We start from the raw sequence: 446,139 nt of genomic DNA, 5'->3' as shown, positions 1-446,139 counted from the left end.
GGAGGTCATGCCGGCAGGCCGGCTGCGCGCCGGCCCGGATGGTATCCTGCGCCTGCGCATGGTCGGCTCGCCTCCCCTGCCCGACCAGCCCGAGGCACGGATGCAGGCCGACCCGCGGGTGGATACGATCACCACGGCGTTGACGATCACGACCCCGCAACTCGCCCGGCTGCGCGGCATCGTCATCAGCGGCGCCAGCAACAGCCTGTCCGTCAGCCGCTGACGCGAAAGGGCCGGGGCATGTGCCCCGACCCTTCCTGTCGCCGCCGACCAATCAGCCGTCAGACCGTTAAGTGGCGGCGGCTGAGGGTTCAGCCTACCGGCCGCGCGTAGGTCCAGGTCGGCACGCGCATGTTGCGCGCCACCGACCAGCTTTCCGCGTCACCCAGATAGTCGAAACCGCAATTGGTCAGGACACGGGCCGAGCCGGGGTTGTCCTGGAAGGTCTCGGCTACGAAGCTGCGGCATTTGCAGGGATTCGCCGCCAGCAGCCCTGCCACCGCCTCCGTCGCAAAGCCGGTGTTCCACAGGCCGTGCCCGATCCAGAACTCAAGCTCGCACTGCTCCGGCGCGACGCGGTGCAGCGACACGGTGCCAAGAACCTCGGCCAGCCCGGCGTCGGTGCCGTCGATCGCCCAGACATGCGCCCCATCAGGATCAGCCGACGCTGCCATGGCACGAATGACCCAAGCTTCGGTGGCACCAGGCGGCAGCGGGTTGGGAATGGTCCGGGTGCCCTCCGCCAAGCGGCGGTCGGCGGTGTAGTGTTCAATCAGACCCACATCCGATCGGCGCAGTGGACGCAAAACGAGACGCTCGGTTCGGATGATCGGTTGCTCGTTTCCGGGATCGGTGGCGAGGGCGAGATCCAGCGCGGCATTCATGATTTACACTTTCTTCACGAATTCGTGGTCCGAAACGAAAAGGGGCCGGCTTGATGCCGGCCCCACAGACATTTCTGTCTTTTTCCCGGCTTATTCGGCAGCCTCGATGATGGTCGGCATAACCGAGATAAAGGTGCGGCCCTTGAGGCCCTTTTTAAAGGTCACGCGGCCCTCGGTCAGGGCAAACAGCGTGTGATCGCGGCCCATTCCGACGTTCTGGCCCGGCCACCACTGGGTGCCGCGCTGACGCACGATGATGTTGCCGGCGATGGCTTCCTGCCCGCCGAACAGTTTGACGCCGAGGCGCCGACCGGCGGAATCGCGGCCGTTGCGCGATGAGCCGCCTGCTTTTTTATGTGCCATGGATCAGGCCTCCGTCGCAGCAGTGGTGTTGGTGTCGTCAGCGGCCAGGACGTCGGCCACCGGGGCACCGGTCTCGACCGATTTCGCCTTGGCCTTGCCGGTGGCAACGCGGCGCTTCATCTCGGCCTGATCGGTCTTGTTCAGCGCATAACGCTCGTCGCCGGCGCCGCGGGTCGGATCGGTGCCGCCAGCACGGCGGGTGGCGCGGGTGCCGACCGCGACTGCGACGCCCGAGGCGTCGGCGCCAGCTTCCAGCACTTCGGTCACGCGCAGCAGGGTCAGTTGCTGACGGTGGCCGCGTGTACGCTGCGAGCTGTGCTTGCGGCGACGCTTGTGGAAGGTGATGACCTTGTCGGCCTTGATCTGCTCGATCACTTCGGCCTGCACGGCGGCACCAGCCACCAGCGGCGCGCCAATGGTCGAGCCGACCATCAGGATGTCGTTGAACTGCACCGTGTCACCGGCCAGGGCGGCCAGCTTTTCGACGCGCAGGATATCCCCTGCCTGGACGCGGTATTGCTTGCCGCCGGTCTTGAGCACTGCGAACATGTCGCGGTCTTCCTTCATTTGCCGCGCCCTGTGGCCGCCGGATGACCGGCTGTTGTCGAGGCAGATGCCTCGCCGTCGGACTGCGCACCGTGTCGGTGTCATTGAAAAATAAATTGCCGGCTGCGGGCGATCGCCCGGCCGGTCCGGGGGATATGGCGTATCCCGCCGCCGAAGTCAACGCCGTGGTGTCGCCCAACGCGCCAGCGCCGCGTCAATGGTCAGGAGCGAACCGGGACCGATAGCGCCCGGCGTTTGCGACAATCGCGGGGCCGGGGCAGGCCCATCAGGGCCATGCACCCCGCGGGCGAGGTTGTGGGGATGCGCCGCGGCCTCCGGTATGGACAGCACCGGCCCGGCGCAGGCCTCCGTCCCCTCCAGCTCTGCCGCCCAGGCGTCGCGGTCGCGGGTGGCAAAAATGGTCGCGAGGATGCCGCGCAGGGCCGGCCAGTTGCCGCGGTCCATCCGGTCCGGCAACGCCACCGGATCGAGGTCCAGCGCCGCGCAGAGGCGCGCCCAGAACTGCGGCTCGATCGAGCCCACCGCGATCCAGCCGCCATCGCGGCAGCGGTAGGTGGTATAGAAGGGCGCCGCCCCGTCCAGCAGGTTGGCGGTGCGGGCGTCGGACCACTGGCCCTCGGCGCGCATCCCCCAGATCATCGTGGCCAGATGCGGCACGCCGTCGGTGATCGCGGCATCGACCACTTGGCCGCGCCCTGTCACGCGCGCCGACAGCAGCGCGGCCAGCATCCCCGCAACCAGATACATCGCACCGCCGCCGAAATCACCGAGCAGGTTCATCGGCGGCAAGGGCTGCTCGGCGGGCCCCAGACCCGAGAGAATCCCGGTCGCGGCGAGGTACGTGATGTCATGCCCCGCACTTTGGGCCAGCGGGCCGGTCTGTCCCCAGCCGGTCATGCGGCCATAGACAAGCGCCGGATGGTCCGGAAAATCCTGTGGCCCGAGCCCCAGCCGCTCCATCGCGCCGGGGCGCATACCCTCGATCAGCGCGTCGGAGGCGCAGATCAGCGCCCGCGCCGCATCCCGTCCGGCGGGGGATTTCAGGTCCAGTTCGACCCAATCGCGGCCACGGTCCAGCAGATCGCGCTGCATCCCCAGCACATGCGCGGTGCCCGGCCGCGTCAGGCGGATCACCTCCGCCCCATGATCGGCCAGCCACATCGCGGCAAAGGGCGTCGGGCCGAGACCTGCGATCTCGACCACGCGCAGCCCGTCCAGCGCACCCATCAGCCGGCGGCCTCAGCCCGTTCAGCCAGCGCCAACCACTCCTCCTCGGCAGCGGCGAGTGCGGCCTGGCGCTCGGCCAGGGCTTCGGTCGCCTTGGCAAAGCGGGCCGGTGCGGTAGCGTAAAGGTCAGGCGCAGCCATGTACTCGTGCAGCTTGGCGATCTCGGCCTCAAAGCGGGCGATGGCCTGCGGCAGCGCCTCAAGACGGTGGCGTTCGGTAAAGCTGAGACCGGCGGACCTGGCGCTCGCACGAGCGCCCCCCGATGCTGCCGGCCCCGGGGCGCTGCGCACGGCGGGTGAGGCAGGCGCGGGCGCCTCGTCCCGGGCGGCCCTCTGACTGCGATAATCGCTCCACCCGCCGGCGTAGGTCACAGCGCGGCCGTCACCCTCCATGGCGATGGTGGTGTCGGCAACGCGGTCGATGAAATCGCGATCGTGGCTGACCAGCAGCACCGTGCCGTCGTAATCGCCCAGGATGTCCTGCAGCAGATCGAGCGTCTCGATATCCAGATCGTTGGTCGGCTCGTCCATCACCAGCAGGTTCGACGGCCTGGCCATGATCCGCGCCAGCAGCAGTCGCGCCTTTTCGCCGCCCGACAGGCTGCCAACCGGCGCCCGGGCCTGCGAGTCGTCGAACAGGAAGTCCTTGAGGTAGGCGACTACGTGGCGCGGCTGGCCGCGCACGATGACCTGATCGGCCCGTCCGCTGACCCGCATTCCAGGATCGCCGGTCAGTGCATCCCACAGGCTGACGCGATCGTCGATGCCGACGCGCGCCTGGTCGAACACCGCCACCTCGAGGTTGGTGCCATGCGTCACCGAGCCGGTGTCCGGCGCGATCTCGCCCGTCAGCATCTTGATCAGGGTGGTCTTGCCCACGCCGTTCGGCCCGACAAAGGCAATCCGGTCGCCGCGCATCACGCGCAGATCGAAGGGCGCCAGGATCTGCCGCGCACCGAATGCCTTGCTGATGCCGCGCGCCTCGATGACGCGCTTGCCCGACTGCTGCCCGGCGTCCAGCGCCATGGCGGCGGTACCCTGCCGGCGAATCTGGCCGGAGCGTTCCTCGCGCAGCGCCGCCAGCGCCCGGACCCGGCCCTGATTGCGCTTGCGCCGCGCGCTGATGCCCTCGACCGCCCAGCGGGCCTCGGCCTTGATCTTTCGGTCCAACTTGTGCCGGGCCTCGTCCTCGGCCGCCCAGACGGCCTCGCGCCAGTCCTCGAACCCCTCGAAGCCGCGGTCCTGGCGGCGAACCTCGCCGCGGTCCAGCCACAGCGTCGCGCGGGTCAGGTTGCGCAGAACGGCGCGGTCGTGGCTGATCAGCACGAAGGCGGCGCGGGTCTGCGACAGCTCGGCCTCCAGCCAGGCGATGGCCTCGATATCGAGGTGGTTGGTCGGCTCGTCCAGCAGCATCAGTTCGGGCGCCTCGGCCAGCAGCTTGGCCAGCGCCGCGCGCCGCCGCTCGCCGCCCGAGGCGGTGGCGGTCGGCCGGTCGGGATCGAACTTCAGCCCCTCGGCCGCCATAGCGACCCGGTACGCCTCCTCGGGCTGCAGGCCCGACGCCGCAAATTCGCCCAGCGTCTCAAAGCCGCTGAGGTCGGGGTCCTGCTCCATATAGCCGACGTGGATGCCGGCCGGCACGACCCGCGCGCCGCGGTCAGGCTCGATCAGGCCGGCCATGACCTTCAGCAGGGTCGACTTGCCCGAGCCATTGCGCCCGACAAGCGCGATCCTGTCGCCCGGCTGAACGTTCAGCGACAGGGCGTCGAAAACCGGATTTCCGCCGAAGGTCAGCGAGATTTCCGAAAGCTGCAAAAGGGGTGCGGGCGCCATGCCGGTCAGCTAGTCGGGCGCCCCGCCCTCGTCAACCGGCGCGCCGCGACATGGGTTCAAGTTTAGCAAGTTGGACCGTTGGTGATTGGAATGTTTCGCACCGGCGCGCTAGACAGCGATCCGAAATCAGCCTTTGGATCGCCCATGACGCGCAAGATCATCTTTGACACCGATCCGGGGCAGGACGACGCCGTCGCGCTGCTGCTGGCCATCGCCTCGCCGGCGGAAATCGAAATCCTCGGGGTGACCACGGTCGCGGGCAACGTGCCGCTGGACCTAACCTCGCGGAACGCGCGGGTCATCTGCGAGCTTGGCGGTCGCCCCGACCTGCCCGTCCATGCGGGCTGCGACGCGCCCTTGGCGCGCAAGCTGGTCACGGCCGAAAACGTGCATGGCTCGACCGGCCTCGACGGGATCGAATTGCGCCCGCCGCGCCAGCCCCTGGCCGAGGGGCATGCCGTCGACTTCATCATCGACACCCTGCGGCGAGAGCCTGCGGGCACTGTCACGCTGGTCGCCGTCGGCCCGCTGACCAACGTTGCGACTGCCTTTGACCGCGCCCCAGACATCATTCCCCGCGTCGCCGAGGTCGTGATCATGGGCGGCGCCTATTTCGAGGTCGGCAACGTCACCCCGGCCGCCGAGTTCAACATCTACGTCGACCCCGAGGCGGCGGACCTGGTGTTTCGCGCCGGCGTTCCGCTGACCATCATGCCTCTGGACGTCACCCATCGCGCCCTGACCGACCGCGCGTGGGTCGACGGAATCCGCGCCGTCGGCACCCGCGTCGGCGAAGCAGTGGCAAGCTGGACCGATTTCTTCGAGCGCTACGACAAGGCGAAATACAACAGCGAGGGCGCGCCCCTGCATGACCCCTGCGCCGTGGCCTGGCTGATCAAGCCCGAGCTGTTTTCCGGCAAGAAGATCAACGTGGTGGTCGAAACCAGGGGCGAGTTTACCGCCGGGATGACAGTCGCCGATTGGTGGGGCGTGACCGAACGCCAGCCGAACGCCATGTTCATCCGCGACGTCGACCGCGAGGGGTTCTTCGCGCTGCTGACCGAGCGGATCGGTCGCTTGGGGCGAGGCTGAAAGGGTCGGGCGGAGGTCTTGTAGGTCGCACTCGATGGTAAGAGCGGCAGGTGATCCATCGGGCGTCGGTCAGGGTGGTGCACCGCTCTGACCCGCCTTCTCGGCCACCCTGCGCCGTGGTTACTCCCCATGGTCGACTTGCACGCCTAGTTAGTTCGTGGCCGGACCATGTGCGGCGCCTTGCGCCGGTTGAGGCACTGGCGCCATGGGCATGGGCTCGGAGGGCGTCGCATCCGGGGCGGCGGCCGGACCTGGACTAGGCGGATTGGCGGCCGCGCCGGGCGTTGCCCCGATCGCCTCGCCGGGTTGGCCCTGCGCCCTGCCCCCATTCGCACCTGGCGTCGCAGGGTCCGCCTCACCCGGTTGGGCCTGCGGCACGCTCACAGCCGTAGTTGATGTTGCCATGCCGGCCTCAGCCGGTTGGCCTAGTGGTGCGCCCCCGGCCGCATCTGGCGTCGCCGTGTTCGCATCATCCGGCTGGCTCCGCACTGCACCCTCGGTCACACCCTGCGTCGCAGAGCTGGGATCGTCCGCTTGGCCTTGCGCCGCGGTTGCACCGCCAGCGGGCGCGTTGGCGCCGCCGCTCGGCGCAGCGGGCGCAGTTCCCGGCGTGGTCGCTGCAGCCCCCGGCCTGTCGCCCAACGCCGCATCGACCCGGGCGATCAGCGCGCCCGTCACATCAATCTGTTCGATCGACAGGAACACCGTGCGCCGGTCCAGCAGGGCGATTGCGCCGCGCTCGCGCATCAGGTCGGTCAGGACCGGCAGCGCCGCGTTCAGGAAGGTCGTGCGGTCGGTGTCGGCCGAGGCGAGCAACTCGCGCCCGGCTTGATCGCGGTCCTGCCGCACCTTCTGTACTTTGGCGTCGAAGGCGTCGGCGCGGCGGCGGAATTCGTCCTCGGGCAGGGTCGGACGGAGGGCGGTCAGCGTGTCGTCCTCGGCCTCCAGCTCGGCCGCGATGCGGTCGTTCTCGGCTGCCAATTCGCGGGAGCGAGCCTCCAGATCGGCTTGTGCGCGCTTGCCCCAGCGCGATTCGCGATACAGCGCCTCCTGATCGAGCGTCAGGATGGTGGCCTGCGGAGCGGCCTGAGCCGGCGCCACCGGCTGAGGTGCCCCCACGGGCTGAGCCAACGCGGGCCATGCGAGTAGCGCGGCCACAGCAAAACCAAGGGGCCGCGCGCCCCGCATCAGAACTTGGTCGAGATCGTCAGATCGAAGGTCTGCGTCTTGTCGTAATCCTCTTTCTTCAGCGCCTTGGCAAAGTTGAACCGCAGCGGGCCGACCGGGGTCGTCCAGAACAGCGACAGGCCCACAGCGGCCCGCAGCTTCATGCCGTCATCAACGTCATGCGCGGGCGAGTTGGGACGCGCCTCGACCGACTTGCGGTCAAGGCCCCAGACCGAGCCGACGTCGGCGAACACGCCGCCGGTGATGTTGTACTCCTCGGGCAGGCCCAGCGGGAACTGCGCCTCGGCGCGCGCCACCCAGTAGAAGTTGCCCCCCAGCGCGTCGATATATTTGCGCTTGCCATTCGGCAGGTCGACGAAATCACGCGGGCCGTAGCCATTTGATTCAAAGCCGCGGATGGCCGAGCCGCCAAAACGGTCGCTGATGCGGCTGACCTGATGGTCCAGCATGTTGACCGAACCGCCCTCGATCTCGGCGCGCATGGTCACGTCCTCGCGCCAGGCGGTGCTCTCGATCCCGGCCGCGAGGTTGGTTTGGACCGATTTCACGTCGCCGCCGACGCCGGCGAAGTCCTGGCTAAAGGACAGCTTCCAGGCATTGCGCGGGTCCACCCGCTCGCGCCGGCTGTCATAGGTATAGCCGTAGCCGAGGGCCGAGCTGATGCGCCGCCCCTCGTCTGCCTCGATCAGGGGCGAACTGCCGGTGACCAGGTAGTTGCCAGGATCAGTGGTGCTGGGCGTGACGGTCAGCGGGTCGATGCCGTTCAGATCCGTCGAGCGGAAGCTGTAGCGCAACTCGAACCGGCCATTGGCCGACACCGGAAAATCTACGCCGGTGCCGAGGTAGAGGCCTTTGCTGTCATAGGTCGCGGACTCGAGGTTCTTGGTCTCGCGGTAGTTGCCCGACAGCCGCCACCGCAGATCGCGGCCCAGGAAGAACGGCTCGACAAAGTTGAAGTTCAGCGCCCGAGAGCCCTTGGCGGTGGTAAAGCCCAGCGCCACCTGCTGGCCGCGCCCGAGGAAGTTATCCTCGGTCAGCGAGGCGTTCAGGCCGACGCCGGCATTGGCGCCGTAGCTGGCGCCAAAACTGAGGCTGCCGGTCGGCTGCTCTTCGACATTGACGTCGACGATGACCTTTTCGGGCGAAGTGCCCTCGCGGCTGCTCACGTCGGCGTTCGAGAAATAGCCCAGCGCACGCACACGCTCGGCCGCCTGGCGGATTTCGCGCGGGTTGAAGGGGTCACCCTCGACGGTGCGGAACTGACGGCGGATGACCTGGTCGAGGGTGGTGGTGTTGCCCTCGATGTCGATCCGCTCGACGAACACGCGCGGGCCGCGGGTCAGCACCAGGTTCAGGTCCAGCGTCGAGGAGGCCGGATTGCGCGTCACCCGCGGCTCGACCGCGACGAAGTCGAGGCCAAGCGACGAGGCAAGGTTTTCCATCCGCGTGATCGAGGTGTCGATCACCTGCGGGTTATAGATCTGCCCGCGCCGCACCCGGTTCTGGGCATTGAACTGCGCCGCATCGACATTCGGGATCTCGCTGGTGACCGAGACATTGCCGAACCGATACTGCGGGCCTTCCTGGATCTGGTAGGTGATGTAGAACGCGTCGCGCTCGCGCGCGATCTCGGGCGCAACGGCCTGGACCTTGAAATCTGCAAAGCCGCGCGAGCGGTAAAAATCGGTCAGCAGCCGCTCGTCCAGTTCCAGCCGGTCGGGGGCAAAGGTGTCGCGCTTGATGAAGGCGCGCAGGATGCCGGCCTGCTTGGTGGCCAGCACGTTGCGCAGGCGGCGGTCGCTGAACGCGCGGTTACCGGAGAAGCCGATGCGCTCGATCTCGGTCACGGCGCCTTCGCGGACCTCGAACACCAGGTCCACCTGGTTGCCCGGACGGCGGATGATGCGCGGCTCGACCCGCGCTGCCAGGCGCCCCTCGGCGGCATACGCCTGGGCGATGGCGGCGGCGTCGGCCTCGGCCTGCGAGGGGGAATAGACGCGGCGCGACTTGGACTGAACAACGGGCGTCAGCTTGTCGTCCTTGATGCGGCGGTTGCCTTCGATGCTGATGGCGCCGATGATCGGAAACTCGCTGACGCGCACGACAAGCGTCTTGCCGCTCGGAACCAGTTCGACCCGCTCGAACAGGCCCGAGGCCTGCAGGCGCTGCTGCGCGGCATTCAGCTCGGACGTGCTGACATCTACCCCGCGGCTGAGGTTGGCATAGGACAGGATCGTCTCGGGCTCGATCCGGTCGGCGCCTTCGATCCGCACATCGCTGAAGCTGTAGGCGGCGGCGGGCGTCGCCGTCAGGACCGCAGCGGGTACCCCAAGTGCCAAGGTCAACGCCAGCGCCACAGCGCCCCGGCCCAGACCCCGCGTATCGAGTGTCGTGTTCGTCATTGCCGGTCCCTCGCTTGTGGGCGCTGTCGCATCATTGGCGCAGACCCGTCTTTTGCCGCGAGATGTAGCCTTGATTAGGCTTGGCTGTCAAAAGGTCAGCCGCAGAAAAGGTCGTTAGAGAGGCCGAAAATCATCAGTCCGAGCACGAGGGCAAGGCCAATACTGGTCAGCCAGCGCGTCACGCGGTCGGACGGACGGCGCCCAGTGACGGCCTCGTAGAGGTAAAAGGCGAGGTGCCCGCCGTCCAGAACCGGGATCGGCAGGATGTTCAGAAAACCGATGGCGGCCGACAGGATGCCGATCCACCAGATGAAATCCGGGATGCCGACGGCGGCGGCCTGTCCGGTGCTTTCGGCGATGGAGATCGCGCCGCCGATGTTGCAGCTGCTGATCTGCCCGGTGACCATCGCCGCGATCCCGGTGATCGAGCTTGCGACCACGCCCCAGGTCGTCGAGAGGCCGAGCCCAATCGCCTCCACCGGGCCCGCGCGGCGCAGCGCGGGGGCGAAATAGTTGCCCCCGCCGGTGATGCCGACCAGCCAGCGCTTTTCAAAGCCGCCGCCGGCTCGCGGCAGATCCTGTTCGCGCGGGGCCAGGGTCACGTCGAATGGACCCCGATCTTCACGCCACACCGTCAACGTCAGTGGAGCGCCCGCTGCGGCTTCGACCTTGGGTCGTAATTGATCAAAGCGGCTGATCGGCGCGCCATCGATGGCAGCGATGACATCGCCGGGGCGCAGGCCGGCGTCAGCGGCCGCCCCGCCGGGTGCCACGCCGCCAATCCGGGCCGGCATCAGGTCGGGGCCGGGAACAGTGATCTCGGCCCCGTCACGCGCAACTTGCCAATCCTGACCGGGCGCGGCGGGCAGGTCTGCCGCGATCCGGTCGATGTCCGCCCACTCCTTGACCGGCTGGCCGGCGATGGCGGTAATTCGGTCGCCTGGGCGCAACTGATTGGTTACCCCGGGCGGGACTGGCGACAGCGCGCCGACGGTTGGTTGGTCCAGCGGCACGCCGCGGATCAGGGCAAAGCTGGCGAAAATCACGATGGCCAGCAGAAAGCTGAAGCCCGGCCCGGCCGCGACCGTTGCCATCCGCGCCCAGAGCGGCGCGCCCTCCAGCGTCTCCCGCGCGCGGCCGGGCACCGGTTTGGCCGTGCCGGCGCTCGCGGCGTTGGTATCGCCCAGGAACCGGACATAGCCGCCCAGCGGAACCGCCGCGATCTGCCACAATGTGCCGTGCCGGTCGCGGCGCGCCGCAAGGCGCGGCCCGAAGCCGATCGAGAACACTTCGGCGCGGATGCCCGACCAACGGCCGATGATGTAATGGCCGAACTCGTGCACCGCGACGATCACGCTGAGGGCAATGACAAAGGCCAGCACTGTGTGCAGCGTGCTGCCAAAGGCAGGAAGCAGGTCGGTCATGAAAGGGCCTTTGCGGCAATGCGGCGGGCGTAGGCGTCCCAGTGCAGAACGGTGTCGAGGTCGGTTGGGCTGTCTGCAAAGCCGGCCTGCCCGGCGGCGGCGGCCAGCGCCGCCTCGACCGCATCGGCCATGGCGGGAAAGGTGAGGCGGCCGGCGATGAACTGGTCCAGCGCCTCTTCCTTGGCGGCGTTGAGCACGGTCCCGGCGGCGCCCCCTGACGCCATCACCTCGCGCGCAAGGCGCAGGGCGGGCCAGCGCTCTTCGCTGGGCGCGGCAAAGCTGAGGCTGCCTTGCGCGGCCAGGTCCAGCGCCGCCACCGGCAGCGGAGCGCGGGCCGGCCAGTTCAGCGCATAGCCGATGGCGTGGCGCATGTCCGGCGCGCCAAGGTGGGCGATGACGCCGCCATCTATATGGGCGACCAGGGCGTGCACGATGCTTTCGGGGTGGATCAGGACTGCGATCTTGTCTGGCGCGAGGTCAAAGAACTCATGCGCCTCAATGACTTCCAGCGCCTTGTTGAACATGCTGGCGCTGTCGATGGTGATCCGCTGGCCCATGGCCCAGTTGGGGTGGGTCGAGGCCTCGGCCACCGTTGCCCGGGCCAGCCGTTCCATCGGCCAATCGCGAAACGCCCCGCCCGAGGCGGTGATCGTCACCCGCGCGACCGAGGCCAGATCGTCATTGCCAAGGGCCTGGAAGATCGCCGAATGTTCACTGTCAACCGGCAGGATGCGCGCACCGGTGCGGGTAGCGGTGGCCATCACCAGGCGGCCGGCGGCGACGAGCGTTTCCTTGTTGGCAAGCGCAAGAGTTCCGCCGCGTTCCAGCACGGCCAGACCGGGGGCGAGGCCGGCGGCCCCCACGATGGCGGACAGCGTCCAGTCGGCAGGACGGGCGGCAGCCTCGACCAGCGCGGCGACTCCGGCAGCGGCAGCTACGTCGCTGCCCGCAAGCGCGGCGCGCAGGGCGGGCAATTCGTCCTCATGCGCGGTGACGGCAACCTCGGCCCGCAGGGTGCGCGCCATCTGCGCGAGGCGCGCGATATTCCGTCCGCCGGTCAGCGCAACGGTGCGCAACGCCCCTGCCCCGCCGGCGCGAACCAGCAGGTCAAACGCGCTCTCACCGACCGAGCCGGTTGCGCCGAGGATCGTCACGCTTCGCATCGGCTATCCTTCGATCGGAACCAGGCCGACCAGGTCCAGCAGGCTGACCATCAGCACCGCGCCGCAGACCGCGTCAAAGCGGTCCATGAACCCGCCATGACCGGGGATCAGGTTCGAGCTGTCCTTGACCCCCGCCCGGCGTTTCAGCCAGCTTTCCGCGATGTCGCCCATCTGCCCGGCCAGCGCGACCAACGGCGACAGCAATATCAGCTGTATTCCGCCGCGCGCCAGCGCCACCAGCAGCGCACCGAACAGCGCCGCTCCGATCCAGCCAGCGATGGTGCCGGACCAGGTCTTTTTCGGGCTGAGTGCGGGCCAGAACTTCGGGCCGCCGACGGTGCGCCCGACGAAATAACCCAGCGTGTCCGAGATGACGACAACACCCATGGTCCACAGCACCGCGCCGAGGCCGAGGCCCTCGCGCAGATGGACCAACCCGTCGCCGACCAGCAGGATTGCGAGACCAAAGATTGCATAACTGACCCGGTCGCGGTCGGCGGCGCCGATCAGGCCGATGACGATAGGGATAGCAAGCATCCCCGGCGCACCGCCGGTCAGCACCGCCATCAGGGTCAGGCCGGCAAGCAACGCCAGCACGACAGGGCGCATGCGACCGAAAAGGGTCGCGTGCATCTCGGGGTGGCGCCATCCGGTCACGCGGGCCAGTTCCCAGAAGGTGATCGCCACGATGGCCGAGATGAACAGGCGCAGCCAGATGCCCGTCGCCAGCGCAATCGCGACGCCGATACCGAGCAAAACCACGGTCGAGGCCACGCGCCGCGACAGGTCGGACCAAGCCCCTCCGCCCGACTTACCGGCGGCCGGGGCCGACGATCTGCGCGGTGGAGGCGGTGGCAGATCGCCCGCCGGCTCGCCGGCCGGGGGCGTCATGCGCCCCCGAAGCGCCGGGCTCGCATCCCGAAGCGATCCAGGATCGCCGCCAGATGGTCGGGCGTGAAATCCGGCCACAGCACCGGCGTGAACTCGTATTCCGCGTAGGCCGCCTGGTAGGGCAGGAAATTGGAGACCCGCGTCTCGCCCGACGTGCGGATCACCAGGTCAGGCTCCGGGTGGCCGGCGGTATCGAGGCAGGCGGCAAAGCTTTCCTCGGTAATGGCATCGACCTCGTTGCGGGCCATGCGTTCGGACAGGCGGCGGGCAGCACGCAGGATCTCGTCCCGCCCGCCGTAATTGATCGCCACCGTCAGGTTCAGGCGGGTGTTGCCGGCGGTGCGATCTTCAATGCTGTTCATCAGGTTGCGCAGGCGCGAGTTCAGCCGTTCGCGCTCGCCGATAAACCGCATACGCACGCCCTCGCGCGACATGGTGACCGCCTCGCGCTCGATATAACGGGCAAAAATACCCATGAGGCCAAGCACTTCCTCGGTCGAACGCTTCCAGTTCTCGGTCGAGAAGGCGTAGATCGTCAGCCAGTCGACCCCGAGGTCCGGGGCCGCGTGAACGATCTGCTTGACCCGCTCGGCGCCGCGGCGGTGTCCGACGAGGCGCGGCCAGCCCTTTTGCGTGGCCCAGCGGCCGTTACCGTCCATGATGATGGCGACATGGCGGGGACGATGCTCAGTGCCCGAGGGGATGGCAGCGGCAGCGTTGAGGTCCAGCGCGGTTTCGGCCATCGCCTCAGACCTGCATGATTTCAGCTTGTTTCGCCTCGAGCGCCTTGTCCACCTCGGCGATCATGCGGTCGGTCAGCTCCTGAACAGCCTGCTCCCAGAACTTCTGGTCGTCTTCGGCCATGCCCGCGGCCTTGGCTTTCTTGACCTGGTCCATGCCGTCGCGGCGGACGTTGCGGATCGCGACACGGGCATGTTCGGAATACTGCGCGGCAACGCGGGTCAGCTCGCGCCGGCGTTCCTCGTTCAATTCGGGGATCGGCAGCATGATGATCGTGCCGTTCAACTGCGGATTGATTCCGAGGCCGCTTTCGCGGATGGCCTTTTCGACCTTGTTCACCAGCGCCTTGTCCCAGACATTGATGGTGACCATCCGCGGCTCGGGGACGTTGACCGTCCCCACCTGGTTAATCGGGGTCACGGTGCCATAGGCGTCGACCGTGATCGGCTCGACCATGCTGGCCGAGGCGCGGCCGGTCCGCAGAGACGCGAATTCGTGACGCAGGGACTCCATCGCGCCCTTCATCCGACGTTCGAGGTCGTCGGTGTCGATCTCAATAGCCTCAGCCATGCCTGCCCCTGCCTCTGCTCGCTGTGTTTTCCAGCCTCTTAGCGCCGAACGCGGCACATGGCAAAGGGTTCGGCCGGGCACGGCGGCGGGCCGCCCCCGCGTCAGTCGCCGACGCGGGTGTGGGTGCCGTTGCCCGCAAGGATGCCGCAAAAGCCGCCGGGCTCGTCCAGGGAAAAGACGATGATCGGCAGGTTGTTGTCCCGCGCCAAGGCGATCGCCGAGGCGTCCATCACGCCAAGGTGCTTTTGCAGGACTTCGTCATAGGAAACAGTGTCATAGCGGACCGCGTCGGGGTACTTCGCGGGGTCCTTGTCATAGACGCCGTCGACCTTGGTGCCCTTGAAGATCGCCTCGCAGGCCATCTCGGAGGCGCGCAGGGTCGCCGCGGTATCAGTGGTGAAATAGGGGTTTCCGGTGCCGGCGGCGAAGATAATGACTCGCTTTTTCTCCAGATGGCGGACGGCGCGACGGCGGATATAGGGCTCTGCCACCTCGTCCATGCGTATGGCGCTGATGACGCGAGTGTGAATGCCCTTGGCCTCCAGCGCCGCCTGCATCGCCAGTGCATTCATGACCGTCGCCAGCATGCCCATGTAGTCGGCGGTGGTCCGCTCCAGCCCCTGGGCGCTGCCTTGCAGGCCGCGGAAGATGTTGCCGCCCCCGATGACCATGCAGATCTCGACACCCATCTTGTAGACCGCCTCGACCTCGTCGGCGATGCGGGCGACGGTCGGGGGATGCAGGCCATAGCTCTGGTCGCCCATCAGGGCCTCGCCGCTGATCTTCAGCAGCACGCGGCGGTAGCTGACGCCGGGTGCGAGGACCGGCTTGGTCGGGGCGGGCACGCCGTCGCCGGCCGAGGAAGAGGTGGTTTCGGTCATCATGGCCCCCGGCAGTTACATTTCCGCGATGAATGTCGCAAAAGAGCCGCGGGCACAACCGAGGGCTGGTGGCCATGGACAGCGCACAAGCCGCACCCGTCATGACGGTGGAATTCGCACCGCTGATCGCGGGGCTGGACCCGGCGCGGCATGTGTTGATCGCGGGGCCGACGGCGGCCGGAAAATCGGCCCTGGCACTGGCGATTTCGCGGGCACAGGGCGGCCTGATCGTCAACGCTGACGCCCTGCAGGTGTGGTCCTGCTGGCGCGTACTGACCGCCCGCCCCTCCGTCGAGGACGAGGCCGCGGCGCCGCATCGCCTTTATGGTCATGTCGCGCCCGGCACGACTTATTCCGTTGGCACATGGCTGGCCGAAATCGCCGAGTTGCTGGCAGGCGGCGAGCGGCTAATTATCGCCGGTGGCACCGGCCTCTACCTGACCGCCCTCACGGAAGGGCTGGCGGTTATCCCGCCGGTCCCCCCCGAGGTCCGGGCCGAGGCCGACAGAATCCGGCTGGGGCCGGACGGCCTTGCCAACCTTCTTTCAGGCGTGGACGCCGGCACGGTGGCGGGACTGGACCGGCTGAACCCGATGCGCGTACAGCGCGCGTGGGAGGTGCTGCGCGCGACGGGGCGTGGGCTGGCGGACTGGCAGGCCGACACGCCGCCGCCGCTGATCGACCCTGCGGGGGTGCATCGGCTGGTGCTGCAGGCCGACCGCGACCGCCTCGCCGCTCGAATCGAGGGTCGGTTCGACGCCATGCTGACTGGCGGCGCACTGGCCGAGGTCGCGGCGCTGCGCCCGATCTGGCAGCCGCAGGCGCAATGGGCCCGGGCGATCGGCGCAGCGGAACTGCTCGCGCATCTGCGCGGCGAAACCTCGCTGGCGGATGCGCGCGAGGCGGCGATCATCGCGACCCGCCGCTATGCCAAGGCGCAGCGCAGCTGGTTTCGCAATCGGATGGGTGACTGGACGCCGGTGCCGGTCGAGGTCTAGTCGCTGAGCAACCCACTCAACTCGGGGCCTGGACCTTCCACGTTGGCCTTCCTCACGGCGGCAGGCGTGAGACTAACCTCCGCTAAAGCCCGTGGCGCCTAGTCATGTTCGTCAGCCTCGACCTCTGGCGTCCGGTTGGGGAGTCCCTGCCGCCCGCGAAAACCCATGGCGACCACGAATTTCTCCGAAGAATCCGCGCGGCTCGCGGGCGGCTTGACATTCACGACCTTCTCGAAATTGCGCTTCAGCACCGCCAGCAGGTTCTGCTCGGCGCCGCCGGACAACACCTTGGCGACGAAGGTACCCCCCTCCTCCAACACGTCAAAGGCGAACTCCGCCGCAGCCTCCAGCAGCGCGATGATGCGCAGGTGGTCGGTGCCTTTGTGCCCCGAGGCGGCGGCAGCCATGTCCGACATCACCACGTCAGCCGGGCCGCCTAGCCAGGCCTTGACCTTGACGTCGGCATCCTCGGACAGGAAATCCAGCTGGTGTATCTGGGCGCCGGCGATGGGATCGACCTCCTGCAGGTCCACCCCCAGCACGGTGCCGCGCGCTTTGCCGCCCTTTTCGCCCAGCGCATTAACCCGTGCGACGGCGACCTGGCACCAGCCGCCCGGCGCGCAGCCGAGATCGACGACCCGCGCGCCGGGCACGAGAAAGCGATATTTCTCGTCCAGCTCCAGGATCTTGTAGGCCGCGCGTCCGCGATAGCCCTCGCGCTTGGCCCGCTGGACATAGGGGTCGTTCAACTGGCGCTCGAGCCACAGCGTGCTGCTCAGCTTGCGGCCCTTGGCGGTCTTGACCCGCACCCGCAGGTCTCGCTCGCCCCGGCCCGAGGCCGTCTTGCCCGCCGCCGCGCCCTTGCGCCCGCCGGGTTTGCCCGGCCCTCCTGTCGTCGGCATCATGCCACCCCTTCCAGTCCTTCGGGCGTCACAACCCCGTCGCGCACCATCTGCGCATATAAGATACCCTCGCGCAGACCGCGATCCGCGACCGACAGGCGATTGGTCGGCCAGACCCGCATCAGCGTCTGCAGGATCGCAGCGCCCGACATGATCAGCGCATGCCGCTCGCGCCCGATGCGGGGATCGGCACGGCGCCCCTCGGGGCCCAGCAGCAGGTAGTCGCGAATCACCCGGTCGATCTGGTCGGTGGTCATCACCAGCCCGTCGACCTTCGTCCGGTCGTAGCGCCGCAACCCCAGGTGACTGGCAGCGACCGTGGTCACCGTCCCCGAGGTGCCGATGATCTGGAACCCCTCGGGCGGGGTGTTCAGCGCGTAGGGCGCGAAGTTCGCCAGCCGTTCCTCGAAATACCAGCTCATCAGCGCAAACCGGCCGGGCTCGTCCTCGACGTCGGCAAACTGGTCGCGCAGGGTAGCAACGCCCAGCGGCACGCTGATCCAGTCGACCACCCGCGCCTGCCCCGGCAACGCGTTGGTGAAGCCGTCCGACAGCTTCATGATCGAGCGCGGACGCTCGCGCGGCTCGACCTCGCTGAGGTCGATCCACACCAGTTCGGTCGAGCCGCCGCCGATGTCGACCACCAGCAGGTGCTCGGTCCGCAGGCTGACCAGCGGGGCGCAGCTGATCACGGCCAGCCGGGCCTCCTCCTCGGCCTCGATGATTTCCAGCGGCAGGCCGGTCTCGCGCCGCACGGCGCGCAGGAAATCGCGGCTGTTGCGGGCGCGGCGACATGCCTCGGTCGCAACCAGGCGCATGCGTGTCACTTCGTGCTGATCCAGCTTGCGCCGGCACACCTGCAGGGCGTGAACGGTCCGCGCCATGCTGCTGCGCGACAGCCGGCCAGACGCTTCCAGGCCCTGCCCGAGCTGGACCGGTTTGGAGAAGCTGTCCACGACCTGAAACTGACTGCCCCTAGGTCGGGCAATCAGCATCCGGCAACTGTTGGTCCCGAGATCGAGGGCGGCATAAAGCGCGCCCTCGTCGGGAGATGTGCGGGTCGCGGCAGGCTCGACCGTAGGTTTCGGGAACGCGTCCGCACCCGCGGGACGCATGGGCGTCATTCCGAAACGCCCTCCGATGTAGTGTTGCTGTTAACACTAGTGTGCCCACAGGCGCGGATCAAGCGGCGCGTCATGCGCGGCGGCCCTTGTGCGACGGGGGCTTTCGCTTGCGGCGGCGGCGGACTACACCGCGCCGCATGATCATTCTCGCAGCACTCGTCATCGGTGGATTGCTCGGCTGGCGCCGGGCCGCGGCACTGGGTGGCAACGTCAAAGACCGGGCGCTTTACATCCTGGTCTTCGCCCTCATCTTCGCGCTTGTCGGGTTGTTCGTGACCATCTTGATCGACCGCGCGACCTGATCGGCCGGCCTGCCCGCGCTTGGCAGCGCGAAACGGCGATGCTAAGCCCCATTCAGCCGCAGACAGCAGGTCGCGCGGCACTGGCGCAAGGGGGCCGGATGTGCGTTTCGGGGACCTCAAGACCCAGTCGCTGGACGATTATCTCGCTGCGGCGCCGCCCGCCGCGCCCTGGTTCTTTGTCCATATCCCCAAGACGGCAGGCTCGTCCTTTTCGAACGAACTGCGCGCGGTCCTTAAACCCTACAAGAACGTCCATATCGACTACACCAACCGCGATCGCACCCACGATCAGCAGCTGAACGACTGCGTCGACCAGTTCATCGCCTCGCCGGATCTGGCGCGGGTCCGGTCGGCCTCGGGGCATATCCCGTTCCCGCTGGCAACGCGCATCCAGGCCGCGCGCCCGGAGCTGCAGTTGATGACCATCCTGCGGGCGCCGGTGGCGCGCGTTGTCTCGGACTACCGCTACCAGCGCACCGAGATGCATCCCCCGCATCGCCAGTTCATCGCCCAGTTTCCGACCCTACTGAGCTATGTCGAGCACCCGGCCTCGCACGACAAGATGGCGCGCTTCGTGGCCGGCCCACAGGCCGACCGCGCCACCGTCCTGCGCAACGCCATGGAGAAATTCGCCTTCATCGGCCTGCTGGAAATGTACGCCTTTTCCTTCACGACCTTTTTTGCCCTGACCGGCAACCCGGGCCGGATGCCGCGGGAACATCTGCGCCGCACGCCTGCGACCCGCGAGACCGAGGTCGAGGTCACGCCCGAAATCGTTGCCCGAATCCGCGAGAAAAACCCGCTGGACGTTGCCCTCTACAGCCATGTCCACGCGATCTTGCGCCCGCACCGCGATGCCCGGCTGCAAAAACGTCAGCCGAAGGGACGGGGCGACGGCGACGCGGCGGTCCTGTGATCCCGCCGGGCGCGGATGCGCCGGTCCGCCGCCGCAAGGTCCTGTACCTGCCGGGGTATGACCCGATCCCCCCGCGCCGCTACCGCGAGCTTTACCGGCGCGAGGGCGCCGACCAGGCGGCGATCAGCGGCTATGCCCTGACCCTCGGTGCACGCCGTGATCGCACCGGCTTCGGCTGGGGGGTCACAGGCAAATTCGACGGCCAGATCACCGAGGCCGAGATCGAGGTTCTGGCCTGGTCGGACGTGGTCGCAGCCTCGATGGGCCGCTCGATCCTCGCGACCTACGGTCAACTCGCCAAGACGGCTTGGGCCTATATCGGCAGCGGTGCGCTGTGGCGGCTGATGCGCCTTCGGCGGGGTCCGGTGATCGCCGCGCTCTATCCCGTCGCCGTGCTGCTGGGGCAATTGCTGCTGGCGCTGATCGTCGCGGGGGTGGTCTGGTGGCTGGTGGCGCGCGTCCTGCCTCGGTTCTGGCCCATCGGCATCATCCCCGCGGCCGGCGCGCTATGGGGGATTCTGGCCGGGTTTCGCCGGCTGGATGGCCGCCTCCTCGCCTATTACCTGATGCATGACTACGCCTTCACCGCGGGCGACGGCGGCGCCTATCCCCCCGCCCTGCAGGACCGGCTGACCCGGTTTACGGACCGCCTCGGCACCATTGCGGCCGAGGATTGGGACGAGGTGCTGTTGATCGGCCATTCGTCCGGCGCCTATCTGGCCATCTCGGTCATGGCGGCGCATCTGCGTGCCGGGCCGCCGCCCGAGCGACCGGCGCTGGGCCTGCTGACATTGGGGCATGTCGTGCCCATGGCCGCGTTCCTTCCGCGCGCGGCGCAGTTGCGGCGCGATCTGCATGAACTGGCAGGGCGCCAGGACATCGCCTGGGTCGATGTGACCGCGCCGGGAGACGCCTGCTCGTTCGGGTTGTGTGATCCGGTTGCGGTCTGTGGCGTCGCCCCCGACCCGCAACACCTTCCGCTGGTCATGTCGGCGGCATTCACCCAGACCCTGTCGCCACAGCGGCAGGCCGAGCTAAAAAATCGCTGGTTCCGGCTGCATTTCCAATACCTCTGTGCCTTCGACCGGCCCGGCGATTACGATTACTTCGCGATCACAGCCGGGCCGCGTAGCCTGGCGTCGCGCTTTGCCGGACGGCCGCCCTCGCCGGGCCGCATCACCCGGCCAGTCAACCGCCACACCGGCATGGCCCCAGCGCCATGATCCCGCCCAAACCCGTCACCGGCGACGACCGGGGCACGGTCCTCGGCCTCGCGCGCGCCTTCCGGCGCGATTTGCTCTCGGCCTTGCCGACGCGCCTTTTCCGCGCCTGGATGGCCGAGTTTCGCACCCCGGTGATCCACAGCTTCATCTGCAACGATCCCTCGCTCGTCGAGCTGATCCTGAAAACCCGGCCGAATGATTTCCCTAAATCGCGCCGTCTGGCGGCCGGCCTGGCGCCGCTTGTCGGCAATTCCGTGTTCATCGCCAATGGCGAGGACTGGGCGCGCGCACGCCGGATCATCGACCCGGCCTTCGAGGGCGGCCGCCTGCGCCAGCAATTCCCCGCCATGTGGGCCGCCGGCCTCGCCGCCGAGGATCGCCTCGCCGCGCAGGCGGGAACCGAGATCGACGTCGAGCCCGAGACCAGCCACGCCGCCGCCGACGTGATCTTTCGCACATTGTTCTCGCTGCCGATCGAGGATCGGACGGCGGCGCAGGTCTTTTCGGCCTTTCGCGCACATCAGGACGCGCAGCCGCTGGTCAACCTGGCGGCGATTCTGCCGCTACCGGCATGGTTCCGGCCGCATTCACGCCGCACTCGCGCCAGCGCCGCCCGCATCCGCGGGCTGATCGAGGCACTCGTGCGCCAGCGCGCAAGCGACATTGCCGCCGGCACCGCCCCGGACGATCTGGCGAGCAAGATCATGACCACGCCAGATCCCCAGACCGGCGCCTGCTTTGACGCGCGCGAGATGGTCGATCAGGTCGCGACATTTTTTCTGGCGGGGCACGAGACCTCGGCCTCGGCGCTCGCCTGGGCGCTGTGGTTGCTGGCCGCCGCGCCTGACTGGCAGGACCGTGTCGCGGCTGAGGCGCTTGCCGAACTGGGGCCAGGGCGCGAGGCCCCCGACTTCGCCGCCGCCGGGCGCCTGAAAGCAGCCCGTGCCGTATTCCGCGAGGCGATGCGCCTTTATCCGCCGGTGCCGATGTTCGTGCGCGAGGCCGCCTGCCCCGAGACGTTCCGCGACCGGCCCGTGCCGCGCGGCGCGCAGATCGTTGTCTCGCCCTGGCACCTGCACCGCCATCAGCGGCTGTGGGAAGATCCGGACGGATTCGACCCCGACCGTTGGGACACAGACAACGGCAAGACCTGCGCCCGCACGGCCTATTTCCCCTTTGGCGCCGGCCAGCGAGTCTGTCCCGGCGCGGGATTTGCCATGATCGAGGGGCCGCTGCTGCTGGCAATGATCTGCCGTTCGCTGCATCTGGAACGGGGCGGCGTCGACCCGGTCCCCACAGCGCGCCTGACGGTGCGGGGGCGCGATGGGATCCGGCTGCGCATCAATCCGCGGCGACACGCGTGAACCCGGGCAGGGTGCCATGCGGGAACGTCATGGTCCGGCGGACGTTCATTCGCTGGAAAGAGAGGCAACAAAGATGCGCCAGCTTGCCGTTCCAGCGGCCATTGCGGCGGCCCTGAGCTTTGGAGTGCTGCTGCCGGCCCTCGCCGCCAACACCGGCGTCGTGGCCCCGTTTCTTGGCGGCGGCGTGCCCGCCTGCGAGGCCGGCGCGCCCTGCGCGGCCAAGGATGGAAACGTGGCCACCGCGCCTGCGGGCGTGATCGTCGGAAACACCTACCCTGACGCGCATATCATAACTGAACCCGGCCGCTATGGCCTGACCGATGCCCCTGCGGGCGAGGCCTATGCCGTCATCGGCAAGACCTTGGCGCGGGTGGATAAATCAAGTTTCAAGGTCCTCAGTATCCTGCGCCCGATCGAAGGCCTGCGCGACTGAGCGAACTGCCATTGCCGGCGCCAGAACCCCGGATTACGACTTGCCCCAACGGTTTCACGGGGTGCGCGTCGATGAGTTTTTCCCAAGGGCAGCAGGCTATTGCCATTCCCGGTCCCAGCCCCCTTCCTGCCAGTGTGCTGCGCGCAATGCACCGCGCCTCGCCAGACATTTACGGGGCCGAGCTTGAGGAACTGGTCCAGCGCGTCCACGCCCAACTGACCCGGCTGGGCGGGGGCGGGGTCGCCCGGCTGGCGAGCTATGCCGGCAATGGCCATGCTGGCTGGGAAGCTGCCAATACGAATCTCTTCAATCGCCGGCAAAAGGCCCTTGTCCTCGCCACGGGGTCGTTTGGCCTGGGCTGGGCGGCGAGCGCTGGCAGTCTTGGCATCGACGTCGAGATGATCGACTTCGGCAACAACCGCGCCGCAGATCCGCAGCGGCTTGCCGACCGCCTGCGCGCGGACCGCGAGGGGGCGATCCATGCAGTTCTGGTCACCCAGGTAGACACTGCCAGCGGCGTGCGCAACGACATCCCGGCGCTGCGCGCGGCAATGGGCAATCATCCTGCCCTTCTGGCGGTCGACGCCATCGCCTCGCTCGGCTCCGAGGCGATGCGGATGGGCGATTGGGGCGTCGACGTTGTCGTTTCCGCCAGCCAGAAGGGGCTGATGACGCCGCCCGGCATGGCCTTCGTCTGGCAGTCAGAGCGCGCGGCGGCACTGCCGCGCAGCGACCTCGCAACGCCCTATTGGGACTGGTCGATGCGCGCCGGGCCAGGCGAGGCCTGGCGCTATTGGGGCGGCACGCCGCCAGTCCAGTTGCTGTTCGCGCTCGACGAAGCCCTGCGCCTGCTCCTGGACGAGGAGGGGTTGGACGCCGCATTCGCCCGCCACGCGGGGCTTGCCGCCGCGGTCTGGGCGGCCTTCGATGCCTGGGGCGCAGGTAGCAACGGAATCGCGTTGAACGTCGCCGATCCGGCGCAGCGCGGCCTGCCCGTGACCGCCGCGCATCTGCCGGGCGCAGCGGCCCTGCGCGAGTGGACGGCGACGAAGGCCGGTGTCACGCTGGGCGTTGCGATCGGCGCCGAGCGGCCGGATGACGCGCTGCGGATCGCGCATATGGGCCATGCTTCGGCGCATATGACGCTCGGCGTGCTGGCGGTGATGGAGGCGGGGATGCGCGCGCTTGGCATCGCCCACGGGCAGGGTGGCCTTGACGCCGCAACCGCGGTGATCGCGGCGCGCGCCTGACGCGGGCTCGCTAGCGCCCAAGGCCGCATCGCCCGTTGCCGGGACCGGCCCGCGCCGGTATCACCTTGGCAACGAAAGGCCAGCGATGCGTATTCTTCTGACCAATGACGATGGCATCAACGCCCCGGGTCTGGCGGCGATCGAGGCTATTGCGGCCGAGCTCGCCGGTCCCGAGGGGGAAATATGGGTCGTGGCACCGGCATTCGAGCAATCCGGCGTCGGCCATGCCATCAGCTACACCCACCCGACCATGATCGCGGCGCTCGGCCCGCGCCGCTTTGCGGCCGAGGGCAGCCCGGCCGATTGCGTCATGGCGGCGCTCTCGGACGCGATGGGCGATCTGCGCCCCGACCTGGTCCTTTCAGGCGTCAACCGCGGCAATAACTCGGGCGAGAACGCGGTCTATTCCGGCACCATCGGCGGCGCGATGGAGGCCGCCCTGCAGGGCATACCGGCCATTGCCCTCTCGCAATACATGGGCCCGGGCAGCCGCGATCTCGTGGACCCGTTCGAGGCAGCGCGCCAGCACGGCCCGGCCCTGATCCGCAACCTGCTCGACCGCGCGCCGTGGGATCTGAACGCTGATTACGCGCTGTTCTACAACGTCAACTTCCCGGCTGTCGCCGCCGACAAGGTGCGTGGCATTCGCCTGACCCCGCAGGGCCGGCGGCAGGGTGCGAATTTCTCGGTCGAGCCATTCGTCTCGCCCACGGGACGGCGGTTCTTGTGGGCGCGCGGCGGTCCGCAGGATGTGCCCGCGGGGCCGGGCAGCGATGTCGCAGCGAACATGGACGGCTATGTGTCCGTCACCCCGATGCGCGCAGATCTGACCTGCCACCCCAGCTTGGCCGCGCTGCAAAGGGAGTGGGAGCCCGCATGACCGACGAGGCGCAGCCCGCCCCCCATCTGCAGGATGATCCGCAGGAGGCGCGGATGCGCTTTTTGCTGACCCTGCGCTCGCGCGGGGTGACGGATGCGCGCGTGCTGGCCGCGATGGAGCGGATCGACCGCGGCCGCTTCGTGCGCGGGCTGTTCGAGGACCGGGCTTATGATGACACGCCGCTGCCCATCCCGTGCGGCCAAACCATCAGCCAACCCTCGGTCGTCGGCCTGATGAGCCAGGCCCTGGCCGTCGGGCCGCGCGATACCGTCCTCGAGATCGGGACCGGCTCTGGCTATCAGGCGGCGATCCTGGCGCTGCTGTGCCGGCGCGTCTATACTGTCGACCGCCACCGTCGTTTGGTGATCGAGGCAGAGGCGCAGTTCGCGGCCCTGGGCCTCACCAACATCACCGCGCGCGTCGCCGATGGCAGTCGCGGGCTGCCCGAGCAGGCGCCCTTCGATCGCATCCTGGTGACCGCCGCGGCGGAGGACCCGCCCGGGCCGCTGTTGTCGCAACTCAAGATCGGCGGTATCATGGTGCTGCCGGTCGGGCAGTCGGATGCCGTGCAGACGCTTCTGCGCGTGACCCGTCATTCGGACGGCTACGAATATGACGAACTCCGGCAGGTGCGTTTCGTGCCGCTGGTCGAGGGGTTGGGCCAGACATGACCCCCGGATACGAGGCGAGGACGGGCAGAAAATGAATGCGATCAGGACGGCCTCTCGGGCCTTGGATGCGGGCCGCGCTGCGGCGCGCGCGCCGGCGTTGGGCGCCGGCGGTGCGCGCCTCTCCCGCTGGTTGCTGGCGGGCGGCGCGGCGATGGCGCTGGCCTCGTGCGCCGGCGGAACGGCCACCGGGACCGGTGGCGCGTCGGGTGGTCCGCTCGCTGGGTTGCAAAACCCGTTCGCCGGCCTCAACAATCCGTTCAGCGGTGCGGGCGCGGCCGGGGTCGACCCCGACCTGCGCGGCCGAATTGGCGGGCCGTTCAGCACGGCAGGCAGTGCGGGCGCCACGGCCGCGACGGGTGCGGTCACTGACCCCTTCGCCGGCCAGGGCGTCAAGCAACCCGACGTGCCACAGGGCGGCACCGTGACAAAGACCACTGTGACGACGCCGGCCGCGACGACGCCCACTGGCGCCGCGACAACCACCACCACGACGACCACGACCACCACCCCGGGCCGGGCGCCGACCAGCCACACCGTTGCAGCGGGCGAGACCGCCTGGTCGATTGCCCGGAAATATGGCGTGTCGGTCAACGACCTGGCCAGCGCCAACGCGCTGCCAGCCGATACGATGACAGTTCGGACGGGCCAGAAGCTGGCCATTCCCGGCGCCGCGGCCACCGCCTCGACGACGGCCCAGGTCACCGCGCCCGGCGTCGGCAGCCCGACCCCGCGGCCGCCGTCAGCGTCGCGCGCGCTGCCGCGCGAGGACACGACCCCTGCCTCGGCCAAGGTGGACCGTCCGAGCGCGCCCGACCTCGGCGCCACGCGCACAGCCGCATCCGGCGGCAAGGGCAAGCTGCAGATGCCAGTCACGGGCTCGATCGTCCGGGCCTATTCCAAGGGCAAGAACGAGGGGATCGATCTGTCCGCCCCGACCGGTACCCCCGTAAAGGCCGCCGGCAGCGGCACGGTCGCCGCGATCACCCGTGACACCGATGGCGTTCCAATCGTGGTGATGCGCCACGACGGCGAGCTGATGACCGTCTATGCCGGCCTCGACAATCTGAGCGTCGCCAAGGGCGATAAAGTGTCGGCCGGTCAGGCGATCGGAAAGTCCAGCAAGAGCGGCGTGCTGCATTTCGAGGTCCGCCAGGGCTTTGAAAGCGTCGATCCCGAAAGCTATCTGCGCTGATTGGCGAGCGGGGATATTCCCCTGCCGCCTTTCCCTTTCGGCTGAATACCTCTAGCTCGCCTTGCTCGCCTCGCCGGTGATGGCGCGGGCGACCTCACGCAGGACCATGGCACGCAGCTCGCGCGACATCCCGGGATCCACCAGTTCCTGACGGATAACCTCGCGGATCATGCCGCTAAGGATCGAACCGCTCACGGCATCTTCAGTCTCGGCGCCGTTCGTGTTGATTGGATCGCCGGTCGGCTGGGTGGGGGCATAGGCGTTCATCGCAGTCTCCAGCAAGACGGTTTCGCTCAGGGCGGGAATGGGCTCAGCCGCCCTCTCGGCGGACACGGACGGGTGCAGGGCATCGCTGTTGAACTGCGGCAATTCGGCCGGGGGGACGCCGTGCAAAGGATTGGTTGGGCGATCCGCGATCGTCTCGACACAATCTTTGGTATCAGCCAGTTGCGCGGAGGCCTCCGCCGCGGCCTCCCGCGTCGAGAGGAGGGTCGCCGATTGATCAGACTCCGTTGGGTCCGACGCCCCCGCGCGCTCCACCTCCCTCAAGGGCGCCACCAATTCGCTGCGCCCCAGGCGCAACGGCCCAGGGCCCGGCGGTTGACGGCGCGTCCAGCTTTGCGCGCGCACCAGAAGCTCGTCACGGTCAGCTTGAACGGGGGGCGTGCTCACCCAGCCGAGGCCGGATCGGCTGGAAGGAACCTCGGGCGACGCGGCCGGCCGTGGGCCCACCGCCTCCAAACGGAGGACGGCCGCCCGGTCCGTGTCGGGCACCGGGTCTTGCGCAATCATGCTGCGGATGGAGGCCAGAACGTCACCGATATTCTCGGACAACTGGCTGGCCGAGGGGCCGCGCGGCGCGGCAGCTTCGGTCATGCCCGCGACCCGGGCGTGACACGAAGCGCAGGATTACTTGCCGATGGCGCGCAGGACTCGATCGAGGTTCTTGCCTTGCACGCTGGTGTAGGGGGCGTCGCGGACCGCGCTGTAGTAGGCCGATGGGTCATAGGTGGGAATTCCCAGCTTCAGGTTTTCTACCGTCAGCAGACCCATAGCAGCCAATAGTTGATAATGAGCTAATTGCAGGTTGGCTTCTGCAGTAATCTTGTTCGCCCGCGCCTCGAGAAGGGATTGCTCGCTGTCGAGCACGTCCAGAGTGGTCCGCGCGCCCAGTGTCGCCTCCTCGCGCACGCCCTCATAGGCCTGTTGCGCAGCGACGATCTGTTCGTTGATGGCACTGATCTGCGCACGGGCCACGTCGATATTGGCCCAGGAGACCCCGACCGACTGGGCGACGTCGCGCGCGCTTTGCAGCAGGGCGGCGCGCGCACGATCGCGGTTGGCCATTGCCTTGCGATGCGCGGACGACAGACGTCCACCGGAATAGATGGTCTGCGAAAGGGTCAGCCCGACATTGGCGCCCTTGATCAGTTCGTCATCGCGCGACTGCGAGGAATCCTGCGCATAAACCGAGGCCGAGCCCTTCAGCTCGGGCCGGCGCTCGGCTGCGGCGGCTGCAACCTGCACCTCGGCCGCGGCGACATTGCGCTGGGCAAATTCGACGGCCGGATGGCTGCGTTGGGCAATCGCCTGGGCTGCGGTCACCGATTTCGGCAGGGTCGGCAGCTTGGGCGGGGCACTGAGATCACCCGGCGCCTTGCCGGTCGCGGCCTTGTAGCTTTCGACCGCGACGGCAAGATTGCCCTTTGCAGTGGCAAGCTGGGCCCTCGTCTGGGCCAGCTGCGCCTCGGCCAGCGACACGTCGGTCACGGTGATTTCCCCGACCTCGTAGCGATCGTTCGCCGCGCGCTCCTCCTCGGACAGCACGCGGACCGAGTTTTCCTGCAGCGCAACCTGCTGGCGCTGGCTGCGCACGTTCAGATAGGCCTCGACCGCTTGCAACAGAATGTTCTGCTCGACGCTGATCAATTGGGCGCGGGTGGCAAGTACCAGTTCTTTCGCGGCGTCGATGGCCAGCTGGCTGCGGCCCCAGTCATAGAGGGTCATTTCGGCCACCAGGCTGGCGGTCAACGAACGACTCTCGGCGTTCTGCACTTCCTGGAACTGATGCTGGACGGTCCAGCCAATGACTGGCCGCAGGGCGGCCATGGCACTGGCGACATCCTCGTCCGCAGCGCGCAGGACGGCGCGGTTCTGATCCAGCAGCGCAGCATGGCGATAGGCCGCAACCATCGCATCGGCAAGGCTATCAGCGCTGGCGGGCAGCGCAGCCACGACGGCCAATGCCGTCCCGAGGGCGAGCTTGCGCAGGCGGCGCGCCGCGCCGGCGACCCGATGACGGATTTCTGGCATCGTTCTTTCCTTTCCGCTGGGTCGCGACACTGGGCGACCTCGCCGCGGTTACAGCGTGAAGCCGCGCTGACGGGCAAAGCCGGCCAGCAACGGTGCATGGGCATTGAACTGATCGCGCCAAGTGATCTCGCCGCCCGATTTCAGGCCGATGCGGACCACCCCGAGGGCGCCCTGGTGAAACAGCGCGGCGATCCGGCCACCTTCGCGCAGCTGGGATGTCAAGGAATCGGGCACCACCTCGACTGCGCCGCCGCTGACGATCATGATGTCATAGGGCGCCTGGGCGTCCCAGCCCTCGGTAAGCGGACCCTGGACCACGGCGACCGTCTCGGCCCCCGCCTCGCGCAGCGCCCCTTCGGCCGTGGCGACAGCCCCGGCCTCGTCCTCCAGCGCCACGACCGCGCCGGCGATCCGGCCTAGAACGGCTGCCGCATAGCCGTTGCTGCAGGCCACATCCAGCACCAGATCCTCGGGCCCCGGATCGAGGCCGTCGATCATCTTGGCGAGCGTGCGCGCCTCGAGCATCACCCGGCCGCCCGGCAGGGACAGGTTCTCGCCGACATAGGCGACTGATCGGCGCGGGGCGGGCACGAACAACTCGCGCGGGATAGCCAGCATCGCCTCGATCACCGGAAAGCGGGTGACGTCACTGGGCCGCACCTGGGTGTCCACCATGGTGGTGCGGGCCTGGGCGAAATCGAGCATCGGTCGCGGTCTCCGGCAGTTCGGCCCCTGTTGTGCCACAGCTTCCGTGGGTCGGCAACGGAAGGTGGACGGTTCCGGCGCCCACAATTCGGTACAGGTGCAAGGTCCGCTTGCAAGGCGGCGGTGCATCCTCTATCCGTGCCGCACCTCGACGGCGGTGGGTTGGCGGAGAGGTTACGCACCGGATTGCAAATCCGTGAAGACCGGTTCGATTCCGGTACCCACCTCCAATTTCCTTCTTTTCTGGCGATCTCCTGAAAGTGCCACGGTGAGCGCGGTGGATTTCATTGCACCGCATGCCCAGACCATGGGGTCGCTTGGCTTGCCACACGGGGTCACAGCGTGCGCTTCCCCACCCCCATGAAATGACGCTACGTTCGAGCGCCGGCGTATTCCCCTAAATCCTCCCACCCGGGACCATGCTTGCTTTGCCCCGGTGCTGCCACTACCGGTCGAACCGCGGACGCAGCAGACCGGGGTTCAATGATCTACCGCAGCCTGACGCAGATCGCCGGTGTGGGCGCGCGCCTGCTGGCGCCGGTGGCGGGCGAAAATTTTCGTGCGCGGCTGGGGCTCGGACTGCCGGCCCTGCCTGCGGGCGGGATTTGGCTGCATGGCGCCTCGGTCGGCGAGATCGCATCTGCGGCGACCCTGATTGCGGGGTTACGAGAGCGTCACGAGGTGTTTGTCACCGCGAACACGCCGACCGGTTGGGATACGGCGCTGGCGCTGGGGGTCCGCGCAGGCCTCGCGCCGCTGGATACTCCCCAAGCCGTCGCCGCCTTTCTCGATCGCCTGAAACCTCGCCTCGCGATCACCATCGAGAACGAGCTTTGGCCTAATCGCTCGGCCGCCCTCGCGCGCCGGGGGGTGCCGCAGGTGGTCCTTGGGGCGCGTCTGTCGCAACGCTCAGCCCAGCGTTGGGCAAGATTGGACGGCCTGATCCGGCCGATGTTGGGGCGCCTTAAGGCTGTCTCGGTCCAGGACTACGCGTCCGAGGCGCGCTTGCTGGCACTGGGCCTGCCGCACGCGGCCCTGCTGCCGCGCGCCAACCTAAAGCTGATGGCGCCGGCGCAGACCATGCCTCTGCCGCCGGGTCCGGAGCGGGCACTGACAGTGCTGGCGGCATCGACCCATGCTGGCGAGGAGGCGCTGATCCTGGATGCCGTTACAGCGCTGCGCGCGCGCGGGGTGCCACTGCGCCTGATCGTCGCGCCGCGCCACCCGCAGCGCTTTGACGAGGTCACGGCGCTGATGGCGGCCCGCGGTCTGCCGCCGGCCCGCCGCTCTGCCGGTGCGGGACCTAAGGCGCCGGTGCTGCTGGCGGACAGCATGGGCGAGATGCCACAATGGTACGCCGCAGCCGGCATCTGCCTGACGGGCGGCTCTCTGGTGGAAAAGGGCGGCCACACCCCGTGGGAGCCGGCGGCCCAGTCCTGCGCGATCCTGCACGGTCCGCATGTCGCGAATTTCGCCGGCGACTATGCGACGCTCGACGGTGCGGGGGCGGCGGTGCCGGTCACGACGGCAACGCTCGCCGACGTTCTGGGGCGCCTGCTGGGCCAACCGCAACTGCAGACAAGTCTCGGCGCAAAGGCGCGCGCCATTCTGATCGAGAGCGCGGGCGATCCGTCACAATTGATTGAAATGATCGACACATTTGCCACGGGTTGAGGCTTGTTCCGCCGGCCGGATAGCTGGATGATGGACAACTATCCGACCAGTCAGGTTTGTCATGATCCGCTATGCGCTGCATTGCCCCGATGGGCATGATTTCGAAGGCTGGTTCCGGTCCTCGGACGTATTCGTGCAGTTGCGCGATTCCGGGCAGGTGACCTGCCCGAACTGCGGCGGCGCCAAGGTCGACCGTGCGCTGATGGCCCCGGCCGTCGCCGCCGAAGCTGCCGCCGCCCCAGCAGCCCCTCCGGAGGCCGCGAGCCCGGAGCCGGCGAACCGGATCGAGCGGGCCCTGTCCGAACTGCGGGCCCATGTGGAGGCGAATTCCGACTATGTCGGGATGCGCTTTGTCCAGGAAGCGCGGGCCATGCATGAAGGCCGCGTCGACCCGCGGCCGATCCATGGCGAGGCGCGGATCGAGGATGCGCGGCGGATGATCACCGAGGGGCTGCCGGTCATGCCGCTACCCTTCCGCTCGAAGAAGCGGATGAACTAGGGCCCCTGCGGAGTCAGGTCACAGCCGGTCAGCCGCGTTCATCAAGGCGCACGAAATCGAGGACGCTGCCCCGCCCCGGCTGGATCTGGCCCCAGTCCTCGGCCTCGAAATCGACCACCAGCGTCGCGGCGGTCGGATAGCGGCGAAAGTCAGGGTCCATGGGCGGGCGCGCCGGCAGACTGGCAGCGAAAGCGGCGATGCCCGGGTTGTGGCCGATCACCATGACGGTCGGTGCACTGGCGGTTCGCAACACGTTCAGGATGGTGTCTGGGTCGGCCAGATACAGCGCGGGCTCGTGCCGGATCTGAGGCAGCACGCCCAGCGCAGCGGCGGCAACACCGTCCCAGGTCTCGCGGGTGCGGGCCGAGGGCGAGCACAGCACTTCCTCCGGCTCGTAGCCGCGGCTGGCCAGCCAGTCACCCAACGCCCGGGCCGCCCGTGCGCCGCGGCGGTTCAGCGGCCGGTCCTCATCAGACAGTGCGGGATCGTCCCAGTCGGATTTCGCGTGGCGCGTCAGGATGAGGCGGCGGTGCCCGGCTGGGGTCATGGATCAAACTGCCTCATGTTGAAGAGAAATGGCTTGCAGACGCGAGCCTGCCACAGCCTCGCACCAAGGGGCAAGCGCGCCCTGCGTTACGCTTTGGTTGACGATGAGGGACCCACCCATAGAGACCACCGCCGAGGTGCTGCGCGTCCCGCGACTGGGCAAAACCTGCGCCCGGGCGACTATAGCCCGCGGTCCCCTTGCCGCAGCCCATGCGGCTTCGCGCGCGGCTCGGACGAGCGGATCAGGCTGCCCGCGCCCTGCTCGGTGAAGAGTTCCAGCAGGCTGGCATGCGGCACGCGGCCGTCCAGGATCACGACTGCGCGCACCCCGTCCTCAAGCGCCTTCAGCGCCGTCTCGGTCTTGGGGATCATCCCGCCGGACACCGAGCCGTCGGCGATCATCGCCTTGACCTGGTCCGGGTGCATCTGGGTCAGGACCTCGCCCTCGGCGTTCTTGACCCCGGCGACGTCCGTCAGAAGCAACAGGCGGTCGGCCCGCAGCGCGCCAGCGATGGCGCCGGCGGCGGTGTCGCCGTTCACGTTGAAGGTCTCGTTATCGGCCATTCCGGTGGCCACCGGCGCGATCACCGGGATCAGGCCGGCGAGGTAAAGGTCGCGGATGATCTGCACGTTCATCTCGATCGGGCGGCCGACAAATCCCAGTTCGGGGTCGTCCGCCTCGCAGACCATCATGTCGTCGTCCTTGCCGGAAATGCCGATAGCGCGGCCGCCCGCGTCGTTGATCGCCTGGACGATGCGCTTGTTGACGAGGCCGGACAGCACCATCTCGACCACCTCGACGGTCTCGCGGGTGGTGACGCGCTTGCCGCGGACAAATCGGCTCTCGATGCCCAGTTTGCCCAGCAGTTCGTTGATCATCGGCCCGCCGCCATGGACCACGACCGGGTGGATGCCGACATGCTTCATCAAGACGATATCACGGGCGAATTCGGCCATGGCCTCGTCATCGCCCATGGCGTTGCCGCCGAATTTCACCACCACCACGGCATCCGCATAGCGCTGGATATGGGGCAGCGCTTCGGAAAGCGTGCGCGCAGTCGAGATAAAGTCGCGGTCCATGGTCTGAGCCTTCATCGCCGGTGCCCCTTGCATCGGGGCCGGACCCTAGGGGCGCACCGCGGGGGGTGCAACCGTCACAGCAGGCTGGCGATGGTCGCCCGCAGGGTAGCGAGGCCGTCGGCTTTCTCGGACGAGGTCACGATCAGTTCGGGGAAGGCGGCCGGGTGCTTTTGCAGCGCCTCCTCGACCTGCGCCACGGTCTGGGCCATTGCCTGGGGGCCGATCTTGTCGGCCTTGGTCAGCACCACCTGGAACGGCACTGCCGAGCGGTCGAGCAGGCGCATGATCTCGTGATCGACATCCTTGACGCCATGCCGGCTGTCGATCAGCGCAAAGGCGCGGCGCAGGGTCGGACGGCCCGCAAGGTATTGCTTCAGCAGCGCCTGCCACTTGGCGACCACCGGCAGCGGCGCCTTGGCATAGCCATAGCCCGGCAGGTCGACCAGAAAGCCACGCCCGCCAAGATCGAAGTAGTTGATTTCTTGCGTTCGGCCCGGGGTGTTGGATGCGCGCGCCAACCCCTTTCGGCCGGTCAGGGCGTTGATCAGGCTGGATTTCCCGACGTTGCTTCGACCGGCAAAGCAGACCTCGGGGCGGTCTGCCGGCGGCAGGCCCGGCATCGCGACCACACCTTTGACGAAATCGACCGGCCCGGCGAACAGCAGGCGCGCAGCCTCCTCCTCGGCGGGATCAGGCTGGGGCGCGAGAGGAAAGGCGACCTTCACAGCACTACCACCGAATCGCCGAGCGCGATCTCGCCGCCTGCCTGAACCTCCAGATAGATGCCGAAGTCCTGATGGCCGAACTCGGCCTCCAGCGCGGCAGGCATGTCTCCGTCCAGCCGCCCCGTCGTCGTGTCGGCCGAGGTTGCGGGGCATCTGCCGATCCGCTCAACAACCTTCAGCCGCACCGGGCCGATCTGGATCTGATGCAGGCGCAAGTCGCGCTCGGCCTGGGCCGGCCAGCCGCGGACCCACAGGTTGGCGCGCCAGCGGTCCACACCCAGCGGACGGCCGAGTCCCGCCTCAAGGTCGTCGAGGCTGTCGAGCGACAGCAGCGACAGCCAGGGTTTCTTGGTGTCGGTCAGCGGCAGCGGCCCGCTGACGAGGCGCACGGGCGGCGCCTTGCCCGTGCTCGCCCACAGCGGGGCGACCCAAGCCAGCAGCGGCGCCTCGTCGCCATCGGGATCAAAGACCAGCGGCGGCAGGTCGGGATGGGTCAGATGCAGTCTGCCGTCCGGACCCCAGCCGCCGCGGATGGCTTGCAACTCGGGGCTCGCCGCGCCGCGCAGAAAGGCTGACTTGGGCAGCCACTTGGTCAGCACCTCGCCATCCAGATGATTAGCGGCATCGGCATGCAGCACGCCAAAGCGCCGGTCGCCGGGCAGCGCCTGCCCGGCGGTCAGCGTCACCCGGTCGAGAGTCTGGCCGCCGATCGACTTGACCGGATAGCGCGCGATCCGTTCCAGTCGGGCGGCCGGCAGGCTCACTTCTTGGGTGCCTTGGCTGGTGCGGTTTTCTTGCGATTGCCGAAGATGTTGCCGAACAGGTCCGGCGGGTGCCCGTGCATCGACATGATCGTGTACTGCTGCAGGATCGTGATGGTGTTGTTGGTGATCCAGTACAGCACCAGCCCGCTGGCAAAGCTGCCGAGCATGAACATGAACAGCCACGGCATCCAGGCAAAGATCATCTTTTGCGCCGGGTCGGCCGGGGCCGGGTTCAGCTTTTGCTGCACCCACATGCTGATGCCAAGAACGATGGCCAGCGCCGGCAGCGACAGCATGTGCAGCATGCTGCCTGGCTGTGGCGTGGCAAAGGGCAGCAGCCCGAACAGGTTCAGAACCGAACTGGGATCGGGCGCCGACAGGTCGCGAATCCAGCCGATCCACGGCGCTTGCCGCAGCTCGATCGTGACGAAGATCACCTTGTAGAGACTGAAGAAGATCGGGATCTGCAGCACCACCGGCAGGCAGCCCGCCGCCGGGTTGACTTTCTGGCTCTTGTAGAGGGCCATCACCTCTTGCTGATACTTCATCCGGTCGTCGCCGGTGCGCTCCTTGATCGCCTCCATCTGCGGCTGCAATTCCTTCATCCGCGCCATCGAGATGTAGGATTTGCGCGCCAGGGGGAAGACCAGCAGCTTCAGAACGAAGGTCAGGGCGATGATCGACCAGCCCATGTTGCCGATGAAGCCGTGCAGCCAGTGCAGGACGGCAAAGATCGGCTTGGTCAGGAAGAAGAACCAGCCCCAGTCGACCGCATCGACAAAGCGGTCGATGCCGGGCGAGGCCTGATAGGCGCGCAGAACGTCCACCACCTTGGCCCCGGCGAACAGATAGCCTGCACTGTCGGTCCGGGTCCCCGGTTCGACCGTCAGCATCGGCAGCCGCGCCTCCGTCTGGAAGATGTCCGCGCCGGGCGCGTATTTGACCACCTGGGTGAAGCCCTGCCCCGGGGCGGGGGCCAGGGTCGTCATCCAATACTTGTCGGTAAAGCCGATCCAGCCGTTCTCTTTGACTTCGCGCACGTCGGCCGGGCCCTCGGCGCCGACCGGATCGAGCTTGACGATGTTCTTGTATTTCTTCTCGATCAGCTCGCCATCGGCCATGCCGACCGCGCCCTCGTGCAAGACAAAGTAGTTTTGCGTGTCGGGTTTGCCGTGCCGGGCCAGGATGCCGTAGGGCGAGGCTGAGAACGCGGTATCGCCCTTGTTTTCCAGCGACTGCGTGACCGTGAACAGGTAGCGGTCATCGACCTCGAAGGTGCGGCGGAAGATCTGGCCAGCACCGTTGTCCCAGACCAGCGTAACAGGCTTGCCTGGGGCCAAGGTGCTGCCGCTCTCGACCTGCCACAGAGTGGCCGGGCTCGGCACCAGAGCCGCATCGACACCGGGACCCGGCAGCCAGCCATAGATGGCATAGTAGGGCTTCGTCGGCGGCACATCCGGCTGCGCATCGGGGGCCAGGGCCGGAACGGCCGCAGGCTCGCGCGGGCCCGAGGTCGGCGAGAGCAGCCGCACCAGCGGCGAATTGGGATCCAGCGTCTCGCGGTAATTCTTGAGTAGCAGGTCGTCGAGCCGCCCGCCCGCCAGCGAGATGCTGCCGCTGAGCGATGGGGTGTCGATGGTCACGCGCGGTGCGGTGGCCGTGGGATCGGCTGCGCCGGCGGGGGCAGTAACGGTGCCGGGGGTCGCGGCAACGGTGCCGGGTGCCGCAGTGGTGGTCGCTGCGGGCGCCGCAGGCTCGGTCCCGGCGGTCTGCGCGGTCTGGGTCGGTGCGGGAACCGGCGGCTGCGTCTGTGGGGCAAACATCGTGTACCAGACGACGACCACCAGAAACGACAGCACGGTCGCAAGGATCAGATTGCGGTTATTGTCATCCATCCTGACGAACGGCCTTCATGTCTGGGGAATCCGCGCCGTTCAACAGAAGGGGGGGCGGAAGGTCAAGCGAAGTTTGGCCGTCACTGCCGGCGGGCATCGCTGCCGTGGGCTGCGCCGCGCCCATCAACGCCGCGAAATCAAACAGGCACGGGTCGGCCAGATGCGAGGGCCGCACGTTCATCAGGGCCCGGAACATGACCTGACGTCGCCCGGGGGTGCGCGCCTCCCATTCGTCCAGCAGGCGCTTGACCTGCACCCGCTGGAGCCCCTCCTGGCTGCCGCAAAGATCGCAGGGGATGATGGGATAGCCCATCGCGCGGGCGAAGTGCTCGCAATCTGCCTCGGACACGAAGGCGAGCGGGCGCAGCACGGTCAGATCGCCCTCCTCGTTCAGCAGCTTTGGGGGCATCGCCGCCAGCCGCCCGCCGTGAAACAGGTTCATGAAGAACGTCTCGAGGATGTCATCGCGGTGATGGCCAAGAACCACGGCCGCGCACCCCTCCTCGCGGGCGATGCGGTAGAGGTTGCCGCGGCGCAGACGCGAGCACAGGCTGCACATCGTCCCGCCCGGCGCGATCTTGTCCATGACGATGGAATAGGTGTCCTGGTATTCGATCCGGTGTGCGACGCCGCGGTCGGTCAGAAACGCCGGCAGCACGGTCGCGGGAAAGCCGGGCTGGCCTTGGTCGAGGTTGCAGGCCAACAGATCCACGGGCAGGACCCCGCGCCACTGCAATTCGTGCAGGATCGCCAACAGCGTATAGCTGTCCTTGCCGCCCGACAGGCACACGAGCCAGCGATCGCCGGGGCGAACCATGCCGTAGGTATCGATCGCCGAGCGCACCTCGCGCACCAGCCGCTTGCGCAGCTTGCGGTACTCGGTCGAGGTCGGGGCACCGCGAAACAGCGGGTGAATCTCGCCCCTGCCCTCGTCCAGATCGCCTGCCAGATCGTCCATCATGCCCCCGGCTTGCGAAGCGGCGGGACCGGATCGAACCCTGATCCGCCCCAAGGATTGCAACGCGCCAGCCGCCGCAAGGTCAGCCAGCCGCCATAAAGGCCGCCATGCAGCCGCAGCGCCTCGAGGGCATAGGCCGAGCAGGTCGGCTGGAACCGGCAGCCATGGCCCAGCCACGGCGACAGCAGCAGCCGGTAGGCATGGACCGGGGCGGCCAAGATACGGGCGAGCGGGCTCATGCCGCGGGCGCGCCGTGGATGCGTGCCAGAGCGGTATCGAGATCGGTGCGCAGGGCGGCAAACTCGCGATCCACCGTCGCGCCGGGGCGACCGACCAGGACGTAGTCCCAGCCCGGTTGCCCGGCGCGCGGCAGGATCGCCCGCGCAATCTCGCGCAGGCGGCGCTTGGCGCGGTTGCGGACAACGGCGTTGCCGATCTTTTTCGAACAGGTATAGCCCACCCGAACGCCACTTCCCGCAGCCTCGTCGCTGCGGCGCTGCCTGGCCTGCAACAGGAAACCGGGCGTCCCCTGCCGGCGGGCCGAGGCCGCGCGCAGGAAATCGGCCCGCATGGTCAGGGTGGTCAATGCGAAAGCCCCCGCTCCGGCCGGGCCAGCCGGACCTTCGGGGTCATCGGCATGGAGCGGCGGAATCGGGGGCATCTTTTGTCTCGCTGACAGCGCCGGGGCACGGGGCCGCTCGGCAGCAGGCCTTACGCGCTGAGGACCTTGCGGCCCTTGGCACGGCGGGCGTTCAGAACCCGGCGACCACCCTTGGTCGCCATGCGGGCGCGAAAACCGTGGCGGCGTGCGCGCACCAGGTTCGACGGCTGGAAAGTGCGTTTCATCTGTCTTACTCCGGTAACTCAGTGCGGCGGCGCGAGGTCTGGGCATGGACCACTGGGGATCGCCCACGCAGGCGCGAATAGGGGATCGCCCACGCAGGCGCGAATAAACGAAGCCCGGCAGATAGTCAGAGGGCGCAGATAAGTCAAGCGCGACATCCGCCCGGAACCGGGCGAGATCGCGGCAGTTTGGAAGGCACCACGGCCCGGCAGCCGCGTGCCATGGAGACGCGCCAGAGAACGATGAGATTCAACACGCTCTCGGGACGGTTTGCGGTTTTGACCGCCGCCTTCGTCATGCTGGCGGAGGTGTTGATCCTCATACCCTCGCTGTCGAATTTTCGGATCGACTACCTCGAATCGCGGCTCGAGCGCGCGCAGATCGCCAGCCTCGCCCTGCTGACAACCGACGATGCCCTCGCCGCGGATCTGGAGCAGGAGCTGCTGCAGAATGCTGGCGTCTATAACGTCGTGCTGCGGCGCGATGACGTTCGCCAGTTGGTGCTGTCCTCGCCCATCCCGGCGCCGGTTGCGGCGACGTATGATCTGCGCCGCACTTCGTTCTGGACCGGCGCGCGCGATGCGATGCTGCGCCTTCTCACCTCGAAGGAGGAGGTGATCCGCGTCATCGGCGCCCCCGTTAACGGCGCCGGGCAACTGATCGAAATCACCATGCCCAGCGGCCCGCTGCGCACCGGGATGATCGACTTTGGCGTGCGGGTTCTGGCGATCTCGGCCATGTTCTCGATCCTGACGGCGCTATTGCTGAACCTCGCGGCGCAGCGGCTGATTCTGGTGCCGATGCGGCGCGTCATCACGCATATGGTCGCCTTCGCCCAGGCACCCGGCACCAGCGACGCGATCATCCGTCCTGATGCCCCTACCGCCGAGCTGCGCGAGGCAGAGACCGCCCTGGCGCAATTGCAGACCAACGTCCAATCCTCGCTGCGCCAGCGCGAGCGGCTGGCCAACCTCGGCGAGGCGGTGGCCAAGATCAGCCACGATCTGCGCAACATCCTCGCCACTAGCCAGATCTTTGCCGACCGGCTGGAGGACAGCGCCGATCCCGCGGTGCGCCGGGCTGCACCCAAGCTGGTGAATTCGATCCGCCGGGCTATCAGCCTGTGCGAGACGACCCTCGCCTATGGCAAGGCCGAGGAGCCCGCGCCGACGCTGACCCGCTTCAACCTTGCCAAACTTGTCGCCGAGGTCGCCGAGGCGGAATCGCTGGCCGCGAGCGATGGCCGCGTCGAGGTGCTGACCGACGTGCCCGCAGGGCTGAACATCCGCGCCGACCGCGACCAGCTCTATCGCGTGCTGTCGAACCTGGCCCGCAACGCCCGCCAAGCGATCGAGGCGACCGGCAAGCCCGGCACGGTCGAGATCGGCGCCGGTGAGGACGAGGCGCTGTGGTGGATGCGCGTCGGCGACACCGGCCCCGGCCTGCCGGAGAAGGCACGCGAGGCCCTGTTCAAGCCCTTCGCGGCGGGCGGCCGCAAGGGGGGCACCGGCCTTGGCCTCGCCATCGCCGCCGATCTGGTGCGCGGCCATGGCGGCCGGCTGGAGCTTGCGCGCAGCGACGCCGAAGGCACTCAATTCATGTTGTACCTGCCGCGCGACCTGCAATCGACATACCCGGTGGATTAGCCCTTGCGCCCCCCCGCGCCAAGCACTACATCCCGCCACCGACGGACCCGTAGCTCAGCTGGATAGAGCATCAGACTACGAATCTGAGGGTCGGGCGTTCGAATCGCTCCGGGTCCGCCATTTGAAACAAGGGCTTGGGCATAATTGCCTTGGCCCTTTTTTCTTGCGAGCTGACAGCGCCGCCCGTTTTTCTTCGATGGGCGTCCTGCGCCCCTCCGACTGTCTCTCCGGCCGCCCCTCAACCCATCTTTTGTTGGCTTCGCATGCTGGCGATCACAATCCCCAGCGCGATAACGGCGAGCGCGGCGTAGAAAATCCCCACCGCGCGATAAAGACCGTCATACCCGACCTGGCCAATTAAAGGCTGGCTTAGGATGGGGGACATGAAATGCCCGAAGAACATACTGGCGGTGGTCATGCCCGTTACGCGGGCACGCAAGCGAAGTTGGGCGATCTGCAGGGCCGAAGCCATGATGTTCGGCATCATCATCCCAAGGCCGCAGCCCATGACCGCGAGACTCGCCACCAATCCTGCGAAGGAATAGGCGAAGGACAGGGCGACCGCGCCCGCTGCCATCAGGCTGAACGCACCGGCAAAGACCTCGACCGTACTCGCCCGGTTGCGGACCCGCCCGTAGGAGAGTGCTGCGATTGCCGCCACGAGATTGAATATCCCGATCAGGATGCCGACGGTCCGCGCACTGGGATAACCGAGATCCTTCAGATAAAATGAAAGCTGGGTCGGCACGGTATAAAACAGCGCGTTCGCGAGGAAGGCAGTCAGGCACAGCACGGCCAGAAGGGGCCAGTTCTGGTCGCCCTCAATTCCGCCGGAAAAAGTTGCGGCGCGCTGCGCCCTGGCCGGTTCGCGCAGGACCGTCATGACAGCGACGGCTATCGGCAGGGCGAGCCCATAGATCAGAAACGGCGCGCGCCAGTCGAGGTCGGCCAGAAAACCGCCGCCCACGACAAAGATCACGCCGCCGATCTGGGTGAACGCCTGTTGCAGGCCGAAAAAGCGCGACCGCGCCTCTCCCTCGAAATTGTCGCCGACCAGTGCGGTTCCAACCGTCATGACCGCACCGACCGCAAGGCCGAAAAACGCACGGCTTACGAGGATGCCAAGCAGGCTTTGGGAAACCCCGCCCGCCAGGCCGGCGGCCGCGTAAAGCAGGATCGAGACCAGCAGCAGGCGTTTGCGGCCGTAACGGTCGGCCAACGCGCCTGCAATCGGAGCCGAGATCACGACGAAAATGGCCGGCAAGGTCAGCACCATGCGGCTCATCAGTTCGACGTTCGCCTGACCCTCGAACGCCTGCCGTATCGCAGGAAGCGCGGGCGCGACGACCGTTCCTGACATGATGGTCAGCGTCGCCACGGCCAACAACGTCGCTTTCAGGGCCCAGGATGGATCGGTTCGATGTTGCTCCACGATTACGCCGCCTTGTCGTAAGGCTGGGCCGCGCGCGCGGCTTTCAGCGCCTGGGTCCACCAGAAAAGCTTGTCCAACATGAGGGCCAGCGCCGTTTCCGCCTCCGCGGGCGGATTGAACTGGCCGTTCTCCTCCCGGTACTGCCATGCATTCGGGAAGCTAACCCCATCGCGTATACTGACGGTGTGAAGCTCTGCGAAGACCTGCCGCAGATGCTCGACCGCGCGTAATCCGCCCGAGACACCGCCATAGGACACAAAGGCGACGGCCTTCGCCTGCCACTCACCATAGGCCAGGTCTAGTGCCGCTTTCAGCGCGGCGGGATAGCTGCGGTTATATTCCGGCACCAACACGATGAAGCCATCGGAACGGCCCAGAACCTCACGCAATTTGATGGCCGAAGGCGTGTCGGATTTGTGCCGGACCGAGGTATCCATCTCTCGTGGGTCGATGATTTCAATCGTGACATCGGGGTGCTCTTCAAGCCGGCTCAGCAACCAGGCGCCAATCACATCGCCGAATCGCCCCTCGCGGGCGCTGCCATAGATCACGCCTATCTTCAGTTTGGAGGAAGTCATGGAACAGTCCTTTTAACCAGTTCCATGACTTGATAGGACCTCAACTATACTTGAGGTCAAGGGCAAAAATGGAACAGGCAACCCAGCGCCTTCCCAAGCGCGATCTGTCCGTGGGCGAAGTGGCGAGGCGGGCCGGCGTGCCTGTCTCGACCGTTCATTTCTACGAGCAGGAGGGCTTGATCCAAGGCTGGCGCACATCCGCAAATCACCGACGCTATGACCGCTCTGTCCTCAGAAGGATCGCCATCGTCCGCGTCGCGCAGCGCGCCGGGGTGCCGCTCAAAGAGATCGAGACCGCCCTGTCCTCTCTGCCCGGTCAGCGGATACCGACCCAGGAGGATTGGGAGAGACTTGCGACAGGGTGGTACGAGCAACTGACCGACCGCATCGAGAGTCTGGTCCGGCTGCGCGACCAGATGACCACCTGCATCGGCTGCGGGTGCCTTTCCACGCGCGATTGCCCGCTTCGCAACCCCCACGACAAGCTCGGGGAAGGTAACGTCGGGGCGGTGCTGCTGGAAGGCATCGCGGAAAGATCACCGTGAAAGCTGGAGCCCTGGCGCGCCATATCGCACCACAGCACGTCCTCAGTACCTGCCGTGACGGCCCAGCGGTGCAGAGGGAGCGGATCGCGCGCCTGCCCTGAACCGCGATCCGCGGCGCCCGTTCTGAGCTACGGCCAGTTCAGTCGCCTGCCGCGGTGCTGCTACTGTGACAGCCGCAGCGCCTCGTTCAGCACGCCTGTCACCGCCGGGCGCAGGCTGGGCTCGCCGCGTTCGCGGGCGAGGTCCATTGCCGTGCGCACGGCCGCCAGGTCGATCTGCCGGATCACATTCTTGACCGGACCGATCGAGGCCGGGCGCATCGACAGGCGGCGGATGCCGAGGGCGGCGAGGGTAACTGCCTCGACAGGGCGGCCCGCGTCCTCGCCACAAAAACTGAGTTGTGTTCCCGCATCGGCGCAGCGGGAAATAATCTGTTCGATCAGCGACAGGAACGAGGTGTTCATGGTGTCGTAGCGGCGGCGCACGCGCTCGTTCTCACGGTCGGCGGCAAAGAAGAACTGCTTCAGGTCGTTGCCGCCGATGGACACGAAATCGCAGGCCTCGAAAAAGCTGCGCGGGGCAAAGGCGATGGAGGGCGTCTCGATCATGGCACCGACGCGGACGTCGGTCGGCAGGGGCCGGCCCATCGCGGCCTCGCGCTCCAGATAAGACATCAGCATGGCGCGGGCTGCGACGAACTCGGTCGGATCGGCAACGAAGGGGAACATGACCTGCAGCGGCCGGTCCACGGCGGCACGGATCAGCGCCTGCAACTGCATCCCCAACACGCCCCGCTTGTCGAGGCCGACGCGGATGGCGCGCCAGCCCATCGCCGGGTTCGGCTCGTCCTGGGGCTTCATGTAGGGCAGCACCTTGTCGCTGCCGATGTCGAGGGTGCGGAACACCACCGGGCGGCCGAGCGCGTTGTCGATGACCCGGCTGTAGAGACCCGCCAGTTCGGTCCGGCGCGGCACGCGGGTGCGGGTCAGGAACTGCAATTCGGTCCGGAAAAGACCGACGCCCTCGGCGCCCGAGCCCTTGAGCGAGGGCAGGTCCGCCATCAGGCCGGCGTTCATGTATAGTTCGATCCGGGTGCCGCACAACGCTTCGGCCGGCAAATCGCGCAGGCTGGCATAGCGCGTGCTGGCGGCTTCCTGCATGGCCAGCTTGTCGCGGAATGCGGCCGCAACGCTGTCCTCGGGCCGCAGGTGGACGATGCCGGTGTCGCCATCGACCAGGATGGGATCGCCGTTCAGCGCCTCGCGTGTGATGCGGCTGGCGTGGATCACCAGCGGGATCGCAAGGCTGCGCGCAACGATCGCCGCATGGCTGCCGACCGACCCCTCCTCCAGGACCACGCCGCGCAGCTTGCGGCCGTATTCCAGCAGCTCGGCCGGTCCGATGTTGCGCGCGACCAGAATGGGGTTGGCGGGCATCTGGGCGCCGGTGTCGCGCCCCTGCCCCGTCAGGATCCGCAGCAGACGGTTCGACAGATCGTCGAGGTCATGCAGCCGGTCGCGCAGATATGGGTCGGCCACACTCTCCAGTCGGGCGCGGGCGGTGGACTGCTCCTTTTCCACCGCGGCCTCGGCCGACAAGCCGCGCTCGATGTCCTCGGACATGCGCCGCATCCAGCTTTTGGAGCGGGTGAACATCCGAAACGTCTCGAGAACCTCGTTGTGATCCCCCTCGCCTATGTCGCTCTGGTCCAGCAGCGCGTCAATCTGGGCACGCAGTTGCGCGACGCCTTCCTCGAGCCGGGCCTTCTCGCGCACCGGGTCGTCGCCGACCGGGTTGGTGATGACCACGCGCGGCTCGTGCAGCCAGACCCGACCCTCGGCCGCGCCCTCCTGCCCGGTCGCGCCGCGCATCAGGACGGGCGCGCGGTGTGCCTTTGACAGCGCATCGCCGTTGCCAAGGAACGCGCCCAATTCGGCCATTTCGGCAAGCACCATGGCGACCACTTCAAGGCCATAGACCTCGTCATCGGTGAACTCGCGCTCGTCGCGGGACTGCACGACCAGCACGCCCAGCCGCTCGCCCACGCGCTGGATCGGAACGCCGAGGAACGAGCAATACCGCTCCTCGCCGGTCTCGGGCATGTAGCGAAAGCCCTTTTCCGCGGGGGCGTTGGCGGTCATCACTGGCTGGCCACTGCGGGCAACGCGGCCGACCAGCCCCTCGCCGAGGCGTAGCCGGGTGTGGTGGACGGCCTCCGGGCGCAAACCCTCGCTGGCGCACAGCTCCAGAGTCTGGGGATCGCGGAACAGGTAGACCGAGCAGACCTCGGTCGCCATGGAATCAGCGATGTGATGGGCAATCTGGTCCAGCCGCGCCTGGCCGTCGCCGGGCGCCGCAAGCGTGTCCCGCAGCCGTTTCAGCAGCTTGCGGGATTCGCTGTCCTTGCGTTCGGCCATGGTCCTCTCCCCGTGCCATGCCGCGCTACCGGCTAGTGCGTCCGATCGGCGCCCACGTCCGGCCTGTCCAGCTGGAAGGCATCATGAAGCGCCTGCACTGCCAGTTCCATATAACGCCGGTCGATCAGAACCGAAATCTTGATCTCGGATGTCGCGATAACCTTGATGTTGATGTTCTCGTCGGCGAGCGCCTTGAACATACGGGCGGCGACGCCGGTATGGCTGCGCATGCCGATGCCGACCACGCTGACCTTGGCCACGTCATCATCGACCGCAAGATCGTCATAGGCGATCTTGCCGGCCGCGCGGGCCTGCTCCATCGCGTTGCGGGCGCGCCCGACTTGGTTGACCGGGATCGAGAAGGTCATGTCGGTGACCGCGCCCGGGTGATCCTCGTAGTCGCGCTCGCTGATGTTCTGGACGATCATGTCGACATTCACGCCGGCATCCGCCAGCGGCTCGAAGATCGCGGCCGAGATGCCGGGCCGGTCCTCGACCGTGACCAGCGTGATCTTGGCTTCGTCGCGCGAATAGGCCACGCCCGAGACGACCTTGGATTCCATGATTTCCTCCTCATCGCAGACCAGGGTGCCCGAGGTCTCGTCGGTATCCTCGAACGAGGAAAGAACGCGCAGCCGCACCTTGTAGCGCATTGCCAACTCGACGCTGCGGGTCTGCAGGACCTTGGCGCCGAGGGACGCGAGTTCCAGCATTTCCTCGAAAGCGATGCGGTCCAGCTTGCGGGCCTTGCGGGCGATGCGCGGGTCGGTGGTGTAGATGCCGTCAACGTCGGTGTAGATGTCGCAGCGCTCGGCCTCGAACGCGGCGGCGAAGGCGACGGCTGTCGTATCAGAGCCGCCGCGACCCAGCGTCGTCACGCGGCCGTCCGGGGCGATCCCTTGAAAGCCGGCGACCACGGCGACCTTCATGCCCTCGCGGAACTTGGCGTCCAGGTTGTCGCGCGGGATCGACAGGAACCGCGCCGCGCCATGGGCCGAGGTGGTGTTGATCGGCACCTGCCAGCCCTGCCAGCTGCGCGCCGGCACACCCAGTTCCTGCAGCCGCAGGGCCATCAGGCCCGCGGTGATATTCTCGCCGCTGCTGACCACGGCATCATATTCGCGGGCGTCGTAAAGCCGGGAAGTTTCCTCGACATAGCCGACCAGTTCGTTGGTCTTGCCGGACATGGCGCTGACGATGACGATCACCTCGTGGCCGCGCTCGACCTCGCGGCACACCTTTTGGGCGGCATTGGCGATGCGCTCGAGGTCAGCGACCGATGTGCCGCCGAATTTCATCACCAGAAGCGACATGGGCGATGGACCTCTCCGAGGGCAAATGGACGGGCGGGGTTTAGGGGCGCAGGGGGGCGAGGGCAAGGGGCCGCGTCGCTTGCCCTGTCCCTCGCCCTCGCCCTCGGAACGCGGTGGCGCCCGCCGTGAAGCGGGTCTAGCGGTACATTTGCCACCCAGCCGGAGCGCGCGTCGTGACAGCCATCCTTTTCATCGCCACCGTCCTGATCTGGGGCAGCACCTGGATCGCCATCAAGATGCAGGTCGGATTCTCCGAGGTACTGACGGCGGTGTTCTGGCGCTTCGCCCTCGCAGCCGTCGTGACCGTCCTCGGGATGGCGGCGCTTGGCCGGCTGCGGCTGCCAAGAATGCGCGAGCTGCCCTGGCTGGCGGCCCTGGGCTTTTGCCTTTTCTGCGCCAACTTCGTCTGCTTTTACCACGCCTCGCGCTTTGTGCCCTCGGGGCTGGTATCGGTTCTGTTCGCCACGGCGACGCTGTTCAACGCGGTCAATGCCCGCCTGATCTATGGCGAGCGGATCACGACGCGCATGATCCTCGCGGGTGCTTGCGGCGCACTGGGCGTGCTGCTGCTGTTTCGCGACGAACTTGCGCATGGGCTGGGCGCGCAGGGCGGGCTGGCGGTCGGCCTGGGCCTTTGCGGCACGCTGCTGTTCTCGCTAGGCAACATGATCTCGCGCCGTAACAGCGCGGCAGGGATGCCGGTGGTCTGGGCCAATGCCTGGGGCATGAGCTTTGGCACCGCCTTCCTCGCGGTCGCCGTGCTGGCCAGCGGCAGCAGCTTTGTACCGCCGGCCGATGCCGCCTGGCTGGGCGCGGCGCTGTATCTGGCGATCATCGGATCGGTCGCGGGCTTTGCCGCCTATCTCGGCCTCGTGGCGCGCATTGGACCGTCTCGCGCGGCATATACCACGGTAATCTTTCCAGTGGTCGCCCTGACGCTGTCCTGGCTGTTCGAGGGGTATCACTGGACGCCGGTCGCCGTCCTCGGGCTGGGCCTGGTGATGGCGGGCAACGTCATACTGTTCGCGCGCGCCCCGGCACGCCGGGCGCGTGCGGTAAGGGCGGGCCTCAGTGGCCGAGGATCTGGCTGAGGAACAGCTTGGTCCGCTCGGACTGGGGGTTCTCGAAGAACTCCTTGGGCGTGTTCTGCTCGACGATCTGGCCCTGGTCCATGAAGATCACGCGGTCGGCGACGGCCTGGGCAAAACCCATCTCGTGCGTGACGCACAGCATGGTCATGCCGTCCTCGGCCAACTCGATCATGGTGTCGAGGACCTCCTTGATCATCTCCGGGTCCAGCGCCGATGTCGGCTCGTCGAACAGCATGATCCGCGGCTCCATGCACAGGCTGCGGGCGATTGCGACGCGCTGCTGCTGGCCGCCCGACAGCTGGCCGGGGTATTTGCCGGCCTGTTCGGGGATGCGCACCTTTTCCAAAAAGCGCATCGCGGTTTCCTCGGCCTTGCGGCGCGGCAGGCGGCGCACCCAGATCGGAGCAAGCGTGCAATTCTCCAGCACCGTCAGATGCGGGAACAGGTTGAAGTGCTGGAATACCATCCCGACTTCGGAGCGGACGCGGTCGATGTTCTTGATGTCCGAGGTCAGCTCGATCCCGTCGACGACGATGCGGCCTGACTGGTGTTCCTCAAGCCGGTTGACGCAGCGGATCAGCGTCGATTTGCCGCTGCCGGACGGACCGGCAATGACGATCCGCTCGCCCTTGGCGACATGAAGGTCGATATCGCGCAGGACGTGGAATGTGCCATACCACTTGTTCATCCGGTCGATCTGGATGGCGGTCTCGGTCAGCGCCTCGCGCGGGAGGGGCTGACCACCCGCCTGGGTCCGGGGCAAGGCTTCGGGGACATAGGTCATGGCTGGCCTCAGTTTTCGCGCTTCAGGCGCTGTTCGAGATACATCGAGTACCGCGACATGCCGAAGCAGAGGATGAAGAAGATGGCGCCGGTGAAGATGTAAGGCTCCCAGTAGGTGCCCTTCCATGCGACCGAGGCGCGAACCGAATCGGCTGTCGCCTTCAGCGGGTCATAGAGCCCGACGAAGGTGACCAGGGTGGTGTCCTTGAACATGCCGATGAAGGTCGAGACGATGCCCGGGATCGAGATCTTCAGTGCCTGCGGCAGGATGATCAGCCGCTGCGCCTTCCAGTAATCGAGGCCGAGCGAATCCGCCGCCTCGTACTGACCCTTGGGCAGCGCCGCGAGACCGCCGCGGATCACCTCGGCCATGTAAGCCGCGGCGAACAGCGTCACCATGATGATGACCCGCAGGATGATGTCGAAGTTGGTGCCCGGGGGCAGGAAGTAGTTGAGCAGCAGCGAGGCGACGAACAGCAGGGCAATCAGCGGCACTCCGCGGATGAACTCGATGAACATCACCGCAAAGCCCTTGACCAGCGGCAGGTCCGACCGCCGCGCGAGCGCCAGGATGATGCCCAGCGGCAGCGACATTGCGATGCCCGAGACGCCGATGGTGATGGACAGAAGGAACCCGCCAAAGCTGTCGGAGGCGACGCGCGTGATGGCCAGATCGACCGTCTGGTTCAGCCGTGGGACCAGCCACGGCCCGATCCACCACCACCAGGCCACCGCGGCCGCGATGGCGCCGACGACCGCCAGCAGCGACGATGTCCGCTCGAGCGCACGATAGACCGCGTAGGCGACGCCAAAGCCGAGCATCACCACGATCGGGGACCAAAGCGATCCGCCCCACAGCAGCCAGACCCCGAGCGCCGGATAAAGGCCCGTCATGACCAGCAGCAGCGAGGGACGAAACTCGGACAGCAGCCAGGCCAGCATCATTATCGCCGCGACCCAGGTCAGCGGCGCGGTCGGTGCGCCGAGCGCGTCCATGATCCAGACGGTCAGGATGGCGGCGAGGAACAGCACCCAGCGGCGGATGCCCCGGCTGTCCGAGAAGAGGACCGGTGCCAGGGCGACGAACAGAAATCCAAAGGCCGCAACCGGCCGCCACCACAGGTGGGACGGATAGAAACCAAAGACGAACTGCGACCAACGCTCGCGCACCAGCGCCCAGCAGGCGCCCGTTGTGCCCTCGCCAAAGGTCGCGGCAATGATCCCGCGACACTCCTTGAGGCTGTTGGCATGCCAGACCGAATGGGCAATCCACGGCCAGATGGAGGATACTAGATACCAGATCGCGGCCAGTCCCAGCAGGGTCAGGGCGATGTTCAGCGGGCCCGAGAACAGGTTCTCGCGCAGCCAGAGGACCGGGCCGGACTGCCGGTTAGGCGGCGGCGCCGGCGGCAGCATAGTGTCGCGGACGTACTGAACGGTTTGCGCATGAATCTCGGACATGGCTCAGCGCTCCCTCAGGCGGACGCGGGCGTTGAAGAGGTTCATCGCGCTGGAAATGATCAGGCTGAGGACGAGGTAGATGCCCATCATCAGGACCATGCTCTCAAGCTCTCGACCGGTCTGGTTCAGGGTCGTGCCGCCCAGCGTCGCCTTGAGGTCCATGTAGCCTGTGGCGATCGCCAAACTGCTGTTCTTGGTCAGGTTCAGGAACTGCGAGATCAGCGGCGGGATGATCACCCGCAGCGCCTGCGGCAGGACCACCAGGCTCATGGTGCGGCGGCGGCTGAGGCCGAGGGCATAGCTCGCCTCGGACTGGCCCTTGCTGACGGCGAGGACACCGGCGCGCACGATCTCGGCGATGAAGGCACCGGTGTAGAGGGACAGCGCCAGCCACAGTGCCACCAGCGCGTTATGGACGTTGACCCCGCCCGCGAAGTTGAAGCCCTTCAGGGTCGGGCGCACTACCTCGATTCCGAAGTAGAGCCACAACGCCACCAGCGGCAGCACGAACAGCGCCGCCGAGATCGGCCAGGTGCGCGGCCGGACGCCGGTCAGGTTCTGGCGCGCCCTCGCCCAGCGGCCCAGCGCGCGATGCGCCAGGATGGCGAGGACGAGCACGACGATATAGGCGATGGTCGCCCAGTTGATCGTCACCCCCCAGCCGATGTTCAGGCTGCCATGGCTGTGCAGCAGGTTCAGGGTCGGGATCGCGGTATAGCGGTTGGTCAGCGCGATGCTGTCGAACAGGATCATATGTGCGGCCGGATCGGCCCCCGAATAGGCGCGCGGCGCCGGCAGGGATTCCGTGAATACCGCATAGACCACCAGGATCCACAGCAGCAGCGGGATGTTGCGGAACAGCTCGACATAGATGGTCATCAGTCGCGCGACGAGCCAGTTGTTGGAAAGTCGCAGAACACCGGCCGTGACCCCGATGATCGTCGCGGTGATGCAGCCCAGAACCGCGACCAGCAGCGTGTTGAGCAGCCCCACGACGGCCGCGCGCATGTGGCTGCTGTCGGCGGTATAGGGGATCAGGACCTGCGGAATGTCGTAGCCCGCGCGCTTCCACAGGAAATCGAAGTTGAAGTCTTTGCCGAGACGGCTGAGGTTTTCGATGGTGTTTCCGATCAGCCACCAGGCGGCGGCCATGATCAGGATGAAAACGACCACCTGGATGGTGTAACCCCGGTAACGCCGGTCATTAATCAGCATCATCGGTCGGAACGGCGGATGCGCCGGTACCGCGAAATCGCTCATTGGCTCTCCCTGTGCGGCGGCCGGTATTTTGTCAGCCGGAATTGCGCGCCGCGTCGTCTGGTGCGTGCACCGCCCGGGGCTCTAGCGGCCCGGACAGTGCCTTCTTATCGCTTAACTTATCAGCGGAACGGCGGGGCGTACATCAGTCCGCCCTGGGTCCATTGCGCATTGAGGCCCCGCGCCAGCTTGATCGGCGTTGCTTCGCCGATGGTGGCGTTGAAAATCTCGCCATAGTTGCCAGAGGCCGCGATCGCGCGCTTGGCCCACTCCGCGTCGAGGCCGATCATCTTGCCCAGATCGTCCGTCTTTCCCAGCAGGCGCTGGACCTCCGGGTTCTGCGAAGTGTTCGCCTGCTCGTCCAGGTTAGCCGACGTGATGCCATATTCCTCGGCCGCGACCAGCGCGAAGAAGGTCCAGCGGACGATATCGCCCCAGTTGTTGTCGCCATGGCGAACCGCAACCGCCAGCGGCTCCTTGCTGATGATCTCGGGCAGGATGATGTGATCGTCGGGGTTCGCAAAGGCGGCACGGGTCGCCGCCAGGCCCGAGGCATCGGTCGTGTAGGCGTCGCAGGCACCGGCCAGGTACTGCTGCTCGCCCTCGGCGTTGCTGTCGATGTTGACCGGCTGGTACTTCATATTGTTGGCGCGGAAGTAGTCGGCCAGGTTCAGCTCGGTCGTGGTGCCGGTCTGGATGCAGACGGTCGCGCCATCCAGTTCCTTGGCCGAGGTCACACCCAGCGATTTGGGGACCATGAAGCCCTGGCCGTCATAGTAGTTGATCGCCACGAAATCGAGCTTGAGGTCGGTATCGCGCGAGAAGGTCACGGTGGAGTTCCGGGCCAGCACGTCAACCTCGCCCGAGGAGAGCGCGGTGAACCGGGTCTGGCCGGTGGTGGGCACGTATTTGACCTTGCTGGCATCGCCCAGCACGGCGGCCGCGACGGCCTTGCAAACGGCGATGTCAAAGCCTTGCCAGTTGCCGTTGGCGTCCGGCGCAGCAAAGCCGACCAGGCCGGTGTTCACACCGCAGTTCAGCATGCCGCGGGCCTTCACGTCGGCCAGCGTGTCGGCCATTGCGCCGCCTGCCAGCAGCGCGGCTGCGGTTGCCGTGCCAAAAAGAATAGCGAGTTTCATGGGGACCCTTCCCTGTGTAGCCGGCCTTCGCCGGGCTGCGCTCTCCCCTCTGCGGGGGCGGAAATCATGGGGACCATTGCCGACCCCGTGCGCGATTAGTTGCCGATCGAAACCGGTCCGTCAACAGTCAGGGGGGTTTAGCCGCGCGCGCCGACATCCGTCCGGCGTGAAAGATGCCAGAGGCGCTCGGCATTCTGCATGGCTTCAAGGCGGGCTTCGGCGGCGGCGTCTGCCTCCTCGTCGCGGCCCCATTGCTCGGCCTGGAACTCCTCGTCGAGGCGGGCGAGGGCATGGGCCATGGTGGCGTCGATTCGCCCGTCGATCACCGCAAGCCCGAGGATCAGCGAGCCGGGCAGCGTTACCAGATCATGCAGCGCGGTCAGCCCAAACACGTCGAGCGCTGCCACCGCATCGGCCAGTCGCGCCAGCGCCGCAGGGTCCTGCGCCACCGGGATGACGCCGCCGGTGACCGCAAGCGGCGCATCGTGGCGTGCCTTGGCCCAATCGATCAGCGGGTCCCAACCAGCAGACTGGCGGGCCGCGAGGCCGCCCTCGCCCGCGCCCTCGGCGCGGTAGGACAGCAGGTCGGTGCTGGCGTAGTCGGACAGCATGGCGGCAACTTCGGCCTGCTGAGGCGTCACGCGTTCGATGGCAGAGTTCGCGGCGCGAGTCAGGGGCATCGTCAGCGGGGCGATCAGATCGCCCTGCGCGTCCCATTCGTCGGCGATGGCCCGCGCCAGCGCCTCGGTCGGCAGGACCAGGGCGGCCTTGCCGGGCGTGCGCAGCGGCTTGCCATCAAGCGTCACTTCCCAGCCATCCCCAGCCGGGCGGACATCGGCCACCTTCCAGAAACGGCGCGCCTTCCACTCGCTCATGCAAGGGCCCCCGACGTGGTCCAGTTCTCCAGGCGCTCCGTGAGGGCCGGGAAATTCTCGGCAACGACTGCCGCACCGGCTTCGCGCAGCGCGCCGGGTGGATGGTACCCCCAGCCGACCCCCAGCGCGTGAACGCCAGCGGCCCGGGCCATGGCCATGTCGAAGCTGGTATCGCCGATCATCACCGTCGCCTCGGGCGCCGCACCCACCTCGGCCATCGCGGTCAGAATCATCGCCGGATCAGGTTTGGAGGGGTGATCGTCGGCGCATTGCAACGTGGTGAACGTGCCCGTAAAGCCATGATGCGCGATCATCGCGTGCAGACCGCGCCGACTTTTGCCGGTCGCGATTCCCAGCAACAGATCGTCGCGCCCCGAAAACTGCGCGACGCAGGCCGCGGCACCGTCATATAGCAGCGCTTCTTTCTGATGGCGGATGCCCATGAATGCGCCGCGATAGCCCTCGACGAGCCGCATCTGGCGATCTCGCGGCAAGTCCGGCGCCAGCGCCGCCATCGCCTGCGGCAGCGACAGGCCGACGATGCCGCGCACCTGCGCCAGATCAGGACTGGGCACACCCTCGGCGTCAAAGGCATGACGCATCGCCGCATGGATGTGATGCTGGCTGTCCACCAGCGTGCCATCGACGTCGAACAGAATCAGCTTCACAGGACCTCGGCGAAGGGATCGGCCGGCACGTCGCGCTCGGACCAGCCGAGCGTCTCCCAGGTGCGGGCCATATGTTCGGGCAGCGGTGCAGTGATGGTCAGCATCTCGCCGGTGATCGGGTGCTTTACGGTCAGCGAGCGGGCGTGCAGGTGCAGCTTGCGGCTGATCTCGCCGCCGAGTTGCGCGCCCCAGCCGTCGCCAAGGTTCTCCTGCCCCGAGCCGCCGTATTTGCCGTCGCCGACGATGGGGTGGCCCAGTTCGGCCATATGCGCGCGCAACTGGTGGGTGCGCCCGGTGATGGGCACCAACGCGCACCAGCTGGCGCGCGAGCCGAGGTTGTCGAGGACGGCGTAATCGGTGGTGGCGCGCTTGGCGCCCTCGGTCTGGTCCACCTTGGACGGGTGGATGCAGATCATGCGCTCGCTGTCGTGGCCACCCTTGATCAGTCCAAAGCGGATGGTGCCCATGCGCGGGTGTGGCACGCCGGCGACGGCGGCCCAGTAGATCTTGCGGGTGTCACGGTGCCGAAACGCCTCGGAGAGGCCCCGCGCCACTCGGTCGGTGCGGGCCAGCAACAGCACCCCAGAGGTGTCCTTGTCGAGGCGATGGACCAGCTTGGGCCGGTCCTTGTATCCGAACATCAGCGCGGCGGTCAGCCCGTCGACATGGCGGTTGCCCTGCCCGCTGCCACCTTGACTGGGCAGGCCCGGCGGCTTGTTCAGGGCGATGATATGCTGGTCTTTCCACAGCACGGCCGCCTGGATCATGGCGGCATCCGCCTCGGACGGGGTGCCGGGACGCGGGGCGCGGACTACTGCGGGCGCAGCCGAGGCGTCGGGCAGCGGCGGCACCCGAACCTGCTGGCCGGCCTCGATCCGGGTGGCGGGCTTGACCCGGCCACCATCGACCCGCAGCTCGCCCTTGCGGCACATCTTTTCGATGGCGATCTGGTTCAGTTGCGGGAATTGCCGGCGCAGCCAGCGATCCAGCCGCTGGTCCCCCTCGTCCGCCCCGACCGTCAGGCTGAGAACGCCGCTCATGCGAAGATCGCCCGGCCGAGCGCAAGGCCGGCCATCACCGCCGCCAGCGACAGGACGACCGAGGCCAGCACATAGGCGGCTGCCAGCGGGTGCTGCCCCCGCCCCCACAAAGTCAGCGCGTCGAGGGAGAAGGCGGAAAAAGTGGTGAATCCGCCTAGCACGCCGGTCATCAGGAAGGGCGCGAGATGCTGGCCGCCGCGATGGGCAAACAGCGCGGCGAGCAGGCCCATGGCGAGGCAACCGGCGACGTTCACGCCCAGCGTGGCGACCGGAAATTGCGGGCCATGGCCGGGCACCGCGCGGGTTGCGGCATAGCGCAGCGTGGCGCCGATGGCGCCACCGGCGGCGACCTGAAGATAGTTGTTCATCCCCTGCCCTTCCCGCCGCGGCAGAACAAAGTCAACCGCCCTTGGGCTGGCCGCGCTTCAGCCGCTGCTGCACGAACCAGTCGAGACGCTTTTTCAGCTCGCGTTCAAAGCCGCGCTCGACCGGGCTGTAGAGGACCGGGCGCTTGATGCCTTCAGGGAAGTAGTTCTGGCCGGAAAAGCCGTCCTCGGCGTTGTGGTCATAGGCGTAGCCGGCGCCATAGCCCTGATCCTTCATCAGCTTGGTCGGTGCGTTCAGGATATGCGCCGGGGGCATCAGGCTGCCTGTGCGCTTTGCCTCGGCCTTCGCATCGGAAAAGGCCCGGTAGCCGGCGTTGGATTTGGGCGCGAGCGCCAGATAGATCAGCGCCTGGGCCAAGGCCAACTCGCCTTCGGGGCTGCCGAGCCGCTCATAGACCTCCCAGGCATGCAGGCAATGGGTCTGGGCGTCGGGATCGGCGAGGCCGATGTCCTCGATCGCCATGCGGGTGATGCGCCGGGCCAGATAGCGCGGGTCCTCGCCCCCCTCGAGCATCCGCGCAAACCAGTAGAGAGCCGCGTCCGGGTCGCTGCCACGCACCGATTTGTGCAGGGCCGAGATCAGGTTGTAATGCTCGTCCCCGGATTTGTCATATTTGGCCGCCCGCCGCATGAGGCGCTGCGCCAGCCCCTCGGGGTCGAGCGGGCCCGGCAGGCGCCAGGCAAACACCTGCTCGATCAGGTTCAGGGCCGCGCGGCCATCGCCGTCTGCCATCCCCAGCAGGCGCTCGCGCGCCGGGGCCGTCATCGGCAGCGGCCGGCCCATCTCGCGTTCGGCCCGTTGTGCCAGCAATTCAAGGTCGGCGAGCGAGAGGCGCTCGAGCACGATTACCTGCGCCCGCGACAGCAGGGCGGCGTTCAACTCGAAGCTAGGGTTCTCGGTCGTCGCGCCGACCAGCAGGATCGTGCCGTCCTCCATCAGTGGCAGAAAGCTGTCCTGCTGCGCCTTGTTGAAGCGGTGGATCTCGTCGACGAACAACAATGTGCCGCGACCCTGATCGCGGCGCATTCGTGCCGCCTCGAACACCCGGCGCAGTTCGGGAACGCCGGAAAAGATGGCGCTGATCTGGACGAAATGCAGGTCAGTCTGGTCAGCGAGAAGCCGCGCAATCGTGGTCTTGCCGACGCCGGGTGGTCCCCAAAGGATCAGCGACCCGAGGCTGCCCGCCTCCAGCATCGAGCCAAGGGGACCATCGCTGGAAAGCACCTTGCCCTGGCCAATGACCTCGGCCAGCGACTGCGGCCGCAGGCGATCGGCCAGCGGTCTATGGCCTGCGGGCGCGGGGGTCCCGCCCACGGCGGGGTCGGTCGGGTTCTGGTCAAACAGGTCGGCTGGCATGGCAGGCGGCAGGTTACGCCGCCTGTCCAATGGCGGAAAGCGCGATCAGTGCAGTTTGGTCGCCAGGCTGATCGACACGGCCTGCGATTGGCCATCCTCGAAATCCAGCGGCCGGCCGATGCCCTGGATGTCCAGATGCAGACGCTTAGCCCAGATCGGCCACTGGGTGGTGATGATGCCGATCAGTCGAGTCGCGCCCAGATCGCGAGCCGCGCGGGTCATCTCGCCGATCAGGGCGAGTTGGACCTTGCGCCGCGTCTCGGTCGGGACGGCATGGCTGACGAACACCCGCGAGCTTTCCCAGACGTGGCTGGCAACCGGGGCCTCGTCATAGAGCAGGTCGGTCGGGATCGTGCCACCTAGGATGCCGAGCTGCGCATCACGGATCATGTAGCTGTAGATACCGCAGCGCGCCGTGGTCGGCGTCAGCCGGACCCCGGCCATCACCTGGCCACGCTCGTGGATGGCGACCCACCGGCTCTGCGGTGTATCGTACTGGTCGAACTCCATGCCCTCGTCCTCGGGCAGATCCCAGTTGTTCTGGACGATGAAGCTCTGTTTGCGGGCCCGCAGCAGGTTGGCGAACAATTCGCCATGCTGGTGCAGGTTCGAGAAGGACAGGGTGGTCGTCTGCATGGTGGGTTCCTGGCGCTAAAGGAAAACTTCCCTTCGGCACATGCGGCTTTTCCCAGAGCGATCCCCTACAGCAAACGGTAATCCTTAGCCCTTTGCAGTGCTTCCGCAGTCGTCCGCGCATCCAGCCGCTCGCGCGCCGAGATGAGCCGCGCCTTGAAGGCACTCTCCGAGATACCAAGTTTGGCAGCCGCTGCCGCATGCCGGTCGCCCTCCGCAATGCACCGAAGGGCCTCTTTCTGAGCCTTCGTCAGGCTCTCCGGCGGGGTCAAAATATCATGTAACCGCCGGATGGTGGTGGAAATCATTTCGACTTCCGTGTCGGTGAACTCGCGCTCATCATGCGCAAGGCAGGCGATGCTGCGCGACGTGATGGCGCCGTAGGAAACCGTCAGCCCGTATTTAAGGCCGTGGTTGGCGGCGTCTTTCAAGATGCCGAAGGGGTCAGGCACAGGCAGCACGCTCCACCGGCAGGCGCCGGTGGTCGAAAAGCCCCAGGCGATGACGGGATCCCGCAACGCATAGGCGTTCATCGCATAGCGGTCTGCCCATGCCTGGCTATAGGTTTGATACTGGATGAGTGGGGCCGCGAAACGGATGTGAAAGCCCAGAAAATACCCGGAAGGCGCAAGTTTACCCAGGTTTGGTAAGGCGGCTTGAACTTCGGATCGCGCAATCATGGGTTCGACAATCTAAGACGCCGGAGGCGATGTAAATTTCTTATCTCAGTCTCGGTAGGTCCGACCGGGTGTTGCGAACCTAAAGCCTCCCTTGGGATTGCAAATACGTTCTCGAAAAGACGAATCGGGCAACAGCAGCGGCATTCCAACCCTTTTCTGATATTCATGGGGCAGAATCCATCCCCTTGTCCGCCATGGTTATTCAACCTTGGGGTTTACCCGAGGTTAAACGCGGCAAAAAAATCTTACATGCTCCAGTTGAACTCACGAGCCGCCGCACGGTCGCGACGGCTTTTCTGACGCCGGCAGACCACATGAGAACGCCCGCCCCTTTCGAGGCGGGCGGGATACGATCTCGTCATGCCCGAGGTGTCAGGCGCTGACCTCGTCCTCAGCGGCAAACTCGGCCTCGACGCGGGCCCGGTCGGCGGCGCCCTTGGCGTTCGGGTCGCGATCGACGAATTCGATGATGGCCATGGGCGCCATGTCGCCATAGCGGAAGCCGGCTTTCAGGACACGGACGTAGCCGCCCTGACGGTCCTTGTAGCGCGGGCCAAGAATTTCGAACAGGCGGGCGACATACTGGTCCTGCTTGAGCTGCGCGGCAGCTTGGCGGCGGGCGTGCAGATCGCCGCGCTTGGCCAGCGTGATCAGCTTTTCGATGATCGGCCGCAATTCCTTGGCCTTGGGCAAGGTCGTCTTGATCTGCTCATGCTCGATCAGGCTGCCGGCCATGTTCGCGAACAGGGCCTTGCGGTGCTCGTGGGTGCGGTTCAGGCGGCGATAGCCGCGGGCGTGACGCATTGGAATCTCCTATGGCGTATTTTGCTTTGTCCGGCAGCGTGCTGCGTGTCACGCCGCTCTCCTTGGGGCGGATGCCCGGTCGTCGGGAGGGCGCGCGCGGCGCCCCCCTGTCGTCGCTCAGAACTGGTCGTCGAAACGCTTGGCCAGGTCTTCGATGTTTTCCGGCGGCCAGTCGACCACGTCCATGCCGAGGTGCAGGCCCATGCCCGACAGAACTTCCTTGATCTCATTCAAGGACTTTCGGCCGAAGTTCGGGGTCCGCAGCATCTCGGCTTCGGTCTTCTGGATCAGATCGCCGATGTAAACGATGTTGTCGTTCTTGAGGCAGTTGGCCGAACGGACCGACAGCTCAAGCTCGTCGACTTTCTTCAGCAGACGCGGATCGAACTCGAGCCCGTCCTCGGCCGACGCCGCGCGGGCCGACTCCGGCTCCTCGAAGTTCACGAACACCGCCAATTGGTCTTGCAGGATGCGCGCGGCGTAGGCCACGGCGTCCTCCGGGGTCAGCGAGCCGTCGGTCTCGACGCGCATGGTCAGCTTGTCATAGTCCAGCACCTGGCCCTCGCGGGTGGGCGTGACTTCGTAGCTGACGCGCTTGACCGGCGAGAAGATCGCGTCGATCGGGATCAGGCCGATCGGCGCGTCCTCGGGACGGTTCTTGTCCGCGGCGACATAGCCCTTGCCGTTCTGCACCGTCAGCTCGACATTCAGTTCGGCGCCGTCATCGAGGTGGCAGATCAGGTGGTCGCGGTTCAGGACCGTAATCCCGGCAGTTTCCTGGATCGCACCGGCACGGACCTCGCCCGGACCCTTGGCCGACAGCGTCAGGCGCTTGGGCGTGTCCACGTCCATCTTGAGCGTGACGCCCTTGAGGTTCAGGACGATGTCGGTCACGTCTTCACGGACGCCGGCGACCGACGAAAACTCGTGCAGCACGTTGTCGATCTGCACCGAGGTGATTGCCGCGCCCTGGAGCGAGGACATGAGCACGCGGCGCAGGGCGTTGCCGAGCGTAAGGCCAAAGCCGCGCTCGAGCGGTTCGGCGACCACGGTGGCGACGCGGGTGGCGTCGGCGCCGGGACGAACTTCAAGCTGCGTCGGCTTGATAAGCTCGGCCCAATTCTTGTGGATCATGCTGTGCCCTCCATTCCAGTCTTTGGCCCATGTCCGGTGGCCGAAGACGCCCGAGGTAAAATGCGAAAACCCGGACCGCGCGTAACGCACGCGCGGTCCGGCAAGAAGAGCAATGGGTCAGACGCGCCGGCGCTTGGGCGGGCGGCAGCCGTTGTGGGCGATCGGGGTCACGTCACGAATCGCGGTGACGTTGAAGCCGACCGCGGCCAGAGCGCGCAGAGCCGATTCGCGGCCCGAGCCGGGTCCCTGGACCTCGACTTCGATGGTGCGAACGCCATGCTCCTGCGCCTTGCGGCCCGCATCCTCTGCCGCCATCTGCGCGGCATATGGGGTCGATTTCCGGCTGCCCTTGAAGCCCATGGTGCCGGCCGACGACCATGCGATCGCGTTGCCCTGCACGTCCGAGATCAGGATCTTGGTGTTGTTGAAGCTGGAGTTCACATGAGCCACGCCAGTGGCGATGTTCTTGCGCTCTTTGCGCTTCATACGGGTCTTGTCGCGTGCCATACCTGTGCCCCCTTATTTCTTCTTACCGGCGATAGCCTTCGCCGGGCCCTTGCGGGTGCGGGCATTGGTGTGGGTGCGCTGACCGCGCACCGGCAGGCCGCGACGATGACGCAGGCCGCGGTACGAGCCGAGGTCCATCAGCCGCTTGATGTTCATCTGCGTCTCGCGACGCAGGTCACCCTCGACCGCGAGGTTGGCGTCGATGAATTCGCGGATCTGCAGGACTTCTGCGTCCGACAACTCGTTCACGCGGCGCGAGCGGTCGATGCCGACGGCTTCGCAGATCTTCTCGGCGTTGAGCGGGCCGATGCCGTGGATATATTGCAGCGCGATGGGAACGCGCTTGCCGGTAGGGATGTTGACGCCAGCGATACGGGCCAAAGTCCAGTCCTTTGCGTTGCGATTCCGTAATCCCGGAACCTTTTTTCACAACTGCGGACCCGAGGCGCGATGGCGTCGGGCCAACAACTACTCACCCCGTGAACAGGGCGATTCTCTAAGAGATAACGCGACCTAAAGAAAGCGTTGCCGAAGGTCAAGCGCCTTGCGCGGATTGCCCCGAATCGAGGATCGCGGCGATCTCGGCTGCGACTGCCTCGATCTCGGCCAGGCCGTCAACGCGGCGCAGTCGTTCCTTGGCCCAGTAATAGCCGACCAGTGGCGATGTCTTTTTGTAATATTCCAGCAGCCGGGTCCGCAGGCTTTCGGCATTGTCATCCGCGCGGCGGCGCAGGTCGGTCGAGCCGCAGACATCGCAGATGCCCACGACCTTGGTCGGCCGGGTCACGTCGTGATAGACCTCGCCGCAGTTGCCGCAGGTGTAGCGGCCGCTGATCCGCGCCACCAGAACGGCATCGTCGACCTGCATCTCGATCACGGCTGCGATGCGCTGGCCAAGCTCGGCCATCAACTCCTCCAGCGCGTCCGCCTGGGGTAGCGTGCGCGGGAAGCCGTCAAAGATGAAGCCGGCGCCCTCGGGGCCTTCGAGCCGCTCGCGGATCAGACCGATGACGATCTCGTCCGTGACCAGCTCGCCCCGGTCCATGACTTCGGCAACGCGGCGCCCCATCTCCGTGCCCGAGTTGCGCGCGTCGCGCAGCATGTCGCCCGTCGAAAGCTGGACCATGCCGCGCGCCTCGACCAGGCGGCGCGCCTGGGTGCCTTTTCCGGCGCCGGGCGGCCCCAGCAGAATGATGTTGACGGACATTCTTCCCCCTTTGCCAGCGTTCGGCCGCCGCGCGGTGCGGCGGCCCCTCCCCCAGTTCGGTCAGCGCCGGGCCGGCGCGCGTTTCGGCTTGGGCGTTCCCGCCTTGCGGCGGCCACGCAGCTGAGAGCGTTCGATCAGCGATTCGTACTGATGGGCCAACAGATGGCTCTGGATCTGGTTGATGGTGTCCATGACCACCGAGACCACGATCAGCACCGAGGTACCACCGAAGTAGAACGGCACCGAGAACTGGCCGCGAATGAACTCTGGCAGCAGGCAGACGGCGGCGAGGTAAGCCGAGCCGATGACCAGCACGCGGTCGGTGACGTAGCGAAGGTAATCCTCGGTCCGCTTGCCCGGCCGAATCCCGGGCACGAAGCCACCCTGGTTCTTTAGGTTCTCGGCCACGTCGTCGACCTTGAAGCTGACATTGTGGGTATAGAAGTAGGCGAAGAACACGATCATCGCCGCGTAGAACAGCAGGTACAGCGGCTGACCGGGCCCGAAATAGGCCAGGATCGTCGCCATGACCGGGCCGGCCTGGCCGCCCGAGAAGGTCGAGATCGTGACCGGCAGCAGCAGCAGCGAGCTGGCGAAGATCGCCGGAATGACGCCGGCCGGGTTGACCTTGATGGGCAGGTGCGAGGCCTGGCCCTCGTAGATCTTCATCCCGACTTGACGCCGGGGGTATTGGATGCGGATCTTGCGCAAGGCGCGTTCCATGAACACGACGAAGGCGATCACCGCGATAACCATCACGATCACGCCCAGAATCACCGGGGCCGAGATCGCGCCGGTGCGGCCTTGGCTGAGGAACTGGGCGATATGGGTCGGAATCTCGGCGACGATGCCGACAAAGATGATTAGGCTGATGCCGTTGCCAATGCCGCGCGAAGTGATCTGCTCGCCGACCCACATCAGGAACATGGTGCCGCCGACCAAGGTAATGACCACCGAGGCCTGGAAGAACAGGCCCGGATCATGCGCAAGACCGCCTGCCTCGAGGCTGCGGGCAAGGCCGTAGGCCTGGAAGGTCGCCAGAACCACGGTCGCATAACGCGTCCACTGGTTGATCTTCTTGCGCCCCTGCTCGCCCTCTTTCTTCATCTGCTCCAGCGACGGGACCATCGAGGCCAGAAGCTGGATGATGATCGAGGCGGAGATATAGGGCATGATGCCGAGGGCAAAGACGCCCATCCGACCCAGCGCGCCACCGGTGAACATCGACAGGATGCCGCCGATGCCGGTCTGTGCCTGATCCATGAAATTGCGAAGGGCCGAGCCATCGATACCCGGCACAGGGATATAGGTCCCGAGCCGGTAGATGATCAGCAGGCCGATGGTAAACCAGATCCGGCTTTTCAGCTCGGTGGCTTTGCCGAAAGCCGACCAGCTGAGGTTAGCGGCCATCTGTTCTGCGGCTGACGCCATGGGAACGCCTCTTTCATGGCAGCGCCGCCGGACCGTTTCCGAGGTCCGGCGGCGCTTGGAAAACCTGTCAGTGTCTTAGGGGCCACGGCAGCGGCCCGCAACAGATTACTGCGCCAGATTACTGCGCCGCAGTTTCCGCGGCTTCGGGTTGGGCCTTGACCGGAGCGGTCAGGGTGATGCGGCCACCGGCTTTTTCGACCGCCTCGACGGCTGCCTTGGAGGCGCCGGCAACGGTCAGAACCAGGGCTGCGGTCAGTTCGCCCTTGGCGAGCAGGCGGATGCCGTCCAGCTTGCGGCGCACGACGCCCGCGGCCAGCAGCGCATCCTCGTTCAGCTCGGTGCCCGCTTCCAGGCGGCCGGCATCGACCAGGCCCTGCAGCTGGCCGAGATTGATGACCGCGTAATCCTTGCGATTCGGCTTGTTGAAGCCGCGCTTGGGCAGGCGGCGGTAGAGCGGCATCTGGCCGCCTTCGTAGCCGTTCAGCGCCACGCCCGAACGCGAGGTCTGGCCCTTGATACCGCGGCCGGCAGTCTTGCCCTTGCCCGAGCCGGGACCACGCGCAACGCGCTTTTTCTTGCGGTTGGCGCCGGGGTTGTCGTGAAGTTCGTTCAGTTTCATGTCGCTTCCCTCTCGCCGGACACAGCCCCCGAGCGACGGACAGGGCGGACACGGCATGTCATGAATCAATGATGCGCCGCAGCCCGTGGGCCCGGCCGCGTGCTGATAGCGGCTGCGCCGGCCCGATGCAAGCGGCGCCCAATGCGGCCGCCGTCACCTCGATGTCGCACCGGCGTGGCAAGCGGGGGTGCCAGCCCGGCCAGGACACCCGGCCAGACAGCCACGCAAGGAGCAGACATGGACGATTTCGAGCGCGACTATCCCGACCACCGCCACGCCCCCTATTTCGAGCATGGTGACGAGGGTCAGACCAACACCTCGAACAATCGCACATTCTATGAGGTCATGGACGGCCACATGCGCCGGCGCGGCTTTTTGGCCGGCGGGATTGCGGCCATGGCCGCGGGCCTCTTCGGAAACGCGCTGAGCGTGCGCGGCGCCTTTGCTGCCACCAGCGCTCCCTCGGCCCTGTTGGGTTTCGACGCGGTACCGGTCAGCTTTGACGACACCGTGGTCGTGCCGCCGGGCTACAAGGTCCAGATCCTCGGCGCCTGGGGCGAGCCGATCGTGGGCGCGATGCCCGCCTTTGACCCAGCCAACACCGGCGCCGACCAAGCAATGCAGATCGGCCAGCACCACGACGGACTGCATTTCTTCGCCATTGACGGCTCGTCCACCGACGGGCTGATCGTCGTGAACCACGAATACATCGAGCCGCGCCTGCTGCATGTGGCAAAGTGGAAAGGCATGGAACTTGGCGCAGACGACGTCGTCTATGCCGAGGACGGCAGCCGCGAGGACGACGACGTCCTGAAGGAAATGAATGCTCATGGCGTCTCGGTCTATCGCGCCAAGCGCGGCGCCGACGGTGCCTGGGCCATCGCCGCAGATCCAATGAACCGCCGCATCACCGCCCTGACCGAGATCGAGCTCGCCGGCCCGGTTCGCGGCACGGACTACCTGAAAACCCGCTTTTCTCCCGACGGCACCCGCACCCGTGGGACGCTGAACAACTGTGCCTATGGCGTGACGCCTTGGAACACCTACATGGCCGCCGAGGAGAACTGGGCCGGCTACTTCGCCAACACCGACGCGGAGATGTCGGCTGGGCAGAAGCGCTATGGCATCTCGGACGATCCCAAGGGCGGTCGCTACGGCTGGCATCTGGCCAAGGGTGCTGCGGACGAGGTGATCCGCTTTGACATCTCGGCCAAGGGCGCGTCGGCGGCCGAGGACTACCGAAACGAAGCCAACGGTTTTGGCTGGATGGTCGAGATCGACCCGATGGACCCGGCCTCGGTGCCGGTCAAGCGCACCAGCCTGGGGCGGTTCGCGCATGAAGGCGTGGTCTTCGCGCCCGCCGTCGAAGGCCGGCCGGTGGTCTGCTATTCGGGCGACGATTCGCGGTTCGAATATATTTACAAGTTCGTGTCGGACGCCCCCTACGCCGCCGGCAGCAAGGGCGATATCCTCGACAGCGGCACGCTTTATGTTGCGCGCTTCGAGGAAGACGGCACCGGCAAATGGCTGGCGCTGAAACCCGGCGAGAACGGCCTGACGCCCGAGAACGGCTTTGCCGATCTGGCGGCGATCCTGGTCGATACTCGCCTCGCGGCCGACAAGGCCGGCGCCACCAAGATGGACCGCCCGGAGTGGGGCACGGTCGATCCCACCAGCGGTGAGGTCTATTTCACCCTGACCAACAATACCAAGCGCGAGCAGTCCCAGGTCGACGCGATGAATCCCCGCGCCGAGAACAATTTTGGCCACATTATCCGCTGGAAGTACGCGGATGGTGACCACTCGGCGACCGGTTTTGACTGGAACCTGTTCGTGCTCGCCGGAACGCCCCAGCATTCCGAGACCGCGGACGGGGCCGCGCTGGGCGAAGACAATATCTTCGCCTGCCCGGACGGTCTGTGGTGCGACCCCGATTCGCGCCTGTGGATCCAGACCGACATGGGCGACATCGGCCCCGAACATAAGGGCCCGCTGAAGGAATTCGGCATGAACGGTATGCTGGCCGCCGATCCCGCCACCGGCGAGATCCGGCGTTTCCTGACCGGCCCCTGGGGCCAAGAATGCACTGGCGTCATCACCACGCCGGACCAGACCAGCATGTTCGTGAACTTTCAGCATCCGGGCGCCCATGCCACACCCGAGCAGTTCGCCGCAGGCGACATGGGCTCGACCTTCCCGGATGGCGACAAGGCGCAGCCGCCGCGCTCGGCCACGATCGTCATCACCCGTGAGAATGGCGGCAAAATCGGCGCCTGATTGCGATGGCAGTGCCGGCGCCCGCGATGGCGCCGGTATCCGCCGGGAAATCTAACGTGAGTTGCCTCCTGCCGGGCAAGACGACACTGCTGCCGGCAGGAGGCGTTTCATGCGTATCACTATTTTTGCCCTGACCCTGTCTGCCGCTGCTGCCTGCCTCGCGGTTCCGGCGGCGGCCGATCCGGTGCTGTGCGTGGCCCGGGTCAATGGCACCGACATGCCGCTGGCTTACGACAAGGAAGAGGACGGCTTGTCGGCCAACTACTCGCTGCGCGAGACGATCTTTACCGCCTGGGGGCGCGACACCTGCCCCAGCTATGTCGTCATGCGCGCGCTGACGCCCGAATTGAGCGACGAGCAGCGTCAGCCGTTCTGCCTGCAGCATGACAAGGCCAGCGATTCCATCATCGGATATGACGTGGGCGACCGTGACGCCTATGGCCGTTGCAAGGCGCGCCGCAAGGCTGTCTGCCAGCGGGTCAACCAGACCCGCGACGCCGCGCTCGCCATTACCGGCGGGGCAGCGCGCCGGACCTTTCAGGGGGTCGAGACGGTCAACAACAACGCCGCAGGCGCGGTGGTGATGACGGGAACCAAGGCCATGATCGGCCAGGCGCTCGGCAGCATTGGCGGCGCGGCGGCCGGTGTCGCCAGCTCACCCGCAGTGCTGGCGGGGGCCGCGGTCACCGTCGTCGCCGTAGGCGGCGCGGTCTACGCTTGTAGCGAATGATGCGGGCGAGCGAGGCGAACCAAGGGCCGCAGACGAGAAAGGCCGGGGAAATACCCCGGCCTTTCCCACATCTAACCTGGCAAATCAGGCCTTTTCTTCGATGATCTGCACCAGATGCGGGATCTTGGCGACCATACCGCGGACGGCGGGCGTGTCTTCAAGCTCGCGCGTGCGGTGCATCTTGTTCAGGCCGAGGCCCTTGAGGGTCTCGCGCTGGATCGCGGGGCGGCGGATCGGGCTGCCGATCTGCTTGACGGTAATCGTGGCCATCTGAACCTCTCTTACGCTTCAACCGCGGCCGACTCGGCCTCGGCATGGGCGTCCGTGGGACGGTGGCTGTCGGTCGGCGGCAGGATGTCGGCGACTTTCTTGCCGCGACGCTGCGCGACCGAGCGGGGCGAGGCCTCGGCCTTGAGGCCGTCGATCGTGGCGCGGATCATGTTGTAGGGGTTTTGCGACCCAAGCGACTTGGCCACGACGTCCTGGACGCCCAGCATCTCGAACACGGCGCGCATCGGGCCGCCGGCGATGATGCCGGTACCCGGAACCGCGGTGCGCATCACGACCTTGCCGGCGCCATGACGGCCCTCGATGTCGTGGTGCAGGGTGCGGCCGTCACGCAGCGGCACGCGGATCAGGCCGCGCTTGGCCTGTTCGGTCGCCTTGCGGATCGCCTCGGGGACCTCTTTGGCCTTGCCCTTGCCGAAGCCGACACGCCCACGCTGATCGCCGACGACGACGAGCGCGGCAAAGCCAAAGCGCTTGCCGCCTTTGACGGTCTTGCTGACGCGGTTGATCGCGACCAGACGGTCGGCGAATTCCGGGGTCTCTTCGCGGCGGTCGTCACGACGGCCACCACGATCCCGGCGCTGTTCACGTTCTGCCATGCGGCATCCTTTTCAGGTCAGGCGCAATCGCGCGCCGATCAAATCCGATCCTGGTGAACCCAAGGGTTCCCGGATCATCGGGGCGGCGTTGCCGCCGCCCGCAATCATCAGAACTTCAGGCCACCCTCGCGGGCGGCATCGGCGAGGGCCTTGATCTTGCCGTGGAACAGGAAACCGCCCCGGTCAAAGATCACTTCCTCGATCCCGGCGGCTTTCGCGCGCTCGGCAACGGCGGCGCCGACCTTGGCGGCCGCCTCGAGGTTGTTCTGCCCCACCACGCCGAGATCCTTCTCGAGCGTGGAGGCCGCGGCGAGGGTCTTGCCCGCCATGTCGTCGATCAGCTGAACGCTGATGTTCTTGTTGCTGCGGTGAACCGAAAGGCGCGGACGCCCGTTCGAGATGTCACGCAGCTTGTTCCGCACGCGCATGCGACGCTTTTGGAACAGCTCTCGTTTGTTCAGTGCCATTTCAAGCGCCCCTTACTTCTTCTTGCCTTCCTTGCGGAAGACCCTCTCGCCCTTGTAGCGGATGCCCTTGCCCTTGTAGGGCTCGGGCGCACGCCACTCGCGGATGTTCGCGGCGACCTGGCCAACCTGCTGCTGGTCCACGCCCTCGATGATGATTTCGGTCTGCTTCGGGGCAGTGATGGTCACCCCCTCCGGCGTCTCGAAGTTCACGTCGTGGCTGTATCCCAGCTGCAGGCGGAGGGTCTTGCCCTGCATCTGCGCGCGGTAACCGACACCCTGGATCTCAAGCTCTTTCTTGAAGCCCGTGGTGACGCCGGTCACGAGGTTTTCCACCATCGAACGAGACATGCCCCACTGCTGGCGCGCCCGCTTGGACGAGCCGCGCGGCGTGACGGTGATGGCACCGTCCTCGACCGCGAGGGTCACGTCGTCGGTCGCGGCGAAGCTGCGGACGCCCTTGGGGCCCTTCACTTCGATCGATTGACCGTCGATGTTTGCGGTGACGCCCTGCGGAAGGACGACGGGTCGTTTGCCGATACGCGACATTCCCTATCCCTCCTCAGAACACGATGCAGAGGACTTCGCCGCCAACATTGGCGTTGCGAGCCGCTGCATCGGACATGACGCCCTTGGGCGTCGACACGATGGACACGCCGAGGCCGTTGCGGACATGCGGGATGCCCTTGGCGCCGGTGTAGACGCGACGGCCCGGCTTTGACACCCGCGCGATCTCGCGGATGACGGGCGTGCCGTCAAAGTACTTGAGGCTGATTTCCAGCGTTTCGTGACCATTTTCGGTCACGCGCTCGTAGCCGCGGATGTAGCCTTCGGCCTGCAGCACGTCGAGCACCCAGGCGCGAAGCTTGGAAGCGGGCGAGTGGACCGTGGACTTGCCGCGCATCTGCGCGTTGCGGATGCGGGTCAGCATATCGCCGAGAGGATCGTTCATCATATCTCGCGCCCTCCCTTACCAGCTCGATTTCACGAGGCCGGGGATCTGACCTTGCGAGCCGAGCTCGCGCAGCATGATCCGGCTGAGTTTCAGTTTGCGGTAGTAGGCGCGCGGGCGCCCGGTCAACTCGCAGCGGTTCTTCAGGCGCGTGGCCGAGGAGTTGCGCGGCAGTTGGGCCAGCTTCAGCGTGGCCTTGAACCGGTCTTCCATCGGCAGCGACTGATCGTCGATCACGGCGCTCAGCTCGGCGCGCTTGGCGGCATATTGGGCCACCAGACGCTCGCGCTTTTTCTGCCGTTCGATCATGGATTTCTTAGCCATGTGTTCCCCCTCGCGATCAGCTGCTGAACGGCATGTTGAAATGCTTCAACAGCGCCTTCGCTTCCGCGTCGGTCTTCGCGGTGGTGGTGATGATGATGTCCATGCCGAGCACTTCATCGACCTTGTCGAAGTTGATCTCGGGGAACACGATATGTTCCTTCAGGCCCATCGCGTAGTTGCCACGGCCGTCGAACGCCGTGCCCTTGACGCCGCGAAAGTCGCGGACGCGGGGCAGCGCGATGGTGATCAGACGGTCGAGAAACTCATACATGCGGTCGCCGCGCAGCGTGACCTTGGTCCCCAGCGGCATCTCCTCGCGGACCCGGAAGCCAGCGATCGAGTTCTTTGCCTTGGTGATGACGGCCTTCTGGCCGGCGATTAGCGACAGCTCCTCGGAGGCCTGCTTGACCTTCTTGGTGTCCTTGACCGCCTCGCCGACACCCATGTTCAGGACGATCTTGCCCAGACGCGGGATCTGCATGTCGTTCTTGTAGCCGAACTCTTCCTTCAGCGCGGCCCGGATCGTTTCCCGGTAGGCAGCTTTCAGACGCGGCGTGTAGGTGGCTTGATCCAGCATCAGATCGCATCCCCCGTGGTCTTGGCGAAACGCACCTTCTTGTCACCTTCCATGCGGAAGCCGACGCGGGTCGGTTTGCCGGCGGCGTCAGTCAGGGCGAGGTTCGACAGATCGATCGGCATCGCTTTCGGCACGCGGCCGCCCTGCGAGGCTTGCGACTGCTTGGTGTGGCGGATGGCGATGTTCACGCCGTCCACGACCGCCTTGTTGTCCTTGGGCATGACGGTGGTGATCTCACCGGTCTTGCCCTTGTCCTTGCCGGTCAGCACGATGACCTTGTCACCCTTGCGGAGCTTGGCAGCCATCACAGCACCTCCGGCGCAAGCGAGATGATCTTCATGAAGTTCTTCGCCCGCAGTTCACGCACGACCGGCCCGAAGATACGGGTTCCGACCGGCTCGCCCTGGTTGTTCAGGATGACGGCGGCATTCGCGTCGAAACGGATCGAAGTACCGTCCTCGCGCTTCACTTCCTTGGCGGTGCGAACGACGACGGCCTTGCGGACGTCACCCTTCTTCACGCGGCCCTTCGGAATCGCTTCCTTGACGGACACCACGATGATGTCGCCAACCGAAGCATAACGGCGGTGCGAACCGCCAAGAACCTTGATGCACTGCACCCGGCGAGCGCCGGAGTTGTCAGCAACATCCAGATTCGTCTGCATCTGGATCATTGGTCTGCTCCCGACCTTTGGGGACAGGTGCTACCGCACCGCGCCCCAGGGTTTCGTCGACTGGGGCGACTCAGGACTGGGCGGCTTGCGCCACTTCGTCCGTCATCACGGTCCAGCGTTTGGTTTTCGAAATCGGCGCACATTCCATGATGCGGACGGTGTCGCCGGTCTTGAACTGGTTGGCTGCGTCGTGCGCCCGGTACTTCTTGGACGAACGAACGATCTTGTGCAGCACGGGGTGCTTGAAGCGACGCTCAACGAGGACGGTGATCGTCTGCTCGTTCTTGTCGCTGGTCACGGTGCCTTGCAGAATACGACGGGGCATGGCGGTTTCCTCAGTTCGAAGCCGCGGCGGCCGCCGCTTTCTGGTTCAACACGGTCATGACCCGCGCCACGTCACGCTTGACGTCGCGCATGCGCGCAGTCGAGGCGATCTGACCCGTCGCCTGCTGGAAACGCAGGTTGAAGGCCTCTTTCTTCAGCGCCAGCAGCTGCTCGCGCAGCGCCTCGGGCGTCTTGTCGTTGAGTTCCTGCGCTTTCATTGCGCGTGTTCCTTTACCAACATCACCGGAGGGCCCCTGAATGGCAGGGAAACCCTGATTCCCGGTGGAGTTTCGAGACGAAGGCCTGCCCATAGACCTTGGGGGCCCACAGAGCAAGGGTAAACTTGGGCCGACGCGCCTGACGTGGGCCTAAAGCTTCATGCCTGGCCTTTTTGCCGCTTGGCAGACCCACTCGACGAACTGGTCCTCGTCCAGCGGCTTGTCCTCGAATACGTGAAGGTATCGAATTGTCGCCTTCTTGGATTCCGCAGGGGGCAGCGGATCGAGGCTGGTCCCGTTGAAGAAGGCGATTTTGAGATAGCGGGTCAGGCAGTGCATTCCCAGGAACCAGCCGGGATCATTCGGCGCGCCATAGAACGGCTGGTTCCATTTCACCGCCTTGCGTACGTCCGGAACAGTCTTGACGATCAATTTGTCGATGCGCCGCGCGACGTCGCTTTTCCAACCTGGCGCCGCCGCGATCCAATCCTGGACCGGGGCATCCCCATCGGCCTTCGGGATCTGGGGGTTACCGCCAGCCAGCAGGCGGGGGCCGTTCTTGGCCTTGCCGTCCTCCGACTTGGCATCGCTGCTGATCGCCTTCTTTTTCGTAGGCGTCTTTTTGTCCGGGTCCTTGTCCGCGGTCATTGCCCCACCTCCCAAAAGGAAATGCCCCGACGTTTCCGCCGGGGCATTCTTTCATGGGAAGGACTGTCTTACCAGTCTTCGCGATGGACGATGCGGGTCAGCACCGGCAGCTTCATCGCGCCGAGGCGCAGGGCCTCGCGGGCAATGTCGTCCTCGACGCCGTCGATCTCGAACATGATCCGGCCGGGGTGGACCCGGGCCGCCCAGTAGTCGACCGAGCCCTTGCCTTTACCCATCCGCACTTCGGTCGGCTTGCCGGTGACCGGAACGTCCGGGAACACCCGGATCCAGACGCGACCCTGGCGCTTCATGTGGCGGGTGATCGCGCGGCGAGCCGCCTCGATCTGGCGGGCGGTGACCCGCTCGGGTTCAGTGGCCTTCAACGCGTAGCTGCCAAAGTTCAGGTTGAACCCGCCCTTGGCCTCGCCGTGAATGCGGCCCTTGAACTGCTTGCGGAACTTTGTCCGTTTCGGTTGCAGCATGGTTTCCTACCTCTCAGCGCGCGTCGCGGTCGCGATCACGGCGCGGACCGCGCGGACCAGGACCCTCTTGCGCCTCGGTGGCGCGACGGTCGTGGGCCTGCGGGTCATGTTCCATGATCTCGCCTTTGAAGATCCAGACCTTGACGCCGATGATCCCGTAAGGGGTCGTCGCCTCGGACAGGGCATAGTCGATGTCGGCGCGCAGCGTGTGGAGGGGCACCCGGCCCTCGCGATACCACTCGGTCCGCGCGATCTCGGCGCCCCCCAGACGGCCGGCGACGTTGACGCGGATGCCGAGGGCGCCCATGCGCATCGCGTTCTGAACCGCGCGCTTCATGGCGCGACGGAACGAGACGCGACGCTCGAGCTGCTGGGCAATCGATTCCGCGACCAGCTGTGCGTCCATCTCGGGCTTGCGGACCTCGACGATGTTGAGGTGCAGTTCCGACTTGGTGAAGTTCGCCAGCTTCTTGCGCAGTTCTTCGATCTCGGCGCCCTTGCGGCCGATGATGACACCCGGGCGGGCGGCATGGATCGTGACGCGGCACTTCTTGTGCGGACGCTCGATCACCACGCGGCTGACGCCGGCCTGCTTGGCTTCCTTGTGGATGAACTCGCGCATCTTCAGGTCCTCCAGCAGGAGGTTCCCGTAGTCGCGGTCATCGGCATACCAGCGGCTGTCCCAAGTGCGGTTGACCTGCAGGCGCATCCCGATGGGGTTGACCTTCTGTCCCATTACGCGAGCTCCTCGGCAGCTTCGGGGGCGGAGGCGGTTGCAGCCGCCTGACGGTTCGACGCGGTCGCACGCTTGGCGCGGGCGGCCTTCTTGGCCGCCTCGGCCGCCGCGACGTCGATCTCGCGGACCTTGATCGTGATCTCCGAGAAAGGCTTCATGATCTTGCCGAACCGACCGCGCGCACGCGGGCGGCCACGCTTGAGGACCATGCCCTTGCCAACCCAGGCCTCGGCCACGACCAGTTGGTCGACGTCGAGGTTGTGGTTGTTCTCGGCATTGGCGATGGCCGACTGCAGGCACTTCTTCACGTCGCCGGCGATGCGGCGCTTGGAGAAGGTCAGATCGGCAAGCGCCTTGTCGACTTTCTTGCCGCGGATCATGGCTGCGACCAGGTTCAGTTTCTGCGGCGACGTGCGCAGCATCGAGGTCTTTGCGAAAGCCTCGTTGTCGGCCACGCGGCGCGGGTTTTGTTCCTTGCCCATGGCTTACTTCCTCTTGGCTTTCTTGTCAGCCGCGTGACCGTAGTAGGTCCGGGTCGGCGAGTATTCACCGAACTTCTGACCGATCATGTCCTCGGTCACGGCGACCGGGATGTGCTTGTGGCCGTTGTAGACGCCGAACGTCAGGCCGACGAACTGCGGCAGGATGGTCGAGCGACGCGACCAGATCTTGATGACCTCGGAGCGACCGCCCTCGCGCGACTTTTCAGCCTTGCGCAGGACGTAGGCGTCGACGAACGGGCCTTTCCAGATAGAACGTGCCATGGATCAGCGCCCCTTCTTCGCGTGACGCGACCGCAGGATGTACTTGTCGGTCGACTTGTTCGTACGCGTCTTGTTGCCCTTGGTGCCCTTGCCCCACGGGGTGACCGGGTGACGGCCGCCCGAGGTCCGGCCCTCACCACCACCATGCGGGTGGTCGATCGGGTTCATGGCAACACCGCGAACGGTCGGGCGCACGCCCATGTGACGCTTGCGGCCGGCCTTGCCGAGGTTCTGGTTGCTGTGGTCGGGGTTCGACACGGCACCGATGGTGGCCATGCATTCCTGACGCACGAGACGCAGCTCTCCCGAGCTGAGGCGGATCTGCGCATAGCCGCCGTCACGACCGACGAACTGCGCATAGGTGCCCGCGGAACGCGCGATCTGGCCGCCCTTGCCGGGCTTCAGCTCGACGTTGTGGACGATCGTGCCGATCGGCATGCCGCTGAACGGCATCGCGTTGCCCGGCTTGACGTCGGTCTTGGCACCAGCCACGACCTTGTCGCCTACGGCGAGGCGCTGCGGCGCCAGGATGTAGGTCTGCTCGCCATCTTCATATTTCAGCAGCGCGATGAACGCGGTGCGGTTCGGATCGTATTCGATCCGCTCGACGACGGCCGAAACGTCGAACTTGGTGCGCTTGAAATCGACAATGCGATAGAGGCGCTTGGCCCCCCCGCCCTTGTGCCACGAGGTCACACGTCCGGTGTTGTTCCGGCCACCCGTCTTGGTCAGACCCTGGGTAAGGGTCTTGACCGGGCGGCCTTTCCAAAGCTCCGAACGGTCGATCAGAACCAGCCCGCGCTGGCCAGGCGTCGTCGGCTTGTACGACTTGAGTGCCATGCTTTCTGTCTTCCGTTGCCTTGGACCAAAGGTCCGTTGTCGTTCAGCAAAATAACGACCGGCGGCCCTTCAGGCCGCCGGATCGCGGTCGTCTATCAGAGGCCGGTCGAGACGTCGATGCTGTTGCCAGCTTCAAGCGTCACATAGGCCTTTTTGACGTCGCTCCGCACGCCGGGACGGCCGCGGAACTTCTTGGTCTTGCCCTTGGTCACGACGGTATTGACCGCCTTGACCTTGACGCCGAACAGGGCCTCGACCGCTTCCTTGATCTGCGGCTTGTTCGCATCGGGCGCAACCTTGAACACAAAGGCATTCGCCTCCTGCGCCATGGTCGCCTTCTCGGTGATGATCGGCTTGACGATCACATCGTAATGTTCGGGCTTCGTGGTCATTTCGCTTCCGTCCCTTTCAGGCGGGCATTCAGCGCCTCGACACCCGCACGGGTGATGACCAGCGTGTCACGGCGCAGGATGTCATAAACATTCGCGCCCATCGACGGCAGCACATCGACCCCTTCGAGGTTCCGGGCGGCGCGGGCAAAGCCCTCGTTCACCTCGGCACCATCGATCACCAGAACCCGCTTCCAGCCCTTTTCGCGCATTGCCTTGGCAACGGACGCGGTCTTGGCATCGGTCAGGTTCAGATCCTCGAGGATCACCAGATCGCCCGTGCTGGCTTTCGCCGACAGGGCATGCATCAGACCCAGGGCGCGGACCTTCTTGGGCAGGTCGAACGCATGGCTGCGCGGCACCGGACCCTTGTAGACGCCACCCTTGCGGAAGATCGGCGCCTTGCGCGAGCCGTGGCGAGCACCGCCCGTGCCCTTCTGGCGATAAATCTTCTTGGTCGAGTAGGACACGTCCGACTTGCCCAGCGTCGAGTGCGTGCCGGCCTGGGCCTTGGCACGCTGCCAACGCACGACGCGGTGCAGCAGGTCGGCGCGCGGGGTCAGGCCGAAGATGTCGTCGGGCAGGTCAATCGACCCGGAGTCCGCCGACGCGAACGAGATCACATCAGCTTTCATCGGATTTCTCCTCGGGCGCGGCCTCGGTCGAGGCCTCATTCTTGTCGGCGTTCGGATCGGAAGCGGCCTTGTCGGCCTCGATCGAGGCATTGGCCTCGGCGAGCGCGGCTTCCTGCGCGGCGGCCTCGGCCTCCAGCGCAGCCTGACGCGCGGCTTCTTCCTCGGCGGCGGCGGCGGCGGCGGCTTCCTCGGCGAGGCGCAGGGCCTCACGCGCGGCGCTGCGCAGCGCGGCGGGGTAGATCACGTTGTCCGGGGTCGCCTTCTTGACTGCGTCCTTGATCGTGACCCAGCCACCCTTGCTGCCGGGGACCGACCCTTTGACCATCACCAAGCCACGCTCGGCGTCAGTCTTGACGACCTGCAGGTTTTGGGTGGTGACACGCACGGCACCAAGATGGCCAGCCATCTTCTTGCCTTTGAACACCTTGCCCGGGTCCTGGCACTGGCCGGTCGACCCGTGCGAGCGGTGGCTCACCGACACACCATGCGACGCCCGAAGGCCGCCAAAGTTGTGACGCTTCATGGCACCGGCAAAGCCCTTACCGATCGAGATGCCGGCGATGTCGACGAACTGACCCGCAAAGTAGTGGGCGGCGATGATTTCCTCGCCGACCGGGATCAGGTTGTCCTCGCTCACGCGGAACTCGGCGATCTTGCGCTTGGGCGCCACGTTCGCCTTGGCGAAGTGACCGCGCATCGGGCCGGACACGCGCTTGGCCTTGGCCTCGCCCGCACCCAGTTGGACGGCGACATAGCCATCCTTCTCGGCGGTGCGCTGCGCGACAACCTGCAGATTGTCGATGTGCAGGACGGTCACCGGAACCTGGCGTCCATCCTCGAGGAACAGCCGGGTCATGCCCAGCTTCTTGGCGATTACACCTGTGCGAAGCATGTGTGCGCCCTCCTCAGACCTTGATCTCGACATCGACGCCGGCAGCCAGGTCGAGCTTCATCAGCGCGTCCACGGTCTGGGGGGTCGGGTCGACGATGTCGAGCAGCCGCTTGTGCGTGCGGATCTCCCACTGGTCGCGCGACTTCTTGTCGATGTGCGGACCGCGCAGGACGGTGAATTTCTCGATCTTGTTCGGCAGCGGGATCGGACCGCGAACCTGCGCACCGGTGCGCTTGGCCGTGTTGACGATTTCCTGGGTGCTGGCATCCAGCACGCGGAAGTCGAACGCCTTGAGCCGGATACGGATATTCTGGCTTTGCATCAAAGCATCCCTCTGATGGGGATTTCGATCGAGAGGCTGACTGCACACCGCGTGCGGCCAGCATCGGACCGTAAAAAAACTGCGAGGCCGCCCCTTAGTGGGCGGCCTAGACAGGTGCAACCGATTCCTTGCAGGATGGGAGCGATGGCGGGTTTTGAGCCGAGATCGCCTGCGTGTCAAGTGGTTCCGGGGATTTATGCGCCAATACGCGTCGGGTGGCCTGTTTTGCCCCTGACACTAGGCGCAAGCGCCTGCCCGAGCCAGTTCCGGGGTTAGTTCAGAAGAGGAGGCTGAAGGATGGCAAATTTCAAGGTTGGCGATCACGTGGGCTGGAATTCCGAGGCCGGCAAGGTGTCGGGCAAGATCATCAAGGTTCATACCGAGGATTTTGACTACAAGGGCCATACTCACCGCGCGAGCGCGGAAGACCCGCAATACGAGATCAAGAGCGACAAGACCGATCATATCGCGGCCCACAAGGGTAGCGCTCTTCACAAGATCTGAGCGCCGTGCCCCTGCCGTTTTTCACCATCGGCCATTCCAACCGCAGCATCGAGGCGTTTATCGGGATGCTGCGGCACTGGCAGATTGAAATGCTGGTGGATGTTCGAAAATTCGCGATGTCTCGCGCGAACCCGCAGTTCAACGAGCAGGCCCTCTCCGAAACCCTGGCTGGCTTCCAAATCAGCTATGAACGCAATGAGGCCCTCGGCGGTCGGCGTGGGAGGGTGGCCCGGATTGCCCCGGAGGTTAACGGCATGTGGGAGAACAAGAGCTTTCTCAACTACGCCGATTATGCCCTTTCCGATGAATTCCACGAAGGGTTGGAGCGGCTGATTGCCGAAGGCCGGGCTAGGCGCTGCGCGATCATGTGTGCTGAAGCGGTATGGTGGCGCTGCCACCGGCGCCTCATCGCCGACAATCTGATCGCTCAGGGTGAGGAGGTTTTCAACATCATGGGTGAGGATCGTGCAGAACCGGCGAGGCTGACCCCCGGCGCGGTCGTTCAGCCTGACAAGCGCGTGGTTTATCCAACTTAACTTGGCATCGCCCAGTGGGGCCGGGTTCGGTCGGGCAGGTGCGCAACGTCTTGGTCGGCCGAAGCGTCCTGGTCAAAGCGTCCCGGTCAAAGCGGACCAGTCCACAGCAAAAGGCCGCCCCCGAGGGGCGGCCTTTCAGTCTCTTTGTCAGGCCCTCGTCTCAGGCGAGGATCTTGGAGACGACGCCGGCGCCGACGGTGCGGCCGCCTTCGCGGATCGCGAAGCGCAGCTTTTCTTCCATCGCGATCGGCGCAATCAGCTCGACCTCGAACTTCAGGTTGTCGCCCGGCATCACCATCTCGGTGCCTTCCGGCAGGTTCACGGTCCCGGTCACGTCGGTCGTGCGGAAGTAGAACTGCGGCCGGTAGTTGGCAAAGAACGGCGTGTGACGGCCACCCTCTTCCTTGGTCAGGATATAGGCCTCGGCCTCGAACTTGGTGTGCGGCTTGACCGAGCCCGGCTTGCACAGCACCTGGCCGCGCTCGACGCCGTCACGGTCCACGCCGCGCAGCAGCGCGCCGACGTTGTCGCCAGCCTCGCCCCGGTCCAGCAGCTTGCGGAACATCTCGACGCCCGTGCAGGTCGTCTTCTTGGTGTCCCGGATGCCGACGATTTCCAGTTCGTCGCCGACGTTCACCGCACCGCGCTCGATCCGGCCCGTCACCACCGTGCCGCGGCCCGAGATCGAGAACACGTCCTCGATCGGCAGCAGGAACGGCTGGTCGACCGCACGCTCGGGGGTTGGGATGTAGCTGTCGACCGCCTCGATCAGCGCCTTGATGCTGTTCTCGCCGATCTCGGGATCACGGCCTTCCAGCGCCGCAAGCGCCGAGCCCTTGATGATCGGGATATCGTCGCCCGGGTAGTCGTAGGACGACAGCAGCTCGCGCACTTCCATCTCGACCAGTTCGAGCAGTTCCTCGTCATCCACCTGGTCGACCTTGTTGAGGTAGACCACCATGTACGGGATGCCGACCTGGCGGCCGAGCAGGATGTGCTCGCGGGTCTGCGGCATCGGGCCGTCGGCCGCGTTCACCACAAGGATCGCGCCGTCCATCTGCGCGGCGCCGGTGATCATGTTCTTCACATAGTCAGCGTGGCCGGGGCAGTCGACATGGGCGTAGTGCCGGTTGGGCGATTCGTATTCCACATGCGCGGTCGAGATCGTGATCCCGCGCGCCTTCTCCTCCGGCGCGCCGTCGATCTGGTCATAAGCCCGGAACTCGCCGAAATACTTCGTGATCGCAGCCGTCAGCGTCGTCTTGCCGTGGTCAACGTGACCAATCGTCCCGATGTTCACGTGCGGTTTGTTACGCTCGAATTTTGCCTTCGCCATGATGGCCTCCTGTCAAGGGAATCGGGGGGCAGGACCGCCCGTCCCTTACGCGTATTTCTTTTGAATCTCGTCCGAGATGTTCTGCGGCACGGCCTCGTAGTGGTCGAACTGCATGGTGAACACCGCCCGGCCCGAGGACATCGAGCGCAGGTTGTTGATGTAGCCGAACATGTTGGCCAGCGGCACCATCGAGTCGATGACGTTGGCGTTGCCACGGGTATCCTGGCCACGCACCATGCCGCGGCGGCTGGTCAGATCGCCGATAATCGAGCCGGTGTATTCTTCCGGGGTCACGACCTCGACCTTCATGATCGGCTCGAGCAGCTTGGCACCGGCCTTGCGCAGACCTTCGCGCATGGCAGCCCGGGCTGCGATTTCGAATGCCAGCACCGACGAGTCGACGTCGTGGTAGGCGCCGTCAACCAGGGCCACCTTGAAGTCGATCACCGGGAAGCCCGCGAGCGGACCGGAGTCCATGACCGACTTGATGCCCTTTTCAACGCCGGGGATGTATTCCTTCGGCACCGCGCCGCCGACGATCTTGGACTCGAAGCTGTAGCCCTCGCCCGGCTCGGTCGGCGAGATCTGCAGCTTGATGCGGGCGAACTGGCCCGTGCCGCCGGTCTGTTTCTTGTGGGTGTAGTCGATCTCGGCCGGCTGGCTGATCGTCTCGCGGTAAGCCACCTGCGGGGCGCCGATGTTCGCCTCGACCTTGAACTCGCGACGCATGCGGTCGACGAGGATGTCGAGGTGAAGTTCGCCCATGCCCTTCATGATGGTCTGGCCCGACTCGAGGTCGGTCTCGACGCGGAAGGACGGATCTTCGGCGGCCAGACGCTGCAGTGCAAGACCCATCTTTTCCTGGTCAGCCTTGGACTTCGGCTCAACCGCGATCTCGATCACGGGCTCGGGGAAGGTCATGGTTTCCAGGACGATCGGCTTGGCGGGATCGCACAGGGTGTCGCCGGTGGTGGTTTCTTTCAGGCCCGCCAGGGCGATGATGTCGCCTGCGAACGCTTCTTCGATTTCTTCGCGGTTGATCGCATGCATCATCATCATGCGGCCGACGCGCTCGCGCTTGCCCTTGGTCGCGTTCAGCATCTGATCGCCCTTCTTGAGCTGGCCGGAATAGATGCGGGTAAAGGTCAGCGAGCCGACGAAGGGGTCGTTCATGATTTTGAACGCGAGGGCCGAGTAGGGCTGCGCGTCATCGGCGCTGCGCTCGATGTTGCGGGTCTCGGTCTCGTCGCCCGGCAGGAAGCCCTCGTAGGTGGGCACGTCCAGGGGCGACGGTAGGTAGTCGATCACCGAGTTCAGCAGCGGCTGCACGCCCTTGTTCTTGAACGAGGAACCAGCGGTCACCGGGAAGAAAGCCAGCGACAGCGTGCCCTTGCGCAGCAGCTCGCGCAGGGTTTTCTCGTCGGGCTCGTTGCCCTCGAGGTATTGCTCCATCGCGTCGTCGTCCATGTCGACGGCGAGTTCGATCATCTTGGCGCGCCACTCGGCGGCGACGTCCTGCAGCTCTGCGCGGATGGGCTGACGCACCCAGTTCGCGCCCAGGTCCTCGCCCTTCCAGATCCACTCTTCCATCTTGACCAGGTCGATGACGCCTTCCAGCTTGTCCTCAGCGCCGATCGGCAGAGCGATCGGGCAAGGGGTGCCGCCAGTACGGTCCTTGATCATCTGGACGCATTTGAAGAAGTCGGCGCCGATCTTGTCCATCTTGTTGACGAACACGATGCGCGGAACCTTGTAGCGGTCGGCCTGACGCCAGACGGTCTCGGTCTGCGGCTCGACACCGGCGTTGGCGTCCAACAGGCAGATCGCGCCGTCCAGAACAGCCAGCGAGCGCTCAACTTCGATGGTGAAGTCGACGTGGCCGGGAGTGTCGATGATGTTGAAGCGGTACTTCGTCTGGGCGGTCCCTTCGTTGGTCGGGTCCTCCTGGCGCTGCCACGAGGTCGTGGTGGCCGCCGAAGTGATGGTGATGCCCCGCTCCTGCTCCTGCTCCATCCAGTCCATGGTCGAGGCGCCTTCGTGCGTCTCGCCCATCTTATGGTTCTTGCCGGTGTAGAACAGGATGCGTTCGGTCGTCGTGGTCTTGCCCGCGTCGATATGGGCCATGATCCCGAAATTGCGGTAGTGGTCTAGGGCGTATTCGCGGGGCATGATCGATCCTTACCAGCGGTAGTGGCTGAACGCCTTGTTGGCGTCGGCCATCTTGTGGGTGTCTTCGCGCTTTTTCACAGCGGTGCCGCGGTTGTTGACGGCATCGGCCAGCTCGCCCGCGAGGCGCTCTTCCATGGTGTGTTCGTTGCGCTTCTTGCTGGCGTCGATCAGCCAGCGGATGGCCAGGGCCTCGCGGCGGATCGGGCGAACTTCGACCGGGACCTGATAGGTGGCACCGCCGACGCGGCGCGAGCGCACCTCGACCGAGGGCTTCACGTTCTCAAGAGCCTCGTGGAACACTTCGATCGGCTCGCGCTTGAGGCGCGTCTGAACCCGGTCGAGCGCCGAGTAGACGATCGTCTCGGCGATCGACTTCTTGCCGTCCACCATCAGGTTGTTCATGAACTTGGTCAGCACGCGATCGCCGAATTTGGCGTCGGGCAGGATTTCGCGCTTTTCGGCGGCGTGACGGCGGGACATCTGGGCCTCTCCTTACTTCGGACGCTTCGCGCCGTATTTCGAACGACGCTGGCGGCGGTCCTTGACGCCCTGCGTATCGAGAACACCGCGGAGGATGTGGTAGCGCACGCCCGGAAGGTCTTTCACCCGGCCGCCGCGGATCAGGACAACGCTGTGTTCCTGAAGGTTGTGCTTTTCACCCGGAATGTAGCTGATGACCTCGAAGCCATTGGTCAGGCGCACCTTGGCAACCTTACGCATGGCCGAGTTCGGCTTCTTCGGCGTCGTCGTGTAGACGCGCGTGCAGACGCCGCGCTTTTGCGGGCAGGACTGGAGGTGCTGCGACTTGCTGCGCTGCACCTTGGGCTGCCGCGGCTTGCGGATCAGCTGCTGGATCGTGGGCATTCCGGTTTCAAACCCCGTGTTGCTTCTCGGCTCATGCACCCCAGGGGGCGCCAGTGACTATGTCGCGGCGCCGCCTATCCCGAATACACCGGACATGCAAACGCCAAAACCGCACATGCCCCCTAGCGCGAGGACACTGCGGTGGATTTCCAGAGGATCGGAGCGTTGCCGGCCCGGATCTTGACCACTACGGTTCTGGGGCCCGGGCGGGCAGCCGTCCGGGTAGCGGGCCGTATAGGCAGAATCGGTCAGGCTGTCAACAACCCTCCACGCCCGGCGCCCGCGCGGTTGTCCACGCAACGACAACTCCGCTCAGGTCGCGCCCCAGTGTTTGCGCCCTGCCTGGGGGAGGCCAAAGTCCCGCGCATCACGGTTTATGTCTGCAAGGTCGATCTTGAACCGCTCTGCGAGCACGCGGGCCGCGTCGGGCGGAGGGCCATCGAAATCGTATCCGGGCCCGATCGCGCCACTATCATTGTCATGGTTCAAGAATCGGCAAAACATGATCTCGTCAGGCAGGATCAGCCCCGGCATGTGATGCCCCAAGCGCCAGTGGGGCAGTTGCGTCGCCGAACGCTCGTCCCCGGGCGGAAGGTAGACGGTCAGGCCCGCGACTGCGTTATAGATCATTCTGGGTTCGACGGAGACCCCCGACTCGGTCGCCTTGAGGACGAGGCCGCGCATGTAGTCAATCGAGGCCGCCTTGCGTTTGTGCCAAGCGGGCTCGACAAGCCCGAAATCCTCCCGCGCGCGGGCGACGTAATCGATGGCCACGGCGTCATCGTCATCCATGCGGAAGTGGCCAATTACATCGGCGCTCATGTCCTTGTGCGGCAGCAAGGCATGCTTGCAAGCCTGCAGGTGGAACCTCATGGGAGGGACGAGAGCCAGTTCCAGTTGCGGCATTTCCTCGCAAAGTTGCTGCAGAAGGCTGAGCCAGGGATCGGGCAGGTCGGGCCCGGTCATCACCACCAGGGTGAAATCCGGGTCGGTCTGCGCCCGCAACGCGGGCAGCGTGATCTTTTCGAACCAGTGCCAGCGGCGAACCAGTCGACCCTCGTCATAGAGGAAGGCGCGCCGCTCCTCCATGTCATCATGCTCGACCTGAAAGCCGCGCAGGCCCAGGTAACTGAAGCGGCACAACCCCAGCATCTGAACGCGCATCATATCGCCCCGCTGCGGCTGAGGCGCCGCTCGCGCCAGATGGAGTAGAGGCCGGCGGCGACAACCAAACTCGCCCCCGTGAGGGTCCAGAACCCGGGCCGCTCGCCAAAGATCACGGCGCCGAGGATCATGGCCACCACCAGCGAGGTATAGCGGAACGGTGCCACAAAGCCCACGTCGCCCACCCGCATCGTCGCGACTACGGTCAGGTAGCCCAGTGCCAGAAGGGCTGCATTCAGCACCAGCAAGCCGCTCTCGCCGACATGAGGCAGACGCCAGGGCTCGGAGGGGATGAGAATGGCGGACAGGGTGACAGCGAGCGAGGCGTAGAAGGCGATGGTGTTGGACTTCAACCCGGGCGTGAAAATCCGCGTCACCATATCGCGCAGCACGACCCCGAGGACGGAACCCAGCGCGACCATCGACCAGACGGTGAATGACATGCTGCCGGGACGCAGGATCAGCAGAACGCCCAACAACCCGACGATCACCGCCGCCATCCGCCGCCAGCCCAGAGGCTCGCCAAAGAACACGGCGGCGGCGAGCATTACCATTAGCGGCAAGGCCTGCATGATCGCCGACAACTCGCCGATCGGCATGTGGTGCAGCGCGTTCAGGAACAGCAGCGTCGAACTGACCTCACCAAACGTGCGCAGCGCGAGGGGCAGCCAGTCGGCCCGCGGCACGCGCAGGTCCACCCCACCCCGGCCGAGAAAGATCAGCGGCAGCGCCAGCATGACCAGGATGCCGCGCAGGGCGATGGCCTCGTACAACGGCAGCGTCTGCGAGAGGTATTTCATCGTCGCGTCGTTGCAGGCAAAGGCCGTCATCGCGATCAGCATCAGCGCGGCGCCGTGGATGTTCTCGGCCTCCGTCGCGGCCCGGCGCGGGGTCCGCAGCGAAGGCGGCTTGACCCGGCGTTGAGACGACATGAGGGGGGTACGCATCGCGGCCAGCCGGCTAGTGGGGACAGCCAGCCCTACCCGCGCGGCGTCACTACGGCAAGTCCCGGCGCCCGCACGCCGCGGACAACTAACCGTCAATCGAAAGGCCCGCCAGTGGCGGGCCTTTCGGATCTTGTCGCGGAGGAAAGGAAGCGCTTGCGCCCTGCCCTCACTCTTCGGGCGAGGTGATGATCGTGTCGATATCAGCCTCGTTGACCGGGTCGAGCGTCACCGCCTCCGGCGCGGGCGGGGCCAGGGCGGCAGCCGCCTCGGCCTCGGCCTTGCGCATCTCGATCACGTCCGAATCGCGGTCGGCGGCGATCTTGCGCACGCGCGAGGTAGCGCCGCCGGTGCCCGCCGGGATCAGCCGGCCGACGATGACGTTCTCTTTCAGGCCGAGCAGGCGATCGCGCTTGCCCTGGACGGCAGCCTCGGTGAGGACGCGCGTGGTTTCCTGGAACGACGCCGCCGAGATGAAGCTGCGGGTCTGCAGACTGGCCTTGGTGATACCCAGCAGGACCGGCTCGCCGACGGCCGGACGGCCGCCCTTGGCCTCGATCTTGGCGTTCTCCTCGACGAACTCGTCGCGCTCGACATTCTCGCCTTTCAGCAGCGTGGTATCGCCGCTGTCGAGGATCTCGATCTTCTGCAGCATCTGCCGCACGATGACTTCGATGTGCTTGTCGTTGATCTTCACGCCCTGCAGTCGATAGACGTCCTGCACTTCGTCGATGAGGTAGTCGGCAAGCGCCTCGATGCCGATGATGCGCAGGATGTCATGGGGGGCGGGGTTGCCGTCCATGATGTACTCACCCTTGCGGATGAAGTCGCCCTCCTGCACCGGGATGTGCTTGCCCTTCGGCACCATGTACTCGACCGGCTCCAGCCCTTCGTCGGTGGGCTGGATCATGATCCGGCGCTTGTTCTTGTAGTCCTTGCCGAACTTCACCGTGCCGTCGATCTCGGCGATGATGGCGTGGTCCTTGGGACGACGCGCCTCGAACAGTTCCGCCACCCGCGGCAGACCGCCGGTGATGTCCTTGGTCTTGGCACCCTCGCGCGGGATACGCGCCAGCACGTCACCGGCCCGCACTTCCTGCCCTTCCTCGATCGACAGAATGGCGTCGACCGACATCGGGTAGCTGATCGGGTTGCCGGCATCGTTACGCACAGGCTCGCCGTCGCTGTCCATCAGGATGATCTCGGGCTTCAGATCGCTGCCCTTGGGCGCGCTGCGCCAGTCGGTCACGATCTTCTGGGTCATGCCGGTGGCATCGTCCGTCTCGTCCCGGACCGAGAGGCCCGAGAGCAGGTCGACGAACTTGGCCGTGCCGGCACGCTCGGCAATGATCGGCAGGGTGTAGGGGTCCCATTCGAACATCTTCTGGCCGCGCGTGACCTTGTGGCCTTCGCGCACGAACAGCTTGCTGCCGTAGAACAGCTTGTGCGTCACCACAGGCTCGCCGGCGGCGTTGTTGACCATCAACTGCATGTTCCGGCTCATGACGATCAGCTCGCCCGCCGCGTTCTCGAGCGTGTTCTCGCCCTCGAACGCGATAGTGCCTTCCTGGTTGGCGGCCATGGCGGTCTGCTGGCCACCCTGGGCAATACCGCCGATGTGGAAGGTCCGCATCGTCAGCTGGGTGCCCGGCTCGCCGATGGACTGCGCGGCAATGATGCCGACAGCCTCGCCGATGTTGACCAGCGTGCCGCGGGCCAGATCGCGCCCGTAGCAATAAGCGCAAACGCCATCCTCGCTCTCACAGGTGAGGGCGGAACGGATGCGAACCTGCTGGACGCCGGCCTGCTCGATGGCGTCGGCGCGACGCTCGTCGATCAGTTCGTTCCGGCCGACGATGACCTCGTCCGAGCCCGTGGCGACCACGTCCTCGGCCGCGACGCGACCCAGGATGCGCTCGCTCAGGGGCGAGATGACCTCGCCGTCGTTGACCGCGGCCGAGGCGGTGATCGCCCGCTCGGTGCCGCAATCCAGCTCGCGGATGATGCAGTCCTGCGCCACGTCCACCAGACGCCGGGTCAGGTAACCCGAGTTGGCGGTCTTCAGCGCGGTGTCCGATAGACCCTTGCGCGCGCCGTGGGTGGAGTTGAAGTACTCCAGCACGGTCAGGCCTTCCTTGAAGTTCGAGGTGATCGGCGTCTCGATGATCTCGCCCGAGGGCTTTGCCATCAGGCCGCGCATCCCGCCCAGCTGCTTCATCTGACTGGTCGATCCACGCGCGCCCGAGTGGGCCATCATGTAGACGCTGTTCGGCTCAAGCTCGGCGCCGCTCTCGTCGGTTTTCACCGCCGCGATCGTCGCCATCATGGCCTCGGTCACGCGGTCGTTGCACTTCGACCACGCGTCCACGACCTTGTTGTACTTCTCGCCCTGAGTGATCAGGCCGTCGAGGTACTGCTGCTCGAACTCCTTCACCTGGTCGGCGACCTCGTTCACGATCTCCCACTTGTTGTCGGGGATGACCATGTCGTCCTTGCCGAAGCTGATGCCGGCGCGGAACGCCTCGCGGAAGCCGAGGCTCATGATCTGGTCGCAGAAGATCACCGATTCCTTCTGGCCGCAGTAGCGGTAGACCGAGTCGATGACGACCTGGACGTCCTTCTTGCGCAGAAGACGGTTGACCAGCTCGAACGGAGCTTTCGCATTCAACGGCAGCAGCGCACCGAGGCGGATGCGCCCGGGCGTCGTCTCGAACCGCTTCATGACGACATTGCCTTCGTCATCGACCTGCTTCAGCCGGGCGGTGATGCGGGCATGCAGATGCACCTCGCCCGCGGCGAGCGCATGCTCGACCTCGTCCGAGTTGGCAAAGGCCATGCCCTCGCCCTTCATCCCGTCGCGCATCATCGTGACGTAATAAAGGCCCAGGACCATGTCCTGCGACGGCACGATGATCGGCGCGCCATTGGCCGGCGACAACACGTTATTGGTCGACATCATCAGAACGCGCGCTTCCAGCTGAGCCTCGAGGCTCAGCGGGACGTGCACGGCCATCTGGTCGCCGTCGAAGTCGGCGTTGAAGGCCGAGCAGACCAGCGGGTGCAGCTGGATCGCCTTGCCTTCGATCAGGATCGGCTCGAACGCCTGGATGCCGAGGCGGTGCAGCGTCGGGGCGCGGTTCAGCAGCACCGGATGCTCGCGGATCACCTCGTCGAGGATATCCCAGACCTCGGGGCGCTCCTTCTCGACCAGCTTCTTGGCCTGCTTGACCGTGGTGCTGTAACCCTTGGCCTCGAGCCGCGAGTAGATGAACGGCTTGAACAGCTCGAGCGCCATCTTCTTGGGCAGCCCGCACTGGTGCAGCTTCAGCTCCGGCCCGGTCACGATGACCGAGCGGCCCGAAAAGTCCACGCGCTTGCCGAGCAGGTTCTGGCGGAACCGGCCCTGCTTGCCCTTCAGCATATCGGACAGCGATTTCAGCGGGCGCTTGTTGTTGCCCGTGATCACGCGGCCGCGGCGGCCGTTGTCGAACAGCGCGTCCACCGACTCCTGCAGCATCCGTTTTTCGTTGCGCACGATGATGTCGGGCGCGCGCAGCTCAATCAGGCGTTTGAGGCGGTTGTTGCGGTTGATGACCCGGCGATAGAGGTCGTTCAGGTCGGACGTGGCAAAACGGCCGCCGTCCAGCGGGACCAGCGGGCGCAGCTCCGGCGGGATGACCGGGATCACGGTCAGCACCATCCACTCGGGCCGGTTGCCGGATTCGAGGAAGTTCTCGACGATCTTCAGCCGCTTGATGATCTTCTTGGGCTTCAGCTCGCCGGTTGCTTCCTTCAACTCCTCGCGAAGCTGGTCGGCGGTTGCGGCGAGGTCGATGTTCGACAGCATGGTGCGGATCGCCTCGGCGCCGATGTCGGCGGTAAAGGCGTCGGCGCCGTACTGGTCCTGCGCGTCGAGGAACTCTTCCTCGGTCATCAGCTGGCCATAGGTCAGGTCGGTCAGGCCCGGCTCGATGACGACGTAGTTCTCGAAATAGAGGATCCTCTCCAAGTCGCGCAGGGTCATGTCCAGCATCAGGCCGATGCGCGAGGGCAGCGACTTGAGGAACCAGATATGCGCCACCGGCGAGGCCAGCTCGATATGGCCCATGCGCTCGCGCCGGACCTTCTGCAGCGTCACCTCGACGCCGCACTTCTCGCAGACGAGGCCGCGATACTTCATGCGCTTGTATTTACCGCACAGGCATTCGTAGTCCTTGATCGGACCAAAGATGCGCGCACAGAACAGGCCATCACGCTCGGGCTTGAAAGTGCGGTAGTTGATGGTTTCGGGCTTTTTGACCTCGCCGAACGACCACGCGAGGATCTGCTCGGGGCTGGCCAGCGAAATCTTGATCTCGTCGAACTGCCGCGGGGGCGCGATCGGGTTGAACGGGTTGGTGCTGAGTTCCTGGTTCATCTCGTCATCCTTGCATCAGACGGGGAAAGGGGCGGTGAGGGCGCGCGGCCCTCACTCCTCTTCCTCGGCGTCCAGCAGTTCCATGTTGAGGCCCAGACCCCGGACCTCCTTGACCAGCACGTTGAACGATTCCGGCACGCCGGCCTCGAAGTTGTCCTCGCCCTTGACGATGCTCTCGTAGACCTTGGTCCGGCCGGCCACGTCGTCCGACTTGACCGTCAGCATCTCTTGCAGGGTGTAGGCGGCGCCGTAGGCTTCCAGGGCCCAGACCTCCATCTCACCTAGGCGCTGACCGCCGAACTGCGCCTTGCCGCCCAGCGGCTGCTGGGTCACGAGGCTGTAGGGACCGGTCGAGCGGGCGTGCATCTTGTCGTCGACAAGGTGGTGCAGCTTCAGCACGTACTTGACGCCGACCGTCACCGGGCGGGTGAACTGCTCGCCCGTGCGGCCGTCGAACACGATCGACTGCCCCGAGGTGTCAAAGCCGGCGCGGGTCAGCGCATCGTTGACGTCAACCTCCTTGGCACCGTCGAACACCGGGGTCGCGATCGGCACGCCGCCGGTCACGGTCTCGGCGTGCTCGACCAGGTCGTCGGCCTCCATGCCATCGAAGGTCGAGGCGTACATGTCGTCGCCATAGCCGATCCGCATCGCTTCCTGGACCGGGGTCAGATCGCCGTTGCGCCGGTATTCCTGCAACGCCTCGTCGATCTTGATGCCCAGACCGCGCGCGGCCCAGCCCATGTGCGTCTCGAGGATCTGGCCGACGTTCATGCGCGAGGGCACGCCCAGGGGGTTCAGAACCAGGTCGACGGGGGTACCGTCGGCGAGGAACGGCATGTCCTCCATCGGCACGACCTTCGACACGACGCCCTTGTTGCCGTGACGACCGGCCATCTTGTCGCCGGCCTGCAGCTTGCGCTTCACGGCGACGAACACCTTGACCATCTTCATCACGCCCGGGGGCAGGTCGTCGCCTTGGCGGACCTTTTCGACCTTGTCCTCGAAGCGCGCCTCGAGGGCCTTTTTCTGCAGGTTGAACTGGTCCTGCAGGGCCTCGACCTCGCGGGCGGTGTCCTCGTCGGCCATGGCCAGCTGGAACCACTGGCCGTGGCTCAGCCCGTCCAGCAGCTCCTCCGTGACCTCCGAGTTGGCCTTGACGCCTTTCGGCCCCTTGACCGCCTTCTGGCCCATGACCAGCGATTTCAGGCGCGCGTAGATGTTACGCTCCAGAATCGCCATCTCGTCGTCCCGGTCGCGAGCGAGGCGCTCGACCTCTTCCCGCTCGATCTGCAGGGCGCGCTCGTCCTTGTCGACGCCATGGCGGTTGAACACCCGGACCTCGACGATCGTGCCATAGGCACCCGGCGGCAGGCGCAGCGAGGTATCGCGGACGTCGGACGCCTTTTCGCCAAAGATGGCGCGCAGCAGCTTTTCTTCCGGCGTCATCGGGCTCTCACCCTTGGGCGTGATCTTGCCCACGAGGATGTCGCCCGGGCCGACCTCGGCGCCGATATAGACGATGCCCGCCTCGTCGAGGTTGCGCAGGGCTTCCTCGCCGACGTTGGGGATGTCGCGGGTGATCTCTTCCGGGCCCAGCTTGGTGTCGCGGGCCGCCACTTCGTATTCGTCGATGTGGATCGAGGTGAACACGTCGTCGCGGTGGATGCGCTCGCTGATGAGGATCGAGTCCTCGTAGTTGTAGCCATTCCACGGCATGAACGCGACGATCACGTTCCGGCCAATGGCCAGCTCGCCCTGGTCGGTCGAGGGACCGTCGGCGATCACCTGGTCCTTCTGCACCCGGTCGCCGACCTTGACCAGCGGACGCTGGTTGATGGTCGAGGACTGGTTCGAGCGCTTGAACTTGCGCAGGCGGTAGATGTCGACTCCCGCGTCCCCTGCCCCGAGGTCCTCGGTGGCACGGACAACGATACGGCTGGCGTCGACCTGGTCGATGACACCGCCGCGGCGGGCCATGATCGCGGCGCCGCTGTCGCGGGCAACGGTCGCCTCCATGCCGGTGCCGACGTAGGGCGCCTCGGCGCGCAGCAGGGGTACCGCCTGCCGCTGCATGTTCGAGCCCATCAGCGCGCGGTTGGCGTCATCGTTCTCGAGGAAGGGGATCAGCGCCGCGGCGACCGAGACCAGCTGCTTGGGCGAGACGTCGATCAGATCGACCGCCTCGACCGGGTTCAGCATGAAATCGCCCGCTTGGCGGGTGCTGACCAGCTCCTGCGTGAACTTGCCGTCGGCGTCCAGCTCGGCGTTGGCCTGGGCGACCGTATGGCGCATCTCTTCGGTCGCCGAGATGTAGACCACATCATCGGTGACCTGGCCCTCGATCACCTTGCGGTACGGGGTTTCGATGAAGCCATACTTGTTCACCCGCGCGTAGGTCGCGAGGCTGTTGATCAGGCCGATGTTCTGACCTTCCGGCGTCTCGATCGGGCACATCCGGCCGTAGTGGGTCGGGTGCACGTCGCGCACCTCAAAGCCGGCGCGCTCGCGGGTCAGACCGCCCGGCCCGAGGGCCGACAGCCGCCGCTTGTGCGTCACTTCGGACAGCGGGTTGGTCTGGTCCATGAACTGCGACAGCTGGCTGCTGCCGAAGAACTCGCGCACCGCAGCCGCCGCAGGCTTTGCGTTGATCAGGTCCTGCGGCATGACGGTGTCGATCTCGACGCCGGACATGCGCTCGCGGATCGCGCGCTCCATGCGCAGCAGGCCGATGCGGTACTGGTTCTCCATCAGCTCGCCGACCGAGCGCACCCGGCGGTTGCCGAGGTGGTCGATGTCGTCGATCTCGCCCTTACCGTCGCGCAGTTCAACCAAGCCGCGGATACAGGCAATAATGTCCTCGTTGCGCAGCGTACGCTGCGTGTCGGGGGCATCCAGATCGAGGCGCATGTTCATCTTGACCCGGCCCACGGCCGACAGGTCATAACGCTCGCTGTCGAAGAACAGGCTGTTGAACAGGGTTGCCGCGGCCTCGACGGTCGGCGGCTCGCCGGGGCGCATGACGCGGTAGATGTCCATCAGCGCGCCGTCGCGGCCCATGTTCTTGTCGGCCGCCATCGTGTTGCGGATGTAGGGGCCGACGTTGACATGGTCGATGTCGAGGACCGGGATATCGGTGATGCCGTTGTCCAGCAGCACCTTCAGCAGACCGCCGGTGATCTCGCCCTGCTTGTCCCGCTCCAGCGTCAGTTCGTCGCCGGCCTCAGCGTAGATCAGGCCGGTTTCCTCGTTGATGATGTCCTTGGACACAAAGCGGCCGAGGATCTGATCGTAGGGGACCAGCAGCTCGATCTCGTCACCGGAATCGACCAGTTGCTTGACCAGGCGCGGGGTAACCTTGTCGCCGGCCTTGGCGATGACCTCGCCGGTCGCCGCGTTCACCAGGTCATAGGTCGGGCGCGTGCCGCGCGCGCGCTCGGGGAAAAACCGCGTGACCCAGCCGGCTTCCTGCCCCTTGCGGGCGGGCTGCAGGCGGTAGTCCACGGTGTTGTAGAAGGCGTCCATGATCGCCTCCTGGTCCATGCCGAGGGCATAGAGCAGGGTCGTCACCGGCAGTTTGCGGCGGCGGTCGATGCGCGCGAATACCAGGTCCTTGGCGTCGAACTCAAAGTCCAGCCAGCTGCCGCGATAGGGAATGATGCGGCAGGCAAACAGCAGCTTGCCCGAGGAATGGGTCTTGCCGCGGTCATGGTCAAAGAACACACCCGGGCTGCGGTGCATCTGGCTGACGACCACGCGCTCGGTGCCGTTCACGACAAAGGTGCCGTTGCCCGTCATCAGGGGCATGTCGCCCATGTAGACGTCCTGCTCCTTGATGTCCTTGACCGACTTCTGGCCGCTGTTCTCGTCGACATCGAACACGATCAGACGCAGCGTCACCCGCAGGGGGGCGGCGTAGGTCATGTCGCGCTGCTGGCATTCCTCGACGTCGTACTTCGGCTTCTCCAGCTCGTATTTCACGAACTCGAGCACCGCGGTCTCGTTGAAGTCCTTGATCGGAAAGACCGACTGGAAGACACCCTGGATGCCGTTGCCGTCGTTATGGCCCTCACCCTCGCCCGAGTTGAGGAACAGATCATAAGAGGATTTCTGAACCTCGATGAGGTTCGGCATCTCGAGAACTTCGCGGATGTTGCCATACGAGCGCCGGATGCGCTTTTGGCCGACATAAGCTTGCGCCATGGGGTCTATCGCCTTTCGTCAGCGCCACCCTGCGACCGTCGGGCCCGGTCGGGGCGGCAAGACTGGGGGTGATCCGGCTCTATCCGTGCTGCCCGTCCCACCGGGCAGCTCCCGAGCCGCGAACCTTCCCTGAAGGACCCTCCGCACGGGAAGGGCCGTTCAAGACAGGTTCGGCAGGGACCGGGAAACCCCGGACCCTGCCTTGTCAGTTGCGCAGCCCCGAAGGGGCGGCCAATTACTTGAGCTCGACCTTGGCGCCAGCCGCTTCGAGCTTTTTCTTGATCTCTTCGGCGTCGGCCTTGTTGGCGCCTTCCTTGACCTTGCCGCCGGCTTCCACCAGATCCTTGGCCTCTTTCAGGCCCAGGCCGGTGATCGCGCGCACCTCCTTGATCACGTTGATCTTGTTGGCGCCGGCTTCGGTCAGGACGACGTCGAACTCGGTCTTTTCTTCCTCGGCGGGCGCACCGACGCCAGCAGCAGGACCAGCCATCATGACGGCGCCACCGGCAGCCGGCTCGATGCCGTATTCGTCCTTGAGGATGGTCTTCAGTTCCTGCGCTTCTAGCAGCGTGAGGTTCACGATCTGCTCGGCGAGAGATTTCAGGTCAGCCATGTTTCCGTTCTTTCCATCAAATGTTCCAACGTCGGGATTTCAACCCCTCGACGAAAGACGATGCCTTATGCAGCCTCGGCGCGCTCTTCGAGCGTGCTGAGGATGCCCGCGATGTTGCTGGCAGGTGCGCCGATCGCGCCCGCGATGTTGCTGGCCGGGGCACCGATGCAGCCGACGATCGAAGCAATAAGCTCCTCGCGCGACGGCATCTGGGCCACGGCTTTCACACCGGCCGGGTCAAGCGACGTGCCGCCCATCGCCCCGCCAAGGATGACGAACTTGTCGTTCGTCTTGGCATAGGCGTCCGCGACCTTGGCAGCTGCCACGGGGTCGTCGGAGAAAGCGAGCACGGTCATCCCGGTGAGAAGGTCGGCGATGCTTGCGCATTCCTTCCCCTCAAGGGCGATCTTGGCGAGCCTGTTCTTGGCAACGCGGACAGATCCACCGGCGGTGCGCATCTGCGCCCTCAGGGTCTGCATGTTGGCAACCGTCATTCCCTCGTAGCGGGCAACCACCACGACGCCAGAGGCATCAAAGATCTGGCCGAGTTCATCGACCACTTGCTCTTTTTGCGCTCTATCCACGGTTCACTCCACGTTGGGGGTTTCCCCCCGGCTCACTTGCCCCTGCGTCCAGCCAGGCCGGCCGCAGGGTCGGGTCCGTCTGCAGGTCCCGAGATCACCCGAGGGCATGAATGCGCCCGGAAACTGGTCTCGCGTCCCTGCCTCGGGAAGGACATTAAGCACCCCATGCGGGGCACACCCTCCGTCTCGGACAGGACGGGGGCGAACCCCCGCCATCCCCCGCCGCGCCCGGTAGACCGGATGCGGCGCGGATTATTGGCCTCAGGCTTGCGCCGTCGAGGCGAGGTCGACCGATACGCCCGGACCCATGGTCGAGCTGATCGAGACCTTTTTCATGTAGGTGCCCTTGGCCCCCGTCGGCTTGGCGCGCTGCACCGCCTCGACGAAAGCGCGCAGGTTTTCCGCCAGCTTGGCCGCGTCGAAGCTGGTCTTGCCGATGCCGGCATGGACCACACCGGCCTTCTCGGCTTTGAACTGGACTTCGCCGCCCTTGGCGGCCTCGACGGCCGTCTTGACGTCCATGGTCACCGTGCCGACTTTGGGGTTCGGCATCAGGTTGCGCGGGCCGAGGATCTTGCCCAGGCGGCCGACCAGCGGCATCATGTCCGGCGTCGCGATGCAACGGTCGAACTCGATCTTGCCGGACTGGATGGTCTCCATCAGGTCCTCGGCGCCGACGATGTCGGCCCCGGCGGCAGTTGCCTCGTCAGCCTTCGCGCCACGGGCGAACACGGCGACGCGCACGGTCTTGCCGGTGCCGTTGGGCAACTGGACCACGCCGCGGACCATCTGGTCGGCGTGACGCGGGTCAACGCCCAGGTTGAGCGCAACCTCGACGGTCTCGTCGAACTTGGCAGTGGCATTGGCCTTGACCAGGGCGACGGCCTCGTCCAGCGGCAGGTTCGCCTTGCCGGCGAAGGCTTCGCGGGCGGCGGCGGTGCGTTTTGCAATCTTTGCCATGGCGATCAGGCCTTCACTTCAATGCCGATCGAGCGGGCGCTGCCCAGAACGATCTGCATGGCGGCGTCGATGTCGTTCGCGCTGAGGTCTTTCATCTTCAGCTCGGCGATCTCGCGCACTTGGGCGGCGGTCACGGTCCCGGCGGTCGACTTGCCCGGCTTGTCCGAACCCTTGGCACGGTTGCGCTTGCCCTGCGGCTTGAGGCCGGCGGCCTTCTTCAGCAGGAACGCGGCGGGCGGCGTCTTGGTCTCGAACGTGAACGACTTGTCGGCGTAATAGGTGATCACGGTCGGGACCGGGCTGCCGGCCTCCATTTCCTGCGTCTTTGCGTTGAACGCCTTGCAGAATTCCATGATGTTAATGCCGCGCTGACCCAGCGCGGGGCCGATCGGCGGGGACGGGTTGGCTTGGCCCGCCTTCACTTGCAGCTTGAGGCTGCCAACTACCTTCTTGGCCATCTGGCCTTCTCCTTTTCATCACGCCCGCATGCGGGCCGACTTAGTGGTTCGGCGGCGCCCGCAGGCCCGCCTCCCACGCGAACACTCAGGCCGACTTGCTGACCTGGGTGAATTCCAGTTCGACCGGCGTCGGCCGGCCAAAAATCGAGACCATGACCTTCACGCGGCTGGCGGCGTCGTCGACTTCCTCGACCATGCCGGCGAAGCCCTCGAACGGGCCGTCGGTCACCTTGACGTTCTCGCCGACCTCGAACCGGATCAGGTTGCGCGGCTGGACGTCGGTGCCCTCGCCGGTGCGGTTCAGGATCGGGGCCATGTCCTCGTCGCGCATCGGCGAGGGCTTGCCCTGCGCGCCGAGGAAACCGGTCACGCGGTTGATCGAGTTCACCAGGTGATAGGTACGGTCCGACAGGTCCATGTGGACCAGGACATAGCCCGGCATGAAGCGACGCTCGGAGGTCACCTTCTTGCCACGCCGGATTTCGATCACTTCCTCGGTCGGGACCAGAACTTCGTCGATCTCGTCCTCAAGACCCTTCTCGGCCGCGGCCTGGCGGATGGCCTCGGCGACTTTCTTCTCGAAGTTGGACAGCACGCTGACCGAATACCACCGCTTTGCCATATCGTTCTGCGTCCGTTTCCTCGACGGGCCAGACGGCCCCTAATTCATGTCGCCCGGAAAATAAAAATCGGCGCGAACCGAATCGGTAGCACGCCGTGGCCGGGCAGGTCGCCGGGAAATAGACCCCTTGCGCCGCGATTGCAACCCTGCTGCTACACCGGGCTTCAGCCGCCGACGCTGCGCAGCACGAAGGTCAGGCCGCCGCGGATCAGCAGGTCCACCATGAAAAAGAACAGGCTGGTGATGGTCGCCATGATCAGGACCATGATGGTCGTGGTCACCACCTCGCGGCGGTTCGGCCACGCGATCTTCGCGGCCTCGGCACGCACCTGGCTGATGAACTGGACGGGGTTGGCCATATCGGTCCTCAAGGTTGCAGCGGTCCGGTTACAGCGTCACGGCCGCCGCATCAAGCGTCAGTCGATCAGGGTCACGCCCGGCAGCGCGACCATGTCCGCGACATCGCCCTCATATTCGGCCTCGCAGCGCGCCGTCACCTCGGGCGCCAGCACGGTCAGCGCGGGATCGTCGGATCCGCGGGGAAAGGCCTTCAGCGCGGCCTGGGCCAGGGTGGACAGCGGGACCGACTCATCGACCTGCAGCACTGACTGCACAAAGGCGTCATAAGCGGCCTGCGACCAGCCGACGAGGCGACGAGGCGAAGTGCCGACGACGGGCGCGGCTTCCTCGCCCACCAGGGCGGCGACCACCCTGTTGCGGATGCGCGGGTAATCCTCGAACCGCCAGACAGTCAGGTGCGGCTGGCCCGGCAGCGTGCCAAGGCGCCGGGCCAGATCGGCCCAGCGGATACGGCGGGGGTCGGCGTCACCCAGGAAATCCTCGATCAGCACGCCTTCGCCCGCCCGCATCCACATGCCAAAGGCCGAGGTGACGAAGGACGCCGGCTCGCGCAACCCCAGAAAGATCTGGTCCGGCTTCCGCCCCAGGATATCGAGCAGCGACTCGAGCCGCCTGGCAGCCTGCGGATAGATCGTCCCCTCGCCATCGACGAGCGAGCCGCGCCGGATCTCGCCGATCAGGTTCTCGTCCGAGATGACGCAGCGGGTCACGCCTTCGGATTCGATCAGCTCCAGTCGCTTGCGCCAGGCAAGTTCCTTCTTCGGCCAGCGGCCGGGGAACTGAGCCATGGTCGACAGCTGGATCTCGGCCTCGCGGGTTTGCTGCGGACAGATGCAGGCAATGTGCCGCGGCCAGAGGCGCGGGCGGGCGTCGTTCAGGCGCGATTGCAGGTGAGTGGTCGCCGTCTTGTGCGCGCCGACGTGGAGGAAAAGCTGCATGACCATCCGTGCAGGGCAAGCCTTTGTCCCGTCACGGGATCGCGGGAAAGGCGGCGGCTGGCAGGGGCAGGGGGACTCGAACCCACGACCCTCGGTTTTGGAGACCGATGCTCTACCAACTGAGCTATACCCCTAGGCCGAGGGCGTGATTACGGCAGGCTGGGCGGCGACGCAAGGCGCTTTCACGGCTAGCCCCGAGGGTCCACAATGCCCTGTCCGCCCCAAGCCAGATGTGTGACATGCCAACCGACACTGATGTCCCCAGCACGCCTACCGAGCCTGAAAAGACCGTTCCTCAAGATGCGCTGCGTTGGTTGAGTTGCAAGGACGGCGATCTGACCGCTGCCGAACGCCGGGTCGTGGAGCACCTTCTGCGCCGCCAGACCATCGCCCGCCAGCCCGAGGGCGAGAGCGAGGGCGAGCGCGCGCCCACCTTTGGCGAGCGGATGGCCGACCAAGTCGCGAGATTCGGCGGCTCCTGGATGTTCATCACGGCGTTCCTCGCTTTTCTCGTGGCGTGGGTCGGCCTGAATCTCGCCTTCGAAACACGGGCGCTGGACCCCTACCCGTTCATCTTCCTGAACCTGCTGCTGTCCATGCTGGCCGCGCTCCAGGCGCCGGTCATCATGATGAGCCAGAACCGCCAGGCAGCCAAGGATCGTGCCGCCGCCGCCCATGACTACGAGGTCAACTTGAAGGCGGAGATGGATATCATGGGCCTGCATGAAAAGATGGACGACATGCGGACGCGCCAGTTGGAAGGGCTGATCGCCCGTCAGCAGGCCCAGATCGATTCGCTGATCGCGCTGTTGCACAAGAACGGCCAGCAGGCGCCCTCGGACAGCACCGCGCCGACCACCTAGGAGGCAGCGGCACCCGCCTGCTCGCGGTCGTCGCTGAGGAAACCGCCCGACTGCCGCGCCCAGAGGCGCGCATAGATGCCGCCCTGCGCCAGCAATTCGTCATGCGTCCCCTGCTCGGCGATCCGGCCGCGGTCCATGATGACCAGCCGGTCCATGGCGGCGATGGTGGACAGGCGATGGGCGATGGCGATCACCGTCTTGCCCAGCATCAGCCGCTGCAACTGCGCCTGAATCGCGGCCTCGACCTCACTGTCCAGGGCGCTCGTCGCCTCGTCCAGCACCAGGATCGGGGCGTCCTTCAGGAACACGCGGGCAATGGCAATCCGCTGGCGCTGACCGCCCGACAACTTGACCCCGCGCTCGCCCACATGGGCATCATAGCCTGCCCTGCCCCGCGCATCGCTGAGGCCGCCGACAAAGGCATGCGCCTCTGCCATGGCGGCTGCGGCCTCGACCTCGTGATGCTCGGCCTCGGGACGGCCATAGGCGATGTTGTCACGCACCGAGCGGTGCAGCAGCGAGGTGTCCTGCGTCACCACCCCGATCGCAGCGCGCAGGCTGTCCTGCGTCACCCCGGCGATGTCCTGCCCGTCGATAGTGATGCGCCCGCCATCCAGATCGTGAAACCGCAGCAGCAGGTTCACCAGCGTCGACTTGCCCGCGCCGGACACGCCGACCAGGCCGATCTTTTCACCCGGGGCGACGCGCAGCGTCAGGTTGTCGATCACGGCGGGGCGGCGCGCGTCCTCTGGCCCATCCTCGCCGGCGTCATAGCGGAAGGTCACGCCCTCGAACGCGACCGCGCCGTGATCGGCGACCAGCGGCACCGCCTCAGGGCGGTCTACGACGGTGCGCGGCAGTGCCAGGCTGCCGATTCCGTCGCGAACGGTCCCGATATTCTCGAACAGGGCCGACATTTCCCACATGATCCACTGGCTCATGCCGTTAAAGCGCATTGCCAGCGGCACGGCGGCCGCAACGGCCCCCGCCGCGATCTGGCCCGATGTCCACAGCCGGATGCCGATGCCGACCACACCCAGCCACAGCCCGGCGTTCAAGACCGTCAGCGACACGTTCAGCACCGTCACAAGCCGCATCTGGCCGTAGACGGTCTGCAGGAATCCATCCATGCCCTCGCGGACATAGGTTTCCTCGCGCTGCGCATGGCTGAACAGCTTGACCGTGGTGATGTTGGTGTAGCTGTCAACGATACGCCCGGTCATGACCGAGCGGGCGTCCGACTGCTGCTGCGCAACGCGCCCGAGGCGGGGAATCACGACGAACAGCAGCGTGCTGTAGAGCACACCCCAGACGAGGAACGGCACCGCGAGGCGCCAGTCGTTTGACAGGGCAAGCACGACGGCGCCGACGAAATAGGCGACAACGTAGACCGCCACGTCCATCAGCTTCATCACCACCTCACGCACGGCGAGCGATGTCTGCAGCAGCTTGGTGGCGATCCGTCCCGCGAACTCGTCCTGAAAATAGCTCATCGATTGGCGCAACAAGTAGCGGTGCGCCTGCCAGCGGATGCGCTGGGGAAAGTTTCCGATCAGCGTCTGGTGCATGATCAGCGAGGCGAACAACTCGATCAACGGCAGGCCGATAACGACCACTGCCGCCATGAAGACAAAGCCGCGGCCCTCGATCTGCCAGAAGCGGGCCGGATCGCCGCCCTCCATGCCGTCGACCAGCCGGCCGATATAGGCAAAGAGAGAGACCTCGATCAGCGCAAAGCTCATCGCCGCCGTTGCCATGGCGAGCAACCAGGGCCATGCCCCGCGGCTGTAATGCATGCAAAAGCCGACCAGGCTGCGCGGCGGCAGCGATGGCTCGTCAGCGGGATAGGGGTCGAGCCGACGCTCGAACCAGCGGAACATGGGGCGCACCAGGACAGGGTTTCAGACCGCGCAGGCAAGCCCTGGACGCCGCGGTTGTCAAGCCGCCGTCCGCCGCGACGGGACAAGGGACATTCGTGGAACACTCGGCCCGGGCGGGCGTTGCCACCCCAACCTGTCATGCAACGGAGACGAGACATGTCCGACACCATCAAGAACCTCGAAGACCTTTATCTCGACGGCCTCAAGGACCTCTACAGCGCCTGCAAGCAGGCCGTCCCGGTGACCGAGGAAATGGCCAAGGCCGCCAAGAATCCTGACCTGCAAAAGGCTCTGACCGCTGGCGTTGCGGGCACCCGCGACGGCATGGCGGCGATGGAAAAGCTGTGCAAGGCGCATGGCACGGACGCTGCGGGCGAGCACTGCAAGGGCATGGAGGGTCTGGTGGCAGAGGCGCGCAAGCACGGGCTGGAGGCCAAGTTCGCCGACGAGGACACGCAGGACGCGGCCATCATTGGCCAGTATCAGCGGATGGCCCATTACGCCATCACCGGCTACGGCACGCTGAAAGCCTGGGCCAAGCGCCTGGGGTTCAGTGACGACGTGAAGGTTTTAGACGAATGCACTGCCTCGACCTACGAGGGTTACGAGACGATGACCAAACTGGCCGTCAAGGGCGGGATCAACAAGGCCGCGATGTAAACACGACGGTTAAATGAAAAGGGGCGGTTCCGCGCGGGGCCGCCCCTTTCTATGCACGCAGCGCTTCAGCGGCGGCGCACCAGCTTCCAGCCGGTGATCATCGGCCGGATCAGGTCCTCGCGCTTCCACAGGCGGTAATAGAGGATCATGCCAACGTGCAGCAGCACCAGCAGCAGGATCAGCGTCCCGCCCAGGTGATGCAGCGACAACGCTTTGCGCGAGGTCGCGCGCGAGACCTCGGACGCGAGCGGGCCGACATTGATGAAGTCATCCGGATCGCTGACCAACCCGGTCGCCACCTGCATCACCAGCAATGCCAGCATGGCGACGACCGACCAGCCGCCCATCGGGTTGTGTCCCCGCCAGTAGCTGGGCACCCGCCTGGCGAATCCGCGGATATACTCCAGCGTCGCCCGCGGGCCATGGATCAACCGACTGAAACGCGCGTGGCGTGGGCCGATCAGCCCCCAGACCAGGCGAAAGGCCAGCAAGGCTATGATCGCGTAGCCGAACCAGAAATGCAGCGTCATCTTGGCCGGTCCAAACTGGGCCAGCAGCCAAGTCGCCGTCACCAGCAGTGCAAGCGCCCAATGGACCGCGCGCAACGCCGGGTCCCAAATCTGCAGCCGTTCGACCCCGGCAGGGAGCGCTCCCCCTGCCGGGTCGCGATCAGTCCTTACGGTATTCGTCATGGCACGCCTTGCACGCCCCGCCCAGCTTCTGGACGACGGCGGCAACCTGCTCCTGACCGCCTTTGACTGCGTCGGGGGCGCCGGCGGCGGCCGTCACCAGCCCTTTGTACTTGTCGGCAAAGCCGGCCATGTCGGTCCAGATCTTGGGCAGCGCCTCGCTGTCGTCGATTTCGCCCTCGGCGGTGCCGGGAATGAAATGCATGGCAACATCGTAATGCGTCAGCGCCTCGATATTGGTCGCCGCGTGGACGACCGCGGCCTCGTCATAGGGAATCTCGCCCTTCGCGGTACCGGCCAGCACGCCCATGTTCGCCCCGAGCATCAGCATGAAGCCATGTCGAGCCTCGAGCGCCAGCTGCTCGGGCGTATCTTCAGCCGCCTGCGCCGCGAGGGGCGTAAGCGACAACACTGCGGCAGTAATCAGGGAAAGACGCATGATTGCCTCCGGGCTGGTGTGCGTAACCGTGGGGAATGGTGCACGTTTTCCAGACAAAGCGGAAGGCGGTACGTGTGGGCGGCGAAAGATCGCCGCCCTCTTGCACGTCAGGCGTAAAGGTTCTGCACGCCCACCTGCTGGTGGATCGCGTTCACCTTCTGCTGGTCGAGGCTCATCGCGTCGGCGAGGGCGTGCAGGTATTGGGCCTCGCGCTCGTTGTCGAAGTCGATGGCCATCAGCGACATCAGGTAGACCTGCTCCTCCAACCCCTTGGGGACTTCACGAGCCAAGGCGGCAGCGTCCACGGGGGCGGCCATCTGCTCGCGGATGAACTGCTTTTCGTCCTCACCCAGATCGCCGACCTGGCCCATCAGGCGCTGCTTTTCCTGCTCGTCGATCTTGCCGTCCGATTTGGCCGCCTGCAGCATCGCCTTCAGCATCAGCCCGGCGACAGCGTTTTGTTCGGGCGTCGGGGCAATTTCGGGCTCGTCCTGGCGCACCATGGCATCATTGAAGACTTCGCCGAACGAGGCGTCGTTGCGGTCCTGGGCGCCCTGACGCGCTAGCCCGCCCGCCTGCGTCGTGCGGGCGTTGCCGCCGCCGAGCAGATCGCCCAACACCCCGCCAAGGCCGCCCGCAGCAGCGCCGCCGGCAAGCCCGCCAAGCAGATCGCCAAAGCCGCCGCCCCCGGTGCTGGCCGTGCGCGTGGTGCCGCTGTTGCGGGTCATCTGGTCAAGCATGCCACCGAGGCCCCCGCTGGCGCCCTGGGTGTTCGGCCCGCCATAGCGGCGGCCGGTACCGGCGCCGCCGGCCGGCTGACCCCCGAGTACCTGGCCGAGGATATCCCCGAGGCCGCCGCGCCCCTGCGCCGATGCCGTCTGTCCGCCGCGCTGCGACTGGCCCAGAAGATCGCCCAGGATGCCGCCACCCGTTGTGCGCGGGCGGCCACCCTGCGGTGTCTGCTGCCGGGCCTGTTGCTGCATCATCCCGCCAATCCCCTTGGCAAGGATCACACCAGCCGCAACGCGGGCGAGGGTTTTCATCAGGCTCATGCGATATCTCCTTGTCCTGCCGCAAAGGCGCGGCGGCACAGCTTCCCGGGGGCTGAACGTAATGTCGAGCGCCGGAGTTCCGCATTGCAGACCAGGCCCCGCGCCGCCCTTGATTTCCTGCTGCTGCGCCTTTAGATCGCCGCGATGCGATGACCTCGGGGCGTGCATCTGGGCTGCGCCGCCGACCTGCCGATCTGGAGACATCATGGCGAAGGCAAAATTCGAGCGTAACAAACCGCACGTGAACATCGGGACGATTGGTCACGTTGACCACGGCAAGACGACGCTGACGGCTGCGATCACGAAGTATTTCGGCGAGTTCCGGGCTTATGACCAGATCGACGGCGCGCCGGAGGAGAAGGCGCGCGGGATCACGATCTCGACCGCGCATGTGGAATACGAATCGCCCAACCGGCACTACGCCCATGTCGACTGCCCCGGCCACGCTGACTATGTGAAGAACATGATCACCGGCGCCGCGCAGATGGACGGCGCGATCCTTGTGGTGAACGCGGCCGACGGCCCGATGCCGCAGACCCGCGAGCACATCCTGCTCGGCCGCCAGGTCGGCATCCCGTACATGGTGGTCTACCTCAACAAGGTCGACCAGGTGGATGACGAGGAACTGCTCGAACTGGTCGAGATGGAAGTGCGCGAGCTGCTGTCGTCCTACGACTACCCGGGCGACGATATCCCGATCATCAAGGGCTCGGCGCTTGCGGCGCTGGAAGGCCGTGATCCCGAGATCGGCGAGAACAGCATCAAGGCGCTGATCGAGGCGGTCGACAGCTACATCCCAACCCCCGAGCGTGCGGTCGACCAGCCGTTCCTGCTGCCGATCGAGGACGTGTTCTCGATCTCGGGCCGCGGCACGGTGGTGACGGGCCGGATCGAGCGCGGTGCGGTGAACGTCGGCGACGAACTGGAAATCGTCGGCATCCGGGACACCAAGAAGACGACCTGCACGGGCGTCGAGATGTTCCGCAAGCTGCTGGACCGGGGCGAGGCTGGCGACAACGTCGGCGCGCTGCTGCGCGGCGTGGACCGTGACGGCGTCGAGCGCGGCCAGGTGCTGTGCAAGCCGGGCTCGGTCAAGCCGCACACCAAGTTCGAGGCCGAGGCCTATATCCTGACCAAGGAAGAGGGTGGCCGTCACACGCCGTTCTTTGCCAACTACCGGCCGCAGTTCTACTTCCGCACGACCGACGTGACCGGGACCGTGAACCTGCCGGAAGGCACCGAGATGGTGATGCCGGGCGACAACCTGAAGTTCGAGGTCGAGCTGATTGCGCCGATCGCGATGGAAGAAAAGCTGCGCTTCGCGATCCGCGAAGGCGGCCGCACCGTCGGCGCCGGCGTCGTCTCCAAGATCCTCGCCTGAGACTAGGACTGACAAAGAGACTGAAGGGCCGCCCCTCGGGGCGGCCTTTTGCTATGGAATGGCCCGCTTTGACCGGGACGCTTTGACCAGGACGCTTCAGTCGACCCAGACGTTGCAAGTAGAGAGCGGCTGCTGACTCGATTTGTCAGGAGGCCTGCTCGATACTGCCTCCATTCCCCAGGAAAGGAAGCAGCAACGTGATCGATCATATTGGGCTAACCGTCGTCGACCTCCCTGCCGCGCGCAGTTTCTATGAAAAAGCGCTTGCCCCCCTCGGCATCACCTGCCTCATGGAGGTAACTGAGGAGATGACCGGCGGACACGGCGCGCACCTCGGCTATGGCGAGGGCGACAATCCGTTCTTCTGGATCGGAACCGGCAGGGCCGCTTCGCATAGTATCCATGTGGCCTTTGCCGCGAGAGATCAGGCGGGGGTCGATGCATTCTATGCCGCGGCGATCGCGGCTGGCGGGAAGGACAACGGCGCGCCCGGCCTCCGCCCGCAGTATCATCCCGGATATTACGGGGCTTTTATCCTCGACCCTGAAGGCAACAATATCGAGGCAGTCTTCCACGGCGCTGCCGGCTAACCCTGGGCGATAATTTCCACCCCCTGCGCCACGCTCAAACGAAAATGGCCGCCCCTTATGGGACGGCCCTCTTGGTCACAAAGTCCGAAAAATCAGACGTAGCGCAGGTTGGTCGCCGACTCGCGGCCGTCACGGCCGGCTTCGATGTCGTAGCTGACAGCCTGGCCGTCACGCGGCGGCTGCAGGCCGGCGCGCTCGACGGCCGAGATGTGCAGGAACACGTCGCGCTTCCCGCCTTCCGGCTCGATGAAGCCGAAGCCTTTGGTGGCGTTGAACCATTTCACGGTGCCATTGGCCATCGTGATACCTCCTCAAGAATCGCCATCCACAGAAGCGTGATGGCCCGGCCCGGTCGCTAACAATCGCAGTCTCGGTTCCGGTGGAGGAGAGGCAAAAGCAGAAAACGTAGCCTCCGCTATCTAGGGCCCCTGCCCGTCCGTGACAAGGGCCGCGCTCGATAGCCCGCCAAGGGCGGGGCGCGGCCGGCGGGTCAGTTGAAGCGGTTGTCGCGCGGAAAGCCGCGGGGCGCCATGCGCCCCGCCGAAGCACGGGCGCCCAGCCATTCGGACAGGTCCGCCTCGGTCCGCGTGCGGCCCGCGGGGTCCTTCCATGACAGCCCGACCGACAGCGTGAGGCAGGTCGCATCCGACAGCCCGCCGTCCTTGAATCGCTGCAGGCGCACGCCCTTGCCGCGCGCCATCTCGGGTAACTCCGACAGCGGAAAGACCAGCATCTTGCGGTTCTGGCCGATGGTGGCGATGTGATCGCCCTCGACCCTGCGGCGCAGCAAGGCAACGCCGTTCAGCACCTGCTTGCCGGCCTTGGTCTGGGCGAGGATGTCCGCCGCGCCGACGATAAAGCCGTCGCCGGCCGTGGATGCGACCAGATGCATGTCGCCCTCGCGCCAGGCAAACAGGTCGATCACGGCGGCGTCATTCGGCAGATCGATCATCAGCCGCAGTGGCTCGCCGAGGCCCCGGCCGCCCGGCAGGGTCGCGGCCGGCAGCGTGTAGAACCGCCCGTTCTGCCCCAACAGCATCAGCTTGTCCGTGCTCTCGGCGTGCAGCGCCATGAAGGGGCCGTCTCCGTCGCGGAACTTGACCTCGGCGTCCAGCGGCTGATGGCCCTTGATGGCGCGGATCCAGCCCATGCGCGAAAGTATCACGGTCACCGGCTCGCGCGGGGCCATGGCGTCCATGTCGACCGGCTGGACGTCCTCGCGATCGGTGATCTCGGTCCGGCGCATGCCGCCGGGCGCGGACTTGCCGAACAGGGCGCGCACTTCTTTCAGTTGCTCGGCGATCTTTGCCCATTGGGCGCTTTCTTCGGCCAGCAAGGCCTGCAGGCCGGCGCGCTCGTCGGACAGGCGATCACGCTCGGCCCGCAACTCGATCTCCTCGAGGCGGCGCAGGGCGCGCAGGCGCATGTTGAGGATCGCCTCGACCTGCACATCGGACAGGCCGAACTCGGCGATCATCACCGCCTTGGGGTCGTCCTCGTGGCGGATGATGGCGATGACGCGGTCGAGGTTCAGATAGGCGACGATATAGCCGTCCAGCACTTCGAGCCGGTTCGCGATCCGGTCCAGCCGGTGTGCCGAGCGGCGCAGCAGGACCTCGCGCCGATGGTCGAGGAAAGCGCGCAGCACCTCCTTGAGCGAGCAGACCTTGGGCACGCGGCCGTCGATCAGCACGTTCATGTTGACGCCGAACCTGACCTCCAACTCCGACATGCGGAACAGGGCGGCCATCAGCTGCTCGGGGTCGATGGTGCGGACCCGAGGCTCCAGCACGATGCGGATGTCATCGGCGCTCTCATCGCGCACATCGGCGAGGATCGGCACCTTGCGCGCCTGGATCAGTTCGGCCAGGCGCTCGATCAGCTTGGATTTCTGCACCTGGTAGGGGATCTCGGTGACGATGATCTGCCAGTTGCCGCGGCCCAGGTCTTCGCGCACCCAGCGTGCGCGCAGGCGCAGGCTGCCGCGGCCGGTGCGATAGGCCTCGGCCAGCACCTCGCGCGGCTCGACCAGCACGCCGCCGGTCGGAAAATCCGGGCCGGGGACAAAGTTCATCAGCGTCTCGTCGCGGGCGTCGGGCGACTTGATCAGGTGCAGGCAGGCGTCCAGCAACTCGTGCAGGTTATGCGGCGGCACGTTGGTCGCCATGCCGACCGCGATGCCGCTTGCGCCATTGGCCAGCAGGTTCGGGAAGGCGGCAGGAAGGACCACAGGCTCGGTCAGAGTGCCGTCGTAGTTGGGCCGGAAGTCGACCGCATCCTCGGCCAGCCCTTCCATCAGGGCCTCGGCCGCCAGCGTCAGGCGGGCCTCGGTGTAGCGACTGGCGGCGGGGTTGTCGCCGTCGATATTGCCAAAGTTGCCCTGCCCGTCGACCAGCGGATAGCGCATGGCGAACGGCTGGGCGAGGCGCGCCATCGCGTCATAGATCGCGCTGTCGCCATGCGGGTGATAGTTGCCCATCACGTCGCCGCTGATCTTGGCCGATTTGCGGAATCCGCCCGACGGGGCCAGCCGCAATTCCCGCATCGCGTAGAGGATCCGGCGATGCACCGGCTTTAGCCCGTCGCGCGCGTCGGGAAGCGCCCGGTTCATGATCGTGCTCAGCGCATAGCTCAGGTACCGCTCGCCGATAGCGCGGGCGAGCGGCTCGGACTGGGTCGAGGGCGCATCGGCCGCCGGAAGGTCGGGCAGCGGGGGATCAAGCTCGTCAGACATGGGCTGCGGGATAGTCCCAAGCGCGGGGCGGCGGCAAGGGCCAGACGGCCCGGGCGGGCGATCATGGGTCCTTTCGCGCGGAACGCCGCGGCCCAAGCGGCGTTTGTCCGTGAACGCCCCGCAGGCACGCCGGGCGCACGAGGTGGCCGGTTCGGTCGCGAGAGGCTGAAGGCTATGGTGCGGCTGGTTCTTTTGACGCTAGCAGGGTTATTTGGCGTATTGGCGCTATTCGGGACGCCCGAATTCAGCGGCACTGACGCAGGTTATGTGCCCAATGCAGAGGTGGCCGTGGCTCCGCAATCGATCGAAACAGCGCAGCAGGTGCCTGAGGATGCCGGTACGCCCCCCGCAGTGCTGATGACAGCAGCGCTGTCTGCCCCGCCAACGGCGATGTCGCGCGGGGCACCTGCGCTGCAGCCGTCGCCCGAACATGCGGCGACGACGGCGCTGAAGACAGTGGCCGCGCAGACCAGCAGCGTCTATGTCACCTCGGATGCGGTTAATCTGCGGGCTGGGCCAGATCAGGCCGCCGCGATTCTCGCCAAGCTGAAGCGGGGGCAAGCCCTCGCCCCGGTGGGGCCGCCAGTCGGCGGCTGGGTCGAGGTTCGGAACGGCAGCCAGAACGGCTTTGTCTCAGCCCGTTACCTCAGCAACCTGCCGCCGGCGTAACGTGCAGGGCGGTCGCGGCGTTCTCATCACCGGCTGCTCGTCCGGGATCGGCCTCGACGCGGCGCGTTATCTCGCGGGCCGGGGCTGGCGCGTGGTCGCCAGTTGCCGCGACCCGGCCGATGTCGCTGCACGTCGCGCCGAGGGGCTGGAAAGCCTCGTTCTGGACGTCGCCGACCCGGACAGCGTGCAGGCCGCCGTGGCCGAGGCAGTTGCGGGGGGCCCGCTGACCGCCGTGGTGAACAACGCCGCCTTCGCCATTCCCGGCGCGCTCGAGGACCTGCCGCGCGACGCGCTGCGCCATATCTTCGAGACGAACGTCCTCGGCGCGCATGACCTGACCCGTGCGATGATCCCGCACTTCCGCGCCCAGGGCCGCGGCACGATCGTGAACATCAGCTCGGTGCTCGGCCTTGTCGCGCTGAAATGGCGCGGTGCCTACAACGCGACCAAGTTCGCGCTGGAGGGGCTGACCGATACCCTGCGGCTGGAGATGGAGGACACACCGATCCGGGTCGTCCTGATCGAGCCTGGGCCGATCACCTCGCGCTTTCGCGTGAATGCTACGCGGCAGTTCGAGCGGTGGATCGACTGGGAGGGTAGCGCCCGCGCCGATCAGTACCGCAAGACGTTGCGCAAGCGCCTTTATGGGCCGCAATCCAAGGACCGGTTCGAACTGCCGCCCGAGGCGGTCAGCCGCGTGATCGCCCATGCCATCGAGGCGGCGCGACCCCGACCGCGCTATTACGTGACCGTGCCCACGCACCTGGCTGGAATGGCGCGGCGTTTGCTGCCGACGCGCGCACTGGACTGGGTGGCGCGGCGGGGCTAGTGTCGCCGCTTGCGGCAAGGACGCAGACCCATGCAAGACAAACCTCTCTTTTTCCTGGTGGTGGTGGCAGTCGGGGCGGTCGTCGCGATCCTCGCGACCGGCCTTGGCGGCTTTGCCCGCGGGGGCGAGTTTAACCGCCGCAACTCCAACCGCCTGATGCGATGGCGCATCATCGCGCAGGCGATCGCGATCGCGGTGATCCTGCTCTACATCACGGTCGCGCATCGCTGATGGTGGTCCTCAACCGCATCTACACCCGCACCGGCGACGGCGGCGACACCGGTCTGTCGGACGGCAGCCGCGTGGCCAAGCATGACCTTCGGGTCGAGGCGATGGGCACCGTGGACGAGGCGAACGCGGCGCTGGGCCTTGCCGCGCAGCACGCCAGCGGCGCGTTGGCTGCCCAGATCGCCATGATCCAGAACGAGCTGTTCGACCTCGGCGCCGATCTGTCGCGGCCCGGCCATACCGAGGATGCGACTGCGCCCTACCCCGTCCTGCGCATCATCGACAGCCAGATCGCCCGCATCGAGGCAGAGATCGACGCGATGAATGCGGGCCTCTCGCCGCTGCGCAGCTTCATTCTGCCGGGCGGCACACCCCTGGCGGTGCACCTGCATCTGGCGCGGACAATTGCCCGACGCGCCGAGCGCGTCGCGGTGGCACTCGCCGCGCAGACCTCTGGCGACGTCAACCCGGCCGCACTGCGCTATCTGAACCGGCTGTCGGACTGGCTGTTTGTCGCGGCCCGCGTGGCGAATGCGGATGGCGGCGATGTGCTGTGGGTGCCCGGCGCCAGCCGCTGATCCGCCAGATCGGCCCCGCGCGGCCATCTGGCGCCGGATTTAGCCGTTTTTACCCCTGTCACAGGCGACGGGCAGCCTGTATCAATCCGGCGGATATATCGCAGTCATAGGGGAAGGTGCCGATGAAGGTGCTGGTGCCGGTCAAGCGTGTGATCGACTATAACGTCAAGGTTCGGGTCAAACCGGACGGGTCCGGCGTCGATCTGACCAACGTCAAGATGTCGATGAACCCCTTTGACGAGATTGCCGTCGAAGAGGCCATCCGCCTGAAGGAAAAAGGCGCCGCCGAAGAGGTGATCGCCGTCTCCATCGGCGTCAAGCAGGCGGCCGAGACGTTGCGCACGGCCCTTGCCATGGGCGCGGACCGCGCGATCCTGGTGGTTGCCACCGAGGACGTTCATCAGGACATCGAGCCGCTGGCCGTGGCCAAGATCCTGAAGGCCGTGGCCGAAGCCGAGGGCGCCCAGCTGATCATCGCCGGCAAGCAGGCGATCGACAACGACATGAACGCAACCGGCCAGATGCTGGCGGCGCTGCTGGGCTGGCCGCAGGCGACCTATGCCTCCGAGATCGAGGTCGCGGACGGCGCGGCCAAGGTCACGCGCGAGGTCGATGGCGGCCTGCAGACCATCAGCGTCAAGCTGCCGGCGGTGGTGACTGCCGACCTGCGCCTGAACGAGCCGCGCTACGCCAGCCTTCCCAATATCATGAAGGCCAAGAAAAAGCCGCTCGACGAGAAAACGGCCGCGGATTACGGCGTCGACACGGCGCCGCGCCTGACGGTCGTCAAGACGGTCGAGCCGGGCGGCCGCAAGGCCGGGATCAAGGTCGGCTCGGTCGACGAGCTGGTAGCGAAACTGAAAGAAGCGGGGGTCGTGTGATGGCAGTTCTGCTGGTTGCCGAACTCACTGGTGGCAAGGAGCTGGCCGTCGATTCGACCGCCAAGGCCCTGACCGCCGCACGGAAGCTGGGCGATGTGACCGTGCTGGTCGCGGGCCACGATTGCCACGGCGCCGCCGATGAGGCCGCGACCCTGGACGGTGTTTCCAAGGTCATCTGCCGCTCGTCGGCAGCCCACGCCCATGGCCTTGCCGAGCCGCTGGCCGATCTGATTGTCGGTCTGGCCGGCGATTATGACGCCATCGTCTTTCCCTCGACCGCGAGCGCCAAGAACATCGCCCCGCGCGTGGCGGCCCTGCTGGACATGATGGTAATTTCCGACGTCTCGGGTATCGTCGATGCCGACACGTTCGAACGTCCGGTTTATGCCGGCAACGGCATCCAGACGGTCAAGTCAGGCGACAAGGTCAAGGTGCTGACGGTTCGCACCGCCAGCTTCGACGCGGCCCCCAAGGGCGGCGCGGCAGCACCGGTCGACCATCAGGAGGTCGCGGGCGAGGACAAGGGCCTGTCGTCCTGGGTCGAGGACAAGGTCGCGACCTCGGACCGGCCCGAGCTGACCTCGGCCAAGCGCATCGTCTCGGGCGGGCGCGCGATGGCCAGCAAGGAGAACTTTGCGATCATCGAGCGGCTGGCCGACAAGCTGGGCGCGGCCGTCGGCGCCAGCCGTGCGGCGGTCGACAGCGGCTATGCCCCTAACGACTGGCAGGTCGGCCAGACCGGCAAGGTCGTCGCGCCCGACCTTTATATCGCCTGCGGCATCTCGGGCGCGATCCAGCACCTTGCCGGGATGAAGGACAGCAAGGTGATCGTCGCGATCAACAAGGACGAAGAGGCGCCGATCTTTCAGGTTGCCGACTACGGCCTGGTTGGAGACGTCTTTACCGTACTGCCCGAGTTGACCGAAAAGCTGTAAGCGGACTGCAATTGCCGGAACCGCCCGTGCCCTTGGTGCGGGCGGTTTTTCATGGTGCTTGCCGCATCGTACATCGGACCGGGGCCGCAGCTGAAACCGCGGAATTGCGTTGTGGCGACTATGCCGTCACCCTATCGTCCGGCGACATTTGGGAAAGAGGCTGGATCAGATGGCGATTCAATCGGTGGGCGTGATCGGCGCGGGGCAGATGGGCAACGGCATCGCGCATGTCTTCGCCCTCGCCGGATATGACGTGCTGATGACCGACATCAGCGCCGAGGCGCTGGAAAAGGCCGTCGCGCTGATCGACAAGAACCTCGAGCGGCAGGTCAGCCGCCAGAAGATCACCCCGGCCGACAAGGCCGCCGCCATGGGCCGTATCGCGACGACCCAGACCTTGGCCGACCTCGGCCAATGCGATCTGGTGATCGAGGCCGCGACCGAGCGCGAGGCCGTCAAGCACGCCATCTTTGCCGAGTTGGTGCCGCATCTGAAGCCGTCGACGATCCTGACCTCGAACACCTCGTCGATCAGCATCACCCGCCTTGCCAGCCGCACGGACCGCCCGGAAAAGTTCATGGGCTTTCACTTCATGAATCCTGTCCCGGTGATGCAGCTGGTCGAGTTGATCCGCGGCATCCCGACGGACGAGGAAACCTACGCCACCCTGTTGGAAGTGGTCCGGAAAATCGGCAAGACCGCGGCCACAGCCGAGGATTTCCCGGCGTTCATCGTCAACCGCATCCTGATGCCGATGATCAACGAGGCGGTCTACACCCTCTACGAGGGCGTCGGGAACGTCGAGTCCATCGACAGCGCCATGAAGCTGGGCACCAATCACCCCATGGGTCCGCTGGAACTGGCTGACTTCATCGGCTTGGACACTTGTCTTGCCATCATGAACGTGCTGCACGAGGGGCTGGCGGACACCAAATACCGCCCCTGCCCGCTGCTGACCAAATATGTCGAAGCTGGCTGGTTGGGACGCAAATCCGGTCGGGGGTTCTATGACTATCGCGGCGAGACACCAATCCCTACCCGCTGATACCCCACTCGCCGAGCCCACCGCCTCCAATCCCGCAACCGTTGACCGACCCACCCTCGCCTTTCGCGAGGGCGACAATTGCTGGCGCGTGGCCAACGCGGACCGGATGTCCCTGATCGTCGATGGCGCGGACTATTTCCGCGCCCTGCGCGCTGGGTTGCTGCAAGCGCGGCAGGCGGCCCTGATGATCGGCTGGGATTTCGATTTCGATATCGAGATGCTGCCTGGCGAAAGCGACGCCGATGGCAACGCGCCGGATGGGTTGCCGAACGCCGTCGGTCCCTTCCTCAATGCCCTCGTCGCGCGCTGCCCCAGCCTCGATATCTACCTGCTGAAGTGGAGCGGCGGGGCCGTGCTGGCGCCGGCAAGCATGTGGCCGGTCCTGAAGCTGAACATGATGGGCGGCGATCAGATCCACCTTGCGCTCGACGGCAGCCACCCCATCGGCGCCTGCCATCATCAGAAGATCGTGGTGATTGACGACTCTCTGGCCTTTTGCGGCGGGATCGACGTCACCTCCGGCCGCTGGGACACGCCCGATCATCTGCCGAACGATCCCCGACGCGCCGACAAGTCGGGCGAGAATATCTGCCCACCCTGGCACGACGCGACATCCATGGTGTCGGGCCCCGCCGCCGCCGCCCTGGGGGATCTGGCCCGCGACCGGTGGAAGCGCAGCCAGAACACCCCCTTGCCAGAGCCGGTGACGCCCCGGTCCGGTCTGTGGGCCGAGGGCACGGCGCCCGATTTCGAGGCGATTCCCGTCGCGATCGCCCGAACCGAGCCGCCCGGCCGGAACAGCCCCATCGTAGCCGAGATCGAGCGGCTCTACATCGATGCGATCAACGGCGCCCAGCGGTTCCTCTATATCGAATCCCAGTATTTTTCGGCCGGCTCGATCGCCGACGCCATAGCCTCGCGCTTGAGCGAGGCGGATGGCCCGGAAGTGGTCATCGTCAATCCGCTTGAGGCGCACAACGCGGTGGAGGACGCCGCGATGCATGGCCGTCGTGGCAAGCTGCTGGCACAGCTGCAGGCCGTCGATCACCAGGGGCGCCTGCGCATGGTCTATCCGGCGGATACCACCGGAGCGCCGATCTATGTCCATGCGAAGCTGATGATCGCCGATGACGTGATGCTGCGCGTGGGCTCGTCCAATCTCGACCGCCGGTCGATGGGTTTTGACACCGAGGCAGACATCGCGGTCATCGCCGAAAGCAAGGCCGAGCGTGCGGGCGTTGCGGCGGTCCTGCACCGGCTGCTGGCAGAGCATCTGGGCACCTCGGCTGAGGCGGTGGCCCGGACCATGGACAACACCGGCAGCCTGCTCGCGACCCTTGACCGCTTGGGCCGGGCCGAGAAGCGGGGCCTGCGCGTGCTGATACCGAAACCCCGAAGCTGGTGGCAAGACATGCTGGCCGACAGCAAACTGTTCGATCCGCGCTTTCGACAGAGCGCGCAGAACCGGCTTGGTGTCACCAGTCGGCATGCCTTCATCGGGCTGGGGCTTCTGGGCGCGGTTGGGACAATCGCCCTCGTTCGGCGTCATCGACGCAAGCGGTAGTCCTCGCGGGGTAAGCCGCAAAAGTAAGGGCCGCAGCTTTAAAGCTGCGGCCCCTTGTAATGAGAGAGTGGCCAATCAGGCAGCCGGCTCTTCAGGCTTGGGGGCCTCGCTGCGGTCCTTCATGAAGGCGTCGAACTCGGCCTTGTCCTTGGCTTCGCGGAGACGCGCGAGGAAGGCCAGGAACTCGGCATGCTCGTCCTCGAGCCGACGCAGGGTCTCGTCGCGATAGGCGTCAAAGGCGCTGTTGCCGGTCCCGCGGCCGCGCCGCATCAGGTGATGCCGGCTGCCGCGCTCTGCGCAGCCACCGCCAAGACGCCGGGTCGCGATCATGTAAAACAACAGGCCGAGCCCAACCGGCCAGGCGGCCACAAAACCGATGACCATGGCGGCGATCCAGGCCAGACGCCCACGGGCGTCGAGCCAGTCGCGCACCCCGGCCGCGGCCATGCCGATCCGGTCGAACAGGCTTGGCGCAAACGTGACCGCGTCGCGGCCAAGGGGGGTGGTAACTTGCATTGGCGGCTCCTCAGAAGGATGGTGTGAATGCCATTCACATTCCTTCAAGATGGGATGCGCTGTTCAGCCTTCAAGATACCCGCTGCAGTTTTTCTGATCTTGAGCGAGGCATAGCCCGAGCGGCCTGCCTCAAGCCGAAACCGACAGGCCGCGCAGATAGATCAGCACCGCGCTTTCCAGCATATCCGCCGGGGCGATGGGAGAGCGGCCCCCGGTTCGGCCACGGGCGAACAACTCGACCACGCCATGGCTCATGGCGAAGATATGGTCGGCAACCATGCGGGCGGGCGGGCGCGTCTCCTCGGGAAAATGGGCGATCAGGGATCTGGCCATGTCCATCAGCACCTTGTCTGCACGACGCGCGGCGAGGCCTACGGGATCGCTGCCGGAAATGCTGACGCCGCTTTCGAACATGGCCATGTAGAGGCCCTGCCGCTGCGCCGCGAAATCCAGGTAGGCGTGGCCGACCCGCATGAAGGCGGTCATGGGCCGGGGTTTGCCCTCATCAAAGGCCGCACCCAGCCTGTCGCCGAACTCGACAAAGCCGATCCGGGCAACCTCGGCCAGCAGATCGTCGCGACCCTTGAAGTGGCGATAGGGCGCGGCGGCGGACACGCCCGCCATGCGCGCGGCCTCGGCCATGGTAAAGCCGAGTGGCCCCTGCGTTTCGATAAGCTGGATAGCCGCCGCGATCAGCGCCTCGCGAAGATTGCCGTGGTGATACGGCCGGGCGGCTGGCATCCGCCCGCCTCAGGCGCCTTCGCCGAAGCGATCGGCCAGCAATGCCTCCAGCGCATCGGCCAAGGCGATGGCGTCATTCCCACGTGTGGTGATGCGGATCGTGCTGCCGCGTGGCGCCCCCAGCATCAGCAGTCCCATGATCGAATCGCCGGACACCCGCTCGCCATCCTTTTCGACAAAGGCGCGGGCATCGAATCGCTCGACAGTCTCGACAAAGCGGGCGGAGGCGCGGGCGTGCAGCCCCTTCTCGTTCACGACCTGCAGGTCGCGCACCACCTCGGCAGCAGCGTTCACGATGCTGCGCGGTGCACGGGCGCGGCCTGCGCCGGCGTTCGGTGCCGATTGCCCTCGGTGACATCATAACTGTTGATGTATTTGCGCCCGGCTTCCTTGGCGCAGGCGACGGCGTCGCCCACCGCCAGTTGCCGCGACTTGGCCAGCTTGACCAGCATCGGCAGGTTGGCACCGTAAAGGATGATCCGCTTGCGCGCCTCGCAGGCCATCAGCGCGAGGTTGGAGGGCGAGCCGCCGAAGAGGTCAGTGACGATCACGACTCCGTCGCCCAGGTCGACGGCATTCGCCGCCTGGCAAATCTCGGCCTGCTTGGCGTTCCGGTCGTGATCCTCCTCGATGGTCACAGCGCGGATGCCGATTTGCGGCCCCACGACATGCTCGACCGCCGAGAGATATTCACGCGCCAGGCCGCCATGGGCGACGATCACAATTCCGATCAAAGACACATACCTACAACAGTCCCGGCGTCGACGGCCCCTAACAGATGTGCCGTCCGGATCACGCCGGCGCGGGTTCATTCAGGGGCAGGGCCGCGCCACGATGCTCAAGCTCTCTGTGTCTTATAGACACACGCCAGCCAGCCTGCGCAAGCGCCTCACCCAGTTTTTCAGTCAATGTGACGGAACGATGTTTGCCGCCCGTGCAGCCAAAGCCGATAGCCAGATGCGCCTTGCCTTCCGCAAGATGGGCAGGAAGCACGAACAGTACAAGATCGCGCACCTTGTCAAAGAAGGGCGCATAGAGCGGATCGGCAGTGACATAGTCCTGAACCGGCCCCTCGCGCCCGTCATGGCTCCGCAATTCCGGCCGCCAGTGCGGGTTGGCAAGAAAGCGACAGTCAAACATCATGTCGAGCCCGCGGGGCACCCCGCGCTTGTAGCTGAAGCTGTGCAGCGAGACCGTGAGGCGGTGATTCCCCGCCAGATCGAACCACCGCGCCAACTCTGACTTCAGGTCATGCGGCGAGAGGTCGGTGGTGTCGATCAGCACCTCGGCCCGGCTGCGGATGGGGGCAAGCATCTCGCGCTCGGCCTCGATCCCCGCCAGAGGCGGCTCGTCGGGGGCGAGCGGATGGCGGCGGCGCGTCTCGGAATATCGGCGCACCAGGGCGTCAGGACTGCAATCCAGGTAAAGCAGTTCTGGCGCGTAATTCGCGTTGACCGACAGGCGGTCCAGAAGATCCGACAGGTTGGCGATGGAAAAGTCGCGGTTGCGCGCGTCGATGCCAAGGGCCAGCGGTCGGTTACGGGGCGGCCCGTCCAGCAGGCGCGGAATCAGCGACAGTGGCAAGTTATCGATCGCCTCATATCCCAGATCCTCCAGAACATGGATAGCGGTCGAACGCCCCGCCCCGGCTGGCCCGGTCACGAAAATCAGGCGTTGCCGGGTGTCGCGCGGATCGTCGGCAACCAGTGACGGCTCGTTTTGCGTGTCGCTCATGCCAGCCGTCCCCCTATCAGAAATTGCCGCAGTGCTGGGGCGAGTTCCGGCGCGGCGCGCGCGGCAAGGCAGGGCACGCGAAGGCCCAGCATCTCGACTGTCTCATCTTGCGGCAAGCGGCCGGACCGTGGGCCGCCCAAGTCGACCACCAGCGTGACGGCGGCGGGACCTACAGGCTCGGCGCCGAGGATGCCGACGTGGCGTGCCTCGATCCGGCCGCGCAGGCTTGGTGGCGCGTCGGCCAGGATTGCATCGTCGTGGCGAACGAGGACAGTCTGGTCATCCGCCACTAGTCCCGCACCGATCGCCATCAGGGCCAGGGCAAGCGCCGACTTGCCGGCCCCGGATGGCCCGGTGATCAGCACCGCCCGCCCGCCGATCGCCACGCACGAGCCATGCACCATCATTGCCCCACACCTCACATTCAATCCAGGCGAATCGCCCTGCGAACCCTAGCCCGGCGCAGAGGCTTGGCGCAGCAACCTATCAACTATATGCCAAACCTTTGCGATGATTGCGCTAAACCTGCATGTTTGCGCTATCGGCGAACGCGCAAGTCTTTCGCCCTAATGGGTCCGTGTTATAGCGGCCACAAAGGTGACCCGGCGTCGCCAATAATTCCGCACCGTTCAGGAGAGCCCTCATGACCCATCCTCGCGTCAATCCCAGCTTCCGGCTCGAGGATCAGGGCATCTCCGGCGTCACCGCGCATTACAACCTGCTCGAGCCGCAACTGGTCGAAGCCGCGCTGAAGAACGGCGAGGGCACGCTGGGCCTTGGGGGCGCCTTCCTCGTGACGACAGGCGACAAGACTGGACGCTCGCCCAAGGACAAGCATGTGGTCCGCAGCCCGGCGGTCGAGGACAGCATCTGGTGGGAAAACAACCGCCCGATGGACCCCGCCGCGTTCGACCGCCTCTATGACGACATGATCGCCCATCTCGCCGGGCGCGAGGTCTATGTGCAAGACCTCTACGCCGGCGCCGACCCGGCGCAACGGCTGGACGTCCGGCTGGTGACGGAACTGGCGTGGCACAGTCTTTTCATCCGCCATCTGTTGCGCCGTCCCAAGGCGGACGAGCTGGCCGGCTTCGCCCCCGAGTTCACCGTCATCAACGTACCCAGCTTCAAGGCCGACCCCGAGCGTCACGGTTGCCGCAGCTCGACCGTCGTGGCCCTCAACTTCGAGCGCAAGCTGATCCTGATCGGCGGGACCGGCTATGCGGGCGAGAACAAGAAGTCGGTGTTCACCCTGCTGAACTACATTCTGCCCGAGCGCGGGATCATGCCGATGCACTGCAGCGCCAACCATGCGCTGGGCGCGCCGGACGAGGCGGCGGTATTCTTTGGCCTGTCGGGCACCGGCAAGACGACCCTGTCCCAGGACCCCTCGCGCACGCTGATCGGCGATGACGAGCATGGCTGGTCAGACAGCGGCATCTTCAACTTTGAAGGCGGCTGCTACGCCAAGACCATCAACCTCAGCGCCGAAGCCGAGCCGGAAATCCACGCGACCACCACTCGCTTCGGCACCGTGATCGAGAACATGGTCTATGATCCGGACACGCTGGTGCTGGATTTCAACGACAGCTCGATCACCGAGAACATGCGCTGCGCCTATCCGCTAGAGGCCATCAGCAACGCATCTGCCGATAGCCTGGGCGGCCCGCCCAAGAACATCATCATGCTGACCTCAGACGCCTATGGTGTCATGCCCCCGATCTCGCGGCTGACCCCGGCGCAGGCGATGTATCATTTCCTCTCGGGCTTCACTTCGAAGACGCCGGGCACCGAGGACGGAGTGGTCGAGCCGCAGCCGACCTTCTCGACCTGCTTCGGCGCGCCTTTCATGCCGCGCCGTCCCGAGGTCTATGGCAAGCTGCTGCAGGAAAAGATTGCTGAAAGCGGCGCGACCTGCTGGCTGGTCAACACCGGCTGGACGGGCGGCCCGTTCGGCATCGGCCGCCGTATGCCGATCAAGGCCACACGCGCCCTGCTGGCGGCGGCCCTGGATGGCTCGCTGAAGAACGTCGAGTTCCGGCGCGACCCGAACTTTGGCTTTGACGTGCCCGTCAGCGTGCCGGGTGTCGAGGACAGGCTGCTGGACCCGCGCCAGACCTGGGCCGACCCGACCGCCTATGACGCACAGGCGAAAAAGCTGGTGCAGATGTTCAGCAACAATTTCGAGCAATACGTCGACAAGGTCGACGGCGACGTGAAAGCAGCCGCCATCGGCTGAAGTTGACGAGAGGCTGGCCGGGCATTCCCGGCCAGCCTCTACTGATCAGCCGGACATAGCTGCAGTAAATACCGCCCGTTGGGCGTCAAAGGCGCGGCGGAACGCGGGCCTTGCCTCAGCACGGGCGACATAGGCGTCGAGGTTCGGATAGTCCGCGAGCATATCCATCGCCTTTGCACGCTCCAGCACATTGACCATCAGCAGATCGCCGGCGCTGAATTCTCCGTCCAGCCAATCCGCCTCTCCCAGCCGTGCCGACAGTGCGCGCAGCCGTGTGTTCACCCTTTCGGTGAGAATTGGCAGGCGCGCGTCATACCACGGCTCGTCGCGCTCAGTGATGGTGGCCATCGAGCGCGCGACGATGGGCGGCTCGACTGTGTTCAGCGCGGCAAACATCCATTCGATGGCGCGGGCCCTCGCGGCCGGATCATCGGGCAGAAGGCCGGGGTGCTGGGTGGCGATCTGCAGGATGATCGCGCCCGATTCGAACAGCGCGAGATCGCCATCCTCGTAGGTGGGGATCTGCCCGAAGGGATTCAGCGCCAGATGCGCAGGTTGCTTCATCTCCTCCATGGTCAGGAGGCGAACGTCGTAGGGTTGGCCGACCTCTTCGAGCGCCCAGCGCAGGCGCATGTCGCGGGCCAAGCCCCGGCCGCGGTCGGGGGATTGTGCAAAGGCAGTGATGGTGGGCGTCATCGGCGGGCTCCTCGGCAGCGGTTGGCGCTGCACCACAAAGGGACCATTCCAGCCCTGGTATAAAGCCCGGATGCGGGCCCTATAGCCCTGTGCGCAAGCGCCAGAGTTCGGGGAACAGCTCCGTGTCCAGCATCTTGCGCAGATAATGCACGCCGCCGGTGCCCCCGGTGCCGCGCTTGAAGCCTATGATCCGCTCGACCGTGGTGACGTGGTTAAAGCGCCAGCGGCGGAAATAATCCTCGAAGTCGACCAGCTTCTCAGCCAGCTCGTACAGCTCCCAGTGGCTCTCCGGGTCGCGATAGGCCGCGGACCATGCGGCTTCCACGCGCGCGTCGGCAGTCCAGGCGAGGCGGTGATCGCGGGTCAGGATGTCCGCCGGAATCGGCAGTCCGCGTCGGGCGGCAAGCGCCTGGACCACGTCATAAAGCGAAGGCCGCTCCAGTTCTGCCTCCAGCGCCTTGAGCAGGTCAGGGCGGTGGGCATGCGGTTTCAGCAGCGCGACGTTGCGGTTGCCGACCATGTATTCGATCAGCCGGTACTGGTAGCTTTGAAAGCCGCTGCTTTCGGCCAGGCTGGGCCGAAACTGCTGGTATTCGCTCGGCGTCATGGTGCGCAATACGTCCCAGGCGCTGTTCAGCTGCTCGAAAATGCGCGAGACGCGGGTGAGCACCTTGAATGCGGCGCGCAGGCGATCCTCGGCGATGGCGGTGCGAGCGGCGGCGAGCTCGTGCAGCGCCAGCTTCATCCACAGCTCTGAAGTCTGGTGCTGGATGATGAACAGCATCTCGTCATGCGCCGTGGACAGCGGATGCTGGGCGGACAGGATCGGGTCAAGATGGAGGTAGTCGCCGTAGGACATGCGGCCTTCAAAGCCCATGCGCGCGCCCTCGGTCGCCGGATCGTAGCGCCGCGGAACACCGTCACCGTCATAGCCCTCCGGACGCGGGTTCGCAGCATGGGGACAGCCGGGCGCCTTGGTGGAATCGCCCTGCGGTGCAGCATTGGGCGGGTCGCGGTCGCTCATGGCGCGTCCTTCAGGCGGAAGCGCTGGATCTTGCCACTCTCGGTCTTGGGCAGGGCGGCACAGAACAGGACGCTGCGCGGGTATTTGTAGGGGGCGATGACACGCTTTGCGTGGTCCTGGATGTCACGAACCAGCAGCGCATCGCCCTCATAGCCGGGTTTCAGCACGACATGGGCCTGCACGATCTCGCCCCGCTCAGGGTCAGGCGCGCCGACGACGGCGCATTCGGCGATGGCTGGATGGGACAGCAGCGCGGCCTCGACCTCCGGTCCGGCGATATTGTAGCCCGCCGACAGGATGATGCCGTCGTTGCGGGCGGCGAAATGGAAGCGGCCTTCCTCGTCCTGGACGAACACGTCACCAGTCAGGTTCCAGCCGTTCTGGACGTATTCGCGCTGCTTGTCGGGATCGTCCAGATAGCGGCAGCCGACCGGCCCGCGCACAGCCAGCTTGCCGATGGTACCGCGCGGCACCTCGGCCCCCTCGGCATCGACCACCTTGGCCTGATAGCCGCCGACCGGGCGGCCGGTGCAGCCGGGCCGGTGATCGTCAAAGCGGTTGGTGATGAAGATGTGCAGCATTTCGGTCGACCCGATGCCGTCCAGCATCGGCCGCCCGGTCTTGCGCTGCCAATCCTCATAGACCGGCGAAGGCAACGTCTCGCCGGCCGAGACGGCGGCGCGCAGGCTGCCAAGGTCGGCCCCCTCCTCCATCGCGTTCAGCATGGCGCGATAGGCGGTGGGCGCAGTGAAACAGACCGTGGCGCGGTATTTCTGGATGATCTCGATCATGTTCGGCGGCGAGGCAGTCTCCAGCAGGCAGGCTGCCGCCCCGAAGCGCAGCGGGAAGACCGCGAGGCCGCCAAGGCCGAAGGTAAAGGCGAGCGGTGGCGAGCCGATGAACACGTCCGAGGGCTGCACGTCCAGGACCTCGCGCGCATAGCCGTCGGCGATGATCAGGATGTCGCGATGGAAATGCATCGTTGCCTTGGGGGCGCCCGTGGTGCCCGAGGTAAAGCCCAGCAGGGCGACGTCGTCGCGGCCGGTACGCACGCAATCAAAGCGCACCGGCTTGCCCAGCGCGGCGCGGTCAAGCTCGGCGTCGTGATTGGCGCTGCCGTCAAAACCGATCACTGTCTGCAGCACGTCGCTGCGCAGTCCGGCCTCGGTCATCTCGTCCATCAGGCGCGTGTCGCAGAGGGCGATGGTGATCTGCGCCTTGTCGATGATCTTGACCAGCTCGCCCGCGCGCAGCATCGGCATGGTGTTGACCACCACCGCCCCGGCCTTGGTCGCAGCCAGCCAGCAAGCGACCATCGCCGGGTTGTTGGCCGAGCGGATCAGGACGCGGTTGCCGGGCTTGACCCCGTAATCCTCGACCAGTGCATGGGCGATGCGGTTGGTCCAGTCGGTCAGTTCCTTGTAGGTCCGCTGGCGCCCGTTGCCGATCAGTGCGGTGTTATCGCCGAAGCCGCGGGCCACCATGGCGTCGGTCAGCTCGAATCCGACGTTCAGCCATTCGGGATAGCGGAAATCACCCAGATCGAGCAGCGGCCACAGATCCGCCGGCGGCAGGTGGTCGCGGGTGAAGGTATCGACATGGCCTGTCGGTCCGAGCGGTTCGTTCTGCATCGCCATCCTCCCCGATGGTTCGCGTTGGTCGGTGCGGCGGTCAGTCCGGGACGACGGCGGTCGCCTCGATCTCGACCATGGCGCGGTCTTCGACCAGTGCGACGACCTGGACCATGGCCATGGCCGGGAAATGCTTGCCAAGGTGCTGGCGATAGACGCGGCCGACCTCGCGCAAATTGTCGAGATAGGCGCGCTTGTCGGTCACATACCAAGTCAGGCGCACCAGATGTTCCGGGCGGGCGCCGGCCTCGGCCAGAACGGCAACGATATTGGCGAGCGTCTGCTCGACCTGGCCGACGAAGTCATCCGCATGCCACTGCTGCTGGCCGTCCCAGCCGATCAACCCGCCCAGAAAAATCTGGCGGCCCCGCGCTGCGACGCCGTTGGAATAGCCGACTGCGGGGGTCCAGCTTTTGGGGTTCAGGAACTCGTGCGGGCTGTCGGTCATGGCGTGTCCTCTTTCATCGCGGCGGCAAGGTTGGCGCGCATTTCTTCGGGCCAGGGGGTGGATCGCATGGCGGCGGCGTCGATAAAGGCGACCCGCTTGGCAATGGAAAAGCGGGGCTCGGCCTCGCCCTTCCCTCGTCCGGTGATCGCCAGATCGAGGCTGGAGCGCCCGATGCCAGTGACCCGTAGTTTCATCGTCAGCCGGTCGCCAAGGCGCGAGGGGTGACGGAAATCGCATTCGAGGCTGACGGTCGGCACGCCGCTGCGGTCCGCGATGATCCGGGCGTAGCTGCGGCCGACCACATCGGCGAAGAAGTTTTCGGTCACCGAGTTCGCGAATTCCAGAAACCGCGGATAGAACACGATTCCGGCGGGGTCGCAGTGGTTGAACTCGACCTGGATCACGCGGGAATAGGGCATCAGCAGGCATCCGATGCGGCAAACTGGTCGAGGACGGCGCGGGCGATGACGACCCGCTGGACGTCGCTGGCGCCCTCGTAGATGCGCAGCGCGCGGATTTCGCGGTAGAGGCGCTCGACGATCTGGCCGCTGCGCACGCCGTCGCCGCCGTGCAACTGGACGGCCATGTCGATGACTTTCTGCGCGGCCTCGGTGGCATAGAGCTTGGCCATCGCCGCCTCGCGGCTGACCCGGGCCGCGCCCATGTCCTTGGTCCAGGCGGCACGATAGACCAGCAGCGCTGCAGCGTCGATCTGCAGCGCCATGTCGGCCAGGTGGCCCTGCACCATCTGGAATCCGGCAAGGGTGCCGCCGTCGGCGCGGGTGCGGCTGGCGCGGGCGAGCGCCTCGTCCAGCGCGCGTCGGGCGAAGCCCAGCGCGGCCGCGCCGACGGTCGAGCGGAACACGTCCAGCACCGACATGGCGATCTTGAAGCCCTGCCCGGGCTGCCCAATCAGAGCGTCGACCGGCAAGCGCAGGCCGTTCAGGCGCAAATGCGCCAGCGGGTGCGGCGCCATGACGTCGATGCGATCGAGAATTTCGAGACCGGGCGTGTTTGCCGGCATCAGGAAGGCCGAGAGGCCCCGCGCGCCGGGCGCCTCGCCCGTACGGGCAAAGACGACATAGACATCGGCGATGCCGCCGTTCGAGATGTAGGTCTTTTCGCCATCCAGCACCCATTCCTCGCCCTCGCGGCGGGCGGTCGTGGCGGTCGAGGCGACGTCCGATCCCGCGCCGGGTTCGGTCAGTGCGAACGCGGCAATGGCGTGGCCCTCGCGCGTCCGCTCCAGCCAGGCGCGCTGCTGCTCGGTGCCGAAGAGGCTGATCGCGCCCATGCCGAGGCCCTGCATCGCAAAGGCGAAATCAGCCAGCCCGTCGTGACGGGCCAGCGTCTCACGCGCGAGGCACAGGGTGCGAACGTCGAGCGCATCGCCCGCCGTCGGCTGCAACCAGCCCCCAGCCCCGAGCCGCGTGACCAGATCGCGGCAGGCGGCGTCAGTGTCCGAATGATCGACGTGACCCAGCGTCTGCCCGGCCCATGCGTTCAGGTCGCGCTGGAATACGCGGTGGCGATCCTCAAAAAACGGCCAGTCCAGAAAGCTGCGATCCATGTCGACCTGATCCAAATATCTCCGGGCGCGGGCACTCGCGCCGGGTCAGTTACCCTCGAACACCGGCTTTTCCTTGGCGACGAACGCGCGGTAGGCGCGCTCGAAATCCTGGGTCTGCATGCAGATGGCCTGGGCCTGCGCCTCGGCCTCGATCGCCTGATCGAGGCCCATGTTCCATTCCTGGTTCAGCTGGGTCTTGGTGATGCCATGCGCGAAGGTCGGGCCCGAGGCGATGCGCCCGGCGAGCGTCAGCGCGGCCTCGTCGAGGCTTTCCGCCGGATGCAGCGCGTTCCAGAAGCCCCAGGCGGCGCCTTCGTCCGCGGTCATGACCCGGCCAGTATAGAGCAACTCGGCCGCGCGGCCTTGGCCGATGATGCGCGGCAGCATGGCGCAGGCGCCCATGTCGCAACCGGCAAGGCCGACCCGGGTGAACAGGAAGGCGCATTTCGCCGCGGGCGTGGCGAGGCGCAGATCGCTCGCCATAGCCATGATGGCCCCCGCGCCGACGCAGACGCCATCCACAGCGGCGATGATCGGCTTGCCGCAGTTCAGCATCGCCTTGACCAGATCGCCGGTCATGCGGGTAAAGGCCAGCAGATCGCGCATGTCCATCCCGACCAGCGGACCAATGATGTCATGCACATCCCCGCCCGAGCAGAAATTCCCCCCGTTCGAGGCGATCACCACCACATCGACATCGTCGGCATAGACGAGCCCGCGAAAGGTATCGCGCAGTTCGGCATAGCTGTCGAAGGTCAGCGGGTTCTTGCGGTCCGGACGGTCGAGCCGGATCGTCGCCACGCGCCCGTCCACCGACCAGAGGAAATGTCTCGGGGCCAGGCCCGCCATGGTGGTGCCGTTGAATGTCATTCCCGATCCCTTCCCGGCGAGACTTTCCGCAGAATTGCCCGCAGCGTGTCCAGTTCTGTTCCATCGAGGGTGCCAAGCAGCTGGTCGACCTCGCCCTCGTGACCCTCGGCCATTCCCTCGAACGCGGCGATGCCGGCGTCCGTCAGGGCAACCAGCACGGTGCGCCGATCCTCGGACGAGGGCGTGCGAAGGGCGAGCCCCTCGGCCTCCAGCCGGGATACCACGTCAGTGGCATTGCCGTTCGAGATCAGCAGCATCCGGCTCAACTCACCCATTGGCACCGGGGCGCTGCGTCGCCAAAGTGCGGCCATCACGTCAAAGCGCGGCAAGGTCGTGCCATGCTCGCGGCGCAGGTAGTCGCGCAACTGCGCCTCGGCATGGCGGGTGACGCCCAGAAGCCGGATCCACGCCCGCAGCCTGCGCTTGGAGAGGGATTCGGCCGCGCTGTCCATCAGACCTCGCCCCCGGCGATGGCGATTGCCTGGCCGTTGATCCCTTCGGAGCCCGGCCCGCACAGCCAAAGGGCGGCGGCGGTCACCTCGGCCGGGGCGATCAGCCGGCGCTGGGGATTGGTCGCGGTCAGCGCCTTCAGCGCCGCCTCGCGGTCGCGGCCGGTCGTCCGCATGATGTTATCGACCGAGCGGTCGGTCATCTCGGTATCCAGAAAACCGGGGCACAGGGCATTGGCGGTGACCGGCCCGCGCGCAATCTCCTGCGCGAGGCTGCGGGTCAGGCCCACCACGCCATGTTTCGCAGCAACATAGGGGGCGACATAGGCATAGCCCTTGAGGCCCGCGGTAGAGGCGACGCTGATTAGCCGGCCCCAGCCATCCAGCCGCCGCAGCCCTTCGCGCAGCGTCAGGAACACGCCGGTCAGGTTGACGGCCAGCATGGCGTTCCATTGCTCCAGCGTGGTGCGGGCAAATGGGGCGCTGTCGGCGGCGCCGGCATTGGCGATGACGATCTGCACCGGGCCGGCGGCGTCGAACATGGCGGCAACGCTGGCCTCGTCGGTGACGTCCGCGGTGATCGCCGCGGCGCCAGTGGCGGCCGCCACGGCATCGAGCGGGCCCTGCCGCCGGCCAGCAATCACGACCCGTGCCCCGGCGTCGGCAAAGCCGCGGGCGAGGTCGGCACCGGCGCCGCTGCCACCGCCGGTGATCAGCACGCCGCGGCCCGCAAGGTCAGGCACGGAACTGCTCCTGCTCGCGCTCGCGCAGGCGGCGCGCCTGATCGCCCCCGGCGGCATAGGGCTGCGGCCAGGGCGTCGCCTTGTCGCCCAGCGCGGTTGCTGCATGCAGCGTCCAGTACGGGTTCGCGAGATGCGGGCGCGCGAGGCAGACCAGATCCGCCCGGCCCGCCATCAGGATCGAATTGACCTGGTCCGCGTCGGTGATGTTCCCCACCGCCATGGTCGGGATGTGCAGCTCGTTGCGGATGCGGTCACTGAACGGGGTCTGGAACATCCGGCCATAAACCGGCTTGCCGTCGATACTGGTCTGGCCAGCCGACACGTCGATGATGTCGGCCCCCGCCTCGTGGAAGGCGCGGGCGATCTGCACCGCTTCGGCCGGGGTGACGCCCTCGTCGCCCAGCCAGTCATTGGCGCTGATCCGCACCGACATCGGCTTTTCGGCGGGCCAGACGGCGCGCATGGCCCGGAAAACCTCCAGCGGATAGCGCAGCCGGTTTTCCAGGCTGCCGCCATATTCGTCGGTGCGGATGTTCGAGGCGGGGCTGAGGAAGGACGAGATCAGATAGCCGTGCGCGGCGTGCAACTCGACCATGTCGAAGCCGCAGCGGGCCGCCATCTCGGTCGAGGCCACGAACTCGCTCTTCACCATGTCCATGTCGGCGCGGTCCATCGCCTTGGGCACCGCGTTGCCGGGCGACCACGCGATGGCCGAGGCAGACAGCAGCGGCCAGTTGCCGTCCTTCAGCGGCTTGTCCATCCCCTCCCAGCCGATGTTCGTGCTGCCCTTGCGGCCGGAATGGCCGATCTGGCAACAGACCTTGGCGTCGGTCTCGGCATGGATGAAGTCCACGATCCGGCGCCAGGCGGCCTCGTGTTCGGGCGTGTAGAGGCCGGGGCAGCCGGGGGTGATGCGACCCTCGGGGCTGACGCAGGTCATCTCGGTATAGACCAGACCCGCGCCGCCCTTGGCGCGCTCGCCGTAATGGACCAGGTGCCAGTCGGTCGGGGTCCCGTCCACGGCCTTGTACTGCGCCATGGGCGAGACGACGACGCGGTTCTTCAGCGCCATGTCGCGCAGCTGGAACGGCGCGAACATCGGCGCGCGGCCGGGCTGGCCCCCGGCCTGGCCCTGGAACCAGTCCTCGGCCCCACGCAGCCATTCCGGATCGCGCAGGCGCAGGTTCTCGTGGCTGATACGCTGGCTGCGGGTCAGCAGCGAATAGTTGAACTGCACCGGGTCAAAGCCGAGGTAACGCTCCACCTCCTCGAACCATTCGAGGCTGTTGCGTGCGGCCGATTGCAGGCGCAGCACCTCGACCCGACGCTCGTCCTGGTAACGCTCGAACGCGGCCTCCATCGTCGGCTCGCTGTGCAGGTAGTCGGCCAGCGCGATGGCGCTGTCGAGGGCCAGCCGCGTGCCCGAGCCGATCGAGAAATGCCCGGTCGCCGCGGCATCGCCCATCAGCACGACATTCTCGTGGTACCACCGCTCGCAGATCACGCGCGGAAAGTTCGACCACACCGCCGAGCCGCGCAGATGCGCCGCGTTCGACATCAGCTCGTGACCGCCGAGGTGGTCGGCAAAGAGCTGCCGGCACTTCTCGACGATCTCCTCCTTGCTCATGTCGGCGAAGCCCATGCGCTCCCACACCTCCTGCGTCGTCTCGACGATGAAGGTCGCGGTGTCGGCGTCGAACTGGTAGACATGGGCCCAGACCCAGCCCTCGGGCGCCTTCTCGAAGATGAAGGTGAAGGCGTCGTCGAACTTCTGATGCGTGCCGAGCCAGATGAACTTGGCCAGCCGCATGTCGATGTCCGGCTTGAAGACGTCCTCGTATTCCTTGCGCACGACGCTGTTGAGGCCGTCGCAGCCGATCACCAGGTCATATTCGGCGCGGTATTCCTCGGCCGAGCGGAAGGTCGTCTCGAACTGCAGATCTACCCCCAGCTCGCGCGCGCGGGCCTGCAGGATGATGAGCATCTGCTTGCGCCCGATCCCGGCAAAGCCATGCCCGCCCGAGACGATGCGCTCGCCCTCCTTGATGACGGCGATGTCGTCCCAATAGGCGAACTTGCTGCGGATCGCCTCGGCCGAGACCGGATCGTTCCGCTGCAGCCGCGAGAGCGCGTCATCGCTGAGGACGACGCCCCAGCCGAAGGTGTCATTGGCCTTGTTGCGCTCCACCACCGTCACCTCGTGCGAGGGATCGCGGAGCTTCATCGAGATGGCGAAATAGAGGCCCGCGGGGCCTCCGCCGAGGCAGAGAGTTTTCATCCAGGCGGTCCCGTCTCGTGGGTGTGAGGGGAGTGTGGCACGAGGACGGGGGTTGTTTCAAGCTTGAAGCTTAGTTGTCAGGAACCTCGTCCGCTTCTAACTCATCCACGGCAGCCTCAACGTCAGTGCACTCCTCAACTCCCAGACGCTCCCTTCGCCTTTGGCGTCTCCTCAGCTCCAAATACTCTACCAACCCGTAGTGCACTCGGTACCAGAGTGCCCGATCGTCGAAGACTGCGTCAGAGTCCTTATGCTTCCATACATATAGACTACCGACTGCTCCTCCGCCTGACTTTAAGTACCCAATGATGGAGAACTCAAAAAGTCTTGCCAGAACCGCGTCTGCCGGCACTTCCTCTGATAACCTGCCTTTATGCTGATCATATGCTAGTGAAAAAGCATTTTTCGAGAATTGAGTTACTCCCACTTCTTTAACGATGTCGAAATATATCGCGTAATCTGGATAGTGTTTTGGAAGCTCATCTTCTAGCTCCCTATAAAGGTAAAGAGAATAGGGCCTGCGGGCGCTAATAATATCTGCGTTGGAGAACTTCCCAGAACCGCCACGGACTTTATAGGCGACAAGAACCTCATTGCAAAATTTGATCATATCTCTTGGTCGAAGAAATGTCCGATCAAGCATATGCGAGTATTTTCTCTGACGGCTTGTCATGTCCTGATCTTCGAAGACATCATCCCAAGCCACGTTCCGGCCAGCAGCTAAGACACTAGCGAAACGCTTCTCCATCAAAGATGACAACTTGTCAGAAGCTGGAGTAGTGTCCCATGAAATGGTGGTAGCTCCTCCCTCAAGGATTTTGTTTCTATCTTCAAATCGCAGAATGTTAAATATGTCAGTTCGTAAGAATACGACTACGAGAAGAGAGCGCTTCATCTTCCTCGCGTCACTGTTGAAGCGCTTCGCGGCTACCAACAAGCCCATGAGGCGGTGAGCATAATCCGCGTCCCCAGGCGTGAAACCCAAGTCCAGTTCATCAAAACAAACAATGTATTTTATGTCAGGGTTCGCTGACGTCAAAATTGCGTTCAAAAGGTTGCGATTTACCTCTTGAACAATAGTCGGCAAATGATCAAAGGGCACTCGCTCCGCCGCAACTTCGAGACTTGCTAGCTTTAGATCAATGCCTAATTTTCCGGACACCGATATGCCATGGGATGGCGTAAACACGTTGCTGATTAGCGGATCACGCACACCATAGGTATCGACAATGAACCTCTCTAGGAGAGCAGCACTGTCCCAAGCCTCCTCCGCATAAGGATATGACTCATCTCTATTCAATAAAATCTTTGCGAACGACACATTTATGAGGTACTCCCAGCTCGACACATAGCAAAGCTCGTCTGGGACTCCTGTCGATCTTTGCATAGCGTGGTGGTGCCACGGATAATCAGAAAAAACGTGGCCTTCCACAAGAACATTCCCGGTATCCGTGTTTAAGAGCTTGCGGAAAATCGCGGTCTTACCTGATCCCTTGCGACCTAAAACGACGTATCGCCGCAGATCGTGCACTGCGATATAGGAGCGGTGATCCTCAAAGGCGACCAATAAAAGTGGATCATCGTCTGCGTCGGTTCCGCCGAAGTTTTCGATCTGTGCAAGTTCCCTCACCCCCACACCCCCTCAAACTCCCGCCACTCGCCCTTGCTCATCCCGCTATCCTCCTGCGAGACCACCTCCCCGCGCAAGCGCCGTTTCAGCACCTTCACGCCCTTCGCTGACAATTGCGCGCCGCCCATGCGGTAGTCCTCGAAGGCGGCGTAGGCGAGCGGCACCCAGTCGGCAGTGATTTCGGCCATGGCCTCGGCATAGACGCGGATCTCGAATTGCGCGTGGGGGTCGGCGCGCAGGCGCAGGAAATGGAACAGGTTGTGCAGGTCGCACTTCCAGTACCATTGCGTATAGACATTCGCGGGCAGGTTCATGCGGGCGAGTTCGCGGGCGAGGCCCTGCTGCCCTTCCTGCCCCAGCATCGCCTCGTAATGGTCATAGGCGCGCGTCGCGTCGTCGCGCAGCCAGTCTAGGACGCGCTGCGCCTCGTCCCCCTCCAGCGCCTCGCCCCGGCCCTGCCGGTTCGAGGCGGACTGCGCGGCGAGGTTTTCGGGCGCGGGAATATAGAATTCGCGGTCGAGAATCGAATAGCGGGCGCTGATCTCGTTCACATTTGCCGTGCGGTGTCGGATCCACTGGCGGGCGACGAAGATCGGCAGCTTGACGTGGAACTTGACCTCGCACATCTCGAACGGGGTCGAGTGCCAGTGCCGCATCAGGTAGGCGATCAGCCCGGCATCGTCGCTGACCTTCTTCGTGCCGCGGCCGTAGCTGACCCGCGCCGCCTGCACGATGGCCGAATCGTCGCCCATGTAGTCGATAACCCGGACGAAGCCGTGATCGAGCACCGGATGCGCGGTATAGAGCCGCGCCTCCATCCCCGGGCTGACCGGCCGCAGGGTGCGCGATTCGGCCGCGCGGGCGGCGTCGATTTCGGCGGTCTGGTCAGGGGTTAGGGTCATGGCAGGCTCCGGCGTGGGGTGTTGGCACATCTTGTGGCGGCTTCGGGGGATTCGCGCAACGGGCTGTGGGCGGTGGCCCTCGTCCCCGCTCCGTGCGACATTGCGCCTATCCGGCCCTTGGGCTGCAACTGGGATGGTGAGCCATGCTGCGTTACGAACACACGATGGTCCGGGTGCTGGACCTTGATAAGACGATGGCCTTTTTCAAACTGCTGGGGCTGGAGGAAATCCAGCGGATGGAGAATGAAAAGGGCCGCTTTACGCTGGTGTTCATGGCGCCGCCTGACCAACCCGAGGCGCCGGTCGAGCTGACCTACAATTGGGATGGCGACGATGGCCTGCCGTCGGACAGCCGGCATTTCGGCCACCTCGCCTATCGCACCGACGATATTTACGGCCTCTGCCAGAAGCTGATGGATGCCGGGGTGACGATCAACCGCCCGCCGCGCGACGGGCACATGGCCTTTGTGCGCAGCCCCGACAATGTTTCGGTCGAATTGCTGCAGGACGGCCACCTGCCCCCGCAAGAGCCTTGGGCGAGCATGCCGAACACCGGCCACTGGTAAGCCGGGGCCGCGGCGGATGTAAAAAAGGGCGGCCGTGGGGCCGCCCTTTCGCATTGGTTCTGGCGTCTCAGCCGCGCTGTTGTGCGCGGGGCTGACGCGAGGGGCGCCGCGCCGGCCGCTTGTGACCGCCGTCGAGGCCCGCCGGCTTGCCGCCACCGCGCGCGCGCTGCGGCACCGGGCGCAGCGGGGGTTCGCCGCCGATCACCGGGATGTCGGCCTTGATGGCCTTTTCGATGTCGCGCAGCGCGCCGGCCTCGTCCGGGGCGCAGAAGGCGACGGCGCGACCGTCGCGACCGGCGCGCGCAGTGCGGCCGATGCGGTGGACATAGTTTTCCGCGACGTCGGGCAGGTCAAAGTTGTAGACATGCGCCACTTCGGGGATGTCGAGGCCGCGCGCGGCGACGTCGGTCGCGACCAGGACCTGGGTCTGGCCCGCGCGGAACCCGGCCAGGGCACGCTCGCGCTGACCCTGGCTCTTGTTGCCGTGGATCGCGGCGACCGAGAAGCCCCACTTGCCAAGCAGCGTGGCCAGCTTTTCGCTGCCATGCTTGGTGCGGCCAAAGACGATCGCCAGCTCGCCCGCGTGCTTGCGCAGGTATTCCGCCAGCAGCGTCGCCTTGTCGCCCTGGTTCACGAAGTGCACGCCTTGCGCGATCTTGTCGGCGGGCTTGCCCGGCGGGTTCACGGCGACGCGCACCGGCTCGGACAGGTAGCTGTCGGCAAGCTCGGACATCAGCTTGGGCATGGTGGCGGAGAACAGCATCGTCTGACGGGACTTGGGCAGCAGGCGGGCGATCCGGCGCAGAGCATGGATAAACCCGATGTCCAGCATCTGGTCGGCCTCGTCCAGCACCAGGTAGGTGGTGCGGGTCAGGTCAACGGCGCCGCGCTCGATCAGGTCGATCAGGCGGCCGGGGGTGGCGATCAGGACATCGACGCCGCGCGACAGACGCTCGATCTGGACGTTGATCGAGGCGCCGCCGACAACGCGAAAGCTGCGAATCGGCGTGCCTTCGGCATAGCTGTCGACATTGGCCGCGATCTGGGTCGCAAGCTCGCGCGTCGGGGCGAGGATCAGGGCGTGGCAGCAGCGCGGCTCGGGGCGTTTGCCGACGGCCAGCAGGCGGGTCAGCATCGGCAGGCTGAAGGCCGCTGTCTTGCCGGTGCCGGTCTGGGCGAGGCCCAGCAGGTCACGGCCGGCGACGATCGCGGGGATCGCCTCGGACTGGATCGGGGTCGGCTGGTTCAGGCCCATGGCGGGCAGGTTGGCGCAGATGCGCGGATCGATCCCCATGTCGAAGAACGGGCCTTCGGCCAGCGGATCGCGGGGGGGCGCCCGGCGGCCGATGTTCTCGGTCTTGGGGCCAGTATAGGTGCCGCCGCGACGGCCGCGGGGCGGACGGGCGGGCTTGCCGGCGTCAGCGTGGCGGGCCGGGGCATTGGTGGTCGTCGTGGTCATGTCAGTCTCCGTCGTGCCCGGCGCCACCTGACGGGCGCGAGGCTGGGCCGGTCCGCAAAGGCGGACGGCTGCATAGGCAAGCGGGAAGGTCAGGACCCGCTGGAACCCACGCGTGAAGACGGGAACCGGATGAGGTGTCGGGCCACGGCAGGACGATCCTGCAGCTACTCACGCGGCAGCTGGCGGCGACTTGGGTGAGTTAGGCGGGAGGTGACGAAAAGTCAATGCTCTTGCCCCTTTGCTCGCCACCATTGCTTCCGAACAGGAGGCGCCAGGCACCCAGTCCGCTACACGCGCCCGGTGCGGTCGCCATCATTGGGGATTTCGTCGTCATCCCCAAAGCGGGCATCGTCATCGGACTCGTCCTCGCCCTCGCCGACATATTTGGCCGACAGCGTGATCGAGCGGTTGTCGTGCACCGGATCCATCACGACGTCGGCCGGGATCTCGCCCTCCATCCACTCGCGAATTTCCTCGCGCGCCTCGGAGGGCTCCAGTTCTTCCAGATCGGCGATGTAGGCGATGAAGGCGCGCTGATCACCGTCGATATTGTCCAGCTCATCCGGGTCCGCATCCGGCCACCGCGAGGTGATCGCGTCAAAGAACGCCGGCCAATTCGCCTGGACGTGCTGCCATTTCATGGTCCTGCCCTTTCGTCATGCCGCGCGCTTGCTGCCGGCTTCAGCCCGTCAACCGCGCGCGGCCATCCGGGTTCCGGCAGTTCGGGCTGCAATGGGGCAATTACTGCGGTTTTTGCCACCAGGCGTCGGGCATCCAGCCGGGCCAGTCGCCATAGACCGGCAGGCGCTTCGGATGGGCCAGACTTGCGCTCACCGCCATGCGCGAGGCGCGCTGAAAGCTGACCGGGATGACATAGCGCCCGACAGTCAGCACCCGGTCGAGCGCCTGCACGGCCGCCTTGAACCCGGCATCGTCGCGTGCCTGCAGCAGCGCGGCGATCACCGCATCGACCGCGGGCGAGGCAACGCCCATCAGGTTGCGCGTTCCCGGCTCGGTCACGCCCTCGCTGCCCCAGTAGAGCGTCTGCTCGTTGCCGGGGCTGAGGGACAGGGCACGTTCATACCAGGTCATGTCAAAGCGGTAATTATTCACCCGCTCGACATACTGGGCGCTGTCCAGCGTCGTGACCTGGACCTGCATGCCCAGATTGCGCAGCGCCTCGACATAGATGCTGACCATCTGCTGCACCTCCGAGGAGGACCGCATGGCCGAGCCGGTCTGGTTCAGCACGATCTCGAACGCGAAGGGCTTGCCGTCCTGGTTCTTCAGCAGCCCGTCCTGCACGGTCCAGCCAGCCTCCTCCAGCAGCTTCAGGCCGCCGCGGATCGCCTTCCGATCAAGGGGGCGGTCGCTGCCTTCCGGCAGTGCGTAGCCCTCAAGCGTGCCGGGCGGCAGGTCGGCAGCGAAGGGCTTGAGCAGGTCGAGGACAGCGCCAGTGGCCGGCCCCGCGCCCGCCGCCAGCGGCGAATTGTCGAAATACGAGGTGATGCGGGCATCCTCCCCGCCGGTCAGCGTGTTGTTGATGAAGCGAAAGTTGAAGGCGTCGATCATCGCCTCGCGCACCCGCCAGTCGGCAAAGATCGGGTTGCGGGTGTTCATCACCAGCCCGATCATTCCGGAGGGACGCTGGTGCGCGATCTCCTCCTTGATGACGCGGCCGTCGGTGACGGCGGCGAAGCTGAAATCGCGGGCCCAACGGGCGGCGTTCTGTTCGCGCCAGACGTCGATCTCGCCTGCCTTGAAGGCCTCGAACATGGCGTTGCTGTCGGCGAAATAATCATAGCGGACCGTGTCGAAATTGTTCAGCCCGCGCGTGATCGGCAGGTCCTTGGCCCAGTAATCGGGATTGCGCTGAAAGGTGATACGCCGGCCGGGATCGACCTCGCCCACGACATAGGGCCCCGAGCCGATGGGCGGCGTCAGCCCGCTTTGCGAGAAATCCTGCCCCTGCCACTGCGCCTTTTTCAGGATCGGCCGCATCCCCATCAGCAGCGGCAGTTCGCGATCGGGCGCAGTGAATGTAAGCCGCACCCGCCCCGGACCGGGGCTTTCAACCTTGGCCACCCTAGCCCAGGTGCCCAGATACCGCGGATGACCCTTGGTGCCCAGCGTTTCCAGCGACCAGATCACATCCTCGACCGTGACCGGGCTGCCGTCGCTGAAGCGCGCCTCGGGGCGCAACGTGAACTCGACATAGCTGCGCGCGTCGTCGGTCTGCACACTCTCGCACAGCAGGCAGTAGAGGGTGAACGCTTCGTCCAGCGAGCGCATCATCAGCGTCTCGACCACGAGGTTTGGCTGAAAGCTGAGGGGCTGGACCGGATTTCCCTTCAACACCCAAGGTTTGAGCGAATCGAACGAGCCCGGCTCGCCGAGGCGAATCGTTCCGCCCTTGGGCGCGTCCGGGTTCACGTAAGGCAGGCTCTGAAAGCCCGGTTTCAGGGCCGGCTCACCATACATCGCCAGCCCTTCGGTCGGCGCCGGGACGCCTTCAGCCCGGCTTGCCAGCGGCATCGCGGCAACACCCGCCAGCACGAGGCCGAGGACGGTCCCCCTGCCCCTGCTCGCGCAATCGTTAGAGAATTTGAAGATTCGCATCCTGCGCCCGCCGCGTTGCCGCGGTCTGCCGCCGCGCCTTGCGCCGGACCCTATCGCCGCCGGGCGCATTTCGCAATTTTGCCTTGGATCAACCAGCGGAAAAGCGTAATAAGAATGCACTGCTCGATAGGTTTCTTGCCTGTATGAAACCTGCCTCATGACTTGGCGCCCGCTTCGTGCGGGCGTTTTTTTTCTGCCTGCGCAGCCCCTCGCGCCCGCCGCCGGGTCGGGTATGGTGGCCCCGCAGCAGGGGGGCCATCATGGCGGACAAAACACTTGAGGGGCGGCGCGCGGTCGTCACGGGATCCAACTCTGGCATCGGCCTTGGGATTGCGCGCGCATTTGCCGCAGCCGGCGCGGACGTCGTCATCAACAGCTTTACCGACCGGCCCGAGGATCACGAACTGGCGCGCGATCTGGCGGCCGAGTTCGGCGTCGCGGTGCGCTACATCCCCGCCGACATGAGCCGGGGCGAGGATTGCCGCCGCCTGATCGCCGAGGCTGAAGGGTGCGACATCCTGGTCAACAACGCGGGCATCCAGTTCGTCTCGCCCCTCGAGGATTTCCCTGTCGAGCGCTGGGACGCTATCATCGCCATCAACCTCACCAGTGCTTTCCACACGACGGCTGCAGCCCTGCCCGCGATGCGCGCCGGCGGCTGGGGGCGGATCATCAACGTCGCCTCCGCCCATGGCCTCACGGCAAGCCCGTTCAAGTCGGCCTATGTCGCGGCCAAGCACGGCATTGTCGGCCTCAGCAAGGTCACTGCGCTCGAAGCTGCGGGAAGCGGCGTCACGTGTAACGCGATCTGCCCCGGCTACGTGCTGACCCCGATCGTCGAGGGACAGATCCCCGACCAGATGAAGACCCACAACATGAGCCGCGAGGATGTGATCGCCAAGGTGATGCTGGCGCGCCAGCCTTCCGGGCAGTTCGTCACCGCCGAGCAGATCGGCGGGACGGCAGTATTCCTGTGCTCGCCCGCCGCCGATCAGGTGACCGGGACGACGATCAGCGTGGATGGTGGCTGGACTGCGCTGTGACCCTGACGCCGGTCCCAGTTTTGCCTGCCGCGCGCAGCATGAACAACCGAGCGACGCTGTGACTGGCGGCGGGGCGATTCAACCCGCCGCCGCCTCAGCCAACAGGAACTGGCGTAGCTGTCGGATCGCGGGCCGGTTGCGGCGTGCCTCGGGATAGACCAGCCAGCAATCGGTGCCGAGGCCAAAGACCTGCTCGAACGGCTGGACCAGGAGCCCCGTTGCCAGCTCGAACCGGAAGAAGCGGGGGCTGAGCAAGGCCACACCTTCGCCTGCCATGGCCGCCCGCGCCTCGTGGACCTGACTGCCGAGCGAGGGGCGCGGGGGCGTGTCGCATACCCCGCGATCGACACCGGCCTGGGTCAGCCATGCATGCCAGGCCGGGTCCATGTTATCGAGCCATGGCAGAGGAATGATCTGCTCGGGCCGCTCCAACGGCCCCCAGTCGGCCAGCCGTTGGGGCGAGAGCATGGGTGAATAGACCATCTCGAACAGCTTGACCGCGACCAGCCCTGGCCACGCGCCGCTGCCGTGGCGGATGGCGACGTCGACCTCGGACCGGGCGAAATCGACCACTTGGTCCGAGGTGTCCAGCCGCACCGCGAGGTCGGGATGGGCCATCTGGAAGCGTCCGATCCGCTGGGCCAGCCAGTTGGCCGCAACCGACGAGAAGGTCGAAATGGTCAGGGTTCGCGCCAGCCGCGCCTCTTCGGCAAAGGCGTCGCGCAACTGGTCAAAGGCCAGCGTGGTCGGGCGCGCCAGACGCGCGCCCAGGACCGTCAGCGCAATGCCGCGCGGCTGGCGCAGGAACAGCGGTGCCCCCAGAATCCCCTCCAGCAGCTTGATCTGGTGGCTGACGGCCGCCTGGGTGATCCCCAGTTCGGCCGCCGCCGCCGTAAAGCTGAGGTGACGGGCCGCGGCCTCGAACACGCGCAAGGCTGGGAGGGGCGGCAGTGACATTAGCCACACTTATGGGTTGTTGCGAAGGTCGAATTGGTCGGGCGGTCCCAACGATAGCATATTCAAGGCACGCAGACCAATCATTCAGGAGGCTGCAATGTCCTTCGCGACCCACGCTTTCGCGCCCGCCACCCCCGTCACACGGGACGTCCCGCGCCCCGCCAGCGGCATTCGCCAGCGCATCTCGGCTTATATTGCCGAGGCCAAGCTGCGCCGGGCGGTTCGCCAGATGGCGGCCCTACCCCCGCATCTGCAGGCCGACATCGGCTTTGTCAGCCCCTACGCCGCCCCGCAAGCCGATGCCCGCACGTTCGATCTGCGGGCACGTGGCGCCTACTGGTGATAAAAAAAAGACGAGCCCCGGGCGGATGCACCGGGGCTCGCCAATCCTGCCGCGCTGTTACTCCAGCGCCTTGGCAATCTCCAACCCGGTGGACGAGGTCAGCGTCTTTGCGACCTCCTTCGCCAGCTTCCCCTGCAATTCCTTGTGGTAATGCTTGCGCATCATGCCAAGCGTGCTGGGGTCGGCGATGATGGCCAGTTCATCGACCTTGTTCTGCAGCACCATGCGGTTCAGCCGCTCGGTCAGTTGCTTGGCAAAGGTCGCCTCGTCCTCGTCCTTGGGCGTCGTCTCCTGCGGCTGCTTGCCCTGACTCTCGTCCTGCAGGTTGCTGGGCGAGACGCGCTCGACCTCGTTCAATTCGATGCTGTTCTTGGCCGTGTTGCGGAACAGGATCGCCTGATGACCGTCCGCGACCACGACGAGAGCGTTATGGGCAAGCATGGTGTCCTCCGATGTTACCACGCCAAACGCCCCCTCGCCGCCGGGGTTCCGGTCAGGCGCAGCCGCCGCAGAAGGCACGGATGCGGGCCACGGCGTCGGTCAGTTGCGCGTCCGAGGTCGCATAGCTGATGCGGAACGCCGGTCCGAGGCCGAAGGCCGCGCCGAAAACCACGGCAACCCCCGTCTCGTCCAGCAGGGCGCTGGCAAAGGCTTCGTCATCAGTGATCGAGGTGCCCTTGGCTGAAGTCTTGCCAATCAAACCCGCGATCGAGGGATAGACGTAGAACGCCCCCTGCGGCGTCGGGCAGGTGATGCCGGCGCACTGGTTGAGGCCACTAACCACCAGATCCCGGCGGCGCTGAAAGACCGCACGACTTTCCTCGATATAGTCCTGCGGGCCCGTCAGGGCCGCCAGCGCCGCGTACTGGGCGATCGAGCAGGGGTTCGAGGTCGATTGTGATTGCAGCGTGCCCATCGCCTTGATCAGCGCAGCGGGGCCGGCGCCATAGCCGATGCGCCAGCCGGTCATGGCATAGGCCTTGCTGACGCCGTTTACCGTCAGCGTGCGATCCTTCAACCCTGGCTCAACCGCGGCGATGGTAGCAAAGGGCAGCCCGTCAAAGGTCAGGTGCTCGTAGATGTCGTCGGTCATGATCCAGACATGATCGTGGCGCAGCAGCACCTCGCCGAGAGCCTTCAACTCGTCCACGGTGTAACACGCGCCGCTGGGGTTCGAGGGCGAGTTCAGAATCAGCCACTTGGTGCGCGGCGTGATCGCCGCCTCCAGCTGCTGCGGCGACAACTTGTAATCCTGCTCCATCGGGCATTCGACCGGCACCGGCGTGCCGCCCGCCAGCAGCACCATGTCCGGGTAGCTGACCCAATAGGGCGCCGGGATGACCACCTCGTCCCCGGGGTTCAGCGTCGCCATCAGGGCGTTGTAGAGCACCTGCTTGCCGCCGGTGCCAACGGTGACCTCGGCGGGGGTATAGCTCAGGCCGTTCTCGCGCGCGAACTTGTCGCAGATGGCGCGCTTCAGTTCGGGGATGCCGTCAACAGCGGTATAACGCGTGTGGCCGGCGTCGATGGCGGCCTTGGCCGCCTCGCGGATGTGGGCGGGCGTGTCGAAATCCGGCTCGCCGGCGGACAGGCTGATGATATCGCGCCCCTCGCCCGCCAGCTCGCGCGCGCGGCTGCTCATGGCGATGGTGGCAGAGGGTTTGACGCGCTCCAACGCGTCCGAGAGGAAGGCCATGTCCGGTATCCTGTATGGGGGCGGCTGGTGTCAGGGGCGTCGCCGTCATAGGATCGCGCGCCGTTTCAGGCAATGGGGACCAGGGCGATGACCGACACGGCTGTGAAGATGCTGACGATGCGCAGCTGGCGGCGGGGAATGCGCGAGATGGACCTGCTGCTGGGCCCCTTTGCCGAGGCCGAGCTGCCGGCAATGCCGCCCCGCGAGCGCGATGCCTATGCCGCCTTGCTGGAGGAGAATGACCAGGATCTCTATGCTTGGGTCATCGCTGCCAGCGGTGGGGGAACCGGCAGCCCCGCCCCGGCTGAATATGCCCCGCTGATCGACCGCATCGCCGCGGCGGCAGCGGCCCGGCTGGCGAAATCCTGACGATTTTAGCCATCCGCGGGATTTCTGCCCGGTATTAACCGGACATCAGGGAATTGCTGCCAGGTTGCCCTCAGCAAGACAGGGGCGACCGATGCTTTCACAAGTTCAAAACCTGCCTGCCCGCAACGAGGGTGAGGACCCGCGCGCCCGCTATTTCGAAAGCATCCACCTGCTCGAGCGGTTGCACCGGCTGCTGCTGGACCTGGTGAAGGACGAGTTCGAGCGGCTCGGGATCGATCTGAACCCGGTTCAGGCCATGCTGCTCTACAACCTCGGGGGCTCGGAGGTTTCGGCGGGCGAGTTGCGCTCGCGCGGCATGTATCAGGGCAGCAACGTCAGCTATAACCTGAAGAAGCTGGTGATGATGGGCTATGTCCATCACGAACGCTCGGATATCGACCGCCGCGCGGTGAGGATCCGCCTGACGCCCCAAGGCATCGCGATCCGCCGCACCGTGGCGGCCCTGTTCGCGCGCCATGCCGACGGCCTTGCGATGTCGGGCACGCTCGACGATCCGCCGCTGGAGGGGGTGAATCGCCAGTGGCGCCGGATCGAGCGTTTCTGGGGCGATCAGATCCGCTACATTTACTGATCCGGCCCCGCAGCGGCCAACCGCCCGCCCGTTGGGCCGAGTTGGTGAACACAGCTTTCAGTCTTTCGGCATTGGCCTTTGCGCGCCCACCTGCGATTTACCGGCAATCACAGCCGGGGGATGCAGATGCGCTATAGCCGTGACATGCGGGGGTATGGTCGGCACACCCCGGATCCGAAATGGCCGGGCGGTGCGCGGATCGCGGTCCAGATCGTCGTGAACTACGAGGAGGGCGGCGAGAACAGCATCGAGCATGGCGATGCCGCCTCCGAGGCATTCCTGTCCGAGATCATCGGCGCCCAGCCCTGGGTTGGGCAGCGGCACTGGAACATGGAATCGATCTACGATTACGGCGCCCGCGCCGGCTTCTGGCGCCTGCACCGGATGCTGCAGGATGTGCCGGTGACGGTCTATGGCGTCGCGACTGCCCTTGCCCGCGCGCCCGAGCAGGTCGCGGCGATGCAGGCCGCCGGCTGGGAAATCGCGACCCACGGCCTGAAGTGGATCGATTACCGCAACGTCCCGCGCGAGGACGAGGCCCGCGATATCGCCGAGGCGATCCGCCTGCACACCGCCGTTACCGGCGAGCGGCCCTATGGTTTCTACCAAGGCCGCACCTCGATGAACACGGTGCCGCTGGGGTGCGAGGAAGGCGGCTTTGCCTATCTCGCTGACAGCATCGCCGACGACCTGCCCTATTGGCATGTTCATCAGGGCAAGCCGCAATTGATGGTGCCCTATACGATGGACGCCAACGACATGCGCTTTTCCAGCGGCCAGGGCTTTGGCACGGGGGTCGAGTTTTTTGACTACCTGCGCGACGGCTTTGACGTGCTCTATGCCGAGGGCGCGGCGGGTGCGCCGAAGATGATGTCGATCGGCCTGCACTGCCGCCTCGCCGGCCGACCCGGCCGGGCGATGGCGATCCAGCGGTTCCTCGATCACGCGCGCAGCCACGAAGGGGTCTGGTTCGCGACCCGCCTCGACATCGCGCGTCACTGGGCGGCGGTTCACCCTTATGTTGCGCGGACCCGCCCCTCGCAGATGGACCGGGACAGCTTCCTGCAGCGGTTCGGCGGCGTGTTCGAGCATTCGCCCTGGGTTGCCGAACGCCTGTTCGACACCGAGATGGGCGCGGTTCACGACAGCGCCGAGGGGCTGGCCGCGGGCATGGCGCAACATTTCCGCGCAGCTTCCGACGCAGAGCGTCTGGCGGTCCTGAACGCGCACCCCGATCTGGCCGGAAAACTCGCCGCGGCCCGCCGCCTGACCCCCGACAGCACGTCCGAGCAAGCCTCGGCCGGCCTCGACGCCCTGACCGATGACGAGCGCACGCGGTTCACCGAGTTGAACCACGCCTATATCGCCAAGCACGGATTTCCCTTCATCATCGCCGTGCGCGATCACGACAAGCCTGGCATCCTGCGCGCTTTCGAGCGCCGGGTGCAGAACGACACCGCGACCGAGCGGGACGAGGCCGAGCGCCAGGTCGCCCGCATCGCCGCCCTGCGCATCAAGTCCCTGATGGAGACCGAGGCATGACCAGCACCCCGGCCGAAGGCCCGGCAACCGCGCCCAAGGGCGATATCGCGCCCGTCGTCAGCGACGTGATCGAAACGGCACCGAAGGCGCCGCCCCGCTCCGGCCCGACCTATGCCGGCCCCGTCGCGGGACTGCCGCCGCAGACAGGGATGACGACAGATACCGCGGTCTTTACCCAAGCTTATGCCGTCATTCCGCGCACTGTGATGCGCGATATCGTCACCAGCTTTCTGCCCGGCTGGACCGGCATGCGGATGTGGATGCTGGCGCGCCCGCTGAGCGGCTTCGCCGAAACCTTCAGCCAGTACATCGTCGAGTTGGCCGAGGGCGGCGGCTGCGACCGGGCCGAGGACGATCCGACTGTCCAGTCTGCGATCTTCGTCACCGGCGGCGAGATGGACCTGTCGGTCGATGGCGTCACCAGCCGCCTGCGGCCCGGTCATTTCGCCTATATTCCCGCAGGCGCCCTATGGTCGGTGCATAACGCAACCCCTGGAAATGCCGGCTTTCACTGGTGGCGCAAACGCTGGCAGCCTGCCGCGGGGATCGAGAAGCCCCCGGCTTTCGTGGTGCACGAAGGTGACATCGCCCCGTCCGAGATGCCCGACACCGAGGGCGCCTGGGCGACCACCCGATTCATGGACCCGACCGACCTGCGCCACGACATGCACATCACGGTCGTGACCTTCAAACCCGGCGGCTCGATCCCGTTCGCCGAGACGCATGTCATGGAACACGGCCTGTTCGTGCTGGAAGGCAAGGCCGTCTACCGCCTGAACCGCGACTGGGTCGAGGTCGGACCAGGCGATTTCATGTGGTTGCGCGCGTTCTGCCCCCAAGCCTGCTACGCTGGCGGCCCGGGCAAATTTCGCTACCTGCTCTACAAGGACGTGAACCGCCACGCGCCGCTCTGGCCGGTAGGTCGCTGAGAGCGACCAGCCGCGCCGCCGTCTGCGGGGGGTAGTCCGCCGACAGGGATTTGCAGTTAGAGGCATATGCCCCGCTCACCTTGGCGCGGCCGGTCCCCTTCGCGCGGCTAATGCTTCGCCGGATGACACAGGCTGGCTGTGATCAACTCATCGCCCGATGGTCGCACGCCAAGCGGCACCCCAGTGCGAGACCCTAAGCCTTCATCGCCTTCCCGGCTACATAGGTCTGCGCGACAGCTCGATCGTCGCCCATGATCTGCAGCACGAACAGCTCTTCTGCCAACGTGGTCGCGCGCTCCATCCGCAGGGCCATCGCCGGGGTCGCGCGCGAATCCAGCACGACCAGATCAGCATCGGTGCCGGGCTCCAGCGTCCCGATGCGATCCTCCATCCGCAGGGCGAGCGCATTGCCGCGGGTCATCCAGTGAAATGCCGCGAAGGGATGCAGGTTCTGCCCCTTCAGCTGCATGACCTTGTAGCCTTCGTTCAGCGTCGTCAGCATCGAATAGCTGCTGCCCCCGCCGACATCGGTCGCGACGCCGGCGACGATCCCCGCCTCGCGCACCGCCCGCGCATCATAGAGGCCCGAGCCGATGAACAGGTTCGAGGTTGGGCAAAAGATGGCGCGGCTGCCAGATTCGGCCATGCGCGCGATCTCGCGTGGCTCCAGGTGGATACAGTGCCCGAGGAGGAGGTTCGGGCCGAGAAGGCCGTAGCTCTCGTAGATGTCCAGATAGTCCCGCGCGAGTGGGTAGAGGCTCAGCGTCAGCGCGATCTCTTCGAGGTTCTCCGACATGTGCGTCTGGACATGGCAGTCGGGATGGGCCGCGACCAGCGCCTGTGTTGCGGCCAGCTGCTCCGGCGTCGAAGTAATCGCAAAGCGCGGCGTGATGGCATAGCGCGCCCGCCCCTTGCCGTGCCAGCGTGCGATGAGGGCGGCGCTGTCGTCATATCCCTGCTGCGCGGTGTCCAGCACGCTCTCCGGGGCGTTGCGGTCCATCATTACCTTGCCTGCGATGATGGCCATGTTCCGCGCCTCGGCCGCGGTAAACAACGCCTCCACCGATTGCGGATGCACCGAGGCAAAGGCGCAGGCGGTCGTGGTGCCATGGGCGGTCAACTGGTCGAGGAAGGCATCCGCCATGCGCGCCGCATGCGCGGGATCGGCAAAGCGCGCTTCCTCCGGGAAAGTATAGGTGTTCAGCCATTCCAGAAGTTGCGCGCCCCAGCTGGCGATCACCTGGACTTGGGGGAAATGAATGTGCGGGTCGATGAAGCCGGGCAGGATCAGGTGCGGCCGGTGGTCGATCTGCAGCGCCGCATCGAGGCCCGGGTGCGCCGCGCGCAGGTCGGCATAATCGCCGACGGCTGTGATCCGCCCGCCCTCGATCAGGATCGCACCGTCGGGCCAGTAGTGGTGGTTGTCGGCGGTATCCGCCGGGTCGGCGTGAAAGCTCAGGACGCGGCCGCGGATCAGCTGTTGCATGTCGACTTTCGAATTGAGGCATGGGCATGCAAGCGCGCGAGGATCTCGGTCGCGGTAAAGGCGGCGATGACCTCGGGTCGTTTGTCGGGTGGCCCGCCCCCGCCGATGGGACAGGTCAGCGCATCCGCCCCGATCCCCCGGGCGGCGGCGAAGCGGGCAAAGGTAGCACGCTTGGTGCGGCTGCCGATCATGCCGACATAGGCGGCGTCGCCGCGCGCCAAAGCCTCCGCCGCCAGCAGAAAGTCGAGGGCGTGGTCATGGGTCAGGATGACAAAGGCGGTGCCGGGCGGGGCGGCGCGCAGTTCGGCCTCGGGCAGCGGGGTCAGGGTGATCGGTACGTCCGCCGGCGCAAAAGCCAGTTCCGCCGTCCGCTCATCAATCAGGCGCGGTGCCACCGGCAGCGGCAGCAGGGCCGCGGCGAGGGCCCGCCCCACATGCCCGGCGCCAAAGATCAGGACCGGCGGCGCGGCGAGGGGCGGGGCGGCCGGGCTGCGGTCGAGCGTCAGCAGCACCCGGCCGCCGCAGCATTGCCCAATTTCCGGTCCAAGCGGAACATCCAGCGTGTCGCTCTCCTCGCCGCGCGCCAGCATCTGCCGGGCGCGGTCGATGGCGAGATATTCCAACTGGCCGCCGCCGATGGTCCCGCTGACCGAATCCGCCCCGACCAGCATTTCGGCCCCGGCCTCGCGCGGGGTCGAGCCTCGGGCGCTGGTGACGCGGACGCGGATCATCCGCGCAGCCGCTCGATCGCCGTCAGCACCCGCTCGGGCGTCGCCGGGGCGTCCAGCCGCGGGCACTCGCGGTAATCCGCGACCGAGGCGACCGCCTGGCCGATGGCCTCGAACACCGAGATCGCCAGCATGAACGGCGGCTCGCCCACGGCCTTGCTGCGCTTGATCGTCCGCTCGGCATTGACCGACCAATCGGCGAGGCGCGTGTTGAAAACTTTGGGCCGGTCCGAGGCGAGCGGGATCTTGTAGGTCGAGGGCGCGTGCGTGCGCAGCCGCCCCTCCTTGTCCCACCACAGTTCTTCAGACGTCAGCCAGCCGGTACCCTGCACAAACGCGCCCTCGACCTGGCCCTTGTCGATCGCCGGGTTCAGCGAATGGCCGACGTCATGCAGGATGTCGGCCCGCTCGATGGTGTATTCCCCGGTCAGCGTGTCGACCGACACCTCGGAACAGGCGGCCCCGTAGGCGAAATAGTAGAACGGGCGCCCCTGCCCGGTCGCGCGATTCCAATGGATCTTGGGGGTGGCGTAGAACCCGTCGGACCACAACTGGACGCGGGCGAGGTAAGCAATCTCGATCACCTTGGCAAAGGGGATCGCCTCGCCGCGCACGATGATATGGCCTGATGCGAAGGTGATCTCCTCGGGCGTCACGTCCTTTGCCTCGCAGAGAAACGCGATCAGCCGCGCCTTGATCTGGTTGCAGGCGTCCAGCGCGGCCATGCCGTTCAGGTCGGTTCCGGACGATGCCGCGGTGGCCGAGGTATTGGCAACCTTGTCGGTCGCGGTCCGGGTCACCTTGATCGTCGCCAGATCGACCTGAAAGGCATCGGCGACGACCTGCGCGACCTTGGTGTGTAGACCCTGCCCCATCTCGGTCCCGCCGTGATTGAGCAGGATCGAGCCGTCCGTGTAGATATGCACCAGCGCGCCGGCCTGGTTGTAATGCGTCGCGGTAAAGCTGATGCCGAACTTGACCGGGGTCAGTGCAATGCCCCGGCGGATGACACCGCCCTTGGCGTTCCAGTCCAGCACCGCCTTTCGCCGCGCGGCATAGTCGCAACTCGCCTCCAGCTCGTCGAAGATGCGGGGCAGGATCTGGTCCTCGACCGCCTGGTGATAAGGGGTCAACTGGCCATCGCGGTAGAGGTTGGCGCGGCGCACGGCGAGGGTGTCCTGCCCGGTCGCATAGGCGATTTCCTCGATGATGCGCTCGGCCACGATCACGCCTTGCGGACCGCCGAACCCGCGAAAAGCGGTGTTGGAGACGGTGTTGGTCTTTTGCGGGTGCGAGCGCAATTCGACATCGGGGTAATAATAGGCGTTGTCGGCGTGAAACAGCGCGCGGTCGGTGACCGGGCCGCTGAGGTCGGCGGAAAAGCCGCAGCGCGCATACCAGTCGCCGCTGACCGCGAGGATGCGGCCCTGATCGTCGAAACCCGCCTCGTAATCGACCACGAAGTCGTGCCGCTTGCCGGTCGCGATCATGTCCTCGTCGCGGTCCGGGCGCAGCTTGACGGGGCGGCGCCACTTCTTCGCGGCGACGGCGGCGACGCAGGCGAACAGGTTCATCTGCGTTTCCTTGCCGCCAAAGCCTCCGCCCATGCGGCGGACATTGACGACAACCGCATTGGCTGGAACGCCCAGCGCATGTGCGACCATGTGCTGGACCTCGGACGGGTGCTGGGTCGAGACGAGGATCGTGACCTCGTCATCCTCGCCCGGCAGGGCCAGCGCGATCTGGCCCTCGAGGTAAAAGTGGTCCTGCCCGCCGACGGTAAAACGGCCGGCAACCCGGCGCGGCGCGGCGGCGAGGGCCGGGGCCGGATCGCCCCGGCGCAGCGTCAGGGGTTCGGTTACATAGCCAACGCCCGCGTCGCGCGCGGCGATGGGGTCGAGCGCATGAGGCAGCGCCTCGTATTCGACCTTGGCGAGCGCGGCGGCGCGGCGGGCCTGGTCGCGGCTTTCGGCGATGACGGCAAAGATCGGCTGGCCGTGGAACTGCACCTCGCCGTCGGCGAGGATCGGGTCATCATGCTTGCCAACCGGGCTGACGTCGTTCTGACCCGGAATGTCGGTTGCGGTCAGAACGTCGATGACCCCGGGCGCTGCGCGCACCGCATCAAGGTTCATCGCCGCGATGCGCCCGTGCGCGACCTGCGACAGGCCCAGCGCGGTATGCAGCGTGCCGGCCGGGGTCGGCAGATCGTCGGTATAATCGGCCCGCCCGGTGACGTGCAGATGGGCGGATTCGTGCACGACCGAGGCGTTCTGGGGCAGCGCCTGCCCCGCGGTGATGGCGTCCTGCTTCATCTCACTCTCCCACGGCGCGGTTCAGGCGCACGGGCATGGTCTGGTCCGAATTTTCCAGCCAGAAGCGGCGGAAGAAGTTCGCGGCGACAGACTGGCGATAGGCGGCACTCGCGCGCCAATCGCTCAGCGGGGTGAAATCGCTGGCGACGGCATTGGCGGCCGCCTCGAAGGTTTCAGCGGCAAAGGGCTGCCCGGTCAGGGCCGCCTCGGCATGCGCGGCCCGGCGCGGCGTGCCGGCCATCCCGCCAAAGGCGACGCGCGCCTCGCGGATGACGCCACCTTCCGTGCGGATGAAGAAACCGGCGGCGACGGCCGAAATGTCGGCATTGGCCCGCTTGGACACCTTGTAGGCCGCGATCCGCGCGCCATTCGGGCGCGGGATGGCAATGGTTTCAAGGAACTCGCCCGGCGCCCGGTCCTGCTTGCCGTACTCGATGAAGTAATCTTCCAGCGCGATCTGCCGCCGCTCGTCGCCGCGCCGCAAGGTGATGCGCGCGCCGAGCGCGATCAGGAAGGGCGGCGTCTCGCCAATGGGCGAGCCGTTGGCGATATTGCCGCCGATGGTACCGGCATTGCGTACCTGCCAGCCCCCGACGCGCAGCAGATAGTCGAGGCCATCCGGCAGATACTCCTCCATCACCGGGGCGAATTCGGAATAGGTGACGCCGGCGCCGATGGTGATCGCGTCGCCCGTCACGGCGATATCCTTGAGCAAATGGCCGATGAAGATACCCGGAGAGATGGGCCGCAGCTGCTTGGTGACCCACAGCCCCACATCGGTCGCTCCTGCGACGATGGTGGCGGCGGGATTGTCCCGCAGGGCTGCGGCGAATTCATCGACGTCGGCCGGGACGATGGCGCGATCCTCGCCGCGTGAGACATCGGCCCGCACCCCCACCAGCGCCTGCAGCTTGGCGGTGACCGCCGCGCGCTCGTCCGCCAGCGCGTCTATTGCCTGACCGCCCGCCCTTGCAGCGGCGAGGGCGGCGCGGACGATGGGCTCGTATCCGGTGCAGCGGCACAGGTTGCCCTGAAGTGCGGTCTCGATCTCGACCACCGTGGGGTCTGGGTTGGTCATCCACAGCCCGTAAAGCGCCATGACAAAGCCTGGCGTGCAAAAGCCGCACTGGCTGGCATGGTGCGCGACCATCGCCTGCTGGACCGGATGCAGCGCGCCGTCCTTGCCGCGCAGATGCTCGACCGTAACCACATGGCAGCCGTGGCAGGCGGCCAGAAAGCGGATGCAGGCGTTGATCGGCTCGTAGACCAGCGCGCCCTCGTGCAGGCGGCCGACCAGGACGGTGCAGGCACCGCAATCCCCCTCGGCGCAACCCTCCTTGGTGCCGGTCAGATCGCGGCCGAGGCGAATGAAATCCAGCAGCGTGTCGCCGGCCCCCGCGCTGGTCAGCCTGACCTCGCTGTCATTCAGCAAAAAGCGGATCGCGTCGGTCATGCCATGGTCCCCCTGACCCCGCTGTGGGCCGGCCCAGCATTGCCTTACCTTGACTGTTGCATAAACGCCGTGGAAGGGGGAACAGTTTACACGATTTCAAGAAAGCCGGTGCCGATGTCCTATCTCGACAGCCTCCGGGTGTTCGTGCGGGTGGTCGAACTGGGATCGATCACCGCCGGGGGGCGTGATCTGCGGCTGTCACCCGCGGGCGCGTCGAACCGCATCAAGGATCTCGAGTCGCGCTTTGGCGTGCGGTTGCTGAACCGTACCACGCGCAAGCTGACCACGACCGAGATCGGGCAGGTCCTCTATGACAACGCGCGCAAGGTGATAGCCGCGCTGGAGGAGGCGGAGGCGGTGATCGCCAGCTATTCCGGCACGCCGCAGGGGGTCATCCGCGTGGTGGCGCCGCTGGGCCTTGGCCGGCGGCTAGTCGCACCCCTAGTGCCGCGCTTTGTGGCCGAGAACCCCGAGGTCGAGGTCCGGCTGCGCCTGTCCGACCGCAGCGTCAACATCGTCGAGGACGGCATCGACGTGGCCTTTTTCCTCGGCCAGCCCGAGGATTCCGCCCTGATCTGGCGCAAGATCACTGACTGCCCACGGGTTCTGGTGGCGGCGCCCGAATACCTAGCGGCGCGCGGCACACCTCAAGTGCCGGACGATCTGAAGGCGCATAACTGCCTGCTTTTGCGTTTCCCGCGCTCGCCCGAATATTACTGGGTGCTGCAGACGCCCGAGGGCCGGCGCAAGATGATGGTCGCGGGCAGGTTCGATGCCGACGACGGCGATGTGCTGATCGGCTGGGCGCTGGAGGGGGCGGGCATCGCCAACCGGCCGCGCTACGAGGTCGAGGAGCATATTCAGGCCGGCCGGCTGGTCGAGGTGCTGCCGGAAACCCCGCCCTTGGCTGCCCAGTTCGGCGTGCTGACCCCGCATCGCCAGTTGCAGGACCCCAAGGTACGGCTGTTCACCGATTTTGCCGCGCGCGAGTTGAAGGCCCGCTTCTGATCCGCCGGGACAAACGGCGTCAGTTCGACGCCACCTGCGCCCCGTTCGCCGCCCGGAACCATTCGCGGATCGCCGCCCGCTCCTCGGGCTCCATGTAGCTGACATTGGCCGGCGGCATGGCATCGGTCAGGCCCGCCTGGACGTAGATGTCGCGGGCGGCGCGGGCGATGGCGGCGTCGCTGTCAAGCGCCAGATGGCGCGGCGCGGTGACGATCCCCTCCCACGACGGCTCGGCCGCGTGGCACATGGTGCAGCGGCCCATGACCGCATCGCGCACCGCGTCAAAGCCGGGCGCGGCGGCAAAGCGCGCCTGGGTCGCCGTCAGGGCGGTTTCGTCGTCCGGCAGGCGCTGGGTGCCGAGAGCCGACAGCCAGACGCAGGCAGCAAACAAGATTGCCGTCACCCCCCAGGTCCACCACGGCCAGGATTTGCGCGCATGCTTGGTGTTGAAGAAATGGCGGATCGTCACGCCCATCAGAAACACCAGCGCGGCGATCAGCCAGTTGTAGCGGCTGGCGAAGGCCAAGGGGTAGTGGTTGGACAGCATCAGAAAGACGACCGGCAGCGTCAGGTAGTTGTTGTGTGTGCTCCGCAGCTTGGCGATCTTGCCGTATTTCGGATCCGGCGCGCGCCCCGCCTTGAGATCGGCCACCACGATCTGCTGGTTGGGTATGATGATCAGGAACACGTTGGCGGTCATGATCGTCGCCGTGAACGCCCCCAGATGCAGCAGCGCTGCGCGGCCGGTGAACACCTGGTTGTAGCCCCAGGCCATGACCACCAGCAGCAGGAAAAGCAGTACCATCAGGACCGTCGGCTGCTCGCCCAGCGGGCTTTTGCACAGGGCGTCATAGACCAGCCAGCCAATCGTCAGCGACAGGGCCGAGATGGCGATCGCCTGCCACGGCAGCAGCGCCAGCTTTTCAGGATCGATCAGGAACAACTCGGACTGCGCCCAGTAGAGGATCGCCAGCATGGCGACCCCTGAAAGCCAGGTGGCGTAGCTTTCCCATTTGAACCATGTCAGGTGTTCGGGCAGGCGCTCGGGCGCGACCATGTATTTGGTAATGTGGTAAAAACCGCCGCCATGGACCTGCCATTCCTCGCCATGCGCGGCGGCCGGCAGGCCCGGGGCCCTTTGCAGCCCGAGGTCGAGCGCTATGAAATAAAAGCTCGAGCCGATCCAGGCGATGGCGGTGACGACATGAAGCCAGCGGATCGCAAAACCGGCCCAGTCCATCAGGATGATCGGATCCATCAGCTACCCCTGTAGGTCGAATAGCCGTAGGGCGAGACCAACAACGGCACATGATAATGGCTAGCCTCGGCCATGCCAAAGCGGATCGGCACCTCATCGAGGAACCGGGGCGAGGGCGCAGGAATATCCAGCGAATCGAGCCACGCGCCGACGGCGAACACCAGCTCGTAGACGCCGGGCGCAAAGGCGTCCTGCGGCAGGATCGGGCCATCCGTCCGGCCATCGGCATTGGTGCGCATCCGCGCGATTTCGGAGCGGCGATCGCCGTCCAGACGGAACAGAGTGATCTCCATCCCGGCGGCGGGGCTGCCACGGGCGGTGTCCAGAACATGAGTTGTCAGCCAACCGGTCATCTCGCCCCTCCGCGCGCGCACCCCCCTCTCCATACCGCAACGCCGCCCCCTGCGGAGGGGGTTTTGCGGTCATGCACTTTATTGCGCCGCTGAAAGATCGCGCGTGAGGCAGGCGCGGAACGGCGCGCCCCTCCGGTCGTTGGATCAGACGAACCGCAGGTTGAGATGGCGCGCTATGAGGTCGGGGATCACGTCAGCTGGAACTCGGAAGCCGGGCGGATCCGGGGACGGGTGATCAATATCCACACCGCGGATTTCGAGTTCCGCGGCCGAACGCGACACTGCTCGGCGGAGGAACCGCAGTATGAACTGACCAGCGACAAGACCGGCACTGTCGCGGTTCACAAGGGCAGCGCGCTGACGCGCCTGCGCAGCTGAGGGGTCAAACGGCCCAGCCTTCCCTAGGGAAGGCGGCCGTCAGGCCGCCCTGCCCCGTCCCATGGCGCGTGCGCGCTTTTTCGGGTCAGCATCGAACAGCGCGGCGAGCTGCTCGGTCATCGCGCCGGCCAGCTGCTCGACATCCGTAATGGTCACGGCCCGTTGGTAATAGCGGGTCACGTCATGGCCGATGCCGATGGCCAGCAGCTCGACCTGCTTGCGCTTTTCGACCATGGCAATGACGTCGCGCAGGTGCTTTTCCAGAAAATTCGCCGGATTCACGCTGAGGGTCGAATCGTCGACCGGGGCGCCGTCCGAGATGACCATCAGGATCTTGCGGGCTTCGGGACGGCGCACCATCCGGCGATGCGCCCATTCCAGCGCCTCGCCGTCGATGTTTTCCTTCAGCAGCCCCTCTTTCATCATCAGCCCCAGGTTGGGGCGCACCCGCCGCCAGGGCGCGTCGGCCGGCTTGTAGACGATGTGGCGCAGATCGTTCAGGCGGCCCGGATGCTCTGGCCGATGGGCCGCCAGCCACGCTTCGCGCGACTGCCCCCCCTTCCAGGCGCGAGTCGTAAAGCCGAGGATTTCGACCTTGACCTGGCAGCGTTCCAGCGTGCGGGCCAGCACATCGGCGCAGATCGCCGCGATGCTGATCGGCCGGCCGCGCATGCTGCCGGAATTGTCGATCAGCAGGGTGACGACAGTGTCGCGAAACTCGGTCTCTTTCTCGACCTTGAAGGATAGCGGCGTTGTCGGGTTGGCGACGACACGCGCGAGGCGGCCGGCGTCCAGCACGCCCTCCTCCTTGTCGAACTCCCAGCTGCGGCTCTGCTGCGCCTGCAGGCGGCGCTGCAGCTTGTTGGCAAGACGCGCGACGGCGCCGCGCAAGGGCTCCAGCTGCTTGTCGAGATAGGCGCGCAGGCGCTCCAGCTCGGCCGGTTCGGCCAGGTCCTCGGCCTTGACCTCTTCGTCGAAGGCCGGGGTAAAGACGCGATAATCGGCGCTCGCATCGCTGACCGGCGGCGGCAGGTCCGGCGGCGGCTCGGAGTCCGGCATTTCCGTGTCGTCCGACATCTCATCGTCGGCGTTTTCGTCCATGCTGACGCTGGCTTGCTGCTCGTCCTGCTCTGATTCCTGGCTGCGCTCGGGGTTGGCCTCGGCCTCCTCGCTCTCGTCCTGGTCGCGGGACTGGGCGTCGCCGGCCTCTTCCTCCTCGGTCGCCTCGTCCTCGGCGTCGTCTTCCTCGGGCGCATCAGGATCGTCGCCCAGCTGATCTCCGTAGCCCAGGTCGGCAATCACCTGCCGGGCAAGCCGCGCGAACGCGGCCTGATCGCCCAGCGCGTCCTGCAGCCCGGTCAGCGTGCCGCCCGCCTCGGCCTCGACCAGCGGGCGCCACAGATCGGCCAGGTTCTGCGCGGCCGGCGGCAGGGCGCGGCCGGTGGCCATCTGGCGGACCAGATAGCCGGCGGCGACCGCCAGCGGCGCCTCGGAGGTGGAGGTCAGGCGGCCATAGCCCTTGCGCTCGGCTTCGGCGCCCAGCTTGACGTCGATATTGGACAGTGCGCCCGGCATCTCGCGCGCGCCTACGGCCTCGCTGCGGGCGGTTTCCATTGCTTCGTAAAGATCGCGCGCCATCGGCCCGGCCGGGGCATAGCGCATGTGCGTTGCCGGGTCATGATGCCGCAGGCGCATCGCGAGGCTGTCGGCCGTGCCGCGCGCGAGCAGGATTTCGTCCCGCGTCAGCCGCCGGCTGATTTGCGGCAGGCGCATGGTGTCGCCCGCGATCCCGGACGGATCGGCGGTATAGGTGACGTTCAACTCGCGCTCGTCGGCCATGGCGCGGGTCGCCTCGGCCAGGGCCTTCTTGAACGGATCGGCGGGGTTGTCGCTGGGTTTCATGCCGTCTTTGTCGCGCGCGCCGCGCCCTCTGTCGAGGGGCCGCGGGCGTCCTGCGCGTCATAGTCCGCGCGGGCCCGATCGATCGCATCGGCATGCGCCCAGGCCCATTCTGCCAGAGCCGCAATCGGCTGGTGCAGATCGCGCCCCATCGCGCTCAGCGCATATTCGACCTGCGGCGGGGTGGTCGGCGTCACCTTTCGCGTGACCAGCCCGTCACGCTCCAGATTGCGCAACGTCACCGTCAGCATCTTTTGCGAAATGCTACCCAGCTCGCGTTTCAGCGCGTTGAAGCGCAGCGGCTGCGCGCCCAGCGCCCGCACGATCAGCAGCGTCCACTTGTCGCCGATGCGCGAGAGCATGCGGCTCAGGCGCTCGCAGTGGACCGTATCCTGGGTGTCACACGGTATCATCAAGGTGCCTTCTTGCGTCGGTCCGGCCGGCCAGTAAGTTACCGCCAGAAACCTAGATACTGATGGAGACTTAAATGTCCAAGCCTCGCATTGCCGTAATCATCGGCTCGACTCGCAAGACACGTTTCGCAGACAAGCCGACCGAATGGTTCATGTCAAAGGTCGCCGGAAACGCGGACCTCGATTTCGAGGTCGTGGACCTGCGCGATGCCGACCTGCCGTTCTTTGACGAGCCTGCCTCGAACGCCTGGGTGCCGTCCAGCGATCCCAAGGCCGTCGCCTGGCAGGAAAAGATCGCCAGCTACGACGGGTTCGTGTTCATCGTCTCGGAATACAACCACTCGATCACCGCGGCGCTGAAAAACGCGCTGGACCAGGCCTATAACGAGTGGGTTCACAAGCCGATGGCCGCGCTCGCGTATGGCAGCATGGGGGGCGCCCGCGCGCTGGAACATCTGCGCGCCATCGGCGTCGAGCTGCAGATGGTCCCGGTCCGCGGCGCGGTCCACATCGGGGGCGCCGACTTCTTCAAGGTCTGGCCCGGCGCCGGCAACGCTCCGATCAGTGAGATAGAGGGCAACTTGGAGAACGCGCTAGGCGGGTTGCTGACCGACCTGACCTGGTGGACCAAGGCGACGAAGGCTGCGCGCGAGGCATAATAGCGCCAGCGCATCGTGAAGGGGCCCGGCTGACGGGCCCCTCGTTCCTTACTTCGCTTGGGCGGCGGCGCTCTCGGGCAGTTCCTCGTCGAACAGGCGCTGGTAGAACTCGGCCACTGTCTGGCGCTCCAGCTCGTCGCACTTGTTCAGGAAAGTCAGCCGGAAGGCATAGCCGATGTTGTCAAAGATGCGGGCGTTCTGGGCCCAGCTGATGACGGTTCGGGGCGACATGACGGTGGACAGGTCGCCCTGCATGAACGCGGTCCGCGTCAGGTCGGCCAGAGTTACCATCTGCGCAATCTGCTTGCGGCCCTTGTCCGTATTGTAGTGCGGCACCTTGGCCAGTACGATCGCCGTCTCGGCGTCGTGGGACAGATAGTTCAGCGTCGCCACGAGCGACCAGCGGTCCATCTGTGCCTGGTTGATCTGCTGAGTGCCGTGATAGAGGCCGGTCGTATCGCCGAGCCCCACGGTGTTCGCGGTCGCAAAGAGGCGGAATGAGGGATTGGGCGTGATGATCTCGTTCTGGTCGAGCAGGGTCAGCTTGCCGTCATGTTCCAGCACCCGCTGGATGACGAACATCACGTCGGCGCGGCCGGCGTCGTATTCGTCGAACACGATGGCGACCGGGTTGCGCAGCGCCCAAGGCAGGATGCCCTCGTGAAACTCCGTTACCTGCTTGCCGTCACGCAGCTTGATCGCGTCCTTGCCGATCAGGTCGATCCGGCTGATATGGGAATCGAGGTTCACACGGACGCAGGGCCAGTTCAGGCGCGCCGCGACCTGTTCGATATGGGTCGATTTCCCGGTGCCGTGATAGCCCTGAATCATCACCCGGCGGTTGTAGGCAAAGCCAGCGAGGATCGCCATGGTGGTGTCGGGGTCGAACTTGTAGGTGGGGTCGATCTCCGGGACGCGGTCGGTCCGCTCGGCGAAGGACTTGACCTTCATGTCGCTGTCGAGGCCGAACACCTCGCGCAGGTCGACGTCCTCGGTCGGTTTTGCGGTAGCGTCCAGCATCATACATCCATGTCAAAGGGCCGCTGATTGATCGTACAATAAGAATGAAGGTGCAAGGGTTGCCGGGGATCGGCCCTCGGCGTTCTCGCCGCAGCGCGCTCCGTGGGAAATGCGGTAACCGCGGGATGGTTGCGTCATCCGGGGCGATGTGGCGCAGCCGGGGAGCGTCGGCAGAATTACGCGCCGGCTTTGGGCTGTGCCCCGCGCCGGGAACGCGATATGGCCCACGCGGTTGAGGGGCCGGACGGCAAGGGATGGGTGGATGAGCGGACTGATCGCGCTTCTGGACGACGTGGCAGGCATTGCGAAGGTCGCCGCCGCATCGATTGACGATGTCGCGGGACAGGCCGCCAAGGCTGGGGCCAAGGCCGCAGGCGCGGTGATCGATGATGCCGCGGTGACGCCGAAATACGTCGATGGCTTTGACGCCAGCCGCGAGGTGCCGATCGTCTGGCGGATCGCCAAGGGCTCGATCTTCAACAAGATCATCATTCTCTTGCCGGTGGCACTGCTGCTGTCGCAATTCGCGCCGTGGCTGATCTCTCCGCTTCTGATGATCGGTGGTGCCTATCTTTGTTTCGAGGGGGCGGAAAAGGTCTGGCACGCGATGTACCCGCACGAGGACGCGCATCCTGAGGAAGACGCCGAGAAAAGCGGCGATCCGGCCCGGCTGGAGGAGAGCAAGGTCAAGGGCGCGATCAAGACCGACTTCATCCTGTCGGCCGAGATCATGACCATCGCCCTGTCGACCATCCCGGCCGAGGATCCCTGGTGGATGAAGGCGGTCATCCTGCTGGTGGTGGGCGTCGCAATCACCTTTGCGGTCTACGGCTTTGTCGCGCTGATCGTGAAGGCCGATGATTTCGGCATGCACTTGGTCAGGCGCGGCGGCATTCGCGCAACCATCGGGCGGGGGATCGTAAAGACGATGCCGGGCTTCATGCGTGTGCTGACAATCATCGGGACCGCCGCCATGATCTGGGTCGGCGGCAACATCGTCCTGCACGGCTTGGCTGAACTGGGCCTTACCGCCCCCTATGATGCGATCCACCATCGCGCCGAGACCGCCGCAAATCTGATCTCTCGCCTCGCGGGCCTGGTCACATGGGCCGTCACCGCGTTCTTTGACGGCATCTTCGGGCTGGCGCTGGGCCTGGTGCTGATCCCGGTAGCGACCAAGGTCATCAACCCGCTGATGACGGCGATCACTGGCCTGTTTGGCCGCCAGAAACGCGCTAGCGAAGGCTGAGGCGCGGATCGGCCTCCGCGCGGGCCGCGACCCATGCGGCCTCGGCACCAAAATCGTGTGGAACGTCCTCCGCCGATCGCCGTCCCGACAGGGAGCGTGAAGCGAAAAAATCGAAGCCGTAAAGGTCAAGCGTTTTCAGTTCCGCCCTGAGGCATAGCTCGATCAGCATCGCCCCAGTGGTCGGCTTGGCACGAAGCGCGCGCGCCAGCCCTTCGATCTGGTATCGCGGATGCAGGTAGAAGCCGGGCGAGGTCGCCGTGGCCCAGTCGAGGCGCTTGCGCTTTGCCGCCATGTATAAGGTGCGGCGCGGGGCCAGCCGGGCACGGTCCTCTGGCGGCAGTCCGATTCCGAGCGCCAGCCAGTCGGTGCGCGTGCCGTGGCTGGCGGCGGCCGGCATCGGCGCGCGGTTGATGCGGATCACCAGGTCATGCGCGTCGATCTCCGCCCCCTGTTGCCCCTCGGCCAGGGCGCGTGCGTTGCCGATCAGGGCGACGTGCTTGCCGTTCAGCTCGTCGAGCAGCGCCTGCTGTGGCACGGACAGGTGCATCAGCGTCACATCCTCGCTGGTCCAGGCCGCGAGTTTGAAGCTCAGGCGATTCACGCAAGCAGCCGGCGATAAACGGCGGTGATGGCCCGCGCCTCGGCCTCGATTCCGTGGTTGGCTGCCACATGACCGCGCGCAGCGCGCCCGGCTTCCGCGCGGGCGCCAGGATCGTCGAGCCAGCGTTGCAGCGCCGCCGTCAAGGCGGTCGCATCATCTGCCGGGACCAGCGAGCCTGTGACGCCGTCGCGGATCAGCGTCTCATAGGCGCCGACCCGGGCCGCGACCACCGGCACGCCCGAGGCCATCGCCTCCAGCGGGGTAAGGCCGAACCCCTCCCACCGGGCGGGGGCGGCGAAGAGATCGAGGCAGCGGTAAAGGGCGACCACATCGGGCCAGGGCAACTCGCCCAGGAAACGGATGCGCCGGGTCAGCCCGGCGGCGGCGATGCGCGCTTTCAACTCGTCCGCGAAAGCCTGCTGGTCGGGGGTGATGCGGCCGGTGAACAGTACCTGCACCTCGGGCCGCGAGGGCAGCAGGCGCAGCGCCGCATCGACCAGCAGATCGACACCCTTTTGCGCGCGGATGCGGCCAAAGCAGCCGATCAGAACCGTATCGGAATCGAGGCCCAACGCGCGCCGGTCGCCCGCGCGATCGGTAGCGGGATGGAAGACTTCCAGATCGACACCGTGCAGGATCACCTCGGCAGGACGCTCGAGGTATGACGCGGCCTGCGGCGAGGTCGCGATCAGCGCGTCCTGCTGGCGGATCAGCCACCGGGTCAGGCCGGTGTGCCGGCGCTGCGCGGCGCTGGTGAAGAGCAACCGAAACCGCCGCCGCAGGATGCGGCGTGCGATCAGCCCGAGGACCATCTCGGTATTGCGGCGGGCGTGCCAGACGCGCCACCGGCTGCGCGATAGGCTCAGCGCGCGGGCCAGGGGGATGTGCGGCAGGTCCGGTGGCAGGCCCGGTCCAGTGGCGACGATGCCGATCATGCGTGACTGCACCGGGATCAGCCGCACCACGGTCGCGGTCACGCCGCTGAGGCGACGCTTGAGGTTCGGGGCGATGACCTCGATCTCAGGCGGGCGCATCCGCGGCCTCGCGCGAAAAGAGGTAGAAGCCCAACCCGATCAGCAGCGGGATCAGGAAGAACAGGAAGACCGAGGCAATGGCTGGCACCGGCCCACGTGCCGCCAGCACCGAATCGTAGACAGGCCGCGAGGCGAATTGGAGCAGGCCGACCCCGGACAGCGAGACCATGTTGAGGAACGTCATACCCCGCCCGACCAGATGCGGCGGAAGGTAAGCCCTCGCGTGGGTCATCAGCAGGGCATAGTTCGCGCCCGACATGCCGATCACCGCCAGTGCGGCATAGGCCACCGGCAGGCCGGCATCGGGGCTGAGCCACAGCACCATCAGCGCCGTCGCGGTGCAGCAGGTGCTGACGATAGAGGCTCGGCGCGGACCGCCGATCAGCCGCACTGCCTGCCCGACCGCCAGGTTTCCTGCCACCACCGCCAGCCCCATGACGAGGACGCCCCTGCCGATCATGCGCGCATCGGCATCGTGCACAGTCGCGAGGTAGGGCGAGGCCCACAGTCCGCGGATCGCGGCCGAAACGGCATAGCTGGCAAAGACCATGGGCATGATCAGCCACAGCCCGCGCAGGCGCAGCATGTCGATCAACTTGCCGGTCCGCTGCGGCCCCTCGGGCGGCGGCGGATCGCGCACGAGGGCCGCGATCAGCGCCGCGATAGCCAGCGTGATGGCCGCAAAGGCCCAGAGGGTCGCGCGCCAGCCGAAGGCCTCGATCAGCCGCACCAGCGGCGCGGCGCCAAGGATGTCGCCAAGGCTGCCGACCGCAACCGTCACCCCCGCCATGGTGCCAAAGGCAGAGGCCGGCCAGCACCGCGCCAAGAGGTAATAGGCGGCCATCAGCACCGGCGCGCAGCCCGCGCCAAGGAGGGCCATGGCGATATCGAGGTGCAGGGGCCGGGTGGCCATGGCGAAGACTGCCGCGCCCCCTGCCCCGCAAACGCCCAGCAGGGCCGCCGTCGTGCGTCGCGGCCCTACCGCCTCGAACGCCCAGCCGATGGGCAGTTGCACCGCTGCGAAGGCGAGGAACCACAGGCCCGAGGCGATCGCCAGATCCCCCGGGGTCGCGCCGATCTCGGCCCCCAGAGCGGGCGCGAGGACCGCGATGAAGGCGCGATAGAACTGGCTGAGGCCATAGCCCGCGACGAGCGCGGCAAGGCCGATGGTCATGGGGCGCATTGGGGATCGCATGATCGAGGATGGTGGCGCAGGGTTGAGCCACCACGCGTCCGAAGGCAAGCCCGGGCGGGTCGTGAGGGATGCTGTGCGCAATGGCCAAGCGATAGGGCCGGGGTGCGCCGCCCAGCACGCAGTCCTGAGCATCTTGTATGGCTGGGCCTGTATCCCTCTGGGCCAACCTCGCGGCGTTTAGATGGAGAGGCCCTCGGACCGTCAGATCAGAGCCGGTCCCCCGCTGCATCGAACCAATGCAGATGCGCACGGTTCGGCGCCAGCCGCAGGGCGGTGCCGGGCGCGATCTCCGGCGCGCCGGTCAGCCGCGCGGTCAGCAACCCGCCGGCACCGGTGGCATGGACCAGCGTCTCGGGGCCAAGATGCTCGACATGCGTGACCTCGGTCGGGATTCCTTCGGCCGGGTCGGGGGCCAGATGGTCGGGGCGCAGGCCGAGCGTCTCGGCCCCCGGCGGTGCGCCCGGAATGGCGGCGGCGGGCAGAAAGTTCATCGCCGGGGCGCCGATGAAGCTGGCGACGAAGCGGTTCGCGGGGCGGTCATAAAGCTCCATCGGGGTGCCGATCTGGGCGATATGGCCGCGGTCCAGCACGACGATCCGGTCGGCCAGGGTCATTGCCTCGACCTGGTCGTGCGTCACATAGATCATTGTCGCGCCAAGCTCGCGGTGCAGGCGCGCAAGCTCGATGCGGGTCTGGCCGCGCAGCGCGGCATCGAGGTTCGACAGCGGCTCGTCGAACAGGAACAGCTTGGGCCGGCGCACGATCGCCCGGCCGATCGCGACGCGCTGGCGCTGACCGCCCGACAGCTGCGCTGGGCGGCGGTCCAGCAGCGGCTCCAGCGCCAGCATCCGCGCCGCCTCGGCGATGGCGGCCTCGCGTTCCGCCCGCGGCATGCCGGCCTGCTTCAGCGCGAGGCCCATGTTCCCCGCAACCGTGAGGTGCGGGTAGAGGGCATAGCTCTGGAACACCATGGCGATGCCGCGCCGTGCCGGGCTGACGCCGTTCACGCGTGCCCCGCCGATCATGATGTCGCCGCTGTCAGGCGCCTCCAGCCCCGCGATCATTCGCAACAGGGTCGACTTGCCACAGCCCGAGGGGCCGACGAAGACCACGAACTCGCCCGGCATCACCGACAGCGATGCGCCGGGAATTACCTCGACCTTGCCGAAGGTCTTGCGGACGTCGCGCAACTGCAGCGCAGGGGTCATGGGCACCTCATTTGACCGCGCCCGCGGTAATGCCGCGGATCAGCTGGCGCGAAAAGATCAGGTAAAGGACCAGCACCGGCCCGATGGCGAGCGTCAGCGCAGCCAGCACCGCGTTCCAGTTGGTCACGAATTGGCCAAGGAAAACCTGCGTGCCAAGCGTGATGGTCTTGACCGCCTCGGCCGGGGCCAGGATCAGCGGGAACCACAGGTCGTTCCAGATCGGAATCATGGTGAACACGGCGACCGTAGCCATGGCCGGGCGCACCAGCGGCAGGATGATGCGAAAGAAGATCGCGTATTCCGACAGTCCGTCGATGCGCGCCGCATTCTTCAGATCGTCCGACAGACCGCGCATGAACTCGGACAGGATGAACACGCAGAGCGGAATCCCCTGTGCGGTATAGACAAGGATCAGCGCGATGCGGGTGTTGACCAGTCCGGTTGCGACCATCCCCTGCAGGATCGCCACCGTCCCCAGCCGGATCGGGATCATGATCCCCAGCGCCAGGTAGAGGCCCATCAGCCGGTTGCCGCGAAAGCGGTACTCGGCGAGGGCAAAGGCGGCCATCGCCCCGAACAGCAGCACCAGCGCTAGCGAGACCACCGTCACGATCAGGCTGTTCTGGACGTAAAGCAGGAAGTCGCCCTGTTTCAGCACCGTCTGATAGCCGACCAGGTCAAAGCTTTTCGGGCCCGGCAGGGCGAGCGGCTCGGCAAAGATCGCGCGCCGCGATTTCATGCTGTTGATGATCACCAGCCAGACCGGGAACAGCGCAATCAGCGTCCACAGGATCAGCGCCAGATGCGTCAGGAGGCGGGGCCGGCGCGACATCAGAACTGATACCGCCGCAGACGGGTCTGGATGGCGAACAGATAGACGCAAACCCCGGCAAGGATGATGCCGAACATCACCGCGGCAATGGTCGCGCCCATCGTCGGATCACCTTGCTGCAGTTGAAAGCCAAAGAAGGTGCGAAAGAGGAACGTGCCGAGGATGTCGGTCGCGAAATTGGGCCCGGCCAACGCCCCTTGCGAGACATAGATCAGATCGAACGCGTTGAAGTTGCCGACAAAGGTCAGCACCGAAATGATCCCGATGGCGGGCCAGATCAGCGGCAGGCGGATCTTCCAGAACATCGCCCAGGGTGTCAGACCATCGACCTCGGCCGCTTCCAGCACCTCGTCGGGGATCGAGAGCAAAGCGGCGTAGATCAGCATCATCGGGATGCCGACGAACTGCCACACCGACACCAGCGCGAGGGTGGTCAGCGCGGTCCCCTCGCGCCCCAGCCAAGGCTGGAACAGGGATTTCAGGCCGATCGCATCCAGCATCGACGGCGCGACACCCCAGATCGGCGACAGGATCAGCTTCCAGACAAAGCCGACGATCACGAAGCTGAGGATCGTGGGGATGAAGATCGCGGTGCGATAGACCGCCGCCCCCCGCAAGCCCGGTTGCGACAGCAGCGCCGCAAGGGCGATGCCGATCGGGTTCTGGACCAGCATGTGGACGACAAAGAACCACAGGTTGTTGCCGAGCGCGTTCCAGAACGAGGCCGCCCAGCGCGGATCCCCGAACAGGGTGCGGAAATTGGCAAGCCCGGCAAAGCCGCCGGTCCTGTCCTCGAGCGAGAGACCGAGGGTGGCAAATAGCGGCACCACCATCAGCGCGCTATAGACCAGCACCGCAGGGGCGAGGAACACAAGGATATGGGGGCGGAATCGCATCAGGAGGCGAGATCGCAGTTAGGGGCCGGGGCGACCAAGCGACCAATCCCCCCCACGTCATGCGAATGCCATGTGCCCCAGTCCGAAAACGGGCCGGGGCACAAGGTGAACAAGGCCGCGGGCCGGCCGATGGTCAGACAGACCCGCACAGGCCTCAGGTCCCGGCCGGAGCTGCAGGCGCCGCGTCAGCGGGTGCTGCCGGATCTGCGGGAGCCGCCGGGGCTGCTGCGGGGTCAGCAGCCGGGGCTGCAGGGGTCGCCGCGTCCGCCGCAGGGGCTGCTGGCTCTGCCGGGGCAGCGGAACCGCTTGCCGGGGCTGCGGGTGCATCCGCAGCCGGGATATCCGCCGAAGGCGCGGCAGCGTCCGGCGCAGGCGTGGCGGGCGCGGGCGTGGCCGGTGCGGCGGCGTCGGCCGCCGGGGCAGCCTTAGCAGCAGGGGCAGCCTCAGCAGTCGGTGCAGCGTCAGAAGCAGGCGCCGCATCCGTCGCAGACTCGGCCTTTGTGTCGTCCGCTTTCGCCGGCTCGGCCGGCTTTTCCTCCGGCACCGGCACGGCGACGCCGGGCTTGTACCAGCTGTCGAGGCCATCCTGCAGCCGCTTGGCGCCATCCGCCGGCGTCATGGTGCCGTTGACCACTGCCGCCGACACGACCCAGGCCTCGTTCTCCAGGTTCGGCTCGCCGCGCGACAGGATCTGGTAGGTCGAGCGGATCGTGCTCTCGCAATTCTTGCGCCAGCCGGCGAACTCCTGCGCCAGTGGATCGTCCAGCTTTACCTCGGCCGAGGTCAGCGGGAAGAAACCGGGCAGCGCATTGGCATAGAGGGTCGCGAATTCGGGCGAGGCGACCCAGTCGAGGAAGGTGCGCGCGGCTTCCGGGTTCTTGGTCGCCGCGTTCATGCCGATGCCGATGTCGGTGTGATCGCTGATGTAGCACTTGTCGCCTTCCTTCGGGACCGGCGGCGGGAAGGCCCCCATCTCGAAAGCGCCGGCGATCTGGGGCGTGAAGGGCGCGATTTCCCAGCTGCCGGTGGGATAGATCGCCGCCCGGCCGAGGGTGAACAGGTTCTGGCTGTCGGGATAGCTCTGCGCCTCGAAGCCGTCGCCGAGATACGGCTTCCACTTGGCCAGTTGCTCCAGCGGGGCGACGAATTGCGGATCGGTCAGCTTGGCGGTGCCGGCGATCAGCGCCTTGCGGCCCTCCTCGCCGTGCCAATAGTTGGGGCCGATGTTCTGATAGCCCATGGTGGCGGCTTCCCACTGGTCGGGCGTGCCCATGTCCAGCGGAATATAGGTGCCGTCGGACTTGATCTTGTCGAGCGCGGCAAAGAACTCGGCCTCGGTCTTGGGCACCTCTATCCCGAGGTCCTTGAACGCGGTCTTGTTGTAGAGAAAGCCGTGGATCACGCTGGCCATCGGCACGCAGAAGGTCTGCTTGCCGTCGTCGGTGGTCCAGGCGGCCTTTGCCACCTCGGAGAAGTTGGCCATGCCGGGCAGGTCGGTCAGGTCGGCGAGCTTGCCCTTTTGAAAGAGGCCGAGCGAGGCATCGAACGGCCGGCAGGTGATCAGATCGCCTGCGCTGCCGCCATCCAGCTTGCTGTTCAGCACGGCGTTGTATTCGGCCGGGGCCGAGGGCGTGAAATTGACCTTGATGCCCGGATGGGCCGCCTCGAACGCAGGAATGATCTTCTCTTGCCAGATGGCCAGATCGTCGTTGCGCCAGCTCTCGATCGTCAGGTTCGCATCCTGCGCAAGCGCGGGCGAGACCATGGCGGTCGCCGTCAGCAGCCCCGCGATAAGCGTGCGGTAAATCATGAAGTTCCCCTCCCCGGTGACGGGTCTTGCCCGCCCTTCATCTCGACGCCATGGTGACGCGCGGCGCCTCGCCGCGTCAAGGACGGTGATGGACTGGGTTCTGGGCCTCGACGGGGGCGGCACGGGATGTCGCGCAGTGCTGGCCGACCGCGCCGGGCGCGTGATCGGGCGCGGCAGCGGCGGCCCGGCGAACATCATGTCCGACCGTGACGGCGCCCGTGCCAACATCATGGCGGCTGCTGATGCGGCGCTGGACGGACGGCCCGCGGCGCAGGTCGCGGCCTGCCTGGGACTGGCCGGGGCCAACATTTCAGGCGCGCGCGACTGGCTGGCGCCGATGCTGCCGTTCGGGCGCACGCGGGTGGTCCATGACGCCCTGACCTCGGTCGCAGGGGCGCTGGGGCCGGCCGACGGGATCGTCGCGGCAATCGGCACCGGCTCGGTCTTTTCGCGGCAACTGGCGGGGGCGGTGGTCAGCATCGGCGGCTGGGGCGCGGTGCTAGGTGACGAGGCGTCCGGCGCCTGGCTGGGAAAGCGGTTCCTGGCCCATGCGCTGCGCGCCGGCGACGGTATGGCCGAGGCCAGTCCGCTCGCGTCCGCTGTCATTGCCGATCTGGGCGGCCCGGCCGGCGTGGTCGCCTTTGCCCGCACCGCGACCGGCGCGGATTTCGCCGCCCTTGTTCCGCGCATCGCGGCCGATCCCGAGGACCCGGCCGCGCGGGCCGTGCTGCGGGACGGCGCGGCTGAAGTGGCGCAGGCCATCATCCGGCTGCAGCAGGGTGCCGAACTGCCCGTGGTGTTCATCGGCGGCCTCGGGCCGCTATATGCCGCGCGGCTGGCCGGACGCTGGCCGCAGATCGAGGCGCAGGGCAGCGCGTTGGACGGGGCGCTGCGACTGGCGCTGCAATTGGCTGAAGGAGCCGCCGCATGAGCCTGATGGCAGAGGAAATCGCGCAGATCCCGGAGGCCGCGGCCCGGTTCCTGACGCTTGCGGGCCCGGCCCTGCGTGACGCCGGCGCGCGCCTGCGCGAGCGCGATCCCCGGGTAGTGCTGACCATCGCCCGCGGCTCGTCCGACCACGCCGCCGCCTATCTCAAATACCTGGTCGAGCTTGCGGCCAGTGTGCCGGTCGCCTCGCTCGGGCCGTCCGTCGCCTCGGTCTACGGGCGGCCGCTGCGGGTTGGCGGCGCGGTCGCGGTGTCGATCTCGCAATCGGGCCAAAGCCCTGACATCGTCGCCGCGCAAGCGGCGGCCGGCGCCGGCGGCGCGCTGACGCTGGCGCTGACCAATCATCCCGCGGCGGTGCTGGGCCAGCAGGCCGATCTGACCTTGCCCCTCGCCGCCGGCGACGAGCGCGCCGTCGCGGCGACCAAGACCTTTGTTAACTCGTGCATCGCGGGCGCCGCGCTTGTCGCTCACTGGCGCGAGGATCGCGCCCTGCTCTCCGCGCTGGAGCGACTGCCGCAGGCGCTCGAGGATGCCATCACCCTCGACTGGCAACCCTTGGCGGCGGCACTGGAGGATGCATCCTCGGCCTATATCCTCGGCCGCGGACCCGGCTTTCCGCTCGCGTCCGAAATGGCGCTGAAGCTGAAGGAAACCTGCGCCATCCATGCCGAGGCCTTCAGCGCGGCCGAGGTGCTGCACGGCCCCGCCGCCATCGCAGAGGCAGGCTTTCCCGTCTTGGCCCTAAGCGTCGGCGATGCGGCGCGCGAGGGCGTGGCGGCGACCGCGGCGCGGCTGGCGGCGCAAGGCGCGCAGGTGTTCGTCACCGACACGGCCCCGCCCGGCACCACGACGCTGCCCCTGACGGCGCCCCTGCATCCGTGGCTCGACCCGCTGCTTGCCGTCGCCACGTTCTATGGCATGGCCGAGGCGCTGTCCCGCGCCCGCGGGCACGATCCTGACCGGCCGCGCCACCTGAAAAAGGTAACCGAGACCCGATGATCCTGCGCGGCGCCCGCATCTTTGATGGAACGCGGCTGGTGGACGGCATGGCCGTGCATGTCGAGGGTGACCGCGTGGCCCTGCGACCCGACGACGGCACCGGGCAGGACCTCGGCGGCGGGATCCTCGCGCCCGGATTTGTCGATTTGCAGGTCAACGGGGGCGGCGGGCTGATGCTGGACGGCCGCTCTGGCCCGGCCGAGATCGCAACGATCTGCGCGGCCCATGCCCGGCTAGGCGCCACCGGCATCCTGCCCACGCTGATCACCGACCGCCCCGAGGCGACCGCCGCCGTCCTCTCCGCGGGGATTGCCGCAGCCGAGGCAGGCGTGCCGGGCTTTCTGGGCCTGCATCTGGAAGGGCCGCACCTGGATCCGCGGCGCAAGGGGGCGCATGACCCGGCGCTGATCCGGCCGATGAATGATGCCGATCTGGCCCGCCTCCTCGATGCGGCGGCGCGCCTGCCGGCGCTGATCGTGACCCTGTCGCCGACCGCGGCGAGCCCGGCGCAGATCGCAGCCTTGGCAGGCGCCGGCGTGATCGTCAGCCTCGGCCACAGCGACTGCACCGCACCAGAGGCCGAGGCCGCGCTGGCCGCCGGGGCCAGCATGGTCACGCATCTTTTCAACGCCATGAGCCAACTCGGTCACCGCAGCCCGGGCCTCGTCGGCGCGGCGTTGGGCGGGGCGGCGGATTGCGGCCTGATCGCCGATGGCCACCATGTCGATCCGATCGCGCTGCGCGTCGCGCTGGCGGCCAAGCGGCAGGGACGGCTGTTCCTCGTCTCGGACGCCATGGCAGTCGCGGGCACGCAGGCGCGTGAGTTCACCCTCGGCGGCCGGCGTATCCTTCGCGAGGGCGGCCGCCTGACGCTGCAGGACGGCACGCTGGCCGGGGCCGATCTCAGCCTGCCGCAGGCGGTTGCCCGGCTGGTCGAGCTGACTGGCACGCCCCTGGAGGAAGCGCTGGCCATGGCCAGCCGCGTGCCCGCCGACATCCTGCGCCGCCCCGATCTGGGCCGCCTGAACGCGGGCGCGCGCGCCCATCTGGTCCACCTCGGCGATGATCTGGCGCTGCGCGCGGTGTGGCAGGACGGCAACCTGCTGGCGCCGCTGCCGGGGCCCGAAATGGCAGCCAGCACGGGGCTGGAAAACCGCCATCGCGACGGCTAGGGCTAGTCGATGATTCCGCTTCGTTATCGCCCGCATCTGTTCGCCCTGATCTCGCTGGGGCTGCCCCTTATCGGCAGCCAGCTGGCGCGATTGATGATTGGTGTCAGCGATACCGTGATCGTCGGTCGTTACGGGGTAGAGCCGCTTGCCGCGCTGGTGCTGGCGACCTCGTACCAGTTCATCCTGTTCATCTCGGGCTCGGGCTACGCCATCGGGCTGATGGGTGTGCTGGCCGCCGCGCATGCCCGCCATGACGAGGTCGAGGTCCGGCGCAGCATGCGCATGACTCTGTGGCTGTCGGGCCTGCACGCAATTGCGATGTTCCCGCTGATGTGGTTCTCCGGGCCGATCCTGCTGGCGCTGGGCCAGGACCCGCAGATCGCCAGCCTCGCCCAGCAATTCCTGCGCGTGTTCTTTCTGGCCATGGCGCCCATGCTGTGGGGCATGGCGATGAACAGCTACCTCGCGACCCTGGGCAGGGCGAACGTGGTGCTGTGGGTGACGCTGGCCGGACTGCCGCTGAACGTCGCGCTGAACTGGGCGCTGGTGTTCGGTAACTGGGGCGCGCCCGAGCTCGGCGTCGCCGGCTCGGCCCTCGCCTCGGTGATCGTAAACGTGCTGCAGATCACCGTGCTGTGGTTTTATGCGCTTTGGCTGCCCAAGGCGCGCGTCTATCAACTGGCCAAAAATTTCTGGCGGCCCGACTGGGGGCATTTCCGCCACGTCTTCCGCGTCGGCCTGCCAGTCGGCCTGACGCTGGTGGCCGAGGTCGGCATGTTCACCGGCGCCAACCTGATGATGGGTTGGCTGGGCCCGCAAGTGCTGGCCGCCCATGGCATCGCGCTGCAGTTGTCGGCGCTGGCCTTCATGATCCACCTCGGCCTCGGCAATGCCGCGACGATCCGGGTCGGCCACGCCGCCGGCCAAGGCGACGGCGCCTCGATCCGCGAGATCGGCTGGACGGTCATCGCGCTCTCGACCTGCGTGGCGGCCTGCACCGCCTCGTCCTTCGTCTTCCTGCCCGAGACCCTGGGCGGGCTGTTTCTCGACCCCAGCCACCCGCAGACACCCACCATCCTCGGCCTCGTGACCAAGCTGCTGTTCTGGGCGGCGCTGTTCCAGCTGGCCGACGGGCTGCAGGCGATTGCGCTGGGGCTGCTGCGCGGCATCCAGGACACGCGCGCGCCCATGCTGATCGCCGTCGTCGCCTATTGGCTGGTCGGCCTGCCGACCGGCTATGTTGCGGGTTTTATCCTCGGCTATGGCCCGCAAGGCATCTGGTTCGGCCTGCTGCTCGGCCTCGCCGTCGCGGCGGTGCTGCTGCTGCGCCGCTTCTGGGCCGGCGAGGCGCGCGGTTCCTGGACCCGCGCCGCCGCCCCCGTCCCATCCCACGCCCTGCCCGCCTGACCGCCACCGGAAAGGAGATCTCATGCGTCCGGTTTTCGTCCAGTTTCGCTGCCACCCCGGCAAGACCTACGAGGTCGCCGACGCGATCTACCAACGCGAAATCGCCTCCGAGCTTTACTCGACTTCGGGCGAGTGGGACCTGATGGCCAAGGTCTATGTGCCGGACAGCGAGGATGTCGGTCTATTCCTCAGCCAGCGGCTGTTCGACATTCCGGGCATAAATCGCACGCTGACGACCATCACGTTCCGCACCTACTGACATGAGTACGCTGGCGATCAGCGTCTGGCACGAACGCCCTGCGCTGCTGGCCGCGCAGATCGAAAATTACAACCGATGCTTCGGCGACCCGCTGACGCATATGATCAACATCAATGCCGAGTTTGCCGACCGCTTTTGGGCCGAGGCGCGCAAGCGGGGCATCGATTTCGACGCCTATGGCAACGTGCTGTTCGTCGAACGTCCCGTGCGGACCTATTACGCGGGCTTGGGCCACGCGATCTTTTACGCGGTGCAGGAGGCGCTGCGGCGGGGCGTGCCGTTCCGGCATGTCTATTTCCATACCTCGACCGACTTGTTGGTGAAGCCTGGCCTAGGCGCGCATATCGCCGCCCATGACGTCGGCCTCGCGCCGTCAAAGGGCCCCGAGATCCGGTTCCGACCCGATCACCGCGGTGTCGATTTGGTCAATTTCGCCGTCCCCCAGACCGAGGTCTGGGCGCAAAACATCACCCTCGACCCACGCTTTGCGACCGCCATGCAGGCCATGGGCGCGACGCGCCTGCACAAGATGCGCGCCGACGGCTGCTTTTTCAGCCGCGAGGCGTTTTTCGAGATCGCCTATCCGCTGGTCGCCAATATCAGCATCGCCGATATGGCCGCCCCGCCTCGCCGCTATCCGGTTGAAGAATACGGCCTGGCGCAGGCGGTCGAGTTCTTCTGCGCCCGCAATCCCGGCATCCGCCGCACCACGCAGGTGATCCTGACTATGCGCGGCGAGCGCAACGCCGTCACCATCGCCGGGATCGATCAGGCGCGCGCCGACCCCCTCAGGTTCGGGATCAAGAAATTCCCTGCCGATCCGGACGCGCCCGAGAGGCAATACGTGCGGGAAATACTCGCGCGAGACGCCTGAACAGGGACGCAGGCAGCGATCCGAATTGGCGTGTCACGTCCCGCGCGGCTTGGCGCGCATGGTCGGATCGGCGGCGCGCGGGTCCTCGGGCCAGGGATGGCGTGGATAGCGGCCACGCATGTCCTTGCGCACCTCGGGATAGCTGCTGTCCCAAAAGCCGGGCAGGTCGGTCGTGACCTGCACCGGCCGCCCGGCAGGCGACAACAGGGTGATGCGCAGCGGCCGGCCGGCGACGGTCGGGTGGGCGCTGACGCCATACATCTCGGGCAGCTTGACTTCGATCGATGGGTCCGCCGCGCCGTAATCAATGGGCACGCGTCGCCCGAGCGGGGTGGTGAAATGCGGGGGCGCCAGCCGGTCCAGCCGCTGCTGACCCTCCCAACCAAGGCGGGCGGTCAGCGCCTCGGTCAGATCGAGGGCGCGAAGATCGGCGCTGGTACGGGCGCGGGCCAGCCACGGCAGCAGCCAGTCGGGGTCGGCCAGCAGCGTAGCATCGTCCATCGGCTCGCCCAGCAGGGCCATGCGGCTGCGAAGCCTGGCGGCGGCAGCCGTCCAGGGCAGGCCGAGCGCGCGCAAGCCTTCGACTGCCGCGGCGGCCCGCAGTTCCACAGGCGGATCTGGCCAAGGGGTTTCGGTCAAGGTCAGCGCGCCCAACCGCTCGCGCTGCAAGGCAATGATGCGGCCGTCGCGCGGCGACCATGCGCAGACCGCCTCGCGCGTGATCCGCCCTTCATGCAGGGAACGCAGATCGCCCTCGGACAGCGCCGCCGCGAGGCGGATGCGCGGCTCAACCCCCGCACCGTCGAGATCGAGCGCGACGATCAGAGGCCCCGCCGCCAGCGGATCGCCCTCGGGCAGGGCCGCGCCGCGACCGCCGGACAGGATGAAGCGCGGCGCCTCGCCGGGGCGGCGCAGGCCGATGCGGTCGGGATAGGCTAGCGAGGCCATCGCGCCGGCGACCAGGCCCGGGACCGCCGCTTTGGGCGCGCGCTTGCGCAGCCGCACGGCCTCGGCCCGGATCGCCCCCATCTCGGGGTTGCGCATGGCGCGCAGGAGGGCCGCGACATCGGTGCCGTCGCCTTTCAGCGGCGCGCGCGCGGACAGCAGCGCCGCCAGATCGGCGGCCGCCGGGCCGGCCACGGCCAGCATATGCGCCAGCCGGGGGTGCACGGGCAAACCGGCCAGCAACCGTCCATGCGGCGTGATGCGCCCCGCCGCATCGAGGGCGCCAAGATCGGCGAGCAAGGCTCTCGCCTCGGCCATGGCAGCGGCAGGCGGCGAGGTCAGGAAGGCCATCTGCGCCGGATCGCCGCCCCAGACCGCAAGCTCCAGCGCCAGACCGGTCAAGTCTGCCGATGCGATCTCGGGCGGGGCAAAGGCGGGCATCGCGCCTTCCTCGGCCCGCGCCCACATGCGGTAGCAGACGCCCGGCGCGACTCGGCCAGCGCGGCCGCGTCGCTGTTCGGCCTCGGCCCGGCTGGCGCGTTCAGTTACAAGCCGCGACATGCCGCTGGCCGGGTCAAAGCGCGAGCGGCGGGCGCGGCCGGCATCGACCACCACCCGGACGCCCGGAATGGTCAGCGAAGTCTCGGCGATCGCCGTGGCCAGCACGATGCGCCGCATCGGACCGGGCTGCGACAACGCCGCCCGCTGCTGGGCAAAGGGCAAGGCGCCATAAAGCGGCACGATCTCGGCCGGCAGATCGCCGAGGCTGGCGGCGACGCGCCGGATGTCCCCTTCGCCCGGCAGGAAGGCGAGCAGCGTGCCCTCCGTCTCCTCGGCAAAGGCGTGGGCGATCAGGCGCGCCGCCTCGACGGCGAGACGCGTGCCGCCCGACAGCGGGCGCTCCAGCCAGCGGGTCTCAACCGGAAATGCGCGCCCTTCGGCGACAATTACCGGCGCGCCCTCCAGCAGTTGCGCCACCGGCTGCGCGTCGAGAGTGGCGGACATCACCAGCAGTTGCAGGTCGGGCCGCACCGCCTCCCGCGCCTCGACAATCAGCGCGAGACCGAGGTCGGCGTCGAGGCTGCGCTCGTGGAACTCGTCGAAAATGACGCAGCCGACGCCGGGTAGTGAGGGGTCCGATTGCAGCATCCGGGTCAGGATGCCTTCGGTCACGACCTCGATCCGCCTGCCGGGCACTGCCTCGCCGCGAATGCGAAAGCCGACCTGCCCGCCCGGCGCCTCGCCCAGCGTTTCGGCGAGGCGCTGGGCCGCCGCGCGGGTGGCAAGGCGCCGCGGCTCCAGCATCAGGATACGGCCCCGGATGTCCGGCAGCAGGGCCAAGGGCACCCCGGTTGTCTTGCCCGCGCCGGGCGGGGCGATCAGCACCGCGCGCCCGGATTCCGCCAGTGCCGCACGCAGTTGCGGGATGACTGCATCGATTGGCAGGGCGGGCGCGTTGGTCATGGCAGCTTATTGGCGGGACGGGCGGTTGGCGTCTAGGGACAGGCGAAATCGGGCGACGGAAACCGGGGCGGGCGCACCCGCCGGCGCCCTACACATCTTGGCCGCCCCAACATATGTTTCGCGGCACGCAACGAAAGGCGCATGATGGGACTGGCAGGCGACATGATGCAGGGGCTCGGCCTTGCAGATCCGGTCATCCGCCTTGGCGTCACCGGGCTCAGCCGCGCAGGCAAGACGGTTTTCATCACCTCGCTGGTCGCCAACCTGATGGATCGCGGCCGGATGCCGGCGCTGCGGGCGGCGGCCTCGGGCGATATCCGCGCGGCTTGGCTGCAGCCGCAGCCCGACGACACGATCCCGCGCTTTGACTTCGAGCGTCACTTGGGCGCGCTGACCGGGCCAGACCCCTTCTGGCCCGAGGGTACGCGCAATGTCAGCGAGCTGCGACTCTCGATGCGCGTCCAGCCGCGCGGGCTGCTGAAGGGTCTGCGGGGCGTCCAGACGCTGCATCTGGATATCGTCGATTACCCCGGCGAGTGGCTGCTGGACTTGCGCCTGATGGAGCGGGATTTCTCGACTTGGTCGGCCGAGGTGCTGGAGCGGATGGCCCACCGCCCGGGCGGCCCCGCCTATCGCGACTTGCTGCTGGGCATCGACCGCGACGCTCGCTTTGAAGAGCCCGAGGCCCAACGCCTGACCGCCGCCTATGTCGCCCATCTGGAGGCTGCGCGCGATGCCGGCTTCGCCGATGCGACGCCGGGCCGCTTTCTTCTGCCGGGCGAGATGGCCGGCTCGCCCGCTCTGACCTTTGCGCCGCTACCGCCAGAGCTGGTCGCCTCGCGCCTCTGGCGCGAGTTCGAGCGCCGCTTTGACGCCTACAAGTCGCGCGTCGTGCGGCCGTTCTTTCGCGATCATTTCTCGCGCATCGACCGGCAGGTCGTGCTGGTCGATGTGTTGGGCGCGATCCATGCCGGCCCGCAGGCGGTCGAGGATACCCGGCGCGCGATGGCCGACATCCTCACAGCCTTCCGCCCCGGCCGGGCCGGCTGGCTGGCGGCGCTGATGGGCGCCCGCAGGGTCGAGCGCATCCTGTTCGCCGCAACCAAGGCCGACCACCTGAATCATGTTCAGCACCCGCGCCTGGCCGCGATCGTCAGCGCCATGTTGCGCGAGGCGCGCGACCGGGCCGATTTTTCCGGCGCGCGGACCGAGGCGATGGCGATTGCCGCCCTGCGCACCACGACCGAGGACGTGATCCACGAAGACGGCGAGGAACTGCCCGCCGTGCGCGGCACGCTGATGGATGGCCGTCAGGCCTCGTTCTATCCGGGCGAGTTGCCGGCGGACCCGGCCGAACTGCTGGTCCCGGCGCATGACGGAGCTACCCGCTGGCTAGACGCCGATTACGCGGTGATGAACTTTGCCCCGGCGCCGCTGACGCTGAAACCGGGCGACGGCCCGCCTCACATCCGGCTGGACCGGGCAGCCGAATTCCTGATCGGGGACCGGCTATGAGCGATACGTCCAGGCCGGGACCGCCCAAGCGCCGCGGGCCCCTACTGGTGCCGCTGGACGGCCCGGGCCGGGCGCCGATCCCGCCCCGCGGGCCGCGCGAGCCGGGGACTTCGCCCGCTTTCGAACCGCGCGCCCCGGAGGAGGGTCCGCAGGTCCGCCCGGCCGCGCGCGCCGCGCCCTCGCCCGCCGACGCGCCGCCCATCGACGACGGGCCGACCGGCCTGCCCAGCCCGCGCGCCATGGAGATGGTCGCCCGCATCGCCGGGCGCGAGCCGCCCGCCGCCGTCAAGCTGTTCATCAATGCCGGTGGCGCGCTGCTGACGTTCCTTCTGTCAGTCGCGGCGCTGCGGTTCATCGACGATCTGATGACGCGATATCCGCTGCTGGGCTGGATCGGGGTGGTGCTGTTCGCGCTCTTCACCCTCGCGACCCTGCTGCTTGCGCTGCGCGAATACCTGGCCTTCTCGCGCCTTCGGCGGATCGATGCCATCCACCGGCAGGCAGCCCTGGCACTGGCGCAGGACGACCTGCGGCAGGCGCGATCCGTCGCTGAGGCGCTCGAGGGGCTGTATGCCGGCCGTCCTGAAATGGCACGGGCGCGCCAGCGCGTTTCCGAGGCACGACTGGACAGCTATGACACGCAGACCCTGATGTCGGTGGCGGAAACGGAGCTGCTGGCCCCGCTCGACCAGCAGGCGCGGCGCGAGATCGAGGCGGCGTCGCGCACCGTCGCGGCGGCGACGGCCCTTATCCCATTGGCGCTGGCTGATGTCGCGGCGGCGCTGTTTGCCAACCTGCGCATGATCCGCCGCATGGCCGAGATCTATGGCGGCCGGGCCGGCGCGGTCGGCGGGTGGCGTCTGGCGCGCACGGTGATGACGCATCTGGTGGCGACCGGCGCGGTTTCAGCCGGAGACGATCTTATCCACACGGTCGCCGGGGGTGGCGCGCTGGCCAAACTGTCGCGCCGCTTTGGCGAAGGGGTGGTCAACGGCGCCCTGACCGCCCGCGTCGGTATCGCCGCGATGGAGGTCTGTCGCCCCCTGCCCTTCATCCACCAGCCACGCCCCAGGGTCACGAACCTCGTCGGCCGTGGCCTGCAGGGATTGTTCGGCAGTCGGGACTAGGGGTCTTGCCCTGCGGGGGCGGGCCAAAGCGGTTTCAGATAGTGGGGCTACTCGTGGGCTTTCGCCTACTCCACATAGTCCCGCCAGCGGTTCACCAGCGGATAGCGCCGGTCCAGCCAAAAGGCCTTGGTCGAAAGCCGCGGGCCGGGCGCGGCCTGATAGCGCTTCCACTCGCTGCCATAGAGCAGCGCCTCAACCCGTTTCACGACCGCGGGGTCGAACCCCTGCGCGACCAGATCCTTCAGGGCCAGGTCGCGCTCGACCAGCCCTTCGAGGATCGCGTCGAGGACCGGATAGGGCGGCAGGGAATCCTCGTCCTTCTGGTCCGGGCGCAACTCGGCTGACGGCGGTTTGTCGATGATTGCAGGCGGGATGACTTCGCCCGCCGGGGCCGCCATCCAGTCCCGATGATTGTCATTCCGCCAGCGGCAGGTCTGGAACACCCGCGTCTTGTAGAGATCCTTGATCGGATTGTAGCCGCCGGCCATATCGCCATAAATCGTGGCATAGCCGACCGCGACCTCGGACTTGTTGCCGGTGGTCAGCAGCAATTCCCCGAACTTGTTGGAAATCGCCATCAGCATCAGCCCGCGCAGGCGGGACTGGATGTTTTCCTCGGTCAGGTCGGGCTTGGTCCCCGCCATGACGCCGGACAGCGCCTCGGCCACCGCGCCGCGCGCACCTTCGATCGGCACGGTATCGAGGCGGATGCCCAGGCGCCGCGCGACCTCGGCCGCGTCATCCAGCGACGCTTGCGACGTGTAGAGGCTGGGCAGCATCACCCCGCGCACGTTCTGGGGGCCCAGCGCGTCGGCAGCAATGGTCGCGACCAGCGCGCTATCGATGCCGCCGGACAGGCCCAGAACCACCTTGGAAAAGCCCGACTTGCGCAGGTAATCGCCAAGACCGACGACCATGGCGCGGTAATCCTGCTCCCATGCGTCGGGCTGCGGGGCCATCTGCCCGCGCTCGCAGCGCCAGCCGGCGTCAGTGCGGGTGAAATCGAGATGCGCGATCCCCTCGTCAAAGGGCGGCAGCTGCACGACTTTTTCGACCCCGGGGTTCAGCACGAAGCTGGCGCCGTCATAGATCTGGTCATCCTGCCCACCGACGCTGTTGAGGTAGACCAGCGGCAGGCCGGACTCGACCACGCGCGCCACCATGTGGCCCATGCGCAGGTCCAGCTTGTCGCGGTGATAGGGGCTGCCGTTCGGCACAAGCATGATCTCGGCCCCGGTTTCGGCCAGGGTCTCGGCCACCTCGGGCCACCAGCTGTCCTCGCAGATGGGACTGCCGATGCGCAGGCCATCCACGACATAGGGCCCGCTGATCGGGCCCTGGTCAAACAGCCTCCATTCGTCGAACAGCTGCTTGTGCGGCAGGTTGTGCTTGAACACCTTGGCCGCGATGCGCCCGCCCTGCAGGACCAGATAGGCGTTGTAGAGTTTGCCGCCCTCGCGCCACGGGCCGCCGATCGCCAGCGCCGGGCCATCGGCGCAATCGCGGGCGAGGGCCTCGATTGCGGCCATCGCGTCCTCGATAAAGGCGGGCTTCAGCACCAGATCCTGGGTCTGGTAGCCGGTGATGAACATTTCCGGCAGGGCGACCATCTGCGCGCCGGCGGCCTTTCCCTCGGCCCATGCCGCGCGGGCCTTGGCGGCGTTGCCTGGCAGGTCGCCCACCGTGGGGTTCAGTTGCGCGATGGTCAGGCGGAAACGATCGGTCATGGGGCACCCCGGCTGGTCGGCCCGTGATACGAACCTGTGCGGCAAAGGGAAAGTCGGCCTTTGCGCCCCGCCGCCCAAGGGGTTACACCCGGGCCGGTCACGCGAAGATGAGGGCGCCATGCGGGCAGTGATTGCGGCACTGATGCTGGGGTTGACGGCGGCGGGAATTGCGGCCGGCCCGGCGGGCGCGGCCGATCCGGTCGTCAGCAAGCAATATGACGACGGCGGCGTCTACGAGGGCACCTTCCGCAACGGCCTGCAGCACGGCCGCGGCAGCTACACCCTGCCCTCGGGCTATCGCTACGAGGGCGATTGGCTGGAGGGCAAGATCACCGGCCAGGGCACCGCGCATTACCCCAACGGCTCGGTCTATGAGGGCGCGTTCCGCGACGGCAAGCCGGACGGCCGCGGCAAGATCACCTATCCCGACAAGTCCAGCTACGAGGGCGACTGGAAGGCCGGCGAGATCACCGGCCAGGGCATCGCGCGCTACGCCGACGGCTCTGTCTACGAGGGCGGCTTTGTCAGCGCCAAGCATGACGGGCGTGGCAAGCTGACGATGAAGGACGGCTATGTCTACGACGGCGACTGGAAGGCCGGCGTCAAGGAAGGCAACGGCCGCATCACCTTTCCCGACGGATCGACCTACGAGGGCGGGATGCGCGGCGGCTTGCGCTCTGGCCGGGGCAAGCTGGTGATGGCCGACGGGCTGACCTACGAGGGCATCTGGGCCAATGGCGAGATGAACGGCACCGGCAAGCTGGTCCAGCCCAACGGCAGCACCTACGAGGGCCCGATGGTCGCCGGAAAGCGCGAGGGCGAAGGCGTCGCGACCTATCCCAACGGCGATACCTATACCGGCGGCTTCAAGGCCGACCAGCGCGAGGGCCAGGGGACCTTCAAGGGCGCCGATGGCTATGTCTACACCGGCGCGTGGAAGGCCGGCAAAATGTCGGGCGCGGGCCGCATCACCTATCCCGACGGCTCGGTTTACGAGGGCGCGCTCGTGGACGATCTGCCGGGTGGTCAGGGCAAGATCACCTATGCCGACGGCTCGACCTACACCGGCGAATGGAAAGCCGGCGTGATCGACGGCAAGGGCCTCGCCACCTATGCCGACGGGATGGTCTACGAGGGTAATTTCCGCGCCGGCCGCAACGAAGGCCAGGGCCGCATGACCCTGCCCGGCGGCTATGTCTACAGCGGCTCGTGGCACGAGGGGCAGCGCCATGGCGAAGGCCAGGCGACCTATGCCGACGGCACGGTCTATACCGGCGCCTTCGTCCATGGCGAGCGCGAGGGCAAGGGCAAGCTGACGACACCCGACGGCTTTACCTATGAAGGCGGCTGGAAGGCCGGCCAGATCGACGGCGAAGGCACAGCGACCTACGCCAATGGGGATGTCTACAAGGGCCATTTCGAGGCCGGCAAGCGCCAGGGTCAGGGCGAGATGCGCTATGCCACGGGGCAGGTTGCGACAGGCACGTGGCGCGACAACCGCTTGTCGGGGGGCGACGGCGCGCAAGGGGAGGCGCCGGCGACGGATGCGCCAGCCGGTGGTTCGGCAACCGAACCTGCGCCGGCCGATGCTGCTGCAACTGAAGTTGCGCCCGACACGCCGCCGGCGGACGCGGTTCCTGAGCCTGCAGCGACAGATCCGGTGGAGAAGCCGGCACCTTCAGCGACCGACAAAGCTGAAGACGCCCCGGCAACGTCAGCCGGAGACGCTGCCCTCGCCCCCGCCGAAGCGGCAATCAACGCAGCGCGGGACGCGCTGACGCCCTGATCCGGCGGAAGTGTGAAGCAGCGGCCACCACTCGCTGCGCGCCGGCGCGACGGATCAGTTCGCCAAACCCATAACCTCGGCCGTCAGCCGATAGCTCTCGCGCCGTTTTTCCGCGTCATGGATCTGCCCGGTCAGGATCAGCTCGTCCGGCTGGTACTTCGCGATCAGTGCCTCCAGCCGCGCCCGCACGGTCTGCGGCGCCCCGATGGCCGCGATGCTGAGGGCGCGCTCGACCGCCGGCAGGATCGTCGCCGGAACCTCGGCATGGATGTCCTCGACCGGCGGCGGCAGCTTTCCCGGGCGGCCGAGGCGCAGGCGCGCAAAGGCCTGCAGGGCCGAGGTGCGCAGGTAGTTCGCTTCGGCATCGGTCGGGGCGGCGATCACATTCACCGCCAGCATGAACCGCGGCGCGTCGCCCCAGGGACCCGGCTGGAAACGCGAGCGGTAGAGATCGATAGCCCCCTCCAGCTCCGCCGGGGCGAAATGGCTGGCGAAGGCGTAGGGTAGCCCGAACGCCGCGGCCAGCGAGGCGCCGTAAAGACTGGACCCGAGGATCCAGACCGGCACCTGTGTGCCCTCGCCCGGATGCGCATGCACAGGCGCGTCGCTACGCCGAGGCCCCAGATAACCGATCAGCTCCAGCACGTCGTCGGGAAAGCGGTCGCCGCCGCCAAGCCCGCGGCGCAGCGCCTGCATGACCGCGCCGTCGCCACCCGGCGCCCGGCCGAGGCCAAGGTCGATCCGCCCCGGAAAGAGGGTCGCGAGTGTGCCGAACTCCTCGGCCACGCGATATGGCGCGTGGTTCGGCAGCATGATCCCTCCCGCGCCGACGCGGATGGTGCGGGTCGCCGCTGCGATCTGGCCGATCAGGATGGCGGTCGCGGCGCTGGCGATCCCCTCCATGTTGTGATGCTCGGCCAGCCAGTAGCGGTGATAGCCCCAGCCCTCGGCCGCCTGGGCGAGCGCGATGCTGTTGCGCAAGGCGGTCTGGGCATCCGATCCCTCGGGCACCGGGGCGAGATCGAGGATCGACAGTTGCATCGCGCGTCTCCTGCTGGGGCGAGGGCGAGATAGGCACGCGAGGGCTGTCTTGCCAGTGTAAGGCGCGACAGGCATGGTTCGTGCACCCCGCGCGAGAGAGGACGCAGATTGGACACCGACCCGCGCTTTTTGCCCGTCGAAACGCCCGATCCGGTCGAACGCGAGCAGTTCACCGATCCCGCGGCGGCCGTCGCGCGCCTGATCGAGCTTTACGAGCGCTCGGCCGGATTCCTTTTGGACCGCTTTGTCAGCACCCTTGGCGGTGCCCCGCCCCGGGCCCGCTATCGCGCCTTCTACCCCGAGGTGCGGTTGACCACGACCAGCCATGCCAAGACCGATTCCCGACTGTCCTTCGGCCATGTCGCGCTGCCCGGGCGCTATGCCGCGTCGATCACCCGGCCCGATCTGTTCCGCGACTACCTGACCGACCAGATCGGCCTTCTGATTCGCAGCCATGACGTGCCGGTTGTGATCGGCGACAGCGACACGCCGATGCCGGTGCATTTCGCGGTGGCGACGCAGAGCGACCTGAACGTCCCGCAGGAGGGCGTGCTGGATTTCAGCTTGCGCGACGTGTTCGACGTCCCCGAGCTGTCAACCATGAACGACGACATCGTCAACGACACGCTGCAGGTCGAGCCGGGGGGCGATCATCCGCTAGCGCCGTTCACCGCGCAGCGCGTGGACTATTCGCTCGCGCGGTTGGCGCATTACACCGCGACGCTGCCCGAGCATTTCCAGAACTTCGTCCTGTTCACCAACTACCAGTTCTATGTCGATGAGTTCGAAGCCTTTGCCCGGCGCATGCTGGCCGACCCGAACAGCGGCTACACCAGCTTTGTCGCGCCCGGAAACCAGCTTCTGGAACGCCCGGAGGATCTGCTGGTCACAGGCGCCAAGACCCCGCAGATGCCGGCCTATCACCTCAAGCGGGCGGATCATCAGGGCATCACGCTGGTCAATATCGGCGTTGGCCCCAGCAATGCCAAGACCGCGACCGACCACATCGCCGTGCTGCGCCCGCATGCCTGGCTCATGGTCGGCCACTGCGCGGGCCTGCGCAACAGCCAGTCGCTGGGCGATTTCGTCCTCGCCCACGCCTATCTGCGCGAAGATCACGTCCTCGATGATGACCTGCCCGTCTGGGTGCCGATCCCGGCCCTGGCCGAGGTCCAGGTCGCCCTGCAGGAGGCCGTGGCCGAGGTCACCCAACTGGAAGGCTTCGAGCTGAAGCGGATCATGCGCACCGGCACCGTTGCAACGATCGACAACCGGAACTGGGAATTGCGCGACCAGTCTGGCCCCGTGCGCCGCCTCAGCCAGTCGCGGGCGGTCGCGCTGGACATGGAATCGGCCACAATCGCCGCGAACGGCTTTCGCTTTCGGGTGCCCTACGGCACGCTCCTCTGCGTCAGCGACAAGCCGTTGCATGGCGAGTTGAAATTGCCGGGCATGGCCACCGACTTTTACCGCACGCAGGTCGCCAACCATCTGATGATCGGCGTGCGGGCCATGGAAAAGCTGCGCGACACCCCGATTGAGCGGCTGCATTCGCGCAAGCTGCGCAGTTTCAGCGAAACCGCGTTCCTGTAGATCGGCGGAAATCCGTCACCGCAGGCCCGAAAACGAGCAGATACCGCCGATTTCCTGCATAAAATCCTTGTGAAGCAAGGCGCAATCGCCAAGATTGCGCCGCGCACCCGCCCCCGAACGGGGCTTCGAGGAGATAGAAAGAAATGGCCAAAGCCGCTCAAACCGCCACCGCCTCCGCCGCCGGCAAACCGATGACCAAGACCATGCTGGTTGCTGCCCTGTCCGAGGAAATGGGCTCGGACAAGAAGGCGGCGAATGCCGCGCTGGATGCGATGGTCGCGGTCATCACCCGCGAAGTGTCGAACGGCGGCGCGGTCACCATCCCCGGCATCGGCAAGATTGCGTGCCGCGCCCGCCCGGAGCGTCAGGTCCGCAATCCGCAGACCCAGGAAATGATGACCAAGCCCGCCGACAAGCAGGTCAAGATGACCATCGCCAAGGCGCTGAAAGACACGGTCAACTCGTGATGACTGTGGCGGGGCAGTCAGGGGCTGTGCAGCGCGCATAGCCCGAGGCCCACTTGCCACGATGACGACGACCGGGGCTGGTCATGCCCGCCCCCTTTGGGCCGCCCATCGGGCGGCCCCTTTTCATGCGCGCCGCCCGCCGCGCTAGCCGCTGGCGTCCGCCCCGCGGCCTGTCTAGACCGGGCGCATGGGCCGACCCGCGCCGGAACGCAGGCGCTGCGGCCATGCAGGGGGAAGGGCGCGCATGGACTTCAAGTCGATCGTCATGGGGCTCTTGTTCGCCCTCATCTGGGCCGCCGCCTTTACCGCCACGCGGATCGTCGCAATCGCCTTTCCGCCGCTGACCGCCTTGGTGCTGCGCTTCGCGCTGTCCGGCCTGATTGGCGTCGGGCTGGCGATGGCGATGGGTCAGCGGGCCCAATTCAGCCGCGACGAATGGCGCGGCATCCTGGTGTTCGGCCTATGCCAGAACGCCCTCTACCTCGGCCTGAACTGGAGCGCGATGCAGTGGGTGGAGGCCTCGGCCGCGTCGATCATCGCCTCGATGATGCCGCTGATCGTGGCGCTGATCGGCTGGCTGGTGCTGGGCGAGCGGCTGCGCCCGCTTGCCATCGCCGGCCTGATCACCGGATTTGTCGGCGTCGCGATCATCATGGGCGTGCGCTTGCAGCACGGGCTGAGCGTGCCGGGAACCATCATGTGCCTGTTTGCGGTAGTGGCGCTTGCGGTGGCAACGCTGTCCGTGCGCGGCGCCGGTGCCGGGCGCAACGTGATGATGGCGGTCGGCCTGCAGATGGCGGTCGGGGCGGTGGCACTGTTGCCCTTTGCCCTGGCGCTGGAGTGGGGGCGCCCGTGGGTCATGGATGGCAGTGTAGCGGCGGCCCTGGGCTTCTCGATCCTGGTGCCGGGGCTTGCGGCGACATGGATCTGGATGCGGCTCGTCACGCGTATCGGCGCGGTGCGCGCCGCGACCTTTCACTTTCTCAGCCCGTTCCTTGGCGTTGCCATTGCCGCCGCCCTGCTGGGCGAGCGGTTTGGCCCCAGCGACGTGATCGGCGCGGCGATCATCGCCGCCGGCATCTTCATGGTGCAGATCTTGCGCGTGCCCGAGGCCCGGGTTGCGGTCAAAACCGCCGCTTGAACGTCGGGGCCTTTAGGGCGCGATCGTGTCCCAGTTCAGGATGATGCTGCCCGGCGCGCAGTAGCGGCGCTCGACCTCGACCTCCTTGGCGTCGCTCTGGAAAGCATCGACGCTGTCGAACACCTGGATCTGGGCACTGTCGACTCGCTCCAGATATTTACCGGTGACATAGAAGGCATAGACATAATTACCGTGCTTCAGCCCGACGCCGACCGTGTCGCCGCTGTCCATGTACTTGGTCGAGAAATAGTAGCCGTCAGCCTCGAAATAGAGCTCGGCCGGGGCTGCGCCGACGCTGTAATTGTAGCTGTGATCGCCGCGGCCCGGGTGGGGCCGATCGTCCCGGATCTCGCAGAACTCGACCCGGGCATTTCGTTCGGGAATGTCGCAGGCGAAGAGCGTGGCATAGGGCGGCGCGCAGTTCGCCTGGGCCGCCCCGCCAAGCGCCACGGTGCCGAGCGCCGCCATGGCGCCGGTGACAAGGGCGGTGCGCCCGGGAATGACCGGACACATCCGCCCTGCCCTCAGCGGCGCAGTGCCGCCAGCAGCGCCGGGGTGGCATAGCCGTCGGGCGACATGCCGCTGGCGCGCTGGAACGCCTTGATCGCCTCGATCGACTGGGTGCCCAGCTTGCCGTCCGGCTCGCCCGCGGGGTAGCCCTTGCCGTTCAGTCGATTCTGGATCTCGGCCTTCTGGGCGTTGGACAGCGGTGCATCGCCCCGCGGCCAGCTGCCCCGGACCCCGCCGCGGCCGGCGATGGCATCGCCCAGCAGGCCGACGCCCATGACATAGCTGTCGGCCGCGTTATAGGCGCGGATGGCGTTGAAGTTCTGGCTGACCAGGAACGCCGGGCCGCGCGCGCCGGCGGGGGCGATGATGGCGCCGTTCCAACCCGGCATTGCCGCGCCCGAGGCGGTGCGCACGCCCATGCCGGCCCAGGTGCCGCCCGGTTTCTTGATCGTGCGGCCGACCTGATTGTAGTTGAAGCCCGAGGGCAGCACGACCTCGACCCCCCAGGGCAGGCCGCGCTGCCAGCCGGACCGCGCGAGGTAGGCGGCCGTCGAGGCGAGACTGTCGGACGGATCGTCCGACCAGATGTCGCGCCGGCCGTCCCCGGTGAAGTCCACGGCGTAGCTGAGGAAGCTGCTCGGCATGAACTGGGTGTGGCCCATGGCCCCGGCCCAGCTGCCCAGCATGTGGTCGGCATCGACGTCGCCCGCCTGGATGATCTTCAGCGCGGCGATCAGTTGCTGCTGGAACATCTCGCCGCGGCGGCCTTCGTAGGCGAGGGTCGCAAGCGCGGGAATGATGCGGGTGTTGCCCCGGTTGGCGCCAAAGTTGCTCTCCATCCCCCAGATGGCCAGGACATATTCGCTGTCGACGCCGTAGCGCGCCTCGATCGCGCGCATCAGCCCCGCCAGCTGGCTGGCCTTCTGCCGGCCCGTGGTCACGCGGTTGGCGCTGACCGCGCCGTCGAGGTATTCCCAGATCGGCTTGGTGAATTCGGACTGCCGGCGGTCAAGGCGGATGACCTCGGGGTTGAAATGCGCATTGGCCATGGCGCGGTCGTAGACTGCGGGCGAGATCCCGGCGGCCACGGCGCGCGGGCGGAAGCTCTGGACAAAGCGCTGGAAGCCAGCCTCGTCACCGGCCGAGGCGGCCGGGATCGGCGCCGGCGTGGTCGACGAGCTGACGCTGCCCGGACTGCGGCTCAGCGGCATGCCGCAAGCCGACAGCGCGGCCACCGTCGCGGTCGCGAAGGAAATTCGGGTCAGCAGGGTGCGGGTCATCTGTCTCTCTCTCGCCTGTTATCGTTTTTTGCCTCAACGCAACCATACCCGAGGGTTTACCGGCTGTGTAGCGCCGTGAGCAGCGATGAGCAGGCTTCAGTCGTCGCCGTCATCCGCGCAGGACGCGCCTTTGAACAGCGGCTCCATCTGCGCGACGATGACCGAGTCCTCGGCCTCGGCGCGGGCCATCAGGGCGCGCTCCTCCTCGGGGATGTCCTGGCCCTCGGCCAGACGTTCCTCCAGCGTGCCGTAGCCGGTGACGTCCAGGGGCGCGAGGCCGGCATCCTTGAGGATCGCGACCGTCTCGCGCACGGCCTCGGCCTCGTCCTTGCCAGAGGTGTAGCACAGCAGGCCCGCGCCGGTGCTGCCGTCGGGCAGGCCGTCGCCGGCTTTGCGACCGACCTCGACCAGCAGGGTGTAGACGGGTTTGGTCATGGGCTCAGCTTTCGGGCAGGTTATCGAGGGAGGGCGGCATGACCGGCGCGGTCCAGCAATCATGGCCGCAGTTGGAACAGGCCCCGCCGGGGATGACGTCGGCCGCGCGCACCACAGCGCCGCAATCACAGCAGCAGGCCATGCCATCAGGCGCGACGCCGGCATCGGTCAGCGGCTCGTGCGGGGTCACGTCGGGCGGAGGCACGATGGCGAGGCCGGGCCGCGCCTTGGCGGGACGGAACACGGAAATGCTGCCGTGGGTCTCAAGATACGCATGCTCGACCTGGCCCAGGTTGGCGATTCCGGCGCAGCGAAGCATCGCCTTGACCTCGTTCGTGCCCAGATCGCGCGCCGCCAGCCCCTCGTTCACCAAGGCACCGTCGCGGACGAGCGCCAGCGGGTGACCGTCGATGATCGCCTCGGCCCGGCGCGATTGGACGATCAGCTTGTCGAGGGCCTTGTTGACGAGCACCACCAGCGTGATGACCCACATTGCCACCAGCAGCGGCACATCGTCGTAGAACATCGCATCGCCCACGGCCGAGCCAAGGGCGATGACCAGCAGCAACTCGACCATCGAGAGTTGCGCAATACCGCGGCCGCCGACCCATCGGATCAGGGCAAGCGTGTAGCCGTAGATGACCACCACCCGGAACGCGACCTCGGCGTAGTAGAGGGGCGGGTAATCCCCAAGGAACATGCGTTGCAGATCAAAGGGGGTGACGGGGCTGTCCATGGCGGCCTTTCGCGGGATTTCGCCGCAAGTTAGCCGTGCTCGGGTCGCCCCGAAAGCGGTGATGCGGCCGCGGGCCGCCCTTGTGGTGCACCACCTGGCCCCTCGCCCAGCCAATCGGCCAGCGCCGGCGGCGGATTGGCGAACAGATCGGCGATCGGCGCGGGGTGCGACGCGACACCACCAGCGACCACGATGCCCAAATCCGCAAAGCGGCGTGCGTCTTCGGGATCGTGGGTAACCATCAGCACGGTCGCACCGCTGTCGGCCGCGATCTGGCGCAGCAGGCCCAACATCTGATCCTTCAGCGCCGGGCCGAGTGCAGCGAACGCCTCGTCCAGCAGCAGGATCGGCCGCTGGCGCAGCAACACGCGGGCCAGTGCCACCCGGCCCTGCTGGCCACCCGACAGGGCCGCCGGCTTGCGCCCGCCCATGCCGCCGAGACCGACGGATTCCAGTGCCGCCTCGACCGCCGCGGCATCCGCGCGGCTCAGACGCAGGTCGGGACGCAGACCCAGTCCCACGTTCTGGGCGGCGCTGAGGTGCGGAAAGAGGTTCTGGTCCTGAAACAGGATCGACACCGGCCGCGCCCCCGGCGGCAACGGCCCCAGGTCGCGCCCGTCCCAAAGCACCTGCCCGCGCACCGGCTTTACAAAACCCGCGACCAGGGACAGCAGCGTCGTCTTGCCCGAACCGGATGGCCCCATGACCGCGACCCGCGCCCCGGGCGGCACCTGCAGGTCGGCGCGCAGCACGAAATCGCCGAGGCGCGCCTCGATGCCTCTCAGTGCAAGGCTCATCTGCGCCCTCCCCGGTCGAACAGCCAGAACAGCGCAAAGCTGAGGCCCATCAGCAACACGGCTGCGCCGGCGGCATCCGCCATCCGGTAGCGGCCCATCAACTGGTAAAGGAGCAGCGGCAGGGTGGCGTTGCGGGCATCGCCGAAGAGCGCGATCACCCCCAGATCGCCCATCGCCAGCGCCGCGGCAAGGCCGGCGCCAAAGCCCAGCGGCGCGCGCAGGCGCGGCAGCACCAGATAGCGCAGCCGCGCCGCGCCGCGCAGCCCCAGCGAGGCGGCAAGGCGGCCGTAGTCTGCCTGCATGGTGCGCGCGGCAGGGATCAGCGCGCGCAGGGCAAAGGGCAGCGCCATGATGGCATTAACCCCGATTGTGACCGGGATCGCCAGATCCTCGGTCGCCGCCCAGTGGCGCAGAACGAGGAACAGGCCCGTCCCCAGCACCAACGGCGAGGCAATCAGTGGCAGCATGCCCGCTGCCTCGATCCAGCGCCGCGCGCCACGGGCCGGCCCTTGCGACAGTGCCAGCGCTAGTGGCAATGCCAGCAGCACCGTCAGGGCGGCGGAGGTCAGCGCCATCGCCACGCTGCGCCCCGCCGCCAGCCATACGGATTGCGGCAGCGCCGGCAGGCGCGGCACCCCGGCGATCATGACCGAGGCGAGCGGCGTCAGCAAAAACCCCGCCGCCAATCCGATCACCGCCGCATCGGCCGGAACACGCCAGCCACGCGGACCGTCCAGCTCGGCCGGCCGGTCCAGACCCGCGCCGAAACCGGCAGGCGCGGCAACGCGCCCGGCAATGGCGAGCGCCGCCAGGCTGATGATCACCTGCACCAGCCCGAGGCTCGCGGCGCGGCCCAGATCGGCGTCAAAGCGAAAGGCCTGATAGATCGCCAACTCGACCGTCGTGGCACGGGGCCCCCCGCCGAGGGCGAGTGCGACGGTGAACGAGGTCAGACAGACTAGGAATACCGCCAGCCACGCGCCGGGCGCGATCTCGCGCAGCATGGGCCGCTCCAGATGGCGACCGATGTCGCGCGGAGCAAAGCCGAGGCTGGCGGCAAGGCGCAGCCGTTCGGTAGGGATCGCAGCCCAGCCGTGGACCAGCAGCCGGGTCGCCAGCGGCAGGTTGAAGAAAACATGCGCGAGGATCACGCCCTGCCAGCCATAGATGGTGACTTCGGGCAGCCCTAACGCGGCCAGTGCAGCATTGACCCAGCCGCGCCGGCCAAACACCGCGACCAGTCCGAGGATCGCGACGATCGAGGGCAGCAGGAACGGCGCGCCCAGCAGCAGGACCAGCAGCCGCCGGCCGGCAAAACGGCGCCGCGCGAGCGCCCGGGCAACCGGGACGGCAAGGCCCACCGACAGCGTCGCGGACAGGGCCGCCTGCCAGAGCGTGAACCAGACGGCACGAAGGTCCCAGGAAGACAGGCCCGACAGCCCGCGCGCGGTCCAGGCGACCACTCCGATCGTGCCGAGGACCACCAGCGCCAGCCCCGCTGCAACCAGCACACCAAGGGATGGGCCACGCCAGCCGGCCCGCAGGTCAGGCGTCATGGCGCGCCGCGCTCATTGTGAGACGCCCCTACCGCACATCCGGCAAGGGCGCGCAGTCACTAGCGCGAAAGCGCGCTCGGCCCTCAGCGAGCCAAAGCGCGCCGCGCAGAGTGCGTCCCTAGCTCTCAACGGGCAAAGGCGCGCAGCCATTCCTCCAGCGCCGGCTTGCGGATCGCCTCGGCCTCGGCCTCGCTGTAGAAAAGGGTCTTTTCCGGCCGCGGCAGGTCGCGGAACGCCTGCGGCAACTGGTCGTTCGGCAGCTTGGCCGGATAAGACCAGTTCGCTTCGGGGATCATCGTCTGGAATTCGGGCGACAGGATGTAGTCCATGAACTTCTGCGCCAGTTCCGGCTGATCGGTGTCCTTCAACTGGGCGGCCAGTTCGACCATGAAATAGTTGCCCTCGGGGAACATCAGGGCGTGCTTGTGGAGGTCCTTTTCCTCGACGATGTGGTAGGCCGGCGAGGTCGTATAGCTCAGCACCATGTCGGCCTCGCCATCGGTGAACATGCCGTAGCTTTCCGACCAGTCCTTGGTCACGGTCAGCACCTGGGGCGCCAGCTTCGCCCAGGCCTCGGACGCCTTGTCGCCGTAGATATGCTTGACCCACAGCAGCGTCGCGAGGCCCGAGGCGCTGCTGCGCGGGTCCTGCATGACGATCTTGTAGGCATTCGCCGGCGCGTCAAGCAGCTCCTGAAAGCTTTTCGGCGGGTTCTTCAGCCGCGTGTCGTCATAGACAAAGGCGACCTCGCTCCAGTTGAAGGGCAGGAAGGTCGGATCGGTCCACGTGACCGGCGTGGTCAGGCTGGCGACGTCCTGATTGTGCGGCGCAAACAGCCCCGTCGCGCGCGCGCGGGCGGTCTGGTCGGTATTCAACCCGATCACTGCATCGGCCTTGGTCGAGGCCCCCTCCAGCAGGATGCGGGGCAATACGTCGCCGGTGACGAACACCAGATCGCAGGCGCACTGCGCCTCGAAGCCGGCCTCGATCTTGGGACCGGGGCCCCATTCGCTGGCGAAATAGTCGGGCGCATAGACCGTCAGTTGCGGCTTGTCCGCCGCCAGGGCCGGGGCGGCGGCCGAGAGCAGCGAGGCGGTCAGGGTGAGTGTCAGGGATCGCATGTCCATCTTTCCTCCAGGTTCGGTTTCGGGGGAAAAGGACAGCGCGACCTTCCCTCCGCCGGTGCGAGCCGGTTCAGGTTCGACGGGTTCGCGCAGATGCGCATCTCAGCTCGCGTGAGCACCCCGAGGTGGTCGCGAAGATAGGGTCTCGGCCGGTATTGGCAAGGGCGCGGCCGCGCCTCGCGGGCAAATATCGCTGGCTCAACGGGCTGCAACCGCTGTGCGGGCCCTTGCGCAGGAAGGCCGCGGTGCCGCATGTCCGGGGCATGTCCAGTTTCCTGATCTTAGGGCACGGCTACAGCGCCGGTTTTATCACACCGGCACTGACCGGGCGGGGCTGGCAGGTCACCGGCACCACCCGCCACGCGCCCGGCGCAGTGGCCGCAGCCGGCGCCCGGCCGATCCTGTGGCCGGGGAGTGGGGCGGAGGAGGAGGCGCTCGCCTGCGCAATCAAGGCGGCAGACGGGATCCTGATCGCCGTCGGCCCGACGGGGGACGGCGATCCCGTGCTGAATGCCTGGGGACCAGAGATCGCCGCCGCGCGGCCCGCATGGCTAGGCTATCTGTCGGCGACCTCGGTCTATGGCGACAGCGGCGGCGCCTGGGTGGACGAGGCGACGCCCCCTGCCCCGGCCAGCCGTCGCGGGGCCGAGCGGCTGGCGGCCGAGCGTGGCTGGCAGGCGCTCGCCGCCGCTGCGCAGCTGCCGCTGATGATCTTTCGCCTCGCCGGGATCTACGGCCCCGGGCGCGGCCCCATCGACAAGCTCCGCGACGGCACCGCCCGGCGGATCATCAAGCCAGGCCAGGTTTTTTCCCGCATCCATGCAGATGATATCGCCGGCGCGATCCTCGCATCGCTGGACCGGCCGCATCCGGGAGCGATCTGGAACCTGTGCGACGACACCCCCGCCCCGCCGCAGGACATCATCGCAGATGCCGCGGCCCTGACCGGCCTGCCGCTGCCCCCGGCCGAGGATTTCGAGACGGCCGAGATGTCGCCCATGGCCCGCAGCTTTTACGGCGAGAGCAAGCGCGTCTCGAACGCGCGCATCAAGGCAGACCTGGGCTGGGCACCGCGTTATCCCGATCACCAGAGCGGCCTGCGCGCGATCCTCGCGGCCGAAAAGCGAAACGGCGGCTAGAGCGGGGCGATGGTGCAGCAGCCAGATTGCTGCGCCGCATCCGGCGCCACGCCCAGGATCAGCGTTGCGCTGAGGCTATAGACACGATCGCTCATCCCGTCGCTGCACTGCGCGGGGGTGATGATCGCGGTCAGACCCTCGGCCAGGAAAGTCCGGTCCGGCGCATCGCCGCGCGGAACGAGGGTCTGGCGCAGCGCGAAGCGCGCGCCGGCCTGATCCTCGGGCGTGCTCAGGACCAGCGCCTTGTCATCGCGTGTCAGCGACCAGAACGGCTCGGTCCCGAGGCAGCGCAGGGTTGCCGGGACGGCGCCGTTCGCAAACGGGTTCGGCCCCGGGGTCAGATAGCGGCCGCTGGCCCATCCCGACCGCTCGCCGGTGTTGACCAGATACCAGCCGTCCCGCTCGGCCATCAGCTCGACGCCTGTGGCATCGGGTGCAAGCTCGCCCAGGATCGAGGCATCGGCCTTGGGAAAGGCGCGAATGTTCAACACGTCGCCGGAGGCGACCCCGCTGACACGGGCCAGAACCGGAAAGGCTGCCGGCGCGGCGGTTGCAAATGTCGGCACGACAGCCGCGAGAAGGGGGATGAGGAAACGCATGACGGCAACCTGCCGCCTTGGACCGCCCGGCGCAACCCGCCGCGGCGCGTCGTGGGTCAGGCAGAGATGCCGACCAGCCGGCCGATCATCGCCGTGACCCCCATCGCCACCGCGCCCCAGACCGTCACCCGGGCAATACCCGGCCAGATCGGCGCGCCGCCGGCCCGTGCGCCGATGGCGCCCAGCACCGCCAGCGCCAGCAGCGTGACGACCAGCACGACCGGCGTCTGCGCCCCCGCAGGGGCCAACACCGCCGCCAGCAGCGGCACCGCGCCCGCGACGGTAAAGGTCGCGCCCGAAGCGAGCGCGGCCTGCAGGGGATTGGCCGCGTGAACGTCGCTCAGCCCCAACTCGTCGCGCATATGGGCAGCCAGGGCGTCATGGTCATGCAACTCGCGCGCGACCTGGGCCGCAGTGTCGGGGTGAAGGCCGCGGGTGACGTAGATCCGCTGCAGTTCCTCCTCCTCGACCTGCGGGTTCTGGCGCAGGGCGCGGCGCTCGCGCTTCATGTCGGCGCGCTCGATATCCGCCTGGCTCGAGACCGAGACATATTCGCCCGAGGCCATCGAAAGTGCCCCGGCGGTCAGGCCGGCGATCCCCGCCAGCAGCACATGCGGGGTGTCCGCGCCGGCCGACGCGACGCCAACCAGCATGGCCGAGATCGAGACAATGCCGTCATTGGCGCCCAGCACCGCGGCGCGCAGCCAGCCGGTGCGAGTGATGTAATGCGGATCGTGGGGATGCGCGTGGGGATGGGTATGGATCGACATGGATTTCCCTTTCGGGCCTCGCCTTGCAGCGTTCGCGGGCGCGCTTAGCACCGCCGCGGCAAATGCGCCACCGCTGCCCGGTCAAACCGACGCCGCGGCCCCGCGCCGAATGCGCGCAGGAGGCGTCAGGCGCGTCGGGCGACGGCGATGCCCAGCAGGTCCAGCACCCGCGCCTCGATCTGCGGGGCGTTCATGGCGGCGCTGGCATACATTGCCGCCGGATCGCCATGCTCGATGAAATCATCGGGCAAGACCATAGATCGATAGCGATAGCCCCGGTCAAACACGCCGGCATCGGCCAGCAGTTGGGCGACGTGGCTGCCGAAGCCGCCGACTGCGCCTTCCTCGATGGTCAGCAGAGCGTCATGCCGGCCCACCAGGTCGAGGATCAGGTCGCGGTCGAGGGGCTTGGCAAAGCGGGCGTCGGCAACGGTCGGGGTGATACCGCGCGCGACCAGCGCCTCGCGCGCGGCCATGACTTCCGAAAGGCGCGTGCCGAAGCTGAGAATGGCAACGCCGCTGCCCTCGGCGACGATCCGGCCGCGACCGATTTCAAGCGGCTGTGGATCGGCCGGGATCTCGACCCCGGTTCCCTCGCCCCGCGGAAAGCGAAAGGCGATGGGGCCGGAATCGTGGCGTGCGGCGGTGACCACCATGCGCGCCAGCTCCGCCTCGTCGGCGGCGGCCATGACCACGAAACCGGGCAGGCTGGCAAGAAAGCCGATGTCGAAAGAGCCGGCATGGGTCGCCCCGTCAGCGCCCACCAGCCCGGCGCGATCGATGGCAAACCGCACCGGCAGGTGCTGGATCGCCACATCATGCACGATCTGGTCGTAACCGCGCTGCAGGAAGGTCGAATAGATGGTGCAGAACGGCCGCATGCCGCCCGCGGCGAGGCCCGCACAAAAGGTCACCGCATGCTGCTCGGCGATGCCGACATCAAAGCAACGCTTGGGAAAGCGATCCGCAAAAGCCTTGAGGCCCGTCCCGTCCGGCATCGCGGCGGTGACGGCGACGATCTTGTCGTCGCGCTCGGCCTCGGCGATCAGGGTCTTGGCAAAAACCGAGGTATAGCTGGGGGCATTCGACTTGCCCTTGGCCTGGGCGCCGGTCAGCACGTCGAACTTGCCGGTGGCATGGCCGCGGTCGGCCGCGGTCTCGGCCGGGGCATAGCCCTTGCCCTTGCGGGTGACGACATGGATCAGCACCGGGCCCGTGGCGCGCGCCTTGACCGTGCGCAGCAGCGGCAGGAGCTGGTCCAGGTCGTGGCCGTCGACCGGGCCGATGTAGGAAAAGCCCAACTCCTCGAACAGCGTGCCACCGACAGTCATGCCCTTCAGCATATCCTTGGCCCGCCGCGCGCCCTCCTGCAGCGGCTCGGGCAGCAGGCCGACGGCGCCCTTGGCAAGCCCCTTCAACTCCTGGAACGGGCCGCCGGCATAAAGGCGGGTCAGATAGCGCGACAGAGCGCCCACAGGCGGCGCGATCGACATCTCGTTGTCGTTCAGGATCACGATCAGGCGCTTGCCCAGATCGCCGGCGTGGTTCAGCGCCTCGAAGGCCATACCGGCCGACATGGCGCCATCGCCGATCACCGCGACGGCATCCCCGGGATCGCCGCCAAGCTCGCGCGCCATGGCAAAACCCAAGGCGGCGCTGATCGAGGTGCTGGAATGGCCCGCGCCAAAGGCGTCATAGGGCGACTCGCTGCGCTTGGTGAAACCGCTGAGGCCGCCGCCCGCGCGCAGGGTGCGGATGCGGTCGCGCCGGCCGGTCAGTATCTTGTGCGGATAGGCCTGATGGCCCACGTCCCAGATGATCTTGTCGCGCGGCGCGTCGAACACCGCATGCAGGGCCACCGTCAACTCGACCACGCCGAGGCCCGCGCCCAGATGGCCGCCGGTCACGCTGACCGCGCTGATCGTCTCGGCCCGCAATTCGGCGGCGAGTTGGTGCAACTCGCGGTCGGAGAGCGACTTGAGGTCGGACGGCAGGGTGACGCGATCCAGAACCGGCGTCGCAGGGGGGGTGATGCTCTCGGTCATGGCTGGCGGGTCATGGGTGACCCCCTTTGCTGCTAGGGGCGCGCGTCAGGCGTCACGCTCGATGACAAAGCGGGCGAGCGCGATCAGATCATCCGCCTCGCTGCCATAGGGGGCCAGCGCGGCGATGGCCCGGTCAATCAGCAGATGGGCCTTGGCGCGCGCGCCGTCCACCCCGAGGAGCGAGACGAATGTCGCCTTGCCCGCGGCCTCGTCCTTGCGCGTGCGCTTGCCAGTGGTTTCCTCGTCGCCGGTGGCGTCGAGCAGGTCATCAGCGATCTGGAAGGCGAGGCCGAGGTTGCGGGCGTATTCAGCCAGCGGCGCGGTATCGGCGCCGGCGATCATCGGGCCGGCTGTCGCGGCAAAGCCGATCAGCGCGCCGGTCTTGGCTTGCTGCATGCGCTTGACGGCGGCGAGGTCAGGCACCTCGACCGCGGTTTCGGCGGCGATGTCCAGCGCCTGACCCCAGACCATGCCTTGGGCGCCCACGGCGTCGGCAAAGGCGGCCAGCAGGCGGATACGGGCCTCGGGCGGGCCGATGGCGGGATCGGCCAGCAGGCCAAAGGCCAGCGCCTGCAGCGCGTCGCCGGCAAGGATCGCGGTCGCCTCTGACCACTGGACGTGGCAGGTCGGCATGCCGCGACGCAGGTCGTCGTCGTCCATCGATGGCAGATCGTCATGCACGAGGCTGTAGGCGTGCAGCGCCTCGACGGCTGCGGCGACCGGCAGCGCCGCGTGATCGGGAACGCCGTTAAGGCGCGCCCCCTCCATCACCAGAAAGGCCCGCACGCGCTTGCCGCCCAGCGTGGCATAGCGCATCGCGTCGGTCAGATCGCCATCCGGCAGCGCGGCGAGCGAGCCGTCCAGCGCCGCGCCGACTGCGGCGCGTACCGCCTCGAATCGGGCTTCCATCATAGCCCTTCGACCGGGGTCGTGCCGGTGGGCTTGCCGCTGGCGAGTGTGATGCGCTCGACCCGCTCCTCGGCGGCTTTCAATCGCGATTCGCAATGCTCGCGCAGCTTTGCGCCCCGTTCATAGAGGGCGATGCTGTCTTCGAGGGTCGCATCGCCATGCTCGAGGCGGTTCACCACGCTCTCAAGCTCTTTCATCGCGTCCTCGAAGGACATCGCGGCAATGGCTGAGGCGTCGGCGGCATCGGTCATACGGTTTCCTCCTGCAGCGCCTCGACATGGGCGCGGGCGCTGCGGCCCAGCGCGGCGAGGTCATAGCCGCCCTCGAGGCAGGACACCATCGGCGCTTTCCCGGCGGCGGCACAAATGGCGCGCGTCAGCGCGGCAAAGTCGTCGTCCGACCATTCCAGCGCCGCCAGCGGGTCATCCGCATGGGCGTCGAACCCGGCCGAAATCAGCACCAGTTGCGGCCGCCAATCCGCCATGCGCTGCAACGGGCTGGCCCACGCGGCCCGCGCCGCGGTCCCGTCCGAGCCGGGGCGCAGCGGCAGGTTCACGATCTGGCCGTGCGCGCCCTGTTCCGACGGCGCGCCCGTTCCCGGCCAGAGCGGCATCTGCTGGCTGCTGACGAACCGCACGCGCGGCTCGTCCCACAGCAGGGCTTGGGTGCCGTTGCCATGATGGACGTCAAAATCCAGCACCGCGACGCGTTCAAGGCCGTGATAGTCCAGCGCCCGCTTGGCGGCGATAGCGACATTGCCAAAGATGCAAAAACCCATCGGCAGCGCGGCCTCGGCGTGATGGCCGGGGGGGCGCATGGCGACAAAGGCGCGCGTCCCCTCGCCCGCCAGCACGGCATCTACGGCCGCGCAGGCGCCGCCCGCGGCATGCCGAGCGGCCACCAGGCTGCCCGGTGCGACCGAGGTTTCGGGGTCGAGATCGGCGAAACCCTCGGCCGGGACCGTCGCTGCAACCAGATCGAGATAGCTTTGTGGGTGACAGCGCAGCAGGTCCGCGTCCTCCGCCACGGGCGCGCTGCGCCGGTCCAGTGGCAACCCCTCCAGCGCGGCCAGGACCGAGGTCAATCGCGCAACCTGTTCGGGATGGCCGGGGGGCGTCACATGGCCATCGGCCGAAGGGTGGGTGTAGAGCAGCGTTTTCATGGCGCGGAAGCTAGGCCTGCCCGCTGGCCGGGGCAAGGGCGCGCCGCGGGGAGGCGCGGGCGAGATACGGCGGCCTTGGGCCGCTGACGGCACCCTCACGCAATCGTCACGCGACCTAACCACCTGATCCGGCGTTCAATGTCATTCCATTTCCCCTCGGGAGGCCTCAGCCATGATGACTGCCAGCCACCGCCTCGCCGGTGCCATCGCCGCCGTGATTGCCCTGGGCATCGCCGCCCCGGCCGCGGCGAAATGCCCGCCGGGCCAGGCCAAGAAAGGCAATTGCTCTGTCGAGCAGAGCCACAAGCAAGGGCCGGGCAAGGGCGCCGGTCATAAGGACAATGGCAAACACAAGGCGAACAAGAGCAGCGCCAAAGAACACGGCAAGCCCACGCAGGTGCAGCGGGCTGCGGTCCGACCCCATCGCGCGGCGGTGCCGGTGGTTGCCGCCGGTTCTGCGGCTGCCGCGGCGGCCGCGGCTGGCAAGGGTCCGGTGGTAGTTGACCGCCTGACCGACGACGGCCGCATTGTGGTCGGCGACAGCCTTGGCATCTCACGCTATCGCCGGATCGCCGATCCGCGGCTGTTCGACCTTCCGGCGCGCTCGGACGGTCTGGCCTATTACCGGGTCGGCGATCGCATCGTCCTTGCCGATCCCCGCGACTACCGCGTGCGCGAGTTCATCGATCGTCCCGATAGCCAGCGATTCTGCCCGCCGGGCCTCGCGAAGAAAGAGCCGGCCTGCATCCCGCCCGGGCAGGTCGACAAGATCATGCGCACCCAATGGGACCGCGACCGGTTCCTGCCGATCACCGACTACGCCCGCTACGGACTGGCCCCGCCCCGCGACAACTGGGGCTATTACGTGGTCGACAATGCCATCGTCCGCGTCGACCAGCGCTCGCACGAGATCCTGTCCCTCGTCAGGCTGATGGACGCGATCCTGTAGCGAAGACAGCGGCCCACCATTCCGCTGGGCCGCTGCATTTCAAGCGGTCGGCGCCTCACTCGGCGGGGATCGCGGCGTCCTCGGCCATGTCGGTGATCGGATGTGGCAGCAGGGCCAGCATCTCGCGCGGGACAACCTGCAGGAACTGGCCGCGCGCGACCTCCCAATCCGCCAGCAGCGCTTGCGCCCGCTTCGATCCGGTTTCGGCCGCGTGACGCTCTACCATTTCCCGCAACTCGGCCTCCCAATGCGGCTGAGTCACCGGGCAGACCACTAGCGTCTCGCTGTTGATATAGAGGGGCGCGAGGCCCACCGGGTCCCAGACATAGGCCATACCGCCGGTCATGCCGGCGCCGAAGTTGGCGCCGATGCGCCCAAGGATGACGGCGACGCCGCCGGTCATGTATTCGCAGCCGTTGCTGCCGCAGCCCTCGATCACCACGCGCGCGCCGCTGTTGCGCACGGCGAAGCGCTCGCCCGCACGGCCGGCGGCGAACAGCCAGCCGGCGGTCGCGCCATAAAGTACGGTGTTGCCGATGATGGTGTTTTCCGCCGCCTCCAGCGGGCTGTTCATCGCCGGCTTGACGACGATGACGCCCCCCGACAGGCCCTTTCCGACATAGTCGTTGGCATCGCCCGAGACCTCGATCTTCAGTCCCGGGGCGGCGAAGGCACCCAGCGACTGTCCGGCGCTGCCGGTCAGGCGCAGCGTCAGGTGATCGGGCTGCAGGCTGTTCTTCATCCCGAACTTCTGCACGATCAGCGACGAGGTGCGCGTGCCGATGGTGCGCAGCGTGTTGCGCACGGCATAGGACAGCTGCATCTTTTCGCCGTCCTCGAAGAAGCGGGCGCCGTCGCGGATGATCTCGGCATCCAGCGTGTCCATGACCGCGTTGCGCGGCTTGCTGCGGTCATAGACGATCTTGTCGCTGCCATCGACGGTGATCAGCAGCGGGTTCAGGTCCAGGTCGTCCAGATGCGCCGATCCGCGGCTGACCTGTGTCAGCAGGTCCGCCCGGCCGATGACCTCGTCGAGCGAGCGCGCGCCGATGGCGGCTAGGATCTCGCGTACCTCCTGGGCGTAGAAGGTGATCAGGTTCACCACCTTGTCGGCGCTGCCGTTGAACATGGCGCGCAGCCGTTCGTCTTGGGTGCAGACACCAACCGGGCAGGTGTTCGACTGGCACTGACGGACCATGATGCAGCCCATGGCGATCAGGGCAGCGGTACCGATGCCGTATTCCTCGGCCCCCATCATTGCCGCCATGACAACGTCGCGGCCGGTGCGCAGACCGCCATCGGTGCGGAGCGTCACCCGGTCGCGCAGCTTGTTCATGGCAAGGACCTGATGCGCCTCGGTCAGCCCCATTTCCCACGGCAGGCCGGCGAACTTGATCGAGGTCGCGGGCGAGGCGCCCGTGCCGCCGTTATGGCCGCTGATCAGGATGACATCGGCCTTGGCCTTGGCCACCCCCGCCGCGATGGTGCCGACGCCGCCGCCGGCGACCAGCTTGACCGTGATCTTGGCGCGCGGGTTGATCTGTTTGAGGTCATAGATCAACTGCGCCAGGTCCTCGATCGAGTAGATATCGTGGTGCGGCGGCGGGCTGATCAGCGTCACGCCGGGCGTCGAGTGCCGCAGCCGGGCGATAAGCTTGGTCACCTTCATACCAGGCAGTTGTCCGCCCTCGCCGGGCTTGGCGCCCTGCGCAACCTTGATCTCCAACTCCTCGCAGGCGTTTAGGTACTCTGCCGTCACGCCGAAGCGGCCCGAGGCGACCTGCTTGATCTTGGCCGAAGGGTTGTCGCCGTTCGGCAGCGCCTTGTGATGGGCCGGATCCTCGCCACCCTCGCCGCTGTCGGACTTCGCCCCGATGCGGTTCATGGCGATGTTCAGCGTCATATGGGCCTCGGGGCTCAGCGCGCCCAGGGACATGCCGGGCGTCACGAAGCGCTTGCGAATCGAGGTGATGCTTTCCACCTCCTCCATCGGCACCGGCTTGCCCAGGGGCTTGATGTCCAGCAGATCGCGGATGTGGATCGGCGGGTTGGCCCGCATCTGGGCCGAATACTGCTTCCAGATGTCAAAGCTGGCCTTTTCGCAGGCCAGTTGCAGCAGCCGCATGACATTGGCTTCCCAGGCATGCTTTTCGCCCGAGCGGCGCAGCTTGTAGAACCCCCCGACCGGCAGCAGGTCGACCGGGGCGCTGAAGGCGGCCTCGTGGATTTCCTCCAGCTTGCGCTGGATGCCGATCAGGCCGATGCCACTGATGCGCGACTGCATGCCGGGGAAATATTCGGCTACGATGGCGCGGCTAAGGCCGACCGCCTCGAAGTTCAGGCCGCCGCGATAGGACGAGACCACCGCGATGCCCATCTTGGACATGATCTTCAAAAGGCCCGCGTCCATCGCATCGCGATAGCGGCGCATGTTGTCGATCAGACTACCCTCCAGCAGCCCGCGATCTATGCGGTCGGCGATGCTGTCCTGCGCCAGATAGGGGTTCACCGTCGTCGCCCCGCTGCCGATCAGCACGGCGAAATAGTGCGGGTCGATGCATTCCGCGGCGCGCACGTTGATCGAGCAGAAAGTCCGCAGCCCCTTGCGCGTCAGCCAGCTGTGTACCGCACTCGTTGCGAGGATCATCGGCATGCCGATCCGGTCGGGGCCCAGCGCCTCGTCCGTCAGCACGATATGTCCCGCCCCACTGCGGACCGCGTCCTCGGCCTCGGCCCGGATGCGGGCAAGACCGTCGGTCAACGCCTCGACACCCGCGCCATCGGGGAAGGTGCAGTCGATCCGGGTCACCGCGTCGCCGAAGATGCGGCACATCTCTGTGAATTCGTTGCTGGCGAGGAAGGGCGAGTCCAGCAGCAGGATTTCCGTCTGGGCGCTGCTCTCGTCCAGCACGTTCTTGAGGTTGCCGAACCGGGTCTTGAGGCTCATCACCCGGCTTTCGCGCAGGCTGTCGATGGGCGGGTTGGTGACCTGCGAAAAGTTCTGGCGAAAGAAATGCGACAGCGGGCGATAGCCGGCGGACAGCACCGCCTGCGGCGTGTCATCGCCCATGCTGGCGAGCGCTTCCTTGCCGTCCTCGGCCATCGGCGCAAGGACGGTTTCCAGTTCCTCGACGGTATAACCGGCGGCCATCTGGCGGCGGCGCAGGTCCTGGCCGCGAAAGCCTGTCGCCTCAGGCAGATCGCGCATCATGTCGCTAAGGGGCACGACCTTCTCGATCCAGTCGCCGAAGGGCTGGCTGGCAGACAGCAGGTCCTTCAGCTCGCGGTCGCGGTAAAGGCGCCCCTCCTCCATGTTCACGGCGATCATCTGCCCGGGCCCGAGCGCGCCTTTTTCGACCACGGTGCTTTCGTCCACCGGGCACATGCCACATTCCGAGCCTGCGATCAGCAGCCCGTCGCCGGTCACGGAATAGCGCATCGGCCGTAATCCGTTTCGGTCGAGGCCGCCGCAGACCCAGCGCCCGTCCGTCATGGCGAGTGCGGCGGGGCCGTCCCACGGCTCCATCACGGCGTTGCAATAGGCATACATGTCTGCCCAGGCGCGAGGCATGTCCGTGGTCGCCTTGGACCATGCCTCGGGGACCATGATGGTCTTGACCATCGGCGCGCTGCGCCCCGAGCGGACCATTACCTCGAACACCGAATCCAGCGCCGCACTGTCGGACGAGCCGGCCGGCACGATCGGCTTGATATCCTCGGCCATGTCGCCAAAGGCGTTCGACGCCATGCGAATCTCATGGCTTTTCAGCCAGTTGAGGTTTCCCTTCAGCGTGTTGATCTCGCCGTTATGGGCGAGCATGCGGAAGGGTTGCGCCAGCCACCACTGGGGGAAGGTATTGGTCGAATAGCGTTGGTGATAAATCGCAAAGGCGCTCTCGAACCGCTCGTCTTTCAGGTCGGGATAGAATTCGGCCACCTGCTCGGCCAGCATCATGCCCTTGTAGATGATCGAGCGGCAGGACAGCGAACAGAGGTAGAGGCCGGCGATCTGGGCGGCGATCGCCGCGCGCTCTATCCGGCGGCGGATGACGTAGAGCTCGCGCTCGAACGCCTCACGGTCAAGGTCCTTTTCGCAGCGGATCAGGATTTGCTCGATTTCCGGCCGGGTGGCATTGGCCTTTTCGCCGAGTACGGCCGTATTCACCGGGACGTGGCGCCAGCCGTAGATGTAATGGCCCATGCGGAGCACTTCGGTCTCGACGATCGTGCGGCAGCGTTCCTGCGCGCCGAAATCGGTCCGCGGCAGGAATACCTGGCCGACAGCGATCAGCTTGCCGTGGTCGGGCTCGTGCCCCGTGCGGCGCACCTGGTCGTAAAAGAATGGCACGGGGATCTGGACGTGGAGGCCGGCGCCGTCGCCGGTCTTGCCGTCGGCATCGACCGCGCCGCGGTGCCAGACCGCCTTTAGCGCCTCGATCCCGCTGGCAACGACGCGGCGCGAGGGTTTGCCGTTGATGCTGACCACCAGCCCGACCCCGCAAGAGGAATGCTCGTCCTCGGTGCGATACATGCCTGTGGCGGCGATATGCGTGCGACGCGCGGCCTCGCGGGCTTCCCAATCGCTCATTGCGGTTCCTCCGTCGTCGCCACCACGCGATAGGCGTCGGGGCGTGTGTCCTGAAATTCGAAATCGGTCAGCGCAAAGCCGGACTTGTCGTCCAGCGCGCCGTGGCTGAGAGCCGGCAGCTGCTCGCCCCGCTGCCAGTAAAGGGTGCTGCCACAGGTGGCGCAAAAGCCGCGCCGATGGCCGGGCGAGCTGACATAGATCGCGACTGGTCCATCAAAGGTCACGGACTGCACATCGGGCAGGTCGAACCACGGCCCGCTGTTCTGGCGCAGGCATTGGGTGCAGGCACAGACCCGAAGGGTCCGCGCGGAGAGCCGCGCAGTAAAGCGCACCCCGCCACAGAGGCAACCGCCGTTAACCTCGATGCTCATGGCTGGCCCCCGGTGGCGCTTTCGGCCAGCACCTCGGCCCGGGTGCGGCGGCGATGATCGCCGGCAAAGGCATATCCCGCGGGCCGCTGGTCGACATAGCTTTCCGACAGCAGCGGCCGGCCCCCCATGTCGTCCAGCGTGCCGAGTGCGATTTCCACGTCGCCGGCCGTGCCGCCGGTCTCGTCGCCGGTCACGACCTCGTACCACAGCTTGCCGCCGCAGTTCGCACAGCTGACGCGCCGCGCCCCGGGCGAGGATGCCCAGCGGATCAATTCCGGCTCGCCCTCAATGGTCAGGTCCTCAAGCCGGGCGCCGGTGTAGCAATTCACGCCGCCGGTCCAGCGACGGCAGGTGTCGCAATGGCACATACCGCAAGCGCCGGGCGCACCGACAAGGCGAAAGCGGACCGCCCCGCACGCGCAGCCGCCAGCCATGCGGTCGCGCGGAGGCGCGCTGCCCTCGATCACCAACGCCCCGGCGGCGTAGGCCGCGCCGCTGATCTGCTGCGGCTGGGGGTCAAAGCGGATTGCATCGGGGCGACGCTCGACAAAATTCTCATGGTGCAGAGTGGCGCCAGCGGCGTTGTGAAAGAGGCCCGGGCAGAGTTCGATGATGTCCCCGGCGATGTCACGGAACCAGATGCTGGAGCCACAGGTGCCGCAAAAGCCGCGTTCGGCAAAGTCGGACGAGCGCCAAACCCGGACCGGGCCGGTGATCGTGCATTGATCCGCCGGCGTGTCGAGGCCCATGCCCACCAGCCCTTGGAATCGGCGGCAGGGCTGGCACCAGCAGGCCGACATCTGTCGCGAGATGCCGGTTGCGCGCACAGTGACGGCGCCACAGGCGCAGCGCCCCTCGGTCATGGATTCGCCTCGATGTCATAGGCGTCCGGGCGACCATCGACATGCAGGAAACGGACGATGCGAAAGCCGCTGCGGTCGTCCAGCGCGCCATGAGCGAAGGAGGGCGCCTCGCCATCCTCCTGCCAGAAGAGCGTGCTGCCGCAGGCCGCGCAGAAGCCACGACTCGCATGGTCGCTGGCGCGGTACGTCGCGACATCACCCGTCATGGTCACGTCCTGCGCCTGGTTGGTCGAGATCAGCGGTCCGCTGTTCTGACGCATGCACTGGCTGCACCAGCAGACCGCCAGATCCCGCGTGGGCAGGCGCCCCGAAAAACGCACCGCGCCGCAGAGGCACCCGCCCTGGACCAGATGGCTCATCTCGCGATCTCCAGTGGAATCAGGGTGGCCGTCAGGATTTCGCAGTCATACATCGGCTCTGTACTGGCAAAGCCGGGTTGGCCGGAGCGGATGAACCTGACCGGGCTGTGGTCGAGGTTCTGCAGCGCGCCGGTGCTGTCCTTCTGCCGCTCCTGCCCGCCGAAGAACAGGCGCAGGCTGGCGCTGACATGCTGGTGACCCTCGCGCGAGATAAGGACGCGGCCGGCCTCGTCGCTGGTGGTCAGGTGAAAGGACGTGCGGGCCAGCGGCTCGCCGTCGATGGTGACGGTCTCGCCGGTGAGGCGATCCGCGCCGACATGGTGCAGGCGCTGCCCGTCGCTGCCGGCCGTCCAGAAGTCGAAGCTGTCCTTGCCGCTGGCCAGCAGCGCGCTGAGCGAGGCGTCATCCGCAGCCCCGGGTTCCAGCCGGTCGGACACCCCCGTCTCCGGGTCCTCGGAATCGAGCCAGCGGGTCTCGGCGTCGATATGCGACATGAAGGTCGAGACGCCGCCCTTGCCGAAATAGGTGGTGTGCTGCTCGCCCGCCGGATCGGCGCTGCATTGGTAATGCTGGGCGACCGAGCAGCCACGTTCCTGCACCGTCAGTTGCAATTCGCACCCGGCCGGCGGGACGAAGAGGCCCGCCGCTGCCGCAGGACCGCCGAGGCAGGCGGCTGCGACCGCCATGGCGGCGGGGCGCACAATCAGCGCTGCCAGGCCTTGTCCGGGTGCCATGCGCCTGATCATCGCCCTGTCCCTACTCGGCCGCCGTCTGCTGCAACTGGCTGTCCAGATCGAGCACGATCCGTGCCGCCGCCTCGCGTCCGTCGCGGATCGCCCAGACCACCAGGCTGGCGCCGCGCACGATGTCGCCGACGGCGTAGACGCCGGGCAGGCTGGTACGATGGGTGCCATGCTCGGCCCGGATCGTGCCCCAGCGCGTGACCTCCAGCCCCGGCTGGCCCCAAAGGCGGGGCAACTCCTCGGGTTCGAAACCGAGGGCCTTGATGACCAGCTCGGCCGGCTCGTCGTAGTCGGCGCCCTCGATCAATTCGGGCGACTGGCGACCGCTGATGTCGGGCACGCCAAGGCGCATACGCTGGACGCGGACGCGCGCGATGACGGGGTTGTCGCCGATACCGTCGCCGGTCACGTCGCCGCCGGCATTGGCCACCTCGGCTTCGTCGCCGGTCGCGGCCTCGCCCGTGACATGGCCGGCAAAGGTCACTCCGTCCGGCCGTCCGCCATCAGCCGCGCCGGCGAAGGCGCCGGGCGCGGTCATCCAGACAAACTCGACTCCCTCTTCCTCGGCATTTGCGACCTCGCGCTGGCTGCCGGGCATGTTGGCCCGGTCGCGCCGGTAGAGGCACTTGACGGATTGGGCGCCCTGCCTGATGGCGGTGCGCACGCAGTCCATGGCCGTGTCGCCGCCGCCGATGACGATCACGCGCTTGCCGCGGGCATCCAGCTCTCCGTCCAGAAAATCAGGGACTTCGTCGCCGAACTCGACCCGGTTGGCGGCGGTCAGATAGTCGAGCGCGCGGACGACGCCGCGCGCCTCGGCATTGTCGATATCCAGATCGCGAGTCTTGTAGACGCCGGTCGCGATCAGCACTGCATCGTGCCGGCCGCGGATCGCGTCGAAACTCAGGTCCTCGCCGACCGCGGTGTTCAGGACGAATTCGACCCCAGCCTCGGCGAGCAGGGCGACGCGCCGGGTGACCACGTCTTTTTCGAGCTTGAAGCCGGGGATGCCATAGGTCAGCAGGCCGCCTGCACGGTCGTGGCGGTCGTAGACGGTGACCTGAAAGCCGACGCGTCGCAGCATGTCGGCGGCGGCCAGCCCCCCGGGGCCAGCGCCGATGATGCCGACGCTTTCACCCCGCTCAGCCTGCGGCCGCGGCCCCTCGACCCAGCCTTCGGCCCAGGCGGTGTCGGTGATGTATTTCTCGACGGCACCGATGGTGACAGTGCCGTGGCCGGACTGCTCGATGACGCAGTTTCCCTCGCACAGGCGGTCCTGCGGGCAGATGCGGCCGCAGATTTCCGGGAAGGTATTGGTGGCCTGCGCGGTCTGGTAGGCCTCGCGCAAACGGCCCTCGGCTGTCAGGCGCAACCAGTCGGGGATGTTGTTGTGCAGCGGGCAGTGGCTCTGGCAATAGGGCACGCCACACTGGCTGCAGCGACTGGCCTGCTCGGCCGCTTTCTGTGCGGCAAACTCGCGGTAGATTTCATTGAAATCCTCCGCTCGCTCGCCGGCCGGACGCTTTTCCGGCATCTCGCGGCCGAGCGTCACAAACTTCAACATCCGCTGTCCGGCCATGCTGCCCCCCGCTCGTCTCAAGGGATCGGCCTAAAACAAGCGAGGCAACATGAAAAGGCAGCAGTGCTGACCTTAATTAAAGATTCTTTGGCCGATCCAGTCGGAAGGAAATTTTTCCCTCATGATTTAGGTCCGGTTTTTTACCTACCTGCCGCCAAGGCCAGCAAAACCACGATCCCTACCGCGATCCGCCACCACGCGAAAAGCGCGTACCCGTTGCGCGAGACGTAACCGAGCAGCCAGCGCACCACGATCGACGCGGCGATGAAGGCGCAGACAAAGCCGACGGCGACATGCAGCCATCCGGCCGAATCCAGCACGGCGCGGTTCTTCATCAGGTCATAAGCGAAGGCGCCTGCCATGGTCGGCATCGACAGCCAAAAGCTGAACTCGGCCGCGGTCCGCTTGTCAGCCCCCATCGCCAGCGCGCCGACGATGGTCGCCCCAGACCGCGAGACCCCGGGAATCATCGCGAGGCACTGGATCACGCCAATGCCAAAGGCGACCGGCAAGGGTAGGTCCTCGGCTGCGTGATAGCGCGGGCTCACCGCCAACCGGTCGGCGAACAGCAGAATGATCCCGCCCAGAATCAGCATCACGGCGATCAGGGAGGGCGTTTCAAACAGCACCGTCTTGATGAAATCATGCGCCAGAACGCCGACCACGACGGCGGGCAGGAACGCCAGCAGCACCGCCAGGATAAAGCGGCGCGAGCGCGGATCATGTGGGGCCGATGCGAACAGGCGCCACAGCCGGCCAGCGTAAAGGCCAAGGATCGCGAGGATCGCGCCAAGCTGGATCAGCACCTCGAACGCGCGGCCGGGCGAATCAAAGCCAAGAAAGTGCCCGGCCAGCAGGATGTGGCCGGTGGAGGAGACGGGAATGAACTCGGTCAGGCCCTCGAGCAGCCCCAAGGCTGCGGCAACCAGTGTCTGGTCGGCCATCAGCGCGCGCGCAGCTTTTTGGCCGAGGCCTTGATCGCCGCATATTGCCCGGAGGGGCGGAAGCGCCACAGGTAGTCCGGAATCACTGCATCGGCCGCGACCGGGGTGATCCCGAGGTCGGCAAAGCCCATGGTGCCGGTGCCGACCCGGTTAGGCACGCGCAGCGCGCGAAGCTGGTCGCGGGTGATCAGCCGGTTGGTCACCAGACCGCCGCTTGCCCATTGGAAAACGTCCAGCCCGGTCGCCGGAATTGCGGCCAGCCAACCGGGCAGGCTGACGACTAGACGCCGGCGGCCGATGACGCCCAGGATCTGCGCCATCACCTGGCGGAGGGTCATCACCTCGGGGCCGCCAAGTTCGTAGATGCCGGACGGCGCCTCGCCTCCCGCCGCCATGACAGCCACCCGGGCAACGTCATCTACGAACACCGGTTGCACCTCCGAGCGCCCGCCCGTGATCGCCACGATCGGCGCGAACGATACCAGCCCCGCGAGCTTGTTGTAGAAGCTGTCGCCGGCCCCGAACATTACCGAGGGGCGCAGGATCACCGCATCGGGCCGGGCTTCCAATACCAGCGCCTCGCCCCGCCCCTTGGACGACAGATAGCCGGACTTGGCGTTCGCGTCGGCACCCAGGGCCGAGACCTGCACCAGCCGGGGGACCCCCATTTCGACCGACAGCCGGGCGATACGGCCCGCCGCCGCCTCGTTGACGGCGTCAAAGCGATTTCTTCCCTCAGAGACGATGACGCCCACGCAGTTGATGACGGCATCGGCATCCGTCATCGCGGCGCGCACGGAGAAATCGTCGCGCACGTTGCAGGCGACGGGCTCAACCTGGCCAACGGCGCCATAGGTCCGCACCGACAAGGCCTCGTTCGGGCGGCGCACGGCCACCCTGACGCGCCAGCCCTGCCGGGCCATTGCCTGGGCGATCTGCCGGCCCAGAAAGCCCGAGCCGCCGTAGATTGTCACCAGTTTCGACATGGCCAAACCCCCGGTCCCTGCTGACCTTTTCGCCATGGGTGTTAGCCTCTGCCACCTCGCGCGGCAAGCATCGCGCGTTCGGCTCGCTGGGATGGGCAGGCGCGCCGCGCGCCATCATCGAGGTTGTGCAAGGATCGCGCGTTTTGCCCGTTGACACCCACGGCGGCTCGCCATAATTCCCCTCTCCACGCGACTGGCCCAGGTGGCGGAATTGGTAGACGCGCACGGTTCAGGTCCGTGTGCCGCAAGGTGTGGAGGTTCGAGTCCTCTCCTGGGCACCACAATTGCGACGATCGCGCGAACCTGAGCGCGAGTGTGACAGACCCCGGCAATTGCTGGGGTTTTTCATTTTCCGGATACCACGCCCAGCCAGATCAAGCCAGTTCGGCCAGCGCCTCGGTCAGGGCCGCGATGCCTAGCGGAATCCGCTCGGTGCCGATGGATGCGCAGCCGAGGCGAAAGAACGGGCACGGCTGGGGCGGGTGCTCGAAAAAGACATCGCCCGGCTCGATCAGGACGCCACGCGCGACGGCGGCATTGGCGAGGGCGCGGCTGTCGACGCCGGCCGGCGCCTCGACCCAGAGGCAGGCGCCGCCGTCGCGGCCAGCCCCCGCAATGCGGAACGGCGTATCGGCCAGGCTTTGCACCAGGCACGCCATGCGCGCCGCCATCGCCTCGCGCAGGCGGTGGATATGCGCCTCGTAATACCCCAGTGACAGGAAATAGGCGGTGATGCGCTGCATCTGGCTGGCGGGATGGCGCAGCATCATCGCCCGCTCGGCGCGCGCTGCCTCGATCAGCGGGGCCGGGCCGACCAGATACCCCATCCGCAACCCCGGAAAGAGCGATTTGGAAAAGCTACCGAGGTAGATCACCCGGCCGTTGCGATCGAGCGACTTGAGCGCCGGCATCGGCGGTGCGAGGTAGGACATCTCGTAGTCGTAATCATCCTCGATGATCAGGAAATCATCCGCCTCGGCCCGTTCGAGCAGCGCGCGGCGTCGATCCATGGGCATCGTCGCGCCGGTGGGAATGTGGTGGCTGGGGGTGACCACGACCATCTTCGTGCCCGCGGGAATCGCTCCCAGGTCAAGCCCGCCCTCGTCGACCGTAGCGAACTGCATGGGCACGCCGCGGGCGCGCAGCGTTTCGGCGAAGTCGGGATAGCCAGGCTCTTCGATGACGGTGGGGCGGTCGTCGCGGGCCAGCAGCTCCAGTGTCAGGTAGAGGGCATTTTGCGAACCGACGGTGATCAGAACCTCGTCAGGCCGCGCGCTGATACCACGGCGTGGCAGGGTCGCCGTACAGATCTGCTCGACCAGCCGCGGATCGTCGCGGGTCATCAGATCGACCGACATCTCGCCAAAATCGTTGCGGCCCAGAGCACGGCGCGCGCAGTCGCGCCAGGCGGCATGGTCCAGCAGCGAGGGATCGGTCTGCCCGAAAATGAACGGATAGGGATAGTCGCGCCAGTCGGCCGGCTTGCGAATGACCCGCTTGCGCGGCGTGTGCGGCGGAAGCCATTCGTCCCAATTGACGCTGCCTCCCGCCTCAGGGGCGCCGTCCCCTTGGGTCGACAGCCGGCGCACCGGCACGGTCGAGGCAACGACAAAGCCGGATCGCGGCTTGCTCTCGATATAGCCCATTGCCGCAAGCTCGGCGTAGACCAGAGTTACCGTCATGCGCGAGAGGCCGAGGGCGTTCGCGAGATACCGGGTCGAGGGGATGCGCGTGCCGGGCACACAGCCCGCGGACATGATCGCCGTCACCATTCCCGACATCAGACGCGATTGCAGCGTCTGGTGACGCTCCTGACCCAGGAAGATTGAATCGAGGGGCAGGCAAGCCGTCATCGTTCTGGACCTACCGATATCCTAAACTGGACATAGCCTGTGACGGAACGTCACGCAATGATGCCAGTCAAGCCGCGCAAAGATGCGGTCCAGCGGCCCTCAGCCCGTTTCAGGGAGTAGAAAATGAGCTTTATGAAAACCATGTGGACGGGCGTATCCCTCCGCACCTCGGGGAGGACTGCGATGGCCCTGACGGCCGCCGCGTTCCTGTCGGCTGGCGTCGCCAACGCCCAGGAAAGCGTCACGGTCGGCTATCAGCAGATCGTCGGGCCCTTCCTGTCGGCCATCGCGGATGGCAGCATCGATAAGGCGCTGGCGGATGCCGGCTACAAGGCCGAATGGCGCCAGTTCAGTTCGGGCGGCGATATCTCGACGGCGCTCGCCTCGGGCGACGTGCCGATCGGCGTGATCGGCTCGACCGGCCTGACCGCTGCCGCCTCCCGCGGTGTCGATGTCGCGGTATTCTGGATCCTCGACAACATCGGCAAGTCCGAGGCGCTCGTGGCGCGCAACGGGTCGGGCATCAACTCGCCCGCCGATCTGAAGGGCAAGAAGGTCGCGGTGCCGTTCGTTTCGACCTCGCACTTCCACCTGCTCGCTGGCCTGACCAAGATGTGGGACATCAACCCGCGCGATGTTCAGCTGCTGAACCTTGCGCCGCCGCAGATCGTGGCCGCTTGGCAGCGCGGCGACATCGACGCCGCCTACGTCTGGCCACCGGCCCTGTCCGAGTTGAAGAAGGACGGCACTGTGATCGCCGACTCCGAGCAGATCGGCGCCGCGACCGTGCCGACCTTCGACGGCCTCGTCGCCAGCACCTCCTGGGCCGAGAAGAACCCCAAGTTCATGGAAGCCTTCACCAAGGCGCTTGCCGCGGCCTATGCCGACTACAAGGAACATGGCAAGGACTGGACCGCCGACTCGCCGCAGATCCAGGGCATGGTGAAGCTGATCGGTGGCAACGCCGCCGATATCGCCAGCGACATCCAGCTGCTGGGGTTCCCGACCGCGGATGAGCAGGCCTCGGCCACCTGGCTCGGCGGCGGCAAGGAGGGCGGTGCCCTGCGCGCGCTCGGCACTAGCGCCGAGTTCCTGAAGGACCAGAAGCAGATCGACGCCGTGCTGGACGACTATAGCCCGTTCGTCCTGAGCACCTACGCTGAGGCTGCATCCAAGTGATGGCCCAGGCATCAGAAACCGGCAGCGCCCAAGTGGCGCTGCGGGTCGAGAACGTCGACCTGACCTACCCGCGGCAATCGTCCCACACGGCGGTGATTGCACTGAAGGGGCTCAATCTCGATATCGAGCCAGGGGACTTCGTGGTGGCGTTGGGCGCGTCGGGCTGCGGCAAGACGACCCTGCTGAACCTGATGGCGGGCTTCATGGCCCCCACGGCGGGGCAGCTGACGCTGGGCGGCCGCACCATCCGCGGGCCGGGTGCCGACCGCGGCGTGGTGTTCCAGAAGCACGCCCTTCTGCCTTGGCTCACGGTCATGGAAAATGCCGAGTTCGGCCTCAAGCTGCGGGGCGTTCCGAAGGTCGAGCGCCGCCGCCGTGCGGCCGATAACCTGGCGCTGGTCGGGCTCGAGGATTTCCACAACCACATGATCTATCAGCTTTCGGGCGGCATGCAGCAGCGCGTGGGCATTGCCCGCGCCCTGACCTGCGATCCCGCCATGCTGCTGATGGACGAGCCGATGGCGGCGCTTGACGCACTGACCCGCGAGACCATCCAGGAACTTCTGCTGAAGATCTGGTCGGTGTCCAACAAGATGTTCTTCTTCATCACCCACAGTGTTGAAGAGGCGCTTTTCCTCGGATCGCGGCTGATCGTCATGTCGCCACGCCCGGGCCGGATCACCCACAGCTTCGATCTGGATTTCAACCGCCGCTTCCTCGAGACCGGCGATTCCCGCGCGGTCAAGTCGGACCCGGATTTCATCAGGATGCGCGAGCAGGTGCTGGGCATCATCTATGGCGACGAACGGGCCGGAGCGGCCGAGGGGGTAGTCCATGGCTGAACAGAGCGCCGCCGGCTTTGCCTTTCCCTGGTTCCGGGGCAAGCGCGCCGCACAAGCAGGATCGTATTACGGCGTCACCTCGGGCTCGACGGTCAATGTCAGCCTGCTGACCGCGGTCATCCTGATCGCCCTGTGGTTTCTCGTTACCGGCATGGGCTGGGTCAAGCCGCTGTTCCTGCCGTCGCCCGGCGCCGTATGGAACAAGTTCGTCATTGCCTCGACCGACGGCGTGGCCAACTCGACCTTGCTGCAACACACGCTGGCCAGCCTCGGGCGGGTTTTCTCGGCCTTCGTGCTGGCCGCGGTCATCGCCATTCCGGTCGGTATCCTCATGGGCGTGAACCGCCTGATGCGCGGCATCTTTGACCCGATCATCGAATTTTACCGTCCGCTTCCGCCGCTGGCCTATCTGCCGCTGGTCATCATCTGGCTGGGGATCGGCGAAGGCTCCAAGATTTTCCTCATCTTCCTGGCGATCTTTGCGCCGCTCGCGATTTCGGCCCGCGCCGGGGTGCGCTCGGTCGCGACCGAACAGATTCACGCCGCCTATGCGATGGGCGCCTCGCGCGGCCAGGTCATCCGCCACGTCATCCTGAACGGCGCCCTGCCCGAGATCTTCACCGGGATGCGCATCGGCCTCGGCGTCGGCTGGACGACGCTGGTCGCGGCCGAGATGATCGCCGCGACGCGCGGCCTGGGGTTCATGGTGCTGAACGCGGCCCAGTTCCTCGACAGTGCGACCGTGATCATGGGCATCATCGTCATCGGCGCTTTCGCCTTCGCCTTCGACTTGCTGATCCGCTACCTGGAACGGCGCCTGATCCCGTGGAAAGGCAAAGTCTGAACGCCCTTTTACCCGCGGCGGTCCAGGCCACCGCGGGCTGAGGCCCGCCTCCCGGCAAAACGCTTTCCACACTGACCGATCGTGACGCGCGGCAATGACCGCGCGGCGAGTATCCAATGACTGAGAGGACTGCCATGAGCACCCTGACCGCAGACCATCTGAAGGCGACTTTCGACGCTTTCAACCGTCACGACATCGACGGCGTGATGCAGCATTTTGCCGATGACTGCGTGTTTTACACCGTCGCTGGCGACAACGAGTTCGGCAACGAGGTGAAGGGCCGCGAGGCGATCGCCAAGGCGTTCACCGGCGTCTGGACCGCGATGCCGGATGTGCAATGGGCCGACCACAGCCACTTCATGTCCGAGGACGGATCGCGGGGCGTGTCGCAGTGGACCTTCCGCGCGACCAACCCGGACGGCACCCGCACCGAGGTGCAGGGCGCTGACCTGTTCCGGATCAAGGACGGCAAGATCGTCGAAAAGCAGGCCCTGCGCAAACAACGGCCCGCCGTCGCAGCGAAGTGAGGGTATGATGCAGGCGCATAAACCCCGCGGCTCGGTGAAATACGATCCGCTATACGATCCGATGACGGCCAAGGGGACCGGCCACGGCAGCGACTATGCCCCGACCTACTGGATCGGCACGGCCGGCCCCCCGCCCGAGGATGATGGTCCCGTCACCGGCGACATGGATGTCGAAGTGGCGGTCATCGGATCGGGCTACACCGGCCTCAACTGCGCAATCGCCTTGGCCCGCGACCTCGGGACCGAGGTAGTCGTCCTCGAGGCGCATGGCACGGCCTATGGTTGCTCGACCCGCAACGGCGGCCAGGCCCAATTCTCGGCCGGGCGACTGAAGCGCAGCCAGTGGATCGAGCGCTGGGGCCTCGACGTCGCCCGGCGCCTGCATGGCGAGATGCTGGAGGGGTTCGAATACTGGCGCGGTCAGATCCGCGACCACGCTATCGACTGCGATCCGCAGGACGGCGGCCATTTCTACTTGGCGCACAAGGCCTCGGTGATGCCCGGCCTCGCCAAAGAGGCCGAGGTCCTGCGCGACAAGTTCGGATATGGCGCGCGCATGATGAGCCGCGGCGAGGTCCACGAGCAGGTCGTCCGCGACCAGGAAGCCCAAGGCGCGATGTACGAGCCTGATGGCGTCGGCATCCATGCCGCCAAGCTGGCCTTCGGCTATTGCCGCGTCGCGCGCGAGCATGGCGCCAAGGTGCACGTCGACAGCCCGGTCGTCTCCTGGGACTACAGGAACGGCGTGCATCACCTGCGCACGCCCGGCGGCACCGTCCGGGCCAAGCGGGTTGCGGTCGCTACCGCCGGCTACGCCCCGCGCAGCCTGCACGCGAAGCTGCGCGACCGGCTGCTGCCGATCATGTCGAACAGCGTCGTCACCCGGGTCCTGACGGCCGAGGAGCTGGCCGCGGTCGGCGCCCAGGTCGGCTCGCCGCTGACCGATACGCGCACGTTGCGCCACTACTACCGGATGTTGCCTGACAACCGCTTGCAGATCGGCAGCCGTGCGGCCATCACCGGCCGCGATGCAGCCAACCCGGCACATCTCGCCGCACTGCGCGAGGGCATGGCCCGCAAGTTCCCTGCCCTGCGCGGGATCGAACTGGATTACAGCTGGTGGGGCTGGGTGGACGTCAGCCATGACATGATGCCACGCATCACCGGGCTGAAGGATCTGCCCGGCGCGTTCTACGCGCTCGGCTACGGCGGCAACGGGGTGATGTATTCGGCCATGGCTGGCCGGCGCATGGCGCAGTTGATTGCCGGGCAACCCGTCCCCGATCTACCGATCTTCGGGACAGAATTGAAACATGAGGGCTGGAAGACGCCGTTCAGGCGTCTGGGGCAATGGGGCCTCTACCAACTCTATCACTATCGCGACGAGCGTCAGAAATAAGGAGCGCGCCATGAAAATGACCACCGAGGAGGCTTTCGTCAAAGTCCTCCAGATGCACGGCATCGAACATGCCTTCGGGATCATCGGCAGCGCGATGATGCCGGTATCCGACCTGTTCCCCAAGGCGGGCATCACCTTCTGGGACTGCGCGCACGAGACGAACGCCGGCCTGATGGCGGACGGCTTCACCCGCTCGACCGGCAAGATGTCGATGGCGATTGCCCAGAATGGCCCGGGCGTGACCGGCTTTGTCACCCCGATCAAGACCGCCTACTGGAACCACACGCCGCTGCTGCTGGTGACCCCGCAGGCCGCCAACCGCACTATCGGCCAGGGCGGCTTCCAGGAAATGGAGCAGATGCGCCTGTTCGCGGACTCGGTCTGCTATCAGGAAGAGGTGCGTGACGCCTCGCGCATCCCCGAGGTGCTGAACCGGGTGATCATGCAGGCCTGGCGCAACAGCGCCCCGGCGCAGATCAACATCCCGCGCGACTTCTGGACCCAGGTCATCGACGTCGAACTGCCCCAAGTCGTCGCGTTCGAGCGTCCGGCAGGCGGCGAGGAGGCTGTTCGCGAGGCCGCGAAGCTGCTGTCCGAGGCCAAGAACCCGGTCATCCTGTCGGGCGCCGGCGTGGTGCTGTCGGGCGCGATCCCGGACCTTGCCAAGCTGGCCGAGCGTCTGGATGCCCCGGTCGCCAGCAACTACCAGCACAACGACAGCTTCCCCGGCAGCCACCCGCTGGCCGTCGGCCCCCTGGGCTATAACGGCAGCAAGGCCGCGATGGAGCTAATCCGCGACGCCGACGTCGTGCTTGCGCTGGGCACGCGCCTCAACCCGTTCTCGACCCTGCCGGGTTATGGCATCGACTACTGGCCCAAGGATGCGAAGATCATTCAGGTTGACATCAACCCGGACCGCATCGGCCTGACCAAGAAGGTCACGGTCGGCATCCAGGGCGATGCCGCGAAGGTGGCGCGCAGCATCCTCGCACAGCTGTCCGGCACCGCCGGCGACGAGGGTCGCAAGGAGCGCAAGGAGCGGATCGCGCAGACCAAGTCGCGCTGGGCGCAGGAACTGTCGAGCCTCGATCACGAGCAGGACGATCCCGGCACCCAATGGAACGAGGAAGCGCGCAAGCGTGACAGCGAACTGATGTCGCCTCGTCAAGCGTGGCGTGCCATCCAGGCCGCCGTTCCGGCCGAGGCGATCATCTCGTCCGACATCGGCAACAACTGCGCCATCGGCAACGCCTACCCGACCTTCGAGACGGGCCGGAAATACCTCGCGCCGGGCCTGTTCGGTCCCTGCGGCTACGGCTTCCCTTCGATCCTGGGCGCCAAGATCGGCAACCCGGACACCCCGGTCATCGGCTTTGCCGGCGACGGCGCGTTCGGCATCTCGATGAACGAGATGACGGCCTGCGGCCGCGACGACTGGCCGGCGATCACCATGGTGATCTTCCGCAACTACCAGTGGGGTGCGGAAAAGCGCAACACGACGCTGTGGTACGACAACAACTTCGTCGGCACCGAGCTTGACCGCGACACCACCTACGCCGGCATCGCCAAGGCCTGCGGCGTCGAGGGCGTGCAGGTCCGCAGCACACAGGAACTGACCGAGGAACTGCGCAAGGCGGTCGATCGCCAGATGAACGAGAAAAAGACCACGTTCATCGAGGTGCTGCTGAACCAGGAACTGGGCGAGCCCTTCCGCCGCGACGCCATGAAAAAGCCGGTGGTCGTGGCCGGCATCGACGCAAGCGACATGCGTCCGCAGAAGGGCGCCGCCTGATCCAGGCCGCATAGCAAGTCGGCACGCTCGATCCTCCGCGCGTGCCAGCCGGCCTGCCAGGCCGTGCCAAGACTGCCGGCGCGACACCTGCGACGGCATCCCTGCGGAGCCCTTCCCGGCCCTACTCTTGCTCCGTCCCGGCCGGTCACACCCCCTGCCCGGCCACGTCGGCGGCGCACCACACCCGGCCCGCCTCTCCTGCATGTGCCGGGTGACTGCCGTCCCCGCCCGTCTGCTCCCCCCAGCGGCGGGCGGGGACGGCGCCCTGTCCTGGCCGCCACCTGGGACAACCGCACCCGCCGCGCCGATCGCGGCCCCCTGCCACGAAAGGACCGTCCGGTGGCCCTCACTCTGCCCAGCCTACCCAGCCTGCCGATGCTGCGGGGCGCCTTTCCCGGCTTCGCCGTCGCCAGCCTCGTCGCCATTACCGCGAAATTCCTGTCCGAGCATTACGGCGCCCCGGCGATGCTGCTGGCTCTGCTGCTGGGCCTCGCGCTGAACTTCCTTTCAGAGGAAGGCACCCGAACCGCCCCCGGAATTGGGCTGACCGCGCGCAGCGTGCTGCGCCTCGGGGTGGCGCTGCTGGGCGCGCGCATCTCGGTCGAGATGCTGGCGCAGCTCGGCTGGTCGCTGATCCTGCTGGTGATCGCCGGGGTCGTCGCCACGATCCTCTTTGCGCTGCTGGTCGCACGCTTCGTGGGTCGCAAGTGGCGCTTTGCGCTGCTGACCGGCGGCTCCGTTGCGATCTGCGGTGCCTCGGCGGCAATGGCGATTTCCGCCGTGCTGCCCCGGCATGAGCGGTCCGAGCGCGACCTTGTCTTTACCGTGCTGTCGGTGACCGTGCTGTCGACTGTCTGCATGGTGGTCTACCCGATGCTGTCCGGCTGGCTCGGCTTTGACCAGCGCACCGCCGGCGTCTTTTTGGGCGGCACCATCCACGATGTCGCCCAGGTCGTCGGCGCAGGCTTCTCGATCGGACCGGAGGCGGGCGAGACCGCGACCCTGGTCAAGCTGATCCGGGTGTCGATGCTGGCCCCGGTCGTTCTCGCGTTCTCGATCATCATCCGCTCGCGCGGCCTGGCCGACAACGATGGCGGCAAGGCGCCGCCGTTGCTACCCGGCTTTGTCATAGGCTTTCTGGTGCTTGCGGCCGTCAACTCGATGGGCCTGATCCCGCCGGCGGTTGCCGCCGCCGCGGGCAAGGTGTCCACCTGGTGCCTGCTGATTGCCATCGCCGCGGTCGGCATCAAGACGTCGCTCGGCAAGATGCTCGAGGTCGGGCCCGGCGCCATCGCCCTGCTGGTCGCCGAAACCGTGTTCCTCGGTGCCTGGGTCATCCTCGGCCTGCACATGATTGGAGGCTGAGCCATGTCCGCCACGCTGGACCGCATCTTTGACACCGCTCGCGCCCGCCGCGCCCATATCGTGCTGCCCGAGGGAGGCGATCCCCGCGTGACCGAGGCCGCGGCCATAGCCGTGCGCGAGGGGCTGGCGCAGGTTACACTGTTGGACGGCGCCGCCCCCGGTTGTGCCGGCATCGACAGCGCGACGGCAGCCGACCTGCCCGCACTGGTCGAGGCCTGGCTACAGATGCGCCGCGCCAAGGGCATGACCGAAGAGCGGGCCGAGGTCGAGATGCGCGATCCCATCCGCCAAGCGGCCATGCGCGTGCGTCTGGGTCTGGCCGACGGCACCGTCGGCGGCTCGGTCGCGACCACCGCCGACACCGTCCGCGCGGCGTTGCAGGCCATCGGCCGCGCGCCGGGCGCCGGCATCGTGTCGAGCTTTTTCCTGATGATCCCGCCCGAAGCCCGCCCCTCGCCCATCGAGGGCGGGGTCATCTTCGCCGACTGCGGCCTGGTGATCGCCCCTTCGGCGGCCGAGCTTGCAGACATCGCGCTATCCGCCGCGGCGTCATGCCGGGCACTGCTGAGCGCGAACCCGCGTGTTGCGATGCTGTCCTTCTCGACCGCCGGCAGCGCCGAGCATGAAAGCATCACCCGCGTGCGCGAGGCGGTCGCCACGGTGCGCGAGCGCGCCCCGGATCTGCAGATCGACGGCGAGTTGCAATTCGACGCCGCAATCGATGCCGCAATCCGCCAGCGCAAGGCCCCGGGCAGCCCCCTGACGGGCCAGCCGAACGTGTTCATCTTCCCCGATCTCGGCGCCGGCAACATCGGCTACAAGATGGCTCAACGCCTCGGCGGCTTCACCGCGATCGGCCCGGTGCTGCAGGGACTGGCGCGCCCGGCCAACGATCTGTCCCGCGGCGCCAGCGTGGACGACATCGTCGCGGCGATTGCGGTCACGGGTGCACAGGCCGCGGCCTTGGGTTGAGGAAGGTTCTGCCGCAAGGAACCACTGCGAGCCACGCGCGGCAAGTGGCGGGCTGGCACGACGCTGTGCATTGAACGTTCGTGGGGTCGTCGCCGAGGATCGCAATTCGGGATCGGCCCTCGGCCCCGAAGGGCCCCGGCACACCGGGCCCTTCTTGCCTTGCGCATTTTGGATGATGTGGCTCAAGCTTGACGGAACCCGATCTCAATGGCGGCTCGTCAGTGATACCTCTCCAGGCATTCAGAATCGCACTTTGCGCGGTGCCACTGTGGACATTTCCATCGATTGCGTTGGCGGGTGCGACCAAGGTCGGGAAAGACGCTGTCGAGGTAGGACTGCAGTCCACCGCGCCCGTCACAGCGAGTACCAAAAGTCAGCGCCCTCCTTGCCGGGTGACGCATCGACCTGAAGGCAAAGTTCTGGCGATCCGCTGGACGGAAGGACCGGACGACCAGCCAGTTGGCGATGCCGTTAACCACGCTGCCGACCTGAACCTGATCGTCACCACAGCAGGCTACCATGCCGGCGACTGCATCAAGGTCGAAGTGCGCAGCGACGACGGACTCGATGTAGCCGAGGGCGTTGCGCGGATTACCTTGACTGGCCGGGTCGGGGCGGACGGGCGCTTGCGTCTGAGTGAACCGCTGCGGCCTTACACCCTTATTCTGTCCAATCCGGAAACAGACCGCCCACTCGACCTGTCAAAAGGCGCGTCACGCCAAGAGCCGTTAAGCAAAAACTGAAAAGCATGCCATCGGCTGGCGTTGAACGAGCGCTCTCGCGAAGTCTGGTCGTGGGCTAAATCGTCATCGGACTGTCACGCCCGCGACATGGAAGGCGTCAATACCGCGCCGGTACGCGACGACAATCCAGGAGACCGCATGTCCAGCCGCATCATTCTGACCTCGATCATCGCCCTCGGCGCGGCCTGTCCCGCCTTGGCCGAACCTGTCTTCAACCGCGTCGCAAGCTTTGCCACGGCCGACAACATGGCCGAGGGCGAGGACCGCTCCCGCGAGACGAGCGCCGAGATCATTGTAGCGACTGAGGACGGCAATCGGCTGATCTATTCCGACAGCCCCCTGGGCGTCCTCGGCCAGATCGACATTACCGATCCCAAGGCGCCGAAACCCTTGGGCAACATCCCGATGGATGGCGAGCCGACGACCACCGTCGTGATCGGCCAGAGCGCCTTCGCCGGCGTGAACACCTCGGAAAGTTTCGCCACCCCCTCCGGCGCGCTTCGCCAGATCGACCTCGCCGCCGGCAAGGTCGTCGCCAGTTGCGACCTCGGCGGCCAGCCAGACTCGGTCGCCCGCAACAAGGATGGCAGCCGCATCGCCGTCGCGATCGAGAACGAGCGCGATGAAGAGGTGAATGACGGCGCCCTGCCCCAGATGCCCGCCGGTTACGTCGTCGTGATCCCCGTGAAGGACGGCTCGGCCGACTGCGCTGCGATGACCAAGATCGAGTTGACAGGCCTTGCCGAAGTAGCTCCGGTGGATCCGGAGCCGGAATATCTGGACTACAACGCCGCCGGTGAACTGGTCGTCACGCTGCAGGAAAACAATCACATCGTCGTGATCGGCACTGACAACACGGTCGCCGGACATTTCAGCGCGGGCAGCGTTGACCTGAAAGACGTCGATACCGAGAAAGACGGCAAGATCGACCCCACCGGCAGCCTGACCGGCGTGCCGCGCGAACCGGACGCGGTCGCTTGGATCGACAACGATCACTTCGTCACTGCGAACGAGGGCGACTGGAAAGGCGGCAGCCGCGGCTTCACCGTCTGGAAAAAGGACGGCACCGTCGTCTACGACAGCGGCAACCTGCTCGAGCGGGAACTTATGAAAATCGGCCATTACCCCGAGGGCCGGTCGGGCAAGAAGGGCGGCGAGCCGGAGGCGGTGATCTTCGCCACCTATGACGGCACACCGACCATCTTTGTCGCGTCCGAGCGTGGCAGCGTGACCTTCGCCTTCGACGTGACCGATCCCGCGGCGCCGAAACTGCTGCAGGCCATGGCCTCGGGCATCGGACCGGAGGGCCTCGTCGCTGTTCCTCAGCGCAACCTGTTTGCAACCGCGAACGAGACCGACCTCGGCGAAGACGGCGCCGCCCGCGCCCATGTCATGATCTACGAGCGTCAGGACGCCGCGCCGATCTACCCGACTATCGAAACCGCCGAAGGTCAGACGATTGGCTGGGGCGCGTTGTCGGGACTGACCGTTGATCCTACGAACTCCTCGATCCTCTACGCGGTCAGTGACAGCTTCTACAGCGCTGCGCCGTCTATCTACACAATCGATACGACCACCATGCCCGCAAAGATCACGGCCGCCACGGTCGTCACCCGTGACGGCAAGCCGGCTGAAAAACTGGACCTCGAGGGCATTGCTGCCGACGGTCAGGGCGGCTTCTGGCTGGCCAGCGAAGGCAACCCCGAAAAGGAAGTCGCGCACGCCGTGCTGCATGTGGATGGCAAGGGCGCCATCACGCAGGAAATCGCTCTGCCGAAAGACCTCGACGCCCAGTCCACCCGGTTCGGTTTCGAAGGCGTGACGGTCGTGGATGGCGGCCTGTGGCTCGCCGTTCAGCGGGAATGGAAGGACGACCCCAAGGGCCAGGTCAAGCTGCTGCACCTCGACCCGGCGACGGAAGAATGGACCGGCGTCCGTTATCCGCTGGAAAGCGGAGAGGGTTGGGTCGGTCTGTCCGAAGTCACGGCGCATGACGGCGCGCTGTACCTGATCGAGCGGGACAACCTGATCGGTCAGGCCGCTGCACTGAAGCAGGTCACGCGGGTCAACCTGGCCGATCTGAAGCCCGCGCCGCTCGGCGGCGAGTTGCCCGTCGTGACCAAGGAGGTGGTGCGCGACCTGATCCCGGATCTCAAGACCTGGGGCGGCTACGTGGTGGACAAGGTCGAGGGCCTGGCCATCACTCCGGAAGGCAAGGCCTGGGTCGTCACTGACAATGACGGCGTCGATGACAGTTCTGGCGAGACCTTCCTCTGGTCCTTCGATCTGCCGAAATAATCTGGCGGGGCGCGGCTTCGGCCGCGCCCCCCCATAGCACCCGCGGCGCGGTCAGGTCGCCGCAGCAGATTCGCCCCCCTGCCGCCGAGGCGAACCGAACATGCAAGTTGCCGCACCATCTTGAAACTTTCGGCCCCTTTCTCGCTCTGGTAGGCCGAAGCGCGACTTGCGCCCAGCACCACATCGACCGAAAAGCAGGCATGTCCCAGAAAAAGCCCGTCACCGTTCGCGACATTGCCGATGCCGCGAAAGTCTCTCGCGCCACGGCGGCGCGGGCGCTGAACGGTTATGGGTATGTGGGCGACGACACCGCAGTCCGGGTGCAAGAGGCCGCCGCCCGCCTTGGATATCGCGGCAACCGCGTCGCGCAGGCGCTGCGTCAGGGGCAGATGCCCATTGTCGGCTTCGTGCCCGGCGACATCCAGAACCCGTTCTTTGCGCGCATCGCCCATGACCTCGACGGCGCCCTGCGGCCCACCCGGCACAGCCTGATGATCGCCAGCAGCGAGGAGAGCATCGAGCAGGAGCGAGAGGTGGTGGACAGCCTGCGCAGCCTCAACGTCCGCGGGCTGATCGTGGCGCCGGCCTCGGCCGACGATACCGGTCATCTGGTGGCGCTCGTGAACGAGGGCGTGCCACTGGTGATCATCGACCGAATGGCGCGAGATGTGCCCTGCAGCAGCGTGACCGTCGACAACGAGGGCGGTGCGCGCGAGGCGATCAGCTATTTCGTCAGCAATGGCCACCGGCGGATCGCGCTGATTCATGACGATTCGCGAATCGTGACGGCCCGCGAGCGTCTCGGCGGCTATGTCGACGCCCTGACTGGCCACGGCCTTGCGGTCGAGGAGCGGCTGATCGCCGTCTCGCAATCTACTGTCGAATCCACCATTGAGGCGGCGATTCGGCTGTTCAGCCAGCCAGAGCCGCCGACCGCGCTATTGACGGTGGACAGCCTTATGACGACCGGTGCGCTGCTGGCCTTGCGGTCCATGGGCCTGTCGGTCCCGCACGATGTCTCGCTCATCGGCTTTGACGATTTCGACCTTGCTACGTTCACTGATCCGCAGATCACCGTCGTTTCGCAACCGGTGGCGCGGATCGGTGCGCAGGCGGTGAAATTGCTGCAGGATCGCATCACCGGGACCGGCGAGCCGGAGGCTACGCGCTTCCCCACCCGGCTCATCATCCGGGGTTCGGTCGGCAAGCCCGGGGGCCAGCCGCGGCGCTGACCGAAAGCGCGGATTTCCAAAGCCGCAAAAAAAAGTCCTTGCCAGAGGATTAATCGCGCGACTAATTTCCGGATGTGAGACCGGTCTCACTCCAATCGCTCCGCGCAAGCCGGGTGCTGGCCCGATGACCGCTGGCACCACACTCAGAGGGAAATCATGCTGAATTTCGACAAGGACCGTTTCATTCGCATCCAGAGCGGCGCGGTTGCGATTGCCGAAGAAGTGCGTCCCCTGATCCGCGATCTGCTGGGCAAGGGAATCGAGCGGCTATACTTCATGGGCACCGGCGGGGTGCAGCTTCTGACGCTGCCCGCTGTCGACCTGATCCGCCAGGCCAGCAATTTTCCTGTCGACGCCTGTTACCCCGCCCAGGTGGTATTGGACCCGCCAGCCGGCCTGGATGACAAAGCGCTTGTCGTCATTCCGTCGCTGTCGGGCACGACCCGCGAAGGCGTCGAACTGCTGAAGTTCCTGAACGAGCGGGGCGTGACAACGCTGTCGTTGACCGGGCACGCCGAAACGCCGCTGGCCCGCGAGGCAAGCTACACCTACACGAACTTTGCCGAGGACGACACTTCATCCGAATCCTTCTACCTGCAGACCCTCGTGATCGCGCTTGCGCTGCTGGACGAGATCGGGGCGATCAGCGACTACGAGGCGGTTCTGGCAGAGCTGAAAATCATGCCCGAACTGCTTGCTGCCGCGAAAGAGAGCTATGAGCCCGAGGCCGCCAAGCTGGCCGAGGCCATCAAGGACGAGCCCTACCACATCTTCACAGCCGCCGGCTCTGCCTGGCCCGAGGCGCATTACTACGGGATGTGCATCCTCGAGGAGATGCAGTGGATCCGCACCCGTCCGGTCCACGCCGCGGACTTCTTCCACGGCACGCTGGAGCTGGTCGAGCCGGGGGTCAGCGTCTTCCTGCTGAAGGGCGAGGACGTGCTGCGCCCGCTGGGCGAGCGGGCCGAGCGCTTTGCGCACCGCTACACCGACAAGGTCCGTGTCCTCGACGCCGCAGGCGTGGCGTTGCCCGGCATCTCGCCGCGGGTGCGCGCCCTCGTCTCGCCGGCTGTCCTCGCCACGCTGCTGCAGCGTGTCAGCGCGCATCTGGAGGTGCTGCGCGACCACCCGCTGACCACCCGCCGCTACTACAAGCGCGTCGAATACTGACGCGGCAGAAGCAAAGCAAAAGCACAGCAGGAGGAGACGAAGAATGAAGGGGTCACTGCGCACGATTGCGGCCGTCGCCGGCACGGTCTCGGCTCTGGGATGGGGAGCGGCGGCCTTCGCTGCCACCGAAACGGCCGATCCGGCGGCAACAGTCGATTACAAGGGTTCGCTGACGGTGCTGACCAAGTTCGGCATGCAGCGGCTAGCGCCGTATTTCACCGATCTGGCGAAACAGTACGAGGCCCAGCACCCGGGCGTGAAGATCGAGCTGATCCAGGAGGATGACGACAGCGTCAAGGGCAAGACCAAGACGCTGGTCGCCTCGAACTCGATTCCCGACGTGTTCTTTTCGTGGACCGGGACCTGGGGCGGCAACTTCGTGCGCGGCAAGCGCGCTGTGGACCTCACGCCGGTGATCGGGCCGGACACCGAATGGGGCAAGACCTTCGCCCCCGCCGCGCTGTCCGCCTTCGTCTACAACGGCAAGAGCTACGGCATCCCGCTTTACCTCGATGCCAAGTTCATGGGCTACAGCAAGAAAATCTTCGCTGACCAAGGCCTGACCGAGCCGGCCGACCTCGACGGGCTGCTGGCAGCCTGCGACAAGATCAAGGCCGCGGGTATCACGCCGATCTCGTTCGGCAACAAGGAGCCGTGGGCCGGCGTCCATTACCTGGGGCAGCTTCTGGCCTACAACGTCCCGCAGGCGGTTCTGGAAAAGGACTTCAATCCGGCGACGGCGGAATACAGCGACCCTGGCTATGTCGCGGCGCTGAACCAACTGAAGCAGATCGTGGATCGCTGCACCATCGGCGCGGACGTCAACGGCATCTCGTACCAGACCGCGATCCAGGACCTGAGCGACGGCAAGTCGGCCATGTATTACCAGGAGATCATCGAGTTCGATAACTCCGCCAAGGCCGACACGACGCTGAAGCCCGAGGAGTTCGGCTTTTTCGCGCTGCCCGCGCCCAAGGATGCCAAGGGCGATCCGAAGGCGCTGGAGGGTGCCCCCGAGGGCTACATGATCAGCGCAGCATCGGACAACGTGCCGCTGGCGATCGACTTCATGAAGTTCGTCGCCAGCCCCGAGAACGCCAAGATCCTTTCGGCTCCGCCCTATGGCCAGCCGAGCGCGGTCATCGGCGGCAGCGATCCCGCGCAGATGAGCCCGTCGGTCGTCGGCGGCCTCGAGAAGATCGCGCAGGCCTCATACCTGATGCAATGGCTGGACACGGTGAACCATCCCAAGGTCGCCGCGGCGTGGCTGTCGAACCTGCAGGCCTTCATCGGCGGCTCGATACCCGCCGAGGATGTCGTGGCCGAGGTTCGCAAGGCCGCCGCTTCGGCCAAGTGATACGCTGATGGCATTGCCCTCCATGACCACGAGAAGCGGCGCCCCTGTCGGCGCCGTTTCGCCCCCACCCCGCCGCCCGCTTGCGCGGCAGGCGATCGATCGCGCGCTTGGCCTGCGCTGGGTGGCGGTCGCGCTGATCATCGTCGGCTGGTTTGTCTACTACCCGATCATCGACAACTTCATCGTCAGCACCACCAACCAGGACATATTCACGGGCGAGGTCACGCAGGTCGGCCTCGACAACTACCGGCGGCTGGCGAGCGATCCGGTGATCACCCGTGCGCTGTGGAACAACACCGCCTATGCGGTGATCTCGATCATATTTCAGGTGTTGGGCGCCTTCGTCCTCGCCTCGATCATCGAGGGGCTGCGCTCGGCCAAGTGGCGGGCGATCTGGCGGGCGGTGTATTTCATCCCATCGGCCATCTCGACGACCGTAACCGGCCTGCTGTTCTATTTCATCTACCAGCCCAATATCGGCATCCTCGACGGCCTGCTGACGATGACCGGCCTCGAGCATTGGTCGCGGGTCTGGCTGGGCGATCCGCGGACCGCGATCTACGCCATCATCGCGATGAGCCAGTGGCAGGGCTTCGGCTACTCGACGCTGCTGTTCTCGCTCGCCATCCAGAAAATCCCGCAGGAGCTTTACGACGCCGCGCGAATGGATGGCGCGGGGCCGCTGCGGCAGCTGTGGAACATCACCTTCCCACTGACACGCGAGATGACGGCGATGATGATCATCGTGACCATCACCGGCGCGTTCCAGGTCTTTAACGAGGTCATGGTCATGACCGGCGGCGGCCCGAACAACTCCAGCCAGGTCTTGGGCACCTGGCTTTACGAGCAGGGCTTTAACCAGAATGACATGGGCTACGCCGCGGCCATCGGCTCGGTGGTGTTCGCGGTCACCATGCTGACCGGCATTGCCCAGCTCTGGTATGCGCGCCGGCGGAGGGTTGTGGCATGACCCCGGGCGGCAACGTGCAACGTACCTTTTGGCAGGGCGTGGGGCAGGCGTTCCTGTGGGCCTTCCTACTGGCCGTGGGGGTGATCGTTCTCTATCCGCTGCTGTGGATGGCCTTTGGCGGCTTCAAGTCCAACAGCCAGATCTTTGACCATCCCTTTGCCCTGCCCGACCGCTGGTCGCTAGCCAACTACATGGCGGCCTGGTCCGGGGTTCAGGGCTACATGATCTCAAGCCTCGTCGTCACCGCGGTGTCCACCGTCACCACCGTCCTGATCAGCGCATGGGCGGCATACGGGCTGACCCGCACCCCGATGCCCGCCAAGCCGCTGATCACGGCCATCGTGCTGGGCGGCATGATGCTAAGCCCGACCGTGGCCCTCGTCCCCCTCGTGCGCATGATGCAATCGCTGGGCCTTTACGATACACACTGGGCGCTAATCATCCTCTATACCGCGTTCCGGGTGCCGTTCACGACGTTCCTGATCCGCGCCTACATGCTGGATCTGCCGCGCGATCTGGACGAGGCGGCGATGATGGACGGGGCGACCCACGGCCAGATCTTTCGCCGGATCATCCTGCCCCTCTGCCGGCCCATCATCATGAGCTGCGTGGTGCTGCACATCCTGTTCGCCTGGAACGAATACCTGTTCGCGATGATCTTCACCAACAGCCCGACGGTGCAGACGCTGCCGGTCGGCCTGACCTCGCTGATGTCAAAGCAGGGCACGAACTTTGCGCAGGTCTTCGCGGCCATGACGCTTTCGGCGCTGCCCATCATCATCATCTTTTTCCTGACGCAGCGGTATTTCATCCGCGGCCTGACCGAAGGAATCGGCAAATGACCGGCGCCCCTCCCCGGCTGTCGGCCGACCAGTTGATCGGCGCGAACTTCAGCTTTCAGCACTGGCCGTTTGAGAAGGTCGCCCGGGCCATGCGCGGCTTTGGCGTGACCGAGATCGAGCTGTGGGGAATCGCCCCGCATCTGGACCTCTTTCACGCCGATGCAGCCCGCATTGCTTCGGTCCAGCAGGCACTGGCGGATAACGGCCTGAGCGTGCGCTGCCTGACGCCCGAGCAAGTGATGTATCCGATCAACATCGCCTCGGGTGACGATGCCTACCGCCGCGCCAGCATCGATCGCTTCCGCCGCGCCGCCGACATTTGCGCGACGCTGGGCGCGCGCTACCTGTTCCTGACGCCCGGCCGCGGTTTCGAGGATGAGCCGGCGGAGCGTGCCTGGGACCGTTCGGCCGAGGCCCTGTGCGAAATCGCAAATCACGCCCAGGCTCAGGGAGTCCGCTGCCTGCTGGAGCCGCTGCAACGGCGCGAGAGCAACATCGCCCATAGCGCAGCCGACCTGCACCGCCTGCTGGACATGGTCGCGTCGGACAGCATGGACGTGGTGTTGGACATGGTCGCCATGGCCTGCGCAGGTGACACGGTCGGCGACTACGTCACGCTGTTCGGTGACCGCCTCGCGCATGTGCATGTCGTGGATGGAACGCCCGCAGGCCATCTGGTCTGGGGCGACGGTGAACTGCCCCTCGGCCAGTACCTCGCCGAGCTTGCGGCAGCGGGTTACAAGGGCGCACTGTCGTTCGAGCCGTTCGGCGACGGCACCTACGCCCTCGATCCGCATGCGGCGTGGACCCGCAACATGGCGGCCATCGCGCCCCATCTGACCCAGCGAGGGAATGCCGCATGACGATCAAGCTGATCGCCGTCGGCGACAACTGCCTCGACGTTTACCTGTCGAAAGACCGGGTCGCGGTCGGGGGAAACGCGCTGAACGTGGGTGTGCAATGGCGGCGCATGGGGCATGACGCCCGCTATTTCGGCGTGGTCGGCCGCGACCCCGAGGGCGAGATCGTCCTGTCGGAGGTCGCGCGCGTCGGCCTCGACCCGGACGATGTGGAGTTGCGGCCGGGCAGCACCGCTGTGACGCTGCTGCTGGAGAATGACGGCGACCGCCGCTTCCTGCTGGAGGATCTGGGCGCCGGGCGCGATTACCTGCCCTCCGAGGACCGCCACGCCGCGCTGCTGGGCGCCGACTGGGTGCATCTCGGGACCAACGCCGATCCGCGCCTCGTGCGCCGACTGGTGGCCGAGGGCGCGGGCTTCAGCGTGGATGTCTCGACCGCCCATGACCTGTTGCCGCTGGATGGTGTGCCCTTGGTCTTCGCCTCGGGCGCCGAGGACGACGGGGCAAACGACGACGACGCCTTGCAGGACTTCCTGCAGCGCGGTGCGCGCAAGGTCGTGCTGACCTGCGGCAAGCGTGGCGCGATCTATCGCGACGGCACCGCGACCCACCAGATCAAAGCGCGGCCGATCACGGTCGTGGACACCTGCGGCGCCGGGGACAGCTTCATCGCCTCGTTCATCGCCGAGGCCATTGTCGCCGGCCGGCCCGTCCCGGAGGCGCTGCGTCTTGCCACCGGCCGCGCGGCTGAGACCTGCACGCATCAGGGGGGCTTTCCCCAGACCCTGCGCCCCATCCCGGAATGGCTGCCGAGAAAATATGCCGACGTCATCGCCACGGCGGAGAGCTGACATGACCACCTATCGCCTTTGGCAACCCGCCGTCGCCGCCCCCGCCGACCGGTCCTTCTGGCTGCAGGACGCGGGCGGCGGACCCGTCACCCGGCCGCCGACTGGCGATGCGGACTGCGACGTGGCCATTGTCGGCGGCGGCTACACCGGCCTCTGGACCGCGCTGCGGCTGCGCGAGCAGGCGCCCGATCTTCGGATCACCATTGTCGAGGCCGACTTCTGCGGCTCTGGCGCGTCCGGCCGTAACGGCGGACAGGTCCACACCTGGTTCGCGGAAATCGACCTGCTGGAACGGCTGGTGGGCATTGACGAGGCGCTGCGCCTCTGCCGCGCCACGGCCGACGCGATCGAGGAGCTTGCGGCGTTGCAGGCCTCGGGCACCATCGACATGGGCCTGCGTCTCGACGGCTGGCTGTGGACCGCCAGCTCCATTGCGCAGGAAGGTGCCTGGGAAAAGGCCGTCGCCCTGTGCCGCGCAAATGGCGAGGACCGCTTTCGCCCCCTCACGGCCGAGGAGATCCGGCAACGCACCGGATCGGACGTGTCCTATACGGGCATCGTCGAGCCGCGTGCCGGCACGGTGCAGCCGGCAAAACTGGCGCTTGGGTTGCGCGCGCTCGCCATGTCGCGCGGCATTGCCATCCATGAACGCTCGCCCGTGCGGCAGATTGACAGCGGTAGCCCCTCGACCCTGCACGGTGACGGCTGGACGCTGCGCGCGCCTAAGGTCGTGCTCGCGACCAGCGCCTGGGCCTCGGCGATCCCCGAACTGCGGCGTCACCTCTACATCGTCGACAGCCAGATCATCGCGACCGCGCCACTGGCCGGGACGCTCGACCGCCTTGGTTGGACGGGCGGCGAGTCGATCTGCGATGCCCAGTCCCACGTCCTCTACTATCAGCGGACGCCGGATGGCCGGGTGGTCTTTGGCCGGGGCAGTGGGAACGTGGCCTATTTCGGCCGACCGACCGCGGCCTACAACCGCCGTCCGACCGGTCGCATCGACAACATTCGCGAGTTGCATCGCGTCTATCCGACCCTGCGGGGCGCGCGGGTCGAATATGACTGGACCGGGCCGATCGATTGCACGCCCGAACATCTGCCGGTGTTCGGCCATCTGGAAAAGCAGCCGGGCATCTTCTTCGGCGTCGGCTTCAACGGCACCGGCATCGCCCAGACACCGGTTGCGGGCCGCATCCTCGCGAGCCTTGTGCTCGGCCGGGACGATGCATGGTCGCACAGCGGCCTCGTCGGGCTCTCGCGCCGCTCTACCCTGCCCCCCGAGCCGATCCGCTATCTGGGCGCCCGCATTGTCCGGCGCGCCATCCGCGCCCGGAACGACCGGGAAATTCGCAACGAGAGCGCCGGCCCCCTGGTCCGGTGGCTGTCCAGCCTGACCCCCGGAAGCTGATGCGCCCCGCACGCCTGAATTACAAAAGAGGCACCACATGGCCGAATTGACGCTGCGCAACGTCCGCAAGAGCTATGGCGCGGTCGAGGTTCTGCAGGGGATCGACCTCGACATTCGCTCGGGCGAGTTCGTGGTGTTCGTCGGCCCCTCGGGCTGCGGCAAGTCCACGCTGCTGCGCGCCATCGCCGGGCTGGAGGATATCAGTTCGGGCGAGTTCCTGATCGATGGCGCGCGCATGAACGAGGTTGCGCCCTCGCGCCGCGGCATCGCCATGGTGTTCCAGTCCTACGCCCTCTACCCGCACATGACGGTTTTCGACAACATGGCCTTCGGCATGCGCATCGCCGGGGTGAAAAAAGCCGAGATCGCGGCCCGCGTGACGCGCGCGGCCGAGGCGCTGCAACTGGCACCTTATCTGGACCGCTTTCCCCGCGCCCTCTCTGGCGGGCAGCGCCAGCGTGTCGCCATCGGCCGCGCCATCGTCCGCGACCCGCGGGTATTCCTGTTCGACGAGCCGCTGTCGAACCTCGACGCGGCGCTGCGGGTCGCGACGCGGATCGAGATCGCCAAGCTGAAGCAGGCGATGCCGGACACGACCATGATCTACGTCACGCATGACCAGGTCGAGGCGATGACGCTGGCCGACCGCATCGTCGTGCTGCGTGGTGGCCGCATCGAGCAGGTCGGCTCGCCGGTCGACCTCTACCGTCGGCCGGCAAACCTGTTCGTGGCAAAGTTCATCGGCTCGCCCGCCATGAATATCCTGCCGGCGACGGTGACCGCTAGCGGCGCACAGACGCAGGTAACGCTGGCGACCGGGGGAGATGTAGGCATACCGCTCGCAACCAACGCGGCGATGCGCGGTGAGCCGGTCAGCTTCGGGATCCGGCCCGAGGATCTGCGCCTCGCCGAAGAGGGCCAGCCGCTGCTGACCGGCCGCGTGACGCTGGTTGAGCAGCTGGGCGAGGTGCAGCTTGTCTATCTCGACATCCCCGGCGTGATTGAGCCGCTGGTTGCGAAGCTGCCGGGCAGTGCGCTGCTGGAGTCAGGCGCCGAGCTTGCCCTTACCGCCGATCCGGGCAGTTTTCACCTGTTCGGCGCCGACGAGCGGTCGCTGGACGCCTGAAGCAAGTCACTCGACCGGCAACGTCAGGCAGGATCGAGAACGATCCTTCGCTCATCCATCCGGTTGTAGCCGCCGGCAAACTGAACCTGCTGACCAGTTGCCTCCTGCGGCTCATAGGTCACGCACATGACTTGGATGCCCGCGGGGTCGCACATGATGAGATAGGCCAAGGCGCCGTCCCAATGGCTCTTAAACAATACGACCCGGGCGCTGCTCGTCGTTGTACCACTCTCGTATCCTGCGCGAACTCGTGCGATCCTTCATTATCCCACCCTCTCGAGCGCCCGAACTAGTCGAGGGTTATCTGCGTCGCCATCAGCTTCGCCGGAGAGGAAAGACATGGCCTGTCACTGCGCAACGTGCCCGCCACCTTACTTCAGCAAATTTTCCCGAAGCAGGGAAATGACCTTCTTCACCTGCCCGGCGCCGGGGTAATTGCGGGTGATGACCCAAGTGCGCTTGGCGAAATCATAAATCCCCAGCGCCATCAGCGGAACGCAGATGACCAGCAGCCAGAGCCACGCTGAGTGGACGCGCGCCAACAGGATCGCGAGCAGCGAGATGGCCAGAGCCGCGACGGGAATACTGGCCCGTTTCAACAAATCCATCGGCTGCACTTTCTTGCTGGGACAAGGGGGCCCTTGGTCAGGCATCGGAGCGTGCCAGAAAGGCCGAACAGAATGACCTGTCGCGAGGAGGGTAACCGCTGCGCACCGGAGGGGTTCCCGTCCACGCCCTCTCAGCGGCATGTTGACGCGGAAGGCATAGGGCGTCCCGGAACATCCGACTTAAATCTTGTCAGGTGCAAGCGGCCGCAGGTGAACGCCGGCCTCGGCACACAACACTCCGCCACTGACGCGCTCATAGATTGGCCGCTGGCGCTTCGCGTGACGCCGATCTTGTTCACTTGATCAAACCCGGCGCGGCTGCTTGGCAGCAGCGCTCCAGCGGCTATAGGTTCCAGCAGCCAAACGGCAACCGGCTCGGGATCCTTTGCAAGCTGATCGCTCCATCACCGGAAACCTGGCCGTCCGCTTCCTGAAGGCGTGGATGGTCTCGGCTGCGCTGATCCTGATCGTCATACTGACGGGCGTTGGCTCGGCCGCGCGGATGGCGCCAGAGCGGGGCGAGATCGACCTCGCTGCAGCCATGCTGACGTTGGGGACCCATAGCGCTGATCTGTGTGGCGAGGGCGCCGGCCATAATGACCACGGGTGCCCGCTGTGCCTCGTCCCGACGCCTCCCAAGCCGGCAGCCCTCGCCGAGCCTGCGCGACGTCAGTTGACTTGGCGCGCGCCGATAATGCCGCCGCCCTTCGCGCACCGAACCCGCGCCCCGCCGATGCCGCCGGCCCGCGCCCCGCCCATCAACCCTCGGACTGCCTGAGCCGCCCCATTGGGGCTTTCGCGCATCTGCGGCCCGCGGGCCGCGCCCGAGGATCAACATGACCGACATTTCCCTGTCTGCCGCCGCCAAAGCGCGCGCGGACTCATCCGCCCTTTATCGGGCGATCTGGCGCTGGCATTTCATAGCCGGGCTGCTGGTGATCCCCTTCGTGCTGCTGCTGGCCACCACCGGTGGCATTTACCTGTTCAAGGACGAGATCAACGACCTGCTGCATCGCGATCTGCGCATCGTTCCGGTGACGCAGTCGGCACAACTGCCCGCTTCCGCCATCGTCAGCGCGGCGCTGACGAACTACCCCGGGACCCTCAAATCCTATTTGCCGGCGCCTGCCCCCGGGCGCTCGACCGAGGTCAAGATCGAGAACGAAGAGGGCATCACACAAAGCGTCTATGTCGACCCAACCCGCGGCACCGTGCTGGGCGCGCTGGGTGATGGCGGTGCGGCGGGCAGCCCCGAAATGCAGTTGGTGCGACAGCTGCACTCGCTCGCCTATTTCGGATGGCTGCCCCAGCGCTTTGTCGAATTGGCGGCGGGGTGGATGGTGCTGCTGACCGCCTCGGGCATCTATCTTTGGTGGCCACGCGGCAAGCGGGCCGGTACCTTCACCGTCAAGGCAGCACGCGGTCGGCCCTGGTGGCGCGACATCCACGCCGTCACCGGGATCTACACGGCGGGCTTCATCCTGTTTCTCGCCATGTCGGGCCTGCCATGGTCGGGCTATTGGGGGGCGAAGTTCTATGACCTCGCCTACCAAGTCGGGCTGGGCATGCCGGACGGCTACTGGTTCAGCTATCCGACATCGACCGTCCCGGTCGGCGCGGTGTTGGACAAGACCCCCTGGATCATGGAGCGCCAGCCTATGCCGCTGTCGACCGCAAGCGATGGTACCCCTGCGGGTCTCGACCAGGTCGTCGCCACGGTTGAGGCGCTGGGTATCGCGCCCGGCTATGGGCTGGACGTGCCGTCGGACCCCGAGGGCGTCTTCACCGCCTCGGTCTATCCCGACGATGTCCGGCGCGAGCGGGTGATCCACCTCGACCAGTATTCGGGGAAGGTGCTGTTCGATATGGGCGTGGCCGACCTCGGCGCGCTGGGTGCTGCCGCAGAGCTGGGCGTCAGCCTGCACACGGGTCAGTATTTCGGCGTGGTGAACCAGATCGCGTTGCTGCTGGCCTGCCTCGCCATGATCGTGATGTGCATCGCCGCCGTCACGATGTGGTGGAAGCGCCGGCCCTCCGGTAGCCTCGGGACGCCACGCGTCGGAGCCTGGCGCGTGCCCACTGGACTGATCCTGCTTGGGGCGGCGGCTGGCCTGTTCTTCCCGCTGGTGGGACTGTCGATGCTGGTGATGGCGGCCATCGAGTGGGTGATCGCGCGCCGCCAGACAGTGGCCTGATCCGCGTTTCACAGATCGCGCCGCTTTGGCGGCGCGATCCACAGGCGAACGGCGGACGCTGTCTGACCGTCAACACCGCGCCGAACAAGGTCACGCCTATTGCTCGTCGCTCATGACTGCCGCAGCGCTTCCGGCTCTGCGGACGGCAGTCGCAATCGGTCCTCAGGCTTTGGCCTGCCGAAAGAGCCATTCGCGCGCTGCCTTAATGTAGAAAAACTTGCGCGCCGAGCCCATGTGATCGACCCCCTGGAAGGTCAAGAAGGTGATGTTACCACCCTGCTCCAGGTAGCCGTCAACCTGACTGGTCAGATTTTGCTGATCCTGAATCGGGAAGATGAGCGACGGGTCCAAGGTCTCGGCCGGGCGCGTGACCTTGGCGCCCGCATCGCGCCAGACCGGCACGCATTGCTCGTTCCAGGGGGTCGCCTTGTTGTCCTAGCTCCCGGTGATGATCAGCACGTTTTGCGTGGCCAGCGTTTCGACATCGGCGAGGCGCTGCTGGCCCGCGATAATCAGGCCGCCCGCGAAAGTCTCGGGGTGTTTGGCCATCAGCCACAACGAAGTCATGGCCCCCATCGACCAGCCCGTGCAATAGACCCGCTTGGGATCGATCTTCAGCACCTTGTCGCGGCGATCATCCAGGTTCGGATTGCCGTAATTCCATGTATTCGACAGAAGGGATTCGACCAGTCGATATGTGTTTTCGACGTCATGGGTGTGTTCCCAATAGTCATTCATTGTGGTGCGTTCATACCTAGGAGTGATGACCACGCATTCGCGCTGGGCCTGCTCTTCCGGCATGCTCCAGATACTGGCGATGCAGGTCTCGGTCAGCGTTTCCTCACAGGTTCCGTCGTAGCTGGTGCCCGAATGCGTGATCGCGAGCCGCAGGGCATAGGCCTTGTCCTCGCCGCCATCGGCCAGAAACGACTTGGGCAGATAGATGCTGCATTCCAGCCACGTGGCGCGGTCGTCGTCCCACCACCAATGGTTTTGCTCCCAGGCATCGACACCGCGAATGGAAACGCTGTTCCTCGCTCTCCGACGTTACTGAAGGGGGTGGAGTTCGAGGGGTAGATCGCACCTGCCTCGGTGCGGATGTCGCGCAGTTGAGTCAGCGTCACTTTCTCGCTGTCGGTCGTGGGGAGGCTGAGGTCGGGATCATGGGCGAACTCGGCGATCACATAGCGTCCCGGCACGCCGGACTGGTCCATGAGGGGCTGGGCGGCATCGATGACGTCGACGTTGATGCTATGTTAGATCCATCCCGCTCGATAAATCAGGGACCGTTTTCTCTTCCCGGGCTGGGACGTGGGCTCCTACCGCTGGAAACGCTACGCGCTGACCGGTTTTTTCGACAATGACAAGCCCTTGGCAAAATACACGAAGGCGGAACGGCGGCAGTTGATCGACGCGGAGGGAACCCCGGTCGCCAATCCACTCCCGGGATGGATGACGAGCACCACATACGAAGCGCATCAGGCGCACCTACCTTCGCCGCGATCTGGATGCCTTGACGGAACCGGAACGCGGGGCGTTGGCAAAAATTCTGACCCGCAAGGCTTGCCCCACCTGTCATGGTGGCAGGCTTAAGGCTGAAGTCTTGGCGTGCCAGATCGAGGGTCGCAACATCGCCGATTGCGGAGCCATGGAGCCGGGCGATTTGATCGCCTTTCTGCGCGAGATTGATGCCCAGGAGGCGGTTTCCGTTATCGATACGCTGATCGATCGTTTGCAGGCTCTGATCGACCTCGGGCTGGATTACTTGACACTTGACCGTGAAACGCCATCGCTCTCTGGTGGCGAGTCACAGCGGATCAAGATGGTTCGCTATCTTGGCAGCAGCCTGTCCGACATCGCCTACATATTCGATGAGCCGAGCACCGGCCTGCATCCCCGCGACGTTCACCAGGTTACGGAACTGATGAATCGTCTGCGCGGCAGGGGCAACAGTGTCCTGATTGTTGAGCACGATCCGGACGTGGTTGCGATTGCCGACGAGGTAATCGATGTAGGCCCGGGTGCAGGACCTGATGGTGGGCAGATTGTTTTCCAAGGCACACTAGACGAACTTCGGCGATCTGAAACAAGAACCGCCAAAGCCTTTACCCAGCCTCGCTCACTTCGAGCGAAAATTCGCGAACCCAAGGGTCAGCTACAGATACGCAATGCATCGCTGCATAATCTTCACGAAGTCAGCGCCGATATGCCGCTCGGGGTCCTGGCGGTCATCGTCGGGGTTGCAGGCTCCGGCAAGAGCACGCTGACGAACTCGATACTGGCGCGGCGCTATCCGGAGATTGTTTGTATCGACCAAAGCGCACTGGGGGGGATCTCGCCGTTCGACACCCGCGACCTACATCGGCATTCAGGACCGTATCCGCGCCCTGTTTGCCAAAGCCAGCGGCGAAGCCGCAGGCCTGTTCAGCAGCAACTCTGCGGGAGCATGCCCGGTCTGTCGCGGCCTCGGAGTCATCCGCACAGATTTGGCGTTCATGGATACCGCTGAGGTGCCCTGTAGAAGCTGCGGCGGCTCGGGGTATTCTGACGCTGCATTGGCAGTTAAGATCGCCGGACGCACGATCGCCGATATCGCAACGTTGCCTGTGGTTGAGGCGCTTAAGGCCTTTTCGGATGATAGCGCCATCGCCGCGCCGTTGGAGCGCATGCGCGACGTCGGGCTCGCCTATATGCGATTAGGTCAGCAATTGAACTCGCTGTCCGGTGGCGAGCGTCAGCGCTTGCGTCTCGCCGATGAACTGGGGCGAGAGAGCTCGACTTATCTGCTCGATGAGCCAACCTCGGGGTTGCACATGGCTGACGTCGACCACCTGCTTGGGCTGTTTGATCAACTGATCGAGAGCGGAAAATCGTTGATCGTTGTGGAGCACAATCTCCAGGTTATTTCGAAAGCAGACTGGATTGTCGAGATGGGCCCGGGTCCGGGTAAGCGCGGAGGCCGTGTAATTTTCAAAGGCTCGCCGAAAGAAATGCTGAGGTCAAAGCAGTCGATCACGGGGCCGTTTCTCAAAGGGTATCTTGAAGGGCAAGACTGGCGCAGGTCCAGGCAATGGCAAGCTTCCGGACCCACAGTGCGGTCGACGGACGGCTAGCGAAATCTAGAATATCTTGGCTTTGAATGTCGAAACAACACGCCTGGGTTTTATCACCTTTCGGGCCAGGTAATAAATGAGTGGGAAAAATTAATGGTTTCCACGCATGCCATACCATAACCAGAGGCCCGGAGCATCGCCGGCGCGAGTCGCGAGTTCAGAGAAGGGTTTCCCGCCGCTGCCGGTGCGATGCGGGGGCGTCTTAGTTGACATTCGAGCGGATCATCCCCCTTGGTCGACAAGGTTCCTAGAGCTGGCATCTGAGCCACGCGGCGCTTGAGGAGAGACCGATGGCCGAGCGGACCGAAAAGTTCGAACGTTTCCGCGCGCTGCATGCACAAGACCGCGCGTTTGTTGTTCCCAACCCCTGGGACGCCGGTACAGCGCGACTCCTAGCACATCTTGGGTTCGAGGCCTTGGCTACGACCAGTGCTGGCTATGCCTTTTTCGAGGGTAAACTCGACTCCTCGAGCAGCTTTGGCCGTGAGGAAATTCTGGCGAACGCCGCCGAAATTGTGGCCGCAACCGACCTGCCCGTCTCCGCCGATCTGGTAGATGGATTTGGCGGCGCACCGGAGGATTGTGCTCGAACGATACGGGAGGCGGCCGAGATAGGCTTGATTGGTGGCTCGATCGAGGATGCGACAGGCAATCCCGACATGCCTATCTACACGTTCGAACTCGCGGTCGAACGCGTGCGGGCGGCGGCCGAGACAGCGCGAGACAGGTCGTTTCTGTTGACAGCGCGCGCCGAGAACTTCCTGTGCGGAAACCCCGATCTGGACGACACTATCAACCGCCTCCAAGCATTTTCGGAGGCCGGGGCAGATGTCCTCTATGCACCCGGCCTGCCGGACCTGAGGGCGATCCGCACGGTCTGCGACGCGCTCGACAAACCTGTCAACGTGGTCATGGGCCTTCGCGGACCAAACTGGTCGGTAGACGAACTGTCGGCCGCGGGCGTCCGCCGGATCAGTGTTGGCGGATCATTCGCGCGTGCAGCTCTTGGTGCGCTCTACCGTGCGGCGGCAGAAGTCCGGGATCTCGGGACATTCAGCTATGCTGATGCCGCCCTGCCGGGCGCGGAAATTGCGCGCATCATGGGTGCCCGCAACTGAGCTTCGCGGGCTGAACGCGATCCCACCTGAATCCGCGCTTCAAGGTAGTTGGCAGGAAGCGGTTTTGTCCTCGAAGGCAGATAGATAGGCCAAAACGGCAAAACTATCTGCCACCAAACAACCGGTGAAGGTGGTCACAAAGACCTGCCTCTATGTCCAGAACCGATCCAGTGAAAACAAAGCTGGGAAATCCCGGTACGGACTCGAGACTGCCTCTTTAGTCAGAAAGGTTTGCCTCTCAGGGGCCAAACCTCCCTCCTAACTGCGCTCACGGTCGCTCATACCGCTTGGAGAATGTCAGAGCTTCTGGCGCTGCCTGACTGCATTTACTTCGTCGAGGTGTGCCCCCAGCCACTCCGAGACAGCATTGAGGCGCTCAGCTAAACCTTTCCCCAAGGGTGTCAGGCTATATGTGACCTGGGGGGGAGCCGAGCCGTCTGCATGTCGCGCGACGAACCCGTCTCGCACCAAGAGTTTCAGTGTCTGCGACAGCATCTTTTCGCTGATGCCCTCTACAGAGTCGCGCAGGAGATAGAAACGCAGAGGACGCTGGCCAAGTGCGATCAGGATGAGGATGCCCCAGCGGCTGGTGACGAGAGCAAAGGCCTCTCTCCAGACGCATCCACTCTTCAGGGGTCCCTGTCGCTCGCTCATGTCGGTCATGCTGGGGCCCGTACGAAAAGGTGCGTTCTTGCGCTTCTCTACAAGCTTTCTGAAAGTAAGCCTACCAGCTGTCAGCCTGACAGCATCACTGCACAGGAAAATGATCCATGCCGCCTCCCCCCTTCGTTTCCATGATCGACTACACAGTTCCTTCCCCCGAGCGGCAGGCCGAGATCGCCGGGGCCTTCCAACGCATCCAAGAGGATTGGGTGGCACCCTACGCTGGTTTTCGGTCCGCACGTTTCCTTGCGAGCACCGATGGACGACTTGTGCGGGTGATCGTGGAGTGGGAGAGCGAGGCGGCAATGCGCGAGTTTGAGCAGGTTTCCGACACTGCAGGGCGTCTCGCTGCGCTCGATGCGGCCTTCCGGCTTCATGACACGCAAGGCAGCCGGCAGACGTTTAGAGAGTTGTCAACTGTCTGGCCCCGAGAGACCTCGGCATGACCATCTCGGTGTTCTCGGACTACGTCTGCCCTTGGTGCTACATTGCCCTCCGGAAAATCGACCGAACCCTTGCGCATATCCCAATGGGCCGCTGCCCAGAAATCATCTGGCGGGCTTTTCAACTCGATCCCGACGCCGGCCAGATTCCCGGGCCGACAGTCGAGCAGGCCATGCGGACATGGTACCCAGACACTGCCCAGGCCAACGCTCGCATGTCGCGGATCAGGTCGGCCGGGCGGAAGGAAGGCCTGGTCCTGCGCCTGGACCTCGCACGTCCCGTCAACACAAGGGATGCTCATTGCCTTGCCAAGCTCGCGCGGCACCTCGGGCTTGCTTCTCCGCTCAACGAGGCTGTCTTCCGTGCGTATCACCTCGAAGGTTCGAACATTGCCGATCCTGAGGTGCTGGTGAGGATAGCACAGTCGGTGGGGATTGACCCTCGCCTGACGGAACTGTTCTTGCGAAGCGGCGAAGGGGTCGGAGAGGTCGAGGACGATCAGAAAACCGCACGGACCCAAGGCGTAAAAGGCGTACCAACTCTGGTTCGCGATGGCGCCCAAGGACCAAGCGCTCCGATCTCGACCAATCAAACAGACGAGGCTTTGGCTCAGGCTCTTCAGGACCATGCCACGAACCTTCGTTGAACCAGCAGTGTTCCTCGATGGGAGCAGCATGTCCTCAGAGCTGTGAAGCACGCGACGCTTAACGGCCCGCCTGGCCAGATTGCGGGACCATTGCGATATGTCGACCAACGAATGACCGCCCACCGCACATGGTTCGGCCTCTTTGTGTTGGGTTGATAGGCGCCGCCGAGGCGCTGTCATCTGGCACGGTGCGCTTCGAGAGACCGAAGCACCCGATGCGCTCGCCGATCTAATTGTCGCGGCACTGACCGTCAAAGATTAGCACTCAGGCCGGGGGATTCGGGCGAGCCGAACGCCCCTCCGCTGCACACGGCTTCGCCCATCGCATGCCAGAGGCAAGTTAACTGATCAAAAAGGCAGAACTATCTGCCACCAAACAACCGGTGGGTGCAGTCAAATAGTTTTGCCTTCACGACGCGAAAATACCTTTTCGAAACAAAGAGGCCAAAAACCGCGATGCGGAGCGGATTCTGCCTTTTTTCTCAGATGCGTTTGCCTCTCATAAGCCTTTAACCTGCGCACATAGGCGCAAACAATCGCCGAGATCAAAGCGCGAGATACTCCTTGGCAGATCCGTGCGCCTCGCGCCGTGTGCCCGAGAAGGTCGACAACGCGACCTGCAACTGCGACGAATAAGGACGCCGCAGAGCCCTCAGAGGTGAGCGATCATGACGCCGAAACCACTGAACTACGAGGGTGAGCCGTTTGCGGGACCGGCCTTCAAGACCCTGGCCTGGATCGAAGGCTCGCTCGCGGACCCTTCGATGGTCGAGCGTCTGGTCCCGCTCTTCGACCTCTATGTCGAACGTTTTGGGGAGGTGTCGCTTTACCTCATGCAGGGCGGACGCGGCAAAAAGGGCAGGCCTACGAAGGCGACGGCAAAGGCTCTCGCTGCTGCGCGCGAGTGGTTGCTGACGCCGCCGCACAGCTTTCCGACCACCCTGCGGATGTTAACCTATGACGAAGACCAGGACCTGACGATTGCTCCGCATTTCTGCCTTGAGGAAGGCGTCGGGATGGTGATGGTCGAGTTCGATCAAGGACCGGAAGGTCCCGACCTCGCTCTGGCCGACCAGGTGGTCGAGATGCTTTCGGTCTTGCCGATGATCTGCGGCGTCGTCGGCTACGGCTTCTACCTGCCCGAGAACCTCGACAGCCTGATCTTCAACCTGCCGCAAACGACCGCACGCTATCGCTGCGCCATCGAAATCCAGCTGTCCGGTCCCGACGGGGGAATTCGCAAGGAACGGTCGTTCTTTCCCTTCGATCGCTATCCGAATGTCGAATCGGGGATTGCCGATATCGGCTGGCAGACGCTGATTGGTCCGTCGTTCCTCGACCGGATCCCGGATCTTGGTGACCTGGCCGAGGTCCCTGGGGTGACGGTCGAAAAACGCGGCAACACCGTCATCATCAAGGCTGGCCCGGCGCCGATCTGGGGCGACGTGAAACGCGGCGAGGATATTTCGGCCTATCGCGAGATCGCGCGGGTTCTGGCCGATGTCCGGTATCCCTTCGAGGTGGCGCGCGGCAGTCTGTTTGGTGATGCCATTGGCGATGCTGAGTATCTCGACCGGGTCGCGGCCTATCTCACCCGTTTCAATAAGGAACCATGATGAGCATTCTCGACGTCTTGCCGCCGCGGTTGACGGCACCCGCCGCCATCCCGCCGATGATCGTGGCGGCGCGGATCGACGTCGCAATGGTCGATCAGGCCGCGGACGGGAAGGACATCACCCACAACCGCGAGGAAATGCCCGACTCGCTTTCCGACGTCGCGCAACTGCTGCGGCAGGGCTTCCTCGGGCCTGCGGGCGCTGCCACGCTGAAGTTTTCGGAGCCTGAGCGCGGCCATTTCCTGATCAGCTATGACGGTGGGCCACGCCATCCCGACCTGATCGTGCTGCTGCTTCGGTTCGTGCATACGCTCAACCAAACACCGCCGCGCTCGTGGGAAATGGTGCTCAATGCCTTCGACGGCGACGAGGCGGCTGCGCGCGAGGTTTATGCAGGCGGTGATTTCGTCGATGCCATCGCCGCCGTCCGCGTCACCGCCGAGGGCGCCGGCGGCAAGCCGCGCGCCTTCGATCCCTTGCGACCCGCCGGGCCAACCAATGGGCTGGACCAGCTTCGCGGCGATACCGTGCGCGCCAAGAAGGTGGCGGTGCCCGACGTCGAGACAGAGGATGCGTGGTTGAGCTTCAGCGTCCTCGGCGTCTTCAACCCGCCCGAGATCGCAGACGAAGATACCGACCCCGAAATCTTTGCGAGTGGATCCGATCTGGTGATCGATCGTATCACGGCCGAGCCGTCCTGGGTCGTCGCCTTCCTCACCCTGCTGGCCCCGGGTGGTTTCGAGGCGCAGATCGAGGAATGATCTCGCATCGCGGCGAACTGGGGGCAGGTGCCAACTCCCTAGGTTATCGAGATTAGGCCCACGAAGGTTGGGCAAGTGCGCATCCGGAATGAATGCGCGTAATATCGTTGCACTGGTTTCATCAGGGGAAACGGCGCGGGTGCGGATTGTCCATGCCCGCAACACCCTGACAAGTACAAAAATGGCAGGAGACGGAGGACCAGATGTGGAAGACAGTCAAGTATATCGTCCACATGCTGCTTGGATATTGGCTGGGGGTTGTACTTTTCGCAATTGGGGGCTTGGCGCTTGGGGGTGCGGTTGAGATGAACTCATGGCCCCTGTTCATTATCGGAATCGCAGCAATCCTGTGGGGCTTCTGGTTGATCGGTGTTTAAGGCGCTCAGGCTCGATCAGAGGCAACGATCCGCCGACCCTCGCACTCGTTCGGATCTCCGAGCGAGCCGCCAGTGCGCAACTGTTCGGGAGATTCGGGCAAGCCGAACGCCCCTCACTTCCGGGACTCGCTCGAACAATCGCAGCCCAGAGGCAAGCTAACTGATCAGAAAGGCAGAACTATCTGCCACCAAACAACCGGGAAATGGTCGGAGCGAGAGGATTCGAACCTCCGACCCCCTGCTCCCGAAGCAGGTGCGCTACCAGGCTGCGCTACGCTCCGACCGTGGGGCGGCAGGTAGACCGCGCGCAGGGGGATTGCAAGTGGATTTGCGCCGCCGGATGCCTAACGAAGGGGGCGCGTGCGCGTGGTCGTGACGGGGCGGTTGTCAGACCCGCGGCGCTCACGCGCGACGATGTAGAGGCCGGCGGCCACGATCATGGTGACCCCTGCGAGGGTCACTGCGTCCGGGTGTTCGGCAAACAGCAGCCAGCCGAACATCACCGCCCAGATGATCTGGCTGTACTGCATCGGCGCCACGATCGCCGCCTCGCCGGCCCGATATGCAGCGAGCATGACGGCGTTGCCGAGCAGGTTCAGCACCGCGATCACGGCCATCAGCCCCAAGTCCAGCCCGGCGGGCGGGCGATAGACCAGGGGCATTGCCAAGCCGGCGGTGGCCAGCATTCCCATAACTGGCCAGTAGAGCATGACGACGCTCCGCTCGATCCCGCCGAGGCGGCGGGCGATGACGCCGGTCAGCGCAGAGCAGAATGCCCCGACCAGAGCTGCGGCATGGCCGGCAGTCAGTGGCGCGCTGCCCGGGCGCAGGACGACCAGCACACCCGCGAGGCCGACCAGGATCGCGAGCCACCGATGCAGGCCGACCCGCTCGCCCAGCAGGGGAATCGCCATGACGGTGACCCACAGCGGCATGGTGAAGAGCAGGGCATAGGTCTCGGCCAGTGGCAGCACCGCGAAAGCATACATGGACGATCCGGCGGCGATGACCATGGCGATGGTTCGCAGCATCACCCAGCGGGGCGCGACCGGGCGCAGCAAGGCAGGCGCGCGCTCATGTGCCAGGGCGAGGGTCACCAGCGGCAGGCTGAACAGCGCGACAAAGAACAGGATCTGCAGGGGGGAGAACCGGCTGCCGAGCGATTTGATGATGACGTCATGCGTGGCCAGGATCGCCATGGCCAGCAGGGCAAGGGCGGCCGCACGCAGGTTGCCGCCGCCCGTCACGGATCAGGCCGCGGCCAGCGCGGCCACGATCCGGTCACCCATCTGGCCGGTGGTGACGGCGGTGCCGCCATCTGGTCCCATCAGGTCCGCAGTGCGCACGCCGTCGGCCAGCACCCGCTCGACCGCGGCCTCGATGGCGTCTGCCTCTGCGGCGCGGTCAAACGAATAGCGCAGGCACATCGCAAAGCTGAGGATGCAGGCGATCGGGTTGGCCTTGCCCTGCCCCGCGATGTCGGGGGCGCTGCCGTGCACGGGCTCGTAAAGGGCCTTGGGCCGGCCGTTCGCCATCGGCGCGCCGAGGCTGGCCGAGGGCAGCATCCCGAGGCTACCGGTCAGCATCGCCGCAGCGTCCGACAGGATGTCGCCGAACAGGTTGTCGGTCACGATCACGTCGAACTGCTGCGGTCTGCGAACCAGCTGCATGGCGCCGTTGTCTGCATACATGTGCGACAGCTCGACCTCGGGATATTCGTTGTCGTGGACCCACTGCACCTCTTCGCGCCACAAAATCCCCGATTCCATGACGTTGGCCTTTTCCATCGAGCAGACGCGGTTGCCGCGCTTTTTCGCCAGCTCAAAGGCGGCGCGAGCGACGCGGCGGATCTCTCCGCTGGTATAGCGCTGGGTGTTGACGCCGACACGGCCACCTTCATTGTCGGGGTTGTTGTCATCCGCATGGATGCCGCGCGGCTCGCCAAAATAGACGCCGCTTGTCAGCTCGCGCACGATCAGGATGTCGAGGCCGGCCACCACCTCGCGCTTGAGGCTGCTGAAATCGGCCAGCGCGTCAAAGCATTGCGCCGGGCGCAGGTTGGCGAACAGGTCCATCTCCTTGCGCAGGCGCAGCAGCCCACGCTCGGGCTTCACGCTGAAGTCGAGATCGTCATAGGCCGGCCCGCCCACGGCCCCGAGCAGCACCGCGTCGACGGCCTGCGCGCGCGCCATGACCTCGTCGGTCAGGGGGGTGCCGTGGGCGTCATAGCTGGCGCCGCCAACCAGCCCCTCCTCGACGCGGAACGTCAGGCCGCGATTGGCGCCGAGCCAGTCGATCACCTTGCGGACCTCGGCCATGACCTCGCGGCCGATACCGTCGCCGGGCAGGATCAGGAGGGAATAGCTGTCGGACATCTCGGGCCTCGCAAGCAGACTGGAAAGGATGCCGGCACGGGGCTGCGGCCGCTTTCGCGGCGGCACCCGGCAGACGGTTTCGCGTATCCGGGGCTTTCCTTACCGTCAAGTCACGCCGTTTTGCCTTGCACCGGCGGCGCGTCTCAGGCCCGATGGCGCCTGTTAGGCGGCGTCAAAGGGGCTGGGAATGCGCATCTCGTGGTTGCTTTTCGCCCTGCTCATGCCAGCGGGCGCCACGCTCGCCAACGACCGCCTCAGCGTGCAACTGCCGGATGTGTCGGGCCTTGACCGGCGCGAGGCCGAGGCGCTGATCACAGAACTGGCCGAGGTCAACGTCATCACCTCGAACTGCCCCGACTGGCAGGTTGATGACAGCGCATGGGCGCTGATCACAGGCACCGGTGAAAAGCTTGCGAGCCAGCTAGGCCTCGATCCGTCGACCTACGATTCGCGTTACTACGGGCCGGCCTTCGCGCTGCTGGACGATCCCGGCGCCTGCGACCGGATCGGGCCAAAGGCCGCCGGCCTGATCGACCGCCTCAAGGCGATGGGCGGCAGCAAGGCCGCTGCAAAGCCGTGAGCGTCAGATCACGAAATCGGCGGATTGCGCGCCGGTGATGCGCAGCAGCTCGACCGGCGCGATGGCGAGGACATGGCGGGGCGTGCCCGCAGCGGCTCAGACCTCGTCGAAATCCGACAGCCGCGGGTCCCAATAGACCGGAACGCGACTCAGATGGCCGATCGGGGCGACGCCGCCGATGGCAAATCCGGTTTCCGCCCGCACCAGATCCGCGTCCGCCTTGCCCAGCCCCTCGCCCGCCAGCAACGCCGCCTTGGCGGGATCGACCCGGTTGCCACCGGCGGTCAGAAACAGGCGGCAGGCGCCGCTGGCCTCACCCCGGAACAGGATGGACTTGACGATCTGATCGAGGCTGCAGCCGCAACTGGCAGCGGCATCTGCCGCCGTGCGGCAATCGCCCAACTCGTGGATGCGAACGTCCAAGCCTGCATCGCGCAGTGCCGCCTGCACGCGGGCCACGCTTTTCGACATCAAAGGCGCTCGATGGCGATAGCGGTGCCCTCGCCGCCGCCGATGCAGATCGCGGCGATACCCCGGCGCAGGCGACGCGCTTGCAGGGCATGCAGCAAGGTGACCATGATCCGGGCGCCCGACGCGCCGATCGGGTGGCCCAGCGCGCAGGCCCCGCCGTTCACGTTGAGACGCGCATGCGGAACGCCCAGCCGCGCCATGAAGGCCATCGGCACGACGGCGAAGGCTTCGTTGACTTCCCACAGGTCGACATCGTCGACGTCCCAGCCGATCTGTGCGAGCAGCTTTTCCGTGGCCGGCATGGGCGCGGTCGGGAAATCCGCCGGCGCCTGGGCGTGCCCGGCATATCCCACGATCCGGGCCACGGCATGATCGCCTTGGCCCGACAGTACCAGCGCCGCCGCGCCGTCGCTGATCGAACTGCTGTTGGCCGCCGTCACCGTCCCGTCCTTGCGGAAGGCTGGTCTCAGGGTCGGGATCTTTTCGGGCCGGGCATTGCCGGGCTGCTCGTCCGTGTCGACCAGCGTCTCACCGTCGCGGCCGGGCACTGCGACCGGTACGATCTCGGCCGCGAACGCGCCCGAGGCGATGGCGCCCTGCGCACGCGCCAGCGATTCCAGCGCATAGGCGTCCTGCGCCTCGCGGGTAAAGGCAAAGGCCGCGGCGCAATCCTCGGCGAAGGTGCCCATCAACCGCCCCTGCCCGTCCGGGCCGCGGACATAGGCATCCTCCAGCCCGTCAAGGAACATCGAATCGAACGCTTGGGTATGCCCAATCCGCGCACCGCCACGCATCTTCGGCAGCAGGTAGGGCGCGCCGGTCATGCTCTCCATACCGCCGGCGACCACGGCGGCCGCCGAACCTGCGCGGATCATGTCAGCGCCGGTCATGACCGCCTGCATGCCGCTGCCGCACATCTTGTTCAGAGTGACGGCCGGCACATCTTGCGCGAGACCGGCGGCAAAGCCCGCCTGACGCGCGGGCGCTTGCCCCAGCCCCGCCGGCAGCACGCACCCCATCAGCACTGCCTCGACATCCGTAGTCGCCAGGCCGGTCTGCGCAAGCGCCCCCGCGATTGCAACGCCGCCCAACGCGGGCGCCGCGACCGTGCCCAGCGCGCCTTGCAACCCGCCCATCGGCGTGCGCGCGGACCCGAGGATGAAGACGTCATTTCCGGACAATTTTAAGTACCTCCTGGATTGGCGAGGGCGGTAACCGGATCTAAACCTTTGTGCCTTAGGCCGGCAGTAGAGGAAATCGACAAATTCCGAGGTGCGCGATGAAACTGGTGGCCGAACTTCAGGGCGACGTGCTGGCCGTCAGGTTGGACGAGGCGCGCCTCGATGCAGCCGTGGCGACCTTTTTCAAGGACGAGATGCGCCGGGTCATGGAGCTTGGCGGCAGGACCGTGCTGCTCGACCTTGGCCAGGTAGACTTCATGGACAGCTCCGGCCTCGGGGCCCTGATTGCGGTCCTAAAATCGATGCCGCGCGAACGGCCGCTGGAGCTGAAGGGGCTGCAGCCCAATGTCCAACGTGTGTTCCGGCTGACGCGCATGGACAGCGTATTCACCATCAGAGATAACCATTCCCTGCCGACCGCCGGGGCCGCCTGAGATGCGCTCGCGCTCCACCGGATACCGGCGCCCGCCCCGGGTCCCCTTTCCGCCGCTTCACGAAGTCCCGTCCGAATTGCTGGCGCCTGGCAGTGGGGGCGGTCCCTTCTGCCGCGCGCTACGCCCCGAGCCGCTGGAAATCCGCAGCACCCTGATCGAAATGCGCTCGCGTTTCGCCGATCCCTACGGCGAGGATCTGGTCGGCAAGCTGGAACTGGTCATCGCAGAGATACTGAACAACATCGCCGAGCATGGCGTCGAGGTGATCGCGCGCGAAGCCGGCAGTGAAAATCCCGGTGCCGCGGGGCGCGTCCACTTGAGTATCGCGCATGCCGAGGGCGGCCTGTTCTGCATCGTCTGCGACGACGGCGACGCAGTTCCCGGCAACTGCTTCATCCCTGGCACACTGCCGCGCAGCGCCCACGGCCCCGTCGAGACGCTGCCGGAAGGCGGGTTTGGCTGGCCGCTGATCTGCGAGATCACCGAGCAACTCTATTACCGACCCGATGCCGGCCACAATGTGCTGGCGTTCCTGGTGCCGAAAGTCGGCCCACCGGCAGCAGCTTGATCCAGCAACTGCCTGCGCAGGTCACGCCGGGCAGCGGCAGCTTGAAGTCGTGGCGCTCTCTAAAGAGATGAGAAGGGCAACGAATGGCTGGTCGCCAACGGCCGCCCAACCAGCGCAAAGCTGAGTGCGCGTCCCATCAGAAGCCCGCGCCCTGAACAGAGCGCCGCGACCACGGCGGTAGCCAAGCCTCAGTTCAGCAGTCCATCCAGCGGATAGCGGCCGTCCTCAAACTCGCCGAACAAACTGGCGACCTCGGGATGTTCGACCGGCTCGCCCGACTTGTCGGGGACGAGGTTCTGTTCAGAGACATACGCGACATAAAAGCTCGCCTCGTTCTCGGCGAACAGGTGGTAGTAGGGTTGGTCGCGTGCCGGGCGGACCTCTTCGGGGATCGCCTCGTACCATTCCTCGGTATTGGCGAACTCCGGATCGACGTCAAAGACCACCCCGCGAAACGGGTGGTTGCGATGTCGGACCACTTGTCCGAGGGCAAATTTTGCGGTTTTGGAATTCATGCATGGCCTCGTGAGCCGCGATATAGGGCGCAGCCTCGCCGCTGTCCATGCAAGCCCCCGTCGCATCTGGCGGACACGCGCCCAGCCCGCTGCGGATATGCGCGCGATCAAGGCGCGCGGTCGACCGGCACCGTGGAAATGGACATCTTGGCCGACCCTTCGGCCACTTGGCTGGCATGGACGAGATAGACAAGCACGCCGTTCGGCTCGTCATAGATCCGGGTCACCCGCAGCGACTTGAAGATCAGCGATCTGCCTTCGCTGAACACCGCCTCGCCCTTCGGGCCACGCGCAATGTCGCCGGGCACCACCGGTCCGGTGCGCGAGCATTCGATGGCGCTGTTCGATGGGTCCTCGAACCAGTTGCCGTTGCGCAGCCGATCGATGGTAGAGCGCTCGAAATAGGCCAGATGGCAGGTCACGCCCGGCACCTTGGGGTCATGAAACGCCTCGACCACGATGTCGTTGCCGACCCAGTCGACACCGACCTTGCCGACCTGGTCAGCCGCGGCCTGCGTCGCCGCCAACGCCAGCAGCGCCGCAATCACCCGTCCCATGGCCGCCCTCCGTTCTGTCCACCGCGCTGCCTGCCACACCGCCGCCCATCGGATCAACCGGGATACGGCGCTGCGACTGCGACGGGCCGAGCCACTGTGGTGCGTCATCCGTCAGCAGCCAGACCCCCTCCGCATCGATTCGTACCGCCGAGACCGGTCCGCCGGTGGCCGCCCCGGTGTCGAGATTGACGCGATTGCCAAAGTGCCGCACTCGGCGGCCGGGCGTATGACCATGCACGACCAGCACCCCATGGTCGCGCAGATCGCTTTGAAACGGCTTGCGAATCCACAGCATGTCTGTTTCGGCCTGCGCCTGCAGGTCGAGCGCCGGGCGAATGCCGGCATGAACGAATAGCGCCAGCGGTGACAGCCAACTGGTCGGCAGGCGGGCCAGCCAGTCGCGGGTGGCTTGCGGTACGCGCGCCAGCGCCTCGGTATGAACCTCGGCCAACGGGCGGGTCGAGGCATCGGGGACACCGAACGAGGCGAGTACGACGTCGCCTCCCCCGGCGGGATCGATCCACCGGCCAGCGCTGCGCTTGCCCGGATCGCACGCCTCGGGGTCGTCGAGGAAGATGCTGAACATGCGCTCGTGATTGCCCTTCAGAACGATCCAGGGCTGGCCTTGCGCCTGACCGTCCATCAGAAACTGCACCACCTCGCGCGAGGCCGGCCCCTTTGCGATCAGATCGCCAACATGGACCACCGGCGCTGCCGTATCGCCGCAGCGGGCGCGGTCCGCAGCGATCCGGGCATGGGCCACGGCCAGGCCTTCCGCCTGGCCGTGAATATCCCCGAGCGCATAGATCCGCATCTGGCCTGCCGTCACACCTCGAAGGCCAACGGACGAACCTGCTCGAACTTGCCGGTCTCGAGCAGCGCCTGGCGGACCTCTTCGGGCAAGGGCTCATCCAGATAGGTGATCGCGATCGCGTCCCCGCCCGCTGCCGCGCGGCCCAGCGTGAAGTTTGCCATGTTCACCCCCAGACGCCCCAAGGTCATGCCAAGCGTGCCGATAACACCCGGCAAGTCCTTGTTTCTGGTATACATCATATGCGCGCCGATTTCGGCGTCCACATTGATTCCGCGAATCTGCACAAAACGCGGCTTGCCGTCGCTGAAGACGGTCCCGCCGATCGAGCGCTCGCGATCGCCGGTCACCATCGTCACCTTGATGTAGCCGTCATAGACGCCCGATTTGTCCTGGGTCGTGGTCGCGATCTGGATGCCGCGCTCCTTCGCGATGACAGGGGCCGAGACCATGTTCACATCCGGATTCGCGGCCTTCATGACGCCCGCGATCACCGCCGCGTTCAGCGCCTGCAGGTTCATCCCCGCGGCGACCCCGTCGTAAAGGATGTTGATTGCCTTGATCGGCTCGTCCGTCATCTGCCCGACAAAGCCGCCCAGATGCCCGGCCAGCTTGATCCACGGTCCCATGACCGCGGCCTCTTCGGCGGTGACGCTGGGCATGTTCAGGGCATTGGCGACGGCCCCGGTCAGCAGATAGTCGGCCATCTGCTCGGCGACTTGCAGGGCAACATTCTCCTGCGCCTCGGTGGTGCTGGCGCCAAGATGCGGGGTCACGACGACATTAGACAGGCCGAACAGTGGGCTTTCTGTCGCAGGCTCTGTCGCGAACACGTCAAAGGCGGCACCGGCGACCTGGCCGCTTTTCAGCGCCTCGGCCAAGGCGGCCTCGTCCACCAACCCGCCGCGAGCGCAGTTGATGATGCGCACGCCGGGTTTTGTCCCCGCAATCGCCTCGGCCGACAGGATATTGCGGGTTTTGTCGGTCAGCGGGACGTGCAGGGTGATGAAATCGGACTTGGCCAGCAACTCGTCCAGTTCGACCTTCTTGGCGCCGATCTCGGCCGCGCGTTCCTCGGACAGGAAAGGGTCATAGGCCAGCACCTTCATGTGCAGGCCCAGCGCCCGGTCGATGACGATTCCGCCGATATTGCCTGCGCCGATCACGCCGAGCGTCTTGTTAAACAGCTCGACACCCATGAAGCGGTTCTTTTCCCATTTGCCGGCATGGGTGCTGACGCTCGCCTCGGGCAGTTGCCGGGCGACGGCGAACATCATCGCGATGGCATGCTCGGCGGTGGTGACGCTGTTGCCGAACGGGGTGTTCATCACGATCACCCCGCGCTTGGAGGCGGCGGGAATATCGACGTTGTCGACCCCGATCCCCGCGCGCCCGATGACCTTCAGTCGGGTGGCCCTTTCCAGCAGCTTTTCCGTGGCCTTGGTGGCAGACCGGATGGCGAGGCCATCGTAATTGCCGATCACCTCGGCCAGCTTTTCCTTGTCCTTGCCCAGATCGGGCAAGTAGTCGACCTCGACCCCGCGATCGCGAAAGATCTGGACGGCGGTTTCCGACAGCGCATCGGACACGAGAACCTTGGGTGCCATTGGCTTGCTCCTGCGGGGCGCGCGCGCAGCGTCAGCCCCTTGAACTGAATTAAAATATCCGAGTGGTCCGAGGGCGGTGCCCCGATCCAGAGGTCAGGCCTGCGCAGCAAGCTCGCTGCGATAGGCCCATTCGACCCAAGGCATCAGCGCGGCGACATCCGCCGTCTCGACGGTCGAGCCGCACCAGATCCGCAGCCCGGGGGGCGCATCGCGATAAGCGCCAATGTCCAAGGCCACGCCCTCTTTTTCCAGCCGCTTGGCGACGGCCTTGGCAAAGGCGGCTCCGTCCTTGATGGCCGGGTCGGTGAACTGCAGGCAGACCGAAGTGGTCGAGGCGGTCGCCGGATCGACGGCCAGATCGGCGATCCAGTCGCGCGCGGCGATGAAATCGCGCACCGCCCCCGCGTTGGCATCGGCCCGCGCAATGAGCGCCGGCAAACCGCCAATCCGCTCGGCCCAGTCCAGCGCGACCAAGTAATCTTCAACCGCCAGCATCGAGGGGGTGTTGATCGTCTCGCCTTCGAAGATGCCTTCGATCAGTTTGCCGCCCTTGGTCATGCGGAAAATCTTGGGCAAGGGGCGGTCGGGAACATAGCTCTCCAGCCGCTCGACCGCGCGGGGGCCGAGGACCAGCATCCCATGACCGCCCTCGCCGCCCAGCACTTTCTGCCAGCTGAAGGTCGTCACATCGAGACGGTCCCAGGGCAGATCCATCGCGAACGCGGCCGAGGTCGCATCGCAGATGGTCAGTCCGGCGCGATTCGCAGGGATCTCGGTCCCCGGCGCGACCCGCACGCCCGAGGTGGTGCCGTTCCAGGTGAACACCACGTCGCGGTCGAAATCGACGGCTGCGAAATCGACGATCTCGCCATAGCCAGCCTTGCTGACCTTGGCGTCCAGTTTCAGTTGCTTGACGGCGTCGGTAACCCAGCCCTCGCCAAAGCTTTCCCAGGCCAGCATCTGCACCGGGCGCGCGCCGAGCATCGACCACATCGCCATCTCGACCGCGCCTGTGTCCGAGGCCGGGACAATGCCGATGCGATGGGTGTTCGGGATGTTCAGAACCTTGCGGGTCTGGTCGATGGCGCGCTTGAGCCGGGCCTTGCCAACGGCAGCACGGTGCGAACGGCCCAAGGGGGCATCCGACAGCATGTCCAGGGCATATCCGGGGAGCTTGGCGCAGGGACCAGACGAAAAACGCGGATTGACCGGCCGCGTTGCCGGGAGAGTCAGATCGGTCATGGTTAGCCTTCCAGCTAAAGGCCCCTCGGTGGGGAGGGGTGGCCCACTGACCGCTCTACCGGCGCCGCCCGAGTCGCGCAACATCCGAATGTCGCGGATGCGAGGCAACTGACGTGGGCGCTTTCCCTTGCCCGGCGGCTGCGCTAGGCGGCGATGACGTCCCTAGCCGCAGGACTGAGCATGCCGATCGTCACCCTCCTCGCCGCCCCGGCGCGCGCCGATCTGACCCAGGGCATCCTCGACATCGCGTTGCGCGGCATGGACGGGACGGATGCGCACTGGCTGGCCACGGGCCTCGCAGCCGAGTTTGCCGCGCCGTCAGGGGACGCCTTTCACGCGACATGGGCCACGCTTCATGGCGACGGCTTTGATCTCGCGATCCAGCCGGAGGGTGCGCGGCGAAAGGCGCTGCTTTTGGCGGACATGGATTCGACCATGATCTCGCAGGAATGCATTGACGAGCTGGCCGATTTCGCCGGCGTCGGCGGCCGCGTCGCGGCGATCACCACCCGCGCGATGAATGGCGAGCTGGACTTCGAGGAGGCGCTGATCGAGCGTGTCGGCCTGCTGAGCGGGCTGCCCGAAGCCGCAATCGCCGAGGTTTTGGCCACGCGCATCACCCTGGCCGCTGGCGGGGCAGCGCTGGTCGCGACGATGCGCGCGCACGGTGCCTATGCGGCGCTCGTCTCGGGCGGGTTCACCGACTTCACCGCGCCGGTCGCCAAGGCCCTCGGCTTTGACGAGGACCGGGCGAACACGCTGCTCGCCTCGGACGGGGTGTTGCTGGGGCAGGTCGGCATGCCGATCCTCGGCCGCGAGGCCAAGGTCGAGGCGCTGCACCAGATCGCCGCCGCGCGCGGGCTGACCCCAGCCGATGCCATCGCGGTCGGCGACGGTGCTAACGATCTGCCGATGCTGTTGGCCGCCGGGACCGGCGTCGCGCTGCACGCAAAGCCGACCGTGGCGGCGCAGGCCCCGATCCGGCTGGATCATGCCGACCTGACCGGTCTTCTGTATCTGCAGGGTTATCACCGGGACGAATTCGCGGCATGACCCTCGACCCCCAGATCCTCGCGGCCCTGATCGCGGCGGCCGTTGCGGCCGGGTTTGTCGACGCCATCGCCGGCGGCGGCGGGTTGATCACCGTTCCGGCGCTGCTGCTGGCCGGCGTGCCGCCGACGCAGGCGCTGGCGACCAACAAGGTGCAGGGCGTGTTCGGCGCCGCGACCGCCGCGATCAGTTATGCCCGCAGCGGCCACGTCGATCCGCGCCGCCAGATCGTCGCTGCCGCACTGGCCTTTGCCGCGGGGCTCGGCGGCGCGCTGGCCGTCAGCGCGATCCCGACACAGGCGCTGCGCTACGCGCTACCAGTCGTGCTGGTTGGCATCGCGCTGTTCTTTGCCCTCAAGCCCGGGCTTGGCGACCTCGACCGGACCGAGCGCCTGCGCCCGGCGGCGTTCACCGCGCTGATCGTGCCGCTCATCGCCTTTTACGACGGGCTGCTCGGCCCCGGCGCGGGGGCGTTTTACATGATCGCCTTCGTCACGCTGGCCGGGCACGGCATCCTGCGGGCGACGGCGCATACAAAGCTGCTGAACTTTGCCTCGAACGCGGGCGGCCTGACCGGCTTTGCTCTGACTGGGCATCCGCTTTGGCTGCTCGGGCTGGCGATGGCCGCCGGGCAGGTCATGGGCGCGGCACTGGGCGCGCGACTGGCGGTGCGGATCGGCGCACGCCTGATCAAGCCGCTTCTTGTCGTCACCTCCAGCTGCCTCGCGCTGAAGCTGATCTGGGACCTGCTCTAAAGCGGCACCCCGCCCGCGTCCTTGACCGACTTCAGCACGATCTCGCTGCGGACCTGGGCGATCTGCGGATGCGGCAGCAAGTGCTGGTGAATAAAGGCGGCGAGTGCGTCGACATCCTCGACCACGAGTTCCAGCACGTAATCCGCATCGCCCGACACCGAATGTGCGCCGCGCACCTGCGGCAGGCTGCCGACAAAGGTGGCGAAGTCGCCGTCGCTCTGCTTGCCATGGCTGCGCAGATTGACGCGGGTAAAGGCGCGGATGCCAAAGCCCAGCGCGCGCGGGGCGAGCCGGGCGTGATAGCCTGTGATCGCCCCCGCCCGTTCCAGCGCCAGACGCCGGCGCGAGCATTGCGAGGGGGACAGATGCACCAGCTCGGACAATTGGGCGTTCGTCAACGCGCCGTCCCGCTGCAATGCGGACAGAATTGCACGATCATAGCTGTCGAGGGTGATCTCGCTCATACAACTCCCATTACACGCGCAATTCGTGCATATCCTGCCCGTCTATGAACCAGAACGCAAAGCCTGTGCGCGCATCCTGCGGCACAATGCCCCATCATTTTTGGGGGGCCGCACTATGGGACCGTTTCCGCACGACGCACCGAAAGCCACGATCAGCGAGATCAATCCCGCTGGCACAGATGGCTTTGAATTTGTCGAATTCGCCCACCCCGAACCGGAAAAGCTGGATGCCCTCTTTCGCGCCATGGGTTTCGTGCCGGTGGCGCGTCACAAGCGCATGGCCGTCACCCTGTATCGCCAGGGCGGGATCAACTACCTGCTGAACGCCGAGCCGGGCAGCCACGCCAGCCGCTTCATCGCCGACCACGGCCCCTGCGCCCCCGCGATGGGTTGGCGCGTCGTCGATGCCGCCCATGCCCTGCGGCGTGCTGTCGATCTGGGCGCCATCGAATACACCGGCCCCAGCAAGGTGCTGGATGCGCCGGCAGTAATCGGCATCGGCGGCAGCTTGCTCTATTTCATCGAGAAATATGACGACGCCGGCAGCGCCTGGGGCGATGATTACGACTGGCTGGGCGAGGCTGATCCCCGGCCCGAGGGTGCTGGGTTCTATTACATCGACCACCTGACGCACAACGTCGTGCGCGGCAACATGGACACCTGGTACAAGTTCTACCACGACACGTTCAACTTCCGCGAAATTCGCTACTTCGACATCAAGGGCAAGCAGACCGGCCTGTTCTCCCGGGCGCTGACTTCTCCCGACGGCAAGATCCGCATCCCGATCAACGAAAGCGCGGACGACAAAAGCCAGATCGCGGAGTACCTGCGTGAATACAACGGCGAGGGCATCCAGCACATCGCGGTGGCGACGAACGACATCTATGCCTCGACCGACCTCATCGCGGCCCAGGGGGTCGAGTTCATGCCCGCCCCGCCCGCGACCTATTACGAAATGTCGCACCGCCGCGTGAAAGACCACACCGAGCCGATGGACCGGATGATGCGCAATGGCATCCTGATCGACGGCGAGGGCGTGGTGGGCGGCGGGGTCACCCGCATCCTGCTTCAGGTGTTCAGCAAGACCGTCATCGGGCCGATCTTCTTCGAGTTCATCCAGCGCAAGGGCGACGATGGCTTTGGCGAGGGCAACTTTCGTGCCCTGTTCGAATCCATCGAAGAGGACCAGGTGCGCCGCGGCGTGCTCGCGACCGACGCGCCCGCGGCGTAAGGTCAGCCCGGCGAATGAGATGGCAGCATGAGTTGGCGTGACTGGCCTCGCGCGCCCGCGGCGGGAACCATCCTCTGCCCGCTGGCCGCGGTTGCGCCCACGGCCAGCCTCGATCTGGACGGCTTCCCGGTGCTGCTGGTGCAAGGGGCGGGCGGCCTTGCGGGCTATGTGAACGCCTGCCCCCACCAATACCTGCCGTTGGATTTTCACGGCCCCAACGTGCTGTCCGAGGACGGCGCGCGCCTTATCTGTAGCGCCCATCAGGCATGCTTCGACGCGCGCGATGGCGCCCTGATCTGCGGGCCGGCCGACGACGGACTGGAGGCGCTGCCCCTGGCGCTGATCGACGGCATGGTCGTCATCGGCCCCGATTAAGCGGGCCCCTTCATTTCATCTGGATCGCCACGACGGCGCGCTGCAAGGTGCCTTGACCTCAGGGAAGGGAACCGGATGAAACGCCTCCTCGCGCTGACCACCTGCGCCACGCTGACCGCCACACCGACGCTGGCCGAAAAGCCCTACCGCCATGCCGAGGAGAAGATCGGCACGGTCGAGCAGATCTATGACGGCGATCTGCTGCCCGACGACGCTGTCGCAACCTTTCGCAACATCGACCGGCTGTTTCCGACCCGCACCGTTCCAGCCTCGGACAAGCCTTTTCCGCTCGAGCCTTCCGCGCTGAAGCTCGGACCGCTGGACCTTACCATCAAGGACATCGAGTACGACCTCGACGACGTGATCGCGCTGAACAGCGTCACGGGCCTGCTGGTCCTCAAGGACGGCAAGGTCGTGACTGAGATCTATCAGCGTGGGAATGGCCCGGACACGCGCTGGATGTCGATGTCGCTGGCGAAATCCATCACCTCGACGCTGATCGGCGCGGCGATCCGCGATGGCGCGATCAAGGGCGAGGATGCCTTGGTGACCGACTACGTCCCGGCGCTGAAGGGCAGCGCCTATGACGGCGTCACGGTCGGGCAGATCCTGACCATGACCTCGGGCGTCAAGTGGGACGAGACCTATACCGATCCGGCGTCCGACCGCCGCCACCTGCTGGCCGCGCAGATCGCGCAGGAGCCGGGCGGTCTGATGAAGGTCATGGCCGCCCTGCCCCGCGCGTCCGAGCCGGGGACGGCCCACACCTATTCCACCGGCGAAACCCAAGTCGCGGGCGAGATCGTGATCGGCGCGACCGGCAAGCCGCTGGCCGACTATCTGGCCGAAAAGATCTGGCAGCCTTACGGCATGGAAGCTGACGCGAAATGGTGGCTCGATAGCCCGGACGGGCACGAGATCGGCGGCAGCGGCCTCTCTGCCACGTTGCGCGATTTCGCCCGTTTCGGGCAGTTCTTCCTCGACGGAGGAAAGGCCGGCGGCGCCTCCGTCCTGCCCGACGGCTGGACCGAGCGCGCCGGCCTGCCCATCACCCTGAAAGGCGGCGCGACCGAAGAATACGGCATGATGTGGTGGCCCGCCTGGACCGACCAGTCCAAGGCCCACAAGGCCTATGCCGCGGTCGGAATCCAGGGCCAGAACATCTATATCGACCCCGCCGAGCACGTGGTGATTGCCCTGATCGCCGCCCAGCCTCAGCCCCTCAACATGGAGCCGGTCGATCCGATGGCATTTTTCGATGCCATCGTGAACGCCATCGGCAAGGAGTGAGGTCGGGGGCGTCAGCCCCCTCCACGCTAAACGCGCCTGCCGCCTAGCGGCAGGCCGCGATGTCAGATCGGAAAACCGGGCGACAGGCGCAGCCCGCCCGTCTCGCGGCCGCGCCAGTTGCGCTGCGGACCGGTCAGCAATTCCGAAACCACGGGATGCTCGGCCTCCAGCGCCCCAAGATGTACCAGCAGGGCGGTAATCGCCGCCTCTGCGGCGCGGGTGCCCCCATCCTCGATCTTCAGCGCGATCCCCAGACCCATTTCAGGCAGGATCGCGATGAACACAGCCTCGGCCCCGGTCTTGACCGCGACCCGCCCGCCCATGGCGCGCATCAGGTTGGTGCAGGCACGACCCTCGCCCGCGACCAGTTCCGGGTGGGTCACCATCGCCTGAGTCAGCCGCGTCATGGCCGCGCCGCGCGCGTCGGAGTCGGGGGTCGCGAAGCTGGCCATGGCATGGGCGAGGCCCTGCAGCGGCACCGCGAAATTGGGGGCCGAGCAGCCGTCGATCCCCCAGCCCGCGATCTCGGAAGCGCAAACCTCGGCGGTGGCCTGCCGGATAGCTTGCTGGATCGGATGGTCCATCTCGACATATTCGCTGCCGGCTCCGAGATGACGATTCAGCGTCAGAAAACCCGCGTGCTTGCCAGAGCAGTTGTTATGCAACTGGCAGGGTGCCTCCTCCGAGCAGGTCAGCCGGCGCGCCTCGTCCGGATCGCGCGGCATATGGCTGCCGCAGCGCAGGTCTGCCTCGCCCAGCCCCAGCCCCTCCAGCCAGGTGCCAACCCGGCCGACATGCATCGCTGCGCCATTATGGCTGGCGCAGGTCAACGCCAATTGCTCGGTGCCAAGATTTGCAGCATCGGCCGCACCGCTTTCAATCAGCGGCAGCGCCTGGATCATCTTGCAGGACGAGCGCGGAAAGATAATCGCTGCCGGATCGCCCCAGGCTTCCACGATACCATTGCGATCGGCAATCACCGCATGGCCGCGATGCACCCCCTCGCGCAGATCGCCACGCCACAATTCGATCAATTCCGCTGCGGACATCTGTCCTCCCTTCACGCTGGTGCTGACAAATGCGCGATTTTCAGCCGCTGGCCCTTTCTTCAGGGCTCACATCCGTTATCCTGTCGGCAAGTGACCGAAAAGGCCACATCCGACGACAGTGATACAGGAGGCTGAGCAGCCATGACTTCCCCCATTCTCCGCACGGTCCTCGCCGCTGCGCTCGCCTCGGCCGCCATGGCGGGGGGCGTTGCGGCGCAGGAATCCTCGAATGTGATTGGGACTTCGGGTGACTGGACCGCGTTTCAGGGCGACAAGCCCAAAGAATGCTGGGCCGTCTCGCCGCCGAAAAAGACCGTCAACACGCGCGACGGCAAACCCGTCGAGGTCGAGCGCGGCGACATCCGTCTCTATATCGCGTACCGTCCCGGCCAGGCCGGCGAGGTCAGCTTTGGCGGGGGCTACCCGTTCGCCTCGGGCTCGACCGTCAGCGTCGTGGTGGGCGACAATACCTTCAAGCTGTTCACCGAGGGCGAGAGCGCCTGGACCGGATCCCCGGATGACGACGCCAAGGTGATTGCCGCCCTGCGCGCGGGCGCCGATGCCGTCGTGACGGGCAAGTCCGGCCGCGGCACGACGACGGTCGACACCTTTTCGCTGAAGGGCATCACCGACGCGACCAACAAGGCCAAGGCAGCCTGCGCCGGCTGATCCAAGGTTGATTTCAGGGGCGGTCGGCACTAGTTAGCGTGTTTTCCGGCAGGCCGCGCCATGATTCCGACTGTTCCGATCACCCAGGATGTGCTGACCCTGCCGCGCAAGTCCGCGGCGGGCGGGCTCGTGAACATCATCGGCCTGACGCGCCCGCAACTGCTTGAGGCGTTGATCGCCGCTGGCACGCCCGAAAAGCAGGCCAAGATGCGCCTCGGGCAGGTCTGGCAGTGGGTCTATCACTGGGGCGTGCGCGATTTCGCCGCCATGACCAACCTCGCCAAGGACTACCGCGCCCTGCTGGCCGCGCATTTCACGATCGAACTGCCCGAGGTCGTAACCCGGCAGGTCAGCGAGGACGGCACCCGCAAGTACCTGCTGCGGATCGCCGGCGGCCACGAGGTCGAGACCGTCTATATCCCCGAGGAGAATCGCGGCACGCTTTGCGTGTCGTCGCAGGTCGGCTGCACGCTGACCTGTTCCTTCTGCCACACCGGTACGCAAAAGCTGGTGCGCAACTTGACCGCCGGCGAGATCGTCGGCCAGTTGATGGTCGCGCGCGACGATCTGGACGAATGGCCGGTGCCGGGCGCGCCCAAGGACGAGACACGGCTGGTGAGCAACCTGGTCCTGATGGGCATGGGGGAGCCGCTGTATAATTTCGAGGGCGTGCGCGACGCCATGACGGTAGTGATGGACGGCGAAGGGCTGACCCTCTCGCGCCGGCGCATCACGCTGTCGACCTCGGGCGTCGTGCCCGAGATCGCGCGCACGGCCGAGCAGATCGGCTGCCTGCTGGCCGTCAGCTTTCACGCCACCACCGACGAGGTGCGCGACCGGTTGGTGCCGATCAACAAGCGCTGGAACATCCAGGCGCTGCTGGCGGCGCTGCGGGATTATCCGCGCCTGTCCAACAGCGAGCGCATCACCTTTGAATACGTGATGCTGGACGGCGTGAATGACAGCGACGAGGACGCCCACCGGCTGGTCAGACTGATCCGCGGCATCCCGGCCAAGATCAACCTGATCCCCTTCAACGAATGGCCCGGCGCCCCCTATCGCCGCTCGACCCCGAGCGGATCCGCGCCTTTGCCGACATCATCTACAAGGCGGGCTACGCCAGCCCGATCCGCAAACCGCGCGGCGAGGACATCATGGCCGCCTGCGGCCAGCTGAAATCGGAAACCGAGCGCGGGCGCAAATCCCGCGCCCAGATCGCGGCCGAGATCGCCGCGCCCTGACGGGGCGACGCAAACGCTCCATCACACTGCATCGATGAATTTCGGGGGTCCAAAGCAGAAGGCCCCCGACCTTCTCACGCATTCATTGCCTTGGCATTATCTTCCGCCCAGGCCGCCTTTTCCGCCGGGCGATCCGTGCAACGCTTGATCCAATCTCGCACGCGCGGTTGCTCGGGCTCGATCTTGGCAAAGAGGAACAGGCCAGAGATCAACAGGTCCGCCGCTGACATCCGCTCGCCCAGCAGCCATGGACCATCCGCCAGCGCCGCGTCGATATGGGCCACGGCATCTTCAAAGCTGCGCATCTGATAGCGCAGCACCTCGTTGTCGATTCCGGCCCATTTCAGCATCATCAGGGGCTCGATCACGCCTTGATAGTGAAACAGCCACGACAGGTATGTGCCGCGCTTGGGCTCGCCTGGCAGCGGTCCCATCCCCGCTTCCGGGAAGCGGTCGGTCAGGTACAGCATGACCGCCGCCCGCTCATAGACCAAATCGTCGCCGTCCTGCAGGCAGGGCACCTTGCCATCGGGATGCGGGTTGGCGGGGTCGGGCCCGCCGCTGCCGTCCTGACGCCGTATCGTCACCTCGCGGATGTCGATCTTGTCCTCGATTCCCATCTCCTTGATCAGGGCCAGGATCGATGTCGAGCGCGAATTCGGCGCGTGAAAGAAAGTCAGCATCGTTGCCTCCGTTGAAAGCTGATGGCAAAGATTAACCGCCCGCTGCTGACAGATTGCGACAGGATGGCCCGCACAGACCGCCTCATGCGCCTGATGGATGTGCTGCGCCGCGCGCCGGCGCCAGTAACGGCCGCGAAGCTGGCGGCCGAGACGGACGTCTCGCTGCGCCAGCTCTATCGCGACATCGCAACCCTGCGGGCTGGCGGCGCGCTGATCGATGGCGAAGCCGGCGTCGGCTATCGCTTGACCGAAGACAGCGCCCTGCCGCCGCAAAGTTTCTCACGGCTAGAAATCGAGGCGCTTCTGCTGGCGGTCGGCGAGTTGCGGCAGATGGGCGATCCCGCGCTGGAGGAGGCCGGGCGCAACGCCCTTGCCCGGATCGTCGCGACCCTGCCCGAACGCCAGAGCCAGCAGGCGCTGCACGCCGTGCTGCGCAGCTTTCGCAGCGCCCCCGTCCGTCCGGACGAGCGCACGCCACCGGCCGGCCACCTGTCCCTGATCCGTCAGTGCTGCTGGGACGAGGCGAGCCTGAACATCAGCTACACTGACCTGCAGGGCGCCAGCACCAGCCGCGAGGTGCTTCCGCTGGGCATCAGCTATTCGGACAACAACCTGATGCTGCTGGCCTTTTGCCAGATGCGCCAGGACTATAGGACTTTTCACATCAGCCGCATCACGGCGCTGAGCCGAGGCAATGCCAGCTTTCGGCCGCAGCGGGTTCCCCTGCTGCGCGCCTATGTCGAGGAGCGTCGGGCGCGTCGGGGTCAGGCAGCCAGCGGAGTGAATATTGCCGTGGTCGGGTCCCCCGAATAGCGCGCGGTCAGCGCCGGCGCGCGCTCGGCCAGATCGCAGATCGCGTCCAGGATCGCATCGACCTCCTGGTCCGGGGCGAGCCAGCACAGGTTCAGGCGCACGAACCCGGGCTTTTCCAGTTCGGCCCCCGAAAGGATCGCCGCGCGCATGCTGGCCGCGGCGGCGGCATCGGCGCCCAGCAGCTTGAGGACGTAGGGTCCGGCGCAGGCACAGCCGCCCCGCGCCTGCACGCCATAGAGGTCGGACAGCATCCGGGTCGCGAGTTGCTGGTGAATGAAGCTGCCCTGCCCGTCGCGAACGCGGAAGCTGAGGATCGGCAGGCGCGGCACGTCGCGGTCGTCGAGCATGACGATGCGGGGGTGACCGGCCAGCCTGGCGCGCGCCTTGGCCAACCCGGCCTGCTGCCGGGCGTCGATGACGTCCTGGCCGACCGCCTCCTTGACGATCAGCGCAAGCGCCGCGCGGATATCGCCGATGACATTGGGGGTGCCGCCCTCCTCGCGCGCTTCGAGGTTCTGGGAATAGTCATGCCCTTCGGACGACACGAAGCGCACGGTCCCGCCGCCGGGCAGCGTCGGGCGGGTCGCCTGGGTCGCATCGCGGCGGATGATCAGCAGGCCCGATGCACCCGGGCCGCCCACGAACTTGTGCGGCGAGATCACCACCGCATCCATGCCCGCGCCCATGTCCAGCGCCATATAGGGCGCGCCGCCGGCAAAATCCCAGACGACGCGGGCGCCGGCGGCCTTGGCGCGCGCGGTGATGCCCGCCACATCGCTGGTGATGCCCGTCACGTTGGAGGCCGCCGAGAGCGCCACAACCTTGGGTCCCTCCTTGGCCAGCGCCCGATCAAGGGCGGCGAGGCACGGTCCGCTGCCGTCCTCCGCCTCGGGCAGGGCGATCACTTCCGCGCCGCTTTCGCGCCAAGGCAGGATGTTGCTGTGATGCTCGTAGGGGCCGATGATGACGGTCGTGCCGGGCCCGACATTGAGCAGATGCACCAGCCGGTTGATGCCGGCCGTCGCGCCGCTGCCGGTAAAGATGACGGCATGCTCGGGGCCAGCGCCGGTGATGCGCGCAATTTCGGCCCGGGCGCTGCGGCGCAGGCGCGTCATGGTGCCACCGCAATGGCTCGCCTCGGTATGGCTATTGGCATACCAGGGCAGCACCTCCTCCATCACAAAGCGCTCGACCGCGCCCAAGGGCCGGCCCGAGGCGACGTAGTCCGCGTAGATCAGTGGGCGGGGACCGAAGGGGCCGTCGATGGTGCGGCCATGACCGATCAGATCGGCGTGCAGGTCGGCCAGCGAGGTGGCTTTGATCTGGTCGCGGAATCGGGCGAGGGACATGGCTTTTCCTTCCGAACTTGTTGGCCGGAGAATGATTGGATACAGGTGCAAAATCATCTTCGAACTCTGCAGAGTTTAGGTATTTATTCGTTCATATGAACTGTTTTATGCGAGTATATTAGATATTTCTTTTACCGAGAGTTGGCCGTCCATCCCTCTTCAACCCGACTCCTCCCATCCCGCCGCGCTCGCGAATGTCGTGCCCCGTCGCCACGATGAACCGCACCGCCCGCGCGGCGTTGGTGCGCATGCAGGCCGACCAGATCCTTTACCCAACCGATGCCGGCCTTTACTGCGCGCCCGGTGACTTTTTCATCGATCCGGTGCGCCCGGTGCCGCGGGCGCTGATCACCCATGGACATGGCGACCACGCGCGCGCGGGCCATGGCGCGGTGCTCGCAACGCGCCAGACGCTGGACATCATGGCGATCCGCTATGGCGAGGATTTCACCTCGGCCCGGCAGATCGCCGACGGGCCTCTGCGCGTGGGCGAGACGACGGTCAGTTTTCATCCGGCCGGCCATGTTCTTGGCAGCGCGCAGATCGCCGTCCACCCCGACCAGGGCCCGCGCTTTACCGTCTCGGGTGATTACTGTCGCATGCCAAACCCCGTCTGCCTGCCGTGGGAGCCGGTGCCCTGCGACATATTCGTCACCGAGGCGACCTTTGGCCTGCCGGTGTTTCGCCACCCCGACCCGCTGGCCGAGACGCGCAAGCTGCTGGCCAGCATGGCCGAATTTCCGGATCGCGCGCATCTCGTCGGCGCCTACGCCCTCGGCAAGGCGCAGCGCGTGATCGCCCTGCTGCGGCAAGCTGGCTATGACGCGCCTATCCACTTGCACGGCGCGGCCCAGCGGCTGACCGACTATCATGTCGCCCAAGGGGTGCCGCTGGGCGATCTGCGCCCCGCGACCCAGCCGAAAGAGATCGAGGGCCAGGTGGTGATCGCCCCGCCCTCGGCCTTTGCCAGCCCTTGGGTGCAGCGCTTCCGCGACCCGGTCATCGGCTTTGCCAGCGGCTGGATGGCGGTGCGCGCCCGCGCCCGCCAGCGCGGGACCGAGCTGCCGCTTGTCATCAGCGATCACGTCGATTGGCCGCAACTGACCCAGACCTTACAGGAGTTGCGTCCCGACGAGGCCTGGGTCACCCATGGCCGCGAAGAGGCGCTGGTACGCTGGTGCGAGTTGAACCAGATCAGCGCCCGCCCGCTGCGTCTGGTCGGTTACGAGGACGAGGCCGAGGAATGAAAGCCTTTGCCAACCTGCTGGAACGGCTGGCCTTTACGCCTGCGCGCAATGCCAAGCTGCAGATTCTGCGGCATTACTTGGAGCGTACGCCGAATCCGGACAGGGGCTGGGCGCTGGCCGCCCTGACCGGCGAGTTGAAGCTGCGGACGGTCACGCCGTCGCTTCTGCGCGGGCTTGTAGTCGAGCGGTTCGACCCCGAGTTGTTCGCCCTCAGCTATGACTTCGTCGGCGATCTGGCCGAGACGATTGCGCTGCTCTGGCCGGACCCGGAGGAGGCCGTTGACGTGCCGCTGTCCGCCGCGGTCGAACTGCTGCAGACCACCGGGAAAGCCAGCCTGCCGAAGGCGATTGCCGGGATGCTGGACCGCCTCGGCGCCTCCGAGCGACTGGCCTTTCTGAAGCTCGCCACCGGCGCCATGCGGATCGGCCTGTCGGCACGCATGGCACGCATCGCGCTGGCCGAGATGGGCGGTCCCCCCGTCGAGGACATCGAGGAGTTGTGGCACGGCCTCGCGCCGCCCTACCTCAACCTCTTCGCCTGGATCGAGGGTGGGCCGCGCCCCGCCAGCGCCGCCCTCGCCCCGTTCCGTCCGGTGATGCTGTCCACCCCGATCGATCTGGAGGAACTGGCGCCCCTCGACCCGGCAGAGCATGTCGCGGAATGGAAATGGGACGGCATCCGGGTTCAGGCCGTCAGCGATGGCGGGGTGCGCCGCCTTTACTCGCGCACCGGCGAGGATATCTCGGGCGCCTTTCCCGATGTGATCGACGCGATGAACTTCGACGGCGCTGCAGATGGCGAGTTGATCGTGCGGCGCGAGGGCCAGGTCGCCAGCTTCAACGACCTGCAACAGCGGCTGAACCGCAAGACGGTCAGCAAGGCGCATCTGGGCACCCACCCGGCCGGCCTGCGGGTCTATGACCTGCTGATCTGGCACGGCCGCGATCTGCGCCCCCTGCCCCTGACCGAACGCCGCGAGGTGCTGGAGGGCGCGGATTTCGGCAGCGACCGGATCGACATCTCGCCCCTGCTGGATTTTGCGACCTGGGAAGATCTGGCCGCCTTGCGTGCCGACCCGCCCGAAGCGGTCATCGAAGGCGTGATGATCAAGCGCCGCGATTCGACCTATGTCGGCGGCCGGCCGCGCGGGCCGTGGTTCAAGTGGAAGCGCGATCCGATGACGGTCGATGCGGTTCTGCTCTATGCCCAGCGTGGTCATGGCAAGCGCTCGGGCTTTTACAGCGACTTCACCTTTGGCCTGTGGGACGGCGAGGATCTGGTGCCGGTCGGCAAGGCATATTTCGGCTTCACCGACGAGGAGCTGCGCGAGCTTGACCGGTTCGTGCGCGGCAACACGGTCGAGAGGTTCGGGCCCGTCCGGTCGGTCGCGCCGAAATTGGTCCTAGAGGTCGCATTCGAGGGGGTGAACCGCAGCGCCCGCCACCGGAGCGGGGTAGCCATGCGCTTTCCCCGCATCAGCCGCATCCGCTGGGACAAGCCGGCACTTGAAGCCGACCATCTGCCGACGCTCGAGGCGTTGATCGACGACGCTGGCGCCGCACGCACCGTGCCGCGCAAACCCAGTCGCCGCCGCAAGCAGTCCGCCGAGGACGACCCCGCGTGAAACTGCCGCCCGATTTCCAGGACTGGTTTGCCGCCCGAGGGTGGGAGCCGCACCCGCACCAGCTGATGCTGTTGGAGGCGACGGGAGATACGCTGCTGATCGCCCCGACCGGGGGCGGAAAGACCCTTGCCGGGTTCCTGCCTTCGCTGATCGAGTTGAAGGATGGCTGGCAGGGGCTGCACACCCTTTACGTCTCGCCGCTGAAGGCGCTGACGGCCGATATCCGCCGCAACCTGGAACGTCCGGTGACTGAGTTGGGCCTGCCGATCCGGGTCGAGGACCGCACCGGGGACACCAAGTCCAGCGCTCGCCAGCGCCAGCGCACCGACCCGCCGCAGATTCTTCTGACCACGCCCGAATCGCTGGCACTGATGCTGTCCTACCCCGAGGCGCCGCAGATCTTTGGCAACCTGCGCCGGGTGGTGCTGGACGAGTTGCACGCCATCGCGGAGAACAAGCGCGGCGATCAGTTGATGTTGGGCCTCTCGCGGCTGCGCGGCCTGGCGCCCGACGTGCAGGTCACCGGTCTTTCGGCCACGGTCGAGGACCCGGCCGCCCTGGCCCGCTTCATGGGTGGCGCCGAGGTGCTGCTGGCCGACCCCGGCCCGGACCCGGATATCGAGATGCTGCCGACCGCGCGCCCTGCCCCTTGGGCTGGCGGCAATGGCCATTACTCGGTCCCGGAGGTCATGGCCCAGATCGCTTCTGCCAACACGACCATCGTCTTCATCAACACCCGGGCGCAGGCCGAGCTGTATTTCCAGGCTCTCTGGGCCGCGAACGAGGAAAACCTGCCAATCGGCCTGCACCACGGCAGCCTGGCGCGCGAGGCCCGCGAGCGGGTCGAGGCAGCGATGGCGGCGGGCGAGCTGCGCGCCGTGGTCGCGACCGGCAGCCTTGATCTGGGCATCGACTGGGGCGCGGTCGATCTGGTGATTCAGGTCGGCGCGCCCAAGAACGTCAAGAGGCTGGTCCAGCGCATCGGCCGCGCCAACCACCGCTACAATGCGCCCTCCAAGGCGCGGATCGTGCCGGCCAACCGCTTTGAGGTGATCGAATGCGTCGCCGCGCTGGAGGCGGTGCGCGAGCACGATCTCGACGGCGGCGACCGCGGCCCGGGCCCCTTGGACGTTTTGTGCCAGCATATCCTGCTGACCGCCTGCGCCGGACCGTTCGATGCCGATGCCCTTTATACCGAGGTGAAGCAGGGCGCCGGTCCCTATGCGGACCTCAGCCGCACCGATTTTGACGACTGCGTGCAGTTCTGCGCCACGGGTGGTTACGCCCTGCGCGCCTATGACCGCTGGCAGCGGCTGAAGCAGACCAAAGACGGGTTGTGGCATCTGCGCGATCCCCGCGCCGCGCGTGATCTGCGCATGAACATTGGCACCATCGTCGCGGACGAGTTGATGAAGGTCCGCCTGAAGGGCCGCCATGGCACCCCCTTGGGCGAGGTCGAAGAGGGCTTTGCTGCGACCCTCGTGCCCGGCGACACCTTCCTGATCGGCGGCAAGACCGTGCGCTACGAGGGGCTGCGCGAGTTGACGCTCGAGGTGCTGCCGAATCCCCACAAGGAGCCGCGCATCGCGACCTACAACGGGCTGAAGCTGGCCACCTCGACCGAACTGTCGCATCGCGTGCTGTCGCTGATCGGCGATCAGGACCAGTGGGCCGGCCTGCCACCCGACACACGCGACTGGCTGGCGCTGCAGGCGCAGCAATCCGCGCTGCCGACCCCCGGCACGCTGCTGTCGGAATCATTTCGCTACGACGGGCGCTGGCACTTTGCGCTCTACGGTTTTGCCGGACGCAATGCGCTGCAGACGCTGGGTCTGCTGATGTCCCGTCAGATGGAGGAAGCGGGTCTCGGCCCCTTGGGGTTTCTCTCGACCGACTACGCCCTGCTGATCTGGTCGCTGGAGCCTGTGACCGACACCGCCCCGCTGCTGGACCGCGAGGGGCTGCGCGCCGGCCTTGGCGACTGGCTGCAGGGCAATTCCGTGATGAAGCGGACTTTTCGCAACGTCGCCGTGGTTTCCGGGCTGATCCACCGCAACATGCCGGGTGCGCGCCGGACCGGAAAGCAGGCCACGTTTTCGTCCGACATCCTCTATGACACCCTGCGCCGGTACGATCCCGATCACCTGCTGCTGCGCATCACGGCCATCGAGGCAGGGCGCGGCCTTGTCGACTTTGGACGGATCGAGGAGATGCTGGACCGCAGCCCGCGCCTTGACCATCGCATGCTGGACCGCGTATCCCCGCTGGCCGCGCCCCTGATGCTGGAAATGGGCCGAGTGCGGATCGACGGCCAGGCGCGCCTGCGCCTGGCAGAGGAGGAGGCGGCAGAGATGATGGCGCAGGCGGGATTGGACCTCTCGGGCACGACAGCCGATATCGCTGATGCCGCCGGCTTCGGCGATGGCGCGGGCCGCGCTGCGACCGGCCAGCGGCCGCGCAAGGCGACCACGGGGACGGGTGACATGCCACCGCGCTTTGCCCCGCGCCCTGCAAAGGTGCCGCGCGCCCGATGACGGCGCAGTCCTTCCGCTGGCATGGCCTCGCGCTGCAGGCGCGCTGCGCCGGGTCCTTGTGGTGGCCCGAGGGCCGCTGGCTGATCGTCGCCGACCTGCACCTCGGAAAATCCGAGCGCATGGCCCGCCGGGGCGGCGCCCTGCTGCCGCCCTACGAGGGGCTGGCGACGCTGGAACGCTTGCGCGCCGAGATCGAGGCGACCGATCCCGCGGTGGTGATCAGCCCTGGGGACGGGTTTGATGACGATGCCGCGGCGGGTGACCTCGACGTCACGCATTGCGCGATCCTGCACGATCTTGCCCGGGGGCGAGAGTGGATCTGGCTGGCGGGAAACCACGATCCCGGCGCCGCCCCCTGCGATCACCTGCCGGGCCGGATGGCAGTACAGGCGCGGCTCGGCCCTGCGGTGCTGCGCCACGAGGCGGTCCTGGGCGATGGGCCCGACATCTCAGGGCACTACCATCCCGCGGTGCGCATCGCCGGCCGGCGGGCGCGGGCCTTCCTGATCGGCGCGGACCACCTGATCCTGCCGGCCTTTGGTGCCTATACCGGCGGACTGGATGCCCAGCAACCGCGGCTGGCGGCGCTAACCGCGGGCGGGATCGCTATCGCCTGCCTGCATCGCGCGATCGCACTGCCCTTACAAACCCGCGCCGCTGGGTGAAGCGGCGATTGCTATCGCGCCGAGGACTGGGCGTGGCACGATCCAGCCGTACATAATGAAAAGGGCCGCCCCGAAGGGCGGCCCTATTTGTCATCAGGTCGATCTCAGAACTTGAAGTTCAGGCCGACTTTGACGTTGGTGTAGGACGGCGAGGCGGTGGTGGTGATGCCGGGAACCAGTTCCACTTTTTCCTTGTCGAACTGGTTGCGCTCGATCTCGCCGATCACCGACATGCGCTCGTTGATCTGCCGCTCGACGCCGATACCGAAGACATAGCCGTTGGCGGTGTAATCGTCGTTATAGTCGCCGTACTTGTACTCGTACTTGCCGTTGGCAACACCAGCGATGCCGTAGACAAGCATGTTCGGCTGGACTTCATAGCCGGTCTTCAGCTTCAGAGCAGCCTTGCTCTTCAGCTTCGACTCGACTTTCACACCGCTCGCGGTAGTGAAGCTGTCGTCGACCGAACCGCCCTCGAACGAGAGTTCCGGGCCGAACACCCAGCGGTCACGCTGCCAGCGATAGCCGACATGCACGCCGCCGTTGACTCCGCGGATTTTGGTGTCGCCGATTTCAGGGTCGATCAGCTGGCCGTTCTCGGTCAGGCCGATGCGGTCCTTTTCGCCAGTGGCATAGCCCAAGGTGGCACCAACATAGGCACCCTGCCAGTTGCCAACCTGCGTCTCGACAACCGGCGCAACCGTAACCGGGGGCTCGACGACCGCGGGGGTGTAACCACCAGCGTTCGCGGCTTGGGCGCCGACCAGACCAGCAGCCGCGAGGGCGAGCGAGGAAATCATGCTCTTCATGTCGAAATCATCCTTACCAAGTAGTCCGGACCCCGCTTGACGCAGCGGTCGCGGCTTGCCGTCGCGGTACCCGCGGCGTTCTCTGCGCCTTATTAACGCAAGTTAACGCAGATTGGACCCCCTATCCGGGCCGGCGAGGTAAAGTTTCTTTGAGGTTGGCAGAAAAGAAACAGGTACCCTCAACCCGGGGTGGATTTCCTCAGGTATCGAGGTGCTCGACGTTGAGCGCATTGGCTTGGATAAACTCGCGCCGCGGCTCGACCACGTCGCCCATCAGCTTGGTGAAGATGTCATCAGCTTCGGCGAGATCGTCGATCTTGACCTGCAGCAGGGTCCGCGCCTCCGGGTCGAGCGTGGTTTCCCACAACTGCTCGGGATTCATCTCGCCCAGCCCCTTGTAGCGCTGCAGGCTGAGGCCCTTTTCTCCCTCGATGAACACCGTTTGCAGCAGGCTCAGCGGCCCATGGACAGGTGTCTCGCGGTCCTTGCGGATCAGTCGCGCGGGCTGGCTGTAGATTTCCTGCAAGCCGGGCGTCAGGGCACCGAGTCGGCGGCTCTCGCCGCTGCGCAGCATCGGGCCGTCCAGCAAGCGCGCCTCCTCGACGCCGCGCATAAGGCGGGTCAGGCGAATGCCGCCATCCTGAGTCGGACGGCCGGTCCAACCGCGCTCGAACTCGGCCGCGATCAGGTCCAGCCGGGCGGCGACGGCATCCGCCGCGCCCTGAGCATTGGCCTCGACTTGGCCGGGGGCCAGCGCGCCAGCGATTGCCGCCTGCTCGGTGATATGCCGCGGGTAGTGAGTCGGATAGGCGCGCAGCACCCGGCGCACCACCCGAGCCTCCTCGACCACCCGCTTGAGATCGGCGCCCGTCAGGACCTGGCCATCGCCCAATCGCAGCGCGGCGCCCTCGATGCCCTGCTCGACCAGGTAATCCTCGAACGCACTCTCGTCCTTCAGGTAAACTTCCGACCGGCCGCGCTGCACCTTATAGAGGGGCGGTTGAGCGATATAGAGGTGCCCGGCCTCGATCAGTTCGGGCATCTGGCGGAAGAAGAACGTCAAAAGCAGCGTGCGGATATGCGCGCCGTCGACGTCAGCATCCGTCATGATGATGATCTTGTGGTAGCGCAGCTTGTCGAGGTTGAACTCGGTGCGGCCGATGCCGGTGCCCAGCGCCGTGATCAGCGTGCCCACTGTCTCGCTGGACAACATCCGGTCAAACCGCGCCCGCTCGACGTTGAGGATCTTGCCACGCAATGGCAGCACCGCCTGGTTCTTGCGCGAACGACCCTGCTTGGCACTACCGCCCGCGCTGTCGCCCTCGACGATGAACAACTCGGCCAGGGCCGGGTCCTTTTCCTGGCAGTCGGCCAGCTTGCCCGGCAGGCTGGCGACGTCCATGGCCGTCTTGCGGCGCGTCAGTTCGCGCGCCTTCCGCGCAGCCTCGCGCGCCAGCGCAGCCTCGACGATCTTGCCGAGGATCGCCTTGGCCTCGAGGGGATGTTCCTCGAACCATTCGGACAGTTTTTCGGTAACCAGATTCTCGACCGCCGGCCGGACCTCGCTGCTGACGAGCTTGTCCTTGGTCTGGCTAGAGAATTTCGGGTCAGGCACCTTCACCGACAACACGCAGGTCAGCCCCTCGCGTGCGTCATCGCCGGTGAAATCCACCTTCTCACGCTTGGCGATGCCGCTGGTCTGGGCATAGGCGTTGATCACGCGGGTCAGCGCCCCGCGAAAGCCGGCCAAGTGTGTTCCGCCATCGCGCTGCGGGATGTTGTTCGTGAAGGGCAGCACCGTCTCGTGGTAGCTGTCGTTCCACCACATCGCGACTTCGACACCGATGCCGCCTTTTTCGCCGGTGATATAGATCGGGTCGGGCATGACCGGGGTCTTGCTGCGGTCGAGATAGCGCACGAATTCGCGCACGCCGCCTTCGTAGAACAGTTCGATATGGACCGGCTCGGCCGGGCGGTCATCCTCGAGGATGATGCGCACGCCGCTGTTCAGAAAGGCCAACTCGCGCAGGCGGTTTTCCAGCGTCTTGACCACGTAATCGAGGTTCGAGAACGTACCCTCCTCGCTGGTCTGCCGCGATGAGGCCAGGAAGCGGACCTCGGTGCCGGTCTCGTCCCCGGCATCGCCGACGACGCGAAGCGGCTCGACTGTTTCGCCATGCTCGAAGCGGACGAAATGCTCCTTGCCATCGCGCCAGATCCGCAGCTCCAGCCAGTCGGACAGCGCATTTACGACCGAGACGCCCACCCCGTGCAGGCCGCCCGAGACCTTGTAGCTGTTCTGGTCAAATTTCCCGCCGGCATGCAGCTGGGTCATGATGACCTCGGCCGCGCTCACGCCCTCGGATTTGTGGACGGCGGTCGGAATTCCGCGGCCGTTGTCGCGGACGCTGACGCTGCTGTCGGCGTTGATCTTGACGTGGACGTAGTCAGCATGACCGCCCAGCGCCTCGTCGATGCCGTTGTCCACGACCTCATACACCATATGGTGCAGGCCGCTGCCGTCGTCGGTGTCGCCGATATACATGCCAGGCCGCTTTCGGACGGCCTCCAGTCCCTTGAGAACCTTGATGGAATCGGCGCCGTACTCAGCCGGCTGGGGGGTCGCTGCGCTCATGCGTTCTTGGTCCTGACCTTGACCTATATGTTATAGGGGTGCGGGCGGGGAATGTCACGGTAAAGGCGGGAAATTCGGGGGGTTGGGCTCATTCGACGCGGGCGCGGCTGGCGCCCTCCAGCTTCTCCACCTCGACCATCGCGGCTCGCCCCTCCAGCGCCTCGAACAGCTCGCGCCCGGTGCCGGTCAGCAGGCTCTGCGCCGGCAGCGCGCAGATGCGCGCGTGCAGCGCCGCGCGCCGTCCAGCATCCAGATGTGCAGCCACCTCGTCGAGCAGCAGGACCACAGTCTCGCCGGCCAACGCGCGCGCATTGGCGAGGATCAGCGACAGCAGCAGCGCCTTCTGCTCGCCGGTCGAGGCCAGCGCAGCCGGCATGTCCTGCGGTCCCCAGACGGCGCCCAGATCGGCGCGATGCGGGCCGATCAGCGTGCGTCCGGCGGCGAGATCGCGACGCCGGCCATCCGCCAACCTTATCGCCAGAGCCTGGGGGTCGGGATCATTGGCAAAGCCTTCACCCGGCAGCAGGGACAGCACGGCGGCGGGGAAATCCTGGGGATCGCCTGCCTCCTGCGCGCCTGCGATCCGGGACAGTGCGGCCAGGCGGTTGGCGGTCACCGTCGCTCCCGCCTCGGCCATCTGCGCCTCCAGCGCACGATACCAGCCGGGGTCGCCCACCTCGTCCCGCAGCAGCCGGTTTCGCTCACGCATGGCCTTGTCATAGGTCAGCGCAGCCTCGGCGTGCCCCGGCTCGAAGCTGAGGGTCAGGCGGTCGAGGAACCGCCGCCGCCCCTCCGGTGCATCGGTCCACAGCCGGTCCATGGCAGGCACCAGCCAGATGATCCGCGCAAGGCTGCCCAGCGTCGATTGCGGAGCCGCCTTCTCGTCGATCATCACGCCTCGCGGCTCGCCGGGCGCAGCGCCGGTTTCAACCATCCGCCCGCCCATTTCCGCGCGGACACGCCAGCCCGCGCCAACGCCTTGCCGCGCCTGATCGCCCGGCGTTGCCCCTCGAAGCCCGCGTCCTGGCGAGAGCATGGACACCGCCTCGAGGATATTGGTCTTGCCCGAGCCATTCGCGCCAAAGATCGCGACCGGCCGGCCGTCCAGCGGCAGATCCAGCCGCGGCCAGGACCGGAACTGCGCCAGCGTCAGCCGCGACAGGCTCACACGCGCATCGGCATCACGACATAGACCGCGGACATGTCTCCGCCTTCGCGGATCAGCGCGGCATCGCCAGGGCCGTTGAACAGGAAAACCGCGTTCTCGTGGTCGACCTGATCGGCAATTTCCTTGAGGTATTTCGCGTTGAAGCCGATCTCCAGGGCGCCGGCGTCATAGGCGACCGGAAGCTCTTCCTGGGCGGCGCCAGCGTCGGGCGCCGTGACCGACAGCACGAGGCGATCCTCGTCAAGTGCCAGCTTGACCGCGCGCGAACGCTCGGACGACACGGTCGCGACGCGGTCCACGGCGCGGGCAAAATCGCTGGCATCAACCTCCAGTCGGCGGGTGTTGCCCGAGGGGATGACGCGCGCGTAATCGGGGAAGGTGCCGTCGATGACCTTGCTGGTCAGCGTCACGGCCGGGGTCGCAAAGCGGACCTTGGTCTCGCTGACCGAGACGGCGATCGGGCTGTCCTCGGGCACCTGTCCCAGGAGCCGCAGCAGTTCGGCGACCGTCTTGCGCGGCACGATCACGCCCGGCATGTCGCCGGCGTTGTCCGGCAGCGGGCCGTCGATCCGCGCCAACCGGTGCCCGTCGGTCGCGACGCAGCGCAGGCCGGGCCCGTCATCGCCCTGCGCGACATGCATGTAGACGCCGTTCAGGTAATAGCGCGTCTCTTCGTTGCTGACAGCGAACTGCGATTTGTCGAAAAGCCGCTTCAACGCGCCCGCATTGCAGCTGAAATTGGCCGCGTATTCGGACGAGGCCATGACGGGAAAATCTTCGCGCGGCAGGGTCGCGAGGCTGAAGGTCGTGCGCCCCGCCTCGACCGTGAGGCGGCCGGTCGTCGGCTCCAGCGTCAGCCCCACCAGCGCCCCGTCGGGCAGCTTGCGTGCGATCTCGTTCAGCATGACCGCGTTGACCGTGGTCGCGCCGGCGCGTTCCACCTGGGCCGGGACGCGGTCGACGATCTCGGTATCCAGATCGGTCGCGCGGAAGGTGACGTCGCTGCCCTCGGCCTCGATCAGCACGTTGCCGAGGATCGGAATGGTGTTGCGGCGCTCGACCACCGACTGCGCCTGGGCCACGGCCTTTACCAACACCGCACGTTCGATCGAGACTTTCATTGCCCGTCCCCTAATCCGGCCCATCCGGGGCCTTGCCCGAGGCATTGTTCTAGCGGCGGTTTTTCCGCCTCACAAGTTTGTCAGTGCTTATGCTTCCAGAAGCCTGCGCAGCAACTCGACGTCCTCGGCGATCTGGCGGTCGTCGGACTTGAGTTCCTCGATCTTCCGCACGCCGTGCATGATCGTGGTGTGATCGCGCCCGCCGAAGCGGCGCCCGATCTCGGGGAGCGAGCGTGCGGTCAGTTGCTTGGCCAGATACATCGCCACCTGGCGCGGACGGGCAACGGTCCGTACCCGCTTTGGACCGACCAGATCGGCAAGGCGGATGTTGTAATGCTCGGCCACCTTGCGCTGGATTTCCTCGATCGTCAGCTTGCGATCGGACGAGCGCAGGATGTCGCCAAGGCAGCTTTGCGTCAGATCGAGCGTGATCTTGCAGCCCAACAGGCTCGCATGGGCCAGTAGGCGCTGCAGTGCGCCTTCCAACACGCGCACGTTGCTGGTGATGCGGCGGGCTAGAAACTCCAGCACCTCGGGCGCGATCTCCAGGTTCGGATACATCACCCGGAAGGCCTCGGTCTTGGCCTGCAGGATGCCGAGGCGCAGCTCGTAATCCGTCGGGTGCAGATCGACGATCAGTCCGCAGGACAGGCGCGACTTGATCCGCTCCTCAAGATCCTTGATCTCGCCCGGCGCGCGGTCGGCGCTGATGATGATCTGTTTGCCCTGATCAACCAGGGCGTTGAACGTATGAAAGAACTCTTCCTGGGTGCTGTCCTTGCCGGCGATGAACTGCACGTCGTCGACCATCAGCACACTGACGGTGCGAAACAGTTCCTTGAAGTCCATAATGGTGCGCTCGCGCAGGGCCTGCACGAAGCGGTACATGAACTGCTCGGCCGACAGATAAAGCACCCGCGCCTCCGGGTGGCTGGCCTGATATTCGCGCGCGATGGCATGCATAAGGTGCGTCTTGCCGAGACCGACGCCGCCATACAGAAATAGCGGGTTGAAGGTCACCGGCCCGCCCTCGGCCACGCGCCGCGCAGCGGCATGGGCCAGCTCGTTGGGTTTGCCGACGATGAAATTGTTGAAGGTGAAGCGGTTGTCCAACGGCGCCGCGAGGTCGTCCTCGCCCCGCAAGACCGCCGGCGACGCCGGCGCATCAGCCTCGGCCGCCGGGGCCTCGGGCGCAGTCGCGACCTTGGGGCTGCCGGCCGGCTGCACCTCGAATGTCACCCGCTCGACGGCCTGTCCCGCACGGGCCAATTCGGTGCGGATCGTGTCACTGTAATGACGTGAAACCCAGTTAGACATAAAGCGGGTGGGCGTCGCAAAACCGGCCTCGGAATCGTCCAGACGGGTCAGCCGCAGCGGCTCGATCCAGGTGGTGTAGTTATTCGCGCCAACGCTTTTTTGCAGTTCGGCGCGCGCCTGACCCCAAATGTCTTGCAGCATGTCGTCCGTCATCCGTTCATGTCCCCAACCCCCGCCGGAACGATCGGCGAGACGCGCTTTCCCCGCCACGGGCCAGAACGACAGCACCCGCCACCCCGCACCGGGCAGGCCCGGATGCCGGGCGGTCAAAGGACCGGCCCTTCTGGAACGACATCGAAACTGCAGAATCGGTGGCAGCCGATCTTGCCCGTCTCACGCACCGGCGGTGTCCGCCTTTATGCGTCGCGGCCGATCGAGAGCTTTGCCCGATTCCGACCACATGTCCCCGCGACGTGAATCGCCCTTGGACGTTACGAGGACGGGGCGCCCACCCGCAACCGATCTTCGCGCTTGACAGACCCCCGCGCCAATCGAATCTGCGCGCCCGCGGAATTGCGCCACACCCCGTTCACGAACACGGTTAAACAGGCGTTTGCGGCATCACGGCCCAGTCCGGACAAGGGAAAAGGGCGCCGCCCGAAGGTGCGCCCTTGCGTAACCGCTTGGATGGCTTCGACCCCCCGCAGGCGGTCGGTCAGCCTTATGCAGCTTTGGTCGACAGCGCCTTCACGCGGGCTGCCAGACGCGAGATCTTGCGCGAGGCCGTGTTCTTGTGAACCACACCCTTGGTCACGCCGCGCATCAGTTCGGGCTGGGCAGCCTGCAGGGCGGTTTTGGCGACGTCGGCGTCACCACCGGCCAGCGCGACCTCGACCTTTTTCAGAAAGGTCCGAATCCGCGAACGGCGAGCCTTGTTGATGGCGGTGCGGCGCTCGGTCTGGCGCGCGCGCTTCTTGGACTGGGGCGTGTTGGCCATGTCTGAACGTAATCCGGTTTGATCGGGGAGCTAATTTGAAGCCGCGCTTCTATGCGGGCTGCCGGGCCGAGTCAAGCATGCTCTAGCGGTCGCGGAACTGCGGCTCGCGCTTGGCCAGAAACGCGGCCATGCCCTCTTTCTGGTCCTCGGTCGCGAAGAGGGCGTGAAAGGCCCGACGCTCGAACAGCAGGCCTTCGCGCAGGCTGGTTTCCTGGGCGCGGTTCACGCATTCCTTCACGGTCCGCGCCGCAATTGCAGACTTGGCCGCGATCTTGCGCGCGGCGCCCCGTGCCTCGGTCATCAGGTCGGCCGCCGGGACGACCCGGCTGACGAGGCCCGACCGCTCGGCTTCGGCCGCGTCCATGAACCGGCCGGTCAGGTTCATATCCATCGCCTTGGCCTTGCCGACCGCGCGGGTCAGGCGTTGCGTGCCGCCGATTCCCGCGACGACGCCGAGGTTGATCTCGGGCTGCCCGAACTTGGCGGTGTCGGCGCAGATGATAAAGTCGCAAGCCATCGCCAACTCGCAGCCGCCACCCAGCGCGTAGCCGGCGACCGCCGCGATGATCGGCTTGCGCACCCGGCCGATGGCATCGGTGTCATTGGTGAACAGGTCCGTCAGATAGACGTCGGCATAGGTCTTTTCCGCCATCTCGCGGATGTCGGCCCCGGCTGCAAAGGCCTTGTCGCTGCCGGTCAGGATGATGCACCGCACCTCGGGATCGGCGTCGAGCGCCTGCAGCGCCGCCGACAACTCACCCAGCAACACTCCGTTCAAGGCGTTCAGCGCCTCGGGGCGGTTGAGGCGCACGGTCGCGATGTGATCCTCGGTCTCGACGATGATGGTCTCGAAGGCCATGGCCGGCTCCTTCTCGGGCGTCAGTTGCGCAGCCCCGCTATCAGACCGGGGCAGGCAAAGAAAGGCGGGCCCGTTGGCGCGGCAGCAGGCGCGCCGCTTAGGGGCGGCCCCGGGCATTCATCTCTGGCACTGCGGGCAATAGAAACTCGACCGACCGCTCTGCACGATCCGCCGAATCGTCCCGTTGCAGCCCGGCCGCGGACAGGGGGCACCCTCGCGGTCATAGACGCGGAAGCTGTGCTGGAAATAGCCCAGCTCGCCCGAGGCCTGGCGGTGATCGCGCAGCGACGAGCCGCCGGCGGCAATCGCCTCGGTCAGCACATCGCGGATATGCCCCTGCAGCGCGGCGATCCGCGCAGCCCCGATGCGACCTGCCGCGCGGCGCGGGTCGATGCCAGCGCGGTGCAGCGCCTCGCTGACATAGATGTTGCCGAGACCCGCAACGCGGCGCTGATCCAGTAGCACCTGCTTCACCGGCGCTTTCTTGCCGGCAAACACCGGCGCAAGGTTCAAGTCACCCTCAAGCGGTTCCGGTCCCAGCTTGGCCAGCAGCGGATGCACCGCGCCGGGGGCGATCAGATCCACCATGCCAAAGCGGCGCGCGTCGTTGAAGGTGATGGTCGTGCCATCAGCCATCGTCAGGACCACGTGGTCGTGCCGGGGCAGGACGCCGGGGTCGCGGTGAAACTCGGCCAAGGGCCCACCCTCGACGAGCATGCGCCCCGACATGCCCAGATGCAGCAGCAAGACCGGGCCGCGATCGAGCGTGCCCAGCAGGTATTTCGACCGCCGCCCGAGGTCGGTGACCGTGGCGCCGGTCAGCACCTGCACCAGATCTACCGGCAGCGGCCAGCGCAGGTCCGGCCGGCGCACCTCGACCCGGGCAATCTTCTGGCCGACCAGATGCGGCTCAAGGCCGCGTCGCACCGTCTCGACCTCCGGCAGTTCTGGCATTCCGGGCCCATCCGTTGCACTGTCGCCGCCGATCGGCGGGCGCCCCAGTCTTGCCGGATGTAGCAGGCGAACGGCAAGCACCATGGACGACGGCCCCGGCAGGAAAACCCATTTCGGCTTTCGCGACGTGCCCGAGGATCAGAAGGCCGGGCTGGTGCATGGCGTGTTCTCGCGCGTCGCATCGCGCTATGACGTGATGAACGACCTGATGAGCGTCGGGGTCCATCGCCTGTGGAAAGCCGCGATGATGGACTGGCTGGCGCCGCAAAACGGCCAGCACCTGCTGGATGTGGCGGGCGGGACGGGCGACATCGCCTTTCGCTTTCTGGATCGTGCACCCGGCGCCCATGTGACGGTGTGCGATCTGACAGAGGCGATGCTGATCGAGGGTCGGGCCCGCGCCGAGGCGCAAGCAATGGGGAACTGCCTTGACTGGGTGGTGGGCGACGCCATGGCCCTGCCCTTCGCCGACGCCAGCTTCGACCGCTATACGATCAGCTTCGGCATCCGCAACGTCACCCGGATCGAGGCCGCCCTGTCCGACGCTTACCGCGTGCTGAAACCCGGCGGCCGGTTAGTGGTGCTGGAGTTCAGCCAACTGCCGGTGCCCGCGTTGCAGTGGGCCTACGACCGCTATTCCTTCAACGTGATCCCGCCCCTCGGGCAGGCCGTCGCCAACGACCGCGATAGCTATCAGTACCTGGTCGAATCGATTCGCCGCTTTCCCGATCAGGAGCGTTTCGCTGCCATGATCCGCGATGCGGGCTTTGCTCGCGTCAGTTATCGGAACATGTCGATGGGCATCGCCGCACTGCATTCGGGTTGGAAGATCTAGTTGCGCGGACCGCATAATCTGCTGCGCTTGATCCGAACGGGCGCCACGTTCGAACGGACCGGAGCGATGGGCGCCGCGCTGGACGCCATGGGCGCATCCCCGCGCGTTCGCGCGGCCGCGCGAATCCTCGGCTGGCCATTTCGCTGGCTTGGCTTTCGCGGCGATCCGGCGCTGCCGCCGATCCCGCGCGCCCTGAACGCGCTGGGGCCGGCCTATGTCAAGTTCGGCCAGATCCTGTCGACTCGCGCCGATGTCGTGGGGGTCGATCTGGCCGGCCAGTTGGCGGTGCTGCAGGATCGGCTGCCCCCCTTTCCGACACCGATAGCCCGCCAGATCATCGCGGCAGAACTGGGTGCCCCGCCCGACGAGTTGTTCGCCACCCTGTCCGAGCCAGTCGCCGCAGCCTCGATCGCCCAGGTCCACCGCGCCATTCGCGCCGACACGAGGGGCGAGGTCGCGGTCAAGGTGCTGCGTCCCGGCATCGCCGCCGCCTTCCGGCGCGACATCGACGCCTTTCACTTCGGCGCATCCCTGGTCGAGCGGCTCTCGCCCTCCAGCCGCCGCCTGCGCCCACGCGATGTCGTCTCCCATTTCGAATCGGTCGTGATGGCCGAGCTGGACCTGCGGCTTGAGGCCGCCTCTGCCTCCGAGTTTCGCGAAAATACCAAAGACGACGCCGGTTTTGCCGCACCGCGTCCGCACTGGGACCTGTCGGCACGGCGCGTCATGACCTCGGACTGGGCCGAGGGCACGCCAATGGGTGATGTCGCGGCGATCCGCGCGGCAGGGCATGACCCGGCACGGATCGGGCAGAGCCTGCTGCAACTTTTCCTGCGCCACGCGCTGCGCGACGGCTTTTTTCACGGCGATATGCACCAGGGCAACCTCAAGGTCGCCGCCAACGGGGACATCATCGCCTATGATTTCGGCATCATGGGCGAGATCGACGAGTATACCCGTCGCACCTATGCAGAGATCTTGATGGGCTTCATCCAGCGCGATTACCGCCGCGTCGCCCGCGTCCATTTCGAGGCCGGCTACGTCCCCCGCGACCGCGACATGGACGCCTTCGCCCGTGCGCTGCGCGCGGTGGGCGAGCCGATCTTCGGCGCGGATGCCAGCCGCATCTCGATGGCAAACCTGCTGTCCTACCTTTTCGAGGTGACCGAGCGATTCGGGATGCAGACCCAGACCCAACTGATCCTGCTGCAGCGCACGATGGTGGTGGTCGAGGGCGTGGCCCGGTCGCTGGACCCGCAGATCAACATGTGGCAGGTCGCCCGCCCCGTGGTCGAGGATTACATCCGCGCCAGCCTGGGTCCCAAGGCGATCGCCACCGATGCCAGCCGGGTCCTGCAAACCCTCGCGCGCCACGGCCCGCTGCTGCCGGCGCTGGTCGAGCGCAGCCTGTGGCAGGCCGCCCATCCGCAGCCCGTGGTTCAACCGGCCCCGTCAACTTCGGCGGCGGCGGCTTGGCTGGTCCTGGGTGCGGCGCTCGGCGTTCTGGCGACAGTGCTGGTGGCAGCAATCTTCTGAGCGAGGGCGCGCGCTGCTGCCGCAGGGCGCCTTTTGCCTATCGCCTGCGTCCATAAAAATGGCGAAAATTTGCCACGACGGCTGAGGCAGATTTGCCGCCGACTGAGTCAGGGAGCGCCGACCGTGCTGGCTGGCAACGCTATCTCGCGAATGGCTGTTACGGCGTCCGCGCTGACCTTGATTCCGCCGGCAAGGACAAGTTTTACGCCCTCGGACCCGGTCTCTGCCGCCTCAACGGCGGCGTAGCTGGCCACCCGCGTGGTCGACAAGACCTCGCCATTCTTCATGTTCGCCACCTCAAAGGTGTAGGTCCCGTTCGGCAGCCTTGCCCCTGCCGCGTCCATCCCCAGCCAATCGACCGGACCGTTACCGGCGCCGATACTGTCCTGCGTGACGATCTTGCCCCTCGCGTCCCGGCTGATCAGAACCACATCGTCCGCCGCCGGATCCGAGGTCACCTCCAGGGTGACGGTCTGCCCGGCATAGGCGACAGGCGCGGTCGAGCGCACCTCCTTGCCGATCCAACCCGCATATTGCGTCAGCCCTGCGATCCCACTGCCCCCGCCGTTCATTCCCGTCAGCAGCTCATTCGTGCGGACCTGTTGCTCGACCCCGGAGAAAGTCGCTAGCTGGACCGCAAAGTCCGACCCCTCCATCGGGTTGAGAGGGTCTTGATTCTTGATCTGCGTTGTCAGCATTTTCAGGAACGTCTCGAAGTCGCCGTTCGCGAACGCGCTTTTCTTGGCCGGCGCCGTCTCCGTGCCGCCGGCCGCCACGCCCGGGCTAACGGCCGCCGTTGCCAGTGTCTGGGCCGCCAAACTGTTGATCATCTCATGCTCCTACGTTGCGGCAGTAGCGACCTGCGGCGGTCGCCTGGGAAGTGCGGCGCGGCCGTCACAATCGCAAATCCACGCGGTCGCTGACCTTGCGCGTCTGTTTTGCATTCTCCGGGCGAATGGCCTCGCGGCCGTCAGGCCGGCCGCGAGTGCCGCGCTCGCCCGATTGGCCGCCCATCCCCGGGCTCGGCCCTCCGCCTTGACCGAAATCAAGTCGCGCGTTGCCGATCCCGCTCTCTGCCAACTCTCTGTGCAAAATATCTGCGTTCCGGCGCATCAACTCGGCACTCTCTCCGCGCTCTGCGCGCATCACGATCGCGATGCCTGCATCCCCACGCTCGACCCGAATATCGATCCGGCCCAGTTCATCCCCCTCGAGCGTCAGATGCGCTGCACCATCCCGCATCTCGATGTCGGGGCTGGGAGTCGCGTGATGCGCGCGTGCAAGGGGGGCGTGCACCTGTGTCGGTCGGAATGAGGGCTGGCCGCTCACCCCCGGGGGCGAGGCTGGCTCCCCATGCCGATCGCCGACCGCTGCGTCAAAGACGTGCATGTCATTGAGCTGGGCGTCCGGGGAGGAGGCGCTGCTCAGGCGCGGCTCGTCAGACGACGTCTCCGCCGGGGAAGGCCAATCTGCATGGGGCCAACTAGTTACGTGACTAGTCGATGGCTGCGAAAACTGACGATCCGCGTGAACCTGTCGTTGGACGACGGCGACGAAACCCGCGTGGTCCTCCCGCGGCCGCACGAGCCCTGAGGAAGGAGCGTCCGCTCTGCTATGCACCGCGACCGGCGGGTCCAGCCTGAGTCGCACCTGCCCACCATCATCACCGAGCTCGTCGTCAGTCTCCCCGTCGATCGGTACCTTCGCGGCGTCGTGTTTGGGCAATTCCCCCACCCTCGCGATCTCGATTACCGCGAGAGGCGGACTCGGCGCAGGCTCGTGCCGAACTGGTGCCTGCGGGCGCGGCAAAACTTGCCTTGCTTCATCCGCGCGGGTCTGCATTTCGTCTCCTAGTGTCGGCAGCGGGCCGGCAGGCGTTGGAAAACTGGAGGCGCGCGCGGGGACGTCCCCCGTTTCAGCCACGGTGCCGCGATCGGCAGATGCGCCCGGGCCGCCTTGTCGGGCTGGACGAACGATCGTGGTTCTTTTGCTGACGGCTTCCTCTTTACCTGCACCTTCCGTTTTACCCAGATCCTCGGACGGGGGCATTTGTCGGGCCGTGGTTGCGAGGACATCGGGAGCCGCAGGCGATAACGCATCAGCAGCAACGGATCTGCAGGGCAAGGCGGCGGCATCGCCCGAAGGACGAGCAAGGACTATCTCGCCCGAAAGAGGTGACTTGGATTGTGCCGGTTTGGCGGGCTGGGCCGCCACTTCTTCCGCCAACGGCAGTGCGGGGCGACTTTCCCCTGAGGCCGTCGGTGCGAGTTGCGCCGCAGGCGGACCAAGGGGGACACTCATCACCTGGAGGTCGTTTACGCGGTCGGCGCCCCCCAAAAACTGCCGACGTGCCGACTCCTCTAGGCCGTCCTCTGTGGGCGTCGCGAAACCTTGATCCGCACGGGATTTGGCCGCGTCCACGCTGGATGCTTCCTCGCCCCTCGGACCCGTCCTCGCCGCGTCCCCTGCCGCTTCGGTCCCAAGTGTCGGGAACCAGCCGAAGAAAGTCAGGGCACCCGCCCCGCTCTCCTCCTCCGTCCCCGACAGTCCGGGCGCCTCAGCTTGTTCGGCAACCCCAGCGTCGCAATCCTGCAGATCGGTCGCGACGAAATCGACCAGACTTGCAAAGTCGTCGGATTGGAAAGGCGCCCCGCCGCCGCCAGCCGAACGGTTCAGCGGCGGACAAATCAAGATCAGCGGAGAAATGGCGGGCATGCCGATTCCTTTCGGTTCGCATCCGTCCTACCTCAATCGAATTACCAAATTATTTACCGCTGCGTGATAACAACTCGCGAAGTAATTTAGGGAGTGTGAAATGACCCCTGTCGCAATGTCGGTCCAATCGGGGCGCCCCCTCGCCCCGGCCAACGTGCAACGATCGCCAGCTGATCGGTTGGAGGCCGCTTTTCTGGAGGAGATGATGAAATACATTGGCCCAAAGGCCCGTGAAGGGGCCAACTCCGGCGGGGCTGGCGAGGCGCAGTTCCACTCGTTCCTCACCCGCGGATACGCCGACCTCATGGCCGATCGAATCGATCTGAAGCTGTTTGCGGGGGCACCGAGTGAGCACGCATCTTGACCACCTGGATGGCGCGCGCGACGCGCTCCTTCATGCCGATCCCGCGGGATGCGCCCGCGAGATCGAGGCGTTCGAGGCGCTCTGCGCCGAGCGGCCACCTGCCGTGGAGGACCTCGCCACGTGTGAGGCGCGCTTGCGCGTGCTGGGTTTGATGGCCGACGCCTGTGCGGAGGGGGTCACCGCCGCGCGTCAGGACCTGCAGGACGCGCTGATCGCGGCTGGCAGGCTAACCACCTACGACTCGGCCGGCAGTCGCGCGACACGCAACACTCGCCGCGTCCAAGGACGCCGCTATTAGTTTGAATTTTAGTTTGATCCGATTCGCTCAGCTTACTGAAATTCACTATTTGGAAATCACTGCCCGTTAGACGGGATGCAGGCAGAAAGTCACGCAGGGCTCGGGCGAGCTCAAAGGTCAGAAGACCAGTCATCACTCGGGGCCAAACGCCCCAAAACTGGAGGACGTCATGTCCAGCATTCTGACCAATAACGGCGCCATGGTTGCGCTTCAGACCCTCAAGGGCATCAACGCCAGCATGGCGAAGACGCAAAGCGAGATCTCGACCGGAAAATCCGTGGCAAACGCCAAGGACAATGCCGCCGTGTGGGCGATTTCCAAGGTAATGGAAGCCGACGTCAAAGGCTTCAAGGGCATTTCCGACAGCCTCGCACTCGGTGCCTCTACCATTGCGGTCGCCCGGAACGCGGCGGAGTCCGTCACCGACCTGCTGACCGAAATCAAGTCCAAGGTCGTTGCCGCGCAGGAAAAGAACGTCGACCGCGCCAAGATCCAGACCGACATCACCGCCCTGAAAGAACAGATCAAGACGGTGATCGGCTCGGCCCAGTTCAACGGGCTGAACCTGGTTGACGGCAGCTCCAGCGAGCCGCTCTCGATCCTGTCGTCGCTCGACCGCAACTCCTCGGGTGTGACAGCGTCCCACATCACCTTTGACCGCAAGGATCTGTCGGTGACCAACACCTCGGTCGCCCAGGTGTTTGGCGGGACCGCGGTCACCGACCAGACGATCGTGGCCAACGGCGCTGCAGCTGCCGGCACGGCGGCAACTGTCGCAACCGGCGCGACACAGACGATCAACATCGCCTCCGTCGCAGACGGCAACAGCTATCGCATGGTCCTCGACGACAGTGCGGCGGGCAGCAAGAACATCATCGGCAAGCGGACCTTCGAGTATGTGGCCAACCCCTCCGACAGCATGGAGTCGGTGGCGGCTAACCTGACCTCTCAGATCAGCCGCTTTCTCGGCGCGACCGGCGCAACCAAGTACTCGGTCGTCCGTGACGGTGATGCCATCAAGCTGACCAACAACTCGGGCGCCGATCTCAGCGTTCTGGCAGAGAGCGCAACGGGCGGCACGGCGGCTTCGACCGACGGGTCGATGTCTGCTCTGAACACGATCGACGTGACCACCGATGCAGGCGCAACCGGCGCTCTGGCATCGATCGAAGCGCTGCTCAACGTGTCAATCGATGCCGCCGCCGCCTTCGGATCGGTCGAGAAGCGGATCTCGATCCAGTCCGACTTCGTCGGCAAACTGGGCGATTCGCTAACCTCCGGCGTCGGCTCGATGGTCGATGCCAACATGGAGGAGACCTCGGCACGGCTGCAGGCGCTGCAGGTCCAGCAGCAGCTGGCAACGCAGTCGCTTTCTATCGCCAACCAGGCCCCGCAGGCACTGCTGTCGCTTTTCCGCTGATCGCAACCTGACAAAACGGAGGGCGCCCAGGCGCCCTCCGTCTCAGCCGCGCCGGCAGGACGCCGGTGTTCCTTATCAGGAAAAGACGCGCACGCATGAACGCTCTTCCTACGCCGACCTACGGCTCGGCCCTTTCCCCCACCAAAAGCCCTCGCGATGCAGAAGCTACGATCCTCGCCAGAATTACGGCGCGCATGGTGAGCAGCGCGACTCAAGGCCAAGTCGCCTTCCCTCAACTGGTCGAGGCCTTGTCGGACAACCGCCGTTTCTGGTCCACTTGTGCCGGCGATCTGGCCGCCGACGGAAACTCGCTGCCGATCGCATTGCGGGCGCAGTTGATTTCGCTCGCCGACTTTGTGCAGGCGCACACCGCCCGGGTGCTCTCGCAACACGCCTCCATTGAACCGCTGACCGCCATCAATCGCGCCATCATCGAGGGGCTTTCCGCCGAAAGGCTCGCGGCATGAGCAGCGGCGGCCTGGTTATCTCTCTTGCGCCAAACGAGCGTATCCTGATCAACGGGGCGGTGGTCGAAAACGGTGACCGCCGTGCGCGGCTGTCTATCAAGACCCCGCAAGCAAACATCCTGCGGCTGTGCGATGCGATCCATCCCGAGGACGCCACGACCCCCGTCAAACGCGCCATTTACCAGTGCCAGCTAATCCTGTCGGGGGATATTGCGCGCCCCGAAGGGCGCCAACTCCTCCTGCGCGCGCTGGAGGAACTCAGCCAGGTCTTTACCGATTGCGACAGTCGCGGAATGTTGGCGCGCGCCTCTGCTGCAACCATCGTCGAGAACGAATACGGTGCGCTCAAGGCGCTGCGATCACTTGTCGACCGCGAGGCGCGCATGTTCGCGTCGCTGCAGTGAGCGTTGCGCTCGCGCTCGGAGGGATGACCGGTTGGCGCCTTCTTCAGCGCACGGGAACGGCCGCGGTCGAGCGCTTTGCCTCTGGCACGCAGATTGCCCGGACGACTGAAAAGTTCGCTGCGGCAAAGGACAGCTTTGGGTCGGCTGAGGAGATCGTCGGCAATTACAACACGATGAAAGTCGCGCTTACTGCTTTCGGACTCGAGGGCGACATCAACAACAAGGCTTTCATTCGCAAGGTACTGGAAAGCGATCTTGGCGATGCGAAAAGTCTTGCGCACCGCCTTTCGGACAAGCGCTACCTCAAGCTCGCGCAGGCATTTTCCTTGGGGCCAGGCGGAACACGCCCCAAACCCGAAACGGTGGTGAACCTTGTCAGAAAGGCGTACGTCGAACACGCGTTCGAACTTTCGGTGGGCGAGACGGACGAGAGTCTGCGCTTGGCGCTGAATGCAAAGCGGGAACTGAACTTGCTCGCCAATCGCAAGTCGACCGAAAGCACAAAGTGGTACACAATCCTGGGCTCGCCCCCGCTTCGCAGCGTCATTGAAGGGGCGTTAGGTGTCCCCGGTTCTGTGGCCAAGGCGCCCATCGACCAACAACTGGACACATTCCGAGCAGCTGCAGGCCGGATGTTCGGGAGCAGTTTCTTTGACAAACTCAACGACTCAGCGAACTTGGACAAACTCATCGAAACCTATGTTGCGAGAAGCGCGGCGAGTAACCAGCAGGCCGGATACTCTGGCCCCTACACCACCGCACTCGCAATTCTTACGGGCTGATTCCGCTGGCCGGAGCGTGATTGGCTCGCCGGAGCGAAGCTTATAGACCGCTGCCTAGCGGCTCCGTCTTCTCAGTCACAGCCCGCAGCAGGTGCCGGTCAATGTGGTTGAAAACGACTGAGTTGAGCCGGCACCGCACTCCCGAACTTTCCCGATGCCCTAATTCCACGACCGATCCGCCAACGGGACGCCACGCCGGCCTCCCCGCGCGCTCCCCTCTCCGCTTGCGCGCCCGCGCCCCTCGACTATAACCCCGCAGGATTTGCGCCGGCCCCTTCGGCGCCGCTGACCCCGGGGTTCCCATGCCGAAACGCACCGATATCCGCTCGATCCTCATCATCGGCGCTGGTCCCATTGTCATCGGGCAGGCCTGCGAGTTCGACTACTCTGGCGCCCAAGCCTGCAAGGCCCTGCGGGAAGAGGGGTATCGCGTCATTCTGGTAAACTCGAACCCGGCGACCATCATGACCGACCCTGGCCTAGCCGATGCCACCTATATCGAGCCGATTACCCCCGAGATCGTGGAAAAGATCATCGCGGCCGAACGCCCGGACGCACTGCTGCCGACCATGGGCGGGCAGACCGCGCTGAACACTGCCTTGGCCCTCGCTGACATGGGCGTTCTTGACCGCTATAATGTCGAGTTGATCGGGGCAAAGCGCGAAGCCATCGAAATGGCCGAGGACCGCGGCCTCTTTCGCAAGGCTATGGACCGCATCGGGCTGGAAAACCCGCGCGCGACCATCATCACGGCACCCAAGCGTTCAGACGGCCGCTTCGACGTCTCGGCCGGCGTCCGCCTTGCGCTTGAAGCCATCGAAGTCGTCGGACTGCCCGCGATTATCCGCCCGGCCTTTACCCTCGGCGGCACCGGGGGCGGCGTTGCCTACAACCGTGACGACTATGAGGCGATCTGCCGCAGCGGCCTCGATGCCTCGCCGGTGGGCCAGATTCTCGTCGACGAATCCCTCCTCGGCTGGAAAGAGTTCGAGATGGAGGTCGTGCGCGACAAGGCGGACAACGCCATCATCGTGTGCGCCATCGAGAACGTCGACCCAATGGGGGTGCATACCGGCGACTCCATCACCGTCGCCCCGGCCTTGACGCTCACCGACCGCGAGTACCAGCGTATGCGCAATGGCTCGATCGCCGTGCTGCGCGAGATCGGGGTCGAGACCGGCGGCAGCAACGTGCAATGGGCCATCAATCCCGCCGACGGCCGCATGGTCGTGATCGAGATGAACCCACGCGTCAGCCGCAGTTCAGCCCTCGCCTCCAAGGCGACCGGCTTTCCGATCGCCAAGATCGCCGCAAAACTTGCCATCGGCTACACCCTCGATGAGCTCGACAACGACATCACCGGCGTCACCCCGGCCAGTTTCGAGCCGTCCATCGACTATGTCGTGACCAAGATCCCGCGTTTTGCGTTTGAAAAATTTCCCGGCGCCAAGCCCGAGCTGACCACCGCAATGAAGTCCGTGGGCGAGGTCATGGCCATCGGCCGCAGCTTCCACGAATCGCTGCAAAAGGCCCTCGCCAGCATGGAGACCGGCCTCACCGGTCTCGACGAAATCGCCGTCGAGGGCGCGGCCGAGGAGGGCCGTCCCGCCTTCGTCGCCGCGCTCAGTCGCCAGACCCCCGACCGCATCCGCGTCATTGCCGAGGCGATGCGCGCCGGCTTCACAGATGACGAGATCAACACCATCACTGCCTGGGACCCCTGGTTCCTTGCCCGCCTGCGCGAGATCGTCGATGCCGAGCATGAGGTCCGCCACCAAGGCCTGCCGACCGACGCCACCGGCCTGCGCCGCCTGAAATCGCAGGGCTTTACCGATGCCCGCCTCGCGCATCTGACCGACGCGCCCGAGGCCGAGGTTCGCCGCACACGCCGGCGCGCGGGCGTCGCCCCCGTGTTCAAGCGCATCGACACCTGCGCGGCGGAATTCGAGGCCCAGACTCCCTACATGTATTCGACCTACGAAGCCCCGGCGATGGGCGAGGTCGAGGATGAATCGCGCCCCAGCGACCGCAAGAAGGTCGTCATCCTTGGCGGCGGTCCCAACCGCATCGGCCAGGGGATCGAGTTCGACTACTGCTGCTGCCACGCCTGCTATGCGCTGACCGACGCCGGCTACGAGACGATCATGGTCAACTGCAACCCCGAGACTGTCTCGACCGACTACGACACCTCGGACCGGCTTTACTTTGAGCCGCTGACGCTCGAGCACGTCCTGGAAATCCTGCGAGTCGAGCAGCAGAACGGCACCCTGCATGGCGTCATCGTCCAGTTCGGCGGCCAGACGCCCCTGAAGCTCGCCAACGCGCTTGAGGCGGAGGGCATTCCGATCCTCGGCACCACGCCGGATGCCATCGACCTCGCCGAGGATCGCGAGCGTTTTCAGCAACTTCTGAACCGCCTTGGCCTCAAGCAGCCGGTCAACGGCATTGCCCGCAGCCCGGACGAGGCGCTGCGCATCGCGGAGACCGTTGGCTACCCGCTGGTGATCCGCCCCTCGTATGTCCTCGGCGGCCGGGCGATGGAGATCGTGCGCGACGAGGCCCAGCTGCGGCGCTACATCACCACGGCCGTGCATGTTTCGGGTGACAACCCGGTCCTGCTGGACAGCTACCTGTCGGGCGCGATCGAGGTTGACGTCGACGCCCTCAGCGACGGCGAGGCGGTCCATGTCGCGGGCATCATGGAACATATCGAGGAAGCCGGGGTCCATTCCGGCGACAGCGCCTGCTCGCTGCCGCCGCACACCCTGGACGCCGCGACGGTCGAGGAGCTCAAGCGTCAGACCGTCGCCATGGCCCGCGCGCTGCGGGTCGTCGGCCTGATGAACGTCCAGTTCGCGATCAAGGACGGCGAGATCTTCGTGCTGGAGGTCAATCCCCGCGCCAGCCGCACCGTGCCGTTCGTCGCCAAGGCCACCGACAGCGCCCTCGCCAGCATCGCCGCCCGGCTGATGGCCGGCGAGCCGCTGTCGAACTTTCCGCTGCGCCCCGCCTATCCCGCGGGCGTCGGCCCCGACACGCCCTTGCCCTACGCCGACCCGCTGACCCTGGCGGACCCGGTCACCCCGTGGTTCTCGGTCAAGGAGGCCGTGCTGCCCTTCGCCCGCTTCCCCGGCGTCGACACGCTGCTGGGGCCGGAAATGCGTTCCACCGGAGAGGTCATGGGCTGGGACCGCAACTTCGCCCGCGCGTTCCTCAAGGCGCAGATGGGCGCCGGCACCCACCTGCCCGAATCGGGGCGCGTCTTCGTCTCGGTCAAGGATAGCGACAAGACGTCCGAGATGGCCGCCGCCATGCGCGACCTTTCGGGGATGGGCTTTACCCTGATCGCCACCAAGGGCACCGCCGATTTCCTGCGCGGCGCGGATGTCGAGGCGGAACTGGTCAACAAGGTTTATGAAGGTCGCCCGAACATCGTCGACCGCCTGAAAAACGACGACATCGCGATGGTCCTGAACACCACCGAGGGCGCCCAGGCCATCGCAGATTCCCGCGACATCCGCTCGGTCGCGCTTTACGCTAAGATCCCCTATTTCACGACCGCTGCCGGAGCGATCGCCGCGGTGGCCGCGATTCAGTCCCGCGGGGACGGGGATGTGGGAGTTAGGACGTTGCAGGGGTGAGGGTCACGACAGGGCTCACCCCAACTCAGTCCTGAGTCATTTGGCCGGAACCTGCCTCCCTACTGGTTCCGGCGCCTTTTGAGTAGCTTCACACGAGTTGACCTTGTTGTCAGCCGAGAACGAGCGAGTGTAGTCAGCGCGCTTTCCTTCACTGAGCGTATCGAATCGCTTGCTCGTCTCATACAGAGACCTACCAAACGCAAATTTTTCAGTTGCGTCCAAGTTGTTACGCATGGTGTCCTCCTACAACACTACCTGATCTGACCACATCTTGAGGCGGGTGGGTATAGTTTTTGGGAGGGTCGCAAAAAAAATGCTAACGCAGTTAAAGGGTGCCGAGCTGGTAATTGGCCTAGTCGGCAGGATGGGTGTGGAAACCAAGGACGTGGTTGAAATCCTTACGCAATGCCTCAGCTCGCTGAACTACCTAACTTCCCACATAAAACTAACAGATTTAGTTAAAGAAGAGCGGCTTAACTTCGATATCGTTGAGAATCCAATAGAGAAAAGATACCAAACATACATTGCGGCTTGCAACGATGTGCAAGAAAAATCTGAGAATGATGCAATCTTTGCTGCATACGCCATTTCAAGAATAAGACAAATCAGGCGTGAATTCACTGGCGACGAAAACTCTCCAGCGCCCCGGAGAGCATACATTGTCGATCAAATCAAAAGGAAGGAAGAAGCGGAAGCACTGCAAGCGGTTTACGGTCAGCAATTCATCTTAGTGTCGTGTCATATTCCATTAGATCAACGACTTTCGATATTGTCTCGGAGGATTGCAGATGATCATGCAGAAGCTCCCCGCCAAGCGTCTTGGAACAAAACAGCACAAGACTTGATAAACCAAGACGATGATGAGGCAAGCGCGAGGCATGGCCAACGAGTGAGCAAAGTATTCCCCCTTGCCGATGTCATAATCGACCCCTCTCAACCAAAATTATCGCGCGAAATAGTAAATAGATTTTTCTTTGGCCTGTTCGGAAACTTCAAAATATCCCCTACCAGGTCTGAATTTTTTCAGAATATAGCATATCAAACTTCCCTTGCTTCCATCGATACTGCTAGGCAGGTCGGTGCAGTAGTTGCCGTTGAGGGCACAATGATTGCCTCCGGATACAATGAGGCACCAAAAGCTTTCGGGGGAACCTACTGGCCAGAAGATGGAATTGACGCTCGGGACGTTGCGTTAGGAAAGGATATAAATACAGTAAGAAAGAGGCAGATGGTTCTTGAGATTGTAAGCCTCCTGAAGCCTTATATGAAGGATGAGCATCAGTCCGATACGCAATTTCCGAGCAAAATGCTCGACGAGAAGGATGCTCCGCTCAAAGACTCGCAGATCATGGACTCATTGGAGTACGGACGCGCTGTTCATGCAGAAATGAGCGCACTCACTTCTGCAGCTCGCAACGGCAGCACACTTAAGGATGGCGAACTCTTTTGCACAACCTTCCCATGCCACAACTGCTCTAAGCATATCGTTGCAGCAGGTATTCGTCGAGTAACTTACCTGGAGCCGTATGCCAAGAGCTTTACATCCGATCTGTATCCCGACTCTATAGATATAGATCAATCATCGCCATCACCTGAGAAAGTGGAGTTTCGCCAATTTACAGGAATAACCCACGTGCGCTTCTCTCGGATATTTTCCAAGTCTCGCATGAAAGATGATAAAGGTAACATATTGCCGTGGGCAGCCGCAAGCGCGAGCCCAAATTTGGGGAAGGTTGACCAAGACCATCCAGATCGCGAAATAATATTTCAACGGCGAACTTTTGATAACCTCACTCCGGAGGGCAAAGAATTTCTAGGCGCGGTGCCAGTGCCAGATGAAGCTCTGGTTGATCTATAGCGAGGCAGAAGAGCAAAACAGCATAGGCAGCCGTAAGGTATGGCTTGCTCACGGCCAATGGCAGACAAAAACTCCGCCTATCTCCCCCTTAACCACGCAATCGTATCCGCCCGCCCCGAGCGTTTCTCCTCCCCGATCGGCACACCCTACTCGTCGCTCAGCAACCGGGCGGCGTCGGGACCCAGGTCCTCGAAATCCTTCTGGGCCTCGCCCCAGCCCGGCTTGCGGCCGTCCAGCCCCTCTTTTTCCCGGTGGAAAAGGTAGTCCATCGTCTCGCCCCCACGCAGCAGCCCCGACAGCCGCGCGTGCATGAAGGCCCGCAGCACTAGGTTCGTCTCGGCCCGGTTGCTGCTCTGTTCCAACTGATGCGCCGGGGCTATGCGGCGCCCTTACCCCTCCCCAATCTCCCCCAAAAACACCGCCCCGAACCGTTCGGCCCGCGCCTCCCCGATAATCCGCTCCAGCGCCGCCAAGTCCCTCGGTCGCGCCTTCGCCACAGCCGCGAGCATCCCCCGCGTGCAGGCCATGTATTTGCCCGTTCCGTCCGCGCCCCGCAGCAGCGCGGTCTGCGCGGCCTCCAGCCGGTCGGCGAGGGCGCCTTCGGGGCGGCCGGCCAGTTTGCGCCGGGCGGGGTGGACGGCCGGGGCCTCGCCCGCGATAACCTCGAGGAAGGCCGCGCCATAGGCTTCCAGCTTTTTCGCGCCGACGCCTGGGATGCGGGCCATGTCGTCGAGGTCCTGCGGGCGGCGCTCGGCCATCTCGATCAGGGTCTTGTCCGGAAAGACGACATAGGCCGGCACGCGCTGCGCCTCGGCCAGGGCGCGCCGCCGGGCCTTCAGCGCGGACAGCAGGCCCGCGTCCTCCTCGGCCACCATGGCGCGCGGCTCGGGGCGGGGCGCGCGTTTGGCCAGCGCGTCGCGTTTCAGCGAGACGCTGGTCTCGCCCCGCAGGACGGGGTGGGCGTCGGGGGTGATGCGCAGCGCGCCGTGCCGCTCGGGGTCGGGGCGGCAGAGATCGCGCCCCAGCATCTGGCGGATCACGCCCTGCCATTCGCCCTTAGACAGATCGCGCCCGACGCCAAAGGTCGGCAGTTGGTCATGGCCGCGCGCCTTGACCTTTTCGGTGGCCGAGCCGGTCAGGATGTCGATGACATGGCCCGCGCCGAACCACTCGCCGCTGCGCAGCATGGCGGAGAGCGCCTTGCGCACCGCCTCGGTGGCATCCCACAGTTCGGGCGGGCGGTCGCAATGATCGCAATTGCCGCAGGGCGCGGTGTCCTCGCCGAAATAGCGCAGCAGGACCTGACGGCGGCAGCCCGGCGCGTCGGCCAGTCCCAGCAGGGCGTTCAGACGGCCATGGTCGGCCGACTTGCGGCTGTCATCGGCCAGCCCCTCGTCGATCTGGCTGCGGCGCAGGCGGATGTCGTCGGTGCCGAACAACGTCAGCGTCTCGGCCGGCGCGCCGTCGCGGCCCGCGCGACCGATTTCCTGATAGTAGGACTCGATGGACTTGGGCAGGTCGGCATGGGCCACCCAGCGGATGTCAGGCTTGTCGATGCCCATGCCAAAGGCGACGGTCGCGGCGACGATCAGCCCGTCCTCGCGCTGAAAGCGGCCCTCGGCCTCACGCCGCGCCTCGGCCTCCATGCCGCCGTGATAGCTGATCGCCGGCTGGCCGGCGGCATTCAGGGCGGCAGCCAGCGTCTCGGTCCGGGCGCGTGTGGCACAATAGACGATGCCCGACTGGCCGGCGCGCGCGGCGGCGAAATCCAGGATCTGCGCGCGCGGGCCGTCCTTGGCCGCAAAGGCGAGGTGAATGTTTGGCCGGTCAAAGCCGTGCAGGAACACCTGTGGGACGGCGCCGTCGAACAGGCGGGCGATGATCTCGCCGCGGGTTTCGGCGTCGGCGGTCGCCGTGAAGGCGGCCAGCGGCACCCCCAGCGCGCGGCGCAACTCGCCGATGCGCAGGTAGTCGGGGCGGAAGTCATGGCCCCAGGCACTGACGCAATGCGCCTCGTCGACGGCGATCGCGCTGACCCCGGCGCGGCGCAGCAGCGGCAGCGTGCCGCCGGCGGCAAGGCGCTCAGGCGCCATGTAGAGCAGCTTCAGCGAGCCGTCGCGCAGGGCGGAAAAGACCTCGTCACTCTCGGCCTCGGTATGGCCAGAGGTCAGCGCACCAGCAGCAACGCCCGAGGCCTTCAGCGCCCCGACCTGGTCGCGCATCAGGGCAATCAGCGGCGAGATGACCAGCGTCACCCCATCCCGCATGAGGGCGGGCAGTTGGAAGCACAGCGATTTGCCGCCGCCGGTCGGCATGATCGCCAGCACGTCGCGGCCGGCCGCGACCGCCTCGACGATCTCCTGCTGGCCGGGGCGGAAGGCGTCAAAGCCCCAGACTTCGCGCAGCAGGTCCGTAGGCATCAGTAGCCGTAGAACCAGCCGGCGTTGTTGGCGAGCGCGCGCTGCAGGATGATGATGCAGATGAACACCACCAGCGGCGCCAGATCGAGGCCCCCGGTATTGGGCAGGATGCGCCGCACGGGACCGTAGATCGGCTCGAGCAGATTGTTCAGCCCCTGCCAGACCTGCGCTACCAGCGGCTGGCGCAGGTTCAACACCTGAAAGTTGATCAGCCAGGACAGGATGATGTGGGCGATCATGACAAACCACACCACATTCAGCAGCATTTGCAGTGCTTCGTAGATCGTGCCCATTCCCAACCCATCTGTCTTGCCCGGCCTTGCCTGCAGGTAAGCGACGCGGGCGGCCCGCGCAACCGCCCGCGGCGCACACGCCGGGTTCCGCCAGCCGGCCCCTCGTGCCGTCAGGTCGTCGTTGCACCTTGCTGCGCGGCCCCTTAGCCCCGGCCAATCCCATCGAGACGGCCCGCCATGTATCCGATCCTGCGCTTTGCCCGCCATATTGCGGCCGCTCGCCGCCTGCCGGCGCTCGGGCCGTTCGCGCCCCATGTCTCGCAGCACCGCTGCTGGCCTTGGGACATCGACCCCTGGCTGGAGATGAACAACGGCCGCACACTGACCCTGTATGATCTGGGCCGGATGGCGCTGTCAGTGCGCACCGGCCTTGCACAGACCGCGCGCGAGCGACGCTGGGGGCTGGCCGTGGCAGGCGTGTCGGTGCGCTACCGCCGGCGCATCAAGTCGTTCGAGCGGTTCCAGATGGTCTCGCGCCTGATCGGCTGGGACGAGCGCTTCTTCTATATGGAGCAGTCCATGTGGAAGGGGGGCGAGTGCGCCAACAACATGCTGCTGCGTTCGGCCGTGACGCGAGGGGCCTCGGGGATCGTGCCGACCGCCGAGGTCGCGGCGGCGATGGGCCTTCCGGCCGAGAGCCCGCCGCTGCCCGAGTGGGTCCGCGCCTGGATCGCCGCCGATGCCGAGCGGCCATGGCCGCCCGAGGGCGCGCCTGACGCGGCGGCCGAATAGGCGCCCGCCCCTAGACAGTCGGGCCCCGGGCGGTGTTCATGCGGGCGCGATGCAACCGCAGGGGAACGCGCATGGACAGGCGGCGAATTCTCGGCTGGTGGTTCTATGACTGGGCCAGCCAGCCCTACGCCACGCTGCTGCTGACCTTTATCTTTGCACCCTATTTCAGCACCATCGCCGCGCAATCGCTGATCGCACATGGCACCCCCGCGGCCGAGGCCGCCGCCGGCGCGCAATCGATGTGGGGCGTCGGCCTTGGGCTTTCGGGCGTTGTCATCGCCATTCTGGCACCGATCCTCGGCGCCATCGCTGACCAGACCGGACGGCGCCTGCCATGGGTCTGGGGATTCTCGGTTCTCTATGTTGTAGGCGCCGCCGGCCTATGGTGGCTGGCCCCCGGCACCGGCCCGCTGGGCCTGTGGCTGGTGATCGCCCTGTTCGGTCTCGGCGTCATTGGGATGGAGTTCACAACCATCTTCACCAACGCCCTGTTGCCCGGCCTCGGCCCCCGGTCCGAGATCGGGCGCATCTCGGGCACGGGTGCGGCGCTGGGTTATGTCGGGGGCGTGCTGGCCCTCGCCGTGATGTTGCTGGGCTTCGCCGAGAACCAGGCCGGGCTGACCCTCCTCGGGCATCCGCCAGCCTTCGGCCTCGATGGCGCCGCGCGCGAAGGGACGCGGTTTGCGGGCCCATTCACGGCGCTTTGGTATATCGTCTTCATGCTGCCCTTTGCCCTTGCAGTACGTGAGCCGCGCGGCCCCGCGCGCCCACTGCGACTTGGCGCGGCACTGCGCGATCTGTGGCTGCTTCTGGCCAGCCTTCGTTCTCGGCCCAGCCTGCTGGCTTGGCTGACCTCGTCGATGCTGGCGCGCGATGCGCTGAACGGGCTTTACGCCTTTGGCGGCATATACGCCGCTACCGTGCTGGACTGGCCGGTCACGCGGATCGGCGTGTTCGGCGTCATCTCGGCAGTGGCGGCGGCGATCATTACCTGGGCGGGAGGGCATGCCGACCGGCGCTGGGGGCCAAAGCCGGTCCTGGTCGCGGCCATGCTGGTGCTGACGCTGGTCTGCATGGGCCTTGTGGGCATGGACCGGAACGCGATCTTCGGCATGGCGCTTACGCCGGGATCGGCGCTGCCCGACAACATCTTCCTGGGCGCGGGCGTGCTGATCGGCGCTGCGGGCGGCGTGCTGCAATCGGCCGCGCGCACGATGATGGTGCGCCACACCAGCCCCGAGCGTGCGACCGAGGCATTCGGCCTTTACGCGCTGTCGGGCAAGGCGACCGCCTTCGTCGCGCCGCTGTCGATCGCGTTCGTCACCAGCGCGACCGGTAGCGTCCGGGCTGGTATCTCTCCGCTCATCGTGATGTTCATCGCGGCGCTGATCCTGCTAGTCTGGGTTCGCGCCGAAGGAGAATCCCCCTGATGTCCCTGCTCTCCCGCCTCCGCCCGATTGTCGGCGCATTGGCCCTGATGCTGACCGCGGGCCTGCCCGCATCGGCCGAGCCTCTCGCCAAGGATGTCTTTGGCTCGGTCCGTGGCCCGACGGCAGGCGCGCCCCAAGCCATCGGCTTTTATTCCAAGGGCTGCGCCAGCGGCCTCGTGCAATTGCCCGAGACCGGGCCGACCTGGCAGGCCATGCGCCTGTCGCGCAATCGCAACTGGGGGCATCCGCAACTGGTCGGACTGCTCGAGGATCTCAGCCGGCAGGCGACGCGGTTCGGCTGGCAGGGCATCTATGTCGGTGACATGAGCCAGCCGCGCGGCGGCCCCATGCTGACGGGCCATGCCAGCCACCAGCTGGGCCTCGATGCCGACGTGTGGATGCTGCCGCCCGCCTCGCTGCACCTGACCCCGGCCCAGCGCGAAAGCATTTCCTCGCAGTCGATCGTCAACAAGCGCGGCACGCAGCTGACGTCGCTCTGGTCCCCCGCCCATGCCGCGCTGCTGCAGGCGGCGGCTTCCGATCCGCGCGTGCAGCGCGTGTTCGTCGATCCCATGGCCAAGGTCTGGATGTGCCAGAATATCCGCGGCGATCGCGGCTTTCTGTCCAAGATCCGCCCGATCCAGGCGCATGACTACCACTTCCACATCCGCCTCGCCTGCCCCGCCGGCTCCAGCGCGTGCCAGACGCAGGACGCAGTGCCGCCGGGCGATGGCTGCGGCGAGGCCGCCAAGTGGATCGCCGACCGCATCAATCCGCCCAAGCGCAATCCCACGCCCCCCGATCCCGACTATCGCCACCCGCGCAGCTACCGGCTGAGCGAGTTGCCGCCGCAATGCACCGCAGTCGGCCTCGCCCGGTAGACATGCCCCTGACCGCAGGCGGAAAGGGCCGCCTTTCTGCAAGGATTGGTTCCGCTGCTGCGTTGGCCGTTGTCGTGGCTGCGGGGGCCGACCCTGCCAGCGCGGCACGCGTCACCTATGTCGGCACCTATGTCTGGCAGTCCGACGAACCGACCTTTGGCGGCTTTTCGGGGCTAGAGGTCTCGGACGACGGCAGTCGCTACTGGGCGCTGTCCGACCGCGCCACGATCCGCTGGGGCAGTTTCGAGCGTGACCGCGCCGGCCGTATCCGCGGCATGACGACCGCCGGCACCGCTGCCTTGCGCAGCACCAAGGGAGCGCCGCTGAAACCCGGCTACGAGGGCGACAGCGAAGGGCTGGCAATCGCGCCCGACGGCACCATCTGGGTCAGCTTCGAGGGGCTGAACCGCGTCGTCAGCTACGCCACCCCCGACAGCTCCGCGCAGGCCATTCCTTTGCCCCCGGCTTTCACCGACCTGCCCGACAATGGCGGGCTGGAGGCGCTGGCCGTCTTGCCGGAAGGCACCCTTCTGACCGTCCCGGAGCGCAGCGGCGGCACCGACAAGCCCTATCAGTTCTACCGCTTTCGCGACGGGGCCTGGGACCAGCCCTTCACCATGCCCCGCTCTGACAGCTGGTTGCCGGTCGGTGCCGACGTCGGCTCCGATGGGCGCCTCTACCTGCTCGAGCGCAACTTCCGCGGCATCATGGGTTTCGCCAGCCGCGTGCGCCGCTTCGACATTGCCGAGGATGGCCTCTCCGGCGGCGAGGTCCTGCTGACCACCTCCCCCGGCCAATATGACAACCTGGAGGGGCTGGCCGTGTGGCGCAACGACCGCGGCATTCACCTGACGATGATCTCGGACGATAACTTCCTGATCTTTCAGCGCACCGAACTGGTCGAGTATCGCGTAACGGACTGAGGTCGCTTTTTCCGGCGGCAAACCCAGCCGGGATACTGCTTGACTCGACCTACGAGCGCCGGGCAGCACTGCCGCTCGCGTGCCCCCAATGCCGATGGTGACAGCTTGCGGCACAGCGTCTCCCTGCGTCCGGGCCGACGACGATTCCTATGCGACCATTTCCCGCGACGGGTCCGAATTCCCCCTGCGATCTGGCTTTCCCCAACACCCGCCCAGCGTCACCGCTTGACAGGCCCCGCCCGCCGGTCCTATCGCGCCCCTGCCCGTGAGGGTCGAGTTCTCCGCCACCTTGTCAAAACGGAAATCCTAGATGACCCGTCCCATTGCGCTGCTTCCGGCGGTGTTGGCCATGGCTGCTGTCGTGACCGCATCCAACATCCTCGTGCAGTTCCGCCTCGGCGATCACCTGACTTGGGGCGCCCTGACCTACCCGTTCGCCTTTCTCGTGACCGACATCACCAACCGCGTTGCCGGACCGGCCGCGGCGCGCCGGGTCGTGGTGGCAGGCTTCTGGGTGGGCGTTCTGTGCTCGCTCGCTGCCGCCGCCCTGGACAAGACCACGCTGCGAATCGCCATAGCCTCTGGCACTGCCTTTCTTGCCGCCCAAACGCTGGATATTTCGGTGTTCAACCGCCTGCGCGCGGGCAGCTGGTGGCGCGCGCCGCTGGTCTCGACGCTGTTCAGCTCGACGCTCGATACGATGATTTTCTTCAGCCTGGCCTTTGCCGCTGCCTTTCGCGCGATCGACCCGGCCGACGATGTCAGTTGGGCGGCCGAGCAGGTGCCGCTGTGGTTCGGCCATGGCCCGCTTGTGCCACTGTGGGCCGCCTTGGGCGCCGCCGACTGGACCGTCAAGCTGGGGCTCGCCGCGCTTGCGCTGATCCCGTTCCGGATCATTGTCGGCAATTTGTTGCGGGCTCGCGCTGAAAGCCGTTGATTTTTGCCCGGGCTGTGCCAACCTTCCCCTTAGAGCGAAGCTTTTGAAAGGAGGTGGTCCAGTGTCGAGAGTGATGTTGGAGAGAGGTGTCGGGACAATCAGGGGCCTTCTCGCCTGAGGGCAACCCCAATGGTTCATGGCCCTGCCGGGATCAGCGCGCAATCGCGCCAACCCTAACCGGACCATCTCCGTCGATCTCGCGGGCCGCCCTCAGGGCGGCCCGTTCGAGTTTCTGGCAGTTGAATCGCCGCAGACGCATGTGCGCCGCGCAACCCAGCCGTTTCAGCGCCCATTCATGTTCCGTGAGCAGGAGCAGCAGCATAGGTCCACTGTTACTTCGGCGCGACCAGGCCGATGATCGGCCCCATGCTGCGGCCCCAGTCGGCCCGGCCCAGTTCAGGTGCATATAGCCGCGAAATCGAGCCGTCGAAATAGAGGGCATCGCGTGCCTTCAGCCCGTCTCGAAAGAACCGTCCGAACTGGTGAAACGTCACTGACGTATCCGAGATCGCGAACCACGCCGTCTCGCCATCCTTCGACACGCCAACGCCGTTGCGAATGTAACGGCTGTCGCTGTGCTCAAGGAAGCGCGGGTGCAGATCGCCGTCGATGACCAGCATCGGCCCCGACTGCGATGCCAGCCGGCACTCCGGCGTGGCCTTGGCAAAGGCGCGGCTCTCGACGACCTGATAGGGGCGCCGGCCGCCGGTGCAGAATACCCCGTTCGGCCGCATGCCAAAATTGCCCCGCGAGCCCTCGGTCACGATCGGCGCCAGCTCCTCGCCGTCGATCACCAGCAGGCCGACCGGTGACAGGTCCGCGTGATACATCCCGGCATTCATCGCAAACCCGAGGACTTCGTCGGCCGGCAGGGCCGCGCGCACGCGGTCAAAGTTGCGATAGGGCGCCCCGCTGGCGTCCTTGAGCCAGAGGCGCAATTGCGGCTCGGCCGCGCTGTCCAGCTTGCAGACCACATAGCCGTTGCCCTCGAACTCGGTCCGCTCGCAGAGGCCCGCGGCCGCGGGAACGGTCAGCGCGACCAGCCAGCCTGCGGCTAGCCCCAGTGCCCGCAGCAAGGGCGTCGGCCGCTCACGCCGGGTCATGGCGGGTGTCGGCATCGCTGTCGGCACCCTCGTCCTCGGGGTCCGGTTGCAGGTCACGGCGCACCCGCTCGTCCTCGAACAGGCGGCGGGTCTCGTCCATGCGATCGAAGGTCTCGTCCAGCTCGAAGCGCAGTTGCGGGGTGTATTTCAGCCCCAGATCGCGGCCCACCAGATGGCGCAACTCGCCGGCATTGCGGCGCAGGTCGGTCAGCGCCTCCGGGGCCAACTGGCCCAGCAGTGGCAGGACATAGGCGGTCGCGACCTTCAGGTCGGACGACAGGCGCACCTCGCCGACGGTGATCGAGTGACGGTTCAGGTCAGGATCATGGATGTCGCCGCGGGCGAGAACCTCGGACAGGCGGCGGCGCACCACTTCGCCAACGCGCAGCTGGCGTTGCGAAGGGCCGGAGCCGTGGGGATAACGTGTTTGGGCCATGCCGCCGATGTAGGGGGTCGCGGCGCGGCCCGCAACCGGCTAGACCAGCCGCCGTATCGCAGCAGGCAGGGGGTTCGGATGGGCAATCAGGGCACCGCCCCGGCGGAAGAGGCCGGGCGCGACCAGCCGCAGATCGCGGCACCGCTGCCGGGGGTCGTGGTCACGGGCGCCAGCGGGCGCATGGGCCAGATGCTGGTCCGCGCCGTCCTGGACAGCGACGCCTGCCGCCTCGTCGCCGCCCTCGTGAGGCCGGGCCATCCGTGGGTCGGCATGGACGTGGGTGCCGCCATGGGCGGCGTGCCGGTCGGGGTGCCCGTCACCGACGACGCCGTCAGCGCCATCGCCCGCGCCCAGGCGATCTTGGATTTCACCGCCCCCGAGGCCAGCCTTGCGACTGCGACGCTGGCCGCGCAGGCGCGCGCCGTGCATGTCATCGGCACCACCGGCTTTACCGCCGAACAGTTGGCCCGCCTGCGCCCCGCTGCGCGCCACGCGCCGATCATTCGCGCCGGGAACATGAGCCTCGGGGTCAACCTGCTTGCAGCGCTGACGCGCAAGGTCGCAGCCGCCCTCGGCACCGCCTGGGATATCGAGATCGTCGAGGCGCATCACCGCATGAAAGTCGATGCCCCGTCGGGCACCGCGCTGATGCTGGGCGAGGCGGCGGCCGAGGGCCGGGGCGACAGCCTCGCCGATCTGCGCACGCCGGCGCGCGACGGCATGACTGGCGCGCGGGCGGCCGGTAGTATCGGCTTCGCCTCGGTCCGCGGCGGCGATGTCGTGGGCGAGCATGACGTGATCTTCGCGACCGAGGGTGAGCGCGTCGTGCTCCGCCATCTCGCGACGGACCGCGCAATCTTTGCCCGCGGCGCACTCCGCGCCGCACTGTGGGGCCAGGACAAGGGTCCGGGGGAATACGACGTGGCCGACGTGCTTGGGATCTAGCGCCCGGCCTTGGCCTCGGCGGCGTCAGAAATCGACGGCGATGCCCTTGCGCTCGTAATCACCGTAACGCACCGGCTCGGGGCCATCGCGGCCGCCAAACTCCTCGGGCAGCGCCAGCGGCACTGCTGCACGGCGCCGCGCCGCGGCTTCTGCCAGCGCACGCTGAGCGGCGGGGGGCAGGTCGTTGGAGGCGCCCGCGTCGGTCACGGTCGGGGATAGATCAGGGCTTGGGTGGCCTTCGGCCATGGTTCGACCTCGACAGTCGGGCTGGGTGCAGGGACAATACACTTTCAACTTAAGCGGAGGCAGGGTTTTGAACAAGGACGAGGCAGAGGTCAGCGGGCCGCCGCCATCGGCGGGCCGCCCCGCCCCGCCCGAGGGCACAACCGTTCGCGTCGGCATCGGGGCCGGCGCCACCCCTCGCCGCGCCGCGGAGCGAAAGCCCGCCGCACCCGCCGTGGCAGAGCCGGGCGCAGCAGCGCCGGCGCGGGGCCTTGGCTCGTCCGCGCATGATCGCGTCGCAAGTCCGGCTCGGTCCCCGCAAGAGACCCCGGCCGGTTCGGACCACCGCGACGCGGCGGCGACTGGAGGCGCGTCCCCCGCGAAGAATCGCACCGACAGACCCGCGGCGCGCAAGCCGACGCAACCTGCACAAACCGACACACCCCCGCGCAATGCCCTGCAAGTCCCGCCGCTGCCCCGCGGCGCGGCGGCCGATCCCCGCGCCATGGCCTTGTGGCTGATGGCCGGCGTGCGCGAGGGCCTCGGCCTCGACGACATGCTCGACAGCGCTGCGGCGGCGCGAGCCGAGGGCGCGGAGCGCGCGCGAGCGCGACGCCTTGCGACGGCGGCGTTACGGCTGCGCGGGCGGGCGGAAGCCGTGCTCACACCACTGCTGCCGCGCCGGCCCCGCCCGGCGGTGGCCGACCTGCTGGTCCTCGCCACGGTCGAGATGCTGGGCTTTGACGCGCCGCCACACGGGGTTGTCAGCGAGGCCGTGGCCCTGGCCCGCAAGCAGGGGCAAAAGGGCGCCGCCGCCGCGGGAATGGTCAACGCCGTCCTGCGCCGTGCAGCGGAGGGCCGGACCGCGTGGGATGCGGCCGCGCCGCGCCGCATGCCGGCCTGGTTGCGCGGCCCAATCGTCACCGCATGGGGCAGCGGCGCCGCCGATGCGATCGAGGCCGCACATGAGCGCGCGGCGCCACTCGACCTGACCGCGCGCAAGCCGGGCACCGCGATCGAGGGGACCGAAGTCCTCCCCACCGGCTCGTTCCGGCTGCAATCGGGCGCGCAGATCTCGGCCCTTTCGGGCTTTTCAACTGGCGCGTGGTGGGTACAGGACGCCGCGGCCGCCTTGCCGGCCCTGTTGCTGGAACCCAAGGCGGGCGAGCGAATCGCCGATCTTTGCGCCGCACCCGGCGGCAAAACCCTTCAACTGGCCGCAGCCGGCGCCGAGGTGACAGCGGTCGACATCTCGGCCCCGCGCCTGCGCCGGCTGGCAGAAAATCTCGACCGGTGCCGCCTGACCGCGCAAATGGTCACCGCCGATGCCTTGCAGTGGCAGCCCGATGGCACGCTTGACGCGATCCTGCTAGACGCGCCCTGCACTGCCACCGGCACCATTCGCCGCCATCCGGAACTGCCGTCGATCCGCGACGGCAGCGGCCTCGCCCCGCTGGTCGAACTGCAGGCTCGACTCCTCGATCACGCCATCGCCCTGCTGCCTCCGGGCGGGCGGCTGGTCTATTCCACATGCTCGCTGCTGACTGACGAGGGCGAGGACCAGATCACCGCTGCCCTCGCCCGCCACCCGGGGCTGACGGTCGAGCAACCTGATCCCGCCCGCCTGGGGATCGAGCCGGGATGGATCACGCCCGAGGGCGGCATCCGCCTGCGCCCCGATTACTGGCCCGAGCTTGGCGGGATGGATGGATTCTACATGGCGCGCTTGCAGATTCCACAGCGGCCCGCCTAAAGGTCGCTCGCCACAGCAGGAGACACGTCTTGCAGCAGCATCAGGATCGAACGGCCGACCGCTACGGCTTTGTCCAGCGCCCCGAGACACGTTGGCTGGGCGTGCCCTCGCGCGGTGCGGCGATCGTCGGCGGCCGGCTCGCCCTCGACGGGGTGACCCTGTGCGGGGATCCGTTCGGGCCGAACCCGGAACTTGATGCGGCGGCGTTGTCGGAACTGCACGGCTTTCGCTGGCTGGACGACCTGGCCGCCATCGGCACGCCGGAGGCGCGCAGCCTGGGCCAAACCCGCGTTCTGGGCTGGCTTTCGCGCTATCCGGGCGGACCGCCGGCCGAGGGTTGGCGCAGGGCCCCGGTCTGGTGGCCGCAGACGGCCGGGCGGCGCGTTCTGTCCTGGGTCTCGCATGGCGGGATGCTGCTGCCTGGCCTCGACCGCAGCGAGGCTGCGCCGATCTTTGACGCGCTGCATGCCGACCTCGCGCATCTGATGCGGCACGCCCAGGCTGCACCCCCCGGTGCGGCGCGGATCGAAGCGATGGCGGGCGCTGCCATCGCCGCCATGAGCCTGCGCGGCGCCGAGGGTGACATCGCCCCCGCCCTCGCCGCCCTCGCCGAGGCCGCGCCCGACGCCTTTCACACCCGCCGCCCCGAGGGCCTGCTGGAGCGGACGGCCCTGCTGGTCTGGGCCGCCGAACTGGCGGACGAAGGCGGCCACCCCCTGCCGGGCGCCATCCGCGCGACGCTGAACAGCGCCCTTCCGGTGCTGCGCGGGTTGCGCCATGCCGACGGCGGCCTACCCCGCGCGCATGGCGGCGGCGCCGGCGTGCCCGGCCGGCTGGACCATGTCCTGCGGGCCGGCGGCCGTATCGCAGCGCGCGTGGCCGAGGGGCAGGCGCTGGGCTTCGGCCGCATCGCGCGGGGCCGCACCACGGTCATCTGCGATCTGGCACCACCGCCGCGCGGGCCGCTGGGCCATGCCGGCGCCCTCGGGTTCGAGGTGACGGTGGGCGAGCATCCGCTGGTCGTTGCCTGCGGCAGCGGGCGCCGCCTGCCCGCCCCCTGGCCGGAGGCGAGTCGCGCCACCGCCGCCCACAGTTCCCTGGTCTTAGACAATTGCAGCCTGACCCGGCTGCGGCCGGATGGCGCGCTGCAGCCGGTTTCGGTCGTCGCGGCCCCCGCCGTGCCGGGGCAACTGGCGGGGTGGCACGATGGCTGGCTGGCAAGCCACGGCGTCCAGCATCACCGCAGCCTGCGCCTCTCGGACGACGGGTTGTCCCTGCTGGGCGAGGATCAATTGCTCTCCGCCGCTGGGACGCAGGACGGACATGATCTGCAGGTGACCCTGCATTTCCACCTGCACCCCCATATCCTGGCACATCTGATCGGCCCGGCCGAAGGGGTCACGCTGACCCTGCCCACCGGCACGGCCTGGCAGTTTCGCAGCGCCAGCGACGCGCCGCTGGCTCTCGAGGCATCGGCATGGGTCGAGCCGGGCCATCCCGGCCCGCTTGCCACGCAGCAGATCACACTGCGCACCAGCGTCGGCCGGATGCCGGTGTCGTGGTCCTTTGCCCAGGTCTGAGGAGGCCGGACAGGCGCCGCGCCCCATCGCACCGCGCGAATCGCCGCCGGGGCTGCTGGACCTTCACCCGCGCTCGGGGTAGCTGGCAGCCATCCAATCCCTGCCCGAAGGCCGCGACATGACCGCCTCCTCCGATGCCGCCCTTGCTGGCGCCGCCACCGTCGATCCGGGCGCTTCGCGCTTGCCGGTGCGACGGGCGCTGATCTCGGTTTCGGACAAGACCGGCCTCGCCGAACTTGGCCGCGCGCTCACCGATCAGGGCGTGCAGATCCTCTCGACCGGCGGGACCGCGCAGGCCCTGCGCGCGGCCGGCGTCGCGGTGACCGAGGTTGCCGACGTGACCGGCTATCCCGAGATGATGGACGGGCGCGTGCGCACCCTGCATCCGGCCGTCCATGGCGGGCTCCTCGCGCTGCGCGACAATCCCGGCCATGTGGCCGACATGCAGGCGTATGGAATCGAGGGGATCGACCTGCTCGTCTCGAACCTCTACCCGTTCGAGGCAGTGCTGGAGAAAGGCGCCAGCATCGACGACTGCATCGAGAATATCGATATCGGTGGACCGGCCATGACCCGCGCGGCGGCTAAGAACCATGCCCATGTTGCCGTTGTCGTAGACCTCGAGGATTATGCCCCGCTGCTCGCGCAGATCGCCGAGGGGGGCACCACCGCGGCATTCCGTCGGCAACTGGCGCAGATCGCGTTCGCCCGGACTGCCGCCTATGATACGGCCGTCTCGACCTGGCTCGCGGGTGTTACAGGGGGCGATCAGCCGCCGCGCCGCCGCGCCTTTGCCGGAACGCTGGCCCAACCTCTGCGCTATGGCGAGAACCCGCACCAGACCGCGGCATTCTATCGCAGCGCCCATGCCCGTACCGGCGTCGCCACCGCCCGCCAGTGGCAGGGCAAGGAGCTGAGCTACAACAACATCAACGACACCGACGCCGCCTATGAACTGGTGGCCGACTTCGCGGCCGCCGACGGGCCGGCCTGCGCGATCATCAAGCACGCCAACCCTTGCGGCGTCGCGCGCGGCGCCACCCCGGCCGAGGCTTATGCCCGTGCCTTTGACTGCGATCGAACGTCGGCCTTTGGCGGCATCGTCGCGCTGAACCGCCCGCTGGACGGACCGACCGCCGAAGAGATCGTGCAGATATTTACCGAGGTCGTGATCGCCCCCGACGCCGACGAGGCCGCGCGCGCGGTCTTTGCCCGCAAGCCGAACCTGCGGCTGCTGACCGCCGGCGGGCTGCCCGACCCGACGGCGGCAGGCGATGTCCTGCGCCAGGTCGCTGGCGGCTATCTGGTGCAGTCGCGCGATGCCGGCCGCATCTCGCGTGACGACCTGCGCATCGTCACACAGGTCCAGCCAACGGCGGCGCAACTGGACGATCTGCTGTTCGCCTGGACCGTCGCCAAGCATGTCAAGTCGAACGCCATCGTCTATGCCCGCGACCTGGCCACGGTCGGCATTGGCGCCGGCCAGATGAGCCGCATCGATTCGACCCGCATCGGCCGCCGCAAGGCCGAGGACATGGCGGCCGCGCTGGGCCTCGACGCCCCGCTGACCGAGGGCGCGGTCGTCGCCTCGGACGCGTTCTTTCCCTTTGCCGACGGTGTGGAGGCCCTGGCGGAGGCCGGCGCAGTGGCAGTCATCCAGCCCGGCGGCTCGATGCGGGATGCCGAAGTCATCGCCGCCGCCGACCGCCTGGGGCTCGCCATGGTGTTCACCGGCCAACGGCATTTCCGCCACTGATGGCCGCCCCGACGCCCCCCGGCACGCGCGCAGGTCCAGCAGCGCCCAAGCCGCCGCGCAAGCGCACCCCCAAGGCAAAGCCGGTGGGCGCGGCGGGCCCGCGCGCAAGTGCCAAGAACGCCGCGCCCGTACCCCCTGCGCCCGCGGACTGGCCGCTGCGCCTAACCGCGATCACGGCAGCGGCGACGATTGCGGTGGACCAGGCCAGCAAGTGGCTGGTTGTCCAGACGCTCGATCTGGCGACCCTGCGCGAACTGGACGTCATCGACCCTTTCCTGAACCTGCGCATGGCTTGGAACCAGGGCGTGAACTTTGGCCTGTTCTCCGGCGGCGCGGACATCATGCGCTGGGTGCTGGTCGCCATCGCCATCGCGGTCTGCATCTGGGTCACCCTGTGGGTGCGGCGGGCGCGGCCCGGGCGCTATGCGCGGATCGCCGCCGGGCTGCTGATCGGCGGCGCGTTGGGCAATGTCATCGACCGCATCACCTATGGCGCGGTGGCGGATTTCCTGAACATGTCGCTGCCCGGCTGGACCAATCCCTACAGCTTCAATCTTGCCGATATCGCCATTTTCGCCGGCGCAATCGGGCTGGTGCTGCAGCCGCAGCCGGACAAGGCGCGTGACGACGCGGGCAAGACGCGTTAGACAGGCGCAATGCTGGGGACGGGGCGGTCGATGCGCTTGATAAACTTGGGTTTCGGTTGTCTGGCCGCGGTCGCGCTGCTGGCAGGTTGCAGCAACGACGGGAAATTGAACAATCTCGCCGGCAGTTCGGAGGGTCCGGACGAGTTCGCCATCCTGCCGACCAAGGCGCTCAGCCTGCCGGCGGACCTGAACCAGCTGCCCGCGCCTACGCCGGGCGGCAGCAACATCACCGACCCGACCCCACTGGCCGATGCGGTCGCGACCCTTGGCGGCAATCCCGCGCAGTTGAGCGCGCGCGGTGTCGGCGCGGGTGATGGCGGGCTGATCTCTTACGCCGGGCGCGGGGGCGTCACCCCGGGCATCCGCCAGGTGACCGCGACCGAGGATGCCGAGTTCCGCTCGCGCCGCGGGCGCCGGCTGCTGGAAAACATCGCCAAGACCAACGTCTACAATCGCGCCTACCGTGGCCAAACGCTGGACCCCTGGCCCACCCTGGAGCAGTACCGCCGCGCCGGCGCGCAGGTGCCATCGGCCCCACCCGCGCCGCTGAAGTGACGCGCCAAGGCTGACAGCGCGCCCCGCAGACCTGTTAGCTGAGCGCAAGACCGATACACTAGCCTCAAGTCACCTTGATCGAAGTGATGCGACGCCGCTGACAGGTCAGAGCCTCAGCCGGCGTCAGGGCGGTTCCGACCTCAGGCCGCCTTGGTCGCCGTCGCCTGCACCAGCAGGGCATGCAGAGCCACGGGGTCCGCATTGGCGCGCAGCATCTCGCGCAGCTTCGGATCACGAACCGTGCGGGACACCAAGGCGAGTGCCTTGAGGTGATCGACGCCTCCGGTCGAGGGTGCCAGCAGCGCGAACACCAGGTCCACCGGCTGACGGTCCACTGCGTCGAAATCCAGCGGCTTTTCCAGCCGCAGGAATAGCGCCTTTACCCGGTCGAGGCCGTGTAACCGGGCATGGGGCACTGCAACGCCATGGCCGACCCCGGTCGGGCCGAGGCTCTCGCGCTCCTGAAGAGCGTCGAGCGTGGTGGCGGCGGGCAGCCCGTAAGCCGCCGCCGCCAGATCGGCGACCTCATGGAACAGGCGTTTCTTGCTGGCCACCTGGGCAACCGAGCGGACAGCGGCGGGCGAAAGAATATCGGCGATCTGCATAGGTCGTCTCAATCGCGCCGCTGCCGCGGCCGCGCCTCACTTCAGGTTGCGGGGGTCGATCCAGCCCACGTTGCCGTCGTCGCGGCGGTGGACAACATTGACGCCGCCATGTTTCTCGTTGCGGAACACCAGCAGCGGATGGCCCGACAGTTCCAGCTGCATGACGGCATCGCCAACCGACAGGGTGGGCACGCGAGTCTCCATCTCGGCGATGATGATCGGCTGGAGGCCGTCGCCGTCAGCGGCCTCCCACTCGTCCTCGTCGCCGGCCAGCACATAGGTCCCGGCGGCACTGAACTCAACCGGCTCAGAGCGCTCCTTGTGGTGATCCTTCAGCCGGCGCTTGTAGCGGCGCAACTGCTTGTCCATCTTCTCGCGGCAGGCCTCGAAGGCGGCATAGATGTCGACAGCCTGACCGCGTGCCTGCGCCGTCAGGCCGGTCGACAGATGAACCACCGATTCGCACAGGAAGTTATAGGCATCCTTGGAAAAAACGACGGTCGCGTCGGTCGGCCGCTGGGCGTATTTGTCGACCGTCGCGCCCAGTTCGGTCTTTACATGTGTGGACAGGGCATCGCCGATGTCGATTTGCTTGCCGCTGATCTGATAGCGCATCCTGGTCCGTCTCCTTGTCTGTAGCGTCGGCGCGCGGCCTGCTGAATCGCAACGCCCAAAGCCGGGCGCAGGTCCCTTCGTCCGGTGTTCGGATGATGGCAGATCCGGTGCGGGCGCGGCGCATCGACATGCCCCATGAGGCCGCGATCCGGCCGGCAAGTCAACGATCCTGGCATGGCCTCAAAATCGACCGTCAGCCGACGCTGAAACTGTCGCCCAGATAGACGCGCCGGACATCGGGATCGGCGATCACTTCGGCCGCCGTGCCGCCCATCAGCATGCGCCCGTCATGCAGAATGCAGGCCCTATCGACGATGCCGAGCGTCTCGCGCACGTTGTGATCTGTGATCAGCACCCCGAGGCCCCGGTCCTTCAGCGTCGCCACCAGCGTGCGGATCTCGCCCACGGCAATCGGATCGACGCCCGCAAAAGGCTCGTCCAGCAGCAGATAGCGCGGGTCCGAAGCGAGGCAGCGCGCGATCTCGACCCGACGCCGCTCGCCGCCCGATAGCGCGAGGGCCGGGGCGCTGCGCAGATGACCGATCGAGAAATCGCCCAGCAACTCCTCCAGCCGGTCGCGTCGCTGATGGCTGTCGCGCAGCGCGACCTCCAGCACGGCCATGATGTTCTGCTCGACCGTCAGGCCGCGAAAGATCGACATCTCCTGCGGCAGATAGCCGATGCCCAGCCGGGCGCGGCGGAACATGGGCAGCCGGGTGACGTCCTGCCCGTCGATCGCCACCTGCCCCGCGTCGGGGGCGATCAGCCCGGCGATGCAGTAAAAGCAGGTCGTCTTGCCCGACCCGTTCGGCCCCAGCAGGGCCACCACCTCGCCCCGTGCGAGGTCCAGCGAGACATCGAGGATTACTGGCCGGTTGCGATAGGATTTGCGCAGCCCGCGGACCGCCAGCCCGTCAGGCGCAACTGCGGGGACAAGCGCGGGCGCAGCGGCCCGCGCCGGCATCACTTCGGGCGCCATCAGTTGCTGCCGGGCTGCAGAACACTGCGCACCCGACCCTCGACCGAGGCGGTGCCGTCGGCGAGGTTCACCACCATCGTCTGCCCCGACAGCACGTTGTCGCCCTGGCTCAGCAGCACGTCGCCGGTCAGCGTCACTGTGCCCGCCTCGACGTCATAGCTGGCCTCGCGCGCCTCGGCGGCATCAGGGCCGTTGACCAGCGTGACCCCGCCCGTCGCCCGCAGCTTGCTGATCCGCCGGCGGTCGTTGCCGGCATAGACCACGGTCACATCCGCGGCCTTCAGGCGCATCTCACCCTGGGAGATGACGACGTTTCCGCCGAACGTCGCTGTGCCATCGGCCTGATTCACCGACAGGCGGTCCGAGGTAACCTCGACCGGCGATTTGGTGTCGGCCTTCATCCCGCCAAAGATCGTCGCCGCCCCATTGACCGCGCGCTCGGCCACGTTTTGCGCCGCGGCGGGGCCGCCTGGCAGCAGCGCCGCACCGGCAGCGGCCAGCATCAGGGCAGTCAGGGCCGGGCGCAGCAGCATCGCACTTACCTCGCAGAGGGCGAAATCATCACGGCAGGTATACCAGCCGCACCCCGCCGGTGAAATCGAGAACATGCGCCTCCGGTGCGCCCTCGGCGGCGGGCTGGCGGGTGATCTGCATTGTGCTCGCGGTCACCTCGCCAAAGGGCGCTTGGGCCGCAACCCCGCCCTCGGCCCCGATCAAGGCCCGGTTTGTGGACGTGGTGACCTGCGGCGCGTCCAGCCGCCAGCCGGTCGACGTGCGCACCATCACCCCACCGGTCAGGGTGATGTCGCCCCCCTCCATCCGCGCTTGCGGGGCGGTCAGCCACGCCTCCAGCCCGTCCTGGGCGTGCCAGTCGAGTCGCAGCCCCTTGGCCCCGCCGATGCCATCGCCGTCACGCGCCGGGGTGGCGCTGTCCGCGATCAGCGAAATGCGGGCACCGTCCGGCGTCACGCCGGCATAGGTCGGGGCGGTGATCTGGGGATCGCGAGCACGCGCCTCGGCATCGACGCTGGCATAGGGGATGGCGCGCTCGGGGTCGGGCCGGCGTGAGAGCAGGAACAGCGTCGACAGGATCGCCAGCGCCGCCAACGGCAGCAGCACCCGCAGCCACGCCACGATGCAGGAGCGCAGATTGCCGGGGACCCGCACCGCAGCCATCCTGGCCTACACGATCCCGGCGCGCAGGCAGTCGTGGATGTGCAGGATGCCCTGCGGCCGGCCGTCATCACCCACGCAGAACAGGCAGGTGATCTTTCGATCCTGCATCTGGGCGAGAGCCGTTTCCGCCAGCGCATCCGGGGCAATGGTACGCGGCGCCGGGGTCATGACCTCGGACGCGCGATGTGCCAAGAGGCCGTCCATGTGTCGACGCAAATCGCCGTCGGTGATGATGCCGCGCAGGCGGCCATCGGGGCCGGTCACGCCCGTCACGCCAAAGCCCATCCGGCTGATGGTCAGCAGCGCGTCGGTCATGGGCGCATCCTCGGGCACCAGCGGCATTTCGGCATGCATCAGGTCGGCGACCTTGGCGAGGCGCGCGCCCAGCTTGCCGCCCGGATGAAAGGTGCGGAAATGCTCCGGCGTGAACTTCCGATGCTCCATCAGCGCGACGGCGAGGGCATCGCCCAGCGCCAGCGTCATGGTGGTCGAGGTGGTCGGCACGATGCCGGTGGCGCAGGCCTCGGGCGACGGCGGCAGCAGCAGCGCGACATCGGACAGGCGCAACAGCGTGCTGTCGGGGCGGCCGGCAATGCCGATCAGGGGAATGCCAAACCGCCGGGTGTGGGCGACGATGTCGGCAATCTCGGGCGTCTCTCCGCTGTTGGACAGCACCAGGGCGACGTCAGCCTCGGTCACCATGCCCAGATCGCCGTGGCTGGCCTCGGCCGGATGCACGAACTGCGCCGGCGTTCCGGTCGAGGCGAAGGTAGCCGCGATCTTGCGCCCGACATGACCCGACTTGCCCATGCCGGACACGACCACCCGGCCGCGTGCGGCCAGGATCAGGCGCATCGCCTCTGCAAAGGGCGCGGCCAGGTCGCTATCCAGGCTGGCTTGCAGCGCAGCCAGCCCCTCGGCCTCCTGGCGGATGACGCGGGTCGCGGTCGACAGGTAGCTGTCCATGCTGTGCATCCTAGTGGCGGAAGATGTCGGCCTCGTCGCCCCAACCCATCAGGTCGAGTTGCGCCCGCACCGGAAGGAAGTCAAAGCACGAGCGCGCCAGCGCCATCCGGCCCTCGCGCATCAGCCGCCCCTCAAGCTCGGCCTTCAGCCGGTGCAGATAGAGGACATCCGAGGCCGCATAATCCAGCTGTGCCTCGGTCAATTGGGCCGCACCCCAGTCCGAGGTCTGCTGGTGCTTCGAGATATCCACGCCGATTTCGTTCAGCAAGTATTTCAGGCCGTGCCGGTCGGTAAAGGTGCGCACCAGCTTGCTGGCGATCTTGGTGCACCAGACCGGCGATGCGAGGATGCCATAGGTCCGGGCCAGCATGGCGATGTCGAACCGGCCGAAATGAAACAGCTTTTCCACCGCCGGATCGGCCAGCATCCGTGTCAGGTTGGGCGCCGGCCGCACCTCGCGTGAGACCTGCACCAGATGCGCATTCCCGTCACCGCTGCTCAGCTGGATCAGGCACAGCCGGTCGCGTCGTGGTTCGAGGCCCATGGTCTCGGTATCGATCGCGACGACCGGCCCCAGATCGAGGCCGTCGGGCAGGTCATGCTGGTAGAGATGATTGGCCATCGCGCCCTCCGCTTGCGGGCGGACAGGTAAGCCTCGGGTGCCTGCGGGTCAATGGACGGTAACGGGGCGGCCCGGCGAGCCATCCGAGGCCTGGATTAGTGGTGCCGCAGAAGGGACTCGAACCCCCGACCCCATCATTACGAATGATGTGCTCTACCAGCTGAGCTACTGCGGCCCCGATGCCTGGGGGTTAGGCCCCGGCAGGTGCCGCGCCGGATAGCAGGTTCCGGCGCGAGGGAAAAGTGGAAATCAGGGCCGCTCCGCCGGCTCGGGCGGCTCAACATCGGGACGCACCGGGATGACCTCGACGATGGTCTGCGGCGGCTCTGGCTCGGTCACGGTGCGCGACGGCTCGACCCGCGCGTAATCGATTTCGCGCGGCACCATGCCGGGTGCGACGTCAGGCTCGCGGCGGGTCGCGGTCTGCGACACCCTTTCAGTCACCACTTGGGTGGCCAGAGCCGCGGCGGGCATCGGCGCCGCACCCGGTTCCGCGGGTTGCGGCGATGGATTGGGGGTCCCCACCAGCAGCGGCAGCAACTCGACCCCATTCGGGCTCGCGGCGGTCAAGCTGTGCGGCGCCTTGCGCCAGGACAGCGTATCGAAGGCGCCGCAGCTGTCGCAGACCGGGGCCCAGTCGGCCATGATGTTCTGGCAGTTGTCGCAGATCCACTGCGGCCCGCGATCGGCGGTCAGGGCCTTGGCGAGCCAGCCGCGCACCACACTGTCATCAGCACCTTCGCCCCTCTCGACCGCGGCCATGAGCGAGAGCGAACGCACCGTCGGATCGGATTCGGCGAGGTTGCCCAGCGCGCGGCGCGCACCCGGAAAATCCTCGGCGGCGAGGGCGAGTTCGGCCCGCAGCAATCGGGTCTCCGGATCATCCGGGCGCTGCTTCATCAGCCCCTCGAACCGCTTGAGGCGCTGGGCCGCCGTCTCGTCCGGCATGATCTCGGCATAGACCGCAGCGAGGGAGGGGTGCGGGCGATAGGACCAAGTCTTTTCCAGAACCCGCGCAGCGTTGCGATAGTCCTTCTGGCCAATATAGCTGCGCGCAGCCAGCACAGCGGCCGGAATCAGGTCGGGCGAGGCGCGGTTGGCGCTGATCGCGGCCTCGCGGGCGCTGATCGAATTGCCTTGCGCCAGCACCTCGCGCGCCTCCTGAAGGGCGAGGACGGCATCGCGGCGGATGTGCAGATCGGCCGGGATCTGGCCCTGGCGGCGCTTGTCCTTCAGAACGCCCCGCGCGCCCTTCCAGTCGCCGGCCTTGGCCTGAAGCGACAGCAGTTGATCCTGCATTTCCTGATGCCGCGGTTTCAGTGCGTAGGCCTTTTCGGCCAGTCGCAGCGCGGTGGCGGTATCGCCCAGCGCCAGCCGCTGGCGCATCAAGCCGCGCACGCCGACGAAGCGGGTGCGCTGATCGCCAAGCATCCGACGATACGCCGCGCCGGCCGCATCGACATCGCCGGCGACCTCGGCCGCCTGCGCAGCGAGCAGGTCAGTGATCTCGGGCCGGTCGAGGAACTTGGCAGCGCGGGCAGCCTGATCCTGCGCCAGCCGCCCCTCGCCCGAGGCGACGGCGAGCATCCCCTCGGACAGGGCGGCATATCCCTTGCGCTCGCGCGAGCGGTCAAACCAGCGGTTGATGGCGGTCTGATCGCCCAGCACAAAGCGCAGCATGGCCAGCAAAAAGCCCAGCAGCTTCATCACCAGCCAAGCCAGTACCAGCAGCGCCAGCCCCGCCGCGACGGCCTGCACCGGCCCGAGAGTGTATTCGGTACCGTTGAACACAAGCTGTAACGGCTGGCCGGTCTGGGCCAAGTGTTGCGCGCCCAGCGCGAGGGCCAGGACCACCGCGAAGAAAAGCAGGATCTTGAGCAGGGACAGGATCATGCGATGTTCCTCACGGGGTGGTCTTCAGGGTGTCCAGCGCCCGGCGCGCGGCCACCCAAGCTTTGGCCGGGGCAACCCAACTGGACATCGCCGCCTGCGCGGGTTCGGGCAAGGCCGCGATCTCGCTCAGCGCGGCGGCAATGTCGCCTTTCTCCACTGCTGCGCCGGCCCGCGACAGAACGGCGTCGGGGTCCGTGCCGGCACGGGGCGTGACCGAGCGGGCGCCCGTCTGGGCGCGCAGGAAATTGGCAAGGCCGGTGCCGGCGCCCCTTTGCGAGGCTTCGGTCTTCAGCGAGGCGCGCAGGCCAGCGCGCGCCGCGTTCGGGAAATCGCGCTGCAGATCGGTCAACGCGGGGAGCGGGACAGTCAGTGGCGCGGGCGGCCGGACGCCTGCCGCTTGCAGCTGCGCCGCAGCACTGGTGCCGTCCCCGCCTGAGGTCAGTGCGCCCTCGAGCGCAGCGATGGCGGCCGCGCCCTCGGCCTTGCGCGAGACGTCCGCGACCTTGCCGGCCAGCGTGTCCGCTTCGGCCTGCATGTCCTTCAGCCGCGTCTCGGCGCCGGCCGCGGCCTCCGCAATGGCCTTGCGCGTCGCCTCGGCTTCGTTACGCCACTCGGCCAGCGCCTTGGCCTCGGCCGGATCGACCGTCGGGCGGGCAGCAAGTTCCTCGATGCGCTTGGCCTGATCGGCCAGCGCGGCCTGCAGCTCGGCCAGGCGGTCGGGCCGCGGGGCGGCGGCTGGGGTGGCTGGCGCCGTGGCAGTGCTGGGGTTCTGCGGCGAGGGCGCAGCGGGGCGGGCCTCAAGGGCGGCGATCCGGTCGGTCAGGGCCTTGGTATCGATCGGCGCGGGCGCAGGAGACTTTGCCGCCTTCTCCAGCGTTGCGATCCGCTGGGTCAGTTGGTCGAGCGCGGCCGCTTCGGGCGCGGGAGCCACGTCGGGCGCGGGGGCCGCTGCGAGCGCAGCCTCGGTCGCCTCGGTGGCAGCGCGGCGGGCTTCGGCAGTGAGCGTTTCGGTCTGGGCGGCTACCTCGGCCCGGGCCGCCTCGGTCGCGGCACTGCGGGCCGCGGCCTCAACCTCCGGCGTCAGACCGGGGGCATTGGCCGGGACGGCGGCACCGGGGCGCATGCCCTCGGGCAGATTGGGTATGACCCACCATGCAGCACCGGCGCCGAGCGCGGCGGCAACCGCCCCGCCAAGGACCAAGGGCCAGAATCCGCCGCGCCGCGCCGGGGCGGGCGCGACGGGCGCGGGCTCCGCGCGGGAGGATACTTGGGCGTCGGTGCGCGGAAACACCGGGGCGGTGTCTGCCACCTGTGCTTCCTCCACCTCGACGGATTCAGGCAGGTCCTCCAGATCGCGCAGCACGGTCACATCGGGGCGGTCGGCCTCGGGGGCACCCAGATCGGCGCGTTCCGCGTCCGGCATCTCGCGACGTTCGGCCGCAGGCAGATCACCGCTGCCGAGCAGGCTGGAGTCAATTTTCGGATGGTCGGGTTCTTCATCATTCGCGTCGGCGGGGGTGTCAGCGCTCAGATCGCGGACGACAATCACCTCGTCCTGCGCTGGCAGGGGGCGGGGGTCCTGATCGTCCCGTGGGCTGCCCTGATCCGTCATCTACACGCTCCCCGTGCCTGCCCTGCCGTTGCCGGCCATTTCCGCGGGCACAATCTACGAGGGCCGACGCGCGGCCTCAACCCGGCTTTCGGGGCTTTGTTCCGCCTGCCTAACCGCCGCGCGGATCGCGCGCAGCATGCCTGCGGCATCGGGCCGATCAGAAACCAACGGCGTGCCGGTCCCGCCGGCCGCGCCCCAGGCCGCGGCGGCGGCAGAACTGATGGCGATCACCCACAGCGACGCCCGCGCGCCCTCGGCCGCGGCTGCCGCCAGACTGGCCGAGCGGGGCGAGAACAGCGGCCACAGCACCGGCGCCGGCCCCGCCAGCAGCCTGCGTGCAGCCGGATCCAGCGGTTGCGGCTGCTGTTCATAGACGACCATCCCCGGCACTGGCAGCACGCGCGCGACGTGGCGGCCATGCGCATGGATCAAGGGCACGGGGCTGGCGGCAATCAGGGGCAGCAGCCCGCTCGCCTCGCCGGTCGTGCCGATCTGCACCTGAAAGCCGGCGGCGCGGGCCGCGGCCCCGGTCCCCTCGCCCACGCACAGCGCCAGTCGGCCATGGCCTGGCCCGCAGGCCGGCACCGCCTCGGGCGAGGTCAGAACCAAGCCCGGTGCCGTTCGCAGGCGGGCACTGTCATGGGCGACGGGAACCGGCCGCATCAGCGGCGCGATCACGACCGGCAGATCGGGCAGGACGGACGCCACCTCCGCCGCGAACCGCGCCGCCGCCACGGCGGGGCGTGTCAGCAGCAGCACCGGCTGAATCGACGCCTCCATTGTCTGCCCTCCGTGGCGATGCTAGCGGTGCGCACCCTCGCCCTTTCCTTGCCCCAGCATCCCCGGCCCCGCAACATGCCCCTGACCGTCCTCGGCATCGAGAGCAGCTGCGACGACAGCGCCGCCGCCGTGGTCCGCGGCGACCGGACGGTGCTGGCCTCGGTCGTCGAGGGCCAGACCGGGCTGCACGCAGCCTTTGGCGGCGTCGTGCCCGAGATTGCGGCCCGCGCCCATGCCGAGCGTCTGGACCATTGCGTGGAGGCTGCGCTGGCGACGGCCGACACCCACCTGCGCGATCTGGATGCCATCGCGGTCACCGCCGGACCGGGGCTGATCGGCGGGGTGCTGTCGGGGGTAATGTTGGCGCGCGGCCTTGCCGCGGCGACCGGCCTGCCGCTGATCGGCATCAACCACCTGGCCGGCCATGCGCTGACCCCGCGCCTGACCGATGGCGTGCCCTTTCCCTACCTGATGCTGCTGGTCAGCGGGGGGCATTGCCAGTTCCTGGCGGTCGAGGGGCCGGACGGTTTCCGCCGCCTCGGCGGGACCATCGACGATGCGCCGGGCGAAGCCTTTGACAAGGTCGCCAAGTTGCTGGGCCTTGCCCAACCCGGTGGCCCTACGGTCGAGGCGGAAGCGCTGCGCGGCGATCCCCGCCGCTTTGCCCTGCCCCGCCCGCTGCTGGACCGCCCCGGCTGCGAGATGAGCTTTTCGGGCCTGAAAACCGCGGTGCTGCGGCTGCGCGACGATCTGGTCGGGGCGAAGGGCGGGCTGACCCCGCAGGACCGCGCCGATATCTGCGCCGGTTTTCAAGCGGCAGTGGTCGAGGTGCTGGCTGCCAAGACCGCCCGCGCGCTGGCTCTATCGCCCGCCCCCACGTTCGCGGTCGCGGGGGGGGTGGCCGCCAACGGTGCGATCCGCGCCGCGCTGCAGCAGGTGGCGCAGGCTGCCGGGGCGACTTTTGTCGCGCCGCCCCTGCAGCTTTGTACCGACAACGCCGCGATGATCGCCTGGGCGGGGATCGAACAACTGTCCGCTGGCATGCCCCCAGAACCGATCATCGCCCGCCCCCGCTGGCCACTGGACAGCAACGCGGCGCCCATGCTCGGCAGCGGCAAGCGCGGGGCCAAGGCATGAGCGGACCCGACATCGCCATCGTCGGCGCGGGCGCGTTCGGCAGCGCCTTGGCGCTCGCCCTCGCCCCGACGCGCCGCGTGGTGCTGTGGGGTCGCAACCCGCCGCGCTGGCCGGCTGGTGCGGATTTGACCGAAAAGCCCCGGACCGATGATGCCGGCCTGACCGTCACGACCGACCTGGCCCAAGCCACCGCACCGATTACCCTGCTCGCCCTGCCGGCGCAGGCCCTGCGGCCGTTCCTGTCGCAGCATGGCCCGGCGCTGTCCGGGGCGCTCGTCTCGACAGCCAAGGGGATCGACCTCGAAACGCTCGAGGGACCCAGCCGCAGCATCGCCCGCGCCTGCCCCGGCGCGGTCATAGCGGTCCTTACCGGCCCCAGCTTTGCTGCGGATATTGCCCGCGGGCTACCGACCGCACTGACGCTGGCCTGCGCCGACCCGCAGGCCGAGGCGATCCAGCATGCGCTCGCCACGCCCACGCTGCGGCTTTACCGAACCGCCGACGTCACCGGCGCCGAACTCGGCGGCGCGCTGAAGAACGTCATCGCCATCGCGGCGGGTGCGGCCATCGGCGCAGGCTTTGGCGACAGCGCCCGTGCCGCCATCGTCACCCGCGGCTTCGCCGAGATGACGCGCCTTGCCACTCGTCTCGGGGCCGAGGCGGAAACGCTGGTCGGCCTCTCCGGCCTCGGGGATCTGATCTTGACCTCGACCTCGGATCAGTCGCGCAACTTCCGCTATGGCCTCTCCCTGGGACGCGGCCAGACGTTCGATGCCGGGGTCACGGTCGAGGGCGCGGCCACCGCCCGCGCGGTTGCCCGCCTCGCCCCACGGGTGGATGTCGAAATGCCGGTCGCCTCTCAGGTCGCGGCCCTGTCCGAAGGCCGAACCACGATTGCCGCCGCCCTGGCAACCCTGCTGAACCGCCCTCTGCGCGAGGAATGAAAGGAAATCCGATGCCCCTCTATGCGATCATCTGCAAGGACCGCGCCGACGCGCTGCAAACCCGCCTCGATAACCGGCAGGCGCATCTCGACTATATTGCCGAGACCGGGATCGTCGTGATGGCCGGCCCGCTGATGCAGTCGGGCGAGATGCGCGGCTCTCTGGTGATCGTCGAGGCGACGGAGCTGGCCTCAGCCAAGGCCTGGTCGGCGGGCGATCCGTACCTCGCGGCCGGGCTTTTCGACACCGTCGAGGTGATCGAATGGAAAAAGGTGATCGGCTGATGGCGCACTGGCTGCTGAAATCCGAGCCCGACACCTTTGGCTGGGACGACCTCGTCGCACGCGGCAAGGCTGGCGAGCAGTGGGATGGCGTGCGCAGCTTTCAGGCCCGAAACAACATGTTGGCCATGAAAAAGGGCGAGCGCGGCTTTTTCTATCACTCGAACGAGGGCAAGGCCGTGGTCGGTATCCTGGAGGTGATCGCCGAGGCGCATCCCGACAGCACCGCCGATGACCCCAAGTGGCAATGCGTCGATGTTCGCGCGGTGAAGCCGCTGAAAAATCCGGTCTCGCTGGCCGATTGCAAGGCCGAGCCGCGCTTGAAAAACATGGTCCTCGTCAACAACTCGCGCCTGTCGGTGCAGCCGGTGACCGACGAGGAATGGGACGTTGTGATCGAGATGTCGGGCGGCTGAATCCAGCCCCCGGATGCCCGCCGCACAAGCTGAACCGCCGTCACGACAGCGGCGTTATCGCCGTTGAATGCCGCCCGCTCGACGCGCCGTCGGCAACAATAAAGGAAAGCCGCCATGGACAACACCCGCAGCACCTCGAACCCCTGGCCCGAAGGCGCCCCGGTTCACCCGATCTTCAACCGCCCGATCGATGCCGAGGTGCCCCACGGCTTCGAGGAGGCGCTATTCGGCATGGGCTGCTACTGGGGGGTCGAGCGGCTTTTCTGGGACGTGGACGGCGTCTGGATGACCCAGGTCGGCTTCGCCGGTGGCCAGGTCGCCAGCCCGACCTACGAGCAGGTGTGCAGCGGCCGCACCGGCCATGCCGAGGTCGTGCATATCGTCTTTGACCCCTCGCGCGTCAGCTACGAAAAGCTGCTGAAGATGTTCTGGGAGAACCACGACCCGACCCAGGGCAACCGCCAGGGCAACGACATCGGCGATCAGTATCGCAGCGTGATCTTTACCTATACCGACACACAGGCGGCCCAGGCCGAGGCGTCCAGGATCGACTACGACAACCGCCTCGCGGTCGCGGGCAAGGGCCGGATCACCACCCAGATCGCCCCCGCGCCGCAGTTCTTTCCCGCGCACGAGGCGCACCAGCAGTATCTGCACAAGATCCCTGATGGTTATTGCAACCTGCGCGGCACCGGGGTCGAAGCCTCGATGCCCGAGCCGCACGAGCCCGTCTGATGACCACCTGGTCCGCCCTGACTCATGTTGCCAGCCGCGCCGCGGCCGAGGCGCTTGCCGCCCATGCCGACGAGGTCCTGGATCCCGAGCCCGCGGGCAGCGGCGTCTTCGAGATCGAGGACGGCAGCGACCGATGGGAGGTTGGGCTCTATTTCACCGAGGCACCGGACGAGATTGCCTTGGCGTTGCTCGCCGCCGCATCGGGCGCACAACCGTTCGCGGTGTCTGAACTGCCCGAGGTTGACTGGGTCGCACATGTAAGGCGCGAGCTGACGCCGGTGCGGGCGGGCCGTTTCTTTGTCTATGGCGCACATGACGCCGATCGGATCCCCGAGGACAGCGAGCCGCTGCTGATCGAGGCTGCCATGGCCTTCGGCACGGGTCACCACGGCACCACGCGCGGCTGCCTGCTGGCGCTCGACCAGTTGGCGCGAGACGGCGTGCAGCCGGTGCGCATGGTGGATATCGGATGCGGTACCGCGGTTCTGGCGATGGCCGCCGCGCGCCTCTGGCCGCAGCATATCGTCCTGGCCTCGGACAACGACCCCGTCGCGGTAGACACCGCGGCGGCGAATGTCATCGCCAACGGCCTTGCCGGCCGGGTCGAATGCATCGAGGCGGTCGGCTTTTCGCACCCGATGCTGGCCGACAGCGCGCCGTTCGATCTGGTGACCGCCAATATCCTCAAGCAGCCACTGATCGATCTGGCGCCCGATATGGCCAGGCACATCACTCCCGGCGGCCGCGCCATCCTCAGCGGCCTTCTGACCGACCAGGCAGCCGAGGTCGTGGCGGCCTACGAGACGCAGGGCTTTACGCTGGAGCATCGTGGCGATCTGGGCGAATGGTCGACGCTGGTGATGCGCCGCTGAGCCGCGCCCCCTTCGGCCTAGCCTATCCGCAGATACAGAAAGGCCCCCGCCGGCGCTACCGGAGGGGGCCTTTTCACAGCGAATGCCGTGGGCTCAGAGCCCGCGGGAAATCCGCTCGATATCGCCACGGCACAGACCGATATCGTCCAGCTCGCGGTCGGTGAGCCGGTTCAGTTCGCTGCGCGTGGTGCGCGTGTTGTGCCAGTGGGACAGGCCCGCCATGAGGCGCGCGCCGAAACCAATGGAAGGACCCGCCGAAACGCGAGTGTCGATCGCAGACATTTTGTCACCTATGAAACACAGGCCCTTGTTGCCGGGCCACATCCGAGTGATGCGGATATACCCCTACCTCCCCGAACTTGCCAGCCATGGCGCGACAAGGCAGCTATGCAACGCCAGCATAATGCGGTGTTTTATTTAATGTTTTGGTAACAGGTTGGCGACCTCCGGGAGACAAAAGGGCACGCTTTCGCGAGGGCTAGAAACTGCATCATTTATGCAACAAAATGGCATTGAGACTGTCCTTCCGCGCCCTTCGCATGCAAAGCGCCGACGCGCCATGCAAACTGCCCAACCCCGGCATCAAATCGCCGGGCAAGGCCCCGGCATCCAGTCCCCCAAAGTCGCCTGCCAAAGGGTGATCGCCGCTACTGCGGCGGTATCCGCGCGCAGGATGCGCGGCCCCAAGCTGACGGTTGTGACGCTACGGCACGCCGCGATCCGCTGGCGTTCGGCGTCGGAAAAGCCCCCTTCAGGACCTATCAGGATGACCCATGGCGCGCCTTCGGGGTGCGAATCCCCTTGGGCGGGGAGGCCTAGAGCCTCACCGGCGCGCTGTTCGTCGGCCCACATCACCCGCCGATCCCCCAGATTCGCCAGCAGGCGGTCCAGCGGTTGCAGCGCCGCGACCTCGGGCACGTAGCTGCCGCCGCATTGTTCGGCCGCCTCGACGGCATGGGCCTGCAGGCGCTCGCGGGCGATACGCTCGGCATTGGTATAGTCGGTCGTGACGGGCAGAATGCGCGCACAGCCCAGCTCGGTCGCCTTTTCGACGATGAAATCCGTGCGGGCCTTTTTCAGCGGAGCGAAGGCCAGCCACAGGTCGGGGGGCATGCGCTGCGGGCCGGCCTGCGCCATCGGCATGACGCTGCCGCCAGCACGCTTGGACAGTGCCGCGATCTGCGCCGACCAGACGCCATCGCGGCCATTGAACACCTCGATCTCCGCCCCCGGCGCAAGGCGCATGACGTTGCCGAGGTAATGCGCCTGCGCACCGTCCAGCGCGGCGGCTTGTCCCGCGCAAAGCGGCTGGTCTATGTAGAGGCGCACTGTTCCCATCGCAGGACGCGATCCTATGGCAGCCGCCCGCGCAGCGCCAGCCGCAGCGCCTATTCCGGCCGACACCCCCGCGGGCAACTGGGTAGATCGCCTCGCCCCGCCCGGGTGGCGGCCGTGGCTGCGACTCAGCCGCGCTGACCGGCCGATCGGCACCTGGCTACTGCTGCTACCATGCTGGTGGGGCCTTGGGCTTGCGATGATCGCGCATGGGCCCGCCTGGCGCGATCTGTGGATCACCCTTGTCTGCGGCCTCGGGGCGCTGGTCATGCGCGGCGCCGGCTGCACCTGGAACGACCTTGCTGACCGCGACATCGACGCCCGGGTCGCCCGCACCCGGGCGCGGCCGTTGCCCTCGGGGCAGGTGACACCGCGGGGCGCGCTGGTCTGGCTGGCGGTGCAGGCGCTGGTCGGCCTCGCCCTGCTGCTGACGCTGGGTCCCGCGGCGATCTGGCTGGGCGTCGCTTCGCTGGTGCCGGTCGCGGTCTATCCGTTCGCCAAGCGTTTTACCTGGTGGCCGCAGGCCTTCCTTGGCGTCGCCTTCAACTGGGGGGCGCTCCTGGCCTATGCCGCCCATGCCGGTCGGCTGGAGGCACCGGCCCTCGTCCTGTGGCTCGGCGGGATCGCCTGGACGCTGTTCTACGACACCATCTATGCCCATCAGGATATCGAGGATGACGCGCTGATCGGCGTCAAATCCACCGCGCGGCTGTTCGGCGACGACACCGGCCGCTGGCTGACCCGTTTCGCCGTCGTGGCAACCGTGCTGTTGGCGCTGGCAGTGTGGCTGGCCGCTCCGACTGGCTGGGCTGCGTTGCCCGCCTGCGCGGCGGTCCTGTCGCTGGCGCTGCACCTGGCTTGGCAGCGGCGCGTCTTTCGGCCCGGTGACACCGCGATGGCATTGCGCCTGTTTCGCAGCAATCGCGATGCCGGACTGGCGGTTGCGCTGTTTCTCGCCATGGCCGGGCTGGCCTGATTGCCCTTGCCCGCGCTGGTCGATACATCCCGCCGGTCCTAACCGCCGAGAGGCGCCCGATGCCGCAAACCGCCACGACCCCGCTGTCACGCCCTGCCGCGCCCGCCCGCAACCGCCCCGTCGTGGGGGTCGCACTGCGCGCGCTGGTTCTGGCCGCGGCAGGCACCGGCTGCTGGTTCGGCGCGACCGAGGCCGCCGATTTCATCGAGCGTCGCTCGTCCGAGGAGGTTCGCCTCGCCCTCGCCAGCGGCGGCTTTGACTGGGCGACGCTTCGGACGGACGGGCTGCAGGTCGCGCTGGGCGGGATCGCCCCGGACGAGGGTGCCCGCTTTCGTGCCATCGCCCAGGCGGGCGCCGCCGTAGGCCCCGGCCGGGTCGTTGACCGGATCGAGATCGCGCAACGCGACCCCGCCGCCGCCCCGGATTTCCGGATCGAGCTGCTGCGTAACGACGCCGGCCTGTCGATGATTGGCCTGATCCCGGCCAGTGCCGACCGTCTCGGCCTAGCAAGGCTGCTGGCCGACGGCGCCGGCCATCCGGCGGTCACCGACCTGCTGGAGGCGGCAGACTATCCCGCCCCGCCGGGCTGGGAGGCCGCCCTCAGCTTTGGCATGACGGCGATCCAGTCGACGCCGCGCGCCAAGGTCTCGATCACCCCGGGCCATGTCGCGGTGACGGCGCTTGCCGACAATCCCCGCGACAAGGTCCGGCTGGAGGCGAGCCTGGCCCGCGCGGCACCCGCCGGCGTGACGCTGGATGCCCGGATCACCGCCCCCCGCCCGGTCATCGCCCCGTTTACACTGCGCTTCGTCAAGGACGCGGCGGGCGCCCGCTTCGATGCCTGCGCCGCTGACACCGAGACCGCCCGCCAGCGAATTCTGACCGCAGCAGAGGAGGCGGGCGCGGCCGGCGAGCCGGTTTGCACCATTGGGCTGGGCGCGCCGGGCGCACAATGGGCCGATGCCGCAGTGGCCGCCATCGAGGCTGTGGCGGCCATCGGCGCCGGCTCGGCCACTCTCTCGGACACTGACATTGCGCTCGATGCGCCAGAAACCGTGCCGCAGGACCGCTTTGACGCTGCAGTCGAGCGTCTCGGGAAGGCACTCCCCGCGGCTTTCGATCTGGAGGCGACGCTGGCCCGCCCTGCACAGCCAGAGGCCGCGCCGCAACCCGCCGAGTTCACCGCGACGCGGGCCGGGGATGGCCGCGTCACCCTGCGCGGCCGCGTGTCCGACGACCGCATGCGCAACGCCATCGAAAGCGTCGCGCGCGCCCGTTTCCCCAATGTGGAATCCGCCCTGCGCACCGATCCGAGTGTCCCCGCCGGCTGGAGCCTGCGCGTCATCGCCGCGATCGAGGCCATGGCCGGGCTCGATTCCGGCAGCACCACCGTGACGCCAGAGCTTATCCGAATCGACGGCGTATCGGGCAGCGAGACCGCCTCGAACGCGGCCGCGGCAGCACTGGGGCGGCGGCTGGGCGCGGGTGCCGATTTTGCATTGTCGATCCGCTATGACCGGCGGCTGGACCAGACACTCTCTCTGCCCACGGGGCAGGAATGCGTCGACCGCGCCAACCGGGTCCTGGCCACATCCGAGATCGGGTTCGAGCCGTCCAAGGCCGAATTCGCTGGCGATGTCGCCCCGACCATCGCCGCGCTGAAAGAGGCGCTGAATGAATGTGGCGCCTTCCGGATCGGGGTCGGCGGCCACACCGATTCGCAGGGCTCGGACGATTTCAACATGACGCTGTCACAGAACCGCGCCCAGTCGGTGTTGACCGCACTGACGGAGGGCGGGATCGACACGCACCTGATGAACGCCGCTGGCTTTGGCGAGACCCAGCCGATCGGCCCGAACGACACCGAGGCCGGCCGCGAGGCCAATCGCCGGATCGAGTTCCGACTGCTCGCCCCCGACCCGGTCGAGGCGGGGGGCGCACCGCCCGTGGCCGTGGTCACCGGCGTCACCGCCGTCACGATCCCCGAGGCGCCGGCCAACTCCGGCGCGCCGACCGACCCGGTCAGCCTCGCGATGCCCGAACTGGGCTCCGTGCCGCCCGCACTGGCCGCCCCACCCCATCTCCCGACCGAGGCGAGCAGCCTTGCCCTGCGCGTCATCAGCGGCGCGGTTGATCCGGCAACGTCCCTCGCCCTGCAGGTGGTTGAGGGTAGCTGGACCGGCGAACCGCTGGAGGCCGCCGCCAGCCTCGCCGCCGAGGTAGCGGGCATGATCACCGATGACGAATTCTCGCATGACGAGGACGCTGGGATGGAGACGCCCGAGGTCCCCAACCCCGAACTTGGGATGGCAGGCCCCCCGCCCGAGGGATATACCGACCCCGCATCCGATGCCGGCGCCGCGCAAGATGAGGCCGGCGACGTCCCGGCGCAGGACTGACGCAGGAAGGACCGCCCGCCGCATGGACCGCCAACAGTTCATCGTCGCAACGGCCGTCACGCTGTTCGTTGCCTTCTTGCTCGGCTGGTTCGCCAGCTGGCTGATCCACCGCATGACCCGCGCCACGCGCGCCGACCTGAACGAGTTGGAAAGCATGGCCCAGCAGCTCCACGACGCCGAGGAGGCGCGCGACAACGCCGTGGCCGAGCTGGAGGAGCGCGAGGCCGCCCTTTCCACCCGACTCGCCGCCAGCGAGGACGAGCTGAAGATCGCCATGGACGGCCTGACCGAAAGCCGCACCGAGATCGAGGAATTGCGTGACTATATCGAAAAGCGCCTGGCGCGCAGCCGTGGGGGCAAAACGTGACTGATCCTGCCGTGGGCAAGGCCCGCCCATCCGCCCATTCCGAGCCCGCCCACTCGGAGGGGGTTGGTGCAATCCCCGACATGACCGCCCTGCGCCGCCGCATCGACGCGCTCGACGCGCGGCTGATCGCCCTGTTGGCCGAGCGCACGCGCCTGATCGACCGCGCCGCGCAGATCAAGCTGCGCGACGGCCTGCCCGCGCTGATCGAATCGCGGGTCGAGGAAGTCGCCGCAAATGTCCGCGGACTGGCCGCGCAGGAAGGGGTGGACCCCGACCTCGCCGACAGCCTGTGGCGGCTGATGATGACCCATTTCATCGACCGCGAGGCCCGCTTTCTGGACGCCCGCGCCGCCACCCCGCAGGACCGCGCATGAGTGCGCGCATCATCGACGGCCGCGCCCGTGCGGCCGAGTTGCGCGCCCAGATCGCCACCGAGGTCGGCACCCTCAAGTCCGAGCATGGGTGGGTGCCGGGCCTCGCCGTGGTGCTGGTCGGCTCCGATCCGGCCAGCGAGGTCTATGTCCGCATGAAGGGCAAGGCGACGGCCGAGGCCGGGATGGCCGGGTTCGAACATCGCCTGCCGTCCACCGTCACCCAGGCAGCGCTGCTGGACCTGATCGCGCGCCTGAACGCCGATCCGGCGGTGCACGGTATCCTGGTCCAGTTGCCCCTGCCGCCGCAGATTGACGAGGCGGCGGTGATCGACGCCATCGCCATCGCCAAGGATGTCGACGGCTTTCACGTCCAGAACGCCGGGCGCCTCGCCACCGGGCAGGCTGCCATGGTGCCCTGCACGCCGCTGGGCTGCCTGATGCTGCTGCGGGCCGAGCTTGGCAGCCTCGAGGGGCGCGACGCGCTCGTCATCGGGCGCAGCAACATCGTCGGCAAGCCGATGGCGCAATTGCTGATCCGGGACAGCGCCACGGTCACGGTCGCACATTCCCGCTCGCGCGATCTGCCGGGACTGTGCCGCCGGGCCGAGATCGTGATTGCCGCCGTCGGCCGGCCGCGACTGGTGCAGGGCGACTGGCTGAAGCCCGGCGCGGTGGTGATCGACGTCGGCGTGAACCGCACCCCCGAGGGCCTGGTCGGCGACGTCGATTTCGAGGCCGCGCGTCAGGTCGCCAGCGCCATCACCCCGGTTCCGGGCGGGGTCGGGCCGATGACCATCGCCTGCCTTCTGGCCAACACTCTGACCGCCGCCTGCCGCAGCGCCGGCCTGCCCGAGCCGCAGGGCCTGACCGCGTGAGCCACAGCCTGCAGGTCCGGGTCTATTACGAGGACACCGACCTCGCGGGCATCGTCTATTACGCCAATTACCTGAAGTTCATCGAGCGTGGCCGCTCTGAATGGCTGCGCGCCGCCGGGATCGACCAAGCCGGACTGAAGGCCGCGACCGGCACCGTCTTTGCCGTCCGCCGGATCGAGGCGGACTACCTTGCCCCCGCCAGGTTCGATGATCTGCTGACGGTGCAGTCGCGACTTACCAGCCACAGCCCGGCGCGGGTAGTGATGGCGCAGCGTGTGCTGCGCGCGGATACGCCCCTGTTCGAAGCCCAGGTGACGGTCGTCGCCATTGGCCCAGGCGGCCGACCGGTGCGCCTGCCGCAGGGGCTGGTCGCGGCATTGCAGTAATCCGGCGGCCAGAAGCGGTTAGTTCCGGTCAGCGACCGTCAGGCCGTCAAATCGAGCTCCCCTAGGCGCCACCTCAAGCCAGCCAACCCACGCTCATGTGCCGCTTGCCGGCAAAGCCTTGTCGCCGCTCGACGGCAAAACCGGCCTCAGTCAGTGCCCGCCGAACATGGCCGGCGGCGGTGTAGGTGGCGAACGTGCCCTTCGGCGCAGTGTGCCGAGCGACCTCGGCCATCAACGGCGCGCCCCACATCTCGGGGTTCCGGGCCGGGGAAAAGCCGTCGAGGAACCAAGCGTCCGCCCGGCCGTCCCAGGCGCGCAACGTCTCGCGCGCGTCGCCGTGGATCACCTCTGCCTCGATCTGGCCAACCTGGAAGCGGCCCCGCCCGGCGGTGATACCCGCGCGCAGCGCCTCGGCCAGCTGCGCCAACCCCGGAAAAGCCGCGTGCGCGCGCGCCAGGTCGGCGCCGGTCATCGGAAATGCCTCGAAACTGGTGAACCGGATCGGCGCCTCCGTGGCCGCCGCCAGCGCCAGCAGGTTCAACCCGGTGCCGAAGCCCAGTTCGGCCACATGGAACCCGGGCCTAAGGCGGGCGGGCAGATCGTTGCCCGCCAGAAAGACGTGGCGCGTCTCGTCCAGCCCGCCGTTCAGGCTGAAATACGGATCGTCGAACCGGGTCGAGACCGGGATGCCCCCCTCGCGCCAGGTCAGCGCGGGCACGGGATCTGGCGTGGGGTTTTCGGCGTCGCTCATGCAGGCTACCTCGGGGCGCGGCATAAGGGATCGGGCGGTGATGTCCAGCGATGTGACGGTCGTCGGGGCCGGTATCTTCGGCCTCTCCTGCGCTTGGGCGATGGCGCGCCGTGGCGCGCGGGTGCAGGTGCTGGAGGCGGCAGCGATCGGCGCCGGCGCCTCGGGCGGTATGGTTGGTGCCCTCGCGCCGCATGCCCCCGAGAACTGGACCGAGACCAAGCAGATCCAGCTGGAGAGCCTGGTCGCGGCCGAGCCGTTTTGGGCCGACGTTGCGGCGGTCGGCGGGATCGACCCCGGTTACGCGCGAAGCGGCCGATTGCAGCCCGTCACTGATCCGACCCGGGCCGCGGCGCTGATCGCCGGCGCCGCACGCCATTGGCCTGGCTACAGCATGACGCTGGTCGAGGGGCCGGCCGGCCTCGCCCCCGGCGGCCCGTGGCTGCGCGACGACCTGACCGCGCGCATCGCCCCGCGCCGGGCCCTTGCCGCGCTCGCCGCCGCCCTGCGCGCGCAGGGTGCGACACTCACCGAAGGCTGTGGTCCGGTCCTCGCGGCGGACGGCCCGGCCATCTGGGCCACCGGCGCGCCGGGCCTCGTGGCGCTCGGTCAAGCGCTGGGAAGAGCCGTCGGCAGCGGCGTCAAGGGCCAGTCTGCGCTGCTGGAGTTCGACGCGGCAACCTGCCCGCAGATCTACGCGCCGGGCCTTCATATCGTACCACATGGCGACGGCACCGTGGCCATTGGCTCAACGTCTGAATCCGCCTTCACGCAGCCGGGTCCCGACGCGCTGCTGGATGACGTGATCGCCCGCGCCCGGGCGCTGATCCCGCCTCTGGGCGCGGCGCCGGTCATCGACCGCTGGGCCGGCATCCGCCCCCGTGCCCGCTCGCGCGGGCCTCTGGTCGCGCCCTGGCCGGACCGTCCGGGCCAGTTGATCGTCAACGGCGGCTTCAAGATCGGCTTTGGCGTGGCGCCGTGGATCGCGGAAGCCGTGGCCGACCTTTTGCTTGAGGGACACAGCCGCATCCCCCCGGCATGGCAGGTTGTCTAGTTGGCCGGTGGCCATTCTGCGCCCGCCAGGTGCCTTCGTCGCCCTGACGCAACGACCTGCCCACGCCTTTGTGTTACCCCGGACCTGACACCGGGCAGAAGCTTTTGCTACAAGCCCGCGAAACAATGACCAAACCCGATGTGAGGCAGTGACATGGACACTATCGCCGCCGCCGCCCAGCCGGTGGATTTTTCGCTGATCGCGCTGTTCATGCGGGCGTCGCTGACCGTCAAGATCGTGATCGTGCTACTGATCCTGGCCTCGTTCTGGTCCTGGGCCACGATCATCCAGAAGCTGATCACCTTTGCCGCCGCGCGCCGCGACGCCGCCCGGTTCGACCGCGCCTTCTGGTCCGGCCAGCCGCTGGACGATCTGTATGATCGCATTTCCGACAAGCCCTCGGGCGCGGCCGAGCGGGTCTTTTCCGCCGGCATGGGCGAATGGCGCCGCAGCCACAAGGACGAGGGCGCGGTCATCCCCCATGCCCGCCAGCGCATCGACCGTGCCATGTCGATCGTGGTCGCGCGCGAGGAGGACCGCCTGTCGCGCGGGCTGACGCTGCTCGCGACCGTCGGCTCGACCGCGCCCTTCATCGGGCTTTTCGGCACCGTCTGGGGTATCAAGTCGGCCTTCGAGGGGATCGCGATGTCGCAGAACACCTCGCTCGCCGTCGTCGCACCGGGCATCGCCGAGGCGCTGCTGGCGACCGCGCTGGGCCTCCTCGCCGCCATACCGGCGGTGATTTTCTACAACAAGCTCAGCGCCGACGCCGACCGCCTCGCCGGCGGATACGAGACATTCTCCGACGAATTCTCGACCCTCCTGTCGCGCCAGCTGGACGAGGGCTGAGGCATGGGCGCGTCATCCAGCGGCGGCACGCGCGGGCGCGCAGGACGCCGGCGGCACCGTCCCATGGCCGAGATCAACGTCACGCCCTTCGTCGACGTGATGTTGGTGCTGCTGATCATCTTCATGGTCGCGGCGCCCCTGCTGACGGTCGGCGTGCCGCTCGAGCTGCCTAAGACCGCCGCACAGGCCGTCCCGTCCGAGCCGACCGAGCCGCTGACCCTGTCGATCACGCCTGCCGGTCCGCTGATCCTGATGGAGACCGAGATCGCCGAGGCCGACCTGATCCCGCGCCTGCAGGCGGTGCTGGCCGAGCGCGAGAGCCGGCGCATCTTTCTGCGCGGTGACAGTAGCCTGGCCTATGGACGGGTTATGCAGGTCATGGGCGCGCTGAACGCCGCCGGATTCACGGATATCGTCCTGGTCACCGACGGTGGCGGCCCGGACATGGGCGCACGTCGCGGCGCGGCCGCGGCGCCGGCCCAAGATGGCTGAGCTGACCGCCGACGAAGCTGACCGGGTGCCGCAGGGCGATCCGGCGCGCACGGGACGCTTCGTCTCGGGCGTGGCGCATGTCGGCATCCTGCTATGGGCCATCGTTGGCGGGGCGCTCTTCCGGGCGCAGGAAATCCCGCCGCCGCAGTCGACCGAAGTTGCAACGATAACCGAGGCGCAGTTCCAGAAACTCGCGGCTGCCGCGCGCGGATCGGGCCCGGTGGCGCCCGGCGGCGACAGCGCCCCGAACCAGCCGGCGCGTCCGGCGGCTGCCCCGCCCTCGGGCGACGGCGACGATACCGCCGCGCCCGTCGATGCGACGCCGCCGCGCGGCGCGCCGCGGCGTCCGCAGCCCGCGGCCGGGGCCGCCCGACCCGAGGCAGCGCCGAACCTCGGCGATCTGTCGCGCCCGAGCGCGCCGGCAGCGGTCGCCACCGCCGCGCCCGAGGCACTGGCGCCCCAGACCCCTGCGGCGCCGGATCAGCCCGCCGCCACCGTCGCCGACGCCCCTGCCCCGGCGGCGCCCGTAGCCAACCGCCCGTCCGCGCCCGCGAGCCCCGACGCACCGCCGCAGACCCCGGCCGAGGCACCGCCGCCCGAGCCGAGCCTTGCGCTGAACCAATCCCAGCGTCCGCGCACCCGCGCCGAGGCGCAGGCCGTGCTGGATGCAGCCGCGCGCGAGCAGCAGGCCGCCGCGGCCCTCGCCATCCAGGCCGAGGCCGACCGCCGCGCCGCCGAGGTGACCGCGCGCGAGACGGCCGCCGCCGAACAGCGCGCCGCAGAGGCCGCCCAGGCCGCTGCCGCCGAGCAGGCAAAGGCCGCGCAGGCTGCCGAAGCCGAAGCGGCGGCCCAGGCGGCCGAGGCCGAGCGCCGCGCCGCAGCGGCTGAGGCCGCAAAGACCGCTGAGGCCGAAAAAGCCGCTCGTGCGGCCGAGGCGGCCGAGGCTGACCGTGTCCGTCGCGCCGCTGCCGCCAAGGCCGCAGCCGACGCAAAAGCAGCTGCCGAAGCCGAGCGCCGCCGTGCCGCCGCCGAGGCGCAAGCCAAGGCCGAGGCCGCCGCTGCACAAGCCGCCGCCGACGCGGAGGTGGCCGAGGCCGCGCGCCGGCAGGCTGAAGCGGAAGCCGCAAAGGCTGAGGCAGAAGCCCAGGCGGAAGCCGAGGCGCAGGCACGCGCGGACGCCGAAGCGCAAGCGCGCGCCGACGCCGAGGCTGCCGCGAGCGCGACCGAACCTGCGGACCCGCTAGCCGAAGCCCTCGCGCAAGCCGGCGTGCAGCCTGCCCCGCCCATCGCCGTGCCGCCGGATGTCGCCGCTGCTGAAGATGCTGCGGCTGCCCCGCAAACCGATCCGAACGCCACCACGCCCCAGCCGGACACGGCCGACGACCTGACCACCGCCCTGGCAGATGCCATGGCGGGTGCGACGGACGATCCGACCGCCGATCCCAACGCGCAGGCCCCGGCCGATCCGACCGCACCCGATGACGGCAGCCTTCCGCCCTCGGCCTCGGAAACCGCGGCGAATGCCGAGGCGGACGGCACAGCGCCCCTGCCGGGCGAGGATCCCCTGGCCGATGCCTTGGCCGAGATCCAAGTGCTGCCCGGCGCTGGGGGCGGCAACCCGGATGGCGAGGGCGATGGCCCCGGCCTGACCTCGGCCGAGATCGCGGCCTTCCGCGATGCTGTGGCGCCCTGCTGGAACCTGGGGCCGCTGTCGCGCGCCGCGCGCAACACCACGGTCACGATCCGCCTGCGCATGTCGCCCGACGCCCTGCCGATCGCCGATTCGATCACAATGGAGCGCGCAACCGGCGGCAGCGGCGCGGCGGCCGAGCAGGCGTTCGACGCCGCCCGCCGCGCAATCCTGCGCTGTGCCGGAACTGGCTATCCGCTGCCGCTGGACCGCTACAACCGCTGGCAGGAGATCGTGATCAACTTCCTGCCGCAGGGAATGGCGATTCGATGAGGCTGGGCCCGCTGATCGCTGCGGCGCTGCTCGCGCTGACGCCGGCGTTGCCGGCGCTCGCGCAGGACGGCTCGCTGCATATCGAGATCACAGAGGGCGTGACCGAACCGTTGTCGATCGCCATCCCCCCCTTCGTGGACGAAGGCGGCGCGGCTGATCTGGTCGGCCCGATCCGCGATCTGGTCGCGCGCGATCTGACCGGGACGGGCCTCTTCCGTGACCTGCCGCAAGAAGCGATGCTGACCCGGCCGGGCGGCTTTGACGAGCCTGTGGCCTGGTCGGAATGGCGCGCCATCGACACCCAGGCGCTGCTGACCGGCGCCGTCTCGGTCGTGGGCGATCATGTGTTCGTCAAGTTCCGGCTGTTCGATATCTATGCCGGCCGCCCGCTGGGCGACGGCATGCAGTTCGACGCCGCCCTCGACGGGCAGCGGCGGCTGGCGCACAAGCTGGCAGATCAGGTCTACACCCGCCTGACCGGCGAGACGCCCTATTTCGACAGCCGCATCGCGTTTGTGGCCGAGACCGGGCCGCGCACGCGCCGCGTCAAGCGGCTGGCGCTGATGGATTACGACGGCGCCGGGCTGCATTACCTGACCGACGGCGCCGAGCTGGTGTTGACGCCGCGCTTTTCACCCGATGGCAAGCACCTGACCTATGTCACCTTTGCCGGCGGCACGCCCCGGATCGCGCTGTTCGACCTGGACAACATGTCCGTGCAGCAGCCCCCAGCCGACCCCGGGACCATGAGTTTCAGCCCGCGCTTTACGCCCGATGGCCGCTGGCTGGTCTATTCGCAGGAGCGGGGGGGGAACACGGACATTTGGCAAATGGATGTCGCAACCGGCATGCGCCGGGCTCTGGTCGAGGGTCCGGGAATCGACACCGCGCCCAGCGTCAGCCCCGACGGCAAGCGCCTTGCTTTCGAAAGCGACCGCTCGGGCCGCAGCCAGATCTACGTCATGCCGATGGCAGGCGGCGAGGCCAAGCGCATCAGCTTTGGCGAGGGCAAATACGGCACGCCCGTCTGGTCGCCTCAGGGCGATCTGATTGCCTTCACGTTGCAGAAAGGTGACAGCTTTCACATCGGCGCCATGCGACCCGACGGCTCGGACGAGCGGGCGCTGACCGCCTCGCCCCATGACGAGGGGCCCAGCTGGGCGCCGAACGGCCGGGTCGTGATCTTCACGCGACAGGAGCCGGGCGGCAAAGGCGTCGCCCGCTTGCATTCGGTGGACATCACCGGCCGTAACATGCGACCTGTCGAAATGAAGGCGGCAGCCTCGGATCCCTCGTGGGGACCGTTGCTGCCCTAGTCGTTGCGAGACGCCGGAGGACAGGATGCGTTGGCCCCCTAAAGCCGCTACCGCTGCCATGATGGCGGGGCTGACCCTAGCCGTGGCAGGCTGCACCCCGCCGCCAGCGACCGTCAGCGCGCCGGTCACCGATCCTTATGTCAACACTGGTGACGCCGGCGCCCGCTACACCGGCGATGTGACCCGCAAGACACGCGGCGTGTTGCCCGGGACGGCCTCGCCCGAGGCTTTCGCCGCCAGTGCCGGCGACAGTGTCAGCTTTTCGGTCGACCAGGTGATCCTCAGTCCCGAGGGCCGCGCGCAGGTCGGCCGGCAGGCTGCCTGGCTGTCGCGCAACAAGAGCTTCATCGCCCTGATCGAGGGCCATGCGGACGAGCAGGGCACGCGCGAATACAACCTCGCGCTGGGCGCCCGGCGTGCCGCCTCGGTCCAGGAATACATGATCGCCCAAGGGATCGAACCCGGACGGGTCAGCACAGTCAGCTATGGCAACGAGCGTCCGCTCTCCGCCTGCAACGACGGCGACGAGGCCTGTTCGGCGCGCAACCGGCGCGCGGTCACCGTCGTCTCGCCCGGGGCGCCCGCGGCAGCGGCCGTGGCCACCCTGCCGGGGGCGACGCCGCCCGCGGTGCCGGACGTTCCGCCTGACGTGCCGGACGTCGGCGTCTGATGCGGCGCGGCCCCGCCCTGACCGCGGCAATCCTGGGCCTCGGGCTGGTGGCGGCCTGGGCGCAAACCGCGCCGACGGTCGCGCCTCAGGCGGTGCCTGAAGTTGCGCCTGCGGGGGTGCCCGAGGTAGCGCCTGAGGCCGTGCCGCAGTTCCAGTCTCCGATTGCGCCTGAGGCCGCGGCTCCGGTCGACGCGCAGATCGAATCGCCGATCCCGTCGGGAGCCGCTCCGCAAATCGAGTCTCCGATCGGGGCGGCCCCCGAAGCCGTACCTGAAGTTGCGCCCCAGATCGCGCCCGAGACCGGTGACATTCCGGGCGAAGTCAACGTTGATACCATGGGCGAAAACCCAGCCCTGCCCGACCAGGCGCAGGCGACTGCGGCCGATCCCGCTTCGCTGGCGGCGATGCGAGCCGATCTGGCCGCCCTCGGCAAGGCGCTGCAGTCCCTGCGCGCCGAGTTGCGCGCTTCCGGCCCTGCCGGGTTCGCCATCGCAGGCGGCACCGGCGCCATCGATCGCATGGACCGGATGGAGGTCGAGATCGCCCGCCTGACCGGCGAGGTCGAGGCGATGCGCAACCGTGTCGAGGCAGCGATCACCGAGGGCAGCACGCGCGCCGGGGACATCGAGTTCCGCCTCTGCGAGATGGAGCCGGGCTGCGATCTGGGCGCGCTGACCACCTCGCAACTGGACGCCGCGGTGGACGGCGCCCCCGACGTGCCCGCGCCGGACCTTGCAACCCCGATGCCGACGCCGATCCCCGGCACCGTCCCGCCCGATGGCACCGCAGCGCCCAGCGGCGAGGCGGCCGACATGGACCGCGCGCGACAGGCAGCCGCGGCAGGCGATCACGCCAGCGCAGCGCAGCTGTTCGGCGCCTTTGCCACCGATCATCCGGGCAGCCCGCTCGCACCGGAGGCGCTGTATCTGCAGGGCGAGGCGCTGGCGGCTGCCGGCGACGGGCCGGGCGCGGCCAATGCCTGGTTGCAGGCCTTTACCGCCAATCCCGCGGGCGATCACGCGGCCGCATCGCTGCTGGGCCTCGCCGACGTGATGGCGAAATCCGGCAAGACCGAGGATGCCTGCCTGTTTCTGACCGACGTCCCCGCGCGGTTCCCGGGAACCCCGGCGGCGCTCGAAGCGGTCAGCCGTGCCGAGGCGCAGGGCTGCCCGGCGGCGGTTCCGGCCGCGCCAGCCGACGGCGCCGCGATGGACCCGGAGGCAGCGGCCGACCTGGCCGATGGCGACTGAGGCCGAGGCGCGGGCGCATCGGGCCCTCGACCTTCTCGCGGGCGACCTGCCTGCCCTGGGGCTTGCCCTGTCCGGCGGGGGCGATTCGACCGCGCTGATGCACCTCGCGACGGACTGGGCCGCGCGCCGCGACGTGCGGCTGGCGGCGGTGACTCTCGATCACGGGCTGCGGCCCGATTCAGCGGCGGAGGCGGCGGCGGTCGGGCGCGCCGCCACGACCCTCGGAATCCCGCATCGCACGCTGCATTGGGATTCCTCTGCCGCTAGCGGCAATCTGGCCGCGGCGGCGCGTGACGCGCGGCTGACTATGATCGGGGACTGGGCTCGGGCCGAGGCGCTGCCCGCGGTGGCGCTAGGCCATACCCGAGACGACGTGGCTGAAACGCTGCTGATGCGGCTGGGACGGGGCGCGGGCATCGACGGACTGGCGGCGATGAAAAGCCGGCGCGAGGCGCAGGGCATGGTCTGGCTGCGGCCGCTGCTGGACCTCGGCCGGCAGGACTTGCGCGACTTTCTGCGCCGGCGCGGGGCCGAGTGGATCGATGATCCGACCAATGACGACCTGCGGCTGGACCGGGCGCGGGTTCGCGCGGCGATCAACGCCGCGGGTCTGGACCCGGCGCGGCTGGCGGACAGCGCGCGGCACCTCGCCTCGGCCCGCGCGGCACTGGCGCAGGTCGCGGCGACGGCGATGGCCAGTGCAGCGATGGACCCCGATGGCAGCCTGCACCTGCCCCGGCCCGCCTTTGATACCGCCCCGCGCGAGGTGCGGCGCATGATCCTCAGCGCAGCGCTGAGCGTCCTGGCTGGCCCGGGCTACCCGCCGCGCGGCGATACGATTCGGCTGGCCCTCGATGCGCTGCAGGCCGGACGGGGTGCGAGCCTCGGCGGCATGCTCGCCACCCCCCGCGCCGGCCTCCTCATCCTGACACGCGAGCCTGCGGCCGCCGCCCGGGCCGCGCCCTTGCAGTACGACGGCATCTGGGACGGGCGCTGGCGTGTCACCGGTGTACCGCCGGGGTGTCACGTTGCCGCATCCGCGGGCAGCGCAGCGCCCGCCCTGTGGCGTGGCGCGACCTGCCTTGGGCCGTTGCCGCTGGCAGGCACCCACGCCGCCCCGCTGCGCAATCTGAATGATTTCAGGCAAATCCTGTCCATGTGAACGCGCTGGCGGATGCGGCGCATTGAACCTTGCGCGCGAAGCCTTATGTTCGCCCCAACCCTTCCGCGGAGGATGTGCCCTTGGGCAATGCGCGAAATATCGCTTTCTGGGTCGTTCTGTTCCTGATGGTTCTGGCCCTCTTCAACCTTTTCAGCGACGGCGCCAGCACGGCGAACGGTCGCCAGATCAGCTATTCCGAATTCGTCACCCGCGTTCAGGACGACAAGGTCCAGAGCGCCACGATCGATGGCGAGCAGATTTTCGTAAAAGGCAAGGACGGCACCGAATACACCACCGTCCGCCCGCAAGGCGAGGAAATCGCTGACAAACTGATGGCCCATAACGTCGAGGTACGGGTCGAGCGCCAGCAGCAGTCGGGCTTGCTGTCCCTGCTGGGCGTGTGGCTGCCATTCATCCTGCTGATCGGCGTCTGGGTGTTCTTCATGAACCGTATGCAGGGCGGCGGCAAAGGCGGGGCCATGGGCTTTGGCAAATCGCGCGCCAAGCTGCTGACCGAAAAACATGGCCGCGTTACCTTTGACGACGTCGCCGGCATCGACGAGGCCAAGGAAGAGCTGGAGGAGATCGTCGAATTCCTGCGCAACCCGCAGAAATTCAGCCGTCTCGGCGGCAAAATCCCCAAGGGCGCACTGCTGGTCGGCCCGCCCGGTACGGGTAAAACCCTGCTCGCCCGCGCCATCGCCGGAGAGGCCGGAGTGCCGTTCTTCACCATCAGCGGCTCGGACTTCGTCGAGATGTTCGTCGGCGTCGGCGCCAGCCGTGTGCGCGATATGTTCGAGCAGGCCAAGAAATCGGCCCCCTGCATCCTCTTCATCGACGAGATTGACGCGGTCGGCCGCTCGCGCGGCGTCGGCATCGGCGGCGGCAATGACGAGCGGGAGCAGACGCTGAACCAGCTTCTGGTCGAGATGGACGGCTTCGAGGCGAACGAAGGCATCATCATCATCGCCGCCACCAACCGCAAAGACGTGCTGGACCCGGCGCTGCTGCGCCCCGGCCGGTTCGACCGCCAGATCCATGTGCCGAACCCTGACATCAAGGGCCGCGAGAAGATCTTGTCGGTGCATGCCCGCAAGGTACCGCAAGGCCCGGATGTGGACCTGCGCATCATCGCGCGTGGCACCCCCGGCTTTTCGGGCGCCGACCTGATGAACCTGGTGAACGAGGCCGCGCTGATGGCCGCGCGCATCGGCAGGCGGTTCGTCACGATGGAAGATTTCGAGAATGCCAAGGACAAGGTCATGCTGGGCGTCGAGCGTCGCAGCATGGTCCTGACACCCGAGCAGAAGGAAAAGACCGCTTATCACGAGGCCGGCCATGCCATCGTCGGCCTCAGTCTTCCCAAGTGCGACCCGGTCTATAAGGCGACGATCATTCCGCGCGGCGGCGCGCTGGGCATGGTCGTGTCCCTGCCCGAGGTCGACCGGCTGAATTTCCACAAGGACGAGGCCAAGCAGAAGATCGCCATGACGATGGCCGGCAAGGCTGCCGAGATCATCAAATATGGCGAGGAAGGCGTCTCGAACGGACCGGCTGGCGACATCCAGCAGGCATCCGCCCTGGCCCGCGCCATGGTGATGCGCTGGGGCATGTCCGACAAGGTCGGCGCCATCGACTATGCCGAGGCGCACGAGGGCTATACCGGCAGCACCGGCGGCTTCTCGGTCAGCGCCTCGACCAAGGAAACGATCGAGACCGAGGTCCGCAGCCTGATCGACGAGGGTTATGACACCGCCCGCCGCATCCTGCTGGAGAAGGAAGTCGAGTTCGAGCGGCTGGCCAAGGGCCTGCTGGAATACGAAACCCTGACCGGCGAAGAGATCGGCCGGGTTATACGCGGCGATGCGCTGGGTGGCGATGACGACACGCCCTCAAGCTCGATCCCATCCGTGGCGGCGACTCCGCGTCCAGCCCCGGCACGGCCAATGACTGGCCCCGCGCCGCAGCCGCAGGCCTGATTGCTTGCAATAAACAAAGCATAACCCCCGGTCGCAGGACCGGGGGTTTTTCGTTTCGAGCGCGGCTGCCGCGACATGATCATATGACGAGCAGCAGCGCCGATCCGAGAGCGAGGCCGATGGCAAAGCCCAGGTTGATGATGACGCTCGGCGCACTCATGAAGTTTCCTTCCTTGGCGGGGACGGTCGTTGGATGCCGTCCTGTCCATGCTGCAAAGGAACGTCGATTCGCAAAAGCGAGTTCCGAAACTTGCGCCGGCAAAGTTTCGCCGCCGTGCATTCCGGTCACAGTTGACCGCGAGCCTAGCGGCCGCCGCCAACGTCCAGAAGCGCCCCCGTGGTGTAGGAGGCAGCTTCGCTGCATAGCCAGACAATCGCCTCGGCCACCTCCTCCGCAGTGCCGGGCCGGCCTATCGGGGTCAGCTTGCCAAGGCGCAGGGCGCGGTCGGGCAGCCCGCCACTGGCGTGGATTTCGGTGTCAATCAGCCCGGGCCGCACGGCGTTCACGCGAATGTTCTGCGCCGCAAGCTCGCGCGACAGGCCCAGGGTCAGGCTGTCCACCGCCCCTTTGGTCGCGGCATAGTCCACATACTCCCCCGCCGATCCCAGCCGGGCGGCGATGGACGAGACGAACACGATCGCGCCCGAGGCCTCCTCGCGCGGTCGGGGCAGGATCCGCGCCGCCTCGCGGGCGCAGAGCAACGCGCCCATCAGGTTGGTGTCGACCATCTTGCGCAGCCGCGCCGCGCTCATCTCGGCCAGCGTCATGGATGCGGCGACGATACCCGCGTTGATGACAACCGCATCGAGGCCGCCAAGCGCCGCGCCAGCCTCGGCGAACAGGCGGCCCACATCCGCCTCGACCGTGACATCCGCGGGCAAGGCAACGGCGGTGCCGCCCTGCCCGCGGATCGTGGCGACGACCGCCTCGGCCTCGGCCTTGGCGCTATGATAGTTGACCGCAACGGCCCAGCCGCGCTCGGCCGCCATCAGGGCGGTGGCACGGCCGATGCCGCGCGAGCCACCGGTGACGAGCATCCTGCGCGGCCGGGCGGCGCCCTCCAAAATATCGGACCGGGGATCAGACACCGACTTCGACCAGCGCGCGGGCCAGGATCGGCACGGTAGCGGTGTTCAGGCCCGCAATGTTCAGGCGCGAATCGCCGACGATGTAGATCGCGGCCTCGCGCTTCAGCCGCTCGACCTGCTCGGGCGTCGCGCCGATGCGCGAGAACATGCCCCGGTGGCGGGCGATAAAGTCAAACCGGTCACTGCCCGAGGCGGCCCGCAGTTCGCTCGCCAGTTGCTCGCGCAAGGCAATCATCCCGAGGCGCACCGCTTCCAACTCTTCACGCCAGTCGGCGGCCAAAGCGGCGTCATGAAGGATGGTGCTGACGATCCGCGCGCCGTGGTCAGGCGGAAAGCTGTAGGTCGCGCGGGCGATCGTGGCCATGGCCCCTTGGGCCAGATCCCGCGCCGCGCCGCCCTCGGTCTGTGCCAGCAGCAGGCCCGCCCGCTCGCGGTAGATGCCAAAGTTCTTGCTGCACGAGACCGCGATGATGACCTCGGGCAGGTGCGACGCGAGAATCCGGGCGCCCGCCGCGTCTTCATCCAGCCCGTTACCGAAGCCCTGGTAGGCCAAATCGACAAAGGGCACGGCGCCGCTCCGGGCCAGCACCTCGGCGATGCGCGGCCATGCTGCGGGCGACGGATCGGCGCCGGTCGGATTGTGGCAGCAGCCGTGGAGCAGGACCAGATCGCCTCGCGCGGCCTGCGCCAGATCGGCCAGCATCGCCTCCTCGTCCACCGCCCGAGTGGCGGGGTCGAAATAGCGGTAGGTACGCGACTTGAGGCCCATGAAGTTGATGATCGACAGATGGTTCGGCCAAGTCGGATCGGGCACCCACACCGTCAGGTCCGGATTGCCCATCCGCGCCAGCTCCAGCCCGGCGCGCAGGGCGCCGGTACCCCCCACGGTCGCCAGCGTGGCCGTGCGTGCGGGATCGAGCGCATCGCCCAGCACCATTGCCGCCATCGCATCGCGAAATGCAGGCTCGCCCGACAGGTTGGTGTAGGTCTTGGTCGTCTCGGTCTGCAGCAGCTGCGCCTCGGCCGCGCGCACGGCGCGCATGATCGGCGTGTGGCCGGTCGCGTCCTTGTAGACGCCGACCCCGAGGTCGATCTTGCCCTGGCGCGTGTCGCCGCGGAATTCGGCCATCAGCATCAGGATCTTGTCAGGGTTCTGCGGTTCGAGCGTGCCCAGCATTCATGCGGCTCCGGTGGCGATTTTCAGGTCGGGGAACGCGCCCCATTCGGCCCAGCTGCCGTCGTAGAGCGACCAGTCGCGCTGGCCGACGCGCTCAAGCGCCAATGCCAGAACGGAGGCAGTCACGCCCGATCCGCAGGTGGTGATGATCGGTCGCGACAAATCCACGCCCGCGGCCTCGAAGGCGGCGCGCAACTCGTCCGGCGGCAACATCGTGCCATCGGGCCGCAGCAGGTCACTGTGCGGCAGGTTCACGGCACCGGGGATATGGCCCGAGCGCAGGCCGGCGCGCGGCTCGGCCGCCTCGCCGCGAAAACGGGGGCCGGGGCGGGCATCGACGATGACATGGCTGCCCAGCTTGGAGGCGGCGGCGACCTGGGTCGCATCGCGCACCAGCCCGGCCTGGCGCTGCGCGGTCATGTGCCGGTCGCGCAGGATCGGGGGCATGTCCTCGACGGGCCGGCCTTCGGCGACCCATTTGGTGAAACCGCCGTCCAGTACAGCCACATCGGTCTTGCCCATCAGGCGAAAGGTCCACCAGACGCGCGCGGCGCTGCGGATTCCACTGCGGTCATAGATCACCACCTGATGGCCGTCGCCGACGCCCATCGCGCGCAGGCGGCTGATGAACACCTCGGGTGACGGTGCCATGTGCGGCAAGTCGGAACTGGTGTCCGCGATCTGGTCGATGTCAAAGAAGCGGGCACCGGGAATGTGGCCCGCGGCGTATTCGGCCGCGCCGTCACGCCCCTCGCCGGGCAGGAACCAGCTCGCGTCGATCACCCGCAGGTCGGGATCTGACAGATGCTTGGCAAGCCAACCCGTTCCAACCAATGTCCGCGGATCGTCGTCCATACCAGCCCCCTGCCCAGCCACGCTCGGCATGGTGTAGCGGGGCGGCAAGGGCAGGACAACAGGCCGCCACTTGACGGCGGCGCGGCCGGGCGGAGGATGGAAGAATGAGCAGGCTCAACCGCTTTCACGAGGCGCAATCCGACGTGCATGGCCGCGCACTTGCCGAGTTGCGGGCTGGCCGCAAGACAAGCCACTGGATGTGGTTCATCTTTCCGCAGCTTGCGGCGCTGGGCCGGTCCTCAACAGCAAAGCATTATGGCATCGCCGGGCTGGCCGAGGCGCGCGACTATCTGGCCGATCCGGTGCTGGGCGAACGGCTGCGGCAGGCGGCGACGGCGATGCTGGCGAACCGGGGCACGCCGCCAGAGGCGGTCTTGGGGCAGGTCGATGCGCTGAAGCTGCGTTCGTCAGCGACGCTGTTCGCAGCCGCTGGCGGGGGCGAGGTTTTCCAGGAGTTGCTGGATGAGTTCTATGGCGGGCAGCCTTGCCCGCTGACGCAGCAGGCATTGGTCACCGACGACTAAGGTCGCCTTAGCCCTGCTTCAGCAAACGCTGCTTTTGCCGGCCCCAGTCGCGCTTGGCCTCGGTGTCGCGCTTGTCGGCCAGCTTCTTGCCCTTGGCGACGCCCAGCTTCAGCTTCACCCGGCCCTTGTCGTTGAAATAGAGGGTCAGCGGCACCAGTGTCATGCCCTCGCGCCCGATCGCCTGCCACAGCCGGGCCAGTTCCTTGCGCGAGACGAGCAGCTTGCGACGGCGGCGTTCCTCGTGGCCAAAGATGCCGGCCTGCTTGTAGGCGGCGATGTAGCCGTTGATCAGCCACAACTCGCCGCCCTCGACGGTGGCGTAGCTCTCGGCAATGTTCGACTGGCCGGTGCGCAGGGATTTCACCTCGGACCCGGTCAGCATGATCCCGGCCTCGAGGTCGCTCTCGATGGCATAGTCGAACCGCGCGCGGCGGTTCTCGGCGATCAGCTTGCTGTTGGGGTCGGATTTCGGGGCCATGGTCGGCTGCAGATAGGCACCGGCGGCGGGCCTGTCCAGTGCACGCGGCCGGGCTTGCCTGCGCCCGCGCGGCGCGCCATCGTCCGCCCGTCAATCGAGGGGACGGCAATATGATGCGGCACGGCGGGCAGATTCTGGTGGATGCGCTGAAGGCGCAGGGGGTTCAGCGGGTATTCTCGGTGCCCGGCGAAAGCTTCCTGGCGGCGCTCGACGCGCTGCACGCCTCGGGGATCGAGAATGTCGTCTGCCGCCAGGAGGGGGGCGCGGCGATGATGGCCGAGGCCGCCGGCAAGATGACCGGCCGGCCGGGCGTTGCCTTCGTGACCCGGGGCCCGGGGGCCAGCAACGCCTCGGCCGGGGTGCACGTCGCCCATCAGGACAGCACGCCCATGGTGCTGTTCGTGGGCCAGATCGCGCGCAGCGACCGCGACCGGGGCGCGTTTCAGGAGGTCGATTACCGTGCGATGTTCGGCGGCCTTGCCAAATGGGCGGCCGAGATCGACGACACCGCCCGCATCCCCGAATATGTCGCCCGCGCCTTCTCGCTGGCGATGTCCGGTCGCCCGGGTCCGGTCGTGCTGGCCCTGCCCGAGGACATGCTGTCGGCCGAGATCGACATTCCCGACCTGCCCGTGCCGTGCCAGGTTGCGGGCGTCGCGCCCCAGGCGATCCAGGCCATCCTCGACGCGATCGAGGGCGCCGAGCGGCCCCTGCTGATCCCCGGCGGCACCCTGTGGGACGCGGGGACCGCCGCCGCGCTGCAACGCTTTGCCGAAAGCCGCGGTTTGCCGGTGGCGGTACCCTTCCGGCGGCAGGCGCACATGGACAACCGCTCGGCCAGCTATGTCGGCGATCTGGGCGTCGGCATGAACCCCAAGCTGGGCGAAACGCTGCAGCAGGCGGACCTGGTCGTCGCGATCGGATCGCGGCTCGGCGATACCCTGACCAATGGCTACGCGCTGATGCGGCCGGGCGTGCAGGACAAGCGCATCGTCCATGTCCATCCCGACCCGGACGAGCTGGGCCACGTCTGGGTGCCCCAGCCGGGAATCGTTGCCGACCCGAGGCAGGTGATTGCGGCCCTCGCCGATGCGCCCGCTGGCGCGCGCCGCTGGGATGACTGGACCGCGGGACTGCGCGCCCAGTACGAGGCATGGCAGCAGCCGCGCGAGACGCCCGGCGCCGTCAAGATGGAGCAGGTGGTCGCCTGGCTGTCGGAAAACCTGCCGGAGGATGCGATCGTCACCAATGGCGCCGGCAACTACGCCAGCTTTCTGCACCGCTATTTCCGCTTCAAGCAGGCCGGCACGCAGCTTGCCCCGACCTCGGGCAGCATGGGCTATGGCCTGCCGGCGGCGATCGCGGCCAAGATCGCCAATCCGGATCGGACGGTCGTGTGCCTTGCGGGGGATGGCTGCCTGCAGATGACGGTCAACGAGCTGTCGACCGCGCGGCAATACGACGCCGCAGTGATCGTCATCGTCGCCAATAACGGCCGCTATGGCACCATCCGCATGCATCAGGAGCGTCATTACCCGGGCCGCGTTTCGGGCACCGATCTGGCCAACCCCGATTTCGCCGCCCTCGCCAGCGCCTATGGCGGCTACGGTGCGGTAATCGAGGATGGGGCGGACTTCCCGCGCGTCTTTGCCGAGGCCGAGGCTGCCGGCACGCTGGCGGTGATCGAGTTGCGGCTGGACCCCGAGGCGCTGACGCCGGGCATGACGCTGGCCCAGGTCCGGGCGGCGGGCGAGGCTGCGACGGCGGGCCGCTAGGCCATCCGCGCGGCCAGCCGCAAGGCATAGGCCGGATCGCGCGCCACGGCCGGCAGCCGCGGATCGTAGGCGGCGCGCAGCAGAGCCGCGATCTGAGGGCTCGGCTGCACCTCGGCCGCAAAGCTGAGGGCGGCATTGACCGCCATGCTTTCGGCCAGGGCGGCAGGGTGGTCCGTGTCGCTGACGCGGGCAAAGCTGATGCAGGCGCGGATCGCGCCGCCCTCATCGAACCGCAGCAGGCGATAGCGGCGGGCATCCTGCTCCATCAGCCGATGCGGAATACCGGGACGCCCGGTGAGTTGATCGAGGTCCGGCACGCTGGCAAGCTCGGCCCAATCGCGGACGAAAAAGCCGATCAGATTGGCGCCGCTCTCGGGATCGGTTTCAGCCATTGGCTGGCCCATGTCGCGAAAGGCTGCTGTCAGCGCGGCGCGCATCACGGCGAGGCTGTCGTCCGCAACACCGAACAGCACCGGCGCGGTCGGCCGGCCCCAGCGGGCGCAAAGGAATGCCCCGGCGGGATCGGTGAACAGGGCGGCGATCTGGTCGGGCGTCATGGCCGCGATCTAGCGCGACCGCCCAGCCCGGTCCAGCGTGCCGCCTAACTTGCCTGCGCGGCGCCAAGCGCCTAGACGGGCAGCGTCCGCGCCGGGAGCTCGAGGCATGACCAATCGCATCGCTGCCGTGCTGTTCGCGCTGATCGTGCTGCTATTGGCTGCCGATCACTTTGTGCTGCACTGGAACCTGCCGCTGCATCTGGGGCGGGCCATGGTCCAGTTCGTCGAATACGCCAGTTTTTGGCGCAAATAGGCCGATACCAACCGCGGATGCGGCAGTTGGCCTGATTGCAATTCGCCCTCTGGTGCGGCATGCGTCGGCGCGAACCAAGGGGATGGAGGTACAGATGGCTGTCAAGGTAGCGATCAACGGCTTTGGCCGTATCGGCCGTAACGTTCTGCGCGCGATCATCGAATCGGGCCGCACCGATATCGAGGTCGTTGCGATCAACGATCTCGGCCCGGTCGAAACCAATGCCCATCTGCTGCGCTATGACAGCGTCCACGGCCGCTTCCCGGCCAAGGTCACCGTAAACGGCGATACCATCGACGTCGGCCGCGGGCCGATGAAGGTAACCGCGATCCGCAACCCGGCTGACCTGCCCTGGGGCGATGTGGATGTCGTGATGGAGTGCACCGGCCTCTTCACCAGCAAGGAAAAATGCCAGGCGCATCTCGAGAACGGCTCCAAGCGGGTGCTGATCTCGGCGCCGGCCGAGGGCGCCGACAAGACCATCGTGTTCGGTGTCAATGACGACACGCTGACCGCCGACGACATCGTCGTCAGCAATGCCAGCTGCACCACCAACTGCCTGTCGCCGGTGGCGAAGGTGCTGAACGACACCATCGGCATCACCCGCGGCTTCATGACCACGATCCACAGCTACACCGGCGATCAGCCGACGCTGGATACGATGCACAAGGACCTGTATCGGGCCCGCGCCGCGGCGCTGTCGATGATCCCGACCTCGACCGGCGCGGCCAAGGCCGTCGGCCTGGTCCTGCCGGAGCTGAAGGGCAAGCTGGACGGCGTGTCGATCCGCGTGCCGACGCCGAACGTCTCGGTGGTCGATCTTGTGTTCGAGGCCACGCGCGACACCTCGGTGGACGAGATCAACAACGCGATCCGCAGCGCCGCCGACGGCAGGCTGAAGGGTATCCTCGGCTACACCGACGAGCCGCTGGTCTCGTGCGACTTCAACCACGATCCCCATTCCTCGGTGTTCCATATGGACCAGACCAAGGTGATGGAGGGGCACCTGTGCCGCATCCTGACCTGGTACGACAACGAGTGGGGCTTCTCGAACCGCATGTCGGACACTGCGGTTGCCATGGGCAAGCTGATCTGACGCTGCGACGCAGAAACGAGAAAAGGGGGTCGCCGGTTGGCGGCCCCTTTATTTTGCCGCCCGTCAGGCGGCCTTGGTCAGGCGCTTGGCATTGGCATGGGTGCGCCGGGCATAAGGGCTGAGGGCAGCCTCCAGCACCTGGTCGGCGCGCTTGCCGGAGCTTGCGGCGCGCATCGCGGCCAGCAAGGATTCCTTTGCAGCATCCTGTTTTTCCGTGATCATGCGCGAGACTTCGTCGGGCGCTTGCGGCAACAGGCCCAGCATCGCGGCGCTGCGCATGCAGATCACCATCTGCGATTCCCAGCCAATGGTGGCCATTTGCGACCACAGCGTCAGGGGTAGTACGGCGTTCATGACAGTCCTTTCGGAACTGGCGGAGGGAAGCCCCGCGAAAGACCGCTATGCTGCACCCGCACAATCGGCCACGGCAAGCCTAACTTTCAGTCAAGTCGGCCTGTTCCCGCTCGCGCCGCAGCGTTAGAACACCGCCATGACCCAAATCACGCCCCCGCGGCTGAGGCTGCGCCGCCCCGATGACTGGCATCTGCATCTGCGCGACGGCGCCATGCTGGACGCGACCGCGCCCTATTCGGCAGGCTTCGGCCGCGCCCTGGTGATGCCGAACCTGGTGCCGCCGGTCACCACATCCGCCGCCGCCGCCGCCTATCGCGAGCGCATCCTGGCCGCCCTGCCAAAGGGCGCTGCCATGCAGCCGCAGATGACCCTGTACCTGACCGAAGGCACCGATCCCGCCGATGTTACCGCGGGCCACGCCGATGGCATCGTCCGCGCCGTCAAGCTGTATCCGGCCGGCGCAACGACGAACTCGGCCAGCGGCGTGCGCGATTTTGACAAGGTGCGCCCCGTGCTGGAGGCGATGGCCGCCGCTGGCGTACCGCTCTGCGTGCATGGCGAGGTGACCGACCCGGCGGTCGACATCTTTGACCGCGAGGCGGTGTTCCTCGACCGCGTGCTCGAGCCGGTGCGCCGGGCGACCCCCGGCCTGCGCGTGGTGCTGGAGCATGTGACCACCCGCGAGGGCGTCGATTACGTCCGCAGCGGGGGGCCGGACCTCGCCGGAACAATCACCGTCCATCACCTGGCCATCAACCGCAATGCCATGTTGGCCGGCGGGATCAGGCCGCATTACTACTGCCTGCCGATCCTCAAGCGCGAGGTGCATCGCGAGGCGCTGATCGAGGCCGCGACCGGCGGCGAGACGCAATTCTTCCTCGGCACCGATTCCGCGCCGCATCCCGACCATGCCAAGCAATCCGCCTGCGGCTGCGCCGGCTGCTTTACCGCGCCCATCACCATGCCCCTGCTCGCCGAATTGTTCGAGCGCGCGGACGCCCTGCCCCGGCTGGAAGGTTTCGCGTCCCTGCACGGCGCGGCCTTCTACGGCCTGCCCCCGGCCGAGGATCACATCACCCTGGTGCGGCGCGGCGAGCCGCTGGTCCCGCCCGGGCGCATCGACGCCGGCGAGGAGACCGTCACAGTATTCGACCCCGGATTTCCCATCCACTGGCACCACGAGGAGGCATGATGCTGCCGTTTCCGCCCAAGGACGAGATCGCGCGGCTGACGGCACGCATGCTGTTGGAGGTGGCGGCCGTTCATTTCAACGCGGCCGAGCCCTACACTTACGCCTCGGGCCTCAAGGGCCCGACCTATATCGATTGCCGGCGGCTGATCGGCTTTCCCCGCATCCGTGCCACGCTGATGGATTTCCTGGCCGCGACCGTGCTGCGCGACGCCGGCTTCGAGGCGTTCGACAACATCGCCGGCGGTGAGACGGCGGGCATCCCCTTTGCCGCGCTGATCGCCGAGCGGCTGTCGCTGCCGATGAGCTATGTGCGCAAAAAGCCGAAGGGCTATGGCCGCAACGCCCGCATCGAGGGTGTCATGACCGAGGGCCAGCGGGTTCTGCTGGTCGAGGATCTGACGACCGACGGCGGCAGCAAGCTGTCCTTCGTCGATGCGATCCGCGACACCGGCGCCAGCTGCGGCCACACTGCGGTGATTTTCTACTACGACATCTTCGCCGGCACGACCGACCGGCTGGCCGAGCATGGCGTGCAACTGCACCATCTGTGCACCTGGTGGGACGTGCTGGCCGAGGCGCGGGCGCAGGCCAGCTTTGACAGCACAACGCTGGACGCAGTCGAAGGCTTTTTGCGCGATCCGCGTGGCTGGCAGGCTGCCGCGGGCGCGTAAAGGCCTGGATGCGGCGCGCAACGCGCCGCACTTGGCGGGCGGGTTGTCCCGAGGTTGTCCACAACTTGCCAACAGTGATGCCCACTGTTTTCCACACCCCACGTGGCTGCAAGCCGTGGGAACTGTGCAACCCTTGTGAGATAGTCTTCTTTCGCCTCGCGCCGATCCGCGGCGGCGGGAAAACAGGACCGGGGACAAAGCCATGGCCGATATTCGCGCAATCACCATCCGCCCCACCCCGGACGAGCCGACCGAGACGATCCCCTTTTCGATCGAGGCCGAGCAGCAGCTGCTGGGCGCGATCCTGACCAACAACGATGTCTACGAGCGCATCGGCAGCCTGATTGCGCATGCGCATTTCTACGAGCCCGTCCACGCCCGCATTTTCGAGCTGTGCGCCGAGCGGATCACCCGCGGCGCCCTCGCCTCGCCGGTGACGATCAAGGCTTTCATGGAGGATGATCCGGGGCTGAAAGAGCTAGGCGGCCCGGCCTATCTGGCGCGCCTCGCGGGGGCGGCGATCGGCGCCTATGCGGCGCGGGACTACGCCCAGATGATTCGCGAGCTGGCGCTGCGGCGCGAGTTGATCGGCCTTGGCCAGGACATCAGCGCCCGTGCCGCCAAGGTCACGGTCGAGGAGGACGCGGGCGAACAGATCAAGCGGGCCGAACAGACCCTCTACACCCTAGCCGAGCAGGGCGTGGCCGAGCGCGGCTTTCAGACCTTCCTCAAGGCGGTCAGCGATGCCATCACCGTCGCCAGCGCCGCCTATCAGCGTGACGGCGGCCTGTCGGGCACCCCGACAGGGCTGAAGGACCTCGACAGCAAGCTGGGCGGACTGAACCCCTCGGACCTCATCATCCTCGCCGGGCGCCCCTCGATGGGAAAAACCTCGCTCGCGACCAACATCGCCTTCAACGTCGCGAAAGCCTACCGCGAGGGCACAGACGAGATGGGAAACCGAAAGGTGCTCGGCGGCGGCGTCGTCGGCTTCTTTTCGCTGGAGATGTCGGCCGAGCAGTTGGCGACCCGGATCCTGTCCGAGGCGGCCGAGGTGCCGAGCGAAAAAATCCGCCGCGGCGATCTGAGCGAGGAGGAGTTCCGCAAGTTCGTCCAGGCGGCGCATGATCTGCAGAAATGCCCGCTCTATATCGACGACACGCCGGCTTTGCCGATCAACCAGTTGGCGGCGCGGGCGCGGCGGCTGAAGCGCACCCACGGTCTCGACGTGCTGATGGTCGATTACCTGCAGCTTCTGCGCGCTGCCTCCGCCAAGGACAGCCGCGTGAACGAGGTCAGCGAGATCACCCAAGGGCTCAAGGCCATCGCCAAGGAGCTGGCGATCCCGGTCATTGCCCTCTCGCAGCTCTCGCGGCAGGTCGAGAACCGCGAGGACAAGCGCCCGCAACTGTCCGACCTGCGCGAATCGGGCAGTATCGAGCAGGATGCCGACGTGGTGATGTTCGTCTTTCGCGAGGAGTATTACCGCGAGCGCGAAAAGCCGGCCGACCACGAACTGGAAAAGATGGCCACTTGGCAGCAGATCATGGAATCGGTCCATGGCAAGGCCGAGGTCATCATTGGCAAGCAGCGCCACGGCCCAATCGGCACGGTCGAGTTGGCGTTCGAGGGCCAGTTCACCCGTTTCTCGAACCTCGAGCGGCATCGCCAGCAGGACTGGGGCTGAGCCGAGATGAACCTGCCCGTTCCGGTCGTCACCATCGGCCTTCTGGTGCTCTCGAACCTGTTCATGACCGTCGCGTGGTATGGACATCTGAAGTTCAAGGCGGCGCCCATCGCCATCGTGATCCTCGTCAGTTGGGGCATCGCATTCTTCGAATACCTGCTGCAGGTGCCGGCCAATCGCATCGGCTATGGACATTTCAGCGCCGCCCAGCTGAAAACCATCCAAGAAGTCATCAGCCTGTCGGTTTTTGCAGGGTTTTCATGGTTGTATCTGGGCGAGCGGCTCGGCTGGCAGCATGCCGTCGGTTTTTCACTGATCTGCGCCGGGGCGTGGTTCGTTTTTCATGACTGGGGCTGACGCCCCGGAAACCCGAAAACCGCGTCTGGGCACCCTGATCGCGCTGACCGGGCTTGCCGCGCTGTCGATGAACCTGTTCCTGCCCTCGCTGCCAGCAATGGCGCGGGACTTCGGCGTCGAATACGCGGTGATCCAGCTTTCCGTCTCGGCCTATCTGGCCGCAGGCGCGGTGGTGCAACTGCTGGCCGGCCCGCTCAGCGACCGGCTGGGGCGACGGCCGGTCATGCTGGGCGCGCTTGCGGTGTTCCTGATGGCGAGCCTTGCTTGCCTGATGGCGCCCAGCATTGGCCTCTTTCTGCTGGCGCGGATGGTGCAGTCGGCCGTCACCTCCGGCATGGTGCTGCCACGGGCGGTGATCCGTGACACCGAGGCGCCGGACCGGGCGGCTGGCAAGATCGGCTACCTGATGATGGGCATGTCGGTCGTACCGATGGCGGCGCCGGCGCTAGGCGGCCTGATCGATCACAGCTTTGGCTGGCGTGCCAACTTTGTATTGCTGGTCGTCGCCGGCCTGATTGTCACCGCCTGGGCCTGGCACGACATGGCCGAGACGGCGCCGCCCCATCGGACCAGCTGGCGCGATCAGGCGGCCGGCTATCCGCGCCTCATGCGCTCTGGCCGCTACTGGGGCTATGTGCTGGCCGCGACATTCGCCTCGGGGACGTTTTTCGCCTATCTCGGCGGGGCCGCCTTTGTCGGCCTCGAGGTGTTCCACATGTCCTCGGCCGAGGTCGGCTGGTGGTTCATGGCGCCGTCGATCGGCTATCTTGCCGGCAACTTCGCCGCCGGGCGCTGGTCTGCGCGGGTCGGCATCGACCGCATGATCGCGATCGGCGCATTTGTCACGCTGGCGTCGCTTTCCTTTGCCTTGGTGATGACGTTGGCGGGCCATGGCTCTGCCGTCGTGTTCTTTGGCAGCGTCGCTGTCACCAGCCTCGGCAATGGCGTGCTGTTGCCGAATGCCAATGCCGGGATGATGACAGTGGATCCCGATCTGGCAGGGACCGCCGCGGGCCTCGGCAGTGCGCTGATGGTCGCAGGCGGCGCGGCCCTGGCGGCGATTGCAGGGGTCCTGCTGGTGCCAGGCGCGACCTCGGTCCCGCTCGTCGCGCTAATGGCCACATCCGCCGCAGCATCGCTCGGCGCGCTGGCGTTGATTCGGCGGGGCTGAGCACCGTCACAAACGGCAGGCGACCGCCGACCAAAGGTGGGATGGCCGGCGCGATCCCGCCTATCGGGCAGGTGCGACCATCGCCGACGTTGCATGAAGGGCACAGCTGAGGTCTATCGCCGCAAAGCCTCGGGAACAGCACCAGCAGAATGCTGACGCCGACGCGCTTACCCAATAACGGACAGTGCCATTGCCCCGTCGCATCGCTCACCGCCTGAACGCTTCGCTGGAACGTTGGTTGCCTGAACAGCGCCTTTTCCTCCGCTCGGAAAACGGGACGCGCTTTGTCCGGTTGCGCCCGGCGACGCAGCTGGCGGCGATGGGCGGCACCGCGCTGGTGTTTGGATGGTCGATCATCGCCAGTGCGATTCTGGTGACCGATGCCATCAGCGCCGGCAGCGCTAAGGACCAGACCGGCCGCGCGCAACTCGCCTTTGAACAGCGCCTAGATGCCCTCTCTGCCGAGCGTGACCAGCGCGCCAACGAGGCGAGCGCCGCGCAGGCGCGATTCGCCGTGGCGCTGGAGCAGGTCTCGCAGATGCAGTCGCAACTCCTGACCTCGGAAGAGCGTCGGCATGAGCTTGAGACCGGCCTCGGCGTGGTGCAGGCCAACCTGCAAAAGGCCCTCGCCGAACAGGACGCGCAGCTCCGCACCGCCTCTGCCAACCCGGCCGAGACTGCCGCGCGCAACGAAGAATTCTCCGTCGCGCTCGATATCCTGTCGGGCGAGTTGCAGGGGGTCGCATCGGCCCGCGACAAGGCCGAGACCGAGGCACAGGAGGCGCAGCTGGCGGCCGAGCGCCTGACCGTCGAGCGTGACGCCATCGTCGCGCGCCAGGATGAGATCCTTGCCCAGATCGAGGATGCCGTCACCGTCTCGGTCGAGCCGCTGGACAAGATGTTCAAGTCGGTCGGAATCGATCCCGACAAGCTGCTGAGCACGGTCCGCAAGGGCTATTCCGGCCAGGGTGGCCCGCTGACCCCCATCGCCTATTCCTCGCACGGCAACGCCGCGATCACGCAGAGCGAAACCCGTGGCAACCAGATCCTCGTCTCGCTCGACAAGGTGAACACCTACCGCATCGCCGCCGAAAAGCTGCCGCTGTCGATGCCGGTGCAGTCGGCCTTCCGCTACACGTCGGGCTTCGGCGCCCGCTGGAGCCGCCGCCACGAGGGAATCGACATGGCCGCCCCGGTCGGCACCCCGATCTATGCCACCGGTGACGGTGTCGTGATCTTTGCCGGTTGGCAGCGCGGTTATGGCAACGTGATCAAGGTCCAGCACGAACTGGGCACCGAGACCCGATATGGCCATCTGTCCAAGATCCATGTCCGGGCCGGGCAGAGGGTCTCGCGCGGGGCGCGCATCGGTGATATGGGCAATACCGGAAGGTCGACCGGTCCGCATCTGCACTACGAAGTGCGTGTCAACGGCACGGCCGTGAACCCGCTCAGCTTCATCAAGGCAGCCCAGAATGTTTTCTAAGACCCGCGTGACCGAGCCTGGCCCCCGCAGCACCGCCACCCCGGAGGCCGAACCCTACCGCCCGGCCCCCGAGACGCCGCGCGATGCTGCCCCGGCCCTCGGCGGCGGCATGCGGCGCAGCGCCGGCCCATCCGTCCTCTCGGCCGACCTGACCGTGACCGGCAACATCACCACAGAGGGCGACGTCCAGATCGAAGGCCTCGTGGAAGGCGACATCCGCGCCCACCAACTGACGGTCGGCGAGAGCGCCACCATCCGCGGCGAGATCGTGGCCGAGGATATCGTGGTCAACGGCCGCGTCATCGGCCGTGTGCGCGGCTTGAAAGTCCGCCTGTCGGCCACGGCCCGTGTCGAGGGCGACATCATCCACAAGACCATCGCCATCGAATCGGGCGCCCATTTCGAGGGCTCGGTCCAGCGCCAGGAGGACCCCTTGGCAACGGGCGGTGCACCGCGGCTGGCCCCGCCGAAGCCCCGCAATGATGCGGCCGCCGACGGCGCGTGATCTGTAGGGATCAGCAGTTTGGAAAGGGCGCCCTGCGGGGCGCCTTTTTTTATTGATTTGGGCCGGTCATGCCCCCGACCGGAAGGTGCAGGCGGCCTCGCGTGGCCGGGGCCCCAACCAAGGGCCGCTACGCCCCGAGGGAGGTCCCTCGTCGTCGTCAGATGGTCGCGATAATCGATGATGGGACCGCGCGTTGATCGGCGGCGTGGCAGGCCTCTCTGTAAGCGGGCCCGGCCGCAGCAAACGCGGCTGGGTTCGGTAAGTAAGAGGCGCGGCAGCGGGCTGCCGACTGAGTTTGGCAGTGTCGGGACAGCCGCCGCCGACGATGAGTTAGTGGCTGCGGCCCGCGGCAGCCAGCATCTTTTGCTCAGCACTCAGCACTCAGCACTCAGCACTCAGCACTCAGCACTCAGCACTCAGCACTCAGCACTCAGCACTCAGCACTCAGCACTCAGCAGAAATGATCGCCCGGGCGGCGGCTACGCAACGTGTATCCCTTCACTCCATGAGCACGGCATGAAAAAGGGCGGCTCAAAGGCCGCCCCTTTTCCAAATATCGCTCGGTCAGACGCGATCGACCGTTGTCGTCGTGGTCCGTACCTCGGTCGTGCGGACCGTTTCCCCGGTGGCGGCAATGGCCTTGCGACGCAGAGTCGGGTGCTTGATGGGCCACCACAGGCGCTTGTTGGTCATGTAGAGCAGCATGGTGAGGCCGATCAGGAAGATCACCGACACCAAGCCGACCTGCTTGCGGGCCATCATCTTGGGCTCTGCTGTCCACATCAGGAACGCGGCCACGTCCTTGGCCTCGTCGCTGGTCGTGGCAGGGTGGCCGTCCTCGTAGGTGACCTGATCATCGCTCAGCGGCGGCGGCATCTTGATCCAGCCGCCCGGGAAGGCGGTGTTGCCGTAGAAGGTCTCGCCGGCCTCTTCCTTGGTCTCGCCCGTATAGTGGGTCAGGATCGAGTAGATGTACTCCGGACCGCCGATGCCGTGCAGCAACTGGTTGATGCCGGTGCCATATGGACCGTGAAAGCCCGCGCGGCCCTTGGCCATGACCGACAGGTCCGGCGCGCCGGCGGCGGTGTTGTGCGGGAAGTGATCGCTCGGCAGGCGCGGCCGGGTCTCGCCGGTCTCGGCGTCGTCGATCTCCATGGTCGCCGCATAGGCGCGGACCTGATCCTCGGGCAGGCCCGGTCCGCCCGGATCTGCGAGCGTGCGGATCGGCACATAGCGCAGGCCGTGGCAGGCCGCGCAGACCTCGGTGTAGACCTGCAGGCCGCGCTGCAACTGGAACTGGTCGAACTTGCCGAACGGACCCTCGAAACTGAAGGCGACGTCGGTGATTTCCTGATGCGTAGCAGTATGGGTCGTGGCGGCGGCGCCCGGTGCGGCAGCCTCGGCGGCCGGAACCTCCGCCGGAGGCGAAGCGGGGGCAGTCGCCGCTGCTTCGGGCGCTGCAATGTCGGCCGGGGCCTCTGCATTCGGGGCGGCCGAGCCCTCTGGCGCCGCCGTGGCGGCGGCCGGCTCGGCCGGGGCCTCCGCAGCGGTCGGCGCTTCCGCCGGTGCCGGGGTAGCCGATTCAGCAGCCGGGGCTTCGGCCGGAGACGGAGCAGTAGGCTCAGCGGCGGCAGGAGCCGTAGCCGGCGCTTCCGGCGCGGGGGCCGCGGGAGCAGGCTCTGCAGGGGTGGCCGGAGCTGCCGGCGCGGCCGGCGCGGTGGCGGCCGGCTCCGGCATGGCCGGGGTTACGACAGGTGCCGTCGGCTCGCTCGCCGCTGGTGCGGCCGGCGCCGGGATCGCGTCGGGGGCCGGAGCAGCAGCCGTCGCTGGGGCTGTGGTAGCCGGAGCGGTCGCCGCCGGTGCCGGAGTCTCGGCCGGCGGCGTCGCGATTTCGGCCTGGCCGACCGAAGGCTCGTTCACCAGCGTTCCGGCGGCCGGGTCGGCCGTGCCGGTGACGGCGTCGGTCGCCGCCGGGGTCCCGGGGACGCTGCCCTGGGCCGCTGGCGGTTCGGTCGGGGCGCCAGGGATCGGCTCGGGTTTCTGCGTCTCTGCCGTGGGCTCCGCCGTCGTGGTCGGGGCAGAATTCGTTGCAGCGGCAGACGGTGATGTCGTCGGCGCAGCCGTCGCCGGGGCCGCCGTGGGGGCCGCCGGCGTCTGTCCCATCGCTGCGCCGGCACCGATGCCGAGCGCCACAACCGCCGTGAGGGTCTTTGTCGTAAAGGTCATGTCGTCGTCCCTCACTCGGCCGGATGCAGGTCGGCCCGGTAGTGGGCGTTGAAATCCTCTTCGATCGTCGCCGGCATCGGCTCGGGACGCTCGATGATCCCCAGCAGCGGCAGGATCACGAGGAAATAGATGAACCAGTAGGCGGCGCCGGCGAGGGCGATGTAGGGATAGATTCCCTCGGCCGGCTGGGCGCCGACCCAGGTCAGCACGACAAAGTCGATCGCCAGCAGCCAGAACCACCACTTGAACTGCGGCCGGAATCGGCCCGAGCGCACCCGGCTGGTGTCCAGCCACGGCACCAGCGCCAGCACCAGAATCGCGCCGAACATCGCCAGCACGCCAAAGAACTTCGCGTCTACGATGCCGAAGGTGACCCAGTCGACCAGTTGCACCAGCCAGACATCAGCGGTGAAGGCGCGCAGGATCGCGTAGAACGGCAGGAAGTACCATTCCGGGACGATATGCGCCGGGGTCTGGAGGGGGTTGGCCTCCATGTAGTTGTCGGGGTGGCCCAGATAGTTCGGCATGAATCCGACGATGGCAAAGAACACCACCAGGATCAGCGCCAGGGCGAACAGGTCCTTGATGACGAAATAGGGCCAGAACGGCAGCGTGTCGCGCTCGGCCTCGGCCTTCGAGGTGCGGCGCACCTCGACCCCGGTGGGGTTGTTGTTGCCGGTCGAGTGGAACGCCCAGATGTGCACGACCACCAGCGCCGCGATGATGAACGGCAGCAGATAGTGCAGCGAGAAGAAACGGTTCAACGTCGCGTTGTCGACCGCCGGTCCGCCCAGCAGCCAGGTCTGGATGCTCGGCCCGATGCCGGGAATGGCGCCGAAGAGGCCGGTGATCACCGTCGCGCCCCAGAAGGACATCTGGCCCCAGGGCAGCACGTAACCCATGAACGCGGTCGCCATCATCGCCAGGTAGATCAGCATGCCGACGATCCAGGTGACCTCGCGCGGGGCCTTGTAGCTGCCGTAATAGAGGCCGCGGAAAATGTGCAGGTAGACGGCGAGGAAGAACAGCGAGGCGCCGTTCGCATGCAGGTAGCGCAGCATGTAGCCGCCGTTCACGTCGCGCATGATGTGCTCGACGCTGGCGAAGGCCAGATCCACATGCGGAGTGTAATGCATGGCAAGGACGATGCCCGTGGCGATCTGCAGCACCAGGCAGAAGGCGAGGACGATGCCCCAGATCCACATCCAGTTCAGGTTCCTGGGGGTGGGAATCATCAGGACGTCATAGATCACCGCGCCCAGCGGCAGGCGGCGATCGAGCCAACGCTCGAATTTCGTGCGGGGCTGGTAATGGTCGTGCGGGATACCCGACATAGTGGCGCCTCCTCAGCCCAGCTTGATGGTGGTGTCGCCCTCGAAGGCGGCGACGGGGATGTGAAGGTTCTGCGGCGCCGGACCTTTGCGGATGCGGCCCGCGGTATCGTAGTGGCTGCCGTGGCAAGGGCAGAACCAGCCATGGAAATCGCCCGCGCCGTCACCGATGGGCACGCAGCCGAGGTGGGTGCACACGCCGATCATGACCAGCCATTCGCCGGCCTCGTCCAGCGTACGATTCTGGTCCAGCGCGTCGGTGTCGGGCTTGTTCGGGTTCTCGGAATTGACGTCGATCAGATCGCCCAGCGGGACGGCGCGCCCGGCCTCGATTTCCTCCGGGGTGCGGCGGCGGATGAAGATCGGCTTGCCGAGCCACTTGACCGTCAGCTGTGTGCCCGGCTGCACCGCCGAGACGTCCACCTGGATCGAGCTGAGCGCCTGAACGTCGGCTGAGGGGTTCATCTGGTTGACCAGCGTCCAGCCGGCGGCGCCGGCGGCGACGGCACCGGCACCTGCGGTCACGTAGTAGAGGAAATCTCGCCGCGTGCCTTCATGGGCGAGCGCCTCGCCGCCGTTGGGTTCGTGGACGTGGGACACGGGATACGTTCTCCATTCCGGGCCGAGAGGGGGCCGATATGCCTTGAGGAGGCGGCCCCGTGGGTCGCCCTTGCGTCGGGCGTTCTATCCATCAATTCCATGTCAGTCCAGCGGCGGCCAGGGTACGGGACGCGCAAAGCGTTGCCATTGTGGGATTTGCGCCGCGTCGCCAGCCTGATCGGCCGCAGGCGGCCGCCGCCATGCGACAGCGGGTCGCAGATACCGGCGCGCGGGCATGGTGCGTCGGGCGGACATGGTGTGCGGGTTAACCTTTCCTTCAGTTCTCGCGCGCAACCTGGGGGGATGGAGACGAATCGCGCCTTTCACGAAGCCATGCCGCTGTTTTCCGCGGCGCCCGCGACACTGGCCGATGACGAGGCCGCGCCGCAGATGGTGGCCGGCGGGGTGCGGTCCGCACCCCCATCTTATATCGCCGATCATCGCGCGCGCCTGCGCGAGCGGTTCATGGCCGGCGGGGCCGACGCCCTGCCCGACTATGAAATGCTCGAACTGCTGCTGTTCCGGGCCATCCCGCGCCAGGATGTAAAGCCGCTCGCCCGGCGGCTTCTGGACCGCTTTGGCTGTTTCAACGGCGTGGTGTCCGCCGCCCCACCGCGGTTGGGCGAGGTACCGGGTGTGGGGCCTGCGGTCATCACCGAGTTGAAGATCGTCGAGGCCGCCGCTCGCCGCCTTGCGCGCGCCCGCGTGCTGCAGCGTCCGGTCCTCAGTTCGTGGCAGGCGCTGCTCGACTATTGCCAGACCGCCATGGCGCATGAGGCCGTGGAGCAGTTTCGGGTGCTGTTCCTCGATCGCAAGAATGTCCTGATCGCGGACGAGGCGCAGGGTCGCGGCACCGTCGATCACGTCCCGGTCTACCCGCGCGAGATCGTCCGCCGCGCGCTGGAGCTGAACGCCTCGGCATTGATCCTGGTCCATAACCATCCCTCGGGCGATCCGACGCCGTCCGAGGCGGACATCACCATGACCGCCCGGATCGCCGAGGCGGGCGGCGTGATGGGCATCACGCTGCACGACCATCTGGTGATCGGCAAAGGGAGGGAGTTGAGCTTTCGGTCTGCCGGGCTGTTGTAATGGCCGGCTCGGCTTGGGGGGCGAGCCGAAAACCCGGCGAGGATCGCATCGTCCAAAGTGCGCCCATAGGGTCCGTTGCGCCCGTCTGACCTCATAGCGGCAGACTAAGGCTCGGGCTCGCGGCTTCAGAGCCAGCAAAAGCGCTCTATCAGATGCCCGCCTCTAACAGGCGTCGTCAGCGGCCAGTCCACGCGGGAATCAGGGGCGCGCCCAGTAGCGGTCGGAGTTTCCGGCAGCGAATACTTAACGCTCGCGTGGGATAAGACGTGGCGCGCATTCGCGGACCGACCTCATCGGAAGCTAACAGCGTCGGCAACCGATGCAGGCCTAATCCCAGAAAAATTAACCCGTCATGCCCTCCCAAAACCCTTTCACCTTGGTGAAAAAGCTCTGGCTTTGCGGGTTGTTGTCGGCGGCGATCTGGTCGAATTCGCGCAGCAACTCTCGCTGCCGGGTCGTCAGGTTGACCGGCGTCTCGACCATGATCTCGATCAGCATATCGCCCGGCTCGCCCTGCATCCCGGCGCCGTGGCGCAGGGGCGGCATGCCCTTGCCACGCAGGCGCATCTGCTTGCCGGTCTGGCTGCCAGCCGGGATTTTCACCTTGGACCGACCGCCATCGATGGTCGGCACCTCGATCTCGCCGCCCAGCGCGGCCGAGGCCATGCCCACGGGCACGCGGCAGGCAAGGGTGCGGCCATCGCGCAGGAAGATCTCGTGCTCGCGCACCTCGATGAAGATGTACAGATCGCCCTGCGGGCCGCCGCGGCTGCCGGCCTCGCCCTCGCCGGCGAGGCGGATGCGGGTGCCGCTCTCGACGCCGGCGGGGATGGTGACCGAGAGCGTCCGGTCCTTTTCGATCCGGCCGCTGCCGTCGCAGGCGTTGCAGGGATTCTTGACGATCTGTCCGGCGCCATTGCAGGTCGGGCAAGTGCGCTCGACGGTGAAAAAGCCCTGGCTGGCGCGGACCTTCCCCATGCCGGCGCAGGTCGGGCAGGTTGCGGGCTCGGCTGCGCCCTCGGCGCCGGTGCCGTTGCAGGCGCCGCAGGCCGTCGAGCCAGGGACCGTGATCTGCTTGACGATACCCGTAAACGCCTCTTCCAGCGTGACGCGCAGGTTGTAACGCAGGTCCTGGCCGCGGGCGGCGCGGTTGCGGGCACCGCGGGCGCCGACGTAATCGCCGAACAGGTCCTCGAACACATCGGCAAAGGCGCTGCCGAAATCACCCGGATGGTGAAAGCCGCCTCCGCCCATCCCGCCCTCGAAGGCGGCATGGCCGAAACGGTCATAGGCGGCACGCTTTTGTGGATCGCGCAGCACCTCGTAAGCCTCGTTCACCTCCTTGAAGCCCGCTTCCGAGATCTTGCAATCCTGGTTGCGGTCGGGGTGCAGCTCTTTGGCCTTGGTGCGGTAGGCCTTCTTGATCTCGTCGCCGGTGGCCCCGCGCGAGATGCCCAGCAGCTGGTAAAAGTCGCGTTTCGCCATCTAGCCTTGCGTCTTTCTGTGCCAGATCATGATCGAAAAGGTCGGCCCCAGCGATCAAGCTGCGGGCCGACCCGGTTGATGTCGCGCCTTACTTGCGCTTGCGGTCGTCGCCGAGGTCCTCGAAGTCCGCATCGACGATGTCGTCATCGACGCTGCGCGGACCTTCTTCGGGCTCGGGGGCGCCATCATCGCCGCCGCTGGTCTGGCCGGCCTTGTAGATCGCCTCGCCCAGCTTCATCGACGCGTCCATCAGGTTCTGGATGCCGCTGCGCACCTTGCCCGGATCCTCGGACTTGAGCGATTCTTCCAGCGCGCCGATGGCGAGTTCGATCGCCTCGACGGTCGAGCCGTCGACTTTGTCGCCATGCTCGTCCAGCGACTTACGGGTCGAGTGGATCAGGCTCTCGGCCTGGTTCTTGGCCTCGACCAGTTCGCGCCGGCCCTTGTCCGACTCGGCGTTCTGCTCGGCGTCCTTGACCATCCGCTCGATGTCCTCGTCGCTGAGGCCGCCGGACGCCTGGATGGTGATGTTCTGGGTCTTGCCGGTGCCCTTGTCCTTGGCACTGACCGAAACGATGCCGTTGGCGTCGATGTCGAACGTCACCTCGATCTGGGGCATGCCGCGCGGGGCCGGCGGAATGTCCTCGAGGTTGAACTGGCCCAGCAGCTTGTTGTCGGCAGCCATCTCGCGCTCGCCCTGGAAGACGCGGATGGTCACCGCGTTCTGGTTGTCCTCGGCGGTCGAGAAGGTCTGCGACTTCTTGGTCGGGATGGTGGTGTTGCGGTCGATCAGGCGGGTGAAGACACCGCCCAGCGTCTCGATCCCCAGCGACAGGGGCGTCACGTCGAGCAGCACGACGTCCTTGACGTCGCCCTGGAGAACGCCGGCCTGGATGGCAGCGCCGAGGGCCACGACCTCATCGGGGTTGACGCCCTTGTGCGGCTCCTTGCCGAAGAAGGCGGTGACCTCCTCGATGACCTTGGGCATGCGGGTCATGCCGCCGACCAGAACCACCTCGTCGATGTCGGACTTGCTGAGGCCGGCGTCCTTCAGCGCCTCCTGCAGCGGCTTGACGGTCCGCTTGATCAGATCGCCCACCAGCGATTCCAGCTTGGCCCGGGTCAGCTTCATCACCATGTGCAGCGGCGTGCCGCTGTTCTTGTCCATGCTGATGAACGGCTGGTTGATCTCTGTCTGGCTGGCGCTCGACAGCTCGATCTTGGCCTTTTCTGCCGCCTCTTTCAGGCGCTGCAGGGCCATCTTGTCCTTGGTCAGGTCGACGCCGTGTTCCTTTTTGAACTCGTCGGCGAGGTACTGGACGATCTTCATGTCGAAGTCTTCGCCGCCGAGGAAAGTATCCCCGTTGGTCGATTTCACCTCGAAGAGGCCGTCGTCGATTTCCAGGATGGTGATGTCGAAGGTGCCGCCGCCGAGATCATAGACCGCGATCGTCTTGCTGTCCTTCTTGTCCAGACCATAGGCGAGGGCCGCCGCGGTCGGCTCGTTGATGATGCGCAGCACTTCGAGGCCAGCGATCTTGCCCGCGTCCTTGGTCGCCTGACGCTGGGCGTCGTTGAAATAGGCGGGGACCGTGATGACCGCCTGGGTCACCGGCTCGCCCAGATAGCTCTCGGCGGTTTCCTTCATCTTCTGAAGGATCATGGCGCTGACCTGGGCGGGCGAATACTTGTCGTCGCGCACTTCGACCCAGGCATCGCCGTTGCCGCCGTCGACGATCTTGTAGGGCACCAGGCCCTTGTCCTTTTCGACCTCGGCGTCGGTGACGCGCCGGCCGATCAGGCGTTTGACGGCAAAAACGGTATTCTCGGGGTTGGTGACCGCCTGGCGTTTCGCCGGCTGGCCGACCAGACGCTCGTTGTCGGTAAAGGCGACGATCGAGGGGGTCGTGCGGGCGCCTTCGGCATTTTCGATGACCTTGGGCTGGCTGCCATCCATGATCCCGACGACGCTGTTGGTGGTCCCGAGATCGATCCCGATAACTTTCGACATGCTGTATGCACCTTTCGTATGGCGATATGGGGGCCGCGGACCCTTTGAGGCCTCCGTGGCCCGATCCCGATTGCATGATCTGCCCCTTCCGGCCGCGACCTGAAAGGGCCAGCGGTGGTTAGGGCGGTTCGGTGGCTATATAGGTAGGGCAATTTGGCGCTGCAAGCGCGGCCGCCGCGCGTCCTGCGCTGGTTTTCAGAGGATTTTCGATGAGCTTTTCGCAGATTTTGCCCGGACAGGCGGCAAAGGCTGCATTGACGATCCGCGGGGCCAGTCTTTGGCCGGGCCTTCTGGACCCCGACGCGCAGGCGGCGCTGATGGCGGATGTGGCGCGCATCTGGGCCGCCGCCCCGCCCCGCCAGTTGCTGACGCGCTGGAACAAGCCACTGAGCGTGTCGATGAGTGCGGCCGGGGCCTGCGGTTGGACCTCGGACCGACGCGGCTATCGCTATGCCCCGACGCAGGACGATGGCAACCCCTGGCCCCCGATCCCCGAGGCGCTGCTGGCTCTCTGGCGGGCCGTGGTGCCCGAGGCGCAGGCCCCAGACAGCCTGCTGGTCAACCTTTATCGCGGGCGCGCGCGAATGGGTCTCCACCAGGATCGGGACGAGGCCGATTTCGGCCAGCCGGTCGTTTCCGTCAGCCTGGGCGATGCAGCGTTGTTTCGGATCGGCGGGACCGAACGCGGCGACCCGACCGAGAGCGTCTGGCTTAATTCCGGGGACGTGCTGGTGCTGGCGGGTTCGGCGCGATTGGCGTTCCACGGCATCGACCGCATCCGCGAGGGCAGCAGCAACCTTGTGCCGGGTGGCGGGCGCGTGAACCTGACCTTGCGCGTCGCGGGCTGCGGATAGCGGCAGGGCCGGGCGACCCCGGGACTGACGCAGCGTTTCGTTTACGCAAACGTCAACTTCGCGCTAGCCTGTCCGCGAACCGAGGAGGAGACGGTCTCATGACCAGCGCCGCCAGCCTGCCCGATCCCGCCGAAAAGCCCGATCCGGCGCGCGCCCCGGCCGCCGCGCCCGCATCAGACGACTCGCTGATGACCATCCGCCAGATGTGCGCTGCCTTCGACGTCACCGCCCGCGCGTTGCGGTTCTACGAGTCGCGCGACCTGCTGGCACCGTTGCGGCGCGGACAGCAGCGGCTGTATGGCCGCCGCGACCGGGCCCGGCTGACGTTGATTGTGCGCGGCAAACGCTTTGGCTTCAGCCTTGAGCAGATCCGCCAACTGCTCGACCTCTACGAGCCCAGCAACCGCAACCACGCCCAGACCGAGGCGGCACTTGCCGTCGCCCGCGCCCGGCTGGCCGACATGGAGGCGCAACGGCGCGACCTTGGCCTCGCCATCGCCGAACTCAACGATCTGATCGCCATTGCGGAACGCCAGATCGCAGCCTCTGCCCCCGAAAAATCTAACTGAAACGCGGCGCAGGCCACCCTGCCCCTCCGCCGCGCCTACCGAGGAGACGACATGCCCAGCTATACCGCCCCCGTCCGCGACCTGCAGTTCGTGCTGCACGACCTGCTCGGCATCAGCCAGTCCGGCCTGCCCGGTCACGAGGACCTCGACCGCGATTTCACCGGCGCGATCCTCGAGGCGGCGGGCGCCCTGGCCTCGGACGTGCTGGCGCCGCTGAACCTGCCCGGCGATCGACAAGGCTGCGTGCTGGAAAATGGCGTGGTGCGCACGCCCGACGGCTTCAAGGCGGCGTTCGAGCAGGTGCGCGAAGGCGGCTGGACCGCGCTCGATCTGGACCCGGAATACGGCGGCCAGGGGATGCCCTACCTTCTGGGCATGACCACCGGCGAGATGTTCGTCTCGGCCAACATGGCGTTCAACATGTACCAGGGCCTGACCCACGGCGCCTATTCGGCGATCCACACCCATGGCGATGCAGCGCAAAAGCAGACCTATCTGCCGAAGATGGCGTCCTGCGAATGGACCGGCACGATGAACCTGACCGAGCCGCATTGCGGCACCGATCTGGGCCTGCTGCGCACGAAGGCCGAGCCGCAGGAGGATAGCAGCTACCTGATCACGGGCCAAAAGATTTTCATCTCGGCCGGCGATCACGACCTGGCGGAGAACGTCATCCACCTGGTGCTGGCCAAGGCCCCGGGCGGGGGCGAGGGAACCAAGGGGATCAGCCTTTTCATCGTGCCCAAGTTTCTGGTGAATGCAGACGGAACGCTGGGCGCGCGCAACGGCGTCAGCGTCGGCAATCTGGAAGAAAAGATGGGCATTCACGGCAATGCCACCTGCGTGATGAACTATGACGGCGCGAAGGGGTGGCTGCTGGGCGAGTTGCACAAGGGTATGCGCGCCATGTTCACCATGATGAACGAGGCGCGCGTTGGCGTCGGCCTGCAGGGCTATGCCGTCGCCGAGGCCGCCTATCAGAATGCCGTCATCTATGCCCGCGACCGCCTGCAGGGCCGCGCCGTGACCGGCGCCGCGAACCCCTCGCGGCCCGCCGATCCGATCATCGTCCACCCGGACGTGCGCCGCATGCTGATGGATCAGCGCGCCTTCGTCGAAGGCGCCCGCGCCCTGGCCGCTTGGTCCGCGCAACTGATCGACCGTGCCCATCTGGGGCAAGACGCCGAGGCGCTGGGCCTCGTGTCGCTGTTGACCCCGGTCGTGAAGGGATTCCTGACCGACAAGGGCTTTGAGTCCACCGTCCTTGCGCAACAGGTCTACGGCGGCCACGGCTATATCGAGGAATGGGGCATGTCCCAGTTCGTGCGCGACGCCCGCATCACCCAGATCTACGAGGGCGCGAACGGCGTGCAGGCGCTGGACCTCGTCGGCCGCAAGCTGGCTGCCGACGGCGGCAAGCCGATGATGGCCTTTTTCGAGATCATCAAGTCCTTCATCAAGGAACACGAGGGCGAGGAAGGCGTGAAAACCGACGTGCTGGAGCCGCTCAAGGCCGCCTCCAGGGACCTGCAGGCCGCGGCCATGTTCTTCATGGAGCGCGGGATGAAGAATCCCAACGACGCCCTCGCCGGGTCGACCGACTTCCTGCACCTGTTCGGCCATACCGTGCTGGGCCTGATGTGGGCGCGCATGGCGACCGCCGCACAAAAAGCGCTGGCCGATCCGGCCGCCGACCGCGCCTTTATGGAGGCCAAGCTGGCGACAGCACGCTATTACATGGCGCGCCAGCTGCCGGCGACGGCGATGCATCTCGCGCGGATTCGCAGCGGCGCCGACACCGTCATGGCGCTGCCGGCCGAGGCATTCTGATCATGCCCGCGCCCTGCCCCCGGACTTACCCGCGTGGGGAGGCGGCGATGCCTCCGGCAGGGATATTTGGGCAAGCAAGAAACCACGCGGTGCGTCCCGGCCCCCCGCCCATCCAAGGGCGACAGGATCTTTCACCGGCGGGACCGGGACGGCTTCTCGCTTGGCGGTCATCGGCTTCCCAGCCTGTACCGCCCCCGCAGCCTGCCGACAAAACCTTAAAAATTCCTTTGCAGGCATCTTGCTTGCGCAAATATCCCGCGGGGGTCCGGGGGCGCGAAGCCCCCGGCTGCGACAGCGCCCTCCCGCACGCGTTCCAGGAGGACACATGACCGACGCTTACATCTTTGACGCCGCCCGCACGCCGCGCGGCAAGGGGCGGGCCGATGGCGGCCTGCACGAGGTGACCTCGCTGGCGTTGTCGGCCCGCCTGCTGAACGCGATGAAAGAACGCAGCGGCCTGGAGGGCCACGCCGTCGAGGACGTGATCTGGGGCAACGTTACCCAGGTGATGGAGCAGGGCGGCTGCCTTGCCCGCAGCGCCGTGCTGGCCTCGGACCTCGACGAATCGATCCCGGGCCTCTCGGTCAACCGTTTTTGCGCCAGCGGGATGGAAGCGGTGAACCTTGCCGCCAACCAGATCAAGGGCGGGGCCGGACAGGCCTATCTCGCCGGCGGGGTCGAGATGATGGGCCGCGTTGCCATGGGGAGTGATGGCGCCGCCATCGCGGTCGATCCGTCGCTGGCCATGAAGACCTATTTCGTCCCGCAGGGTATTTCCGCCGATATCATCGCCACCGAGTACGGCTTTACCCGCGAGGAGGCCGACAAGCTGGCCGTGGAATCGCAACGCCGTGCCAAGCAGGCATGGGATGAAGGCCGGTTCGCGAAATCCATCGTGCCGGCACTGGACCAGAACGGGCTGACCATCCTCGAGCGCGACGAATACATGCGCCCCGAGACGACGATGGAGAGCCTTGCGGCCCTCAAGCCCGCCTTCAAGGACATGGGCGAGGCCATGCCCGGCTTCGACAAGGTGGCGATGCTGAAATATCCGCATCTCGACCGGATCGAGCACATCCACCACGCCGGAAACTCCAGCGGGATCGTCGATGGCGCAGCGGCTGTGCTGGTGGGCAGCAAGGAGTGGGGCGAGGCGATGGGCCTGAACCCGCGCGCCCGCATCCGGGCGACCGCAAAGATCGGCACCGACCCGACCATCATGCTGACCGGCCCGGTACCGGTAACCGAAAAGATCCTGCGCGACAGCGGCATGAGCATCGGCGACATCGACCTGTTCGAGGTCAACGAGGCTTTCGCGGCCGTGGTCCTGCGCTTCATGCAGGCGTTCCAGGTCGACCCGGCCCGAGTCAACGTCAACGGCGGCGCCATGGCGATGGGCCACCCGCTCGGCGCGACGGGGGCGATCATCATCGGCACCCTGCTGGACGAGTTGGAGCGGCAGGACAAGGAAGTGGGCCTCGCCACGCTCTGCATCGCCAGCGGCATGGGCGCCGCGACCATGATCGAGCGCGTCTGATGGCAGTCTTTCGCAAGGACAGCGTCCCCGTGACCGTGGCCCACGCCAGCTATCCGGCGCCCTATACGCTGCCCGCGGGGCGGCTGCACTATCGCCACATCACCGAGGCGGGCGGGCTGACCCAGTTCGGCGCGGCGCTGGAGACGCTGCTGCCGGGCGGCCAGAGCAGCCAGATGCACTGGGAGGAGCATGAGGACGAGTTCATGTTCATGCTCTCGGGCACGCTGACGGTGGTCGAGGACGGGGTCGAAACCATCGTCGGACCGGGCGATTCCTGCTGCTGGAGGGCGGGCACGCCGGTCGGCCACATGCTGAAAAACCACAGCGACGCGCCGGCGACCTACCTGATCGTCGGCAGCCGCCGGCCGGAAAACATCTGCCATTATCCGGGCCTTGACCTGATCGCGACGCCAGACGGGCCGACGCATCTGGACGGCACGCCCTACCCGAAAAAGGGAGACACCCAATGACCGATTTCACCATGCAGAAGGGCGACGACGGCGTCGCTGTCATCACCTGGGACGTGCCCGGAAAATCGATGAACGTATTGTCGATGGATGGCGCGGAGACGCTTGACCGCCTGATCGACGAGGCGTTGGCTGACGACTCCGTCAAGGGCATCGTCATCACCAGCGGCAAGGACGATTTCGCCGGCGGAATGGACCTCAACGTCATCGCCGGCATGAAGGAGGCAGGTGGCGCGCAGGGCGTGTTCGACGGCGTGATGGCGCTGCACCGCATCCTGCGCAAGATCGAGCGCGCGGGCATGGACCCCAAGACGCTGAGGGGCGGCAAGCCGATCGCGGCCGCCTTGCCTGGCACTGCTCTCGGGATCGGGCTGGAACTGCCGCTGGCCACCCACCGCATCTTTGCCGCCGACAACCCGAAGGCCAAGATCGGCCTGCCCGAGATCATGGTCGGGATCTTTCCCGGCAGTGGCGGCACGACCCGCCTGACGCGCAAGCTGGGGGCGATGATGGCCGCCCCCTTCCTGCTGGAGGGCAAGCTGTCCGATCCCAAGGCCGCGAAGGCCGCCGGTCTGATCGACGAAGTAGTGGAGGACCCGCTGGCCGCCGCAAAAGCGTGGGTGCTGCAGGCCAAGGACGATCTCGTCAAGCCGTGGGACGTCAAGGGCTTCAAGATGCCCGGCGGCGCGCCCTTCCATCCGGCCGGCTTCATGACCTTTGTCGGGGCCAGCGCTATGGTCCACGGCAAGACGCTTGGCGTCTATCCCGCGGCGAAGGCCCTCCTGTCGGCGGTCTACGAAGGGGCGCTGGTCGATTTCGACACCGCCCTCAGGATCGAGGCGCGCTGGTTCACCAACGTGCTGATGAACCCCTCTTCGGGCAACATGATCCGCAGCCTCTTCATCAACAAGACCGCGCTGGAAAAAGGCGCGAACCGCCCCGACGTGCCGGATGAAAAAGTGCGCAGGGTCGGCATCCTGGGCGCCGGGATGATGGGCGCGGGCATCGCCTATGTCAGCGCGCTTGCCGACATTGAGGTCGTGCTGATCGACGCAAGGCAGGAGGCCGCAGACAAGGGCAAGGCCTACAGCGCCGGCCTTCTGGACAAGGGCATCAGCCGCAGGAAGGTGACGGAGGAGAAAAAGACCGAGGTCCTGGGCCGCATCCTCGCGACCACCGATTACGCCGCCCTCGCCGGCTGCGATCTGATCGTCGAGGCGGTGTTCGAGGATCCCGCCGTAAAGGCCGAAGTCACCCGGAAGGCCGAGGCCGTGATCCCGCAGGACGCGATCTTTGCAACCAACACTTCGACCCTGCCGATCGGCGAGCTGGCCAAAGCCAGCGCCCGGCCAGAGCAGTTCATCGGCATCCACTTCTTCAGCCCGGTCGACAAGATGATGCTGGTCGAGATCATCCGCGGCGCCAGAACCGGCCAGCGGGCGGTGGCCAAGGCGCTGGATTTCGTACGCCAGATCCGAAAAACCCCGATCGTGGTGAACGATGCCCGGTTTTTCTACGCCAACCGCTGCATCATCCCCTACATCAACGAGGGCATCCGCCTTGTCGCCGAAGGGGTGAACCCGACGCTGATCGAGAATGCGGCCAAGATGATGGGCATGCCGCTGGGACCGCTGCAACTGGTGGACGAGACCAGCATCGACCTGGGCGTAAAGATCGCCAAGGCGACCAAGGCGGCGATGGGCGACGACTACCCCGATGGCGCGGTGGATGACGTGCTGTTCTGGATGGCGGATCAGGGCCGCTTGGGCAAGAAGGCCGATGCCGGATTTTATGCCTACCAGGACGGCAAGCGGCAGGGCATCTGGGATGGCCTCAAGGCGCAATACCCGCGCGCCGCTGACCAGCCCGAGTTGACCGAGGTGCAACACCGCCTGATGTTCGTCCAGGCGCTCGAGGCTGTTCGGGCGCTCGAGGATGGGGTGCTGACCGACATCCGCGAGGGCGATGTCGGCGCGATCCTCGGCTGGGGTTTTGCGCCATGGACGGGCGGGCCGTTCGGCTGGCTGGACATGCTGGGTGCCGCGCGCGCGGTCGAGATCGCGGACCACTTGGCCGCAACCTACGGCCCGCGCTTCGCCGTCCCCGCCCTGCTGCGCGAGATGGCCGACAAGGGCGAGAGCTTTTATGGTCGGTTCGGTAGCCACGGCAAAAAGGCAGCCTGATGCGGGCGTTGGAATATCCCTCCGTGCCGCGGCGCGGAGGGATATCCTCGTCGCAAGGAATGGCCGGAATCCGGCCCTGCGTCCCTCTTACATGGATGATCGCCGCCTGCGTGACGCCGTCGCCACAGGGCGTGATCGGTGCCGGATCAACCGGGAACTTTACCCGGCATCTGTCGTTCGCCACCGACCCCGCGTAAGATAAGACCTTCGCCCCGCTCTGAAAGGGAAGCTGCCGCATGACCACCGATACCCAAGCCCGGGCCCAGCAGTCGCTGGCCGATATCGAACGGGTCACGGCGGTCGTCCTGCCAGAGCCCGCGGCCGAGCAGGCGCTCCCCACGCTTGAGGCCGCCAGCGGCCCGGAAGCCGCCGACATTCGCGCCCGCATGGCCGAGATCGACCTCGGCGATTCCGCCTCCGTTGTCCGGTTCGGCAGCCGCGCGCAGACCGGGCTGCAGGAAATCAGCCAGGCGATGCTGGCCGACGTGCGCAACAAGGACGTCGGGCCCGCGGGCGAAAGCCTGCGCGACATTGTGTCGGCCATCCGCGGCTTTTCGGTCAGCGAACTCGACCTGCGACGCAAGCCCTCGCTGTGGGAGCGTCTGACGGGACGCGCCGCGCCCTTTGCCAAGTTCGTCGCCAACTACGAGAGCGTGCAGGGCCAGATCGACAAGATCACGGACGATTTGCTGACGCATGAGCATCGGCTGCTGAAGGACATCAAGTCGCTCGACATCCTCTACGAGCGGACACTGGCGTTCTATGACGAGTTGGCGCTCTACATCAGCGCGGGCGAGGCCAAGCTGGCCGAGTTGGACGGCACCCTGATCCCGGAAAAGCAGCGCGCGGTTGATGCGGCGGAGGCCGGTGAGGCGGTCATGCAGGCGCAGCAATTGCGCGACATGCGCGCGCTCCGCGACGATCTGGATCGACGCGTGCACGACCTGCGCCTGACACGGCAGGTGACGATGCAGTCGCTGCCCTCGATCCGGCTGGTGCAGGAAAACGACAAGTCGCTGGTGACCAAGATCAACAGCACGCTCGTGAACACCGTCCCCCTGTGGGAGACGCAGTTGGCCCAGGCCGTGACCATCCAGCGCAGCGCCGAGGCCGCAGGCGCCGTGCGCGAGGCGACTGACCTGACCAATGACCTGCTGACCGCCAACGCCCGCAACCTGCGCCAGGCGAACGCCCGCATCCGCACCGAGACCGAGCGCGGTGTGCTCGACATCGAAGCCGTGCGCACCGCCAATGCCGAGCTTATTGCGACCATCGAGGACAGCCTGCGCATTGCCGACGAGGGCAAGGCGCGCCGCACTGCCGCCGAGGCCGAACTGACGCAGATGGAGGATGAGCTGCGCCGTGCGCTCGCCGCCTCGCAAGCGCGCCAGCCCGCGCCGCTTCCGTCCCGATGATGGGTCCGGCTGCCCTGCCCCTGCGCGGTTCTCTCGCGCGCTTGCCTCTCTGCGCGGCGGGCACACTGCCCGCACTTGCCCTGCTCGCCGCCTGCACGCCCAGCCCGCCACCGGCCCCTCCTCCTGCGCCGGAGCCTGTGTCAAAGCCCGTCTCATCCGCGCCGCCGCCCAAACCGGCCAGGCCTGGCCCGACGCAGGCCGAACTGCGCCTCGCGCGCGCCGAAGCGGCGCGGCAGGCATCGGCCAAGCGCAGCATGCGCAGCGAGGACATGGCCGGTTACCTCTCGCGGATCGAAGGCCAGCTGCTGTCGCGCGGATTGCTGCGCACCGACGACGGTGCCGCCGAAGGGCCGCTCTCGGCCGACCGGCTGACCGAGGATTTTGTCCAGATTGCGCTGCGCGACGAGTATGCCAGCCTCGGCGCGCCCTCCGCGGGCGCCAATGCCACCCCAGCGCCGCTGCGGCGTTGGGCTGGCGACGTGCGCTTGCAGCTAGAGTTCGGCGACAGCATCCCGCCGGAGATGCGCGCCCGCGACCGGCAGACGGTTGCCTCTTATGCGACGCGCCTGGCGCAGGCCGCTCAGCATCCGGTCTCGCTGGTGGGATCGGGCGGGAATTTCATCGTCATGGTCGCGGCCGAGGACGACCGGGCGGGCATTCCGGCGCGCATCGCCGCCCTCGCGCCCGGCATTCCCCCCGCCGACGCGGCGGCGCTGGGGCAGTTGTCGCCGCAGACCTTCTGCACAGTCTTTTCTTATGCCAGCCGAGGCGATGCAGCCGCCTATACCCATGCCGTGGCCTTGATCCGGGGCGAATTGCCGGCCCGCCTGCGCATGGCCTGCTTTCACGAGGAGCTGGCGCAGGGGCTGGGCCTTCCTAATGACAGCCCCGCGGCGCGACCATCCATCTTCAACGATGACGAGGCGTTTGCGGCGCTGACCCTGCACGACGCCGCGCTGCTGCGCATCCTCTATGACCCGCGCCTGCGCCCGGGCATGACCGAAACCGAGGCGCGCCCGATCATCGCCACCATCGCCGCCGAGATCGCAACGCCCGCAGCCGATCGCGCCCCGGCAACCGCTACTGACCAGCCGGTGGTCCAACCGGCATCCCAGCCTGTCGCCCCCACCGCGCCTCAACCCGCTACCGACCCACCGGCTCCCGCCGCGCCCTGAGGGGGAACCCTTGGCCGCGCCGGGGCTTTCATGCCCGACACCCTTGCGGAGGACACCATGGCCCTGTTCGATTTCATCGCCGGCGAGTTCATCGATGTCATCGAATGGACCGACGATACCCGCGACACGATGGTCTGGCGGTTCGAGACGGCGGGCCGGGCGATCAAATACGGCGCCAAGCTGACGGTCCGCGAAGGCCAGGCGGCGGTCTTTGTCCACGAGGGCCAGGTCGCCGACACCTTCGGCCCGGGCCTGTGGATGCTCGAGACCAACAACATCCCCATCCTGACCCGGCTGCAGCACTGGGACCATGGCTTTCGCAGCCCGTTCAAGTCCGAAATCTATTTCGTCAACACGACCCGCTTCAACGACCAGAAATGGGGCACGCGCAATCCGATCATCGCCCGCGATCCCGAGTTCGGGCCGGTTCGCCTGCGCGCCTTCGGCACCTACTCGATGCGCGTCTCGGACCCCGCAAAGTTCATGGCCGAGATCGTCGGCACGGATGGGGAGTTCACCGCCGACGAGATTGCCTTCCAGATCCGCAACGTGATCGTGCAGGAGTTCAGTCGCACCATCGCCGGATCCAACATCCCGGTCCTCGACATGGCGGCGAACACCCGCGACCTGGGCCAGATCATCGCCAAGGCCATCGCCCCGGTGATCGCCGAATATGGCCTGACCATCCCCGAATTCTATATCGAGAACATCTCGCTACCCGAAGACGTCGAGAAGATGCTCGACAAGCGCACCTCGATGGGAATCGTCGGCGATCTGAACCGGTTCAACCAATACGCCATGGGCGAGGCGATGATTCGCGGCGCTGAAAATGGTGGGATCGGGGCCGGGATCGGCGCGGGCCTTGGCGCCGGCATCGGCGCCGGCATCGGCGCCGCAGCCGCGGCGGGTGTCGGACGCGCGGGCCCCTGGGGCAAGGTGCCGGCCGCAGCGGCGACCCCTGCGCCCCCGCCCTTGCCCGGACAGCACGAAACGGTGTGGCACATCGCCAAGGACGGCGCCGCCGGCGGCCCCTACGGGCGTGCCCACCTGGGCCGGCTTGTCCAAGACGGCAGCGTCACGCGCGAGACGCTGGTCTGGACCCCCGGCCTCGAAGGCTGGCGCCCAGCGGGCGAGGTCGAGGCGCTTGCGCAGCTCTTCACCGTCCAGCCGCCGCCGCTGCCGGCCACCCCGCCGCCGGTGCCACCGACCTCGCAACAGGGCTGACGCGCCGGACAGCGCCGCGCCATGCCGACGCCCCAGACCGAGTTTCGCTATCCGTGCGAGAATTGCGGCGCCAGCCTGCGGTTCGCGCCCGGCCAGCGTGTGCTGACCTGCGATCACTGCGGCCATGTCCAGCAGATCGGCAGCGGGCTGGCGCGGGCGCCCTCGCGCCAGCCCGGCGGCGGGGTCGAGGCCGAGGCGATTCTGAACCGCGATCCCGGCACCGGCCGGGCGCTGCAATGGGATGCCGGCCACAAGGCGCCGACGCTGGAAGAAATCCCGTTGCAGGACGGCCTGCGCCTCGACGCGCAGAGCGATCTGACCGCAGTGATCCGCACTGTCTCCTGCCCCAACTGCGGCGCGCGGCTGGAGCTGTCCTCGACCCTGCAGGCCAGCGAATGCCCGTTCTGCGCGACCCCGGTGGTCACCGACACCGGCACCACGCGCCTGATAAAGCCGCAAGGCATCCTCCCCTTTGTGCTGACCGAGGAGCAGGCCCGCGCCGCACTCGGCGACTGGTTGCGCGGACTGTGGTTCGCGCCCTCGGGGCTGCGCCAATATGCCCGCCGCAACCGACGCATGGTCGGGGTCTATTCGCCGTTCTGGACCTTTGATGCCGACAGCCGCACCACCTATCGCGGCCAAAGGGGCGATGCCTATTACGAGACCGTCTACGTCACCCGCCAGATCGACGGACGCATGCAGCAGGTGCCGACCCAGGTGCGGCGCATTGCCTGGACCCGCGTCTCGGGCCAGGTCGCGCGCGACTTTGACGATGTGCTGGTGCTGGCCTCGTCCTCGCTGCCGCGTCGGTTCACCGATTCGCTGACCCCGTGGGATCTGTCGCAACTGACCCCCTACCGCCCCGAATATGTCGCCGGGCTGGAGGCCGAGGGCTACACCGTCCCGCTGGCCGAGGGGCATCAGGTCTGCCGCCAGCAAATGGCCGATGTCATCACCATGGACGTGCGCCGTGCCATAGGCGGCGACGAGCAGCAGATCGAGGCGTTGGAGACGGATTTCTCGGCCGAGACGTTCAAGCACATCCTGCTGCCGATCTGGTCCGCGGCCTATCGCTACAACGGCGCCAGCTATCGCTTCGTGGTGAACGGCCAGACCGGCCGGGTCGAGGGCGAGCGGCCCTACTCCGCTTGGAAAATCGCCTTCGCTGTGATCGCCGCACTGCTTGCTGCGGCCCTGGCCCTGTGGCTGGCGCAACAGGCCGGTTTTATTCAGTTCGGCGGTGACGCCGGCTACAGCGGCGGCTTTGGCACCAGCTACGACAGCTTCCCCACGCCGGGCAGCAGCGGCACCTTCCTGCCTGTCCCCGACAACGGCGGCTATGTGATTCGCGGCTATTGACGCCCGTTCCCCCTTCCCCGCCAGTCGTGTAATCGGTCCGGGAAACCTCGGGGGAAATGGCGCAATGATCCTGTGCTGCGGCGAGGCGCTGATCGACATGGTGCCGGTCGAGGGGGGCGCCTGCTTTCGGCCGCTTCCGGGCGGGGCGGTCTACAACAGCGCCGTGGCCCTCGGCCGGCTGGGCGCGCCTGCCGGGTTCCTCTGGCCGCTCTCGCGCGATCCATTCGCGGCGATGCTGCGCGCGCCCTTGGCCGAAGCTGGTGTCGCCATCAACCTTTGCCCGGAGGTCGATCGCCCGACGACGCTGGCCTTTGTCACCCTGACGGGCGGCGAGGCGCGCTATGATTTCTATGACGACGGTACCGCAGGACGCCTGTTCAGCCCGGCCGACCTACCGCCGGCGCTACCCGACAGCGTAGAGGCGCTGCTGATCGGCGGCATCAGCTTGGTGCCGGACCCTTGCGGCGCGACCGTCGAGGCACTGGCTGCGCGCGAGGCGGGAAATTGTCCGATCTTTCTCGATCCTAACGTCCGGGCGTTCTTCATCGCCGACGCCGCGGCGCATCGGGCGCGCCTGATGCGGCTGATCCGCCTGGCCGCCATCGTCAAGCTGTCGGCGGACGATCTTGCCTGGCTCTGGCCGGGGCGTCAGGTGCTGGAATGCGTGGCCGAAGTCCTCAGCCGCGGGCCGTCGCTGGTGCTGACGACTGATGGCGCCAATGGCGCGACTGCCCACCGCCGGCAGGGTGCGATCACTGTACCCTCGATGCCCGTTACAGTGGCCGACACCATCGGCGCAGGCGATACCTTCAACGCGGGCGTTATGGCCGGGCTGCACCGCCTTGGCGCACTCAGCCACGGGCGCATCGCCGATCTGCACCGGGACGATCTGACCGAGGCGCTATCGCTGGGCGTGCGCGCGGCCGCAATCTGCGTCTCGCGCCCCGGCGCAAACCCACCCTGGGCAGAGGAAATCTGATGCGTGCCCTGCTGCAACGTGTCGCCGAGGCCAGCGTCACCGTCGAGGGCGCGGTCGTTGGCGCCATCGGCCCGGGCCTGCTGGTGCTGGTCTGCGCCATGCCGGGCGATACCGAGGCCGAGGCGCAGCGCCTCGCGGGCCGGATCGCCCGCCTGCGCATCTTTCGCGACGCCAACGGGCGGATGAACCTGCCCGTCACCGCCAGTGGCAATGCCGTCCTGGCTGTCAGCCAGTTCACGCTCGCCGCCGACATGGCCAGCGGCAATCGTCCCGGCTTTTCCCGCGCCGCACCGCCGGACGAGGCGCTGCGCCTGTATCAGGATTTCTGCACGGCGCTCGGCGCCCTGGGGATCGAGGTCCAGACGGGTATCTTTGGTGCCGAGATGAAGGTCGCCCTCGTCAACGACGGCCCGGTGACCATCTGGATAGACACCGCCGACCGGGCCTGACTGGACCCGCCCCCTCGGGGGCGACCGGTCTTGCCCGAGGCTGAGGATTTTACGAGGGGGGTAGGTGGTGCGGTCGAAAAGACTCGAACTTTCACTCCGGTTAAGGAACAGCGACCTCAACGCTGCGCGTCTACCAATTCCGCCACGACCGCATCCGGGCAGGACACGGCCATTACGCGATCACCTATGGCTTGGCAAGCGCCCTCGCGCCCTTCCGCGCGATGCCGCAGCGGGTTATTGCGGGGCATGATCGAATGGCTCATCACCCCCGGCCTGACCCCCTACCCGGACGCCGTATCGGCGATGGAGGCACGCGTCGCGGCGATCCGCGCCGGCCGCGCCCCCGAGGCAATCTGGCTGGTCGAACACCCGCCGCTTTACACCGCCGGAACCTCGGCCCGTGACGAGGATCTGGTCCAGCCGGACCGCTTTGAGGTGCATCACAGCGGACGCGGCGGGCAGTACACCTATCACGGGCCTGGCCAGCGGGTCGTCTACGTCATGCTCGACCTCGAGCGGCGGGGCCGCGACGTGCGCCGCTTTGTCACCGCGCTGGAGGCCTGGGTGATCGCCGCCCTTGCCGAGTTCAACGTTCGCGGCGAGATCCGCGAGGGCCGGGTCGGGGTCTGGGTCGCACGCCCGGACCGCCCGCCCCTGCCCGACGGCAGCACGGCCGAGGACAAGATCGCCGCCATCGGCATCCGCCTGCGGCGCTGGGTCAGCTTTCACGGCCTAGCAATCAACGTCGAGCCGGACCTGAGCCACTACGGCGGCATCGTTCCTTGCGGCATCACGTCGCACGGCGTCACGAGTCTGGTCGACCTAGGGTTGCCGGTAGAGATGGGCGATCTGGACAGCGCGCTTTACCGCGCATTGCCGGTTTTGTGTGCAAGTGATGGAAACTCAAACTTTCTAGCGCGTGTTGTCAGCGTGCAAGATCTATGCGCCGGGTCGGATCTTTCCGTTCCGGCCTGACGCCGAAGCGAGAACAAGGGGATCATGATGTTTACACGACTGACAGCTGCCATCACCGTGAGCATGGCGCTTGCCGCGGCGGCCTTTGCGCAGGACGCAGCCGCGGGCGATCCCGCCAAGGGCGCAAAAGAATTCAACAAATGCAAAGCCTGCCACATGATCCAGGACCCCTCGGGCAAGGACATCGTCAAGGGCGGCAAGACCGGGCCGAACCTTTACGGGGTCATTGGCCGCGAGGTCGCCTCGGTGCCTGACTTCAAATACGGCGACGGCATCCTGGCGCTGAAGGCCAAGTATCCGGGTGCGGTCTGGGATGCCGAGGCGATCGAGCACTACATTACCGACCCGACCAAATACCTGGACGAAGAGACCGGCGATCCCAAGCTGAAGTCGAAGATGACGTTCAAGATGTCCAAGAACCAGGCCGACGTGTCTGCCTTCCTGGCGCAAAGTTCGCCTGACGCGCCGGCCATGGCGCCCGATGGCAACGCCGCCCCGGTCGTCCCGGGCGCGGCACCCGCCGCTGGCGCGGCCCCTGCGGCAGACGCGGCACCTGCAGCTGGTGCTCCTCCCGCTGCTGCCCCCGAGCCCGCTGCGGCCCCAGCCGCTGCCCCCGCGGCACCGGCCGCCGCGCCCGCGGCACCGGCGACGAACTGAGCCAAAGCGCTTCGAGAAATCGCCCCGGTCGCCTTGCGGCCGGGGCTTTTCGTTGCCCTGGGGCAGGCCAGCCGGCATTGCCCTCAAACCCTTGCGCCGCCGACATTCCCCAGTCGTTCGGCGGGAACATTCGCCCTGCCCTCGGGTTGACCCCGGCCACGCGCCGCTGCAGCGGCTGCCCTGTTCGAGGACCCGAGCCATGACCTTTACCCCCGACGATACCAGGAACCCTCCGCACTACCGCCACGGCGAGGGAATCGATCGCTCGCAAGAAACCTATGAACCCTCGCCTCACCCCTCGCGGCGCACACCGCCCTCGGGAAAGGTCACGCCGAACGGCAAGCGCGCCTATCCGCGGCCCAGCCAGTCGGCCAAGCTGTTGATCTGGGGCGGCATGGGCGTTGCGGCGGCTGCGTTGACCGCCGGCACGATACTTGGCGTCCGCGCGGTCGTCGACGCGATCGCCGGGGACGAGCATGACGACGAGATCGAGGCCGCCCGCCGTCGCGCGCGGGCACGGGGGCGGTTCGGCCGCGGGCCGCGTCCGATGCCGCGCAACTCGTTCACGGGCCCGCGCGATAGCGGATCGCATGATTTCAGTCCGCGCACGGCGCGCGATGATGGCGAGCATACCGCAGCCCGCGATGCTGCCCGCCGTGAGGAGCGCGCCTGGATCGAGCAACAGCGCCGCCGCGCCCGCGCCGCACATCGCCCAAGCGTCGCTGGCGATTTCAGCAACCAGATCGAAGATGTGACGCGCACGATCCGCAACGCGCTCGGCACCGTCACCGCCGCGATCGAGGGATTCCGCAGCGTATCGGGGCAGGCCGGCTCGATCCTGAACGAATTCCGCGGCGCAGCCGATACGGTCCGCACAATGTTCGACAACAACGCCGCGCACCCTGCCCGTCCGCGGGCGAGGGAGGCTGACGAGATGGTCGATCTGCGCGACCGCGACCCGAGCCAATCGCGCACCCATCGTCTGTGACGGGGCCTGCGCAATCGATGCCCGACCCATTGCCCAGAAGAGAACAGAGCGTCACCGACGCTCTGTTCGGCGATCTGACACCTGAAACCCGAGCCCGCTTTGGCCTTGCGACCACGGCCCCTGACACCGCGGCCGAGCCGCCGCCGCGCGCGCACCGCGGAAGCGCAAGCGCGCACTCACTGCGCGAGCTGGACCGGTCGGCATGGTGGGCCATCGCCAAGCGGGTCGCGCACCAGTTCAGCGTGGACCGGATTACCTCGGTTTCGGCCGGGGTGACGTTCTTCGGCTTGCTGGCGCTGTTTCCCGCGCTGACCGCCCTCGTGTCGATCTACGGCTTGTTTGCCGACCGCTCGACCATCGCGGAGAACATGAACACGCTCGACCGGTTCATGCCGCGAGGTGCGTCCGAACTGATCGCCGGGCAAATCAATGCAATCGTATCCGCCCCGTCGGAGGCGCTCGGACTGGCAACGATCCTCGGCCTGCTGACCGCCCTGTGGAGCGCAAACGGCGGCATGAAGGCGCTGCTCAGCGCGTTGAACATAGCCTGGTTCCAAAAGGAGGAGCGCGGTTTGATCAAGCTGAACCTCGTGTCGCTCGGCTTCACGCTGGGCGGGATCATCCTTGTGGGCGCAATGATCGCAGCCATCGCGGTGCTTCCGAACGTCATCAAGTTCATGCCGGTGGGCGATTTCGGCGGCACGCTCGCCTCCGTCATCCGCTGGCCGCTGATGTTCGTGGTACTGATGCTGTCGCTCGCAGCTCTGTATCGCTGGGGCCCGGACAAGCGTGACGCTCGGTGGCAGTGGATATCGCCCGGGGCGGTCTTTGCGACCGTGGGGCTGATCGTCACCTCGATGGTGTTCTCGTATTACGCAGCCAATTTCGCCGATTACAACAAGACCTACGGCTCTCTGGGCGCCGTGGTCGGCCTGATGATGTGGCTATGGATCGCCGCGATGGTGATCATGGTCGGAGCCGAGATCAACAGCGAGGTCGAGCGGCAATTTCAGATGAACGATGGCGCCGTGCCCAAAGCGGCCAAGTCCGAGGACTGATGCGAACACCGATCTGAAATGTAAAAAAGGCCGCGCAGCGCGCGGCCTTTTACTTGGATAGCGGCCCGAGTCAGGCTTCGTCGAGCGCCGCGATGGCGGCCTCAAGCTCGGCCTTGGTCACCGTCTTGTCGGTCACCTTGGCGCCCGAGACGATGTGATCGACGACCTTGTCCTCGAACAGCGGGGCACGCAGTTGCTGGGCGGCCTGGGGCGTGTTCTGGATGTATTCAAAGAACGCACGCTCCTGCCCCGGGAAGTTGCGGGCCTGCTGCATCACAGCCTGGGTCATTTCCTGGTCGCTGATGGTGACCCCCGCCTTCTGGCCGATGTCTGCCAGCAGAAGGCCCAGACGGACCCGGCGCTCGGCCAGCTTGCGATGCTCGTCCGAGGTCTCGATCTGGCCGTGGTTATGGCCATGCTCCTCGGGGTGCTCCTCGTGCCACAGCTGGTGGGCGATCTGCTCGGCCTCGGCCTCGACCAGGGTCGGGGGCAGGTCAAAGCTGAAGCGCTTGTCCAGCTGGTCCAGCAGCGCGCGCTTGAGGATGGCGCGCGAGGCGCCCTGGTATTCGGCGCCGATGCGCTCGCTGACCTGGGCCTTGAGGGCGTCGAGGTCCTCGGCGCCATAGCGCTTGGCCAGCTCGTCATCGATCTCAGCCGCCTTGCCGGATTTCACGGCATGGATCTTGGTCTTGAACACGGCTTCCTTGCCGGCCAGGTGGGGCGCGCCATATTCGGCCGGGAAGCTGACGGTGACGTCACGCTCGTCGCCGACCTTGGCGCCGATCAGTTGCTCCTCAAAGCCGGGGATGAAGCTGCCCGAGCCGAGGACCAGCGGGTAACCCTCGGCGGTGCCGCCCTCGAACGGGGTGCCGTCGATGCTGCCCTCGAAATCGATGGTGACCTGATCGTCGTTCTGCGCGGCCTCGCCCTCGGCGCGGTCCTCGTAGGACTTGGCGTTCGCGGCCAGGCTGCCCAGCGCCTCGTCGACGGCACTGTCCTCGGCCGGGACGACCAGCCGCTCCAGCGTCAGATCGCTGAGGTCGGCCTCGGGAATCTCGGGGAGGGTCTCGTAGCTGACGTTGACGACCACATCGTCGCCCTCTTTCCAGCTTTCGCCATTGGCCATCTCGATGTTCGGCTGCAGCGCCGGACGGTGGCCGGTCTGCTCAAGATGCTCACGCAGCGCGGTGTCGATGGATTCCTGGAGCGCATCGCCCATCATCCGCTGGCCGAACTGCTTTTTCAGCATCGCCATCGGGACCTTGCCCTTGCGGAAGCCCTTGATCTCGACCTCGGGCTGCGCCTCGGTCAGCTTGCGGGTCACGGTCTCGTCCAGCACCTTGCCGGGGAGGGTGAAGCTGTAGCCGCGCTTGAGGCCGTCGCTGAGGGTCTCGGTCACCTGCATCGGGGGGAACATCCTTGCTCATGTCAAATAAGGCCGCCCACTGGGGCAGCCTCCAGATTGTGTGCTTTTATTGGGGCGCAAGGGGTGTTGCAAGCGGTGGTGCGGGTGAAGGGACTCGAACCCCCACGCCTTGCGGCGCCAGAACCTAAATCTGGTGCGTCTACCATTCCGCCACACCCGCATGCGGGCGGATTATCATTCGGGCGCCCTGCTGGAAAGGCCAGCCGGTTGCCATCCGGCCTCGGTCAGGCGCCGATCTCGCGCAGGACAGCGGGCAACATTTCCGGCAGATCGTCGGCGATCAGCCCGGGACCAAAGCGCCGGGCGGCGGCGCAGTGCAGCCAGGCCGCAGCGCAGGCAGCCTCGAATGCGTCAATCCCGCGCGCCAGCAGCCCGGCGATAAGGCCGGTCAGCACGTCGCCGGCCCCTGCCGTGGCAAGCCAAGGCACAGCGCGCGGCCCAGTCGCGTCGTGGATAGCTGCCCGGCCGTCAGGTGCGGCAACGACAGTGCGCGGCCCCTTCAGCAGCAGGACCGCACCGAATCGCTCGGCTGCGGCCTGCGCGGCCGCGGTTCGATCGTCCAGGGGCAGATCCCGGGCGAGACGCGCAAACTCGCCCTCGTGCGGCGTCAGCACGCTATGTGGCGGTAACCGCGGCAGTTTCGGCTCGAGTGCGTCGGCATCGATGACGAGCCGCCGCCCACTGGCGGCCGCGGCGCGGGAGAGCGGTGCGGCCCGCTCGCGGCCGAGACCCGGACCCAGCGCGACGGTATTGATCCGCGAATCGGCCAGCAGTTCCCTCAGCGCATCCGCATCGCCCACCGCCCGCCGCATCAGCGCATCCGGACAGTTGGTGTATTCACCCATTGCGTCAGGCGGCACGCCCAGCGTCACCAGCCCGGCCCCCACCCGCAGCGCCGCGCGTGCTGCCAACCGCGCCGCGCCGCCGTGGCCAGCCGGGCCGCCCAGCACCAACACATGGCCGTGGTCGTATTTGTGACCGCCGAGCTTGGCGACAGTCGGCGGCCCGATGATCTTGGCAGACATGTATTGCCTAATCCTTGGGCAGATTGCGCGACACATGAGCAAACGTGGCGACTGCGACGGCCCTTGCCCCGTCCAGACACCCTGCCACATGGACGCGCGCGGCGGAACGCGCCACGTCATGAACACACGCAGCGAAGGGGCAGTGCGATGAAAAAGGTCGAGGCGATCATCAAACCGTTCAAGCTGGACGACGTGAAGGAGGCTCTTCAAGACGTCGGCGTGCAGGGCCTCAGCGTGACCGAGATCAAGGGTTTTGGCCGCCAGAAAGGCCATACCGAGCTATATCGCGGCGCCGAATACGTGGTCGACTTCCTGCCAAAGGTGAAGGTCGAGATGGTCCTTCCCGACGATCAGGTCGACGCCGCGGTCGAGGCCATCGTCAGCGCCGCCCGGACCGAGAAGATCGGCGACGGCAAGATCTTTGTCAGCCCGGTCGAGCAGGCGATCCGCATCCGCACCGGCGAGACCGGCGATGACGCCCTCTGAAAACCCACAACCGAACACGCCAATCAAGGAGTGACCATGAAAACGGTCAATGATGTCCTCGATCTAATGAAGTCCGAGGAGGTCGAATATGTCGATATCCGCTTCACCGATCCCAAGGGCAAGCTGCAGCACATGACCCTGGTGGTCGATCTGGTGGACGAAGACTTCTTCGAAGAAGGCATGATGTTCGACGGCTCGTCCATCGCCGGCTGGAAGTCGATCGACCAGTCGGACATGAAGCTGATGCCCGACCCGTCCAGCGCCTATATCGACCCCTTCTACGCCGAAAAGACGCTGTGCGTGCATTGCAACGTGGCCGAGCCCGACACCGGCGAGGCCTATGACCGCGACCCGCGCGGCACTGCCGTCAAGGCCGAGGCCTATCTGAAATCGACCGGCATCGGCGACACCGCGTTCTTCGGCCCCGAGGCCGAGTTCTTCCTGTTCGATGACGTGCGCTACCAGGTCAGCCCGCAGAAGGTCAGCTATCAGGTCGATGGCGTGGACTCGGCCTGGAATACGGACACGGAATACGAGACCGGCAACACCGGTCACCGCGCGCCGCACAAGGGCGCCTATTTCCCGGTCAACCCGATCGACACGGCGCAGGACCTGCGCGGCGAGATGCTCTCGACCATGAAGCGCATGGGCATCAAGGTCGACAAGCACCACCACGAGGTCGCGACCGGCCAGCACGAGCTGGGGATGATCTTTGGCGGTCTGGTCGAACAGGCCGACAACATCCAGAAATACAAATACGTCATCCACAACGTGGCGCATGCCTACGGCAAATCCGCGACCTTCATGCCCAAGCCCATGAAGGGCGACAACGGCAGCGGCATGCATGTGAACATGTCGATCTGGAAAGACGGCAAGCCGTTGTTCGCAGGCGATAAGTACGCCGATCTCAGCCAGGAGGCGCTGTGGTTCATCGGCGGCATCCTCAAGCACGCCAAGGCGCTGAACGCGCTGACCAACCCGGCTACCAACAGCTACAAGCGGCTGATCCCGGGCTTCGAGGCACCGGTGCTGCGCGCCTATTCGGCCCGCAACCGCAGTGGCTGCGTCCGCATTCCGTGGACCGAATCGCCCAAGGCCAAGCGCGTCGAGGCCCGCTTCCCCGACCCGGCGGCGAACCCCTACCTCGCCTTCGCAGCGCTGCTGATGGCCGGCCTCGACGGCATCCGCGGCAAGATCGATCCCGGCCCGGCCAGCGACAAGGACCTGTACGACCTGCCCCCCGAGGAGCTGGCCGAGATTCCGACCGTCTGCGGCAGCCTGCGCGAAGCGCTGGAGGAGCTGGAAAAGGACATGGACTTCCTGCTGGCGGGCGATGTGTTCACCCGCGACCAGCTGGAAAGCTACATCCGCCTGAAGTGGGAAGAGGTTTATGCCTTCGAGCATACCCCGCATCCCATCGAATATGCGATGTATTACAGCTGCTAAGACAAGGGGCGCCCCGCAGGGCGCCCCTTTTTCACTGCGTTTGCGTCAGACCCGGGCGCCGGCGTCGAAATGCCGGGCCAGCAGGTAGTACATCACCGGCCGGAACTTGTTCCGATTGCCCGTGCCATAGGCCTCCACCGCGGCCTTGATCCCGGCGTCCAGTTCGGGGCCGTCGGTCATGCCCAAGCGCTTGACCAGAAAGCTCTTCTTGAGGCGCGCCACTTCCTCGGGGTCGCTGGCGGCGACGGTTTCGGAATCGGCGCTATAGATCGAAGGGCCGCACGCCTTGGTGCAGCGCATCAGCAGATCCATATCCGCCTCCTGCCCCAGTTTCCCAAGGTCTGCGGCGTATTTGGCGACCAACTCGTCACGACGGGACATCCTATCCTCCTTACCCGTTTCGGCGCATTGCCAGCAAACTGCGGGCCAGCCGGGCCGATTGCAACATAAGTTAAACACTACCGTCTCTGACGCTGCGATTGCGACCCGCGCCCCCGCCGTCTAGGACGGCATCAGATCCAAGGAGGCCCGCCATGATCCCGCGTTATTCCCGCCCCGAAATGGTGGCTATCTGGTCACCCGAGACGCGGTTCCGCATCTGGTTCGAGATCGAGGCCCATGCCAGCGACGCACAGGCCGAGTTGGGCGTCATCCCGCGCGAGAATGCCGAGGCGCTGTGGAAGGCCCGCGATGTCGAGTTCGACGTCGCCCGCATCGACGAGATCGAGGCGGTCACCAAGCACGACGTGATCGCCTTCCTGACCCATCTGGCCGAGCATGTCGGCAGCGATGCGGCGCGGTTCGTCCACCAGGGCATGACCTCCAGCGACGTGCTGGACACGACGCTGAATGTGCAACTGGTACGCGCCTCCGATCTTCTGCTGGCGGGCGTCGACCGTGTTCTCGCCGCGCTGAAGGCACGCGCGATGGAGCACAAGGACACCGTGCGGATCGGCCGCAGCCACGGCATCCACGCCGAGCCGACCACCATGGGTCTGACTTTCGCGCGATTTTACGCAGAAATGTCGCGAGCGCGCCGCCGCCTCGCCGCGGCCCGCGAGGAAATCGCGACAGGCGCAATCTCGGGCGCAGTGGGCACTTTCGCCAATATCGACCCGGCGGTCGAGGAACATGTCTGTGCGCAGATGGGCCTGACGCCCGAGCCGATCAGCACGCAGGTGATCCCCCGCGACCGGCACGCGATGTTCTTTGCGACGCTCGGCGTGATCGCCAGCAGCATCGAGAATATCGCCATCGAGTTCAGGCACATGCAGCGCACCGAGGTCCTGGAGGCCGAGGAATTCTTCAGCCCGGGTCAGAAGGGCAGCAGCGCCATGCCGCACAAGCGCAATCCGGTGCTGACCGAAAACCTGACCGGGCTTGCCCGGCTGGTGCGCATGTCGGTGGTCCCGGCGATGGAGAATGTCGCCCTCTGGCACGAGCGCGACATCAGCCATTCCAGCGTCGAGCGCGCCATCGCGCCGGACACCACCATCACGCTGGACTTTGCCCTCCACCGGTTGGCGGGCGTGGTCGAAAAGCTGGTGGTCTATCCCGAAAACATGCTGCGTAACATGAACAAGTTCAAAGGCTTGATCATGTCACAGCGGGTCCTGCTGGCGCTGACCCAAGCTGGCGTGTCGCGCGAGGACGCCTATCGCCTAGTGCAGCGCAACGCGATGAAGGTCTGGGAGAAGGGGGCCGACTTCAAGACCGAGCTGCTGGCCGATCCCGAGGTCACCGCCGCGCTGACCCCGGCCGAGATCGAGGACAAGTTCGATCTGGGCTATCACACCAAGCATGTCGACACGATTTTCGCGCGTGTTTTCGGCGAGTAGTCGGCGGCGTTAACGGTCGGTCAGGGCTTTCCTGTCAGATTGGACCCCGAATCGCGCGGGGAACACTGGATGATGTCGGGACAGGTGCTGACCCCACGGCAAAAGGCCGCCGTGATCGTGCGGCTGCTGCTGGCTGAGGATGACCAGTTGTCGCTCGAGGGGTTGCCGCTTGAAGCGCAGGGCGCGCTCGCGCACGAAATGGCGAGCATGGGCATGATCGACCGAGGTATCCGCGATGCGGTCGTGGGCGAGTTTTGCGACGCGCTCGAGGCGGTCGGGCTGACCTTTCCCGGCGATCTTGACGGGACACTGGCGATGCTCGGCGGGCGCATCTCGCGCGATGCCTCGGACCGGCTGCGTCGGAATGCCGTGCTGTCCGGCCGCTCTGACCCGTGGGAGCGGATCGGCACCCTGCCCGTGCCCCAGATCCGCCAACTGGCAGAGACCGAGGCGATCGAGGTCGCGGCGGTGATGTTCGCCCATCTGCCAGTCGCCCGCGCGGCCGAGGCTTTCGGGCAACTGCCCCCGGACCGCGCCCGCCAGATCGCCTATGCCATGTCCCTGACCGGAAATATCGAGGCCGGCGCCCTGACCCGCATCGGCCGCGCCCTCGCCCAAGCCGCAGAAAGTTTGCCGCAGCCCGTCCTTGATGGTGGCCCGGTCGAAAAGGTCGGGGCGATCCTGAATTTCGCGCCCGCCCTGACGCGCGATACCGTGCTCGACGGCCTCGACCAGGATGACCACATCTTTGCCCAAGGCGTGCGGCGCGCGATCTTTACCTGGGCCAACATCCCGCTGCGGATCGATATCCGCGACATTCCCCGCATCGCGCGCGCTGTCGACCAGCCCGTGCTGGTCAAGGCGATGGCCGGGGCCAAGGGGGCGAATGCAGCGACCACCAGCTTTATCCTCGGCGCGCTGTCCTCGCGCATGGCCGACAACCTGCGCGAAGAGATTGCCGGAGCCGGTCGCGTCAGCGCCGCAGATTGTGAGGCCGCCATGGCACAAGTTGTAACCGCGATCCGCGCGATGGAGGCGACAGGCGATCTGTTCCTGATCGCCGGCGAGGCCTCGGGTGAGGACGCGGGGATCGAAATTCAAAGCGCGGGGTAATTCGGGAAGTGCGGGCGCACGCTGCTGGCGCCGTTGGCTCGGGATCCGGCGCGGATGATCGTGCAGTTGATCGACGCTGGGAACAGCAGCTCCGCAGCCGCAAACGCCATCCAACTCGCTAGGACAGTTTTCCTGCGCCGGATCAAAACTCTCGGACGGTCGCGCCCGCGCCGATCCATCCACCTCAGTCGACGATGGTCGCCACGGTTGCACCGCGCAACTCATCCTCGCTTACGCCATCAGCGGTCTCGATGATCTTCAACCCGCCCGGGACGACATCGAGGACGCCGAGATTGGTGATGATCCGGTCGACAACACCCTTGCCGGTCAGCGGCAGGGTGCATTCGTGCAGGACCTTGCTTTCGCCATGCTTGTTGGTGTGATCCATGACCACGACCACCCGCTTGACCCCCGCGACCAGGTCCATCGCCCCGCCCATGCCCTTGACCAGCTTGCCCGGGATCATCCAGTTCGCCAGATCGCCATTCTCGGCGACCTCCATGGCGCCGAGGATGGCCATGGCGATTTTGCCGCCTCGAATCATGGCGAAGCTGGTGGCGCTGTCGAAAAAGGCGCTGTGCGGCAGTTCGGTGATCGTCTGCTTGCCGGCGTTGATCAGGTCCGCGTCGACCTTGTCCTCGGTCGGAAAGGGGCCGATGCCCAGCATCCCGTTCTCCGATTGCAACGTAACGGTCATGCCTTCGGGGATGTAGTTGGCGACCAGCGTCGGGATGCCGATCCCGAGGTTCACATACATCCCGTCCTGCAACTCGCGCGCCGCGCGGGCGGCCATCTGGTTGCGGTCCCAACCCTTCGTGGTGACGTCGCTCATGGCTTAACCCTTGCTCACGGTGCGCTGCTCAATGCGCTTTTCATGCGGGCCCTGCACGATGCGATGGACGTAGATGCCCGGCAGGTGGATGCAATCGGGATCGAGGCTACCGGCCGGCACGATTTCCTCGACCTCGGCGACGCAGACACGGCCGCAGGTCGCCGCCGGAACGTTGAAGTTGCGGGCCGTCTTGCGGAACACGAGGTTGCCGCTTTCGTCAGCCTTCCACGCCTTGACGATGGCAAGGTCCATGACGAGCCCGCGCTCGAGCAGATAAGTCTCGCCGTCGAACTCCTTCAGCTCCTTACCCTCGGCGATCACGGTGCCAACGCCGGTGCGGGTATAAAAGCCGGGAATACCGGCGCCACCGGCGCGCATGCGCTCTGCCAGTGTGCCTTGGGGGTTGAATTCAAGCTCAAGCTCGCCCGACAGGTATTGGCGCATGAACTCTGCGTTCTCGCCGACATAGGACGAGATCATCTTCCGGATCTGCCGCGCGTCGAGCAGTATCCCGAGGCCAAATCCGTCAACGCCGCAGTTGTTGCTGGCAATGGTCAGCTCGCGCGTGCCTGCCTTGTGGATGGCAGCGATCAGCAGTTCGGGGATACCGCACAGGCCAAAGCCGCCAGCGGCGATGGACATGCCGTCCGACAGCAGCCCGTCCAGCGCGGCGTCCGCGGTGTCATACCGTTTTGTCATGAATTCAGCCCCTCAACCTGCCTTATCTGGTCGGAGGGGCCGGGCATTGTCAATCAGGCGGGAATGCCCGAGCAGGATGCCAGCAAGGCCATCGCCACGCTCGGCCAACCATTGCGGGAGAGCGGCGCTCAGCCCTCGCCGCCCTCGTCATCTGGCGTGGCTTTGGCCGCCTTGGCTTTCGCAGTTCCAGCCGGCTTTGCCTTCGGCTTCGCCGCGGCCTTGGGTTTCGCCGCCGCCTTCGCCTTTGCCGGGGCCTTTTTCTTGGCGCCAGTCTTTCCCGCCTTGGCCTCGATCAACTCCAGCGCGCGCTCCATGGTCATTTCCTCGGGCGCGAGATCCCGCGGCAGGGTGGCGTTGACCTTGCCCCATTTCACATACGGCCCAAACCGTCCCGACAGCACCTGGATCGGCCCACCCGAAGGGTGCTCGCCCAGTTCGGCCAGCGGCGCCGCCGCCACCCTCCCGCCGCGCATCGGCTTGGAGGCCAGCACTTCCACGGCGCGGTTCATGCCGATGGTAAAGACCTCCTCGACGTCGGGCAGGTTCACGTAGCGCGTGCCGTGCTTGACGTAGGGGCCATAGCGGCCAAGGCCGGCCTCGACCGGGGCGCCGTCTTCGGGATGGGTGCCGATGGTGCGCGGCAGGGCCAGCAATTGCATGCCGCGCTCAAGGTCCATGGCCTCGATGCTCCAGCCCTTGGGGACCGAGGCGCGGGGCGGCTTGGGGACCTCGGCACTGGCCTCGCCGCGTTGGACATACCAGCCAAAGCGGCCGTTGCGCAGACTGATCTGCAGCCCGTCGGCATCGCTTCCCAGCACCCGGTCGCCCTGCGCTGCCTCACCGTCCCCGGGTGCCGACAGCGGCCGGGTAAAGCGGCATTCGGGATAGTTGGTGCAGCCGATGAACGCTCCGCCGGATCGCGCGGTCTTGAGGTTCAGCCGGCCGACACCGCACAGGGGGCATTGCCGCGGATCGCCGCCGTCCGCGCGCGGCGGATAGAGGTGCGGCGACAAGGCCTCGTCGATGGCCTCAAGCACTTCGGTGATCCGCAGCTCGGACGTCCCGGCGAGCGCCGCCGTGAAGTCGCGCCAGAAACGGGCCAGGACTTCGCGATAGGCGCGGCCGCCGGCCGAGATATCGTCCAGTTCGGTTTCCAGATCGGCGGTAAAATCATAGCTGACGTAGCGCGGGAAATAGCGCGCCAGGAAGGTCGTGACGAGGCGGCCCTTGTCCTCGGGGATCAGGCGCTGGCCGTCCTTGCGAACGTAATCGCGGTCCTGGATCGTGGTGACGATACTGGCATAGGTCGAGGGTCGGCCGATGCCCAGCTCTTCCATGCGCTTGACCAGCGTCGCCTCGGTGTAGCGTGGCGGCGGCTGGGTAAAATGCTGCCGCCCGAGGACCGCGGCGTCCGCGCCGGCGACGGCGCCCTTGTCTGCCTCGGCCACCTCGGATGCAAAGGCGCCGGCGACCTTTCGCGCGACCTCGCCCTGCGTGATCTTGGGCAGGCGGGCGCTGTCGTCGTCATCCTCGCCGCGCGGGGCGTCGTCGCGGCCCTGATCGTAGATGCGCAGGAAGCCATCGAATTGCACGACCTGGCCGGTCGCCCGCAGGCCGACCTGGCCATCGCTGCTGGCTATCTCGACCGTCGTGCGCTCCAGCCGCGCGCTCTCCATCTGGCTGGCGAGCGTACGTTTCCAGATCAGATCATAAAGGCGGCGCTGGTCGCTGTCGGCGATGCGCGGATCGGCCAGCGTCATGTCGGTCGGCCGGATGCATTCATGCGCTTCCTGTGCGTTCTTGGCCTTGTTCTTGTACATCCGCGGGCTTTTCGGGACGTAATCGGCACCAAAGCGGCCTTTGATCGCGTCGCGCGCCGCCATCACCGCCTCGGGCGCCATGTCGATGCCATCGGTCCGCATGTAGGTGATCAGGCCCGCCTCGTAGAGGCGTTGGGCGGCCGACATGCAGGCCCGCGCGCCGAGGCCAAGCTTGCGCGATGCCTCCTGCTGCAGGGTCGAAGTCATGAACGGCGGCCACGGATTGCGGCTCGCGGGCTTGGCGGTGACCGAGGTGACGGTCAGATCGCGACTGTCCACTGCCGTGACCGCCAGCTTTGCTGCCTCGGCCGTGGCGAGGTCGAAGCGGTCCAGCTTGTCGCCGGCATAGCTGACCAGCTGAGCGTCGTATTCGGCACCGGTGGGCGTGGCGAGGCGGGCGTGGACGGACCAGTATTCGCGGGCCCGGAACGCCTCGATCTCCATCTCGCGGTCGACGATGATCCGCAGGGCGACAGACTGCACGCGTCCAGCGGATTTCGCGCCGGGCAGCTTGCGCCACAGCACCGGCGACAGGTTGAAGCCGACCAGATAGTCCAGGGCCCGGCGGGCGAGGTAGGCGTCGACCAGGTCCTGATCGATCTGGCGCGGGTTGCTGATCGCCTCGGTCACCGCGGATTTCGTGATCGCGTTGAAGGTGACGCGGCTGACCGGCGTGCCCTTTTTCGGCGCCAGCGCCTCCAGCAGGTGCCAACTGATCGCCTCGCCCTCGCGGTCAGGGTCAGTGGCGAGGATCAGGTCGGGATCGTCCTTCAACGCATCCTTGATGGCACGCAGGTGCTTCTTGCTGTCGGCCGCCACCTCCCAGGTCATGGCGAAATCGGCGTCGGGATCGACCGATCCATTCTTGGCCGGCAGATCCCGGACGTGCCCGAAACTGGCGAGAACGGTGTAATCGCTGCCCAGGTATTGGTTGATGGTCTTCGCCTTGGCGGGCGATTCAACGACGACGACCGGCATGAGGGCCCCTTGGGTGCTGCGATAGCGGCGGAACATGGGGAGGTGCCGCAGGGGTGTCAACCTGCGGCGGAGCAGCGCTGGCCAACAGGTGCAGCAACATATGTCGCGCTGGGCCCCGGCAGCGGCGGAACGCCCCTGCCGCCCGGCCCTAGGCGAGCGAAATCATCCCGCCCGGTGCGCGCTGGATGCGGCCATCCATCTCGAGGTTCAGCAGCGCCGGAGCCAGTGCGCCCGCGGCAAGCCCCAGATCGCGCAGCAACATCGTCTCCTCGGTCGGGGCGCGGCCGAGCAGCGACAGCACCCGCGCCTCGATGGCGACGGGACCGCCGGCGTCTGCACGGCTGGGGATTGCCACAGGCGCGGCCGGGCGCGCCGCGGGACGCCGCAGGGTTTCGGCGACACGTTGCAGGCTGGTGCGGCGGTCGGCGGGGGCCGGCGCCATCGGCAACTGCGCAGACACCTCGACCGGGGTCAGGCCGATGGCGGTCAGCACGTCCTCGGCACTGCGCACCAGCAGGGCGCCATCGCGGATCAGCGCGTTGCAGCCGGCGGCGCGCGCGTCCATCGGATGTCCCGGCACCGCCATCACCTCGCGCCCCTGGTCGAGCGCGCATTTCGCGGTGATCAGCGTGCCGGAGCGATGCGCCGCCTCGACCACCACCACGGCGCGGGCAAGCCCCGACACGATGCGGTTTCGCAGCGGAAACAGCCGCGCAGCAGGCTCGGTCAGAGGCGATTGCTCGGAGATCAGCGCACCGCCGGCAGCAACGATCGCCTCGGCCAACGCGGCATTCTCGGACGGGTAGATTCGGCTGATGCCGCCGGCAAGAACGGCGATAGTGCCGGCGGCGCAGCTTGCCTCATGTGCGGCGGTGTCGATGCCGCGCGCCAGCCCGGCGGTGACACTGACGCCTGCATGGGCTAGCGCCAGCGCCATGCCATGTGCCATCCGCAGCCCAAGCGATGAGGCGTTACGCGCGCCGATCACCGCAATGGCCGGCCGCGACAGGCAATCTAGGCCGCCCTTGACCCACAACACGGGCGGGGCGTCTTCCAGATCGCGCAGCACCGCCGGATAAGCGGGATCGTCATGGCGCAGAAGGACCGCCCCCGCCTGCCGACCCGCCGCCAACTCGGCCGCGGCCACCCCTTCGGGGCAGGTCTGGTAATCGCTGACCCCGGCGGCACGGGCGATCTCGGGCAGCGCCGCCAGCGCCGCCGCGGCCGAGCCATGCTCGGCCAGAAGCCGGTGAAAGGTCGCCGCCCCGACCCGGCGCGAGCGGACGAGGCGCAGGAACGTCAGATCGTCGGCCGCATCGGTGCGGGTCGCGGAGGTGCCAAAGGAAAAGAGTCGCATCGCCGGTCGCCTCGCCTCGTCCACGGGTCCAGCTTGGCGGCAAATGATTAAGAAAGGGTTAGCCTCAGGTGGCCGAGCCGCCGACCGTCAGCCCGCCGATCAGCAGCGTCGGCAAGCCGACGCCGACCGGAACCCACTGCCCCTGCTTGCCGCAATTGCCAAGGCCGGGGTCCAGCGCCAGGTCATTGCCGATCGCTTTTACATGCTTCAGCGCGGTTGCGCCGTCGCCGATCAGCGTAGCGCCCCGAATCGGCTCGCCGACGACGCCACCCCGGACGCGGTAGGCCTCGGTGCAGGAAAAGACGAACTTGCCATTGGTGATGTCGACCTGGCCGCCGCCGAAGCCGACCGCATAAATGCCGTCGTCGAGGCCGGCCAGAACCTCGGCCGGGTCGGCCTTGCCGGCCAGCATGTAGGTGTTGGTCATGCGCGCCATGGGCGGATGGGCAAAGCTTTCACGGCGGCCGTTGCCGGTCGGCGCGACGCCCATCAGCCGGGCGGACTGGCGGTCCTGCATGTAGCCGACCAGCACCCCGTCCTCGATCAGCACGTTGCGGGAGGGCGGGGTGCCTTCGTCATCCACGGTGATCGAGCCGCGCCGGTCGCGGATGGTGCCGTCGTCGATCACGGTGACGCCGGGAGCAGCGACGCGCTGGCCGATAAGGCCGGCAAAGGCCGAATGGCCCTTGCGGTTGAAATCCCCCTCCAGCCCGTGGCCGACTGCCTCATGCAGCAGGATGCCCGGCCAACCGGGGGCGAGGGCGACGTCCATCACCCCGGCGGGGGCGGCGACTGCGCGCAGGTTGACCTGGGCGATGCGCAGCGCCTCGCGCACCATTCCTTGCCAGTGAGCGGGCGCGAGCAGGGACTGCAAAGCGATTCGGCCGCCGCCACCGGTGGTCCCGCTTTCGCGGCGGGTGTTGTCTTCGACGATGACCGAGATGTTCAGCCGAGACATCGGCCGGATGTCGGTCACGAGGCCGCCCTCGGGCCGCAGGATGGCGACCTCCTGCAGGGCGGTGGCGATGGTTGCCGACACCTGGACCACGCGCGGGTCGAGATCGCGCGCGAAGGCGTCGATTTGCCGCAGGGTGTCGATTCGCTCTGCAAGCGGACGCCCGCCGATGGGATCGAGCGGGTCGTACAGCGGGGCGCCCGGGCCGGCGGGCGGCGCGGCCCAGGTGCCGCCGCCCGCCCCCACGGCGAGGCGTACCGTTTCGGCGGCGTCAACCAGCGCGGCCTCGCTGATTTCGGTCGAATGGCCGTAGCCGGTCACCTCGCCGGTGACGCCCCGCAGGCCAAAACCCTGCGAAGCGTTGTAGCTGGCGGTGCGCAGCCGGCGGTCATCCAGCACCAGCGCCTCGGCCCGGGCACGCTCGATGAACAGCTCGCCGTCGTCGGCGCCCTGCAGGGCTCCGCGCAGAATCGCCAGCGCGCAGTCCCGGTCCAGTAGGCCATCGAAAGGGGAAAAGGCGGGAGTGTCGGACATGAGACCTCGGGCCGGGCGCGGCCGGTTTGCGGAAATGAACGGACAAAGTGCGGCGTTTGCGCGACTTGCTGCGCGGCGGCACTGGCTTTAGAACCTTCACAACGGGAGCAGGCCGGCGTCAACAGCGCCGGTGGCGGAAGCGCGCCGAGGGATACGGAAGGACCATGATGTTGATGGCGATGACGCGCCGCATGACTGCGGCTGGAACAGGACTGGCGATGCTGTTTGCTGCCGGCGCGGTCCACGCGCAGGAGGTCCTCGGGGACCTGCCGCATATCGGCAAGCCGGTGCCCAAAGGCATGGGATTTCAGCCGGGCGTGACCTCGATCGCGCATGATCAGATCTGGCTGGACCATTTCGTCCTGCTGATCATTACCGCGGTGGTGATCTTTGTGGTCGCGCTGCTGCTGATCTGCATCTTCCGCTTCAACCAGCGGGTCAATCCGATCCCGGCGCGCTTTTCCCACAACACCCCGCTGGAGATCGCCTGGACCCTTGTTCCGGTGCTGATCCTGCTGGTGATCGGTATCTTCTCGCTGCCGATCCTGTTCCGCAGCCAGGAAATGCCGTCCGATCCGGACGTAGTCATCAAGGCCATCGGCAACCAGTGGTACTGGTCCTACGAATACCCGGAGGACGAGGTCACCTTTGATTCCCTGATGCTGGCGAAAGAGGACCTCGAAGCGAACGGCTACATGCCCGACGAATACCTGCTCGCCGTCGACAACGCCGTTGTCGTCCCGGTCGGCAAGAAGGTCCTGATGCAGTACACCGCCAACGACGTGATCCATTCCTGGGCCATGCCCTCGTTCGCGATCAAGCAGGACGCTGTCCCCGGCCGCATCGCGCAGGCTTGGTTTACCGTCGACCGCGAGGGCGTCTATTTCGGCCAGTGCAGCGAGCTGTGCGGCATCAACCACGCCTATATGCCGATTGTCGTGAAAGCCGTCTCGCCCGAGAAATATGCCGCCTGGATGACGGAAGCCAAGCAACAGTTCGCTTCGGCCGACGCGCCGCGGGCAACCGTGCAAACCGCAGCAGCTTCTGCCCCGGAAACCAACCCAGCGCCGACGGGTGAACTGCGCGTGGCGAAGGCAGACTGATGTCCAAGGGCGGCGAATACGTCGAGGGCGACCACGCCGGACCGGCCGAGGCCGGGTTCGGGGAATATGTCTCGCTGCTGAAGCCGCGAGTCATGTCCCTGGTGGTGTTCACGGCATTCGTCGGCCTGTGGGTCGCGCCGGACCGGATGAACCCGTTTGTCGCCTTTTGCGCGGTGCTGTTCATCGCGCTGGGCGGGGGCGCCTCGGGCGCGCTGAACATGTGGTATGATCGCGACATCGACGCGGTCATGCGCCGGACCAAGAGCCGCGCCGTTCCGTCGGGACTGATCCCGGCCGGCGAGGCGCTGGCACTGGGCATCGGCCTTGGCGGCCTTGCCGTCCTGATGCTGGGACTGGCGGCGAACTGGTTCGCGGCGGCATTCCTGGCCTTCACCATCTTCTTTTACGCCGTCGTCTACACGATGTGGCTGAAGCGCTCGACGCCGCAGAACATCGTCATCGGCGGCGCTGCCGGGGCCTTCCCCCCGATGATCGGCTGGGCCTGCGCGACCGGGGGCCTCGGCCTCGAGCCGCTGCTGATGTTCTCGCTGATCTTCCTGTGGACCCCGCCCCATTTCTGGGCGCTCGCCCTTTTCGTGCGCGATGACTATTCCAATGCCGGCGTGCCGATGCTGACCGTGACCCACGGTCGCCGCACGACCCGTCGCCACATCTTTGCCTACACGCTGCTGCTCGTGCCGGCCGCGCTCGGCCTCGGCCTGACCTCGGTCGGAGGCCCGCTCTACATGGCGGTCGCCATCGTCCTGAACATCCTCTTCGTGCGCGGCGGCTGGCAGATCCTGAACCGCGACGAGGCTGCGGCGGATGCCGATCGCTTTGCCGCCGAGCGAGGCTTTTTCAAGCTGTCGCTGACCTATCTGTTCGGTCATTTCCTGGCGCTTCTGGTCCAGCATGGGCTGCACGGGATCGCCTTCTGGGGAGGCTGGTAAGTTGGCCCTGCATGTCGAACACGAAATCCACCGGCGGCGCGCATCGCGCAATCTTGGACTGCTTGCGGTGCTGGTGCTGTTTGCCGGACTGATCTTTGGCCTGACCATCGCCAAGGTCGAGAACGGCGACAACATGAAGGCCTGGGATCACCAGATGGATCGCCAGCTGGAGCCGGGCGCCGGCACGCCGATCGCCAATCCCGCTGCGACCGCGACCCCGGCAGCGCCCGCCCAAACGACCCCCGCGAGCGCGCCATGAAGGCATGGCGAAAAATGGGCCCGAACGGCCGCCTCGTCTCGATGCTGCTGGGCGTGGTCCTGATCATGGGCCTTGGCGCTTGGGCCGCGGTGCCGTTCTATTCGTGGTTCTGCCGCACCACCGGCTATGCCGGCACGACGAATATCGCGACCGCGGCGCCGGGCGAGGTACTGGACCAGTACATCACCGTGCGTTTCGATGCGAATATCGACAAGGACGTCGGCTGGACCTTCCGCCCGATGCAGCGCGAGATGAAGCTGAAGATCGGCGAGACCGGCCTTGCCTTCTACGAGGCGGTGAACACCTCTGACCGCCCGATCACCGGCACCGCGTCCTACAACGTTGCCCCCGATCAGGCCGGCTACTACTTCGACAAGATCGAATGCTTCTGCTTCACCGAGCAGACCTTGGCCGCGGGCGAGCGCGTCGAGATGCCAGTCAGCTTTTTCGTCGATCCGGACATCGTCAAGGATCCCGAGACTGCCAAGGTGCGGGACATCACCCTCAGCTATACCTTCCACCGCTCCAAGCCGTCCTCCAAGGCCCAGGCCGCGCTGGACGTTGCTGCCCCCACAGCCGTAAACTAACCAACTGCAAAGCTAGACAGCGAAACGATCCGACCGGGAAACGATAATGGCGCATGTAAAGAACCACGATTACCACATCCTGCATCCGTCGATCTATCCGTTCATCGGCGCGGTCGGTGCCTTCACCATGCTGTCGGGTGCGGCGCATTGGATGAAGGGCGAATGGGGCCCGGCCGTCTTCCTTCTCGGGCTGGTGGTCGTCCTCGGCACCATGGCTGGCTGGTGGATCGACGTCGCCCGCGAGGGCGAGGTCGGCGATCACACCCCAGTGGTGCGGATCGGCCTGCGCTACGGCATGATCCTGTTCATCGTCTCCGAGATCATGTTCTTTGCCGCCTGGTTCTGGGCCTTCTTCAAGAACGCGCTGTATCCGATGGGGCCGGAAAGCCCGATCCGCGACGGCGTCTGGCCGCCCGAGGGCATCGTCACCTTCGATCCCTGGCACCTGCCGCTGATCAACACTCTGATCCTGCTGCTGTCGGGCGTCGCGGTCACCTGGGCGCACCACGCCCTGGTCCATGACAACGACCGCAAGACAACGATCCGCGGGATCGCGGTCGCCGTCGTGCTGGGCGTCATGTTCACCGCGCTGCAGGCATACGAGTACAGCCACGCAGCCTTTGGCCTCAGCGACACCGTCTATGGCGGCGTGTTCTTCATGGCGACCGGGTTTCACGGCTTCCACGTGATCATCGGCACGATCTTCCTGCTGGTCTGCCTGATCCGCCTGATGCGCGGCCAGATGAACCAAGAAGAGCATGTCGGGTTCGAGGCCGCCGCCTGGTATTGGCACTTCGTCGACGTGGTCTGGCTGTTCCTCTTCGCCTCGATCTACATTTGGGGCCGCTGATACGGCATCCACAAGAACCGACGCGCGGGGGCAACCCCGCGCGTTTTGCATTTCAGCGCGGGGGTTAAAGCGATGCTGACCGGGGGCTGCCAGTGCGGCGCGGTGCGCTATGAGGTCTCGCAAAAGCCAGGGCGGGTGTATTGCTGTCATTGCACCGAGTGCCGGGCGCAATCGGCCTCGGCCTTTGGTATCTCGGTCATCGTCGCGCCGGATTCTGTGCGGCTGACCGCTGGTCATACCAAGGTCTGGCGTCGCCCCACGGCCGCCGGCAAGATCCTCGCCTGCGCCTTTTGCCCCGACTGCGGCACCCGGCTCTGGCACGTCAACGAACCGCCCGGCCCCGAGATGTCGATCAAGGGCGGCTCGCTCGACCAGCCGGTCGACCTGACCGATGCCTTTCACATCTGGACCGACAGCGCCCTGCCCGGCGTCTGCATTCCCCCCGGCGCGCGGCGCTTTGCACAGGAGCCTGATGTCTGACATGCGCCGCTACCTCTTTCCCGTCATCCTTGGGGTTGTCGGCATCTCGATCCTGCTCAGCCTCGGGTTCTGGCAACTGCGCCGCCTGCAATGGAAGGAAGGCATGCTGGCGCAGATCCAGGCCCAGATCGACGCGCCACCGCAGGGCCTGCCGCAGCAGGTGACGCCGGCCATGAAATACCAGCCGGTCACCGTCGCCGGCCGCACCACCGGCACCGAGATCCTTGTGCTGTCCGGCACCCGCGAAAGCGGCGGCGGCTATCAGGTCATATCGGGCTTCATCACCACCGACGGCCGCACGATCATGGTCGACCGCGGCTTCATCCCCGAGGGCGAGCGCCACACCGCCCGCCCGCCGACCGACCTGCGCATCCGCGGCAACCTGCACTTTCCGGACGAGATCGGCTCCAGCACGCCGGCCCCGAACCTGACCGAAGGCATCTGGTTCGCCCGCGACGTGCCGGCCATGGCCGCGCAGTTGAACGCGCAACCCGTTCTGGTCGTCGCGAGCGCCGTCGAGGGCGACGCCCAGGGAATCGAACCGATCCCCGTCGCCATCACCGGCATTCCAAACAACCACCTGGAATATGCCTGGACCTGGTTCATGCTCGCAGCTGTCTGGGCAGGCATGACAATGTACCTGATCTCGCGTATCAGGCTGCGATCCTACTGAGAGCATTCCATGCGTTACGTCTCGACCCGCGGCACGGCCCCGCACCTGCCCTTTGACGAAGCGATGCTGACGGGACTGGCCCGCGACGGCGGCCTCTATGTCCCCGAGACGATCCCGACGCTGGGTGCCGATCAGATCGCCGCGATGGAAGGCCTGCCCTACGAGGAGGTCGCCGCACAGGTAATGCAGCCGTTCCTGGGCGAGAGCTTTACCCCGGACGAGCTGCGCGGCGCGATCGAGCGGGCCTATGCCGGCTTTTCCCATCCGGCGCGCGCGCCCTTGGTACAACTTGCACCAAGGCACCATCTGCTGGAACTGTTCCACGGCCCGACGCTGGCCTTCAAGGACTTTGCGATGCAGCTGATCGGTCAGCTGTTCCAGATCGCCCTGGCGCGCACCGGCCGGCGGATCACCATCGTGGGAGCCACCTCTGGCGATACGGGCAGCGCCGCGATCGAGGCATTCCGCGGCCTGCCGAATGTCGAGGTCTTCATCCTCTACCCGCATGGCCGGGTCAGCGAGGTGCAGCGCCGCCAGATGACGACGCCGGTCGAAAGCAACGTCCATGCGCTCGCCATCGACGGCCATTTCGATGACGCACAGGCGCGGCTGAAGGATCTGTTCAACGATCACGCCTTCCGCGACGAGGTCGGGCTGGCGGGCGTCAACAGCATCAACTGGGGCCGGGTGCTGGCGCAGGTAGTCTATTACTTCACCGCCGCCGTTTCGCTGGGCGCGCCGCACCGGCCGGTCGCCTTCAGCGTGCCGACCGGCAACTTCGGCGACATCCTCGCCGGGACCGTGGCGCGGCGGATGGGCCTGCCCGTCGCGCGGCTGATCGTCGCGACCAACCAGAACGACATCCTGCACCGGGCACTGACCACAGGTGAATATCGCACTACCAAGGTCGCCCCCTCGATCAGCCCAAGCATGGACATCCAGGTCAGCAGCAATTTCGAGCGTGCGCTGTTCTGGGCATATGGCGGCGACGCCGCAGCCGTGGCCCAACTGATGGACGAGTTGCGAAGCGACGGCGGCTTCACCATCAGCCAGGGCGCGCTGCAGGCTCTGCGCGAGGCCTATGCCTCGGGCCGCGCGTCCGAGGATGAGACGCTGGCGACCATCCGCGACACCTTCGCCGCGACGGGCGAATTGCTGTGCCCGCACAGCGCCGTCGGGGTCAAGGTGGCGGCCGAGCATCTCGCTCCCGGCCTGCCTATGGTCACGCTGGCGACGGCACACCCGGCCAAATTCCCCGACGCTGTCGAGAAAGCCACCGGCATCCGCCCGCCCTTGCCCCCGCATATGGCCGATCTGATGGCCCGTCCCGAGCGCATCACCCGAGTTGAAAACGACGCCGAGGCGCTTAAATCGCTGGTTCGCAGCCGGAGATCCGAATGACCGACCCCATCCGCATCAGCACCCTTCCGAACGGCCTGCGGGTCGTGACCAAGACCATGTCGGGGCTGCATTCCGCCAGCATCGGCGTGTGGGTGAACGCGGGTGGCCGGGACGAACGGGCCGAGCAGAACGGCATCGCCCATTTCCTCGAGCACATGGCCTTCAAGGGCACCGCCCGGCGCAGCGCGCTGCAGATCGCCGAGGCGATCGAGGATGTCGGCGGCTATATCAACGCCTACACCTCGCGCGATGTGACGGCCTATTACGCGCGGGTGCTGTCGGCCGACACCGGCCTGGCGCTGGACGTTATTTCGGACATCGTGCTGCACCCGGCCTTCGATCAGCGCGAGATCGAGGTCGAGCGCGGGGTGATCCTGCAGGAAATCGGGCAGGCCTTGGACACCCCCGACGACATCATCTTCGATTGGCTCCAAGAGGCGGCCTATCCCGACCAAGCCATGGGCCGCACGATCCTCGGCCCGGCCGAGCGGGTGGCCTGCTTTGGCCGCAGTGATCTGTCGGGCTTCGTAGCCGAGCATTACGGTCCCGGCCAGATGATCGTCGCCGCCGCCGGCGCGATTGACCATGACACCGTCACCCGCCAGGCCGAGCTGGCCTTTGGCCATTTGCGCGCGACCAGTTGCGCGCCGCGCGAGCCGGCCCGCTGGCGCGGCGTCGAAAGCCGTCACATCAAGGATCTTGAGCAGGCGCATTTCGCCCTCGGCTTCGAAGGCCCGGGGTATCTGGCGCCGGACTATTTCTCGGCCCAGATCTGGACCAGTGCGCTGGGCGGCGGCATGTCCTCGCGCCTCTTCCAGACGCTGCGCGAAAAGCGCGGCCTGTGCTATTCGATCTTTGCCCAGTCGGGCTTTCACGAAGATACCGGCATGGTCACCATCTATGCCGGCACCTCGGCCGAGGATTTGGGCGATCTGGCCCGGCTGACGATCGACGAGGTCAAGCGCTCGGCCGAGGACATGTGCGATGAGGAAATCGCCCGGGCAAAAGCTCAGTTGCGGGCCGGAATGCTGATGGGGCTGGAGAGTCCCTCGACCCAGGCCGAGCGCATGGCCCGCTCGCTGGCGATCTGGGGGCGCGTGCCCGATGCCACCGAGATCGCCGAGCGGATCGCCGCAGTCACTGTCGCCGAGGTACGCGATCACGCCGAGCGCCTGATCGCCGCCGCCCAGCCGGCGCTGGCGATCTATGGCCCGGTCGAGGGCGCCCCCGCGCGCGAGGAACTGGCCCAAAGGCTCGCCGCCTGATGATCTTCCAGCGCCGCCGTCCGGTCAGGATCGAGACCGAGCGGTTGGCGCTGCGCCTGCCCCTGCATGGCGACATGCGCGCCTGGACCGCGCTGCGCGTGACCAGCCGCGCCTTCCTGACCCCGTGGGAGCCAGTCTGGGCCGACGATCACCTCAGCCAGAAGGCGTTCACCCATCGCGTCTACTGGGCGCAGCGCGTCTCGCGCAGCGGGACCGCGCTGCCGCTGTTTCTGGTGCGCCACGACGGCGTTCTGGTCGGGGCGATCACCATGGACAATATCCGCCGCGGACCGGCACAGTCGGCCACCATCGGATACTGGATCGGCGCGCCCTTTGCCCGGCAGGGCTACATGCGCGAGGCCATCATGGGGCTGGTCCACCACGCCTTCACCTCCATGGACCTCAGCCGGATCGAGGCCGCCTGCCTGCCTGAGAACGCGGCCAGCCGGGGCGTGCTGGAAAAATCCGGCTTCAAATACGAGGGCGTGGCGCAAAGTTATCTGCAGATCAGCGGCCGCTGGCGTAATCACGTCCTCTACGCCAACCTGCGCGGTGACCGGCGCGGCCGCAGCCATGCGCGTTGAGGGCGCCGGCCCAAGGGGGCGATCATGCTGAACCCAGCGACCGAGGCCCTCGCGGCGGAACTGCCCGAGGGAGTCTTGCGTCCCATCGAGGAGCGTTATCTGGAAGAGCCGCGCGGGCGCTGGCGCGGACAGGCGGGGCTGCTCGCCGCGCCGCGTGACGTGACCGAGGTTGCTGCGGTGGTACGCGCCTGCGCTGCTGCGCGGGTTGGAATCGTGCCGCGGGGCGGCGGCACCGGACTGGTCGGCGGACAGGTGCTGCATGACGGCCCCCCGCCCCTGCTGCTGACTCTGGAACGGATGGCCTCCGCCCGTGGGGCCTGGCCCGAAGAGGACGTGCTGATCGCCGAGGCCGGCATGACCCTGCAGGCCGTCCACGATGCCGCCGCCGCCATCGACCGCCAGTTTCCGCTGTCGCTCGCCTCGCAGGGCACAGCGACGATCGGCGGCTGCCTTGCGACCAATGCCGGCGGCGTCGCCGTGTTGCGCTGGGGCAATGCCCGCGCACTGTGCCTGGGGATCGAGGCGGTCTTGCCCGATGGCAGCATCCTGCACGGGCTCTCGCGGCTGCGAAAGGACAACACCGGCTATGACATCCGCGACTTGCTGATCGGGGCCGAAGGCAGCCTCGGCATCATCACCGCCGCCAGTCTTCGCCTCGCGCCGCGCCCGGCAGCGGTCGGCACCGCGATGATTGTGGTGCGGGACCCGGCGGCCGCGCTGCAATTGCTCGGCATCGCCCAGGCGCAACTGGCCGGCGGCGTCACCGGATTCGAGCTGATAGGCGGCACGGGGCTGGAGTTTCTGGCCGAGGCCATGCCAAGCATTCGCCGGCCGTTCGATCCCGCGCCGCCCTGGCTGGTTCTGCTTGAGGTCGCCCTGCCCGCGGGCACCGATCCGCTGGAGGCGCTCGGCGATCTGCTTGAACGGGGCATCGCCGAAGGGCTGGCCAGCGACGCGCTGCTGGCACAATCGGCGGCGCAGGCCGCTGCCTTCTGGACCGTGCGCGAACAGATCCCCGAGGCGAATCGCCTGATCGGCGCCGTCGCCAGCCACGACATCAGCCTGCCGCTGTCCGAAATTCCCCGCTTCATCATCGACGCCTGCGCGATGCTGGATGCCCTAGGGGATTTTCGCATCAACTGCTTTGGCCATCTCGGGGACGGTAACCTGCACTACAACGTCTTTCCGGCCCGAGGCCACACCCGGGCCGAACACGACGCACTGCGCCCCGCAATCAGTGAGGCCGTTCACAGCATGGTCGTCGCCCGCGGCGGGAGTTTTTCGGCCGAACATGGCATCGGCCGCCTCAAGGTCGCCGATCTGGCGCGCTGGGGCGATCCGACCCGGCTGGCGGCGATGCGCGCGATCAAGGCCGCGCTCGACCCCCTGGGCATCATGAACCCGGGCGCGGTGCTGGCCTAGCGCCAGGCGTGATGCGCGCCGTCGATCCGGCGCAGCGGCGCGGTCCACGGGTCGAACCCGTCGAAAAGCCGGGCATTCACCCCCACCCGCCCCTCGGCAAAGGTGCCGGGACGGGCCGACCAATGGGTCACGCAGCCGCTTTGCGCACAGCGATGAATGTCGAGGCTGGCGCCCTCGGCGCGCGCAAAGCTGTCGGTCGGCCCGCTGATGGCGAGGTCCTGCGCCGGATGGTAGGACCAGAGCGCCCCCAACCGTCGGCAGAGTGAGCAATTGCAGTCGCTGGCTTCGGTTGGGGTTTGCGGCAGGGTGATGCGACAGGCGCCGCACACACAAGTGGCTTCAGCGGTCATCCCCATTCTCCTTCAGTGCGGCGAGGCGTTGGCGCAATTCACGTGCTAGGCTGCGGCGCTCGTCCGCGGAAAGGCAGGCTCCCAGTTCGACCTCGCGGCCTTCGGCGGCGAGCGTCAGGTAATCCTCGACCGGGCCATCATCGCGCAGGGCGACGCGCAACCAATAGGGGTTGGCCTGCCAGTGCCTATCGGTCCGGCCGGGATCGTGCCGCGTCAGAGACAGGTGCGCGCGGTCCAGCAGCAGCACCTCGCGCTGCTCGCCCTGGCGCCATGCCCTCTTGAGGGCGTACCAGATCCCCCCGACCGCCAAGGCGATGAAGGGCAGCAGTCCCCACAGCACGGGCGAGCCGAGGCTGGCGATCAGCGGCAGGGCGATGAGGCAGGCGGTGATGCCGATGAACCAGACAAAGCCCTGCGGCGTCAGGGCGCGATGCGGCCAGACCACCAGCCTATGGGAAACGGCCCCGGATCGCTCCGGGGCCGCGTCAATGTCTTGCCAGGCGTAAGGCATCAGTGGGCGCGGGCGTGGTCCCAGTCCTCGCGCTTGGGCAGTTGCTCGAACGTGTGTTCGGGCGGAGGCGAGGGCAGCGTCCACTCCAGCGTGTCGGCGTATTCGTTCCAGTAATTCGGCACGTTCACCCGGCGACCGGCGAACAGCGTGTAGAACACGATGCCGATGAAGAACAGGAACGAGGCGAAGCTGATAAAGGCACCGATCGAGCTGACGTAGTTCCAATAAGAGAACTCGACCGGGTAGTCGATGTAGCGCCGGGGCATTCCCTGACGACCCAGGAAGTGCTGCGGGAAGAAGATCAGGTTCGAGCCGATGAACATCATCCAGAAGTGCAGCTTGCCGGCCCATTCGGGGTACTGGCGACCCGACATCTTGCCGATCCAGAAATAGACTCCGGCAAAAATCGCGAACACCGCACCCAGCGACATCACGTAATGGAAGTGCGCCACGACGTAGTAGGTGTCGTGATAGACCCGGTCCAGCGGCGCCTGCGACAGCACCACGCCGGTCACGCCGCCGACGGTGAACAGGAAGAGGAAGCCGAACGCCCAGAGCATCGGCGTCTTGAACTCGATGCTGCCGCCCCACATCGTCGCGATCCAGCTGAACACCTTGATGCCGGTCGGCACCGCGATGGTCATGGTGGCCAGCATGAAATAGCTCTGTTGGGTCAGCGACATGCCGACGGTGTACATGTGGTGCGCCCAGACAACGAAGCCGAGGACACCGATCGCGACCAGCGCCAGGACCATCGGCAGATAGCCAAAGATCGGCTTGCGCGAGAAGGTCGAGATGACGTGGCTGATGATCCCGAAGCCCGGCAGGATGATGATGTAGACCTCGGGGTGACCGAAGAACCACAGGATGTGCTGGTAGAGGATCGGGTCGCCCCCGCCGGCGGGGTCAAAGAAGTGCGTGCCGAAGTTGCGGTCCATCAGCAGCATGGTGATCGCGCCAGCCAGCACCGGCAGCGCCAGCAGGATCAGCCAGGCAGTGACGAACACCGACCAGGCGAACAGCGGCACCTTGAACAGCGTCATGCCGGGGGCGCGCATGTTCATGAAGGTGGTGATGATGTTGATCGCGCCGAGGATCGAGGATGCACCCGACAGGTGGACCGCGAAGATCGCGAGGTCCATCGAGATGCCTTCCTCGTGGGTCGACAGCGGCGGGTAGAGAACCCAGCCCACCCCCGAGCCCGCCTGGCTGTTACCGCCCGGCGAGAACAGCGAGAACAGGCCCATCGCGACGCCCGCGACATACAGCCAGTAGCTAAGGTTGTTCAGGCGCGGGAAGGCCATGTCCGGCGCACCCAGGTGCAGCGGCATGAAGTAGTTGCCAAATCCGCCGAACAGCGCCGGGATGACGACGAAGAACATCATCAGGATGCCATGATAGGTGATCATGACGTTCCACAGATGGCCGTTCGGCGTACACTCGTTCGCGGCGTCCGCGATGAAGCGCATGCCCTCGACGCACATGTACTGCACGCCCGGATGCATCAGCTCGAGGCGCATGTAGACGGTGAAGGTGACCGAAATCAGGCCGACGATGCCGGCCGTGAACAGGTAAAGGACCCCGATGTCCTTGTGGTTGGTGGACATGAACCAGCGGGTGAAGAATCCGCGGGTGTCGTGGTGCTCACCATGACCGTGAACGGTGGCGTCAGCCATTGTGCTGCGGCTCCCTCAGAAATGTTCTGGCCGGTGGGCACCGGCGACTCCGTTATTGTTCTAGCGCAGTGGTTTGTAGCCGGCAACGCAGATCGGCCCTGATCGGACGCGCCGGATGGTCGCACGTCTGTCATCTGTGGCCGCCGGACAACCCGTCATATGCTGGCAAAATGCAAAGGGCCGCGCAGCTTTCGCCGCGCGGCCCCCTTCAATCGTCAGGGTATTCGATCAGGCGTCGCTGTCGCGCGCCGGACGGTCGTCGCCGTCCTCGTCGCGGCCCGCGGCGCCCAGGTCGTCGAACAGGCCCGCGATCTCGAACTCGGCTTCGGCGTCAGCCTCGGCCTGCGCGTCCTGGATCGTGCGGCCCGAGGCCTGCAGAGCGGCCTCCTCGACCGAGCGGGCGACGTTCAGCGTAATGGTCGCATCGACCTCGGGGTGCAGGTGCACGCGCACCTCGTGCAGACCCAGATCCTTGATCGGGGCGGTCAGCACGATCATCCGACGCTCGATGTCAAAGCCTTCGGCGGCAGCCGCCTCGGCCGCATCGCGCGGCGAAACCGAACCATAAAGGGCACCGGCGTCCGAGGCGGAACGGATGACCACGAAGGTCTGGCCGTCCAGCTTGTCGGCGATCGCCTGGGCGCTCGTCCGGCCCTCTTCGTTCTGCGCGGCGAGGGTCGCCTTTTGCGCCTCGAAGCCCTTGATGTTGGCTTCGGTGGCGCGCAAGGCCTTGCGCTGCGGCAGCAGGTAATTGCGGGCAAAGCCCTCTTTCACCTTAACCACTTCGCCCATCTGGCCCAGTTTGGCCACGCGCTCCAGCAGGATCACTTGCATGGCTGTTCCCTCACTTCACGGCGTAGGGCAGCAGCGCTAGGAAACGGGCGCGCTTGATCGCCCGCGCCAGCTCACGCTGCTTTTTGGCCGAAACGGCGGTGATGCGCGACGGCACGATCTTGCCCCGCTCGGAGACATAACGCTGCAGCAGGCGCGTGTCTTTGTAGTCGATGGCCGGCGCATTGTCGCCCGAGAACGGGCAGACCTTGCGGCGGCGGAAAAACGGCTTGGTTGCCATGGATCAGCTCCTCCGGTCTCAGTTACGCTCGGCGCGGTCGGCAGCCGGACGCTCGGTCCGCTCGCCACCACGATCACCACCAAAGCGGTCGCCCTGCGGACGATCGCCGCGATCGCCACGGTCACCGCCAAAGCTGCGGCGCTCGCCACGGTCGCCGCCGCGGTCACCGCGGTCGCCACGATCACGCTCGTCGCGCTTTTGCATCTGGACCGACGGGCCTTCCTTGTGCTCGTCGACCTTGACCGTCAGCACGCGCATGACGTCGTCATGCAGGCGGGCCAGACGCTCCATCTCCTGCACGGCGGCCGGAGGGGCATCGCTGCGCAGGTATGCGTAATGGCCCTTGCGGTTCTTGTTGATCTTGTAGGCCAGGGTGCGAACACCCCAATATTCGTTGTCCACGACCTTTCCGCCATTGTCGGAAAGAACGGTGGAGAAATGCTCGATCAGCCCTTCGGCCTGTGTATTGGACAGGTCCTGGCGGGCGATCAGCACATGCTCGTACAGCGGCATGGGCAGTCCTTGTGTCGTCGCGGGTGGGCTTCACAGGCGGGTAGAAACCTCTCCGCGCCCCGCCACGAGAGGCTTCACCGGTTGCGCAAATTGCGGAAAGGAACGCGGCCTATAGCAGAAAACGCCGCACGCACAAGGTCTTTCCGCCCCAGATAACGCGCTGTGCACGGTGGGGTGAGGTCGGGGAACCATCCCGTCCTGTTGCCGTTCCGCAGCGAATTCACCAGGAGGCTTTTGCCGATGACCGTTCGCGCCCTCGCCCTGACCCTCGCAACCTTTGCCGCGCTGCCGGCCATGGCTCAGGATGCCGCCGCCCCCGCGGCAGCGCCCGAAGCCGCGCCTGCCGCAGCGCCCGCCGATACAGCGGCGGCGCCGGCCGCCAGCACGGATGCGGCAACAGCGCCCGATGCAGCCGCCGGCGGCGCCTACACCTTTGATCCCGATCACAGCCTCATCGTCTTCAGCTATGACCACATGGGCTATTCGACCTCGACCGGGATGGTGCGCGGCGTAACGGGCACGATCAACATCGACACGGCGACCCCTGCCAACTCGACCGTCGAGGCCAGCTTTCCGCTGTCGGCCTTTGTCACCCCGGCCAAGTCGCTGGACGAGCACCTGATGGGCGATCAGTTCTTCAAGGGCGCGACCCCTGACACCGCCGTGACCTTCAAATCGACCAAGGTCGAGCCGGACGGCGATAACGAGGCCAAGGTCACCGGCGATCTGACGCTGAACGGCGTCACCAAGCCGGTCACGCTGGACGTCGACCTGAAAAAGATGGCCCCCAGCCTGGTGACCAACAAACCCGCCGTCGGGTTCGAGGCCGAGACCAAGCTGAAGCGGACCGATTTCAACCTCGGGGCGTTCGCGCCCGCGGTGGGCGACGAGGTCGAGATCAGGATTGTGGTCGAGGCTTCGAAAGGCTGATGGCCCTCGAAGATGCGGGCGCGCAGGTTGATCACGCCTTTACCCGGCCGGACCTGCGCGGCCTCAGCTTCGAGAATGCCTTTGCCGGGGCGCCGTCGTTTCTTCGGCGGCGCTACAGCAAGGACCTGAGCGGGGTTGACCTCGCGATCACCGGGGCGGCGTTCGACCAAGCGGTCACGCATCGCCCCGGTGCCCGTTTCGGCCCGCGCGCCATTCGCGAGGCCTCCAGCCTGCAACCTTTCGACGCGCCATTCGGCTGGGGCTATGACCCGCTGAGTGAGCTGGCGATCGTCGATTATGGCGACGTCGCTTTCGACTACGCTAATGTCGCCGGCTTTCCCCGCCGGCTGCAGGATCACATCGCCGGCGTCCTCGCCGCGGGCGCGGGCACGATCACCCTCGGGGGCGATCATTTCATTACTCTGCCCATCCTGCGCGCCTACGCCGAGCGGTTCGGCCCTGTCGCGCTGATCCAGTTCGACGCCCATTCCGACACCTGGCCGGACGATGACCCGGTCCGCATCGACCACGGCAGTTTCCTGTACAAGGCCATCCGCGAGGGGTTGGTGCGCCCGTCAGAGGCGGTCTCGGTCGGCATCCGTACCGACAATCCCGACACGCTGGGTGTGACGATCATCGATTCGCTTTCGGTCCATCAGGCTGGGATCGAAACGACGCTGGAGCGGATTCGCGGCGTCGTGGGCCGCCGGCCCTGCTATGTCACCTTTGACATCGACGCGCTCGACCCGGCCTTCGCGCCGGGCACGGGGACGCCGGTCTGGGGCGGCCTCGCCAGCTGGCAGGCGGCGGCGCTGCTACGCGGGCTTGCGGGGATCAATCTGGTGGGCGGCGACGTGGTTGAGGTCAGCCCTCCCTACGATCCGACCGGAATCACCGCCATCGCTGGGGCCCATGTGGCGATGGAGCTGCTGTGCCTTTACGGCTGGACCCGCCGCCCCTCGCGCTGAGCAGGGCTGGGGTGGGTGCGGGTGGCGAGTGCCCACCAGTCTCGCACGCTCAGCGCCTGCGCGGCAGCGTCCGCTGCCTTGGCGGTAGGAAAGAGGCCGAAGCAGGTCGCGCCGGACCCCGACATCCGGGCCAGCCTGGCGCCTTGGGCCTCCAGCGCCGCCAGCACTTCGGCAATGACCGGTGCAAGGCTGATCGCGGGGGCCTGCAGGTCGTTGCGGCAGCCGGCCAGCCACTCCGTTAGCCCACCTGCGTCCGGGGCCAGGGGAAGCGGCGGCAGGGGCGCGTTTTCGCGCGATTTCAATGCGGCGAAGACCGCCGGCGTTGCCAGCGGCTGTCGCGGATTGACCAGGACCAGATGCAGCGCGGGAAGGCCGGCCAGCGGCGTCACCTGCTCGCCGATGCCTCGCATCCTCGCGGGTCCGGGCGCCGCCATGCAGACCGGCAGGTCCGCACCGAGGGCAGCGAGGTCGGGCGGCACCGGCTGCCCCATGCGCCGCGCGGCGCGCAGCACTGCCGCGGCATCGGACGAGCCACCGCCGATCCCGGCCGCAACCGGCAGGCGCTTGTCCAGTTGCACCCGCGCCTCGGCGCCGGCGAGGCGTAGCGCGCGCAGGCACAGGTTGTCGCCGCCGGTCGGCACGTCGTCCGCAAACGGGCCGCAGACAGCGAAGCCCGTCCCATCCGACAGCGTGATCACATCACCCGCTTCGGCAAAGGCGACCAGAGAATCAAGCAGGTGATAGCCGTCGGCGCGGCGGCCGATAACGTGCAGCGCCAGATTGATCTTGGCCGGCGCGGCCTCGACGATCACGCCTCAGCCGCCCGATTGCTGCGCCTTGGCCGGGACCGGCGCGGGATTGCCCGGCGCCTTGGGCTTGCCGCCAGCCTTTTCCTCGCTCAGCACCGCGTCGAGGCCGCGGTCCAGCTTGGCCCGCAGCCGGCCGGCATCGACCTCGCTCGCGGTATCGGCAGGGGGGTCCATCTTCAGCAGGTTCAGCGCGCGCGACCACTGGATTTCGGCCTCGCGGGTGCGGCCGACCATCCAGTAGACATCGCCCAGATGATCATTGACCAATGGGTCGTTGGACATCTGCGTGGCCGCACGCTCCATCGGCGTCACCGCCTCGGCATACCGACCAAGGCGATAGAGGCCCCAGCCGAGGCTGTCCTGGATATAACCGTCATCGGGGCGCAGCTTGGCCGCCTTTTCGATCATGCCCAGCGCCTCATCAAGGTCGTGGCCGCGGTCGATGAAGCTGTAGCCGAGGTAATTCAGGATTTGCGCCTGCTCGGGGCGGATCTTCAGCGCCGCGCGCATGTCGGCCTCGGCGGCGGCGAAATCGCCCGAGCGTTCATAGGCAATGCCGCGGGCATATAGCGGGAACCAGCGACCCTCGGAATTGGTCTTCTCGATCAGCCCAAGCGCCTTGGTGTAGGCGGGCACTGCCTGGGCGTATTTCTCGCGTTGGCGAAGGATGTCGCCCAACGCAACCCAGGCCGAGGCCAGTTCGGGATGGGCGGCGGTCAGCACCGTTGCGGCCTTTTCCGCGTCGTCCAGGCGGTCGGCCCGGGCCAGCGCATCGACCCGAGCCAGCTCAGCCACCGGGCGAACCTCGCCAAGGCGGCGCAGGGCATCGTATTCCGGCTCGGCCAGGTCATACTGCCCGGCCTGCTGCAGCAGTTGCGCCGTAACCAGCCGGGCCTCGCCCAGCTCGGGCCGCAGCCATGCCGCAAGGCGCGCCTGCACCAGTGCGAGCGGGTCCGGCTCTTCGCCCGAGGCGAGGGCGGTCGCGAAGGTCAGGAAGGTCTGGGCCACGCCGTCGAGCGGACCTTGCAGCGCCGTAAAGGGCACGGGCGAACCGGACGCAAGGCGGGCGGACAGATCCAGGATTGCCGGCTCCGCGCCATCGCCGCCCTGATCTTTTAACAGGGACAGGGCCTCGTCGCGGCGGTCGAGTTGCGCCAGCACCTCGGCATGGGCGATCGTTCCCAGCAAGTGCCCAGCGCCGCCGTCGCTGGCCATCAGCTTTTCGGCACCCTCGAAATCCCCGACCGAGGCTTTCACCAGCGCAAGGTTGTAGTCGATCATCGCCTTGGCGCCCCGCAGGCGGGCGAGTTTTTCCAGTTGCTTGATCGATTCCGAGGCGCGGCCGGCGCCGAGTTCGGCCCAAGCCGTCAGCATCCCGTCCAGCAGATCGCCGCCCGGCGCGGACTCGCCCCGTTCCGGCTTCGGCGAGGCGCGCAGCAGCTTAAGCAAGCCCTCCCAGTCGCCAGCCTTGGCCAGCGCGGCGCGCAGGGTGACATTCGTCAATTCGGTCGCGTCGCCCCGCCCTTCCAGATCGCGGGCCAGCGCCACCGCGCGGTCGACCTGCCCGGCCGAGATCAGCGAGACCAGCGCGCTGTCGATCAGGAACGGCTCGTGCGGATCCTGAGCCAGCGCGCGCATGAAATAGGCGGCGGCAGCGGCAAAATCATTGCCGTCGGCAGCTTGCCGCGCCGCGAGATAGGGGCCGGCCAGGTCATGCGTAATCGGGCCGTGGACCGGCGCGGCCTCTGCGGCCGCGGCGTCCGCCAGCGGGTCGGCGCCATTGCCGTCGACTGCCCCGGCGCCGCCCCCCTGATCGCCGCCCTCGTCGGCGGGGTTTTCCATATCACCCGGATCGGCATCAAGATTCGGGTCGGCTGCGGGCGCAGTTTCCGGGGCGGCGGCCGGGGCCGCTTCAGGCGCAGACTCCGGCGCGGCAGCCGGCCCCGCGGAGGGCGGAGCCGCCTGCGCGAGCGCCGCGGCGGGTCCCAAGGTGGTCAGCGCAATCAGCGCCAGCGGCAAAATCCGGCTCAAACCTGGTCCTCCGGCGTGCGGATGTCGTGGCGTGGCAACCTACCCGGCCGCTCGGCAGCCCTGCAATGGCGCTTTCTCACAACTTCGCGCGAGCCTTTACATGTTCGGATAATTCGGACCATCGCCCCCTTGGGGCGTGGTCCAGACGATGTTTTGGCTGGGGTCCTTGATGTCGCAGGTCTTGCAGTGCACGCAGTTCTGGAAGTTGATCACGAACCGCGCGCCCTCGGGCACGCTCGCGTCCTCGACCACCTCATAGACCGCCGCCGGGCAATAGCGCTGCGCCGGCTCGGCGAACTCGGGCAGGTTCACCCGGATTGGCACGGTCGGGTCCTTCAGCTTCAGGTGCGAGGGCTGGCTTTCCTCGTGGTTGGTAAAGCTGAAGGCGACGTTGGTCAGGCGGTCAAAGCTCAGCTTGCCATCGGGCTTGGGGTATTCGATCGGCTTGAACTTGTCCGCCTTGCCGGTGGCGGCGGCGTCGGTCTTGCCGTGCTTCCAGGTGCCCAGCAGGTTGCGACGCAGGAGGGTCGCGGCCCACATGTCCAGGCCGCCCAGCGCGAGGCTGCCGACCATGCCGGTGCGCGACCAGCTTGGCTTGACGTTGCGCACCCGCTTGAGGTCGCGGCCGATGGGACCATCGCGCAGTTCCTGCTCATAGGGGCTCAGTTCGTCCCCCTCGCGCCCCTCCGTGATCGCCGCGGCCGCAGCCTCGGCGGCATGAATGCCCGACAACATGGCGTTGTGGTTGCCCTTGATGCGCGGCACGTTCACCAGCCCGGCCGAGCAGCCCAGCAGCACGCCCCCCGGGAAAGTAAGTTTCGGGATCGACTGGTAGCCGCCCTCGCTGATCGCGCGCGCGCCATAGGCGACGCGCTTGCCGCCCTCCAAGAGCGCGGCGATCTCGGGGTGATGCTTGAAGCGCTGGAATTCCTGATAGGGCGACAGATAGGGATTGGCGTAGTTCAGATGGACCACGAAACCGAGGAATATTTGATTGTTTTCGGCATGATAGATAAAGCTGCCGCCGCCGGCGTTCTTGCCTAGCGGCCAGCCCATCGTGTGGGTAACGGTCCCCTCGCTGTGCTTCGCGGGGTCGATCTCCCAGATTTCCTTCATGCCGATGCCGAACTTCTGCGGCTCGTGACCGGCGGACAAGTCGAACCGTTCCATGATCTGCTTGGCGAGGCTGCCGCGCACGCCCTCGGCGATGAAGACATACTTGCCGCGCAGCTCCATCCCCGGCTCGTAGTTGGGGCCTGGGGTGCCGTCCGGGTTCTTGCCCATCTCGCCGGCGACGACGCCGGCCACACGCTGACCGTCCCAGACGATCTGGCTGCAGGCCATCCCCGGGAAGATTTCGACCCCCAGTTCTTCGGCCTTGGTCGCCAGCCAGCGGCAGACATTGCCCATGCTGACGATGTAGTTGCCGTGGTTCGACATCAGTCGCGGCATCGGCCAGTTGGGGATGCGGACATGACCCGCCGGTCCCAGCACGAGGAAATTGTCTTGCGTGACCGGAACCTTGATCGGCGCATCCTTGTCCTCGCGCCAGTCCGGCAGAAGCCGGTCCAGCCCGACCGGGTCGATCACCGCGCCCGAGAGGATATGAGCGCCGACCTCGGAGCCCTTTTCCAGCACCACGACCTGCAGATCGGGGTTGATCTGCTTCAGCCGGATCGCCGCTGACAGGCCCGCCGGTCCCGCGCCGACGATGACCACGTCGTAATCCATGGACTCGCGCTCGACATCCGGTAGTTCGGCCGACGCGAGCGAGGTGCCCTCGCCGGCCGCGATGCCGTCGGCCAGAGCCGCTGCGATCTCGGCCGCGCTGTCCGGATCAAGGGCGTTGACCTCGGCCGCCGCGGCCTCGTTTGCTGCTTTGTCGTCCGGCGTCCTGTTGTCGGTCATGGCTGATTTCCCCGCGCTCGCTGTCGGTTGACTAACGCGTGGCGGAACGCGGGGCAATCGCAACGCGGTGATCCGGCTGGCGCGGCCTGGCGATCCGGGGCCATAGGCGCCCCAGGCGACGGACGCCCCGGCGCGTCGGGGGCGCAGTCTGCCAACCGCGCCCCGTCCTGCGACCCACCAAGGCAGCGCGCACAATATTGCACAGAACCGCGCCCCCCGGTGGGGAAACTGCCATGCTTTTTCCACATGTCGCTTGGGTTCGCCCGCCAGCGCCGCTAATCCTGCGCTCGCGCAGCACCATCGGAGGGGATCATGACCCAACGCCTGCATTTCGTTTTCGGCGGCGAGTTGGTCTCGACCGATTCGAACGAGTTTCGTGACCCGGCCAGCATCCACATGGTGGGCGTGTTCCCGGACTACGCCTCGGCCTATTCTGCCTGGAAAGCCGAGGCGCAGCGGACGGTCGACAGCGCCCAGACGCGGTACTTCATCGCCCACCTGCACCGCCTGCGCGAAGAGAACCGCGAGGCCAGCCCGACGGGCGAGCTTGGCGCCTGACGTGACCGCAGGCCGGACCGGACAGCCGCCGCGGCTGTGGGATCGGCTAACCGGCCGGGCACACGAGATGGGTCACCGGCCGCTGCCGCCGCTGCCACGCGGCGCGGGCCCCTTGGTCTGGCTGCGCCTCGATCGCAGCTGGCCAGCCGAGGGCGGCGCGCCGGCGCAACTCGCGGCGGCGCTTATCGCGGCCCGGCCCGGCCTGCGGGTCCTGCTGACCCATCCCGATGCGATTGCCGCCGATCCTGCCACCCAGTTGCCGCCGCTGCTGCCCGGCGCCCAAGGGCGCACCCGGCCCGACCCCGGCCCCGCGCCCGAGGCGCTGCGGGCGTTCATGGAACATGCCGAGCCGGCGGCGGTCCTGTCCCTCGGCAGCGATCTGTCCGACGGCCTGCTGATCGAGGCTGAGCGCCTCGGCGTGCCGGTCGTGCTGGCAGAGCCGCGCCTGCCGCATTCCGAGGCCCGCCACTGGCCCTGGCAGCGCGGCCGCGCGCATGGCGGACTGTCGCTGGCGAACTCGGTCGTCGTCGCCTCGCCTGAGGCGCGCGACACCGCGATCCGCCTCGGCGCGGCGCCGTCCGACGTGATGCTGATCGGCCCGCTGGTCGAGACGCGCCGCCCGCCCGGCTACACCGAGGCCGAGCGTTCCGCCTTGGCGGCCTCGCTGACTGGACGCCATTCGTGGTTCGCGGTGACCGTGCCGGAGGCGGAGGAAACAGCTGTCCTTAATGCCCATCGCGCCGCGGTCGGGCTGATGCACCGGACCCTGCTGATCCTCGCCCCCGCCGATCCCGCGCGCTGCACTGCCCTTGTCGAGATCATCGATTCGGGCGGGCTGACCTGCGCCATCCGCAGCCAGATCGAAGAGCCACCGACGGACCTGCAGGTCCTGCTCGCCGATGATCCGGCCGAGTTCGGGCTATGGTATCGCCTGGCCGCGGTCAGCTATCTGGGCGGCACCCTCAGCGGCCATAATGCAGCCACCCGCGATCCGCTGGAGGCGGCAGCATTAGGGTCGGCCATCCTGCATGGTCCACATACGGTTCGGTCGGTTGAGGCCTGGGCTGATCTGCGCGCGGCCCGTGCGGTGCGCGAGGTGCCGCGGCCCGAGCAACTGGGCATGGCGCTGGACGATCTGCTGCAGCCCGACCGCGCCGCCGATTATGCCGCGCGGGCCTGGGCGGTCAGCACCGCCGGGGCCGCCGTCGCGCAACGCATCGCGGCCGCTGTGCTGGCGGTCATCAACTGACCGGTGGCCGGACCCCCTGCGGGGGATCCGGCCCCCTCCTCAGATCGACAGGCAGACGTATTTCAGCTCGAGGAAGTCGTCGATGCCGTAATGGCTGCCCTCGCGGCCAAGGCCGGACTGCTTGACGCCGCCGAACGGCGCCACCTCGGTCGAGATGATGCCCGTGTTCACGCCGACGATGCCGTATTCCAGACCCTCCTGCACGCGGATGATGCGCGCCATGTCGCGGGCGTAAAAATACGAGGCGAGCCCGAAGATCGTATCATTGGCCTTGGCCACCACCTCTTCCTCGGTCTCGAACCGGAACAGCGGCGCCAGCGGGCCGAAGGTCTCTTCGGTCGCGACCTTCATGCTGTCCTTGACCCCGGTCACGACCGTCGGCTGGAAGAAGAGGCCGTCGACCCGCTTGCCGCCGGTGACGATCTTGCCGCCGCCGTCCAGCACGTCCTGGATATGCTCCTCGACCTTGTCGACCGCATCCTTGTTGATCAGCGGGCCGGTGGTCACCCCGTCCTCGAGGCCGTCGCCGACCCGCAGCTTGTCGACCGCAGCGGCGAGGCGCCCCGCGAAGTCGTCATAGACGCCCGACTGCACATAGATGCGGTTGGCGCAGACGCAGGTCTGGCCGTTGTTGCGGAACTTGGAGGCCATCGCGCCCTCCACCGCCTTGTCGAGGTCGGCGTCGTCAAAGACGATGAAGGGCGCGTTGCCGCCCAGTTCCATGCTGCATTTGAGGACCTGGTCGGCGGCCTGGCGCAGCAGGATGCGCCCGACCTCGGTCGAGCCGGTGAAGGTCAGCTTGCGTACCTGCGGGTTCTCGCAGAACTCCTTGCCGATCTCGGACGAGCGGCTGGAGGTGACGACCGACAGGATGCCCTTGGGCAGGCCCGCCCGCTCGCCCAGCACCGCCAGTGCCAGCGCCGACAGCGGGGTCTCCGCCGCCGGGCGCGCGACAAAGCCGCAGCCGACGGCCAGGGCCGGGCCGCATTTGCGGGTGATCATGGCGTTCGGAAAGTTCCACGGCGTGATGCTGGCGACCACACCGATCGGCTGCTTCAGCACGGTGATGCGCTTGTCCGGCTGGTGGCCGGGGATCGTCTCGCCATAGACCCGCTTGGCTTCCTCGCCGAAGAACTCGATGAAGCTGGCGCCATAGGCGATCTCGCCCTTGGCCTCGGGCAGCGGCTTGCCCTGCTCGGCGGTCAGGATCTTGCCCAGGTCGTCCTGGTTTTCCATCATCAGGTCGAACCACTTGCGCAGCACCTGCGCGCGCTCTTTCGCGGTGCGGGCCGACCAGGCCTTCATCGCCTCGGCGGCCGCCGCGATGGCGCGCGCGGCATCGGCGCGGGTCATGTCCGCAACCTCGGCAATGACATCGCCGCGGGCCGGGTTCATCACCGGAAACGTGCTCGCCCCCTCAACCCACTCGCCGGCGATATAGGCCCGCGTCTCCAGCAGCGACGGGTCGCGCAAAAGGGTCCGCAGATCAGTCGAATGCTTGGTCATGGAAAAGGGGTCCTTTGCTGACGTCTGCACGGCAATACAGCAACGGCGCGGCGGGGGAAATACTCGCGCATTGGTGAGGGTTAGGTGATCGAACCAGACGCGCCGGGTGGGTGTTGTGATCGCGAATGGTCGCCGCCTTGCGATCCTTTCTGTGTGGGAGAGTTATAATGCGTACCCTGTTTGCCACCACTGCCCTTGCCGCCATGGCCCTTGCCGGCGCCGCTTCGGCCGATACCATGGCCAAGGCCGGCACCGACCTGAACGTGCGTTCCGGGCCCGGCGTCCAGCACGAGGTTGTCGGCGTCATCCCTGGCGGTGATGACGTCAACGTCAAGGGCTGCATCGACAGCGCCAACTGGTGCGAGATCAGCTACAAGGACACCACCGGCTGGGCCTATGGCGACTACCTGGCCGCCAAGGTCGGCGAAAGCTTCGAGCCGATCTATCCGAACCGTGAAAAGCTGCAGGTCTCGGTGGTCGAATACAAGGCCCCCGAGGTGAGCACCGGCAAAGCCGTGGCCGATGCCGGCGCCGGCGCGGCGGCGGGCGCCGCGGCGGGCGCCCTGGTCGCAGGTCCCCTGGGCGCGGTTGTCGGCGCGGCGGTTGGCGCGGGCACTGCCCAGGTCCCGGCCCCTGCGCCCGAGGTCAAAACCTACATCGACGCCCACCCGATGGATCCGGTGATCCTCGACGGCGAGGTCGTGGTCGGTGCCGGCGTGCCCGAGAACGTCACGCTCTACGACATCCCGGATCAGAAGGACTACAAATACGTGACCATCAACGGCCAGCCCGTTCTGGTCGGCCAGGATCGCAAGATCGTCTACATCTACCGCTGATCCGCACCATCGAGGGGCAGGACAGGGGGCGGCACTTCGGTGCCGCCCTTTTGCATTTGCGCGCACCAGACGCCGCGCGCCACGGCACGGGCGAGGCAGCAGGCCGCAGCGTGGCCAAGCAGGAAAGGATCGCCCCCAGCGCGCGCGCCGGTCGAGGCCGCAAAAACAAGATCCCCGTCCCATAGCGTGTGGCTTGGCACGATGGCGCGGGCGAGCCCGTCATGGGCGGCCACTGCCATGCGCGTCAGCGCCGCCTTGTCCAGCGCCGCGTCCGTCGCGACGATGGCGATGGTGGTCGCCTCGCCGGGCGCCTTCTCGGCCTTTGGCTCGTAAGCAGCCGGAAAGTTCGCGGGCAGGCCGAGGCCGCCGAATTCATCCCCGATCTCCCACGGGGCGGCCCAGAAGTGGGGGCCATCGCCCACGGTGACCGAGCCCAGCGCGTTGACCGCGACCAGCGCGCCGACGGTCGTGCCGTCCGAGAGCACCGCAGAGGCCGAGCCGAGGCCGCCCCAGCGATTCGCGGTCGTGGCGCCAAGGCCGGCGCCCGCGCGGCCCAACGCGAAATCCGTCGCGGCTGCCTCCAGCGCGCGCCGCCCAAGCGACCGATAGGGATTGTCGGTCCAGTCCTTGTCGCCACCATTCAGCAGATCGAACAGGATCGCCCCGGGCACGATCGGCACCCGCGCGTCACCTACGGCAAAGCCGCGTCCCATGGTGCGCAACCCGGCCATGACGCCGGAGCCCGCGTCCAGCCCAAAGGCCGAGCCGCCCGACAGGAACAGCGCATCGACGGCCTGCACGGCCTTGTCGGGGGCCAGCAGGTCCGTCTCGCGCGTGCCGGGTGCGCCGCCCATGACATGGACCGCGGCGGTAAAGGGGGAATCGGCCGTCAGCACCGTCACGCCCGAGCGGAGGTGCGCATCATCGGCATTTCCCACCCGCAGGCCGGCGACATCGGTAATCAGGTTACGCGGTCCGGGTTGCATCGATCCCCCTTGCTCGCTGCCAGAGCATGTTGCGTCAGATGCAGCGCCCGCCGTCGACCTCCATCGCGACGCCGGTCACCATCGATGCCTCGTCCGAGGCGAGGTACAGCGCCGCGTTCGCGATATCCTCCGGGGTCGAGAAGCGGCCGATGGGGATGGTGGACAGGAATTTGGCGCGCATGTCGGGCGTGTCCTCGCCCATGAAACTTTTGAGCAGCGGTGTCTCGCCCGCGACCGGGTTCACCGCGTTGACCCGCACGCCGAACGGCGCCAGTTCGACCGCCATGGCGCGGGTCGCGGTAATCATCCAGCCCTTCGAGGCGTTGTACCAACTGAGGCGCGGCCGGGGCGAGACGCCGGCGGTCGAGGCGATGTTGACGATGGCGCCCTGCCCCGCGGCTTTCATCAGCGGGACGACGATGCGCGCCGACAGGTAGACCGCCTTGCAGTTCACTGCCATGACGTGGTCGAAATCGGCCTCGCTGACATCCTCCATCGGCGCTGGCAGATGGGTGACGCCGGCGTTGTTGATCAGGATGTCGATCCGGCCCCAGGCAGCCATCGCGGCATCCGCCATCGCCTGCACCGCGGTCCCGTCCGAGACGTCAACCTCGAACGAGAGACCGCCGATCTGGCCCGCCACGGCGGCGGCGGAAACCGCGTCGCGGTCGACCACCATGACTTGCGCGCCCTCGGCGGCAAAGCGGTGGGCGATGCCCGCGCCGAACCCCGAGCCGCCACCCGTCACGATTGCCGTCTTGCCCTGCAGGCGCATTACCTGTCCCCTTGCCGTCATTATCAGCTTCCCACGATGCCGCAGCCGGCGTCAGGAGGCCAGCACCCGCAACAGCGCTGCGTCCAGCACTGTCCAGTCGTCCAGTTGCAGGCGAACCGGCAGCGTCAGCACCTTGCGCCGGAACGAGGGCGGCAGGCGCACCGCGTCCTTTTCAGTCGTCACCATCTGGGCGGAATACGCCCGCGCCTCGGCCTCGAGTCGCGTCAGCAGTTGCGGCGAGAAGGTCTGGTGATCTTCCAGCGCCTCGGCCCGGACCAAGTTTGCACCAAGATCGCGCAGGGTGGCGAAGAATTTCTCGGGGTGGCCGATGCCGGCAAAGGCGAGGATCCGCTCGCCCGTCCAGTCATGGCCCATCTTCAGCGGCTGCAGCGCGGCGCGCAGGTGGGGAATGCCGGGTGGCGCCTGGAATTGCGCCTGCGCCTGGGGCGGTCCGACGGACAGCAGCAGATCGGCGCGGGCGAGACCGACGGCGACCGGCTCGCGCAGCGGCCCGGCAGGCAGGCACAGCCCGTTGCCAAAGCCGCGCGCCGCATCGACCACCACCAGCGAAAGATCGTGATGCAGCGACGGATCCTGAAAGCCGTCGTCCAGAATGATGACTTGCGCCCCGCTGCGGGCGGCGGCGCGCGCGCCCTGCACCCGGTCGTCCGAAACCCAGACCGGTGCAAAGGCCGACAGCAACAGCGGCTCGTCCCCGACCTCTGCCGCGGTATGAACCCGTTCGTCGACGCGCAGCGGGCCGGTGACGGTGCCGCCATAGCCGCGGCTGACGACCTGCACAGCGACGCCCGGCGCCAACAGGCGCTGGACAATGGCGATTACCACCGGCGTCTTGCCAGTCCCACCGGCATTCAGGTTGCCGACGCAGAGGACCGGGACGCCCACCCGTGCCCGCGCGCCGCGGGCCAGCCGCCGCGCAGTGGCCGCGGCATAGATCGCGCCGAGCGGGCGCAACGCGGTGGCTGCCATCCCGGCTGGCCGGAACCAGAAGGCGGGCGCACGCCGCGCCATCGCCTCAGCGCCGGTCGTTGTCGTCCGAATCGTCGTCCAGTGCCTCGTCGGTCTCGATCGCCTCGGCCTCGGCCTCGGCATCGATCTCGTGGTCGATATCAGCCTCGGGATCGGTTACAGCGTCGTCGTCCAGATCGTCTTCTTCCGAGATGTCGTCCATGTCGACCCGCTCGCCGGCATCGGGGACCGCTTTGCGGAAGAAGCTCTCGGCGTCGCGGTAGTTGGTGGTGTCCGCCTTCTCGGCCTTGGGCGAGAGGGTGAAGTTCTCAAGCCCGGCGATGGCCGAGGGCAGGCGCGGCTCGTCCGACATGGACAGCGAGGTCTCGGTCGAGACCAGCTTGCGCCGCTCGTCATCGGACATCACGTCATCGGAGCGCTTGCGGGCGGCCTTCTGGACCTCGGCATCCAGCTCGCTCTGCTTGCTGAGGCCCAGGGCGACCGGATCGATCGGCTGGATGTTCTGGATGTTCCAGTGGCTGCGATCGCGGATCGAGGCGATGGTCGGCTTGGTGGTGCCGACCAGCTTGGCGATCTGCGCGTCCGCCAGCTCGGGGTGGAACTTGACGAGCCACAGGATGGCGGCCGGGCGGTCCTGGCGCTTGGACAGCGGGGTGTAACGCGGGCCGCGACGCTTTTCCTCGCCCTCGGCGGCGGGATTGTGCTTGATCTTCAGCACATAGGCGGGGTTGCCCTGCGCCTTGTCGATCTCGGCCTGATCCAACTGGTTGCTGGCGATGGGGTCAAATCCCTTGACCCCGGTCGCCACATCGCCGTCGGCGATGCCCTGCACCTCAAGTTCGTGCAGGCCGCAGAAATCCGCGATCTGCTTGAAGCTCAACGTGGTGTTGTCGACCAGCCAGACAGCGGTGGCCTTGGCCATCAGCGGCTTCTGCATCGTCGTATCTCTCCTTCGTCGCGGGCCATGCGTGATCAGCCGGTGAAAACCGGGGGGCGGCACGCGGGCCAATCCTCGTTTTCGGGAATTGACAGCCGATATAGGGCGTTGCGCAGGGCGAGAAAAGCCCAAATCGGCCACTCGCGCAGCGCCGTCCCGGCCGCTAGGCTGGCGGCATGATGATGCGCACGCTTGCCCTGCTGTCTGCCACGCTGCTGGCCGGCCCCCTGCCGGCGGCGGCGCAAGACACGCCCGGCGATTTCGAGTATTACGTGCTGTCCCTCAGCTGGTCGCCCAGCTGGTGTGCGGCCGAGGATGACGGCACCGCCGACCAGTGCCGTCCCGGCGTACGACGCGGCTTTGTCGTGCATGGCCTCTGGCCGCAGTACGAGCAGGGCTGGCCGTCCGATTGCCGCACCGAGGCGCGCGATCCGACGCGGGGCGACAGCGCCGAGATGGCCGACCTGATGGGTTCCGGCGGCCTCGCCTGGTACCAGTGGAAAAAGCACGGCCGGTGTTCGGGCTTGTCCGGCCGGGACTATTACAGCCTGATGCGCGAGGCCGTGTCGCGGGTCGCGATCCCGCCCGCCTATGCCCGATTGCCGCGCGACCTGAACGTTCCGCCCGGAGCTATCGAGGCGGCATTTCTGGCGGTCAACCCCGACATGACGCGCGAAGGCGTGACGATCACCTGCGATGCGGGCGCCGTTGAGGAGGTTCGCATCTGCCTGACGCGCGACCTGCGCCCGCGTGACTGCGCGCCGGATGCGCGCCGCGATTGCGGCGCGAGGGTGTTGCGAATGCCGCAGGTGGAGTGAGCTAAGAGAGCGACGCCGCCCGGGCCCGGTCCATTGTTTGGATGCACGTTTGGGCTTTGGCGGCTTCTCCCAAGTGCCCTGCGCCCTGTTCCGTAGGCCCCCGCGTTACGCAGCGTCAGAGCCGGTATATCAATGGGCCCGCGATTCGGCCGGTGGGCGTCGACGGAGACCGATCTCCGCTCGCAAAAAGCGACCTGCGCTGCGTTTCCTGAACGTAAATTCGGTTGCATTTGAAGTGATCGTCACCGGGCGCAGCGGAACCTTATTTCGTCCCGTGGGACGCCATATCTGCACCTGATCCCGCATGCGCGCTGGTTGCGCCTGCCCATCCCTGTAAGTCGACACGTCCTGCTGCTCGGCTTGCAAGGCTATAAAGTCCCGGCCATCGCATTGGCTTCACTGCAAAAATTCAACGCGTGACAAAACTCATCCCAAGGCGCGTCCCGACCCTGCACCTGAGGACGGACGTAGTTCCTCGCCGAGACATCTGCGGCTGGCCCTCGCTTCCCAAACCCCGACCCCAAGTTGCCCGCGGCATCCGCCGCCTCTGCCTCGGGACCGCGCCGGCCGCCCTCTCCAGCGGCCCATATCGCATAAAATCCCGGACATGTTCGACTCTGCCTGCGCGGCAGGACGTGGTGATATCGCACACGTCAAAGAATACTCGCAGCGGTCAACACAACTATAGGATGATACCATGTCCGGGCTGACTCTGGTTGGCACGCTGTTTGGCCCGAACAGCTCCTATACCAGAAACATCAGCGATCTTGCCTTGGAACAGACCTCGCAAGGGCTGTTTCTGGTCGCTGCCAACCAGCGGGGCGGCGGGCTGACGAGCTTCTCCGTTGGCACAAGCGACAAGGCCGCCACCTTTGTCAGCCATGCCCCCTACGTCGCCAGTCTCGGCTGGCTGTCAGAGCCAAAGATCACCTTTCGTGAAGTCGCGGGCGGCTTTCAGGCCTATCCGCTGGGCATGCTCTATTCCGGCAGCAGGGGCACGCTGTTCGACGAAAAGGGTTCAGCCAAGGCGACCGTCGCGAGCGGCCTCGGCTTTGACACCATCACCGCCACGGCGCTGCATATCGGCAGCACCGAATATCTGTTTGCCTCGCGCGATGCCGGGGCCACGTTCCACAGCTATCGGCGGGGGGCAGATGGCACGCTGACACTGGTCTCGTCATCGCAAGTGCCGACCGGTATCCACCGCGACGCGCGGATCAACGAGATCGAGGTCGCGACGGTTGCCGGCAAGCAATTCGCGATCGCCACCTCCACCCTCGGCAATTTCATCGCCTGCCACCCGATTGACGCCGCCGGCCGCATCCTGCCGGGTCAGGTCATGGGAATGTCCTGGCAGGCGCCTTTCATGACACCGCGCGAGGTAGAGATCGCGGCGGTGGGCGGCACGACCTTTGTCATCGTGGCGGGCGCCGACAGCTCCTCCCTGACGGTGTTGAAACTAGACGCGACCGGCCGGCTGACCCCCGTCGATCACATCTTGGACGAACGCGGCACCCGCTTTGACAACATTACCGAACTTGAGGCCGTCACCCTCAACGGGCGCACCTTCGTCTTTGCAGCCGGGGCGGATGACGGGATCAGCATGTTCACCTTGCTGCCCGACGGACGGCTGGTGCATGTCGGCACCTTGGCCGACACGGCAGGCACGTCGCTGGCTGATGTCTCGGGCCTCGCGGCCGGGGTGCTGGCCGGCAAGATCGCGCTTTTCGCCAGCTCGGCGACAGAGCGGGGGATCACCCAGCTCGCTGTCGACACTGGCGTGGTCGGTGCGACCGGGTTTGCCTCCAGCGGCTACACCGTCGGAACGGCGGCCGATGACCTGCTCGTCGCGCAGGCGGGAACTTTGCGGATCACAGGCGGCGCGGGGGACGACACGCTTGTCGCGGGCGGCCGGCCGGTGATGCTGACCGGCGGGGCGGGGGCGGATGTTTTCGTGCCTACTGCGGTTGTGGGCACGATCACCATCACCGACTTCGACCGCAACCAGGACCGCCTCGACCTCAGCGACCTGGGCATGGTTCGCCATCCGATGCAGATGGCAATAACGTCGACGTCCACGGGCCTGCGCATCACCTTCGGCCCAACCACCATCGACGTGCGCAGTGCAAGCGGTGCCAGCCTGCCTGCCGGCATCGTCAGCATCGATAACTTTCCCATCGCGCATTATCCGACGCCGGGAAACGCGGTCACTCTCGTCGGCACCGCCGGTGGAGACTGGATTGGCGCGGGCGTCAACGCCGTGACGATCTACGGCTTGGGCGGAGGAGACACCCTTACCGGCGGGGTTTTCGACGACCGGCTCAGCGGCGGCGACGGTGACGACTTGATCTATGGCCGGTCGGGCAACGATTGGGGCAGCGGGGACGCCGGAAACGATCGCCTTTATGGCGAATCGGGCCGCGACACTCTGTTGGGTCAAGATGGTGACGACTTTTTGATGGGGGGGACAGGCGACGACCGTCTGCAAGGGGGAACGGGAAACGACACGCTGATCGGCGAAGACGGCAATGACCTATTACTCGGCGACGACGGCAACGATTTGCTGCAGGGTGGCGCTGGCGATGACGTGCTCCAGGGCGGCCTTGGAAATGACACGATCTCCGGCGGGTCAGGCAACGATGTGATCAGCGCGTCGGGCGGCCTAAACCGATTTTCGGGAGACGACGGCGACGACACCTTGCTGGGCGGCATCGGCGCCGACACGGCATTCGGCGGCGCCGGGGCCGACTATATTGTTGGCGGACTCGGTCGCGATGTGTTGGCCGGAGGGACTGAAAATGATGTGATTTCCGGCGGGGCTGACAATGACACGCTGCTCGGTGACGCCGGTGACGACCGCCTCCTGGGCGACGACGGGAATGACCGCATCGATGGCGGCGCGGGAAATGATCTGATCTTCGGCGGAATCGGGGAAGATGTCATGACCGGCGGCGATGGCAACGACACGATTTATGGCGAGGGCGGTTTGAACTACCTGGCAGGCGGAGCGGGCAACGATTTCCTTTATGGGGGTCTGTCAAATGATTCACTCGTCGGCAGCGCAGGCAACGATATTCTGATAGGCTATGCCGGCCGGGATCGCCTGTTTGGCGAGGACGGGAATGACGTTATCGCTGGGGGATTGGACAACGATACTTTGCTCGGCCAAGCCGGCGATGATCGTATGACGGGTGACGAGGGAGAAGACTACCTCGACGGGGGCGCCGGAGCGGATATCCTGAATGGCGGCGCGGGCAACGACATCGTTCTCGGGGGCGCGGGCGATGACCAGGTGATTGGCTGGTCCGGCAACGACCGCTTGCGCGGTGACGCCGGCAACGACCGCCTCTATGGTGGCCTCGGCAACGACGTCATCTGGGGCCAGGACGGCGATGACAGATGCAGCGGTGACGCCGGGACTGATTCCATCGACGGCGGCCTCGGGAACGACTTCATCGCATGCGGTGAAGGTAACGATCTGGCATATGGTGGCGTTGGTAACGACTACATGTCGGGTGAGGGCGGCGACGATGTAATGCGCGGTGATGCCGGCAACGACGGCATGTTTGGCGGCCTTGGCGACGACGTCTTGCTGGGGATGGCCGACAACGACAGGATTTACGGCGAGGCTGGGAACGACCGCCTCGACGGCGGCGACGGAAATGACCTGTTAAGTGGCGGGTCCGGGCTGGGTACCCTGCTCGGTGGAGCCGGCAATGATACACTGATGGGCGGTCCGGATAACGACTGGCTGATCGGCGGCCTTGGAAACGATCGCCTCGGCGGCGGCGACGGCAATGACTATCTTGTTGGGCAGTTCGGCGCCAATGACATGACCGGTGACGCGGGCGACGACACCCTCGTAGGCGCGGAGGGAAACGATTTTCTCGTTGGCGGCACCGGGATCGACATCCTGTACGGAAACGCCGGTAATGACATCATGCAGGGCGGCGACTCGAACGACTATCTCTTCGGCGGTCTAGGCCGCGACGTCATGACCGGCGGGGCAGGCTCGGACCGGTTTGTGTTTGCCGCGCGAGACTCTGCTGCCAGCGCGCTGACCGCGGACCTGATCACCGACTTCGTCACCGGGGACGACAGAATCGATTTACGCGGCATGAACTGCCACTGGAGTGGGTCAAGTTTTTCCGGCGGCGCCGGCAGCGTAATGGTCCGGCAGGTCGGCAGCCTGACCTATCTCGATGCTGACCTGAATGGTGACTTGCGCGCAGATTTTTCAATCGCCCTGAGCAACCGCGCCGAGTTGCTGCGCGGCGATATAATGATTTAACCTATCGCTCGAGCAGGCGCAGGTGATGACGGTTCAACAGCAGCATGCCGAAGAAGATCAGCACCCCGCTGACTATCAGCACATAGGCGGGGCTGGCGTAGCTGGCATCATAGGTGCCGTAAATGCCGCGTCGCACAAGGGCAACGCAATGCACCAATGGATTGAACCAAAGCACATTCTGGGCCGCCATCGGCATTGAGGAATAGAGGTAGAATACGCCCGAGATCAGGAAAAGCGGTCGCATCAGAATTGACCATATGCGCTCCCAAATCGGGAACTCGAGAAAAAGATAGCAATTCATGACCCCCACCCCGACCGCAAGCAGGGCGGTGAGGACTGCCCCCTCCAGAAGAGCGGGTATGTTCCATACCGTATGCAGGCCGTAAAACAGGTCGATTCCCGTAAAAATCATGCCGCACACGACAATTTGCGTAACGAAATTCAATAGGACGCGCGCGATAAGGGCATCTGTATAGGTTACAGGCGGATACTGTAGAAACGGCCGCGAGAAAGCGATCGAGCGCGCAACCGTTCCTGAGAGCTCCATGTACATGGCGAAAGGCAGGAAACCGCTGGCATAGAACAGCGGGAAGTTGGTGCCGATCGCCGGCGCAGCGAGTGTGATCGAAAAGATGAACGACAACAGGGCAATGCCGGCCATCGGCTCGGCCAGTACCCAGAGGTAGCCCCCGGGGGAGCGGCCGTAGCGGGTCGCGATCTCACGCAGCATCAGCGCCGCGACGATCCGCACCATCTTGAACCTGATCTTGGGCCGCTGGGCGGGGGCGCGCAGGGGCGTCATGACCGCCGCGGTTGGCGGGGTGGTAAGACCGGCGCTGTCGGTAAGGGTCGGCTGGGCCATGGCGTCACGCAAATCTGATCTCTGGCCTTGCGGCAGCCCAGTATGTAACAAGCGGCCACGATTTGAACAAGGAAAGCCGCAGTGGTGAGCCAATCTCCCTCCCCCCGGCCCGAAACCTCGGGGGCGGCCGTAACCGCGGCACCCAGGGTCCAGACCAGTCCGAGCGACAGCGTGCCGGCGGCCGGCGCGGCGATTACCGCCGGCGGCGCGGCGGGTGCTGCCACGCAGCCCGCATCGACTGCTTCCACAGTTCCGGCGCCCCCCATCGCTTCCGCAATGTCGGCAGCCGCGCCCTCACCGGCGACGCCGCCGCAGGCAGCCCCAGCTCCTCCAGCCGCGACTGGGCAACCGACCGCCACAGCCGCGGCGTCGATCCCGCAAGCGACGCCGTCCATCCCTGCTCCGGCTGCTCCCGCACAGCCCGCCCCAGCCCCTCAGCCCGCACCTGCCAAGCCGGCGCCCGCAGCTCAGGCCGCGCCCGCCGAGCCTGTCCCCTCTGCCCCGCCTCGCCCGGCGCCGATCCAACCGGCCCCCGCCGCCGCACAGCCGCCCGTCCCGGCCCGGCCGGCCGCCGCTGCCCAGCCCGCCGTGCGCCAGGTCACCCCCATGCCGCTAGCCGCCGCCCCGCCTGCCATTCCGCCAGCACCGCCGCATGCTGGCGCAGGGGTCCAGCGCGCGCCAGCCGGAAGGGCCCGGCCCAAGTTCCGACACTGGATGCTGATTCTCAGCTTCCTGGTCCTGGTCCTTCTGCCGCTTACTGCATCCGCCTGGTACCTGTGGACACGCGCGCAGGACCAGTATGTCTCGGTCATGGGATTCTCGGTCCGCAAGGAAGACCAGAAAGGCGGGATCGACCTTCTCGGCGGGCTCGGGGCATTCACCTCGTCAGGCGGGGCGTCCGATCAGAACATCCTCTACCAGTTCATCCGCAGCGAGGACATGGTCCGGGCAGTGAACAACACCATCGACCTCAAGGCACGATTCTCGGCCGGCTGGCCTCGGGATTTCGTCTATGCCTATGACCCCTCGGGCACGATCGAGGACCTGGTCAAATACTGGAACCGACAGGTCACCGTCCTCAGCGACGACAAGACGGGCATCATCACCGTCAAGACGGCCGCCTTCTCGCCGCAGGACGCCAAGACCATTGCCGATGCCATCTATGATGCCAGCAGCAAGACCGTGAACCGGCTCTCAGACCAGGCGCGCGAGGATGCCACCCGCTACGCCCGCGAGGAGTTGAACAAGGCCGAACAGCGGGTCGAGGAGGTGCGGGGCCGCATGACCCAGTACCGCACCCGCACCCAGCTGGTCGATCCCAAGGCGGAGTTCGAGAGCCAGATGGGCATCCTCACGCAACTGCAGAGCCAACTTGCCGCGGCACTCGTCGCGCAGGACATGCTGGTCGAGAATGGCACGCTCGAATCCGATCCGCGCTTTGAGCAGGGCAAGAAAAAGATCGGCGCCATCGAGAGCCGCATCCAGCAGGAGCGGGACAAGTTCAGCACGTCGCGCGACGGCCCGGGCGGCGAGAGTTACGCCAAGCTGGTCGCGGATTACGAACAGTTGACCGCCGATCGCACCTTTGCCGAGGCGACCTATACCGCTGCCCGCGCGACCTATGACAAGGCCCTGGGCGAGGCGCAGCGCCAGACGCGCTATCTTGCCGCCCACATCGTGCCCCAGTTGTCAGAGCAGTCGCAGCGGCCGAACCGGCCCATGGTTCTGGCGCTGATGGCGCTGTTCCTGACACTTGGCTGGTCGATCCTGCTGCTGGTCTATTACAGCGTGCGGGACCGCGCCTGATCCGATGATCCGGCTGGAAAACGTCACCAAGGTCTACCGCTCGCGCGGGGTCACCACCCTGGTTGCGGATCAGATCAACGCGACCTTCGCGACCGGCGCCTCGGTCGGGCTGCTGGGCCGCAACGGGGCTGGCAAGTCCTCGCTGATCCGCATGATCTCGGGGACCATGCTGCCAACCTCAGGGCGGATCTGGTCGGACGGCACGATCTCGTGGCCGGTCGGCTTTGCCGCGTCCTTCCACCCCGAGCTGACGGCCGCCCAGAACGTGCGCTTTGTCGCCCGGATCTACGGCGTCGACACCGACGAACTGGCGGATTTCGTGCGCGAGTTCGCCAATCTCGGCCATCATTTCGACAGGCCGTATTACACCTTCTCGTCGGGCATGCGCTCGCGCGTCGCCTTCGGCACCTCGATGGGAATCGCCTTCGATACTTACCTGATCGACGAGGTAACCAGCGTCGGCGATGGCGATTTCCGCCGCCGGTCCGAGGAGGTCTTCCAGGACCGGATGAGCCGCGCGGGCGCCATCGTTGTCAGTCACTCGCTGGCGCTGATTCGGCGCCTTTGCACTCAGGCAGCGGTGCTGCACCAGGCCCGGCTGACCTTCTTTGACGATGTCGAGGAGGCCATCGCGATGCACGAGGATCTGCTGGGCGTGCCGCGATCGCGTGTCATCATGCCGGCCGTCGCGGTGCCTGGGCAGGCTGTCATCACCGCGGACGACGACTGACCGCACCTTTAGGCGGCCAGTCTCCGCGCCCTTAGCCCGCCGCGGTCAGCAGGGCCGCGATTTCGTCGCGGTGGGCTGCAACGGCCGCCGCATCGCCCTTGCCCTCGACATTCAGGCGCACCACCGGCTCGGTGTTCGACTTGCGGATGTTGAACCGCCAGTCGCCGAAATCCAGGCTGACCCCGTCCAGATCGTCCCGCCGCGGTTTCTGGCTGGCAAAGTGATCCACCACACGCGCGATGGCGGCGTCGGGGTCAGCAATGCGAAAGTTTGCCTCGCCCGAGGACGGATAGGCGCGCATCCGCTCGTCCAGCATCTCGGCCAGGGTCTTGCCTTTGCGGCTGAGCAACTCGACCACCAGCAGCCACGGGATCATGCCGCTGTCGGCATAGTGGAAGTCGCGGAAATAATGGTGGGCCGACATCTCGCCGCCGTAGATCGCACCTTCGTCGCGCATCTTGCGCTTGAGGAAGGCATGGCCGGTCTTGCTGACCACGGCGACGCCGCCGGCCTCCTCGATCATGGCGCGCGTGTTCATGATGACGCGGGGGTCGTGAACGATCTTCTCGCCCGGGGATTTTTCCAGGAAAGCCGCGCCCAACAGGCCGACGATATATTCGCCGGGAATGAACCGCCCCGCGCCATCGAAGAAAAAGCAGCGGTCGAAGTCGCCGTCCCAGGCGATCCCGAGATCGGCGCGATTCGCGCGCACCGGGTCCGCCGTCATGGCTTGGTTTTCATCCAGCAGAGGGTTCGGAATCCCGTTGGGAAAGGACGAATCGACCTCATGGTTGATGCGGATAAAAGTCAGCGGCGCGCCGCGTGCCTCGAGCTCCGCCGCGATTGCGTCGAAGGTCGGCCCGGCAGTGCCATTGCCGGCGTTGACCAGGATCTTCATCGGTTTCAGCACCGACACGTCGATGAAATCGACCACCGCCTTGGCATAGGCCGTGCGCGATTCGGGGATCGCGCGGACCTCGCCGACACGGGCAGGGGCGGCAAAACTGCCGGACTGGGCGAGGGCGACGATCGGCGGCAGGTCGGACGCCGGATCCAGTGGCGCGCTGCCTGCCGCGACCATCTTCATGCCGTTATAATCGATGGGATTGTGCGAGGCTGTCACCTCGATCCCTCCATCGGCATCGTAGTGCGGGGTCGCGAAATAGACCTCCTCGGTGCCGGCGAGGCCCAGGTCCAGAACGTCCGCCCCGCCCTCGGTCAGTCCGCGCGTCAGCGCGGCGGCCAGCACGGGCGAGCTTTCGCGGCTGTCGCGGCCGACGACCACAGATTTCGCGCCACGCGCCTGGGCGAAGGCACGGCCGATGCGATAAGCGATGTCTTCGTCCAGTTCACTGCCCAGCTTGCCGCGAACGTCATACGCCTTGAAGCAGGTGATCGTGCGCGGACCTAGGTCGAGTGCGGTCGGAGTGGACATGGGCAAACCTCATCATGGATCACGGGGGACTGGCACCATGTTTGGCATCCCTTTGCAAGCGCCCCGCCTGCAGCCCCCTACCCTCGCCTGGCGAAGGCCGCTAGCCTCGCCAGAGACACATCATCGCCGCGGGGAGGCACAATGGATCGCAGGACCTTTATTTCGACCGCCGGCGTCGGCGGCGCGGCTGCGGCATTGGCCGCGCCGGCCCTGGCGCAGGGCGCGCCCAAGGTGCAATGGCGCCTGACCTCGAGCTACCCGAAAAGCCTCGACACCCTCTACGGCATTTCAGAGGGGCTGGCCGAGCGCGTTTCTGCGCTGACCGACGGCAATTTCACGCTTCAGGTGTTCGCCCCCGGTGAGATCGTCCCGGCGCTGCAGGCGCTGGAGGCGGCGGGCGCGGGCACCGTGGAATGCGCCCATTCGCTGGGCAGCTTCAACATCGGCAAGGATCCGACGTTTGCCTTTGACACCTCGCTGCCGTTCGGCCTGAACACCCGCCAACACAATGCCTGGCTTTTCCAGGGCGGCGGGCGAGAGCTGATCAACGAATTCCTCGTGCCGCATAACGTCTACGCGATTCCGTCGGGCAACACTGGCGCGCAGATGGGCGGCTGGTATCGCAAGGAGATCAACAGCGTCGCGGACCTCTCGGGCCTCAAGCTGCGGATCGCCGGGCTGGGTGGCAACATCCTCAGCCGGCTGGGCGTGGTGCCGCAGCAGATCGGCGGCGGGGACATCTATGCCGCGCTGGAAAAGGGCACCATCGACGCGGCGGAATTCTCGGGTCCGTACGATGACGAGAAGCTGGGGTTCGTAAAAGTCGCGCCCTACTATTACGCCCCCGGCTGGTGGGAGGGGACGGCCAACGTCGGGCTGTTCATCAACCTCGACAAGTGGAAAGGGCTGCCCCCCGAATACCAGGCCGCGCTGGAAACCGCGTCCTCGGCGACGCTGGTCGATTGCCTGGCCAAATACGACGCCCGCAACCCCGAGGCGGTCTACAAACTGGTCGCCCAGGGCGCGCAACTGCGAACCTTCCCCGACGAAGTCATGCAGGCCGCCTATGTCGAGGCGTTCAAGATGTATGACGAAATCGCCGGCAGCAACGAGGCGTTCCGAAAGATCTATGAGCCGTGGAAGGCGTTCGCCGAAAAGGCCCGGACCTGGAACCGGGTGTGCGAATTGCCGTTCGACTACTTCCTGGCAACCAAGATCAACCAGACGACCGAGGCCAAGCCCGCGCCCTGACGGTCGGCAGCAGCGAGTTTTGGGGGTTCCGCAGCCGGGGCGGGGCCCCTGATTTATTTGGGCTATTTGGCCCTTTCACCTGCCGAGTTGCAGACTATCTTCGTTGTCATGTTGAGAATTTCGGAACAGGTGTCCCTGGAGGATTGGGAGCTGTCAGAGCAGTTCACCCGGGCCCAGGGGCCCGGCGGGCAGAACGTGAACAAGGTCTCGACCGCGGTCGAGTTGCGCTTCGAGGCGGAACGCTCGCCCCATCTGTCCGATGCGGTCAAGCGCCGCCTGCGCCGACTGGCCGGGCGGCGCTGGACGCTGGACGGCGCCATCGTCATCCGCGCCGAGGAGACGCGCAGCCAGGTCAGGAACCGCGCCCTTGCGCGCGAGCGGCTGGCAGAACTGGTCCGCGAGGCGCTGGTGCCGCCCGCACCCCGCATCCGCACCCGCCCGACGCTCGGCAGCGTGCGCCGGCGTCTGAAGGCAAAGGCCGTTCGCGGCGAGGTCAAGGTGGCCCGCGCCCGGATCGAGGATGCCGAGTGAGCAAGGGACGGCACCAGGATAAACCGCCCAAAAACGACGCCCGTGCCCCCCAAGCGCACAAGGGCGCCGCGCGCGATGACGTGGCGGTCGTGTACGCAAACGGATCGGCCCAGCCTCCGGCACCCGCGGCCCTGTTGAAAACCCCCAATGCCGCCATCGCCCCCGGCGCGCCGGACATCTCGATCCCCGTCCGACGAAAAAAGCCCGAGACCCAGGTCGCGGCCCTGTGTCTGAACGAGGCGCGTGATCGTGTCCTGCTGATCACCAGCCGCGGGACGGGGCGCTGGGTCGTCCCCAAGGGATGGCCGATGCGCAAGTTCTCGCTGCCCGGAACCGCCTTGCAGGAGGCGTGGGAGGAGGCCGGGGTCGAGGGCGTGGTCGGCCAGACCGAACTCGGCCGGTATCACTATGCCAAGCTGCAGGACCAGGCGTTCGCCATTCCTATCGAGGTCCGGGTGTTTGCGGTAATCGTGCGCCGGCTGAAGTCACGCTTCCCCGAGGCCGGCGAGCGCAAATTGAAATGGTTCCGCCCCGAGGAGGCCGCCCCGCTGGTCGCCGAGGCAGGGCTGCGCGATCTGATCCTGTCGCTGCCGGAACTGGTCACGTCCGGCAGGTTGATGCCCAAGAAGTCGGACAAGCGCCGCAAGTAGAAACGCGGAAACTCAGACCGCCAGGGCGCGACGTTCCTGCGGGCCGACGTCGAACACCTTGCGGTAATGGGCGATCAGGTCGGCCGGGCCGGTCGCCTTTTCGGGATTGTCCGACAGCTTGACGGTCGGGCGGCCATTGGCTGCGACCGCCTTGCAGACCAGGCTGAAAGGCGCCAACCCGTCGCCCTGCACCAGCCCGCGGAAATCATTGGTCAGCAGCGTGCCCCAGCCGAAGCTGACCTTCACCCGGCCATTGAACCGCGCGTGCAGCATGGCGATCTCGGCCACATCCAGCCCGTCTGAAAAGATTACCAGCTTTTCACGCGGATCCTCGCCGCGCGACTGCCACCAGCGGATCGCATATTCGGCAGTCGCGACCGGGTCGCCTGAATCGATGCGGATGCCGGTCCAGCCCGCCAGCCAGTCGGGCGCGCCATTCAGAAAGCCGCGCGTGCCGTAGGTGTCGGGCAGCATCACGCGCAGGTTGCCGTCATGCTCCTCGTGCCAATCGGCCAGAACGCGATAAGGCGCCTGCCGCAGCGCCGCGTCGCTGTCCGTCAGCGCGGCATAGACCATCGGCAGCTCATGCGCGTTGGTGCCGATCGCTTCGATGTCGCGGCGCATCGCGATCAGGCAGTTGCTGGTGCCTGTGAATGCCCCGCCCTGCGAAGCTTCGCCGAGGCCCTCCTGCATGGCCTGCACGCACCAGTCCTGCCAAAGAAAGCTGTGCCGCCGGCGGGTACCGAAATCGGCGATACGCAACCCGTCCAGTTGCCGCAGGGTCTCGATCTTTTCCCAAAGCCGGGTCATGGCGCGGGCGTAGAGTACCTGCAGTTCGAACCGGCCCATGCCCTTCAGCACCGCGCGCGAGCGCAACTCCATCAGGATCGCGAGGGCCGGGATTTCCCACAACATGACCTCGGGCCAGGGGCCCTCGAAAGTCAGCTCGTACTGGCCGTCGCGTTTTTCCAGGATATAGGGCGGCAGGCGCAGACCCTCGAGGAACTCCATGAAGTCGGGGCGGAACATCTGGCGTTTGCCGTAAAAGGTGTTGCCGCGAAGCCAGGTCGACTCGCCCCGCGTCAGGCTGAGATCGCGCACATGGTCCAGCTGCTCGCGCAACTCGCCCTCGTCGATCAGCTCGGCCAGGCGCACGCTGGGGGTGCGGTTGATCAGGCTGAAGGTGACGTTGACATCGGGCCGGTTGCGAAAAACCGATTGGCACATCAGTAGCTTGTAGAAATCGGTGTCGATCAGGCTGCGGATGATCGGGTCGATCTTCCAGGCGTGGTTGTAAACGCGCGTCGCGATATCGACGGCCGGGGTGATCATTTCAGCACCACCCCTTCGGCACGCATCACTGCATCGGCCCGCATCCGGGTCCCGTCCAGGTCGATGGCGCGCGTCGCCTCGGTACGGACCTCGACCGAAAAGCCCAGGCGCACCGCGTCGACCGCGCTCCACGCGACGCAGAAATCATGCGCAAGGCCAACCAGCGTCAGCTGCGTCAGCCCGCGGTCGCGCAGATAGCCGCCAAGGCCGGTAGGCGTCGTGTGATCATTCTCGAAGAAGGTGGAATAGCTGTCGATGTGTTCGCGAAACCCCTTGCGCACGATCATGTCGGCGCAATCCAGCAGCAGATCCGGGTGAAACCGCGCCCCGTCCGAGCCCATGACGCAGTGTCTCGGCCATAGCACCTGCGGGCCGTAGGGCATCGTCGTCACGTCATAGGGCTTGGCGTCGGGGTGGTTGTCGGCAAAGCTGCTATGGTTCGGCGGGTGCCAATCCTGGGTCAGGATCACCGCGTCGAAATCAGGCATCATGGCGTTGATCGGCGCAATAATCTCGTCAGCCCCCGCGACAGCCAGCGTCCCGCCGGGGCAGAAATCCAGTTGCATGTCGACGACGATCAATGCCGTCCCCGTGGTTGCCGTCATCGAATTCCCCCATCGCAATAGGCGAACGTGGCCGCATTTTGCTGCTACCACAAGCCCTGAGGCCGGGGGTTTCGGCCGTTCCGTCAGAAAGGAACAGCTGCCGAAAAGGTCATGTGCTTGCCGCCATCAGGGTGGCGCAGGCGCAAGGATTCGGCATGCAGCATCAGCCGGGCATGATCGTCGCGCGCCGGTCCCTCGGCATATAGTGGATCGCCGAGGATCGGGTGCCCGAGGCTCGCCATATGCACCCGCAGCTGATGGCTGCGCCCGGTCAGCGGGTGCAGGCGAACGCGCGTCTCAGTCTCGCTGGCGCGGATCACGCGCCAGTCGGTCTGGGCAGCGCGGCCGTTTACCGGATCGATCATCTGCCGCGGGCGGTTCGGCCAGTCCACGATCAGCGCCGCATCGACTGTGCCCTGCGGCGGCTCCAACCGGCCGGCGAGGCGGGCGACGTAGGACTTGCGCATGTGCCGGCGCTCGAACTGCAGGCCCAGGTGGCGTTGCGCGTGCGGGGTCAGGGCAAAGACCATGACGCCGGAGGTGTCCAGATCGAGGCGGTGGACCAACAGCACCTCCGGGAAGATTCCACGCAAGCGCTCGATCAGGCAATCGGCGCGGTCCTCGCCCTTGCCCGGCACCGACAGCAGGCCCGCCTGCTTGTCGACGATCAGGATCTCGTGGTCGTGATGCAGGATGCGCGGCGGATCGGCCGGAGGGGCGTAGACGAAAGGCAGCATCGCTTAGCGCAGCACGAGGCGCAGGGCAAGGCCGGCAAACATCACCGCCGCCAGCCGGTTTACCCAGCCCAGGCGCCGCGCCAGTCCCTCGCGCGCGAGGCCTGCGAGGGCACCATAGGCCATGGTCACCAGCGTGCCGGTAAAGGCAAAGATCAGCCCCAGCCCCAGCACTTGCTGCCACACCGGGCCCCATGCGGGATTGGTGAACTGCGGCAGGAACGACAGAAGGAACAGGACGGGCTTGGGGTTCAGCAGGTTACTCAACGCCCCGCGGCCGATCAGCGCGGTGGCCCGCGCCGGGGGCGCATTGCGCAGGCTGACCTCGTCCGCGGGGGGCGCGCGCCAGCTTTTCCACGCCAGCCACAACAGATAGCCCGCGCCGACGAGGCGCACGGCGGTCTGCGCCCCGGGATGTGCGGCAAGTAGCGCCCCGAGGCCGAGCGTCGCCATCGCGACGTGGCACAGTACCCCCAGCCCAACACCAAATCCGGCGAGCATCCCGGCCCGCACCCCGCCGCGAATCCCGCAGGCCGAGGCGAACATCACATCCTGTCCCGGCGCCACGTTCAGCGCGAGGCCCGAGGTGATGAACAGCGCGAGTTGCGCGGTCGGAATGGCCAAGATGGTATCGACGATCATGGCCCACGCATATCCGCCCGGACGGGCTGGCGGCAAGCGTCACAAATGGCCGAAAACCTCGGCTAGAATAGCCTCCAGCGCGACCGCATCAGTGGTGGTAAAGGCACCGGGTCGGTTGCTGTCGATGTCAAAGACGCCGATCAGGCTGCCGCCCGCGCCGGTCACCGGCAGGACTAGCTCGGACCTGGTGCTGCTGGCGCACGCGATGTGGCCCGGAAAGGCGTCGACGTCCGGGACAAGTTGCACTTGGCCGGTCCGCGCTGCGGCCCCGCACACCCCGCGCGAGAAGGGGATGACCAGACAGCCGTGGCCGCCCTGATAGGGCCCGATCTTCAGCATTTCAGGGGCCGTCACGCGGTAAAAACCAGTCCAGTCAAAGCGCTCGTCGCTCTGATGCACCTCGCAGGCCACTGTCGCCATCAAGGCGATGACATCATCCTCGCCCTCGGTCAGGGCGCGGATACGGGCGGCAAGGGCGGGATAATCAACCATGCGCTGCATGGGCCATGAAAAAGCCCCGGCCGCAAGGGCCGGGGCTTTCCACGTCGAGATGGACTGAGGGATCAGTTGCTCGGCGGGGTCGTGGTCGTCGTGGTCGAGCTGGTGTCGGCCGCCGGGGGGGTCGAGGTCGAAGTCGCGTCAGCCGCCGGTTCGGTGGTGGTGGTCGACGTGGTCGTGCCAGTGGCCGGCTCGGTGGTCGTCGTCGTCGTGCCAGTCACCGGCTCGGTCGTGGTAGTCGCCGGGGCGCTGGTGGTCGTGCCAGTGTCCGTGGTCGTCGTCGTGGTCGCGTCATTGCCGCGGCCGAGCAGCCACCACGCCAGAGCAGCGGCAACCAGCAGCGCCAGAATGATCCACAGCAGCGAGCCCGAGCTCTTGGGCTCGACGGTGGTGGTCACGGGGCGCTCAGTCACGACAGTACGCTCGGTGTAGCTGCGCGTGTTGTGCGGGTCGTTGTCGCGATCGGACATGCGTCACTTCCTTCTGATGAAATCGGCGCCTGCCTGTTCGCAGGGCGGATGATCCGTTATGTGCTGCCAACGCCCGGTTTTCGAGGGTGGTTCCAGACAGCGCACCCGCCAAAGCGTATTTCTGCCGATTTTCCAACCCTCAAGCGACGAATTCCCCAGCCCGGGCAAGGTCCTGCGCGGTGTTTATGTTGAAAAATGCGCCGCTTCCGGGCACGTCGAGCGTCTCCATCCCCAGCAATTGCGCGACTGCCTCGACCCGGCGGGTGCCGGCCGCAAGCGCCGCGCGCACGCCGGGGGCGGCGGAAGTCCGCCAAAGGGCAAAGGTCGGCTGCATGCGCGGGGCACCACCGGGGTCGGGCGAACTGATGCCGCGCACCAGGATCACGGCGGCATCGCCACTGCCTGCTGCGCGGTGCGCCAGCATCGCCGCCAGATCGCGCGGAAAGCCGGGCGTGTCCGTGGCGGCGGTGACGATAGCGCCAAATCCCTGCGCCGCCGCCCATTCGAGGCCGGCCAGCACCCCGGCGAGTGGTCCCGGATGCCCTGACAGCGTGTCGGGCAGCACCGGCAGTCCGAGGCCGGCGAACCGCTCCGCCGGGCCGTTGGCACTGATCGCTCGGGCGCAGCCCAGGCGGTCCACGACATGCGCGATCAGCGGCCGGTCATGCAGCACCAGCAGCGCCTTGTCAGCCCCGCCCATGCGCGTGCCCTGCCCCCCCGCGAGGATGATGCCGGCGATGTCCTTGTCATGGATCGGTTGCGTCATCAGGCACCCTTGCGCCGCGCATCGCCGCCCGCAACCCCTGTCGCCGGGCCGCGCCTGCGCCTAGATTGCCTGCGAACGAAGGGACGCTGGATGCTGGGATACCTCGATCAGCCGCGACGCAAGGGCGAGGACGTCGCCGACCGCCTGCTGGCGGACCTCGCGCAGCGCCTCGCGGCCGACGGCGTTCGCCTCGCCGGCGCGGTGCAGGCCAACCGCCCGGCCTCGGGATCCCGACCGGCCGAAATGGTGGCAAAACTGCTGCACCCCGGCGGAGGTGAGGTCGTAATCTCCCAGGCACTCGGTCCGGGCGCGCGGGGATGCTGTCTGGATGCCGAGGGCCTGGAGCGCGCCGCGCAGCAGGCCCGCGACGGGCTCGCCGCTGCGCAACTGGTGCTGCTGAGCAAGTTTGGCCGGCAGGAGGCCGCGGGGCGCGGCTTTCGCGACCTGGTGGCCGAGGGACTGCACCTCGGGCTACCCGTGCTGGTCGCAATCTCTCCAGACGCGGCCGACGCTTTCGCACGGTTTGCCGATGGCCTTGCCGAAGCTGTCGCGCCCGATGCTGCAGAGGGCTGGTGCCGGGCGGCGCTGCAGAATGCCGCCAATGGCTGACAACCCGATCGAAAT

The 446,139-nt window shown here is 66.8% G+C and carries 439 protein-coding genes, 8 tRNA genes, 7 pseudogenes and 1 riboswitch (2 of these 455 only partly in view); of the genes and pseudogenes, 203 read left to right on the top strand and 251 right to left on the bottom strand.

The window, feature by feature from the left end; all coding sequences use genetic code 11:
• Nucleotides 1–223, top strand: the 3' portion of a protein-coding gene (locus tag DRW48_RS06790) for a hypothetical protein (protein WP_114075749.1). 275 nt of this gene lie to the left of the window's left edge; only the last 223 of its 498 coding nucleotides appear in the window; the start codon falls outside the window, past its left edge; the stop codon is at nt 221–223.
• Between the two features lie 88 nt (nt 224–311).
• Here the strand turns inward: DRW48_RS06790 and DRW48_RS06785 are convergent, their stop codons facing one another.
• The 5 genes from DRW48_RS06785 to DRW48_RS06765 form a co-directional block, all read right to left on the bottom strand.
• Nucleotides 312–884 carry a GNAT family N-acetyltransferase gene (locus DRW48_RS06785; protein ID WP_114075748.1) on the bottom strand — a complete coding sequence of 191 codons (573 nt, stop codon included), beginning with the start codon at nt 882–884 and terminating at the stop codon, nt 312–314.
• Between the two features lie 90 nt (nt 885–974).
• Complete coding sequence (gene rpmA, locus DRW48_RS06780; RefSeq protein ID WP_114075747.1) at nt 975–1,247, bottom strand: 50S ribosomal protein L27; 273 nt, start codon at nt 1,245–1,247, stop codon at nt 975–977.
• 3 nt (nt 1,248–1,250) lie between these two features.
• On the bottom strand, nt 1,251–1,796 hold the full coding sequence (gene rplU, locus DRW48_RS06775) for a 50S ribosomal protein L21 (protein WP_114077416.1): 546 nt from the start codon (nt 1,794–1,796) through the stop codon (nt 1,251–1,253).
• Between the two features lie 174 nt (nt 1,797–1,970).
• Complete coding sequence (locus DRW48_RS06770; protein ID WP_241963401.1) at nt 1,971–3,041, bottom strand: CaiB/BaiF CoA transferase family protein; 1,071 nt, start codon at nt 3,039–3,041, stop codon at nt 1,971–1,973.
• Nucleotides 3,041–4,873 (bottom strand): ABC-F family ATP-binding cassette domain-containing protein, encoded by a 1,833-nt coding sequence (locus DRW48_RS06765; protein WP_114075745.1) that lies wholly within the window; start codon nt 4,871–4,873, stop codon nt 3,041–3,043. Before DRW48_RS06765 ends, DRW48_RS06770 begins: the two co-directional genes overlap by 1 nt.
• A 144-nt stretch (nt 4,874–5,017) precedes the next feature.
• Here DRW48_RS06765 and DRW48_RS06760 point away from each other — a divergent pair, with 144 nt between their 5' ends.
• Nucleotides 5,018–5,965, top strand: a complete 948-nt coding sequence (locus DRW48_RS06760) for a nucleoside hydrolase (RefSeq protein WP_114077415.1) — start codon at nt 5,018–5,020, stop codon at nt 5,963–5,965.
• A gap of 150 nt (nt 5,966–6,115) precedes the next feature.
• Here the strand turns inward: DRW48_RS06760 and DRW48_RS06755 are convergent, their stop codons facing one another.
• The 8 genes from DRW48_RS06755 to pyrH form a co-directional block, all read right to left on the bottom strand.
• Nucleotides 6,116–7,066 carry an OmpH family outer membrane protein gene (locus DRW48_RS06755; RefSeq protein ID WP_162784691.1) on the bottom strand — a complete coding sequence of 317 codons (951 nt, stop codon included), beginning with the start codon at nt 7,064–7,066 and terminating at the stop codon, nt 6,116–6,118.
• A gap of 86 nt (nt 7,067–7,152) precedes the next feature.
• Nucleotides 7,153–9,555, bottom strand: a complete 2,403-nt coding sequence (bamA, locus tag DRW48_RS06750; protein ID WP_114075743.1) for an outer membrane protein assembly factor BamA — start codon at nt 9,553–9,555, stop codon at nt 7,153–7,155.
• A 95-nt stretch (nt 9,556–9,650) separates the two neighbouring features.
• Nucleotides 9,651–10,979, bottom strand: a complete 1,329-nt coding sequence (gene rseP, locus DRW48_RS06745) for an RIP metalloprotease RseP (protein WP_114075742.1) — start codon at nt 10,977–10,979, stop codon at nt 9,651–9,653.
• Complete coding sequence (dxr, locus tag DRW48_RS06740) at nt 10,976–12,142, bottom strand: 1-deoxy-D-xylulose-5-phosphate reductoisomerase (RefSeq protein WP_114075741.1); 1,167 nt, start codon at nt 12,140–12,142, stop codon at nt 10,976–10,978. Before dxr ends, rseP begins: the two co-directional genes overlap by 4 nt.
• A 3-nt stretch (nt 12,143–12,145) precedes the next feature.
• Complete coding sequence (locus DRW48_RS06735) at nt 12,146–13,033, bottom strand: phosphatidate cytidylyltransferase (RefSeq protein ID WP_114075740.1); 888 nt, start codon at nt 13,031–13,033, stop codon at nt 12,146–12,148.
• Nucleotides 13,030–13,776, bottom strand: a complete 747-nt coding sequence (gene uppS, locus DRW48_RS06730) for a polyprenyl diphosphate synthase (protein ID WP_114075739.1) — start codon at nt 13,774–13,776, stop codon at nt 13,030–13,032. Before uppS ends, DRW48_RS06735 begins: the two co-directional genes overlap by 4 nt.
• A 4-nt stretch (nt 13,777–13,780) precedes the next feature.
• On the bottom strand, nt 13,781–14,344 hold the full coding sequence (gene frr / locus DRW48_RS06725; RefSeq protein WP_114075738.1) for a ribosome recycling factor: 564 nt from the start codon (nt 14,342–14,344) through the stop codon (nt 13,781–13,783).
• A gap of 101 nt (nt 14,345–14,445) precedes the next feature.
• Nucleotides 14,446–15,108, bottom strand: a complete 663-nt coding sequence (pyrH, locus tag DRW48_RS06720) for a UMP kinase (protein WP_241963447.1) — start codon at nt 15,106–15,108, stop codon at nt 14,446–14,448.
• Nucleotides 15,109–15,299: 191 nt separating this feature from the next.
• On the opposite strand from pyrH, the gene miaA reads away from it, so the two are divergent.
• Nucleotides 15,300–16,223 (top strand): tRNA (adenosine(37)-N6)-dimethylallyltransferase MiaA, encoded by a 924-nt coding sequence (gene miaA, locus DRW48_RS06715; protein ID WP_422385753.1) that lies wholly within the window; start codon nt 15,300–15,302, stop codon nt 16,221–16,223.
• A gap of 98 nt (nt 16,224–16,321) precedes the next feature.
• Here miaA and DRW48_RS06710 read toward each other — a convergent pair whose 3' ends face one another.
• Both DRW48_RS06710 and DRW48_RS06705 read right to left on the bottom strand, forming a co-directional pair.
• Nucleotides 16,322–17,125 (bottom strand): RlmE family RNA methyltransferase, encoded by an 804-nt coding sequence (locus DRW48_RS06710; RefSeq protein ID WP_114077412.1) that lies wholly within the window; start codon nt 17,123–17,125, stop codon nt 16,322–16,324.
• A complete protein-coding gene (locus tag DRW48_RS06705) occupies nt 17,125–18,249 on the bottom strand; it encodes a Ppx/GppA phosphatase family protein (RefSeq protein WP_114075737.1) in 1,125 nt (374 codons plus the stop codon). Before DRW48_RS06705 ends, DRW48_RS06710 begins: the two co-directional genes overlap by 1 nt.
• Before the next feature lie 137 nt (nt 18,250–18,386).
• On the opposite strand from DRW48_RS06705, the gene DRW48_RS16115 reads away from it, so the two are divergent.
• The 9 genes from DRW48_RS16115 (at nt 18,387) to DRW48_RS06665 (ending at nt 26,480) form a co-directional block, all read left to right on the top strand.
• Nucleotides 18,387–18,551, top strand: a complete 165-nt coding sequence (locus DRW48_RS16115) for a hypothetical protein (protein ID WP_199286174.1) — start codon at nt 18,387–18,389, stop codon at nt 18,549–18,551.
• Between the two features lie 100 nt (nt 18,552–18,651).
• Nucleotides 18,652–19,467: a sulfotransferase family 2 domain-containing protein gene (locus tag DRW48_RS06700; protein ID WP_162784690.1), complete on the top strand. Its 816-nt coding sequence runs from the start codon at nt 18,652–18,654 to the stop codon at nt 19,465–19,467.
• Entirely contained in the window at nt 19,467–20,690 is a 1,224-nt protein-coding gene (locus DRW48_RS06695) for a hypothetical protein (protein WP_114077411.1), read from the top strand. The genes DRW48_RS06700 and DRW48_RS06695 overlap by 1 nt, the downstream gene beginning before the upstream one ends.
• Nucleotides 20,687–22,054 carry a cytochrome P450 gene (locus tag DRW48_RS06690; protein ID WP_114075735.1) on the top strand — a complete coding sequence of 456 codons (1,368 nt, stop codon included), beginning with the start codon at nt 20,687–20,689 and terminating at the stop codon, nt 22,052–22,054. Before DRW48_RS06695 ends, DRW48_RS06690 begins: the two co-directional genes overlap by 4 nt.
• A 73-nt stretch (nt 22,055–22,127) precedes the next feature.
• Nucleotides 22,128–22,487 carry a hypothetical protein gene (locus tag DRW48_RS06685; RefSeq protein ID WP_114075734.1) on the top strand — a complete coding sequence of 120 codons (360 nt, stop codon included), beginning with the start codon at nt 22,128–22,130 and terminating at the stop codon, nt 22,485–22,487.
• A 71-nt stretch (nt 22,488–22,558) separates the two neighbouring features.
• Nucleotides 22,559–23,737 (top strand): pyridoxal-phosphate-dependent aminotransferase family protein, encoded by a 1,179-nt coding sequence (locus tag DRW48_RS06680; protein ID WP_114075733.1) that lies wholly within the window; start codon nt 22,559–22,561, stop codon nt 23,735–23,737.
• Nucleotides 23,738–23,822: 85 nt separating this feature from the next.
• Nucleotides 23,823–24,617, top strand: a complete 795-nt coding sequence (gene surE, locus DRW48_RS06675) for a 5'/3'-nucleotidase SurE (RefSeq protein ID WP_114075732.1) — start codon at nt 23,823–23,825, stop codon at nt 24,615–24,617.
• A complete protein-coding gene (locus DRW48_RS06670; RefSeq protein WP_114075731.1) occupies nt 24,614–25,288 on the top strand; it encodes a protein-L-isoaspartate(D-aspartate) O-methyltransferase in 675 nt (224 codons plus the stop codon). Before surE ends, DRW48_RS06670 begins: the two co-directional genes overlap by 4 nt.
• A gap of 31 nt (nt 25,289–25,319) precedes the next feature.
• On the top strand, nt 25,320–26,480 hold the full coding sequence (locus DRW48_RS06665; RefSeq protein WP_199286172.1) for a M23 family metallopeptidase: 1,161 nt from the start codon (nt 25,320–25,322) through the stop codon (nt 26,478–26,480).
• A 51-nt stretch (nt 26,481–26,531) separates the two neighbouring features.
• Here DRW48_RS06665 and DRW48_RS06660 read toward each other — a convergent pair whose 3' ends face one another.
• Genes DRW48_RS06660 through DRW48_RS06650 form a run of 3 tightly spaced genes read right to left on the bottom strand, consistent with a single transcriptional unit; the run spans nt 26,532 to nt 29,498 of the window.
• The gene (locus DRW48_RS06660; protein WP_114075730.1) at nt 26,532–27,356 is read right to left on the bottom strand and encodes a hypothetical protein; all 825 of its coding nucleotides are present in this window, start codon (nt 27,354–27,356) and stop codon (nt 26,532–26,534) included.
• A 33-nt stretch (nt 27,357–27,389) separates the two neighbouring features.
• Nucleotides 27,390–28,793 (bottom strand): TolC family outer membrane protein, encoded by a 1,404-nt coding sequence (locus DRW48_RS06655; protein ID WP_114075729.1) that lies wholly within the window; start codon nt 28,791–28,793, stop codon nt 27,390–27,392.
• A gap of 48 nt (nt 28,794–28,841) precedes the next feature.
• Nucleotides 28,842–29,498 (bottom strand): protein-L-isoaspartate O-methyltransferase family protein, encoded by a 657-nt coding sequence (locus DRW48_RS06650; protein ID WP_114075728.1) that lies wholly within the window; start codon nt 29,496–29,498, stop codon nt 28,842–28,844.
• Between the two features lie 156 nt (nt 29,499–29,654).
• Here DRW48_RS06650 and DRW48_RS06645 point away from each other — a divergent pair.
• The 3 genes from DRW48_RS06645 (at nt 29,655) to DRW48_RS06635 (ending at nt 31,671) form a co-directional block, all read left to right on the top strand.
• A tRNA-Cys gene (locus tag DRW48_RS06645) sits at nt 29,655–29,728 on the top strand.
• Nucleotides 29,729–29,981: 253 nt separating this feature from the next.
• Entirely contained in the window at nt 29,982–31,172 is a 1,191-nt protein-coding gene (locus tag DRW48_RS06640) for a 3-deoxy-D-manno-octulosonic acid transferase (RefSeq protein ID WP_114075727.1), read from the top strand.
• 61 nt (nt 31,173–31,233) lie between these two features.
• Nucleotides 31,234–31,671, top strand: a complete 438-nt coding sequence (locus DRW48_RS06635; RefSeq protein WP_114075726.1) for a DUF1178 family protein — start codon at nt 31,234–31,236, stop codon at nt 31,669–31,671.
• A 28-nt stretch (nt 31,672–31,699) separates the two neighbouring features.
• Here DRW48_RS06635 and DRW48_RS06630 read toward each other — a convergent pair whose 3' ends face one another.
• The 9 genes from DRW48_RS06630 to rpmH form a co-directional block, all read right to left on the bottom strand.
• Nucleotides 31,700–32,218, bottom strand: coding sequence for a SixA phosphatase family protein (locus tag DRW48_RS06630; RefSeq protein ID WP_114075725.1), 519 nt, complete (start codon nt 32,216–32,218; stop codon nt 31,700–31,702).
• Between the two features lie 179 nt (nt 32,219–32,397).
• A complete protein-coding gene (gene argB, locus DRW48_RS06625; RefSeq protein WP_114077409.1) occupies nt 32,398–33,297 on the bottom strand; it encodes an acetylglutamate kinase in 900 nt (299 codons plus the stop codon).
• A 74-nt stretch (nt 33,298–33,371) separates the two neighbouring features.
• A complete protein-coding gene (gene yihA, locus DRW48_RS06620) occupies nt 33,372–34,022 on the bottom strand; it encodes a ribosome biogenesis GTP-binding protein YihA/YsxC (protein WP_114075724.1) in 651 nt (216 codons plus the stop codon).
• On the bottom strand, nt 34,019–34,786 hold the full coding sequence (locus DRW48_RS06615; protein ID WP_241963399.1) for an MOSC domain-containing protein: 768 nt from the start codon (nt 34,784–34,786) through the stop codon (nt 34,019–34,021). Before DRW48_RS06615 ends, yihA begins: the two co-directional genes overlap by 4 nt.
• Nucleotides 34,783–36,681 carry a membrane protein insertase YidC gene (yidC, locus tag DRW48_RS06610; RefSeq protein ID WP_114075723.1) on the bottom strand — a complete coding sequence of 633 codons (1,899 nt, stop codon included), beginning with the start codon at nt 36,679–36,681 and terminating at the stop codon, nt 34,783–34,785. Before yidC ends, DRW48_RS06615 begins: the two co-directional genes overlap by 4 nt.
• Complete coding sequence (gene ttcA, locus DRW48_RS06605) at nt 36,674–37,618, bottom strand: tRNA 2-thiocytidine(32) synthetase TtcA (protein ID WP_114077407.1); 945 nt, start codon at nt 37,616–37,618, stop codon at nt 36,674–36,676. The genes yidC and ttcA overlap by 8 nt, the downstream gene beginning before the upstream one ends.
• A 20-nt stretch (nt 37,619–37,638) precedes the next feature.
• Nucleotides 37,639–37,878: a membrane protein insertion efficiency factor YidD gene (gene yidD / locus DRW48_RS06600; protein ID WP_114075722.1), complete on the bottom strand. Its 240-nt coding sequence runs from the start codon at nt 37,876–37,878 to the stop codon at nt 37,639–37,641.
• Nucleotides 37,875–38,300 (bottom strand): ribonuclease P protein component, encoded by a 426-nt coding sequence (rnpA, locus tag DRW48_RS06595; protein ID WP_114075721.1) that lies wholly within the window; start codon nt 38,298–38,300, stop codon nt 37,875–37,877. The genes yidD and rnpA overlap by 4 nt, the downstream gene beginning before the upstream one ends.
• Before the next feature lie 50 nt (nt 38,301–38,350).
• Nucleotides 38,351–38,485 carry a 50S ribosomal protein L34 gene (gene rpmH / locus DRW48_RS06590; protein ID WP_073061402.1) on the bottom strand — a complete coding sequence of 45 codons (135 nt, stop codon included), beginning with the start codon at nt 38,483–38,485 and terminating at the stop codon, nt 38,351–38,353.
• Nucleotides 38,486–38,725: 240 nt separating this feature from the next.
• Between rpmH and DRW48_RS06585 the strand changes: the two genes are divergently transcribed.
• A complete protein-coding gene (locus DRW48_RS06585) occupies nt 38,726–40,129 on the top strand; it encodes a sensor histidine kinase (RefSeq protein WP_114075720.1) in 1,404 nt (467 codons plus the stop codon).
• A gap of 43 nt (nt 40,130–40,172) precedes the next feature.
• Nucleotides 40,173–40,249, top strand: a tRNA-Arg gene (locus DRW48_RS06580).
• 118 nt (nt 40,250–40,367) lie between these two features.
• Here the strand turns inward: DRW48_RS06580 and DRW48_RS06575 are convergent.
• A complete protein-coding gene (locus DRW48_RS06575) occupies nt 40,368–41,507 on the bottom strand; it encodes an MFS transporter (protein WP_199286171.1) in 1,140 nt (379 codons plus the stop codon).
• Nucleotides 41,508–41,563: 56 nt separating this feature from the next.
• Entirely contained in the window at nt 41,564–42,139 is a 576-nt protein-coding gene (locus tag DRW48_RS06570) for an NADPH-dependent FMN reductase (protein ID WP_114075719.1), read from the bottom strand.
• Between the two features lie 68 nt (nt 42,140–42,207).
• Here DRW48_RS06570 and soxR point away from each other — a divergent pair, with 68 nt between their 5' ends.
• On the top strand, nt 42,208–42,684 hold the full coding sequence (gene soxR / locus DRW48_RS06565) for a redox-sensitive transcriptional activator SoxR (protein WP_114075718.1): 477 nt from the start codon (nt 42,208–42,210) through the stop codon (nt 42,682–42,684).
• A gap of 161 nt (nt 42,685–42,845) precedes the next feature.
• Here soxR and ptsP read toward each other — a convergent pair whose 3' ends face one another.
• Both ptsP and DRW48_RS06555 read right to left on the bottom strand, forming a co-directional pair.
• Nucleotides 42,846–45,101 carry a phosphoenolpyruvate--protein phosphotransferase gene (gene ptsP, locus DRW48_RS06560; protein WP_114075717.1) on the bottom strand — a complete coding sequence of 752 codons (2,256 nt, stop codon included), beginning with the start codon at nt 45,099–45,101 and terminating at the stop codon, nt 42,846–42,848.
• A gap of 32 nt (nt 45,102–45,133) precedes the next feature.
• A complete protein-coding gene (locus DRW48_RS06555) occupies nt 45,134–46,414 on the bottom strand; it encodes an aspartate kinase (protein WP_114075716.1) in 1,281 nt (426 codons plus the stop codon).
• A gap of 173 nt (nt 46,415–46,587) precedes the next feature.
• Here DRW48_RS06555 and DRW48_RS06550 point away from each other — a divergent pair, with 173 nt between their 5' ends.
• Entirely contained in the window at nt 46,588–47,505 is a 918-nt protein-coding gene (locus tag DRW48_RS06550) for a DMT family transporter (RefSeq protein ID WP_114075715.1), read from the top strand.
• Here the strand turns inward: DRW48_RS06550 and DRW48_RS06545 are convergent.
• The 18 genes from DRW48_RS06545 to rplO form a co-directional block, all read right to left on the bottom strand.
• Nucleotides 47,483–48,193: an amino acid ABC transporter ATP-binding protein gene (locus DRW48_RS06545; RefSeq protein WP_199286198.1), complete on the bottom strand. Its 711-nt coding sequence runs from the start codon at nt 48,191–48,193 to the stop codon at nt 47,483–47,485. The two genes, DRW48_RS06550 and DRW48_RS06545, sit on opposite strands and share 23 nt — an antisense overlap.
• Nucleotides 48,194–48,297: 104 nt before the next feature.
• Nucleotides 48,298–49,749, bottom strand: a complete 1,452-nt coding sequence (locus DRW48_RS06540) for an amino acid ABC transporter permease (RefSeq protein WP_114075713.1) — start codon at nt 49,747–49,749, stop codon at nt 48,298–48,300.
• Between the two features lie 3 nt (nt 49,750–49,752).
• The gene (locus DRW48_RS06535) at nt 49,753–51,009 is read right to left on the bottom strand and encodes an amino acid ABC transporter permease (RefSeq protein WP_241963398.1); all 1,257 of its coding nucleotides are present in this window, start codon (nt 51,007–51,009) and stop codon (nt 49,753–49,755) included.
• Nucleotides 51,010–51,128: 119 nt separating this feature from the next.
• Nucleotides 51,129–52,145 carry an amino acid ABC transporter substrate-binding protein gene (locus DRW48_RS06530; protein ID WP_114075712.1) on the bottom strand — a complete coding sequence of 339 codons (1,017 nt, stop codon included), beginning with the start codon at nt 52,143–52,145 and terminating at the stop codon, nt 51,129–51,131.
• A 137-nt stretch (nt 52,146–52,282) separates the two neighbouring features.
• A complete protein-coding gene (locus tag DRW48_RS06525) occupies nt 52,283–53,020 on the bottom strand; it encodes an ATP12 family chaperone protein (RefSeq protein ID WP_114075711.1) in 738 nt (245 codons plus the stop codon).
• Nucleotides 53,017–53,688, bottom strand: a complete 672-nt coding sequence (locus DRW48_RS06520) for an HAD-IA family hydrolase (RefSeq protein ID WP_114075710.1) — start codon at nt 53,686–53,688, stop codon at nt 53,017–53,019. Before DRW48_RS06520 ends, DRW48_RS06525 begins: the two co-directional genes overlap by 4 nt.
• Nucleotides 53,685–54,728, bottom strand: a complete 1,044-nt coding sequence (locus DRW48_RS06515; protein WP_114075709.1) for an RluA family pseudouridine synthase — start codon at nt 54,726–54,728, stop codon at nt 53,685–53,687. The genes DRW48_RS06520 and DRW48_RS06515 overlap by 4 nt, the downstream gene beginning before the upstream one ends.
• The gene (gene crcB, locus DRW48_RS06510) at nt 54,725–55,096 is read right to left on the bottom strand and encodes a fluoride efflux transporter CrcB (RefSeq protein ID WP_114075708.1); all 372 of its coding nucleotides are present in this window, start codon (nt 55,094–55,096) and stop codon (nt 54,725–54,727) included. The genes DRW48_RS06515 and crcB overlap by 4 nt, the downstream gene beginning before the upstream one ends.
• 31 nt (nt 55,097–55,127) lie before the next feature.
• On the bottom strand, nt 55,128–56,471 hold the full coding sequence (locus tag DRW48_RS06505; protein ID WP_114075707.1) for a replication-associated recombination protein A: 1,344 nt from the start codon (nt 56,469–56,471) through the stop codon (nt 55,128–55,130).
• Between the two features lie 45 nt (nt 56,472–56,516).
• Nucleotides 56,517–57,107: an acyl-homoserine-lactone synthase gene (locus DRW48_RS06500; protein ID WP_114075706.1), complete on the bottom strand. Its 591-nt coding sequence runs from the start codon at nt 57,105–57,107 to the stop codon at nt 56,517–56,519.
• Between the two features lie 65 nt (nt 57,108–57,172).
• The gene (locus DRW48_RS06495) at nt 57,173–57,784 is read right to left on the bottom strand and encodes an autoinducer binding domain-containing protein (RefSeq protein WP_114075705.1); all 612 of its coding nucleotides are present in this window, start codon (nt 57,782–57,784) and stop codon (nt 57,173–57,175) included.
• 372 nt (nt 57,785–58,156) lie between these two features.
• Nucleotides 58,157–58,588 carry a 50S ribosomal protein L17 gene (gene rplQ / locus DRW48_RS06490; protein WP_114075704.1) on the bottom strand — a complete coding sequence of 144 codons (432 nt, stop codon included), beginning with the start codon at nt 58,586–58,588 and terminating at the stop codon, nt 58,157–58,159.
• A 117-nt stretch (nt 58,589–58,705) separates the two neighbouring features.
• Entirely contained in the window at nt 58,706–59,722 is a 1,017-nt protein-coding gene (locus DRW48_RS06485; protein ID WP_114075703.1) for a DNA-directed RNA polymerase subunit alpha, read from the bottom strand.
• A 117-nt stretch (nt 59,723–59,839) separates the two neighbouring features.
• Nucleotides 59,840–60,229 carry a 30S ribosomal protein S11 gene (gene rpsK / locus DRW48_RS06480; RefSeq protein ID WP_114075702.1) on the bottom strand — a complete coding sequence of 130 codons (390 nt, stop codon included), beginning with the start codon at nt 60,227–60,229 and terminating at the stop codon, nt 59,840–59,842.
• A 12-nt stretch (nt 60,230–60,241) separates the two neighbouring features.
• Nucleotides 60,242–60,610 (bottom strand): 30S ribosomal protein S13, encoded by a 369-nt coding sequence (gene rpsM, locus DRW48_RS06475; RefSeq protein ID WP_114075701.1) that lies wholly within the window; start codon nt 60,608–60,610, stop codon nt 60,242–60,244.
• Nucleotides 60,611–60,764: 154 nt separating this feature from the next.
• Nucleotides 60,765–61,436, bottom strand: coding sequence for an adenylate kinase (locus tag DRW48_RS06470; RefSeq protein WP_114075700.1), 672 nt, complete (start codon nt 61,434–61,436; stop codon nt 60,765–60,767).
• A 60-nt stretch (nt 61,437–61,496) separates the two neighbouring features.
• The gene (gene secY / locus DRW48_RS06465) at nt 61,497–62,867 is read right to left on the bottom strand and encodes a preprotein translocase subunit SecY (RefSeq protein ID WP_114075699.1); all 1,371 of its coding nucleotides are present in this window, start codon (nt 62,865–62,867) and stop codon (nt 61,497–61,499) included.
• Between the two features lie 118 nt (nt 62,868–62,985).
• On the bottom strand, nt 62,986–63,486 hold the full coding sequence (gene rplO, locus DRW48_RS06460; protein WP_114075698.1) for a 50S ribosomal protein L15: 501 nt from the start codon (nt 63,484–63,486) through the stop codon (nt 62,986–62,988).
• A 237-nt stretch (nt 63,487–63,723) separates the two neighbouring features.
• Between rplO and DRW48_RS06455 the strand changes: the two genes are divergently transcribed.
• Both DRW48_RS06455 and DRW48_RS06450 read left to right on the top strand, forming a co-directional pair.
• The gene (locus tag DRW48_RS06455) at nt 63,724–65,763 is read left to right on the top strand and encodes a PhoX family protein (RefSeq protein WP_114075697.1); all 2,040 of its coding nucleotides are present in this window, start codon (nt 63,724–63,726) and stop codon (nt 65,761–65,763) included.
• 109 nt (nt 65,764–65,872) lie between these two features.
• Nucleotides 65,873–66,493 (top strand): hypothetical protein, encoded by a 621-nt coding sequence (locus DRW48_RS06450; protein ID WP_114075696.1) that lies wholly within the window; start codon nt 65,873–65,875, stop codon nt 66,491–66,493.
• A gap of 84 nt (nt 66,494–66,577) precedes the next feature.
• On the opposite strand, the gene rpmD is transcribed toward DRW48_RS06450, so the two are convergent.
• The 21 genes and pseudogenes from rpmD to rpsJ form a co-directional block, all read right to left on the bottom strand.
• On the bottom strand, nt 66,578–66,763 hold the full coding sequence (gene rpmD, locus DRW48_RS06445; protein WP_114075695.1) for a 50S ribosomal protein L30: 186 nt from the start codon (nt 66,761–66,763) through the stop codon (nt 66,578–66,580).
• An 11-nt stretch (nt 66,764–66,774) separates the two neighbouring features.
• A complete protein-coding gene (rpsE, locus tag DRW48_RS06440) occupies nt 66,775–67,380 on the bottom strand; it encodes a 30S ribosomal protein S5 (RefSeq protein WP_114075694.1) in 606 nt (201 codons plus the stop codon).
• A gap of 107 nt (nt 67,381–67,487) precedes the next feature.
• On the bottom strand, nt 67,488–67,847 hold the full coding sequence (gene rplR, locus DRW48_RS06435; protein WP_114075693.1) for a 50S ribosomal protein L18: 360 nt from the start codon (nt 67,845–67,847) through the stop codon (nt 67,488–67,490).
• A gap of 12 nt (nt 67,848–67,859) precedes the next feature.
• Nucleotides 67,860–68,393 (bottom strand): 50S ribosomal protein L6, encoded by a 534-nt coding sequence (gene rplF, locus DRW48_RS06430; RefSeq protein WP_114075692.1) that lies wholly within the window; start codon nt 68,391–68,393, stop codon nt 67,860–67,862.
• Nucleotides 68,394–68,406: 13 nt separating this feature from the next.
• A complete protein-coding gene (rpsH, locus tag DRW48_RS06425; RefSeq protein ID WP_114077404.1) occupies nt 68,407–68,796 on the bottom strand; it encodes a 30S ribosomal protein S8 in 390 nt (129 codons plus the stop codon).
• Nucleotides 68,797–68,814: 18 nt separating this feature from the next.
• Entirely contained in the window at nt 68,815–69,120 is a 306-nt protein-coding gene (gene rpsN / locus DRW48_RS06420; protein ID WP_114075691.1) for a 30S ribosomal protein S14, read from the bottom strand.
• A gap of 16 nt (nt 69,121–69,136) precedes the next feature.
• Nucleotides 69,137–69,697, bottom strand: a complete 561-nt coding sequence (gene rplE, locus DRW48_RS06415) for a 50S ribosomal protein L5 (RefSeq protein WP_114075690.1) — start codon at nt 69,695–69,697, stop codon at nt 69,137–69,139.
• Nucleotides 69,697–70,002, bottom strand: a complete 306-nt coding sequence (rplX, locus tag DRW48_RS06410; RefSeq protein ID WP_114075689.1) for a 50S ribosomal protein L24 — start codon at nt 70,000–70,002, stop codon at nt 69,697–69,699. Before rplX ends, rplE begins: the two co-directional genes overlap by 1 nt.
• A complete protein-coding gene (gene rplN / locus DRW48_RS06405) occupies nt 70,002–70,370 on the bottom strand; it encodes a 50S ribosomal protein L14 (protein ID WP_114075688.1) in 369 nt (122 codons plus the stop codon). The genes rplX and rplN overlap by 1 nt, the downstream gene beginning before the upstream one ends.
• A gap of 70 nt (nt 70,371–70,440) precedes the next feature.
• A complete protein-coding gene (rpsQ, locus tag DRW48_RS06400) occupies nt 70,441–70,695 on the bottom strand; it encodes a 30S ribosomal protein S17 (RefSeq protein WP_114075687.1) in 255 nt (84 codons plus the stop codon).
• Nucleotides 70,696–70,705: 10 nt separating this feature from the next.
• Nucleotides 70,706–70,912, bottom strand: a complete 207-nt coding sequence (gene rpmC / locus DRW48_RS06395) for a 50S ribosomal protein L29 (RefSeq protein ID WP_114075686.1) — start codon at nt 70,910–70,912, stop codon at nt 70,706–70,708.
• A gap of 150 nt (nt 70,913–71,062) precedes the next feature.
• Nucleotides 71,063–71,560: a DUF1801 domain-containing protein gene (locus tag DRW48_RS06390; RefSeq protein ID WP_114075685.1), complete on the bottom strand. Its 498-nt coding sequence runs from the start codon at nt 71,558–71,560 to the stop codon at nt 71,063–71,065.
• 68 nt (nt 71,561–71,628) lie between these two features.
• On the bottom strand, nt 71,629–72,042 hold the full coding sequence (gene rplP, locus DRW48_RS06385; protein WP_114075684.1) for a 50S ribosomal protein L16: 414 nt from the start codon (nt 72,040–72,042) through the stop codon (nt 71,629–71,631).
• Nucleotides 72,043–72,055: 13 nt separating this feature from the next.
• Entirely contained in the window at nt 72,056–72,778 is a 723-nt protein-coding gene (rpsC, locus tag DRW48_RS06380; protein WP_114075683.1) for a 30S ribosomal protein S3, read from the bottom strand.
• 104 nt (nt 72,779–72,882) lie between these two features.
• A pseudogene (gene rplV, locus DRW48_RS06375) lies at nt 72,883–73,260 on the bottom strand (50S ribosomal protein L22); the annotation flags it as partial.
• Nucleotides 73,261–73,263: 3 nt separating this feature from the next.
• Nucleotides 73,264–73,542 carry a 30S ribosomal protein S19 gene (gene rpsS, locus DRW48_RS06370; RefSeq protein WP_114075681.1) on the bottom strand — a complete coding sequence of 93 codons (279 nt, stop codon included), beginning with the start codon at nt 73,540–73,542 and terminating at the stop codon, nt 73,264–73,266.
• A gap of 3 nt (nt 73,543–73,545) precedes the next feature.
• Entirely contained in the window at nt 73,546–74,382 is an 837-nt protein-coding gene (gene rplB / locus DRW48_RS06365; RefSeq protein WP_114075680.1) for a 50S ribosomal protein L2, read from the bottom strand.
• A 95-nt stretch (nt 74,383–74,477) separates the two neighbouring features.
• The gene (locus DRW48_RS06360) at nt 74,478–74,774 is read right to left on the bottom strand and encodes a 50S ribosomal protein L23 (RefSeq protein ID WP_114075679.1); all 297 of its coding nucleotides are present in this window, start codon (nt 74,772–74,774) and stop codon (nt 74,478–74,480) included.
• Nucleotides 74,771–75,406, bottom strand: coding sequence for a 50S ribosomal protein L4 (gene rplD, locus DRW48_RS06355; RefSeq protein ID WP_114075678.1), 636 nt, complete (start codon nt 75,404–75,406; stop codon nt 74,771–74,773). Before rplD ends, DRW48_RS06360 begins: the two co-directional genes overlap by 4 nt.
• The gene (rplC, locus tag DRW48_RS06350) at nt 75,396–76,298 is read right to left on the bottom strand and encodes a 50S ribosomal protein L3 (RefSeq protein WP_114075677.1); all 903 of its coding nucleotides are present in this window, start codon (nt 76,296–76,298) and stop codon (nt 75,396–75,398) included. Before rplC ends, rplD begins: the two co-directional genes overlap by 11 nt.
• 13 nt (nt 76,299–76,311) lie before the next feature.
• The gene (gene rpsJ, locus DRW48_RS06345) at nt 76,312–76,620 is read right to left on the bottom strand and encodes a 30S ribosomal protein S10 (protein WP_114075676.1); all 309 of its coding nucleotides are present in this window, start codon (nt 76,618–76,620) and stop codon (nt 76,312–76,314) included.
• A 297-nt stretch (nt 76,621–76,917) separates the two neighbouring features.
• Between rpsJ and DRW48_RS06340 the strand changes: the two genes are divergently transcribed.
• Nucleotides 76,918–77,124: a hypervirulence associated TUDOR domain-containing protein gene (locus DRW48_RS06340; RefSeq protein WP_114075675.1), complete on the top strand. Its 207-nt coding sequence runs from the start codon at nt 76,918–76,920 to the stop codon at nt 77,122–77,124.
• A gap of 5 nt (nt 77,125–77,129) precedes the next feature.
• On the top strand, nt 77,130–77,660 hold the full coding sequence (locus tag DRW48_RS06335; RefSeq protein ID WP_114075674.1) for a DUF488 domain-containing protein: 531 nt from the start codon (nt 77,130–77,132) through the stop codon (nt 77,658–77,660).
• A gap of 160 nt (nt 77,661–77,820) precedes the next feature.
• On the opposite strand, the gene tuf (DRW48_RS06330) is transcribed toward DRW48_RS06335, so the two are convergent.
• From tuf (DRW48_RS06330) to DRW48_RS06255, 16 genes are all read right to left on the bottom strand, one after another.
• Entirely contained in the window at nt 77,821–78,996 is a 1,176-nt protein-coding gene (gene tuf, locus DRW48_RS06330) for an elongation factor Tu (RefSeq protein WP_114075655.1), read from the bottom strand.
• 45 nt (nt 78,997–79,041) lie between these two features.
• Entirely contained in the window at nt 79,042–81,165 is a 2,124-nt protein-coding gene (gene fusA, locus DRW48_RS06325; RefSeq protein ID WP_114075673.1) for an elongation factor G, read from the bottom strand.
• A gap of 9 nt (nt 81,166–81,174) precedes the next feature.
• On the bottom strand, nt 81,175–81,645 hold the full coding sequence (rpsG, locus tag DRW48_RS06320; RefSeq protein ID WP_114075672.1) for a 30S ribosomal protein S7: 471 nt from the start codon (nt 81,643–81,645) through the stop codon (nt 81,175–81,177).
• A 12-nt stretch (nt 81,646–81,657) separates the two neighbouring features.
• A complete protein-coding gene (rpsL, locus tag DRW48_RS06315; RefSeq protein WP_010399029.1) occupies nt 81,658–82,029 on the bottom strand; it encodes a 30S ribosomal protein S12 in 372 nt (123 codons plus the stop codon).
• A gap of 312 nt (nt 82,030–82,341) precedes the next feature.
• Nucleotides 82,342–83,196: a putative rhamnosyl transferase gene (locus tag DRW48_RS06310; RefSeq protein WP_241963397.1), complete on the bottom strand. Its 855-nt coding sequence runs from the start codon at nt 83,194–83,196 to the stop codon at nt 82,342–82,344.
• A complete protein-coding gene (locus tag DRW48_RS06305; protein WP_114075671.1) occupies nt 83,193–84,140 on the bottom strand; it encodes a DMT family transporter in 948 nt (315 codons plus the stop codon). The genes DRW48_RS06310 and DRW48_RS06305 overlap by 4 nt, the downstream gene beginning before the upstream one ends.
• A 166-nt stretch (nt 84,141–84,306) precedes the next feature.
• Nucleotides 84,307–88,554: a DNA-directed RNA polymerase subunit beta' gene (rpoC, locus tag DRW48_RS06300; RefSeq protein ID WP_114075670.1), complete on the bottom strand. Its 4,248-nt coding sequence runs from the start codon at nt 88,552–88,554 to the stop codon at nt 84,307–84,309.
• Between the two features lie 51 nt (nt 88,555–88,605).
• A complete protein-coding gene (gene rpoB, locus DRW48_RS06295) occupies nt 88,606–92,757 on the bottom strand; it encodes a DNA-directed RNA polymerase subunit beta (protein ID WP_114075669.1) in 4,152 nt (1,383 codons plus the stop codon).
• Nucleotides 92,758–92,992: 235 nt separating this feature from the next.
• Complete coding sequence (gene rplL / locus DRW48_RS06290; RefSeq protein ID WP_114075668.1) at nt 92,993–93,370, bottom strand: 50S ribosomal protein L7/L12; 378 nt, start codon at nt 93,368–93,370, stop codon at nt 92,993–92,995.
• 65 nt (nt 93,371–93,435) lie between these two features.
• Entirely contained in the window at nt 93,436–93,954 is a 519-nt protein-coding gene (rplJ, locus tag DRW48_RS06285; protein WP_114075667.1) for a 50S ribosomal protein L10, read from the bottom strand.
• A 261-nt stretch (nt 93,955–94,215) separates the two neighbouring features.
• Complete coding sequence (rplA, locus tag DRW48_RS06280; RefSeq protein WP_114075666.1) at nt 94,216–94,914, bottom strand: 50S ribosomal protein L1; 699 nt, start codon at nt 94,912–94,914, stop codon at nt 94,216–94,218.
• Nucleotides 94,915–94,919: 5 nt separating this feature from the next.
• Entirely contained in the window at nt 94,920–95,372 is a 453-nt protein-coding gene (rplK, locus tag DRW48_RS06275; protein WP_114075665.1) for a 50S ribosomal protein L11, read from the bottom strand.
• An 85-nt stretch (nt 95,373–95,457) separates the two neighbouring features.
• Nucleotides 95,458–95,994, bottom strand: coding sequence for a transcription termination/antitermination protein NusG (gene nusG / locus DRW48_RS06270; RefSeq protein ID WP_114075664.1), 537 nt, complete (start codon nt 95,992–95,994; stop codon nt 95,458–95,460).
• Between the two features lie 164 nt (nt 95,995–96,158).
• Nucleotides 96,159–96,353 (bottom strand): preprotein translocase subunit SecE, encoded by a 195-nt coding sequence (gene secE, locus DRW48_RS06265; protein WP_114075663.1) that lies wholly within the window; start codon nt 96,351–96,353, stop codon nt 96,159–96,161.
• Nucleotides 96,354–96,410: 57 nt separating this feature from the next.
• Entirely contained in the window at nt 96,411–97,292 is an 882-nt protein-coding gene (locus DRW48_RS06260) for a hypothetical protein (RefSeq protein ID WP_162784689.1), read from the bottom strand.
• 58 nt (nt 97,293–97,350) lie between these two features.
• Nucleotides 97,351–97,426 (bottom strand) — tRNA-Trp (locus DRW48_RS06255).
• Nucleotides 97,427–97,531: 105 nt separating this feature from the next.
• On the opposite strand from DRW48_RS06255, the gene DRW48_RS06250 reads away from it, so the two are divergent.
• Nucleotides 97,532–98,155: a DUF1003 domain-containing protein gene (locus DRW48_RS06250; RefSeq protein WP_114075661.1), complete on the top strand. Its 624-nt coding sequence runs from the start codon at nt 97,532–97,534 to the stop codon at nt 98,153–98,155.
• On the opposite strand, the gene DRW48_RS06245 is transcribed toward DRW48_RS06250, so the two are convergent.
• Complete coding sequence (locus tag DRW48_RS06245) at nt 98,152–100,035, bottom strand: ABC transporter ATP-binding protein (RefSeq protein WP_114075660.1); 1,884 nt, start codon at nt 100,033–100,035, stop codon at nt 98,152–98,154. The two genes, DRW48_RS06250 and DRW48_RS06245, sit on opposite strands and share 4 nt — an antisense overlap.
• A gap of 156 nt (nt 100,036–100,191) precedes the next feature.
• Here DRW48_RS06245 and DRW48_RS06240 point away from each other — a divergent pair, with 156 nt between their 5' ends.
• On the top strand, nt 100,192–100,695 hold the full coding sequence (locus tag DRW48_RS06240; RefSeq protein WP_114075659.1) for a DUF892 family protein: 504 nt from the start codon (nt 100,192–100,194) through the stop codon (nt 100,693–100,695).
• Nucleotides 100,696–100,760: 65 nt separating this feature from the next.
• Here the strand turns inward: DRW48_RS06240 and DRW48_RS06235 are convergent, their stop codons facing one another.
• The 3 genes from DRW48_RS06235 to DRW48_RS06225 form a co-directional block, all read right to left on the bottom strand.
• On the bottom strand, nt 100,761–101,387 hold the full coding sequence (locus DRW48_RS06235) for a cytochrome b/b6 domain-containing protein (protein WP_114075658.1): 627 nt from the start codon (nt 101,385–101,387) through the stop codon (nt 100,761–100,763).
• Nucleotides 101,365–101,823, bottom strand: a complete 459-nt coding sequence (locus tag DRW48_RS06230; protein WP_114075657.1) for a c-type cytochrome — start codon at nt 101,821–101,823, stop codon at nt 101,365–101,367. The genes DRW48_RS06235 and DRW48_RS06230 overlap by 23 nt, the downstream gene beginning before the upstream one ends.
• 107 nt (nt 101,824–101,930) lie before the next feature.
• Complete coding sequence (locus DRW48_RS06225) at nt 101,931–102,875, bottom strand: DUF533 domain-containing protein (RefSeq protein WP_114075656.1); 945 nt, start codon at nt 102,873–102,875, stop codon at nt 101,931–101,933.
• A gap of 205 nt (nt 102,876–103,080) precedes the next feature.
• Between DRW48_RS06225 and tuf (DRW48_RS06220) the strand changes: the two genes are divergently transcribed.
• Both tuf (DRW48_RS06220) and DRW48_RS06215 read left to right on the top strand, forming a co-directional pair.
• Nucleotides 103,081–104,256, top strand: a complete 1,176-nt coding sequence (gene tuf / locus DRW48_RS06220; RefSeq protein WP_114075655.1) for an elongation factor Tu — start codon at nt 103,081–103,083, stop codon at nt 104,254–104,256.
• A gap of 197 nt (nt 104,257–104,453) precedes the next feature.
• A complete protein-coding gene (locus DRW48_RS06215; protein ID WP_114075654.1) occupies nt 104,454–104,846 on the top strand; it encodes a VOC family protein in 393 nt (130 codons plus the stop codon).
• 92 nt (nt 104,847–104,938) lie between these two features.
• Here the strand turns inward: DRW48_RS06215 and DRW48_RS06210 are convergent, their stop codons facing one another.
• Nucleotides 104,939–105,145, bottom strand: coding sequence for a cold-shock protein (locus DRW48_RS06210; RefSeq protein WP_114075653.1), 207 nt, complete (start codon nt 105,143–105,145; stop codon nt 104,939–104,941).
• 191 nt (nt 105,146–105,336) lie between these two features.
• On the bottom strand, nt 105,337–107,580 hold the full coding sequence (gene parC / locus DRW48_RS06205; protein ID WP_114075652.1) for a DNA topoisomerase IV subunit A: 2,244 nt from the start codon (nt 107,578–107,580) through the stop codon (nt 105,337–105,339).
• Between the two features lie 288 nt (nt 107,581–107,868).
• On the opposite strand from parC, the gene DRW48_RS15890 reads away from it, so the two are divergent.
• The 8 genes from DRW48_RS15890 (at nt 107,869) to DRW48_RS06165 (ending at nt 114,309) form a co-directional block, all read left to right on the top strand.
• Nucleotides 107,869–108,249 carry an SH3 domain-containing protein gene (locus DRW48_RS15890; protein ID WP_162784688.1) on the top strand — a complete coding sequence of 127 codons (381 nt, stop codon included), beginning with the start codon at nt 107,869–107,871 and terminating at the stop codon, nt 108,247–108,249.
• Nucleotide 108,250: 1 nt separating this feature from the next.
• Nucleotides 108,251–109,078: an SDR family NAD(P)-dependent oxidoreductase gene (locus tag DRW48_RS06195; RefSeq protein WP_114075650.1), complete on the top strand. Its 828-nt coding sequence runs from the start codon at nt 108,251–108,253 to the stop codon at nt 109,076–109,078.
• Nucleotides 109,079–109,108: 30 nt separating this feature from the next.
• Complete coding sequence (locus DRW48_RS06190) at nt 109,109–109,309, top strand: twin transmembrane helix small protein (protein ID WP_114075649.1); 201 nt, start codon at nt 109,109–109,111, stop codon at nt 109,307–109,309.
• On the top strand, nt 109,309–109,884 hold the full coding sequence (locus DRW48_RS06185; RefSeq protein ID WP_114075648.1) for a cob(I)yrinic acid a,c-diamide adenosyltransferase: 576 nt from the start codon (nt 109,309–109,311) through the stop codon (nt 109,882–109,884). The genes DRW48_RS06190 and DRW48_RS06185 overlap by 1 nt, the downstream gene beginning before the upstream one ends.
• A gap of 122 nt (nt 109,885–110,006) precedes the next feature.
• The gene (locus DRW48_RS06180) at nt 110,007–110,765 is read left to right on the top strand and encodes an electron transfer flavoprotein subunit beta/FixA family protein (protein WP_114075647.1); all 759 of its coding nucleotides are present in this window, start codon (nt 110,007–110,009) and stop codon (nt 110,763–110,765) included.
• Entirely contained in the window at nt 110,765–111,700 is a 936-nt protein-coding gene (locus DRW48_RS06175; protein WP_114075646.1) for an electron transfer flavoprotein subunit alpha/FixB family protein, read from the top strand. The genes DRW48_RS06180 and DRW48_RS06175 overlap by 1 nt, the downstream gene beginning before the upstream one ends.
• Nucleotides 111,701–111,869: 169 nt before the next feature.
• On the top strand, nt 111,870–112,745 hold the full coding sequence (locus tag DRW48_RS06170) for a 3-hydroxybutyryl-CoA dehydrogenase (RefSeq protein ID WP_114075645.1): 876 nt from the start codon (nt 111,870–111,872) through the stop codon (nt 112,743–112,745).
• Between the two features lie 106 nt (nt 112,746–112,851).
• On the top strand, nt 112,852–114,309 hold the full coding sequence (locus DRW48_RS06165; RefSeq protein WP_241963396.1) for a phospholipase D-like domain-containing protein: 1,458 nt from the start codon (nt 112,852–112,854) through the stop codon (nt 114,307–114,309).
• A gap of 75 nt (nt 114,310–114,384) precedes the next feature.
• Here DRW48_RS06165 and DRW48_RS06160 read toward each other — a convergent pair whose 3' ends face one another.
• The 6 genes from DRW48_RS06160 to DRW48_RS06135 form a co-directional block, all read right to left on the bottom strand.
• Nucleotides 114,385–114,825, bottom strand: a complete 441-nt coding sequence (locus DRW48_RS06160) for a DUF2852 domain-containing protein (RefSeq protein WP_114075643.1) — start codon at nt 114,823–114,825, stop codon at nt 114,385–114,387.
• 129 nt (nt 114,826–114,954) lie between these two features.
• Nucleotides 114,955–115,566 (bottom strand): TetR/AcrR family transcriptional regulator, encoded by a 612-nt coding sequence (locus DRW48_RS06155; protein WP_114075642.1) that lies wholly within the window; start codon nt 115,564–115,566, stop codon nt 114,955–114,957.
• A 9-nt stretch (nt 115,567–115,575) separates the two neighbouring features.
• Nucleotides 115,576–115,860 carry an HPr family phosphocarrier protein gene (locus DRW48_RS06150; RefSeq protein WP_241963395.1) on the bottom strand — a complete coding sequence of 95 codons (285 nt, stop codon included), beginning with the start codon at nt 115,858–115,860 and terminating at the stop codon, nt 115,576–115,578.
• A complete protein-coding gene (locus DRW48_RS06145) occupies nt 115,857–116,300 on the bottom strand; it encodes a PTS sugar transporter subunit IIA (protein WP_114075640.1) in 444 nt (147 codons plus the stop codon). The genes DRW48_RS06150 and DRW48_RS06145 overlap by 4 nt, the downstream gene beginning before the upstream one ends.
• Before the next feature lie 58 nt (nt 116,301–116,358).
• Nucleotides 116,359–117,300 (bottom strand): RNase adapter RapZ, encoded by a 942-nt coding sequence (gene rapZ, locus DRW48_RS06140; RefSeq protein ID WP_114075639.1) that lies wholly within the window; start codon nt 117,298–117,300, stop codon nt 116,359–116,361.
• Nucleotides 117,297–117,707: an HPr kinase/phosphorylase gene (locus DRW48_RS06135; protein ID WP_114075638.1), complete on the bottom strand. Its 411-nt coding sequence runs from the start codon at nt 117,705–117,707 to the stop codon at nt 117,297–117,299. The genes rapZ and DRW48_RS06135 overlap by 4 nt, the downstream gene beginning before the upstream one ends.
• 236 nt (nt 117,708–117,943) lie before the next feature.
• Between DRW48_RS06135 and DRW48_RS06130 the strand changes: the two genes are divergently transcribed.
• Nucleotides 117,944–119,539, top strand: coding sequence for a phosphoenolpyruvate carboxykinase (locus DRW48_RS06130; protein ID WP_114075637.1), 1,596 nt, complete (start codon nt 117,944–117,946; stop codon nt 119,537–119,539).
• A 45-nt stretch (nt 119,540–119,584) separates the two neighbouring features.
• Here the strand turns inward: DRW48_RS06130 and DRW48_RS06125 are convergent, their stop codons facing one another.
• The 12 genes from DRW48_RS06125 to thyX all read right to left on the bottom strand — a co-directional run bounded on the left by DRW48_RS06125 (nt 119,585) and on the right by thyX (nt 131,780).
• A complete protein-coding gene (locus tag DRW48_RS06125; RefSeq protein WP_114075636.1) occupies nt 119,585–120,235 on the bottom strand; it encodes a glutathione S-transferase family protein in 651 nt (216 codons plus the stop codon).
• Nucleotides 120,236–120,314: 79 nt separating this feature from the next.
• On the bottom strand, nt 120,315–121,112 hold the full coding sequence (gene kynA / locus DRW48_RS06120; protein WP_241963445.1) for a tryptophan 2,3-dioxygenase: 798 nt from the start codon (nt 121,110–121,112) through the stop codon (nt 120,315–120,317).
• 143 nt (nt 121,113–121,255) lie between these two features.
• Nucleotides 121,256–122,890, bottom strand: a complete 1,635-nt coding sequence (locus tag DRW48_RS06115) for an AMP-binding protein (RefSeq protein WP_199286170.1) — start codon at nt 122,888–122,890, stop codon at nt 121,256–121,258.
• Nucleotides 122,891–122,930: 40 nt separating this feature from the next.
• Complete coding sequence (locus DRW48_RS06110; protein ID WP_114075633.1) at nt 122,931–123,338, bottom strand: RidA family protein; 408 nt, start codon at nt 123,336–123,338, stop codon at nt 122,931–122,933.
• On the bottom strand, nt 123,335–123,757 hold the full coding sequence (locus DRW48_RS06105; RefSeq protein WP_114075632.1) for an acyl-CoA thioesterase: 423 nt from the start codon (nt 123,755–123,757) through the stop codon (nt 123,335–123,337). The genes DRW48_RS06110 and DRW48_RS06105 overlap by 4 nt, the downstream gene beginning before the upstream one ends.
• Nucleotides 123,757–124,908, bottom strand: a complete 1,152-nt coding sequence (locus DRW48_RS06100) for an acyl-CoA dehydrogenase family protein (protein WP_114075631.1) — start codon at nt 124,906–124,908, stop codon at nt 123,757–123,759. The genes DRW48_RS06105 and DRW48_RS06100 overlap by 1 nt, the downstream gene beginning before the upstream one ends.
• 45 nt (nt 124,909–124,953) lie before the next feature.
• The gene (locus DRW48_RS06095; RefSeq protein WP_114077402.1) at nt 124,954–125,757 is read right to left on the bottom strand and encodes an enoyl-CoA hydratase family protein; all 804 of its coding nucleotides are present in this window, start codon (nt 125,755–125,757) and stop codon (nt 124,954–124,956) included.
• A gap of 17 nt (nt 125,758–125,774) precedes the next feature.
• Nucleotides 125,775–126,230 carry a MarR family winged helix-turn-helix transcriptional regulator gene (locus DRW48_RS06090; protein WP_114075630.1) on the bottom strand — a complete coding sequence of 152 codons (456 nt, stop codon included), beginning with the start codon at nt 126,228–126,230 and terminating at the stop codon, nt 125,775–125,777.
• Nucleotides 126,230–126,970: an SDR family NAD(P)-dependent oxidoreductase gene (locus tag DRW48_RS06085; RefSeq protein ID WP_241963394.1), complete on the bottom strand. Its 741-nt coding sequence runs from the start codon at nt 126,968–126,970 to the stop codon at nt 126,230–126,232. Before DRW48_RS06085 ends, DRW48_RS06090 begins: the two co-directional genes overlap by 1 nt.
• Complete coding sequence (locus DRW48_RS06080) at nt 126,963–129,248, bottom strand: bifunctional salicylyl-CoA 5-hydroxylase/oxidoreductase (protein WP_114075628.1); 2,286 nt, start codon at nt 129,246–129,248, stop codon at nt 126,963–126,965. The genes DRW48_RS06085 and DRW48_RS06080 overlap by 8 nt, the downstream gene beginning before the upstream one ends.
• Before the next feature lie 70 nt (nt 129,249–129,318).
• Nucleotides 129,319–130,878, bottom strand: a complete 1,560-nt coding sequence (locus DRW48_RS15885) for a P-loop ATPase, Sll1717 family (protein WP_162784687.1) — start codon at nt 130,876–130,878, stop codon at nt 129,319–129,321.
• On the bottom strand, nt 130,875–131,780 hold the full coding sequence (thyX, locus tag DRW48_RS06075) for an FAD-dependent thymidylate synthase (RefSeq protein ID WP_114075627.1): 906 nt from the start codon (nt 131,778–131,780) through the stop codon (nt 130,875–130,877). The genes DRW48_RS15885 and thyX overlap by 4 nt, the downstream gene beginning before the upstream one ends.
• 143 nt (nt 131,781–131,923) lie before the next feature.
• Between thyX and DRW48_RS06070 the strand changes: the two genes are divergently transcribed.
• The gene (locus tag DRW48_RS06070; protein ID WP_114075626.1) at nt 131,924–132,346 is read left to right on the top strand and encodes a VOC family protein; all 423 of its coding nucleotides are present in this window, start codon (nt 131,924–131,926) and stop codon (nt 132,344–132,346) included.
• A 67-nt stretch (nt 132,347–132,413) separates the two neighbouring features.
• On the opposite strand, the gene DRW48_RS06065 is transcribed toward DRW48_RS06070, so the two are convergent.
• From DRW48_RS06065 to DRW48_RS06055, 3 genes are all read right to left on the bottom strand, one after another.
• Nucleotides 132,414–133,640, bottom strand: a complete 1,227-nt coding sequence (locus tag DRW48_RS06065) for a DEAD/DEAH box helicase (protein ID WP_162784809.1) — start codon at nt 133,638–133,640, stop codon at nt 132,414–132,416.
• A gap of 452 nt (nt 133,641–134,092) precedes the next feature.
• A complete protein-coding gene (locus tag DRW48_RS06060; RefSeq protein WP_114075625.1) occupies nt 134,093–134,446 on the bottom strand; it encodes a hypothetical protein in 354 nt (117 codons plus the stop codon).
• Between the two features lie 100 nt (nt 134,447–134,546).
• Entirely contained in the window at nt 134,547–136,424 is a 1,878-nt protein-coding gene (locus tag DRW48_RS06055) for an extracellular solute-binding protein (protein WP_114077400.1), read from the bottom strand.
• Nucleotides 136,425–136,684: 260 nt separating this feature from the next.
• On the opposite strand from DRW48_RS06055, the gene DRW48_RS06050 reads away from it, so the two are divergent.
• Nucleotides 136,685–137,467, top strand: coding sequence for a 3-hydroxybutyrate dehydrogenase (locus tag DRW48_RS06050; protein ID WP_114075624.1), 783 nt, complete (start codon nt 136,685–136,687; stop codon nt 137,465–137,467).
• A 78-nt stretch (nt 137,468–137,545) separates the two neighbouring features.
• On the opposite strand, the gene DRW48_RS06045 is transcribed toward DRW48_RS06050, so the two are convergent.
• Nucleotides 137,546–138,424 carry a LysR substrate-binding domain-containing protein gene (locus DRW48_RS06045; RefSeq protein ID WP_114075623.1) on the bottom strand — a complete coding sequence of 293 codons (879 nt, stop codon included), beginning with the start codon at nt 138,422–138,424 and terminating at the stop codon, nt 137,546–137,548.
• A gap of 97 nt (nt 138,425–138,521) precedes the next feature.
• On the opposite strand from DRW48_RS06045, the gene DRW48_RS06040 reads away from it, so the two are divergent.
• Nucleotides 138,522–138,767 (top strand): hypothetical protein, encoded by a 246-nt coding sequence (locus tag DRW48_RS06040; RefSeq protein WP_114075622.1) that lies wholly within the window; start codon nt 138,522–138,524, stop codon nt 138,765–138,767.
• A gap of 57 nt (nt 138,768–138,824) precedes the next feature.
• Here the strand turns inward: DRW48_RS06040 and DRW48_RS06035 are convergent, their stop codons facing one another.
• Both DRW48_RS06035 and DRW48_RS06030 read right to left on the bottom strand, forming a co-directional pair.
• The gene (locus DRW48_RS06035) at nt 138,825–139,208 is read right to left on the bottom strand and encodes a host attachment family protein (RefSeq protein ID WP_114075621.1); all 384 of its coding nucleotides are present in this window, start codon (nt 139,206–139,208) and stop codon (nt 138,825–138,827) included.
• A 52-nt stretch (nt 139,209–139,260) separates the two neighbouring features.
• Nucleotides 139,261–140,463, bottom strand: coding sequence for a pyridoxal phosphate-dependent aminotransferase (locus DRW48_RS06030; protein WP_114075620.1), 1,203 nt, complete (start codon nt 140,461–140,463; stop codon nt 139,261–139,263).
• An 87-nt stretch (nt 140,464–140,550) separates the two neighbouring features.
• Between DRW48_RS06030 and DRW48_RS06025 the strand changes: the two genes are divergently transcribed.
• The 4 genes from DRW48_RS06025 (at nt 140,551) to DRW48_RS06010 (ending at nt 143,895) form a co-directional block, all read left to right on the top strand.
• Nucleotides 140,551–140,832 carry a succinate dehydrogenase assembly factor 2 gene (locus DRW48_RS06025; RefSeq protein WP_241963393.1) on the top strand — a complete coding sequence of 94 codons (282 nt, stop codon included), beginning with the start codon at nt 140,551–140,553 and terminating at the stop codon, nt 140,830–140,832.
• Between the two features lie 91 nt (nt 140,833–140,923).
• Complete coding sequence (locus DRW48_RS06020) at nt 140,924–141,424, top strand: MarR family winged helix-turn-helix transcriptional regulator (RefSeq protein WP_114075619.1); 501 nt, start codon at nt 140,924–140,926, stop codon at nt 141,422–141,424.
• A gap of 126 nt (nt 141,425–141,550) precedes the next feature.
• Nucleotides 141,551–142,966, top strand: coding sequence for an allantoinase PuuE (puuE, locus tag DRW48_RS06015; RefSeq protein WP_114077398.1), 1,416 nt, complete (start codon nt 141,551–141,553; stop codon nt 142,964–142,966).
• 149 nt (nt 142,967–143,115) lie between these two features.
• Entirely contained in the window at nt 143,116–143,895 is a 780-nt protein-coding gene (locus DRW48_RS06010) for a bifunctional allantoicase/(S)-ureidoglycine aminohydrolase (protein ID WP_241963444.1), read from the top strand.
• A 193-nt stretch (nt 143,896–144,088) separates the two neighbouring features.
• Here DRW48_RS06010 and guaD read toward each other — a convergent pair whose 3' ends face one another.
• The 4 genes from guaD to xdhA are packed head-to-tail and all read right to left on the bottom strand — an operon-like array spanning nt 144,089 to nt 149,877.
• A complete protein-coding gene (gene guaD / locus DRW48_RS06005) occupies nt 144,089–145,381 on the bottom strand; it encodes a guanine deaminase (RefSeq protein WP_114075617.1) in 1,293 nt (430 codons plus the stop codon).
• Nucleotides 145,369–146,112, bottom strand: coding sequence for a xanthine dehydrogenase accessory protein XdhC (gene xdhC, locus DRW48_RS06000; RefSeq protein WP_114075616.1), 744 nt, complete (start codon nt 146,110–146,112; stop codon nt 145,369–145,371). Before xdhC ends, guaD begins: the two co-directional genes overlap by 13 nt.
• Entirely contained in the window at nt 146,109–148,424 is a 2,316-nt protein-coding gene (gene xdhB / locus DRW48_RS05995; protein ID WP_114075615.1) for a xanthine dehydrogenase molybdopterin binding subunit, read from the bottom strand. The genes xdhC and xdhB overlap by 4 nt, the downstream gene beginning before the upstream one ends.
• Nucleotide 148,425: 1 nt before the next feature.
• On the bottom strand, nt 148,426–149,877 hold the full coding sequence (gene xdhA, locus DRW48_RS05990) for a xanthine dehydrogenase small subunit (protein WP_114075614.1): 1,452 nt from the start codon (nt 149,875–149,877) through the stop codon (nt 148,426–148,428).
• A gap of 114 nt (nt 149,878–149,991) precedes the next feature.
• On the opposite strand from xdhA, the gene DRW48_RS05985 reads away from it, so the two are divergent.
• On the top strand, nt 149,992–150,885 hold the full coding sequence (locus tag DRW48_RS05985; protein WP_114075613.1) for a LysR family transcriptional regulator: 894 nt from the start codon (nt 149,992–149,994) through the stop codon (nt 150,883–150,885).
• Nucleotides 150,886–150,904: 19 nt separating this feature from the next.
• Here the strand turns inward: DRW48_RS05985 and DRW48_RS05980 are convergent, their stop codons facing one another.
• On the bottom strand, nt 150,905–152,146 hold the full coding sequence (locus DRW48_RS05980) for a urate hydroxylase PuuD (protein ID WP_114075612.1): 1,242 nt from the start codon (nt 152,144–152,146) through the stop codon (nt 150,905–150,907).
• Entirely contained in the window at nt 152,143–152,496 is a 354-nt protein-coding gene (uraH, locus tag DRW48_RS05975; RefSeq protein ID WP_114075611.1) for a hydroxyisourate hydrolase, read from the bottom strand. The genes DRW48_RS05980 and uraH overlap by 4 nt, the downstream gene beginning before the upstream one ends.
• Before the next feature lie 165 nt (nt 152,497–152,661).
• Between uraH and DRW48_RS05970 the strand changes: the two genes are divergently transcribed.
• The gene (locus DRW48_RS05970) at nt 152,662–152,874 is read left to right on the top strand and encodes a hypervirulence associated TUDOR domain-containing protein (protein ID WP_114075610.1); all 213 of its coding nucleotides are present in this window, start codon (nt 152,662–152,664) and stop codon (nt 152,872–152,874) included.
• A 39-nt stretch (nt 152,875–152,913) separates the two neighbouring features.
• Here DRW48_RS05970 and cobT read toward each other — a convergent pair whose 3' ends face one another.
• Both cobT and DRW48_RS05960 read right to left on the bottom strand, forming a co-directional pair.
• Nucleotides 152,914–154,776, bottom strand: a complete 1,863-nt coding sequence (gene cobT, locus DRW48_RS05965; protein WP_114075609.1) for a cobaltochelatase subunit CobT — start codon at nt 154,774–154,776, stop codon at nt 152,914–152,916.
• The gene (locus DRW48_RS05960) at nt 154,773–155,186 is read right to left on the bottom strand and encodes a winged helix-turn-helix transcriptional regulator (RefSeq protein WP_114075608.1); all 414 of its coding nucleotides are present in this window, start codon (nt 155,184–155,186) and stop codon (nt 154,773–154,775) included. Before DRW48_RS05960 ends, cobT begins: the two co-directional genes overlap by 4 nt.
• 74 nt (nt 155,187–155,260) lie before the next feature.
• Here DRW48_RS05960 and DRW48_RS05955 point away from each other — a divergent pair, with 74 nt between their 5' ends.
• Nucleotides 155,261–155,845, top strand: coding sequence for an NADPH-dependent FMN reductase (locus tag DRW48_RS05955; protein WP_114075607.1), 585 nt, complete (start codon nt 155,261–155,263; stop codon nt 155,843–155,845).
• 48 nt (nt 155,846–155,893) lie between these two features.
• Here DRW48_RS05955 and cobS read toward each other — a convergent pair whose 3' ends face one another.
• Nucleotides 155,894–156,865, bottom strand: a complete 972-nt coding sequence (gene cobS, locus DRW48_RS05950) for a cobaltochelatase subunit CobS (RefSeq protein WP_422385752.1) — start codon at nt 156,863–156,865, stop codon at nt 155,894–155,896.
• Between the two features lie 262 nt (nt 156,866–157,127).
• On the opposite strand from cobS, the gene DRW48_RS05945 reads away from it, so the two are divergent.
• Nucleotides 157,128–158,114 carry a DUF808 domain-containing protein gene (locus tag DRW48_RS05945; protein WP_114075605.1) on the top strand — a complete coding sequence of 329 codons (987 nt, stop codon included), beginning with the start codon at nt 157,128–157,130 and terminating at the stop codon, nt 158,112–158,114.
• Here the strand turns inward: DRW48_RS05945 and DRW48_RS05940 are convergent.
• The 7 genes and pseudogenes from DRW48_RS05940 to DRW48_RS05910 form a co-directional block, all read right to left on the bottom strand.
• A complete protein-coding gene (locus tag DRW48_RS05940) occupies nt 158,101–158,715 on the bottom strand; it encodes a glycosyltransferase family 29 protein (protein WP_241963392.1) in 615 nt (204 codons plus the stop codon). The genes DRW48_RS05945 and DRW48_RS05940 overlap by 14 nt on opposite strands.
• Nucleotides 158,712–159,749, bottom strand: a complete 1,038-nt coding sequence (locus tag DRW48_RS05935; RefSeq protein WP_114075604.1) for a glycosyltransferase family 4 protein — start codon at nt 159,747–159,749, stop codon at nt 158,712–158,714. The genes DRW48_RS05940 and DRW48_RS05935 overlap by 4 nt, the downstream gene beginning before the upstream one ends.
• The gene (locus DRW48_RS05930; protein ID WP_241963391.1) at nt 159,736–160,923 is read right to left on the bottom strand and encodes an MFS transporter; all 1,188 of its coding nucleotides are present in this window, start codon (nt 160,921–160,923) and stop codon (nt 159,736–159,738) included. The genes DRW48_RS05935 and DRW48_RS05930 overlap by 14 nt, the downstream gene beginning before the upstream one ends.
• 227 nt (nt 160,924–161,150) lie before the next feature.
• Nucleotides 161,151–162,152 (bottom strand): ABC transporter ATP-binding protein, encoded by a 1,002-nt coding sequence (locus DRW48_RS05925; protein WP_114075602.1) that lies wholly within the window; start codon nt 162,150–162,152, stop codon nt 161,151–161,153.
• Between the two features lie 7 nt (nt 162,153–162,159).
• Complete coding sequence (locus DRW48_RS05920) at nt 162,160–162,984, bottom strand: carbohydrate ABC transporter permease (protein ID WP_114075601.1); 825 nt, start codon at nt 162,982–162,984, stop codon at nt 162,160–162,162.
• Complete coding sequence (locus DRW48_RS05915) at nt 162,984–163,880, bottom strand: carbohydrate ABC transporter permease (protein ID WP_114075600.1); 897 nt, start codon at nt 163,878–163,880, stop codon at nt 162,984–162,986. The genes DRW48_RS05920 and DRW48_RS05915 overlap by 1 nt, the downstream gene beginning before the upstream one ends.
• A 559-nt stretch (nt 163,881–164,439) precedes the next feature.
• Nucleotides 164,440–165,690: pseudogene (locus tag DRW48_RS05910) on the bottom strand (ABC transporter substrate-binding protein); the annotation flags it as partial.
• An 88-nt stretch (nt 165,691–165,778) separates the two neighbouring features.
• Here DRW48_RS05910 and DRW48_RS05905 point away from each other — a divergent pair.
• Genes DRW48_RS05905 through DRW48_RS05880 form a run of 6 tightly spaced genes read left to right on the top strand, consistent with a single transcriptional unit; the run spans nt 165,779 to nt 171,349 of the window.
• Nucleotides 165,779–166,621, top strand: a complete 843-nt coding sequence (locus DRW48_RS05905) for a glucosamine kinase nucleotide-binding domain-containing protein (RefSeq protein ID WP_114075599.1) — start codon at nt 165,779–165,781, stop codon at nt 166,619–166,621.
• On the top strand, nt 166,618–167,637 hold the full coding sequence (locus tag DRW48_RS05900) for an SIS domain-containing protein (RefSeq protein ID WP_199286166.1): 1,020 nt from the start codon (nt 166,618–166,620) through the stop codon (nt 167,635–167,637). Before DRW48_RS05905 ends, DRW48_RS05900 begins: the two co-directional genes overlap by 4 nt.
• The gene (gene nagA / locus DRW48_RS05895) at nt 167,634–168,809 is read left to right on the top strand and encodes an N-acetylglucosamine-6-phosphate deacetylase (protein WP_114075598.1); all 1,176 of its coding nucleotides are present in this window, start codon (nt 167,634–167,636) and stop codon (nt 168,807–168,809) included. Before DRW48_RS05900 ends, nagA begins: the two co-directional genes overlap by 4 nt.
• Before the next feature lie 9 nt (nt 168,810–168,818).
• A complete protein-coding gene (locus tag DRW48_RS05890; RefSeq protein ID WP_114075597.1) occupies nt 168,819–170,216 on the top strand; it encodes an MATE family efflux transporter in 1,398 nt (465 codons plus the stop codon).
• A 22-nt stretch (nt 170,217–170,238) separates the two neighbouring features.
• Complete coding sequence (locus DRW48_RS05885; protein ID WP_114075596.1) at nt 170,239–170,475, top strand: Lrp/AsnC ligand binding domain-containing protein; 237 nt, start codon at nt 170,239–170,241, stop codon at nt 170,473–170,475.
• Between the two features lies 1 nt (nt 170,476).
• Nucleotides 170,477–171,349, top strand: a complete 873-nt coding sequence (locus DRW48_RS05880; protein ID WP_114075595.1) for a hypothetical protein — start codon at nt 170,477–170,479, stop codon at nt 171,347–171,349.
• A 33-nt stretch (nt 171,350–171,382) separates the two neighbouring features.
• On the opposite strand, the gene hrpB is transcribed toward DRW48_RS05880, so the two are convergent.
• A complete protein-coding gene (gene hrpB, locus DRW48_RS05875; RefSeq protein WP_114075594.1) occupies nt 171,383–173,758 on the bottom strand; it encodes an ATP-dependent helicase HrpB in 2,376 nt (791 codons plus the stop codon).
• A 144-nt stretch (nt 173,759–173,902) separates the two neighbouring features.
• Here hrpB and DRW48_RS05870 point away from each other — a divergent pair, with 144 nt between their 5' ends.
• Together DRW48_RS05870 and DRW48_RS05865 are read left to right on the top strand one after the other, a co-directional pair.
• Nucleotides 173,903–175,273 (top strand): YcjX family GTP-binding protein, encoded by a 1,371-nt coding sequence (locus DRW48_RS05870; protein ID WP_114077395.1) that lies wholly within the window; start codon nt 173,903–173,905, stop codon nt 175,271–175,273.
• Entirely contained in the window at nt 175,270–176,400 is a 1,131-nt protein-coding gene (locus tag DRW48_RS05865) for a YcjF family protein (RefSeq protein ID WP_114075593.1), read from the top strand. The genes DRW48_RS05870 and DRW48_RS05865 overlap by 4 nt, the downstream gene beginning before the upstream one ends.
• Nucleotides 176,401–176,465: 65 nt before the next feature.
• Here DRW48_RS05865 and DRW48_RS05860 read toward each other — a convergent pair whose 3' ends face one another.
• The gene (locus DRW48_RS05860; RefSeq protein ID WP_114075592.1) at nt 176,466–178,127 is read right to left on the bottom strand and encodes an NAD+ synthase; all 1,662 of its coding nucleotides are present in this window, start codon (nt 178,125–178,127) and stop codon (nt 176,466–176,468) included.
• Between the two features lie 118 nt (nt 178,128–178,245).
• On the opposite strand from DRW48_RS05860, the gene DRW48_RS05855 reads away from it, so the two are divergent.
• Nucleotides 178,246–179,913 (top strand): MORN repeat-containing protein, encoded by a 1,668-nt coding sequence (locus DRW48_RS05855; RefSeq protein WP_114075591.1) that lies wholly within the window; start codon nt 178,246–178,248, stop codon nt 179,911–179,913.
• Nucleotides 179,914–179,967: 54 nt separating this feature from the next.
• Here DRW48_RS05855 and DRW48_RS05850 read toward each other — a convergent pair whose 3' ends face one another.
• Nucleotides 179,968–180,954, bottom strand: coding sequence for an LLM class flavin-dependent oxidoreductase (locus DRW48_RS05850; protein ID WP_114075590.1), 987 nt, complete (start codon nt 180,952–180,954; stop codon nt 179,968–179,970).
• Nucleotides 180,955–181,062: 108 nt separating this feature from the next.
• Here DRW48_RS05850 and DRW48_RS05845 point away from each other — a divergent pair, with 108 nt between their 5' ends.
• From DRW48_RS05845 to DRW48_RS05835, 3 genes are all read left to right on the top strand, one after another.
• Complete coding sequence (locus tag DRW48_RS05845) at nt 181,063–182,547, top strand: AMP nucleosidase (protein WP_114075589.1); 1,485 nt, start codon at nt 181,063–181,065, stop codon at nt 182,545–182,547.
• Nucleotides 182,548–182,690: 143 nt separating this feature from the next.
• A complete protein-coding gene (locus DRW48_RS05840) occupies nt 182,691–183,014 on the top strand; it encodes an HU family DNA-binding protein (RefSeq protein WP_114075588.1) in 324 nt (107 codons plus the stop codon).
• A gap of 244 nt (nt 183,015–183,258) precedes the next feature.
• Nucleotides 183,259–184,155 (top strand): DMT family transporter, encoded by an 897-nt coding sequence (locus DRW48_RS05835; RefSeq protein ID WP_114075587.1) that lies wholly within the window; start codon nt 183,259–183,261, stop codon nt 184,153–184,155.
• 12 nt (nt 184,156–184,167) lie between these two features.
• Here DRW48_RS05835 and DRW48_RS05830 read toward each other — a convergent pair whose 3' ends face one another.
• From DRW48_RS05830 to DRW48_RS05800, 7 genes and pseudogenes are all read right to left on the bottom strand, one after another.
• Entirely contained in the window at nt 184,168–184,668 is a 501-nt protein-coding gene (locus DRW48_RS05830) for a hypothetical protein (RefSeq protein ID WP_162784686.1), read from the bottom strand.
• Nucleotides 184,669–184,679: 11 nt separating this feature from the next.
• A complete protein-coding gene (locus DRW48_RS05825) occupies nt 184,680–185,945 on the bottom strand; it encodes a lytic murein transglycosylase (protein WP_114075585.1) in 1,266 nt (421 codons plus the stop codon).
• A gap of 96 nt (nt 185,946–186,041) precedes the next feature.
• Nucleotides 186,042–186,380 (bottom strand): hypothetical protein, encoded by a 339-nt coding sequence (locus DRW48_RS05820; RefSeq protein WP_199286165.1) that lies wholly within the window; start codon nt 186,378–186,380, stop codon nt 186,042–186,044.
• Between the two features lie 4 nt (nt 186,381–186,384).
• Entirely contained in the window at nt 186,385–187,116 is a 732-nt protein-coding gene (locus DRW48_RS05815; RefSeq protein WP_114075583.1) for a DUF421 domain-containing protein, read from the bottom strand.
• Nucleotides 187,117–187,220: 104 nt separating this feature from the next.
• A pseudogene (locus tag DRW48_RS05810) lies at nt 187,221–187,913 on the bottom strand (thiamine ABC transporter ATP-binding protein); the annotation flags it as partial.
• Nucleotides 187,910–189,469, bottom strand: coding sequence for an ABC transporter permease family protein (locus tag DRW48_RS05805; RefSeq protein WP_114075581.1), 1,560 nt, complete (start codon nt 189,467–189,469; stop codon nt 187,910–187,912). The pseudogene DRW48_RS05810 and the gene DRW48_RS05805, both read right to left, overlap by 4 nt.
• Nucleotides 189,470–189,594: 125 nt before the next feature.
• Nucleotides 189,595–190,590 carry a thiamine ABC transporter substrate-binding protein gene (locus DRW48_RS05800; protein ID WP_114077394.1) on the bottom strand — a complete coding sequence of 332 codons (996 nt, stop codon included), beginning with the start codon at nt 190,588–190,590 and terminating at the stop codon, nt 189,595–189,597.
• Nucleotides 190,591–190,623: 33 nt separating this feature from the next.
• A riboswitch (TPP riboswitch) is annotated at nt 190,624–190,726 on the bottom strand.
• Nucleotides 190,727–190,856: 130 nt separating this feature from the next.
• Here DRW48_RS05800 and DRW48_RS05795 point away from each other — a divergent pair.
• Nucleotides 190,857–191,732: an SDR family oxidoreductase gene (locus DRW48_RS05795; protein WP_114075580.1), complete on the top strand. Its 876-nt coding sequence runs from the start codon at nt 190,857–190,859 to the stop codon at nt 191,730–191,732.
• Here DRW48_RS05795 and DRW48_RS05790 read toward each other — a convergent pair.
• The 6 genes from DRW48_RS05790 to DRW48_RS05765 form a co-directional block, all read right to left on the bottom strand.
• The gene (locus DRW48_RS05790; RefSeq protein WP_114075579.1) at nt 191,729–192,331 is read right to left on the bottom strand and encodes a COG3650 family protein; all 603 of its coding nucleotides are present in this window, start codon (nt 192,329–192,331) and stop codon (nt 191,729–191,731) included. The genes DRW48_RS05795 and DRW48_RS05790 overlap by 4 nt on opposite strands.
• Nucleotides 192,332–192,387: 56 nt before the next feature.
• Nucleotides 192,388–193,101 carry a VIT1/CCC1 transporter family protein gene (locus DRW48_RS05785; protein ID WP_114075578.1) on the bottom strand — a complete coding sequence of 238 codons (714 nt, stop codon included), beginning with the start codon at nt 193,099–193,101 and terminating at the stop codon, nt 192,388–192,390.
• A gap of 125 nt (nt 193,102–193,226) precedes the next feature.
• A complete protein-coding gene (gene dxs / locus DRW48_RS05780; RefSeq protein ID WP_114075577.1) occupies nt 193,227–195,146 on the bottom strand; it encodes a 1-deoxy-D-xylulose-5-phosphate synthase in 1,920 nt (639 codons plus the stop codon).
• Nucleotides 195,147–195,191: 45 nt separating this feature from the next.
• Nucleotides 195,192–196,055: a polyprenyl synthetase family protein gene (locus tag DRW48_RS05775; protein ID WP_114075576.1), complete on the bottom strand. Its 864-nt coding sequence runs from the start codon at nt 196,053–196,055 to the stop codon at nt 195,192–195,194.
• Nucleotides 196,055–196,306: an exodeoxyribonuclease VII small subunit gene (locus tag DRW48_RS05770; RefSeq protein WP_114075575.1), complete on the bottom strand. Its 252-nt coding sequence runs from the start codon at nt 196,304–196,306 to the stop codon at nt 196,055–196,057. The genes DRW48_RS05775 and DRW48_RS05770 overlap by 1 nt, the downstream gene beginning before the upstream one ends.
• Nucleotides 196,303–197,217 (bottom strand): histone deacetylase family protein, encoded by a 915-nt coding sequence (locus DRW48_RS05765; protein ID WP_114075574.1) that lies wholly within the window; start codon nt 197,215–197,217, stop codon nt 196,303–196,305. Before DRW48_RS05765 ends, DRW48_RS05770 begins: the two co-directional genes overlap by 4 nt.
• Nucleotides 197,218–197,389: 172 nt before the next feature.
• Here DRW48_RS05765 and DRW48_RS05760 point away from each other — a divergent pair, with 172 nt between their 5' ends.
• Nucleotides 197,390–198,166, top strand: coding sequence for a hypothetical protein (locus DRW48_RS05760; protein WP_114075573.1), 777 nt, complete (start codon nt 197,390–197,392; stop codon nt 198,164–198,166).
• A 55-nt stretch (nt 198,167–198,221) separates the two neighbouring features.
• Here DRW48_RS05760 and gltB read toward each other — a convergent pair whose 3' ends face one another.
• The 8 genes from gltB to DRW48_RS05720 form a co-directional block, all read right to left on the bottom strand.
• The gene (gene gltB / locus DRW48_RS05755; protein WP_114075572.1) at nt 198,222–202,754 is read right to left on the bottom strand and encodes a glutamate synthase large subunit; all 4,533 of its coding nucleotides are present in this window, start codon (nt 202,752–202,754) and stop codon (nt 198,222–198,224) included.
• The gene (locus DRW48_RS05750; RefSeq protein ID WP_114075571.1) at nt 202,751–203,125 is read right to left on the bottom strand and encodes a GFA family protein; all 375 of its coding nucleotides are present in this window, start codon (nt 203,123–203,125) and stop codon (nt 202,751–202,753) included. The genes gltB and DRW48_RS05750 overlap by 4 nt, the downstream gene beginning before the upstream one ends.
• Entirely contained in the window at nt 203,122–203,988 is an 867-nt protein-coding gene (locus tag DRW48_RS05745; RefSeq protein WP_114075570.1) for a GFA family protein, read from the bottom strand. Before DRW48_RS05745 ends, DRW48_RS05750 begins: the two co-directional genes overlap by 4 nt.
• Nucleotides 203,985–204,347 carry a GFA family protein gene (locus DRW48_RS05740; RefSeq protein ID WP_114075569.1) on the bottom strand — a complete coding sequence of 121 codons (363 nt, stop codon included), beginning with the start codon at nt 204,345–204,347 and terminating at the stop codon, nt 203,985–203,987. Before DRW48_RS05740 ends, DRW48_RS05745 begins: the two co-directional genes overlap by 4 nt.
• A complete protein-coding gene (locus tag DRW48_RS05735) occupies nt 204,344–205,081 on the bottom strand; it encodes a hypothetical protein (RefSeq protein ID WP_162784685.1) in 738 nt (245 codons plus the stop codon). The genes DRW48_RS05740 and DRW48_RS05735 overlap by 4 nt, the downstream gene beginning before the upstream one ends.
• A 22-nt stretch (nt 205,082–205,103) precedes the next feature.
• Complete coding sequence (locus tag DRW48_RS05730) at nt 205,104–206,669, bottom strand: NAD(P)-dependent oxidoreductase (protein ID WP_114075567.1); 1,566 nt, start codon at nt 206,667–206,669, stop codon at nt 205,104–205,106.
• 140 nt (nt 206,670–206,809) lie between these two features.
• A complete protein-coding gene (locus DRW48_RS05725) occupies nt 206,810–207,613 on the bottom strand; it encodes an undecaprenyl-diphosphate phosphatase (protein WP_114075566.1) in 804 nt (267 codons plus the stop codon).
• Entirely contained in the window at nt 207,613–208,599 is a 987-nt protein-coding gene (locus DRW48_RS05720) for a complex I NDUFA9 subunit family protein (protein ID WP_114075565.1), read from the bottom strand. The genes DRW48_RS05725 and DRW48_RS05720 overlap by 1 nt, the downstream gene beginning before the upstream one ends.
• A 196-nt stretch (nt 208,600–208,795) precedes the next feature.
• On the opposite strand from DRW48_RS05720, the gene DRW48_RS05715 reads away from it, so the two are divergent.
• A tRNA-Leu gene (locus DRW48_RS05715) sits at nt 208,796–208,880 on the top strand.
• Nucleotides 208,881–208,973: 93 nt separating this feature from the next.
• Here DRW48_RS05715 and pdxR read toward each other — a convergent pair.
• Nucleotides 208,974–210,452 carry a MocR-like pyridoxine biosynthesis transcription factor PdxR gene (pdxR, locus tag DRW48_RS05710; RefSeq protein ID WP_114075564.1) on the bottom strand — a complete coding sequence of 493 codons (1,479 nt, stop codon included), beginning with the start codon at nt 210,450–210,452 and terminating at the stop codon, nt 208,974–208,976.
• Nucleotides 210,453–210,575: 123 nt separating this feature from the next.
• Between pdxR and tauA the strand changes: the two genes are divergently transcribed.
• The 19 genes from tauA to DRW48_RS05615 all read left to right on the top strand — a co-directional run bounded on the left by tauA (nt 210,576) and on the right by DRW48_RS05615 (nt 232,232).
• A complete protein-coding gene (tauA, locus tag DRW48_RS05705; protein WP_241963390.1) occupies nt 210,576–211,631 on the top strand; it encodes a taurine ABC transporter substrate-binding protein in 1,056 nt (351 codons plus the stop codon).
• Nucleotides 211,631–212,473: a taurine ABC transporter ATP-binding protein gene (locus DRW48_RS05700; RefSeq protein WP_114075563.1), complete on the top strand. Its 843-nt coding sequence runs from the start codon at nt 211,631–211,633 to the stop codon at nt 212,471–212,473. Before tauA ends, DRW48_RS05700 begins: the two co-directional genes overlap by 1 nt.
• Nucleotides 212,466–213,317, top strand: coding sequence for an ABC transporter permease subunit (locus tag DRW48_RS05695; RefSeq protein WP_114075562.1), 852 nt, complete (start codon nt 212,466–212,468; stop codon nt 213,315–213,317). Before DRW48_RS05700 ends, DRW48_RS05695 begins: the two co-directional genes overlap by 8 nt.
• A 134-nt stretch (nt 213,318–213,451) precedes the next feature.
• Nucleotides 213,452–213,844 (top strand): nuclear transport factor 2 family protein, encoded by a 393-nt coding sequence (locus DRW48_RS05690; RefSeq protein WP_114075561.1) that lies wholly within the window; start codon nt 213,452–213,454, stop codon nt 213,842–213,844.
• A gap of 7 nt (nt 213,845–213,851) precedes the next feature.
• Nucleotides 213,852–215,243 carry an NAD(P)/FAD-dependent oxidoreductase gene (locus tag DRW48_RS05685; RefSeq protein WP_114077392.1) on the top strand — a complete coding sequence of 464 codons (1,392 nt, stop codon included), beginning with the start codon at nt 213,852–213,854 and terminating at the stop codon, nt 215,241–215,243.
• 10 nt (nt 215,244–215,253) lie between these two features.
• Nucleotides 215,254–217,035: a sulfoacetaldehyde acetyltransferase gene (xsc, locus tag DRW48_RS05680; RefSeq protein WP_114075560.1), complete on the top strand. Its 1,782-nt coding sequence runs from the start codon at nt 215,254–215,256 to the stop codon at nt 217,033–217,035.
• 375 nt (nt 217,036–217,410) lie between these two features.
• Nucleotides 217,411–218,400, top strand: a complete 990-nt coding sequence (locus DRW48_RS05675) for a YeiH family protein (protein WP_114075559.1) — start codon at nt 217,411–217,413, stop codon at nt 218,398–218,400.
• Between the two features lie 3 nt (nt 218,401–218,403).
• Nucleotides 218,404–219,372 carry a phosphate acetyltransferase gene (pta, locus tag DRW48_RS05670; protein WP_114075558.1) on the top strand — a complete coding sequence of 323 codons (969 nt, stop codon included), beginning with the start codon at nt 218,404–218,406 and terminating at the stop codon, nt 219,370–219,372.
• A gap of 188 nt (nt 219,373–219,560) precedes the next feature.
• Complete coding sequence (locus tag DRW48_RS15880) at nt 219,561–220,115, top strand: hypothetical protein (protein ID WP_162784684.1); 555 nt, start codon at nt 219,561–219,563, stop codon at nt 220,113–220,115.
• A gap of 138 nt (nt 220,116–220,253) precedes the next feature.
• Nucleotides 220,254–222,413: an esterase-like activity of phytase family protein gene (locus tag DRW48_RS05660; RefSeq protein ID WP_114077391.1), complete on the top strand. Its 2,160-nt coding sequence runs from the start codon at nt 220,254–220,256 to the stop codon at nt 222,411–222,413.
• Between the two features lie 200 nt (nt 222,414–222,613).
• Nucleotides 222,614–223,645, top strand: coding sequence for a LacI family DNA-binding transcriptional regulator (locus tag DRW48_RS05655; protein ID WP_114075556.1), 1,032 nt, complete (start codon nt 222,614–222,616; stop codon nt 223,643–223,645).
• Nucleotides 223,646–223,801: 156 nt separating this feature from the next.
• Nucleotides 223,802–224,815 carry an SIS domain-containing protein gene (locus tag DRW48_RS05650; RefSeq protein WP_114075555.1) on the top strand — a complete coding sequence of 338 codons (1,014 nt, stop codon included), beginning with the start codon at nt 223,802–223,804 and terminating at the stop codon, nt 224,813–224,815.
• A gap of 43 nt (nt 224,816–224,858) precedes the next feature.
• Complete coding sequence (locus DRW48_RS05645; RefSeq protein WP_114075554.1) at nt 224,859–226,172, top strand: ABC transporter substrate-binding protein; 1,314 nt, start codon at nt 224,859–224,861, stop codon at nt 226,170–226,172.
• A 7-nt stretch (nt 226,173–226,179) separates the two neighbouring features.
• The gene (locus tag DRW48_RS05640; protein WP_114075553.1) at nt 226,180–227,142 is read left to right on the top strand and encodes a carbohydrate ABC transporter permease; all 963 of its coding nucleotides are present in this window, start codon (nt 226,180–226,182) and stop codon (nt 227,140–227,142) included.
• Entirely contained in the window at nt 227,139–227,984 is an 846-nt protein-coding gene (locus tag DRW48_RS05635; protein ID WP_114075552.1) for a carbohydrate ABC transporter permease, read from the top strand. Before DRW48_RS05640 ends, DRW48_RS05635 begins: the two co-directional genes overlap by 4 nt.
• Nucleotides 227,981–228,847 (top strand): sugar phosphate isomerase/epimerase family protein, encoded by an 867-nt coding sequence (locus DRW48_RS05630; protein ID WP_114075551.1) that lies wholly within the window; start codon nt 227,981–227,983, stop codon nt 228,845–228,847. Before DRW48_RS05635 ends, DRW48_RS05630 begins: the two co-directional genes overlap by 4 nt.
• The gene (locus DRW48_RS05625; protein ID WP_114075550.1) at nt 228,844–229,695 is read left to right on the top strand and encodes a PfkB family carbohydrate kinase; all 852 of its coding nucleotides are present in this window, start codon (nt 228,844–228,846) and stop codon (nt 229,693–229,695) included. The genes DRW48_RS05630 and DRW48_RS05625 overlap by 4 nt, the downstream gene beginning before the upstream one ends.
• Before the next feature lies 1 nt (nt 229,696).
• Entirely contained in the window at nt 229,697–231,106 is a 1,410-nt protein-coding gene (locus tag DRW48_RS05620) for an NAD(P)/FAD-dependent oxidoreductase (protein ID WP_114075549.1), read from the top strand.
• 37 nt (nt 231,107–231,143) lie between these two features.
• A complete protein-coding gene (locus DRW48_RS05615) occupies nt 231,144–232,232 on the top strand; it encodes an ABC transporter ATP-binding protein (protein WP_114075548.1) in 1,089 nt (362 codons plus the stop codon).
• A gap of 23 nt (nt 232,233–232,255) precedes the next feature.
• On the opposite strand, the gene DRW48_RS15875 is transcribed toward DRW48_RS05615, so the two are convergent.
• Both DRW48_RS15875 and DRW48_RS05610 read right to left on the bottom strand, forming a co-directional pair.
• Nucleotides 232,256–232,402: a hypothetical protein gene (locus tag DRW48_RS15875; RefSeq protein WP_162784683.1), complete on the bottom strand. Its 147-nt coding sequence runs from the start codon at nt 232,400–232,402 to the stop codon at nt 232,256–232,258.
• A 201-nt stretch (nt 232,403–232,603) separates the two neighbouring features.
• Nucleotides 232,604–232,840 (bottom strand): hypothetical protein, encoded by a 237-nt coding sequence (locus DRW48_RS05610; RefSeq protein ID WP_114075547.1) that lies wholly within the window; start codon nt 232,838–232,840, stop codon nt 232,604–232,606.
• Between the two features lie 385 nt (nt 232,841–233,225).
• Between DRW48_RS05610 and DRW48_RS05605 the strand changes: the two genes are divergently transcribed.
• A complete protein-coding gene (locus DRW48_RS05605) occupies nt 233,226–233,618 on the top strand; it encodes a hypothetical protein (protein WP_114075546.1) in 393 nt (130 codons plus the stop codon).
• Nucleotides 233,619–233,676: 58 nt separating this feature from the next.
• Nucleotides 233,677–235,035, top strand: a complete 1,359-nt coding sequence (locus DRW48_RS05600; protein ID WP_114075545.1) for a PepSY-associated TM helix domain-containing protein — start codon at nt 233,677–233,679, stop codon at nt 235,033–235,035.
• Between the two features lie 162 nt (nt 235,036–235,197).
• Here the strand turns inward: DRW48_RS05600 and DRW48_RS16110 are convergent, their stop codons facing one another.
• On the bottom strand, nt 235,198–235,437 hold the full coding sequence (locus DRW48_RS16110; RefSeq protein ID WP_199286163.1) for a hypothetical protein: 240 nt from the start codon (nt 235,435–235,437) through the stop codon (nt 235,198–235,200).
• A 33-nt stretch (nt 235,438–235,470) separates the two neighbouring features.
• Entirely contained in the window at nt 235,471–235,926 is a 456-nt protein-coding gene (locus tag DRW48_RS16105) for a prolyl oligopeptidase family serine peptidase (protein ID WP_241963443.1), read from the bottom strand.
• Nucleotides 235,927–236,548: 622 nt separating this feature from the next.
• Between DRW48_RS16105 and DRW48_RS15870 the strand changes: the two genes are divergently transcribed.
• The 3 genes from DRW48_RS15870 to DRW48_RS05580 all read left to right on the top strand — a co-directional run bounded on the left by DRW48_RS15870 (nt 236,549) and on the right by DRW48_RS05580 (nt 239,266).
• Nucleotides 236,549–237,544, top strand: coding sequence for an excinuclease ABC subunit UvrA (locus DRW48_RS15870; RefSeq protein WP_162784682.1), 996 nt, complete (start codon nt 236,549–236,551; stop codon nt 237,542–237,544).
• Nucleotides 237,531–238,148 (top strand): ATP-binding cassette domain-containing protein, encoded by a 618-nt coding sequence (locus DRW48_RS05585; RefSeq protein WP_114075543.1) that lies wholly within the window; start codon nt 237,531–237,533, stop codon nt 238,146–238,148. Before DRW48_RS15870 ends, DRW48_RS05585 begins: the two co-directional genes overlap by 14 nt.
• A gap of 290 nt (nt 238,149–238,438) precedes the next feature.
• Nucleotides 238,439–239,266, top strand: a complete 828-nt coding sequence (locus DRW48_RS05580; RefSeq protein ID WP_114075542.1) for an isocitrate lyase/PEP mutase family protein — start codon at nt 238,439–238,441, stop codon at nt 239,264–239,266.
• 297 nt (nt 239,267–239,563) lie between these two features.
• Here DRW48_RS05580 and DRW48_RS05575 read toward each other — a convergent pair whose 3' ends face one another.
• The gene (locus DRW48_RS05575) at nt 239,564–239,929 is read right to left on the bottom strand and encodes a winged helix-turn-helix transcriptional regulator (RefSeq protein ID WP_114075541.1); all 366 of its coding nucleotides are present in this window, start codon (nt 239,927–239,929) and stop codon (nt 239,564–239,566) included.
• 107 nt (nt 239,930–240,036) lie between these two features.
• On the opposite strand from DRW48_RS05575, the gene DRW48_RS05570 reads away from it, so the two are divergent.
• The 4 genes from DRW48_RS05570 to DRW48_RS05555 all read left to right on the top strand — a co-directional run bounded on the left by DRW48_RS05570 (nt 240,037) and on the right by DRW48_RS05555 (nt 243,396).
• Nucleotides 240,037–240,375, top strand: coding sequence for an antibiotic biosynthesis monooxygenase (locus DRW48_RS05570; RefSeq protein ID WP_114075540.1), 339 nt, complete (start codon nt 240,037–240,039; stop codon nt 240,373–240,375).
• Nucleotides 240,372–241,019, top strand: coding sequence for a DsbA family oxidoreductase (locus tag DRW48_RS05565; protein ID WP_114075539.1), 648 nt, complete (start codon nt 240,372–240,374; stop codon nt 241,017–241,019). The genes DRW48_RS05570 and DRW48_RS05565 overlap by 4 nt, the downstream gene beginning before the upstream one ends.
• A gap of 668 nt (nt 241,020–241,687) precedes the next feature.
• The gene (locus DRW48_RS05560; protein ID WP_114075538.1) at nt 241,688–242,635 is read left to right on the top strand and encodes a type VI immunity family protein; all 948 of its coding nucleotides are present in this window, start codon (nt 241,688–241,690) and stop codon (nt 242,633–242,635) included.
• A complete protein-coding gene (locus DRW48_RS05555) occupies nt 242,635–243,396 on the top strand; it encodes a hypothetical protein (protein WP_114075537.1) in 762 nt (253 codons plus the stop codon). Before DRW48_RS05560 ends, DRW48_RS05555 begins: the two co-directional genes overlap by 1 nt.
• A 581-nt stretch (nt 243,397–243,977) precedes the next feature.
• On the opposite strand, the gene DRW48_RS05550 is transcribed toward DRW48_RS05555, so the two are convergent.
• The 3 genes from DRW48_RS05550 to leuB form a co-directional block, all read right to left on the bottom strand.
• A tRNA-Pro gene (locus tag DRW48_RS05550) sits at nt 243,978–244,054 on the bottom strand.
• A 63-nt stretch (nt 244,055–244,117) separates the two neighbouring features.
• Nucleotides 244,118–245,020 carry a DMT family transporter gene (locus DRW48_RS05545; RefSeq protein WP_241963389.1) on the bottom strand — a complete coding sequence of 301 codons (903 nt, stop codon included), beginning with the start codon at nt 245,018–245,020 and terminating at the stop codon, nt 244,118–244,120.
• A 3-nt stretch (nt 245,021–245,023) separates the two neighbouring features.
• Nucleotides 245,024–246,148, bottom strand: coding sequence for a 3-isopropylmalate dehydrogenase (gene leuB, locus DRW48_RS05540; protein ID WP_114075536.1), 1,125 nt, complete (start codon nt 246,146–246,148; stop codon nt 245,024–245,026).
• 187 nt (nt 246,149–246,335) lie between these two features.
• Between leuB and DRW48_RS05535 the strand changes: the two genes are divergently transcribed.
• A complete protein-coding gene (locus DRW48_RS05535) occupies nt 246,336–246,728 on the top strand; it encodes a hypothetical protein (protein WP_114075535.1) in 393 nt (130 codons plus the stop codon).
• Between the two features lie 3 nt (nt 246,729–246,731).
• Here the strand turns inward: DRW48_RS05535 and DRW48_RS05530 are convergent.
• Both DRW48_RS05530 and DRW48_RS05525 read right to left on the bottom strand, forming a co-directional pair.
• Nucleotides 246,732–247,199: pseudogene (locus tag DRW48_RS05530) on the bottom strand (YbaK/EbsC family protein).
• The gene (locus tag DRW48_RS05525; protein ID WP_277870807.1) at nt 247,199–248,380 is read right to left on the bottom strand and encodes a thiolase family protein; all 1,182 of its coding nucleotides are present in this window, start codon (nt 248,378–248,380) and stop codon (nt 247,199–247,201) included. Before DRW48_RS05525 ends, DRW48_RS05530 begins: the two are co-directional and overlap by 1 nt.
• Nucleotides 248,381–248,478: 98 nt before the next feature.
• Here DRW48_RS05525 and DRW48_RS05520 point away from each other — a divergent pair, with 98 nt between their 5' ends.
• Nucleotides 248,479–248,814, top strand: coding sequence for an STAS domain-containing protein (locus tag DRW48_RS05520; RefSeq protein ID WP_114075533.1), 336 nt, complete (start codon nt 248,479–248,481; stop codon nt 248,812–248,814).
• A 1-nt stretch (nt 248,815) separates the two neighbouring features.
• Nucleotides 248,816–249,382, top strand: a complete 567-nt coding sequence (locus DRW48_RS05515) for an ATP-binding protein (RefSeq protein WP_114075532.1) — start codon at nt 248,816–248,818, stop codon at nt 249,380–249,382.
• Nucleotides 249,383–249,570: 188 nt separating this feature from the next.
• On the opposite strand, the gene hspQ is transcribed toward DRW48_RS05515, so the two are convergent.
• The 5 genes from hspQ to DRW48_RS05490 form a co-directional block, all read right to left on the bottom strand.
• On the bottom strand, nt 249,571–249,897 hold the full coding sequence (gene hspQ / locus DRW48_RS05510) for a heat shock protein HspQ (protein WP_114075531.1): 327 nt from the start codon (nt 249,895–249,897) through the stop codon (nt 249,571–249,573).
• A 107-nt stretch (nt 249,898–250,004) separates the two neighbouring features.
• Nucleotides 250,005–250,454: a CreA family protein gene (locus tag DRW48_RS05505; RefSeq protein WP_114075530.1), complete on the bottom strand. Its 450-nt coding sequence runs from the start codon at nt 250,452–250,454 to the stop codon at nt 250,005–250,007.
• Nucleotides 250,399–251,268: a metallophosphoesterase gene (locus tag DRW48_RS05500; RefSeq protein WP_114075529.1), complete on the bottom strand. Its 870-nt coding sequence runs from the start codon at nt 251,266–251,268 to the stop codon at nt 250,399–250,401. The genes DRW48_RS05505 and DRW48_RS05500 overlap by 56 nt, the downstream gene beginning before the upstream one ends.
• 11 nt (nt 251,269–251,279) lie before the next feature.
• The gene (serA, locus tag DRW48_RS05495) at nt 251,280–252,872 is read right to left on the bottom strand and encodes a phosphoglycerate dehydrogenase (RefSeq protein ID WP_114075528.1); all 1,593 of its coding nucleotides are present in this window, start codon (nt 252,870–252,872) and stop codon (nt 251,280–251,282) included.
• Nucleotides 252,873–252,965: 93 nt separating this feature from the next.
• The gene (locus DRW48_RS05490; RefSeq protein WP_114075527.1) at nt 252,966–254,114 is read right to left on the bottom strand and encodes a phosphoserine transaminase; all 1,149 of its coding nucleotides are present in this window, start codon (nt 254,112–254,114) and stop codon (nt 252,966–252,968) included.
• 180 nt (nt 254,115–254,294) lie between these two features.
• On the opposite strand from DRW48_RS05490, the gene serB reads away from it, so the two are divergent.
• On the top strand, nt 254,295–255,167 hold the full coding sequence (gene serB, locus DRW48_RS05485) for a phosphoserine phosphatase SerB (RefSeq protein ID WP_114075526.1): 873 nt from the start codon (nt 254,295–254,297) through the stop codon (nt 255,165–255,167).
• On the top strand, nt 255,164–255,919 hold the full coding sequence (locus DRW48_RS05480; RefSeq protein WP_114075525.1) for a TSUP family transporter: 756 nt from the start codon (nt 255,164–255,166) through the stop codon (nt 255,917–255,919). The genes serB and DRW48_RS05480 overlap by 4 nt, the downstream gene beginning before the upstream one ends.
• On the opposite strand, the gene DRW48_RS05475 is transcribed toward DRW48_RS05480, so the two are convergent.
• The gene (locus DRW48_RS05475; RefSeq protein ID WP_114075524.1) at nt 255,916–256,383 is read right to left on the bottom strand and encodes an Lrp/AsnC family transcriptional regulator; all 468 of its coding nucleotides are present in this window, start codon (nt 256,381–256,383) and stop codon (nt 255,916–255,918) included. The genes DRW48_RS05480 and DRW48_RS05475 overlap by 4 nt on opposite strands.
• Before the next feature lie 115 nt (nt 256,384–256,498).
• Here DRW48_RS05475 and hppD point away from each other — a divergent pair, with 115 nt between their 5' ends.
• The 3 genes from hppD (at nt 256,499) to DRW48_RS05460 (ending at nt 259,279) form a co-directional block, all read left to right on the top strand.
• Entirely contained in the window at nt 256,499–257,614 is a 1,116-nt protein-coding gene (hppD, locus tag DRW48_RS05470; protein ID WP_114075523.1) for a 4-hydroxyphenylpyruvate dioxygenase, read from the top strand.
• A gap of 27 nt (nt 257,615–257,641) precedes the next feature.
• Complete coding sequence (locus DRW48_RS05465; protein WP_114075522.1) at nt 257,642–257,989, top strand: Rieske (2Fe-2S) protein; 348 nt, start codon at nt 257,642–257,644, stop codon at nt 257,987–257,989.
• A 75-nt stretch (nt 257,990–258,064) separates the two neighbouring features.
• Nucleotides 258,065–259,279: a serine hydrolase domain-containing protein gene (locus DRW48_RS05460; RefSeq protein WP_114075521.1), complete on the top strand. Its 1,215-nt coding sequence runs from the start codon at nt 258,065–258,067 to the stop codon at nt 259,277–259,279.
• Between the two features lie 62 nt (nt 259,280–259,341).
• Here the strand turns inward: DRW48_RS05460 and DRW48_RS05455 are convergent, their stop codons facing one another.
• A complete protein-coding gene (locus DRW48_RS05455) occupies nt 259,342–260,328 on the bottom strand; it encodes an asparaginase (RefSeq protein ID WP_114075520.1) in 987 nt (328 codons plus the stop codon).
• A gap of 141 nt (nt 260,329–260,469) precedes the next feature.
• On the opposite strand from DRW48_RS05455, the gene DRW48_RS05450 reads away from it, so the two are divergent.
• Together DRW48_RS05450 and rlmN are read left to right on the top strand one after the other, a co-directional pair.
• A complete protein-coding gene (locus DRW48_RS05450; protein WP_114075519.1) occupies nt 260,470–260,997 on the top strand; it encodes an invasion associated locus B family protein in 528 nt (175 codons plus the stop codon).
• 60 nt (nt 260,998–261,057) lie between these two features.
• Nucleotides 261,058–262,238: pseudogene (rlmN, locus tag DRW48_RS05445) on the top strand (dual-specificity RNA methyltransferase RlmN).
• Nucleotides 262,239–262,312: 74 nt separating this feature from the next.
• Here the strand turns inward: rlmN and DRW48_RS05440 are convergent.
• A complete protein-coding gene (locus tag DRW48_RS05440) occupies nt 262,313–262,921 on the bottom strand; it encodes a glutathione S-transferase family protein (RefSeq protein ID WP_114075518.1) in 609 nt (202 codons plus the stop codon).
• 21 nt (nt 262,922–262,942) lie between these two features.
• Between DRW48_RS05440 and DRW48_RS05435 the strand changes: the two genes are divergently transcribed.
• A complete protein-coding gene (locus DRW48_RS05435; RefSeq protein ID WP_338418433.1) occupies nt 262,943–263,734 on the top strand; it encodes a helix-turn-helix transcriptional regulator in 792 nt (263 codons plus the stop codon).
• Here DRW48_RS05435 and DRW48_RS05430 read toward each other — a convergent pair.
• Nucleotides 263,686–265,083, bottom strand: coding sequence for an aminotransferase class V-fold PLP-dependent enzyme (locus DRW48_RS05430; protein WP_114075517.1), 1,398 nt, complete (start codon nt 265,081–265,083; stop codon nt 263,686–263,688). The two genes, DRW48_RS05435 and DRW48_RS05430, sit on opposite strands and share 49 nt — an antisense overlap.
• A gap of 248 nt (nt 265,084–265,331) precedes the next feature.
• On the opposite strand from DRW48_RS05430, the gene DRW48_RS05425 reads away from it, so the two are divergent.
• The 4 genes from DRW48_RS05425 to pdeM are packed head-to-tail and all read left to right on the top strand — an operon-like array spanning nt 265,332 to nt 271,154.
• Nucleotides 265,332–266,330, top strand: coding sequence for a ligase-associated DNA damage response exonuclease (locus DRW48_RS05425; protein WP_114077388.1), 999 nt, complete (start codon nt 265,332–265,334; stop codon nt 266,328–266,330).
• Entirely contained in the window at nt 266,327–267,955 is a 1,629-nt protein-coding gene (locus tag DRW48_RS05420; protein WP_114075516.1) for a cisplatin damage response ATP-dependent DNA ligase, read from the top strand. Before DRW48_RS05425 ends, DRW48_RS05420 begins: the two co-directional genes overlap by 4 nt.
• Nucleotides 267,952–270,489, top strand: a complete 2,538-nt coding sequence (locus tag DRW48_RS05415) for a ligase-associated DNA damage response DEXH box helicase (protein ID WP_114075515.1) — start codon at nt 267,952–267,954, stop codon at nt 270,487–270,489. The genes DRW48_RS05420 and DRW48_RS05415 overlap by 4 nt, the downstream gene beginning before the upstream one ends.
• Complete coding sequence (gene pdeM / locus DRW48_RS05410) at nt 270,486–271,154, top strand: ligase-associated DNA damage response endonuclease PdeM (RefSeq protein WP_114075514.1); 669 nt, start codon at nt 270,486–270,488, stop codon at nt 271,152–271,154. Before DRW48_RS05415 ends, pdeM begins: the two co-directional genes overlap by 4 nt.
• A 104-nt stretch (nt 271,155–271,258) precedes the next feature.
• Here the strand turns inward: pdeM and DRW48_RS05405 are convergent, their stop codons facing one another.
• The 8 genes from DRW48_RS05405 to mutM form a co-directional block, all read right to left on the bottom strand.
• On the bottom strand, nt 271,259–271,963 hold the full coding sequence (locus DRW48_RS05405) for an outer membrane protein (protein ID WP_199286162.1): 705 nt from the start codon (nt 271,961–271,963) through the stop codon (nt 271,259–271,261).
• 199 nt (nt 271,964–272,162) lie between these two features.
• Nucleotides 272,163–274,598 (bottom strand): DNA topoisomerase (ATP-hydrolyzing) subunit B, encoded by a 2,436-nt coding sequence (gene gyrB / locus DRW48_RS05400; protein WP_114075513.1) that lies wholly within the window; start codon nt 274,596–274,598, stop codon nt 272,163–272,165.
• A gap of 88 nt (nt 274,599–274,686) precedes the next feature.
• On the bottom strand, nt 274,687–275,766 hold the full coding sequence (gene recF, locus DRW48_RS05395) for a DNA replication/repair protein RecF (protein WP_114075512.1): 1,080 nt from the start codon (nt 275,764–275,766) through the stop codon (nt 274,687–274,689).
• A complete protein-coding gene (gene dnaN / locus DRW48_RS05390) occupies nt 275,763–276,887 on the bottom strand; it encodes a DNA polymerase III subunit beta (protein WP_114075511.1) in 1,125 nt (374 codons plus the stop codon). The genes recF and dnaN overlap by 4 nt, the downstream gene beginning before the upstream one ends.
• 87 nt (nt 276,888–276,974) lie before the next feature.
• On the bottom strand, nt 276,975–278,345 hold the full coding sequence (gene dnaA, locus DRW48_RS05385) for a chromosomal replication initiator protein DnaA (protein ID WP_241963388.1): 1,371 nt from the start codon (nt 278,343–278,345) through the stop codon (nt 276,975–276,977).
• A 520-nt stretch (nt 278,346–278,865) separates the two neighbouring features.
• The gene (rpsT, locus tag DRW48_RS05380; RefSeq protein ID WP_114075509.1) at nt 278,866–279,141 is read right to left on the bottom strand and encodes a 30S ribosomal protein S20; all 276 of its coding nucleotides are present in this window, start codon (nt 279,139–279,141) and stop codon (nt 278,866–278,868) included.
• Nucleotides 279,142–279,223: 82 nt separating this feature from the next.
• The gene (locus DRW48_RS05375; protein ID WP_114077386.1) at nt 279,224–280,000 is read right to left on the bottom strand and encodes an enoyl-CoA hydratase; all 777 of its coding nucleotides are present in this window, start codon (nt 279,998–280,000) and stop codon (nt 279,224–279,226) included.
• Between the two features lie 117 nt (nt 280,001–280,117).
• A complete protein-coding gene (gene mutM / locus DRW48_RS05370) occupies nt 280,118–280,954 on the bottom strand; it encodes a bifunctional DNA-formamidopyrimidine glycosylase/DNA-(apurinic or apyrimidinic site) lyase (RefSeq protein WP_114077385.1) in 837 nt (278 codons plus the stop codon).
• Between the two features lie 82 nt (nt 280,955–281,036).
• Here mutM and ubiE point away from each other — a divergent pair, with 82 nt between their 5' ends.
• Together ubiE and ubiB are read left to right on the top strand one after the other, a co-directional pair.
• Nucleotides 281,037–281,789, top strand: coding sequence for a bifunctional demethylmenaquinone methyltransferase/2-methoxy-6-polyprenyl-1,4-benzoquinol methylase UbiE (gene ubiE / locus DRW48_RS05365; protein ID WP_114075508.1), 753 nt, complete (start codon nt 281,037–281,039; stop codon nt 281,787–281,789).
• The gene (gene ubiB, locus DRW48_RS05360) at nt 281,790–283,325 is read left to right on the top strand and encodes a 2-polyprenylphenol 6-hydroxylase (RefSeq protein WP_114075507.1); all 1,536 of its coding nucleotides are present in this window, start codon (nt 281,790–281,792) and stop codon (nt 283,323–283,325) included.
• A 107-nt stretch (nt 283,326–283,432) separates the two neighbouring features.
• On the opposite strand, the gene DRW48_RS05355 is transcribed toward ubiB, so the two are convergent.
• Together DRW48_RS05355 and fliK are read right to left on the bottom strand one after the other, a co-directional pair.
• Entirely contained in the window at nt 283,433–284,155 is a 723-nt protein-coding gene (locus DRW48_RS05355) for a flagellar hook capping FlgD N-terminal domain-containing protein (protein WP_114075506.1), read from the bottom strand.
• A 64-nt stretch (nt 284,156–284,219) separates the two neighbouring features.
• Entirely contained in the window at nt 284,220–286,040 is a 1,821-nt protein-coding gene (gene fliK / locus DRW48_RS05350; protein ID WP_114075505.1) for a flagellar hook-length control protein FliK, read from the bottom strand.
• 347 nt (nt 286,041–286,387) lie between these two features.
• On the opposite strand from fliK, the gene DRW48_RS05340 reads away from it, so the two are divergent.
• The 7 genes from DRW48_RS05340 to DRW48_RS05310 all read left to right on the top strand — a co-directional run bounded on the left by DRW48_RS05340 (nt 286,388) and on the right by DRW48_RS05310 (nt 295,274).
• Nucleotides 286,388–286,702 (top strand): hypothetical protein, encoded by a 315-nt coding sequence (locus DRW48_RS05340; RefSeq protein ID WP_114075503.1) that lies wholly within the window; start codon nt 286,388–286,390, stop codon nt 286,700–286,702.
• Between the two features lie 169 nt (nt 286,703–286,871).
• Entirely contained in the window at nt 286,872–288,122 is a 1,251-nt protein-coding gene (locus DRW48_RS05335; protein ID WP_114075502.1) for a flagellin, read from the top strand.
• A gap of 65 nt (nt 288,123–288,187) precedes the next feature.
• A complete protein-coding gene (flaF, locus tag DRW48_RS05330) occupies nt 288,188–288,589 on the top strand; it encodes a flagellar biosynthesis regulator FlaF (protein ID WP_162784681.1) in 402 nt (133 codons plus the stop codon).
• Nucleotides 288,586–288,993 carry a flagellar biosynthesis repressor FlbT gene (locus tag DRW48_RS05325; RefSeq protein WP_114075500.1) on the top strand — a complete coding sequence of 136 codons (408 nt, stop codon included), beginning with the start codon at nt 288,586–288,588 and terminating at the stop codon, nt 288,991–288,993. Before flaF ends, DRW48_RS05325 begins: the two co-directional genes overlap by 4 nt.
• Before the next feature lie 23 nt (nt 288,994–289,016).
• Nucleotides 289,017–289,775 (top strand): DUF1217 domain-containing protein, encoded by a 759-nt coding sequence (locus DRW48_RS05320; RefSeq protein WP_114075499.1) that lies wholly within the window; start codon nt 289,017–289,019, stop codon nt 289,773–289,775.
• Nucleotides 289,776–290,077: 302 nt separating this feature from the next.
• Nucleotides 290,078–293,416, top strand: coding sequence for a carbamoyl-phosphate synthase large subunit (gene carB / locus DRW48_RS05315; RefSeq protein ID WP_114075498.1), 3,339 nt, complete (start codon nt 290,078–290,080; stop codon nt 293,414–293,416).
• 370 nt (nt 293,417–293,786) lie between these two features.
• Nucleotides 293,787–295,274: a deaminase gene (locus DRW48_RS05310; protein ID WP_162784680.1), complete on the top strand. Its 1,488-nt coding sequence runs from the start codon at nt 293,787–293,789 to the stop codon at nt 295,272–295,274.
• Between the two features lie 146 nt (nt 295,275–295,420).
• Here DRW48_RS05310 and DRW48_RS05305 read toward each other — a convergent pair whose 3' ends face one another.
• The 3 genes from DRW48_RS05305 to DRW48_RS05295 are packed head-to-tail and all read right to left on the bottom strand — an operon-like array spanning nt 295,421 to nt 297,987.
• Nucleotides 295,421–295,636: a hypothetical protein gene (locus DRW48_RS05305; protein WP_114075496.1), complete on the bottom strand. Its 216-nt coding sequence runs from the start codon at nt 295,634–295,636 to the stop codon at nt 295,421–295,423.
• A gap of 27 nt (nt 295,637–295,663) precedes the next feature.
• Nucleotides 295,664–297,694, bottom strand: coding sequence for a DNA helicase RecQ (gene recQ, locus DRW48_RS05300; RefSeq protein WP_114075495.1), 2,031 nt, complete (start codon nt 297,692–297,694; stop codon nt 295,664–295,666).
• Nucleotides 297,694–297,987: a YggT family protein gene (locus DRW48_RS05295; RefSeq protein WP_114075494.1), complete on the bottom strand. Its 294-nt coding sequence runs from the start codon at nt 297,985–297,987 to the stop codon at nt 297,694–297,696. The genes recQ and DRW48_RS05295 overlap by 1 nt, the downstream gene beginning before the upstream one ends.
• A 177-nt stretch (nt 297,988–298,164) precedes the next feature.
• On the opposite strand from DRW48_RS05295, the gene DRW48_RS05290 reads away from it, so the two are divergent.
• The 5 genes from DRW48_RS05290 (at nt 298,165) to DRW48_RS05270 (ending at nt 302,890) form a co-directional block, all read left to right on the top strand.
• Nucleotides 298,165–298,719: a thioesterase family protein gene (locus tag DRW48_RS05290; protein ID WP_114075493.1), complete on the top strand. Its 555-nt coding sequence runs from the start codon at nt 298,165–298,167 to the stop codon at nt 298,717–298,719.
• 71 nt (nt 298,720–298,790) lie between these two features.
• The gene (locus DRW48_RS05285) at nt 298,791–300,149 is read left to right on the top strand and encodes an MFS transporter (protein WP_114075492.1); all 1,359 of its coding nucleotides are present in this window, start codon (nt 298,791–298,793) and stop codon (nt 300,147–300,149) included.
• A complete protein-coding gene (mepA, locus tag DRW48_RS05280) occupies nt 300,149–301,030 on the top strand; it encodes a penicillin-insensitive murein endopeptidase (protein ID WP_114075491.1) in 882 nt (293 codons plus the stop codon). The genes DRW48_RS05285 and mepA overlap by 1 nt, the downstream gene beginning before the upstream one ends.
• 74 nt (nt 301,031–301,104) lie before the next feature.
• A complete protein-coding gene (locus tag DRW48_RS05275) occupies nt 301,105–301,953 on the top strand; it encodes an esterase-like activity of phytase family protein (protein ID WP_241963387.1) in 849 nt (282 codons plus the stop codon).
• Between the two features lie 310 nt (nt 301,954–302,263).
• Nucleotides 302,264–302,890, top strand: a complete 627-nt coding sequence (locus tag DRW48_RS05270; RefSeq protein ID WP_114075489.1) for a queuosine precursor transporter — start codon at nt 302,264–302,266, stop codon at nt 302,888–302,890.
• A gap of 332 nt (nt 302,891–303,222) precedes the next feature.
• Here DRW48_RS05270 and DRW48_RS05265 read toward each other — a convergent pair whose 3' ends face one another.
• Both DRW48_RS05265 and rbfA read right to left on the bottom strand, forming a co-directional pair.
• On the bottom strand, nt 303,223–304,008 hold the full coding sequence (locus tag DRW48_RS05265) for a phosphodiester glycosidase family protein (protein ID WP_241963386.1): 786 nt from the start codon (nt 304,006–304,008) through the stop codon (nt 303,223–303,225).
• Nucleotides 303,980–304,429 carry a 30S ribosome-binding factor RbfA gene (rbfA, locus tag DRW48_RS05260; RefSeq protein ID WP_114075487.1) on the bottom strand — a complete coding sequence of 150 codons (450 nt, stop codon included), beginning with the start codon at nt 304,427–304,429 and terminating at the stop codon, nt 303,980–303,982. Before rbfA ends, DRW48_RS05265 begins: the two co-directional genes overlap by 29 nt.
• A 180-nt stretch (nt 304,430–304,609) precedes the next feature.
• Here rbfA and dapB point away from each other — a divergent pair, with 180 nt between their 5' ends.
• A complete protein-coding gene (dapB, locus tag DRW48_RS05255) occupies nt 304,610–305,374 on the top strand; it encodes a 4-hydroxy-tetrahydrodipicolinate reductase (RefSeq protein WP_241963442.1) in 765 nt (254 codons plus the stop codon).
• A 24-nt stretch (nt 305,375–305,398) separates the two neighbouring features.
• On the opposite strand, the gene DRW48_RS05250 is transcribed toward dapB, so the two are convergent.
• Nucleotides 305,399–305,581: a DUF1674 domain-containing protein gene (locus DRW48_RS05250; RefSeq protein WP_338418436.1), complete on the bottom strand. Its 183-nt coding sequence runs from the start codon at nt 305,579–305,581 to the stop codon at nt 305,399–305,401.
• A gap of 520 nt (nt 305,582–306,101) precedes the next feature.
• Here DRW48_RS05250 and DRW48_RS05245 point away from each other — a divergent pair.
• The 5 genes from DRW48_RS05245 to DRW48_RS05225 all read left to right on the top strand — a co-directional run bounded on the left by DRW48_RS05245 (nt 306,102) and on the right by DRW48_RS05225 (nt 311,887).
• The gene (locus tag DRW48_RS05245; RefSeq protein WP_114077384.1) at nt 306,102–307,349 is read left to right on the top strand and encodes an RsmB/NOP family class I SAM-dependent RNA methyltransferase; all 1,248 of its coding nucleotides are present in this window, start codon (nt 306,102–306,104) and stop codon (nt 307,347–307,349) included.
• Nucleotides 307,350–307,378: 29 nt separating this feature from the next.
• Complete coding sequence (locus DRW48_RS05240) at nt 307,379–308,929, top strand: heparinase II/III family protein (protein WP_114075484.1); 1,551 nt, start codon at nt 307,379–307,381, stop codon at nt 308,927–308,929.
• Between the two features lie 118 nt (nt 308,930–309,047).
• On the top strand, nt 309,048–310,685 hold the full coding sequence (gene purH / locus DRW48_RS05235) for a bifunctional phosphoribosylaminoimidazolecarboxamide formyltransferase/IMP cyclohydrolase (RefSeq protein ID WP_114075483.1): 1,638 nt from the start codon (nt 309,048–309,050) through the stop codon (nt 310,683–310,685).
• Nucleotides 310,685–311,332: a signal peptidase II gene (gene lspA, locus DRW48_RS05230; protein WP_114075482.1), complete on the top strand. Its 648-nt coding sequence runs from the start codon at nt 310,685–310,687 to the stop codon at nt 311,330–311,332. The genes purH and lspA overlap by 1 nt, the downstream gene beginning before the upstream one ends.
• A 30-nt stretch (nt 311,333–311,362) precedes the next feature.
• Nucleotides 311,363–311,887 (top strand): DUF3035 domain-containing protein, encoded by a 525-nt coding sequence (locus tag DRW48_RS05225; protein ID WP_114075481.1) that lies wholly within the window; start codon nt 311,363–311,365, stop codon nt 311,885–311,887.
• 140 nt (nt 311,888–312,027) lie between these two features.
• Here the strand turns inward: DRW48_RS05225 and DRW48_RS05220 are convergent, their stop codons facing one another.
• The 11 genes from DRW48_RS05220 to DRW48_RS05170 form a co-directional block, all read right to left on the bottom strand.
• The gene (locus DRW48_RS05220) at nt 312,028–312,492 is read right to left on the bottom strand and encodes a PTS sugar transporter subunit IIA (RefSeq protein ID WP_114075480.1); all 465 of its coding nucleotides are present in this window, start codon (nt 312,490–312,492) and stop codon (nt 312,028–312,030) included.
• Nucleotides 312,493–312,528: 36 nt separating this feature from the next.
• Nucleotides 312,529–313,107 carry a ribosome hibernation-promoting factor, HPF/YfiA family gene (hpf, locus tag DRW48_RS05215; protein ID WP_114075479.1) on the bottom strand — a complete coding sequence of 193 codons (579 nt, stop codon included), beginning with the start codon at nt 313,105–313,107 and terminating at the stop codon, nt 312,529–312,531.
• Between the two features lie 193 nt (nt 313,108–313,300).
• A complete protein-coding gene (gene lptB, locus DRW48_RS05210; protein ID WP_114077383.1) occupies nt 313,301–314,071 on the bottom strand; it encodes an LPS export ABC transporter ATP-binding protein in 771 nt (256 codons plus the stop codon).
• A 14-nt stretch (nt 314,072–314,085) separates the two neighbouring features.
• A complete protein-coding gene (lptA, locus tag DRW48_RS05205; RefSeq protein ID WP_114075478.1) occupies nt 314,086–314,619 on the bottom strand; it encodes a lipopolysaccharide transport periplasmic protein LptA in 534 nt (177 codons plus the stop codon).
• Between the two features lie 28 nt (nt 314,620–314,647).
• Entirely contained in the window at nt 314,648–315,262 is a 615-nt protein-coding gene (locus DRW48_RS05200; protein ID WP_114075477.1) for a hypothetical protein, read from the bottom strand.
• Between the two features lie 6 nt (nt 315,263–315,268).
• Nucleotides 315,269–316,228: a KpsF/GutQ family sugar-phosphate isomerase gene (locus DRW48_RS05195; RefSeq protein ID WP_114077382.1), complete on the bottom strand. Its 960-nt coding sequence runs from the start codon at nt 316,226–316,228 to the stop codon at nt 315,269–315,271.
• A 10-nt stretch (nt 316,229–316,238) separates the two neighbouring features.
• On the bottom strand, nt 316,239–316,850 hold the full coding sequence (locus DRW48_RS05190) for a ribonuclease D (protein ID WP_114075476.1): 612 nt from the start codon (nt 316,848–316,850) through the stop codon (nt 316,239–316,241).
• Between the two features lie 99 nt (nt 316,851–316,949).
• Nucleotides 316,950–317,025 (bottom strand) — tRNA-Thr (locus tag DRW48_RS05185).
• 74 nt (nt 317,026–317,099) lie between these two features.
• The gene (locus tag DRW48_RS05180) at nt 317,100–318,743 is read right to left on the bottom strand and encodes a heme biosynthesis protein HemY (protein WP_114075475.1); all 1,644 of its coding nucleotides are present in this window, start codon (nt 318,741–318,743) and stop codon (nt 317,100–317,102) included.
• A 10-nt stretch (nt 318,744–318,753) separates the two neighbouring features.
• Complete coding sequence (locus tag DRW48_RS05175) at nt 318,754–320,355, bottom strand: COG4223 family protein (protein ID WP_114075474.1); 1,602 nt, start codon at nt 320,353–320,355, stop codon at nt 318,754–318,756.
• A 54-nt stretch (nt 320,356–320,409) separates the two neighbouring features.
• Complete coding sequence (locus DRW48_RS05170; RefSeq protein WP_114075473.1) at nt 320,410–321,135, bottom strand: uroporphyrinogen-III synthase; 726 nt, start codon at nt 321,133–321,135, stop codon at nt 320,410–320,412.
• A 75-nt stretch (nt 321,136–321,210) separates the two neighbouring features.
• Here DRW48_RS05170 and tsaD point away from each other — a divergent pair, with 75 nt between their 5' ends.
• The 6 genes from tsaD (at nt 321,211) to DRW48_RS05140 (ending at nt 325,520) form a co-directional block, all read left to right on the top strand.
• Nucleotides 321,211–322,272: a tRNA (adenosine(37)-N6)-threonylcarbamoyltransferase complex transferase subunit TsaD gene (gene tsaD, locus DRW48_RS05165; protein WP_114075472.1), complete on the top strand. Its 1,062-nt coding sequence runs from the start codon at nt 321,211–321,213 to the stop codon at nt 322,270–322,272.
• Entirely contained in the window at nt 322,269–323,216 is a 948-nt protein-coding gene (locus DRW48_RS05160; protein ID WP_114075471.1) for an NAD(P)H-dependent glycerol-3-phosphate dehydrogenase, read from the top strand. The genes tsaD and DRW48_RS05160 overlap by 4 nt, the downstream gene beginning before the upstream one ends.
• Nucleotides 323,217–323,227: 11 nt before the next feature.
• Entirely contained in the window at nt 323,228–323,500 is a 273-nt protein-coding gene (locus DRW48_RS05155; RefSeq protein ID WP_114075470.1) for a YciI family protein, read from the top strand.
• Nucleotides 323,500–323,913 (top strand): EVE domain-containing protein, encoded by a 414-nt coding sequence (locus DRW48_RS05150; RefSeq protein ID WP_114075469.1) that lies wholly within the window; start codon nt 323,500–323,502, stop codon nt 323,911–323,913. Before DRW48_RS05155 ends, DRW48_RS05150 begins: the two co-directional genes overlap by 1 nt.
• 114 nt (nt 323,914–324,027) lie before the next feature.
• Complete coding sequence (gene msrA / locus DRW48_RS05145) at nt 324,028–324,648, top strand: peptide-methionine (S)-S-oxide reductase MsrA (protein WP_114075468.1); 621 nt, start codon at nt 324,028–324,030, stop codon at nt 324,646–324,648.
• Nucleotides 324,648–325,520, top strand: coding sequence for a 50S ribosomal protein L11 methyltransferase (locus DRW48_RS05140; protein WP_114075467.1), 873 nt, complete (start codon nt 324,648–324,650; stop codon nt 325,518–325,520). The genes msrA and DRW48_RS05140 overlap by 1 nt, the downstream gene beginning before the upstream one ends.
• Nucleotides 325,521–325,613: 93 nt before the next feature.
• On the opposite strand, the gene DRW48_RS05135 is transcribed toward DRW48_RS05140, so the two are convergent.
• On the bottom strand, nt 325,614–325,802 hold the full coding sequence (locus tag DRW48_RS05135) for a DUF1127 domain-containing protein (protein WP_114077381.1): 189 nt from the start codon (nt 325,800–325,802) through the stop codon (nt 325,614–325,616).
• A 300-nt stretch (nt 325,803–326,102) separates the two neighbouring features.
• The gene (locus DRW48_RS05130; protein WP_114075466.1) at nt 326,103–326,858 is read right to left on the bottom strand and encodes a 16S rRNA (uracil(1498)-N(3))-methyltransferase; all 756 of its coding nucleotides are present in this window, start codon (nt 326,856–326,858) and stop codon (nt 326,103–326,105) included.
• Between the two features lie 16 nt (nt 326,859–326,874).
• Here DRW48_RS05130 and ubiA point away from each other — a divergent pair, with 16 nt between their 5' ends.
• Genes ubiA through ybgC form a run of 6 tightly spaced genes read left to right on the top strand, consistent with a single transcriptional unit; the run spans nt 326,875 to nt 332,232 of the window.
• On the top strand, nt 326,875–327,831 hold the full coding sequence (ubiA, locus tag DRW48_RS05125) for a 4-hydroxybenzoate octaprenyltransferase (protein WP_114075465.1): 957 nt from the start codon (nt 326,875–326,877) through the stop codon (nt 327,829–327,831).
• A gap of 59 nt (nt 327,832–327,890) precedes the next feature.
• On the top strand, nt 327,891–330,230 hold the full coding sequence (locus DRW48_RS05120; protein WP_114075464.1) for an OmpA family protein: 2,340 nt from the start codon (nt 327,891–327,893) through the stop codon (nt 330,228–330,230).
• A gap of 22 nt (nt 330,231–330,252) precedes the next feature.
• On the top strand, nt 330,253–330,597 hold the full coding sequence (locus tag DRW48_RS05115; protein WP_114075463.1) for a hypothetical protein: 345 nt from the start codon (nt 330,253–330,255) through the stop codon (nt 330,595–330,597).
• Nucleotides 330,594–330,971, top strand: a complete 378-nt coding sequence (locus DRW48_RS05110; RefSeq protein ID WP_422385751.1) for a chorismate mutase — start codon at nt 330,594–330,596, stop codon at nt 330,969–330,971. Before DRW48_RS05115 ends, DRW48_RS05110 begins: the two co-directional genes overlap by 4 nt.
• The gene (folD, locus tag DRW48_RS05105) at nt 330,968–331,846 is read left to right on the top strand and encodes a bifunctional methylenetetrahydrofolate dehydrogenase/methenyltetrahydrofolate cyclohydrolase FolD (RefSeq protein WP_114075461.1); all 879 of its coding nucleotides are present in this window, start codon (nt 330,968–330,970) and stop codon (nt 331,844–331,846) included. Before DRW48_RS05110 ends, folD begins: the two co-directional genes overlap by 4 nt.
• Nucleotides 331,843–332,232, top strand: a complete 390-nt coding sequence (gene ybgC, locus DRW48_RS05100; protein ID WP_114075460.1) for a tol-pal system-associated acyl-CoA thioesterase — start codon at nt 331,843–331,845, stop codon at nt 332,230–332,232. Before folD ends, ybgC begins: the two co-directional genes overlap by 4 nt.
• Nucleotides 332,233–332,305: 73 nt before the next feature.
• On the opposite strand, the gene mnmC2 is transcribed toward ybgC, so the two are convergent.
• Nucleotides 332,306–332,983 carry a tRNA (5-methylaminomethyl-2-thiouridine)(34)-methyltransferase MnmC2 gene (gene mnmC2 / locus DRW48_RS05095; RefSeq protein WP_199286160.1) on the bottom strand — a complete coding sequence of 226 codons (678 nt, stop codon included), beginning with the start codon at nt 332,981–332,983 and terminating at the stop codon, nt 332,306–332,308.
• Between the two features lie 40 nt (nt 332,984–333,023).
• Between mnmC2 and DRW48_RS05090 the strand changes: the two genes are divergently transcribed.
• From DRW48_RS05090 to ftsH, 9 genes are all read left to right on the top strand, one after another.
• Nucleotides 333,024–334,034, top strand: coding sequence for an NAD(P)/FAD-dependent oxidoreductase (locus DRW48_RS05090; RefSeq protein ID WP_114075458.1), 1,011 nt, complete (start codon nt 333,024–333,026; stop codon nt 334,032–334,034).
• 153 nt (nt 334,035–334,187) lie between these two features.
• Nucleotides 334,188–334,883 (top strand): protein TolQ, encoded by a 696-nt coding sequence (gene tolQ / locus DRW48_RS05085; RefSeq protein WP_114075457.1) that lies wholly within the window; start codon nt 334,188–334,190, stop codon nt 334,881–334,883.
• 3 nt (nt 334,884–334,886) lie between these two features.
• Nucleotides 334,887–335,375 (top strand): ExbD/TolR family protein, encoded by a 489-nt coding sequence (locus tag DRW48_RS05080; RefSeq protein ID WP_114075456.1) that lies wholly within the window; start codon nt 334,887–334,889, stop codon nt 335,373–335,375.
• Entirely contained in the window at nt 335,368–337,338 is a 1,971-nt protein-coding gene (locus DRW48_RS05075; protein WP_162784678.1) for a hypothetical protein, read from the top strand. The genes DRW48_RS05080 and DRW48_RS05075 overlap by 8 nt, the downstream gene beginning before the upstream one ends.
• Nucleotides 337,335–338,654, top strand: a complete 1,320-nt coding sequence (gene tolB, locus DRW48_RS05070; protein ID WP_114075454.1) for a Tol-Pal system beta propeller repeat protein TolB — start codon at nt 337,335–337,337, stop codon at nt 338,652–338,654. The genes DRW48_RS05075 and tolB overlap by 4 nt, the downstream gene beginning before the upstream one ends.
• A 25-nt stretch (nt 338,655–338,679) precedes the next feature.
• Nucleotides 338,680–339,324, top strand: coding sequence for an OmpA family protein (locus tag DRW48_RS05065; protein WP_241963385.1), 645 nt, complete (start codon nt 338,680–338,682; stop codon nt 339,322–339,324).
• Nucleotides 339,324–340,574, top strand: coding sequence for a tetratricopeptide repeat protein (locus DRW48_RS05060; protein ID WP_114075452.1), 1,251 nt, complete (start codon nt 339,324–339,326; stop codon nt 340,572–340,574). The genes DRW48_RS05065 and DRW48_RS05060 overlap by 1 nt, the downstream gene beginning before the upstream one ends.
• Complete coding sequence (gene tilS / locus DRW48_RS05055; RefSeq protein ID WP_114075451.1) at nt 340,564–341,736, top strand: tRNA lysidine(34) synthetase TilS; 1,173 nt, start codon at nt 340,564–340,566, stop codon at nt 341,734–341,736. Before DRW48_RS05060 ends, tilS begins: the two co-directional genes overlap by 11 nt.
• A gap of 80 nt (nt 341,737–341,816) precedes the next feature.
• On the top strand, nt 341,817–343,715 hold the full coding sequence (gene ftsH, locus DRW48_RS05050) for an ATP-dependent zinc metalloprotease FtsH (RefSeq protein WP_114075450.1): 1,899 nt from the start codon (nt 341,817–341,819) through the stop codon (nt 343,713–343,715).
• A 79-nt stretch (nt 343,716–343,794) separates the two neighbouring features.
• Here the strand turns inward: ftsH and DRW48_RS15860 are convergent, their stop codons facing one another.
• Genes DRW48_RS15860 through sseA form a run of 4 tightly spaced genes read right to left on the bottom strand, consistent with a single transcriptional unit; the run spans nt 343,795 to nt 346,836 of the window.
• Nucleotides 343,795–343,995: a hypothetical protein gene (locus DRW48_RS15860; RefSeq protein WP_162784677.1), complete on the bottom strand. Its 201-nt coding sequence runs from the start codon at nt 343,993–343,995 to the stop codon at nt 343,795–343,797.
• 23 nt (nt 343,996–344,018) lie between these two features.
• On the bottom strand, nt 344,019–344,753 hold the full coding sequence (locus tag DRW48_RS05045; RefSeq protein WP_114075449.1) for an SDR family oxidoreductase: 735 nt from the start codon (nt 344,751–344,753) through the stop codon (nt 344,019–344,021).
• Between the two features lie 43 nt (nt 344,754–344,796).
• Nucleotides 344,797–345,981 (bottom strand): amino acid aminotransferase, encoded by a 1,185-nt coding sequence (locus DRW48_RS05040; protein WP_114075448.1) that lies wholly within the window; start codon nt 345,979–345,981, stop codon nt 344,797–344,799.
• Nucleotides 345,982–346,836, bottom strand: coding sequence for a 3-mercaptopyruvate sulfurtransferase (sseA, locus tag DRW48_RS05035; protein ID WP_114075447.1), 855 nt, complete (start codon nt 346,834–346,836; stop codon nt 345,982–345,984). It lies immediately after the preceding gene.
• A 104-nt stretch (nt 346,837–346,940) separates the two neighbouring features.
• Between sseA and DRW48_RS05030 the strand changes: the two genes are divergently transcribed.
• Complete coding sequence (locus DRW48_RS05030) at nt 346,941–347,360, top strand: DUF1810 domain-containing protein (RefSeq protein ID WP_114075446.1); 420 nt, start codon at nt 346,941–346,943, stop codon at nt 347,358–347,360.
• 7 nt (nt 347,361–347,367) lie between these two features.
• Here the strand turns inward: DRW48_RS05030 and smpB are convergent, their stop codons facing one another.
• On the bottom strand, nt 347,368–347,838 hold the full coding sequence (gene smpB, locus DRW48_RS05025; RefSeq protein WP_114075445.1) for an SsrA-binding protein SmpB: 471 nt from the start codon (nt 347,836–347,838) through the stop codon (nt 347,368–347,370).
• A gap of 113 nt (nt 347,839–347,951) precedes the next feature.
• Here smpB and DRW48_RS05020 point away from each other — a divergent pair, with 113 nt between their 5' ends.
• Complete coding sequence (locus tag DRW48_RS05020; RefSeq protein WP_114077380.1) at nt 347,952–349,613, top strand: thiamine pyrophosphate-binding protein; 1,662 nt, start codon at nt 347,952–347,954, stop codon at nt 349,611–349,613.
• Here DRW48_RS05020 and DRW48_RS05015 read toward each other — a convergent pair.
• Nucleotides 349,610–350,170: a hypothetical protein gene (locus DRW48_RS05015; RefSeq protein WP_114075444.1), complete on the bottom strand. Its 561-nt coding sequence runs from the start codon at nt 350,168–350,170 to the stop codon at nt 349,610–349,612. The genes DRW48_RS05020 and DRW48_RS05015 overlap by 4 nt on opposite strands.
• 106 nt (nt 350,171–350,276) lie before the next feature.
• Here DRW48_RS05015 and DRW48_RS16100 point away from each other — a divergent pair, with 106 nt between their 5' ends.
• Nucleotides 350,277–350,423, top strand: coding sequence for a hypothetical protein (locus tag DRW48_RS16100; protein WP_199286159.1), 147 nt, complete (start codon nt 350,277–350,279; stop codon nt 350,421–350,423).
• A gap of 94 nt (nt 350,424–350,517) precedes the next feature.
• A complete protein-coding gene (gene gap / locus DRW48_RS05010) occupies nt 350,518–351,519 on the top strand; it encodes a type I glyceraldehyde-3-phosphate dehydrogenase (RefSeq protein WP_114077379.1) in 1,002 nt (333 codons plus the stop codon).
• Between the two features lie 63 nt (nt 351,520–351,582).
• Here gap and DRW48_RS05005 read toward each other — a convergent pair whose 3' ends face one another.
• Nucleotides 351,583–351,873: an antibiotic ABC transporter gene (locus DRW48_RS05005; protein WP_114075443.1), complete on the bottom strand. Its 291-nt coding sequence runs from the start codon at nt 351,871–351,873 to the stop codon at nt 351,583–351,585.
• A gap of 136 nt (nt 351,874–352,009) precedes the next feature.
• Here DRW48_RS05005 and pyrC point away from each other — a divergent pair, with 136 nt between their 5' ends.
• The 7 genes from pyrC to DRW48_RS04970 all read left to right on the top strand — a co-directional run bounded on the left by pyrC (nt 352,010) and on the right by DRW48_RS04970 (nt 358,942).
• Nucleotides 352,010–353,065: a dihydroorotase gene (pyrC, locus tag DRW48_RS05000; RefSeq protein ID WP_114075442.1), complete on the top strand. Its 1,056-nt coding sequence runs from the start codon at nt 352,010–352,012 to the stop codon at nt 353,063–353,065.
• Entirely contained in the window at nt 353,065–353,736 is a 672-nt protein-coding gene (locus DRW48_RS04995; RefSeq protein WP_114077378.1) for an orotate phosphoribosyltransferase, read from the top strand. Before pyrC ends, DRW48_RS04995 begins: the two co-directional genes overlap by 1 nt.
• A gap of 202 nt (nt 353,737–353,938) precedes the next feature.
• Nucleotides 353,939–355,423 carry a replicative DNA helicase gene (locus DRW48_RS04990; RefSeq protein WP_114075441.1) on the top strand — a complete coding sequence of 495 codons (1,485 nt, stop codon included), beginning with the start codon at nt 353,939–353,941 and terminating at the stop codon, nt 355,421–355,423.
• A 6-nt stretch (nt 355,424–355,429) separates the two neighbouring features.
• Nucleotides 355,430–355,780, top strand: coding sequence for a DMT family protein (locus DRW48_RS04985; protein WP_114075440.1), 351 nt, complete (start codon nt 355,430–355,432; stop codon nt 355,778–355,780).
• Entirely contained in the window at nt 355,767–356,951 is a 1,185-nt protein-coding gene (locus tag DRW48_RS04980) for a multidrug effflux MFS transporter (protein WP_114075439.1), read from the top strand. Before DRW48_RS04985 ends, DRW48_RS04980 begins: the two co-directional genes overlap by 14 nt.
• A 238-nt stretch (nt 356,952–357,189) precedes the next feature.
• Nucleotides 357,190–358,437, top strand: coding sequence for a M23 family metallopeptidase (locus tag DRW48_RS04975; RefSeq protein WP_241963384.1), 1,248 nt, complete (start codon nt 357,190–357,192; stop codon nt 358,435–358,437).
• Complete coding sequence (locus DRW48_RS04970) at nt 358,427–358,942, top strand: bactofilin family protein (protein ID WP_114075438.1); 516 nt, start codon at nt 358,427–358,429, stop codon at nt 358,940–358,942. Before DRW48_RS04975 ends, DRW48_RS04970 begins: the two co-directional genes overlap by 11 nt.
• A gap of 660 nt (nt 358,943–359,602) precedes the next feature.
• Here the strand turns inward: DRW48_RS04970 and DRW48_RS16260 are convergent.
• The 3 genes and pseudogenes from DRW48_RS16260 to petA all read right to left on the bottom strand — a co-directional run.
• Nucleotides 359,603–360,406 (bottom strand): annotated as a pseudogene (locus tag DRW48_RS16260) (cytochrome c1); the annotation flags it as partial.
• 773 nt (nt 360,407–361,179) lie between these two features.
• Nucleotides 361,180–362,502, bottom strand: coding sequence for a cytochrome b (petB, locus tag DRW48_RS04960; protein ID WP_114075437.1), 1,323 nt, complete (start codon nt 362,500–362,502; stop codon nt 361,180–361,182).
• Nucleotides 362,503–362,514: 12 nt separating this feature from the next.
• A complete protein-coding gene (gene petA, locus DRW48_RS04955) occupies nt 362,515–363,099 on the bottom strand; it encodes a ubiquinol-cytochrome c reductase iron-sulfur subunit (RefSeq protein WP_114075436.1) in 585 nt (194 codons plus the stop codon).
• Nucleotides 363,100–363,402: 303 nt separating this feature from the next.
• Here petA and radC point away from each other — a divergent pair, with 303 nt between their 5' ends.
• The gene (gene radC, locus DRW48_RS04950; RefSeq protein WP_114075435.1) at nt 363,403–364,191 is read left to right on the top strand and encodes a RadC family protein; all 789 of its coding nucleotides are present in this window, start codon (nt 363,403–363,405) and stop codon (nt 364,189–364,191) included.
• 342 nt (nt 364,192–364,533) lie between these two features.
• Here radC and dnaJ read toward each other — a convergent pair whose 3' ends face one another.
• Both dnaJ and dnaK read right to left on the bottom strand, forming a co-directional pair.
• Nucleotides 364,534–365,676, bottom strand: coding sequence for a molecular chaperone DnaJ (gene dnaJ / locus DRW48_RS04945; protein WP_114075434.1), 1,143 nt, complete (start codon nt 365,674–365,676; stop codon nt 364,534–364,536).
• Nucleotides 365,677–365,764: 88 nt separating this feature from the next.
• Nucleotides 365,765–367,687 carry a molecular chaperone DnaK gene (gene dnaK / locus DRW48_RS04940; RefSeq protein WP_114075433.1) on the bottom strand — a complete coding sequence of 641 codons (1,923 nt, stop codon included), beginning with the start codon at nt 367,685–367,687 and terminating at the stop codon, nt 365,765–365,767.
• A gap of 209 nt (nt 367,688–367,896) precedes the next feature.
• Here dnaK and DRW48_RS04935 point away from each other — a divergent pair, with 209 nt between their 5' ends.
• The 12 genes from DRW48_RS04935 (at nt 367,897) to dtd (ending at nt 381,728) form a co-directional block, all read left to right on the top strand.
• Nucleotides 367,897–368,541, top strand: coding sequence for an alpha-ketoglutarate-dependent dioxygenase AlkB family protein (locus DRW48_RS04935; protein ID WP_114075432.1), 645 nt, complete (start codon nt 367,897–367,899; stop codon nt 368,539–368,541).
• Nucleotides 368,542–368,729: 188 nt separating this feature from the next.
• Complete coding sequence (locus tag DRW48_RS04930) at nt 368,730–369,110, top strand: MerR family transcriptional regulator (RefSeq protein WP_241963439.1); 381 nt, start codon at nt 368,730–368,732, stop codon at nt 369,108–369,110.
• 51 nt (nt 369,111–369,161) lie between these two features.
• The gene (locus DRW48_RS04925; RefSeq protein ID WP_114075430.1) at nt 369,162–370,940 is read left to right on the top strand and encodes an acyl-CoA dehydrogenase C-terminal domain-containing protein; all 1,779 of its coding nucleotides are present in this window, start codon (nt 369,162–369,164) and stop codon (nt 370,938–370,940) included.
• A 325-nt stretch (nt 370,941–371,265) separates the two neighbouring features.
• Nucleotides 371,266–372,477, top strand: a complete 1,212-nt coding sequence (locus tag DRW48_RS04920) for an acetyl-CoA C-acetyltransferase (RefSeq protein WP_114075429.1) — start codon at nt 371,266–371,268, stop codon at nt 372,475–372,477.
• Entirely contained in the window at nt 372,477–372,947 is a 471-nt protein-coding gene (locus DRW48_RS04915; RefSeq protein WP_114075428.1) for a cupin domain-containing protein, read from the top strand. Before DRW48_RS04920 ends, DRW48_RS04915 begins: the two co-directional genes overlap by 1 nt.
• Nucleotides 372,944–375,127, top strand: coding sequence for a 3-hydroxyacyl-CoA dehydrogenase NAD-binding domain-containing protein (locus DRW48_RS04910; RefSeq protein ID WP_114075427.1), 2,184 nt, complete (start codon nt 372,944–372,946; stop codon nt 375,125–375,127). The genes DRW48_RS04915 and DRW48_RS04910 overlap by 4 nt, the downstream gene beginning before the upstream one ends.
• Before the next feature lie 236 nt (nt 375,128–375,363).
• Entirely contained in the window at nt 375,364–376,542 is a 1,179-nt protein-coding gene (locus tag DRW48_RS04905) for a toxic anion resistance protein (RefSeq protein WP_114075426.1), read from the top strand.
• 254 nt (nt 376,543–376,796) lie between these two features.
• The gene (locus tag DRW48_RS04900; protein ID WP_241963383.1) at nt 376,797–377,717 is read left to right on the top strand and encodes a DUF2927 domain-containing protein; all 921 of its coding nucleotides are present in this window, start codon (nt 376,797–376,799) and stop codon (nt 377,715–377,717) included.
• Nucleotides 377,718–377,774: 57 nt separating this feature from the next.
• Nucleotides 377,775–378,941, top strand: a complete 1,167-nt coding sequence (locus DRW48_RS04895) for an SPFH domain-containing protein (protein ID WP_114077374.1) — start codon at nt 377,775–377,777, stop codon at nt 378,939–378,941.
• Between the two features lie 21 nt (nt 378,942–378,962).
• On the top strand, nt 378,963–380,300 hold the full coding sequence (locus DRW48_RS04890; protein WP_241963382.1) for a TFIIB-type zinc ribbon-containing protein: 1,338 nt from the start codon (nt 378,963–378,965) through the stop codon (nt 380,298–380,300).
• A 64-nt stretch (nt 380,301–380,364) separates the two neighbouring features.
• Entirely contained in the window at nt 380,365–381,279 is a 915-nt protein-coding gene (locus DRW48_RS04885; RefSeq protein ID WP_114075425.1) for a carbohydrate kinase family protein, read from the top strand.
• A complete protein-coding gene (gene dtd, locus DRW48_RS04880; protein WP_114075424.1) occupies nt 381,279–381,728 on the top strand; it encodes a D-aminoacyl-tRNA deacylase in 450 nt (149 codons plus the stop codon). Before DRW48_RS04885 ends, dtd begins: the two co-directional genes overlap by 1 nt.
• Nucleotides 381,729–381,793: 65 nt before the next feature.
• On the opposite strand, the gene DRW48_RS04875 is transcribed toward dtd, so the two are convergent.
• Nucleotides 381,794–381,880 (bottom strand) — tRNA-Leu (locus tag DRW48_RS04875).
• Nucleotides 381,881–381,974: 94 nt separating this feature from the next.
• Between DRW48_RS04875 and lipB the strand changes: the two genes are divergently transcribed.
• The 4 genes from lipB (at nt 381,975) to DRW48_RS04855 (ending at nt 385,406) form a co-directional block, all read left to right on the top strand.
• Entirely contained in the window at nt 381,975–382,703 is a 729-nt protein-coding gene (lipB, locus tag DRW48_RS04870; protein WP_114075423.1) for a lipoyl(octanoyl) transferase LipB, read from the top strand.
• 24 nt (nt 382,704–382,727) lie between these two features.
• Nucleotides 382,728–383,360 carry a c-type cytochrome gene (locus DRW48_RS04865; RefSeq protein WP_277870805.1) on the top strand — a complete coding sequence of 211 codons (633 nt, stop codon included), beginning with the start codon at nt 382,728–382,730 and terminating at the stop codon, nt 383,358–383,360.
• A 199-nt stretch (nt 383,361–383,559) separates the two neighbouring features.
• Nucleotides 383,560–384,348 (top strand): hypothetical protein, encoded by a 789-nt coding sequence (locus tag DRW48_RS04860; protein ID WP_114075422.1) that lies wholly within the window; start codon nt 383,560–383,562, stop codon nt 384,346–384,348.
• 29 nt (nt 384,349–384,377) lie between these two features.
• On the top strand, nt 384,378–385,406 hold the full coding sequence (locus DRW48_RS04855) for a YihY/virulence factor BrkB family protein (RefSeq protein ID WP_162784675.1): 1,029 nt from the start codon (nt 384,378–384,380) through the stop codon (nt 385,404–385,406).
• A 70-nt stretch (nt 385,407–385,476) separates the two neighbouring features.
• On the opposite strand, the gene tig is transcribed toward DRW48_RS04855, so the two are convergent.
• The 3 genes from tig to DRW48_RS04840 form a co-directional block, all read right to left on the bottom strand.
• Nucleotides 385,477–386,811, bottom strand: coding sequence for a trigger factor (gene tig, locus DRW48_RS04850; protein WP_114075420.1), 1,335 nt, complete (start codon nt 386,809–386,811; stop codon nt 385,477–385,479).
• A 97-nt stretch (nt 386,812–386,908) separates the two neighbouring features.
• Nucleotides 386,909–386,992 (bottom strand) — tRNA-Leu (locus tag DRW48_RS04845).
• 64 nt (nt 386,993–387,056) lie between these two features.
• The gene (locus DRW48_RS04840) at nt 387,057–387,857 is read right to left on the bottom strand and encodes an NAD(P)H-hydrate dehydratase (protein ID WP_114075419.1); all 801 of its coding nucleotides are present in this window, start codon (nt 387,855–387,857) and stop codon (nt 387,057–387,059) included.
• Between the two features lie 147 nt (nt 387,858–388,004).
• Here DRW48_RS04840 and DRW48_RS04835 point away from each other — a divergent pair, with 147 nt between their 5' ends.
• Complete coding sequence (locus DRW48_RS04835; protein WP_114075418.1) at nt 388,005–388,343, top strand: P-II family nitrogen regulator; 339 nt, start codon at nt 388,005–388,007, stop codon at nt 388,341–388,343.
• Nucleotides 388,344–388,379: 36 nt separating this feature from the next.
• Nucleotides 388,380–389,789, top strand: a complete 1,410-nt coding sequence (glnA, locus tag DRW48_RS04830; RefSeq protein ID WP_114075417.1) for a type I glutamate--ammonia ligase — start codon at nt 388,380–388,382, stop codon at nt 389,787–389,789.
• A gap of 45 nt (nt 389,790–389,834) precedes the next feature.
• Here glnA and DRW48_RS04825 read toward each other — a convergent pair whose 3' ends face one another.
• Nucleotides 389,835–390,170 carry a DUF2853 family protein gene (locus DRW48_RS04825; protein WP_114075416.1) on the bottom strand — a complete coding sequence of 112 codons (336 nt, stop codon included), beginning with the start codon at nt 390,168–390,170 and terminating at the stop codon, nt 389,835–389,837.
• Between the two features lie 152 nt (nt 390,171–390,322).
• On the opposite strand from DRW48_RS04825, the gene purB reads away from it, so the two are divergent.
• Together purB and DRW48_RS04815 are read left to right on the top strand one after the other, a co-directional pair.
• Nucleotides 390,323–391,627, top strand: a complete 1,305-nt coding sequence (purB, locus tag DRW48_RS04820; protein ID WP_114075415.1) for an adenylosuccinate lyase — start codon at nt 390,323–390,325, stop codon at nt 391,625–391,627.
• Between the two features lie 69 nt (nt 391,628–391,696).
• The gene (locus tag DRW48_RS04815; protein WP_114075414.1) at nt 391,697–392,740 is read left to right on the top strand and encodes a FliG C-terminal domain-containing protein; all 1,044 of its coding nucleotides are present in this window, start codon (nt 391,697–391,699) and stop codon (nt 392,738–392,740) included.
• Between the two features lie 184 nt (nt 392,741–392,924).
• Here the strand turns inward: DRW48_RS04815 and DRW48_RS04810 are convergent, their stop codons facing one another.
• The 5 genes from DRW48_RS04810 to tldD all read right to left on the bottom strand — a co-directional run bounded on the left by DRW48_RS04810 (nt 392,925) and on the right by tldD (nt 399,915).
• Nucleotides 392,925–393,572, bottom strand: coding sequence for a 3-oxoacid CoA-transferase subunit B (locus DRW48_RS04810; RefSeq protein WP_114075413.1), 648 nt, complete (start codon nt 393,570–393,572; stop codon nt 392,925–392,927).
• A 3-nt stretch (nt 393,573–393,575) separates the two neighbouring features.
• Nucleotides 393,576–394,271, bottom strand: coding sequence for a CoA transferase subunit A (locus tag DRW48_RS04805; RefSeq protein WP_114075412.1), 696 nt, complete (start codon nt 394,269–394,271; stop codon nt 393,576–393,578).
• Nucleotides 394,272–394,399: 128 nt separating this feature from the next.
• Entirely contained in the window at nt 394,400–397,069 is a 2,670-nt protein-coding gene (topA, locus tag DRW48_RS04800; RefSeq protein ID WP_114077372.1) for a type I DNA topoisomerase, read from the bottom strand.
• A gap of 148 nt (nt 397,070–397,217) precedes the next feature.
• Nucleotides 397,218–398,426, bottom strand: coding sequence for a DNA-processing protein DprA (gene dprA / locus DRW48_RS04795; RefSeq protein ID WP_114075411.1), 1,209 nt, complete (start codon nt 398,424–398,426; stop codon nt 397,218–397,220).
• A gap of 64 nt (nt 398,427–398,490) precedes the next feature.
• Nucleotides 398,491–399,915, bottom strand: a complete 1,425-nt coding sequence (gene tldD, locus DRW48_RS04790) for a metalloprotease TldD (RefSeq protein ID WP_114075410.1) — start codon at nt 399,913–399,915, stop codon at nt 398,491–398,493.
• Nucleotides 399,916–400,079: 164 nt separating this feature from the next.
• On the opposite strand from tldD, the gene coxB reads away from it, so the two are divergent.
• From coxB to DRW48_RS04735, 11 genes are all read left to right on the top strand, one after another.
• A complete protein-coding gene (gene coxB, locus DRW48_RS04785; protein ID WP_114075409.1) occupies nt 400,080–401,018 on the top strand; it encodes a cytochrome c oxidase subunit II in 939 nt (312 codons plus the stop codon).
• On the top strand, nt 401,018–401,968 hold the full coding sequence (gene cyoE / locus DRW48_RS04780; protein ID WP_114075408.1) for a heme o synthase: 951 nt from the start codon (nt 401,018–401,020) through the stop codon (nt 401,966–401,968). The genes coxB and cyoE overlap by 1 nt, the downstream gene beginning before the upstream one ends.
• 1 nt (nt 401,969) lies before the next feature.
• The gene (locus tag DRW48_RS04775) at nt 401,970–402,227 is read left to right on the top strand and encodes a hypothetical protein (protein WP_162784674.1); all 258 of its coding nucleotides are present in this window, start codon (nt 401,970–401,972) and stop codon (nt 402,225–402,227) included.
• Between the two features lie 14 nt (nt 402,228–402,241).
• On the top strand, nt 402,242–402,814 hold the full coding sequence (locus tag DRW48_RS04770; protein ID WP_241963381.1) for a cytochrome c oxidase assembly protein: 573 nt from the start codon (nt 402,242–402,244) through the stop codon (nt 402,812–402,814).
• Nucleotides 402,815–402,860: 46 nt separating this feature from the next.
• A complete protein-coding gene (locus DRW48_RS04765; RefSeq protein ID WP_114075405.1) occupies nt 402,861–403,664 on the top strand; it encodes a cytochrome c oxidase subunit 3 in 804 nt (267 codons plus the stop codon).
• Between the two features lie 72 nt (nt 403,665–403,736).
• Nucleotides 403,737–404,144, top strand: a complete 408-nt coding sequence (locus tag DRW48_RS04760) for a GFA family protein (protein WP_114075404.1) — start codon at nt 403,737–403,739, stop codon at nt 404,142–404,144.
• Nucleotide 404,145: 1 nt separating this feature from the next.
• Nucleotides 404,146–404,817 (top strand): SURF1 family protein, encoded by a 672-nt coding sequence (locus DRW48_RS04755; RefSeq protein ID WP_114075403.1) that lies wholly within the window; start codon nt 404,146–404,148, stop codon nt 404,815–404,817.
• A 9-nt stretch (nt 404,818–404,826) separates the two neighbouring features.
• On the top strand, nt 404,827–406,218 hold the full coding sequence (thrC, locus tag DRW48_RS04750; protein ID WP_114075402.1) for a threonine synthase: 1,392 nt from the start codon (nt 404,827–404,829) through the stop codon (nt 406,216–406,218).
• Nucleotides 406,215–407,483, top strand: coding sequence for a M16 family metallopeptidase (locus DRW48_RS04745; protein ID WP_114075401.1), 1,269 nt, complete (start codon nt 406,215–406,217; stop codon nt 407,481–407,483). Before thrC ends, DRW48_RS04745 begins: the two co-directional genes overlap by 4 nt.
• Complete coding sequence (locus tag DRW48_RS04740; RefSeq protein WP_422385750.1) at nt 407,483–408,067, top strand: GNAT family N-acetyltransferase; 585 nt, start codon at nt 407,483–407,485, stop codon at nt 408,065–408,067. Before DRW48_RS04745 ends, DRW48_RS04740 begins: the two co-directional genes overlap by 1 nt.
• A gap of 24 nt (nt 408,068–408,091) precedes the next feature.
• A complete protein-coding gene (locus DRW48_RS04735; RefSeq protein ID WP_114075400.1) occupies nt 408,092–409,489 on the top strand; it encodes an FAD-binding oxidoreductase in 1,398 nt (465 codons plus the stop codon).
• Here the strand turns inward: DRW48_RS04735 and DRW48_RS04730 are convergent.
• The 6 genes from DRW48_RS04730 to rpsF form a co-directional block, all read right to left on the bottom strand.
• Nucleotides 409,486–409,839 carry a GFA family protein gene (locus DRW48_RS04730; RefSeq protein ID WP_162784673.1) on the bottom strand — a complete coding sequence of 118 codons (354 nt, stop codon included), beginning with the start codon at nt 409,837–409,839 and terminating at the stop codon, nt 409,486–409,488. The two genes, DRW48_RS04735 and DRW48_RS04730, sit on opposite strands and share 4 nt — an antisense overlap.
• Entirely contained in the window at nt 409,829–410,284 is a 456-nt protein-coding gene (locus DRW48_RS04725; protein WP_338418432.1) for a DUF2244 domain-containing protein, read from the bottom strand. Before DRW48_RS04725 ends, DRW48_RS04730 begins: the two co-directional genes overlap by 11 nt.
• A 65-nt stretch (nt 410,285–410,349) precedes the next feature.
• Entirely contained in the window at nt 410,350–412,026 is a 1,677-nt protein-coding gene (gene ctaD, locus DRW48_RS04720) for a cytochrome c oxidase subunit I (RefSeq protein ID WP_114075397.1), read from the bottom strand.
• Nucleotides 412,027–412,254: 228 nt separating this feature from the next.
• Nucleotides 412,255–412,860 carry a 50S ribosomal protein L9 gene (gene rplI, locus DRW48_RS04715; protein ID WP_114075396.1) on the bottom strand — a complete coding sequence of 202 codons (606 nt, stop codon included), beginning with the start codon at nt 412,858–412,860 and terminating at the stop codon, nt 412,255–412,257.
• Nucleotides 412,861–412,870: 10 nt separating this feature from the next.
• Complete coding sequence (rpsR, locus tag DRW48_RS04710; RefSeq protein WP_114075395.1) at nt 412,871–413,098, bottom strand: 30S ribosomal protein S18; 228 nt, start codon at nt 413,096–413,098, stop codon at nt 412,871–412,873.
• An 18-nt stretch (nt 413,099–413,116) separates the two neighbouring features.
• On the bottom strand, nt 413,117–413,611 hold the full coding sequence (gene rpsF, locus DRW48_RS04705) for a 30S ribosomal protein S6 (protein ID WP_114075394.1): 495 nt from the start codon (nt 413,609–413,611) through the stop codon (nt 413,117–413,119).
• Nucleotides 413,612–413,851: 240 nt separating this feature from the next.
• Between rpsF and DRW48_RS04700 the strand changes: the two genes are divergently transcribed.
• Both DRW48_RS04700 and speB read left to right on the top strand, forming a co-directional pair.
• Nucleotides 413,852–414,541 (top strand): YceI family protein, encoded by a 690-nt coding sequence (locus DRW48_RS04700; RefSeq protein WP_241963380.1) that lies wholly within the window; start codon nt 413,852–413,854, stop codon nt 414,539–414,541.
• Entirely contained in the window at nt 414,541–415,509 is a 969-nt protein-coding gene (gene speB, locus DRW48_RS04695) for an agmatinase (protein WP_114075393.1), read from the top strand. Before DRW48_RS04700 ends, speB begins: the two co-directional genes overlap by 1 nt.
• On the opposite strand, the gene DRW48_RS04690 is transcribed toward speB, so the two are convergent.
• The 3 genes from DRW48_RS04690 to DRW48_RS04680 form a co-directional block, all read right to left on the bottom strand.
• Nucleotides 415,479–416,321 (bottom strand): 4-(cytidine 5'-diphospho)-2-C-methyl-D-erythritol kinase, encoded by an 843-nt coding sequence (locus DRW48_RS04690; RefSeq protein ID WP_114075392.1) that lies wholly within the window; start codon nt 416,319–416,321, stop codon nt 415,479–415,481. The two genes, speB and DRW48_RS04690, sit on opposite strands and share 31 nt — an antisense overlap.
• Before the next feature lie 3 nt (nt 416,322–416,324).
• Nucleotides 416,325–418,349: a tetratricopeptide repeat protein gene (locus DRW48_RS04685; protein WP_114075391.1), complete on the bottom strand. Its 2,025-nt coding sequence runs from the start codon at nt 418,347–418,349 to the stop codon at nt 416,325–416,327.
• Nucleotides 418,350–418,445: 96 nt separating this feature from the next.
• Nucleotides 418,446–420,080: an electron transfer flavoprotein-ubiquinone oxidoreductase gene (locus DRW48_RS04680; RefSeq protein ID WP_114077369.1), complete on the bottom strand. Its 1,635-nt coding sequence runs from the start codon at nt 420,078–420,080 to the stop codon at nt 418,446–418,448.
• A gap of 489 nt (nt 420,081–420,569) precedes the next feature.
• Between DRW48_RS04680 and DRW48_RS04675 the strand changes: the two genes are divergently transcribed.
• Both DRW48_RS04675 and DRW48_RS04670 read left to right on the top strand, forming a co-directional pair.
• Nucleotides 420,570–420,815 (top strand): DUF4170 domain-containing protein, encoded by a 246-nt coding sequence (locus tag DRW48_RS04675; protein WP_114075390.1) that lies wholly within the window; start codon nt 420,570–420,572, stop codon nt 420,813–420,815.
• A gap of 67 nt (nt 420,816–420,882) precedes the next feature.
• Nucleotides 420,883–422,064: a 3-deoxy-D-manno-octulosonic acid transferase gene (locus tag DRW48_RS04670; protein ID WP_114075389.1), complete on the top strand. Its 1,182-nt coding sequence runs from the start codon at nt 420,883–420,885 to the stop codon at nt 422,062–422,064.
• 39 nt (nt 422,065–422,103) lie between these two features.
• Here DRW48_RS04670 and DRW48_RS04665 read toward each other — a convergent pair whose 3' ends face one another.
• Nucleotides 422,104–423,570, bottom strand: coding sequence for an NAD-dependent succinate-semialdehyde dehydrogenase (locus DRW48_RS04665; protein WP_114075388.1), 1,467 nt, complete (start codon nt 423,568–423,570; stop codon nt 422,104–422,106).
• 167 nt (nt 423,571–423,737) lie between these two features.
• Here DRW48_RS04665 and DRW48_RS04660 point away from each other — a divergent pair, with 167 nt between their 5' ends.
• Nucleotides 423,738–424,406, top strand: a complete 669-nt coding sequence (locus DRW48_RS04660; RefSeq protein WP_114075387.1) for a DUF1236 domain-containing protein — start codon at nt 423,738–423,740, stop codon at nt 424,404–424,406.
• Here DRW48_RS04660 and DRW48_RS04655 read toward each other — a convergent pair.
• From DRW48_RS04655 to DRW48_RS04640, 4 genes and pseudogenes are all read right to left on the bottom strand, one after another.
• Entirely contained in the window at nt 424,397–425,392 is a 996-nt protein-coding gene (locus tag DRW48_RS04655; protein ID WP_114075386.1) for a P1 family peptidase, read from the bottom strand. The two genes, DRW48_RS04660 and DRW48_RS04655, sit on opposite strands and share 10 nt — an antisense overlap.
• 34 nt (nt 425,393–425,426) lie before the next feature.
• Nucleotides 425,427–426,167: a glucose 1-dehydrogenase gene (locus DRW48_RS04650; protein WP_114075385.1), complete on the bottom strand. Its 741-nt coding sequence runs from the start codon at nt 426,165–426,167 to the stop codon at nt 425,427–425,429.
• 51 nt (nt 426,168–426,218) lie between these two features.
• Nucleotides 426,219–427,199, bottom strand: a complete 981-nt coding sequence (gene lpxK, locus DRW48_RS04645) for a tetraacyldisaccharide 4'-kinase (RefSeq protein WP_114075384.1) — start codon at nt 427,197–427,199, stop codon at nt 426,219–426,221.
• 145 nt (nt 427,200–427,344) lie between these two features.
• A pseudogene (locus DRW48_RS04640) lies at nt 427,345–428,094 on the bottom strand (DUF1013 domain-containing protein); the annotation flags it as partial.
• A gap of 182 nt (nt 428,095–428,276) precedes the next feature.
• On the opposite strand from DRW48_RS04640, the gene DRW48_RS04635 reads away from it, so the two are divergent.
• Together DRW48_RS04635 and DRW48_RS04630 are read left to right on the top strand one after the other, a co-directional pair.
• Entirely contained in the window at nt 428,277–428,912 is a 636-nt protein-coding gene (locus DRW48_RS04635) for a ribonuclease T2 family protein (RefSeq protein WP_114077368.1), read from the top strand.
• Nucleotides 428,913–429,609: 697 nt separating this feature from the next.
• The gene (locus tag DRW48_RS04630; protein ID WP_241963379.1) at nt 429,610–433,203 is read left to right on the top strand and encodes a calcium-binding protein; all 3,594 of its coding nucleotides are present in this window, start codon (nt 429,610–429,612) and stop codon (nt 433,201–433,203) included.
• A gap of 1 nt (nt 433,204) precedes the next feature.
• On the opposite strand, the gene DRW48_RS04625 is transcribed toward DRW48_RS04630, so the two are convergent.
• A complete protein-coding gene (locus tag DRW48_RS04625; protein ID WP_241963378.1) occupies nt 433,205–434,065 on the bottom strand; it encodes an ABC transporter permease in 861 nt (286 codons plus the stop codon).
• Between the two features lie 714 nt (nt 434,066–434,779).
• Between DRW48_RS04625 and DRW48_RS04620 the strand changes: the two genes are divergently transcribed.
• Nucleotides 434,780–435,871: a KpsE/RkpR family capsule polysaccharide export protein gene (locus tag DRW48_RS04620; protein ID WP_241963377.1), complete on the top strand. Its 1,092-nt coding sequence runs from the start codon at nt 434,780–434,782 to the stop codon at nt 435,869–435,871.
• A gap of 4 nt (nt 435,872–435,875) precedes the next feature.
• Complete coding sequence (locus tag DRW48_RS04615) at nt 435,876–436,601, top strand: ABC transporter ATP-binding protein (RefSeq protein WP_114075381.1); 726 nt, start codon at nt 435,876–435,878, stop codon at nt 436,599–436,601.
• 31 nt (nt 436,602–436,632) lie between these two features.
• On the opposite strand, the gene DRW48_RS04610 is transcribed toward DRW48_RS04615, so the two are convergent.
• Complete coding sequence (locus DRW48_RS04610) at nt 436,633–438,036, bottom strand: phosphohexomutase domain-containing protein (RefSeq protein WP_114075380.1); 1,404 nt, start codon at nt 438,034–438,036, stop codon at nt 436,633–436,635.
• 141 nt (nt 438,037–438,177) lie between these two features.
• Here DRW48_RS04610 and DRW48_RS04605 point away from each other — a divergent pair, with 141 nt between their 5' ends.
• The 3 genes from DRW48_RS04605 (at nt 438,178) to DRW48_RS04595 (ending at nt 440,468) form a co-directional block, all read left to right on the top strand.
• A complete protein-coding gene (locus DRW48_RS04605) occupies nt 438,178–439,287 on the top strand; it encodes a TRAP transporter substrate-binding protein (protein ID WP_114075379.1) in 1,110 nt (369 codons plus the stop codon).
• Nucleotides 439,288–439,395: 108 nt separating this feature from the next.
• The gene (gene arfB, locus DRW48_RS04600) at nt 439,396–439,818 is read left to right on the top strand and encodes an alternative ribosome rescue aminoacyl-tRNA hydrolase ArfB (RefSeq protein ID WP_114075378.1); all 423 of its coding nucleotides are present in this window, start codon (nt 439,396–439,398) and stop codon (nt 439,816–439,818) included.
• Nucleotides 439,815–440,468: an NUDIX hydrolase gene (locus DRW48_RS04595; RefSeq protein ID WP_241963376.1), complete on the top strand. Its 654-nt coding sequence runs from the start codon at nt 439,815–439,817 to the stop codon at nt 440,466–440,468. The genes arfB and DRW48_RS04595 overlap by 4 nt, the downstream gene beginning before the upstream one ends.
• A 12-nt stretch (nt 440,469–440,480) precedes the next feature.
• Here DRW48_RS04595 and pncB read toward each other — a convergent pair whose 3' ends face one another.
• The 7 genes from pncB to mobA form a co-directional block, all read right to left on the bottom strand.
• Complete coding sequence (pncB, locus tag DRW48_RS04590) at nt 440,481–441,800, bottom strand: nicotinate phosphoribosyltransferase (RefSeq protein WP_114075377.1); 1,320 nt, start codon at nt 441,798–441,800, stop codon at nt 440,481–440,483.
• On the bottom strand, nt 441,797–442,405 hold the full coding sequence (gene pncA / locus DRW48_RS04585) for a bifunctional nicotinamidase/pyrazinamidase (protein WP_114075376.1): 609 nt from the start codon (nt 442,403–442,405) through the stop codon (nt 441,797–441,799). The genes pncB and pncA overlap by 4 nt, the downstream gene beginning before the upstream one ends.
• Nucleotides 442,406–442,488: 83 nt before the next feature.
• Complete coding sequence (locus tag DRW48_RS04580; RefSeq protein ID WP_199286158.1) at nt 442,489–443,142, bottom strand: RluA family pseudouridine synthase; 654 nt, start codon at nt 443,140–443,142, stop codon at nt 442,489–442,491.
• A gap of 3 nt (nt 443,143–443,145) precedes the next feature.
• Nucleotides 443,146–443,781 (bottom strand): LysE family translocator, encoded by a 636-nt coding sequence (locus DRW48_RS04575; RefSeq protein WP_114075375.1) that lies wholly within the window; start codon nt 443,779–443,781, stop codon nt 443,146–443,148.
• A gap of 39 nt (nt 443,782–443,820) precedes the next feature.
• Entirely contained in the window at nt 443,821–444,273 is a 453-nt protein-coding gene (locus tag DRW48_RS04570; protein WP_114077363.1) for a GAF domain-containing protein, read from the bottom strand.
• Between the two features lie 71 nt (nt 444,274–444,344).
• Nucleotides 444,345–444,749, bottom strand: a complete 405-nt coding sequence (locus DRW48_RS15855) for a hypothetical protein (RefSeq protein WP_162784672.1) — start codon at nt 444,747–444,749, stop codon at nt 444,345–444,347.
• A gap of 139 nt (nt 444,750–444,888) precedes the next feature.
• Nucleotides 444,889–445,515 (bottom strand): molybdenum cofactor guanylyltransferase MobA, encoded by a 627-nt coding sequence (mobA, locus tag DRW48_RS04560; protein WP_114075374.1) that lies wholly within the window; start codon nt 445,513–445,515, stop codon nt 444,889–444,891.
• A gap of 90 nt (nt 445,516–445,605) precedes the next feature.
• Here mobA and DRW48_RS04555 point away from each other — a divergent pair, with 90 nt between their 5' ends.
• Both DRW48_RS04555 and DRW48_RS04550 read left to right on the top strand, forming a co-directional pair.
• A complete protein-coding gene (locus DRW48_RS04555) occupies nt 445,606–446,124 on the top strand; it encodes a DUF2478 domain-containing protein (RefSeq protein WP_114075373.1) in 519 nt (172 codons plus the stop codon).
• Nucleotides 446,117–446,139, top strand: partial view of a sulfurtransferase TusA family protein gene (locus tag DRW48_RS04550; protein WP_114075372.1) — the start only. The gene runs 238 nt beyond the window's last position; the window shows 23 of its 261 coding nt (coding positions 1–23); its start codon is at nt 446,117–446,119; its stop codon lies off the right edge, out of view. The genes DRW48_RS04555 and DRW48_RS04550 overlap by 8 nt, the downstream gene beginning before the upstream one ends.

The organism is Paracoccus suum (assembly GCF_003324675.1).
GTDB lineage: Bacteria > Pseudomonadota > Alphaproteobacteria > Rhodobacterales > Rhodobacteraceae > Paracoccus > Paracoccus suum.
Note: the sequence above shows the minus strand (reverse complement) of the source record. Positions and strands in the feature narration are given on the sequence as shown.

Bases quoted from the DNA above. Each gene is read 5' to 3' on its own strand.
- DRW48_RS06785 (WP_114075748.1), bottom strand. From the start codon at position 884: ATGAATGCCGCGCTGGATCTCGCCCTCGCCACCGATCCCGGAAACGAG.
- rpmA (WP_114075747.1), bottom strand. From the start codon at position 1,247: ATGGCACATAAAAAAGCAGGCGGCTCATCGCGCAACGGCCGCGATTCC.
- rplU (WP_114077416.1), bottom strand. From the start codon at position 1,796: ATGTTCGCAGTGCTCAAGACCGGCGGCAAGCAATACCGCGTCCAGGCA.
- DRW48_RS06770 (WP_241963401.1), bottom strand. From the start codon at position 3,041: ATGGGTGCGCTGGACGGGCTGCGCGTGGTCGAGATCGCAGGTCTCGGC.
- DRW48_RS06765 (WP_114075745.1), bottom strand. From the start codon at position 4,873: ATGGCGCCCGCACCCCTTTTGCAGCTTTCGGAAATCTCGCTGACCTTC.
- DRW48_RS06760 (WP_114077415.1), top strand. From the start codon at position 5,018: ATGACGCGCAAGATCATCTTTGACACCGATCCGGGGCAGGACGACGCC.
- bamA (WP_114075743.1), bottom strand. From the start codon at position 9,555: ATGACGAACACGACACTCGATACGCGGGGTCTGGGCCGGGGCGCTGTG.
- rseP (WP_114075742.1), bottom strand. From the start codon at position 10,979: ATGACCGACCTGCTTCCTGCCTTTGGCAGCACGCTGCACACAGTGCTG.
- dxr (WP_114075741.1), bottom strand. From the start codon at position 12,142: ATGCGAAGCGTGACGATCCTCGGCGCAACCGGCTCGGTCGGTGAGAGC.
- DRW48_RS06735 (WP_114075740.1), bottom strand. From the start codon at position 13,033: ATGACGCCCCCGGCCGGCGAGCCGGCGGGCGATCTGCCACCGCCTCCA.
- uppS (WP_114075739.1), bottom strand. From the start codon at position 13,776: ATGGCCGAAACCGCGCTGGACCTCAACGCTGCCGCTGCCATCCCCTCG.
- frr (WP_114075738.1), bottom strand. From the start codon at position 14,344: ATGGCTGAGGCTATTGAGATCGACACCGACGACCTCGAACGTCGGATG.
- pyrH (WP_241963447.1), bottom strand. From the start codon at position 15,108: ATGGGCGACCAGAGCTATGGCCTGCATCCCCCGACCGTCGCCCGCATC.
- miaA (WP_422385753.1), top strand. From the start codon at position 15,300: ATGGACAGCGCACAAGCCGCACCCGTCATGACGGTGGAATTCGCACCG.
- DRW48_RS06710 (WP_114077412.1), bottom strand. From the start codon at position 17,125: ATGCCGACGACAGGAGGGCCGGGCAAACCCGGCGGGCGCAAGGGCGCG.
- DRW48_RS06705 (WP_114075737.1), bottom strand. From the start codon at position 18,249: ATGACGCCCATGCGTCCCGCGGGTGCGGACGCGTTCCCGAAACCTACG.
- DRW48_RS16115 (WP_199286174.1), top strand. From the start codon at position 18,387: ATGATCATTCTCGCAGCACTCGTCATCGGTGGATTGCTCGGCTGGCGC.
- DRW48_RS06690 (WP_114075735.1), top strand. From the start codon at position 20,687: ATGATCCCGCCCAAACCCGTCACCGGCGACGACCGGGGCACGGTCCTC.
- DRW48_RS06685 (WP_114075734.1), top strand. From the start codon at position 22,128: ATGCGCCAGCTTGCCGTTCCAGCGGCCATTGCGGCGGCCCTGAGCTTT.
- DRW48_RS06680 (WP_114075733.1), top strand. From the start codon at position 22,559: ATGAGTTTTTCCCAAGGGCAGCAGGCTATTGCCATTCCCGGTCCCAGC.
- surE (WP_114075732.1), top strand. From the start codon at position 23,823: ATGCGTATTCTTCTGACCAATGACGATGGCATCAACGCCCCGGGTCTG.
- DRW48_RS06670 (WP_114075731.1), top strand. From the start codon at position 24,614: ATGACCGACGAGGCGCAGCCCGCCCCCCATCTGCAGGATGATCCGCAG.
- DRW48_RS06665 (WP_199286172.1), top strand. From the start codon at position 25,320: ATGAATGCGATCAGGACGGCCTCTCGGGCCTTGGATGCGGGCCGCGCT.
- DRW48_RS06660 (WP_114075730.1), bottom strand. From the start codon at position 27,356: ATGACCGAAGCTGCCGCGCCGCGCGGCCCCTCGGCCAGCCAGTTGTCC.
- DRW48_RS06655 (WP_114075729.1), bottom strand. From the start codon at position 28,793: ATGCCAGAAATCCGTCATCGGGTCGCCGGCGCGGCGCGCCGCCTGCGC.
- DRW48_RS06650 (WP_114075728.1), bottom strand. From the start codon at position 29,498: ATGCTCGATTTCGCCCAGGCCCGCACCACCATGGTGGACACCCAGGTG.
- DRW48_RS06640 (WP_114075727.1), top strand. From the start codon at position 29,982: ATGATCTACCGCAGCCTGACGCAGATCGCCGGTGTGGGCGCGCGCCTG.
- DRW48_RS06635 (WP_114075726.1), top strand. From the start codon at position 31,234: ATGATCCGCTATGCGCTGCATTGCCCCGATGGGCATGATTTCGAAGGC.
- DRW48_RS06630 (WP_114075725.1), bottom strand. From the start codon at position 32,218: ATGACCCCAGCCGGGCACCGCCGCCTCATCCTGACGCGCCACGCGAAA.
- argB (WP_114077409.1), bottom strand. From the start codon at position 33,297: ATGGACCGCGACTTTATCTCGACTGCGCGCACGCTTTCCGAAGCGCTG.
- yidC (WP_114075723.1), bottom strand. From the start codon at position 36,681: ATGGATGACAATAACCGCAATCTGATCCTTGCGACCGTGCTGTCGTTT.
- yidD (WP_114075722.1), bottom strand. From the start codon at position 37,878: ATGAGCCCGCTCGCCCGTATCTTGGCCGCCCCGGTCCATGCCTACCGG.
- rnpA (WP_114075721.1), bottom strand. From the start codon at position 38,300: ATGCCCCCGATTCCGCCGCTCCATGCCGATGACCCCGAAGGTCCGGCT.
- rpmH (WP_073061402.1), bottom strand. From the start codon at position 38,485: ATGAAACGCACTTTCCAGCCGTCGAACCTGGTGCGCGCACGCCGCCAC.
- DRW48_RS06585 (WP_114075720.1), top strand. From the start codon at position 38,726: ATGAGATTCAACACGCTCTCGGGACGGTTTGCGGTTTTGACCGCCGCC.
- DRW48_RS06570 (WP_114075719.1), bottom strand. From the start codon at position 42,139: ATGACTTCCTCCAAACTGAAGATAGGCGTGATCTATGGCAGCGCCCGC.
- soxR (WP_114075718.1), top strand. From the start codon at position 42,208: ATGGAACAGGCAACCCAGCGCCTTCCCAAGCGCGATCTGTCCGTGGGC.
- ptsP (WP_114075717.1), bottom strand. From the start codon at position 45,101: ATGGCCGAACGCAAGGACAGCGAATCCCGCAAGCTGCTGAAACGGCTG.
- DRW48_RS06555 (WP_114075716.1), bottom strand. From the start codon at position 46,414: ATGTCGCTTCTGGTGATGAAATTCGGCGGCACATCGGTCGCTGACCTC.
- DRW48_RS06545 (WP_199286198.1), bottom strand. From the start codon at position 48,193: ATGAACAAGTGGTATGGCACATTCCACGTCCTGCGCGATATCGACCTT.
- DRW48_RS06540 (WP_114075713.1), bottom strand. From the start codon at position 49,749: ATGTCCGAGATTCATGCGCAAACCGTTCAGTACGTCCGCGACACTATG.
- DRW48_RS06535 (WP_241963398.1), bottom strand. From the start codon at position 51,009: ATGAGCGATTTCGCGGTACCGGCGCATCCGCCGTTCCGACCGATGATG.
- DRW48_RS06530 (WP_114075712.1), bottom strand. From the start codon at position 52,145: ATGAAACTCGCTATTCTTTTTGGCACGGCAACCGCAGCCGCGCTGCTG.
- DRW48_RS06525 (WP_114075711.1), bottom strand. From the start codon at position 53,020: ATGAGCGAGTGGAAGGCGCGCCGTTTCTGGAAGGTGGCCGATGTCCGC.
- DRW48_RS06515 (WP_114075709.1), bottom strand. From the start codon at position 54,728: ATGAGCGGCGTTCTCAGCCTGACGGTCGGGGCGGACGAGGGGGACCAG.
- crcB (WP_114075708.1), bottom strand. From the start codon at position 55,096: ATGAACAACTATCTTCAGGTCGCCGCCGGTGGCGCCATCGGCGCCACG.
- DRW48_RS06505 (WP_114075707.1), bottom strand. From the start codon at position 56,471: ATGCCAGCCGACCTGTTTGACCAGAACCCGACCGACCCCGCCGTGGGC.
- DRW48_RS06500 (WP_114075706.1), bottom strand. From the start codon at position 57,107: ATGCAGACGACCACCCTGTCCTTCTCGAACCTGCACCAGCATGGCGAA.
- DRW48_RS06495 (WP_114075705.1), bottom strand. From the start codon at position 57,784: ATGATTGCGCGATCCGAAGTTCAAGCCGCCTTACCAAACCTGGGTAAA.
- rplQ (WP_114075704.1), bottom strand. From the start codon at position 58,588: ATGCGTCACGCCCGCGGCTATCGCCGCCTGAACCGCACCCACGAGCAC.
- DRW48_RS06485 (WP_114075703.1), bottom strand. From the start codon at position 59,722: ATGATCCACAAGAATTGGGCCGAGCTTATCAAGCCGACGCAGCTTGAA.
- rpsK (WP_114075702.1), bottom strand. From the start codon at position 60,229: ATGGCACGCGACAAGACCCGTATGAAGCGCAAAGAGCGCAAGAACATC.
- DRW48_RS06470 (WP_114075700.1), bottom strand. From the start codon at position 61,436: ATGTCCGTCAACATCATTCTGCTGGGGCCGCCCGGCGCCGGAAAAGGC.
- secY (WP_114075699.1), bottom strand. From the start codon at position 62,867: ATGGCGTCAGCCGCAGAACAGATGGCCGCTAACCTCAGCTGGTCGGCT.
- rplO (WP_114075698.1), bottom strand. From the start codon at position 63,486: ATGAAACTGAACGAACTTCACGACAACCCCGGCGCCAACCGCAAGAAA.
- DRW48_RS06455 (WP_114075697.1), top strand. From the start codon at position 63,724: ATGGACGATTTCGAGCGCGACTATCCCGACCACCGCCACGCCCCCTAT.
- DRW48_RS06450 (WP_114075696.1), top strand. From the start codon at position 65,873: ATGCGTATCACTATTTTTGCCCTGACCCTGTCTGCCGCTGCTGCCTGC.
- rpmD (WP_114075695.1), bottom strand. From the start codon at position 66,763: ATGGCCACGATTACCGTCAAGCAGATCGGCAGCCCGATCCGCCGCCCC.
- rpsE (WP_114075694.1), bottom strand. From the start codon at position 67,380: ATGGCAGAACGTGAACAGCGCCGGGATCGTGGTGGCCGTCGTGACGAC.
- rplR (WP_114075693.1), bottom strand. From the start codon at position 67,847: ATGGCACTGAACAAACGAGAGCTGTTCCAAAAGCGTCGCATGCGCGTG.
- rplF (WP_114075692.1), bottom strand. From the start codon at position 68,393: ATGTCGCGTATCGGCAAACGACCCGTCGTCCTTCCGCAGGGCGTCACC.
- rpsH (WP_114077404.1), bottom strand. From the start codon at position 68,796: ATGAACGATCCTCTCGGCGATATGCTGACCCGCATCCGCAACGCGCAG.
- rpsN (WP_114075691.1), bottom strand. From the start codon at position 69,120: ATGGCTAAGAAATCCATGATCGAACGGCAGAAAAAGCGCGAGCGTCTG.
- rplE (WP_114075690.1), bottom strand. From the start codon at position 69,697: ATGCTGGATCAAGCCACCTACACGCCGCGTCTGAAAGCTGCCTACCGG.
- rplX (WP_114075689.1), bottom strand. From the start codon at position 70,002: ATGGCTGCCAAGCTCCGCAAGGGTGACAAGGTCATCGTGCTGACCGGC.
- rplN (WP_114075688.1), bottom strand. From the start codon at position 70,370: ATGATCCAGATGCAGACGAATCTGGATGTTGCTGACAACTCCGGCGCT.
- rpsQ (WP_114075687.1), bottom strand. From the start codon at position 70,695: ATGCCCCGTCGTATTCTGCAAGGCACCGTGACCAGCGACAAGAACGAG.
- rpmC (WP_114075686.1), bottom strand. From the start codon at position 70,912: ATGAAAGCGCAGGAACTCAACGACAAGACGCCCGAGGCGCTGCGCGAG.
- DRW48_RS06390 (WP_114075685.1), bottom strand. From the start codon at position 71,560: ATGACCGCGGACAAGGACCCGGACAAAAAGACGCCTACGAAAAAGAAG.
- rplP (WP_114075684.1), bottom strand. From the start codon at position 72,042: ATGCTGCAACCGAAACGGACAAAGTTCCGCAAGCAGTTCAAGGGCCGC.
- rpsC (WP_114075683.1), bottom strand. From the start codon at position 72,778: ATGGGACAGAAGGTCAACCCCATCGGGATGCGCCTGCAGGTCAACCGC.
- rpsS (WP_114075681.1), bottom strand. From the start codon at position 73,542: ATGGCACGTTCTATCTGGAAAGGCCCGTTCGTCGACGCCTACGTCCTG.
- rplB (WP_114075680.1), bottom strand. From the start codon at position 74,382: ATGGCACTCAAGTCGTACAAGCCGACGACGCCTGGCCAGCGCGGGCTG.
- DRW48_RS06360 (WP_114075679.1), bottom strand. From the start codon at position 74,774: ATGACCACGAAGCCCGAACATTACGATGTGATCGTCAAGCCGATCATC.
- rplD (WP_114075678.1), bottom strand. From the start codon at position 75,406: ATGAAAGCTGATGTGATCTCGTTCGCGTCGGCGGACTCCGGGTCGATT.
- rplC (WP_114075677.1), bottom strand. From the start codon at position 76,298: ATGCTTCGCACAGGTGTAATCGCCAAGAAGCTGGGCATGACCCGGCTG.
- rpsJ (WP_114075676.1), bottom strand. From the start codon at position 76,620: ATGCAAAGCCAGAATATCCGTATCCGGCTCAAGGCGTTCGACTTCCGC.
- DRW48_RS06340 (WP_114075675.1), top strand. From the start codon at position 76,918: ATGGCAAATTTCAAGGTTGGCGATCACGTGGGCTGGAATTCCGAGGCC.
- tuf (WP_114075655.1), bottom strand. From the start codon at position 78,996: ATGGCGAAGGCAAAATTCGAGCGTAACAAACCGCACGTGAACATCGGG.
- fusA (WP_114075673.1), bottom strand. From the start codon at position 81,165: ATGCCCCGCGAATACGCCCTAGACCACTACCGCAATTTCGGGATCATG.
- rpsG (WP_114075672.1), bottom strand. From the start codon at position 81,645: ATGTCCCGCCGTCACGCCGCCGAAAAGCGCGAAATCCTGCCCGACGCC.
- rpsL (WP_010399029.1), bottom strand. From the start codon at position 82,029: ATGCCCACGATCCAGCAGCTGATCCGCAAGCCGCGGCAGCCCAAGGTG.
- DRW48_RS06310 (WP_241963397.1), bottom strand. From the start codon at position 83,196: ATGATGCGCGTTCAGATGCTGGGGTTGTGCCGCTTCAGTTACCTGGGC.
- DRW48_RS06305 (WP_114075671.1), bottom strand. From the start codon at position 84,140: ATGCGTACCCCCCTCATGTCGTCTCAACGCCGGGTCAAGCCGCCTTCG.
- rpoC (WP_114075670.1), bottom strand. From the start codon at position 88,554: ATGAACCAGGAACTCAGCACCAACCCGTTCAACCCGATCGCGCCCCCG.
- rpoB (WP_114075669.1), bottom strand. From the start codon at position 92,757: ATGGCGCAAGCTTATGTCGGCCAAAAGCGCATCCGGCGCTCGTATGGC.
- rplL (WP_114075668.1), bottom strand. From the start codon at position 93,370: ATGGCTGACCTGAAATCTCTCGCCGAGCAGATCGTGAACCTCACGCTG.
- rplA (WP_114075666.1), bottom strand. From the start codon at position 94,914: ATGGCAAAGATTGCAAAACGCACCGCCGCCGCCCGCGAAGCCTTCGCC.
- rplK (WP_114075665.1), bottom strand. From the start codon at position 95,372: ATGGCCAAGAAGGTAGTTGGCAGCCTCAAGCTGCAAGTGAAGGCGGGC.
- nusG (WP_114075664.1), bottom strand. From the start codon at position 95,994: ATGGCAAAGCGGTGGTATTCGGTCAGCGTGCTGTCCAACTTCGAGAAG.
- secE (WP_114075663.1), bottom strand. From the start codon at position 96,353: ATGGCCAACCCCGTCCAGTTCATCAGCCAGGTGCGTGCCGAGGCCGCG.
- DRW48_RS06260 (WP_162784689.1), bottom strand. From the start codon at position 97,292: ATGCAGCTTTTCCTCCACGTCGGCGCGCACAAGACGGCGACCACTCAC.
- DRW48_RS06250 (WP_114075661.1), top strand. From the start codon at position 97,532: ATGCCAACCGACACTGATGTCCCCAGCACGCCTACCGAGCCTGAAAAG.
- DRW48_RS06245 (WP_114075660.1), bottom strand. From the start codon at position 100,035: ATGTTCCGCTGGTTCGAGCGTCGGCTCGACCCCTATCCCGCTGACGAG.
- DRW48_RS06240 (WP_114075659.1), top strand. From the start codon at position 100,192: ATGTCCGACACCATCAAGAACCTCGAAGACCTTTATCTCGACGGCCTC.
- DRW48_RS06235 (WP_114075658.1), bottom strand. From the start codon at position 101,387: ATGACGAATACCGTAAGGACTGATCGCGACCCGGCAGGGGGAGCGCTC.
- DRW48_RS06230 (WP_114075657.1), bottom strand. From the start codon at position 101,823: ATGCGTCTTTCCCTGATTACTGCCGCAGTGTTGTCGCTTACGCCCCTC.
- DRW48_RS06225 (WP_114075656.1), bottom strand. From the start codon at position 102,875: ATGAGCCTGATGAAAACCCTCGCCCGCGTTGCGGCTGGTGTGATCCTT.
- tuf (WP_114075655.1), top strand. From the start codon at position 103,081: ATGGCGAAGGCAAAATTCGAGCGTAACAAACCGCACGTGAACATCGGG.
- DRW48_RS06210 (WP_114075653.1), bottom strand. From the start codon at position 105,145: ATGGCCAATGGCACCGTGAAATGGTTCAACGCCACCAAAGGCTTCGGC.
- parC (WP_114075652.1), bottom strand. From the start codon at position 107,580: ATGTCTGACGAGCTTGATCCCCCGCTGCCCGACCTTCCGGCGGCCGAT.
- DRW48_RS06190 (WP_114075649.1), top strand. From the start codon at position 109,109: ATGCAAGACAAACCTCTCTTTTTCCTGGTGGTGGTGGCAGTCGGGGCG.
- DRW48_RS06185 (WP_114075648.1), top strand. From the start codon at position 109,309: ATGGTGGTCCTCAACCGCATCTACACCCGCACCGGCGACGGCGGCGAC.
- DRW48_RS06180 (WP_114075647.1), top strand. From the start codon at position 110,007: ATGAAGGTGCTGGTGCCGGTCAAGCGTGTGATCGACTATAACGTCAAG.
- DRW48_RS06175 (WP_114075646.1), top strand. From the start codon at position 110,765: ATGGCAGTTCTGCTGGTTGCCGAACTCACTGGTGGCAAGGAGCTGGCC.
- DRW48_RS06170 (WP_114075645.1), top strand. From the start codon at position 111,870: ATGGCGATTCAATCGGTGGGCGTGATCGGCGCGGGGCAGATGGGCAAC.
- DRW48_RS06165 (WP_241963396.1), top strand. From the start codon at position 112,852: ATGTCCCTGATCGTCGATGGCGCGGACTATTTCCGCGCCCTGCGCGCT.
- DRW48_RS06160 (WP_114075643.1), bottom strand. From the start codon at position 114,825: ATGCAAGTTACCACCCCCCTTGGCCGCGACGCGGTCACGTTTGCGCCA.
- DRW48_RS06155 (WP_114075642.1), bottom strand. From the start codon at position 115,566: ATGCCAGCCGCCCGGCCGTATCACCACGGCAATCTTCGCGAGGCGCTG.
- rapZ (WP_114075639.1), bottom strand. From the start codon at position 117,300: ATGAGCGACACGCAAAACGAGCCGTCACTGGTTGCCGACGATCCGCGC.
- DRW48_RS06135 (WP_114075638.1), bottom strand. From the start codon at position 117,707: ATGATGGTGCATGGCTCGTGCGTGGCGATCGGCGGGCGGGCGGTGCTG.
- DRW48_RS06130 (WP_114075637.1), top strand. From the start codon at position 117,944: ATGACCCATCCTCGCGTCAATCCCAGCTTCCGGCTCGAGGATCAGGGC.
- DRW48_RS06125 (WP_114075636.1), bottom strand. From the start codon at position 120,235: ATGACGCCCACCATCACTGCCTTTGCACAATCCCCCGACCGCGGCCGG.
- kynA (WP_241963445.1), bottom strand. From the start codon at position 121,112: ATGGGCTTTGAAGGCCGCATGTCCTACGGCGACTACCTCCATCTTGAC.
- DRW48_RS06115 (WP_199286170.1), bottom strand. From the start codon at position 122,890: ATGCAGAACGAACCGCTCGGACCGACAGGCCATGTCGATACCTTCACC.
- DRW48_RS06110 (WP_114075633.1), bottom strand. From the start codon at position 123,338: ATGACCGACAGCCCGCACGAGTTCCTGAACCCCAAAAGCTGGACCCCC.
- DRW48_RS06105 (WP_114075632.1), bottom strand. From the start codon at position 123,757: ATGCCCTATTCCCGCGTGATCCAGGTCGAGTTCAACCACTGCGACCCC.
- DRW48_RS06100 (WP_114075631.1), bottom strand. From the start codon at position 124,908: ATGGATCGCAGCTTTCTGGACTGGCCGTTTTTTGAGGATCGCCACCGC.
- DRW48_RS06095 (WP_114077402.1), bottom strand. From the start codon at position 125,757: ATGGCGGGCCTGGCCCCGAGACATTTCCTCTGGTCGGTGGACGGGCGC.
- DRW48_RS06090 (WP_114075630.1), bottom strand. From the start codon at position 126,230: ATGGACAGCGCGGCCGAATCCCTCTCCAAGCGCAGGCTGCGGGCGTGG.
- DRW48_RS06080 (WP_114075628.1), bottom strand. From the start codon at position 129,248: ATGAAAACTCTCTGCCTCGGCGGAGGCCCCGCGGGCCTCTATTTCGCC.
- thyX (WP_114075627.1), bottom strand. From the start codon at position 131,780: ATGACCCTAACCCCTGACCAGACCGCCGAAATCGACGCCGCCCGCGCG.
- DRW48_RS06070 (WP_114075626.1), top strand. From the start codon at position 131,924: ATGCTGCGTTACGAACACACGATGGTCCGGGTGCTGGACCTTGATAAG.
- DRW48_RS06065 (WP_162784809.1), bottom strand. From the start codon at position 133,640: ATGGGGATCGATCCGCGCATCTGCGCCAACCTGCCCGCCATGGGCCTG.
- DRW48_RS06060 (WP_114075625.1), bottom strand. From the start codon at position 134,446: ATGAAATGGCAGCACGTCCAGGCGAATTGGCCGGCGTTCTTTGACGCG.
- DRW48_RS06055 (WP_114077400.1), bottom strand. From the start codon at position 136,424: ATGCGAATCTTCAAATTCTCTAACGATTGCGCGAGCAGGGGCAGGGGG.
- DRW48_RS06050 (WP_114075624.1), top strand. From the start codon at position 136,685: ATGGCGGACAAAACACTTGAGGGGCGGCGCGCGGTCGTCACGGGATCC.
- DRW48_RS06045 (WP_114075623.1), bottom strand. From the start codon at position 138,424: ATGTCACTGCCGCCCCTCCCAGCCTTGCGCGTGTTCGAGGCCGCGGCC.
- DRW48_RS06040 (WP_114075622.1), top strand. From the start codon at position 138,522: ATGTCCTTCGCGACCCACGCTTTCGCGCCCGCCACCCCCGTCACACGG.
- DRW48_RS06035 (WP_114075621.1), bottom strand. From the start codon at position 139,208: ATGCTTGCCCATAACGCTCTCGTCGTGGTCGCGGACGGTCATCAGGCG.
- DRW48_RS06030 (WP_114075620.1), bottom strand. From the start codon at position 140,463: ATGGCCTTCCTCTCGGACGCGTTGGAGCGCGTCAAACCCTCTGCCACC.
- DRW48_RS06025 (WP_241963393.1), top strand. From the start codon at position 140,551: ATGACCGACACGGCTGTGAAGATGCTGACGATGCGCAGCTGGCGGCGG.
- DRW48_RS06020 (WP_114075619.1), top strand. From the start codon at position 140,924: ATGCTTTCACAAGTTCAAAACCTGCCTGCCCGCAACGAGGGTGAGGAC.
- puuE (WP_114077398.1), top strand. From the start codon at position 141,551: ATGCGCTATAGCCGTGACATGCGGGGGTATGGTCGGCACACCCCGGAT.
- DRW48_RS06010 (WP_241963444.1), top strand. From the start codon at position 143,116: ATGACGACAGATACCGCGGTCTTTACCCAAGCTTATGCCGTCATTCCG.
- guaD (WP_114075617.1), bottom strand. From the start codon at position 145,381: ATGCAACAGCTGATCCGCGGCCGCGTCCTGAGCTTTCACGCCGACCCG.
- xdhC (WP_114075616.1), bottom strand. From the start codon at position 146,112: ATGATCCGCGTCCGCGTCACCAGCGCCCGAGGCTCGACCCCGCGCGAG.
- xdhB (WP_114075615.1), bottom strand. From the start codon at position 148,424: ATGAAGCAGGACGCCATCACCGCGGGGCAGGCGCTGCCCCAGAACGCC.
- xdhA (WP_114075614.1), bottom strand. From the start codon at position 149,877: ATGACCGACGCGATCCGCTTTTTGCTGAATGACAGCGAGGTCAGGCTG.
- DRW48_RS05985 (WP_114075613.1), top strand. From the start codon at position 149,992: ATGTCCTATCTCGACAGCCTCCGGGTGTTCGTGCGGGTGGTCGAACTG.
- uraH (WP_114075611.1), bottom strand. From the start codon at position 152,496: ATGACCGGTTGGCTGACAACTCATGTTCTGGACACCGCCCGTGGCAGC.
- DRW48_RS05970 (WP_114075610.1), top strand. From the start codon at position 152,662: ATGGCGCGCTATGAGGTCGGGGATCACGTCAGCTGGAACTCGGAAGCC.
- cobT (WP_114075609.1), bottom strand. From the start codon at position 154,776: ATGAAACCCAGCGACAACCCCGCCGATCCGTTCAAGAAGGCCCTGGCC.
- DRW48_RS05960 (WP_114075608.1), bottom strand. From the start codon at position 155,186: ATGATACCGTGTGACACCCAGGATACGGTCCACTGCGAGCGCCTGAGC.
- DRW48_RS05955 (WP_114075607.1), top strand. From the start codon at position 155,261: ATGTCCAAGCCTCGCATTGCCGTAATCATCGGCTCGACTCGCAAGACA.
- cobS (WP_422385752.1), bottom strand. From the start codon at position 156,865: ATGCTGGACGCTACCGCAAAACCGACCGAGGACGTCGACCTGCGCGAG.
- DRW48_RS05945 (WP_114075605.1), top strand. From the start codon at position 157,128: ATGAGCGGACTGATCGCGCTTCTGGACGACGTGGCAGGCATTGCGAAG.
- DRW48_RS05935 (WP_114075604.1), bottom strand. From the start codon at position 159,749: ATGCGCCCGCCTGAGATCGAGGTCATCGCCCCGAACCTCAAGCGTCGC.
- DRW48_RS05930 (WP_241963391.1), bottom strand. From the start codon at position 160,923: ATGACCATCGGCCTTGCCGCGCTCGTCGCGGGCTATGGCCTCAGCCAG.
- DRW48_RS05925 (WP_114075602.1), bottom strand. From the start codon at position 162,152: ATGACCCCTGCGCTGCAGTTGCGCGACGTCCGCAAGACCTTCGGCAAG.
- DRW48_RS05920 (WP_114075601.1), bottom strand. From the start codon at position 162,984: ATGTCGCGCCGGCCCCGCCTCCTGACGCATCTGGCGCTGATCCTGTGG.
- DRW48_RS05915 (WP_114075600.1), bottom strand. From the start codon at position 163,880: ATGCGATTCCGCCCCCATATCCTTGTGTTCCTCGCCCCTGCGGTGCTG.
- DRW48_RS05905 (WP_114075599.1), top strand. From the start codon at position 165,779: ATGGACTGGGTTCTGGGCCTCGACGGGGGCGGCACGGGATGTCGCGCA.
- DRW48_RS05900 (WP_199286166.1), top strand. From the start codon at position 166,618: ATGAGCCTGATGGCAGAGGAAATCGCGCAGATCCCGGAGGCCGCGGCC.
- nagA (WP_114075598.1), top strand. From the start codon at position 167,634: ATGATCCTGCGCGGCGCCCGCATCTTTGATGGAACGCGGCTGGTGGAC.
- DRW48_RS05890 (WP_114075597.1), top strand. From the start codon at position 168,819: ATGATTCCGCTTCGTTATCGCCCGCATCTGTTCGCCCTGATCTCGCTG.
- DRW48_RS05885 (WP_114075596.1), top strand. From the start codon at position 170,239: ATGCGTCCGGTTTTCGTCCAGTTTCGCTGCCACCCCGGCAAGACCTAC.
- DRW48_RS05880 (WP_114075595.1), top strand. From the start codon at position 170,477: ATGAGTACGCTGGCGATCAGCGTCTGGCACGAACGCCCTGCGCTGCTG.
- hrpB (WP_114075594.1), bottom strand. From the start codon at position 173,758: ATGACCAACGCGCCCGCCCTGCCAATCGATGCAGTCATCCCGCAACTG.
- DRW48_RS05870 (WP_114077395.1), top strand. From the start codon at position 173,903: ATGGGACTGGCAGGCGACATGATGCAGGGGCTCGGCCTTGCAGATCCG.
- DRW48_RS05865 (WP_114075593.1), top strand. From the start codon at position 175,270: ATGAGCGATACGTCCAGGCCGGGACCGCCCAAGCGCCGCGGGCCCCTA.
- DRW48_RS05860 (WP_114075592.1), bottom strand. From the start codon at position 178,127: ATGACCGATCGTTTCCGCCTGACCATCGCGCAACTGAACCCCACGGTG.
- DRW48_RS05855 (WP_114075591.1), top strand. From the start codon at position 178,246: ATGCGGGCAGTGATTGCGGCACTGATGCTGGGGTTGACGGCGGCGGGA.
- DRW48_RS05850 (WP_114075590.1), bottom strand. From the start codon at position 180,954: ATGCAACTGTCGATCCTCGATCTCGCCCCGGTGCCCGAGGGATCGGAT.
- DRW48_RS05840 (WP_114075588.1), top strand. From the start codon at position 182,691: ATGGCCAAAGCCGCTCAAACCGCCACCGCCTCCGCCGCCGGCAAACCG.
- DRW48_RS05835 (WP_114075587.1), top strand. From the start codon at position 183,259: ATGGACTTCAAGTCGATCGTCATGGGGCTCTTGTTCGCCCTCATCTGG.
- DRW48_RS05830 (WP_162784686.1), bottom strand. From the start codon at position 184,668: ATGTGTCCGGTCATTCCCGGGCGCACCGCCCTTGTCACCGGCGCCATG.
- DRW48_RS05825 (WP_114075585.1), bottom strand. From the start codon at position 185,945: ATGACCCGCACCCTGCTGACCCGAATTTCCTTCGCGACCGCGACGGTG.
- DRW48_RS05820 (WP_199286165.1), bottom strand. From the start codon at position 186,380: ATGACCAAACCCGTCTACACCCTGCTGGTCGAGGTCGGTCGCAAAGCC.
- DRW48_RS05815 (WP_114075583.1), bottom strand. From the start codon at position 187,116: ATGGACAGCCCCGTCACCCCCTTTGATCTGCAACGCATGTTCCTTGGG.
- DRW48_RS05805 (WP_114075581.1), bottom strand. From the start codon at position 189,469: ATGACGCCTGACCTGCGGGCCGGCTGGCGTGGCCCATCCCTTGGTGTG.
- DRW48_RS05800 (WP_114077394.1), bottom strand. From the start codon at position 190,590: ATGCGATCCCTGACACTCACCCTGACCGCCTCGCTGCTCTCGGCCGCC.
- DRW48_RS05795 (WP_114075580.1), top strand. From the start codon at position 190,857: ATGTCCAGTTTCCTGATCTTAGGGCACGGCTACAGCGCCGGTTTTATC.
- DRW48_RS05790 (WP_114075579.1), bottom strand. From the start codon at position 192,331: ATGCGTTTCCTCATCCCCCTTCTCGCGGCTGTCGTGCCGACATTTGCA.
- DRW48_RS05785 (WP_114075578.1), bottom strand. From the start codon at position 193,101: ATGTCGATCCATACCCATCCCCACGCGCATCCCCACGATCCGCATTAC.
- dxs (WP_114075577.1), bottom strand. From the start codon at position 195,146: ATGACCGAGAGCATCACCCCCCCTGCGACGCCGGTTCTGGATCGCGTC.
- DRW48_RS05775 (WP_114075576.1), bottom strand. From the start codon at position 196,055: ATGGAAGCCCGATTCGAGGCGGTACGCGCCGCAGTCGGCGCGGCGCTG.
- DRW48_RS05770 (WP_114075575.1), bottom strand. From the start codon at position 196,306: ATGACCGATGCCGCCGACGCCTCAGCCATTGCCGCGATGTCCTTCGAG.
- DRW48_RS05765 (WP_114075574.1), bottom strand. From the start codon at position 197,217: ATGAAAACGCTGCTCTACACCCACCCTTCGGCCGATGGCCATGTGACG.
- DRW48_RS05760 (WP_114075573.1), top strand. From the start codon at position 197,390: ATGATGACTGCCAGCCACCGCCTCGCCGGTGCCATCGCCGCCGTGATT.
- gltB (WP_114075572.1), bottom strand. From the start codon at position 202,754: ATGAGCGATTGGGAAGCCCGCGAGGCCGCGCGTCGCACGCATATCGCC.
- DRW48_RS05750 (WP_114075571.1), bottom strand. From the start codon at position 203,125: ATGAGCATCGAGGTTAACGGCGGTTGCCTCTGTGGCGGGGTGCGCTTT.
- DRW48_RS05745 (WP_114075570.1), bottom strand. From the start codon at position 203,988: ATGACCGAGGGGCGCTGCGCCTGTGGCGCCGTCACTGTGCGCGCAACC.
- DRW48_RS05740 (WP_114075569.1), bottom strand. From the start codon at position 204,347: ATGAGCCATCTGGTCCAGGGCGGGTGCCTCTGCGGCGCGGTGCGTTTT.
- DRW48_RS05735 (WP_162784685.1), bottom strand. From the start codon at position 205,081: ATGGCACCCGGACAAGGCCTGGCAGCGCTGATTGTGCGCCCCGCCGCC.
- DRW48_RS05730 (WP_114075567.1), bottom strand. From the start codon at position 206,669: ATGGCCGGACAGCGGATGTTGAAGTTTGTGACGCTCGGCCGCGAGATG.
- DRW48_RS05725 (WP_114075566.1), bottom strand. From the start codon at position 207,613: ATGGCCGACCAGACACTGGTTGCCGCAGCCTTGGGGCTGCTCGAGGGC.
- DRW48_RS05720 (WP_114075565.1), bottom strand. From the start codon at position 208,599: ATGTCGAAACTGGTGACAATCTACGGCGGCTCGGGCTTTCTGGGCCGG.
- pdxR (WP_114075564.1), bottom strand. From the start codon at position 210,452: ATGACGGCTTGCCTGCCCCTCGATTCAATCTTCCTGGGTCAGGAGCGT.
- tauA (WP_241963390.1), top strand. From the start codon at position 210,576: ATGAGCTTTATGAAAACCATGTGGACGGGCGTATCCCTCCGCACCTCG.
- DRW48_RS05700 (WP_114075563.1), top strand. From the start codon at position 211,631: ATGGCCCAGGCATCAGAAACCGGCAGCGCCCAAGTGGCGCTGCGGGTC.
- DRW48_RS05695 (WP_114075562.1), top strand. From the start codon at position 212,466: ATGGCTGAACAGAGCGCCGCCGGCTTTGCCTTTCCCTGGTTCCGGGGC.
- DRW48_RS05690 (WP_114075561.1), top strand. From the start codon at position 213,452: ATGAGCACCCTGACCGCAGACCATCTGAAGGCGACTTTCGACGCTTTC.
- DRW48_RS05685 (WP_114077392.1), top strand. From the start codon at position 213,852: ATGCAGGCGCATAAACCCCGCGGCTCGGTGAAATACGATCCGCTATAC.
- xsc (WP_114075560.1), top strand. From the start codon at position 215,254: ATGAAAATGACCACCGAGGAGGCTTTCGTCAAAGTCCTCCAGATGCAC.
- DRW48_RS05675 (WP_114075559.1), top strand. From the start codon at position 217,411: ATGCTGCGGGGCGCCTTTCCCGGCTTCGCCGTCGCCAGCCTCGTCGCC.
- pta (WP_114075558.1), top strand. From the start codon at position 218,404: ATGTCCGCCACGCTGGACCGCATCTTTGACACCGCTCGCGCCCGCCGC.
- DRW48_RS05660 (WP_114077391.1), top strand. From the start codon at position 220,254: ATGTCCAGCCGCATCATTCTGACCTCGATCATCGCCCTCGGCGCGGCC.
- DRW48_RS05655 (WP_114075556.1), top strand. From the start codon at position 222,614: ATGTCCCAGAAAAAGCCCGTCACCGTTCGCGACATTGCCGATGCCGCG.
- DRW48_RS05650 (WP_114075555.1), top strand. From the start codon at position 223,802: ATGCTGAATTTCGACAAGGACCGTTTCATTCGCATCCAGAGCGGCGCG.
- DRW48_RS05645 (WP_114075554.1), top strand. From the start codon at position 224,859: ATGAAGGGGTCACTGCGCACGATTGCGGCCGTCGCCGGCACGGTCTCG.
- DRW48_RS05640 (WP_114075553.1), top strand. From the start codon at position 226,180: ATGGCATTGCCCTCCATGACCACGAGAAGCGGCGCCCCTGTCGGCGCC.
- DRW48_RS05635 (WP_114075552.1), top strand. From the start codon at position 227,139: ATGACCCCGGGCGGCAACGTGCAACGTACCTTTTGGCAGGGCGTGGGG.
- DRW48_RS05630 (WP_114075551.1), top strand. From the start codon at position 227,981: ATGACCGGCGCCCCTCCCCGGCTGTCGGCCGACCAGTTGATCGGCGCG.
- DRW48_RS05625 (WP_114075550.1), top strand. From the start codon at position 228,844: ATGACGATCAAGCTGATCGCCGTCGGCGACAACTGCCTCGACGTTTAC.
- DRW48_RS05620 (WP_114075549.1), top strand. From the start codon at position 229,697: ATGACCACCTATCGCCTTTGGCAACCCGCCGTCGCCGCCCCCGCCGAC.
- DRW48_RS05615 (WP_114075548.1), top strand. From the start codon at position 231,144: ATGGCCGAATTGACGCTGCGCAACGTCCGCAAGAGCTATGGCGCGGTC.
- DRW48_RS05610 (WP_114075547.1), bottom strand. From the start codon at position 232,840: ATGGATTTGTTGAAACGGGCCAGTATTCCCGTCGCGGCTCTGGCCATC.
- DRW48_RS05600 (WP_114075545.1), top strand. From the start codon at position 233,677: ATGACCGACATTTCCCTGTCTGCCGCCGCCAAAGCGCGCGCGGACTCA.
- DRW48_RS05585 (WP_114075543.1), top strand. From the start codon at position 237,531: ATGGATACCGCTGAGGTGCCCTGTAGAAGCTGCGGCGGCTCGGGGTAT.
- DRW48_RS05580 (WP_114075542.1), top strand. From the start codon at position 238,439: ATGGCCGAGCGGACCGAAAAGTTCGAACGTTTCCGCGCGCTGCATGCA.
- DRW48_RS05575 (WP_114075541.1), bottom strand. From the start codon at position 239,929: ATGACCGACATGAGCGAGCGACAGGGACCCCTGAAGAGTGGATGCGTC.
- DRW48_RS05570 (WP_114075540.1), top strand. From the start codon at position 240,037: ATGCCGCCTCCCCCCTTCGTTTCCATGATCGACTACACAGTTCCTTCC.
- DRW48_RS05565 (WP_114075539.1), top strand. From the start codon at position 240,372: ATGACCATCTCGGTGTTCTCGGACTACGTCTGCCCTTGGTGCTACATT.
- DRW48_RS05560 (WP_114075538.1), top strand. From the start codon at position 241,688: ATGACGCCGAAACCACTGAACTACGAGGGTGAGCCGTTTGCGGGACCG.
- DRW48_RS05555 (WP_114075537.1), top strand. From the start codon at position 242,635: ATGAGCATTCTCGACGTCTTGCCGCCGCGGTTGACGGCACCCGCCGCC.
- leuB (WP_114075536.1), bottom strand. From the start codon at position 246,148: ATGTCCGACAGCTATTCCCTCCTGATCCTGCCCGGCGACGGTATCGGC.
- DRW48_RS05535 (WP_114075535.1), top strand. From the start codon at position 246,336: ATGCGCATCTCGTGGTTGCTTTTCGCCCTGCTCATGCCAGCGGGCGCC.
- DRW48_RS05520 (WP_114075533.1), top strand. From the start codon at position 248,479: ATGAAACTGGTGGCCGAACTTCAGGGCGACGTGCTGGCCGTCAGGTTG.
- DRW48_RS05515 (WP_114075532.1), top strand. From the start codon at position 248,816: ATGCGCTCGCGCTCCACCGGATACCGGCGCCCGCCCCGGGTCCCCTTT.
- hspQ (WP_114075531.1), bottom strand. From the start codon at position 249,897: ATGAATTCCAAAACCGCAAAATTTGCCCTCGGACAAGTGGTCCGACAT.
- DRW48_RS05505 (WP_114075530.1), bottom strand. From the start codon at position 250,454: ATGGGACGGGTGATTGCGGCGCTGCTGGCGTTGGCGGCGACGCAGGCC.
- DRW48_RS05500 (WP_114075529.1), bottom strand. From the start codon at position 251,268: ATGCGGATCTATGCGCTCGGGGATATTCACGGCCAGGCGGAAGGCCTG.
- serA (WP_114075528.1), bottom strand. From the start codon at position 252,872: ATGGCACCCAAGGTTCTCGTGTCCGATGCGCTGTCGGAAACCGCCGTC.
- DRW48_RS05490 (WP_114075527.1), bottom strand. From the start codon at position 254,114: ATGACCGATCTGACTCTCCCGGCAACGCGGCCGGTCAATCCGCGTTTT.
- serB (WP_114075526.1), top strand. From the start codon at position 254,295: ATGCCGATCGTCACCCTCCTCGCCGCCCCGGCGCGCGCCGATCTGACC.
- DRW48_RS05480 (WP_114075525.1), top strand. From the start codon at position 255,164: ATGACCCTCGACCCCCAGATCCTCGCGGCCCTGATCGCGGCGGCCGTT.
- DRW48_RS05475 (WP_114075524.1), bottom strand. From the start codon at position 256,383: ATGAGCGAGATCACCCTCGACAGCTATGATCGTGCAATTCTGTCCGCA.
- hppD (WP_114075523.1), top strand. From the start codon at position 256,499: ATGGGACCGTTTCCGCACGACGCACCGAAAGCCACGATCAGCGAGATC.
- DRW48_RS05465 (WP_114075522.1), top strand. From the start codon at position 257,642: ATGAGTTGGCGTGACTGGCCTCGCGCGCCCGCGGCGGGAACCATCCTC.
- DRW48_RS05460 (WP_114075521.1), top strand. From the start codon at position 258,065: ATGAAACGCCTCCTCGCGCTGACCACCTGCGCCACGCTGACCGCCACA.
- DRW48_RS05455 (WP_114075520.1), bottom strand. From the start codon at position 260,328: ATGTCCGCAGCGGAATTGATCGAATTGTGGCGTGGCGATCTGCGCGAG.
- DRW48_RS05450 (WP_114075519.1), top strand. From the start codon at position 260,470: ATGACTTCCCCCATTCTCCGCACGGTCCTCGCCGCTGCGCTCGCCTCG.
- DRW48_RS05440 (WP_114075518.1), bottom strand. From the start codon at position 262,921: ATGCTGACTTTCTTTCACGCGCCGAATTCGCGCTCGACATCGATCCTG.
- DRW48_RS05435 (WP_338418433.1), top strand. From the start codon at position 262,943: ATGGCAAAGATTAACCGCCCGCTGCTGACAGATTGCGACAGGATGGCC.
- DRW48_RS05430 (WP_114075517.1), bottom strand. From the start codon at position 265,083: ATGTCCCTCGCCCGATTCCGCGACCAGATCAAAGCCACCTCGCTGGCC.
- DRW48_RS05425 (WP_114077388.1), top strand. From the start codon at position 265,332: ATGCAGGCCGACCAGATCCTTTACCCAACCGATGCCGGCCTTTACTGC.
- DRW48_RS05420 (WP_114075516.1), top strand. From the start codon at position 266,327: ATGAAAGCCTTTGCCAACCTGCTGGAACGGCTGGCCTTTACGCCTGCG.
- pdeM (WP_114075514.1), top strand. From the start codon at position 270,486: ATGACGGCGCAGTCCTTCCGCTGGCATGGCCTCGCGCTGCAGGCGCGC.
- DRW48_RS05405 (WP_199286162.1), bottom strand. From the start codon at position 271,963: ATGAAGAGCATGATTTCCTCGCTCGCCCTCGCGGCTGCTGGTCTGGTC.
- gyrB (WP_114075513.1), bottom strand. From the start codon at position 274,598: ATGAGCGCAGCGACCCCCCAGCCGGCTGAGTACGGCGCCGATTCCATC.
- dnaN (WP_114075511.1), bottom strand. From the start codon at position 276,887: ATGAAAGTCTCGATCGAACGTGCGGTGTTGGTAAAGGCCGTGGCCCAG.
- dnaA (WP_241963388.1), bottom strand. From the start codon at position 278,345: ATGCTGCAAGACATTTGGGGTCAGGCGCGCGCCGAACTGCAAAAAAGC.
- rpsT (WP_114075509.1), bottom strand. From the start codon at position 279,141: ATGGCCAACACGCCCCAGTCCAAGAAGCGCGCGCGCCAGACCGAGCGC.
- DRW48_RS05375 (WP_114077386.1), bottom strand. From the start codon at position 280,000: ATGGCCTTCGAGACCATCATCGTCGAGACCGAGGATCACATCGCGACC.
- mutM (WP_114077385.1), bottom strand. From the start codon at position 280,954: ATGCCAGAACTGCCGGAGGTCGAGACGGTGCGACGCGGCCTTGAGCCG.
- ubiE (WP_114075508.1), top strand. From the start codon at position 281,037: ATGGACGACGGCCCCGGCAGGAAAACCCATTTCGGCTTTCGCGACGTG.
- DRW48_RS05355 (WP_114075506.1), bottom strand. From the start codon at position 284,155: ATGATCAACAGTTTGGCGGCCCAGACACTGGCAACGGCGGCCGTTAGC.
- fliK (WP_114075505.1), bottom strand. From the start codon at position 286,040: ATGCCCGCCATTTCTCCGCTGATCTTGATTTGTCCGCCGCTGAACCGT.
- DRW48_RS05335 (WP_114075502.1), top strand. From the start codon at position 286,872: ATGTCCAGCATTCTGACCAATAACGGCGCCATGGTTGCGCTTCAGACC.
- DRW48_RS05325 (WP_114075500.1), top strand. From the start codon at position 288,586: ATGAGCAGCGGCGGCCTGGTTATCTCTCTTGCGCCAAACGAGCGTATC.
- DRW48_RS05320 (WP_114075499.1), top strand. From the start codon at position 289,017: ATGACCGGTTGGCGCCTTCTTCAGCGCACGGGAACGGCCGCGGTCGAG.
- carB (WP_114075498.1), top strand. From the start codon at position 290,078: ATGCCGAAACGCACCGATATCCGCTCGATCCTCATCATCGGCGCTGGT.
- recQ (WP_114075495.1), bottom strand. From the start codon at position 297,694: ATGCCTACGGACCTGCTGCGCGAAGTCTGGGGCTTTGACGCCTTCCGC.
- DRW48_RS05295 (WP_114075494.1), bottom strand. From the start codon at position 297,987: ATGGGCACGATCTACGAAGCACTGCAAATGCTGCTGAATGTGGTGTGG.
- DRW48_RS05290 (WP_114075493.1), top strand. From the start codon at position 298,165: ATGTATCCGATCCTGCGCTTTGCCCGCCATATTGCGGCCGCTCGCCGC.
- DRW48_RS05285 (WP_114075492.1), top strand. From the start codon at position 298,791: ATGGACAGGCGGCGAATTCTCGGCTGGTGGTTCTATGACTGGGCCAGC.
- mepA (WP_114075491.1), top strand. From the start codon at position 300,149: ATGTCCCTGCTCTCCCGCCTCCGCCCGATTGTCGGCGCATTGGCCCTG.
- DRW48_RS05270 (WP_114075489.1), top strand. From the start codon at position 302,264: ATGACCCGTCCCATTGCGCTGCTTCCGGCGGTGTTGGCCATGGCTGCT.
- DRW48_RS05265 (WP_241963386.1), bottom strand. From the start codon at position 304,008: ATGCCGACACCCGCCATGACCCGGCGTGAGCGGCCGACGCCCTTGCTG.
- rbfA (WP_114075487.1), bottom strand. From the start codon at position 304,429: ATGGCCCAAACACGTTATCCCCACGGCTCCGGCCCTTCGCAACGCCAG.
- dapB (WP_241963442.1), top strand. From the start codon at position 304,610: ATGGGCCAGATGCTGGTCCGCGCCGTCCTGGACAGCGACGCCTGCCGC.
- DRW48_RS05245 (WP_114077384.1), top strand. From the start codon at position 306,102: ATGGCCTTGTGGCTGATGGCCGGCGTGCGCGAGGGCCTCGGCCTCGAC.
- purH (WP_114075483.1), top strand. From the start codon at position 309,048: ATGACCGCCTCCTCCGATGCCGCCCTTGCTGGCGCCGCCACCGTCGAT.
- lspA (WP_114075482.1), top strand. From the start codon at position 310,685: ATGGCCGCCCCGACGCCCCCCGGCACGCGCGCAGGTCCAGCAGCGCCC.
- DRW48_RS05225 (WP_114075481.1), top strand. From the start codon at position 311,363: ATGCGCTTGATAAACTTGGGTTTCGGTTGTCTGGCCGCGGTCGCGCTG.
- DRW48_RS05220 (WP_114075480.1), bottom strand. From the start codon at position 312,492: ATGCAGATCGCCGATATTCTTTCGCCCGCCGCTGTCCGCTCGGTTGCC.
- hpf (WP_114075479.1), bottom strand. From the start codon at position 313,107: ATGCGCTATCAGATCAGCGGCAAGCAAATCGACATCGGCGATGCCCTG.
- lptB (WP_114077383.1), bottom strand. From the start codon at position 314,071: ATGCCGGCGCGGGCCGCTGCGCCCGCGCTTGTCCCCGCAGTTGCGCCT.
- lptA (WP_114075478.1), bottom strand. From the start codon at position 314,619: ATGCTGCTGCGCCCGGCCCTGACTGCCCTGATGCTGGCCGCTGCCGGT.
- DRW48_RS05200 (WP_114075477.1), bottom strand. From the start codon at position 315,262: ATGGCTGCGGTGCGGGTCCCCGGCAATCTGCGCTCCTGCATCGTGGCG.
- DRW48_RS05195 (WP_114077382.1), bottom strand. From the start codon at position 316,228: ATGGACAGCTACCTGTCGACCGCGACCCGCGTCATCCGCCAGGAGGCC.
- DRW48_RS05190 (WP_114075476.1), bottom strand. From the start codon at position 316,850: ATGGCCAATCATCTCTACCAGCATGACCTGCCCGACGGCCTCGATCTG.
- DRW48_RS05180 (WP_114075475.1), bottom strand. From the start codon at position 318,743: ATGATCCTGTCCCTGCTCAAGATCCTGCTTTTCTTCGCGGTGGTCCTG.
- DRW48_RS05175 (WP_114075474.1), bottom strand. From the start codon at position 320,355: ATGACGGATCAGGGCAGCCCACGGGACGATCAGGACCCCCGCCCCCTG.
- DRW48_RS05170 (WP_114075473.1), bottom strand. From the start codon at position 321,135: ATGGAGGCGTCGATTCAGCCGGTGCTGCTGCTGACACGCCCCGCCGTG.
- tsaD (WP_114075472.1), top strand. From the start codon at position 321,211: ATGCCCCTGACCGTCCTCGGCATCGAGAGCAGCTGCGACGACAGCGCC.
- DRW48_RS05160 (WP_114075471.1), top strand. From the start codon at position 322,269: ATGAGCGGACCCGACATCGCCATCGTCGGCGCGGGCGCGTTCGGCAGC.
- DRW48_RS05155 (WP_114075470.1), top strand. From the start codon at position 323,228: ATGCCCCTCTATGCGATCATCTGCAAGGACCGCGCCGACGCGCTGCAA.
- DRW48_RS05150 (WP_114075469.1), top strand. From the start codon at position 323,500: ATGGCGCACTGGCTGCTGAAATCCGAGCCCGACACCTTTGGCTGGGAC.
- msrA (WP_114075468.1), top strand. From the start codon at position 324,028: ATGGACAACACCCGCAGCACCTCGAACCCCTGGCCCGAAGGCGCCCCG.
- DRW48_RS05140 (WP_114075467.1), top strand. From the start codon at position 324,648: ATGACCACCTGGTCCGCCCTGACTCATGTTGCCAGCCGCGCCGCGGCC.
- DRW48_RS05135 (WP_114077381.1), bottom strand. From the start codon at position 325,802: ATGTCTGCGATCGACACTCGCGTTTCGGCGGGTCCTTCCATTGGTTTC.
- DRW48_RS05130 (WP_114075466.1), bottom strand. From the start codon at position 326,858: ATGGGAACAGTGCGCCTCTACATAGACCAGCCGCTTTGCGCGGGACAA.
- ubiA (WP_114075465.1), top strand. From the start codon at position 326,875: ATGGCAGCCGCCCGCGCAGCGCCAGCCGCAGCGCCTATTCCGGCCGAC.
- DRW48_RS05120 (WP_114075464.1), top strand. From the start codon at position 327,891: ATGCCGCAAACCGCCACGACCCCGCTGTCACGCCCTGCCGCGCCCGCC.
- DRW48_RS05115 (WP_114075463.1), top strand. From the start codon at position 330,253: ATGGACCGCCAACAGTTCATCGTCGCAACGGCCGTCACGCTGTTCGTT.
- folD (WP_114075461.1), top strand. From the start codon at position 330,968: ATGAGTGCGCGCATCATCGACGGCCGCGCCCGTGCGGCCGAGTTGCGC.
- mnmC2 (WP_199286160.1), bottom strand. From the start codon at position 332,983: ATGAGCGACGCCGAAAACCCCACGCCAGATCCCGTGCCCGCGCTGACC.
- DRW48_RS05090 (WP_114075458.1), top strand. From the start codon at position 333,024: ATGTCCAGCGATGTGACGGTCGTCGGGGCCGGTATCTTCGGCCTCTCC.
- tolQ (WP_114075457.1), top strand. From the start codon at position 334,188: ATGGACACTATCGCCGCCGCCGCCCAGCCGGTGGATTTTTCGCTGATC.
- DRW48_RS05080 (WP_114075456.1), top strand. From the start codon at position 334,887: ATGGGCGCGTCATCCAGCGGCGGCACGCGCGGGCGCGCAGGACGCCGG.
- DRW48_RS05075 (WP_162784678.1), top strand. From the start codon at position 335,368: ATGGCTGAGCTGACCGCCGACGAAGCTGACCGGGTGCCGCAGGGCGAT.
- tolB (WP_114075454.1), top strand. From the start codon at position 337,335: ATGAGGCTGGGCCCGCTGATCGCTGCGGCGCTGCTCGCGCTGACGCCG.
- DRW48_RS05065 (WP_241963385.1), top strand. From the start codon at position 338,680: ATGCGTTGGCCCCCTAAAGCCGCTACCGCTGCCATGATGGCGGGGCTG.
- DRW48_RS05060 (WP_114075452.1), top strand. From the start codon at position 339,324: ATGCGGCGCGGCCCCGCCCTGACCGCGGCAATCCTGGGCCTCGGGCTG.
- tilS (WP_114075451.1), top strand. From the start codon at position 340,564: ATGGCGACTGAGGCCGAGGCGCGGGCGCATCGGGCCCTCGACCTTCTC.
- DRW48_RS15860 (WP_162784677.1), bottom strand. From the start codon at position 343,995: ATGCACGGCGGCGAAACTTTGCCGGCGCAAGTTTCGGAACTCGCTTTT.
- DRW48_RS05045 (WP_114075449.1), bottom strand. From the start codon at position 344,753: ATGCTCGTCACCGGTGGCTCGCGCGGCATCGGCCGTGCCACCGCCCTG.
- DRW48_RS05040 (WP_114075448.1), bottom strand. From the start codon at position 345,981: ATGCTGGGCACGCTCGAACCGCAGAACCCTGACAAGATCCTGATGCTG.
- sseA (WP_114075447.1), bottom strand. From the start codon at position 346,836: ATGGACGACGATCCGCGGACATTGGTTGGAACGGGTTGGCTTGCCAAG.
- DRW48_RS05030 (WP_114075446.1), top strand. From the start codon at position 346,941: ATGAGCAGGCTCAACCGCTTTCACGAGGCGCAATCCGACGTGCATGGC.
- smpB (WP_114075445.1), bottom strand. From the start codon at position 347,838: ATGGCCCCGAAATCCGACCCCAACAGCAAGCTGATCGCCGAGAACCGC.
- DRW48_RS05020 (WP_114077380.1), top strand. From the start codon at position 347,952: ATGCGGCACGGCGGGCAGATTCTGGTGGATGCGCTGAAGGCGCAGGGG.
- DRW48_RS05015 (WP_114075444.1), bottom strand. From the start codon at position 350,170: ATGACGCCCGACCAGATCGCCGCCCTGTTCACCGATCCCGCCGGGGCA.
- DRW48_RS16100 (WP_199286159.1), top strand. From the start codon at position 350,277: ATGACCAATCGCATCGCTGCCGTGCTGTTCGCGCTGATCGTGCTGCTA.
- gap (WP_114077379.1), top strand. From the start codon at position 350,518: ATGGCTGTCAAGGTAGCGATCAACGGCTTTGGCCGTATCGGCCGTAAC.
- DRW48_RS05005 (WP_114075443.1), bottom strand. From the start codon at position 351,873: ATGAACGCCGTACTACCCCTGACGCTGTGGTCGCAAATGGCCACCATT.
- pyrC (WP_114075442.1), top strand. From the start codon at position 352,010: ATGACCCAAATCACGCCCCCGCGGCTGAGGCTGCGCCGCCCCGATGAC.
- DRW48_RS04995 (WP_114077378.1), top strand. From the start codon at position 353,065: ATGCTGCCGTTTCCGCCCAAGGACGAGATCGCGCGGCTGACGGCACGC.
- DRW48_RS04990 (WP_114075441.1), top strand. From the start codon at position 353,939: ATGGCCGATATTCGCGCAATCACCATCCGCCCCACCCCGGACGAGCCG.
- DRW48_RS04985 (WP_114075440.1), top strand. From the start codon at position 355,430: ATGAACCTGCCCGTTCCGGTCGTCACCATCGGCCTTCTGGTGCTCTCG.
- DRW48_RS04980 (WP_114075439.1), top strand. From the start codon at position 355,767: ATGACTGGGGCTGACGCCCCGGAAACCCGAAAACCGCGTCTGGGCACC.
- DRW48_RS04970 (WP_114075438.1), top strand. From the start codon at position 358,427: ATGTTTTCTAAGACCCGCGTGACCGAGCCTGGCCCCCGCAGCACCGCC.
- petB (WP_114075437.1), bottom strand. From the start codon at position 362,502: ATGTCGGGTATCCCGCACGACCATTACCAGCCCCGCACGAAATTCGAG.
- radC (WP_114075435.1), top strand. From the start codon at position 363,403: ATGGAGACGAATCGCGCCTTTCACGAAGCCATGCCGCTGTTTTCCGCG.
- dnaJ (WP_114075434.1), bottom strand. From the start codon at position 365,676: ATGGCGAAACGCGACTTTTACCAGCTGCTGGGCATCTCGCGCGGGGCC.
- dnaK (WP_114075433.1), bottom strand. From the start codon at position 367,687: ATGTCGAAAGTTATCGGGATCGATCTCGGGACCACCAACAGCGTCGTC.
- DRW48_RS04935 (WP_114075432.1), top strand. From the start codon at position 367,897: ATGAGCTTTTCGCAGATTTTGCCCGGACAGGCGGCAAAGGCTGCATTG.
- DRW48_RS04930 (WP_241963439.1), top strand. From the start codon at position 368,730: ATGACCATCCGCCAGATGTGCGCTGCCTTCGACGTCACCGCCCGCGCG.
- DRW48_RS04925 (WP_114075430.1), top strand. From the start codon at position 369,162: ATGCCCAGCTATACCGCCCCCGTCCGCGACCTGCAGTTCGTGCTGCAC.
- DRW48_RS04920 (WP_114075429.1), top strand. From the start codon at position 371,266: ATGACCGACGCTTACATCTTTGACGCCGCCCGCACGCCGCGCGGCAAG.
- DRW48_RS04915 (WP_114075428.1), top strand. From the start codon at position 372,477: ATGGCAGTCTTTCGCAAGGACAGCGTCCCCGTGACCGTGGCCCACGCC.
- DRW48_RS04910 (WP_114075427.1), top strand. From the start codon at position 372,944: ATGACCGATTTCACCATGCAGAAGGGCGACGACGGCGTCGCTGTCATC.
- DRW48_RS04905 (WP_114075426.1), top strand. From the start codon at position 375,364: ATGACCACCGATACCCAAGCCCGGGCCCAGCAGTCGCTGGCCGATATC.
- DRW48_RS04900 (WP_241963383.1), top strand. From the start codon at position 376,797: ATGCGCAGCGAGGACATGGCCGGTTACCTCTCGCGGATCGAAGGCCAG.
- DRW48_RS04895 (WP_114077374.1), top strand. From the start codon at position 377,775: ATGGCCCTGTTCGATTTCATCGCCGGCGAGTTCATCGATGTCATCGAA.
- DRW48_RS04890 (WP_241963382.1), top strand. From the start codon at position 378,963: ATGCCGACGCCCCAGACCGAGTTTCGCTATCCGTGCGAGAATTGCGGC.
- DRW48_RS04885 (WP_114075425.1), top strand. From the start codon at position 380,365: ATGATCCTGTGCTGCGGCGAGGCGCTGATCGACATGGTGCCGGTCGAG.
- dtd (WP_114075424.1), top strand. From the start codon at position 381,279: ATGCGTGCCCTGCTGCAACGTGTCGCCGAGGCCAGCGTCACCGTCGAG.
- lipB (WP_114075423.1), top strand. From the start codon at position 381,975: ATGATCGAATGGCTCATCACCCCCGGCCTGACCCCCTACCCGGACGCC.
- DRW48_RS04865 (WP_277870805.1), top strand. From the start codon at position 382,728: ATGATGTTTACACGACTGACAGCTGCCATCACCGTGAGCATGGCGCTT.
- DRW48_RS04860 (WP_114075422.1), top strand. From the start codon at position 383,560: ATGACCTTTACCCCCGACGATACCAGGAACCCTCCGCACTACCGCCAC.
- tig (WP_114075420.1), bottom strand. From the start codon at position 386,811: ATGCAGGTGACCGAGACCCTCAGCGACGGCCTCAAGCGCGGCTACAGC.
- DRW48_RS04840 (WP_114075419.1), bottom strand. From the start codon at position 387,857: ATGTCTGCCAAGATCATCGGGCCGCCGACTGTCGCCAAGCTCGGCGGT.
- DRW48_RS04835 (WP_114075418.1), top strand. From the start codon at position 388,005: ATGAAAAAGGTCGAGGCGATCATCAAACCGTTCAAGCTGGACGACGTG.
- glnA (WP_114075417.1), top strand. From the start codon at position 388,380: ATGAAAACGGTCAATGATGTCCTCGATCTAATGAAGTCCGAGGAGGTC.
- DRW48_RS04825 (WP_114075416.1), bottom strand. From the start codon at position 390,170: ATGTCCCGTCGTGACGAGTTGGTCGCCAAATACGCCGCAGACCTTGGG.
- purB (WP_114075415.1), top strand. From the start codon at position 390,323: ATGATCCCGCGTTATTCCCGCCCCGAAATGGTGGCTATCTGGTCACCC.
- DRW48_RS04815 (WP_114075414.1), top strand. From the start codon at position 391,697: ATGATGTCGGGACAGGTGCTGACCCCACGGCAAAAGGCCGCCGTGATC.
- DRW48_RS04810 (WP_114075413.1), bottom strand. From the start codon at position 393,572: ATGAGCGACGTCACCACGAAGGGTTGGGACCGCAACCAGATGGCCGCC.
- DRW48_RS04805 (WP_114075412.1), bottom strand. From the start codon at position 394,271: ATGACAAAACGGTATGACACCGCGGACGCCGCGCTGGACGGGCTGCTG.
- topA (WP_114077372.1), bottom strand. From the start codon at position 397,069: ATGCCGGTCGTCGTCGTTGAATCGCCCGCCAAGGCGAAGACCATCAAC.
- dprA (WP_114075411.1), bottom strand. From the start codon at position 398,426: ATGCGACTCTTTTCCTTTGGCACCTCCGCGACCCGCACCGATGCGGCC.
- tldD (WP_114075410.1), bottom strand. From the start codon at position 399,915: ATGTCCGACACTCCCGCCTTTTCCCCTTTCGATGGCCTACTGGACCGG.
- coxB (WP_114075409.1), top strand. From the start codon at position 400,080: ATGATGTTGATGGCGATGACGCGCCGCATGACTGCGGCTGGAACAGGA.
- cyoE (WP_114075408.1), top strand. From the start codon at position 401,018: ATGTCCAAGGGCGGCGAATACGTCGAGGGCGACCACGCCGGACCGGCC.
- DRW48_RS04770 (WP_241963381.1), top strand. From the start codon at position 402,242: ATGGGCCCGAACGGCCGCCTCGTCTCGATGCTGCTGGGCGTGGTCCTG.
- DRW48_RS04765 (WP_114075405.1), top strand. From the start codon at position 402,861: ATGGCGCATGTAAAGAACCACGATTACCACATCCTGCATCCGTCGATC.
- DRW48_RS04760 (WP_114075404.1), top strand. From the start codon at position 403,737: ATGCTGACCGGGGGCTGCCAGTGCGGCGCGGTGCGCTATGAGGTCTCG.
- DRW48_RS04755 (WP_114075403.1), top strand. From the start codon at position 404,146: ATGCGCCGCTACCTCTTTCCCGTCATCCTTGGGGTTGTCGGCATCTCG.
- thrC (WP_114075402.1), top strand. From the start codon at position 404,827: ATGCGTTACGTCTCGACCCGCGGCACGGCCCCGCACCTGCCCTTTGAC.
- DRW48_RS04745 (WP_114075401.1), top strand. From the start codon at position 406,215: ATGACCGACCCCATCCGCATCAGCACCCTTCCGAACGGCCTGCGGGTC.
- DRW48_RS04740 (WP_422385750.1), top strand. From the start codon at position 407,483: ATGATCTTCCAGCGCCGCCGTCCGGTCAGGATCGAGACCGAGCGGTTG.
- DRW48_RS04735 (WP_114075400.1), top strand. From the start codon at position 408,092: ATGCTGAACCCAGCGACCGAGGCCCTCGCGGCGGAACTGCCCGAGGGA.
- DRW48_RS04730 (WP_162784673.1), bottom strand. From the start codon at position 409,839: ATGACCGCTGAAGCCACTTGTGTGTGCGGCGCCTGTCGCATCACCCTG.
- ctaD (WP_114075397.1), bottom strand. From the start codon at position 412,026: ATGGCTGACGCCACCGTTCACGGTCATGGTGAGCACCACGACACCCGC.
- rplI (WP_114075396.1), bottom strand. From the start codon at position 412,860: ATGCAAGTGATCCTGCTGGAGCGCGTGGCCAAACTGGGCCAGATGGGC.
- rpsR (WP_114075395.1), bottom strand. From the start codon at position 413,098: ATGGCAACCAAGCCGTTTTTCCGCCGCCGCAAGGTCTGCCCGTTCTCG.
- rpsF (WP_114075394.1), bottom strand. From the start codon at position 413,611: ATGCCGCTGTACGAGCATGTGCTGATCGCCCGCCAGGACCTGTCCAAT.
- DRW48_RS04700 (WP_241963380.1), top strand. From the start codon at position 413,852: ATGACCGTTCGCGCCCTCGCCCTGACCCTCGCAACCTTTGCCGCGCTG.
- speB (WP_114075393.1), top strand. From the start codon at position 414,541: ATGGCCCTCGAAGATGCGGGCGCGCAGGTTGATCACGCCTTTACCCGG.
- DRW48_RS04680 (WP_114077369.1), bottom strand. From the start codon at position 420,080: ATGGATTACGACGTGGTCATCGTCGGCGCGGGACCGGCGGGCCTGTCA.
- DRW48_RS04675 (WP_114075390.1), top strand. From the start codon at position 420,570: ATGACCCAACGCCTGCATTTCGTTTTCGGCGGCGAGTTGGTCTCGACC.
- DRW48_RS04670 (WP_114075389.1), top strand. From the start codon at position 420,883: ATGGGTCACCGGCCGCTGCCGCCGCTGCCACGCGGCGCGGGCCCCTTG.
- DRW48_RS04665 (WP_114075388.1), bottom strand. From the start codon at position 423,570: ATGACCAAGCATTCGACTGATCTGCGGACCCTTTTGCGCGACCCGTCG.
- DRW48_RS04660 (WP_114075387.1), top strand. From the start codon at position 423,738: ATGCGTACCCTGTTTGCCACCACTGCCCTTGCCGCCATGGCCCTTGCC.
- DRW48_RS04655 (WP_114075386.1), bottom strand. From the start codon at position 425,392: ATGCAACCCGGACCGCGTAACCTGATTACCGATGTCGCCGGCCTGCGG.
- DRW48_RS04650 (WP_114075385.1), bottom strand. From the start codon at position 426,167: ATGCGCCTGCAGGGCAAGACGGCAATCGTGACGGGTGGCGGCTCGGGG.
- lpxK (WP_114075384.1), bottom strand. From the start codon at position 427,199: ATGGCGCGGCGTGCGCCCGCCTTCTGGTTCCGGCCAGCCGGGATGGCA.
- DRW48_RS04635 (WP_114077368.1), top strand. From the start codon at position 428,277: ATGCGCACGCTTGCCCTGCTGTCTGCCACGCTGCTGGCCGGCCCCCTG.
- DRW48_RS04630 (WP_241963379.1), top strand. From the start codon at position 429,610: ATGTCCGGGCTGACTCTGGTTGGCACGCTGTTTGGCCCGAACAGCTCC.
- DRW48_RS04625 (WP_241963378.1), bottom strand. From the start codon at position 434,065: ATGGCCCAGCCGACCCTTACCGACAGCGCCGGTCTTACCACCCCGCCA.
- DRW48_RS04620 (WP_241963377.1), top strand. From the start codon at position 434,780: ATGCTGATTCTCAGCTTCCTGGTCCTGGTCCTTCTGCCGCTTACTGCA.
- DRW48_RS04615 (WP_114075381.1), top strand. From the start codon at position 435,876: ATGATCCGGCTGGAAAACGTCACCAAGGTCTACCGCTCGCGCGGGGTC.
- DRW48_RS04610 (WP_114075380.1), bottom strand. From the start codon at position 438,036: ATGTCCACTCCGACCGCACTCGACCTAGGTCCGCGCACGATCACCTGC.
- DRW48_RS04605 (WP_114075379.1), top strand. From the start codon at position 438,178: ATGGATCGCAGGACCTTTATTTCGACCGCCGGCGTCGGCGGCGCGGCT.
- arfB (WP_114075378.1), top strand. From the start codon at position 439,396: ATGTTGAGAATTTCGGAACAGGTGTCCCTGGAGGATTGGGAGCTGTCA.
- pncB (WP_114075377.1), bottom strand. From the start codon at position 441,800: ATGATCACCCCGGCCGTCGATATCGCGACGCGCGTTTACAACCACGCC.
- pncA (WP_114075376.1), bottom strand. From the start codon at position 442,405: ATGACGGCAACCACGGGGACGGCATTGATCGTCGTCGACATGCAACTG.
- DRW48_RS04580 (WP_199286158.1), bottom strand. From the start codon at position 443,142: ATGCTGCCTTTCGTCTACGCCCCTCCGGCCGATCCGCCGCGCATCCTG.
- DRW48_RS04575 (WP_114075375.1), bottom strand. From the start codon at position 443,781: ATGATCGTCGATACCATCTTGGCCATTCCGACCGCGCAACTCGCGCTG.
- DRW48_RS04570 (WP_114077363.1), bottom strand. From the start codon at position 444,273: ATGGTTGATTATCCCGCCCTTGCCGCCCGTATCCGCGCCCTGACCGAG.
- DRW48_RS15855 (WP_162784672.1), bottom strand. From the start codon at position 444,749: ATGTCCGATCGCGACAACGACCCGCACAACACGCGCAGCTACACCGAG.
- mobA (WP_114075374.1), bottom strand. From the start codon at position 445,515: ATGACGCAACCGATCCATGACAAGGACATCGCCGGCATCATCCTCGCG.
- DRW48_RS04555 (WP_114075373.1), top strand. From the start codon at position 445,606: ATGCTGGGATACCTCGATCAGCCGCGACGCAAGGGCGAGGACGTCGCC.